Consider the following 461373-nt stretch of genomic DNA (forward strand, 5'->3'; position numbering starts at 1 on the left):
CCAGATGCCGTCAGAGAGGCGGTGCACCTTGCCGGCTGAGACGAACGGAAGCGACTTCCAGACTGCGTTGTCGGTCAATTGCTCGGTGAAGTCGCCATCCGCGCTGTTGGTGATGTAGACGAAATGGTCGGCGTTGACCGCGGTCAGGCCCTCGACGTCGGTGGAGCCCAGTCCGTAGGCAGGGTCGCCTTCAACCGTCCACGGGTTCACGAGACCCAGCTCGGTGTTGATGTCGGCCAGCAGGGATCCCTTGGTGAACGGGCGGATGGAAACCTTGCCATCAGCAACCCAGCCGTCAGCGAACGCTACGCGGGAACCGCCCAAGCCGGCCTTTTCAAGATCGGCCTTGCCCTCGGCAACGGCGGCGTCGAACGCTGCGATGGCCTCATCAGCTTTCTTCTCGGTGCCGGTCGCCTTGGCGACGAGCTTCAAATTGTCCTCGGCCTGCGCGATCTGGCGGCTTCCATCGGCGGACTTGACCACAACAACGGGAGCCAGCTCTTCGAGCTGCTTGATGACTGGCTCGGCGAGGTCGGTGGTGGCAACGATCAAGTCAGGATCGAGGGACGCGATGGTGTCGAAGCTGGGCTCGTTGCGCGTTCCGATGTCGGTGGGTGTGCTGTCCAGCTTGCCGGCGGTCACCCAGGCGCTGTAACCCTTGACATCCGCGACGCCTACCGGCATGACGCCGAGGGTGGTCAGGTTCTCCACCACGTTCCATTCGGTGCCGACCACGCGCTTGGCGGGGCCATCGAGTTTGACCTCGGTGCCGCGGGCGTCGGTCACAGTGATGGCTTCTCCCGCGCCGGCACTGTTCGAAGAGGAACTCGCGGGGCCTTCAGTGGTGCCGCAGCCGGTGAGCAGGACCGCCAAGGCAGCGGTGGCGGCCAGGGCTTTGTGGATCTTCATGGACACAGGGTCCCTTTCGTGTTGGGGGGCTTACGTTAGTGAGGGGGTGTTCAGCTGTCGCTGTGCCGGCCTACAGCGCGGGTGCGCAGCCTACCGGTCAGCGGGTCAGTGTGGGTAACGATGGGAATTGAGTAGACGTCACTGAGGAGCTCCGCGTCGAGGGCCTCGTGCGCCGGCCCGGCGGCCGCGATTCGGCCTTCCGACAGAACCACCACGTGATCGGCAAGTGCGGCTGCCTCGTCGAGATCGTGCAGAACCACGCCAATCGCCACACCGTGAATCCGGGCGAGATCGTGCACAAGGTCGAAGATCTCCACCTTGTAGCGGAGGTCCAAGTGGTTAGTTGGTTCATCGAGCAGCAGCACCGAAGTGTCCTGCGCCAGGCAGCTGGCCAGCCACACACGTTGCAATTGCCCGCCCGAGAGTTCATGGACGCCCCGGTTGGCAAGTTCCGCCACACCAGTCAGCTCCATGGCGCGGTCGACAGCGGCCGGCCCCTCAGGATCGGCAGCACGCCACCGCCCCCGATAGGGATGGCGCCCGAACTCGACCACGTCGCGGACACTTAGGCCGTGCGGCACCGGGCGGCTTTGCGAGAGCAACGTGACATGCCGGGCGAAGTCACTGCGCTTCATCATCAACGCATCAGACACCTCGCCGTCCGCAGGTTTGACCGTTACGGTTCCGGAAGACGCCTCGTGCAATCGGGCCAGCGCCCGCAGCAGGGTTGATTTGCCACTGCCGTTAGGGCCCACCAGGGCAACTATGCGCCCCGGCTCCAAGCGGAGCCCTGCTCCATGGACTACGTCCTTGTCCCCATAACGGAGGACCAGGTCCGTGGCCTCAAGCCCCGAAAGTTCATTCAGTTCAATCACAAAATGAAAGATTAGCTTAGCCTTACCTAATTTCTAAAAACGTGTCGACGGATGTCGAAGCGAACGTGCCCGCGTAGGCCTCTGTGACGTGCAAGGCTTGACTTATGGACCTGGAAATCTCCCCTTCGCTGACGATCCCCGCCGCGGAATTCACCTGGCGGTTCTCCCGCTCCTCCGGACCGGGCGGCCAACACGTGAACACCACGGACAGTCGGGCCGAATTGATGTGGAACGTTACCGGTTCTGCCACCCTGACTGATGAGCAGCGGCAGTTACTGCTCAAACGCTTGGGGCGAAAACTGGTCGCCGGTACCATCACTGTGACCGCCTCGGAAGAACGATCACAGCTCCGTAATCGGGAGATCGCCATGGCCAAGCTCGCTGAGCTGATAAGAAAGGGCCTCGTCCCCGAAACCGTCCGTCGCGCTTCCAAGCCGACCCGCGGCTCCGCCAGGCGCCACCGCGTAGCGAAAGAACTCAGGTCGGCCACAAAACAACAACGACGGCGACCTGCCGCGGAGTAGCCCCGGCCATTCTTTGGGGCGAAAGCGACTAAGGACTACTGATTTCAACCCACTGCGAACGCCACTCCGGGGCCGGGAAGGCCTCACTCCAGTACGCAGTCTCCTTGGCAATCCTGCGATCGCGAAATTCGAAGATGAAGACTGTTTCATAGGCGGGCCCACCATAATCCAGCAACGCCTCAGCCACCACCAGGTTCCCACCGCTGAGCAGGCGACGGGGCGTGATCGTGGGCAACTGCGGAAAAGCGTTGTAGATACCCCTGCGATTCTCGGCGCCGCGTACCACTTCCCCGGATTGAGGCCAATGCATCACGGCGTCGTCGTGGAACAGCTCATCCATGACTTCGACGTGGCGATCGTTGATGCAGTCGATCAGCCGCCTGACTATATTTTCGTTGGCGTCCTGTTCATTGACGCCTTGATCATTGACTATTTGTCCAGCCATGATCGGCATTGTCCTCTTGGGGACCGGATTGCGCCATGACTTGTCATTTGAGATACGAAATCGGCTAGTTCGCTTTGAAGCTGACCTTGCCACTGGAACCGAACCAGCTGATGCTACCTCCCTGGTAGTCCTGCACTACAGCGCCGGCTGAAGCGTACTCATCGGAGATCGGGTAACCGAGCTTGCCTTTCTCGAACCCGTGCTGGGCCCAGAGGTTCCGAATCGCACCCATGCTGACGTGCGCGCCGCTGGCAGGCGAGTAGTAAATGGACCCGTTTTCGTAGGCCTGCCCGACGCCACCGTTCACCATGCCCCGGATCTCGTCCGTGACCGGGTACCCCAGAATCCCCGACTCGTAGCCGAGGGAGGCCCATTTGCGGCGGATCAAGCCAGTACTGACGTGCGCTCCGGTGGCGGGTGTGAAGTAGATGGAGCCATATTCGTATGCTTGACCGATGCCGCCCTTGGCCATGCCGGATATTTCGTCCGTGGTTGGGTAGCCGAGGTAGCCTCTTTCGTATCCGGTGGCACCCCATGCAGCACGAATGGCGCCCATACTGATGTGCGCGCCCGTGCTGCCGCCCCAGTAGATGGATCCGTTCTGATATGCCTGGCCCAAGGCTCCCCGGGTCATCCGTATCTCATCGGACGCCGGGTAACCGAGGACTCCGTTTTCAAAGCCTGTTGAACCCCACTTGCCGCGTATCACTCCTGTGCTGAAAAAGGTACCGGACAGTGGCGAGTGATAGATGGAGCCGTGTTGGAAAGCTTGTCCGGCTCCACCATTTTTGAGGCCATACATCTCGTTGCTGATGGGATCACCGGCGTAGGCGGGCCCGCCGATTGCGGCGTACTTGTTGGTGATTGCCCCGAATGGTGAGCTGCTGTAGGGAGTAAAGACGTCGTCCACGGCGCCCATGATGATGCGGTCACCGGGCCGGTTGGTCTTCAGAAGTTGGGTTACGGTCCCCAAGTGCGTTGAAATGCAGCCAGCACTCGGGACGTTGCCGGCGTGGAAGAAGATTGCATAGGACGCCCCCTGGACAGTTGGCATGTCCGGGTATCGGTTCCAGTTGATCACCGCGGCTTGCTCATAGAATCCTTGGTTCATATACGTCCAAAGGTTCTCGTCCGATTCGCCGCCCAGTCCCTCGAAATACTGGTTATAGGTGGGTCCATGTTCACCTCCCCAGCGGGAATTGGGATTCACCGTGTAGTACTTCAAAGCGGTCCCCGGATTGGATCGGCCCAAGGCCTCCGTGAAACTGAAGCTTCCGGTGGGAGACTTCCACGTGTCTTCCCATGCAAGATTCTGCGCCGAGAAACCCTTGGAACCGGCGAACCCGGTGGTTTGCCACTCCTGTGCGTACCCGCTCCCCGCCCGTACGCACCCTGTGATGACCACGGCAGACTGTGAGCGGTCTGTCGCAGTGGCGAACGTGACACGATTGGCCGCGTATGACGGGAACTTCACCTGCCCGGCACTGAGCCGCTGACAGGGGTTGTACACCTGCAGGCCCGCCTCCGCTGGTACCGCGAACACCAGCGACACCGCTGCCAAAGTTGCCGCAAGGAACCATGCGGACACTATTTTTCTGATCACGAGTCTTCCCCCAACGAGACAATCAAGCGAAAGATTCACAATGAAACTTTCAAAGCAGGGCGAACGCCCCGGACAAAAGGTTATGTGACTGCCCGGCAAGTTTCCGGCACGGCCACAGCGAATCGCGTAGGTTACTGGCGCCCGATAGAGTCGTGTCAATGGACAGCAAACTGACAATTGCCCGGCGCCAAGCTTCCACCCAAGGGTCAGCACAGTTTGCCGACGCTGAGGACGGGTTCGTCAGGGTCCGCGGAGCCCGCGAGAACAACCTCCGCAACGTGGACGTGGACGTGCCCCGAGATTCAGTCGTTGCGTTCACCGGAGTTTCGGGCTCCGGAAAATCGTCCCTGGCGTTCGGCACCATCTTTGCCGAAGCCCAGCGCCGCTACTTCGAATCCGTGGCCCCGTACGCACGGCGCCTCATCCAACAGGGCCACAATCCCAAGGTGGAAGCGATCACAGGGTTGCCACCCGCCGTCGCCCTCCAACAACGCCGGGGCACGGCAACCGCCCGTTCCAGTGTTGGCACTCTGACTACGCTGTCCAATTCCCTGCGAATGCTCTTTTCACGAGCCGGGAGTTACCCGGAGGGGGCCCGGCCATTGGACTCCGACGCCTTCTCCCCCAACACTTCTGCCGGTGCTTGCCCCGAGTGTCACGGGCTGGGTGTCGCCCACACGGTCACGGAAAGGTCCCTGGTTCCCGACCCGTCCCTCAGCATCCGGGATGGTGCAATCGCCGCGTGGCCCGGCGCTTGGCAAGGCAAAAATCTCCGCGACATCCTCACGCATCTTGGGTACGACGTCGACACGCCGTGGCGGAAGCTACCAAAGAAGGACCGCGACTGGATTCTCTTCACCGAAGAACAGCCAGTAGTGGAAGTGACGCCGCAACGGGACCGCGTCGCCAAGCCCTATAAAGGCCGGTTCTGGAGCGCCAAAAGCTATGTGCTCCACACCTTGGCCGACTCGAAAAGCACCACGATGCGTGACAGGGTTCTGCGCTTCATGGAAACCGGCCGCTGCCCGCAATGTGGTGGCAGCGGGCTCCGGCCGGAAGCACTGGCTGTCACCTTCGCCGGCAAGACCATCGCTGAGCTCAATGCCCTGCCGATGACCGAGCTGGCCAACATCATCCGCCCCACCACGGAATTGACGGCGGCCGGCACAGCCTCACGGACCGGGACCTCCGGTGAAACCAACGAGGTTGCCGTTGCCATCACCCGCGACCTACTAAACCGGGTCACGGTACTTTTGGATCTGGGCCTGGGTTACCTTGCGCTGGGTCGTCCAACGCCAACGCTCTCTCCAGGCGAGATGCAACGCCTCAGGATCGCCACACAGCTGCGTTCCGGGCTTTTCGGCGTCATTTACGTTCTTGATGAACCATCTGCAGGACTCCATCCGGCCGACGCCGAGCCGCTCCTCGCCGTGCTGGAACAGCTCAAGAGCTCAGGCAACTCTGTGTTCGTGGTGGAGCACAACATGGATTTCGTCAGGGCGGCGGATTGGCTGGTCGATGTCGGACCGCGCGCCGGCGATGGCGGTGGACAGGTCCTCTACAGCGGTCCTGTGGCCGGACTTGCTGACGTGCAGGAATCCATCACGCGGCCGTTCCTGTTTCCCAATAGCCACAACCCGGTCCCACCAAAAGAGCCCTGTCCACCAAAAGAGATCCGCCCGCCGAAAGAGTGGCTCAGGCTTCAAAACATCAACAGGCACAACCTTCGGGACTTGGAGGCTGAGTTCCCGTTAGGCGTGCTGACGGCGGTAACTGGCGTATCCGGCTCGGGTAAGTCCACTTTGGTCAGCCAGGTGCTCGCCGAGGTGGTCGGTGCCGGGTTGCATCCCGAAGCTCTCGACTCCGGCACGCTGCACCCGGCGAACGCTGTGGGCTTGGTATCCGGGCTTCACCAGCTCGACCGCCTCGTAAAGGTGGACCAGAAGCCCATCGGTCGGACCCCTCGTTCCAACCTGGCCACCTACACCGGGCTCTTTGACGGAGTCCGGAAGGAGTTTGCAGCCACTGAGGAAGCCCGTGCCCGCGGATTCGGGGCTGGCCGGTTCTCCTTCAACGTGGCCGGCGGCCGTTGCGAAACCTGCCAGGGAGAAGGGTTCGTGGCAGTGGAACTGCTGTTCCTCCCCGGGAGTTACGGCTCTTGCCCCGAATGCCACGGTTCGCGGTTCAATCCCGAAACCCTGGAAGTCACTTACCGTGGACATAATATTGCCGACGTCCTGGCCATGACCGTGAACGCGGCTTCCGAATTCCTGGCTGATCTTCCCGGCGTTGCCCGCAGTCTCCAAACCCTTCGCGAGGTGGGCTTGGGATACCTTCGCCTGGGCCAGCCAGCCACTGAGCTTTCCGGCGGTGAAGCACAGCGCATCAAACTCGCCACCGAACTTCAGCGTATCCAACGCGGTCACACCCTTTATCTGCTGGACGAGCCCACCACTGGCCTGCACCCTGCCGACGTTCAACTCCTGATGACCCAGTTGCACAAGCTGGTGGATGCCGGAAACACTGTCATCGTTGTGGAGCATGAGATGGACGTTGTAGCAGGCGCCGACTGGGTGATCGATCTGGGACCCGGCGGTGGCGACGCCGGCGGCGAGATCATGGTTGCAGGCCCGCCAGCCGTCGTCGCGGGTTCCCGAACAAGCCGGACAGCGCCCTACCTCGCTGCCGCCAGCCGGCCGTAGCCTACCGCCGGGGAATGTTGCGCAGGTTGCTTCGCGCCATGCTGACAGCTTCCCCAGCGCCGCGATTCAGGACCACTTTGGACATGGCCGTAGCGAATCCAAGGACCTGTGAGCCCGAAATCTTCGGCGGAATAGAGAGGGCGTTGGGGTCGGTGATGAGTTCCACCAAGGACGGACCAGGATGCGCAAATGCCGCCCGGTACGCGGCCTCGATGTCCGCCGGATCCGTGACGCGTACGGAGTGGAAACCCAAGGCTTTGGCCACCGCCGCGTAATTGGCGTCCGGAACGTCCACTCCGAAGTCGGGTAGCCCGTCTACCAACATTTCGAGCTTCACCATCCCCAGGGTGGAGTTGTTGAACACCACCACGTTCACGGGTAATTGGTGCGCGGCCACCGTGATGAGCTCGCCCATCAGCATGGACAGGCCGCCATCGCCCGACACGGAAACCACCTGCCGCCCGGGATATGCCACCTGCGCGCCGATGGCGTGCGGAAGGGCGTTGGCCATGGATCCGTGGAGGAACGAGCCGATCAGCCGACGCGTGCCCAGCGGGTTGATGTAACGCGCAGTCCAGACGTTGCACATGCCGGTATCGGCTGTGAAGATGGCGTCTTCCGCTGCAACCTGGTCCAGCAGCGACGCCGCGTACTCGGGATGAATGGGCTGCTTCTTCTCTACTTTGCGCGTGTAGGCACCCACGGCTTTGTTCATCAGTCGGTCATGCTTCTTCAGCATCTGGTCAAGGAAACGCCGGCTTTTCTTCGGCGTGACCAGCGGCAGCAAGGCCGTCAAGGTAGGAAGGACGTCGCCATGGACTGCGATGTCGACGTCGGTCCGCCTCCCCAGCCGCTGTGCGGCCCTGTCAACCTGGGCCGTGCGGGTGTCCGGCAGGAACTGGTCGTAGGGAAAATCCGTGCCGAGCAGAATCAGCAGATCCGCATCTTCAATGCCTTCGGCCGCCGCTCCATAGCCGAGCAGCCCGGTCATTCCTATGTCGAAAGGGTTGTCATACTGAACGAAGTCCTTGCCCCGCAGGGAGTGGCCGATTGGTGCGTTGACCAGTTCTGCCAGGGCGATCAGTTCATCATGCGCCCCTTCGACGCCGGCACCGGCAAAAATAGCCACTTTACCGGCGTCGTTAATGGCGTCAGCGAGTTCCCGGACGCTGGCTGGATCGGGCACCAAGGCCGCCGGACGGAATGCGGCCGGCAATGGGGTTGGTGCCGTAGCTTCAAGCCCGGCGATGTCGCCCGGAAGGGTGACAACAGCAACTCCCCCGAGGCCAACAGCGTTCTGTATGGCGCTGTGCATGACCCGCGGTGCTTGCTCGACCGTACTGACCATCTCCGAATACACGGAGCACTCGTTGAAGAGGCGGTCCGGATGGGTTTCCTGGAAGAAGCCGCTGCCAATCTGCTTGCTGGGGATGTGCGAAGCGATGGCAAGCACCGGGGCTCCGGTGCGGTTGGCGTCGTACAGCCCATTGATCAGGTGCAGGTTGCCGGGTCCGCATGACCCCGCGCAGACAGCCAATTTTCCCGTCAACTGGGCCTCTGCCGCGGCAGCAAATGCGGCCGCCTCCTCATGGCGAACATGGATCCAGTCGATGCCGCCCTTCTTGGAGCCTCCGGTTTGCCGGACAGCGTCCACGATTGGATTAAGGCTGTCGCCAACGATTCCGTAGATCCGCTGCACGCCGGCAGCCTGGAGTTGTTCGATGAGTTGGGTGGCAAGTTCCTTGGCCATAGTGTGCAGGCTCCCTCAATGGTGGTGTTGGGCTGACAGGGCCAATATAGTCGGCCCGTCCCGTCCCCACCTGTGAAGGCCTTCTGCTTAAGCTGCCAGTCGAGTCTCGAACAGGCGCTCCGCCAGACTCAACAGATGACTCGGCACGTCTGCGGCGCTCCCGCTGCTCCCGTGACCGAGGAAAACGGCCGTGCCACTGACGGTGTCGTCCATTGGAGTGCCCGCTTCCCGGATCAAGACCTCGGCCCGTGGGTTCAGGGGCAAAGGAATGTGAATTGCCTGGTCGTTCAGGAGAACGTGCCAGCCACGGCCGGATATTGCTTCAACATTTCCCTCCACGAGTGACTGTTGTATTGCCATGGCAGCCTCAATGCGTTCCACTCGAATTTGCTCATTGAGGCGCGCAGGAATAATGAGCGCAGAGACTAATTGCCGCATGTTTTGAATTTCCGTTTCTTCACATCTACCGCCGCACTCGTCGGCACCATATGGCCAGCGACGCCGGCCGGTGGCCGCTCCATGTCACCCGGCCGTTACTGAAGGGCCCTTAGCGCTGGTTCTTCCTTGGTTTGGAAAAGAGGTTTTCGCTGCCTTCAGCTTTTGCCCTCTTTTCGGCCCGCTTTTCCAGAATAGTCTTCCCCGTCTTCTTCGACTTGGCGCCGCTGGGTGATTTACCGGACATTTTGCACTCCTCTATATTTTCGTTATGACAACACCATACCTACTTATATTTTTAAAGCCAGTTGCAGAATTTGTGCCTCCAAGCTGAAGTCCTTTTATGCCTTTTCGTTTGAAGGTTGCTCTGGCTGGGAGGGCTATTGGTTGCTAGCGTGGCCGCATGAACCCGTCGAAGTCCCCGGCCGAGATCCTCGACATTGCCGGCAGTGAGGTCCGCATCTCCAATCCGGACAAGGTGGTGTTTCCCGAGCCCGGGCTGACGAAGCTCGATCTGGTGAACTACTACCTCGCAGTGGCAGAGGGAGCTCTACGCGGCGCTGGCGGCCGTCCGATGGTGCTCAAGCGCTTTCCCAAGGGCATCGACGCGGAACCGTTTTTCCAGAAGCGCGTCCCGGAAAACCATCCTGACTTCATTGGCACAGCGACTCTCCATTACTCGTCCGGCACCTCCGCCGAGGAGACGGTGATCCGCGATGCTGCCGGCTTGGCGTGGGTGGTGAACCTCGGATGCTTGGACCTCAACCCGCACCCTGTCCGTGCGGAGGACCTTGACCACCCGGACGAACTGCGGGTGGATTTGGACCCTATGCCCGGCGTCGACTGGTCCCGGATTGTGGACACTGCATACGTTGCACAGGATGTCCTGGATGATGTCGGGTTGGTGGGGTGGCCAAAGACCAGCGGCTCCCGGGGGCTCCATATCCTGGTCCGAATAACACCGCAGTGGTCTTACCGCGACGTGCGGCTCGCCGCCGAGACCCTTGCCCGTGAAGTGGAAAACCGTGCTCCCGGGCTGGCAACCGCCAAATGGTGGAAGGAGGAGCGTGGGGAGAGCGTATTCGTTGACTTCAACCAGAACGCCAAGGACCGCACCGTAGCTTCGGCTTACTCTGTCCGTTCCCGGCCCGATGCCCGCGTCTCTACACCGCTCACTTGGGAGGAGGTGCGCTCCGCCCGGCCAGAGCAGTTCACAGTCCACTCAGTACCCGATCGTTTTTCGGATCTGGGCGACCCCCACGCCGGAATAGACGACGCGGCCGGCTCGCTGGACGGACTTCTTTCCCTGGCTGCGGAGCTTGGCCCGGCTGAGAAGGCACCCAGGAGCGGAGACGGCTCAGGTCGCCGGATCTCAACGATGCCCCTGATCGAGGTGGCCCGCACCAAGACCAAGCCCGAGGCCGAGGCAGCTCTCGATGAGTGGAAGGCCCTGCACTCTGACGTTGTTTCCCTGCTGCACCCTGCCGACGTCCTTGTGGACGGGATGCGGGGATCAAGTTCCCTTTGGTATCGGGTGCGGGTAAACCTTCAGCACGTCCCTGAAGACCGGCGCCCGCCCCAAGAGAAGCTCATCGCAGACTATGACCCGTGGGCGGGTAAGCAATGGCCCGGCCGGCCAGCTTCCTGACGCTGCGCGAAACCTGAAGACGCGCGGCTAGTCCTGACCGATGGTGATACCCGTAATCGGCGCACCGGCACGCTCGTAGGAGAGCAATACCGCTCCTTTCGGGAAAGCCCTCGGTGGTTGCACAAAACGGAATGCCGCCGGGACTCCCGAGCCGTCGGCGAACAACCGCTTTCCCGAGCCGAAGGTGAGCGGGTAAAGGAAAAGGTTGAGTCGGTCGAGAAGGTCAGCCTCCAGGAGCGAACGAATAAGGTGTCCGCTGCCGAACATGTGGATATCCAGGAACCGCTCCTTTACTTCAGACAGCTCCGAGACTTCCGCACGTGCAGTGGTGCCTTCCCATTCCGGGCGGGTCAGGGTTTGTGAGACGACAAACTTTGGCAAGGCGTTGAACGTCTCGCCGATGTGGTCTTTCTGATGCGGCCAGAACCCCGCAAAGATGTCGTAGGTTTTTCGTCCAAGCAACAAGGCGTCCATGCGGTCAATCCCCGCCCCGATGGCTTCGCCTGTCTCGTCGTCAAAATACGCTGCCTGCCAGCCTCCGAATTCGAAGCCACCGCCTCTGTCTTCCTCAGGGCCGCCGGGTGCCTGGTAGACGCCGTAGAGCGTAACGAACAGGTTAGCGGTGAGGATTCCCACGAGGCACTCCTTCTTCTGGCCACGGGCGGATGCCGCGGTGCTGTGGCGTCTTCCTCGAATCAGTATGCTGCTTCACCGTTCCTTGTGGAACCCGGATCCGGTGGTTCGAGGGCCAGGACTTTCGGCACAGGACTTCTGGCGCGCCGGGAGGGCTGGCGGTAGCTTTGGAGTACTTTTCCTTAGAGCAGCCAAGGTACCGGAGGCACTGCCGATGCAAGGCTTGTCCACGTCACTGGTCCTTATCGCCGTCCTGGCTGTCCTGGCACCGCTTGCCACCCGGCTCCTTGACCGTTGGGTCAGAGTGCCGATCGTGGTCTTTGAAATTGTTCTTGGCATCATGTTCGGTCCCAGCCTCCTGGGATGGGTGCAGTCCACCGCATTCACCGACATGCTGGCCGACTTCGGACTGGCCATGTTGTTCTTCGTGGCCGGCAACGAGATCGATTTCACGGCCATCCGCGGCCGACCCATTTATCGCGCGTCCGCAGGCTGGGTCATTTCCCTGGCCGCCGGCATTGGGGCCGGTTTCCTCCTGGGTCCCTCGCCTGAGGCAGCCGTGATCATCGGCGTTGCCTTGTGCTCCACGGCTTTAGGCGCTTTGCTGCCTATCCTTCGGGACGCCGGCGCTTCGAAGTCGCCGATCGGTGTCGCCGTAACCGCTTTGGGTGCGGCCGGCGAGTTCGGTCCGCTCATTGCCATCTCGTTGTTCTTCAGTGGCAAACAACTTGGCGTGGCATCAGGAGTCCTTCTCGGCTTCGTTCTCCTGACTGGTGTGGCAATCTACCTTGCTTCCCAGGCGCGGCACACGTTATTCCATGCCCAAGTCACCGCCACACTGCATACCAGCAGCCAATTCGCCATGCGTTCCATCCTGTTGATTCTCAGCGGGCTGGTAGTGCTCAGCATGGTCCTGGGACTCGATATGCTGCTCGGCGCCTTTGCTGCCGGGGTCCTCTGGAAGGTCACCATCGCACGTGCTCCTGAAGTAGATCGGAAAGTCATTGAGACGAAGATCGACGCCGTCGCCTTTGGCTTCCTGGTGCCCATCTTCTTTATCGATACCGGCATTGATTTCGACTTGGGCGCCTTGACCTCCAGTCCCCTGACCCTGGCCATGGTCCCGTTGTTCCTCGCCCTTTTGCTGATCATCCGCGGCCTTCCGTCATTGCTCACTGCGCCTCCTGGCTCCACCCGAGCGGACAAACGGTCCCTCATGCTATTCGGGGCCACAGCTTTGCCAATCATCGTGGCGGTGACAACCATCGGCCGGGAGCATGGGTTCATCAGCAGTGGAATTTCCTCGGCCCTCATAGGCGCGGGGATGCTCTCGGTACTCCTGTTTCCGCTGCTGGCGCTTCGCGCACTAGGCCGCACAGAAGCAGCGGACCGTACACTTCGCCCACCGAAAGCGTGACGCAACCCGGCTGCCCTGAAGCAGCCCCGGCAAAGGCAACAAGCAAACGACGGCGGCCTTCCGCCGTCGGACGTTCTTCCCACCGACGCTTACGCGTCTCCACAAATGTGTTGCCCCAAGCGGAACCGGCCCATAGGCTCGTATCGTGAGTGGCAGGGACGGCAAACCGACCAGCGGGACCGACCAGCGACCGGGTGAAGGAAATAAAGGCATGGCAACAGGAACAGTTAAGTGGTTTAACGCTGAAAAGGGTTTCGGATTCATCGCCCCGGACGATGGAGGCCCTGACGTGTTTGCTCACTACTCAGCGATTACGTCGAGCGGATACCGCTCGCTGGAGGAGAACCAAAAGGTCCAATTCGACATCACGCAGGGTCCCAAAGGTCCGCAGGCGGAGAACATTCAGCCCGCCTAGGTTCACAACACCAGGTTTACAACAAAGGGGACCGGTCCGGCCGTTTGGCCAGACCGGTCCCTTTGCGTCTGCTACGCCCGGCCTTTGAGGATCAGGTGCCAATAAACCTGCGGGAACATATCGCGGTCCACCCACCAGGAGAATCGGCTCTCTTTCCATGTGGGCACCTTTGGGATGGTTGGCATGGGCCTGTACTGGGGGTCGAACTCGGCAAAGACCACTGTGCTCCGGGAAACGGTGAACGGACATACGGAGTATCCGTTGTACTTCTGGCTGAGAGGTTCGCCTTTGCGGGCCGAGAGCAAATTTTTCGCCAGGACTTTGGTCTGCTTGCGCAACGCCCCGCCGGCTTTGGAGTTGGTGGTTCCTGCAGCGTCGCCCAGTGACCAGACATTGGGGTATCTGGGGTGGCGCAGCGTCTGCGTGTCCACCTCCACAAAACCGTGCTGGTCCCCTTCCGCCGGCAAGTCCGTGGTTTTAAGCCAATCCGGCGCAGACTGGGGCGGGACGGCATTGAGGACATCGTAGGGCAAGTCCTCCGAGGTGTGGTCTGTATTGTTTCGGATAGTGGCCGTACGTGCGGCGGGGTTCACCGCCACCAATTCGCTGTTTGTCCTCAGTTCGATTCCGTACTCGGCAATCTTGCGGTCAAGCTCCCGGTCTACCTCGGGAACCCCGAAAACTGTGGGATAAGGCTGGACCATAACAACCCGGATGTTTCCCAGAACGCCTTGCTCCCTCCAGTAGTCACAGGCCAAGTACATCGGTTTCTGGCTGGCCCCGCCGCATTTAACAGGTCCCGACGGCATGGTGAAGATGACGGTGCCCGATTTCAAAGTGCTTAAGAGGGTCCAGAGTTTCGGCGCAAGTTCGAACTCGTAATGAGAGGAACCGTACGGTGAATGCACCGCCTCAGCCAGCCCCGGCACGGCGTCCCAGTTGTACTGCAGCCCCGGGCACACCACAAGGTGTCCGTAGGTCACTGTGGAACCGGAGGCCAGCGTCACTGAGTTGGCATTCGCATCCACGTTGACCGCTTTATCCTTGATCCACGCGACGCCCTTGGGCATCACTGACTCCTGGCTCCGGACTGCTTCTTTGACCTGGGCCCGGCCGCCCGCGATATGCGAGAACAAGGGCTGGTACAAATGATGCTCCTTGGGCTCGATGAGGGCGATGTCCTTGACGCCATATCGCTTCAAGCGGGCAGCCAGTGACACACCTGCATTGCCGCCGCCGATGATGACTACCTCGTGTTGCGGTGCCATGCCACTAGCTCTTTTCAGTCAATGCGGAGCCCTTGTGCGCTGCCTTGGCACCGGTCTTCTCTGACTCCACCACGTACTGCGGCTCGTCGTCGCTGGCCACGTGTTTGTTGCCATCCAGGACAAAGTCACTGGTCTTCTTTTCCACGATCTTTCCGTGCGTCTTGCCCTGCGGGGTGTTCCACTCCACGTGTGTTCCCTTGCCCAGTGCCATGTCCGCTCCTAGTGTGGTGTCCCTCTCCGACTACGACTGCCCCACAATAGTAAGCATGATGATCATCTCGCGATACCTGGCGGGACAGCCGGACACAAAGTGCCGTCGAAAGGATTCCTGATGCTGATCTGTGCCACCTGCGCCGTTGAATGCGACGAGCCTACGCCAGACGTCTGTCCCATCTGCGCAGACGAACGACAGTATGTGCCGGAGGACGGGCAACAATGGCTCACTCTGGACGAACTGACTGGTACTGGACGGAAGATCGTGCTGGAGCAAAACGAACCCGGACTCATAGCAGTGAGGACTGAGCCCAAAGTCGGTATCGGCCAGACTGCCCAGCTCGTGGTGACGTCCCAAGGCTCGCTGCTGTGGGATCCCGTGGGTTATGTCGATGACAACGCTGTGGCAACGGTCCTTGAACATGGCCCCGTTGTAGCTATTGCCGCCAGTCATCCGCACATGTTCGGTGTGCAGGTGGAATGGTCGCGCCGTCTTGGCAACGTCCCGGTCCTGGTCGCTGCGGCCGACCGCGAATGGCTAGGCCGCAGCGATCCAAGCGTTACCTACTGGTCCGGCACCACAACAATCGCCGATGGATTGGTCCTGCATCAGACAGGTGGGCATTTCTCCGGCAGTGCGGTGGCGCACTGGGCAGCAGGAGCCGGCGGCAGAGGGGTTTTGCTGACCGGCGACAGCGTGTTTCCCAATCCAGATCGTCGCACGGTCGCCTTCATGCGCAGTTATCCCAATCGCCTACCACTCTCCGGCGCGGTGGCGTTGCGAATTGCAGCCCAACTGGAACTGCTGACGTTCGACCGCATTTACGGCAACTTCAACAACGTCATCGCCTCGGGAGCGAAAAACGTACTTCACGACTCAGCTCAGCGGCATGCAGCATGGACGCGGGGAGATTTTGACCACCTGACCTGAAACCTGGTCATTCCTCCGGTGGCTGCTGTCGTCCCTGGCTATGTTGGTCCGCCTGTGCCCGGGCTGGTTCTTCCCCTCTGGTGTTGGTCTTCCTGGTGATCAGCCAGGTAATGAACCACAGCACCACGCCGATAGCCATCAGGCCGCCGGCCACTTGGTATTGGATGGGGTTCCTGCCCACCCAAGGACCAGCAAGGAAGGCACACAGTACGGCTGCCACCAACGGCAGTTGTCCTGGAGAGGTGAAGAACACCTTTCGGTGGGGATCCCGCTTTCGGCGAAGGACCACGCAGGCGACGTTGACCAGGGTGAACACGCACAGCAGCAGGAACGCGGTGGTCCCGGAAAGGTTGGCCACGATGTTGCTTGAGGGGTCCATGCTGACGTACCAGATCAGCCCCATGGCAAGGACGGTGGAGAACGCGATGCCAGCCCACGGCGACCGACGACCCGGCAATACCCGACCCAAGGAGCGAGGCAGAACGTGCTGGCGTGCCATGCCATAAATAAGCCGGCTGGCCATCAACATGTTGATCAACGCCGTGTTGGCCACTGCGAAGACGGCGAGGAAAGGAAAGATCTTGTCGATGGGGAAATCCGGTGATCCCTTGTGCACCACTTCCAAAAGCGCTGCTCCTTCGGCTTCCCTGATCTCCCCCAACTCCGCCGGGGTCAGCACACTCACCACGGACACAGCCACCAGCATGTAGAGGATCACTGCTATGCCGAGGCCAGTCAACATGGTGCGGGGGAAAATCCGTTCCGGATTCCTGGTTTCCTCAACCATGTTCACGGAGTCCTCGAAGCCCACCATGGCAAAGAATGCAATGGACGTAGCTGCAGTGACCGCCAGGAACAGCCCCTTGTCCTGATAGTCGGTAAAAACGAAGATCTCCTGGACATTGCCGGTTCCCTGGGCCATCACGAAGAAGCCAACCCCGATCACGACACACAGGGCAAGCACCTCAACCGCCGTGAGTATGACGTTGAACTTGACGCTCTCCCCCACGCCCCGCAGATTGATCACTGCCAGCAGCAGCATGAAGCCCAGTGCCACGGCGGTGATCACACCACGGTCCGGCACGTCCATCCAGCCGTTGACTTCCAGGCCACCAAAAAAGTTCTGGGCAAGGACATTGGCCGATGTCGAGGCGCTGGTAATGCCGGAGCAAACAACAGCGAACGCCACGAGGAAGGTGACGAAATGGATCCCGAAGGCCTTATGCGTATATAGCGCTGCGCCTGCTGCCTGCGGGTATTGCGTGACCAACTCAAGGTAGGAAAACGCGGTGAGGGTGGCGACGATGAAGGCGAGGAGGAACGGTAACCAGACGATGCCACCAACTGTCCCTGCCATTGTCCCGGTAACCGCATAAACCCCGGCCCCAAGAATGTCGCCGACAATAAAGAGAAGGAGCAGTTTTGGTCCCAGCACGCGTTTAAGCTGTGGTTCCTCACCTGCAGGCGTTGCTTCCAAGGCGTTGTCTGACGTGGTGCTCATGGTCCACCCCCGGCCCGTACACGGTCCCCCGACCATGTAAGTGATCTGATTTATCTCACTTTGATCCTGCGGTTGGGGTTTGGCAACACCGATTCGGCGAAAAAGGGCAGAACCGCTCTACCGAAGCCGGCCTGTTTCCCCTATCGCCCGATTCCTCGAACCGTAGTACTCGGCCAGCCTGGCCAGTCCCTCATCAATCGAAACATCAGGTGTCCAGTTGAGGAGTTCACGGGTTGCGCGTTGATCGAACCAGTGTGCGGTGGAGAGCTGTTCAGCGAGGAACCTGGTCATCGGCGGTTCCTCTTTGCGCCCTGCCCAGGTCCAGAACCTTTCTACTACGGCTCCGGCTGCCCTGGCCAAGCCACCAGGCACGGACCACGACGGCGGGGCCACGCCGCCCGCTATACATATGCCCGCCAGCAGCTCGCCGATCGGCCGAGGTTCACCATTGCTCACCACCACGGCTTTGCCGTGGACGTGCTCCATGCGGTGCAGCGCTGCAACGATGGCGGACGCGGCGTTATCCACGTAGGTCGTATCGATCAGTGCAGCGCCGGCGTCGAGCAATGGCAGACGACGGTGACGGGCGCGAGCCAGGACGCGTTCCACCAACTGGGTGTCCCCGGGGCCCCACACAATGTGGGGGCGCACTGCTGCCACCCGGAAGTCTGATTGATCCGCCGCGAGGGCCAGCAATTCTGCCTCGGCCTTGGTGCGGGCATAGTCGCCGCGCGCGTGGTGTGGATCAGCCTGCGCCGCCCCCGATCCCACGATGGCTGCCCCGGAGTGGGCCACCGACGGTGACGAGACATATACGACGTCCCGCACGCCGGCCGCCTGTGCGAGATTGAGCAACCGGAGTGTCCCCTCCACATTTACTGCATCAAACTCGGCCGCGCGCCCTGTGATGGACACTTTGGCGGCGAGGTGGATGATTCCCTCCGCCCCGTTCACTGCGTTACGAAGAGCCGCATCATCGTCAAGGGACCCGCGGAAGTCCTCCGCGCCGTCCACTCCCGAGGGGCGACGCTGAAACGTTGCTACGGCATGACCTTGGCGGATGAGTTGCCGTGCAACCTCCCCTCCCAGGAGACCGCTGGCCCCGGTGACGAGGACCTTCATGGTTTCCCTGGACGTCCGCCGGCCAGCACCCGTGAAGCCCAGCGGGCCAGACGGGTCCTGTCAATCTTGGCGTTGTGCCGGATGTCGGTTGGCTGCGCGGGGACCACCAGCACGGCACTGACATCGACGCCGGCCCGGGAGGCTGCTCGACGGACACGCCCCGCGAGTTGCGGCCCGGCGGGGCCGGCTTTAGGGACGGGAGGCGCGGTCTCCACTACCGCAACCACCGCCTGCGTTCCCGATGGTCCAACACCGGCGATGGCAGCCATCCGAACGCCGTCCAGGCGTTCGATGGATTGTTCTGCCCCGACCGGCGTCACCACGGCCCCAGGCGCCGTCACAACGTGGGCAAGTCGTCCCTCCACCCAAAGTCGGCCGACGGAGTCGAAGTGTCCCACGTCGCCCGTACGGTGCCATCCAGGCACGCTGGCACTCTCGCGTTGGGTCAGCCAGAGCCTGTCATAGGATTCCTTGACGTGCGGGGCACTGACCAGGATCTCGCCGGTCACCCCCGCATCTGTCACAGGGTTCAATCCGGGCGCGGTGCCATCCGCCGCCAACGGGACAACCGCCAGATCGGCTCTGTGAACAGGCTTCCCCACGCAGACCCCGTTGCCGGCTCCGACAACGGTCCCGGCAGCCGCATCAGCGTCAGCGGCTTGTATTTCTTCCAGGCTGATGTCCGTGACTGGAAGCGCCTCCGTCATCCCGTAAGGCGTATGCAAGGACGCTTGGGGCATCAACTGCTGCACCTGCGCGAGAAGCGGCTCAGGGACGGGCGCACCTGCGGACAGGAGTAGCTCAACGTTTTGAAGAGCAATGCGCCCTGTTCCGCTCAGGTCATCCCGGGTAGCTATGACATTACGCAACGCTGCGGGCGAGGCGAAGACCACGGTAGCGTCGATGGCAGCGACAGCGTCCGCCAGTGCTCGCGCCGTCAAGGTGCCTGGCGCAGTAACGTCCATGGCCGGGGTCACCGAAACCGCTCCGAGCGCCGGACCCAGCAAAGCGAACGGGGCGAAGCCCGCTACAAGGCGTGCACCGGAACAGATCCCGAAGGTAGCGGCAACCGTATCCCGCATCGCGGCCAGCTGTCCGTGCGTATATAGCACTCCCTTAGCGGGGCCAGTGGAGCCGGAGGTGAACAGTACAGCGGCTGGGGCAGCTGGGTCCACACTCGTCCTTGGCATCCCGTCACCGCGCCCGGCGCCGCCTGTGGCTCCACGCCTTCCCAAGGCCGCGAGGGAGGTCTCAACCCCCAGGACTCGACGGCGGGCGGCGGGTAGGTCCTGCACGCTGATGCGCCGCCCCGGCCAGCCGAGCACTGAGGCTGCCGCCAGTGCTTTGTCGATGCCAATGAGGAAATCGGCGGTTGCGCCCTTCACGGCGCGGCTCATGCCCTTGGTTCCCAGTCCGGCGTCGGCCACTACTACTACTGCACCCAACTTCAGGCAGGCGTAAAGGGCCACCGTGAGCTCGGTTCCAGGCGGGACCATCAGGCTCACCCGGCTACCGCGCCCCACACCGACTTCCTGCAGGCCCTCCGCCAGGTCCAGGATGTTCCGATCCAACTGTTGCCAGCTGAGCGAACGGCTCACGCTGCCGTCCGGTGCCATTTCGGCAACAGCGGCGTCTTCCCTTGCCTGTCCCGCCGCCAGCTCGCCCAAGGCGTCCCACAAGGGACGGAACGCTGGTTCCTTTTCTTCGGCCACATTCTTGACCGGCTCTCCGCTGACAGCAGCAACGGCCACCCGTGAATCGTCGCTACTGATTGCGGCATCATGTAAAGCAAGCCAATCAAAGACCGGCGTGGCAATGTCCCTGTCCTCCGGCAAGAGGTGTCCGGCTCCTTCGAAGCGATGGACGTCAGCGTGCGGTATCCGGCCGATAAGGTCCTTGAGGTACCTATCGGAGAATATTGGATCCTTGGGCCCCCAGAGCATCAGGGCGGGAACCTTGAGCCCGCGCAAGCCTTCCGCCACACGGGTAAGCGCCGGCAAGCTGGGATGGGAAGCGTCTGCCGGGATATCCGCAACAAAATTCCCCACCCCGGTCCGGCGTCCGGCTCCGCGGTAGGGGGCCATGAAAGCCCTTCCGACGTCGGCCGGCAGCGGCGGATTTGCCAGTGAGTGCGTCACGCGCAGGAACGCGTCCGACGTCGTGGTGCCCCACTTGTGTACGGCGGGGTGCAAGGCGAGCCGAAGGGCTGGCGGGATTGGCGAATCCGAGGGTTGATGGACGGCTGTGTTGGTCAGCACCACACCCGTGACGAACTGCGGATGCTCCAGCGCCCAGCCCGTGCTGATCACGCCACCCCAATCATGGCCCACCGTAACAACCGGCCCTTCCAGGCCCAGCGCATCAGTGAGGTCACCGAGGTCATTGATCCTGTCAGCCAGGCGACGGAATGTGCCGGTGCGCTCTGAATAGCCCATGTCGAGCTGGTCCACGGCAACCACCCGCCACGGATGAGCCGGGTCTGCTCCCGCGCTCAACAGCGTCCGCCACAGGTAGGACCAGGTGGGGTTGCCATGCACGCACAGCAAAGTCCCGATCGGAGTCAGGCCACGGCGCAAGAGCTGGGCACCGTTATCCAGCACATGCCAGCGGAGGACAGAGTCCGGCGCGTCCACCTTTGACGTGGACCGTACCCGGATTGTCCGGGACCATTCCGGGTCCACACCGGGCCAATTGGCGGCTACCAAACGATTTCCACCATTCCTGCATTCAGTCCCGAACCCACGCCCATGCACAGGACCCGGTCACCCGTTGTCAATGACTGTGCCTGGGCTGCGAGCGTCATGGGGAGCGACGCGGGCCCCACATTGCCCCAGTGTGGGAAAGTAATGGGGACCTTCTCCGGGTCCAGGTCGATGGCATTGATGATCGCCTGGGTGTAGGCATTGCTGACTTGGTGCGTGACGTAGCGGTCCATGCTGGCCCAGTCCCACTCGGGCTGTGCTTCATGCCAGGCATCCACCACAAGCTGCAGGCCGCCGTCGAGCAAGCCCTTGGTATCGGTGGACATGCCATCGATACCTCCAACGCACAATTCGTGGTGTTCCGTGCCGGCACGCATGACGCCGCCCACAAGCCGGTGCGCTCCCGGGTGCTCGTCCACCGGGCCCAGGACGGCCGCGGCGGCGCCGGACCCAAGGGTCAACGTGGCAAACTCCCGGTTGAAATCCTCGCGCGTGGTCTCAGGCCTCTGGAGTCGCGCCAGCGTGGCCTCTTGGGTGCCCTGCGCGTCCTCTCCGTTGACGATGACCGCATACCGGATCTGGCCCGAGTCGATCATGTTGGCCGCCAGGATCAAGCCGTTCACGAATCCGAGGCAGGCGTTGGCCAAGTCAAAGTTCATGGCCGACGACGGCAGGCCGAGTTCGTGGTGGATCTTGACCGCCACGGACGGCTCAAGGTTGCGCCTGGTAACCGAAGTGTTAATCAGCAAGCCGATTTCCGAGGCTTCGACGCCGGCTTCAGCCAAGGCTTTTGCGCCTGCTTCCACGGCAGCGTCATCGAACGATGTCCCGGCGGCCCACCAGCGGCGGTGCGTGATGCCGGCGACGCGCTCGAGCAATCGCGGTGGAAACTTCAGCCGCTGCAGGGTCGAAGCCAATCTCCGGTCGAAATCCGTGGAGCTCACTATCCTCGGAGCCTCGACGCTGCTCACCGAGAGCAGCGCGGTATTGCTGTGCCGGAAGGTCGCATTCCCTGCCAAGTTAAGCCCCTGTTCGTTTCTGTCCTGCCTTCATGCGGTGACTGTACCCATAAAGTGCAACCCCAAGACGTTAACTATGCCGGTGTGAACCGGTTCCTGCATATTTGGCGCATGCCGGACCGACTCAGCACCATGGCGGGATGAGGAGGGGCTAGCCTTCCCGAGCCTTTCGCGTTGCGGCTTCGTTGGCCTTCTGCAGCGCTTCCACCAGCTCATTCTTGTCCATTTTGGAGCGGCCCTTGATATCCAATTCCCGGGCGCGCCGGTAGAGGTGCTCTTTGGAGGCATTGGCATCCACACCCCCGGCCGTGGGCCTATTTGAGTCCACGCCCTCTTCCGCACGGGCATCGGAAGGTCCGCGTTCTTCCTTGGGCTCCCAGTGGTCGCCCACCTTCTCGTAACTATGCTTCAGGGCCGCGAAAGCCGTGCGAGCCGCCCGACTCGGATCATTGTCATAAGATTCCATGGCCGAATCGTAGGTCTTGGCAAAAGTGTCCTGGGCCTTCTGGTCGGAGCGCTGCAAGGTGGACGGCAACTCGTCCTTGCGGGCGTGATCATTCTTTCCGGTCTTTGGCATGGCACCCATCCTCCCGAGGTCTTGTGCTCTGACATAAACCATTTGACCATCGAAAGTTCACTGCTACCATCGAGGGAGAAAGTATGTCCTATCAAGCGAACAAATGGCTACATATCTTGAGCATTCACCAAGAAGCAAGAGGTTGCGCCTGAAACCCGGGGTATCCAGTGGTCACAAAACTTGGTCTCAACATCGACCGCTCTTCTCCCGTGCCTCTCTACCACCAAGTTGTACAGGGGATTGAGGCCGCCATCCACAGCGGAGTACTGGAACCCGGCAGCCGCCTTGAGAACGAAATCGACCTCGCGGCCCAGCTCAACCTCTCGAGGCCAACCATGCGCAAGGCCATGGACGAGCTTGTCCGTTCCGGTCTTCTGGTTCGCAAACGCGGCGTAGGTACCCAAGTGGTGTCCAGTCAGGTCCGTCGACCCTTGGAACTTTCCAGCCTTTTTGACGATCTCACCAACAACGGCAAGAAGCCCACCACCACCGTGCTCAGCTTTTCCCACGAGGAAGCCGACGCCGCCACCCTCGCTGCGCTTGAGCTGCCCGCTGGCTCCAAGGTCTACCACTTCACGCGTCTTCGCAAAGTTGGGGGCAAACCACTGGCCCTGATGGAGAACTGGGTGCGGGACGACATCGCCACCATGGACGAAGCCATGCTGGCGGCAGAGGGCCTGTACTCAATTCTGCGCCGAGGTGGCGTCAATTTTCGCCTTGCCACGCAACGTATCGGCGCCATGATCGCCAATGACTACCAAGCGCCACTCCTTGAGACCGAGGTAAATTCCGCCTTGGTCACCATGGAACGCACGGCTGTGGACGACACCGGCCGCCACGTGGAGACCGGCCACCACGTCTACCGCGCCGATTCGTACAGCTTTGAAATGACACTCGTACAGCGCTGATCAGGCCAAAACAACTGGTACAGCCACTACAAAGGACTCCACTTCCATGACGAATTGGGTTTACCCCTTGGGTTCCGCCGCCGACGGCGTGTGGGACATCTCGCTCGGCACCTCCGACTCCGCCATTGCCATTGATGGTTGGGCGCACACTGGCCTCAAGGTCGCAACCATCCCGGGGGGCGCCGCCGTCGAGCTCCCAGCTGTTGGTGAGGAACGTATTGTGGTGCCCCTCAGCGGCGCTTTCACCGTAACCGTCGACGGCGTCGATCATGCCCTTGCGGGCCGGGCCTCCGTGTTCCACGGACCCAGCGACGTCTTGTACTCCGGTACCGGAAAGTCCGTCAGCATCAGCTCGGCAGACGGCGGGCGTGTAGCAATTGCAACTGCCCCTGCGCAGACCGCCTACCCGACCCGCCTCGTCACTGCTGCCGAGACACCTGTGGAACTCCGGGGCGCCGGTAACTGTTCGCGGCAGGTACACAACTTCGGCACCCCGGCGGCACTGGAGGCCGACCGTTTTATCGTGTGCGAGGTCATTACTCCTGCCGGGAACTGGTCCTCCTATCCCCCTCACAAGCACGATGAGGAAAAGGACGGCGAAACCCACCTTGAAGAGATCTATTACTTCGAGACACAGGTAGCCGTCGGCTCCGGCGCACCGGCTGATGCCGATGCAATCGGCTACCAGCGTGTCTACGCCTCGGATGAGCGTCCCATCGACGTTTCCGCAGAAGTTAGGACCGGCGACGTAGTCCTGGTCCCCTACGGTTGGCACGGCCCCGCCATGGCAGCCCCGGGCTACGACATGTACTACCTGAACGTCATGGCGGGCCCTGGGCCCGTCCGCGAATGGCTGATCAGCGACGACCCTCACCATGGTTGGGTACGGCAAAGCTGGGAAGGTCAGGACATCGACCCGCGGCTGCCGTTCGGCGTCTAGGTTCAAGCATGAAAGTGCCCCTTCTTCGAATTCAACAGATTCGAAGAAGGGGCACTCTGGGTAGAAGCGTCAGCTGGATACTTTGAGAGCAACCCTCACGGGCGCACCGGTTGCCAGCGATTCCTGGGCCGCATCTGCCACACGGGAGGCTGCTACCGCATCCTCCGGGGTGCAGGGATTTTCGCGCTGCCCCATCACCAGCTCCACAAAGGCAACCATCTCGGAGCGGTACGCCTGGTCGAAACGCTCGGCGAAAGTCTGATGCGGTTCCCCTCCGGGGAAAGTGACCTCAGCCTCAGCCGAGGTCAATGCGGTCTTCTCATCCAAGCCCACCATGACCGAACTATCGGACCCCTGTATCTCCAACCGCACATCGTGGCCGGCCCCGTTGTAGCGGCTGGCAGAAACCGTGCCCACCGTGCCGTCGTCGAAAGTGATGAGGGCCAAAGCCGTATCCACGTCACCCACATTGCCGATGGCCGGGTCTCCATTGTTGGAACCCTTGGCATAGACCTCCACAATTTCGCGGCCCGTCAGCCACCGAAGGATGTCGAAGTCATGGACTGAGCAGTCCCGGAACAGCCCCCCGCTGGTCGCCAGGAACTCGACCGGGGGTGGCGTCATATCGCAGGTAACTGCGCGCAGGGAATGGATCCACCCCAACTCCCCGGCCTGATACGCCCGCTTGGCCTCCACATAGCCTGCATCGAAGCGTCGCTGGTGGCCGATTTGCACCACGCCGTTGTTCTCCCTGATGTAGTCCAGCACAGGCAGCGCATCGGAGACGTTCATGGCCACGGGCTTTTCGCAGAACACCGGAACGCCGGCGTCCACTCCGGCGCGGATCAATTCCGGATGGGTTGCCGTTCCCGTAGCAATAACCAAGCCATCCACACCAGAGTCGAGCAGCTCCGTCACTGAGGGCACGAACTCTGCACCCAGTGCAGCAGCGACGGAACGTGCATGCTCCGTGGCTACATCGGTGAGCTTGAGGCGGATATTGACGCCCCTGCGACCCAGCGCTTCCTTGAGGGCGACGATGTTGTTGGCGTGCATGACGCCGATGCGTCCTACGCCAACCAAGCCAAGAATGACATCACTCATGATTTTCCTTTGAAGGTTGAAGTGTTAATGGTTCCGGGAACACCACGCCCAGCTGGCGTCGAATCTCGTCGGCTACTTCCAGCGTGCGGATGGAGGCCGCCAGCGTCCGTTCGCTGGTTTGCATCCTGCCTGCGGCAATAGCCCTGGCCACGGCCGCGGCTTCGTAGTGGAGGCCCTCGAAGTGTCCGCCTGCTGGTTCAGCCTGACGCAGCCGCGATCCGTCAGGAAACCTGACTTCGAAGGCGCCGGGCATATTGAAGGGACCGTCGATCACCAAGGTTGCCTTTGAGCCCACAATGGTGGCGGCGGTGGGCGTGAAGTTATGGACGTGGGTGTTCACCACAGCCTGCGCACCGCCGTCGAACTGCATGACGGCGGACAACTGGGCGTTAACCCCCGACTCATGTGGCGAACCGATTGCATGCAGCTGGCTCGGACTACCCAACACCTCCGTGACCAGGGCCAGCGGGTACGTGCCCAGGTCAAGCAGCGGACCACCGGCCAAATCCGGATTAAAGATTCGATGCGAAGGATCAAAGTGCTCACCGTACTCCGCCACGACGGTGGTGATGGTGCCCAGCGTTCCGGCCTCGAGTATCTGCCGGATCACATCGAATTTTGGCAGGAAGAAGGTCCACATGGCTTCCGCGGCGAAGACACCTGCAGCCTCTGCCCGCGCCGCGATGTCCCGTGCCTGATCTGCGTCGAGTCCAATCGGCTTTTCGACCAAGACGTGCTTGCCGGCGTCGATGGCCAGGACCGCGGCCGCGTGGTGGCCTGTATGCGGCGTACACACATAGACGATATCTACGTTGGGGGCTGTCGCGAGCTCCTCATAGCTGCCGTAGGCGGCGGGAATGTTGAACGCTTCCGCAAACGCCTTGGACCGGTTCAGGGAACGGGACCCGACGGCGGCGATCACCTGCCCGGTGTGTGCCTGGATGGACTCGGTGAACCGTTCGGCGATCCATCCGGGGCCCATGATGCCCCAGCGCAAACTCGGAGCATCGCGGGACTCCGGTACACGGGTGTGAGGAAGCCCTCTTGGCGTCACGAGTAGCTGACTTTCGTAGACGTTCCGTCGCTATGCAGCGACTGGATCATGGCTTGTGCAACGAGGGAGGCGTTGAGTCCGTCCTGTGCACCGGCAAGGGGAGTCGGCTCTCCGGCAGCGAGGGCAGAAATCCAAGCCTGGAGCTGAATCCGGTACGCGTCGGCGAAGCGGGGGCGCCAGTCCGCCGGGATCAACCCCTGCCTTGCCCCGTCCTGTTCGACGCCCAGCAGGGACGATTCCTTAAGTGAAGTGGTACCCAGTTCTGAGACCACCTCGCAGCGAGTGGTGTAGCCATACTGGGCGTTGAGGTACAGCTCCAACGTGGTGAGTGTCCCGTCTGCAGTGCGCATCGTCATGAATGCAGGATCCTGAAGTCCGGTCTCGGCATGTCGAGTGCTCTTGCCGGCCTGCCATGACACCTCCGCAATGGGAGAACCCAAAAGCCACGGAACTATATCCAATTCGTGGATGGCCGAATTGGTGATGGCGGATTCTGCCGTCGTTCCGGGGGCCGCTGAGCCATTCCTGCTGACGCAGTGAACCATCAGGGGCTCACCTTGCTCCCTGCCCTGCACGGACTGGCGCAGAGCCACATAGCCCGGATCGAAGCGTCGCATGAAGCCGAGGGAGAGCAGCGAAGCTCCCGTTGCGGCCACGATGTCGGCGTCGGCAGCAACTACTTCCAGGCTTTCAAGAAGCGTTGGTGCCAGCGGCTTTTCGCAGAGTACAGGGGTCATTGCCTCGAAGCATTCAAGGACCAGGCCAGCGTGCGTGGAATCGTGCGAGGCAACGACGACGGCGTCCACCTCGCTGGCATTGATCAGCTCCGATGGGTCTGAGGTAATACGCGCGGTGGGCGGTGCCGCCACGGCGGCACGGTCGACGTCGAGGTCTGCCACAAAGGTGACTTCGGCGCCGCCGATGGTGGTGGAAAGGTTCCTGATGTGGTCCGCGCCCATGATTCCGGCGCCAATCACACCTACCCGGATCGACATGGTGTTCCCTTCTTTTCCTAAGTGTGTGCGTATTGTGCGCACAGTGTGGCGGGGTGTTCCGGGTAGACCGGAAGCACCCCGCCGATACTGCTACTGGGCCTGCTGGTTACTGAGCCTGTGCTGCTACGCGTGCTTCGGAGCGCCGGAGTTCACGCTGTCCGTCACGTCCGCGACTTCCGCTTTGACCTCTTTCACCACGTCGCCGTGGCCGCCCAACTGCTCCAGCTCATGTGCGAGTTCAGCAAGTTCGGCGCCGCCTGCCATCTGGGCAGTAAGTTCGTCGAGGGTGATGTCCTTCTTGTCGTAGTACCCGATGGATTTGCCACGCTTGAGCAGGAGGAAACGGTCCCCGACCGGGAAGGCATGGTGCGGATTGTGGGTGATAAAGATGACGCCCATACCGCGGTCGCGGGCCTGAAGGATATAGCGCAGGACTACGCCTGACTGCTTCACACCCAGCGCTGCTGTGGGTTCGTCCAGAATGAGGACTTTCGCTCCGAAGTACACGGCGCGGGCAATCGCGACACACTGGCGTTCACCACCGGAGAGCTGTCCGATGGGCTGCTCCACATCGCGCAGGTCGATGCCCATCTCGGCCAATTCCTTGAGCGTGATGGCCTTCATCTGTTCGACGTCCATGTACTTGAACGGTCCGAAGCCCTTGGTGAGCTCCGATCCGAGGAAGAAGTTCCGCCAGATCGGCATCAGCGGTACCACCGCAAGGTCCTGGTACACAGTGGCAATGCCGGCGTCCAGGGCATCGCGGGGGGAACTGAACTTCCGTTCCTCACCCATGATGTTCAGGACGCCGTCGTCGTGCTGGTGGAGGCCGGCGATGATCTTAATCAGCGTTGACTTACCCGCGCCGTTATCGCCCAGAACACAGGTAACGCGGCCGTTGTCCACGGCCATCGTAACGTCGCGGAGGGCGATGATGTTGCCGTAGTGCTTGCCTACTCCCTCAAGCGAAAGCAGGTGAACCGGGGTATGCGTCAAAGGATCCCTCTCATCTTTCAGAAGGGTTTGCTGATCGATCTGGTGTGCGTTCATTGTTCCGGCCCCTTACTTGAGTTCTGCTCGGCGCTTGACGATCAGGTTCACAATGGTGGCCAGCAGGAGCATCAAGCCCAGGAAGAACTTGAACCAGTCCGGATTCCATTGTGCGTACACGATGCCCTTGTTGGCCATGCCAAAGATGAAGGCACCAATGGCGCCACCCACAGCCGATCCGTAGCCTCCTGTCAGGAGGCAGCCACCGATGACGGCAGCAATGATGTAGAGGAACTCGTTGCCAACGCCTTCACCGGATTGCACGGCATCGAAGGCAAAAAGGTTGTGCATGCCCAGGATCCAGCCGCAGAAACCAACCGCCATGAAAAGGCCGATCTTGGTCTTGGTCACAGGGACGCCAACTGCGCGGGCGGCATTGGCGTCACCGCCCACGGCGAAGATCCAGTTACCAACGCGGGTGCGCAACAGGATCCACGATGCCACTGCCACGAGGACGATCCAGAAGAACACTGTGATCTTGACTTCCACACCCCCGATGCTGATGGAGGAGGCAAACACCGCCCGTGCTGATTCGAACCCGTCCAACTTGGAGATCGACGGCGAGGAGACGCTGCCGCCGATAAGGCGGGTCAGTGCCAGATTGAGGCCAGTCAGCATGAGGAACGTCGCCAGGGTGACGATGAAGCTGGGAAGTTTGGTCTTGACGAGAATCCAGCCGTTGATGAATCCAATGCCGAGCGAGACCACCAGTGCCAGCGTGACACCAACCCATGCATTCAGTGAGAAGTTCCAGCTGAAGAGTGAGGCGGTCAGGGCGGAGGAGATCACGGCCACACCAGTGGAAAGGTCGAACTCACCACCGATCATCAGCAGTGAAACCCCTACCGCCATAATGCCGATGGTCGATGAGCCGTAGAGCACTGTGGCGAGCGCGTTCGGTTGCGTAAACGTCTCGGAGACAGAAGCGAAGAAGATGAACAGGACCACTGCTCCGACCAGCGCACCGACCTCGGGCCTCGCCAGGAACTTTTGGATCGGACTACGGCGTCCGACCCGTTCGTCGCCAGGGGCCGAGGCACCCGCCGGCGGCAGAGTTGTTGTATTTGCCATAGGAATGACTCCTTGTTGGTCAGGCTGCGTGGCGGTTCTCGCCACGCAGCCGGATGCCTGGATCTAGCGGACGCCCTGCTGGGCGAACTTGAGGACGTCGGAGGCGTTGGCCTTGTCCACAATGGTGGGACCGGTCAGGACGGGCTGGCCGCCGCCGATCTTGAAGCCGCCGCGCTTTGCCTGCCACAGGGCATCAACCGACATGTAGCCCTGAAGCCATGGCTGCTGGTCGACGGTAAAGATCACTTGGCCGTCTACGATCTTTTGGGCAAGTTCGGCATTGAGGTCGAAGCTGGCTACCTTGGACGAACTGCCGGCGTCTGTAACTGACTTGAGCAAGGTGAGGGTGATGGGGGCGCCGAGACCGATGATCACATCAGCATCTTTGGACGCCTGAAGTTTGGCCGTGGCCGTTGACTGGACAGCGGTCATGTCCTTGCCATCGACGTAGAGGATTTCCGTTGCCGGAACCTTGGCCTTTACGCCGGCGCAGCGCGCCTCCAGGCCCACGTGGCCCTGCTGCTGGATGACGCAAACGGGGTGCTTGTAGCCTTCTGCAGCGAGTCGGGTGCCGACTGCCTCGCCGGCAAGCTGTTCGTTGGATCCGAAGTGCGTGAAAGCGCCAAGCTGCGTGGAAACGGATTCACCGGCGTTGAGGCTCACGACGGGGATACCTGCATCGTTGGCCTTCTTCAATACATCCTTCAATGCATCCGGGGTTGCCACCGTGACAGCAATGCCGTCAACCTTCTGGTCGATGGCCTGTTGAACAAGCTGCGCCTGGCGCCCTGCTTCGGGGTCGCTGGTGTACAGGAGTTCCACGTTGTCCTTGCTTGACGCTTCTTCGGCGCCCTTGCGCACGATATCCCAGAAGGTGTCTCCAGCCGCTGCGTGAGTAATCAGGGCCACCTTCATGCGGTCCGTGCCGGCTACCTGTCCGGCGCCTGCACCCCCACCGGAATCTGCAGGTTTGCCGCCCTGGCTCGAACAGGCGCTCAGGGCCACCAATGGAACCACTGCTGCGACGACTGCCGCTTTGCGCCACGAGAATTTTGCCACCGTTATCTCCTTTGATGTCAGCTTCGGGCGTCCGGGGACTCGTTCTCGGATCGCCTGCTACCTCGATCATGGTGACCCAATTCACAAATGTCAACAGTTTGTCCTGACATTAGTATGTTTGTACGTAACATCCAGCACCCGAACTCAGGATCGTGGTGCCGCCGTGGTACCCCGAACCTTAAGGAGGGGTTCTAACAGCTTGCGCTGCGGCCCCGCCGCGGCACCCTGGATGCGATCCAGCAATGCCTTTGCAACATGCGCCCCGACCAGATCGCTGCGGTTGTCCACGGACGTCAGCTCGAGGTAGCGGGACTTCGCCAGCGCAGAATTGTCATAGCCAATCACCGTAATATCCGAGGGGACCGACAAGCCGCGGGCCTTGATCGCACCAAAGGCGCCCAGCGCCATCGTGTCATTGGCGGCAAAAATTGCCGTCGTGTCCGGGTGGTGATCAAGGAGCCAGCAGGCCGAAGCGTACCCGTCCTCCTCCGTGGTATCGCCCTCTTCCCCCACGATCAGCGGTTCTACACCGGCTTGGTGGAGTCTGCCCCGGAAGCCTTCCCTACGGTGGGCTGCAGCGCCGCCGGAGCCCGAAAGGTGCCCGATCCTGCGGTGCCCGAGTTGCAGCAGGTGATCCGCCGCCATTGCACCGCCACCGTCGTCGTCGTTGGTGATGAGGTCAGCGTCGTCCGGCACTCCATTCCGCCACCCCGCCACCACGGTGGGAACTTCCGTGCCGCTCAGCGCCGTCGCGCCAGGTTCGGCCGCGATCACCAGCCCGTCCACATGCATGGCCAGCAATCCGTCAGCAGCCTCCTTGATGCGGTTTTCACTCGGGCGGGAATCGGCGAGCATGACCTGATAGCCATGTTCGGTCAACACTGATTCCAGTCCGCGCAGCAGGTCAACAAACCAAAGGTTGCGGTAGTCGTCAATGACGAGCCCGATGCTCTTGGTCCGGCTGCTCGCCAGCGTGGTGGCCGCCCGGCTGGGGCGGTATCCCAGCTCAGCGATGGCAGTTTTGACCGCCTCGCGGCGCTTCTCACTGACTTTCGCCGGATTCTGGAGGACCAGCGAGACCAGCGACGGCGAAACGCCGGCCAGCTTTGCCACATCGTAAATCGTTGGGCGCCGCGCCTGCGGCGTACTTGTGCTCATGAGACCAACTTCCTTGGGGCCGTTTGATTAGGCTGAGCATTGACAGGACATATAGACATGGCTAATCTCGAACCCAACCTACAAAATTGTAGCGCTACAAAATGCCGTCGAGTCTCTTCGCCGCGGCAGAATTTCAAAGGAGAAATCATGGCTGAAAGCCTTGGCGTCGCGGTCATCGGCGCAGGCATGGCCGGCAAGGCCCATGCAGCGGCTTACCGGACTGCGTCTACCCTCTACAGCCCAGTGCTTCCGGATATCCGCTTGGTCTCCATTGGTGACGTGAACGCCGAATTCGGCTCCCTGGCGGCCCGCCGCTTTGGCTACGAACGCAATGACACCTCATGGCAGGCAATCGCAGAAGCGGACGATATTGACGTTGTAAGCGTTGTCATTGCGAACTCATTGCACCGCGAAGTGGTTGAAGGCCTGCTGGCCGCCGGCAAGCACGTGTTGTGTGAAAAGCCGTTGAGCGATTCGCTGGAAGACGCGCGCGCCATGGCGGACGCTGCCCGGAACGCCACCTCCATCGCCCGCATCGGATTCACCTTCCGCCGCACTCCGGGCATCGCCTATATCCGCGACCTTATCCAGAACGGCACTTTGGGCAATGTCCTGCACTTCAGCGGCCGGTACTGGACGGACTACGGTTTCAGCCCCGAAGCGCCGATGAGCTGGCGTTACAAAGGCGGCCCCGGCTCGGGTGCGCTGGCGGACGTCGGAAGCCATCTGACGTACGTCTCCGAGTTTCTGTGCGGTGACATCAAGTCCATCAGCGGCGGCCGGCTCAGCACTGCAATCCACAAGCGTCCGTTGCCGCTCAGCGCCGTCATGGGCCATGACCACGTGGCCGTCAGTAATACCTTCGAAGCTGTTGAGAACGACGACTACGCAGCATTCAACGCAGAGTTCGCAAACGGTGCGGGAAGTTTCGAAGTCTCACGTGTAGCGGCAGGACACGCCAATAGCCTGCAGTTTGAGGTGTTCTGCGAAAAGGGTGCAGCCAAGTTCGACCAGCGCCGCCCATCAGAAATCCAACTGTTCCTCAATGACGGTTCCGGCAACCAGAACGGCTACCGCCAGGTGATCCTCGGCCCGGGCCACCCCTACATCACCGGAGGCCTCGCCATGGACGCTCCCGAGGTGGGGTTCGGCCAAAACGACGCGTTCGGCTACCAGGCCCGTGCGTTCCTCGAGGAGGTAGCAGGCCTTGCCGAAGACACATCCCTGCCTCGCTGCGCCACCTTCGACGAAGGTGTCCGCAACATGGAACTACTCGGCGCCGTCACCGAGTCGGCCCTTAACAACGGGAAGAAGATTACGCTATGAAACTCGGCGTCTACAACGCAATCTTGCATGACCGGCCGCTGCCGGAGGCGCTCAAGGTCATCGCCGACCTTGGACTGACGGGCATCGAGATCAATACCGGTGGCTTCCTGCCGGCGGTCCATGTACCCACCATGGATCAGATCCTGGAGAGCGACGCGGCACGTGATGACTACCTGGCCCTCTTCGAAGGGACCGGTGTTTCGATTGCCGGACTGAACTGCAATGGCAATCCCCTGCACCCTAAGCGCGAAATCGGTGAAAAACATGCCGAAGACGTCCACCGCTCCATTCGACTGGCCCATCGGCTGGGACAAAAGCGGGTAGTCACTATGTCCGGGCTGCCCGGCGGCGAGCCCGGTGCCACCACCGTCAACTGGGTGGTCAATGCCTGGAACTCGGCGGCACTGGATGTGTTGGACTATCAATGGGGTGTCGCAGCCGATTTCTGGAGGGAAACCGACCGCCTTGCTGCGGACCACGACGTCAAGGTGGCGCTCGAACTGCACCCGCAGAACATCGTCTTCAACACTGCGGACGTCTATAAGCTCATCGAACTCACCGGCGCCACGCATGTCGGTGTGGAACTGGATGCTTCGCACCTCTTCTGGCAGCAGATGGATCCAGTTGCTGTGGTCCGCGAGCTTGGTCCGCTGGTGTTCCAAGCGGCCGCAAAAGATGTCCGGGTGAATACCGGCAATGCGGCCCTCTATGGCGTGCTGGACAACAGCTTCCGCCGGCTGTCTCCGGATGAGACCCGCACGAACCTTGGCGGCGACGAGTGGGCCAATGAATGGCCGAAGAACTCCGCATGGGACTTCGTGGCCCTGGGCCGCGGCCACGACACCGCCTTCTGGACTGAGTTCCTGCGTGCGCTGCATGAGGTGGACCCGGACATGCTCGTCAACATCGAACACGAGGACGTTTCCCTGGGTCGCATCGAAGGGCTGCAGGTGGCAGCCCAGGTACTGCTGGACGCCGATGCGGCACTCTCCGCGTCATTGAATCCCACGGCCTGAGGCTGTACGGCCCGGAACCCTCGGGACTACTTACCGGGCCCGGATGGGGACGGCGCTCAGGCGCCGTCCCCATCTTTTTTTGCATCCACACAGCACGAAGGCCCACACAGCAAGAGGAAGGGACAGAATATGCGTCTTGGGATTGTTGGATACGGAGCAGGCGGGAAGTACTTTCATGCACCGTTCATTGAAGCCGCCGAGGACATCGAACTTGTGGGGGTTGTAGCTCGCACTGACGCAACCAAAGCATCTGTGGCATCGGACTTCCCGGGGCTGCCCACCTACGCGAGCCTTGGCGGGCTCCTCGCCGCAGGCGTCGATGCCGTCACCATCACTACACCGCCGCACACCCGTTATGACCTGGTAATGGATGCCATTCGTTCCGGCGTTCATGTTGTGGCTGACAAACCCTTTGCCCCTACATCAGACGCAGCGCGTGAACTTGCTGATGCCGCAAAGAAGGCGGGCGTCGTCTTGAACATTTTCCATAACCGCCGCCGCGATGCGGACATCCTGACGCTCGCCAAGGTGTTGGCATCAGGAGAGCTGGGCGAGCTATGGCGCGTGCACTCCATCATGGACCAGGACAACGCAGACAGCTTGGAAGTTGGTACCAGCGGCGGACTTTTGCGCGACTTGGGCAGCCATCTGGTTGACCAGATGCTGTGGCTGCTTGGGCCGGTGAGCCATGTGCACGCCACCCTGGACTGGACTGACCGGTTCGGGGAACGAACGGACTGCGGCTTCTTTGTCACCATGACCCATGCCTCGGGAACGGTCTCCACCGTGTCCGCCAGCAAGCTCAACCACTCCACCACCCGGGAACTGCGCGCCTACGGCAGCGAGGGTAGCTACATTGCTTCGGGTTCCGATGTTCAAGCAGATGCATTGATGCAGGGACGCAGGCCGGTAGCGCAACCGGAAACGTGGGGCATTGACACACGGGAGAATTGGGGAATCCTGTCCCGCAGGGGCCAACGCGAGCTTATCCCGTCCGAGCAAGGTAACTACACCGGCTTTTACACAGAGTTCGCGAGTGCTGTCCGAGGCGAAGGCCCCGAACCAGTGCCGGCATCAGAGGGGATCCGTACCCTCGAAGTCCTGGACGCAGCCCGCCTGAGCGCGCTGGAGAATGTTGTGGTTGCACTCTGAAGACTCTGCTCCACCGCGCAGAAACGCCCGATGCCTGCCGGCGTCGGGCGTTTCTGCGTGGTTCTCAATTAACACATTTCTTGGAAAACGCCGTTGTCCTCAGTCAGCGGTTACTCCTGACTTTTCTTTGAAGAGATGCTCCAATTCCTCAAGGGACTTGCCTTTGGTCTCCGGAACAGTTCGCTTGACCCACACAATGGCGCACAACTGTAGGGCCACGAAAATGAAGAATGTTGCTGAAACGCCCATCAGCGAGACCAACTGCGGGAAGAAGAAGCCGATCAGGAAATTGATCATCCACAGCACGAAAACACAGATGCCCATGCCGATACCACGGACGTGCATCGGGAAGATCTCGGACATGGTCAGCCACGTCACGGTTCCAATGCACCCCTGCATGGAGGCAAGGAACGTCACCATGAACAGCAACACCAGATAGCCACGCAGAGTGCTTTCCGGCAGCGCCAGGGAGATGAGTGCAATGGCCGTCAGCGATGACGCAGTACCGATCAACCCCACAATGAGCATGGGTTTCCGGCGAATTCGCGTCATCAAATACATGCCAACGATCACCGCCGCCACGGACGTCATGCCGTTGAGGACATTGGCAATCAGGGCCCCTTGATCCCCAAAGCCAGATGAGGACAGGATGGTAGTCCCGTAATACATGATGGCGTTGACGCCGCTGATCTGGTTGATGATGGCCATGCCAAGACCAACCACAAAGATCCTGCGTATCCAGGGCACGGTGAGGTCCTTGAAGGTCCCAAGTTTGGACTGATAGTCCTCCCTGGCCGCCTGACGCACCTCGTCGAACTCGGCCCCGACCTCTCCCGCACTCCGCGTGGAGCGGAGGACTTCCAAGACTTCGCCGAAACGTCCAGCCGATGCGAGCCAGCGGGGGCTCTCCGGCAAGACGAGCATGCCGAACCACAGAATAACGGCAGGAAGCGTGGCAATCACCAGCATCCAGCGCCATACATGCAGCTCTTGAGGGAACAGGTTGCCCAGGACCGCGTTGAACGTAAAGGCCAGGAACTGGCCGGTCACGATCATGAGCTCGTTCTGCGTGACGATCCTGCCGCGCTGGGCAGCCGGTGACATCTCGGCCAGATACACGGGAACGATTACTGAGGCACCGCCGACGGCGAGACCCAGGACTGTGCGGGCAAGCACCAGGAGTTCAGTGCTCGGCGCTAGGGAACAACCAACGGTGGCAAAGGCGAAGATCAGGGCTAGACCCATGATCGTCTTGCGCCGTCCAAAGCGGTCGGACAGTCGTCCTGCGCTGATCGCTCCGAACGCCGCACCGAAGAGCAGCGTCGAGGTGACCAGGCCTTCGGTCAACGGCGTCAGGCCCAGGTCCTTCTGCATGAAGGGCAGGGCGCCGTTGATTACACCAGTGTCATAGCCAAACAGCAGTCCGCCGAAGGTAGAGAACAAGGCTACCTTGCGGAGGAATTTCTTGGGGTTCTCCGGTTTGCTGCTCTTCCCGGACGCTGCCGGAAGAGTATCAAGCCGGCCAGCAGAGGTCTCGATTGAAGAAGACTTGGTCATGGCTTCCTTTTCTCGCTACCGCCTTTAGTTTGTCCGGGCGACGTAGTCGACCATCGACTTGAGCTGGTAGCGGGAAACATCTTCCGCGTTCTCATCCTCGGCAAAAACCGACGAGACCATCACGGTGTTTTCCTTGTCCAGGAAGCCGATCTCCTTCAGGCCGCCAAAGAATTCGTCCCAGTTCACATCGCCGTCGCCGATCTTGAGGTGCTGGTGCACGCGGACGGCATTGCCGGGCGGGTTGGTGATGTAGCGGAGGCCGTGGGAGGCGTGGTGGTTCATGGTGTCCGAGACGTGCACCAAGCGAAGCTTGTCCCCCGCTGCCCGCATGATCTCCAACGGCTTATTGCCCATGTGGAAACTGTGCGAAGCAACGTAGACCATCCCGATGTTCGGCGAATTTACGCCCCTGATGACCCGGAGAGCGGCCAGGCCGTCCTCTACGAAGTCGTCCGGGTGCGGGTCAATGAGGACGTCCAGACCCTCGCGTTCGATGATCGGGAGCAGCTCCTCCATGGAGCGGTAAAACGCACGCTCAGACTCTTCCGCTTTCTCCGGGCGGCCGCTGAACTCGGTGTTCATGGTCTGGACACCGAGGTCTACGGTGATCTGGATGGCGCGCTTCCAGTACCGGACTGCGGCTTCGCGGGCGTCCTCGTCCGGACCTGACCACCGTAGGACCGGCAGGACCGAGGCGATTTCGACCCCGGCGTCCTTACAAGCCGCCTTCAGTTTTCCGACGAGTTCATCGTCGGCCTTTGGGTGGTTATAGAACGGGATGAGATCCGTGTGCGGGGTCATCTGTAGGTATTTGTAGCCGAGATCGGCTGCCACGCGAGGAAACTCCAGGAGCGTGTGGCTGTGGTGGAACGGTGTGGGATCCAGTGCAATCTTCATGGTGAATGTCCCCTACTTAATAAAGGTCCGGCTTGGTGTTCAACTGAACCTTGACCTTTTCGCCCGATTTTTGGGCTTCGACGCCGGCCTCGCAGCAGGCTGCCGTAGCGTAGCCGTCCCAGGCGGTTGGTCCGCCGATTTCGCCGCGAAGTGCGGCGTCCACCCAAGCCTGCACCTCGACGTCGTACGCAGCTCCGAAACGCTCTTCAAAACCTGGGGTGACTTTGCCGCCCCACTTGCCCGCGGACTGGATGTACGGGCCGTTGTCGCCGCCGATGCTCACTATGCCCTCTTCAAAGGACGCTTGCGTGGCCACCTGATAGCCGAACTTAGCATTGACATAGATTTCGACGTCGGCCAGCACACCTGACTCGGTTTCGAGCAGCACGTGCTGCGGGTCATGCTGGCCGTTCGGCGCGCTGCGCGTGGGCTTGCCCAAGCGGACCTGCACGGAGGTGATTTCTTCACCCGTGAAGTAGCGGATCGCGTCGAACTCGTGGACTACAGAGTCGTTGATCAGCATTTCGTTGGTGAATCCCTCGGGCGTGCTCGGGTTCCGGTGCTGGTGGTGCAACATCAGCAACTCCCCCAACTCGCTGTTGCGGATGATGGCACCCAACGCCGAGTACTCGGCGTCGAAACGGCGCATGAAGCCCACTTGGATTCGCTTGTGGCCCAAAGCCTGCTCAGCCTGGACAACCTTCCAGGCGCTTTCGGCGTCGGGGGTCAGCGGCTTCTCACACAAGATGGGGAAGTCTTTCTCCAATGCCTTGTACAGGATTTCCTCGTGGAGGAAACCCGGCGTGGCAATCAGGACGGCGTTGACGTCACCGTTATTGAGCGCCTCGTCGGCACTGGCCAACGCCACGGCGCCGTCAATTCCCTCAATTGCGGCTTGCGCGCGGGCAAGGTCGACGTCGACGACGGCGGCTACTTCAGCGCCGTGGATGCGGGTGCTGAGGCGCTTGATGTGGTCCGCACCCATGCGGCCTGCGCCGATGACGGCAACGCGGAGAGTCTTGGTCACTGTATCTGTCCTTCGTGAAGTTCTTGGGGGTGGCTGTTGCTGGCGGTGTTACTGGATCCTGGTACGGGATCCGCAGGACAGCAGGTAATTGCGGGTCCGCTTGGCGATGGGCATCGGCACATCGAACGCTACCGGGTACATGTCCTGTTCCACGATGCCGAAGATCGGCCGGTTCAACGCTTCCACGGCTTCGATGACCGCGCGCAGGTCCGGGAGTCCGTTCGGCGGCTCAGTCATGACGCCGGCGAGGTTGGCGGCTGCCCACGTCATGTTCTTCTCATTCACCTCGGCGAGGACCTCGGGATTGATCTGCTTGAGGTGCAAGTAGCCGATACGATCCGGGTAGTTCTTGATGAGCTCCAGGCTGGACGCCCCACAGTACTCAGCGTGCCCCGTGTCCAGGCACAGGTTCAGATACTGCGGATCGGTCGCAGCCAACAGAGTTTCGACGTCCTTCTGGGCACCGACGTGCGAATCAGCGTGCGAGTGGAACTGCTGGTGCAAACCAAAGTCCTCCAGCAGGACCTTGCCCATGCGGTTGTGGCCTGCGAACAGATCTGCCCATTGCTCGTCGGTAAGTTCGCCGTTCTCCACCGCTTCACCGGTGACGTCGTCGCGCCACATCGCGGGGATGACCACAATATGTTCACCGCCCATGGCTGCCGTCAGTTCGGCAACCTTTCGGGCGGGTTCCCATGCTTCGTCGTATTGCTTCGCACCACGGTGGAAGGCCGTGAAGACCGTACCTGCGGTGACCTGGAGGTCACGCTGCTTCAGTTCCTCAGCCAACCGGGTGGGGTCGTTCGGCAGGTATCCGTACGGACCCAGTTCGATCCACTTGTAGCCGGACTCGGCAACCTCATCAAGGAACCGTTCCCAAGGAGTTTGCTGGGGATCATCCGGAAACCAGACACCCCAGGAATCAGGGGCGGTGCCGATGATCAGCTTGTTCTCAACATCAGTCATGACAGCGTTGTCTTCCTCTGGTCGTTAGTTGGAGGGGAAGTTGTAGGAGGCGCCGGAGGCGTGGGTGGGTTCGGGCCAGCGGGAGGTGATGACTTTACCGCGGGTGTAGAAGGAGACGCCTTCGGGTCCATAGATGTGCTTGTCGCCGAAGAGCGAGTTCTTCCAGCCACCGAAGGAGTGGTAGGCCACCGGGACGGGCAGGGGCACGTTGATGCCTACCATGCCCACGGTCACAGAGCGCTGGAACTTCCGGGCGTTCGCACCCGAGGAGGTGAAGATCGCGGTGCCGTTGCCGTAGGGGTTGGAGTTGATCAGGCGAATGCCTTCTTCGAGGTTTGCGACGCGGACCACTACCAGGACGGGGCCGAAGATTTCCTCGGTGTAGGCAGTCATTTCGGTCTTGACGTGGTCGATCACGGTTGGGCCTACCCAGAAGCCGTCTTCGTGGCCGGGGACCACCAGGTCGCGGCCGTCCACCACCATGGCCGCGCCGGCGGTTTCGGCTTCGGTGACGATCTTGACGATGCGTTCCTTGGAGGCCGGGGTGATGACCGGACCCATTTCGGCGTCCGGTTCGGTGCCGTTCTTGACCTTCACGGCCAGGGCGCGTTCTTCGACCTTCTTCACGATCAGGTCAGCGGCGTCACCCACGGCCACGGCGACGGAGATCGCCATGCAGCGTTCCCCTGCGGAACCGAAAGCCGCGGCCGCGAGGTGGTCGGCGGCGTTGTCGAGGTCAGCGTCGGGCATCACGATGGCGTGGTTCTTCGCTCCACCCAGGGCCTGGACCCTTTTGCCGTGCTTCGTGGCAGTCTCGTGGACGTACTGGGCGATCGGGGTGGAACCCACAAAGGAGATGCCATCCACGTCCGGGTGGGTCAGCAGCCCATCAACGGTTTCCTTCCCACCGTGCAGGACCTGGAACACGCCATCAGGAAGGCCGGCCTGCTTCCACAGTTTTGCCAGCAGCATCGGCGCGGACGGGTCACGCTCGGAGGGCTTGAGAATGAACGCGTTGCCCGTGGCGATGGCCATCGGTGCCATCCAGAGCGGGACCATCACGGGAAAGTTGAACGGCGTGATGCCGGCTACGACGCCCAGGGGTTCGCGGAAGGAGAAGACATCGATGCCGGTGGAGACCTGGTCCGAGTAGTCGCCCTTGAGCAGTTGCGGGATTCCGCAGGCGAACTCGATGACTTCCAGTCCGCGGCCGATCTCACCCTTGGCGTCGGAAAGGACCTTGCCGTGCTCGGCGGTGATCAGCTCAGCGAGGTCGTCCACGTGCGCTGCAACGAGTTCACGGAACTTGAACAGCACTGCGGTTCGCTTGGCCAGGGACATGTCACCCCACGAATCCGCCGCCTTGCGGGCCGCGGCAACGGTGGTGTTCAGGTCGGCTTCGTTGGCCAGTCGCAGTTCAGCGGACACTTGGCCGGTGGCGGGGTTGTAGACGGGCTGGGTGCGATCGCCTTCGCCGGAGGTTTCAGCGCCGTTGATGAAATGGTGAATGGTGGTCAGTGTGGTCGTCGTCGACATGTGCGGACTTCCTTTTAGTCTGTGGGGTTCTAGCCGAGCAGTTTGCGCTGGCGGTTCTTGTGGTCGGTGTACGTCTTGTAGGCCTGCCGGGTGGATTCGAGCTCGGAAACCTGGGAGACAGGAACGTCCCACCAGGACTCGGAGCTTGGGGCATCCAGCAAAGGATCCGACTCAACGTGGATGACTATCGGACCCGTTTCCGGGGCCGCCTTGGCTTCCTTGATCGCGGCGCCGAGGGCTTCGATGACGTGCTCCCCCGGTTCGATCCGGATGACCTTCGCTCCAAGTGACTCGGCGTTGGTGGCGAGGTCGATAGGGAGGTTCTCACCGGCGTCGAAGCTGTGCTGTTCCTTGTCCAGGACCCGGTACTGCGTACCGAACCGCTGCGAGCCGAGGGATTCGGAGAGGGAACCGATGGAGGCGTAGCCGTGGTTCTGGATGAGGACCACAATCAGCTTGATGCGTTCGGCGACGGCGGTAACCAGTTCGGTGTGCATCATCAGATAGGAGCCGTCCCCCACCATCACCACCACATCGCGCTCCGGGCCGCCTGCCGCGGCTTCGGCCAGCGCGGCGCGCTTCACGCCCAAACCGCCGGGGATCTCGTAACCCATGCAGGAGTACGCGTACTCCACGTGGTAACCGAAGGGGTCCCGGACGCGCCACATCTTGTGGAGGTCACCGGGCAGCGAACCCGCCGCGCAGATCACCACGTCCTGGTCATCCATGGCCTTGTTGGTGGCGCCAATGATCTCGTTCTGCGCCGGCAAAGGCGTGCAACGCGTCTCGAAGGCTTCGTCCACGATTCCATTCCAGCGCTTCTTCTCGGCTGCGACCTTCTCTTCAAGGTCAGCACCCACCCGGTACCCACCCAGTGCCTGGTTGAGCTTCACCAGTGCCTTGCGGGCATCAGCAACGATCGGCAACGTGGTGCCGTGCTTGTACGCATCGATTGGCGCTACGTTGATGTTCACGAACTTTACATCCGGGTTCTGGAACGCAGTACGGGACGCGGTGGTGAAGTCCTCGTAACGCGTGCCAATCCCGATGATGAGGTCCGCCTCGGCCGCAATGGCATTGGCCGCCGTCGTACCCGTTGAACCAATCGCACCGAGGGAGAACTTGTGGTCCCACGGCAGGACACCAACACCTGCCTGCGTGTTGCCCACCGGAATGCCGGTCAGCTCAGCAAACTTCGCGAGTTCCTCGTTGGCGTAGGAATAGAGGACGCCGCCACCGGCGATGATCAGCGGGCGCTTCGCGGCGCGGATGGCCTGCACTGCGCGGCTGATGTCATCATCCTCGGCCTCGGGACGGCGGATCCGCCAGTCCCGCTCGGCCAGGAACTCTTCCGGGACATCGAAAGCCTCGGCTTGGACATCCTGCGGCAGGGAAATCGTCACGGCGCCGGTCTCAGCCGGGTCCGTCAGGACGCGCAATCCGTGGTGGAACGCGGAGAATAGCTGCTCCGGACGGGAGACGCGGTCGAAGAACCTGGACAGTGGACGGAAAGCATCGTTGACCGTGATGTCGTAGGCGTACGGGAGCTCCAGCTGCTGCAACACAGGGTCAGCAGCGCGGGTAGCAAAGGTGTCGCTCGGGAGCAGCAGGACCGGAAGACGGTTGGTGGTAGCCAACGCAGCACCTGTCAAAAGGTTCGAAGAACCGGGTCCAATGGAGGTGCTGATCGCGAAAGTCTGCCGGCGCCGGGTGTGCCGAGCGTAGCCAACAGCCTGGTGCACCTGGGCCTGCTCATTGCGGCCCTGATAATACGGCATGATCCTGGGGTCCGCTGCCTGATACTGCTTCAACGCCTGACCCACGCCGGCCACGTTGCCGTGCCCGAAAATACCGAATGTGCCCGGGATCAGCCGCTCACGATACTCCACGCCGTTGATGGAATCCACCGTGTACTGCTTGGACAGGAATTCGACCACAGCCTGCGCCACGGTCATCCGACGGGTTGCTGTACCCATTACTAGCTACTCCGATACTTTCACTGGAATACGGTCTGACATGGTTCGCTCATCCGCCTTGGCGGCCACGGGCGCAGAGGTTTTCAACAACGAGGCCGCCGTTGCAACAGCTCCTGCCACATCGCCGTCATGGGGGTAGAGCAGCGTCCTTCCCACAGTGAGGCCTCGAACACCGGGCAATGCGAGAGCTGCCTGCCAGCTGGCGAAAACCTCGTCCTGGCTGCCGTCGGGGTCACCGCCCAACAGAACGGTAGGCATGGTGGTGGAAGCCATGACGCGTTCCATCTCTGCCACAACCGGCAATTTCATCCAGGTGTAGGCACTGGTGGAACCGAGGCCTTCGGCAATTCCGACGGATTTGATCACGGCGTCAGCGCGGAGGTCGTTACGAACCTTTCCGTGCGCATCACGGACGGAAAGGAACGGCTCCACCATGGCGATGAGCTTGCGCTCGGCCAGCGAATCAATGGCCCTCGCCGTGGCTTCAAGGGTGGCCACGGTGTCCGGGTCGCCCAAGCAGATGCGCGTGAGCATTTTGCCGCCGTCCGCGCCCAGTGCTTCCAGCGCAGCCGCGGTATGGCCGGTGAAGCGGTCGTCGAACTCGTTGACCAGTCCTGCCAGTCCACCGCGGTTCATGGAGCCGAAGACGAGCTTTCCTTCCAGGGCTCCCAACAACAAGAGGTCGTCCATGATGTCCGGCGAGGCCAGGATGCCATCAACTGCAGGATTCGCCAACGCGATCTGCAGACGGTCCAAAAGGTCCCTGCGATCGGCCATGGCCATTGGCTGCGCACCAACGGCCAGGGCGCCCCGTGCCGGGTGGTCCGCGGCGACAATGAAGTTCTGCGCGCTGTGTTTAAGGCCAGGATGGCGACGGCGGGTGGCTGCTGCCCGGGCGACGGCCTCGGGGTCCTCCAACCGGATACGGCTCAGGTGCTCGTAACGGCGGGGATCGTCATTAAGGCTCAACGAACTGCTCCTTCACTGAACGTGTCGGCTGCGAGGGCGGCGGCTGACAGAGTGGCACCGGGGATGGGTCGGCCGCGTTCCGCGAGCAGCGAGGTAACTTCCTCCGGCGTCGGCATCGCATCTGCACACGAGAGGCGCGAGGCGACGATTGCGCCGGATGCGTTTGCATAATCCAGGACTTCCGAAAGGGGCCAACCAGACAACAGTCCGTGACAGAAGGCACCGCCGAATGAGTCGCCGGCACCCAAGCCGTTAACGGTTTCCACCGGGACGGGTGCAGACACCACACGCTCCGTGCGGGTCTTGGCCATGACACCTTCGGGCCCGAGTTTGACCACGGCGATTTCGACGCCGGCGGCCAGCAGGCGGTCCGCCTGCTCATCGGGCGTTCCCTCCCCCACTGCTACAGCGCATTCCTTGTCGTTGCCGATCGCCACAGTGACATGCGGCAGGACCTTGGCAATTTCCGCGCGGGCTTCTTCTTCAGAGCTCCAGAACATGGGACGGTAGTCCAGGTCCAGGATGGTGAACTGACCATCCTTGAGATCGGTTCGAGGACGGGCCTGGTGTGCTTTGATATGGGCGCTGCGACTGGGCTCCTGGCAGAGGCCGGTGACGGTAGACCAGAAAATACCCGCATCACGGATCGCCTCCAAGTCCAGTTCTTCAGCTCTGATCTGCAGGTCCGGAGCAGTGGGAAAGCGGCCGTAGAAGTACAGCGGGAACTCGTCTGTAGCCGGCTTGATCGCGCAGAAGGTCACGGCCGTGGGGTACTCCTTGACCGGGGAGACGAAGGAATCGTCCACATTGAACTTGCGCAATTCCCGGTGAAGGTAGTTTCCGAAAGCGTCGTCGCCGGTGCGGGTGATGATTCCCGCGCGGCGCCCGTGTCGTGCGGCGGCGACGGCCACATTGGAGGGCGAACCTCCAAGGTATTTGCCGAAGGACGTCACCTCCTCCAGATCCACCCCAATGTCGTTCGGGTAAATATCAACGCTGATGCGCCCGATCGTAAGCAGTTCGTGGGTCACGATAATCGTTGACCTTTCTCTTGTGAACTCTGAACCTTTGAGCGCTGGGCCCCAATGCCTTGCCACCCCTCAGTGAGCGGGGCCACATGACTACTCTGCACCAGAATCAATGTCCTGTCAAAGGTTTGTACTGACATATTTACAACGTGACACAGAACGCTCTACTTAGGCGGCACTGCGAGTTCTCCAGTGACATATTGGCTGCGCCCAAAGCCGAATGACCAGTCGCCCGGCGAGTTCTCCACGTAGCCCACAAAGACATCTTCGCCCGGGATCCCCACCTCTGCGAGACCGCCCGCAATAGCCTGGAAAAGGGAGCTCTTGGCGTCCTGGCTTCGACCACCCTGGGTGAAAATCTGGATCATGACAATGCCGGAACTGCGCTCAAATCCCAAGCCTGCGTCTTGCGCAACGATCTGACCTTGCGGGTGTTCGGTCAGGATATGGAAGTAGTCCCGCTCCGGGATTCCGTATTTACTAAGGATGGCGTCGTGGATTTTGCGGCTCAGCGCCGCCAACTCTTCCGGCGAGCGGCCTTGGTTAACATCGATTCGAACAAGTGGCATTTCTTCACTCCTCAGTTTGTCCTGTCATACTAACAAACTAGTTCAGAGGAACTCAAGACTTCACCACTGACGAAAGGCGTTTGGACTTCGCCCTCCCAACAACCACTAACCCCCACGCTGCTGGCTGGCGGGGGCAGGAGTGTTGGGGGCTACTGTGTGTTGGCACTGCTGTATGTGGGGACTGCTGCCTAAATCAGCCGAAGACTGCCGGCGTCGGTATTGTCAGCAGCCGGCGCGTCCACGTGAAGCCGCCCGCCCCATTGCCTGGATAAATCCACATGGAACCGGCGATGTCGCGGGAAATGACATCACCGTGGCCGTCATAATCGAAGTCTCCAGGGGCGGCGATGAGATCCATCTTGTGCCAGCCCGAGCCCACTTGGATCCGGCCCACCCATCCCCCGGAGCCGTTGCCCGGGTAGAGCCAAAGTGAACCGTTTGAGTCCGCCGCGAGAATGTCCGGCTTTCCGTCCTCATTGAAATCATGTCCGCTGAAGATGGACGTCATAATGTTCCAACCCCATCCCACCTGCAGACGGCCCGGCAGCCAACCACCAGTGCCGTCGCCCCGGTACATCCACAGCACACCGGAGGCGTCGCGGGCAAGGACATCGGGATTCCCGTCACCATTCCAATCCCCCGGTGAAACCAGGGAAGTCATCACATCCCAGCCACGGCCCACTTGCTTGGAAACGTTCCCACCAATACCTGTACGCAAGTACAACCCGCCATCACGGCTGCGAAACATCCAATCGGCGCTGCCGTTTCCATCCCAATCACCGGGCGTCACCAGGGCATTCGCGTCAAGGACGACACTCGGACCGGGACCCAAGCCTTGGCCCTCCCAGCCGGTCTTTCCCTCGTAGACGATGACATTTCCGTTGTCCGTTATGGTGGGCAGATCAGCGTAAACCTTCTCAAAGTCCCACCAGATCTGAATGAAGTTGTGCCAGGAGTCGTCAGCGCGGGCAGGAGAAGCTACCACCGGCTGAGCAAGTGTCAAGGCAACCACAGCAAGAACTACCAGGCGTATTCGGCGCACAACAAGCCCCCGACTCTTTGCGCATCCCCCAGTGGAACGCTCCTGCCGCGACCCTACTAGGGAGCTGGATCACCAGGCAACGACTTTGACGGGCTTCCTACGTAGCTTGTGGAAGCACCCTCGCTGCTAGAGCGCCGCCCTGATTTTCTTCAGGTGCAGCCCACGGCATGGAATGGCCGCAGAAACGAGGGCTTGGCTGTGCTGGTGCTGCGGATCTGCAAAGAACTTGTCCGTGTCGGTGAGCTCCACAAGGCGGCCTTGGTAGAGGACCGCGACCCGCTGGCACATGTGCCTCACCACGTCCATGTCGTGCGTGATGATCATCAGGGTCAGCCCGCGGTCCCGGTGCAGGCGCTGCAAGAGTTCAAGGATGGTCCGTTGGGTCAAGGCGTCCAGGGCAGACGTTGCTTCATCACAGATGAGGACTTCAGGTTCCAACAGCAACGCCCGGGCAATGGTGACCCGCTGCAATTGCCCTCCGGAGCATTGACCCGGGCGCCGGTCCAGGAGGCCGGGATCAAGCTCCACTTCTTCCATTGCTGCCATGAGCCTGCGGGACCGTTCACCTGCTGTGAGCTCTTTTTGCGCCCGGAGCGGCGCTTCGAGGCTGGCACGCAGCGTCATGCGGGGGTCGAAGGAATCGTGGGGTTCCTGGAACACCAACTGAACGGCCGTTGGTCCGGCGCCAGCCGCAATCAGCGTCCTGGCGATGCTGCCACTGCTGATACCTTCCAACCCAACAATGGCCCGGGCGAGAGTGCTCTTACCGCACCCGGATTGGCCAAGAACGCCCAGAATTTCGCCCTGTTTTACGTCCAGCGAAATCGAGTCCAAGGCAGGCCGCCCGCTGCGTTTGCCGGATCCGAACTGCTTGACCACATTGGTCAGGGTCAGAGCGCTGCGCTGGTGGGTGGGGGCAACCGGGATGTTGGTTGGCGCCAAGTTGGACGCTTCGAGGAGCCTGCGCGTGTAAGGGGTCTTGGGGCTGCCCAGAACCGTTTCTGTAGTGCCGGATTCAACGATCACACCCGCGTCCATCACCAACACCCTGTCTGCAAATGCGGCCACCGAAGCAAGGTTATGCGTGATGTAGAGGATACCCAGACCACGCTGAATCCTCTGCCGGTCGAGCAACTCCAGGATTTGTTGTTCGAGCACTTTGTCCAAGGCCGACGTCGGTTCATCAGCCAGAAGGATCTCAGGCTTACCTGCCAAGGCCATGGCGGTCATGGCTCGCTGCGCCATGCCGCCGGAAAGCTGGTGCGCGTATGAGCGCGCACCCCGTTGCGGATCCTCGAAGCCCACCTCGGCCAGCAATTGGAGAACCTTCGTCTTTGCAGCATTTCCGCGTAGGCCGGAATGCAGCTTTAGGGGTTCCCGCAGATGGGCGCCGATGGTCTTGTTGGGATTGAACATTTTCTTTGGCTGCTGGAACAGCATCCCCAGCCGGCCACCTCGAACGCGGTTCAGCTCTGCTTCCGAGGCCCCGGTGACGTCCAGCGCCCCAAGCCGGATGGACCCCGATTCAATACTCAACTGTGAAGGCAACAACTGCAGGACCGACCTCGCAGTCATGGTCTTGCCCGAACCGGAGCCTCCCACCAGAGCCACAAACTCGCCCGGTTTCACGGCCAGGCTGACACCTGCGAGGATAGGGCGCCCCGTACCCCCACTGCGGACCGTCAGGTTCTCAACAACGAGCTCAGGCATGCTGTCCCTCCACCACGAGGACGTCAACCGGATCGGAGGCCCGGCGTGATGCCCGTTGACCGATCAATGTCACGCACAGGGCCACCAGGAACACGGCGAGTCCAGGGGCAATGATTCCCCACGGAGCCCTCTCCGCGTACGGTTGCGCCGCTGCCAGCATGGAACCCCAGTCGGATTGCGGCGGTTGCACGCCGAGTCCAAGGTAGGACAGTGCTCCGACGCTGATGAGGAGCTGACCGAAGCGAAGTGTCGCCTGCCCCAGCATGGGGGCGGCGAGGTGCGGGAGGATGTGGCGGAAGATAATGAACGACGGCGAACATCCCACCACTCGCGCTGCTTCGACAAACCCGCGTGCCGAGACGTCATAAGCCAGTGTCCGGGCCAGTCGTGCAAACGGCGTCCACCCTGTCACGGTCAGTGCCACCAGCAGCGAGGTGAAGCCAGTGCCCATGGCAGCGACGATGAAAAGTGCCACCACCATCTCCGGAAGTGCCAGCAGGACGTCATTGGTGCGGGTGAAAAACTCATCCAGCCAGCCCTTGCGGCGGGCGCTAAGAACACCGACCACTAAACCGATGGCTCCGGTCAGAGCTGTAGCCAGTGCGGCCACCACCAGGGAGAAGCGACCGCCGTCGAGCAAGCGACTCAGCGTGTCCCTGCCGAGGTGGTCTGTTCCCAGCCAATGCGTTGCGCTGGGCGGTGCAAGCCGTGCCGCGAGGTTCTGGTCATCCGGAGGAAACGGCGCCAACCAAGGCGCAGCTGCCACTGCCGCGACAATCAGAACGAGTATTACGACGGCGGCGGCGTCGATTGCTGAACGGTTACGCAAGGGCGCCACTTACCTTCGGGCTAAGGATCCGGTGCAGGAAATCGGCAAGTGTGGTGATCGCGACAGCCAGTGCCACTACCACCACCACGCCGCCCTGGGCCAACGGTATGTCGCTGTTGATTACGGCGTCGTATAGCAGTCTGCCCATGCCTGGGATCGCGAAAATCACCTCCACAATGACCGAACCGCCCAGTAGGCCCGCGAACCACACCGCGAACAGAGTGGACAACGGCACCAGTCCGTTCGGCACAACATGCCGCATGATTGTTTGGACGTGGCTCAATCCCCGTGCACGCGCAGCGGAAATGTGTTCTGCCTCCAGGGCATCGATCATTCCCGACCGTACAGCCGAGGTGAAGAAGCTAATGGGCCGCAACGCCAGTGTTGCCGCCGGGAGGACGATGGACGATGCCGTGTTCCACCCTGCGGAGGGCAGCAAGGACAATTTGAGGGCGAACACGAGCACCAGCAGCGGGGCCAACCAGTACTCAGGCATGGCGATGAACGACTGCGTGACTGTGGTGATCAACTTGTCTGTCTTACTGCCCTGTTTCAGCGCCGCGACAATCCCCAAAGGCAGCGATACCACCACTGCAGTGCCCAAGGCCACAAATACCAAACTCAGGGTGATGCTCAAAGCGGGTAGTACTTGCTCAACTACTGGCGTCCTGCTGATATGGGATAAGCCCATATCCCCGGTGAAGAAGTCCCCCAGCCAGCGCAGGTACTGGACGGGAAGAGGATCGTTGAGTCCCAGGCTCTCGCGCAAGCCCTGAACGGTGGCCTCATCCACTACATCCCCGGCGACGCGGGAGCGAATGATTTTCCGTACAGGATCGCCCGGGGTTACATAGGGAATAAGGAATACCGCGAAAGACGACAGCAGGACGGCGACCACGAGGGTCGCCGTCCGCTTCGCAAGGAACGTGATCATGCTGGTTTGTCTGTTGTCTGTCGGTCCCGGTTTCGTTGCTAGGAGCCCGACTTGGCCGTTTGCGCTGTCAGGACGTAACGGGAAAGCGGATCCTGAACGTAGGACAGGACGTTGCTGCGGACGGCGTCGGTAGCCTGTTCATTGACGAGCCAGAGGTTGACCGCCTGGTCATCCAGGAGCTGACCGGCCTTGGCATACAGCTTGTAACGTTCTTCGGTGTTGGACGTGCGGGCTGCTTCGGTGATGATCGCGTCAAACTCTTCATTGCAGAAGTGGCTGAGGTTGTAGGTGCCTTTGCACGTGTAGTCGGCCGTCAGGAAGCCGATGGGATCAGCGATGTCGATGAGTCGGTTGCGCTGGCTCAGGATCATGTCGTAGTTCCCTGCCAAAACGTCCGGCTCAGCGGACGCGTATTCCTTGGCCTGGATGGCCACGGGTACACCGATGTTCTTGAGGTTGTCCTGGATCACGGTTGCGACGTCGGCGAACTCGGCACGTTCTACAATCGCAATGATTTCCAACGGCTTGTCGGCGGTGTATCCGGCACTGGCGAGAAGCTTCTTCGCTTCTTCAACGTTCTGCTTCGGCGAGCTCGCCGTGCTCGATGCCCATGGCTCTGAAGGCGCATAGGGTCCGGCTGCCGGAAGGGCTGCGCCCTCGTAGACGCTGGAGGCCAAAGCCTCAAGGTTCAGTGCCGAACGGAGTGCCTTGCGGAAATCAACGTTATTGAAGGGGGCACGGCCGTTGTTCATGTACAGCGTGGCCGTGCGCGGTGAGTCTGCCTTCAGCACGGAGACTTCGGGCGCATTCTCGAGCGTGGACAAGGCAGAAGCCGGGATGGAGAGGGAAATGTCCGCCTCACCGGTTTGAACCTGTGCTGCGCGTGTAGCGCCGTTGGTGATGAAGCGGACCTCAGCCCCTGCGAGCTGCACGTCGCCGCCCCAGTAGTTTTCGTTGCGGTCCAGCGTCAGGGATTGTTTCGCCTTCTCTGAAACCGGAGTGAACGGTCCGGTGCAGTGACCGAAGGGATCAACGGTGGCGCCCGCGTAAGCGGCCGGAGCAAGAATGCCGGTGTTGACGCTTGCAAGGCGGAACGGTACCAACGGGTTTTCCACGGGCGTGGTGACGCGAACTGTCTTTGAATCCCGCGCCTCGACAGCACTGACTACGCTCGGGCTGAACGCCCGGGCAGGCACCTTGGCCTTGAGGACGTGGTTGAGCGAGGCGGCCACAGCCTCTGCGGTGAGGTCGGTACCGTCCTGGAATTTCACGCCTTCACGGATGGTGAAGTCCCATTCCAAAGGCGAAGCCTTCTTCCATTCCGTTGCCAGGAAAGGAACAACTTTCCCTTGGGCGGAATCGTATTTGGTAAGGGTTTCCAAGCAGCCGGACAAGGACAAGATGTATGCGGCGTCGGACTCCGGAGCCCAGTTGGCCACGGGAGCGCGGAAGTTGTCTACCACGATGCGCTGGTTGGTGTCAGCTACCTTCTCGGCGGATACGGGCTGGCCCCCGCTGAGGCCGCAACCGGAAAGTGTGAGGAGGGCTGCCAGCCCGAGAGTTGCCGTGGATCGGCTGGGAGTGCGCAAAGGGAACCGCCTGCTATTTATGCCCGAACGGGTGGGCATGGGGAAAGTGAAGACTATTAGGTTAGCCTTACCTCTTCCATTCTGAAAAATTGACGGTCGGCAATCCCGTAACAATGTGCTCCGGTTCATGGCCGTGCAATCCGGGAAACAGGGATCACGAAACCGGAACGAACCCGAGCCTTTTGTCCACGACGTTCTGCAATGGTTCACCGCGGCTGAACCGCCAGAGGTTCTCCACGAATAGCTTCCCAAGGTCGTCGAGGTAATCTTCTGTGTCGCCGCTCATATGAGGGGTAAGAATGACGTTGTCCATGCTCCACAGCGGGTGCTCTGCAGGAAGTGGTTCCGGATGGACCACGTCCAGCGCCGCACCCGCAATGGATCCCGAACGAAGCGCGTCCACCAGTGAGTCGGTGCGAACCAGCTCCCCGCGCCCCACATTTATCAGGTGGGCCGTGGGCTTCATGGCTGTAAGGACAGCGGCATCCACCAAGCCTTTGGTGTCGTCGGTCAGGGGCGCGGCCAGCACAACGTAGTCGAAGTCTCCGACCACCAAGGCCAGGTCCTTGGAAGAATGGATTTCTTCAAAGTACGCATCCCCTGGTCGGCTGCTGCGCCCCGCGCCGCTGACGCGCAGGCCAACCGCGCGGAACAAGGACGCGATTTCGCGTCCAATGGAGCCCGTTCCCACCACCAAGGTGCGCTGGCCCTGAATTTTCCGGGTAACGCGGTGCTGCCAGCGCCTCCCCTGCTGGAGCCTCAGCGAACCTTGCGCATCCTTCGCGATGTCCAGGACAAAGCCCAGGGCGAACTCGGCAATGGCGCGGCTCAGGACGCCACGCGAGTTCGTGTATTCAACGTCGCTGTTGACCAAGTCATCGAACAAGAGTTGGCTCACGCCCGCAGCCGAGACGTGCACCCACTTCAGCGACGAAGCTGCAGCCCAGTTCTCGCGCAACGCAGGTGAGAAGGAATGCCATTGGTAGAGAACATCCGCACCGTCCATTGCCTCTGGGAGACCGTCAGCCTTGGTTAGGCGAACTTCGGCCAGCTCCGCAATTTCGTCCAGCCCCGGCGGCAGGGCGTCCCGGTACAGGACAGCGACGACGGGCCGCTGGACTTCGGCATTCGTCATGATGACGACGCCGCTGCTGCCGCTGGCTTGGGAGCGCCAACTTCCGCCTTGCCCAGAGCATCCAAGACGTCAATGGCAGCCAGGACAGCCGCTGTGAACTCAGAGGTCGACGACGGCCCTCCAACGTCGCGGGTACCCAGACCCTCGCGCAACACTGATTCGAAAGCCAACTGCAGATGCTCGGCAGCTTCCGGGTGGCCCAAGTGTTGGAGCATCATTGCCCCTGACCAGATCTGACCTACCGGGTTCGCCAATCCCTTGCCCGCAATGTCCGGGGCAGATCCGTGCACCGGCTCAAAGAGGGATGGGAAATCCCCTTCGGGGTTCAGGTTCGCGCTGGGAGCCACGCCGATGGAGCCGGTGACGGAGCTGCCCAGGTCCGAGAGGATGTCGCCCAGCAGGTTCGAGGCGACAATGACGTCCAGGGTCCAGGGTTTGAGGACCAGGTGTGCAGCCAGTGCGTCCACCAGTTCGCTGGTGAGCGTCACGTCGGGGTAGAGGCGGGTGGTTTCCTCCACTACTTCGTCCCAGAAAGGCATGGTGTGGATGATGCCGTTGCTCTTGGTGGCCGAGGTCAACTGACCGCGGCGGGAGGACGCGAGCGAGGCCGCGTAGTGCGCGGCCCGCGATACTCCCAGGCGGGTGAAAATGGTTTCCTGGACAGCGGTTTCGTGGGGCAATCCGCGGTACATGCGTCCGCCGACCTCCGAGTATTCCCCCTCGTTGTTTTCACGCACGATGAGGATATCGATCGGTTCCTTGTTCGCCAGCGGCGACTTGACGCCGTCGAGCGTTTTCACGGGTCGGAGGTTGATGTACTGCTGGAATTCGCGGCGAATGGGGATCAAGAGGCCCCACAGCGATTCAGCGTCCGGAACCTCCGGGGAACCTACGGCGCCAAGGAAAATGGCGTCGTGCTGCGCCAGCTGTTCCAGCCCGTCCAGCGGCATCATTCGCCCTTGCTCCCCGTAGTAGTCCGAGCCCCAACCGAAGTGGGTGAACTCAAGGTTGATGGAGTGGAGCTCCGCGATCCGTTCGAGGCATTCGATGGCTGCGGGAACAACTTCTTTTCCGATTCCGTCGCCCGCGATAACTGCGATTTTGTGGGTCGTCATGATGCACTCCGTTCTGAGGTGGCAGTGAGTTGCTGCCAGCGGGTGGCGGGCTCGGCCAATTTGATGATGGTGCTTTTGGGTTCGGTCATCTCACGTACCGCATGTTTGACGCCTTCACGCCCCACGCCGGATTTCTTGAAACCGCCGAAGGGCATCGAATCGATCCGGACATCACTGGTCTCATTAATGACAACGGCCCCCACGTGCAGCTTGTCGGCAATGGCCAGGGCCAGCTCGATCGACTCCGTGAAAACGCCGGCTTGAAGCCCATAGTCGGAGTCGTTGGTGGCGTGGATGGCATCGGCGATCTGGATGAACGGCATGATGCTGACCACCGGGCCAAACACTTCTTCGCTAATGACCAGGGCGTCTGCGGGCACGTCCGTGAGCACGGTCGGCTGATAGAACGCGCCGCGGCGCTGCCCACCCACGTGGAGGGTTGCGCCGAGTGATTTGGCCTCGTCCACCCATTCCTCCACGCGGCGGGCTTCAGCTTCGGTGATCAGTGGTCCGACGTCCGTGGTGCGATCGAACTTAGCCCCGACGCGAAGCGTCCGGGTTCCACCCACCACCTTTTCAAGTACTTGATCAAACAGGGAGATGTGAACGTAGACCCGCTGAACGGACAGGCAGTTTTGGCCTGCCACTCCGAAAGCGCCGGCCACTACGGCCTCGGCAGCGGCGTCGGCGTCAGCGTCCGCACAGACAATGGTTGCATTGTTGCCGCCGAGCTCAGAAAGGATTTTCTTTGCTCCTGCGGCGGCAGCAATACGGTCGGCAGTCTTCGGCCCACCCGTGAAGGAGATGAGGTCCACTTGTGGGTCCGTCACGATCGCCTCCGAGACGCCCGGCCCCGAAACGATTGCGGCGAGACGACCATCGGGAACGCCCGCTTCCAACAACAGTTGGATAAAGGCAAGGCCCGTCAGCGGGGTTCGACCTGAGGGTTTAAGTACGACGCCGTTGCCTCCGATCAGCGCCGGGCCCAGCTTATGTGCCACGAGATTGAGCGGATCATTGAAAGGGGTGATGGCCGCGATAATTCCCACTGGTTTGCGGTTGTACCAGCCAATTTTGTTGGCTCCGGCCATGCTGTCTTCAAAAGCGAGTGTCTCTCCGACGAGTTCGCTCGACGCCGCAGCGGAGAGCCGCAGTGTCTCAATGCACCTGCGCACTTCACGCTCAGCCTCGGTGATGGTCTTGCTGCTTTCCGCGGCAATGATCTCGGCAAACCGCTCGCCTTGGTTCGCAAGCAGCACTGCTGCACGTTCCAAAGCCTCCCGCCGTTCCCGGAGAGCCCAATCATCTTCTAGAAGGTGGCGAAAAATGAAGGCAACCGCCCGGCGCACGTCCTGTGGAGTGGAAGAACACACCGTCCCCAGCAGGAGCCCGTCTTCGGGATCCCGGACTTCGAGGATCCTGTCAGCCGTCTCCCAACGTCCTTCCAGAAAGGCACCGCCTGGCAGGGTGGCGATGCTTGCCCGTCTGTAGGCGGTTTCTTCCCCTGTTTTGGGGCGCGCTGCAGCGACTTTGGTTGATGAACTCATGGGATCCTTACCCTGCCTATTTGATGCGGTCGATGATCTTCGCGGCGCCACCAATAAACGGCAGGAACCACGGCGGGCCGAAGTGGCCCGGCACAGGCGGGTTCTTTAGGTCTTCCCACACGTTCGCCTGCTTATCGCCAGCCATGTAGTGGGCCATCCTCTTGCCCATGTGGGCGGCCATCTGTACGCCGTGGCCGCTGTAGCAGAGCGAGTAGAACAGGCCGTCATGAACGCCGGCGTGCACCATTTGGTCCATGGAAAGGTCCACCAAGCCGCCCCAGATGTAGTCCACCTCCACGTTGGCCAGGTAGGGGAAGAGCTCAGTCATGGCCTTATGCAGGATCTCGCCACTCTTGACGTCTGATTCAGGGTTGGACATGGCGAACCGCGCCCGGCCACCGAAGAGCAGCCGGTTGTCAGGGGTGATCCGGAAATAGTACGTAAGCATCTTGCTGTCCGAGGCCTGTCGCCTGTTCGGCAGAATGCGGTTCACTACGTCTTCCGGCAAGGGTTCGGTGACTATGATGAAGCTGCCCACCGGAATCACGCGACGCTGAAGCCACGGGGTGACGTTGCCGGTGTAGCCGCTGGTGGCTACCAGAACCTGCTTGGCACGGGTAATGCCGCGGGTGGTGTGCACGTCATGGACCGTGCCTGAAACCTTGTTCAGCTCCGTGACGCTTGCGTTTTCGCAGATGTCGGCCCCGTTGTCGGCTGCTACCTTTGCCAGACCGTGAACGAATTTGCCCACATGCAGACCCGCACCAAGGGGATCCATCATGGCGCCCTGGTAGAAGTCCGTTCCGATTTCGCTGTGGATTTCGGACTTGGGAATAACTTCTACATGGTGATCCACAAGGTTCGCGAGCAGCTCCTGGGACTTCAGGAACCCGTCGTAGTGCGATTTATGGAACGCGAGCGAGAGCTTGCCGAATCGTTTGTAGTCGCAGTCAATGCCGTTGTCGTGGACGAGCTTTTCAATGGTTTCGATGGCGTCGTTGTATTCGCGGAACATCTCGACCGCGCGGGGCGCCCCGTAGCGCTTGACTGCCGTGCTGAAGCCAATGGCCAGACCGGTGGTAGCCATTCCCCCATTGCGGCCCGACGCACCCCAGCCAACGGTGTGGCGCTCGAAGACAGCAACGCTGGCGCCTTGCTTGGCAAATTCAAGTGCTGCGGATAATCCGGTAAAGCCCGCGCCGATAATCGCAACATCAACATTCTCCGGGACCGGAGTTCGACGGTAATCGCCGGATGGTTCTGCAGTATCAAGCCAGTAGGGAACAAGTTTCACGGGTTGGCCTTTCGCCTCGACGTCGGTTTAGAGACCGAGGTGTTTGTTGATCTCGTCCAGGGATTTAGCTGTGCTGAGGTCGTAGCCATCGCCGATGGGGTCATAGCCGCGGTCCAGCATCCAGAGGTTCCGGAAACCCATGTCGTGCATCGGATGCATGTCGTAGCGGGTGTGCGAGGACACGTGCAGGAAGTCCTCGGGCTTGGCGTTCAAGGTGTCCAGCATGTACTCGAAGGCCTGGTAGCGAGGCTTGTAGGCCTGGGCTTGCTCGGCGGTGAGGACGGAGTGGAAGTTTGCGCCGAGCTTGGGAATGCTGATGTCCAGGAAGCTGGTGTCCGCGTTGGACAGAGCCACGAGCTGGTAGTTGTCGCCCATGAGCTTGAGCGGCGCCGGCACGTCCTCGTGGGCAACCCAGCGGCGTACAGCATCAGCGAAGGCTGCGCCGGCGCCTTCGGTCGGACCAATACCCCAGCGCTTGCACACACGGTCAAAGGAGTCCTGGAGGATCTGCTCATATGGCTTGTAGTCACCAAGGACTTCGTCGAAGCGGTATCCGCGGAACTGCTTCTTGAAGGTGGGCCACTGCTCTTCAGAGATACGCCCATCGAGCAGGCGCCGGGTGGTGGGATCGATGTCGAAATTTATCAGCGTGCCGTAGATATCAAAGGAGATGTACTTCGGCCGGAAGTTGGTCTCTGCCATGTGAATTCCGTTCTTCGGAGGTTGAAGCGGGGTGGGCCCGCTCTTAGAGGTATCGATTGAGGCGAAATGAACCGCAAAATCCTGCTGGGCGGGCCGAAAGATCCTCGCCGATGATTCGACTTTAGGCGGCGAGATTGTCAATTGTCAACAGTTCGTGGGAGTAAATTGGAACGGTTCTCATCCAGCATGAAGATGAAAAAAAGTTCCTGTCAATTGTTGACAATCTACTGTTCAAGGGGTTGCATTGCAGTAGATGACGGAGAGATCCGGATCACATTTCAACCCTAGACCTTCTCCCCTCCCCACCGCCCGACTCCCCCTGAAGGAACCAACATGAAGATTCGAACCAAGGCACAGACCGCAGCTGCAGGACTGGCTGTCCTGCTCGCACTGAGCGCATGTGGAGGAGCCGCCAACAGCGACTCCGCAGACAGCAGCAAGACTGCCGACACCACTGACATTTCCGAGGGTATCCAGCCTGATTCAGCTGCCGTGGCCTTGCTGCCACAGTCGATCAAGGAAAAGGGCGAGCTCACGGTTGCCATGGACCTGCACTACCCGCCCACCACCTTCCTGGCTGAGGACAATACAACCCCGATCGGCCTCAACCCGGACATCGCCAGGCTCATTGCGAAGAAGCTTGACCTGAAGTTGAAGTTCGTGGACACGAAATTCGACACGATTGTCCCTGGCCTCGATGGCGGCCGCTTCGATTTCACTGCCACCACCATGTCCAAGACTGAGGAACGCCTCAAGGTCCTGGACATGATCGACTACTTCAAGGCCGGCAACTCTGTAGCAGTGGCCGCTGGCAACCCGCTTAACCTCACCGTTGAGACCCTTTGTGGCAAGAACATCGCCGTAACCCAGGGATCAACCGGGCAGCTTAAGCGCCTCCCCGCCCTCAGCGAGCAGACCTGCACGTCAAAGGGACAGCCGGCTATCAACGGCGTGACATTGCCCAACGTTCAGGACGCGCTTACCCAGCTGCACTCCAAGCGCATCGATGGAATCTTGTATGACACAACTGCACTCGGCTGGGCTGAGAAGCAGCAGCCTGGCTCCTTCGTCCTCGTCGGCCGGGTCGACGTCGGCTCCAGCGACCTCACGGCGATCGGCCTGAAGAAGGGCTCGCCGCTGACGCCGGCCTTCCAGACAGCCCTCCAGTCCGTCCTGCAGACTCCGGAGTACAAAGAGTCCCTCGAAAACTGGGGCCTGGACTCCGGAGCCATCACCGACGCCAAACTGAACTAGTGAGTGCTCCGATGAAGCAAGTGATTTTGGAAAGAAGCAAAGTGATGAGCGGTTTGGATTCGGCGTTGAAGCCGCGGTTGAAGCGGCGCAGCACGTTCGAGTACGTTTCCTGGGTCGTGTGCATCCTGGTCGGGATCGGTGTCCTGAGTTCGGTCGCGACGAACCCGAACTTCAAATGGGACGTCGTCGCGAAATACTTCACGCACGAATCGATCCTCCGCGGGCTGATGCTCACCATCTTCCTCACCGTGGCCAGCATGGCCCTGGGCACCCTCCTCGGACTGGGCCTGGCCATCATGCGGGCCTCCACCATCAAACCCATCGCCGCCCTCGCCGGGGTCTACATCACCATCTTCCGCGGCACCCCGGTCCTGGTCCAACTGATCTTCTGGTTCAACCTCTCCGCCCTCTACCCGAACCTAAGCATCGGCATCCCCTTCACCGACATCGGCACCGCGATCGACACCAACGCCCTCATGGGACCGATCACCGCAGCCCTGATCGGCCTGACCCTGAACGAAGCCGCGTACATGGCCGAAATCATCCGCGGCGGATTCTCCTCAGTCGGCAAAGGCCAAATCGAAGCCGCCGACTCCCTGGGCATGAGCGGAGCCATGAAAATGCGCAAAGTCATCATCCCCCAAGCCATGCCCTCGATCATCCCCGCCACCGGCAACCAAGTCATCGGCATGTTCAAAGGCACCTCCCTGGTCTCCGTCCTGGGCGTAGCAGAACTCCTCCAAAGCGCCCAACTCATCTACGCCCGCACCTACGAAACCATCCCCCTGCTCATCGTCGCCAGCCTCTGGTACCTGGTCATGACCATGCTCCTGAGCTACCCACAATCAAAACTCGAACAAAAATACTCCCACACCTCCGCCCGGATCCCCCGCAAAGCCCGCAAAGTGACACTCACCGCACCGGAAGGCATCGCACGATGAACGCTGACGGCACCATCCACGCCCAAAAAATCCGCAAATCCTTCGGCCCCAAAACAGTCCTCAAAGACGTCGACCTCGACATCGCCAGCGGCGAAATCTGCTGCATCATCGGCCCCTCCGGCTCCGGCAAATCCACCCTCCTACGCTGCATCAACGGCCTCGAAACCGTCGATTCGGGCATCCTCAAAGTCAACGGCGAAGACTTCGGCTACTACGAAACCGACACCGCCTACCACGCCCTACCACCCAAAAAACTCGCCCAACAACGCACCCGCGTCGGCATGGTCTTCCAATCCTTCAACCTCTTCCCCAACATGACCGCCCGCGAAAACGTCATGGCAGGACCCGTCCTGGTCAAACGCGCCGACAAAAAACAATCCGCCAAACACGCCCAGGAACTCCTCACCAGCGTCGGCCTCGAAGCCTTCGGAGACCGCTACCCCGCCGAACTCTCCGGCGGCCAACAACAACGCGTCGCCATCGCCCGCTCCCTGGCCATGAACCCCGAAATCATCCTCTTCGACGAACCCACATCCGCCCTGGACCCCGAAAAAGTCGGCGAAGTCCTCAACGTCATGCAAGACCTCGCCAAAAAAGGCATGACCATGGTCGTCGTCACCCACGAAATGGGCTTCGCCCGCGAAGTAGCCGACTCCCTCATCTTCATGGACGAAGGCAACGTCGTAGAACGCGGCGACGCCCGCGAAATCCTCACCAACCCCAAAGAACCCCGCACCCAAACCTTCCTCAAACAGGTCCTCTAACCATGAACGGAAAACTCGCAATCATCGGCCTGGGCAGCATAGGCAGCATGGCCCTCTGGCAAGCCTCCCGGCTCACTGACGCCGTGGTGGGATTCGAAGCACACTCCCCTGCCCACGCACGCAGCGCCGCAGGCGGAGACACCCGGCTCTTCCGCATGATCTACCGCGGCAACCCTGCCTACTACCCACTCCTGGAACGCTCCCGCGAACTTTGGGCGGAACTCGAAGCGGAGACCGGACAAGACATCCTCACCCGTTGTGGCGGACTCTCCATCGGCACCAGCGACGGACCGTACCTCCGCAGCCTGCTCGAAACGACACGAATCACCGGCGCCGCCCACCAGATCCTCAACCGTGAGGAAATGGCCGCCCGCTACCCGCAACACAACCTCCGCTCCGACGATATCGCCGTCTATGACCCCAACGCCGGCGCCCTGCGAACCGATCGCGCCATCACCGCGGCCATCACCGCGGCGGAAACCAATGGTGCATCGGTCAAGACCAACACTCCAATTGACAGCATCACTGAAACTGACGACGGCGTCGTTATCACGTCCGGGGCAAACTCCTGGACCTTCGAACGGGTCATCGTTGCCTCGGGCGCCTGGTCCAAACAACTCATGCCCGAATACCTCAAAGCCCACACCGAAACCAAGCGGATCTTCCTCTCATGGTTCGTTGCCCGCGAAGCAGAACAATTCTCACCGGAGAAGTTTCCGATCTTCATCAGGATTTCGGGAAATCGCTCCATGTATGGGGCACCGGCAGTGGACGGCGTAACCGTCAAAGCCACGCTCGATGGTCGCGGGGCACCAACTCCCGCTGCCGACTCAGTGCCGCGCGATCTCAGCAAGGCGGAGATCACGGAAACCATAGAGACCGTTTCGGAGTTTTTCCCAGGCTTGATTCCAAGCATCGTGCGCTCGGATGCGTTCCCGGACCTCTTCACCTCCGATTCGCAGCCGTTGATGGGTTTCCTCGGCAAATCCGGCAGGGTCTACTCGGCAACCGGATTCTCGGGAGCCGGCTTCAAAATGGCCTCCGGCTACGGAGAAATAGCAGCCAGCGAAGCGCTCGGCAAGCGCTGGTTTGACGGATTGGATTTCCTGCGGCCCCAGCGGTTCCAAGAGTCCTGACAAGTTCCACGCGAACACCGGGAATGCCGCCTGATCGCGTATTGTTGACAATCTACAGTCCCTAAGAAAGTATGAAGCCATGGCAACACTTAGCCCCATCCTGAAGCAGGCAACCCCCGTGGTTGTCGACCACGCGGCCGGTAGCTGGATCCACGCGACCGACGGCAAGAAATACCTGGATTTCACCACCGGGATTGGTGTCACCAGCACCGGTCACTGCCACCCCGATGTTGTGGCCGCCGCCCGCGAACAGGTGGGCAAGATTGTCCACGCCCAATACACCACCGTGATGCACAAGCCGCTGCTGGAGCTCACCGAGCTCCTGGGAACTGTGTTGCCGCAAGGTTTGGATAGTGTTTTTTACGCAACGTCCGGCTCTGAAGCCGTGGAAGCCTCAATCCGCTTGGCCCGCATGGCAACCGGCAGGCCCAACATCGTCTCCTTCCAGGGAGGGTTCCACGGCCGGACAGTCGCCGCGGCCTCCCTGACAACAGCCGGAACCAAGTTCCGCTCAGGGTTCTCACCCATCATGGGCGGGGTGCACGTAGCCCCGTTCCCGCACTGGTACCGGTACGGCTGGGACGAAGCCACCGCCGTCGAATTCGCATTGAAGGAACTGGACCACCTCCTCCTGACCATCAGTGCCCCCAGTGACACAGCCGGCTTCATCATTGAACCTGTCCTCGGCGACGGAGGCTACATCCCTACTCCCGTTGCCTTCCTCCAAGGACTGCGTGAACGCGCAGACAAGCACGGAATCGTGCTGATCCTCGATGAAGTTCAAGCCGGCGTGGGCCGCACCGGTAAGTTCTGGGGCCACGACTGGGCCGGGATCCGGCCAGATGTGGTTATCACGGCCAAGGGCCTCGCCAGCGGCTTCCCCATCTCGGCAATCGCCGCCTCCGCGGAGCTGATGGGCAAAGCCTGGCCAGGCTCCCAAGGCGGAACCTACGGAGGGAACGCCGTTGCGGCAGCAGCCGGAGTGGCCACCCTCGGTGTCATCAAGCGCGAAAACCTCGTTGAAAACGCCCGCCTCCGGGGCGACGAACTAAGGGTAGGACTGGAGGCGCTGCAAACCGAGTTCACCGGAATCGGCAACGTCCGCGGCCGAGGCCTGATGCAGGGCGTCGAATTCACGTCTGCAGACAAAACGCCCGACGCCGCAACTGCGCTGGCTGTCCAGCAGGCTGCCATCAAGGAAGAGCTGCTGCTCCTCACCTGCGGCCCCAACGGCAACGTCATCCGCCTTATCCCCGCACTGAACGTCAGCAGCGACGAGATCCAAGTTGGCCTGTCCAGGTTCACGCAGGCGCTCAAGACGGCCACCTCCTAGTCCCCTGATCACTGAAAGAGCCACCATGACCCCCTCACTTGATCCCAGCTCACTGCAGACAGACTTGTTCATCAATGGACGCTGGCAGCAGGCCGCAAACGGCGCCACCTTTGCTGTAGAAAACCCTGCCACGAACGAAGTCATCGCCCACGTTGCCGACGGCAGCCCTGAAGATGCCGCCTTGGCCATTGAGGCCGCCGGACGCGCCCAGGCAGCGTGGGGAAAATCCACGCCTCGGGAACGCGCGGACATTCTCCGCCGCGCTTACGAACTCGTCATTGCCAATACGGACCGATTGGCAGCCATCATGACTGCCGAGATGGGCAAGCCCCTCACGGAGGCAAAGGGCGAAGTGGCCTATGGCGCCGATATGCTCCGCTGGTTCTCCGAAGAAGCAGTACGGATCGGCGGAGACAACACCAGCTCGGTCGATGGCAACACCCGCATCCTCATCACCAAGGAACCTGTGGGTCCCTCCGTGCTGGTGACGCCATGGAACTTCCCGCTCGCCATGGGCGCGCGGAAGATCGCGCCGGCAGTTGCTGCCGGTTGCACCATGGTGTTCAAGCCGGCGGAGCTGACGCCCCTTACATCGTTGGCGCTCGTTGCGATCTTCAAGGAAGCAGGACTTCCCGACGGCGTATTGAACGTTGTGACGACGTCGAACGCTTCCAGCGTGGTCCGCACCTGGACGGACAGCGGCATTGCGCGCAAGATCAGCTTCACCGGTTCCACGGAAGTGGGAAAGGTCCTCCTGCGCCAGGCTGCTGACAACGTCATGCGGTCCTCCATGGAGCTCGGCGGAAACGCCCCCTTCATCGTGCTGGCTGACGCTGACATCGAGAAGGCCGTGGATGGAGCCATGAAGGCCAAGATGCGGAACATGGGCGAGGCCTGCACGGCAGCCAACCGCTTCTTCGTCCACCGCTCCGTCGTGGAAGAGTTTGGCGAGAAGTTCTCCAAAAAGATGTCAGAATTGCGGGTGGGCAACGGCGCTTTGGAGGGGACCGACGTCGGACCACTCATTGAGCAGAAGGGCCTGGAAAAGGTCGAAGGCCTGGTTGCAGACGCAATCTCCAAGGGTGCACGCGTCCTCACAGGCGGTAGCCGTCCGGAAGGGCCGGGCTACTTCTACTCCCCCACCGTCCTGGTGGACGTACCCACGGACGCCGCCTTGATGTCCACGGAAATCTTCGGTCCTGTAGCTGCCATTACGCCGTTCGACAGCGAAGACGAGGTTCTCCGCCTCGCCAACGATACTGAATGGGGCCTGGTGGGGTACGTATTCACAGAGAGCATGGATAAAGCCCTGCGGTTTTCCGCGGACCTGGAAGTGGGGATGGTCGGCCTGAACACGGGCCTGGTGTCCAATCCCGCCGCGCCGTTCGGTGGGGTCAAACAATCCGGATTGGGACGCGAAGGCGGCAAAATCGGGATTGAAGAGTTTTTGGAATACAAGTACACCGCAGTAGCGGTGTAATAAATACAAATTGCCGAAGCATGGAATGAGGGGATGTCAATGGCGGCACCGGAGGGAATGTTCGTTTTGGAGGGCCGGCCCACGGCGCAGCTGATCGCTGACCAATTGCGGGAGCTCATTGTCCAGGGAGCTTTCAGGCCTGGACAACAAGTCAACGAATCGGCACTGGCCAGTCAGCTCAGCACGTCCAGGGGCCCGCTCCGCGAAGCTCTGCAACGGCTGTGCCAAGAGGGCATCCTGGTGAGCAAGCGCAACCGCGGCGTCTTCGTGCTGGAACTCTCCACGGATGACGTCAGGGAGATCTATGCAGTCCGTGAAGCTGTGGAACTGGCCGCCGCCAACACGCTTCTGGATTCCGAACCGGATCAGGTCACTGACACCTGCCGGGAACTTAAAGGCATCATCCGAAGCATGGCCAAACAGGTGGCGGCGTCGGATTGGCAGGCTATCGCCCGGCTGGATATGCAGTTCCACACTGCCTTTGTTTCAGGAACAGGGAACACACGCCTGATCCGGATCTACGAGACCCTGGCTGCGGAATCCAGGATGTGTATCCTCAGCTTGGAAGTGGCCTACCCACGTATCGATGCGCTGGTGGAGGAACACCAAATGATCCTGGATCTGCTTGAAGCACGGGATCGGAGTGGCCTGCAAAAGGCCATCAAACGTCATATGCAGAAAGCCGTGGAGGACCTTACGTCCAAGCCTGAAGTGACAGGAATAACCGCTTAGGCATCGTCGAATATCCGAATGGAGGGAAGGGCCCGGTTCAGTGAACCGGGCCCTTCCCTCCATCTACTGGACCTTCGCTACTAGACCTTGGGAAGGTCGGCAACTACCCACATCTTCCGCAATGTTTCGTGGATGGTCCACGTTCCCGTCCAGCCGGCCGGCGTGACGAACAACGAGCCGGGACCGACTTCGAAGCTGGTTCCATCTTCTTCGGTAATGGTCGCAGTTCCACTGAGGATCTGGCAGATCTCGTCATAGCCGGGCCTGGTACTCGTGGACACACCGGGCGTTGCCTCCCAGATGCCGGTTTTCAGTCCTTCCCGGGCCCAAAGGCGGAGGGACACTTCGGTCTGGCCGGGAGTGCTTGATGTGGGCTTGGGAAGGTGTTCGCCGGGGTTCTCTGTATTTGCATTTTTCATGACAGTGGCCTTGACCATTGATTGCTCCTTCTGGGGCCGGGGCCCGTGTGAATGTGCCCGCCGTCCTTGGAAGAGCACAGGTTCCATTCTAACAATTGTCAACAATCGACGATAGGCTTTTGTGGAAACAGCCGCAGAATGGACAGTTGCCCCCAAGCTCACGCCAATGCCCACTCCGACGCCGGCTGCCGGCCTTGGGGTCTGGTCCACACCTCCGTGCGAGAGTAGCGTCACTGTGAGGATGTAGCAGGACAGCGAGGACTTAGCAGGAGCGCCAAAGGAGCCGGAAATGGCTGGATGGAATGCCGATACCGCTGCCGGTCCCCTGGGCGCCGGGACGGTCACCTTGGTGGAGGGCACGTCCTTCTGCATTTCGCTGCCCAGCGGTGACATCAACCCGGATCATCCACACGGCCTGTTCTTCCAGGACACCCGGATCCTCTCCGGTTGGAGCCTGACGGTAAACGGACAGTCCGTGGAACCTCTGACAGCCCAAACGAAGGAACCGTACAGGGCGGTCTTCGCTGGCCGCATCACCATGCCTGACGGATACGCTGACACCCCGCTCATCGTGGAACGCACCCGGGAATTGGGTTTTGGGATGGCGGAACACCTCACCGTGCGCAACTACTCGATGAAGCCCGCGGAATGCCTCATCGCGATCACCGTAGCTTCCGACTTCGCCGATGTCTTCGAGGTGAAGGAAGCGCGCGTTCAGACTCACTGGGAAGAAAGCCGCGAGGTCGATGCCAAAACACTCACCATTCGCGCCCGATGGCAGGAAGTCCGGAAGTCCGTCGTCGTAAGCTCCGACACCGCTGAAGCGGGCCTGGAAGGTTTCACCTACCGGACCACTATCCCGGCACGGGGCTCCTGGAGCACCCAACTCATGGTATTGCCCGGCCTTGAAGGGGCGGCGCCATCAGCGCCCCTGGTGCGTCCCGCCGTCGGACAACTGTCCCGGAGTGATCAACGCCGGCAGGACTGGGTGGCCAAAATTCCCGTCCTCCAGATGGGCAACCACTCCATCGAGAGGACCCTCCGGCGGAGTTACGACGATCTTGGCGCCCTCCGCATTGAGGACCCTGCCCACCCGGAGAGAGTGGTTGTGGCCGCAGGAGCCCCGTGGTTCATGACGCTGTTTGGACGGGACTCGTTGTGGGCGTCCGAAATGGCCATGCCTGTTGATCCCTCGCTGGCCCTGGGAACGTTGCAAACGTTGGCTGAGCGGCAGGGCACGGTGGTTGACCCCGTGAGCGAGGAAGAACCCGGCAAGATTTTGCATGAGGTCCGGTTGGATGTCTCCAGCAGCCTGGCTCTGGGCGGCAAGTCCATCTACTACGGCAGCGTCGATGCCACTCCCCTGTTCGTGGTGGTGTTGGGTTCGGTCAGCCGATGGGGGTTCGCCCAGGACACCATCGCCGCCCTACTGCCCCATGCAGACCGGGCCCTCGACTGGATCCGCGACTATGGCGACAGGGACGGCGATGGCTTCGTCGAGTATGAGCGCCTCAACGATCGCGGGCTGATCAACCAGGGTTGGAAAGACTCATGGGATGGGATCAACTTCGCGGACGGACGCCTCGCCGAGCCTCCCATCGCGCTGTGTGAGGTCCAGGCGTATGTTTATGACGCGTACATGGCCAGAGCCTGGATGGCTTACGACGCCGGTGACGCACCCTTGGCGCGCGAGCTCGCCGATCGCGCGGCCCAATTGAAAGCAAGATTCAACGAGGAATTCTGGATGCCGCACCGCGGATACTACGCGATCGCACTGGACGGCAAGAAACGCCAAGTAGACGCGTGCGCCTCCAACATGGGGCACTGCCTTTGGGTCGGCTTGGTGGATGACGACAAGGCGCCACTCGTAGCTGAACGGCTGATGTCCCCAGAGATGTTCAGCGGCTGGGGCGTACGCACGTTGGCAACCGACATGGGCGCGTTCAACCCGGCCAGCTACCACAACGGATCCGTCTGGCCACATGACAACGCCGTCATCGCGGCCGGGCTGATGCGCTACGGATTCGTGGAGGAGGCTCAACGAATCGCCACGGCCCTGTTCGACGCAGCCGCCTTCTCCGAGGGGCGCCTCCCCGAGCTGTTCTGCGGGTTCAGCCGCGAGCAGTACAGCGAGCCGGTGCCCTACCCTACGGCCTGCTCACCCCAAGCCTGGGCAGCCACCTCACCCATCCAGCTGATCACGAGCCTGATGCGGTACGACGCCCACGTGTCCCACGGGGGATTCTGGATGGATCCGCAGCTGCCTGCCTCGTACGGCGACCTGCACATTACCAACGCACCCATGGCTGGCGGCAGGGTAACCATCGACATTGGCGATTCGGTCCCCAGAGTGCAGGGACTACCGGATGGGATGGTGTTCCATCAAGGACACCGGCCGTGGTTGACCGAACTCGTGGAACAGGCAGGGCTGCGGTAGAAGGCCTAGCTCACAGCTTCAGTGGCCGGGTAGCCCATGACGCGCAGGTAGCTTCTAGGACGCCGCAAGCAAGGGGGTTGCGCCTGCGCGTCCGTAGCTGGCCGTCTCACGCAGAATCCACACGGTCGGCACGCCGCCCACGGCCGGCATCACCTGTCCTTCTGTGATGAACATAGTGGCCTCTTCATTCCACTTCAGTGACCACCATCCCGTTACTGGGCAGTGGTGACCGGTGTTGGCCGTCGCAAAGTGGTCCAGGGTGGAGGCAGCAGGGCGTCGCTTCTTCATGAGATTTCCTTCGTTCGCTTAGCGTGTTGGGGATAAAAGGAAGATATGAACAGAGCCTACCAATTGTCAACAATCTACGAAAGGGGTTGGGGAAAATTTCCGGTCGCGCATCACCAGCCCCCCGCGCACCCGCGATGATTCTTCACCTTGGGACTCATCGTGGCCATGCTCGTCTGCGCTTTGGGCTTCCACATGCCGATCGGCTTCGTCGCGCTCTCAGCGGGACTCCTGCAAGCCCTTGCACTCGGAGCACCGCTCCTCATCGCTCTGGTGCTCTGCTACGTGATCGGTGTCGGCTCCGCCTTCGCCTCGTCCACCGCACTCCTGACGGCCTTCATCCCCTTGGCCGGTCCACTGCTTGCGACGAGCTCACTCAGTGCGTCGGGGACAGTGGCTGCCCTCGCCATCGCAGCAACTGTCGTTGACGTATCGCCGTTTTCCACTGACGGAGCACTGGTGGTAGCCAACGCCCGTGAAGACGACCGTCAGCGCGTCTACAAACAGCTGATGATGTACGCAGGCGGAGTAGTCCTGGTAGCACCCGCACTTGCCTGGGCGCTGCTGGTTCCCACGGGCATCATGTAGCTCCGGGTGGATACACGCCGACGAAACAGTTCGGCAAGCGTAGGGAAGCGCTCCCGCACACCATCGCAACAGGTAGCCCGATCGACGGGCGCAGGAGCGTGACCCAACGCACCAAGGGCAGGACCACCACTGGTGGCCCTGCCCTTGTTTGTACTTCAGATGTTAAAGGTCAGTGCGATCCGAGGGTGATGGCGATTTCGTTGGGCACGACGTCCAGCTTGGACGATGCCGTGACCTTCCCGGTGGTCAGATCCACTGAATGAACAGTGTTTGCTGCCGGTTCGGTGACATAGGCGATGTTGCCGTTGACCACGATGGCGGGGTGGGCGTCCTGCCAGTCGGCCGGGCCTTCCCAGGCCTTGATCACAGGGAACTCGTTGACAATCTTCCCGTCCTTGGGATCAAGCACATGGATTGAGCCGTCCGTGGAGAGGATGTAGGCCAGGTCTCCCGGGCCCCGGGCTACATCCCGGAACGTGTACTGGACGGTTTCGGGGAGCTTGACCACGTTGAAGGTGTGCTTTTCGGTGTCGATCAGGGCCACCGAGTTAAGAAGGTAGCCTTCGGCGTCAGGATCAGTCTTGTAGTCGCCCACCACAATCGGGCTGGTCTCGGAAACGAACGCGTTGCCCATCCGGCCGTACTTGTCCGGTGCCGTGAACTTCTCGAACTTACCGTGGTGGTAGAGGAGGGCGCCATCCTCGCAGCCAAAGATCACTGCCTCGTCGGCTGCAGTTCCCTCGCCATGGATGCCCGGGCATTCTTTGCTTTCGGCCACTTTGTCCCAGTGGTCGCCGTGGGATTCGAGTGCCATAGCGCCGCTGCGTGAAGTCTTGTCTCCGATGGTGGTGAGAAGCTTCCCGTCCTCCAGAACAATCGACACACCATGGTGTGCGGAGTCAGCCTTGTACGTCTGTGCCGCAGGCACAGCACCCTCAGCCTTGGCGAGCTCGTCGGTCTTCAGGATGGTGGTGGCGCCCGTCCCGTCGTCGAACAGGACGGTGTTGCCGGCGTGCCGGACCACGTGGCCGGCAGCCGTCGCGTCAACCCGCAGATCGGTGAGCTTCGGTTCCACCGTGTCCAGCAGCTGGAAGCCTGCCTTGGTGGTGACGAAAACATGGCGACCGTCCCCAGCTGCGTTCAGCCTGGTGAACTCCTCGGAGTCGAATTTCTTGACGACTTCCAATGTTTTGCTATCCAGGACGCTGATGCCTCCCGGGTAGGAGATGGCGACGCGTCCGTGCGCTTCGACCGAATCCGTGGAAGATGCGCCGGGCGTCTCGGATGTACCGGCTGGAGTTGTGCTGCCTGGTGTGGTGTTGGCGCAGGCGGAGGCCAGGAGCGTCATCCCGGCAATCAGTGCGATGCCACCCAGGCGGGTGCTTCTTTGGCGGAGCATGTAAGGGTTCCTCATTCTGTTGTGGTGTTAAAGAGCGGGTGAAGTGATCAAGGCTTGAGCCCGGTGACAATGCGCTCGGTATTGGTGCGCATCATGTCCAGGTAGGTTGCTGCGCCGCCGTCGGGTGCTGTCAGGGATTCGGTGAAGAGCTCCGCGACCTGGACCTTAACGCCGGCTTCGTTAGCGAGGACTTGCACCAGCCGGTCGGGCTGGGACGAGTCCGCAAAAATGGTGGGGACGCCGGCACCACGGATCGCCCCGCTGAGTTGGCGCAGATCAGCAGCACTCGGTGCCGCCAAAGTGGTCCCCCCGGGGATGACCGCACCAATAATCCGGAAGTCGAATCGTTTGGCAAGGTAGCCAAAAACGTGGTGGTTTGTGACCAAGGCCCGGCGTTCCTTGGGGATGGCAGCAAATGCGCCAGTCATTTCCGTGTCCAGTTGAATGAGCTTGTCCCGATAAGCCCCGGCACTGGCCGAAAGCCGGGCGGAGTCGATTCCTTCGATATCGCGTGCCGCACCCTCTACGGCGTCCACGACGTCGATCACCGCTGCCGGGTCGGTCCAGAAGTGAGGGTCCGGCGCCCCTTCAGCATCACCGGAACTGTAAGGCACGACGTCGATCACCTCACCCGCCGCCATTACCGGTGCACCGGCTTTCGCGGCCCTGTCCAGGTGTTGCTGCAGCCCTTCCTCCAGGCCGAGGCCATTGGAAACCACCAGGTCTGCGCTGCCCATGAGGGCAGCCTGTTGCGCCGATATTTCAAAGGAGTGCGGATCAGCGTTGGGTTGCATGAGAGTAGTTACTTCGGCCTGGTCGCCAAGGACCTCTTTCGTGATGTCACCCAGGATGTTGGTTGTCACCACTACCTGCGGCTTCTCCGGAGTCCCGGGTTGGGAGCAACCCGACAGAACCAGCCCGGCGACCGCCGTGAGGGCAAGTAGAGCCGCCCGCCTCATCGGCCGGTCTCCACGAAATGAACGGGCTTCGTAGGCAACTCGAGGGTCCGGGCAATCCGGGCGTTATCGGCATAGTCAATTTCATGGACCACGCCCTCGGCGGGCGCATTGACGTAGGCGCGTTGGGCGTCAACTGTGAGCTGAATATTGTCGGCGAAGGCCGGATCAGCCAGTGATCCGGCCAGCAGCGGTTTCGTGCTGGCAATCTGTTCTTTGGATGATCCGTCATATACCTGAACCGTGCCGTCGGCGCCGATGACCACCACGTGGTGGTCGGCGTCGTCGACTGTAGCGGCGGCGACTACGGGGGTACTCGTCGGCAGCCATTCCCACGTGCGCTGGCGGGTGTTCAGGAGCCAGACCCCGGAATCGGTGCTGAGGCCGGCAATCGTGGGCCTGCTCTTGCGTCCGTCGAATTCGGTGGCCGGGGCAGCGACGCCCTCCGGGTAGGGAACCCTTTCGAACACTGGGGTTGACCCTTCCGTCGTGGCGATCACCGCACCATCGGAGCAGCCAACCACCAATCCCACCCTGGTGGTGATAGTTCCCGCCGCTGCGGGGCAGTCGGTGGCGGCCAGTTCCCTACCGTCGAGGTCGATGGCTCGCAGGCGGGCGGCATTCCCTGCATTGTCGGGTTCGGTGACCACGGCCCCTTCGCCCAGCGGAGCGATCAAGCCCGCGTGCGGTTCGGTCTTGAAGCGGAGGGCCTCGGAAATGGTCCCGGCGGACAGCGCCGGATTATCCAGAAGTACTGCCTCCCCGGAGCCTGGGAAGAACATTCCCGTCGTGCCGGCTGTCGACAGCATCCCCGTGGCAATGGTCGCAGTACCTTCGCCGTCAACCTTGCCGATATTCCTCGCTACGCCCCTGTAGTAGTGGAAGTGATCCACGTGATCCCAGGTCCAAGTGCCACTGTCCACGATGTCCACACCGGTGTTGCTGGCCGCAAAGACGTAACGCCCGTCGGTGCTGACATCAGCCGGAGACCGGACTTTTCCCAGCCGGGACTGTGTCCCGTTCAGGAGGTCCAGCATGGAGGTTTCGCCTTCGGCGTCGATGGCCACAAGGTGAAGCTGCGGTTCAGCGACCTCGGCCACTCCGGTGATCGCCCCGTGCCCGTCACCGGTCGACGCCGGTTCGCTCGCGTCAGGTTGCGGCGCCGGCGCAGTGGACGGGTTGCCACACCCCGCAAGTAAGAGCAGTGCCAGCGTGGCTAGTGCCACCGGTTTTGTACGGAGGTTCATGATTACTTTCCAGTGAGGGATACAAAGACAGGGGCCGGTTCCGGCGCAGGAACTGTGACCGCTCCCGTGCGGCGTCCGATGTTTAGGTACCCACCGATACCGGACAAGGCGGCCAGAGTAATGGCGGCCATGGCAATGGACGCGCCGGCCGCTGTGCCGGCATACCAGGAACACAGCAGGCCAAGAGCCACCGCCTCGACACCGAAGACAGCTGCCAAGGCCATACGGGCCGGAATGCTGCGTGTCCACGGGCTGGCGGCAACTGCCGGCGCAAGCAGGAGTCCCACCACCAGCAGCGACCCCACGGCCTGATAGGACGAGACAACGGCAAGGGTTACCAATCCCACCAGTGCCAGTTGGGCTACCTGTGGACGGAGTCCCAAAGTTTCGGCGATCCGCGTATCAAAGGCTGCGACCACGAAATTGCGGTGGAGGATGACCGCGATTGAGATTGTGGCAATCGCCGCCAGGAACAGCCCAAGCAAGTCACCGTCGTCCATGGCGAGGATGTCACCAAACAGCATGGCGGTCGCGTCCGTAGCAAACGAGCGTGAATGGGACACGATGATGACCCCGAGCGACAGCATCGAGACGAAGAGCAGGCCGATGCTGGTGTCATACGACAGGCGGCCACGCCGCTGCAACAGGCTGATCATCGCGCTCATGACGACGGCGCTCACCGCCCCGCCTGCTATTGCCGGGGCGCCGGCGACTGTTGCCAGGGCCACTCCTGGCAACATCCCGTGACCTATGGCTTCGCCAAGGAAGGCCATCCCTCGAATGACGACCCAGGTGCCGACGACACCGCAAATGATCGCGACGAAAGCACCACCGAGAAGGGCCCGGAGGAAGAAGTCTGCGGAAAAGGGTTCAGTTAGCCAATGCACTCGATAACTGTAAAGCATATTGAGATTCATTATCAAAAACGATTAGGATTGAGTGTGATCTCTTCCGACTCCGCCCTTCGCGCCCGCAACCTTCACTTCAGCTTTGGCGACGCCCCCGCCCTGGTTGGCGTTGACCTCGACCTCGAATGGGGCAAAGTCACGGCTATCGCCGGTCCCAATGGTGCGGGCAAATCGACCCTCATCGAGATCCTCGCTGGGGTACGCAAACCTGCCAACGGCACAGTGGACCGCCAAGACGACGTCGCTTTGGTAGTCCAACGGGTGACGGCCCCGGACGCTCTCCCCCTTACCGTTTATGACGTGGTGAACATGGGCACTTGGGGCGTTTCGTCCAGCCGAGCCCCCAAAATAGGGGCAAGGGAGCGAAAGGCACGGGTGACCGAGGCCCTGGCTCGCGTTCAGCTCACAGAACAGTCGTCGTCGCCGTTCAATGCCCTGTCCGGAGGCCAACGACAACGTGCGCTACTGGCCCAAGGCATAGCGCGCCGTGCACGGATCTTCCTGCTCGATGAGCCAGCGGCCGGCTTGGATCTGGAAAGCCGGCAGCGCACACGTGCCATGCTCGCGGCAGAAGCAGCACGCGGTGCAGCAGTGGCCTGCGTCAGCCACGATGAAGAAGCAATTGAAGCCGCAGACTGCATCGTGCGACTCATCAGCGGCCGACGCGTCAGCTAGCTCTGACGTCAAACGACCTTGAGCTCCCGGATGGTCAGGTCCCGGAACGTGACCGCTCCTTCGTGGGCGTAGAGGCGGATGCCGTCGTCACCTTCCAGCGGGAAGACCCGGTGCGAATGCACCACACGGCCATCTCCAATGAACATCTCCACACTTGTGCGATCCACGAGGATGCGGATGGTCAGGCGCCCGGCGGAGGGGTCCATTGGTGTTTGGGTTTCGCCTGCTGTGGGGTTGATGGTGGGGCGGCGATTAACGTACGTGAACGGACCTGGCAGGAAGGCACCTGCGGCCACATGCCTGCCTCCGCCTGGTGCACGGCATACTTCCAGCCCGAGATTGGCCGGCGGCGAGGCCGGATCCCACACCACCTCGCAACTCAGATCATAGGCGCTTGAGCGAACCGTCAGCTCATGAGTACCGGCAACCGCCACATCACCGAGTAGATGTGTGCGCTTCACGTGGTCAGCCAGAGCAGACGTTGGTGCGGAGACGAGGTAGTAGGTGCCGTTTCCACGCTTGAGCCGGACATCGCGGACGATCATGTCATCGCCGTTGTAGCCGTCAGTGGCAAGGGTCGGCGTGTTGTGCGGGTAGTCCCAGAAATTTCCCCAACCGATCGCCCGGCGGAGGGTTGGGTCCTCAGCACCAGATACAACATGATGCGGGTAGGTCACCGCACCGTAGAAGTCGAAGCCATAGTCGAGCCATTCCGGCTCGTCATGGCCCGGTGTGAAGGAACTGCCGTCAAAAGCTCCCGTCCAGTACGCATACGTCGCGGGCAGTCCGCGACCCTTGCTGTTCGCACTGGTGCCAAGAACCCAATGCGAGGTGCCGTCGTCGGCCGTCATTCGAAAGAGGTCCGGACACTCGAACAAACCCAAGTCGTTGCGCAAGAACTCGCCAACACGCTTCCAGGACCGCAGGTCCGGTGAGGTGTAATAACCGAGCTTTTGCCCTTCTGCATTAACCATGAACCACCGCCCACGGTCCTCGTCCCAGATGACCTTGGGATCGCGGAAATCGTGCACTCCCGGGTTGGGCAGCACCGGGGCCTGGCCTCCCGGCTTGAAAGAGCGACCCCGGTCCGTGGAGTACCAAAGGTACTGGGCTTGGCGGCCCTCCGGCGCCTGGGTAACAAGCGCAATCACCGCGCCCGGCCCGTATCCCGCAGTGTTTCCCTCATCAACCACCAGGCATCCGGACCAGCAGTCACCGTTGCCGTTGCTGAACTTCGGGATCGCGACACCGCGGTCCCGGAACGCGACATGATCTGTGGTGGTTGCCCGCCGCCACGAAGTGCCACCACCGCCAGTGATGTAGTCAGCGTTGTACAAGTAGTAGTAGTGGTACTCCCCATCCAGGTAGATAGGTCGCTGGGGATCGTTCTTCCAATTGTCTGGCACGCTGAAGTGATAGGCCGGGCGCATCCGGGATCTTCCTTTCGAGGGTTTCACTATCCTTCCGGCAAGAGGCTCCGGGTCTCTTCAAACACCTCAGCCATGGTCCATGCGTCGAAAGTAAGGAGCCGCGCCGAACCTTCGGTAGCGGCCAATGTCACGCGCTCGCCGCCCAGGGTCGGGTAGACCCGGGCCGTGAGGGGCTTGCCGTTGGCGAAAATTTCGACGGCGGACCGGTCCACCAGGACGCGCAGGCGAACTCGACCGTCCGTCATAGGGACGGGTCCGGACTTGTCCTCCACATCGACGGCAGGGTCGAGGCTGCTGCGGGTACGGTCCAAGCGGAGAGTGCCGGCGGGGGCGCCATCTGCGGCCCGGGTCAGCACGATCACGGTGGCCTCAGCACCATCCTGGGACGTCAGCACTCCGAGCCGAACCTCCGCACCAGGTGCCAGTTGCACGTCCAGGTCAAGGTCCAGCTGGTTGCCGGATACGCCGGTCTCGAGGGACGTTCCAGCCCCTACCAGCACCTGGCCGGGGACGCTGACATGGTTTCTGCGTAGCTTCTCAATTTCGGAAACCGGCGCGAACTCCAAGGTTCCGTCGTTCGCCAAGGTGGTGACCCGCGGCAGGCTCATAACACCCGACCAGCCGGCTTCCACCATCGCCGCATCACTTCGGCCTTCTTGCATCCAGCCGAACATGACCCGGCGGCCGGACTCATCCTCGAAAGACTGCGGTGCGTAGAAGAAGCGGCCTCCGTAGTCCAGCCGGTGCAGCGCCTCCGGCTCGAAGGCATCCCCGGCGTAGCGGCCGGTCCAGTACAGCGGGTGGCGGGTTACGCCGTCGTCCCACGCGGAGAAGACCAGCACATCAGGCGAGTTGTCAGTAGGGGCAGAACCCAACGAACCCTGCCCGGCACGGAACAGGTCAACGCATTCCCACATGGTCCCGGTCCAGTCAGTGTCAGCAGGATCGCCCCGCGAAGCATCGCCGATGAACAAAGGTCCGATGTAGTCCCAAGACCGTAGGTCTGAAGACTCGTACAAGAAGGCCGTGCCGCCCCGGTGACGAATGCCCGACCCCATCAGCTGTCGCCACTTGGTGCCTTCGCGCCAGACGCAATGATCGCGGTAAGCAGTGATCTCCACTCCAACGGGCGGAGCCGCAATTACTGGATTCCCTGTGTCCTTGGTCCAGTTCTGCAGGTCCGTAGATCCCACAGCGACGCAGGGCAGCTCTTTGCCCTCGAACCGTCCCGAGTACACCAAGGTGGGCGTGCCGCCGTCGTTCACCAAGACCCCCGACCAGCAGCCATCAGCGTCCGGTCCCGCGGACGGCTCCAAGGCAACGGGCAGGTCAGTCCAGGTCACGAGGTCGGTGCTGGTGGCGTGGCCCCACTGGATGCGATGGTGGAAAGCGCCCTCCGGGTTGTACTGGTAGAAGAGGTGGTACGTGCCGTTCCACTGGCTTAAGCCGTTGGGATCATTGAGCCAGCCGGCCGGCGACACGAAATGGAACCGCGGGCGCAGGGGATCGGCCTCAGCGCGGGTCAGCAACTCGTCCTGGGGAACGGTGGCGAGCGGGTGGGTTAGTTCAGTCATGCGGAAGCCTCTTCCTGAGCGTTCGACGCCGGGCCACTGGGTTGGATTGGTTCGCTCGCCAAAGCATGGCCGCCGGCTGCGGCCCATGGCCGGTAAAGATGGCAGCGCACCCAGTGACGGTTGGCGGGGTCACCCACTTGATGGCGAACAGGTTCTCCGGCCGAGCATGCCTGGTTCGGATCGCCGTCGAACACGCAGTGCGTTGAGGCCATGACCGCCTGCCGTAATTCGGCCCTGCGGACGGGATCGTACGAGCCCGCCCGGGCGGGGTCCGGTACGGCCGAAACCAACAGTTGCGTGTAAGGGTGCGCGGGGTTGGACAGCAGGTCCAGGGACTCGCCTTCCTCAACGAGTTCACCGGCGAACATGACGGCAGTCCGGTCCGCCAAGTATCGGGCTGACGCGAGGTCGTGCGTGATGTAGAGCATGGAGATGCCCTGCTCGTCGCGGAGCTTGCGCATCAGGTTGAGCACGCCGATCCGGACAGAAACGTCAAGCATGGAGGTAGGTTCGTCGGCCAGGATGACCTGGGGTTCAACTGCGAGGGCCCGGGCTATCGCAACGCGTTGGCGCTGGCCACCGGACAGCTCGTGCGGATAGGAGTTCAGCATGTCAGCCTGCAGGCCAACAGTGGTCATGAGTTCCGCGAGCCTACGCTGGGTCTCCTGCTCGGAACCACCGCTCTTGCCGTGGATCGCCAACGAACGCCGCAGGAAGTGGTCCATCCTGTGGGCGGGGTTCAATGAGCCGAAGGGGTCTTGGAACACCATCTGCAGTTGGGATCGAAATGCACGCGATGCTTGAAAACGATCCCGTTTGAGGATGTCGACGCCGTCAATCAGGATTGCGCCGGTGCTCGGCTTTTCTAGCCGCGCGACGCAGCGGGCCAAGGTGCTCTTGCCGGAACCGGACTCCCCCACCAGCGCCACGATTTCACCGCGACCAATGCTCAGGTCGACGCCGTGCAGGGCACGGACCGAATCGCGGGAGAACAGCCCGCCAATGGGGAATGACTTCCCCAGGCCGCGGATCTCGAGGGCGGGGGTGCCGGTGCCGGCCACGGCCGGTGGGGTTATGAGTGAGTGGCTCATCGTGCAGCTCCTTCCAGGTTTACTGAATCAACCGCCGGGGTGTCGGCATCAAATGGAGCTACGAAATGGCCGGGTGCTTCTTCGGTGAGGTCCGGGATGTTCCGGAACTTCACGCCGTCGGGCAGTCCCGTCAACGGAACGCGGGGACCGGTGAGCGGCGGAAACGCGCCCATGAGGGCCTGGGTGTAAGGGTGGCGGGGATTGGCGTAAACGTCCTGGGCTTTGGCGGTCTCCACGATCCGGCCGCCGTACATCACGGCCATGCGGTGCGAGAGTTCCACCATCAGGGACATGTCGTGCGTGATGAAGAGGACGGAGAAGCCGAGTTCACGTTGGAGGTCCTTGATTTGTGCCATGATCTCCTGCTGCACCACTACGTCCAGGGCGGTGGTGGGCTCGTCCAGGATCAGCAGTGACGGCTTGAGCGCCACCGCCATGGCGATAACGGCTCGCTGGCGCATGCCACCCGAGAGTTGGTGCGGATAGGACTTGAGCCGTGCGGGATCGATCCTCACGAGTTCCAGCAGTTCACCGGCCCGCCTCAGCGATTCCTTACGGGAGTAGCCGGCGTGAGTTGTGAAGATGTCAACGATCTGTTCGCCTATGGTCAGCACCGGATTGAGCGAATTCATGGCCGACTGGAAGACCATGGCCACATCCTGCCAGCGGAAGCGCCGCAGCTCTTCCGGGCTCATGGCCAGGACATCCTTGCCGCCGAAGGAGATGCTGCCGCCTGCAATCTTTGCGGGGTCCTTCAGGAGCCTCATGATCGAGTTGGCAATAGTGGACTTCCCACAGCCGGACTCCCCCGCCAAGCCGAACACCTCACCGGTGCCAATACTGAAGGAAACGCGGTCGACGGCGGTGGTGGACCGGGTGTCGCCGATGTACTTGACGGTGAGGTCCTTGACGTCAAGGACTGGTTCGTGGGAGCCGAAGGAAACTTGGGAGATGGTCATTTGGCGGCGCTCCTTTCGGTGTCTTTTGGAGTCTTGATTTTTCGCAACCGCGGGTTGGTGACCTCGTCCACGGCGTAGTTGATGAGGGCAAGGGCGAAGGCGACCAGCGCTATACACACGCCTGAGGGGACGAAGACCCACCAACTGCCCGTGAGGAGGGCGCCTTCGTTGCCGGCCCAGAAGAGGTTGTTGCCCCAGGAGACCGTGCTGACATCACCCAGGCCCAGGAACTCCAGGCCCGCTTGCGCACCGATTCCGTAGATCACGCAGGCAAGCAGGGTGCCCATGACAATCGAGGCCATGTTGGGCAGGATTTCGCGGAACATGATCCAGCCCGCCCGTTCCCCGGACACCACGGCCGCAGCCACGAAGTCTTTGGACCGGATGGACAACGCCTGTGATCGAAGGACGCGGGCAGAGCCGGCCCAGCCGGTGACGACGAGTACCAGGATTACCGTGCCCAGGCCCGGCGGAAGGAACGCGGCCAGGATGACCAGCAGCGGCAGGCCGGGCAAGAGCAGGAAAACGTTGGTAACCAGGGACAGTGCTTCGTCAATGAACTTGCCGAAGTACGCCGAGGCGAGGCCCACGAGGATGCCGATGAACGTGGACGCCACCCCGACTGTCAGCCCCACGAAAAGGGAACTCCGTGAGCCGTGGACTGTCAACGCGAGCACGTCCTGTCCCTTGGCGGTGGTGCCCAGCCAGTGCTCGGCAGATGGTTCAAGGGAGGCCATCGCGGTGATCCTCGACGGGTCGCCGGGAAACAGCACCGGTGCCAGCAGTGCCAAGGCAATGAAGATGAACATCATGGCCATACCCGTCAGGGCCTTCTTGTTGTTGAGGAGCCCGTGGACGAAACTGCGGTTGGGTTTGCGGACAGCCGGTGTTGGAGTTGGCTGCTTCAGAAGTGCGGTTGTCATGATCAGTCCTCTAGTTGCTGCGCACGCGCGGGTCGAGGCGGACGTAGAGGATGTCCACCAGGAAGTTGGCAAGCAGCACAGCGGCGGTGATGGTCAGGAACAGGCCCTGCATAAGCGGATAGTCGAGGCCTTGGACGGCGTTGAGGAGCTGGTAGCCAACGCCGGGATAGGCGAATACCACCTCCGTCAGCAGCGCACCACCCACAACGAATCCCAGTCCCATGCCAAAGCTCGTTACCGACGGGAGCATGGCATTGCGTGCTGCGTAGCGGAGCATGATGCGTCCGGGGCGGAGTCCCTTGGCTTCGGCCATGGTGATGTAGTCCTCGGAATTCGTGGCAATCATGGTGTTTCGCATGCCCAGCATCCAACCTCCGATGGAAACCAGCACGATCGTCAGCGCGGGCAGCACAAGGTGGGCGCCGACGTCGCCGATGAACTCCCAAGTGAAAGCCGGCTCCAAACCGTCAGTGAACGCATGTCGGATCGGGAACCAACCCAGCACCACCCCGAACAGGTACAGCGCACCCATGGCAAGCCAGAAGTACGGGAACGAGCCGATGAAAACCAGCACCGGCGGAAGCGCGGAGTCGATCGCCCCACCACGGCGCCACGCGGCGAGGATACCCAGCAGGTTACCCACGACGGCGGCAACCACCAGTGCGGTACCGCCCAGCAGGAGTGTCCAGCCGATTTGGGACGAGATGACTTCGGTGACGGGGGTGGGGAAACGGGAGATGGAAACACCCATTTGCCCGGTGAAGATGTTGTGCATGTAGTCGATGTATTGCTCCCAAATGGGCCGATCGTCAACACCCAGCAGCTTGCGTAGGGCCTCGATTTGTTCGGGCTGCATTCGGTCCTGGGAGCGGGCGAACATCCGGGAGACCGGGTCACCGGGCATGAAACGCGGGAGCAGGAAATTCAGGGTGATGGATGCCCAGAAGGCGATCAGGTAGAAACCCAGGCGGCGCAGGATGAAGCGCACGGTTTCCCTCCATTCGGGAATTGCGGAAAGTTTGGGGCACGTCCGGGCGGAGTTGGCCGCCCGGACGTGCGGTGTAAGGCCCGTCAGGGCCCAAAGCGGCGGCGGTGGGGACTACTTGCGCGGTTCCAGCGTGGTCAGAACCAGCACCGTCGTAGGTGAACGGACCGACAGGGTGGCGTACGGGTTGCCCTCGGTGGGCCAGCCAGTGAACCGGGTGTCATTGAAGGCTCCCCATTCCGGTCCTGAGAACAGCGGCACCAGCGGTGCGACGTCGTTGTACTCTTCCTGCAGCTTGTTGGCGAGGTCCTTTTGCTTGGACTCATCACTTGCCGCGGCGAAGTCGGCCAGCAGTGCATCCGCTTTCGTGTCGCCGAAGCGGTGGTAGTTGTCGAACGTCTTGGTGCCCACGGGCTTCACTGTTGCTGTGCCCATTGTCGTGTTGAAGTACTTGTACGGGCTGGGGTCGTTGGCGCTCCAGACAATGCCGGAGTCGAAGTCGCCGGTCTCATAGCCGGCAACCACGGCAGCCCAATCCGGGGACTCCACCTTGGCAGTCACGCCCACTTCGGCCAGGTTCTGCGCGATCACGTTGGCCACTGACAGCCAGTCGGAGGAAGTGGCGCCCACGGAGATCTCGAATTCGAACGGCTTTCCGTCCTTCATCGTGCGCTTTCCGTCGGCTCCCTTGGGATATCCGGCCTTGTCCAGAAGCTCGTTGGCCTTTTCCACATCGTGGTTGGTCCACGTGCAGTTGTCCTTGACCGCGGCGTTCTTCCAGGTTTCGTAGTTGCCGGAGAGTCCGGTGCAGTCCGCCGGTTTCGCGTAGCCGCTCATGCCGATCTTGGTAACTTGCTCGCGGTCAACGGCCATGCTCAGTGCCTTGCGGACATCAACGTCGTTGAACGGCGCTTTAGTGGTGTTGAGTTGCCAGTTGATCATGGCACCGGTGGCCGGGAACCAGTATTGACGGTGTTCCTTGTCCTTTGAAACGAAGGTCTTTTCGATGTTCGGGATGTACTGCGGAGCCCAGTCCACGTCGCCATTCGCGGCGGCGAGGTTGGCGCCGTCGTTTCCTGCAAAAGCGAGCATCTTGATGCCGGCAATCTTCTGCTTCTCCGGCTGCCAGTAGTTGGGGTTCTTGGTCAACACGAAGGACTGGGCCTGGAAACCGTCCACCTCGGTGTAGGGTCCGGTGCCCACCGGCTTGGCGTTTGCGTCCTTTTCCGGGTCCGGCAAAGCGGACCAGATGTGCTTGGGCAGGATGACGAGCTGGCCGACGTCGTAAAGGGCCGGTGACCAGGGCTTGTTGAAGTTGAATGTGACTTTGTTGCCCTCGGCCGTGACGGTATCCAGATATTCGAAGCCGCCCTTGATCTTTTTCTGAAGTTCGAACGTATAGGCAACATCGTCAGCCACGAAGGGCTGCCCATCGGACCATTTCACACCGTCACGGAGCGTGAAGGTGATCGACTTGCCGTCCTCCGCTGCCTTCCACTCGGTGGCGAGCCACGGCACAGTGTCTCCCTTGGCCGGGTTGAAGATCAGGAGGGATTCGTAAATGGACTGCTGGACCATCGGGTTGACCGTGGGGGCAAACGGGTTGAAGTTCTGCACGAACGTGCCCATGTCCTCACGCGGGATGGTGAGGAACGCGCTGGCGTTCGCTCCGGCGTCGGAAGTGCTTGTCTTGGTGACATTGGCCGTGCAGCCGGTGAGCAGCATTGCGCCCACTGCAAGGCTTGCCGCCGTCATCCGGGCAGCCCTGAAATATCGGGGTTGTGTCATGATGGTTATCTCTTTCCTATCTTCATCAGCAAGGTGAAGGGGTTGGTAAGGGGTTTGCTCTTCGACGTTGATTTCGCGGTCAGACCGAAGAGCGTTCTAGCAGCGGACAGTCGACCAATTGCTGGTCGGCAATAATCGGCTGTCCTGCTGTTAGTGCGGCGAGCGTTTGGACGCCCAAGGCGCCCATTTTTTCGAAGGGCAACGCAACCGTTGTCAGCTTTGGCCGCAGGTAGGCCGCGATGAGTTCCTGGTTGTCGAAGCCGATCACGGCGATGTCCCCGGGGATGGTCAGGCCCCGTTCCTTGATGGCATCATAGGCGCCCATCGCCATGCGGTCATTGAGGCAGAACAGTGCCGTCGGCCTGTCCTGTTGTGGATAGCGGTCCAGGATCCGGCACGCGGCTTCGTAGCCGCCGTCAGCCGTGGCATACCCTGACACCACCAGCTCCGGGTCCAGCTGCAGCCCGACGACGGCAAGTGCTTCGCGTGCACCTTCCAACCGCCCCACTGCAGCAGGAATAACCGGGTCAAGGTTGATGACTCCAATCCGGGTGTGGCCGGCTTGGAGCAAACGTTCGACGGCGATCCTGCCTCCCCCACGCTCGTCAGGGACGATCGAGGGAAGCTTACCGTCCGCATCGAAGCAGTTGATTAACACGGTGGGTACTTCATTGGCACTCGCCGGAACGTGGACGCCCCGGTGAAAAGTAGCTGCGTAGAGAAGTCCTTCCACTCGTTGTTCCAGCAGCTTTTCCGTTGCAGCATCTTCCAGGCCCTGGTTGGGTCCTACGGCATCGGCCTGGTCGGAGGGCGCGATGAGCAGGAACCGACGGTCAAGCCACGCTTGGTCCTGGGCTCCTTTGATGATGTTGACGGCGAACGGTGCCGTGACGATCTCCGTCACGATCCCGTACCAATCGCTGCGCCGCGATGCCAGCGCACGGGCACCGGCGTTGGGCCTGTAACCCAGTTCCTGCACAGCGTGGTTGATGCGAGTGCGGGTTTCCTCGGAGATACTGGCGTTTTCGCGGTTGCTCAGAACAAACGAAACCGCTGTCCGTGAAACGCCGGCATGTTTGGCGACGTCCTTCATGGTTACTCCCCGCTGCCGTACAGGTACGGCCTCATCAGGGGTGGATTTCGCCATTGAATTACTCCGGGTGCTCTTGTCTGGTCCGAGGGTGATGCCAGGCTGTCATTGCCTGGCTATGCTGCAGGGATGCTGTTGGTAACGCGCGTTACCTGCGTGGCATGTGATTTAGGTTACCCGCGTTACTTCAACTCTGTCAACAGCGGGTTTTGATACCCGAAAGGCTCGGAACCGCGCCCGTCTGCCGTCTAATTTCCGTTGGGTTCGTCGGTAGATGCTTCCTTCAGTTCTTCGCCCGGGACATCGTGAACTTTTTTCGGGATCTTCCCCTCAACGTCAGCAGGTACGGGAGGGTCCTTCTCTTCATCAGTAGACATGAGGCAAGCATAGGGGCGCATTGTGACAGTATGTGGATTCTTCAGCGCTTCAGAGGCCCAAAAAGGCGGGGCGTAGTGTGGACGTTGGACGAAAGGAGCACGTCATGAAGAAAATCCTCATGGTACTGACCAGCGTTTCCGAGCTCGGCGATACGGGCGAGAAGACCGGCTATAACGTCGCCGAGGCCGCACATCCCTGGAAGGTGTTCAAAGATTCAGGTCACTTCGTCGATTTTGCTTCGATCAAAGGCGGCCAGCCTCCCAGCGACGAGGTAGACACGGATGATCCAATCCAGGTTGCCTTTACCAAGGATGAGACCACGCGCGCCGGCCTCTACAACACTGCCCGCGTGGATGTCATTGATCCCGCGCAATATGATGCTGTCTACCTCGTGGGAGGACACGGCACTATGTGGGACTTCCCGGACAGCGAAGGGTTGCAGCGCCTGGTTGCCAGCGTTTACGACGCCGGCGGCCTGGTGGGCGCCGTCTGCCATGGTCCCGCTGGACTACTGAATGTGGAATTGGAGAATGGATTCCGTCTTGTCCAAGGCCGGGACGTGGCCGCCTTCACCAACGACGAGGAAGTTGCCGCCGGGAAAGACAAGGTCATCCCGTTCTTCCTGGCAGACCGCTTGGAGGAACAGGGAGCACGCCATGTCTCCGCAGGTGTCTTCGAGGAGAAAGTGGCAGTGGACGAGCGACTGGTCACCGGTCAGAATCCTGCTTCAGCTGCTGGAGTAGCCAAGGAGATGGAGAAGCTCTTCGCCCAGGTCATCCATCAGGAAAAGGCCGAGGAGCAGCACGAGGCGGAGGCGCTGCGTGCTGAGAAGGACGCGGAAAAGAGCGCCAAGAAGCAGGCAGCGGCGGACACGGAACACTAGGCCTCTGCACAGTCACTGCAGCCCAAGACGCCCATCATCGTATACTCCGAACATGCCATTTATGCGACTCTACCCAGGTATTCACACGCCGCTGCCCGCCCTTAAGCAGGACGGAGTTCTCCTGTGAGCGGCGGTCTCGTAGCACTGTTGGACGATGTCGCAGCGCTGGCCCGCATAGCGGCTGCCTCCGTGGACGACATCGCTGCAGGAGCCGCCAAAGCCGGGGCCAAAGCTGCCGGCGTCGTCATTGACGACGCCGCCGTCACACCCCAATATGTCTCAGGGGCGGACCCGTCACGCGAACTGCCGATGATCAAACGGATCTTCTGGGGCTCGCTGCGAAACAAGCTGGTGATCATCCTGCCGGCCCTGCTGCTGGTTAGTGCTTTCATCCCTGGAGTAATTCCGTTCATCCTTATGCTGGGTGGCAGCTACCTCTGCTACGAGGGCGCCGAAAAGGTGTGGCACAAGTTCCGCGGCGACCATGCTGATACCGAGAAGGCACCGGCAGTCCAACGCGGCCCTGAAGCAGAGGCGAAAGTTACCAAAGGCGCCATCACCACCGACTTCATCCTGTCCTGCGAGATCATGGTCATTGCCATGAATGAGGTGGCCGCGGAGTCCCTGTGGGTCCGGGCGTTCATCCTGGTGGTCGTAGCAATCGCGATCACTGTCATTGTGTATGGCGCCGTCGGCCTCATCGTGAAAATGGACGATATTGGCCTGCACCTGACCACCAAGGCCTCCGAGGGCTCCCAGCGCTTCGGCCGGTTGCTCGTCAAGGGGATGCCGGCCGTACTGGCAGCCATCACCCTCATCGGGACCATCGCCATGCTGTGGGTTGGTGGTCACATCATGCTGCAGGGTGCCTACGACCTCGGCTGGCACGGCCCCTACGACCTTGTCCATGTACTGGAGACACCCTTCGTCGGCATCCCGGTGGTGGGCGGCTTCCTTGCCTGGCTTGTGAACACCATTTGCTCAGCCATTCTCGGTGCCGTCTGGGGCCTGGTCATCATGCTCATCCTGCACCCGCTGCTTAAGGTGCTGCCGTTTGGCAAGAAGAATGGACACGAAGAGGGCGATGTCCGCGCCGCGATCGCCGGTCACAAGCCGGCCAAACATAACCCAAGTAAGTAGCAGATCAAGTCGTTCTGAAGGCTCAAAACGGCGTGTACTGCGACCTACTTGGGTGCGCGGCTATGACTTAGCGTCATAGCAGGCTGAGAACAGTGGCACTGCGTCCAGGTTTCTACCCGGATGCGGTGCCACTCTCATGTGAGGACGTCATAGTGCGTCCTCCTCTTGTGCTTAAGGCCACATGACGCTTTGATATATTAGTCATGTATTAGATGTCTACGAATGACTCTTAACTCAACGAGGAGTACACAGCATGCAGCAACTCGCGCATCGACTCGAACGGCTCGGCACCGAAACCGCCTTTAGCGTCGCCCAGGCCGCGGCAGCTTGGAAGGCGAAGGGGAATCTGGTTTACCCCTTCCACCTCGGTGACATCAACATCCCCACCGCCCCGCACATCGTCGAAGCCATGACCAAGGCAATCGCCGACGGCTACACGGGCTACTGCCCCGGCCCCGGCATCCCCCAGCTGCGCGAAGCCCTCGCCGAGGACATCGGCTCACGCCGCGGCATCAGCCTCTCCCCCGACAACGTCGTGGTCATGACGGGCGGCAAGCCGGTCATCACGAAGTTCCTGCAGGCAGTGATGAACCCCGGTCAGGAAGTGCTGTACCCGAATCCCGGCTTCCCGATCTACGAGTCGCAGATCGAATACCTCGGAGGCACAGCAGTACCGTACCGCTACCTCCCCACAAGCCAGGGCTTCTCTATCGACCTTGACCAGGTACGCGCGTCGATCACGCCGAACACCGTTGCCATCATCTACAACGACCTGCAGAACCCCATCTCCGCGGAATCCACTGCGGCTGAGCGCGAGGCCATTGCTCAGATCGCCCAGGAGCACAATCTCTGGGTGCTTTCCGACGAGGCCTACTTCGAGACCCGCTACGAGGGAGTCTCCAGCTCGATCACGTCGCTTCCTGGCATGGCAGAACGAACCGTGATCCTCTACACCTTCAGCAAGAAGTTCGCCATGACCGGCTCACGCCTCGGCTGTGCCGTAGCTCCCCTTGAGATCGCCAAAGTTCTCAGCACCCTCAACACCAACGACGAGTCATGCACCACCCACTACGTGCAGTGGGCAGGTATCGAAGCACTGCGCGGCACCCAGGAACCGGTCCAACAGATGCTGGACATCCTGCGTGAACGGCGGGATGCTGCCTGCGAACTCGTGAACTCCGTCCCCGGAATGCACGTCGCAGTGCCCCAGTCGACGTTCTACCTGTTCCCGGACGTCACCGACGTCATGGAGAAAATGGGCTATACAGCAGTAGGTGACTTCGCTAGCGACGCCCTGTACAAAACCGGAGTCTCCTTCTGCACCCGCGAGCACTTCGGCCGGCGCCTACCCGGCGAAGAAAGGCAGTACATCCGGCTCGCCTACTCAGGCATCGACGTCGCCGATATCCGTGAGGGCCTCGGCCGCCTCCGCGACTGGATCGTGACCGCATGAGCCGCGTTGTCGTCACGGGACGCATCCCCGACGCTGCGATTGAAAAACTCCGCACCGAACACGACGTCGAGGCCTGGGATGGTCCCGAGACCATTACGCGCGAAGAACTTCTGCGCCGGGTAGCCGGAGCCGATGCCATAGTGTCTCTGCTCACCGAGCGCGTTGATGCAGAACTGCTCGATGCCGCCGGCCCGCAGCTCAAGGTCGTCGCAAATGTCGCCGTCGGATATGACAACATCGACGTGCCAGCCTGCAGCGAACGGGGCGTCGTGGCCACCAACACGCCAGGCGTACTCACCGACGCCACGGCCGACATCGCGTTCGGCCTCATCCTCATGGCAACCCGGCGGCTGGGTGAGGGTGAACGACTCATCCGCTCCGGCAAAGCCTGGAAGTGGGGAATGTTCTTCCTGCTCGGCAGTAGCTTGCAGGGCAAGACACTCGGCGTCGTCGGCATGGGCGGAATCGGCCAGGCTACCGCACGGCGGGCCAAAGCCTTCGGCATGGACATCGTCTACCAGTCCCGTAGCGAAATCGACCCAACGATCGCCGCGGAGCTGGACGCCCGACGCGTCGACCTCGACGAACTGCTGGCAGTCTCCGACGTCGTCTCTCTGCACTGTCCTTACGGCCCCGCCACCCATCACCTGATCGGGGCCGAACAACTCGCTGCGATGAAGAGCTCCGCGTTCCTCGTCAACACCGCGCGCGGACCGATCGTCGACGAAGACGCACTGGCAACAGCCCTTCGCGAAGGTGCAATCGCCGGAGCCGGGCTCGATGTCTACGAGCAAGAACCACGCGTCCATCCCGGCCTGCTGGAACTGGACAACGTCGCCCTCCTGCCGCACCTCGGCTCAGCCACGGTGGAAACGCGTACAGCCATGGCCATGCTCGCCGCCGACAACGCACTGGCAGTGTTGAGCGGTGAACGACCGCCGGCACCGATCGCGTAGACGGATCCGACAGATAGAAACCGTTCGAAGTACATTCTCAAAGGAGAGAAACTATGGCTGACATCACCCAAGCCCAGACAGAAGCGGTTCTAGCGGCAGCCGCCAAGGCTGCACTGGAACAAGGAACGGCAATGAATATCGCTGTTGTGGATGCAGGCGCCAACCTCAAAGGCTTTACCCGGATGGACGGTGCATGGTTGGGAAGCATCGACATAGCAATACGGAAGGCACGCACCGCCCGATACTTCGATATGCCAACAGGTTCGATCGGCGAACTCTCCCAGCCCGGGGGTTCCCTCTTTAACATCGAAGTATCCAACGGAGGACTCATTACGTTCCCCGGCGGCGTTCCCCTGTACAGCAAGGACGGCCATGTTATTGGCGCTGTGGGCGTCAGCGGAAGCACGGTAGAAAATGACCATGCCGTTGCCTCTGCCGGGGCCGCGGTCGAGTTTTAGCACCAGGGGGCGTCCGGGTTTCACGGGCGCCCCCCTGTCACGCCTCAGATCGGGTCAGGCCAGCCAGCGCCACCAGCGGGATCGTTCAGGTTCGGCCGTAAGTTCCAGTTCCGGCTCCGGTTCCTCGCCCAAGGCCAGCGCTGCCTCAACGACGTCGTCCGCGGTGAGGGTCATGACGGCATCACGATCGAGCGCATCGAGACTGTGTTCCTCGTCGCGTGACAGCCGCAGCGCCTGCCGGTTGAGCGCCTGCTCGAACAGCGTGCGGGCGAACCGGGCGTTGCCCGAGTCCTCGCCAGCGTGGAGCCCGGTGAGGATGCGACGCAACACTTGGTCCGCACCAGGCTCCAAGGTGTACTCGTGCTGAGCTAGCATCTGGTGGAAAATCGTCTGGAGTTCGTCCACGGAGTAGTCGGGGAACGTAATCTCCCGGGCAAACCGAGACCGCAATCCGGGGTTGGACAGCAAGAAGGATTCCATCAGCCGCGGGTATCCGGCCACGATCACCACCAAGCGATGGCGATGGTCCTCCATCCGTTTAAGCAGGACCTCGATCGCCTCGGGACCGAAGTCCATCCGGCCATCCTCCGGTGCCAGCGCGTAGGCCTCGTCGATGAACAGGACGCCATCCAGCGCACGCCGGATCACCCGGTCCGTCTTGATGGCGGTCGCCCCGACATACTGCCCCACCAAGCCCGAACGGTCGACCTCCACAAGGTGGCCCTTCTGCAATAGTCCGACCGCGCGGTACATCTCGGCCAGGAGCCTCGCGACTGTTGTCTTGCCCGTGCCCGGGTTTCCGAGGAACACCAGATGCTGTGACGTGGCCACCTCCGGCAGGCCGTGTGCTTTCCGGCGGGCCTGGACCTGGAGCAGAGCAACAAGGGCCCGCACCTGTTCCTTCACGGTCTCCAGCCCCACCAGCGCGTCGAGTTCCGCCTGCACTTCCGACAGCGGCCGGGCCGGCCCGGGCCTCGCGCCGATGAAATCGCCCATCAGGTCGTCGACGCGCTCTGAACCTGACAGCTTGAGCTGATTGGCCAGATGGCCTACGGTTTCGCGCAGGTCATCGAGCGGATTGCGGCTTGCAGCCATAGAACCACTGTAGTCCTCGATTTCCGACCACGTACAACGAGTTCGACGTGCCTGTTCGACGCCCGGCGCGAAACGTTCACACCGCCGGCGTGAGGGTGGTTAGGCTGGGTGGATGGCGACAGTTATTCTCGTGCGGCACGGCCGCACCACAGCTAATGCCACTGGGCTGCTGGCCGGTCGGGCCGCCGGCGTCAGCCTCGACCAGATCGGGCGCGAACAGGCGGCTCTGATGGCAGACCGGCTCGCAGCCGTGCCGGTGGTCGGGCTGGTTTCGAGCCCTCTTGAGCGTTGCCGGGAGACCGCCCAGCTCATCCTTGATCGTCAGGTTGGCACGCCCTACGCACCCATCGATATCGATCTCACCGAATGCGACTACGGCCTGTGGCAGGGCAGGGCGCTCAGTGATCTTGCCACCGAGGATTTGTGGCCGGCGGTGCAATCGCAACCGTCCGCCGTCGTATTTCCCGGCGGTGAATCCATGGCCGGGATGCAGGCCAGGTCCGTGGCAGCGATCCGACGCCACGATGCAGCTTTCGAAGCCGAGCACGGGCCCGGGGCCGTGTGGGCTGCGGTCAGCCACGGTGACATCATCAAGTCCATCCTCGCCGACGCGCTCGGCATGCACCTTGACTTGTTCCAGCGTATTAATGTGGGTCCCGCCTCTGTATCCATCGTGCGCTACGGCCCGAGTCGGCCGAGCGTATACGCGACCAACACCGACGCGGGTGACCTGTCATGGCTGTCGAACGGCATCCACACGGGCGATGCGCCGGTAGGTGGCGGTGCAGGGCAGAACGCGCCCTGAACCTTATGTGCCTAAAATACTGACATGCCTACACGTGTTCACGAGTTTGCCTGGCCTGATCGAGTGGTAGTTGGCACCATTGGCCTCCCGGGGGCACGAACGTTCTACCTGCAGGTGCGCGCAGGTAAGCAGATCGTGAGTATTGCCTTGGAGAAGCAGCAGTCGGCCCTGCTCGCGGAGAAGATCGACGATATTCTCGACCAACTGATAACCGCCGAGGGCAACCCGTTCAGTGTTCCCACGGGTACTCCCATTGAGCTTGTCGACAACGACCCTCTTGAAACCGTTCAGGAGCAATTTCGCGCCGGCGCCATGAGCTTAGGTTGGGATCCAACCACCGCCCAGGTAGTCATTGAGGCCTATCCCATCACCGATGTCGATGCGGATGACGACGAATCGCCCGATGAGGACGACGCCAACGAGATGCTGCTGGTGCGCATGCCGGTCGGCACCGCGCGAGCATTCGCCAAGCGCACCCGTGAGATCGTGGAGGCCGGGCGTCCGACGTGCTCGACCTGCGGTTACCCCATGGACGCCGATGGGCACATCTGCACCCTTCCTGAGGTCTGATGCCGACGCCGGACCTGGTGACCGCCGAGCTGACCCTCACCGGGCGCATCACCACGGCTTCCAACGCTACATTCCTAGGCAGCATCGGCGACGTCGAAGTCGTCTATAAGCCGATAGCAGGCGAAAGTCCGCTGTGGGACTTTCCGCACGGCACCCTTGCTCACCGCGAGGTGGCGGCTTACTTGGTCTCGCAGGTCTTCGGCTGGGACATCGTTCCCCGCACCTGGTTGCGCGATGGCCCCTTCGGCGAGGGAATGGTGCAGCTCTGGCAGGAGCAAGACCCGGCCCAACGCGCCGTGAACATGCTTGCAACGGACCAAGTGCCCGAGACAGGCTGGAAACACGTTCTCGAAGGGCAAAATGAGAACGGTCAGATGGTCGCCTTGGTTCACGAAGACTCGCCAGCACTCCGACGCATGGCGGTCTTCGACATGATTGTGAACAACGCCGACCGCAAAGGCGACCACATTCTCGCGATGACGGACGGGCACAGGCACGGCGTGGACCATGGGCTGACATTCCACCATGACCACAAGCTGCGTACGGTGTTGTGGGGATGGCTGGGGCAACCTCTTACCGCCGAAGAACGCGACGGCGTCGATCGCGTCGCCGAAGGACTGCACGGCGAGCTGGGCCGAGACTTGGCCGAGCTGCTCAGTACGGAAGAAATTGCATCACTGGCCACGCGCTGCGCCCGGTTGCGCTTAGCAGGGCGGTTCCCCGCTCCGAGCGGTGGGATGCCTGCGGTGCCTTGGCCGCTGTTTTAAGGATGCTCATGGCGCTTAGTTGCCGGAAACTGCCGTGACGATGACCGGATGAGCCTTCACCGGAAAGATCTCGTGAAGCTGCGAACACGCGCGCTGCACCACAGAGCGGAGCCAGACGTTTGCAGGATCTTCGGTCTGGGACGGATGCCAATACATCGCCTCCACCAAGGCGGCTTCCAACTCCTCGGCGAACTCGAGAACCTCAATAGATGCCCCGCGCTGTGCCCTCGCGGCCAGCATGCGCGGAACCAGCGCCACCAAGTCGGTGCCTTCAACCAACAACGGCAGTGACAGGAAGCCCGCCACCACGGCCGCCACCCGACGTCTGACACCCCGGGACTCGAACAATTTGTCCGCCGGAGTGCTGATGCCCTCACCGAAATACCCGACGGCGTGGGGAACTTCAACAAGGTCCTCCAACGTCAGCGCAGGCAAGGTGAGGAGTGGATTTCCAGCGTCGGCCACAGCCACGAAGCTGTCACGGAAGAGCTGTTTGGAATCACCCTTCATGCGGTAACCGGTAGGGCCCACCAGCAGGTCCATCCGTGAGTACTCGGCGAGGTCGCCCCGCATGCCCGAGGTGGGTACGAAGTCCACCACCACATGAGGTGCCTCCTGTTGCAGGATTCCGCGCAGAGGCCCCACGATGAGCGCGGCCGCGTAGTCGGACGCAGCAATGACAAACTCCCTTTCGCTCGTAGCGGCATCAAAACCCGATCGAACGCGTGTGGCCCGCTGGACGTGAAGCATTGCTTCATCGACCAGCGGGACCAATGATTGTGCGAAGGGAGTGAGATCGTAGGTGCGGCCATTACGAACCAGCAGTTCGTCGTCGAAATGCCTTCTGAGCCTGGCCATCGCCGCACTGGTAGCCGGCTGGCTGAGCTGGAGCCGTTCCGCTGCCCGGGACACATTCCGCAGCTCCAGCAGAACCTGCAGTTGGGGCAATAGGTTCAGGTCCAGGTTCTTCATTTCCCTAGGTTATCCAGCCGCCGGCAACTTTACTGGCTGATCGTGACCAACCGCGGCCCCCGGACCAGGATGGCCACCAAAGCAAAGACGCAAGCCATGCCCAACGCCCCAAGTGCAAGGCTGAGGTTCCCCAATCCGGCAGCAGCCGCGCCAAGGACAATCGGCGTCAGGAACTGCCCGATGAACAGCGTTCCGGTCCAGATGCCGGTACCGCGGCCACGCTGGGAGTACGTCAGGCCGTTGACCGCCCATGTTAGTAGCGTCGGCAACAGCACTCCGGTGCCGGCGCTTGCGACAACGGCGCCCGCGATGGCCAGCGGCACGTTCCCGGCCGACGAGACCAGGCAAAGCCCGACGGCGGCAAGTCCAAAAGCGCCGATCAGCAGTTTCCGAGTACCCAGCTTGGCAAGGTACCGGAAGGAGATAGCGCCTGCTGCAGTGGCCAATGAGGCGATCGCAGCGGCGCCCCCGATAAGTCCGGTATCCGTCACGCCCAAGCCGGTGATCACATACGGCAAGTGAACAATCAGTGCGTAGAACACGATCCCGCCGAACAGCGTCATAGCGGCCGGGGCACCAATCTGCTGCCACGGCACCGGCTGTTTCGCCGCCGTCGTATTCTGTACGTGGCTCTTGGCAGGCTCCCACAGCTTGAAGACCATAGGCACAACCAGCACGGCGCTGACAGCGTAGAGCCAGAACGGCGTCCGCCAGCTGATGCTGCCCAAGGCGCCGCCTAGGGCAAAGAACGCAGTGGCTGCCAGCGCGCTGACCATCGTTTGGAGACCGAGGTACTTGTTCCGCTGCTGTCCTGAATAGTAGTCGGTGATCAGCGTGGTGCAGCAGGTCATGATGGCCGCCTCGGCAATCCCTACGCCAACTCTCGACAAAGCGATGGCTCCAAGGGAATCCAGCCACAACGGTGCCGTCCCAAAAAGGGCGTACGCCAGCATCGCAAAGACGAGGAGCTGCTTGCGCCCCATCCGGTCCGCTACATAGCCCGCGAGGGGCGAGAACAGTGCGACGAACAAAGCCGGCAAGGTTAGAACCAGTGGGACCAGGATCGCGACACCTGCGGTATCGGCAAAGACCTGGTTCAGGGTGGGGAGGACAGGTGCCAGCAGTACAGCGCCCAGTACAGGCATGCAGCTGCCGGCGACCAGTAGTGCGGCCTGTGTCTTTCCGGCCGTTCGGCCATCAACTGGTGGGCGGCTTTCGATCGCAGTTGGATCCAGGGTGCTCATTGGTGTTCCTTCGCCTTTGAAGATGATCCCCCAAAAAAGTGGCAGAGTTGCCGGGAGGGACTGCACTCACTGTGGCAAGGAGCCTGCAGGCGGAGAATAGCGGTTTCCGTATAGCTGATATTTGTTCGGTTGATGGTTCGTTGACACGGGCCGCGCTGAGATCGCCACGGAAGGCACATCGGTATTTGTGCGGTGGATACTTACTATCAGATAGTTGCCCTTCTCCGAATACGTGATGTGGCTCATGGTTATTGAAGGACCTGCAGATCACTGTCCGAGCCATCAGTACTTAGAAGGAATTCATCGTGGAAACTCCCCTCTCCCATCTTGCCCACCTCGAGATCACCACTCCGGACGTCGAAGCCTCGGCACGGTTCTACGAGGAAAAGTTCGGCATGCGCATCATCGACCGCGTGGATGGCAACGTCTACTTGCGGTGCTGGGGCGACTACTACCGCTACAGCCTGGTTATCACAGAAGGACCCGAAGCGTCCCTGGGCCGAATGGCATGGCGCACCAACTCGCAGGCCGCCCTGGAAACGGCAGCAGCCCGGGTTGAAGCAACCGGTGTGCAGGGCACCTGGACTGCCGGTGCCCACGGCTTCGGCAAGGCTTACGAGTTCACGGGCCCCTACGGCCACCACATGCGCCTGTTCTATGACGTGGAGAAGTTCGTCGCCGAGCCCGGTTTCGAGTCCACGTACCCCGACCGTCCCGAACGTCGCAGCAGCCACGCTGCCGCACCCCGCTTCCTGGACCACGTCACGGTCGCTTCCTCCGATGTCCGGGGTTTCGCCAAGTGGTACAACGAAGCACTGGGTTTCCGGGTCATGGCCTTCGTAGACCTGGATGAAGCCCCCATCACCGTCTTCTCAGTGCTGACGACCAACGAGAAGTCCCACGACCTCGGCGTCGTCTTGGACACCTCAAAGCGCGCTGGCCGCGTCAACCACATCGCCTTCTGGGTGGACGCCACCGAGGACCTGCTCCGCACCGCAGATGTGATGATGGAAAACGGCACCCCCATGGAATACGGACCGTCCATCCACGGTGTGGGCGAGCAGAACTTCCTGTACTTCCGCGACCCGTCCGGTTTGCGTGTGGAACTGAATTCCGGCGGCTACCGCAACTACGTTCCGGACTGGGAGGCCAACACTTGGAAGCCCTCCGAAGGTTCCAACAACTTCTACAAGAACGGCGCCATGCCGCACTCAATGACCGAATCCTTCCCGCCGGCCGAAGGTTTCACCGCAACGGAGGAAGGTGCTTCCGCTGAAATGAAGGAAGCCCTTCTTAATCCCTACGCAAAGCAGGGTCGAGGCTAGAGAGATGGCCAACGCAACATACTCCCTGATCCGATTCCACGAACCCAGCGACAGCAAAGCCAAGGCGGGCCTGCTGATAGGCGAACGTGTCCTGCCACTGGATGCGGACATTAACTCACTGATCCAGCACTGGGAAACGACCGAAAGTGAGCTCGACCAGCTAGCAGCATCGGTTGGCGCACAAACAGGCCTGGCGTTGTCCGCCGTCGACGTCCTCGCCCCGGTGGAACCCGCCCAGGTCCTGCAGACCGGAGCCAACTACCGCAAGCACGTCATTGACTTGGCCGTGGCACACCGCGACGCCGGCCAGGATGCTGAGGAGGTGCGCGCAAAGACGGCCGCCATGATGGATGAGCGCGCGGGCCAGGGAACGCCGTACTTCTTCATCGGCCTCCCGACCGCGATCGCATCCGCCACGGACGACCTCGTCCTGCCGGGGTACAGCAAGTCCCACGACTGGGAGCTGGAACTGGCGGCCGTGATCGGTAAAGAGGCCTTCCGTGTCACCCCGGAAGAAGCCCTCGATCACGTCTTCGGGTACACCATGGTCAACGACATCACCACCCGCGAGTACGTCTTCCGCAAGGACATGCCCGCCATCGGATCGGACTGGTACCGGGCCAAGAACGCCCCCGGCTTCCTGCCCACAGGGCCCCTTCTGGTACCGGCCAAGTTCTTCGGTGACCCACAGGATGTCCAGGTCAGGCTCAAGCTCAACGGCCAGGCGATGCAGGATGAATCCACGCAGGACATGATCTTCGGTGTGGCCAAGCTTGTCAGCGAAGCTTCGCAGACAATGCCACTGAAGCCCGGAGATCTGGTCCTGACAGGCAGCCCTGCCGGCAATGGCCAGCACTGGGGACGGCTCCTTCAGGACGGCGATATCATGGAAGGCACCATCACCGGGCTGGGCACCCAACTCATCCGTTGCAAGGACGAACAGTGACCACCGAGGCCGTGCACCCGGCAGCTATCCAGCGCGCGGATCCGCTGGCCAGCATTGCTGACGCCGCTGGACGGTACAACAATTGGGGCCGCTGGGGCGCAGACGACGTCCTTGGGACGCTGAACTTTATCGATGCCGCAAAACGGGTCGAGGCTGCTGCGCTGGTGACCACCGGGGAGGCGTTTTCCTTGTCCCAGCCCTTCGACACCAACGGGCCCCAGAAGGGGTGGCGTCGCCGGACCAACCCCGTACACACCATGACGGACACCGGAGTTGACGCGGAACGCGGCAACCAAGGGTTCCCCCATGGCTTCGGCGGCGCCGATGATGTTATTGCCATGCCATTGCAGTGCTCTACGCAGTGGGACGGGCTCGGCCACATCTTTGACCGTGGCAAGGCTTGGAACGGACGGGCAGCCGGAGATGTGGTCACCTCCGAGGGGGATCTGGTCACCGGGATTCAAACGGCCGCGGCCAAGATCGTGACCCGTGGTGTCTTGCTGGACGTCGGCCGTGCACTCGGTCCGGAGCTGGGACGTACGGATGAGGAACTCCCCGATGGCTTTGCGATCACCCCGGAACACCTTGAACGCACCATTGAACGTCAGGGCCCCGGCTCCGCGGTTCGCCGTGGCGACATCGTGGTGATCCGAACAGGCCAGTACACCCGAGTCCGCCGTGAAGGATGGGGAGACTATGCAGGCGGGTCTGCGCCGGGATTGTCCTTCAGCACCGCGGCCTGGCTGCACGCCTCTGAAATTGCCGGAATCGCGACCGACACGTGGGGCTTCGAAGTGCGTCCCAACGAATTTGACGACGCTTTCCAGCCGCTGCACCAGATCGCCATCCCCAACCTGGGGTTGTTCCTGGGCGAAATGTGGGACCCGGATGCACTTGCCGAAGCCTGCGCGGCGGACGGGAGATACGACTTCATGCTCACCGCGGCCCCGCTCCCCATCACCGGGGCTGTCGGTTCACCGGTCAATCCCATCGCAGTCCGGTAGCAGGTTCGATTATCAGGTTGAGGGCCAACGAAGGTTCCGGAGCTACAGACAGCAGCACAATAGGCAGAAACGCCGTCACCACAAAGGAGTCAAAGATGGCAGCAGTACAAAAGGTTGGAATCGTCGGAGCGGGAGCTGCGGGACTGACCGCCGCCATCCTCCTCGCCGACGCGGGCGTCGACGTCGAGATTCTGGAGAAGGCCGCTGAGCCGCAGACGCTGGGTTCGGGCATCACCTTGCAGGGCAATGCCCTGCGGATCCTGCGCGAACTCGGCGTCTGGGAGCAGGTGGAAGCGAAAGGCTACCCGTTCAGTACTCTGGGCCTGCGCGCCCCGGACCCTGCCGGCACCACCATTGCCGTGCTTGAGGACATCAGGACGGGAGGCGACGACCTGCCTGCCACCTTGGGCATGTACCGTCCCGACCTGACCGCGATCCTGCGCGAACGCGCCCTGCAGGCGGGCGCCCGCATCACTTTCGGCAAGACGGTCACGGGCATGGAGGACGACGGCGACAGCGTCACCGTGCGTACCTCCGACGGCGGCAGCGCCCGCTACGACCTACTCATCGGTGCCGATGGGCTTCATTCCGCAGTGCGCAAGGCCATCGGCATCGGCGTCGAACCCCAGCCAACCGGCATGGGCATCTGGCGGGCCTTCGTGGAACGCCCCGAGGATGTTGTTCGGACCGATCTCACCTACGGCGGGCCCTGCTTCATTGCCGGGTACTGCCCCACCGGCCCCGACTCCATCTACGCCTACCTTGTAGAGCGGGCGCAGGAACGCAAGCACGAGGACGGTCCGCGCATCATGACCGAACTCGCGGCAGCCTACGGCGGCCCGTGGAACGAGATCCGGGCCAACCTGAACCACAGCGCGCGCATCAACTACACCTGGTTCACCACGCACCTGGTGGATGGACCGTGGAATCGCGGGCGCACTGTGATCATCGGGGACGCCGCGCACAGTTGCCCCCCGACGGTCGCCCAGGGTGCCGCCATGGCCTTCGAGGACGCTGCGGTGCTCGCCGAGCTTCTCATTTCAGCCGACCATCTCACGGAAACCCTCTGGAAGGAGTTCACTGACCGCCGGTTGGAAAGGGCTACAGCCGTCGTCAAAGCCTCAGTCCAGCTTGGCCAATGGATGCTGGATGGCGTTCGCGATGCCAACGTTCCCGGGCTGATGAACTCGCTTTCCACCATGTTGAAGGAACCCGCATGAGCACTCGCCCCTCCGAAGCACCGGCACCTACAGTCGACGTGCATGCCCACATCCTGATTCCGGCCCTCCAGCAACGGGTGGCAGACGCCGACTCTGACGGTTTCGCTGCACTCCAAGCCTTGGAAATGCGGCGGAACGGCCCGGAGTCGCTCGCTGCATCGGGGCGCATGATCAAGGAACGGTGGCCTCAGCTCACGGATTTGGATCGTCGTCTGGCTGACATGGACGCCCAAGGAGTGGATGTCCAGCTCGTCTCGCCCTCGCCATCGCACTTTTACTACTTTTCAGGCGAAAAGCTTTCCCTCGAGCTCGCTAAACAGGCCAATGAGGCAGTACGTGACTTCGTGGACAGAGCACCGGACCGGTTGAACGGTCTCGGGCTCGTGCCATTGCAGCATCCCCACCTCATGGTCGAAGCACTCCAACACGCCGTCCTTGAATGTGGGCTCCTAGGCGTTGAAATTGGCTCCTTCGCAGCCACGCAGACTGACCCCGAACGCAGCACCGTGGAGCTTTCCGATCTGCGGCTTGAACCCTTCTGGAGCCGGGCAGAGGAACTGGGTGCCATAGTGTTCCTGCATCCGTTCGGCTGCTCCCTGGACGAACGTCTTGACCGTTACTACCTGGCCAATACTGTCTCCCAGCCGGCCGAGAATGCCGTGGCTTTGTCCCACCTGATTTTCAGCGGAGTTCTGGACCGGCACCCGAACCTTAAGATTGTGGCCGCCCATGGCGGAGGCTATCTTCCAACGACCATCGGCCGTTCCGACCACGCATGGAAAGTTCGTCCCGAGGCCCGACGTTGCGCCGAACCACCGTCGTCATATCTCCAGCGGATCTTCTTCGACTCCTTGGTCCATAACCCCAGGGAACTGCGCGCGCTCATCGAGGCGGCTGGCCCCGGCCAAGTCATGCTCGGCTCCGACTACCCCTTCGACATGGGGTCAGACAGACCAGTTGAAGAGGTTCATGCCGCCGGACTCCCCGAGACCGAAACCACCGGGATTCTCGCCGGCAACGCCGCCGGGCTCGGCATCACCGCTGCCGCCGCCCTCACCGCCCGCCCCACCGCGTAAGGAATCAGACATGGTCAAGATCGCCCGCTGGAATTACCACGGCGGTACGCACGCCGGGTTTGTGAAGGGCAGCAGCTGCTTTGCGTTACCCCAGGGACAAACCACGAATGACCTTTTGGACCTGGGGATTGCCGCCACTCTGGAGATCGCCTCGGAAACTTTCCGGGCGGCACCTGCAGTTCCGCTGGCCGAGGTGCAGCTGATTGCCCCGCTGATACCGGCCACCATCAGGGACTTCGTGGCGTTCGAAGAACATGTGGAAGGCGTCCGGAAGAGCATCAACGGCGTGGCCGGAGTGGTTGCCGAATGGTACGAGGCACCCACGTTCTACTTCACCAACCCGCACACTGTGACGGGCACGGGCGAGGTGATTGGAGTTCCTGCGGGATGCAGCGAACTGGACTTCGAAACCGAGGTGGCCGCCGTCGTCGGGCATGTGCCTGGAAGCGAAGGCAGGAACCTGTCTGCGCCAGACGCTCACCGGCACATCTTCGGTTACACGATTCTCAACGACTGGTCCGCACGCGACCTCCAGCGGCGCGAAATGAAGGTCAGCCTCGGACCCTGCAAAGGCAAGGACTTTGCGAACACACTGGGTCCCTGGATCGTGACGGCCGATGAGTTCGAGCACCTGCACGATGATGAGGGCTTCCTGCCCATCTCCATGGCCGTCGAAGTCAATGGGCAGCCCGTCGGACAGGATCTTCTATCCAATATGGGCTGGCCGTTCGCAGAGTTGGTGGCGTACGCGTCACAGGACTCGGTAGTGCTGCCGGGGGACGTTCTGGGCTCCGGGACGTGCGGCAGCGGCTGCCTGGCCGAGCTCTGGGGACGCAATGGCGCGAAGACCCCCCAGCCACTGACAACCGGCGACGTCGTGCGAATGACGGTCGAGGGCGTTGGATCCATCGAAAACACTGTGGGTATACGCCGCGAAGCCGTGACACGGGTCCCCGCCCGGAATCGGCCACGTACCCGGTCCATCCCTACGAAAACCCAGGCCATGCGCTGAGTGTCCTGGGCCGTTCCCTACCTAAAGGGCCCGAGCTCCGGGCCGGCTCCACGCGGCCGTAACGACCCGCGACCCCAGTCCAATCAGAGACCGATAGTGGCAGCGTGGTTGTGGGTCCGTCCTATCGAACTAAAGTGGGCGTGCCGGACTTCCCTTTCTCAAATACAGGCGCGATATCGTGTCGCTCAATCGTTGAGCGCAAGGTAGGTGAAGTTCCTGAACCGTACTTCCCCGGTACCGGCTGCGAACAGTGCCGGGCGCAGACTGAGGAGTTCGTCGGCGGTATTTGTGTTGTACCCCTCCACGTTGAACCGCAGTCCATGCCTGGTCCAGTCGGTGCCGTTCAAACTGTAGTACTGGGTGACTATGTGGTTGTCGTTGACTATTCGCAGGTGCAGCGTTCGAGCCGCAGGCGCAGGTTCACGCCAGTATGGGATTGCCCTGCCTGCGCGGTAGCTGGTCATTTGACCGCCGTCATGACCCATGCCGCAGAACAGGCGATCGCTGTAATACAGCAGCATGCCACCTTGGGCTCCGTCGCTGACGTCCATCTCCACCGTGATCTCATAGCGCCGATCGCCGACGATGCACGTTAAGGCCGAGCTGTCAGAGGGTCCTGATCCGCGGGCTTGCAGCACCAATCCGGCATCAAAGGATGCCCGGAGGTACTCGTCCTTGGACGGGGCGTGAAACGACCACTGGGTTCCAAAGCGTTCGGCGGAAAAATCATCGGACAACGGCGAGCCGTGATTTTGATCCGCTGCCCTGAAAACGGCGGGCAGGGGTGCAACCAGCGGCAATGACAGGTCTCCCCCGCCTGCCCTGGGCCATCCATCCTCGTCCCATTCGATGGGCTCCAAGAGCGTTTGCCGGCCGAGCGTGGCGAACCCGTTTTCGTAACCGTGATAGATGCTCCACCATTGGCCGTTGGGGCCCTCGAATAAGGTGGCGTGGCCCTTGCTCCACCATGGCTCGTCCGCATTCCATGTCCTGATGATCGGATTGCGGGGGCAGTCCTCCCACGGGCCATGAACGGAGCGGGAGCGGGCGACAGTGACCATATGCCCGGTGGGCGGACCGGAGGTGCCGCCAACCGCCGTCGTGAGATAAAACCATTCGCCCCGATGGGTGAGGTGAGCTTGGGCCCCTCCAGTGCGTAGGCTTCAACCACCCAGTCATCGGGGTAGCGCCAGCCGTCGTAGACGTGCTCCACTGGTCCGTTTGTAGCTAGACCGTCGGCTGTGAGCCGGACACGGCTGACTCCGCTCAGGAACAGATAGCGGTTGCCGTCCTCTCCCACCACGTGCCCCGGATCGATGTGCCCTTCGATGCCCAGGTTGATCGGCTCGCTCCAAGGTCCGGCCATGTTCTCGGCATGGATGACATAGGTCAGCACAGGCGCAGTCGGGTCCGGTGAGATGGCAGTGGGAATGATCGGTACGTAGATGAAGTACCGGCCATCCACTTTGCACATGTCCACCGCAAACACGCAGCCGATGGGCGCGGAAAGGGCAGGCCCGAGCGGTTGCCAGTTCAGCAGGTCCCGTGAGTGCCAGATGATGAGTCCGGGCGTGGACTCAAACGAGGAGAAGGTCACGTAGTAGTCATCGCCGTCGCGCAGGATGGCCGGGTCCGGGTGGTCCCCTGCGAACACCGGGTTCAGGTACGTTCCATCACCGAGGTCGGACCGGCGCTGGCCCTCCAGGCTCACAGCGGGAGGCGTTATTTTGTGTGTCATACATCCAGTCGTTTCACTAGTGGAGATTACGGGCGGTGGTTGTAGATCAAGTTCAGTGGCCCCAGTAGACCTGCCGTCAGGATTTCGGCTTCATCGTTGAACACTGTCGTCATAGGTGGGTATAGCGTCCCGGTGTTGCTGCGGGCTTCAGCAATCAGCCGGTTACGCCACGGATTGGTGACACTGATGTGGATCCGGTTCGTCCCGGGCCTCAGCGCGTCGGTGGACACCCGGTGGGGCGCCGTCCAGAGAATTCCGGCGTCCTCACCGTTGATTTTGACCTTCGCTACATCAGCAACATCGGCGAACTGGACAGCGTGAGGGAGCTCGGGGCCGTGGAGCTGGAACTCAACCTCGTAAGTGGCCGTTCCGGAGAAGTGCACCGCCCCGATTCCAGGATCGGTCCAAAAGGTGGCGTGCGTTAGTTGCACCGGATCGGAGCCGGGGATGGTGAGAGTCCATGCTCCGGCGACCTCGGTAACCCTCTCCTTCTTGGGGCCAGGATCCGCTTCGCCTCTGAGGATGAAGAGCGAACCATAGGGGGGTAGCCGTACGTCGAAGCCGTCTCCACCGTCGGATCGGGTGAGGGCACGTTGACTGAGTGCCACCGGGTCCCAGGCCACCAATCCGCCATCCGTGTTTGGCACCGTCACGGTGGTGCACAGCTCTTCATTGACAGGGTTGGCGATGAAAAGCAGTGGCTGATCGCCGTCCACCCATCGAGCAATCCGCCGTACCCGAGGGTCTCCCACCATCACCCAAGGAGGGAAATGCTCCTTAAGCACGGAAGCCAGGTCTCTAGTGGCGAAAACCTTGCCACTGTTCGAACTGTCGTTGCTCGGGCTGTCCCAAATGAGGTGACACAAACGCTCGTACTCGGTGTCCTCGTCAGCCAGCGAGCGCTTGGCCGTTGGACGTTCGCCGACCACCGTCGCACCCTGTTCCACCAATCGCAGGATGCCACGCAGGGCGGCTGTGCTCATCCTGTTGCTGGCACCGCCGAGGTACAGAAGCCTGTAGCGGGATGTACCTGCCTGCAGTTCGCCATCCTGAACGTGCAAGACCGTCCTGAGTGCATCCGGTCCGATGTAGTCGTAGTCGTAGTCAGCGGGAACGTCGTCATTGAATGCGCTACCGAAAAGCGCGGTGACGGGGGCCTCCTCGCCTATGAAGTAGGCGACATCCACGGAAGGCCGACCAAGGGAAAGAAGATGCGAGCATCGCGCCAAATAGTCCACCCAAGGCTTGGCAGTAGATGCCCAGGATTCATTGCGGGTAAATGATTGCCCGAGCGATGGCGCCAGCGCGATTCCGGGTGCTGGTACCTGCATGGGTTGGTGCGGGGAAGTGTGGATGCAGAAGCGGGTCACCCCGAGTGCCAATTGAAGGTCTGCCACATGCTTCAGGGACTTCGGTGAATCACTCCAGGGGTTACGTCCGGAGGTGAAGGCTTCGGAGCCGGTGCGGTTTCGTCCGTAGACATGTGCCACCGATGACGCCCCTTTGAGGTCTGCGACGTAAGTTGGCGCGGGACCCGCTTCAGAGCTGAAGGTCCACATGGCTCCCATGGGGACATCTGCATGCGAGCGCATGGCCAGGTCGTCGCCGAGCTGCGGCCTGCGGTCTTCCAATGCCTCGGCGTAGTAGATCGAGCCACGCCGATGTGCTTCTTCGGACAGTGTGCCGTAATAGGACTCTGCGAAGACTTCTGCGAGTGTGCGACGAAAATCCGCGAGGAAGAGGTCGCTTGAGTGGGCGTCCTCAACCAGGAAACCGGCCACGGTGAGCATCCACGGAATCATGGCGTAGCCACGGAGACGGTGGAATCCGGTGTGAAGGTTATCGGTGATGTTCTGAAGTCCGGCCTCAATGCTGTCACTGAGCAGCCCGTCAATCGGGGTGTCCTCGAACTGCGCCAGATGGGTTGAGATGTAGCGCCGAACTCTTTCACTATCGAGTTTGTCCACTTCGAGTCCTGTGGCTTCCGGGAGCGCCGGGCCGTTGGTTTGGCCTGTGAGGGAGGATCCAAAGCGAATGACTCTCCACGTGCCCTCGGGAAGCGGGCTGGTAAGCCTGCCCTGTGAAAGCTGACTGCTGACGTCAAGGATGCCGGCCAGCGGCACTGCAGCGAATGCTGCGCGCGGGTCAGTATCAAGGGGGTCATAGTCCTGCGCGGTGGCGAAACCACTCTTTGCCTCCCGGTGAGCGGGCATGCCGGACTCGTAAAGGGTGAATCCTTTGACGGCGTACTCGCTGAGTGGCCGGAATACCGGTGGGGGCACCACGCCTTTTTCAAACGCTGCCAAAACGGTGGATATCCCCTCGGCTTCGAGCCGCAACCGGAAGTGCGTCCCGCTGACGGGTGGGAAGGACATGCTCCGTGAGGGGCATTGTGTGGCGGGCAGCGTGCAGACGGTGACATAACCGCCGTCGTTATTTTGGACCTGCAGGCTGGCCGTGGCGGGCGGAGCCGCGCCGAAGCCGTACGGGCCGGGCAGCTCGATCACGCAGGAACGCACGGTCACAGGAGTGGCAAAGGACTGTTCAATCCAGGCCACGGAGGGGTTGTCCGGGTCACGGGCCAAGCGGAAACCGTCGACGCCGGTGGCACAGTTAGCGGTGACCGCTTCAGTAGGCGAGTCGGACGTGCGGACGAATGCGGGCTCCAAAGCATCGTGGGCGCTGTGGAACGGGATGGCCAAGGCAAAGAGATCTTTGGCATCTCCCGGGCCTTCATGCGGCTCGACTCCCCACCTTGGAGTGTCCTGATACGGCCCTGCGATGTCCGGGAGCTTGCTGAGTTGGGTCAACTCGCCGCCTTGGACGACAGTTTGCGACCAGACCAACTTGCGCATGGCGTCAGCCTTATCAACCCATGGGGCTCCGGAGGCGCTCCATCCTGCAGAAGTGGCAACAGTGAAGTCCAAGCCGAGCTCGTGCGCCGTCGCCACCGCAACGGCAACAGCTTCGCGCCACTGCTCGCTGCCGGGAATCACAGCCTTTTCCACCACGAGTGGATTGCCCAGCGCCCCGTCGAAGGATTGAACGCCGCGGACGCCCACAGAATGGAGCCAGCGAAGGTCGGCGCGAATGCCTTCGAGATCCACGTTGCCGTCCATCCAGTGCCACCAGGCACGCGGCCGTGCTGAATCCGGGGGATCAACGAACTCACTCCAGAGAACTTCACTCGATTGGTGTTCGCCGTTCATTCGGTTCACGTGAGCATCCCGGACTCGCTCCGGGAAGGTGAGGGCAGGCTGAGGCCGGCGCCGTAGGGGTAGAGCGGATCTTCGGTGTCGTTGGGGACGTCGGGATGTGAAGCTTCTACGGCGGCCATGGAGCGGGGCAGTTCGATCGGCAACCTGCCCTTGGGTGGGATGGTTGCCGTCAGAGCATCCAGCAGTGCAGCATCGGATGCGCCGAAGTTGGCGGTGATGGCGGTTGCCACGGTGTCGAAGGGGGTCAGGATTGCTGCCCGTTCGAGGTAGACGTCCAGGATCACGGGGAGTTCTGCTGCAAGTGCTCGTACTCGCGCGATCTCTTCGTCGGGAAAGTCGAGGCTACCCTGATGCGTCATGGCGTCCAGGAAGTACTCGTTGCGTGGCTCGAAGGGCGCTGCCAGGCGCACCAGCGCTACATCAGCCTCCGCCATCTCCGAAACGAGGATCACCTGATCGTTAATAACGGCCGGGTCCACACCTTCGACATATATGCGGGTACCGGGCGCCAGCGGCAGCAACCCTTCGTTCTTGAGGATGGTGACGGATTCTGCCTGGGCGCGGTGCCCAGCAGTCCGGAACGGCTCGGATCCGACCACCTCGTTGACCGCATCCGCATCAACATAGGGATTGTCGAAGAGTCCCAGCTCGAATTTAACCCGAAGGATTCTCAGCACCGATGCATCCACCCTCTCCGGGGACAACCTGCCGCTGGCCAGCAGCTCAAGCACCAACTCCGTGCAGAATTCACCGCCAAGCTGGTCCACGCCGGCGTCGAAAAGTTTCTCCACCCGGTCAAGTCGGCTGAGGTGCTCAACACCCCACGCCTTGGCGGGGAAGGGCAGGCCAAAGACCTCAAGGTCAGTGACAAGCTGCCAGTCGCTCAAGACAACACCCTCGAAACCGAGCTGTTCTCGAAGAAGTGACGTGATCAGGTATTTGTTGTACGAGAAGCCCACCTCTTCGACTTCCACACCATCTATCACGAGGTCTTTCGCCAGTGAGTAGTAGGGCATGATCGCGCTCGTGCCGGCGGCGATCGCTGCACGGAACGGCGCCAGGTGTTCGGTAAAGTTGCCGCCGGGGTAGATCTGGGCTTTGCCTGACGGGAAGTGTGGGTCCTCCCCGTCTTCCTGGGCGCCTCCTCCCGGAAAGTGCTTGGCGGTACAGGCTACGCTCGCGGACGACAGCGTCCCGCCCTGTAGACCTGCGATGAGCAGCGCACCGTACTCGGAGGTCACCGCGGAGTTTGAACTGAAGCTCTGCAGTTGGCGTGCCCAGCGCGGTTCAGATGCCAGGTCAATCTGCGGGTGGAGAGCTGCACGAAGACCCACGGCCACATACTCCCGTCTGGCCGTCTCCGCGAACTCGCTCATGACATCAGGATCGCCGAGTGCGGCAAAGCCCATAGGTTCGGGCCATTGCGAAAACGAGCCCGCGGCAAAGGCCATACCGTCATTTTGCGCAAAGCCATGGCGGGGATCGGTGGCAAAAGTAATGGGGATCCCGTGTGGGGTGAGCTCTGCGAGCTCCTGCATGGCATTCTGCCAACGCGCCATGTGCTGGGCGGACGGGACTTGGCCAATGTTGAAATGGTTGATGGACCTGCCCACCACAAAGTCACGCGGAGATTCCGGCCCGAACGGACTCGCTGAGTCGTGATCCGCCACCTCACCCACAACCATCACTGTGTTGAAGAGGAGCCCGACTTTTTCTTCGACCGAGAGGCTTGTCAGGAGATCCTTGGCGCGCGTGGCTGCATCCAGCCGTGGATCTTCGTACGGATCCAGCACGCCGTTTCCGTTCAAGTCGCGGTACTGGACACCGTCTTCTGTGGTCCTGGCAGATCGCCGCATGCGGCCTCCTTGTGTGATGGGTTTCATAGAGTTTATCCGCTTATCGGAAAAAGTTATAGACTGGACCTGTTCGGCACAAGCTAAAGTTGCGGATAGTGACCCAAAAGCACCCTGACCGCCGGCCATTGACGTCAAGTGCGATCAGGCTGTTGCCGCGGGTCCCATCAAGGTGCTAAAGGCGCTTGGAGGGAAAATCAATGGCCATAGAGCGGTACACCGGATTGGCATCGGTGCTGGAGACAATCCGTTGGCAGGACGGCATTACGCAGGCAAGCCTGACCGATCAGGTAGGGCTGGGGCGCAGTGTTGTTGCCGAACGGGTTGCAGAACTCGAACAGATCGGGCTTATCCATTCCCCCGGCCGCGCTCCCTCTACGGGCGGGCGGACCGCCAAGCTGTTGTCACTCAACGCCCAGGCCGGCTACGTCATAGGCGTGGATATTGCGTCCAATGAAATGGTGGTCAGTGCTTCCGATCTGGCCGGCGCCCTGCTGGGCACCCGCCATCGGGAGCTATGCGAGATCAGCCAAGGGCCCGCGCGGATCCTGGGCCAGGTCAATGCGATCATCGACGAGGTCATCAGGGAGCAAAGCGGGAACAACCTGCTGGGGATCGGCGTGGGACTGTCCGGCCCGGTCAATTTTGATACCGGCACTCCCGTTGGCGTACCGGTCATGCCGGGCTGGGAGGACTACCCCGTACGGGAAGAGTTCGCGGCGCGCTGGCCGGTTCCGGCATGGGTGGACAATCGAGTCAATCTTCTGGCGCTAGCTGAAATAGAGAGCAATCCGCGGGCTGCCAAGGCAAAGCACTTGCTCTATTTCGGGGCCGGCGCCGGAGTTGGAGCTGCCCTCATCACCGACGGCAGGCTCTACCGGGGCTCCCATGGCCTGGCAGGCTCCATTGGCCATGTGGCCGTTCCCGAGGCCGGAGTGGTTGCTTGCAGGTGCGGACGCACGGGCTGCCTTGAGGCAGTCACCAGTGGATGGGCGATTGAGCGGGATGGCCTGATGCTGGCCGAAACGGGACGCAGCCCCTACCTCGCGCAAGTCCTTAAGGAGACCGGACGTGTTCGCGCCTATGACGTGACCCTGGCCGCTGAGCACGAAGATGCCGCCGCGAAGGAGCTACTCAACCGAACAGCGGCACTCCTTGGAAGCAGCCTGGCAACCCTGGTCAGTTTCTTCGCTCCTCACATGCTGGTGGTTGGCGGTGGCATTGCCCGGGCCAAGGACATAGTGCTCAAGCCCATACAGCAAGCCGTCCTTGAACGGCTGCCCTCCACGGGCGCTCCGGACCTGCTCGTGGAGTTATCTGCGATTGACGAGCAGGTAGGCGGAGTCGTAGGTGCCGCCCAGCTTGTTCTTGGCGAGCTCTTCTCCAAAGACAACCTGCCCGGGCTCCTGGAGCGGCTGACGCAACCCCTGAGTCAAATGGGTCAAAGCAACGAAGGACTTTCTGCCTAATATTCCGAAGACCGGAAGAAGTTGTTGACTTCTTCCGGTCACCGGATTATCGTTGTAACAGGCGCCACAAAGCGCTCAACCAGCACCAACAACCTCGACGGCGAGGGAGACCACATGGAGCACACCCTCTGCATCCGTTGGCCCTGCGCCCGTAACGCATACAAGGAATCTGCGGGATTCCCTGTGAAGCAAGGCGCCTTTCCACGGCATTTCAGCCACCACTCACCGCAATACCTATCGATCTCCGTAGCGTTGTCGCCGGAGAACAGTCGGATCACTCGAAGCTGAGCTTTCGACGCCTTGTCTAGGAGAAACATGCGCAAATTAGTCGGCATTGCCGCCGTCACAGCCGTCATGGCGCTTACTGCCTGCACCGGCTCTTCCGCTGGTGGTTCCACCGCCCCCACTGAGTTGGACATAGCAGCCATTGCGCCGCCCGAGTCCTTCTCTCCGGGCAACTTCGGCACAGGCCCCACCACCCAGTTCCTTCAGCCCGTCTACGACTCCCTCTTCCGGAACACCAATGAAGGAGAACCGGCCGAGAACATCGTGACCAAGTGGTCTTACGATGACGCTCGGACCAAGCTCTCCCTCACTATCAGGGAAGGCGTCAAATTCAGCGACGGAACGCCGCTGGATGCCGCCGCGGTGAAGGCCAATCTTGATTCAGCCCGCAAGGGTACGGGTGAAGCCGGTGGGCAACTGCGCTTCATCCAGGAGGTCACCGTCACCGACGCCACCAACCTCATGGTCACGCTCTCCGCTCCTGACCCATCGCTCGTGCCGAACCTGGGCGGAACCGCCGGTGTCCTTGCCAGCCCCAAAGCCTTGGGAACCCCAGAGTTGGACACCACCCCCGTAGGTTCCGGCCCATATATCCTGGACGCAGCAAAGTCCCAGACCGGCATCAAGTACGTCTACACGCGAAACGCTGACTACTGGAACGCCAAAGACTTCCAGTTCGACACCGTCGAAGTCACGGTCTTCAACGACAACAATGCAATCCTCAACGCACTGCGGGCCGGCGAAGCCGACTTCGCAGTGGTAACCGACAAAGATGCCAACAGCCTTAAATCCGCAGGCCTGAACATCCAAACCAGCCCTGCTTACACCACCAGCGGGCTCTACTTGTTCGACCGCAAGGGCTCCCTGGTTCCTGCGCTCGCCGAGGCCAAGGTCCGCCAGGCAATCAACATGGCTTTGGATCGCGATGCCATCCACGCACAGGTCTTCGGGGGTAAAGGTAAGGGCACCAGCCAGGTCTTCAGTTCCACAAGTGACGCCTACATCCCGGAGCTGGACAAGAAGTACCCCTTCGATGTGGACGCCGCCAAGAAGCTTCTCGCCGACGCCGGTTACGCAAACGGCTTCACTTTGCCCATGCCGGATGTATCACCCGTCTATCCGGACCAGCAAGCGGCTGTAACTGAAGCGTTGACGGCTATCGGCATCACGCCGCAGTACCAGCCTGTGAACGGCCAGACCTTCATCTCGGATCTATTGGCAGGAAAGTATCCCGCAGCGATTTTCGGGCTCAACAGCCCGCGTCCGTGGGATTTCGCCCAGATCGCGCTCACTCCCGAATCCCTCTGGAATCCGTTCCGCGTCTCCGATCCCACCGTGGTGGACCTGATCAACAAAGCTCAAGGCGAAACCGGGGAGGCCCAAACCGAAACGTTCCGTCAACTGAACACCTACCTGGTGGACCAGGCCTGGTTTGCGCCCTACATCCAGTCGGACAACGTCTTCGCAAGCAACGCCGAAATCACTGTCACACCGCAGCGCTATTCCACTTTGCCGCCGCTTTGGGGCTTCACTGCCTCGAAGAAGTAGCAGGTGGGCGGCCGGCCCATCCAGGGCCGGCCGCCCCTACCCATCCCCCATCTTCCCGAAGCCCAAGGAGCTGCCGTGCTGATGTTTATCCTTCGCCGCCTGGCCTCAGGACTGGTGCTCATGTTCGTTATTTCCACTGCGACGTTCTTCCTCCTGAACCTCACGGGGCAAGACCCTGTCCGTCAGGTCTTGGGGCCAGTGGCTTCGGCCGAACAAGTGGAGGCCAAGCGCCAGCAGCTGGGCCTCGATGAACCCTTGATCACCCAATACTTCCAGTGGCTCGGATCAGCCGTCCGTGGAGATTTGGGTCGGTCCTGGTTTACCAACCAGCCCGTAGGAGAACTACTCTCCCAAACTCTCCCGCCCACGCTTTCCATGGTGATCGGGTCACTGATCCTCGCTGCCTGTTTCGGAACCTTGATCGGGGTCACCGCTGCCTTGCGCCGGGGACGACTCGACCGCGGTCTGCAGGTGGCGTCCACCCTGGTTCAGGCAATTCCCGGCTTCCTGGTGGCCCTGGTCCTGGCCTTGGTTTTCGCTGTCCAACTTCGTATGCTCCCGGCTACCGGGTTTACTGCTTTCAGCGATTCTCCGGGCAAGTGGCTTGCCTCCATCACGCTCCCCGTAGTTGCGCTGGCGTTGGGTTCCCTGGCTTCCATCGCCCTGCAGGTCCGGGGCTCCATGATCGATGTGATGCAGCAGGACTTTGTTCGAACACTGCGCAGCCGGGGCCTCCCGGAGCGAAGCGTTGTGGTGAAGCATGCCTTGCGCAGCGCCGCCGGGCCAAGCCTCACCACGGTATCCCTGATGTTCATCGTGGCCATCTCCAGCTCGGTGATCATTGAGAAAGTCTTCAATATCCCCGGTATCGGCACCCAGGCCAACAACTCAGCCAGCCGTGGCGACCTGCCCGTTGTGCTCGGGATTGTCCTGGTCACCGTGGTGCTCGTCGTCGTCGTCAACCTCCTCGTCGATCTGGCGCAAGGCTGGATCAATCCGAAAGTTCGTGTCTCATGACCGATAACCTAGTCACCGGCACCCGCAAGTCCCTTGAAGTGGTTAGCTCCGCGCCACAAGGCGACAAATTGATCAAGAAGTTTCTTCGTGAACCCGCAGCAGTGATTTCCCTGGTGTTCCTCGCCTTGCTCGGGCTGGTGGCGATCCTCGCACCATTGATCTCCTCCTACGATCCCACTGCCACCCGCCTCGCCGATGTCCTTGCACCTCCATTCAGCCCTGAGCACCCACTGGGCGCTGACGGCGTGGGCCGCGACGTACTGGCCAACCTCGTCTACGGCGCCCAGACCAGCCTCTCAAGTGCCGCGATCGTCATCGCCGTGAGCCTGCTGATTGGCGTACCCACCGGGCTCCTGGCAGGTTACCGCCAGGGATGGATCGACGGTGTCAGCATGTGGATCAGTGGTGCCCTGTTATCGCTGCCGGCAATCGTTGTGCTCCTTGTAGTGCTGGCCCGTGTAGGACGCAGCACCTCACTTGCACTGGTGGTCTTCGGCATATTGATCGCCCCCTCGGTGTTCCTGCTCATCCGCGGTTCGGTCCGGGCCGTGCGGGAAGAACTGTACGTGGACGCAGCCCGGGTCTCCGGCTTGAGCGATATCCGCATCATGGTTCGCCACATCCTTCCCGTAGTCATCACGCCCACCATCATCCAGGCGGCGTTGTTGGCAGGCGCCGGCATTGGAATCGAAGCAGGCATCGCCTTCCTTGGCCTTGGCTCCTCTGACAAGGCCAGTTGGGGCCTGATGCTCAACGACGCATCGCAGAACATCTTCAACGCTCCCTGGCTGCTCCTCTGGCCAAGCGTTGCCCTGGTGTTGACGGTCATGGCCTGCACCTTGGTAGGAAACGGCTTCCGCGACGCTTTGGCGAACTACGGATCATCTGCCGGCCCCGCCAGGAAAGTAAAAGCTGCAAAGCATGCCAGTACAACTCCTGAACCTGCACGGCCAGTGAAGAAAGCGCCTGTGGATCCTGGCGACGCACTCCTGGTCATCGACGATCTCCGGGTTTCCTACCCCCGCCCCAACGGTGAGAAGTCCGACGTCGTCAACGGCATCTCCTTGAAAGTGGAGCGCGGCCAGATCCTTGGCCTGGTGGGAGAATCAGGCTCCGGTAAGTCGCAGACTGCCTTCTCGGTCCTGGGACTCTTGCCCGGTCAAGCCGAAATGTCTGCGGGGACGTTGAGTTTTGCAGGAGCGGATCTGCTGGGGATGACTCCAAAGGAGCGCAATAGCCTACGTGGCGCCCGGATCGGGTACATCCCGCAGGAGCCCATGAGCAACCTCGATCCCGCCTTCCGCATCGGGTCCCAACTCACCGAGCCAATGCAACACCATTTGGGAATCTCAGCGAAGGCTGCAAAAGATGAAGCCATCAAACTGCTAGCCCGCGTGGGCATTCCTGATCCGGAGCGGGTCTTCAAGTCCTACCCGCATCAAGTCTCAGGCGGCATGGCGCAGCGTGTGCTCATTGCCGGAGCCGTTTCCTGCAATCCTGAACTGCTCATTGCCGACGAACCCACCACCGCTCTGGACGTCACGGTGCAGGCCGACGTGCTGGACCTGATTCGCAGCCTTCAGGCAGAACGCGGCATGGGTGTGGTCCTGGTGACCCACAACTTCGGCGTCGTCGCGGATCTGTGCGATCAAGTGGCCGTGATGCGCAACGGAGAAATCGTGGAGGTAGCTGAGGTCACTGAGCTGTTCATCAACCCCCGGGAAGAGTACACACGGCTCCTCTTGGAATCTGCCCTCGATTCGACCTCGAAACCACAGGGTGAACATGCCGTCGTTTCCAAGAAGACCACCGAGACAGAAGGTGCACGATGACTTCCCTTAGCCAGACGCTGCCCGAAGCTGAGCCCCTTCTGCGGATCACGGACCTGACGGTCGACTACAGGGTGGGCGGGTTCGGCAGGAAACGGACATTCCGGGCATTGCAAGGCGTGAGCCTGGACATCAAAGCCGGGGAAACCCTGGGACTCGTAGGCGAGTCCGGATCCGGTAAGTCAACCATCGGCCGTGCCGTACTCGGGCTCGCACCAGTGACCGGCGGCGACATCCGTTTCGACGGCAGGTCAATCACCAAGCTCAGCAAGAAAGAACGCCGGGCGCTGAGCAGCGACATTCAGGTGGTTTTCCAAGATCCTTATACCTCCCTGAATCCGTCCATGACCATCAGCGACATTTTGTCCGAGCCGATGCAGGTATCCGGAACGTCCAAGGTTGATGCTCAACGACGGGTCCGGGAACTCCTGGATGTGGTGAATCTGCCCTCCAACGCCAGCGCCCGCTACCCTCGCGAGTTCTCCGGTGGCCAAAGGCAACGCATTGCCATTGCCCGGTCCCTGTGCAGGAATCCCAAGCTCATTGTGTGTGATGAGCCGGTCAGTGCCTTGGACTTGTCCACCCAGGCACGCGTTCTTCAACTTTTCTCCGACATTCAAGAGCAGACCGGGGTTTCGCTCCTGTTTGTCACTCACGATCTGGACGTGGTGAGGCACATCAGCGAGCGCGTGGCAGTGATGCGGCGGGGAGAAATCGTGGAAACCGGCATCACGGAACAGGTTATTGCCAAGCCGCACCATGCTTACACGAAGGCCCTCCTCCTGGCCTCACCTATCGCCAACCCGGCCCGGCAGGCCGAACGGCGCCGGGAACGACGACTTTTCCTTGACGCTCAACCCGCACTGGCCACAGCTGCCCGCTGAGCAAACCCTCAGGGCGTGAAGCCCTCCCTTCTACAGACTCCTGGAGAACAGCATGACCACCACCGCAGTACCTTCAGCGCGCCCTTATCCAGCTGTCGTTGACGTCGCAATTATCGGCAGCGGCCCTGCCGGCGCCACGTATGCACGGATACTCTCCGAGCTCAGCCCCCAGGCCAGCATTGCCATCTTCGAAGCAGGACCGACCATCAGCGATCCCCCCGGATCCCACGTGAAGAACATCGCAAGTGTCCAGGACCGCGAAGTTGCCCAGCGCCGTTCGGAGGGAAAAGTGAGCGCCCTGCCAACCGGCGGGAACCTCGCAGAGTACGCCCGCGACGTCGCACGCCCAGTGCGGCCCGGCACCTTCCTGCTCGATGACGGTTGGCAGCAGCCCGGCGAGGCTGGACTGCCGGGTCTTGCATTCTCCAGCAATGTTGGCGGGATGGCGGCCCACTGGACAGGGGCATGCCCGCGTCCAGGTGGGAGCGAGCGCATCGCGTTCCTTCCGAACATGGATGAGCTTCTGAGCGAGGCCGAACGCCTCCTCTCGGTCAGCTCGGAGGCCCTGGCTGATGCTCCCCTGGCCGATCTCGTCCGCTCACGTCTGGCAGCAGCGCTCGACGGCGGCCGCGCACCTGACCGTCGTGTTCAGCCCATGCCGCTGGCGGTCCGCCGCACGGACGACGGCCGCTTCATCTGGTCTGGAGCTGACGTGGTGTTCGGTGACGAGACGCGGAACAACCCCCGGGCCCGCCTGTTCGACGAAAGCGTGGTTGTGCGGGTGCTGACCAACGGAGATGAGGTCAGCGGTGTGCGGGTTCGCGACGACAAGACAGGTGACGAGCATGAAATTAGTGCCCGGTACGTCGTAGTTGCCGCCGATGCCCTCCGCGGTCCGCAGCTGCTCTTCGCGTCCGGTATCCGCCCCGAAGCACTCGGCCGGTACCTGAACGACCAGCCTCAGATTGTCCACGCTGTCCGGTTGACCGGCGTCGAGGATGATGTTCCCGCTGCTTCGTCAAGCGACACCACCATCACCGCCCAAAGCGGGGTCAGCTGGGTGCCCTTCACTGATGAGCAGCCCTTTCATGGGCAGGTCATGCAACTGGACGCTTCGCCGGTGCCCATCTCAGGGGACGTCATCCCTGGTTCAATCGTGGGGCTGGGGTGGTTCTGCGCCAAAGACCTTCAAGCGTCGGACCGCGTTGTCTTCTCCGAAGACACCACCGATGCCTATGGGCTGCCGGCAATGAACATCCACTACACCTTCACCGAACGTGACGAGCAGACACTGTCCGCAGCACGCCAATCGGTGGTTGCCGCTGCCCGGTCCTTGGGCGAACCATTGGGCGATGAACCGCTCACCTTCCCTGCCGGCGCCTCACTGCACTATCAAGGCACGCTGCGGATGGGGACATCCAACGACGGCACCGCTGTGTGCGATCCCACCGGACAAGTGTGGGACGTCAGGGGATTGTTCGTCGCCGGCAATGGTGTCATCCCCACCCCCACAGCCTGCAACCCCACGTTGACCGGAGTGGCCTTGGCCGTCGCCGGTGCACGCCACATCGCCGAATCAATCAACTCCACGTCCACAGAGAAGTGAGGAAAACATGGTCCTCGAACGAGAACTGATCCAAAGCCGGGGCTTTCGCAACGTCCAGGAAGGAACCGACATTGTCGGTTTCGAGATAGCCCTACGCATGCCCAACTACCGGGGCGTCTGGGGAAGCCTCATCGACGGTGTGGCTGTCACCGTGGACGGTCAGGAATGGAGCCGGGAAGTACCGCGCTGGACACTCCAGGGGCGCACTTTCAGCATCCAGGAACTGCGCCAATCCACCGATGTCCGCTGGCAGCTCGATGAAGTGGCCACCGTCATTGTGCCGCTCGCAGGCGGCCTGGCCGTAGGTGTCCATGATGTTCGCGTTGATATTGCGCTGCACGCACCCTACATTCCGGCTGAATTCCAACCGTCCATTTTCACGTCCCAGCGAAAGGTCACGGTCCTCGCATGAGCAACCTCAAGTACGGCGTCTCCCTCTACAGCTACACCGGTGATATCAACACCGTCCTAACCCTCGAAGACGCCATGGCACAAATAGCTGACATCGGCGCCACCGGGATTGAGATTCTGGGTGAAGGTCATGTGCCCAACTATCCGGAACCCTCCACCGCATGGATTGACCAATGGTACGGGCTGCTCGAAAAATACCAGCTGGAGCCCACCAACTACGGGTCGTGGATCGACTCGAGCATGTGGCGCAGCCGCGACCTCACCGCTGATGAGGGTGCTGAGATGCTGGCTCGTGATCTTCGGCTGGCCCACCGCCTTGGATTCACCTCAGTCCGACCCAAGATCGGTGTGGTGTCCATGGACCTGCGCCCCCACCCGATCTGGGAGGAAGTGATCGAGCGCAACCTCGATCTCGCAGCCGAGCTGGATCTCATCATTTGCCCGGAAATCCATGCGCCCACTCCCATCAAACACCCGGTGGTGGACGAGTACATCGAGTTCATCGAACGGACCGGATCGAAGAACTTCCGCCTGCTGATCGACACCGGCATCTTCCAAAGGGCAATCACCACCGCCAAGCATGACGGCCTCAGCGAAGAAGCCCAGGAAGAAGGCTGGCGTAAACCCCTTGCCGTTCCCATGTCGGACCTGGTGGATGTCCTCCCCCACGTGTCCTTCATTCAGGCCAAGTTCTTCGACATCGACGATGACCTTGTTGACGGCCAGATACCTTGGCGCGAGATCCTTCAGACCCTGAAGGAGAACGAATGGTCCGGTTACCTGTCCAGCGAATACGAAGGCGATCGGCTGCCCTACCGATCCATTGAACAGGTCCGGCGGCAGCATGCGCTTCTGCACAGCCTGGAGGCCGAGATCGACGGGACGCCGTGACCGGAGTCCGCAACAGCAACCACAACACAGTCCGGATCTCTCCCACTCGGCTCCGGCTCCTCATGGCAGCGCTCCTGGCGGTGTCATTCCTTGGAGCCCTCGATCACACCATCGTTTCGACGTCCTTGGCCACTGTTGCCGGCGAACTCGGAGCCCTCCAGCACATGAGCTGGGTGGTAGTGGGCTACACGCTCGCAAGCACTGTCCTGCTCCCGGTACTCGGAGGGCTGGGCGATCGAGTTGGACCGCGGATGGTCTTCCTCATTGCGCTGATCGGCTTCGTTGCAGCTTCCTTCGTGTGTGGCATGGCGCAGGATATGACCCAGCTCGTCGTCGCCCGGGTCCTCCAGGGCATGAGCGCCGCGGGTCTCCAGCTGATGTCGCAGACGATCGTTGCCGAGGTCACCACGCCCAGGCAACGTCCTGCGTACCTCTCACTGATCGGCGCTGCTTTTCCGGTTGCAATTTTAATCGGGCCGCTCCTCGGCGGTCTGATCACGGACCACTGGGGGTGGCCCTGGGTATTTTGGATCAACGTCCCGGTGGGGCTTACCGCACTTCTCCTGGCAGTCATTGCCGTTCCGCACATCGAACCGGCGGGCAAAAAACGGTTCGACGTCGTGGGTGCAGTGCTGCTCACCGCTGTCCTTGTGGCGGTTGTGCTGGCAGTTGCGTGGTTCAGTTCCGCTAACTCCGCAGCATGGATCGCCCTTGGAGCAGGTGTCGCAGCGCTGGGTGGGCTGGTCGTCGTCGAGCGTGGTCAGCGCAACCCCATCATCCCGGTTCACCTGTTCCGCAACCGCACCTTCAGTGCAGGCGTGGGACTCTCAGCAGTCATGGGTGCCGGGCTCATTTCAGCTACGGCGTACCTCCCAACGTATTTCCAGATGGCCTATGGCGTGAGTGCCACCATCTCAGGGTTGGTGCCTATCGCCACCGTGCTGGGAATGTTGGTGGGCAATCTGGTGACGGGCTGGCTTGCCTCCCGGACGGGCCGCTACCGCGTTTTTCCCATCGTCGGAACGGTGATGGGAGCACTCGGACTTGGAGCCATGTCCTTCCTGCCGGGAGGCGCACCACTGTGGGTCCCGGCGTTGATCATGGCGTTCGTGGGGCTCGGCACGGGAGCGTTCATGAGTCTCGCCATTGCGATCGTGCAAAGTGCTGCACCACGCAGCGAACTCGGCGCCGCAACCGCGACCGCCGGGCTAAGCGGGCAGATCGGATCCACCATCGGATCAGCCGTAGTAGGCGGAGTGGTGGGGTTCGGCGTCGCGTCGCTCTTGCCAACCGGGCTCGATCCCCACACCCTGACACCTGCCTTGGTCCATGCCGCCGACCCCGCTTTGCAGGCTGGGATCGCGTCGATTTACCACGACGTATTCTCTCCCGTGTTCCTTGCACTGGCCGGCGTCTACATCCTGGGTTTCATTGCAGCGTTGCTGCTGCCCAATGGACGCCTTTCGGATGAAGCCGCCGTCTCCGCAGCCGACGCTGAGACTCTGGACAACCCTGCCAACCTGGCACTGTAAGCGAAGGATTGACGTGCCCAACAACAACACCGTGAGATGGGGGCTCGCCGGCACGGGAACCATTGCCCGTGAATTCGCGCGGACCCTTGCTGAAGTCCCTTCTGCCTTTCTCGCTGCTGCGGTGTCACGTACCGCCGGTTCCTCAGCGAAGTTCTGTTCCGAATTTGGCATCCCACAACAGCATCTTTCCTTTCAGGACCTTGCCCATGACCAGACCATAGACGCGGTGTACGTTTCCACGCCGGCGGGATCGCACCATGAGCTTGCCACGCAGTTCCTGGAGGCGGGCAAACACGTCCTGGTGGAAAAGCCATTTACCGCCACCCACGCCGAAGCCCTGGATCTGGCCCGAACCGCCAAGCGATCCGGGACAGTGCTGATGGAGGCCATGTGGTCCCGGTTCCTTCCTGCCTATGTTGAGCTGAAGCGGCTGGTGGACGATGGTGCAATCGGAGAGGTGCGGAAAGTTGAAGCATCCTTCGGTTTCCCGATTCCGGAGGCTGGGCCGCGGGCGCGCCCACAGTTGTACGATCCCGCATTGGGCGGCGGAAGCCTGCTGGAGATGGGCGTCTACCCTGTACAGCTCTCACACTGGCTCCTGGGCGATGAACCGGCCGTCGCCGCCTTCGGCAGCAGCAGCACCACCGGGGTGGACCTGGACGCGACGGCACTTTTGTCCTTCAGCGGCCGTGCGACCGGATACATCAGCTCATCAATGTCCACAGTGCTCCCCAACAACGCACGGATACTGGGGACCGAAGGCTTCATCCAACTGCCGGCCCCGCACCATTGCCCCAACGAGCTGACTGTGTCACGCTACAACCCCTCGGGGCCGGGACTTCAGCAGTCCCAGATCATTCAGGCACCCATTGTTGGCGGCGGACTCAGGTACGAAATTCTCGAGTTCCAAGCTCTGCTGGAGTCCGGCAGCCCGCAGAGCTCCGTGATGCCCCTGAATGACTCTCTGGCCATCATGCGCACACTGGACCTCATAAGGGACCAGGTCCACAAACCTTCGCAGGAGGATCTTCACAGTGAAAGTTAAAGTAGAGCCGGAGCAGCTCTTGGCCTCCATGACCTATGCAGAGAAACTGGCACAGCTCCAAATCGTCTGGAGGCCGGACTCCGGAGAATCGGGAAACCTGGCACGGACCGGTGCCGGGGCGTTGTTCTGGCCAGCCTCGGCCCAGGCCACCAACGCGCTTCAGCGGATCGCCGTCGAGGAAAGTCGGCACGGCATCCCCCTCCTGATCGGTCTTGACGTGGTCCATGGCCAATTCACCATATTTCCCACTCCTCTGGCACAAGCTGCCAGCTTCGATCCCGAGGTGGCAAGGGCCGACGCCCGGCTCTCTGCAAAGGAAGCCCGGTCAAATGGGGTGAACTGGACCTTTTCGCCCATGATCGATGTTTCACGGGACCCGCGGTGGGGACGCGTGGTGGAAGGATTTGGTGAAGACCCCTACCTCAACGCCGTCTTCGGGGAGGCCAAGATCCGGGGCTATCAGGGCGATGACCTTTCCTCCGAGGCTTCCATGGCCGCCTGCGCAAAGCACTTTGTTGGCTACAGTGCCGCCGAAGGAGGACGCGACTACAACACCACGGACATCTCGCTCCAGCGGCTCCGCAACGTCTATTTGGAACCCTTCAGGGTGGCGGTCGCAGCAGGAGTTGCCAGTCTCATGGCAAGCTTCAATGCCGTCTCAGGCGTACCCATGCACGCCAACCGGGAGATGCTCACCGATGTCCTGAAGAACGAGTGGGGACATGACGGGATTGTGGTGGCAGACGCCGGTGGCGTGGGAGAGCTTGTGGACCATGGTATTGCCGCAGACGCTGCCGACGCCGGACGGCTGGCACTGTCAGCAGGTCTCGATGTTGAAATGGGCGGCTCTTTACTGAGCGACGGTGAGCCGATTATCCGCGAGGACCTGCTGGACTCCGCGCGCTTGGACGACGCCGTGCTCCGTGTGCTGCGGCTGAAGCAGGCGCTGGGCCTGTTCGACAACCCTTATGTGGATGAGTCCACAGCAGCAACAGGTCCTGATGAAACATCACTATCCGCGGCGAGGGATACTGCCGCGCGCTGCGCGGTACTGCTGAAAAACGACGACGGCGTGTTGCCGCTGAAGCCCCGGGGACAGCGAGTCCTTGTGGTGGGTCCTTACGCTGAAAGCAAGGACCACCTTGGAGCCTGGGTACAGTACTTTGCCTCACCCACCACCACCTCCATTGCCGAATCGCTGACAGAAGCCCTGCCGGGCTCTGTGGTGACCACACTTCCCGGCGCCACCTTTTTCGGCTCCGGTCCCAGCCGGCAGGCTGAGGCTGCCGCAGCCGCAGCCGCAGCCGCTGCGGAGGCAGATCTTGTGATCGTAGCCGTCGGAGAACCTAGTGACCTTTCCGGTGAGGCAAGCTCGCGGAGTTCACTGAACCTACCCGGAGACCAGGAACAACTGATCCGGGCCATTGCCGGCTCAGGCACCCCTTTTGCCGTAGTCCTCATGACAGGCCGCCCGCTGGTGGTCAGCGAATGGATTGATCAATGTCCTGCCCTTTTAGTGGCATGGCATCTGGGCACTGAGGCAGGGAAAGCAATCTCGGATGTCCTCACCGGCGCGGTCAACCCGGGAGGCAAGCTTCCCATGTCCTTCCCGCGCTCAGTGGGTCAAGTTCCCATCTACTACAACCATGAGTCAACCGGGAGGCCCGCACGCATAGGAGGCTCGCTTGCCCACGAACGGCCCGATGTTGGGCTGACCGGACCCAACAACACTGATGACTACTACAAGTCGAAGTACTTGGACTTGGAGCTGGGTCCGCAATTCGGTTTCGGACACGGGCTTAGCTACACATCATTTGAGTTGGAATCATCGCCGGACCAAGCACTCTCGGTCACCTTGGACGAGCTGCGAGCTGGATCCAGGATCACTTTCTCCACCATCGTTCGCAATACCGGAACAAGGGACGGAGACGAAGTGGTCCAGTTGTATGTTTCTGACCTCCTGGCAAGTGTGACCCGGCCTGTCAGGCAGTTGCGGGGCTTCACACGAGTATTCGTACCGGCTGGAGAAGAACGGCGTGTTTCACTGACCATCGGCTTGGATGATCTGGGATTCTGGACCAACGATCACCATGCCGGATACATCGTGGAGCCGGGCGAATTCCAGGTGGGAATTGGCAACGGCCTGACGTCCCAGGACTTCAGCCTGACGGTCACTCCCCGTTCCCCTTGAACCTGGTAGCCCTTGAACCCGCTGCCCCGCCCACAAGTTATTCCGCCCCCAAGCATTAAGGATTGATCACCATGCCACACCAGAACCTTCCCCGACTCGAGCGGACAGGCAACCACGTCAGGCTCATTGTTGAGGAGAAGCCGTTTCTCTGCATCGGAGGTGAACTGCATAATTCGAGTGCGTCCCACCGGAGCTACATGTCACCTATCTGGGACAAGCTGGCAAAGTCCGGGGTCAACACGGTAATCGCTCCTGTGTCCTGGGAACAAGTAGAGCCGGTGGAGGGAGAGTTCGACTTCTCAATTGTGGAAGGGCTGGTGGAAGACGCCCGGTCCACTGGCGTCCGTCTGGTCTTGATCTGGTTCGGGGCTTTCAAGAACGCCTTCTCCACCTATGCCCCCGGCTGGGTTCGCGCTGACCGTGAACGGTTCCCGCGCGCGGACAGGGGCGCCAAACCGCTCAAGACCCCGTTCTCCTATCCCGGTTCCATGCCGCGGCCCAGCTTGTCCGTCTTCTCTTTGAGTCTCTTTGAAGCGGACCGGGCTGCCTACACTGCCCTGTTGATGCATGTGGCCATGATCGATCCGGACCATACAGTCATCATGGTTCAGGTTGAAAACGAGGTTGGGCTGTTGGGTGCAGGAAGAGATCACAGCGAGCTGGCCGAGGCCGTGTGGAATGCACCGCTCCCTGAGAAATTGATTGCTGCGGTTTCCCAAGCTCCGGAATCCTTTGACCAGGAGTTTGTGCAGGCTCTTGGCTCGAGTCCGGACAGCAACAAAAGCTGGGCGGACCACTTCGGAGATGACAACCCCGTTGCTGAAGAGACGTTCATGGCCTGGGGATTTGCTTCCTTTGTGGGAGGTTTGGCGGCAGCCGGAAAGGAAGTCCTGCCGCTCCCGGCGTACGCAAACGCCTGGATCGGTCCGCAACGGGGACAGGACCTGCCCGGACAATACCCAAGCGGCGGACCGACGGCAGGGATGGTTCCGGTGTGGCGTGCCGCGGCGCCGGCCATCGACTTCCTGGCACCGGACATTTACGTTCCCAACGCAGAGGAAGTCATGCGGCAATACGCCTCCGCTTCCAATCCTCTCTTCATCCCCGAAGCGCGGTTCCGGGCCGGAGATGCGTTCTTGGCCATTGGCGGTTTTGGTGGCCTGGGCTACAACGTCTTCGGTGTGGAAGAAGGCAGGGAAGGCAACCAGTACAGCACAGCCTGCTCCATCATCACTTCCCTTACTCCGGAGATTGTGGATGCCCAGCGCGATGGACGGATTTTTGGTTTCGCCCTTGACCCGGTCGAGGAATCCATCAGCACGGAGCTGGCGGGTACAAAAATTACTGTTCGAAATTCCAGGAAGCTCCTCGAAGGTATGCTCTTGGACGCAGGCGTGCGGGTTCCCCCGGCGCCCGAACTTTTGGAAGAAACGGTTGCCGCTACCCACGGCCCCACCCCAGGAGACGCCCGTCCCTTCGGGATGGTCCTGGCCATCAATCCCAACGAGTTCATTGTGGTGGGCCAAGGAGCTCAAGTGGACTTCCACAGGCCCGATTGTGAGGTTGAGCTTGATGTAGTGAGGGAGCTGGTGGTGACCGACTCCGGGTTGCGGGAAGGCCGGTTCCTTAACGGGGACGAACGCCTTGAGATCCTTTCCGACAAGCACATCACAGCCGTGAGGGTCCGCATCCTCATAACCACAAGCTAACAACAACCAGCTCTCGATAAGAGCCCAGGAATGCCGTGGAACCATCCCGGCAGGGCCCTTCTAAGCCGATGTGTCCGGTCCTCCCTCTCGTCTGAATCCAGCGACAGTCGTCCGCAGCATAACAACGCTGCCATCTGCGGTGCTGGGCCTACGGGCGCGAACGACGTTGCCAGTCGAAAGCTGCAAAGGAAGGAAATTGATGAAGACAGAACAATCAGGAAATCAACATACAAGCCCATTGGGGGTTGCTGCCATAGGCTACGCCTTCATGGGGAAGGCCCATTCGAATGCGTGGCGGAATGTGGCCAGTTTCTTCGACGTCCCGGCCTTCGAGCAGAAAGTGCTCGTGGGCCGGGACGCCACCCAGGTGGCCGACGCGGCAGCCAAGTATGGCTGGGCCGAATCCGCTACGGATTGGCGTTCCGTGATTGAACGTGACGATATCCACATCGTCGATATCTGCGCGCCGGGCTGGATGCACGCCGAGATCGCCATCGCAGCCTTGGCCGCGGGTAAACACGTCTTGGTGGAGAAGCCCCTGGCGAACAACCTGGGCGAGGCCGAACAGATGGTTGCCGCGGCCGCCTCCGCGCGTGAGCGCGGTGTGCAGTCCATGATCGGGTTCAACTACCGCTGTGTGCCCGCCCTGGCTCTGGCCCGCGAGCTCATTGCCGAAGGACGTCTCGGCACCGTTCGGCACGTCCGCGCCGCGTACTTGCAGGACTGGCTTTCCGACGCCGAATCCCCCATGACCTGGCGCCTCCGCAAGGAAACCGCAGGCTCCGGCGCGTTAGGTGACATCGCCTCGCACGCGATTGACCAGGTCCAGTATCTAACGGGGCAAACCGCTCTTGAGGCATCAGGGACGCTGAAGACTTTCGTTTCCCAGCGTCCCGGTTCGAGTGGTTCGGCCAGCGGGCTGGAGGATGTCACGGTCGACGACGCCGTGTGGGCGACATTTTGGCTCACCGGTGACATGGGCGCCTCCATCGAAGCGTCCCGGGTCGCGACCGGCCGGAAAAACAGTCTGCAGATCGAGGTTTACGGCACCGCAGGGTCACTAACGTTCGATCTGGAGAACCTCAATGAACTTCAGTTCCTGGACGCCACTCAGCCTATCCGTGAACAGGGTTTCCGCCGGATCCTGGTCAACGAAACCGAACACCCCTATCTCGAAGCGTGGTGGCCGCAGGGTCACATCATCGGTTGGGAACACACGTTCACGCACCAGATCCGGGACTTCCTCACCGCAATCGCCGCCGGTGAGGCTCCCTCGCCGTCGTTCGAAGACGGGCTGCAGGTCCAACGCGTCCTGGACGCCGTCGAAGCATCAGCCAATAACAAGAGCACCATCACCGCCGTCGAACACAACTCACTCATCATTGAAGGAGTCTGACATGCCCCGTCCGTACACGCATGCCGAAAGGTGCCCGGGCACATGCATGCCGGGCACCTTTTAGCCGTCGCCAGCGTTTTAACTCAGCGCCTACTCCTGGCCGAGTCCTGCTGCTGAGGTTTTCTTGCCTTCGACCTCGTTCAGGGTGCGGAGGTCGAAGATGCCGTTGATGTCGGCCTGCTTGGTGGTGCCGGCCTTGACGCCGTCTTCGAAGAGCTTGTTGTACGTTCCGGCGAGCGGGTCGGTGGTGAAGTTGATGTTCTGCAGCGCGCGTTCGATGACGTTGGCCGGAAGCGGCTTGCCTGCCGTGTCTTTGAGGACCGCGTTGATGGTGGTGGCCTTCTCCGAAGCGGAAGCGGAGTTGAGCCAGTTCACCGATTCCACGTGGCCCTTCAAAAGTGCCTTCACGGTTTCGGGGTGTTCTGCAGCGAACTTCTTGTTCACGATCAGGATGGTGGTGGTGAAGTCACCGTTCTCCCACAGGTCCTTCTCATCCACCAGGACCTTCGCCCCGGCTTCGAGCACCAGACGGGAGGCCCACGGCTCCGGCAACCACGCGCCGTCGAGCTTTCCGTCGGTGAAGAGCTTCAGCGACTGGGCGTTCTCGGTGGGGTTGATGTTCACATCACCGCTGCCATCGGTGTTGGTCTTGAAGCCCTGGTCACCGAGCCAGGCGCGCAGGGCAACGTCCTGCGTTCCGCCGAGCTGCGGGGAGCTGAGGACCTTGCCTTTGAGGTCGGGCGCGGAGTTAATCTCGGGCTTCACCACAAGCTGGGCACCGCCGGAGGCTGCGCCGGCGATGATGCTGATGGACTCGCCGTTGCTCTTGACGTAGGAGTTGATGGCCGGGTTCGGGCCGATGTACGTGGCGTCGATCGCGCCGGCGTTCAGGGCTTCGATCGCGGCGGGGCCGGCGTTGAAGACCTGGGTGCTGAGCTTGGTATCGCCGAGTTCATTGGCGATCAGGCCCTTGCTGGTACCTACCAGCGCCGGGCCGTGGGTCACGTTGCTGAAGTAACCAAGCTTCAGTTCAGCGGCCGGGGACGTGGTGGGTGCCGGAGCAGCCTGGTTGTTCTGCGAAACAGCAGAAGCAACTGCGGCGCCCGCGCCGATCAGCAACACCAAGCCCACGGCCAGGGCGATCTCAACTGTGCGGCGGCGCTTGGGCTTGGGTGCGGTCTCACCAGCGACGATGCGGGTGGACGAGTTGTCTTGGGGTGAAGACACGGACGTATTCCTTTGCGAGAGGGCTGGCCTGCAAAAGCGCCAGGCCATGAACGGAGATGGTGTGAGGATGCTGGGAATGATCTGCCGACATCCAGCGGACGCGGGAAAGCAAACGTCCGTGCGGGATCCTCATGCGGCAGAGGTGCTCTTCTTCAGAGCCGATGCATGCTCGAGATTACGTAGGTCACTCCCCCGTAACAAAGACGTACGTCTCCAGCGGTAATGCGGCGACATCGGGGTTCTCGGAACGACGCCGAGGCGAAACAAACAGACCACAATCGTCATCTTCGCCACGCTGGCAGGGAAAGCAACGCCTTAAGAAAAGAACGGTGTCGCTAAATTGCACTCTTTTACTTAATAGTCCGGTTTACTACCCAGGATTGAGAACTATTGATCGACATTTCAAAGAACTCGCACGAAAATCCCGAATCCCGCTAGCTTTTGAGGACCCAGTCAATTGTGACCGGGATTTCCATCAAAAGCCTTTGGGTGCTTCGCGCAGGAATGCCTTGTCATGCACCCGGACAGAGAGACGCCGGCATGACAACACAGCTCACCCACGAACACATCGCCATCCAGGGCTACGTCCGCGAACTCACGCGCAGGGTCGACGGCATTGAGATCCTCGAACCCGGCACCGGGACCACCCGCTACAGCCATGACGCAGCCACCGCTAAAACCGCGGCTGCCAGCGGAAAGCCGGGTCCCGCCGTCGTGCTTCCCGCAACGGCAGCTGAGGTCCAGGCGGCCGTGAAGCTGGCCGCGGAGCTTGGCGTGACGGTAGTGCCCCGTGGTGCCGGAACGGGCCTTTCGGGTGGCGCCACAGCACACACGGACCAGATAGTTATTTCCACGGAGAAACTCACCCGCATCATTGAGGTCTCTCCCTTGGATGAAGTGGCGGTGGTGGAACCCGGTGTCATCAATGCGGATTTGAATAAGCATCTTGAACCATTCGGTCTTTTCTACGCCCCGGATCCGGCTAGTTTCGATATATCCTCCATCGGCGGCAATATCGCCACCAATGCAGGCGGACTCAGGTGCGCCAAATACGGGGTGACCCGCGAATCGGTCCTGTCGCTCGACGTCGTCCTGTCCGACGGTAGCCTCATCAGTGTCGGCCACCGCTCCATCAAGGGCGTTACTGGCCTGGATCTGACGTCATTGTTTGTCGGCTCCGAGGGAATTCTCGGCATTGTCACCAAAGCGACACTCCGCCTGCGTCCCATCCCCGTGGCGCGCAAAACTGTCACCGCCTTCTTCAACAGCACGGCAGAGGGAACCGAGGGGCTCGCAGCGATCACCCTCTCACCTGTACGCCCGGCGGCCATTGAATTCTTCGACACCCCAAGCCTGGCCAACATCGACGCCCACTCCGGAACGGACCTCCGCACCAGGGGCACCGCGCTGATCCTCATTGAAATCGACGGCTACGGTATCGGCGACCAAGCCGCCGACCTCGCCACAGCGCTCACCGCTGCCGGCGGCCGCGTCACGGTCGAGTCCGACGACGACGGCGCGCGGCTTTGGGAACTGCGCCGCAACGGCCGCGGCCTCCCGCAGGACAAGTGGTATATCGGCGAGGACATCGCGGTGCCCAAGTCCCAACTGCCCAAGGTCTACGCAGCCTTCCCCGCCTTGGAAGCCCGTTTCGGCGTGGCGATTTCGGCGGTATCGCACGCCGGTGACGGCAACCTTCACCCGCTGATCACCAAGGACAAAACGCCCGACGACGGAGCCAACCCGCCTGCCTCCCTCGCCGAAGCTGCCACTGAACTGGTGAAGGTAGCGCTTTCCCTGGGCGGGACGGTCACCGGCGAACACGGCGTGGGAACCATCAAGCGCGAGTGGGCAGCACTGGAACTCTCAGAGCGCAGCCGCAAGGTGCAGCACGCCATCAAGACGGCCATCGACCCCCAGCAACTCCTCAATCCCGGCAAGGCCATCTAGCCGCCCTGCCCGCAGCACCACCCAAAGCAATCCCCCTTACGCATCAGGAGAAACCCCATGAATACCTTCAACACCCCTGAGTTCCGCAGAAGGGCCTTCCTCACAGGCCTCGGCGCGCTGTCCACCTCTGCCCTCGTCACGGCCTGCGGCGGCACAACCGCCAGCACAGGCGCCGGTTCCACCACACCCGTAGATGGCGGCAACATCACGTTCCTCATCCAGGGCTACGACACCGGCTGGGTTTCCAGCAAGACCTCCATCTCCAGCTACGAGGGCAACCTGTGGGGCCAGATCACGGACAAGTTGGTGTACGTCAATGAAAAGGGCGAACTGAGCCCGTGGGTTGCAGAGAGCTGGGAAGAACTCAACGGCGCCAAGGATTTCGTCATCCACCTGAAGCAGGGCGTGACATTCTCCGACGGCACCCCGCTGGACGCAGCCGCCGTCGTCGCCAACCTCACCGCCTGGGCGAAGGGCGATCCCACCCGCGGCGTCAGCAAGGTGGGCCTATTCCCGTCGACCAACTTCGTCTCGGCCGAAGCCACTGACGCAGCCACGGTCAAGGTTTCGTTCTCCTCCCCCGCACTGGGATTCGTCGCCACCCTGGCGTATCACGGTTGCATCCTGCTCTCCCCGAAAACCCTGGCGCTCCCGGTCGAGGCGCAGGCGGACCTCAGCCAGGAAATCGGCAGCGGCCCGTTCGTGGTCAAGTCCTGGAAGCAAGGCGACAGCTACGTCCTGGAGAAACGCAAGGATTACAACTGGGGCCCGGCAGCGCTTGGCCATACCGGTCCGGCACGCCTGGACACCATCACCTACAAGGTCATCAAGGACACCTCAGTCCGGACATCGACGGTGATTTCGGGACAGGCAGACGTTGCCTTCAACGTGGAGCCCCAGGAAATTGAGTCGCTCAAAGCCCAGGGCTTCACGGTGGGAACACCGCGCTACCTGGGCTTCGTGGACGGTTTCCAGGTCAACACCCAGGCCTTCCCCACCAACGATCCCGCCGTCCGCAAGGCCATCCAACACGGCATCGACCGCGACGAGATCCTCAAGACCGTCTACACCAGCGACTGGAACGCCGCCACAACGTTCATCCAGGGCAACGTTCCGGAAGCCGGCGAGTTCAGCGACACCTTCACGTTCGACGCCGACAAAGCCAACAAAATCCTCGACGACGCCGGTTGGGCATCCGGTTCGGATGGTTACCGTTCCAAGCACGGCAAGACCCTCGAATTCACACTGACACCCAACCCGTACGTGCCCTCCACCAAGGCTGAAGACGAGCTCATCGCCCAACAGCTCAAAAAGGTGGGCATCAAGGTCAATCTCAAGGTGGTGGACGTCGCCGGCTACGCGGCCGTGCAGGCCAGCAAGCCGCCGCTGTTCCAAACCTCGCGCAGCTTCGTCGACGTCGGAACGGTCGCCGGAGTCCTGACCAGCCAGAACAAGGGCGAAGACTGGTTCGGACTCGGTACCAGTGACCAGAAGTTGAACGACCTTTCCACCGCGATCGCCACGGCCTCGGACCGGGCTTCCCGGGAAAAGGTGGCCGACGAACTGCAGCAATACGTCCTGGAACAGGGCTACTTCATCCCCCTTAACCAGCTGGTCCAGCGCCTCTACCTGATCAGCCCCAAGATCAAGGACGTCCAGTACAACGGCTTGGCGTACGCAAACTTCTACACCGCCTGGATTTCACAGTGACAGGCGACTACCGGCGCTTTGCCCTGACGCGCGCAGGCCAGGCGATCGTCGTCGTGCTTCTCGCGTACGTGTTCACGTTCCTGATCATCAGCGTCCTCCCGGGCGACGCCATCACCAACACCCTCAGGGATCCGCAGCACGGCCTGAGCGAGGAAGACATCCAGCGGATCGTTGCCTTCTACGGCCTCGATCAGCCGGTGATCATCCAACTGCTGCTCTCCCTGGGACGCTTCCTGACCGGTGAACTGGGATTCTCGCTGCAGTCCAACCTCCCGGTGGCCCAACTGGTGGGTGACGCCCTGCCTTCGACGCTCACGTTGGCAACAACGGCTCTGTTCATCGCCATCATTTTCGCCGTGGCCATTGCCTACGGAGCCCAGTACCTGCCCGGCAAGTGGGCGGCCATCGTCCGGTCCATACCGTCGTTCTTCCTATCGGTGCCCAACTTCGTCATCGGCCTGCTACTGATCGAGTTCTTCGCGTTCCGGCTGCACTACTTCACCACTACCGATCCGAACAGCCCGGTGGCAACGTTATTCGCCGCGATCACGTTGGCCATCCCGGTCTCAGCGCCCCTGGCCGAAGTCCTGATAGCCAGCCTGGACCACGAATCCCGGCAGGAGTACGCCGTGGTGGCCCGTTCACGCGGACTGACCGAGGCCAGGTTGTTCGCTAAGCATCTCCTGAAGCCCTCGGCCCTGCCTTCGGTGGCCATGGTGGCACTCATTGTGGGCGAACTGCTGGGCGGTTCAGTGATTACGGAGACCATCTTCGGCCGGGATGGAATCGGCACAGTGGTCCAAAAGGCCGTGACCGGTGAGGATCAACCCGTCCTCCAAGCGATCGTTTCCCTGTCAGCCGTGGTCTTTGTTGCCGTGAACCTGGTGGCGGACCTTGCCTCGCCGCTGCTGGACCCTCGCGTCAAACTCCGGGAGACCAAATTCAAGGAAAAGGTGGGGGCATGACTGCCATCCTCAGCAACACTCAGCTCCGCAACGTCGGATCGGCGCCGAGGAAACTCACCACTGGCCTGCCGCCGGCAACCGTCCTCCTGTCCTTCGCCGTTGTCCTGGTGGTCATCCTCTGGTCACTGGTCCCGGGCCTCTTCACGTCCCTAAGCCCCGTGACTGGCGACACCGCCAGCAAACTGGCCGCACCGAGCGCCGCCCACTGGTTCGGCACCGACTACCTGGGTCGCGATCAATACGCCCGGGTAGTCCACGGAACCGCATCCTCGGTGACAAGCGCCCTGGTAGCCGTACTCATCGGTCTGGTGATCGGCAGCATCATTGGCCTGGCCAGCGGGTTCCGCGGCGGCTGGGTGGATGCCGTCCTGGGCCGTTTCGTGGACGTCCTGCTGGCCATCCCCGGCTTCCTCCTGGCCGTGGTCATCGTCAGCTCGCTGGGTTTCCAGACCATCAACGCCGCGATCGCCACCGGAGTGTCCGCCGTCGCGGTCTTTGCCCGGCTGATGCGGGCTGAAGTGATGCGGGTCCGCAGCGCCACCTATGTTGAAGCGTCCTACCTCGAGGGCGGAACCCGCCTGCACGCACTGCTGGGACATGTCCTTCCCAACGCGTACCGCTCGGTGCTGGTCCTGGCTGTCCTGCAGTTCGGCACGTCCATCCTGATCATCGCCTCCCTGGCCTTCCTCGGCTACGGCGATCCACCCCCGGCCTCGGACTGGGGACTCCTGGTTGCTTCGGGCAAAACCTACGTCACTGCCCCATGGCTCGTGTACGCGCCCGCTCTGGTCATCGTGATCACCGTCCTGTCCGTGAACCGCATCAGCCGCTGGCTGCGAAACGCCAAGTGAAAATTCGAAAGGACACCGACGTGTCAGCTGACCTACTCACGGTGGAAGGCTTGTCGATCGCCTACGGTCCCACCGCCGTCGTCCATGGCGTCTCGTTTTCCGTTGCCAAAGGCGAGAGCCTGGCGCTGATCGGCGAATCCGGCTCGGGGAAGTCGACCATCGCCAAAGCCGTCCTGCGCCTGCTCCCCCACGGTGAGGCGACGGCGACGGGCCGTGTGACACTGAACGGTCAGGACATACTGGCCCTGCCCGAAAAACAGTTCCGTCCCCTGCGAGGCCGGGAGCTCGGGTTTATCCCGCAGGACCCCGCCTCCGCGCTGAACCCGGTCCGGACCATCGGCGCGCAGGCACAGGAAGCTGCGGCGCTGCTCGGCGAAACCGACCCGTCAGTTCGCCGTGGCAAGATCCTGGACGTGCTGGAGCAAGTGGGCCTGCCCGACCCGATCAGGGTGTACGACTCCTACCCGCACCAACTCTCGGGCGGCATGCTCCAACGCGTGCTGATCGCGCTCACCGTACTTCCCCGGCCGTCACTGATCGTGGCTGACGAACCCACGTCAGCCTTGGATGTGACAGTACAAAAGCTGATCGTGGACATGCTCACCGAGCTCCGCCAGGAGTTGGACATCAGCCTGCTCCTCATTACCCACGACCTCGCCGTCGCGGCCGAACGCGCCGATTCCCTGGTGGTGCTGAAGGACGGCGCGGTACAGGAAAGTGGGTCCTCGCGGGACGTTTTCGCTTCACCCAAAACGGACTACGCCCGCAGCCTTCAGGCGGACGTCCCCGCGCTCCATCCGGATCGGTACCGGGACCAGCGCATCGCCTTTCAAGGCGCGCACGACGGCGCCTCCCGCACCGGGGCTGTTGCCGCACCGTCACCGGGACTCCAAATTGATGTCCAGGGCGTGACCAAGCGCTTCTCCGCAGGCGGCAAAGACGTCCTTGCCTGCGACGGCGTGTCATTCTCCGTCGAGCGCGGACGGACGCACGCCCTCGTCGGCGAATCCGGCTCCGGCAAGACCACTGCGGTGCGGTTGCTGCTTGGCCTCGAACACCCGGACGGTGGACAGATCTCGGTTGCCGGCCAATCGACGTCGGGCAGGTCCCGCGCGGAAGTGCGCGACATCCGCAGGCACCTTCAACTGGTCTACCAAAACCCTTTCACGTCTCTGGACCCCACCTGGCGGGTAGGCAGGATCATCCGCGAACCGTTGGACCAGTTCGGAGTAGGCACCAAGCCCGAGCGCGCCCAACGAGTGCAAGAAGCCTTGGCGTCCGTGGGGCTGCCTGCCGATATCGCATCGCGGCGACCTGCGAACCTGTCTGGTGGCCAGCGTCAGCGGGTGGCCATTGCCCGCGCGCTGGTGGTGAGGCCCGACGTCGTGGTTCTGGATGAGCCCACATCCGCACTGGATGTGAGCGTCCAGGCAGGAATCCTTGAGCTTCTGTCCAAACTCCAACGCGAACTGGACCTCACCTACCTGTTCGTCTCGCACGATCTGGCCCTGGTAAGGCAGGTGGCTGACACCGTTTCTGTCCTTCGCAAAGGGCAGGTAGTGGAAGACGGGGCTGTGGAGGACATCTTCTCGCGACCACAACACCCCTACACCCGTGCACTCCTTGACTCGATCCCCTTGGCCACTCCCGCAGCTTCGCTTGGCGGGTTTGCCACGGAAGCCAAACAACTAGCAAAGGCCACAGCATGACCACCCAGACCCTGACAACCACCCGCCGTCCCGCGCTGATCGAGGCCTTTACCGCGCCGAAGGGATTCGGTGACCAGACACTGCGGGACCGTAGGGAAGACGCTATCGAACTCCTGGGCGGCATCCCCGACCCCAGCGTGCTCCCCACCGAGGAACTGGCCGCCGCTACCGCCCGAGTGCTGGCGAAGCCCGGCGTCCCGGCACTCCAATACTCACGAACGGAAGGCATCTCGCCTCTGCGTGAGTGGATCGCCGAACGTGAAGGTGTCCCGGTGGACCGGATCCTGATCACCAACGGCGGCTTTCACGGACTCGCCTTGGCCATCCAATCCGTGGTGGAGCGCGGCGACCTGGTGGCGGTGGACAACCCGATCTTCCCGTTGTTCCTCCGGGGACTTCAGTTGTCTGATGCCCGGACCCTCCCGATCTTCGTGGGACCCCACGGCCTCGACGTCGATCACCTCTCGGACCAGCTGCGCACAGGCGCCCGCCCGTCAGCGCTCTACACGGTGCCTGACTTCCACAATCCTTCGCAGGGCACCCTGCCCGCAGAGGCCAGGAAGGAACTGGTCCGGCTGGCCGAGCACTATGGCTTCGTGATCCTGGCCGACAACCCGTACCGCGAACTTCGCTTCGCCGGTGAGCAGGAGAGCGTGGAGGAATTCAACAACTCCGATCATGTCCTCCACATCAACACGTTCACCAAAACCCTGGGGCCAGGGCTGCGCCTCGGTTGGACCGTGGCACCCGAGCGCCTGTCCCGCGACCTCGTGGCATTGCGCAGCAGGCAGGACTCGCACAGCTCCACACTGGTTCAAGCGATCATCGGTGAGCTGGTAGCGTCCGATCCCGGGATCTTCGACGTCACCCTGGACCGCGCCCGTGGTTTGTATCGAAGCCGTGCTGAAACGCTTGTCACCGCGCTGCATCGCGAAGCGCCGGGCGCGTTCGAGACCGTCCTTCCCGACGGCGGGCTGTTCCTCTGGCCGAAGCTGGCAGATTCTTCGGTGGACCCGGACCAACTGGCGGCCGATGCCAGCGCCGAAGGCGTGGAGTACCAACGGGGTTCGTTCTTCCCCTCAGGACCCGGCACTGACGCTGATCGGCACCTGCGCCTGGCGTACGGTGACGTTCCCGCCGCAAAGCTTGAGGAAGCGGCTGCACGCCTGGGACGGGCGCTAAAGCGGCAGAGCTAAGGCAGAGCGAGCTTGAAGACTTTAGCCCACGCTGAGCCCACCTGTTTCAGCAACGGTCCGGTGGTGTACTTGAGGCCGTAACGTCCGCAGATGTCGCGGACCTTGGGTGCGATCTCGGCGTACCGGTTGGAGGGAAGGTCGGGGAAGAGGTGGTGCTCGATCTGGTGCGACAGGTTCCCTGTCATGAGGTGCATGAACCTGGGGCCCGAGATGTTGGCGGACCCGATCATCTGACGGACATACCAGTCACCGCGGGTTTCGCCTTCCACCATCTCTTCGGTGAACGTGTCCGTTCCTTCGGGAAAGTGGCCGCAAAAAATGACCGCATGGGCCCAGACGTTGCGGATGGCATTGGCAGCGAGCGTGCCGTAGAGGGCTTGCTTCCCTGAACCCGACAGCATGGCCAGGGCTGGAGTGGCTGCATAGTCCTTGGCGAACTGTTTGAGCGCCTTCCGACCCAGCGCTTTGAGGTCCTTGTTCATGGCCTCCTTCGACTTCAGGCCTTCTTTGTACTCGGGGATCTCCAGGTCGTAGATGGCTATACCCCATTCGAAAACGGGCGCGAGCAGGGCGTTGTAGAGCGGATTGCCCAGGTTGAAGGGTTTCCACTCCTGATCGGGGTCCATGCGCAAAAGGTTGTAACCGACGTCGCGGTCCTTGCCAACCACGTTGGTCCAGCGGTGGTGAAGGTCATTGTGCGTGTGCTGCCACGACCGCGACGGGGTAACGAAGTCCCACTCCCACGTGGTGGAGTGGATGTCCGGGTCACGCATCCAGTCCCACTGGCCGTGGAGGATGTTGTGCCCAAGTTCCATATTCTCCAGGATTTTTGCCACGCTGAGGAGCGTCGTGCCGGTGAACCAGGCCGCCTTGTTCCTGCCTACCAGCAGTGCGGCACGACCAGAGATTTCCAACCCACGCTGAATCTTGATCATTCGCCTGATATAGGCGGCGTCGCTAGAGCCTCGCTTGGCAAGGATTTCGTCGCGGAGCGCATCGAGCTCACGGCCCAGTTGGGCCACTTGCTCGTCGCTCAGGTGCGCGGCCGCCGGTGGCCGCACCGTGGGCCTGCCCGCATCGGCAAGGGCACCAGGCCGTGTCTTGGGTCCGACGCCGGCGGCGGAGCTTTTGGTTGAAACTACTGACATGCGGTTGTGCTCCTCAGATTTCGAGGTTGACTGGCCCGGCGGCTGCCGAGACACAGGTTTGGATGAGTTCCCCGGGCGCCCCATGGATCTCGCCGGTGCGCAGGTCGCGGACCCTTCCGGCGAGCAACGGAGTCAGGCAGCTGTGACAAATACCCATGCGGCAGCCGCTGGGCATCAGCACCCCTGCGTCCTCACCGACGTCGAGGATGGGGACCCCGCCGTCGGCTAGTACCTCGCGGTCAGAAGCTTCGAACGTGACCACGCCGCCTTCACTACCGTCGCCTCCCAGGAGCTCGGTGCTAAATCGTTCGATAGTGAGCGAGCCGTGCCCTGTTCCACCATTGGCTTCCTTCCCTGAAGTGGCGGCAGCAGTCAACGCAGCCTGGTTCCACATAGCTTCTGCGTCATTCAGGAAAGACTCAGGGCCGCACGCATACGCTGCCCTGTTCCGCCAGTCCGGGCAGACCTCTTCCAGGACGGCCGTGGACGTGAAATTCATGCGGCCACGGCCGTTGGTGTGCCACTGCACGAGGCGGAAATTGGGAAATTGATCAGCAAGTTCAGCCAGTTCCTCACGGAAGATACTGTCGGCTTCGTCGCGGGAGGAATGGATCAGCACAACGTCTGCGTCGGGGCGGCTTGGGACAAGGGTCCGAATCATCGACATTACGGGTGTGATGCCGCTTCCCGCAGTGAGCATTAGGAGTGATCGGGGGTGCTCCGGGAGGACAAAGTCGCCCTGAGGTGGAGCCAAGAAGAGGACGTCACCAACCTTGGTCTTCCGGACCAAGGTCCCGGACACGGATCCCACGTCAGTGACAGTAATGGCCGGATCCTTGCCGGCCGGAGCACTCAGTGAATAGGACCGCCATTGGCGGACTCCGTTGAGCTCTACACCTATCCTCGCCCACTGACCGGCGAGGTGGGCGTGCCAGCCGCGACCAGGCCGGAAGAAGATGGTGGCTGATTGTGCCGTTTCCTGGACTACCTCAGTGACGACTCCACGCAACTGCCGAGACGAATAGACCGGGTTGAACAGCGCAAGAACGTCCTCCGGGGCAAGCGGAGTGGTCAAAACCGAGGCAATGCGGGCCAAGGGCCGAAATCTCACCATGGGCTACTCCTCACAACGACGGAGAACGAAAACCCCGACCGAATCTGTCGGGACGTCCAAACTACCAAATATCATAAGCATGCTTACGACGCCCCTCGCCCTTGAATTGCTACCAGACATAGGGAAAGCCCCTCAGGAGGGGCTTTCAACGGGAATGGGACGTGGTGCTTGGATTGGTCAGCGGTGATGCGCTCCTCCTCTCCGGGCTTCTGTCGCCCATGCCGGTTGCAGTAGCAAGACAGTAATACGTCCACCGGATTCCACGCAAACCCGCACTCAGTGATCTCGAGACGCATCACCTCACGTCCTTGGGGGCGGCGCCCTGGAGTGGTGGGATCCTTGGGTACCCCGCTTCCCGCCGCCCGGATTCATCTGCGCTAATTGTCCGCAGACGCACCGCCCGCGGCCAGTGTGAGAGGGACCTCACCAATGTGCGCAGGTTAAAGCAAAAACCCCTCTGACGAGGGGGTATGCCGTGCCCGAAGTGGGACTCGAACGGGATTCCGGGTTGGGAACAGCGGGAAGTGGCGGAACATGCGGAATCCGGGGCAGTTCGGCGGCAGTACGAGGCAGCCCGAGGCAGTCCGAGGTGGAAAGTGTGGACAATGTCCACACTTCCTTTTTGCCTCGATCGAGCACCGAAAACGGGGACTCGATGCGTCCCTGCGCATTCATAGCCTGCGCCGGGAATGGGCGCTACCGCCTCTGCAGATCGCCTGCTGGATGGCACCTCTCAGTACACGTGAAGCCTCCGGTCAGGATGAGCCCCCGAGGCCCAAAGCAGGACTCCCGCCGGTCGGTCGAACAACTCGAAACGAGACGGAACTCGACCCGCCAGAACGATGAATAACTCGACACAGTGGGAGCACCTCCTTCATCAAGTACATGGCCGAGACGGCACCGAAGAACATGACCAAGCCCCTTACGGCCACTCCCAAGACAGAACGTCCAATTATCGGCGCTAGCAGATCACGCAGACTCAGTCTCTGGCTCTGCGTCGGGCGGCCCCCTTTGAGCGCGGCCACAACGCTGGTAGACGAGCTACTTAATAACGACCGGGTTAACCGGTGCGCCCGAGCCGCCAACAATCTTCATAGGAGCCGCAGTGTAGAGGAAAGTCCATTGCCCGTCAGAGGAGCAATCGTCGGCAAGTTTATCCAAGGCGATAATCTCCGTAAATGCGATGCCCAGGTTACGCATGAGCGCGTTGTGCAGTGGAAGGTCAACTCCGCTGACCGGGTCGCGGGTGACCTCGTTGCCGATGGTATCAGTGACTAGGTTGGGTATTTCCATATCTCGGAACCACTCCACTAGCTGCGGGGAGTAGGTCAGGCCAGGTTCTAGGAAGTCGCGGTAGAACTCCGTTTCCTCCGTTTTGTAATAGGAGCCGACCCAGCCTGTGCGAATAAGTAGTATGTCGCGTTTATGGATGGTGACACCCTGTGCTGACGCAGCAGCCACCAGGTCCTCATGGGAGAAAGTTTCGCCTCTTTCCAGGGCCGCTTTGCCCCGAAAGCGCGCCATGTCGATGAGGATGCCCCTTCCCACGATTCCGCGTTCTGCTATCGGGAAGATGCTGGCCTTCTTCAGGCTCCCGATTGTTGTCTCTGCGGCATACCCATTGTAAATTTTTTCGCCGTACCACATATGCCCCAACGCGTCGTACTGACTGGTTCCCTGAAGATACATGGTGATCACATCATCGGCGTATTCAAGATCACCATTGAAGCTAGGGCCTGTCCCACAGAGAAAATTTCCCCGGTCCATGACGTTAGTCCTCACTGCGGTCTTTCGCCCGGGCCAGATCGGATCGCCTTCTGGATTGCCAATTGGAATGGCCAGAGTAAAACTCTTCCCTGTACGGATTTCCGCCGCACCGCGCTGAGCTTCTTCGACTGTAAGGTAATTCAAGGAACCGACTTCATCCTCGGGTCCCCACTTCCCCCAATTCTTAGGCGAATCACGTAGAAGTTCCTGCAATGTGGGCGTGCCCACGGTTTCCTCGGTCTCAGTCATCGCTAGCTCCTTCGGTTTCTCGGGACTGCAGCACCAATTGCTGAAGAGATTCTTGTGATCGGCGTCAATTCGGTCGATCGCTCTGGCCTCAGTGGCGGGGGTGCCGGTGGCGCAGACTGGGGCGGAATGATGACCAGCTCTCGCGGCTTGGCATCCCTGCTGGCTACAGCGCCATTCCTAGGTAGTCCAGGCACTTGGCAGCCCAAGCACGGAGACGCCGGTTTACCGGGGCGATTCAGTCAACTTGAAAATCGTTGAACTGTCGCCATCAAAGGTCATCTTGCGGCCGTACCCGTCGATCCATAACCAGAAATAGGAGGCATCATCACCTATATCGTCGACGGTGGCTCTTAGGATTGGAGACCCAGGTACTTGGACGAGCACCCTGTCCCCCTTGTTGAGATGCACCCAATCGTCATAGCCCAATCTGCAAACGTGGTAGTCCCCCGCTGGGTGCACATCCGGGATTTTAATATTGGTTTCCATGATCTTCGATCCGATTTCCGTGGCGGCCACTGACTCCTCCGACTGTCAATTCGTACCGGACAGTCAGGATTGAAGCTGCCTAACGGCCATCTTTTGATGCAAATTACATCAGTGGGCCCGGCCTCAAGACCTGGCCCACTGATGTGTATTAGGACCAACTTGTGATGAACTCAAGAACTGCCGAGTCAACCTCTGCGGGCTTTGAAGCACTCAGGAAGTGATGGCCGCCTTCGATGACCTCCAGCCGGACCTCCGGCGAACCAGTGAACATGAGTATTTCTTTTTCTGCGTTGGCCACGGAATAGACCTTGTCCTCTGAGCCGTGCAGCCACAGCACGGGTGAGGTAATGTCGTGCAGCCGTCCATGAAGCCCGTCGCGGTCCCTGAGGTTAATGGTGCTGAGCAACAGCCGTCGGCGACCGCCGTCTCCGGAGTAGTTGGTACGGTAGGTAGCTAGCCAGAATTCGCGTTCGTCAGGTGAGAGTCCGCCCAGAGCCGCGTCAAAGGTGTCCTCGACAAACTGCTCCGGTACCACCCATTCGTCCGGTACCGGATCTGCGAAGGCTTCAATGAAGGGTGTGCAGAATTCCAGGGCATCCCAACATCCGAGCTGCCGGCTCTGGAGGGTCTCCGAATCCATGGACGAACCCAGCGGAATGATTCCCCGGACTACTTCCGGCGCCAACAACGCCATGCGCGCCGCTATCCATCCTCCCTGTGAGGTCCCCAGTACAAAGGCCTGGTCGATACCCAAAGCGGCAAGGGCCTGCAGGTTGGCAACTGCGCTGTCCCAGTACGTGAAGTGCTGGTAGGCCGCTCTTGTACGGCCGTGACCGTACGGTTCAAGTGCCAGAAGGTTTACGGCCGCTGTCAGGGCAGTGTTGGCGAACTGGGGCCTATAGAGTTCAGCCGATGTGGTGTAGGAATTGATCAGCACCAATGTGGGGAGATCCGGGTTGTATCGGCCACTCAGCGTGTATCCAACCACTGATCCGCCAAGGTGCGGGATGCTAACGGTCTGTTCGATCTTGCTCATGTGCGTACTACTTTCTTTCCTATTGTCAGACCGGTTGGCCAGAGGCAGTTGCTCGAGCCTTACACGGGAGGTCATGCTGGTTCTTGGCTGGGTACTGATTTCGCATCCGTCAACACAGAAGCGTCCTCCAGCACTTCGGTACGGGCTCGGGCGGCACGAAAGAGACCGTCTACTCTGGCCAGCTCGGCGTCGCTGCTTCTACGGATGAAACTGACCAAGACGTAGACAATCAGATTGACGATCAATCCGACCAAGCCGGCTCCAAACCCGCCGAGCCATGGAACTGCGCCTCCCGTGTCCATGTAGGGAATGGTCAGCACCAGGGCTATCACTGTGCCGATGAGAAGCCCAGCAATTGCTCCATCCTTGTTGCCTCGGCGCCAGATCAGTCCACCGAAGATCGGTACAGCCAGCTGGATGATCGCCTGGTAGGCAAGCTGGGCCACTCCGGCCAGGTTTGACCACCCGTAAATTTGATTTGCGATGACTGCTGCAATGATGGCTGCGCCAGCCATGGACCCTTTGGCCAGATAGAGTTCCTGCTTATCGCTCAGAGGCCGAATCACGCCCACTATGTCGTTGGCGACCTGCGTTCCAAGAGACTGTGTGACCCCGTCAACAAATCCCATGCTGGCCGCAAAAACGATGAGCAGGGCAAAAGCAAGGAGCCAGGTTCCGCCCGCGTCTTGCGTGAGAGCGAAGAATGCCGACAACGGATCCGCCGACGCAAGAGACATGGGCGCGGCGCAAAGCGCAACAGCCATAAGCAACACAAAGAAAACAAACCCGATCACCATGGCTTGGAGGGAACCCTTCTTGACTTCCCGAACACTGCCGGCTGTATAGATCCGGGTGAAAATCATGGGCCAGCACAAGCTGCCGATGATCCCGGACGCAACAATACCGAAATAGAACCATTCGCCGCTTTCTGAACCGTAGCCCGGAAGGCTTAGCTGCGCGGTGGTGAGCTGTTCAAGATTGGAGAAGCCGCCGAAGTAAAAGATCAGCAGGCCCAAGCACAGAACGGCAGAACCGATGTATGCCACGATCCCCTGAACCATATCGGTGACGATCAGTCCACGCATGCCCATTTGCACAGTCCAGAACTGGCGAACCACGAGCACTGCGATGCCGATCAGAATCGAGACTTCGAAGGACAGGTTTCCTAGAGAAGCCCATTGGATGACCGCACCCATGGCAATGAGTCCGAGGATGAGCCAGGGAAGAAGCGCCACAACGCTGATAGCGCTGCTAAGCAGTTTCAGGCCAGGGCTGTTATAGCGCAGCGACAGCAGGTCTGACTGGGTACGCAGGTCGAACTGTTTGCCCCATTTCCACACTGGTCGAGCTATGAAGTACATGGCGAGAACGCCCAAGGTGGAGTAGACGAGGAAATAGAGTCCAATGACACCACTGATGACGGCAAAGCCGAAGACCGCAGTGAATGTGGAGCCGGGCCACCACGAATTGGTGTAAGCCATTGACACGAACCAGCTGGAGAACGATCTTTCGCCCACCGCGTAGCTGCTGAAGCTTGAGACGCTGCGGCCATGTTTGGTCTTATGGAGCACGAGGACGATAAGCATAAAGAACGCGGCGAGGACTCCGAAAGTGATAAGCATCAGTCCAACTCCCCCCGTCGTCCCTCAACGCGCCACAGGCCGTAAGCCACCAAGATGGGTGCGGCTGAAACCAAGAGGAGATACCAGATGGAGCCGGGGACACCGGCAACCAGCGCGTGTTCTTCAGAAAGTGCAATGTACAGCGGTGGCGCCAAGGCCAGCACGAAAATCAGGGTGAACAGCGTGCCGAAAAGAAGATTAGTAAGGGACCGCCGATGAATCTCTGCGCGTTCCATGATGCCTCACTTAGGACTATGTTTTTGGGGGGTGCCATCGTTGACAATCCCAGCCTAAGGAAGCTTGATCCTAAGTGATATCGGTCACTTGACGTATCTTGTCCTCCTGAGGAGGAGTCACCGTCCTTGGTTAAGCTCTCTGTGACGTGACGGGCAAACGCCTGGGGGCTGCTTGAATGAGTCGCAGTCCCTCGCGGCTAACAAGAGCGGCCGCTTCGGCACGGGATGAAACCCGAAGCTTTGCAAGGATGTGTTCGACGTGAGTTGAGACCGTTCGCCGGCTAACTACCAGGTGATCGGCTATCTCAGGGTTGCTGATGCCATCAGCAAGAAGTGTGACGATCTGAAGCTCTCTGGGAGTTAGCCCATAGGGCGGTAACACTTCTCGTTCCGCCACAAGGGCAGCGTTCTGTATACATCGTGTGATGCTGATTCTGTGGCAACTCCCCTGATCTCCAATCCAGATGTAGCTGTTGTCTCCGCGGGGGGCGAGCGGCAGAAGTAGTGGCCACAAGGGTCCGTCCGATCGCAGGGTCATGCCTACTTCACAGCCAGCAATGGCTTGGTCAAGACCTGCAGCCATCACCGCTACATTTGCGTCGCCATGCAATTCTTCGGCCAAGACCCGGTGCGGTTGCGATGGGTCACAGGTGGAGGCAAGCACCGGAAGGAACTGTTCGACGATTCTCTTGGTTTCTTCTGTAGCAGACCGCGCCGTCCCCCAGTTCATATGGATGGCTCCCACGTGGTGCCCTCCGGGCAACCAAAGGCTCGCAGATATGCCTTCGTTAAAGCCTGACGGTCGAAGATAATCTTCGGCCAGGGGTGTGAATGCAAAATGGACGTCCCAGTCACGATCGAGGTCTGCCCATCGAAGAGCCTGACGGACTCGGTTTCGCACGACTCCGAATCCTGGATTCTTGGTTTCCGGGATGAAGTTCTCAAGCAGTTGTGACACCGCGTCCTCCGAATAGCCGTCCGAGGCCAGTTGCTGGTGCTGGGGTCGTTCTCCGGAAGGATTCGACGCCGACAGCAAGACAGCATCGCATCTCACCAAGTCGCGAAGGAGCCTGGTAACTTGCTCTGCGCGCTCTAGGACGACCGGCGTTGCTGCCATAGGAGCTTCTAATGTGGGATAGGCGCGCATTTAACTATTCCTGACCTGAAGAAGTGTTGATTCCCGGATGACCAACTCCGGAGCCAAGCGCTCAGAAGACGGATTCTGTCCACGAAGAACTGACACGAGCAACTCCAGCGCCCGGGTACCCATGATGTGCAGTGGTGAGCGCACGCTGGTCAAGGGCAACGGCAACTCGGCTGCGAGCTGAGTGTCGTTGTAGCCCGCCACGGCAATGTCCTTGCCTGGACGCAGTCCCGCATCGCGCACTGCGCCCAGAACACCGATAGCGGCAAAGTCATTGACAGCAAAAATGGCTGACAAATCAGAGGCTTGTTTGATGAGGTATTCCGCTGCCTCATGGCCGCCTCTCGCATCGAAGGCGGAATTCACTGTTAACACTTCAATACCCGCTTTCCGGTAGGTATCGACAAAGCCACTGCTCCGGTCCACGCCTGTACTGGCGAAAGACTCGCCAGCGACTACGCCGACCTTCACGTGCCCAAGGTCCAGAAAGTGCTCGGCAACAAGGCTGCCTCCCAGATAGTCATCACATGTCACGGATGGATACTTGGACGCGTACCGGCTCACGAGAACGAAAGGCACCCCGCGCGCCGCCACTTCATCCAGCACCACTGCGTCCCGGTGCGCGTCGCCGAGTATGAGGCCATCGACGTGACGAGACAAAGCCAAATCAATCCTGGCGCGCTGTTCGGCGGGGCGGTCATAAGTGTTCATTACAAACGTGGCCAGTCCATTGCGGGCACCCGCGTCCTCCACCCCCTCGTAGATAGTAGCGAGCACCATGTCAGACAAGCGGGGAACCAGCACTCCGATCAGATTGCTTCGTGCCGTTCTCAGGCTCTTTGCGTGTGGGTTGGGTTGATAACCGAGCCGTTGAGCCCAATCACGCACTGCTGCTGCCGTAGCCGGTGATGCCGCACGCGAAACCTCATCAGGAGATCCGCTGAGAACCCTCGACACTGTCGAGACGTCGAGCCCCGCCGCCTGCGCAATCGTTTTCAGCGTGACCGAGCTGCTTTTATATCTACCTGGCATCGTTGAAAACTCCCTCTGCGGTTTGAGTACAAATCTTACCAAACGATTGTCCCAATCGTTTGGGTATGGTTACATGCAATTCACCACCACCATCAACTGCGAAGAAGGACGTATGCGATCGCCCGAAGCACAACTGAAGAAGCCCTCTGGCGCGGGGTTTTTCGCCAGCGTTGGTGTTTCCGAGCTCGCCGCCATGATGCGGAGTGGGCTTATCACGCCAGCGGACCTTGTAAACATTGCATTGCAGGAGGCCCACCGTTGGCAGCCTTCGATCAACGCGTTCGTCTCATTCGATGAGAGCGGCGCCTATGCGGCGGCGGCGAGGGCTCGCACTGAGTTGGCCTCGGGAATTGATCGGGGGCCGCTACACGGCATCCCTGTTGCTGTTAAGGACGTCATCGATGTACGAGGAATGCCCACAACTGCAGGTTCACGCCACCGAAAAGACCACCTTGCTCGTGAGAACGCCGAATGCGTTGAACGGCTTGTCCAGGCAGGGGCGATCATTATCGGGAAGACCACGACCCACGAATTTGCGAACGGGCCTACCGGAGATCGCTCTGCCACCGGTCCTACGCGCAACCCACACGATACCGACCATATGGCTGGTGGTTCGAGCAGTGGGTCCGCTGCCGCGGTTGCCGCTGGCATCATCCCATTGGCGCTTGGTACCGATACCGGCGGATCCGCTCGTATTCCGGCGGCTTGCTGTGGCGTTGTAGGGCTCAAACCCACCCATGGAGCTTTGCCCACCGGCGGGATGGTGCCTTTGTCACCAACTCTGGACTCCATAGGCTTGTTGGCCCGCACCGCGGCCGACTGTCTCTTGCTGTGGACCGCATTGAGAGGCACCCAGACTGTAGCTCTCCCCCCTGGTATCGGATGGATCAAATCGAATTCGATATATCCGACGCAACCCTCGGTCGCTTCCACTGTCCGCGACATGATCGATGATTTCCTGACAGGTGAAGCCGAAGTTCTGGAGGCTGGTGATCTGAGGGAAGCTTATAGGATCATTCAAGGCAGCGAGGCATACGCTCAGCACACAGAGCTCATGTCCGGTGCGCCCGAACTTTATGATCCCGAAGTTCTCGCCAGGCTCCGGTCCGGAGGAGAGATTCTTGGGTGGGAGTACGTTAAAGCGATAAAGCTTAGGCACAGCGCCCGCCAAAGTATCCAGCCTCTACTGAGAAGGTACGGGCTTCTGGCGCTTCCGACGATACCCCTTGCCCCTCCCAAGCTGAGCAGCCGCACGGAAATCATAAACGGAAGCAGCGTCGAGACCCGGAAGGCTCTTCTCTCCCTTACAAGCCCATGGAGCGTTTTAGGGCTCCCGGCCATCTCCATTCCAGCGGGCACGACCGAGGGGCTGCCGATTGGACTACAGCTGGTAGGTCCCCCCGGAGCCGAATCCGAACTTTTGAGGGTGGCTGCGCAAATTGAAGAGACCCAGCACCCGATGAAAGGAAACTGATGCGAACACTTAAATTCAACCGCGAGGGAACAATTTTGACTGCCGAGCTACGAGAAGGCAGCGGACCGCCCGTGGTGATAGTTCCAGGCGTTATGTCCGATGCGTATACCTGGCGCCCTGTCGCCGATGCATTGAATTTGAATAACCCGATAATGGTCATTAACCGCCGCGGGCGGCTGCCTAGCGGCCCGACAGGTCGCGGCTACTCGGTCCGGACTGAAATTGACGATTTGCACCACATCCTCGACACCCTCGAGGAGGACATCCACCTGTTCGGCTGGAGCTATGGCGGACTGATTGCTTTGGAAACGGCGACAGAGCGACGCAACCTGCGCTCTGTCGTCGCGTATGAGCCCGTCTCCAGCCCGTTCGGATCGAACGCCCTTGAACCCCTACGTCTTGCTCTCGGGAGGGGCGACCTGGATAGCGCTGTCGAGGTGGTCAAGCGGGTCATGGCGGGTTACTCCGCCGAATATATGGCAGCGCTGCGCGCGGACCCTATTTGGCCTGTCCTCCGTCTTCTTGTTCACCCCTTGGCTGATGAGCTGACTGCTATAAATGACCATGTTGCAGCGCTTTCCCGATACAGCGAAATCACGGCTCCAGTCACCCTGATGCTTGGCGAACGCAACGAGGAGAAACCGCCATACGGTGTCGCTTTCACCGCCTTCTCTCAGGCCCTCCCCCAAGCCGAGGTCGTTCGGCTGGCAAATCAGGGCCACTTGGCCCACAGCGAGGCACCCGGCCTTCTGGCTGAGCACCTTACGCAAGCAGTCGTGAAGCACAACGAATACCAACATTCCAGCTAGTTCGTCATTGCCGTCACGAAATCTTCAGGCTCCTGCTCCTGCGCAGACCGTTCGGCATGCAAGGTGGGAGCAAAAGCGAGGACCTTCACGTTCCAGCCCGGAACGTGAAGGCCCTCGCTTTCAGTCAGTTTCAGTGGCTATCGACGAGCCCCGAGAGATCGGTTCAGGGACGTCCATCAGCGGGGAATAAGGGTGTATTTGGTTGAGAGGAACTCGCTGATGCCCTCAAAACCGCCTTCCCGGCCGATACCGGACTGCTTAATACCGCCAAAGGGTGCTGCCGCGTTGGAGATGAGACCAGTGTTTAGGCCCATCATTCCCGTCTGCAGCTTTTCAATCATGCGCTGGCCGCGATGAATGTTCTCCGTGAACACATAACTGACCAGCCCATAATCTGTGTCATTGGCGATTTTGACTGCTTCCTCCTCATCAGTGAATCGGATGATGCCAAGGACCGGTCCAAAGATCTCTTCGGACATCAGAGCCGAGTTGGGACTGAGCCGATCCAGAACTGTTGGCTCGAAGTAGCTCCCGGGACCTTCGAGGGACTTACCTCCAGTGAGAACCGTTGCGCCGGTCGCTACGGCGTCAGCAACCAGACGTTCAACCTTTGCGACCGCACGGCCGTCGACCAAAGCGCCGATGTCAGTACTTTCCTCAGCTCCCCTGCCGATCTTCATTTGGGCCACCCGGTCGCTCACACGTTGAGCAAAAGCATCCGCGATCGAATCATGGACAATGATGCGATTCGCCGCAGTGCATGCCTGGCCGATATTACGGAACTTCGCCAGCAGGACACCCTCCACGGCTCGATCCAAATCTGCATCCTCGAAGACGATGAACGGGGCGTTACCCCCCAACTCCATAGAAGTTCGCAGGACATTCTGGGCTGCGGCTTCAAGGAGCTTTACACCGACAGGGGTCGAACCGGTGAAGCTGAGCTTTTTGAGGCGGGCGTCCTTTAACAGCGCGCTGGACTGCTCGGCCGGCGAGGTGGTAGGAACCACATTTACAACTCCTGCCGGTAGGCCCGCTTCTTCGAGCAGTTGTACCAAGAAGATGGTCGTCAGCGGAGTCAGTTCGGCGGGTTTGATGACCACCGTGCAGCCGGCCGCCAAGGCTGGGGCTATCTTGCGGGTTGCCATAGCCAAGGGGAAATTCCACGGCGTGATGAAATAGGTGGGCCCGACCGGAAGGTGCGATACGACGATGTTGCCAGCACCCTCAGGAGTAGGACGATAGTCGCCGCGGATGCGTACAGCCTCCTCCGAGAACCAGCGCAGGAAATCGCCTCCATAGGTCACTTCGGCGCGGGCCTCGGAGATCGGCTTGCCCATTTCGATGCTAATGAGCAGTGCAAAGTCCTCGTGGCGATCCATGAGAAGGTCGAACGCTCGGCGCAGGATGTTTGAGCGTCCGCGTGTAGAGGTCCCAGCCCACGCCTCCTGCGCCGTTACGGCAGCTTCGAGCGCCCTAAGGGCATCGTCGACGGTCGCATCGGCGATCGTTTTGATGACTTCCCCGGTTGCCGGGTCTTGCACGTCGAATGTCGCACCGGCCGAAGAGGGCTGCCACGTACCTCCGATGCCGAGACCGGTTTGCACCTGGTTGATCAGTTCTTGCTCGTGGGGTTTTAAAGTCATCGCTGTCCTTCTAAGTGTGTGTAGTTGTTTTGCTGTGGTTCAGGCAGTTGCTTTGAGAGCTTCCGCCACGACCTGAAGGCCCTCGCACAACAAGTCATCTGATATGGACAACGGCGGCAGGAACCGGAGCACGTTGCCGTATGTGCCGCATGTGAGTACCAACACGCCGTTCTGGCCTGCCTTCTTCGCGATGGCAGAAGTCAACGCAGCGGCTGGTCTCTGGCTGCCCGTTTCGACGAACTCGATGCCGATCATGGCACCGCGGCCGCGGATGTCACCGACGCGGTCATCCTCCGCCGCTAGACCGGCGAAGAAATCGGTGATGATGGCACCGATTGCCCGTGCACGTTCCGTCAGGTTTTCCTTTTCATAGGTTTCGATCGTTGCCAGAGCGGCAGCACAGGCGATGGGGTTCCCTGCATAGGTACCCCCGAGTCCTCCGTCCACGGCGGAGTTCATGATGTCTTTACGGCCAGTAACTGCCGAAAGAGGAAGCCCACCGGCCAGTCCCTTGCCGAACGTCATCAGGTCCGGAACTATGCCCTCATGGTTGGCAGCGAACATGTCACCGGTACGGGCAAAGCCGGTCTGCACCTCGTCCAGGATGAGAATGACCCCGTTCTGGGATGTCCATTCCTGCAGGGCGGGTAGGAAACCGTTGGCAGGGGCGATGAAGCCGCCTTCACCCTGAATGGGTTCGATGATGACGGCAGCGACATTTTCGGCACCGATCTGCTTCTCCATTTGAAGTATCGATCGTGCAGCTGCCTCAGGGCCTGTGAGTCCGTCTCGGTAGCTATAGGAGGCGGGGACCCGGTAGATCTCGGGGGCGAAGGGTCCAAACCCGTTCTTATAGGGCATGTTCTTTGCGGTCATTCCCATCGTGAGGTTGGTTCGCCCATGGAACGCGTGGTCGAAGACAACCACGGCCTGCTTGCCGGTGTAGTGGCGAGCGATCTTGACCGCGTTCTCCAGGGCTTCAGCACCCGTGCTGAAGAGGGCCGAGCGTTTTTCGTGGTCCCCTGGAGTGATGGCGTTGAGCTTCTCGGCGACTTTGACGTAGCCCTCATAGGGGGCGATGGTGAAACAGCTGTGTGTGAACTGCTCGACCTGCTGTCGCACAGCCTGCACCACAGCGGGGGCTGAATTACCGACACCGGTGACGGCGATGCCGGAACCGAGGTCAATAAGGGAGTTGCCATCGGCGTCGATCAGCACCCCGCCTCCGGCGGCTACTACTGAAATTGGGAGCACTCCGCCGGTGCCTGTGGCAACGGCTGCGTCCTTGCGGGCCAGCAGTTCCTGTGATTTCGGGCCGGGGATTGTGCTCACGAGCTTCCGCACCTGCGGGAGAGTGGGGCCGCCTGTTATTGGTGGAGCTGACACGGTTGACCTCTTCTTTCAAGAGTTGTTGAGGAGATTTTTTGGTGATTAGTGCGTGGGGCATCTGCGGAATTTCCGGGAGGACGAGGCAGATGCTTCAGCCAATAAGCACCGAATAGCTGCACGTGCGGTCTTCCTGGCAGAGGCGCCTCGGTTGGGCTTCTTCGGCAGTGCCAATTAGATCCAGCGGTGCGCCGTCGGCGCGGGGCCGATCCAACGTCCATCCGCGGTGATCACCACGACGCCATCGTGACCACGTCCGGTGGCCCAAGCCAGGAGGTTTGTGAGTGTGCCGGAGACTGACAGAATGTCGCCGGCTGCCGGTTCGGGTTCTCCCTCAGTGCCCGGCTGAAAGTCTATGTGGGCGTCTGTTGGGACAGCGCGCACGTAATGGCCGTCCCGGCTCTCCCAAGTAGTCAACACGTCCTGCAGGATGCGGGCTGCGGCTGGCAGGGGTATGTCCTGGATGGTTGCTCCGGTGTTGAGGTCGATGGCATGCAGCCATAGTTCGCGGGCCCGCATCCAAATAGTCTCGGAAACGAGAATCATGCGTCCTTGCGCGTTCTTTACCTTGTAGCTCCAGCGATCGTCGGAAAGATTTGTCCAGGCTTCGTCGAGCTGTGCGGCCTCCTGCAATGAGAGCCGCTTCAGACTCGTGTGGGAGAGTGTCGACCCGAGGTCGATCTCATCCGCCCGTGACACGGGCGATTCGTACATCGGATTCTCGATCCCTGTCTGCGCCCACTGGACCAACCGGGCAAGTGCTCGGGCGTTGTAGCCGATGTGCGCGATGACGTGTGCCCGGGTCCACCCGGGTAGGAGCGATTCGCCCTGGAGGTCCTCGGGGTCCAGTTCGCAGATCAGCCGGTCAAAGCTTGCCTGTCCGTCGCGCGCGAGGGCGAGATCCAATCCGATCGTTGTTGCCGGTTCGTCGGCTGGGTCTGCATCCGATAGCGAACGTGTTGAACTTTTTACTTCGTGCACCGTTAGATCCTCTTTGTTGTGCGTTTGGGTTGGGATATTCGGACGTCAGTTGGTGACCGACTGGAGCTGCAATTGAGGTGTCGGACTCTTAAGTGCTTTCCGGGCGTCATAGCTCAGCCGGCCGCCAAGAATCGTGGCCACGACGTCGATCTCGGCGATGTTGCGAGCCGTCAGTGGCGATTCAGAGAACACCGTAAAATCGGCGAGTTTGCCGCGTTCCAGCGTGCCCTTGTCCTGGAATTGGCCGGTGGCGCGGGCAGCCCACTCTGTGTGCGTTCGAAGTGCTTCCTCAGGTGTGATGGCCTCCCCTGCGGCGAAAGACAGGCCTGTGTTCGTTCGCCGGTCAACGGCTGATTGCATGCCCCTGCGCAGGTTGTTATCTGCTACCGGCAGGTCGGAAGATCCTGCGAGAAGGGCTCCCGCGTCGATAACGGACCGGCCCCTGTACAGCCAGGATTCCCGGTCGGGCCCAACCAGAGTCACAATCTGATCGCCTAAGGGACCAATGAATCCTGCTTGGGGGGCCACTGCGATGCCGAGGACACCGGCGCGAACGACCTGGTCCGGTCGGGCCATGCCGAAATGCTCGATGCGGCAGGGTGCTTCGCCGCGGCCGTATCTGTCCTGCGCCTCCTCGATGAGGTCCATCGCCAGCTCGATGGCTACATCGCCAATGGCGTGCAGCGCCAGGGGCCACCCGGCACGATAGGCACTCAAGGCGCGCTCCCGGTAGGTGCCTGGTTCGTCCAAGAGGTAGCCGGTGTTGTGATCGTGTCCGCAGAAGGATTCGGTTACTGCAGCGGTTGCTCCCAGGAGGGAGCCGTCAAGGAAGACTTTGACGTGTCCGAACCGGACGTAATCGTCTCCGAAGCCGTAACGAAGTCCCAAGCCCAGTCCAAGACCTACTCCTTGATGGTGGAAATCGGCAGGATGCCCCGTTATGGGTTGCAGCGCGTCCATGGCGGGCATCAGCTGTGCGCGTGCATGAAGATGACCGGTTTCGGCGGCGGTCTGGTACGCAGCAACCTCGACCGGGCTGTGGCCGATCCAGCCGCCGCCGATGCCGGCTTCGGTGAAGCTGGTTATCCCTTGTGCCGCGTATCGTTCGGTCGCGGCATCCAAGGCCCTAACGATTCTCTCGGTGGAATACGGAAGTAGCAGTGCCTGCACCAATCCCTGTGCGGCTTCTTCCAAGACACCGGTAGGATTTCCGTCGGCGTCCCGCACCACAATTCCTCCTGCCGGGTCCTGGAAATCGGGATGTGAAGCCCCGAACAGGTGCAGCGTGGCGCTGTTAGTGATTGATGAATGTCCGGATGCGTGCCGGAGGTACAGCGGGCGATTACCAGTTATGTCATCAATACGCCCTATGTCAGGGAAGAGTCCCCCATGGTGGGCTTGGTTGAAACCGGTACCGTGAACCCAAGCCTCGGCATCACCGGACAGACGTTCCACTTCAGCCTCGATCTTGGAGTAAACGTCCTCGAGTCCCCTGCACCCGCTCAGATCCACCGCATCCAGGCCCAAACCCCACCATGTTGTGTGGCAGTGGGCATCGATAAGGCCCGGGGTAATGCACGCATCACCGAAGTCAAGGCTGCACTCCGCCTCCATGCTTACGATTTCGTCATCAAAGCCAACGATACGCTCGCCGATGACTCCGACAGCCGTCGCAATGGGCCGGTTGGGGTCCATGGTGAGAATCTCGTTCGCCCGGACAAGAAGGTCGAGCTTCATCGTGAAGTTCCTTTCTAGGGACCACTCTCATCTTTACTGTGATGAGAGTGACCGTTCTTTAGACGATTGCCGGCTCGGACTTGTCAGCATCGGGCGGTCCTACCGGCAGCTAGCCAAGCGGGTTCCTGCGCGGCGACCGGGCCCGGTCTCAGGTGGCAATCGAGGCGACGGCCCAGGCCGTTCTTGTTAGTGCTTGAAGCCGGGCAGATTCACGCTGAAACGGGGTGCAATTGCACCAGCCGAAGCGGTAATGATCGAGATGAGTACAAGCATCGCGGCGGCGGGCCACCAGTGATTCCCGGCGGCTGCAACTACTCCCGTGACAATCAAGGGGACGAAGCCCGCCACCATGGCTGAGGTGTTGTTTGCAACAGCCACACCCGTGAAGCGGGTCTTGGCTTCGAACAGGCCCGTCAGAACGGCGCCTGTGCCGGCGTAGGGGAAGGAGAGAGTCGACACTGCAAGGACCATGGCGACGACGACAAGAACAGGATTACCTGAGGTCAGCAGCAGGAACGCAGGAACGGCTACCACTGCGGAGGCAATACCGCCCCACAGTATGACCCGGCTTGATCCAAATTTAGCGCCGAGGCGTCCGCTCCAGACAATGACAAAGATCTCTACTACTGCGGCAGCGATGGTGCCAAGCAACATCAGGGTTGACGGGTACTTGAGGACGTTGACTCCGTACCAGACGCAGAACGTGGTGACCAGATAGAAGCCGCCCATGCCGAGTAGGCAGGAAGCCATACCGATCAAGAGCTGTCGCCACGAGTGCTTAAAAGTCGTGCGGACAGGGCTCGGTTCGATTTCGCCGGCTTCCTCGATCTGACGGAACACTGGCGACTCTTCGAGCTTACTTCGGATGTAAATGGCAATGAGCAACAGAGGCAGGGAGACAAGGAACGGGATGCGCCAACCCCATGCATCAAAGTTCTCTTTTGTGAAGAGGATCGTGACCAGGAAGAACCCTCCGGAAGAGAGTATCGTTCCGATGGGGGAACCAATCAGTGGAATCACGGCGTACCGGGCGCGAAGGTGCAGCGGAGAATTCTCCACCACCAAGGTCAGGGCCCCTGACCATTCTCCACCGACGAAAAGTCCCTGAACGATCCTCAACAATACGAGCAGGATGGGAGCGGCGATGCCGATTGCTGCGTAGGTCGGCAAAATACCAATGAGGCCAGTGATCATGCCAATGCCGATAATCGTGATCATGAGGGTTTTGCGTCGACCGATTCGGTCGCCCATGCTCCCGAAGATAATGCCCCCCAGCGGCCTGGCTGCGACCCCGACGCCGAACGTGGCGAATGAAGCCAAGGCAGCCGTAGCCGGGTTGCCGCTGGTGAAGTATTGAACGTTGAACACCAAGGCCGCTGCGGCACTAAAGAGGAAAAAGTCGTAGTACTCGAGGGCGGAGCCGATCAGTGCGCCCAAAGCGACCTTGTTGGCGTCTTTCTTGCTCAGCTCTTGGACGGCATGTTGCTCGCTTGTCGCCGTCTGCAGTGTCTCACTCATGGTGTCATCTCCGTTGATGCGTGATCCGGTTTACGTTTGCGTGAAGCTGGCGCAAACATCTTGTTCATCGAGGATCTCAAGAGCTACACCCATTTTTGCACAGCATTCACCACTAGTTCTTTGGCGAAAACAGTGCATCCGCACATAATGTGAAATCATGACAACAAACCAACCCAGGTTGAATGGCGGCCCTGAGCCTGCCGACTCCACGCGGTGGCAGGAACTGCTGGACCAACTCAATGTAGAAGAGCTCACGGAAGCTTTTCTTTCTCGGATCTCTGCGATCGCCGGCTACGACCCTGCCCCGATCCCTCTTTCTGAGATACGCCGGACAGGGCGTATGGCGTTCAACGCTATGATCGGCGGATTACGTCAAGGTGGGCTTCATGAGGCAGTCCCGGTTGCCGCTGATGTCGGCGTCTCCCGAGCCCGCGCGGGGATCCCCATCACGTCGCTGATGTCAGCTATCCGCCTCGATTACAACATCCTGTGGGAAGCCCTCACCAAGGTCGCTACGCAGGAGGACGCAACTTTGGTGGTTCGCCATACGTGGATTGTGCTCAATACCGTCGACGAATATGCGGGACAAACGCAGCGCGCTTTTATCGCCGAGCGGGAGCGTATGCAGGACGAAGCATTTTCAGTGCGACAAGGCCTGCTCGCCGAACTTTTCCAGACGCGGGAGGTGACGGACGAGCAAGTACGGACCATCGCTGGTGAACTCGAAATTCCCCCGGAGAGTCCCCTGATAGTGGTGGGTGCAGAGTCTGACGAGATACCGGCCCTCAGGGTCTTTATCGCCGAGGCCGAACGCGCGGGTAGAAGCGTGTTTTCCCATCACCTTGGTGATGCACTCATTGTGTTCACACCGCAGTTCGAAGGCACGGATCCCAAACGGGATGTCTTCCGACGCAATGTTCTGACCATCAGAGTCGGAATTACCGACGCTGAAGCCGGCCTCCAAGGCCTTCGCCAAGCGGCAAACTTCGCCCGCGACCTCGCCCGGGTTCTCAGGGCCGGTGAACGTGGCGCCATGACCTGGAAGCGGGGATGGGCCAGACTAGCCAACCGCAGCCTGCTCTTGGCAGGGCACCCCGTACTGACAGACGTCACAGCAGCGCTTTCAAGCTGCACCAAAACGGAACGTAGCCGGCTGGAAGAGTCCGTTCGCAGCTACCTCCGTACAGGCAGCGTCGGAGACTCGGCAGTAGAGCTTTTCTGTCATCGGAATACGCTGACAAACCGTCTCCGTCGTTTCGCGGAAATCACAGGGATTGACCCTACGGTCCCCCAGGACGCGGCGCGCCTCGTCGTTGGATGGGCATAAGGACCTTCTAGCCGGTGCCGCTTGTCGTTGCGTCTACCGTCAGGTCGGCAAGCCTGGTTCTCGCGCTCTGATCCGACGCACCCAAGGAATTCGCGAGGTACTCCCCCATTTAGTCGTAGTTACGCGTCGACGACACCGAAGAGACCTCCCCAAAGCACTCGGTCGTGCGTGGCGGCTGGACTCTCACGTCGCTGGGCCCTACAGATGGTGCGCTTGCGACCGGGCGTCATGTCGCTCGGGCCCTTACACGCGATGAGTGAATGAAGCCCGAACAAGTGGAAGGAACGGCTGTGACCAGGCTCGATAAAGAAGATTTGAGTGTGGACAATGTCCACACCCTCTTTGACCTGACAAAGCATCCGTCTGGCCGGCTTCCTCACTTAAGAAACATGCCGAAACAAGGATCTTTGACGCAAGTCCCCAAAGTCATGTGGCGCACACAGCCCCTACCCATGAACAGGTGTAAGCCAAACACGACCTCCCAAACGAACCAAGAGAGGACCGCATAACCCCACTCCAGAGCAAGCGGAGGGCCCAAGCAGCCACGACCCTGAACCCGCTCCCCCACAACCAAACAGGCGACCCCTGGCGCCAGGCACACCCCGCGGCCAGTGTCAGAGGGACCTGACCAACCAGAATGTACACACGTTAAAGCAACAACCCCCTCTGACGAGGGGGTCTGCCGTGCCCGAGGTGGGACTCGAACCCACACACCTTTCGATACTGCATTTTGAGTGCAGCGCGTCTGCCAATTCCGCCACTCGGGCGCGGATTACCGGGAAGTTAAATCTCGCTGACTGCTCTCATTTCTGTGAGCAACGCGATCCTTTCCCAGCACGCGAAACTACTCTACATGCAGATAGGCTGATTCAAAGAACCGGGCGCGCTGATGCAACAAAAACCAGCCATCAAAGAGTCCACACTAAGATGGACATGAACCCGCCGAACCTTTTCAAGGAGATCCCGTGACCGAACAGACGGAGTCCACGTCCACAGCCCAGCCGGCCCGACGCGTTGTCGTAGCCGAGGATGAGACCCTCATCCGCCTGGACATTATCGAGATTTTGAAGGGCGAGGGGTACGACGTCGTCGGCGAGGCAGACAACGGCGAGAAGGCCGTACAGCTGGCCGAGGAGCTCAAGCCTGACCTTGTCCTCATGGATGTGAAGATGCCTGTCATGGACGGCATTTCGGCGGCTGAGAAGATCGTCAAGGCACGCATTGCCCCTGTGGTGCTGCTGACCGCTTTCAGTCAGAAGGAACTGGTGGAGCGCGCACGCGACGCCGGCGCCATGGCTTACGTCGTCAAGCCGTTCTCCCCCGCAGACCTGATCCCAGCCATCGAGATCGCCCTTTCCCGCCATGAGGAGATCAAGGCGCTCGAGAACGAGGTTTCCGACCTCCAGGAGCAGTTCGCCACGCGCAAGCTTGTAGAGCGCGCCAAGAGCCTCCTGACCACCAAGATGGGCCTCACGGAGCCGGAAGCGTTCCGCTGGATCCAGAAGACCTCCATGGACCGTCGCCTCAGCATGCGTGAGGTTGCCGAAACCATCATCAACCAGGTCAACTAACCCAAAGCAACACGCGACGGCGGCCGCTCACCTCACGCGAGGTGGGCGGCCGCCGTCGTAATCACCAAGAAACAAAAAATGCGGGCCCCGCCAAAAGGCGGGGCCCGCACCCAAGAAACCGAGAACTTAGCTCTTGGCCTTGGACTTCTTTTCCGGCCAAGGGCCAACGGGTTCCTTACGTGAACCGTCGTCGGTCTTGGAGGTGTCGGCGAGGTCGCCTACCTTGTGGACCTTCAGCGAGTTCGTGGAACCGGCCTGTCCTGGAGGGGACCCGGCAGCGATGACAACCAGGTCGCCTTCGTCCACGAGATCCATTTCCAGCAGGCTCTTGTCCACCTGTGCAGTCATCTCGTCGGTGTGGCCCACGGAGGGAACCAGCACCGGCTGGATGCCCCAGGTGAGTGCCAACTGGTTCCAGACGTGCTCCACCGGAGTGAACGCGAAGACCGGCTTGACCGGACGCAGGCGCGAGAGACGTCGTGCAGAGTCGCCGGACTGGGTGAAAGTACAGATGTACTTGGCGTCCAGCTGGTCGGCGATCTCGACGGCGGCACGGGTGATGGCGCCACCACGGGTCTTGGGCTTGGTTCCCAGCGGGGGGACGCGCTCAAGGCCGTGGACTTCGGTGGACTCGATGATCCGGGCCATGACCTTGACGGTCTCAATGGGGTACTGGCCCACAGAGGTTTCGCCGGAGAGCATGACTGCATCGGCGCCGTCGAGGACCGCGTTGGCGCAGTCGGATGCCTCGGCGCGCGTCGGACGCGGGTTGTCGATCATGGATTCCAGGACCTGGGTTGCCACGATGACCGGCTTGGCCCAACGGCGTGCCAGTTCAATGGCGCGCTTCTGGACGATCGGCACCTCTTCGAGCGGCAGTTCGACACCGAGGTCACCACGGGCAACCATGATCGCATCGAAGGCGTCGATGATTTCGTGGAGTTGCTCCACGGCCTGCGGCTTTTCGATCTTTGCGATCACGGGAACACGGCGGCCTTCTTCATCCATGATCTCGTGGACGCGCTTGATGTCAGAGGCATCTCGCACGAACGAGAGGGCAATGAGGTCGGCGCCGCGCTTGAGGGCCCAACGGAGGTCGTCCTCGTCCTTTTCGCTCAAGGCGGGGACGTTGACGGCAACACCGGGCAGGTTGATGCCCTTGTTGTTGGAGACCTTGCCACCAACCGTGACGGTGGTGACAACCTTGACGTCGTCAACCTCGAGGGCTCGCAGAGCCACCTTGCCATCGTCAATGAGCAGGGCGTCGCCCACGTTGACGTCTTCGGTGAGGCTCTTCAGCGTGGTGGAGCAGATGTCCTTGGTGCCCGGGACGTCTTCGGTGGTGATGGTGAAAGTGTCGCCCACGGCCAGCTCGTGCGGGCCGTCAACAAAGCGACCCAAGCGGATCTTGGGTCCCTGAAGGTCGGCCATGATGGCCACGGGCTTGCCCAGCTGGGCGGCAGCCTTGCGGACGTTTTCGTAGGTGGTGTCATGCACGGAGTAGTCGCCGTGGCTCATATTCATACGAGCAACGTCGACGCCGGCCTCCAGCACCGCGAGGGTGTTGTCGAAGCTGGAGATAGCCGGGCCGAAAGTTGCCACAATTTTCGCGCGTCTCATATACCTACCCTAAGTAGTCATGCTGATTGAGTAAAAGAAGTGTTCCTGCCGGCGCTATAAGACCGCTATCGCCCGGTCGGTGGGGGCGACCGGTGCCGGGAGGATGGTGCTTCCCATCAGGAACCTGTCCACTGCAGCCGCGCAAGCACGGCCTTCCGCAATGGCCCACACAATCAGTGACTGGCCACGTCCGGCATCACCGGCAACGAACACACCCTCGGTGTTCGTCATGTAGTAGCCGTCGCGGGCAACGTTGCCCCGACCGTCGAATTCTGCACTGACCTGCTCCGTGATACCTGCCGGCTCAGCACCGGTAAAGCCCAGGCTCAAGAACACAAGGTCAGCTGGAATGATTCGTTCTGTACCGGCCTTGGGCAGGCGCTTGCCGTCCACGAACTCGGTCTCAGCAACTTTGACGCCCGTGAGCTTGCCGTTTTCTCCGACGAACTCAACGGTTGACGCAAGGTAGGTACGCTCGCCGCCTTCTTCGTGGGCGCTGGCGACCTCGAAAAGGGTGGGGAACGTCGGCCACGGCTGGTGGGTGGCACGTTCTGCGGGCGGCTGCTTGCCGATCGCGAGCGTGGTCACCGAGGCAGCCTGGTGGCGGTGGGCGGTGCCGATGCAGTCAGCACCGGTATCGCCACCGCCAAGGATGACAACATGCTTGCCGCGGGCATCAATGTGGTTCTCAGGGTTCTCCCCCGCCACCTTGCGGTTGGACGGAACAAGGTAATCCATGGCGAAGTGGACACCCTCGAGGTCACGGCCAGGGATGGGAAGGTCGCGCGGGACGGTGGCACCGGTGGCGACAACAACGGCGTCGTAACGGCGTCGCAGCTGTTCCCAGGTGACGTCGGTACCAACAGCGACGCCGGTCCGGAAGCGCGTGCCTTCGGCCTTCATCTGCTCCAGGCGACGGTCAACCTGTTCTTTCTCCATTTTGAAGTCGGGGATACCGTAGCGGAGCAAGCCGCCGATCTTGTCGTCGCGCTCATACACAGCAACAGTGTGGCCCACGCGGGTCAGCTGCTGTGCCACGGCCAAGCCGGCGGGACCGGAACCAACCACGGCCACCGTCTTGCCGGTAAGGCGTGTGGGCGGCAGGGGCTGAACCCAGTCGTTGTCGAAAGCTTGGTCAATGATCGAAACCTCAACCTGCTTGATGGTCACGGCAGGCTGGTTGATACCGAGCACGCAGGACGCTTCACAGGGTGCAGGACACAGACGGCCCGTGAACTCGGGAAAGTTGTTCGTGGCGTGAAGTCGCTCAATAGCTTCTTCACCCTTGTCCCGCCACACGAGGTCGTTCCACTCGGGAATGAGGTTACCCAGCGGGCAGCCCTGGTGGCAGAACGGAACGCCGCAATCCATGCAGCGGCCGGCCTGGCTCTTCAGGACACCCTTTTCCTGGGCTTCGTACACTTCTTTCCAGTCCATGATGCGGACGGGAACGGGACGGCGTGGCTGCGTCTCGCGCTGCCGGACTTTCAGAAATCCGCGTGGATCAGCCACCGGTTACCTCCAGGATTCGAGACCATACTTCTTCGCCATCGGGGTCAAGGCCCTCTTCGATGGCGTCGAGACGGGTTTGCAGGACTGCGGCGTAGTCGCGCGGCAGTACTTTGGTGATGCGGGCGGCGGTGTCGTCGAAGTTCTCGAGCAGACGGCCGGCCAGGACGGATTCGGTTTCCTCAACGTGCTTGGTGAGCAGGCCGTGGACAATGTCGCGGTCCTCGGCGTCGAGCTCCAGGAGCTGGAGTTCACCGGTATCGAGGGCCATCTTGTTGACGCGCTCAGGCTGCAGGTCCAGTACGTAGGCAGTACCACCGGACATGCCTGCACCGAAGTTGCGGCCTGTGCGGCCGATGATCAGTGTCTGGCCACCGGTCATATATTCGCAACCGTGATCGCCAATACCTTCGACGACGGCGGTCGCACCGGAGTTACGGACCAGGAAGCGTTCACCAACCTGGCCACGCAGGAACATTTCACCGCTGGTGGCGCCATAACCGATCACGTTGCCGGCAATGACGTTGCGCTCCGCCTGGAACACGTTGGTGCGGTCCGGGCGAACGATGATGCGTCCACCGGAGAGGCCCTTGCCGACGTAGTCGTTGGAGTCACCGAACATGCGCAGCGTGATACCGGCAGGCAGGAAAGCCCCGAGGGACTGGCCAGCAGTACCGTTCAGCGTCACATCGATCGTATCGGTCGCCAGCACATCGGTGCTGAACGTCTTGGTCACCACGTGGCCGAGCATCGTACCCACGGAACGGTCCGTGTTGATGACGTCCAGGGTGATCTTGACGGGCATGCGGTCGCTGAGTGCTTCCTGCGCCATGGTGATCAGCCGCTGGTCAAAGTGCTTGTCCAGCTCGTGGTTCTGGCCGGTCATGTTGCGCAGCGGCACGTCGTCGTCGAACTCGAGCCCATGCAGGATGGGGTCGAGGTCCAGGCCTTCGGCCTTCCAGTGGTTGATGGCTTCGCGGGTGTCCAGGACTTCGGCGTGGCCGATTGCCTCTTCCAGGCTGCGGAATCCGAGCTCGGCCAGGATTTCGCGGACTTCTTCTGCGAGGAACTCGAAGAAGTTGACCACGAATTCGGGCTTGCCGTTGAACCGGGAGCGAAGCTCGGGGTTCTGCGTGGCAACACCCACGGGGCAGGTATCCAAGTGGCAGACGCGCATCATGATGCAGCCGGAGACCACCAGCGGAGCCGTAGCGAAGCCGTATTCCTCGCCACCCAGCAGGGCAGCAATGACAACGTCGCGTCCGGTCTTGAGCTGGCCGTCAACCTGAACCACCACGCGGTCGCGCAGACCGTTGAGCATGAGGGTCTGCTGGGTCTCGGCAAGGCCAAGTTCCCAAGGCACACCCGCGTGCTTCAGCGAGTTCAGCGGCGAGGCGCCGGTACCGCCGTCGTGACCTGAAACAAGCACGACGTCGGCCTTGGCCTTGGTGACGCCGGACGCCACCGTGCCGATCCCGACTTCCGAAACGAGCTTTACGTGCACGCGGGCCGAAGGGTTGGCGCGCTTGGCATCGTAGATGAGCTGCGCGAGGTCTTCGATCGAGTAGATGTCGTGGTGCGGGGGCGGTGAAATGAGTCCGACGCCGGGGGTGGAGTGACGCGTCCGGGCTACCCAGGGGTAGACCTTCTGGGCCATCAGCTGGCCACCTTCGCCGGGCTTGGCACCCTGCGCCATCTTGATCTGGATGTCATCGGCGTTGGTCAGGTACAGGCTGGTGACGCCGAAACGGCCGGAAGCGATCTGCTTGATGGCAGAGCGGCGCTCCGGGTCCAGCAGGCGATCAACGTCCTCGCCACCTTCACCGGTGTTGGACTTGGCGCCCAGACGGTTCATGGCAATTGCCAGGGTCTCGTGGGCTTCCTTCGAGATGGAGCCGTAGCTCATTGCACCCGTGGAGAAACGCTTCACGATGCTGGAGACAGGCTCCACTTCCTCGAGCGGAACAGCCGGACGGACTCCGTCCTTGAACTTGAGGAGCCCGCGGAGGGTCATCAGGTTCTCGGATTGATCGTCAATGCCCTTGGTGTAGGACTTGAAGATGTCGTAGCGGCGTTCGCGGGTGGCGTGCTGCAGGCGGAACACCGTCTCCGGGTTGAAGAGGTGTGGTTCGCCGTCGCGGCGCCACTGGTATTCGCCGCCTCCGAGCAACGGCTGGTGCGGGTGCTCGATGCCGCCTTCCGGGTACGCCATCTGGTGGCGTGCCGAAACTTCCGCGGCAATGACGTCCAGGCCGACGCCGCCCAGCTGGGAGTGCGTGCCGGAGAAGAATTCGTCTACGAGCTCCTGGGACAAGCCCAGTGCTTCGAAGGTTTGGGCGCCCGTGTAGGAAGCAACAGTGGAGATGCCCATCTTGGACATGATCTTCAGGACACCCTTGCCGAGGCCCTTGATGAGGTTGTAGACACCGTCTTCCGGCGTTACGCCCACAACGTCGCCGTTGGAGATCAGCTGTTCCACCGACTCCATGGCCAGGTACGGGTTGACGGCAGAAGCACCGTAACCAATGAGGACTGCCACGTGGTGCGTCTCGCGGACGTCGCCGGCCTCCACCACAAGCGCGGTCTTGGTTCGGTTGGCGCTGCGGAGCAGGTGGTGATGGACTGCGCTGACCAGCAGAAGTGAAGGAATCGGAGCCCACTGCGCGTTCGAGTCACGGTCGGACAGCACAACGTACTGCACGCCACGGTTGATTGCACCGGAGACCTGCTCGCAGATCTCGGTCAGGCGTGCACGGAGTGCCGCTTCTCCACCCTCCGGGCGGTAAAGGCCGCGGACCTTCATGGCGATGCGGTCGCCGTCGGGACTTTCGATGTTCGCGATCTTGGCGAGCTGATCGTTGTTGATCACGGGGAACGGCAGGGAGATCTGCGGCTGGCGGACCTGCTTGCCATCCAAGAGGTTGCCGTTGGGACCGATGGCGCACTTCAGTGACGTGACCAACTCTTCGCGGATAGCGTCCAGCGGAGGGTTGGTGACCTGGGCGAAGGACTGCACGAAGTAGTCGAACAACAGGCGCGGACGCTTGGAGAGCACAGCCACCGGAGTGTCCGAACCCATGGCGCCCAAGGGCTCAGCGCCGGTGCGGGACATCGGTCCGAGCAGGATCTTCAGTTCTTCGGTGGTGTAGCCGAAGGTCCGCTGACGGATGTTCACCGACGCAGCCGTGTGAACAACGTGCTCGCGCTCGGGGAGCTCGTTGATGTCGATCAGGTTGTCCTTGAGCCACTCGGCCCACGGGTTTGCTGCAGCGACCTCGGCCTTGACCTCGGCGTCGTCGATGATGCGTCCGGCCTCAGTGTCCACCAGGAACATCTTGCCGGGAGCAACGCGACCCTTCTTGACCACGTTGGACGGCTCCACCTCGATCACGCCAACTTCGGAGGCGAAGATGATGAGGCCGTCTTCGGTGATCCAGTAGCGTCCCGGGCGCAGGCCATTGCGGTCCAGCGTGGCGCCCACGAGGTTTCCGTCGGTGAAGGAGACAGCGGCCGGGCCATCCCACGGCTCCATGAGCAGTGAGTGGTACTCGTAAAACGCACGGCGTGCGGGATCCATGGTGGCATGGTTTTCCCACGCTTCCGGGATCATCATCATGATGGAGTGCGTGATGGGGCGGCCGGACAGCCAGAGGAGCTCGGCTACCTCGTCGAAGGAAGCGGAGTCCGAGGCACCAGGGGTGCAGATCGGGTACAGCTCTTCGGGGACGGAGCCCAGCAGCGGGCTGGCCAGCTGGGACTGACGGGCACGCATCCAGTTGCGGTTGCCCTTGACCGTGTTGATCTCACCATTGTGGGCGATGGTGCGGAAAGGCTGCGCCAACGGCCAGGACGGGAACGTGTTGGTGGAGAAGCGCGAGTGCACGATTGCGAGCTTCGTCTTGAAGCGCTTGTCCGAAAGGTCCGGGTAGAACGGCTCCAGTTGGGCGGTGGTCAGCATGCCCTTGTACACAATGGTGCGCGACGACAGCGACGGGAAGTACACGCCGAACTTGTTCTGGGCACGCTTGCGGATACGCCAGGCGCGGGAGTCCAGCTCGTTGTGCTCAAGCTGCTCACCGGTGGCGGAGGCAAAGAACGGCTGGGAGAAGTACGGCATACAGGCCCGTGCCATGGCGCCTACGAGGTCAGCGACCACGGGAACCTCGCGCCAACCGAGAACCGTCAGGCCCTCGTCAGCGGCAAGGGCCTCGATGCCGGCCTTCGCAGTCTCTGCTTCGCGGGACTCAGCAGGAAGGAAGGCGGTACCAACCACGTACTGGCCTGGGGCAGGCAGTTCGAATTCGGTGACGGCCCTGAAGAACTCGTCCGGAACCTGCATGAGCAGGCCCGCACCGTCGCCGGTGCCTTCATCGGCGCCCACGGCGCCGCGGTGTTCGAGATTGCGGAGGGCGGTCAATGCCGCTTCCACGATGTCGTATCCCGGTTCCCCGCGGAGCGTGGCAATAATGGCCAGGCCGCAGGCGTCCTTCTCCTTGTCAGGGTTGTAAAGACCCTGAGCCTCCGGGAGCGCGGCAAAGCGCTTGAATGGAGACATGGCACCCTGAGGTTCGATATTTTCGGACCAACCGGGGTTATGAAGATGGGTCATGGGAGACGTCCTTCCTCGGAATCGTGCGTATGGAAGGGACAACGTTGGCCCCACCTTGCCTGCCCTGTGACGGGCACAACAAAGCGCTAGTAATTGGAATTGTAGGCCAGCCGATCCAGCGCAACGAACAGTTACGCAGACCTCTGGCCCCGGCTTGACCAGTGAACATCGGTATGCTGCGATCCGGTTTCCGGGGTGCCACGACGCTGTGGACTGGGCCCTACGAGCGGTGACTCTGTTGCCCCTTTACCGAACGCGACTACTTGGTGTCGTCTGCCTTCGGCGTGGATCCGGGGGCCTTCCTTGCGGCAGTAGCAGCAGATGTGGAACCGGTGCCGGACGTCCTGTCCTTATCCCTGTCCCCTGCTGATTCCTGCGGCTCGTCAACGTGGCCCGGATCGCTTTGGTTATCTGGGAGATTACCACGCGAACCAGTATCTGAGACAGATGCGTCCACATCTTGACTGGTGACGCTGGTCACCGCTGCGGGCTCTTTTTCCGCCTTCTTCTCCGGCTCCCGGCCCGGCAAATAAGGGGTGTCCGGTACCGGACGGCCCCGCCTGCCAAGGATAAAGAAGATGGCCAGCGCTGCAATAAAGACGAAGATGCTGGTCCAGACATTGAGCCTGGTAGTGATGCCGAAGAGGCTGATTTGTTCAGCATCATCAATGCGCAGCGCTTCAATCCACACACGGCCCAAGGTGTAGTACACGGCGTACAGCCAGAAGAGCCGGCCCCAACGGAAGTTGAACTTTTTGTCCAGGAGCAGCAGGATGGCCACCCCAACGAGGTTCCACAACATTTCGTAAAGGAACGTCGGGTGGAAGAGCGTACCGGCAGCCATATCCGGCGGGAAATTCGCATTGGCGGGATCGATTCCGAGTCCCCAGGGCAAGGTGGTGGGCGCACCGAAGAGTTCCTGGTTGAACCAGTTACCCAAGCGGCCAATGGCCTGTGCCAGCAACAAGCCAGGAGCAGCGGCGTCGAGGAAAGCGGTCAATTTGACGCCCGCCCGCCGGCAGCCGATCCAGGCACCTACCGCACCAAGGATCACGGCACCCCAAATGCCCAAACCGCCGCGCTGGATCTGAGGTATCAGGGAAAGGTCCCCCGTGCCATCAAAACCCGGGCCGAAGTACGCGTCCGGCGAAGAGAACACGTGGTAGAGGCGGCCGCCGATGATGCCGAAGGGAATAGCCCAGATGGCGATGTCCCATAGGCTGCCCTCCGGGGTTCCACGGCGCTTCCAACGGGTGGACGTCAGCCACAAGCCAACGATGATGCCCGCCAAGATGCAGAGGGCGTAAGCGTGGATGCGCAACGTCCCCCACGGCAGCGGAATGTCGAAACCGGACCACGACGGGCTCGGGATACTCAAGGGGACCATTGCCGCAGCGTGGAGGACGGTCTGCATTCGCTTCGCTGTTTCCTTTTCCTAGGCTTCTGCAGCTGCGCGGCCCAAGCCGGCGCTGAGGTTCTTGGTGAGCTGTCCGACGGCGTCCACGCCGCCATCGCGGAGCGCCGCCACCAAAGCGGTGCCCACGATCACGCCGTCCGCGTAGGCGGCGATTTCGCGGACGTGATCCGGGTTGGAGACGCCCAAGCCGACGCAGACGCGTTCGGCTCCGGCCGCATGGGCACGGGCAACCACATCTTCAGCACTGCTGCTGACGGAGGTGCGTGTTCCGGTAACACCCATGATGGAGACGGCGTAAACGAATCCACGGCTTGCCTTGACCGTCATGTCCAGTCGTTCCGGAGTGGACGAGGGTGCCACAAGGAACACCCGGTCCAAACCGTACTTGTCCGAGGCTTCGAACCATTCATGGGCCTCGTCGGGTACCAGGTCGGGCGTGATGAGTCCTGCTCCCCCGGCTTCGGCCAGCCTTCGGGCGAACTCGTCTACGCCCATGCGCATCACGGGGTTCCAGTACGTCATGACCAGAACTGCCGCATCGGTAGCTGCCGTAATGCCGGCAACCACGTCAAAGACGTGGGCAACGCGGAAGCCATTGGAGATCGCTTCTGTGGTGGCGGCCTGAATGACCGGTCCGTCCATCACGGGATCGGAGTACGGGATTCCGATTTCGATCAAGTCAGCACCGTTGCGGGCCAGGGCTATGCCGGCCTCAATGCTCTCCTGGACCGTGGGGTAGCCCGCGGGAAGGTAGCCCACCAGGGCGGCGCGCCCTTCTGCTTTGGCGCGATCAATGGCGACGGCGGATTTGCTGGCGAATTCTTCAGTCATCAGTTCTGGTCCTCGTTGACATCCACGGCTGCTTCGGACGTGCGCTCGGTGGGCCCCTTGGGCTTGCGCGTGGACAACGTGGTGCCCTTGACGTGCCCTTCCTCATCCAACATGTTGAACCAGGCAGCGGCAGTTTCCACGTCCTTGTCCCCACGTCCGGACAGGTTGACGATCACTGTCACGTCCGACGGCGTGTCCTTGCCTTCGGTGAGCCGCTTGCCGATCTTGATGGCACCGGCCAGGGCGTGAGAGGACTCAATGGCGGGGATGATGCCTTCGGTCCGGCACAGCAGGCTGAACGCATCCATGGCCTCGGTGTCGGTCACGGCCTCGTAGGTCACACGCCCGATGTCGGCCAAGTACGAGTGCTCCGGTCCGACACTCGGGTAATCCAAGCCGGCCGAAATGGAGTGGGATTCGATGGTCTGGCCGTCTTCGTCCTGCATGAGGTACGAACGGGCACCGTGGAGTACGCCTGGACGGCCCAGGGAGATGGCTGCAGCGTGGCGGCCCGTCTCTACACCTTCGCCGCCGGCTTCGAAGCCGTAAATCTTCACGGAAGCGTCATCGAGGAAGGCGTGGAACAAACCGATCGCGTTCGAGCCACCACCGATACACGCAGCGATAGCGTCGGGAAGCCTGCCCGTTTGCTCCAGGATCTGGCTGCGTGCTTCTTCACCAATGACTTCGTGGAAGTAGCGGACCATCGCAGGGAACGGGTGCGCACCAGCTGCAGTGCCCAGAAGGTAGTGGGTGTGCTCCACGTTGGAAACCCAATCCCGGAGGGCATCGTTGATGGCGTCCTTGAGCGTCTGGGAACCATTGGTCACCGGAACCACCGTGGCGCCGAGCAGCTGCATGCGGGCCACGTTCAAGGCCTGCCGGCGGCAATCCTCAGCACCCATGTACACCACGCACTCGAGGCCCAGCAAGGCTGCGGCCGTGGCACTTGCCACGCCGTGCTGACCGGCACCGGTCTCGGCAATAACGCGGGTCTTGCCCATGCGCTTCGCCAGGAGTGCTTGGCCCAGCACGTTGTTGATTTTGTGGGAGCCAGTGTGGTTGAGGTCCTCGCGCTTGAGGAAAATACGTGCTCCTCCGGCGTGCTCCGAGAAGCGCTTGGCTTCGGTCAGCAGGGAAGGCCTGCCGGAGTAGTTCTTGTTGAGGTCCTTCAGCTGCGCGATGAAATCGGGATCAGCTTTGGCCTTTTCAAAAGTGTCCTGGACTTCGTCCAGGGCGGCGATGAGCGACTCGGGCATCCAGCGTCCGCCATAGCTGCCAAAGTAGGGCCCCGATGCGTTCCGCAGCGAAGGGCCGCCTTGGAGGAATGCGTCCGCCGCATTCTCTTCTGAGCCGGCTGTTGGCGCGTCGACCATCAGTCTCACCGTCCTGTTCCAGTTAGTTCATTGGGTAGTTCCACGTGCCACAAGGCAGCCGCAGGCTTCTGCCCGGGCTGCCTTGCAACTATTCGCCGTGATTCAGTTACTGCCTCAGTTCCTGACGGCGATGGCGGCAGCTCCAGCTGCCTTGAATTCAGTGATGCGTTCGCGCGGCGTGGAGTCGCTGACCAGCGCCTCCCCCACCAGGATGGCGTTGGCACCAGCCGAGGCATAATGCGCGACGTCCTCGGGACCCCTGACGCCGGATTCCGCCACGATGACGGACTCAGCCGGAATCAAACCGGCCAACGAACCGAAAACGGAGCGATCGACGTCGAGCGTTTTGAGGTTGCGGACATTGATGCCGATGATTTTGGCCTGCGCCGCAACTGCGCGCTCGATCTCTTCCTCGGTGTGCGTTTCCACCAGCACGTTCATCCCGAGCTCGTGGCTCAGCGCACTGAAGTCGGCAAGCTCCGAGTCGGACAATGCCGCGACGATGAGCAGGATGAGGTCGGCTCCGTGGGCACGGGCTTCCCAGATCTGGTACTCGTCAACGGTGAAGTCCTTACGCAACAGCGGCGTTTCGACGGCGGCGCGCACCGCATCGAGGTCCGCCAGCGAACCGCCGAACCGGCGCTGCTCGGTAAGGACGCTGATGACGGAAGCCCCGCCGTCGGAATACTGCACAGCGAGCGACGCAGGATCGGCGATGGAGGCCAGGTCACCCTTGGAGGGGCTGCGGCGCTTGATTTCAGCGATGACTTTGAGGTCGTTGCGGATGGATGACGGGCCACCAAGGGCCGCCCAGGCATCACGAGCGGGAGCAGCGTTTGCGGCGCGCTCCTTCAGCTCCGCGAGGGACAGTAGGCCGCGGCGGGCCTCCATGTCCTCCTTGACTCCAACAATAATGTCATCAAGTACGGTCACGATTAGTGGCCGTTGTTCTGCAGCTTGCTGCCGCCAACTCCGTAGCCTGCCTTACGCATGACGAAGCCCACGATCAGGCCGATAACCATGACAACCAGTCCGCCGACGAAGATCGGGGTGCTGGCGATGACGAACGCGATGGAGGAAATCAGGGCACCGACCAGCATCACAAGTACGCACGTCCAGGCAGCCGGGCTGTTTCCGTGACCGATGGCGTCAGCGTGGCTGGCCATGGTGGATTCCGCTTGGTTGTTGGACACTGTGGTTTTGCTCATGTGAAATCTCCTCAGGATGAATACTGCTTACATTCTGCCATTTATTGACGACGGCCGGGACATCGCCTGACGTCAGCACAGCCAGTGTCGGCTTTGTTGCGCCTGACCCGCGTAAAAGTCTGCTGTGAGTGCCTACGTCGGGTCTTCGCCGCGCGAAAGGCTGTCCCAACTGTCGATCTCGTCCACCTGTTCGTTGGCGCTCTTCTTGCCGCGCGCCCCGGCGTCGTACTTGGTCCGCGAGGTCCAGTAGCGACCGGCCAGCGGCAGGGCAATGGCGCACACTGCCAGAAGGGAACCGGCAACGATGGCAAGGACCGGGAAGGCCGTGATTACTGCGTCGGCTTGCCCGCCCGAAACTCCCGTGGCTGCAGCGATTGATCCTTGTGCGGCACCGAGAGGATCCAGTATCACGGTGACTGCGGCGAGGATGATCCCGGCAGCAGACAAGGCGATGAGGACAGCGATGATCCAGCGGGCAATTTTTCCGGCAATGGAAGCAGCCAGGCCGCCGGCCAAGGCTACGACGGCCAACGCAGTGACCGCTGTGGCCGCCTTGCTTCCTTGGACGTGGAGGTCGCTGTTCGAAGCACCGGTGGGGTCCAGGCGCACCTCGATCCAGGTTTGCGTCGTGGCCCCAAAAACGGCCAATGCAAGGATGGTGGTGGCAAGAACCACCGTGGATTTCCGCGCCCACCGCGGCGACTGCCTCACGGAAGGCGCTGATGCTGCGGTGCTCATGAGGTGGGGGTCCCGTCGTCGGATTCTTCCGCGTTCCCCAGCGTGTCCGCGGCGATGTTCTGCAGCGACCCGGCCGTATGCACGGCCCGTAACGGTGCCGCGGCCTTGTTCACCGTCTCCAACGCTTCGGAGGGCTTGTGGGAATCAGCCACGATGCCACCGCCGGCCTGCACGTAGGCGCGGCCTTCACGGAGAAGGGCGGACCGAATGGCAATGGCCATATCCATATCGCCGGCAAAGTCCAAGTAGCCAACCACGCCACCGTAGATACCGCGCCGGTGGGGTTCGAGTTCGTCAAGCAGCCTTAGCGCGCGGGGCTTGGGCGCCCCGGACAAAGTGCCCGCCGGGAACGTCGCCTTGAGGACGTCGTAGGCCTTGGCGTGGGGAGCGAGCTCGCCGACCACAGTGGACACGAGGTGCATGATGTGGCTGAACCGCTCCACTTCCATGAACTGAGTGACGTCAACCGTTCCGGCCACACACACCTTGGAGAGGTCGTTGCGCGAAAGATCAACCAGCATCAGGTGCTCGGCGCGCTCTTTCTGATCGGCCAACAGTTCTGTCGCCAGGGCCTTATCGGCCTCAACCGTCTTGCCCCGGGGGCGGGAACCGGCGATGGGGTGCGTGATGACTTCCTCGCCCGTCACGGTCACCAAGGCTTCCGGTGACGAACCAACGATCGAGTACTCGCGACCGTCTGCATCCTCCAGGCTGAAGAGATACATGTAAGGGCTGGGATTGGTATTGCGCAGGACACGGTAGACATCCAGCGGGTCCGCGGCGCACTCCATTTCGAAGCGCCGGGAAATCACTACCTGGAAAACCTCACCGTCAACAATGGCTTCCTTGCCGCGATCAATGGCCTCCAAATACTTGGCTTCATCCCAGCGTTCCTGCACGCTGGAGGCGAAGTCCAGGGCCGCAGTTTCCAAGACGGAAACCGGCTGGGCAACAGGAGTGCTGATCTGGTCAAGCAACCCCTTCACCCGGGCTACGGCGTCGTGCCAGGCGTCATCCACACGCTCGGAACTGTCATCAAAGTTGATGGCATTGGCGATGAGGAGGACAGTGCCGTCCACATTGTCGTGCACCGCCATGTCGGTGACCAGGTTCAGTGCCATCTCCGGCAGCTGGAGGTCATCCTCGGGCGGGGACGTCAGCCGCTCCCAGTGACGCACGGCTTCCCAACCAAGGAAGCCAACCAAGCCGGAGGTGAACGGCGGCAGGCCGTCGAAGCGGTCAGTCTGCAGCGCGGCAATGGTGTCGCGAACAGCTTCCACCGGGTTGCCTGAAACCGGCACGCCAACGGGCGGCTCACCGATCCAGCGGGCTTCCCCGTCCTTGGTGGTCAGCGTCGCACGAGACTTGGAGCCAATGAAGGAATAGCGTGACCAAGCGCCGCCAACCGCTGCAGATTCCAGGAGGAAGGTACCCGGCTGCCCCTTGGCAAGTTTCCGGTACAGGCCGATGGGGGTCTCGGCGTCAGCCAAAACCTTGAGTCGGACAGGGATGACACGGCTGTGGACGGCGAGTTCGCGGAACTCTTCCAGGCCCGGGCTGATGATTCCAAGGTCCTGCATGGCTATGTTCTCCGCCTTATTGTCTGAGGTGGTGCGTCAGTGGAAAGTGTGGGTGCCTTATTCGCGGTGGCCCGTAACGACAGTGAAGTCGCGACCATCAAAACAGGTCCGGGTTCCGGTGTGGCAGGCGGCGCCAATCTGATCCACGCGGATCAGGAGGGCATCGCCGTCGCAGTCAAGGGCGACAGACTTCACGAACTGTACGTGTCCGGAGGTGTCGCCCTTGCGCCAGTACTCCTGGCGGGAGCGGGAGTAGAACGTGACCCTGCCGGACGTCATGGTGCGGTTGAGTGCCTCGTCATCCATCCAGCCGAGCATGAGGACCTCGTTGGTGTCGTGCTGCTGCACGATGGCCGCGACGAGGCCGGAAGGGTCCCTTTTGAGGGCGCTGGCGATCTCCTGCGGCAAGGGGCTCGCGGGGTCGCTGGAAAGCTCCGCGGCAGGAGTTGGGCTGGGGGCGGACTGCTCTGACATCAGATCAAGTCTAGTGCCTTCGGCGGGAGCCGGATTCTGCGGCGGTTCCACTGCGCAAGAGTGCTCCGATCGTGCTAGTTTCACAAGTGATGCATTTCGTCGATCCCTCCCGAGAAGTACTGGCCGAAACCCTGCTGGCGGCCGGGCCTGACTCCCCCACGCTCTGCGAAGGGTGGTTGACCCGGGATCTTGCCGCGCACTTGTACCTGCGCGAACGGAAGATCGCCGTGGGTCTGGGGCTCCTGATCCCCAGCCTGGGCAAGGCATCCGAAAAAGCCACCTCCAAACTCGCTGCCAAGCTGAAGAGTTCGGACGCCTACGCGGACCTCATCAAGACGTTCCGTGCAGGACCGCCGGCTCTTTCCCCGTTGAAGATCAAGGCGCTGGACGAGACGTCAAACCTCATTGAGTACTTCGTGCACACCGAGGACATTCGTCGCGCCGGTGACCGCTGGGCGCCCCGGGCGCTGGACGAAGCCTATTCGGACGCCCTTTGGGACGAACTGATCAAGCGTGCCGCGTTCCTGTACCGCGGCGTTGACCTGGGCATCGTGCTCGTACGCCCCACCGGCCCCCGCCACGTGGCCAAACGCGCGCCCGTGTCCGTGGCGATAGTTGGCGAGCCCGGCGAACTGCTTATGCACGCGCATGGCCGCACCAGCCAGGCCCTCGTCACTTTCGAAGGCCAGCCGGACGCCGTCGCGCTCCTGCAGTCCGCAGATATCGGCCTCTAACCACCCATAGTCTTAAACCAGCAATGGAGAGTCACCTTCAAGGTGACTCTCCATTGCTGTCTACGCCTGAAAACTAGCGGACTTCGAACCCGGCGTCGCGAATCGCGGTCTTAACCCGGGCAATCATGTCGTCCGGGCCAAAGTGGAACACGGACGCCGCAAGGACGGCGTCAGCGCCCGCCTCCACCGCAGGCGGGAAATGCGCAGGAACTCCTGCCCCGCCCGAAGCAATGATGGGGATATTCACCGCGGCGCGGACCAGGCGAATCAATTCGAGATCGAAGCCATCTTTGGTGCCGTCTGCGTCGATCGAGTTGAGCAGGATTTCCCCCACACCCCGGTCGGCTGCTTCCTTGGCCCAGGCAACGGCGTCGATTCCGGTACCGGTGCGGCCACCGTGGGTGGTCACTTCGAAACCGGACGACGTCGGTTCGTCGCCTTCTCGGGTACGGCGCGCATCCACGGAGAGCACCAGCACTTGCGAGCCGAAGTGGCGAGTGATTTCGTCAATGACGTCGGGCCGGGCAACGGCGGCGGTGTTGATGGACGCCTTGTCCGCACCAAAGCGCAGGAGTTTGTCTACCTCGGCAACTCCACGGACGCCTCCGCCCACGGTCAGGGGAATGAAGACTTCCTCCGCAGTGCGGCGGACGACGTCGAACGTGGTTTCGCGGTTGCCGGATGATGCAGTGACGTCCAGGAAAGTGAGTTCGTCGGCCCCGCCATTATCGTATCGGTGGGCGAGTTCCACCGGGTCACCGGCGTCGCGAAGTCCTTCAAAGTTGACGCCCTTGACGACGCGGCCGGCGTCGACATCCAGGCAGGGTATGACGCGTACGGCTACAGCCATGTGCTGCTCCTCAGTTCTTTGTGCTCTGCTGTTGTTACGCGGCCGGGCTGTTCGATGCCCGGCTAAGCGATACGCGGGTCAAATACGGCAGGCGTGGATGCTGCTGACCAGGATGGCGCGTGCGCCGAGGTCGTAAAGTTCGTCCATGATGCGGTTGGTTTCCTTCTTGGGAACCATGGACCGCACGGCAACCCACTCGGAATCGCGAAGCGGCGAAACGGTGGGCGACTCAAGTCCCGGCGTCAGCGCTGCTGCGTCTTCCACCAGGTCTTTGCGGATGTCGTAATCCATCAGCACGTACTGGCGTGCCACAAGGACGCCCTGCAGGCGACGGATGAGGATGTCGATTTCCTTGGCTGTTCCATTGGCAGCGCCGCCCGAACCGGAACGTCGAATCAACACGGCCTCGGATTTCAGGATCGGATCGCCAAAGATCTCCATGCCGGCAGCCTTGAGGGTGTTGCCTGTTTCAACGACGTCCGCGATCGCATCCGCCACCCCGAGACGCACCGAAGATTCCACGGCTCCATCCAAGCGGACCACCTTGGCGTTGACGCCGCGCTCGGCGAGGTAGTCGCGCAGCAGTCCGTCGTAGCTGGTGGCGAGTCGCTTGCCTTCAAGCTGCTCGACGCCGCTGAAGTCACCTACGGGGCCGGCGAACCGGAACGTGGACGGGGCGAAGCCGAGGGGAAGCAGTTCTTCGGCTTCCACCTTGGCGTCAAGCAAGAGGTCGCGGCCAGTGATGCCGACGTCCAGGGTTCCCTGGCCTACGTAGACCGCGATGTCGCGGGGACGCAGGAAGAAGAACTCAATGTCATTGTCGGGATCAACCATGACCAGTTCGCGGGTGTCGCGGCGCTGGCGGTAACCAGCCTCGGACAACATTGCCGAGGCGGCTTCGGACAGGGATCCCTTGTTGGGGACTGCTACACGGAGCATTGGGAGACTTTCTTTTTGGAATGGAGGTTTTCAGGCACCTTGGCCACGCAAAGGGCTCCGCAACAGGCAGGCGGAGTGGCGTGGCTAGAGATGCTTGTAAACGTCCTCCAGGCTGAGGCCCTTGGCGAGCATGAGGACCTGCAGGTGGTAGAGCAACTGGGAGATTTCCTCAGCAGCGGCTTCGTCCGATTCGTACTCCGCGGCCATCCAGACTTCGGCGGCCTCTTCGACCACCTTTTTGCCGATGCCGTGGATTCCGGAGTCCAGTTCGGCAACCGTGCGCGAGCCTGCCGGGCGGGTCGCTGCTTTCTCACTCAGTTCTGCGAACAGCGTCTCGAAATTCTTCACGCCCTCCAGACTACTTGCTCGGGGGCGACCACCGCTTGTTGGGGCGTTGCATGACGAAGGGGATGTGAGTGAAGACACACCCACATCCCCTTCGGGCCAATGCTTCTAGCTGAACTGCTTGAGTGTCACAGCCGTGGCCAAGGCAGCGGTCACTGCTTCGTGGCCCTTGTCCTCCTTGGAACCGGGAAGGCCTGCACGGTCGATGCCCTGTTGCTCGGTGTCACACGTGAGGACGCCGAAGCCGACCGGCACGCCGGTGCGGACACTGACGTCGGTGAGTCCCGACGTCGCGGCTTGGCAGACGTAATCGAAGTGCGGCGTTCCACCGCGGATAACCACGCCAAGTGCTACGACGGCGTCAAAGTGCGGCGCGAGCCTGGCGGCGGCAACCGGAAGCTCGAAGCTGCCCGGAACCCGCAGCAACGTGGGTTCGGCGATGCCGGCTTCCTTGGCTGCCCGCAGGGCGCCGTCAACCAGTCCATCCATGATCTGGGTGTGCCAGCTTGCCGCCACAATGGCGAGCTTCAACTGGGAGGTTTCCTCGGGGTTGAGGGTGGTGAGGTCAATAGTGGGTGCGCCGTGGCCGCTCATATTCGTGATGAATCCGTTCAGTCTTGGTTGTCAAAAGGGTGGGCTGCCGGTGTCTTGCCATTGCTGACCGGCTCTACTTCGAGCGCCAGCCGGTGGTCCATCCGGTCCTTCTTGGTCTGCAGGTAGCGAAGGTTTTGCTCGCGGGAAGGAACCTCGGTAGGAACCATTTCCACAACCCTTACACCAGCTTGGGCAAGGCGGTTTTGCTTGTCAGGGTTGTTGCTCAGCAACCTGACCTCATGGAGTCCCATCTCCGCCAGGATCTGTCCCGCGGCGGTGTAGGAACGCGCATCCACCGGCAGGCCCAGCTGTTCGTTGGCCTCTACGGTATCGAAACCGGCTTCCTGCAGCGCGTAAGCCTTGATCTTGTTGGCCAGCCCGATGCCGCGCCCCTCCTGGCCACGCAGGTAGAGCAAGGTACCGCCTTCTGCGTGGATGAGCTCCAAGGCAAAAGCCAGCTGCTCTCCGCAATCGCAGCGGTAGGAACCGAACACGTCGCCGGTCAGGCACTCGGAATGCAGCCGCACCAAGGGGGCACGGCCACCTGTGGGCGGGTTGGGGGAACTCACGGCAAGGTGCTCATGCCCGGTCTCAAGGTCAGTCCACGCCTGTGCTACGAAATCACCAAAAGCCGTAGGTAACTGCACAATCGGCCCACCGCTGACGGGGTGCGGCCCGGGGCCGGTGTGGTCACTGCTGCGTGTGGTCGATGCGGTCATCGCTTCTCCTCGTCCTCCTGTGAAACATGTGCCGTCTGGGACTCTACCGCCTCAACATATGACACCAGGTCCTCGATGGAGATGAGGGGGCACCCATGTTCAGCGGCAAAGTCGCGCAGGCTGTCCAGCCGCATCATTTCACCGTCGTCATGTACCAACTCTGCGATCACACCCACCGGAGCCAGCCCGGCAAGACGACACAGGTCCACGGCAGCTTCCGTGTGACCTGGACGTTCACGCACTCCCCCGTTAACTGCCCGCAACGGGAAAATATGCCCGGGGCGGGTGATCGACGCTGGCGTGCTGCTCGGATCTGCCAGAATCCGGGCCGTCAATGCGCGGTCCGTGGCTGAAATTCCGGTACTGACCCCGATCGCGGCGTCGCAGGAAACGGTATACGCGGTTCCTTTGGCGTCCTCGTTGATCTCCACCATGGGCGGCAGAATGAGGGCGTCCGCACGTTCTCCGTCCAACGGAACACAGATGACGCCGGATGAATACCGGATGGTCCAACCCATGAGGGCGGGACTGGCGTGTTGGGCGGCGAAGATGATGTCGCCTTCGTTCTCCCGGTCTTCGTTGTCCACCACGATCACGGCTTTGCCCGCCGCCATCGCAGCGATAGCTGACTCAACAGGATCAAGCCCGGTACGATGCGTGCCGGCGGGAGTTGTCTTGGCGGGGGCGCTCATCGTGCACCTCCCTGGACGGGCGCGAAGGACAGCAGGCGTTCGGTGTACTTGGCCAGCACGTCAACCTCAAGGTTCACGCGGCCTCCCACCGTTTTGGCCCCCAACCCTGTTTCTTCCAGCGTGGTGGGGATCAGTCCCACTTCAAACCACGGTGCCGCTTCGGCAGCTGGACTGACCGCTGTCACGGTCAGGGAGACACCGTCGACGGCGATCGAACCTTTTTCTGCAATGTACCGTGCCAGCGGGGCCGGCACTCCAAACCGCAGCCGGTCCCAGTTTCCCAGCGGTTCGCGTTCCAGCAGTTCACCCACACCGTCCACATGGCCCTGGACAACGTGGCCATCCAGGCGTCCGCCAGCCGGAACGCAACGCTCAAGGTTCACGGCATCTCCTTCTGCCAACTCGCCGATGGTGGTCCGGACCAGGGTCTCCCCCATGACATCCACAGTGAAGTCCTGACCGTCGATCCGAGTGGCCGTCAGGCACACCCCGTTGACCGCAATGGAACCACCCAGGGGCAATCCCTCGGCGGTGGTGGGTGCTTTCAGCCGCAGTGTTGCGCTGGCATCGCCATCATGCTCAATGCCCAGCACGGTGCCTTGCTCAGCAACGATTCCCGTAAACATCAGTGTCCTCCTGTGACATATTCCGCAGCTTCACTGTGTGAAGCCAAAGTCTTCTGCGGAACCGAATTCTTAATTGTGCTGGCAGCCCCTCGTGGGGACCGCAGGTGGAGCCGAAGGTCATTGCCGAGGATGCGCACAGCGCCGCCACCGGCTTCGTCCCAAGACCAGTGCTGGGCGTCCGCCAGCGTGGTGATACCGAGGTCGTTCAGGGCAGGAGTTCCGGATCCCAGCAGCGTCGGGGCCAAGTAGACGATCAGTTCGTCCACCAGGTCTGCTGCGAGGAACGTACTCAAAATGGATGAGCCGCCTTCCACCATGAGGTGGCGGACCCCCTGTTCGAACAGCATGCCCAGGGCTTCTGCCGGATCCCGTGTGGGCAGGTGAACGAAACGCCCATCAGTTCCGCGGACTGCAGCGTCTTCGGGGACGTCCCGCAGGCCCATGACGGCTCGTATTGGCTGATGAGGTGAAAGTTCGCCGTCCGGGGTGCGGGCCGTGAGCCGCGGGTTGTCGATCAGCACGGTTCCGGTGCCCACCAGAATCGCGTCGATGAGTCCGCGCAGTCCGTGGTTGTCGGCCAGCGACTCCGGGCAGGAGATCCACTGACTGGTGCCATCCACCGCGGCGATGCGGCTGTCCAGGGTCTGGGCGATATGCAGGGTGACGAACGGACGCTTGGCTGCAACGGCGTCGAACCAGTCACGGTTCAGGTCCAGCGCCTTTTCGCCTTCCAGCCCGGAGCTGACCTCAACACCGGCGGCCGAGAGCGTACGCGCACCGCCCGCGGCGGGGTCATGGGGATCATCGACGGCGTAGATCACCTTCGCGATTCCCGCGGCCATGATGGCTTGGGCGCAAGGTCCGGTGCGACCCACATGGTTGCAGGGCTCCAACGTGACCACCATGGTGGCTCCCACGATGTCGATGTCTTTCCTGCGGGCTTCGGAAATCGCGTCAGCTTCAGCATGGGCCGTTCCGGCCCCTCGGTGGTAACCCGTTGCCAGCTGCTCGCCCTCAGGACTGAGGATAACGGCCCCGACCAACGGATTGGCTCCCCGGGGACCTGCCAAGGCCACCGACAAAGCGGTCTCCATGGCCGTACTTTCTGCAGGGGTGTAAGTCGTGTTGGCAAAGTTCACTGGGCAGCACCCGCTGATACGGCAACCGCTGCCGGGCTCGCGTTGTGGTCGGCACGTTCACGCTTTTCTGCCCGCCACCATACGAAGAACCCGGTGAGGGTGAAGAAGCCATAGAACAGATACATGACTGCGCTGGCGTAGTAACCCGCGCTGAACAGCAGCGGCACGCCCACAATGTCAACGGCCACCCAGATCAGCCAAAACTCGGTCCAGCCGCGGGCCATACCGTATGTTGCCAGCAAGGATCCCATAAACGTCCAAGCGTCGGCCCAAACCGGCGGGTAGGAGCCTAAGGCGTCAAACACGGGCGTCAGAGCTGCCGTGCCCGCCACCATCGCACCAATCAGGGCGATGCGGACCTTGTTGCTGGCCCAGCCGGGGACGATGGCGCGCCCTTGGGTGCTTGATTGCCGGCCCTGCTGCCACCGGTACCAGCCATAGATGGCGACGGCGATGAACATGATTTGGCGTGCGGCCTGTCCCCACAAGGTGGCAGGCGCTGCTGCGCCGAAGACGTTGCCCAGGAAGACCGTGAGCAGGAGGATGTTACCGACGATGCCGATTGGCCAAGCCCAGACTTTGCGGCGCATACCGCCGAGGGCGCTGAGGAGCCCAAAGATGTTTCCAAGCACTTCGCGTAAGACAAGAGCAGATCCTCCAACGGGGATCTGTGCTTCGAAGAGCCATCGCAGAAAGTCCATGCCGTTCCTTCCCAGTAAGCCGCGATGACTCCGGGGGTGTACGACAGCGCACTGCCGGGCGTTCGCAAAAGGAACGCCCAAGGCATGACTGTACGTGCTTCTCCCATCCAGACTTTAACTGTCGGTACCGGAATTTCACCAGTTCAACCGTCCGCCACCGGATGCCCAACTTCTTGGGAATTCAATGGCTCGCGGGTCGCGGACTATAACCGCCGGTTCGGACTTACACCGACCCCGGAGCACGTATGTGTGTTGTTATTCTGCCACAACTGCCAAGATGTCCGGGCTATTCCCGGGCCATCTTCGTAACATGTGGTGACGGTCGTCAGGCTTTCGTCGCGGAAGCAGCCTGGCCCGCAGCGCGGAGTCGGTCGATCGCTTCTGCAGGGTCCTGATGCCCATAAACTGCCGAGCCCGCAACGAATACGTTGGCCCCTGCCTCGGCAGCCCGAACAATGGTCTCCTCAGTAATGCCGCCATCCACCTGGATGGCGACGCCGATGCCCGAACCTTCGATTGCCGCCCGGGCACGACGGATCTTGGGCAAGGTGATATCCAGGAATGACTGCCCCCCGAATCCGGGCTCCACCGTCATGATCAGCAGCATGTCCAGCTCGCTCAGCATGTCCAAGTAGGGCTCCACGGGCGTGGCCGGGCGCAGGGCCATACCTGCCTTGGATCCACGGGCCCGTAATTCGCGGGCGAGCTTGACCGGCGCCATGGCAGCTTCGGCATGGAATGTCACTGAAGCAACACCTGCATCCGCGTAGGCAGGTGCCCAGCGGTCGGCGTCGGAAATCATCAAATGCGCATCCAGCGGAACAGGGCTGACCGCTTGAATTCTCTGCACCACTGGCAGTCCAAGCGTCAGGTTGGGCACGAAGTGATTGTCCATGACGTCCACGTGGACGGCATCCGCATTGCTGATCCGTTGGAGTTCCGCCTCAAGGTTGACGAAATCCGCTGAAAGAATGCTCGGGTTGATACAGCACTGAGACAAGGCAGCCCCCTCTAATGGGTGATAGTCGAAAGCTCGGTGAAGGTCTAAGGCTTGCTAGCTACGGCTTCTTGCGGATAATCGCCATGAACATGGCATCCGTCTGGTGAACGTGCGGCCACAACTGGGCCGTCAGCTCGTGACCAGCGCCGAGGCTACCGGTGAGGCTGACATCATCCAACGCCTGTCCGGCGTCGAGGAGTTCAAGATCCCCGCGCTTGGCCAAGACGTCAGTAACAACAGCCGTGGTTTCGGCTGGATGCGGCGAACACGTCACGTAGGCTACGACGCCACCAGGCCTGACGGCGTCAAGCGCGGACTTCAGCAAATCACGCTGCAGCGGGCCCAAATCTCCGATGTCTTTGGGCGAGCGGCGCCACCGCGATTCGGGCCGCCGTCGCAGCGCCCCAAGACCACTGCAAGGTACGTCGACGAGGACACGGTCAAAAGTCCCGGGCTGCTCCGCACCCACTTCACGACCATCACCGGTCCGCACTGTCCAGGCCTCGTTGGGAACAGCCGAGAGCGCCTGCTGAACAAGTTTGGCCCGGTGTGGTGCAGGCTCGTTGGCCAGGAGAGTTGCGCCGTCGCGGTAGGCCAGGGCAGCCAAAAGAGCCGCCTTACCCCCGGGGCCGGCGCACAAGTCCAGCCATCGCTCACCCTCTGCTGGCGGCTCCCCCAGCTCGACTCCGGCCAAAGCACGCGCCACAAGCTGTGATCCGACGTCCTGAACACGCGTCGTTCCCCGCCGGACCGATTCGAAACGGCCCAGGTCACCGCCAGCGGAGAGTGCTGAATCCTCCACCAACTCACCGGCGGTGGCTCCATTATCGAAAGCCTCGTCGAGGTTCCCCAGTCCTGGCAAGGCCACCAAGTTGACCACCGGGGCGGCGTTATCTGCCTCCAGGAGGGCGTCGATTTCGTTTTTGGGCCGACCATGGTTCACCAACGATTGGCGAAGTGCCCGGACAATCCATTCAGGGTGCGCATGGCGCAAGGCTGCGATCTTGGTTTCATCGGATTCGTCATCCAGCAGGATCTCAAGCCACTCGGCCATGCTGTGCGCAGTGACCTTGCGAAGTACCGCATTAATAAGGGCCGACGGGCCGGCACCGATAACCGCGCGTGCCAGGCCGACGGTCTGGTCCAGCGCGGCATGAGCGGGAACGCGCATGGAGAGCAGCTGGTGCGCACCGATCCGCAGGGCATCAAGGATTGCAGGATCCAGTTGCTCCAAGGGTCGGTCCACGCAACGGGCAAGAATGGCATCGTAGGTACCTTGCCCACGCAAAGCCCCATAGCTCAATTCAGTGGCAAAGCCGGCATCCCGACGGTCCAGGCGGTGCTCCCGGATGCGCGCCGGAAGCACAAGGTTTGCGTAGGCATCTTCGGAAGCAACCGCGCGGAGCACTTCAAAAGCCACCAGTCGGGCTGGATCTGCGCGGCGCGTACGCTGCGACGGAGCGTTATTGGTGAAGCCCCTCTGCGGTCCCCTGTTTCGCTCCCGGCCCTGGGCATTGCGCTTGCTCTCACCCCGGGCTCCACGGTTGCCCTGCGAGTCTCGGTTTCCCGCCCCGCCGCCGTCCCGGCTCCCGCTGTTGTTGGGGCCTCGGCGGCCGGACTCGCTCATTCGAATACCACTCTTTCGGGTGTTGCCAAGCCGCGGGCCCAATCGGCCGACGACATCATTTTCTTACCAGCCGGTTGGATCCGGCCAAGCTCCACTGCATGGGAACCTGTACCCACCAGCACCGACTTGCCCTCCACCCGGATGCTTCCCGGGGGAAGGTCCTTGACCTCGGGACGCAAAGCTACTGGTTCAAGTTTGACCCTTTGGCCTTCCAAAGTTGTCCATGCTCCGGGTTCAGGAGTAACTCCGCGCGCACGGCGGTTCAAAGCAAGGGCCGGCTGCTGCCAATCCAAGCGTCCGTCGTCGAGAGTCAGTTTGGGGGCAAGGGAGATCTCCCCGTTTTGAGGCTGTGGAGCAGCCTGACCCGCATCTATAGCGGAAAGGGTCTGGTTCAGCAGAACCGCGCCGCTGATGGACAGGCGCTCGAGGAGATCGCCCGCGGTATCTTCAGGACGAATTGCTTCAGTCAGCGTCCCGAATACAGGCCCGGTATCGAGCCCTTCTTCAAGCTGGAAAGTAACGGCCCCGGTGACGTCGTCGCCCGCGATGATGGAACGCTGCACGGGGGCAGCACCGCGCCATGCCGGAAGTAGGGAGAAGTGCAGATTGACCCAGCCGTGCCTCGGGACACCCAAGGCAGCCTTGGGAACGATGCCACCGTAGGCAACAATGGCGGCGACGTCGGGAGCGAACTCCGCGATTCTGGCCGTCGTATCGGCGTCAACCTTTGCCGCGCGAATGACCTCGATACCGAGTTCCATCGCCCGTGCAGCCACAGGCGAAGGAGTCAGGACACGTTTGCGGCCCACGGGCGCATCCGGCCGGGTTAGTACGGCCACGACGTCGAAGCCGGCCTTAGTCAGCGCGTCCAAAGACGGCACAGCCACAGCCGGTGTTCCGGCGAAGAGTACCCTCACTCGGGCGCCCCGAAGCTTCCGCCGCCAAAACTCGACCCGACTGAATTGGCGCGCTGGGACGTGGTTTGCTCGGTAATCGCGTGGTAGTTGGCGTTCCGGATAGCGCGGAGGGCGGCCTTACGGTCATCGCCTTCCAGCCTGTCCGTGTACAGGACGCCATCAAGGTGATCTGTCTCGTGTTGGAAGCAACGTGCGAGCATGCCTTCAGCCTCTACCGAGACCGGATTGCCGTTCAGGTCCACACCGGTTGCCCGGGTGGCCCGATGCCGACGCACGGGGAAGCCCAGGCCGGGAATGGAAAGGCAACCCTCCACCTCGTCCGGCTGGAAGTCCTCACTGTTTTCCAGGACCGGGTTAATGATGTGACCTTCCACTCCCCCGATGCGATAGGTGAACACACGCTGGCTGACGCCCACCTGCGGCGCGGCAAGGCCTGCACCCTCAACGTCTTCCATGGTTTCCGTCATGTCAGCTACCAGCTTGACGAGCTCCGGACCGAAATCGGTGACGGGGTCAGCTACGGTGCGCAGCACCGGGTCCCCGATGATTCGGATACTCAAAATTGCCATCTGCTGTCAGTCCTCACGATCGTCAAACCAGGTTCCGGTTGTTGCGGAGCCTAAGCCAGTTTAGTTGAGGACAAGGCCGGTGTTGGTGTCGCGCCAGCTGACGCGGAGACCGGCGGAGCGACAGGCAACAGTGGCTGCCCCGCAGCGACAACGTCCGCTGACATCTCCCACACCCGCCGCAGGGCGCAGAACTTCCACCAGTGGTGCTTGAGGATGTCCGGGTTGGCCCGCTGTGGCCGGACTTCAGTCTCACCAATGGCCACCGCAAGCAGCATGGGGCTGTCTCCGTATTTCCATGGCTCCCATTCACCTGCAACAGGATCCACCAGGCTTTCCTCGGCCTTCATCCCGGCCGCGAGTTGCATGACCACTTTGTCATCCAAGGCCTTGACTGTCCCGTCCCTGGTGGTGCCCTTGGTTTTGTAGTCAATCAGGCAGATGCGACCGTTGATCCGGGCAACGAGGTCCAACGTCCCGGCATAACCCACTGTCTTGTTCCACACAGTGATCTCCGGCGCCAGGGGCTCCACCCGGTAGAGCTCCCACCATTCGTCAAAACGGGCAGCAAAGGCCTGTTCGCCATGGGCAGCGAGGTCGTCCCTGCATTCCTGCATCCGGTGCGGCCGCCCCATCGCCCGCAACGCTACCTGTTCGCAGTACGTGTGGACGCGGTCACCGCGTGCGGCCGCAGCATCCCGGTAAACCTCTGCGGCTTTGGACGCCTTGTTGATTGCCTGGCGGATTTTCGCCGGGCTTCCGAGAATCGAAGGAAGCTCAGGATCCGCGGCCAGGCTGCTCGCCCCCATGTAACTGAACCACCCGTCCAAGGCGTGCGCCTGTTGTCCGATCACCGTAGTAATGGACGGTACGGAAAATTGCTCAGTAGTGGAGCGGGCGTACATCCGGCCGTAGTCAGTAGCGTGGGCAAGCAGTGGAGCAGTCATACAAAGACTGTGTCATAGAGGGCCGACAGAATTCATCCGCGGGAAGATCAACGCCAGTTGCTCAGGAGGCAGTCTGGCGAGCTTGCCGGCGAGAATCGGGGCGGTCAGCGCGAGGTCCGGGAAGGGTGTGGCAGGTTCCGCAATGGCCGTGGTCTCAGCCGGAGGCAATTCCGGCTCTTCTTGTTCGCGCATGCTGATGTGTGTCGCGTCCACGTACTTCGTGACGCAGAAACCCGCAATCCGCCAAACAAGCCTGCAACAAAAGAAAACCCCGCCCGGACTGACTCAGACAGTCCAAACGGGGTTCCCGGTGGTGGGCGATACTGGGTTCGAACCAGTGACCTCTTCGGTGTGAACGAAGCGCGCTACCACTGCGCCAATCGCCCGGGTGCAAAGAAAACACTAACGGACCATGGCCGGAATGCAAAACGCGCGGACCCTTACCACGAAGGATCGAACTACATCCATGGAATTACAGCCATGAAACTTGCCGCAATCCGCGCAAATACAAGGATCCAGCCACCTTCAGGATCAAAAGCAAGCTACCGATTTGGAGTTTGCAAGAACCTCCTATAGAGTTTTTACTCGTCGGAAAGCGACGGAATGCCTGCAGGGCTGCCCGCCGAAACGACACTGCGGACGTAGCTCAGCTGGTAGAGCACCACCTTGCCAAGGTGGATGTCGCGAGTTCGAATCTCGTCGTCCGCTCGCAAGGCACTGTCAAGGCAAGAATTCCTCGGAATCCTGCTTACACGGTGGGTTGGCCGAGAGGCGAGGCAGCGGCCTGCAAAGCCGTATACACGGGTTCGAATCCCGTACCCACCTCGGTGAAAACCATGTCTTCCAGCTGTTGGCTGGATGCATGGGCGATTGGCGCAGCGGTAGCGCGCTTCCCTGACACGGAAGAGGTCACTGGTTCGATCCCAGTATCGCCCACCAAAACAAGGCAACTTGTTTGTTGTTGAACGCCAGGCATCAGCCCGGCAAGCAACATGTGCGGACGTAGCTCAGCTGGTAGAGCACCACCTTGCCAAGGTGGATGTCGCGAGTTCGAATCTCGTCGTCCGCTCTCCTTTTGAAGGACCCGGTAACGGGCGATTGGCGCAGCGGTAGCGCGCTTCCCTGACACGGAAGAGGTCACTGGTTCGATCCCAGTATCGCCCACCAAAACAAGGCAACTTGTTTGTTGTTGAACGCCAGGCATCAGCCCGGCAGGCAACATGTGCGGACGTAGCTCAGCTGGTAGAGCACCACCTTGCCAAGGTGGATGTCGCGAGTTCGAATCTCGTCGTCCGCTCCAAATAAAGAAAGCAGCTCCCCGGAGCTGCTTTTTTTATGCCCGGATTCCGCCAATACTCAATTGATTATTGGAAGTAACCGATACCCCTCAGAAGAAGTCGCTTTATCTAATGTGATTCGGCTCGCATAATGTACTGCGAGCTCATCACCGTTCCACGCCTACCGGCAGGAGTACCCCCATGAACCAAATGACGGCTTCCAAGTCCGTCCTGCGGCGCAAGCCCATCGACGATATTGAGGAAGAGAACAAACACAGCGGACTTTTTAAGAGTCTTGGCCTCTGGCAACTGACAGCCATCGGCGTCGGCGGAATTATCGGCGTCGGCATCTTCTCGCTGGCCGGGCTGGTAGCCCATGGCAGCGAGAGCAACCCGGGCGTCGGCCCTGCCGTGCTCTTCTCGTTCCTGATCGCCGGTCTCGCTTCCGGTGCAGCAGCATTGTCCTACGCCGAATTCGCGGGCATGATCCCCCGCGCCGGATCGGCATACACCTACGGCTATGTTGCTTTGGGAGAGATCATCGGCTGGTTCATCGGCTGGGATCTCCTGCTTGAATACATCGCCATCGTGGCTGTGGTGGCTATCGGCATCTCCGGTTACTTCGATGCTTTCCTTTCCGGCATCGGAATCCATATGCCCACGTGGATGACGTCCACCGCTGACGAGGGCAAGGGCGGCATCATCAACCTGCCGGCCATCCTCGTCTGCCTCCTGGTCACTTGGATCCTGAGCCGGGGAACCAAAGCGTTTGGCCGCTTTGAACTGGTAGCGGTTGCCATCAAGGTCATCCTGATCCTGTTCATCATCGGCCTGGGTATTTTCTACATCAACACCGAGAACTACAACCCGTTCATGCCCAGTGGCTTCGGCCCCGTCCTGGCCGGTGCCGCTACCGTCTTCTTCGCCGTCTTCGGCTATGACGCCATGAGCACCGCCGCGGAAGAGGCCAAGGACGGCAAGAAGCACATGCCCAAGGCCATCATCCTCTCGCTCATCGTGGCCATGCTGCTTTATGTTGCCGCCACACTCGTGCTCACCGGCATGCAGAACTACAAGGACATTGATCCCACAGCCGGCTTCGCTTCAGCGTTCACCGGCGTCGGCCTGCCTGTCATCGCCACCATCATTTCGGTGTTCGCGGTCCTGTCCATCCTCACCGTGATGCTCACCTTCCTGCTTGGCGTCACCCGAGTTTGGTTCTCCATGAGCCGCGACGGCCTTCTCCCTGGCTGGTTTGCCAAGACTGACCGCCACGGGACTCCGCAGCGGGTCACGTGGATTGCAGGTGTGGCCTCAGCGTTCCTCGCCGGCGTCTTCCCCATCAAGGAAGTCGCCGACCTCACCAACATCGGCATTCTGGCTGCCTTCGTGGTGGTCTGCATTTCCGTGATCGTCTTCCGCTACACCAAGCCCAATGCTCCGCGCACGTTCCGTTTGCCCTTCATGCCGGTTGTCCCCGCGTTCGGTGTCCTGGCCTCGGCCTTCCTGATGTTCCAGCTCCACTGGGAAACCTGGGTGCGGTTCGGGGCCTGGCTGGTTATCGGCCTGATCATCTACTTCGCTTATGGACGCAGGCACTCCCTCATGAACCCGGACAGCCCGCGCCACAAGCTCGAAAATAAGCCGTTGGCGTAGTTCGTCCACAGGCCGCCGCCGAACCCTTGGCACCTCGGAGAACTGGTGTTAGGGTCGGACGCGGAGGAGCGAACTGGCTCCGCGAATGGAAGGGAGGTGCCCGTGGGTTTAATTGACGACCTGAAGGGCAAGGCTCAGGGTCTCATTCAAGGCAACGGAGAAGCCATCAAGAATGGCATCGACAAGGCCGGGGATTTTGTGGACCAGAAGACGGGCGGCAAGTATGCCGGTCACGTCGACAAAGTCCAAAATGCCGCTTCCGATTTCGTGGCCAAGAACGACGGTAAGCCTGGACAGGCTCCCGTCGCGGATGAGCCGAAGCAGCCGTAGCTGCCTGAGCCGCCGTACCAGATACGTCAAGGGGGCACCGGTCCCGCCGAGAGGCGCCACCGGTGCCCTTGGCGTTTAACGGGCAGCCGCTAACCCGGCTGGTCAGGTACGTTGGACGTTATGCCTTCAGCTTCCACCCCTGCCGTCCAAAGCCGCGCCGCCAAGGAGACGCTGGGACCACCCATCACGGCAGGCATCGTCACCGCCCTAGTGGGTTTCACCTCGTCATTCGCTGTGGTCCTGGCGGGTTTGAAGGCTGTGGGGGCGAACCAGGCCCAAGCATCCAGCGGCCTACTAGCGCTGACGCTCACCTTTGGACTCGGAATCCTGTGGCTCTCGTGGCGGTCCCGGATGCCCGTAACTTTGGCGTGGTCCACGCCCGGCGCGGCGCTGCTCGCCTCCGCTGGAATGGTCGACGGCGGCTGGCCGGCCGCTGTAGGTGCGTTCCTGATCGTCGGGGTGCTGATCGTCCTGACAGGGCTCCTTCCCGTCTTGGGGAGGATCATGGCGCAGATCCCCACCGCACTGGCACAGGCAATGCTCGCCGGCGTGCTGCTCCCCCTTTGCCTTGCGCCCTTCAAATCGTTGGGATCGGCTCCCCTGTTCATCGCACCAGTGGTGGTGTGCTGGGTTGTCCTGATGAAAGTCGCACCACGTTGGTCGGTGCCGGCATCGCTGCTCGTCGCACTGGCGGTCATCGGCGTCCACATCGTGTCCAACGGCGTTCAGATTCCCGTCGGCAGCCTCCTGCCAAGGCTGGAGTGGACCACCCCCGCTTTTACCGTGGAGGCTGCGGTGGGTTTGGCACTGCCCTTGTTCATCGTCACCATGGCATCACAGAACATTCCCGGCGTCGCGGTCCTGAAGTCGTTCGGCTACACCACCCCGTGGCGGCCGTCGATGCTGATAACCGGAGCGGGCACCATCGCGGGAGCGCCGTTTGGAGGCCATGCGATCAACCTGGCCGCCCTCAGCGCAGCCTTAGCGGCGGGTGAGGAAGCGGGCAGGGACCACGGCAGGCGCTGGATCGCCGCGTTTGTCGCAGGCTTTGCCTATTTGATCCTGGCCGTTGCCTCAGCAGCACTGGTCACTTTAGTTGCTGCAGCGCCGCCCGGACTTCTTGAGGCCGTGGCCGGCCTCGCCCTTTTGGGGACACTGGCCTCGTCCATCTCGTCGGCCCTGGCGGTAGCCGAGGAACGCATCCCCGCCTGCATCACTTTCCTGTTGGCAGCATCAGGCCTGAGCTTCGCCGGCGTTGGCGCTGCCTTCTGGGCGTTGGCAGGCGGCATCCTGGTGCGGTGGATGCTGAAGAGCCGCGAACCTGTTCACAAGGCGTGAAGCAGGCAGGAAGTCCGATCTAAGCGAAAACCCGGATCAGGCAGGCTCGTGGTTCTGGGCCTCACGGGCAAGGGCCGTCAGCCTGGAGACAGCACGGAAGTACTTCTTCGTGTAGCCACCGGTCATCATCTCTTCCGTAAAGAGCTGGTCGAAAGGTACGCCGCTGGCGAGGATCGGCACGTCTTTGTCATAAAGCCGGTCCGCAAGAACCACAAAGCGGAGGGCGACGGCCTGTTCGGTAATGGTTTCGACGTCGCTCCACACCACAGCTTCCACGCCCGAGATGAGCTGCCGGTAACGGCTGGGGTGGACGGCGGCCAGATGATTCACGAGAGTGCGGAAATCATCCACAGCCACGGTCTTCCCGTCGAACTCGGCACGCATACGGTGCTTAAGCTCCTCGGTCTTGAGGGGTGCGGGAGCCGCGGGCAAACCACGGTGGCGGAAGTCTTCGCCGTCGATCCTGACGACGTCGAACTGGTCCGCGAGGACCTGTATTTCGCGCTGGAAGTCCACTGCCGCGAAGCGCCCTTCACCCAAGGAACCGGGAAGGGTGTTGGACGTGGCCGCGAGCTTCACACCGGCGTCGGCCAGTTCACGCATGAGCCGGGACATGAGCACGGTGTCGCCCGGATCATCAAGTTCGAATTCGTCGATGCACACCAGCTTGTAGCTGCTCAGGGCTTCCACAGTCTTGCGGAAGGACAGCGCACCCACGAGGTTGGTGTATTCCACAAACGTTCCGAAGGCCTTCGGGCCCGGGGACCTGTGCCAAAGGGAAGCCAGGAGGTGGGTCTTACCCACACCAAAACCGCCGTCGAGGTAGATTCCTGCCCTCGTTGCCGGCGCCTTCTTGGCGAAGAACTTTTTGAAGAGACCGCCACCGTCATCGGATCCCACGCCATCGGCAAATCCGGAAAGCAGCTTCACTGCGTTTGCCTGGCTCGGTTGGGAAGGATCCGGCCGGTAACTGTCGAACGATACCTCTCCGAATCGCGGAGACGGGTAGAAACCCTTGAGGAGTTCCTCCACGGAGACTGCCGGTGTGCGGGCAGCCAGTTGTTCGATCTTTACCACGGTGGTCCGTTCCTTCGGTATTAGGTCCCCAGCAAGAATACCGGCATCGGACACTCGGAAAACCGTCACGTGACCAAGCCCATGTTTCACCGTATGACCACAGGGAAGCATTCCTCGCTGACCGTGGTTAGTGTTGGAGCACGCCCGGCCGGCACCTGCACCACCTTCCACGGCCTGGCTCCGACCGTTGTCAGTGAAAGGCCATCACCATGTCCTACCCAGTTGAACAGAACGAAAAGTTTGCATCGTATGCGAACCCCGAACGCCTTGTGTCCACTGAGTGGCTCGCGGCAGCCCTTGCAGACGGCGCCATTGCCGACGGCAAGCTTGTGGTTGTTGAATCCGACGAAGACGTTCTCCTCTACGAAACCGGCCACATCCCGGGCGCCGTCAAGATTGACTGGCACACCGACCTGAATGACGAGGTCACCCGCGACTACGTGGACGGTGCCGCTTTTGCCGCCCTCGCGGCCTCCAAGGGCATCTCCCGCGACAGCACCGTGGTCATCTACGGTGACAAGTCCAACTGGTGGGCTGCCTACGCGCTTTGGGTCTTTACGCTGTTCGGGCATGAGGATGTCCGCCTCCTCGATGGTGGCCGCGACAAGTGGATCGCCGAAGGCCGCGAGCTGACCACCGACGTCCCCCAGCCCGCAGTGGGTGAATACCCGGAGGTGGAACGCAATGATGCTCCCATCCGCGCGTTCAAGGAAGACGTCCTTGCCCACCTGGGCAACCCCCTGATTGATGTCCGCTCCCCTGAGGAGTACACGGGACAGCGAACGCATATGCCGGCCTACCCGGAAGAGGGCGCGCTGCGCGGCGGCCACATTCCCACCGCCGCATCCATCCCGTGGGCACGCGCTGCGGCTGAAGACGGCACTTACCGGAGCCGTGAAGAGCTCGAAGCCCTGTACCTTGGCGAGGCTGGCCTGGAACCCGGCGATGACGTGGTGGCCTACTGCCGCATCGGCGAGCGTTCCAGCCACACCTGGTTCGCTCTGAAGTACCTGCTGGGCTTCGATACCGTCCGCAACTACGACGGCTCCTGGACCGAGTGGGGCAACGCTGTGCGGGTTCCCATCGTCAAGGGCGCCGAGCGCGGTTCCGTTCCTGCGTCCCTCGTCAGCAACTAGGGGTTCGTCAGCACCAACGCAGGCAGGAAGGCATCCGTAGTGTTCGGCCACACAAGATGCATTGACCGCTGTTGTGCGTAAGCTGGAAGTGATGAGTACGAACACTTTGCCCACCGCCCTGGCGGAAATCGTCGATGACTTCCAGGCACTGACGGAGCCTGACCGCCTGCAACTCCTGCTCGAATTCTCGAGGGGCTTGCCGGAGCTTCCGGAGCGCTTGAAGGACCACCCTGAACTGCTGGAACAGGTTGTGGAGTGCCAGTCACCGTTGTTTCTCACTATTGAGTCCGAGAAAAATCCCGACGGCGGCGCCCGCGCCTACCGCCTCTTCTTCAAAGCTCCTCAGGAAGCGCCCACAACCCGCGGCTTCGCAGGGGTCCTGCACGAGGGCCTGGATGGATTGACTGCAGAGGAAATCCTTGCCGTGCCCGACGATATGCCGGAGTTGCTGGGCCTCACCCGGGCCATCACTCCCCTGCGCATGCGGGGAATGACCGCCATGCTCGGCCGTATCAAGCGGAAAGTCGCAGCAGCCAGCCGGCTGGAACACTGACCCGTTGGAAAACTGAAGGGCATAACCATAGGTATGGCCAAGAAGATGGCTTCACAGGGAACGCCGGCTACTGCAGCACTTGCAGCGGCCGGCGTTCCCTTCGTGTTACACCCCTACGCCCACGACCCGTCGGCGTCCAGCTACGGCCTGGAGGCCTCGGAAGTCCTCGGCATCGAGCCTGAGCGGGTTTTCAAGACTCTCATGGTGGAGGTTGAAGGCCGCCTGGCCGTGGCCATCGTTCCGGTGTCCGGGAACCTCGACCTAAAGTCCGTCGCTGCAGCCCTCGGAGCCAAGAAGGCAGCAATGGCCGATCCCAAGGCCGCCGAACGACGCACCGGATATGTGCTGGGAGGCATATCACCGCTGGGACAGCGGCAGGCCTCCCCCACAGTCCTTGACGAGTCTGCCTTGAACTTGGCTACCCTCCTTGTGTCCGGAGGCCGCCGTGGCCTGGACATTGAGCTGGCTCCGGCCGATCTCATCCGGCTTACCAAGGCCATCACGGCTCCCATCGGCACTGCATCGAGCATCAAGGGCTGACCCGAATCCGCCTGGGCTCACCCACAACCGCCAGGGGTCCTTAGGCGGGCTGCCCGATGGTGCCCGTCTGCCCGGGATTGTTCCTGGGAGCCAGTTGCCTCTGCAGCCAGGCGCGGACCAGGCGCTCCCAGCGTTCGGGGTCCACGTTCCACTCTTTGGTGTGCCGGGCGCCGTCGAACGGCTCAAAGGTGACCATCTCGGGGTTCTTCTCCGCAAGGCTCGCGGAAGGCCCGAAGGGCACGTAGTCGTCGTCCACGCTGTGGATCAGCAAGGTGGGGGTCCGCAACTCGACTGCCCGTGCTTCCCAGTCCATTGCTTTCAAATCCACAGGCGCAGATAGTCCGGTCAGCCTGCGCCCCAAGGGATGGCTCAGCATCATCTGTCCATACCTACCCACGTTGTAGGGGATCCTGTTCATCTGGGCGTGGTGGGCCATGACATTGACCCAATTGATAACCGGGGCATCCAGTACCAACGCGCGAATGAGGTGGCGGTGCTTGGACAGGTCCGCTGTTTGCAGGCTGATCGCCCCGCCCATGGACCAGCCAAACAAAACTATTTCCTGCGCACCCTGATCCAGTGCGTAGTCAATCGCGGCCTCAACGTCGCGCCATTCCGTAGAACCGAGGCCGTATCGTCCATCCGGCGCGGCGGGGGCAAGTCCGTCATTACGGTAGGAGATCAACAGGCTGTCCATTCCGAGCTCGCGTGCGGTGCGGACGGCTCGGAGGCCTTCCAGACGCGTGGCTCCGCGACCGTGAACCATGATTGCGCAGACCGGCGCCGCGGCCGAAGCTTCGGCACGGATCAACCAGGCAGGTGCCTTCCCGCCGTCGATCTCTATGTCCACGTTCTCGGCCGCAAGGCCGATCGCGGCCGGATCCGGGTACGTTGCACCGCTCCACCAAGCACGGCGCGCCTCCGAGAGGTTGCCGCTGTAGACTTCTTCGACCTCACGCAGCACGGTTTGCTCGGCGGGCGAATACGACACAATCCGACCGATCCTGGCATGTCCTTGGCCGCCGGAGAAGAAGAGGCTGAAGACGCCGTCGATGGTGGTATCGGGGGTGGCCGCGAGAATGACTTGTTGCCCCTTGTCACCGCGGATCACGGCCAGTACTTCCTGGTCCTCGTGCCGGGCGGCGGGCGTTATGACGCGGCGGGCAAAATAAACGGCGAGCGCCGAGGACCCGGCACCTACCAGGCCGGCTACGGTACCGCCGGCCAGGAATCCTGCGATGGCCCATTTGGTGCGGAGGGAGAGTTTCTTGTCTGCAGCGTCGCTCGCTGGCGGGGTAGTCGATGCCATGGTTCCATTGTTGCTGCTCAGCGGCGGTGCTTGGGGCAGGCGTGGACCGCGCGGCGCATTGGCCCGCGAATCCTGGCGCGTGAATCAGAGTCCCAAAAGTCTGCGGACAGCGGTTCGCCGGGACTACGCTGTAGCCATGAGTGATCCCATCGTCATCCTGACTGAAGAGCCCCTCGGCCCCGACGACCGCGTTAATATCGCCAAATTGCTCGACGGCGGTGATGCGCCCCTTATTGTCCTGGTCCCCTCAAACACAGAGCGACATCTTCTGGTCGACTTCTTGGAAAACCTGTCGCTGCTTGATATCGCCAAGGCGTTCCGGGAGCTCACTGCACAGCATCCCGACCCTGAGGCTGAGCGTGCGGAGGCCTCTGAGACGCTTGCTGCATCGCTGGCGGCGTTGGCCGGGTTGGGCGGTGGCGTCACCGGGGAGGTCGTCGACGGCGGCGCCGTGGCCGGCTTGGTGGCGAAGGTCCGTGCGGTGGACGCCGCGCAGGCGGTTGTCATTACCCGGCCCCATGCCATTTCGGACACGTTCCACACGGACTGGGCCAATAAGGCACAGGATCAGCTGGGTCTTCCGGTCCTCCACCTGTACGCCGGTTCGGGATTTATCGGCGACTCGTGAGCGTTGCATTAGACATGAACACTCCTGACAACACCAGCAAGACAACTTCTGTGCCCGTGGAAAAGAGCGATGCCCAGTGGCGGGAGGAGCTGACGCCCGAGGAATACCGTGTTCTTCGGCAGGCAGGAACTGAGCGGCCGTACACGGGCGAGTACTGGGACACCCACACGGAAGGCGTGTACCAGTGTCGCGCTTGTGGCAGCCAGTTGTTCACCAGCCGCGAGAAATTTGATTCCCATTGTGGTTGGCCGTCATTCTGGGCACCCTTGGCCGAAGGCACGGTCCGGTACCTCCATGACCGCACCATGGGAATGGATCGTGTTGAAGTCCGGTGCGCAAACTGTGACTCGCATCTGGGGCACGTTTTCGAGGGCGAGGGCTATGGCACGCCCACGGACCAGCGGTTCTGCATTAACTCCGTTTCGCTTCGCTTGGTGACGCCGGAAGAGAGCTAGGCAGTTTTCGGACGGGCTGGCGCCTTGCCGGCCCGTCCGGGAACGCGGCGTAATTTAGGGGCTCCCTATGGCGGGACTGAATCTCGACCCGTCTTCAAGCACCAAATGACCAAGACTTTCTTATGCTCAAGTCATTCTTGGATTAGCAATGCTTTTTGCTTGCTACGCTCGGCCCAGAAGCAAACACCACTTCGAAAGGGCCGAGCTCCATGACCACCATCACCACCGCCATCCTGCCGCGAGTCGCCGCTGACAACGCCGAATGGATGACCCTGAAGGCCGCTGCCACAGCACTGCAGGCACATCAGGAGCAGGACGGTTCCATTGCAGATTCCGCAGCCCACCCCGAGGCAGCGAGCCTCGTTGCCACAGTGACCGACGCCATCGCAGCCCTGGCTCCGCACTTCCCCCACGATGCCCGGTACCTGGAGCTCCTGGTGGAAGACTTTGGCCGATGGGTCGAAGGCGGGTTCGGGGTGCCGGACTTCCTGGACTCCCTTCAGGCGTTCCAGCCCCAGGAGCAGCGCGTTGACGGCCTCCAGCATCTGGTGGTTTTCCCCATGTACACGCAGAACGGCAGCACCAACAGGTTGGTCGAAGCCGTCCTGATCGAGGTTATTTGGCCGGAGTTCATTGGCGGCCTGGAGGCCGGCGAGTACTCCAACAAGCTCTTCGTTCCCATCCGCTTCATGGATTTCACGCCCGGGTACGACACCAACTCGGCTGTGCTTTTCCCCGAGACGGTGGCCGTTCGTCAGACCCCTACCTTTACTTGGGGCGCCATCTTCGCTGACCGCGAGGCCGCACGTTTCCGCCGCGTCCTCAAGGCAGCCGCGGCCACCACTTCGCTTGAACTTCCCGAGGATGCAGCGCAGCTCATCGAGGACCAGGAACTGACCCAGCGAACCTTTGTCATGTGGGACCTGATCCATGACCGCACCCACATGCGGGGGGACCTTCCCTTTGATCCGTTCATGATCAAGCAGCGAATGCCGTTCTTCCTTTACTCGCTGGAGGAGCTGCGCTGCGATCTGACCGCGTTCCGGGAGTCCGTACGCATTGAAAAAGACGAAGAAGCCGACCCCGATGCCCGCAAGCATGCAAAGCTCGTCCAGTATGCAGTGATCTTCGACCGGATTTTCCGTTTCGCCATCACGGGCAGCCGCGTCCGTAACTACGACGGACTGGGCGGCCAGCTCCTGTTCGCATGGATGCACCAGCACCACGTGCTCCACTGGACGGACAGCAAGCTCTCCATCGACTGGGACGAAGCTGCCTCGGTTGTAGTGGAACTCGGCGCCAAAATTGAGGAGCTGTACTGGCGCTCGATCGACCGCCCGAAGGCCGCCCACTGGCTGGCGGCGTACGAGCTCATTTCGAGCACCGTGACTCCCCACCCGGCGTCGGTATGGGCCAAGGGCCCGGACGCGCTGCCCTTGGACGGTCCGCCCCGCGGCCTCACTGACCAGGTGCTGGATGACGAGTTCCCGCTGTCCATGTTCTACGAAGCACTGGAGAAGAAGATGCGCCCTGTCATCGAGTCCACCACCGGCATCACTGGCTCGACGGCGGCCTGATGACCACACTGACTATCCTCGTGACCGGCGGAAGCAGCGCTTCGGGCATCGCCGTGGCACGCGCGTTGGGGGCCGCCGGTCACAGGGTGCTCACCGTGGGTTCGGACGATGTCCGTATCAAAGCCGCCGCGACTGAAGCCGGCAATGGGGCAACTCCCCTGGTTTCCGATCTCTCCAGCCTGGAATCCGTACGGGAACTTGCGGCCAGCGTCCGTGACCTCGGCATCGAAGGCGTCGACGGCGTGATCCACCTGGTGGGCGGCTGGCGGGGCGCCAAGGGCATCGAAGACCAAACGGATGAGGACTGGGAGTCCATGGAACGGAGCGCTGTCACCACGCTCCGCAACGTCTCCCGGGTCTTCTACAGCCAGGTTGAAGCATCCCCGCACGGTCGTTTTGCCATGGTGTCGTCAACCACCGCCGCTGCTCCGACAGCCGCGGCCGCCAGCTACGCGGCGGCAAAAGCAGCTGGGGAAGCATGGACTTTGGCGGTAGCGGATGGTTTCCGGCGGGCGCAATCCGGAAGCACCGGAAACCCGGAGGCCCCCACCGGGCAGCACAGCGCGGCAGTAATCTTCGTGGTCAAAGCCCTCGTGGACACAGCCATGCGGGAGGCCCATCCCGAAAGGCGATTCCCGGGCTTCACGGACGTTGAAGAATTGGCGGCTGCCGCCGTCGGACTCTTTGAACAACCCGCCGCCACCCTCAACGGCCAGCGCATCCTGCTGGCCAAATAGAATCCTGCCGGCCAAATAGACTTGAAAGCGTGAATGAACAAGTGACGAGCACAACAGAGGCAATCCACAGTGCCAATGAAACCCCCGGCGCGGGTCAGCTGCATGACCCTGCGGTTCGTGGATTCGCGTCGGACAACTACTCCGGGGTGCATCCGGAGATCCTCTCAGCACTGGCAGCCGCCAACGGCGGTCACCAGGTGTCTTACGGTGAGGACGTCTACACAGCACGGCTGCAGGAGGTGCTGGAGCAGCAATTCGGCACGGGCATCGAAACCTTCCCGGTCTTCAACGGCACCGGAGCGAACGTCCTTGCCCTGCAGTCCCTCCTTCCGCGCTGGGGTGCGGTGATTTGCGCCTCCACAGCACACATCAATATGGACGAGAACGGTGCACCGGAACGGGTGGGCGGGATCAAGCTGCTGCAAGTGCCCACCGAGGACGGCAAGCTCACGCCCGAGCTGATCGACCGTGAAGCCTGGGGCTGGGGCGACGAGCACCGCGCCCAGCCGCTGGTGGTGTCCATTACCCAAACCACTGAACTCGGCACCTGCTACACGCCGGAAGAAGTGCGGGCCATCGCCGACCACGCTCACGCCAAAGGCATGAAGCTGCACATGGATGGCGCCCGACTTGCGAACGCCGCAGCGCACCTGGACGTTCCCCTCCGCGCGTTCACCCGCGACGCCGGCGTGGACATCCTTTCCTTTGGCGGCACCAAGAATGGACTACTTTTTGGTGAAGTCGTGGTGGCCCTGAACCCGGAGGCGGCTGACGGCCTGAAGTTCCTGCGCAAGATGAACATGCAATTGGCATCGAAGATGCGCTTTATCTCGGCCCAATTCATTGCCTTGCTGGAGGATGGCCTGTGGCTGCGTTCCGCCGCCCACGCCAACGCCATGGCCGCCCGGCTGCGAACGGCAGTAGAAGGACTCGACGGCGTGGAGCCAACCCAGGCAACACAGTCCAACGGCGTGTTCGCCATCCTTCCCGAAGGCGTGGCGGACAAGCTGCGTGAATCCTTCGCCTTCTACGACTGGGATGCCGCCCGCCGCGAAGTTCGGTGGATGTGTTCGTTCGATACCACGGAGGAAGACATTGACGCTTTCGTGGCGGCAATAAAGCGCGAACTGGCCTAACAAGTAACACGTGCAAACCGGGGCGGCGAGCCTGCACAGATTCGCTGCCCCGGACGCATAATCTGCGATGGTGAACGCCCTCGCACAGGTTCCCTCGGAATTTCTCTTCGCCTTGGGATCGCTACGAAAAGCACAGTGCCGCAGCGAACTGCGGCTTGACGAGATCCCCGCTCCTGCCCGCCTGGCTCCCTACGCAGTTGCCTTGGGAGCTGAAGTTTTCAGCCCCACTGCGGCAACCCGCCAAGTTCCCGTTCATGGACCAGCTGCCAAGGCCTTCGCCGCGAACCAAGGCAGCAGCCCCTCAAGCGAAGAGGACGATGAACTGGCCACTGGCCGCTTCATCCTCCTTTATGACCCCGACGGTTCTGCCGTCTGGGAGGGAGAGTTCCGAATCGTCACCTACATTCGGGCCCAAATGGACGCAGAGATGGGGAACGACTCCATGCTCGGCTCTGTTGCCTGGACCTGGCTCGTTGACGCCCTGGAGAACCATGCCGCGCCATATCGGGCCGCCGGCGGCACTGCCACCAGGATTCTTTCCGAAAGCTTCGGCACCTTGGCTGAACGGCCGGACACCATAGACATAGAACTCCGCGCATCCTGGACACCGGCAAGCCAGGATGTTCAAGCCCACCTCGAAGCCTGGTCCGACATGGTCTGTACCTTCGCTGGCCTGCCACCCCTGCCGCCAGGCGTTACCGGATTGCCCAACCGGAGACTCAATTGAAGATGAAAATTGCGTCGTCTGGTCATCAAATTGGTCGCGCAAAATACCGCCGTGGCCGGAATCGGTAAGCTTAACCCACCATGACCCCTGAAAATCCGGAAAACACCACGGCCGGCGACCCGGTTGCTGATCCCACCACCCACATCAAGGTAGACGGCTTCGATAGCCACGTCCCTGAAATCATCGATCTCGATACTCCCCGTGAGGGCGTACCCCTGGTCATCGACACCCCGTCCGGGCTGGAGCGGTGCGCAGCCGCAATCGCCGCCGGAACAGGACCTGCCGGAGTGGACGCAGAACGCGCTTCCGGGTTCCGCTACGGGCAGCGGGCTTTCCTGGTACAGATCCGTCGCGAGGGCGCCGGAACCTGGCTGATCGATCCCGAACCATTCGACAACCTGGACATCATCAATGACGCACTCCGCGGCGTCGAATGGATCCTTCACGCAGCGTCACAGGATCTCCCTTGCCTTTCGGAGCTCGGCATGTGGCCTGACAAGCTCTTCGATACCGAACTCGCCGCCCGCCTCGCGGGACTCCCCCGCGTAGGCCTTGCCGCCGTCATTGAACAACTTCTGGGATTCGGCCTCGCGAAAGAACACTCCGCTGCCGACTGGTCCACACGCCCCCTGCCGGAACCCTGGCTGCGTTACGCTGCTTTGGACGTCGAAGTCCTCGCAGAACTTCGGGAGGAACTCATCGAGTTGCTGGAGGCTGACGGCAAGCTTGAATACGCCGAACAGGAGTTTGCAGGCATCCTCGCCGCCGGCCTCTCTGCCCCGCGCGTCGATCCTTGGCGGAAGACCTCCGGACTCCACCAGATACGCGACCGCCGCCAACTGGCAGCTGTACGTGAGCTGTGGCTTGAGCGGGACCAACTGGCACGCAAACGGGACGTAGCTCCCGGCCGGCTCATCCCCGACTCGGCGCTGGTAGCTGCAGCCAAAGCCATGCCCACCACCGTGCCGCAACTACTGGCCACCAAGGGATTCCACGGCCGGTCCGCCCAGAGGGAAGCCCCGCGCTGGCTCCGCTGCATCACCAACGCCCGGACACTCACGGATCTCCCACCCCTGCACTTGCCCACCAACGCCCCTCCTCCGCCACGGGTCTGGGCGGACAGGGATCCCGAGGCCGCCGCACGCCTCGCCACTGCCAGGCCGGCCCTGCAGGCCAAAGCAGACGAGCTGAAGCTGCCAGTGGAGAACCTGTTGACACCGGACTATTTGCGACGAGTTGTCTGGCGCCCTCCGGCCGATGTTGCCCTGGAGTCCGTCGCTGCAGAGTTGCGGTCCCTGGGTGCGCGCGAGTGGCAAATCTCCTTCGCCGCTCCGATACTCACCGAAGCGTGCTTGAACCCGGCTCCGCTTCCCGGCAAAGAGTCCAAGGGAAAGGAAGTTCAAACGTCCAAGGACGCGCAACCTTCCAGCAATGCCGGCTGAGCTCCCGCCCGCCTTGAGGCCTGTCACTCCGAACTGAAGTTCGTGATGGCAGGCCTTTCGCGTCCCGAGGACAGGCGGGCAACGCTTGGTCGCGGGCCTTGCAAGCTAAGTTACCCACGAGTAACATTGGACCCAATGCCAGCCGAAGCACCCGCGACGCGGGATTCGGCGCCATGTCTCAACGAGGAGTTATTACATGAGTCCATCACGCAGTGCTCAGAGGAACGTCCGCGACGTCGTCTTCGTGGACGGTGTGCGCACCCCCTTCGGTAAGGCCGGCGAAAAAGGCATCTATGCGGGCACCCGTGCCGATGACCTCGTGGTGAAATGCATCCGGGAATTGATGCGCCGGAATCCCTCACTGCCCGCGGACCGGATCGACGAAGTTGCCATCGCCGCCACCACCCAGACCGGGGACCAAGGCCTCACTATCGGCCGCACAGCGGCGTTGCTGGCTGGGCTCCCCCGCACGGTACCCGGCTTCGCCATCGACCGCATGTGCGCAGGTGCCATGACTGCAGTAACGACGACGGCGAGCGGCATTGGTTTCGGTGCCTACGACGTCGTCATTGCAGGCGGTGTGGAACACATGGGCAACCACCCCATGGGTGCGGGCGCCGATCCCAATCCGCGGTTCATGTCCGAACGCCTGGTGGACCCCGCGGCGCTGAACATGGGCAACACGGCCGAGAACCTGCATGACCGCTTCCCCGCGATCACCAAGGACCGCACGGACACTTATGCGGCGGCCTCCCAGGCCAAGCTCGCCGCAGCCTACTCCAACGAACAAATCCAGCGTGACCTGGTCCCCGTAGCCACCATGAAGCCCGGCCAGGGCTGGGCCCTGCACACCGCGGACGAGCCGCCGCGGCCCGGCACCACAGTTGCCGACCTGGCCGAACTGCGGACCCCGTTCCGCGCCCATGGTCGCGTCACTGCGGGAAACGCTGCTGGATTGAACGACGGCGCCACAGCCGCGGTTCTCGCTTCGGCCGAAGCCGCTGAGGAACTGGGCCTCTCAGTCAAGATGCGCCTCGTCTCCTACGCCTTCGCCGGCGTCGAACCCGAAGTTATGGGCATTGGACCGGTTCCCGCCACGGAAAAGGCCCTGAAGAACGCAGGGCTGGGCATCGAGGACATTGGACTCTTCGAAATCAACGAGGCCTTCGCCGTCCAGGTCCTCAGTTTCCTGGACCACTTCGGCATCGCCGATGACGATCCCCGGGTCAACCGCTATGGCGGTGCGATCGCCGTCGGACACCCACTTGCTTCCTCAGGCGTCCGCCTGATGAACCAGCTCGCACGGCAGTTCGAGGAAGACCACTCTGTCCGCTACGGCATGACCACCATGTGCATTGGATTGGGCATGGGCGCGACGGTGATCTGGGAAAACCCGCATCACGCCGCCTACGAATCGTTCACCTCTGACCACGGCACCACTGACCAGGCCACAGCAGCCACCACCGAAGGAGCCGCCGCATGAGCGCCGCCGAATTCCAGAAGCTCGCCGCACTCTTCCCTGACGAAGTTGTCACGCACTCCTATGTGCAGGACATCCAGCTGCCGGGGGGCGCCGGCACCTTCGCACTGATCACCTTGGACAACGGCCTTGACCACTCCAAGCCCACCACACTGGGGCCCAATACACTCGTTGAGCTCGGCGACGTTTTGGAGAAGCTCAAGGAGCGGGCCTCGCGGGGAGAAATCGCTGGCGTCGGCGTCACCGGAAAGCCGTACTTCCTGGTGGCAGGTGCCGACCTTTCCGCCGTAAAGACACTCAGGGAACGCGAGCACGGGCTCTGGATGGCGCAGCTTGGGCACGCCGTCTACAGCACCCTCGCCAACATGGGTGTTCCGAGCTTCGCCTTCATCAATGGCCTTGCCTTGGGCGGCGGGCTGGAGATCGCCCTGCAGTCCACGTATCGGACCGTCTCTACGGGTGCCGGCGCCTTGGCCTTGCCTGAGGCCTTCATCGGCCTCGTACCGGGCTGGGGCGGCGTCTACATCCTGCCGCGCCTCATCGGTCCCGAGAACGCCGTCAAGGTGATGATCGAGAATCCCCTTAGCAACAACCGCACGCTCACCGGACCGGAGGCGTTCGAGCTCGGCGTGGCCGATGCCATGTTCGAACCGGCCGACTTCGTGGAACAGTCGCTCGCATGGGCGGCCCAAGTCATTTCCGGCAAGGTGACGCCTGAGCGGAAGAACTCCGTTGATGCCACCGATGACGCAGTCACCACCCGTTGGGCAGCTGCGGTAGCCGCAGGTCGGGCTTTCGTGGAGTCCAAGACCTCCAACGCCTCCCCCGCCCCGGGCAAGGTCCTGGACGTCATGGAGGCCAACCGCACCATGACCCAAGCCGAGTCGGCTGAACTCGAGTGCGAGACCCTCGCCGGGCTCATGCAAACCGACGAGTTCCGCTCCACCGTGTATGCGTTCCTGGACCTCGTCCAAAAGCGCTCCAAGCGTCCCGCAGGCGCCCCCGATCGCAAGCTTGCCCGCCCGGTCACCAAGATCGGCGTGGTAGGTGCAGGGCTCATGGCAAGCCAGCTGGCACTCCTGTTCGCCCGACAGCTGAAAGTCCCGGTGGTGATGACCGATATAGACCAGGCACGGGTGGACAAGGGCGTCGCGTACGTCCACGCCGAAGTCGACAAGATGCTGGCCAAGAAGCGGATCAAGCAGGACGCCGCCAACAGGACCAAAGCGCTCATTACGGGTTCTGTCTCCAAGGAAGCCTTCGCAGATGCCGACTTCGTCATCGAAGCCGTCTTCGAAGAACTGCACATCAAGAAGCAGGTCTTCGCCGAGGTGGAAGCGATCGTTTCTCCCGAGTGCATCCTTGCCACCAACACGTCCTCACTGTCCGTCACTGCCATGGCCGAAGATTTGAAGCACCCCGAACGCCTGGTGGGCTTCCACTTCTTCAACCCGGTGGCTGTCATGCCGCTCTTGGAGATCGTTCGGGCCCCAAAGACCGACGACGCCGTCCTGGCCACCGCGTTCGAACTCGCCAAAGGACTCAAGAAGACCGCCGTGCTGGTCAAGGATGCCGCAGCCTTCGTGGTCAACCGCATCCTGCTTCGCCTCATGGGCGAGGTCATCGCGGCGTTCGACGAAGGAACCCCGGCGGAGGTGGCAGACAGCGCGCTGCGTCCCATGGGGCTGCCAATGTCGCCGTTCACCTTGAGTGCCATGGTCGGCCTGCCGGTCGCCCAGCATGTCCAGGAGTCTCTGCACGCCGCGTTCGGCGACCGGTTCCCGGTCTCGCAGAACCTGCAGAAACTCATCGACAACGGAGTGAAGAGCCTGTGGGTCCCGGGTCCTGACGGAACTCCTGTCATCCCGGCTGAGACGCTGGCCATCATGTCCTTCGGCAACACCGCGTCCACTGGTGAAGAAGTCCTCCGGCGCACCCAGGATGCCCTGGCCGAGGAGATCGGACTGATGCTCGAAGAAGGTGTCGTGGCCGGACCCGAAGACATCGACCTTTGCGTCATCATGGGCGCCGGGTGGCCGATGTTCCTGGGTGGCATTACGCCGTACCTGGACCGGGTGGGCGCATCGGAGCGGGTCAACGGCAAGCGGTTCCTCGCCCCTGGCGTCGCATCAGCGCCTGCCTAACCCATCCCTCTCTCACATCCCGCGGCCTAAACCGGAACGCTCTTTCACATCCCGCCGCTTAAGCCGGATCGCTCTCTCACGTTAGTGGGAGAGCGTGACGGTTTAAGGGCTTTTATGTGAGAGAGGGACACCGTAAGTGGGTGGGATGTGCGAGAGGGTTAGAAGAGTGCCACCTTCGGCGCCCGTGGGAAGATCTCGTCCAGTTCGTCGCGATCCTCCTGAGTGGGGACCCAGCACACGGCTTCGGCGTTCTCACGGATCTGCTCCGGACGGGTGGCACCCGCGATGACGCTGCTGACGCCGGGCTGCGCGGCCAACCAGGAGAAGGCCAACTGAAGTTCGCTGATCTCCCGTTCTTTCGCGAACTGGCCGAAGCGGCCAAGCTGCTCCCAGTCGGCGTCGTGCACCAGGTTGGTGCGGGTGTGACTCAGCCGTGAGCCCTCCGGTGCTTTCCCCGCGGAGTACTTTCCGGTGAGCAGCCCGTTGGCCAAAGGGAAGTACGGCAGGACACCCAAGGAGAAGGCCCGGGCTGCGGGAAGCACTTCGAGTTCGGCGCGCCGATCCAGGAGGTTGTAATGGTTTTGCGTCGAGATAAAGCGGACGCCAAGTGATGGTGATTGTCGTGCTACATACTCGGCCTCGGCTATCTGCCAGCCGGCAAAGTTCGAATGCCCGATGTAACGCACTTTGCCACTGGACACCAGGTCATCCAGGGCTGAAAGGGTCTCGTCGATGGGAGTGCGCGGGTCCGGGGTATGGAACTGGTAGAGGTCGATCCACTCGGTGTCCAAGCGGCGGAGTGAAGCTTCTACGGCTTTCACGATGTACCGCCGCGAACCCCGGGCTTCGAAGTCTTTGCCGTTGACTCCACGCATGTCCATACCGAACTTGGTACCGATGACCACGTCATCACGGCGGCCTTTCAGCGCCTTGCCCAGCATGACCTCACTCAGGCCGGGCTCACGACCGTAAACATCGGCGACGTCAAAGAAGGTCACCCCGGCTTCGATTGCAGCGTGGACAACAGCGTCCGTGCCTTCCTGGGACTCGGTGGGAGTATTGGCGCGGCCCAGGTTGTTGCAGCCCAGCCCTACAGCTGAGACTGTCAGTCCGGAATGGCCAAGGCGTCGGTATTCAGTCATGAATTCAGCCTATACGGGCCGCCCGGCACCGTTGGTCACCCAAGGCAACAAAAACGCCTCAAGCTACCGGGTACCGTAAGAGATCCCGGACTCCTCCATGGCATCCTCAAGCTGCGCTATGGCCACCGGACCCATGCCATGGAGCTTGGAAAGCTCCACCTCGCCGAACTCGGCCAACTGCTCCAGTGTCTCTATTCCCTCGTGGGCCAGGGCACGTTTCGCCGGCGCAGCGAGACCTTTGGGCAGCGGCGTATGTCCGGGCCAGTTGCTCTTGGACGACATGGAGATCCCTCCTGATGCGTTGGGTGCTACTTAGAGAGTAAAGCCCGCGCCCTGCTTGGGCGAGTGCTTCACCCGGAATGCTGTGGGGTCGCTGTGCGGCGCTGCTGCAACAGTGAGCTTGGTGAAGTCCAGATCCTCACCACGGACACAGATCTTGATGGCGTTAACGGCTTTGTTGACGTCCGGGCAGAGGCAGAAGATGTTCAAGTGGCCGTTGCCAATCTCCGAACGGTCCACCACGCCCAGTCCACGCCACGCCAGCTCACCGGTGAGGGCGGCTTTGGCCTTCCGCTCCAGGTGCTTGTCACGTTCGGTGCCGTCCTTGGTTTTCAACGCAATTTGGGCAACTACCCAGAACTGTTCGGACTCGGGAATTTCGGCGTAGCCGTCTTCCTCGCATTGCGCGGCAAAAGCGGCCATCAGGCCTTCCACGGCAGACTCGTCGTCAACGTTTGCTTCGTCGGTCTTGCTTTGGTGCCCTACTACACCATGGTTGACCACGAACTGCTGGTCTTCGTCGTCATACCAGGCCTCCCGGAAGTGAAGTACTCCTTCGTCGTCGCGCTTGTACGCGCGGATGATGCCGATCATGCTCGTCCTTTCCTGAACCACTCGGCGCTGGTGCTGGTGGCTCCATTGACGTCGAAAGGTGCTTTCATGGTGTCCACTGCCTCGAAGAGGGCTGCGCATTCTGCGCGCATTGCGTCCACCGTCTGTTGCGGATAGCCCATGGCCATCCGATGATGCTCAAACTCGTCTTCGTCGTCCACGAACACCCCGTGCCTGGTGGAACGGATAACGTCCAGATCCATGTCGATCATGTGGAACTCTGTTACACCCGGCTTAAGGGGATTCCAAGCGTGCGCCGTGGCGAGGTCGACGTAGATCCTGAAGTCGCCCGGATAGCTGTCGTCGTAGAACGTAGCCACAAACTCCCCGGTGCGCGGGACCAACAAGACGGCATCTGACGCCGTGTAGAACGCTGCGCCCGGGCGTGCGCAAAACTCCCCCGCTCCCTGAAATATCCACCACCCGTGAATGTCCTCACCCAGGTAGCGGCCAGGCACCACCCAGTGGGCTTTGCCGTCCCATTTCCTGTTCCTCGACACCACGAGGTCACCGGGCTGCAATGCGCCCGGTACGCGCTCGTCCGTCACAGGGTCGGCAGGCTGCCGGTGGTGGGGTGTTCCTGGCCCGGGAGGGGCCTGGCAAACGGAACCTTCGTGCCCAAAACCTGGGCTACGACGTCGTGGGTTATTTTCTGGGCGGTGAGGCCCACGCGCTCCAGGACCTGGCTGCGGGAGCCGTGTACCAGGAATTCAACCGGCAAGCCCACCTCGTTCAGCGCGGTGTCTACCCCTGCAGCCCGCATTTCCTGCCGTATACGCGAGCCCACGCCACCCGCCCGGACGCCGTCTTCGATGCAGATCACCAAGCGGTGACGGGCGGCAAGGGCGATGATCGATTTCCGGACAGGCAGGACCCACCGGGGATCCACCACAGTGGAGCTGATGCCTTGGGCACCCAAGCGGGTTGCGACATCCAGTGCGAGTTCGGACATGGCGCCGACGCTGACGATCAGGACATCGTTCTCGGTGGAGCCTTCCGGGCGCCGCGCGAGGATGTCCACGCCGTCATGAAGCCTCTCGATAGCTTCAATTTCGGAACCGACGCTGCCCTTGGAGAACCGAACCACAGTGGGGGCATCGTTGATCGCCACCGCCTCACGCAGTTCTTCCCGGAGTCGGGTGGCATCGCGGGGAGCCGCCAAGTGGAGCCCGGGCACGATCTGGACCATCGCCATATCCCACATCCCGTGGTGGCTGGGTCCGTCCGGGCCCGTCACGCCGGCACGGTCCAAGACGATAGTGACACCGGCTTTATGCAGGGCGACGTCCATGAGGAGCTGGTCAAAGGCGCGGTTCAGGAAGGTGGCGTAAACGGCCACCACCGGGTGGAGGCCACCGAACGCCATGCCTGCGGCGGACGTCAGCGCATGCTGCTCCGCGATGCCGACGTCGATCACCCGCTCCGGATGACGCTCAGCGAACTTGTGCAATCCCACAGGTATGAGCATGGCGCCGGTGATGCCCACGATGTCGGGGCGTTCGTCAGCAATATCCGCGATTTCTTCAGCGAATACCGAGGTCCAGGATCTGGCACCAGGCATTTCGGTGGGCTCGCCCGTTTCCGGGTCAATGATTCCTACGGCATGGAACTGGTCTGCTTCATTGGCGAGGGCGGGAGCATAGCCGTGGCCCTTTTCCGTCATGGCATGAACAATGACGGGTCCGCCGTAAGCCTTGGCGGTGTTGAGCGCATGCTCCATGGCCTGGAGGTTATGCCCGTCAACCGGGCCAATGTACTTCATGCCAAGGTCCTCGAACATGCCCTGAGGTGCCCACCAGTCCTTGATGCCCTTCTTCATGGCATGCAGGCTCTTATAAGTGAACTGGCCGGCGGGGCCGCCGTCCTGGAGCTTTTTCTTCCACCAGTCCAACATCCGCTCGTAAGCCGGGGTGGTGCGCAAGGAGTCGATGGTGGGACGCAATGACGCAAGGTAGTCAGCAAAACCGCCCACGGTGGGAGCATACGAGCGCCCATTGTCGTTGACAACGATCACCACGCGACGCCGTTTATCCGCGGCAATGTTGTTGATGGCCTCCCATGCCATTCCACCGGTGAGCGCGCCATCGCCAACAATGGCGACGACGAACCGGTCGCCCTCGCCGGTCAACTGCCGGGCACGCGAAATGCCATCTGCCCAGGACAGGGAGGAGGACGCATGTGAACTTTCCACGATGTCGTGCTCGGACTCCGCACGGTCCGGATAGCCCGACAGTCCGCCTTGCTGGCGAAGCGTGGTGAAGTCCTGGCGTCCTGTGAGCAGCTTGTGCACATAGGACTGGTGCCCGGTATCGAAGATGACACTGTCCCGCGGCGACTCAAAGTTCCGGTGGACAGCGAGCGTGAGTTCAACAACGCCCAGGTTGGGACCAAGATGTCCACCCGTTGCGGCTACGTTGGTGATCAGGAATTCCCTGATTTCGCCGGCCAGTTGTTCCAGCTCCGTGCCGGACAGTTTGGCCAGGTCCTGTGGATCCTTGACGGTTTCCAAAAGTCCCAACGGCCCTCCTTAGGGTGAATGACGTGCTTGTTAACTCTAGCGCGTGCCCGGACCCCCGCGTTGCGCCGTGGGTCCGGGTCCTGGCACAGGCCCCCGAGGGCTGCTGCCGGAACGCCAACAGCCCCGGCTGGTCGGGCGACCAGCCGGGGCTGTCCGGCTTATGAATCAGCTGGAAACCAGCCGGTCCGTTATGCCGAGATCTGGCGCAGAACGTACTGCAGGATGCCACCGTTGCGGTAGTAGTCCGCTTCACCCGGTGTATCGATGCGCAGAACGGCATCGAAGGACTTGGCGGTACCGTCTTCAGCCGTGGCCGTTACCTTGAGCGTCTTCGGCGTGGTGCCGTTGTTGAGCTCGGTGACGCCTTCCACTGCGAAGGTTTCCGTACCGGTCAGGCCCAGCGTTGCTGCGGACTCTCCGGCAGGGTACTGCAACGGAAGGACGCCCATGCCAATGAGGTTGGAGCGGTGGATGCGCTCGTAGCTTTCGGCGATGACGGCCTTGACGCCCAGGAGCGCGGTGCCCTTGGCTGCCCAGTCACGGGACGAACCCGAACCGTATTCCTTGCCTGCCAGGACAACCAGGGGCGTTCCTGCTGCCTGGTAGTTCTGGGCTGCGTCGTAAACGTAGGCCTGGGGCGCACCTTCCTGGCTGAAGTCGCGGGTGAAGCCACCCTCAACGTTGTCCAGGAGCTGGTTCTTGATACGGATGTTGGCAAACGTACCGCGGATCATGACTTCGTGGTTGCCACGGCGGGAACCGTAGGAGTTGAAGTCCTTGCGCTCCACGCCGTTGGCCAGGAGGTACTGGCCGGCAGGCGTGTCCGACTTGAAGGAACCGGCCGGGGAGATGTGGTCCGTGGTGACGGAATCGCCAAGCTTCAAGAGCACGCGGGCGCCTGCGATGTCCTTGACGGGATCCGGCTGGGCCTTCATGCCCTCGAAGTATGGGGGCTTCCGCACGTAGGTGGAGTCCTCGGCCCACGCGAAGGTGTCACCGGCAGGGGTGTCGAGTGCCTTCCAGCGCTCGTCGCCGTCGAAGACGCCCTCGTAACCCTTGGCGAACATAGCCTCGTCGATGGAGGAGTCGATGACTTCCTGCACCTCGATGGGGTTCGGCCAGATGTCCTTCAGGAAAACTTCGTTGCCTTCGGAGTCGGTGCCCAAGGCATCGGTATCGAAGTCGAAGTCCATGGTGCCGGCCAGTGCGTACGCGATGACTAGTGGCGGCGAGGCCAGGTAGTTCATCTTCACGTCCGGGTTGATGCGGCCTTCGAAGTTGCGGTTACCCGAGAGGACAGCGGTGACGGAGAGGTCGTTGGCCTGGATGGCCTCGGAGATTTCCGGCTCAAGCGGGCCGGAGTTACCGATGCAGGTGGCGCAGCCGTAACCCACGATGTAGAAGCCGAGCTTCTCCAAGTAAGGGGTCAGGCCGGACTTTTCGTAGTAGTCAGTGACGACCTTCGAACCGGGAGCAACAGAGGTCTTGACCCACGGCTTGGAGGTCAGGCCCTTGTCCACGGCGTTGCGTGCAAGGAGGGCTGCAGCCAACATGACGGACGGGTTGGACGTGTTGGTGCACGACGTGATCGAGGCAATCGACACTGCACCGTGGTCCAGCTCGAACTCGCGGCCGTCCGCAGTGGTGACCTTGACCGGCGAAGAGGGGCGGCCATGCGCACCGTTGGCGGCGGAGTAAACGCGCTCCGTCTCCGTGGTGTGCGAATCAGCGTGCGTGAAGGACGGCGCATCCGAAGCCGGGAACGATTCGTCCAGGGACTCGTCCACACTGCCGTCTTCGATGGCTACGTAGTTGTGGATGTCCTTGCGGAACTGCTCCTTGGCATCCGTGAGCTCAATGCGGTCCTGCGGACGCTTGGGGCCTGAGATGGAAGGAACAACCGTGGACAGGTCCAGCTCCAAGAACTCGGAGAAACGCAGTTCGCGGGACGGATCGTGCCAGAGGCCCTGTTCCTTGCTGTATGCCTCCACGAGGGCGACATTTGCTTCGGAACGGCCGGTAAGGCGCAGGTAGTCCAAGGTGACGTCGTCGATCGGGAACATGGCAGCCGTGGAACCGAATTCCGGGCTCATGTTGCCGATGGTGGCGCGGTTGGCCAACGGAACAGCGGCAACGCCTTCACCGTAGAACTCAACGAACTTGCCAACAACACCGTGCTTGCGCAGCATTTCGGTGATGGTCAGCACCACGTCGGTAGCGGTGGCGCCAGCGGGGATGCTGCCCTTGAGCTTGAAGCCCACAACGCGCGGAATCAGCATGGAGACGGGCTGGCCGAGCATTGCAGCTTCGGCTTCGATACCGCCAACGCCCCAACCCAGGATGCCCAGGCCGTTGACCATGGTGGTGTGCGAGTCGGTGCCAACACAGGTGTCGGGGTAGGCGCGGACAACGCCGTCTACCTCGCGGGTCATGACAGTGCGCGCCAGGTACTCGATGTTGACCTGGTGGACGATGCCGGTTCCCGGGGGAACAACTTTGAAGTCATCGAATGCGGTCTGGCCCCAGCGAAGGAACTGGTAGCGCTCACCGTTGCGCTGGTATTCGATCTCCATGTTGCGCTCCAGTGCGCCGGAGTTTCCGAAGGCGTCGATCTGGACGGAGTGGTCGATGACCATTTCTGCAGGCGCCAACGGGTTGACCCGCTTGGGGTCACCGCCGAGCTCCTTGACGGCTTCACGCATGGTAGCCAGGTCCACGACGCAGGGAACGCCGGTGAAGTCCTGCATGATGACGCGGGCGGGGGTGAACTGGATTTCCGTATCGGGCTCCGCATTGGGATCCCAACCGGCCAGGGCGCGGACATGGTCAGCCGTTATGTTGGCGCCATCCTCAGTCCGCAGGAGGTTTTCAAGCAATACCTTAAGGCTGAACGGAAGGCTGTCTGCGCCCTCTACGGAGTTCAACCGGAAAATTTCATAGTCGGTGCCGGCTACATTCAGTACGCCTTTGGAACCGAAGCTGTCCACAGTGCTCATGGCAGGACTCCTCTCGCAACAGTTTCATCTTTGTCGCGTGGTTGGCCGCTAGCCAGTTAGGCGCACCTTACTTAGCCGGGCGGCATCTCTCGTGGTCACCCCGGTCCGCGGCGTTGAATTCTGCGGACCGGGGCTACTACTGCCATCGTAATGGCATACCCCGGCATTGCGTCACTGATCAGGCATCCCCATGGAAACCCGCAGTTACTCCTTCTGCACTATGGACGCCGGGCGGTCTCACAGCTAGGCGGCGGGCACGATCAGCCCTACCGTTTCCAGGTGATGGGTGTGCGGGTACAAGTCGAAGGCCCGCAGCGACTCAAGCCGCCAACCACCTTGATGGAAGTAACCCAGATCACGTGCGAAGGATGCTGGATCGCACGACACATAGGCGATTGCACGGGGCCCGGTGGCCATGAGTTGCTTTACCACTGCCTTGCCTGCTCCGACGCGGGGTGGATCCAGCACCAGCGAGTCGAAGCTGCGGGCGCGTTGGTGCAGGACCCGCTCAACACGTCCCTGAACGATCTCCACCTGGGCTTCACCGTGCAGGTTCTTGCGGGCGTCGCGGCTGGTGCCCGGCGCGCCCTCTACGGAAAGTACCGAGCCGGTCACTCCGACGGCGTCCGCCAAAGGTGCCGTAAACAGGCCGGCGCCTGCGTACAGGTCGGCAACTGCGGCGCCGGGTTGCAAGTACCCGCCGCTGGAAAGATAGCCCGTCACAGCGCCTACCAGCGTGTCCGGGGCGTCCTTGTGGATCTGCCAAAATCCCTCACCGGTCACACGGTATTCATGGCCTGCCGCACTCTCTTGCACCCAGGTCCTGCCCCGCAGCTGAAGGACTTCGCCTTTGCCGGGATCGAAGCTCACCACCGATACGTCGTGCGGCAACTGCGACAGGATGCTGTGCAATCTCTTGGGGCTCGTGGATTCTTCCGGAGCCAGCAAGATCAGGGGCCGCGAACCGTTAGCGGGCACCGCGACCTCCACGCGGGCAATACCGGACAAGTCAAGGTCCCACAGCTTCAGCTCATTGACTCCTGCAAGCGCCAACGGCATCTCCTTGATGGGAAGCACAACGTCTGAACGGTGCGCATGCATCCCCAACCGACCCTTGGGGGTCACCGCGAAGCTGGCGCGCGTACGCCAGCCGAGTCCGCCGTCGTGATTGTCTCCCACGGCTTCCACCTCGGTGGCGAGGTCCAAGCCGGCAAGCCGCTTGAGCTGTTCGGCGAGTACTTCCGCTTTCAAAGACCGCTGCCGCTGCAGGGAAATGTGTCCTAGCTCGGCGCCACCCACTGGCGGGGCTCCGCGGCTCCATGAGCCCAATGAATCGGCCTGCTTCCAAAAATGCGGGACGCGGTCCGGTGAAGCCTCCAGGACCTCGACGACGTCGGCACGCCAGAAGCGCGACGAGTCACCGGAGTCAGTCAATCGGATACGGACCTTCTCCCCCGGGATCGCATGCCTGACGAAGATGACGCGCCCTTCGTGGCGGGCGACGAAGTGCCCGCCGTGGGCGATGGAGCCAACGTCCACCACCAGTTCGGTGCCGGGCTCGCCTTGGCCTCCGTCGTGTTCTCGGTTATGGGAATTGCTGTGGGAGGTCATTGGGTATCCTGCAGTGCCTTTGCTTCTTCGGATGACTTCAGCTGCCACGGAACGCTGGCAACCATGACTCCGGGTTCGAAATGGAGCCTTGTCTTGATTCTGAGTGCTGTTTGGTTATGGACGAGTTGTTCCCACCATTTGCCCACCACATATTCGGGGATGTACACCACGATCAGGTCCCGCGGTGAGTCGCGGCGCATGTTCTTGATGTAGTCCATGATGGGCGTCACGGTCTCCCGGTAGGGACTGGCCAACACGGTCAGCGGAACGGGAATCTCCAGCTTCTCCCAATCCCTGACGGTCTGCGCTGTCTCCTCAGGGCTGATATCCACGGTGACGGCGTCCAAGCGCGAGGGCCTCGACGCCCGTGCGTAGGCCAGTGCCCGGAGGACCGGCTTCCGCACGTGCGAAACGAGGAGAACGGCATGAACCCTGGTGGGAAGTGCACGGGGCGAGGAGTCCTCGTCCACAGCCAACTCCCTGGCCACGTTGTCATAGTGGGCCCGGATGCTCCACATGATGAGGAAGAGGACGAACATGGCGAGCAGGGCGATCCAGGCGCCCTGCTCGAACTTGGTGATAAGGACGATGACAAGGACCAGCGCCGTCATCCCGAAGCCCAGCATGTTGATGGTCCGCGACTTGATGATGCGCCGGCGGACAGCCTTGTCCCGGGCGAGTTTCAGCTCGCGTCCCCAGTGCCGGATCATGCCGAGTTGGCTGGCCGTGAAGGAGATGAAGACGCCCACAATGTACAGCTGGATCAGCTTGGTGACATCTGCGTTGAACGCGAGAATCAGGACCAGCGCCCCGGCTGCCAGAGCCAGGACGCCGTTGCTGAACGCAAGCCTGTCGCCTCGCGTGCGGAGTTGCCGGGGCAGGTAGCCGTCCTGGGCCAGGATCGAACCCAGCACGGGGAAACCGTTGAACGCCGTGTTGGAGGCGAACACCAGGATGATGCCCGTGGCCGCAACTACGAGGTAGAAAAGAATCGAACCGGACCCAAAGATGGTGTCGGCAATCTGGCTGATGGCAGGAGTCTGGATGTAGCCCTCAGGCAGCGGCTTTCCGTCCACCAGGAATTCCCGGGCCGGGTCCAGGACGATGTGCACCTTGGTGGCGTTGGCAAGGTAGAGGATGCCCGCCAGCATGGATGCAGCAATGACGCCGAGCAGCAGCAACGTAGTGGCCGCGTTTTTGCTTTTGGGCTTTTGGAAGTTGGGGACGCCATTACTGATGGCTTCGACGCCGGTCAGCGCGGCGGCTCCCGAAGAAAAGGCACGCAGGAGCAAGAAAGCTCCGGCCAGCCCTACCAGGCCTTCATCGAATCCGGGCTCAGGGACAATTGTGAAGTTGGCGGACGGCGCCTCCCCCAGGGTGCCAGTGGCTGCTTGGAAGATGCCCACCGCGGTCATGCCAAGGATGGACGCCATGAAGATGTACGTGGGGACAGCGAAAAGCGTCCCGGCTTCCTTGACTCCACGAAGATTGACCAGAGCCAGGATGACCACGCCGATGGTGGCAATAAGTGCCTGCTGGCCATGCAGTGCCGGGATGGCGGTGGTCAGGTAAGTCGCTGCTGATGACATTGACACAGCAACCGTCAGAACGTAATCCACCAGCAAGGCGGAGGCTACGGTGAGCCCGGCATACTTACCAAGGTTGACGTTGGCGATCTCGTAGTCGCCACCGCCGGACGGATAGGCGTGCACGTTCTGACGGTAGGACGCCACCACTGTGAGCAACACCACCATGACGGCGAGACCCACCAGTGGGGAGAAGGCCACGGCGCTCACTCCGGCCAGGGCGAGCGTCAGCAGGATTTCGTCCGGGGCGTAAGCCACTGAGGACAGGGCATCCGAGGCGAAGATCGGCAAAGCGATGCGTTTTGGCAACAAGGTGTGGGACAGGCGGTCGTTCCTGACTGGCCGGCCCACCAACACCCGCTTCGCGGCATTCAGAATTGTCAGCACTCCGCAAAGCTACTCTGAATCCCCAGGGATGTCATGACGGTTGTCGCCGGTATACGTCAACTGCACCGGTAAAGTCATACCGAGCGGGATGGACAACACACATAAGGAGACACGGTGGCTCACTTCGTGATCATGGGTTGCGGCCGTGTTGGCGCGACCCTGGCACACACTTTGGAGGATGCAGGCCACTCAGTGGCAATCATCGACCAGGACGAGCGGGCCTTCCGCCGACTCCGCAACACCTTCACGGGGCGCAAAGTCACCGGGGTCGGCTTCGACCGGGACACCCTGAAGCAAGCAGGAGTGGAAGAGGCCTACGCCTTCGCCGCCGTTTCCAGCGGCGACAACTCGAACATCCTTGCCACGCGTGTGGCCCGGGAAACTTTCCATGTTGCCCATGTGGTGGCACGCATCTACGATCCCGGCCGCGCCGAAATCTACCAGCGGCTCGGCATCCCCACCGTGGCAGCTGTCCGCTGGAGTGCTGACCAGGTATTGCGCCGCATACTTCCCGAGCAGCATCTCGCCGGTGATTATCGCGAGCCCTCCGGCCGCCTGGTCCTTGCTGAAGTAGATCTGCACGAGGATTGGATCGGGCACAGCATGGACTCCATCGAGTCCGCCGCGGGAATACGCATCGCGTTCCTCACCAGGTTTGGTGAAGGCCTGTTGCCGCAAGCCGGCACCGCCTACCAGGAGGGTGACACGGTCCACGCGATGGTGAGCCTGGACAGAACCTCAGAGATCAGCCGGATTCTCGCCATAGCACCCGCCAAGGAGTCTTAGTGAAAGTTGTCATTGTTGGCGCAGGCAGCGTCGGCTCGTCCATTGCGCGTGAACTGCTCGCCCACAAACACGAGATTCTCCTTATTGACCTGAAGCCTGAAGTCATTGGGCGCAGCGGGCTTCGAGGTGCCCGCTGGCTTGTGGGTGATGCCTGCGAACTCAGCACCCTGCAGGACGCCAAACTCGAGGATGCCGACGTCGTGGTTTCTGCCACAGGTGACGACAAAGTGAACCTGGTGGTATCGCTGCTTGCCAAGACCGAATTCGGTGTAGGGCGGACCGTGGGGCGCGTCAACAACCCCAAGAACGACTGGATGTTCAATGACTCCTGGGGCGTGGATGTGGCCGTCAACACCCCGCAGCTCATGACAGCCCTCGTGGAAGAGGCTGTTGAGATTGGCGACATCGTGCGTCTGTTGACTCTGCAAACAGGGGTGGCCTCAATCGTAGAGTTCACTGTTCCGCATGATTCCCACGTCATTGGCAGCACGGTAGGCGGCATCGACTGGCCGGAAGACGCGACGTTGGTGGCTATCCTGCGCGACCACGCCCCTATCGCGCCTACGCGTGATGACGTCCTGGATGGCGGCGACGAACTCTTCTTCGTCACCACCATCGCGGCCGAGGACGGCCTGAGGGCGTTGTTGTCACCGGGTTCCGACGACGGCCAGGAACCCCGTGATGATGCTGCCGAAGCAGCCGATCAATCAGCTGAGGACGACGGCTTCGACGGCTGAGGTACCGGCTCGCCAACAGCAGGCTTAGTGACAAGCCACGCCACCCAGAGGCCCAGGATGTACAGCGGAGCACCCATCAACAGCCTGGTGGTTGCCAGCGCCGTCAGTCCTGGCTCTCCCATAAAGTACAACGGCACCTGAACCACCAGGCGGAGAGCAAGCACCGCCACTACGATCCACGTACCCAAGCTGTAGGCGCGGAGCCTTTCCGCGTCCTTTCGCCACTCAAGTCCCTCGTTGCGCACGAAACCGAACAAAAGCCCCGCTACCGGCCACTTGAGCACGATGGAAAGCACCATGCCCGCGATATAAGCGATGTTGGTGAAGAATCCGAGGACGTAAAAGTCCTCCGCCTTACCTGTGGTGTTGGCCAACCAAGCGGAAATGCCCACGCCCACTACGCCTGCCAGCGCCTGCGTCAAGGGGCGCCGCTGGATCAGGCGCACCACAGTGAAGACGGCGGCGGTAGCCAGCGCTGCGATAAGGGACAGTGTGAGATCGCGGGTGATGGTGAAGGCGACCAGGAAGACAAGTCCGGGAAGGATGCTCTCTGCGATACCTTGGACACCGCCCGCTGACTTCAGCATGTCCACGTGGCCCGCGCTGTTCCGGTGCAGTCCGGCTTTTTCGGCATATCCGGCCGCGAAGTCAGACACACTGGGTGAGTCTGAACCGGGGCTGACCGCACCTGCCTTGGCCGCACCGGGTCCAGGGTCTCCGGTCAGCGAAACTTCGTCCTGCGGGGGCGTCGGGCGCCCTGTGTCCTTCGGTTCTGATCCGTTGGCCACGGTCATAGGTGCTCCTGACGGGAAAGTATTTCGTATCGGGGATTGAACATGGCCGGAAGGCCATCAACCTGGGTCACCATGCCGTTCAAGCGAAGTTCCACGCCGGCTTCAATGCCGGGGACCCGTGTCCTGCCCAGCCAGATCACGCGGAGGCGGTCATAGGGCTTTTTTGCTCCCCCGGAAGCGCGTTGATCTCCGGGCCTCAGGGTATCGACTACTACAGCCGAGAAGAACGGCTGTTCGCTGGGCGGCTGATGCGTCACGGATTCGATGAAACCGGTACATACGGCCCTGCCCCGCGCAGGAAGGTCACGGACTCCCTGCCCAGGGGGCTTCTGACCGGATATTCCGCTGTGCCCGGAGGAATCAACCAATCTGGGTAATCTCCGGCCCTCGCTCCGGCTGCTGCATTGCGGGCTCTTCCGGGGGAACGGAGCCTTGGGGAGCACCGGCCTGGCCCGGTACAGCAGCATCCTTGGGCAGGCGCAGCTGCAACAATTCGCGGGGAGGCATCGGATTGTCGCCACGGACCACCACAACCTTACGGAACAGCTCTTCCAGTCCTGCTGCGGCATCGCGCTCCAAGGCAGCCTGCCCGCCAAGGACGCCACGGAGGAACCATCGTGGCCCGTCCACGCCCATGAAGCGGGCGGCACGGAAGCCACGGCTGCCGTCAGTAGCTTCAGCGGGCAGTTTGGCTACAAGTTCCGTGCCGAAAGCTCCGGAAACCTCTTCGGTTTCTCCGCCTTGGCTCGCCACGGACTGGTTAATCTGTTCACGGATCTCGTCCCAAAGACCTTCGGAACGCGGTGCCGCAAACGCTTGGAGCTGCAAGCTGGAACCGTTGAGGTCCATGGTCACGGCGACCACGCGTTGGGTGGCTTCTTCCACTTCGAGCCGCAGCTGGAGACCTTCGGCTGGTTCGATCAACAGAGCACCGAGGTCAACGTAGCCATCGCGGCTCTCGATCTCCTCTATATCCAGGGGACCTTTGCCAAGTCGGAAGTCACCGGGCCTGCCGGACCCGCCTGTTTCGGATTTTAGTGTCTCAGCCCCCGACTCATCGACGGTACCGGCGGTTTCCGACCGCTCGTCCTTGGACTTCTTGCCGCGCCCAAAAAGCATTGGGTTTCTCCTTAGTAGTGGTCTATCCCCAAGTAAACCGCAACCACGTTAAACCGCGCTAAACCGCGCCAATGCATCAGGCGTTGGTCTGCGGCACACGCCGGGTTCAGTAGTTTCTTAGGCCTTCGGTGCGTTGAAGCCGCCCGTGGACCCGAAGCCGCCGGTCCCCCGAACGGAATCGGACAGTTGGTCGACAGCCACGAACCGCGCGTATTCGACGCGCTGAATCACCATTTGTGCAATTCTATCGCCGCGCTTGAGGTCAATGGCATTTTTTTGGTCGGTGTTCAGGAGCGTGACTGCGATTTCACCGCGGTAACCCGCGTCCACAGTGCCAGGAGCGTTGACCACCGTGAGGCCATGCTTGGTGGCCAGTCCGGAGCGGGGATGGATCAGGGCCACAAATCCGTCGGGGAGCGCTATGGAGACACCGGTTGGAACGAGTTTTCGTTCGCCGGGGGCAAGGTGCACGTCCTCGCGGGCACGGAGATCGGCACCCGCATCGCCGGGGTGCGCGTAGGACGGGGCTTCCAACCCGGCGTCGAGCATTTTCAGCTGCACCTCCAAAGTGGGGGCGCCGTACGCTGCCGTGGTTTCGCTGTTATCCGCGACTGCGGGGGTTGCCTCTGTACTGAATACTGCGGTCTCGTTGCTCACAGTGGTTCATTCTACTGGGACCTGCCTGTACAAGGGCGCGGTCGGTTCGGGGCGAAGCCCGTTGCCGATGCCCGATAAGCTGGACCCATGCCTACGCCTGACCAGTCTTCCCCTGTGCCTGCCCGGAACACCCCTTCGGCCTCCGAGGTCCTGTACACCGAGAAGCTGTGGCCCTCCATATGGATCTGGGTTGTGGTTGTAGGCCTTTCCGGCGCAGGTGTCCTGATGTTTGGTCCCATCAGCGCGGCAGCCGGCATCATCGCTGCCTTGGTGCTTCTGGCAATCATGACCATCATGTTGGTGCTCTCTACGCCAACCATCACAGTCACCGCTGACACAGTCAGGGTGGGTCGTGCGAGCATCGACCGGAAGTACGTAGGTTCCGTCCAGGCGTTCAAGAAAGGCGAAGCCACCGCTGAACGGGGTCCGCGCCTGAATGGACTCGCGTACATGTGCTTCCGCGGGTGGATCGATCCGGTGGTCAAGATTGAGATCACGGACCCTGCCGACCGCACCCCCTACTGGCTGGCATCCTCGCGCCGGCCCGATGAGCTCGTTTCGGCACTCACCACGCCACGGGTCTGACACCAGAACACTCCGCCTAGCTTTCGCACTCGGTGCAGTACTGGTGGCCGTCCCGTTCCGCTGCGATCTGGGACCTGTGCTTCACCAGGAAACAGTTGAAACACGTAAATTCGTCAGGCTGGGGCGGCATGACCTGAATGAGTAGCTCTTCGCCGGAAAGATCCGCGCCCGGCAACTCAAAGCCATCGGCAAGGTCGGTCTCATCAACGTCCACCGCCGAGGACTGCTTCCCCGACTGGCGCGTCTTGAGCTCTTCCAGCGAATCCTCGCTGACATCTTCCTCGGTCTTTCGAGGGGCATCGTAGTCCGTGGCCATGGTCGCTCTTCGTCCTCCATACCTGTCCGGGTATACCTGTTCCGGGTCGGAAACCGGATCGCAGGGACTTCCCTGCCGCCGGCTTATGGGTGCAAACGCCGGACGCCCCGGATTTGTGCCCGATCCCGGCCAGATTGTCCTCCCGCAGGCCCGAAAAGTCCATAGACCCACTTTTGCTGTGGAATCGGCTGAAACCCTTTGGGAAATGAACCGGGTTTCAGCGGAATATCACGGCACGCCCTTTGCCCTAGTAGGAAAAGCCCCCCGCGGGTGGCAGAGTTTCGAATGTCAGTTATGCCATGTGGTGGAGGGTGTTATGCAGGATCTACGACTGGTAGGCGTCCACGACGACGGCGGGCATCTGCTCTTGAGCGGCCCCGGTGGTGCGATGTTCCAGCTTCCGATCGACGAGGCCTTGAGGGCCGCGGCGAGCCGCACCCCTGCCCAAGTGGCCGCTCGTGCCTCCAACACGCCGATTTCCATGTCGCCCCGTGATATCCAGGCCCGGATCCGCAGCGGAGCCACGGCCACGGAAGTTGCAGAGCTTTCCGGTCTCCCCCTTGCCAACGTGCAACGTTATGAAGGCCCTGTGCTTGCAGAGCGTGAGTACGTAGTGCGACAGGCACGAAACATCGAAGTTGCCTCCCCTGCTCCCGGGCATGACATCTACCGCTCCGCTTTTGGTGACAACCCGGCCACTCTTGGCGAGATGGTCGACTATCGGCTTTCAGCGCACGGTATTGATTCCTCCTCGGTGGATTGGGATTCCTGGCGCCGCCCGGACGGTACTTGGACCGTCGTCGCACGCTTCGAAACTGTCCCCGGCGCTCACGGAAGCATCGGCGAAGAACCGCCTGCCATGTGGACCTTCAGCCCCCAGCGCAAGTCGCTGCAGAATGCCAACCGTTGGGCCCAGCAACTCAGCGAACTTGAGCCGATGGACGGCCCGGTCCCGGCCCGGCGGCTTGCTGCAGTATCGGACAGGCCCTTCGATTTCGAGACCGACGCCGAAACAGCAGCACGGGCGTCCGCGAAAGAGTCCGACAGCCTGCTGGAAATGCTCCGTTCGCGGCGCGGCCAGCGCCTTGGCGTGGATGAAGACGGCGACGACGCCTTGGCAGTCCTCTTGAGCAACGTTCCCGCAGCGCACCCGCGACCCGGCGAGGAAATAGAAGAAACTGCGGAATCCGGCGTATCGGATGTAGAGCCGGCGCTTCCTGAAGTCGAAGAGCCCGCACGCAAAGACGGTCGTCCTTCGATGATGTCCCGGCTAAGCCTCGCTCCACGACACTTCGAGTCGCACGAGGACGACGGCGACGACTCACTGAAGCTCCACAATGGTGTCAGCACAGACACACGTGAAATAACGGTGGTAGCCAGCCCGCTTCGACCTGTGACTTCCCTGGCAGGACGCAAACCTGCGGGGCTTGACGAACTCCTCGGCGGCAGCAGCAACCCGCAACCCCGGGCAGAAGACGAATCCACCGGAGCGCAATCTTCCCCTGGTACTCAGCATGGCGAAGTGCCCGTAGAGGACCAGAAAGACGAAGACGTCCGCAAGGATATTGATCCCCCTGCCGAACACCAGCCGTCCCGTCCCAAGCGGTCCAGCATCCCGAGCTGGGACGAGATCGTGTTCGGGGCCCGCGGCGACTAGACCCGTCGGCTCCAGGTTCAGCGGCTGGCTGGGGCGGCTAGCCGCCCCTCAGCGCGGCTCCTGCACCGGGCCAAAGGCAGGCATCGACGTCGAACGGCAGCGGCTGGTCGGCGCCTGCCATCAGGTTCGCACCATGAGCCGTGACGCGCCTCATGTAGTGGCGTCGACACAACGTCTCGTAGCCCACGGCGTCAGCGGGACCGGCTTCTGCGGGAGGATTCTCAAACAATGCGGCCTCCGTAGGCCCGGCTTCGTCTCCGCTGTTTTGCGGTGCGACGTCTCCCACCATCACCTGGTCACCCTCCACCACCATGATGCCGTTGACGGTGCGGGCGTTCTGCGTTGCCCGGCGGCCGCACCAGCACAAAGCTTCGACCTGTAAGACCTGCACTTTGTCGGCGAGTTCAATGAGCCGCTGCGAGCCAGGGAACAATCTGGTGCGGAAGTCGGAAGTGATGCCGAACGCAAAGACGTCCACCTCCATCTCATCCACAACCCGCGCCAATTGTTCCACCTGGGTAGGCGAGTAGAACTGGGCCTCATCACAAATGAGGTAGTCCACCCGTAGTCCGTTGGTTCGGCGGGCCACCACTTCGTCCCAGAAATCGGTGTCGCCCACAACTTCCACCGCGTCGGTTTGCAGGCCCAGCCTGCTGGAGATCCTTGAATCACCCGCGCGGTCGTTACAGCTGAACCGAACACCTCCGCGGCCACGGGCACGGTGGTTATGGTCCATTTGAAGGGCCAGGGTGGACTTGCCACAGTCCATGGTGCCTGAGAAGAAGACCAGTTCAGCCACGTTTGCCCTTCTTGCCGGCAGCGGCGAAGCACAGCAGGGGTACTTCGCGTTCGGCCTTGGTCAGTGATCCGTGCTGCCCCACAACCTCCAGGGATGCCGGGCGGGCCCTCCGCGTGTCATAGAGGGCCAAGGTGTCACGTGCTGCAATCATGACGTCGCCAATGCGCGGAGCCACCTCAGGGCGCACTGTGCCGAACAGCCCTGCATCCACGGCTTGCTCCCGTGTAAAGGCCCAAATCCTTTCACCAAAGCGGTGACGCCATGCCTCAATCAGGGATTCCCGGTGGGCCCCAGTGGCGTCCGGTTCGAGATAGAGGTGGACCATACGCGGCTCCCCGGCAGTGTGGCGGACTCCTGCTACCAGCGTTTCATCAGCGGAGTAGTCGATCCTCTGGGATTCCGGGACGTCCAGCATGCCGTGATCGCCGGTCACCAGAATCGTGGTGCCGGCAGGCAGCGTGGCGGACAACCTCTTGACAGTGGAGTCGAGTTCTTCGAGCTGGTGCTCCCAGCGGTCCGACTGGCAGCCGTAGCGGTGGCCTGCTTTGTCCAACTCGTTAGCGTAAAAGTACATGAGGGAACGTCCACCACCGGACATTGCCTCAGCGGCCGCGGCGGTGCGGGCATGCAGCGTGGTGCCGCCAACAAAGCGGCTTCCCCGGAGAGCAGCCTGTGTCATCGGGGAGTTTCCGAATTGAGGCAGGCTGACGGTCACGACGTCCATCTCTCCGGCAAGCCGTTCAAAGACCGTCGCGTGGGGCTGCCACTGTGCAGGGTCCACTTGGGAATCCCAATTGCCCAGGAGGTTGACTACCTTGTCCTGATCGGGATCGAGGACGTCGTAGCCCACCATTCCGTGCTGGCCGGCCGGCAAACCGGTGCCGAGGCTCGCGAGGGATGCCGCCGTGGTGCTGGGGAAAGCGGCGTCTATCCACGTGGGGACGTTGCGTTGTCCCCCGGCCATGACCGTCCGGAGGAAGGGCGTGTGGGAGGACTTCTGCTTCAAGAGGCTACGGCCGAGCCCATCGGCAAGGACCACGCAGACACGCTGCGCCGGAGGCAGCTGCAGGTGATTGGTAAAGTCCGGCATGCCCAGGGATGCGGCAGCGCTGGTAAGGACTTCCGCTATGGATTTGCTTCCGAAAAGCGGGGGCGATGGGAGGTCAGAGGACGGGTTGGTTCCCGAAGACGTGCTCACCGGGTTCTGTGCGGTTTCCCTCAACGCTGGTGTCCGCGGCTGAGGCGGTTGCTGAAGACGCCCGAACGCGGCCTCGGTGCAGGGATGCTGGCGTGTTGGGCCGGGGAAGGATTGCCCGTGTTGACCGCACGCAGTGCACGGGCAAAGATCTTGGCGTCCTGGACCGCTTGGAGCCCGTCCGCCTCAGCGCTGATCCGCAGGACGATGTCTTCCTGGGCGATGGTTCCGCTGTAGCCATGATCGGCCTCGCACTGGGGATCCCCGCAGCTCGCCGGCCCCATGTCCAGGCGCTGCCCGCCCGACCAGGCGATGGAAAGAGTCATCTCCCGGACAGGATCGGACGGCTTGTAATCCTGGGGTTGCGAATACATGTAGCTAAGGACCACCGAGCGGATCTGGGCCACGGGTACCGACTCAGTGGAGACTTGGGCAACGATTTGCTCTCCGGCCTCATCCAATTGCTGGTCATCAACGTGGGTGATCACCAGCATGTCCTCCGTGAGCACCAGCACTGTGATGTGCCTGCGTACCTCGGCACGGTCGAAGTGGGTCTCCAAATGGACAAGGTGGGAAAGGCACTCCCGGCCATCCAGGGCGTCATCGACGACGTCTGCCACCAATCGCGGGTAGAAACCTGCCTGCTGCAGCGCCTGGTCCAGGCTCTGTCCCTGCGAGCTGTGATGATGGGAGGTGTGGTGCCCGGCGTTGGACGGACGGGATTGAGGCGTCGGAGACTGGGTGCTCATTCCCCCATTTTCACAGATCGCTTGGTGACTACCTAACCGCGTGGTCCACTCCTGTGGCTAACCCCGCATCGCGCGTCGCGCACTGTCCGTACGCTGTGCCGCATTGCCGATCCATACATCCGCGCCAAGGATGGTGGCACCCGAGGGCCCCGCCAGTACGGGATTGAATTCCACCAAAGCGATTCCTGGGTGGTCATCTTTTAGCTTGGCGAGCCGGGCAGCGATGTCCTCGAGAGCTTCCACATCCACGGCGGGCAGGCCTTGGTAGCCGAACAGTTTCCGGGACGCCCGTGGCGAGCGGATGACGTCGTGCAGGTCCGCAGCAGATAGCGGCGGGACCCGATGCGCCCAGTCGTCCAGCAGGTTCACGGCATCCCCGGCCAGGCCGAACGACAGGACCGGCCCGAGCAAGGGGTCCTCCATGGCACGAAAGGTACAGGCCTGCCCCACAGGCGCCATGGCCTGCACTTCAAGCGACGGCGATCCATACGGTTCCAAAGCACGGCGCATTTGGGCGATGTTTTGACGGAGGGACTCGGCGTCCTGAATGTCCAGCCGAACGCCTCCGAGGTCCAACCGGTGCCGCAATGCAGGGTCGGTGGTCTTGAGGACCACCGGCCATCCCACAGTCTCTGCAGCCTGCACGGCCTCATCAGGGGTACCAAATCCGAGCGTCGGCACCACTTCAATCCCGTAACCGGACAGCAGTGCGGCGGCAGCACCGGCGTCGAGCTTCCTGATCTTTTCACCCGTGACGCCGGCCAGCATCGCGTTCAATGTTTCCCTGGTGGCGTCGACATCGCAGCCGTCAGGCTCCACGAAAAGCCCTTGGTCACGGTCGCGCCACTGCGCGTAACGGACGATCGCCGCCAGTGCTGCCACGGCGGCGCCGGCATTGGAGTAGCAAGGCAGCACAGGCTTGCCCGCTGCGCCCACCATGCCTTCCATGTGCACGGAGGGATCCAGGATTCCAGTGAAGGCAGCCACAACAGGCTTTCCGGCCTCGGCAGCGCATTCGGCCAGGACCCCCGAGAGCGACTCCACGGTAAGACCACGGGCCGGAAGAAGGGCCGCCACGACGGCGTGCACGGAGTCGTCAGCGAGGCTTTCCTGGAGACTTGTCCGAAGGGCAGGAAGCGCCAGTGACATACCGGCATCCAGATCAATGTCCGTCACAAGGCGGCCCACATCCAGCCCGAGGGGTCCGGCACTGTCGGCCACCACTTTGGCCAGCGCGACGGAGTTTGAGTAAACGGCTACGCCAGGTCCCTTGGGCAGCGCCTGCGAGGATGCGATCTGGGCGATGTCCATGAGTTGCTCGATGGTCTCAACACGGATCACGCCGGCCTGGCGCATCATCGCGTCCACTGCCGCGGACGGCGCCTGGGTGGTGCGAACCTCGTGCCCGGGTGGCAGGCTGAGGCCGGTGACGTCGGACTTGGCAACGATCACGGGTTTGCTGCGGGACAATCTGCGCGCCAAGCGGGAGAACTTGCGGGGGTTGCCGATGGACTCAAGGTAGAGGCCCACGGCGGAGGTATCGGCGTCGTCTTCCCAGTACTGCATGACGTCGTTGCCGGAAACGTCGGCACGGTTTCCTGCGGAGAGGAAAGACGACAACCCGAGCCGGCGACGACTGGCGGCTGCGTAAACCGCCACACCCACGGCAGCCGACTGGCTGAACAAGCCCAGGCTTCCACGCGGGGGCATCGTTGGTGCCATGGATGCGTTTAACGACACCGCAGGTTGTGTATTCAGGATCCCAAGTGATTCCGGGCCAATGACGCGCATTCCGTTCGCCCTGGCCCGCCGCACCAACTCGTGCTGGCGAGCGAGTCCCCGCTCGCCGTCGTCGGCAAATCCGGCGGTGGCCACCACGATCCCCTTGACGCCCGCAGCGGCGCAGTCGTCCACTACCTTGGGCACTTCCTCGTAGGGAACAGCGACGATGGCCAGCTGCACCGGCCCCGGGATCTCGGACAACTTTCCGAAGGAGATCATTCCGGCGAGTTCGAACGCTTCCGGGTTGACGGCGTAGACAGGACCTTTGAAGCCGCCTTCAATAATGTGCTCCAGCAACTGGTAGCCCACAGTCCCCCACTTGCGGCTGGCACCAATGACAGCCACCGACGACGGCGACAGCAGGTCCCGTACGCTGCGCGCCTCCGCGCGGTGCTCGCGGGACTCCATGACTGCCCGCGATTTCTCCGTGGGATCGATGTTGAATTCAACGCTCACAACGCCGTCATCGAATTGGCGCTTGAGGTCGTAGCCTGCGTCGGCAAAGACCATCAGCATCTTCCGGTTGTCCGGCAGGACCTCGGCTGTGAAGCGCCGAATGCCGTTTTCCCGGGCGGCAACCGCCAAATGCTCCAAGAGGATTGAGCCGATTCCACGTCCCTGGTGCGCGTCGGAAATGTTGAAGGCAACCTCGGCCTCGGCCGGATCATCGAGTCTGTCGTAGCGGCCAATCCCCATGATTTCACCGCCGATAGTGATCACGAATGCCACCCGGTTGATGTGGTCCACTTCCGTGAAGCGCCGGACTTCCTTGCCGGAGAGCTTTGGTTTGAAGGAGAAGAACCTCATGTAGATGGAGGCCTGCGACTGACCCGCATGGAACGCCTGCAAAGCATCGGCATCTTCGGGTCGTATCGGACGAAGGTGGGCTGTCCCGCCGTCGCGCAGCACGACATCAGCTTCCCAATATTCCGGATAAATGCCGACGCCGGGCTGATCCACCATAGGCTTAGCCTAGCTAAAACATCCGCAGTACATCTTTAAGGATCCACCGACCCCATGGCCCGCAGCCAAAAATCCGCACGCACAGCCGAGCCCCTCGGCGATTTCACCGAGAACATCGTAGACATCGACGTCACGTCCGAGATGGAAGGCTCCTTCCTGGAGTACGCCTACTCGGTGATTTACTCGCGTGCCCTCCCGGACGCCCGCGACGGTCTGAAGCCCGTTCAACGGCGCATCCTGTACATGATGTCCGATATGGGTCTCCGCCCGGATCGAGGACACGTCAAGAGCGCCCGCGTGGTGGGCGAAGTCATGGGTAAGCTCCACCCCCACGGCGATACCGCCATATACGACGCCATGGTGCGTATGGCGCAGGATTTTTCCCTGCGCCTGCCGCTCATCGATGGTCACGGCAACTTCGGATCGCTCGACGACGGCCCGGCAGCACCGCGTTACACAGAGGCACGCTTGGCGGCCGCCGCGTTGACCATGACGGACCACCTGGACGAAGACGTGGTGGACTTTGTCCCCAACTACGACAACCAGCTGACGCAACCGGATGTGCTCCCTGCCGCTTTCCCCAACCTGCTGGTCAACGGCACCACGGGCATCGCTGTAGGCATGGCCACGAATATGCCTCCGCACAACCTCGTGGAGGTCATCGCCGCTGCACGTCACCTGATCGCCAACCCGGGTGCCACGCTGGACGAGATCATGCGGTTCATACCAGGGCCAGACCTCCCCACAGGTGGCCGCATCGTGGGATTGGACGGAATCCGCGACGCCTACGCCACGGGGCGTGGATCCTTCAAGACCCGCGCCAAGGTAGAAGTGGAACAGCTGTCCGCCCGTCGCACCGGCCTGGTGGTCACTGAGCTCCCCTACATGGTGGGCCCGGAAAAGGTCATCGAGAAGATCAAGGATGCCGTCAATGCCAAGAAGCTGACCGGCATCAGCGACGTCGTCGACCTCACGGACCGCAATCACGGCCTCCGCCTGGTCATCGAGTTGAAGAACGGTTTCAATCCCAACGCCGTCCTCCAGCAGCTGTACCGCTACTCGCCCATGGAAGATTCCTTCGGCATCAACAACGTCACCCTGGTGGACGGCCAGCCGCAGACGCTGGGCCTCCTGCAGCTGCTGCAGGTGTACGTTGAACACCGCCTCAATGTGGTGCGCCGCCGCACGTCCTTCCGCCTGGGCAAGAAGAAGGACCGCCTCCACTTGGTGGAGGGCTTGTTGATCGCGATTGTGGACATCGACGAAGTCATCCAGATCATCCGTTCTTCGGACGAGGCTTCGGCCGCGCGCGAACGCCTCATGTCCATCTACGACCTCACTGAAATCCAAGCCAACTACATCCTGGAACTGCGCCTGCGGCAGTTGACCAAGTACTCCCGCCTTGAGCTGGAGAAGGAACAGGACGAACTCCGCCGGGAGATCGAGGCCTTGGAGGCCATCCTGGCTTCGGATGAACTGCTCCGAGATCTTGTCTCCGGTGAGTTGGCCGTGGTCGCCGAAAAGTACGGCACGCCCCGCCGCACAGTCCTCTTGGAATCGGAAGCTGTATCCCCCACGGTGGCTGCTGCCTTGGCAGCGTCAGTACCCGGGCCAAAGGGCAAAGCCGCGGCGCTGCCCTTGGAAATTCCGGACGACCCCTGCTGGGCCCTGCTGAGTGTGTCCGGACAGATCGCCAGGACGTCCAACCAGGAACCGCTGGCCGAATCAGGCCCCCGGACCAAGCACGATGTTTTCCGCTCTGTGGTCAAGACCACCGCCAGGGGAGAAATCGGTGCGGTCACATCCCAAGGCCGCATGCTGCGGCTCCAGGTGATGGATATGCCCGTGTTGCCTCCGGTCTCCGGTCTCCCCAACTTGGCCGGCGGCGTCCCCGCCAAGGACTTCATCACCTTGCTCAAGGGCGAAACCTTGGTTGCCTTCGTGCCCTTGGACGCCGTCCTCGCCATCGGGACGGTCCAGGGCGTGGTCAAGCGTGTTCAGCCGGACTACCCGCTGAACCGTGAAGACTGGGAGATCATCGCCTTGAAGGACAAGGACACGGTGCTCGCGGTGGAACCGGCGCAGGAGGACAACGTTGACCTTGTCTTCGTGACACGGCAGGCCCAATTGCTTCGATTCAGTGCCTCCAACGTCCGTCCTCAGGGACGCACTGCCGGCGGCATGGCCGGCATCAAGCTTGCGGCCGGCGACGAAGTTATTCACTTCGGTACCGTTCGCGCGGACGATCCCGCCGCCGTCGTGGTGACCATTGCCGGAACCAACGGTGCTTTGCCGGGGACGGCACCGGGAACTGCGAAGGTGACCGCTTTCGAGGAGTATCCCGTGAAGGGCCGGGCCACCGGCGGCGTACGTGTCCACCGTTTCCTCAAGGGCGAGGACACCCTGCTCCTGGCTTGGGCAGGTCATGGTCCGGCGAAGGCTTCCTCGACGGCGGGCGTGGCAAGGGCACTCCCCCACGAACATGGCCGCAGGGATGGATCCGGCGTTCCGTTGTCCCAGCCCGTGGAAGCTATCGGCCCGAGCATGGCATGGGCTGACGCTGCGGAATAGCGCGGAATAATCGCGGATTACCCGAACAGCACCGCGAAGTCGTTGAACAGCACGGCAAAGGCCGGGGGTTACACGCCTCCGGCCTTTGTGCTGCCGTGGCTGTGAAGCCACCGCACGGGCTAGCCGGTTTGGTTGATGCTCAGTATGTTTCCCTCACTGTCGAGGAACCATGCTGCGGCGCTTCCATCAGGCATCGTAGCGATGCCGTCTTCAGTCTTCAGGCCCGGGAAGTCGTAATCTTCGAAATTGACTCCCTTGCCGCGCAGCTCCTGCACTGTGGCCCGGACATCGTTGACTGTCCAGCCCATCTGGGTGTTCTTCGCAGTCCCTGCATTGGACGTTTGATAGACAAAGAATCCGGTTCCGTCGCCACACCTGTACTGGAGGTTGTCGTCGTCGTCCGGATTTTCGGGTTCCAGTCCGAGTTTTTCGCTGTAGTACGCGCGTGCCCGGGCTATGTCCTGTGCCGGTAGGACGGCACCAACCTGCTGATCCTTGAGCATTGTTTTCTCTTTCCGGCTCTCCCCCCGGAACGAACTTTACTCTTGGCAGGGTCCGTAAGTAATTGGAAAACGACACCATATTTCATGGACTGCAGAGGGGTGCGGGCCGGATCAGCTTAGACTGGCCGCATGCCGATCATCCCCGATGAAAAAGACTGGACCTGGGTGCTTTCAAAGCCCTGCCCCGAATGCGGTTTCGACCCCGCGACGGTGACTCCTTCCACGGTGCCCGGCACCGTTCTGAACATGCTTCCCCGGTGGCGGGCAGTGCTGCGTCGGGAGGATGTAGCAACACGTCCCAACGACCACACGTGGTCCAACCTGGAGTACGCCTGCCACGTCCGGGACGTCTTCAGCCTCTTCGACCAGCGTCTGAACCTGATGCTCACCGAGGACGACGCCCGGTTTGCGAACTGGGACCAGGACCAGGCCGCGATCGACGGAGAGTACGGTTCCGCTGATCCGCGCACGGTGGCCGACGAACTGGAGGCAGAGGGCAAGGAGATTGCCGAGTCCTTCGCCAGGGTCACCGAGGATGACTGGCAACGCACCGGAACGCGCAGCAACGGATCCTCATTCACCGTGTTGACGTTCTCCCAGTACTTCCTCCACGACGTTGTGCATCACCTTCATGATGTGGACGGCTAGTAACTAGAGCATCTTCTCCCACGTCATACTGCGGTTCACTGGCGCATAACCCATGCCCAAGTAGAGTTGCAACGCCCCGGTGGGGTTGGCCGAGTCCACGTCCAGTGAGGCCACGTTCATTCCCGCCGAGGCGTAGCGCTGCATGGCATCGGCGAGCAGTGCTTGGGCTATGCCCCGCCCGCGATAGGCACGTCGCACGCCAAGGAGCTCTGTATAACCTTCCTTGAAACCGCGGTCGGTAGCAGAGTCGGGATCAAAGCTGGTTAGCTGATATCCGGCCACCTCCCCCGTGCCGGAATCAATAACCACAGCACTCAGATCGTGCCTGGCCGTCGGTTCCTCGATGGTGAAGCGCCACGATTCTTCATCCCGTGGCTCGCTCCCCCAGTGGTCCCTGAACGCATCGTTATGGGCTTGGCGCACGGGCTCAAAGAGCGATGGACCCAGCGTCCTGAGCTCGAGTCCTGCACTCAGGGGCGCGTCGGGCAGTTGCTGAGACAAGGGCCGGTGCATTTCGTTGAACCACCGCACGGCGCCATAGCCGTGACCCATCAAGAGTGTTGCCTGATGCTCGTGCTGTTCCTCCGTCTGGATGCGGAGACGGGGCGGTGCTGTGGTGTGGCCCAGGGCCTGATCCGCCTGGAATCGGCTACGTACTTGTCCTTCCTGCCACAGCAGGACTGCAGAGCCGATGCCCCGCTGTTGCCATTCCGGGTCAACACACGCCATTCCGGTGGCTTTGTCGCCGTCGGGGTTCTTGGTAATGCGGCCATAGGCACGCGCCACGCCGTCGGAATCCAGGCCAAGGAGCGTGCTCGTTTCCGCGGGGTTCTTGGTGGACTCCAGGACGTGGACCAGATCGCCGCGCTTCTCATACCAAACCGGGTGTTCGACGGCGGCCGTCCGGGCAATCAGGCCTGCCCAGTTGTTGAGGTCTTCCATGGTGGCCGGTCGCCAGTTCAGGCCGGTAGCAACGGCATCCGGCATGACTTGGCTTGCGTCTTTGAAAGGCATGCCAACAGGCTACTGAGGAGTAGGCCTTCCCACCAGTTCCGCCGCGCCTGCACTTCTTCGCTTGGCAGCATCCTTGGCGGCAGGGAGTTCCAGCCGCACATCTGCCGGATCAATATCGTCCGGATTATGCGTCACCAGGACAACGGTGACGTCCTTGAGTCCGTTGCGCAGAATGGCCATCATTTCCCGCGCCGAGCCCGCATCCAGGTGGGCGGTGGGTTCATCCAGCAACAGCACGGAAGCTCCGGTCAGGAGCGTCCTTGCCATGGCAAGCCGCTGACGTTCGCCACCACTCAGGAACGAACCACCGGGTCCGATACGGGCATCGAGCCCATCCGGCAGCGCTTGCACCATTGAATCAAGCCCGACGTCGGCCAGGGCCTTGTGCATCTCGGCCTCGCTGGGCTTCGCTGTGGCCGGGCGGCTCAGCAGGAGGTTGCCGCGAATGGTGGAGTCGAACAGGTGGGCCTCCTGGGGGCACCAAGCAGCTTTGCCGGAGAGCTTCACAGTTCCTTCCGTCAGGGGCAGGAAACCGAGAAGTACCGAGAGGAGCGTGGACTTCCCTGCGCCGGAAGGGCCTGTCACGGCAAGCCAGCGGCCGGGCTCGGCAACAGCATTCACACCGGAAAAGACCTTCGGGCCGCCGGGCCAGGATGCTGACGCACCCCGCAAGTCCAGTCCCGCCCGGCCGGGCCGATCAGGCAGGCGCCGCGTGCCGCCGTCGTGCTCTTCCGCTTGGCTCCTTGGCGTGGCGGTCTCCAAAGCGCCGGATGCTGCCACCCGACCCAGAACGGCTGCGAGCGCCGGGGCTTGGCGCACAGCGGACACGATGCCGCCAAAGGGCTCAACCAAGGCGAGTTGCATCAGGACAATGACGGCTGCCAGTTCCGGGGCAACTGTGCCGTTAAGCACGGCGGGTGCACTCAGGGCGCCGGCCCACAGTGCGCCCATGGAGCACGCCAGGACAATCACGGCTTGGCCGAGTCCTTCAGCCCATGCCGAGCGTTGTGCAGAGAGTGTGGCGGTGCGGTCTTTGTGGCGCAGTGCACCGAGGACCGGCTCCTCCACCCCGTTGGCGCTCAGTTCCGCACGGGCGTCCAGGGCTGCGGCTACCCCCCGAAGCACCACTGAACGCATCTGCTGTTCGGCCTTGGCGGCGTTCCTGTCAGCCAGGACCGCCAGGGTCGGGGCAAGGACCAGGCCCACGACGGCGGCTGCCACCACCGCCGGCAGGGCCGCTGGCAAAACGATGGCTGTGGCGAGGATAGCCGCGGCCCCGACTCCCATGGCAGTCACGGGCGGGAGGACAACCCTTGGCAGAAGGTCGCGGAGGGTATCCACGTCATCAACAACGGAACTCAACACGTTGCCGCCTTGGAGGAGGCGCCTGAGGGACAGGGCCCTGCGGCTCAGCGATGCCCACAGCGCACCGCGGAGGCGGGTCATGGCAGCGAAGACGGCATCATGGGTCAAGAGTCGTTCGCAATAACGCAGAACGGCCCTTCCTATACCGAAGAACCGGACTCCGACGATCGCGCCGAGGAGGTAGAGAATGGGCGGCTGTTCGCTGGCGCGGATGATCAGCCACCCGGACAGACCTGACAGTGCCACTGCGAAGAGGGCGGCCAGGACGGCTACGACACCTGCGGCAAGGAACTTCCAACGTACGGGTCGCAAAGCCCGCAGGAGACCATGCAGCCTGCTGGTCGTGGGAGCGGGAGGGAGGCCGTTGTGGGGGTTGGCTTCCTTCGCCGGGACTGTAACAACCCCGGCAGAAGCGTCGCGCGGACTGCTCGCCTCGGTGGCCACAGCCGCTAAGGTCCCGTGACGGTGCTGGTGCTGCTGCTGCCCTACCGGTACCAGGTGGTCGGCGAGCGCCCGGGTGGCGGCATCGTGGGCCACCAGGATCACGGTGACATTGCCACGAAGCGACTCTATGGCGCGACGGACCACGCTGGCGGAGTATTGGTCCAGATGGGCGGTGGGCTCGTCGAGCAACAGGACCGTAGCGCCTGCTTCCACACGTGCCAGTCCACGGGCGAGTGCGATCCGCCGCAACTCTCCAGGGCTTAGTTCCGCTGGATTCCTGGCAGCCAGGTGCTCTGCAGAGGCCTTCCGCAGGACACGGGTGACAGCCTCGGTGTTCCCCAGGTATCCGTCCAGATAGAGTTCAATCTCTTTCTGCACAGTTTCGGTGGCCATGACCGGGTGTTGCGGAACCCACGCCACTGTCCCCGGGTCCGCACCGGTGATGGTCCCTGTGACTGCGGCTCCCGGTCCTTGCCCGATGAGCCCGGCGAGGACACCCAGGACTGTGCTCTTCCCGGAGCCGCTGTCGCCGTCGAGGGCGGTAACGCGCCCGGGGGCGGCAGTGAAGCTGAGGGGCCCGACGGCGGCCGCGGACCTTCCGTGGTAGGTCACCGACAATCCGCTCACAACTACGCCGGCCCGCTCGGTGCTGGATGGCTCGGTGCTGGATGGCTCGTTGTTGGAAGGCTCTGTGTTGGAAGGCTCTGTGTTGGAAGGCCCATGATCCTGCAGGCGCTCGTGTGCCGGGGCATCCAGTACGGCGTTGGTGGTTTCGAGTGCTGCCCTGCCGTCATCGCTTGCGTGGTGGGCGGTGCCGAGTTCCCGGAGCGGAAGGTAGCAATCCGGGGCCAGGATCAGTGCCAGGAGACCGGCTTCAAGGGCCATGTCGCCATGCACCAGCCGTACGCCGATGAACACAGCCACCACGGCCACGGAGATGGTCGCAATGAGTTCCAAGGCCAGTGCGGAAAGGAACGCCGTGCGAAGGGTGCCCATGGTACGGGTCCGGTATTGCTCGGAAATATCTTCCAGGGCTGCGCGCTGTTCGGTGGCACGTCCCAGGCCCACCAGGACGGGAAGGCCTTTGGCTAGTTCAAGGATGTGGCCGGACAGTTTCCGGAGCGTGCTTTGCGCCTCCCGGACGGTGTCTTCGGTGTGCCTGCCGATGAGGACCATGAACAGCGGCACCAGTGGAACCGTCAGGACGATCACCACAGCACTTACCCAGTCGGCGAAGAGGATCCGGGCTCCGATCAGGAGCGGGACCGTAGCGCAGTTCACGATCGCAGGCAGGTATTGGGTGTAGTAGTCGTCCAGTGCGTCCAGGCCCCGCGTGGCAAGGATCGCCAGGCCGCCGTCGTTCATTCCCGCTACGGGCGACGAAACGCCGTCGGACAGCGAGCGCCTCAACAGCCGTGACCGCAGTTCCTCTTTGACACCCAGCGCAGCCCGCCTGGAGGCAATACCTTGTCCCCACACCGTCAGCGACCTAAGGACCGCTCCCGCCGCGCCCCAGATCAGCCCGTTGTTCCAGTCCCCTAAACCGGAGTTCCCCGCCCCGGACGTGAGTCCGGCCAGCATCCCCGCCACAGCTTGGGCCATGAGCACCAGGGACAGTGCTTTGAGGGCGGACATCAGGCCAAGGGCGTACAGCGCAGATCGCGTGGCGGGGCCGGAAGGGAAAACGGGTTTCATGGGGCGACTAATCTCCCGATGTGCTTGGAGTGGATGGCGAGCTGCCCTTGGGGATCATCACCTTTGCGGCAATGGCCGGCAGGAACCCGTGGGCTTCGGGGATGTGGGCCGCGCTTACGCGCCTCCGGAACACCCAGTACGTCCATGACTGGTAGGCAATCACGAGTGGCAGGCCAACGGCTGCAACGATGCTCATGAGGCCCAGGGTGTAGTCCGAGGACGAGGCGTTGGAGATGGTCAAGTTGAAGGCGGGATCGATCGTGGAGGGGATAACCACAGGGAACGCGGCTCCGAAGATCGAGGCTGTGGCGCACACAATGAAGGCGCCGAGGGCACTGAACGCGCGCCCTTCGGACCCTGCACGGGCCAGCCGCCACGCCAGGACCACTGCGACGATGGCTGCTGCCACCAAAGCCCAGGTCCAGGCCTTGCCGCTCAGGAACTGGACAGCCAGCATCCAGCCGAACATCGGCAACACCGCGAACGGCACCAGACGAATGAACCAGCGGCGGGCGCGATACCGCACGTCGCCGTCGGTCTTAAGGGCAAGGAACGCCAAGGCATGCACCAGGGCAAACGCCACCACACCGAAACCGCCAAGGAGCGCGTAACCGCTGAACCAGGACATTGGGCCACCGACGCGGTCCCCGTTGGCATTCAGGGGCAGGCCCGTAGTGGTGAGGGCCAATGCTGCGCCGATGCCGAAGGCGGCCACGAAGGACCCTACGGCGATCGCCCAGTCCCAGCGGTTGCGCCACCGTACGGAGTCCACTTTGCCTCTGTATTCGAAAGCGACTGCCCGGAAGATCAAGGCGGCCAGGACTGCCAGGAGGGGGAGGTAGAGGCTGGAGAACAGCGAGGCGTACCAGAGAGGGAAGGCTGCGAAGGTGGCACCGGCTGCGGTGAGCAGCCACACCTCATTGCCGTCCCATACCGGGCCTATGGTGTTCAGCAGCACTCGCCGGTCAGTGTTGTGGCGGGCAAACAGCTTCATGAGCATGCCGACGCCGAGGTCGAAACCCTCCAGGAAGAGGTATCCGGTCCACAACACGGCGATGGCTACGAACCAGATGGTTGGCGATAGTTCCATTGTCAGTACCCCTTGGCTTTAGTAGGCGAATGCCAGGACGTCGTCGCCGGACTTATCCGGTCCGGTGCCGTCGTCGTTCTTGTCACGTTGGTCGCCTGAGTCCTGCGCGTGGCCCAGTTCAGGCATCGCGGAGGCCACGCCACCTCGGATGTACTTGACCAGGAGCTTCACCTCCACCACCAGCAGCACGGCATAGATGGCGGTGAGGACTACCAGCGAGGTCATGAGCTCCCCTGCGCTGACCCCCGGGGACACGGCGGCAGCGGTGAACATGAAGACTTGGTCAATCCCGTTCATGTCCGGATTCGGGGCCACGACGAACGGCTGCCTGCCCATTTCGGTGAAGATCCAGCCTGCGGCGTTGGCGCCGAACGGTGCAAGGATCCCCAGGACTGCAAGACGCATGAGCCATGTGGACTGAGGAACCACGCCCTTGCGGGTGACCCAGAGGGCCAACAGTGCGGCGAAGGCGGCGAGGCCACCGAAGCCGATCATCATGCGGAAGCCCCAGTAGGTCACTTCCATGACAGGCACGTATTGGATTTCCTGTCCGGCGCGCTCACCGTACAGCGGGTTGTCCGGCAGGTGGGTGCCGTACTTTTCCTTGTACTCACCCAGCAGGCTGTTCACGCCCTTGACCTCGGTAGTGAAGTCGCCCTTGGCCAGGAAGGAGAGGATGCCGGGCACTTCAATGACGGCCACAATGTCATCGCAGTTGGTGGCACCAAGGTTGCCCACGCTCAGGACCGAGAAGCCCGTGCCGTCATGGCAGGCAGCTTCCGCAGCGGCCATCTTCATGGGCTGCTGCTCGAACATCAGCTTGCCCTGCAGGTCACCGGTGATGGCCGTTCCTGCGAAGGAGATCATGGCCACCACTGCGCCAATACGCAAGGACGTCATCCACACGGTGTAATCGGACTTGTCACGGCCCGGAATTGCGGCCTCGCCGGGAAGCAGCTTGCCGTCCTTGCCCACCACATCAATGCCATCGTGACGTCGACGCCAGAGGTGGTACCAGGCGATACCAAGGAGGAAGGCACCCGCGACAGCCAACGCACCGAACAGCGTATGGGGAACCGCCACCAGTGCAGTGTTGTTGGTGAACACCGCCCAGGCGTCAGTCATCACGGGCCGGCCATCCACCATTTCAACGCCTACGGGGTGCTGCATCCAGGAATTGGCCACGATGATGAAGTACGCGGAGAAGACTGAACCAATCACGGCAATCCACAAACAGGCCAGGTGGACGCCGCGCTTGAGTTGCTTCCAGCCAAAGATCCACAGCCCCAGGAAGGTGGATTCAACGAAGAACGCCAACAATGCTTCGAGGGCCAGCGGTGCACCGAAGACATCTCCGACGAAACGGCTGTACTCGCTCCACGCCATGCCGAACTGGAATTCCTGAACGATGCCGGTGGCCACGCCCATGATGAAGTTGATGAGGAAGAGCTTTCCCCAGAACTTGGTCATCCGCAGGTACTCGGGCTTGCCGGTGCGGTACCAAATGGTCTGGATGATGGCCACTACCAGGCCGAGGCCAATGGTGAGCGGCACCATCATGAAGTGGTAGACGGTAGTGATACCAAACTGCCAGCGTGCGATTTCCAAGGCGTCCATGGCTGTCCTTTGTGCGGTGGACCGAAGTACGATGACCTTACTTCTACGTCACGTAGAAAACTTCTCTTCTACACAGTGTAGAACAAATGACGGCCGCCGGGACCCATTCTTCAAGTGGCGTAACCCACGCGCAAGGGATCACTCCGGGGCGCGGCGCGCCGATAGTTCTACCTCACGTAGAATGAAGCTCTGAAAAGCGGTAGATTTATTGTGGAATGTTGGATCATCGCTCCCGGCAGCAGCCACCCTGCACCGGGAAGCGGAAGGTAGGGACGTATAAATGGCAAGTCTTGGGGAACTGGAACGGGCAGTGATGGATCTGCTCTGGGCAGGCCAGGAGGCTGCAACCGCCAACACACTGCGCGATCTCCTGGCGCAGGATTCCGAGGCCGGTGACGGCACCGCGGGTCATCAAGGCAAGGATCTGGCCGTAACCACGGTCCTCACTGTGCTCTCACGCCTGGAAAAGAAGGGCCTGGTGGAGCGTGAACGCGGAACGCGGCCACACCGCTACCAAGCCGTCTCCAGCCGCGCCGATCACACCGCCGAACTCATGCACGAAGTGCTGGGCTCGGCTCCGGACCGCGAGGCCGTCCTGGCCCGCTTCATTGGTTCCGTCACCGAAAGCGAAGCCGCTACCCTGCGCAAACTGCTCGGCTACAATTAGCCACTATGTTCTGGACCTCATACCTGCTTGCGGTCCTGGCAATCATTCTGGCGTGGCCAGTACCCGTGCTGCTTTCCCGTGCGCAGTGGCCGGCACGATCCCCTTTCACCGCCATGGTGCTGTGGCAGGCGATCGCCCTCGCTGGTGGCTTATCCATGATCGGCGCCATGCTCGTCTATGGACTCGAGCCCATCGGGGACAACCTCATCGCAGGACTCAAGAGCCTGGCCGGGATGGTTTTCAACAACGAGCCCACCACCGCGCTGGGCTTTTGGCACCTTTTTGCGCTCTCCGCAGCGGCACTGCTGACCGCCCACCTGGTCTTTACCCTGCTGCTGACCTATTACAAGATTGAGCGCCAGCGGCGACGCCACCGCGAGCTGCTGGCCCTGCTGGCATCACCGTCGGACGACGGCCCCGGCACCGTGGTGATCAATCACGACTCCCCCGTCGCCTACTGCCTGCCTGGCGGCGCCCGGTCCGTAACGGTTCTCTCCGACGGCCTGATGGCAGCACTGGAGCCAGCCGAACTCAGGGCAGTGCTTATTCACGAGAACGCGCACCTGTCCCAGCGCCACGATCTCCTGCTTTGGGCCTTTGCTGCTTGGCGCCAGGCCCTGCCATGGTTTCCCACCACCCGGCTGGCCCAGACAGCGGTGAACTCCCTGATCGAAATGCTGGCCGACGACGTCGCGCTCCGCACCGAGAGCAAAGGCACCCTGATCAAAGCCATCGCGATAGTTGCGAGTGGCACCACACAGCCCGCCTTGGACGGGCAGCCGGTCAGCGGGAATAAGTCACTGGCCGGCGGACAGGCGCTCAGCGTTGGTGGCGCGGTCGTCGAGGGCAATGCAGTCAGCGCCACCGGCGGCGCTGATTCCCCACGCACGACGGCGTCACGCGTCAGCCGCCTGCTCTCACCCAAGCCTCCGCTCACCAAAGCTGCGCGGGTGCTGGTCCTGGCGGCCTCGGCCTTGCTGCTTGCGGTGCCCACTGCCCTGTTAATCGTCCCGGGACTACTGGGCTGACCGGCGGCGGGGCCTGACCGGCTAGTGGGGCAGCGTCGCGTCGTACACCAAGGACGCGTAGCCTTCCAAGGCCTCGGCGCAGCGAGCCAGGTGCTCTGAGGCGTCCGTCGCCTGCGGCAAATGAAGCACATCGCGCGACTTCAACTCCCTGTACCAGCGTCTCAGGCGCTCCAGGCTTTGTTCTTCTTCCTCCAGTTCGGCAAAGGTGAACTTCTCCCTGGAAATCTCTTTGGCTATCTCTTGCTCAAACTTGCCGCAATCGGCCGTGAACTCGTTCCACTCCTCCAGCCGGGCCGCTTCGAAAACGCTACGGAAAGTGTCGGCGCCGTTGTCGCGGGGCGCAGCGTCCACCAACGTCCAGGAGCCATCGCCCTTCGCCACCAGCGCCTGGGCCCGGGCAAGACCCTCATCGAAGGCCGGATGGGCAGGGAGGACCCACGTGCCGGGCGATAAAGGAACGGCCCCGATCCGGCGCAGTTCCCGCCACACTGCCACTCTGTGCCGGGATGGCTGCGCAGGAACCTGCACCAGAATCAACAACCACTGTTCATCAATCACACTTATGAATGTAGCAGCTGTTACATTCATAAGTGTGAATGCTCCAAACAGTTCCCCCGCTTCCGTTGCAGCCAGCCAGCGTTGGCCCCTCTACGCCGCGGGCTTTACCACCGCCTTTGGTGCCCACGCGGTGGCAGCAGGCCTCGGGGCAGAAAGCGCAGACATCGGTTTGAGCTTGCTTGCCCTGGGTGTTCTGCTGGCTTTGTACGACGTAGCGGAAGTGTTCCTCAAACCCGTTTTCGGAGCCCTCAGCGATCACATCGGACCCAAGCCGGTCATCGTGGGTGGGCTTGTTGCTTTCTCCGCTGCCTCCCTGATTGGACTATGGGCGGATGAGCCCGCCATGCTCGCCGCTGCCCGCCTTGGTCAAGGGATGGCGGCTTCGGCCTTCTCACCAGCCTCGTCCGCTAGTGTTGCCCGGCTGGCAGGCGGCAGGACCGGGCACTACTTTGGCCGCTACGGCTCCTGGAAAGGACTCGGCTACGCTATTGGACCGCTGCTCGGAGCCCTGGCCATCATCACCGGCGGATTCAGCCTGCTGTTCGGGATTCTGGCGGCCGTGGGCCTGGCTGTGGCCGTTTGGGCCCTTGCTTCGGTGCCCCGCCTGCAGCCGCTTCCGCGTCCCAGATACACCATCGTCGATGTGTGGCGCCAAAGCACTGAACGGTCATTTCTCGGACCAACGCTGGTGTTGGCCGCTGCTACGGGGGCACTGGGTGCCGCCGTCGGCTTTCTCCCTGCGCTGGCAGCACGGGAAGGGCTTGGTACGGCAGGCAGCGTTGCCGTAGTCACAGTGCTGGCAGTAGCTTCCGCGCTGATACAGCCCCGCGTCGGCAGGCTGAGGGATCAGGGAAGAATCGCCGACAAGCCCGGCATGGTGGCCGGCCTGCTCGCCATCTCGGTAGGCACCCTCATGGCCGGATTGTTGCCAGGAGCCGCATGGATCTACTGCGCAGCGGTGCTCATCGGTGCGGGAATCGGCATCTCCACGCCTCTCGCATTCGCCCACCTGGCCGATGCAACGCCAGCCGAACGCCTCGGCAGGACCATGGGCTCAGCCGAGCTGGGCCGCGAACTTGGCGACGCCGGCGGGCCGCTGCTGGTGGGCGGTGTTGCCGTAGCGGCGGGGCTCCCCTGGGGTTTGGGTGCCTTGGCCTTGGTGGTGGGAGCGGCTACGTTCGCAGCCCCTGGCGCCCGCACACCACAGGCCGCTGAACGGCGCCCCGGTCCGCGAAATCAAAGCTAGGCGTCGATGCGCTCCCGGTCCAAGGTAGCCGCGCCGGCAATAATGAACTCCTTGCGCGGTGCCACGTCCGAGCCCATCAAAAGATCGAAGACTTCCTCGGCACGTTGGGCGCTATCAATGCCCACCTTCCGGAGGGTCCGGTGTCGTGGATCCATAGTGGTCTCGGCCAGTTGCTGTGCGTCCATCTCGCCCAAACCCTTATACCGCTGGATAGGTTCCTTGTAGCGTTTACCTTCCTTGGCAAGGTTGGAGAGAAGCACGTGAAGCTCGGCCTCTGAGTAGGTATAGATCATCTCATTGGCCTTCTGGCCGGGGTTGATCACTTCCACGCGGTGCAGGGGCGGGACAGCCGCAAACACGCGGCCGGCCTCGACCATGGGGCGCATGTATCGGAAGAACAGGGTGAGCAGCAGGGTGCGGATGTGCGCACCGTCAACATCGGCGTCAGTCATGAGGATGACCTTGCCGTAACGGGCAGCGTCAATGTCGAAGCTTCGACCCGAGCCGGCACCCACAACCTGGATCAACGCCGCGCACTCAGCGTTGGACAACATGTCGCCAACGGATGCTTTCTGGACGTTCAAAATCTTGCCGCGGATGGGCAGCAGTGCTTGGAAGTCCGATGAGCGGGCAAGTTTGGCGGTACCGAGGGCCGAGTCACCCTCTACGATGAACAATTCAGAGCGTGCGACGTCATCAGTCCGGCAGTCTGCAAGCTTGGTGGGCATTGACGAAGTTTCCAGGGCGTTCTTGCGGCGCTGGGTTTCCTTGTGCACGCGGGCCGAGATGCGCGACTTCATCTCAGCGACCATCTTCTCCAGGAGGAGCGCGGACTGGGCTTTGTCGTTGCGGTTGGCCGAGTTCAGCCTTGCTGTTATTTCCTTCTCAACCACTTTGGCCACAATGGCACGAACCGCCGAGGTACCGAGGATTTCCTTGGTCTGTCCCTCGAACTGCGGCTCCGCAAGCCGAACAGTCAGGACGGCAGTCAGCCCGGCTAGAATGTCGTCTTTCTCGATTTTGTCGTTGCCGGCCTTGAGCTTGCGCGCGTTCGTCTCCACTGCCTTGCGGAAGGTCTTCAACAGGGCGGCTTCAAAGCCGGACTGGTGAGTGCCGCCCTTGGGCGTGGCGATGATGTTGACGAAGCTGCGCATAGTGGTCTCATAACCGATGCCCCAGCGCAGGGCGATGTCCACCTCGCAGTCACGCTCAACCTCCGCGATCTTGCTGTGCCCGTTCTCATCGAGGACCGGGACCGTTTCCTTGAATTTCCCTGAACCGTGGAGACGCCAAACGTCTGTCACTCCGGAATCGGCCGCGAGGAACTCAACAAACTCGGAGATGCCGCCATCGTGGTGGAACACTTCCTCATGGACACCGGCTTCCCCCGGTGTTCCGGCCAGCTTCCGCTCGTCGCGCACGGTGATTTTCAGGCCAGGCACAAGGAAGGATGTCTGGCGTGCCCGTGCTGCCAGGTCATCATAGGAGAACTTGGCGTCAGGGGTGAAAATTTGACGGTCAGCCCAATAACGCACACGGGTTCCGGTGACGCCACGTTTGGCCTTGCCCACAACATCCAGCACAGAATTCTCAACGAACGGCTCGAACGGTGCATTGGGGCTTGGCTTTGCACCGGAATCCACGAAGCGTCCCGGCTCGCCGCGGCGGAACGACATCTGGTAGGTCTTGCTGCCGCGGTCCACTTGGACATCAAGGCGGCTGGACAGAGCGTTCACCACCGAAGCTCCGACGCCATGCAAACCGCCCGAGGCAGTGTAGGAACCTCCGCCGAATTTGCCGCCTGCGTGCAGTTTGGTGAACACAACTTCGACGCCGGAGAGGCCTGTCTTGGGTTCTACGTCCACGGGGATACCGCGGCCGTCGTCGTGGATTTCCACAGAGTTGTCGGCATGCAGGATGACTTTGATGTCATGTCCGAAGCCTGCCAGAGCCTCATCCACAGCGTTGTCGATGATTTCCCAGAGGCAGTGCATGAGGCCGCGGGAGTCAGTGGAGCCGATGTACATGCCCGGGCGCTTGCGAACGGCTTCCAAGCCCTCAAGGACAGACAGATGCCGGGCGTTGTATTCAGAACTCGGTGCCACTCGCGGTGTGCTCCTTCGGGGTATATCTCCGGGTGCTTCCCAGCCGTGTGTTGACTGGTAATTCAAGGCAAACACTGCCCGTACAAGAGTAGCCGGGGAAGTCGTCAGGCACCGTTTGCCACTCCAGCGCGGACGCAGCTCGCCTGGTTACGTTACGCACATGTGATACGCGGACAGCGAAAGTGACCCATCCTTGCCATGGATCTGCGCCGAATGCTGGTTATATGGATGTACAGAACTACTAAGGAGGCCGACATGACAACAGCAGTTGCAGACCGCACACTGAACGCAGCTGACCGCTGTGACCGTTGCGGAGCCCAGGCGTACGTCCGCGTTGTACTCGAGTCCTCCGGCGGTGAGCTGCTCTTCTGCGGCCACCACGCACGTGCAGTTGAAGCTACGCTTCGGCCCATGACTTCTGACTGGCACGATGAGACCGAGCGCCTCAACGAGAAGGCTCCCGTCCCCGTCGACTAGGCAGTCCGGGCAATCCGGAAACCCTTTTTGATTACATGACAAGGCTCCTCCCACGCGGGAGGGGCCTTGTTGCGTTGAGCTTGTTGCGTTGAGCTCGTCTGTGCGCACAAGAAGAGCGGCCCAGCCGGAAGTCCGACTGGGCCGCTCTCAACACCTGTTCTGGATGTTTTTTAGTCCAGGTAGTCCCGCAGGACCTGCGAGCGGGACGGGTGCCGCAGCTTGGACATGGTCTTGGATTCGATCTGGCGGATACGCTCGCGCGTGACGCCGTAGACCTTGCCGATTTCGTCTAAAGTCTTCGGCTGGCCATCGGTCAGGCCGAAGCGCATTGCAACGACTCCGGCTTCGCGCTCCGACAGGGTGTCCAAAACCGAGTGCAACTGTTCCTGCAGGAGCGTGAAGCTCACGGCATCGGCAGGGACCACGGCCTCAGAGTCCTCAATCAGGTCACCGAACTCCGAGTCACCGTCCTCACCCAGCGGGGTGTGGAGCGAAATCGGTTCGCGGCCGTACTTCTGGACCTCGACAACCTTCTCGGGCGTCATGTCCAGCTCGAGTGCCAGCTCCTCAGGCGTCGGTTCGCGGCCGAGGTCCTGAAGCATTTGGCGCTGTACGCGGGCCAGTTTGTTGATGACTTCCACCATGTGCACCGGAATACGGATGGTGCGGGCCTGGTCGGCCATGGCGCGGGTAATCGCCTGACGGATCCACCACGTTGCGTAGGTGGAGAACTTGAAGCCCTTGGTGTAGTCGAACTTCTCCACTGCACGGATGAGACCCAGGTTGCCTTCCTGGATCAGGTCCAGGAAGAGCATGCCACGGCCGGTGTAGCGCTTGGCCAAGGAAACGACGAGACGCAGGTTGGCTTCGAGCAGGTGGTTCTTGGCACGCTTGCCGTCGTGAATGACGAATTCCAGCTCACGCTTGAGCTTGGGATCCATGGATCCGTCGTCAGCGTTGATCTTTTCCTCGGCAAAGAGGCCGGCCTCGATCCGAAGGGCGAGGTCAACTTCCTGCTCTGCGTTCAGCAGTGCGACCTTACCGATCTGCTTCAGGTAATCCTTGACGGGGTCGGCAGTAGCACCGGCCGACATGACCTGCTGGACAGGAGCGTCGTCGTCGTCGGCATCGGAGTAGACGAATCCCGTACCTGAGGGAGCAGCCTTGTCCTTGGTAGCCGTGGCGCCGTCCTCGACGTCATCTTCTCCGACTTCGACTTCCTCGGCAGCTGCGGGATCAAAGTCTTCATCCTCGCCACTGGAATCCTCAGCGTCGGAGCCTGAGGACTTGTTCGCGGCTTCAGCGGCGGCCTTCGCGCCGGGCTTGGGTCCACGCTTCTTAGGTGCCGGCTTGTCAGAGTCGCCCTCTGAGGCCTTGTTGGCAGCACGTGTCGCTGCGCGCTTTGCCGATGTTGCCGCCTTCTTTTCCTCAGCGGACAATTCGGCCTGGGCGGCGGGTTCCTTCTCGACGGAAGACGGGGTCACAGAAAACCTTTCTAGCGGCGGTCTGTGGAATCACCATACGGGCAACACCACTATGACCCTGTCAAGTCCGCGATCAATTTCAAATGCGATCGCCGTCTGCAGAGTCTCTATAGAGAACTCCCGACGACACTGTATTGTTCCCGACGAAGGGGGCAATTCAGGCATTCGAACGCGGACCCAACCGGGTCTCGGCATCCATTGTCTCACGGTTTTGCGAAACGCATGCCTGATGAATTTTCAAACCGCTATGCGACCGTGTCCTGGGACCCGCGCCATGCGGTCTCGGAGGTCCGCGCCCACGTGCAGATGGTCCCCTGTCCCAGAAGATCCATGAGTAATTCGGCCAGGCGGTATCCCGGCTGCGCCGCCTCCGCCCGGCTGAGGCAGGCGTAAGCAACGGATCCACGCCCCTTGCACCAGGAAATCCAGCCCTGCAAGGTCAGCGCCGCTGCAGGCACTACGCCGGATTCGTCGTCGACGCATAGCCCGGCAAGAACCCGCTGCAGCGCGTCAAGGGTGCTCCAACAAGGCATGTGCGGCTGGAAGCCCAGTAGGACATCTCCGTAGGTGAAGACGTCCCCGGACGTAGTGGACTCATGGTGGACTTTGGCAGCGGGAAGGGCCGAGGCCGGAATGCCGAGTTTCCGGGGGTCGAACGGCGCGCCGTCGTCGTCGTCGATAAAAAGTCCGAACGCCGCAGCGCCGGACTTTGCAGAATCCATGCCTGCTGCCGCCATGACAACCACGGCGTCCCGCCACCCAGGCACTCTCAGGGTGGTTCTGAGGAAGCCCAGGATTTCTGCGTCAGCCCCGGGCTGCAGTGGGTCATCTGCTTCGCACCTCTTAAGCACGTGGTGCCATACGGCCAGGACGGCGTCCAGACAGCGTTCGCTCCTCCAGTCGCCGAGAATTTGCTTCCCGTACCGTGTCTCCGCTGCCAGCACCAGAGGGTTTAACGTCCCTGGACGTGTAAGCTGCGGCTGTCCTGGCCCGCTCCTTGGCGACGGTCCTATGGAGCTCCCCCTGTACACCAGTTCAGCGCTCAACCTGCTGTTCTTGATGCGATCAACAGGCAGTCCAGGCAACGGGCAACATTCCAGGTCCGCGCAGTAGGCGCTACGCCAATACTCGGTGCCTACCAGCCATGCATCCCGCACGGATAGATCAACCTCATCGAGGCTTAGCTGCAGGGCCTCGAGCAGCGGGATTGCCTGCCGGGCCACGCTGCCGTCATCCCAGCCCGTGTCAGTGTAGATGGCAAGTACCACCCCGTTTGCTTCCTGGTCAGCAATCAGGAAGCTGCGGATTTGGTCTGCGAAACCTGAGCGGGCTTGCTGTGAATCAAGGTTCGGCAGATCCACTCGCAGTGTCGCTCCAAGGACTTTCCCTTGCATGGTGATGGCCACAAGACTGTCCTCGGGCCAGTAACCCAACATATGGGGAATGTAGCCAAGAATATCTTCGGGTTGGTGGATGCTGAGCGTTCTATTGGAAGTCATGGTTCCACCCTGCTCAACTCCTGCCGGAGGAAACAGAGACCATCATGCCTATGTGGAAAAGCTGCCGCCGCTGCGCGGACCGCCTAGTGCTCGTCCGGAGAAACGGTCCGTGCGGCACGTCGCCGCTCGATCCGTTCCCGACGCTGCCTGGCAAGGGCGGCCATCAACGGCTGAACGTGAATCCCCTGGGATGCCATCTGCCGGCGCACCTTCCGCCGTGTCACCAGGATGAGCACAGTACCAAGGCCCAGCAGAACGAATTGAACGCTGAGGGCAATCCGGAACGGCGCAAGCCCGTAAAGAACACCGCCGGAGAACCCGCTGGCGTACAGGAGGTCGAGTACAAGACCGATCAGGTAAATGGCGACGAGCGCCGCAATAAAACCGCCAACGTTGACTATCCCCGTTGCCGTGCCGATCCGGTGCGAGGGATTGAATGTCCTGGCGAAATCGAATCCAATCATGGACCCAGGCCCGCCGACAGCCAGCACCACCACCAATACGGCCAGGAGCCACAGCGGGGCGCGCTCGGGAAGGCTGAGTACAGCAGCCCAAGCCAAGGCCGTGGCCAGCGCAATCAGCAGGACCATGGCCGATCTCCGCATGGGATGTTTGGAGACGAAGCGGCCAAAACCGGGGCCGGCAACAATCGCCGTGGCCACAAACAGGGCCATGAGGCCTGAGACGGTCCCCGCATCGAGTCCCTGGGCAGACAACAGGAATGGATAGCCCCAGGTCATGGCAAAGAGGTTCCCACTGAACTGAACAGTGAAGTGACTCCAGAGGCCCAACCGGGTTCCGGGCTGTTTCCACGCGCGGGAAAGTGAGATGCCGGTGGCACGGAGACCTTGGCTGGTGTCCCTGGGCGGGTGCCCGGGTGGTGCGTCCCGAAGCACTGCCACCACGAGGACCACAGCCAAGACGGACATGGCTGCCAGGGTAAGGAACGCGGGTGTCCATCCAGCCGTGTGGAGAAGCAGCGCGAACGGAACAACACTGAAGAGTTGGCCGAGCTGGCCACACATGCCGGTCAGTTGCGTGACAAGTGGAACCTTGGAAGGAGCGAACCACAACGGAACCAGGCGGATGACGGAAATGAAGGTCATCGCATCGCCGGCTCCCACCAGGACGCGGCCCAGGACGCCCCCGGGAACACTGTCCGCAAAGGCCAACTGCAACTGCCCCAAGCCCATGAGCACGGCGCCACCGGCCACCATTGCCCGTGAACCGAACCTGTCTACCAGGACGCCGACGGGGATCTGCAGCCCGGCATAGACCAGGAGTTGAAGCACCGTGAAGAATGAGATGGCAGCGGCACTCGCATGGAATCTCTCAGTGGCTTCCAGCCCTGCTACGCCGAACGAGGTTCGCTGTGCCACCGCCACAAGGTAGGCGAACACGCCGATCGTCCAGATGAGCCAGGCACGGGGAGCATTCACCCAACAATTATGCCTGCCGGCAACTCAAAGCTGATTTATTGAGGCGAGTCTTTACGCGCCAAGTAGGCCTCTACGGCAGCTCCAATATCCTCGGCGTTGGGCAGCTCATCATTCTCATCAGCCAGCAGCGAACGGCGGACGATGCCCTCGGATTTCTCGTCGTAGCGTGTCTCAAGATTTGTCACTACTGCCTGCACTTCCTCAGAAGCCTCGATCTGCTCCGCGATCTGGCGGCCCACTTCACGCCCGGCTTCCCGGAGTCTGTCCGTTGGCAGCATGAGGGACGTTGCCGCCCCCAGGTACTCCAATCCGGCGACGGCGGCGGGCGGGTACTCAGCTTCGGACAGGTAATGCGGGACGTGGATGACGTAGCCGGCAACATTGCGTTCCGCTTCAGTGAGCCTGAGTTCCAGGATGTGTCCGATGGCAGCGGGAACATCCACCGTGGGCTTCCAGCTCGAAATCCCCTCAATGAGCTCAGGCATGTTGCCGTGGACCGTCACCCCAACAGGTCGCGTGTGCGGGACTGGCATGGGAATGGAATGGATCCACGTCACCAAGTTGACGTCGAGCTCTTCAACAATTCCGACGACGGCCCTCGAGAAGCGCTCCCACTGCAGGTCGGGTTCGAAGCCGGCGAGCAGCAGGAACGGCTGGCCCAGGCCGTCATTCAGCTTGTACAGGCCGAGCTTTGGCGCCTGGTAGTCCTGCAGATGGTCCTCCACGAAGCTGATGTGGGGTCGCCGCGAACGGTAGTCGATGAGTTGGTCGGCATCGAACATGGCCACCACCTCGGCGCCCAGCTCGTCCAAAAGTTCCGCATTGATCTGCCGGACCACGTGACCGGCATCGGCAAAGCCCGTGAATCCCATGACCATGTTCAGCCCGCGTAGCTCAGGGCTGTGGAAGGTCTCGATGTTCCGCGCGTACAGCGATTCGGGGTCCAGGAGAGAGCCGGATATCCGTTCAAACACGGCGTGTTCCTTTCGCAATGACAAAGTTAGGGGGAAGTCCCGGGCGCCAACCACATGGCATCAAGCTCATGACACCCAGCGACGTGACAACACCGGGCACCATTGATTGGCTGCGGGACTCTATTAATCCATACAACGCTCTGCGCCATGAGGGCATTCCTGCCCCTCATGTGCCGCAGCTCTCATTTAATTGCTGTCCGCAGCGTTCAAGAGACTACGATCGAAGCGGGTCGCCCCGGCGGCCCTGAAGACCAAGGCCGCCGTCGCAAGAAGACGTCGGGCGCGTACCGGGGCAGGCCGCCAAACATGCGGCCCCGCCATGCAATGCAGAGAGAAGTGAGGACACATCCTCGTGGTCAAGACTACTGACATCATCCTGGGCATCATCGCCAAGGACCTGAAAAAGTCCCCCAGCGACGCACTTGTGATTGGCGTTGCCCAAGGCACGGACGGGCCGGTACTGCTGTCCAACCCGTTGAGCGCGAAAGCCGCCGAATCCGTTGCGGGCTCCCTGCAGCTTTTGGGGATCACCGGGGCCGCGGACCAGGTTCACCGGCTTCCGGGCCTGCCGGAAACAGGCTCAGGGATTCTCGTCCTTGCAGGGGTAGGAAAGCTGTCCGATGTCGGGAACCTCAGCGAAGAAGCGCTACGGCGCGCAGCAGGATCCGCTGTTCGCCAGCTTGCCGGAGCCTCTTCAGTCACTTTGGCATTCCCGACGTCCACCCTCGCTGATTTTGCGGCGGTCGCCGAAGGAGCCGCTCTGGGCGCCTACTCCTACACGGAGCACCGGTCCAGCAAGGAAGGGCTGAAGGCTCCGGTGGCCAAGGCCTTCATTTTCTCGGATGTCGACGCCAAGTCCGCCCAGCCCGCACTGGACCGGGCGATTGTGCTGGCCCGCGCTGTCAACGCGACCCGCACCTTGGTCAACCAGCCCCCAAGCCACCTATACCCCGAGTCATTCGCCGAGTCCGCCAAGGAACTCGCCAAGGGCCTCCCTGTCAAGATCACCGTGTGGGACGAAAAACGCCTGGAAAAGGAAGGCTTCGGAGGCATCCTCGGCGTCGGCAAGGGCTCTACCCGCCAGCCCCGCCTCGTCAAGGTGGAATACGCTCCGGCAAAAGCCACGAAGAAGATTGCCCTGGTTGGCAAAGGCATCACGTTTGACACCGGAGGCATCTCCATCAAGCCGGCCCTCGGCATGGGTGACATGAAGAGCGACATGGCCGGCGCCGCCGTCGTACTTAACACCGTGCTGGCCATCGCCTCGCTCGGCCTGCCGCTTAAGGCCACCGCCTGGCTCTGCATCGCGGAGAACATGCCCTCAGGCGCAGCAGCGCGGCCTGCTGACGTGTTCACCATCTACGGCGGGAAGACCGTTGAGGTTCTGAACACGGACGCGGAGGGGCGCTTGGTGATGGCCGACGGCATCGTCGCTGCCAGCATGGAGAAGCCGGACGCCATCATTGACGTCGCAACACTCACCGGCGCACAGCTGATCGCACTGGGCCTGCGTACTGCCGGCGTCATGGGATCGGACTCCGTCACGGCAGCGCTGAAGGCGGCGGCCGACAGGGCGGGCGAGCTGGTTTGGCCCATGCCGCTGCCCGAAGAGCTCCGCCCGAGCCTTGACTCGCATGTGGCAGACCTCGCCAACATCGGTGAGCGCAACGGTGGCATGATGACCGCTGCAGTCTTCCTTCGTGAATTCGTGGGCAAGAACGGCGACGGCCAGCAAATCCCGTGGGCCCACGTGGACATCGCCGGTCCCTCGTTCAACAACGGCGCCCCGTATGGTTACACGCCCAAGCAGGGAACCGGATGCACCGTCCGCACCCTGATTGCCTACGCCGAGGATCTCTTGGCGGTCTCCGCCTAGCTCCACTCCCCTGCGCCTTCCGGGTTGCGCAGGTCCCTGACGGTCGTCGTCCAGGACCCGCGCAACCCCGGAATTATGCGGGGTGTAGCGCTGTGTCACAAGTGAACGTGAGTCTCGACACAAGCGCTCCACAAACGCCCGCAGAGGGTGGAGCATGGGTAGGTGGTTCGCTAAGGTGAACTCGATAGTCACAAATGCAAGAGAACTTAGGTGCTGGCATAATCACGGCAGAACAAGTTCCAAAGACCAGATGGCACGCAGTCCCGTGTCATCATTCACGCGAGGGAGCGTTTTAGTGGCCGATCAGGCAACTGCGCAAGAATTCGACATCCTGGTACTCGGTGGCGGCAGCGGCGGCTACGCCACTGCCCTGCGGGCCGTGCAGCTTGGGTTCACCGTTGGCCTTGTGGAAAAGGCAAAGCTCGGCGGAACCTGCCTGCACAACGGCTGTATCCCCACCAAGGCACTCCTGCACTCGGCCGAACTGGCCGACCATGCACGCGATTCCGCCAAGTATGGCGTGAACGTCACGCTCGACAGCATCGACATGTCTGCCGTGAACGCGTACAAGGACGGCATCATCGCCGGTAAGTTCAAGGGCCTCCAGGGACTTATCAAGTCCAAGGGCATCACCGTCATCGAGGGTGAAGGCAAGCTCCAGGGCAACAACACCGTCGTCGTGAACGGCACCTCTTACACGGGCAAGAACATCGTCCTGGCCACGGGTTCCTACTCCCGTTCACTCCCCGGCCTGGAAATCGGCGGCAAGGTCATCACTTCGGACCAGGCCCTCACCATGGACTACATCCCCAAGAGCGCCATTGTCCTGGGCGGCGGCGTCATCGGAGTCGAGTTTGCTTCCGTCTGGAAGTCCTTCGGCGTGGATGTCACCATCATTGAAGGCCTCCCCTCCTTGGTTCCGAACGAGGACGCCTCGATTGTCAAGAACCTTGAGCGTGCCTTCAAGAAGCGCGGCATCAAGTTCACCACCGGCATCTTCTTCCAGGGCGTTGAGCAGAACGACGACGGCGTCAAGGTCACCTTGGTTGACGGCCAAACGTTCGAAGCCGACCTCCTGCTCGTAGCCGTTGGCCGCGGTCCGGTCACCGCCAACCTTGGCTATGAAGAAGCAGGCATCACCATCGACCGTGGCTTCGTCATCACCAACGAACGCCTCCACACGGGCGTTGGCAACATCTACGCTGTTGGCGACATCGTCCCCGGCGTCCAGCTCGCACACCGCGGCTACCAGCAGGGCATCTTCGTCGCCGAGGAAATCGCCGGCCTGAACCCGGCAATCGTCGAGGACATCAACATCCCCAAGGTCACCTACTGCGAGCCTGAAATCGCAACGGTGGGCTACACCGAAAAGGCCGCCAAGGAGAAGTTCGGCGACGACCAGGTGCAGACCCAGGAATACAACCTTGCCGGCAACGGCAAGAGTTCAATCCTCGGCACCGGTGGCCTCGTCAAGCTTGTTCGCCAAAAGGATGGCCCCGTGGTGGGCATCCACATGATCGGCTCCCGCATGGGCGAGCAGATCGGCGAAGCCCAGCTGATCGTGAACTGGGAAGCCTACCCTGAGGACGTGGCCCAGCTGGTCCACGCCCACCCCACCCAGAACGAAAGCCTGGGCGAAGCCCACCTTGCCCTCGCCGGCAAGGCCCTCCACGGCTAAGTCTTACCAAGACCCACGGATCGGGTGCAGGCAGCGGAATATGCCGCATGCACCCGATCCGGACCAGCAGAATTCATCCGCACAAAGATCAATAAGGAGAACGGGGACGACATGTCTGAATCCGTTAACTTGCCCGCCCTCGGTGAGAGTGTCACCGAAGGAACCGTCACCCGCTGGCTCAAGCAGGTTGGTGACCGGGTGGAGATCGACGAGCCGTTGCTCGAGGTTTCAACCGACAAAGTAGACACCGAAATCCCTTCTCCGATCTCAGGCGTCATCGAAGAAATCCTCGTCGCTGAAGACGAGACGGCCGAAGTAGGCGCCCCCCTGGTCCGGATCGGCGACGGTTCCGGCTCCGCTGCTCCGGCAGCTGAGTCCGCACCGGCTGAGGAAGCTCCTGCAGCACCCGCAGAGCAGGCAGCACGGGCCGAAGAAGCTCCTGCCGCACCCGCTGCTGAAGAAGCACCGGCGTCTGAAGCACCCGCTGCTTCGGGCGAAGGCCACGAAGTAACCCTCCCCGCATTGGGCGAGAGCGTCACCGAGGGTACTGTCACCCGCTGGCTCAAGGCTGTTGGCGACACCGTTGAGGTGGACGAACCCCTCCTCGAGGTTTCCACCGACAAGGTGGACACCGAAATTCCTTCCCCGGTTGCCGGCACTCTGCAGGAAATCCGCGTCAGCGAGGACGAAACAGCAGAGGTTGGCTCCGTTCTTGCCATCATCGGTTCCGGCGCAGCTGCTCCTGCAGCGGCTCCCGCTCCGGCTGCAGCGCCTGCCGCCGAGGCTCCGGCCGCTCCCGCTGCTGCACCGGCTCCGTCCGCGGCACCGGCACCTGCCGCCGCTGCTCCCGCGGCTGCACCGGCACCCGCCGCCGCACCTGCTGCTCCCGCGCCTGCTGCTGCTCCCGCGGCTGAGGGTTCTTCGGAATCCGGCTATGTCACTCCCCTGGTCCGCAAGCTTGCCAACCAGCACGGCGTTGACATCGCTTCGGTCTCCGGCACCGGTGTCGGTGGCCGCATCCGCAAGCAGGATGTTCTCGCCGCTGCAGAAGCAAAGCAGGCAGCCGCAGCCCCCGCTGCAGCTGCTCCGGCCGCAGCTCCCGCAGCCAAGGCCGCCGCCCCCGTGGTCGCATCTTCCCTGCGTGGAACCACCGAGAAGGCCCCCCGCATCCGACAGGTTATTGCCCGCCGTATGCGCGAGTCCCTTGAGGTCTCCACCCAGCTGACCCAGGTGCACGAGGTCGACATGACCAAGATCGCCAAGCTCCGCCTCAAGGCCAAGAACTCGTTCCAGGCCCAGAACGGCGTCAAGCTGACCTTCCTCCCGTTCATCGCCAAGGCTGTAGCCGAAGCCTTGAAGCAGCACCCCAAGCTGAATGCTGCTTACGACGAATCCAAGCAGGAAATCACGTACCACAACGCCGAGCACCTGGCGATCGCCGTGGACACTGACAAGGGCCTTCTGGTACCCGTCATTTCCGACGCCGGCAACCTGAACCTCGCCGGCTTGGCCAGCAAGATCGCCGATGTCGCAGGCCGCACCCGCGACGGCAAGATCGGCCCGGACGAGCTTTCCGGCGGCACCTTCAGCATCACCAACATCGGTTCCGTTGGTGCACTGTTTGATACCCCGATCATCAACCAGCCCCAGGTAGGCATCCTCGGAACCGGTGCCATCGTCAAGCGCGCCGTCGTGGTTGCCGACGAAAACGGGGATGACTCGATCGCTATCCGCTCCATGATGTACCTGTCGCTCACGTACGACCACCGCCTGGTGGACGGTGCGGATGCCGGCCGCTTCCTGCAGACTCTCAAGGCTCGCCTTGAAGACGGCGCTTTCGAAGCAGACCTCGGTCTCTAAGACCCTGCGTCACTAAGCACGCAAATAAAAACAGAAGGGCAGGTTGCCGGGAAACCGGTGACCTGCCCTTCTGTTTGCCTGCCCGCAGGCATTCACGCACCTAACGGTGTCCGCGTGGCTTTGCTACAGGACGTAGAACCAACTGGATAAGCTTGGGCCATGAGTATTCTCTTCAACATTTTGGTGTTCTTGCACATCGTCGGCGCAGCCATGATTGTGGGCTACTGGATCGCCACCCTCAAGGAGCCAACCGTCCACCCGCGTCAGCGTGACGGCGCCTTCCTGCAGCTCCTCACGGGCATCGCCATGATGGGGGTGTTCCCCTTACTGCCCGACGCTGATCCCAACTATTTCAAGCTCGGCGTGAAGTTCGCCATCGGCGTGGCAGTAGCCGTCCTCGCGGTTATCGGCACGCGCAAAGTGAAGAAGGGCGAGCCGGTCTCTACCGGCCTGGCCCACGGCGTTGGTGGCCTGGCTTTGATCAACATCGCCATCGCGACCCTCTGGAACTAACGCGACCCTCTGGAACTAATACGGACAGGTGATTACTCCTGCGCTATGCAAAACTCGTTCCCTTCGGGATCCTGCATGACGTCCCAATGGAAATCGCCGATGTCTTGACCCTCGACGAAAGTAGCCCCCAGCGCCTCAGCCTTGCGCCGCAGCGCTGAGGGGTCGGCGTCGTGAAGGTCCAAGTGCAGGCGGCGCCTCCCTTCGGTGGGTGCGGCGACTTGTTGGAAGGCCAACTGGGGAAGGCCCGGCTCAGCTGGCCGAAGCCAGATGAAACCTTCGTGCTCCGCTGCCACGGGCATGTCCAGCAGCTCGGACCAGAACGCTGACAGCCGGGCGGCGTCGGTGGCGTTTACCATGATGGACGCGATTCTGGGTCCCTGGTTGCGCTTGGCAGGTGCAAGTTCTTCGGTATCCATTTCGCCAGTCTAGGGTCACAATCCACTGTCAGCGGAATGGCCGTGCGGTCCGGCAGGCAAATCCATAGGATTGATCCGATGGCAACTGCCGACGGCTGGTTGCCGACTCACAACGACCCCAAGGAGTGGACATGGCAGCAACACGCACCGCACACACGGTTTGGAACGGCAACCTGATTGAAGGCGCCGGCAACACTACGCTGGACAGTTCAGGACTGGGCACGTTCGATGTCACCTGGAAGGCACGCACGGAGCAGTCCGGCGGCAAAACCAGCCCCGAAGAACTGATTGCCGCCGCCCACTCCGCTTGCTTCTCCATGGCTTTCAGCCACGCTCTTGCCGGCGAAGGATTCACTGCTGAAGAAGTTCAGACCAAGGCAGACGTTACCTTCGTTCCCGGGACAGGCATCACGGGCAGCCACCTGACCATGACCGCTAAAGTTCCGGGCCTGTCCGAAGAGGACTTCCGCCGTATCTCGGAAGATGCAAAGACGGGCTGCCCCGTTTCCGGTGCACTGGCCAGCATCGAAATCACCTTGGATGCCACCCTCGCCGAGTAATACCACCTTCAAAGCGCAGAAGAGCCCCGTCACTCCCCTGGGGAAGTGGCGGGGCTCTTTTGTACCTACCTGCCTGGTTAACCTTTTGGACGCGAAGGTAGTGGTGCCGGCCGGACCTTGCGGTAGCCCTCACGCATTGGAGGGCGATCGGTGGGCAGCTCCTGGATCATTTCCTTAAGGGCACCAATTCCGTACTCCAGCTGTGGATCCGTACCGGCTGCGTAGGCGTGCGGCGGGAAGAGTACCTCGATGTCCGGCTCCACGCCGCGGTTTTCCACGTCCCAACCGATCCCGCCACTGAACCATGTGGCGTATCGAGGCTGGGTGACACCGGTGCCATCGGCCAGTGAGAAGCGGTTGTCGATGCCCACTACGCCGCCCCAAGTCCGCGTACCAATGACAGGCCCGATGCCCCGCAACTTAGACACTTGGGTGATGATGTCGCCGTCAGAGCCCGCGAATTCATCCGCAAGGATGATCACGGGTCCACGTGGCGCGTGGTGCGGGTATGTCCTCGGCTTTTCGCCGCGCGGCATACTCCAGCCTGTGACCTTGCGCCCGATCAGTTCGGCAACCAACTGCGATGTGTGTCCGCCGCGGTTGCGCCGCACATCCACGATCAGGCCGTCCAGTGCAGTCTCGGTATCCAGGTCCCGGTGAAGCTGCGCCCAACCGTTGGCCATCATGTCCGGGATATGCAGGTAACCGAATTTGCCGTCCGAAGCTTCTCGGACTGTACGCCGGTTGGCCCGGACCCAGTCCTGGTACCGCAGCCGCTCCTCATCGCGGACAGGAACCACGGCAACGCGCCGCTGGACACCCGCAGTGTCTCCATGGCCATCACCGTTCAAGAGGGTCAGCTCCACGGTCCGGCCTGCAGAACCCACCAGTTGCATTGCCGGCGTCAACACCGCGGAAAGCTCGACGCCGTCGATCGCCAAGAGCACGTCGCCCACCTTGGCGTCCGCGCCCGGACGGGTCAAAGGCGAAGTAGCCAGCGGATCGGAAGACTCGCCTGCAAGGATCCGGGTAATTTCCCAACCGTTGGTGCCGAGCTGGAACTCAGCTCCAAGCCTGCCCTGGCCGTTTCGTCCGGGCTCCGTAACAGCGGCCGGCTTAACGTAGGCATGCGACGTTCCCAGCTCGCCGTGAATTTCCCACAGCAGGTCAACCAGGTCATCGTGGGAACCCAGCCTGTCCACGATGGGACGGTAGCGCTTGTACACGGAGTCCCAATCCTGGCCTGCCATGTCGGAGGTCCAGAAGAAGTCCCGCTGAAGCCTCCAGGCCTCGTCGAAGGCCTGGCCCCAAGCGGCCACGGGGTCCAGGATGACCCGGACCCTGTTGAGCTCCACCTTCACAAGTTCTGCAGAGTCCTCCTCCACCTTGTTGTCAGCGGGAACGGACGTGATTTGTTTGTCGTGCACGTAGATGATGCGGCTGAGGTCACCCGACAGGCGGTAGCTGTCAACTGCCTTGACGAGCGTGGCCTGCTTGCGCTTGGCGAGGTCATACCGGACCAAGGATGGCGCCGTTTTCTTGTCCTGAAGGGTGCCTCGCCCATCGCCCATGACACCGGAAAGTTCAGTATCGAGCCACAACAGTGCGCCGTCACCAACGGCCAGGTCTGAGTAGTTCCCCTGAGGTACGGGGACTGCGATAACCCTGTGGGCAAGCCCGTCGGGGTCAACGCGCACGGCTGGCGCTTCGTCGTCGTCGGACGTTGCCGCGGTGGGCGATGCGTCCTCCAGAGTGTCCACGGAAGGGCCAAACGGCGAGGGCGTGTCCGCTGCCAAGGCAACCAGGTACGGCTTGATGGGGCTCGGGAAGGAAAGGTCGAATGAGTGACCGTCGTATACGGGATCGAAGCTCCTGTTGGACAGGAACGCCAGGAATTTTCCGTCGGGGGTGAACCTCGGGGACTCGTCGCAGAAGCGGCCGTCGGTAATATCGATGATTCCTGACTCAGGCTCTGCCGGGCGGGCGATCCTGAGCTTGCTCCGCGAACCGAAGGACGTCACGGGCTCGGACCAGACAAGCCACTGGGAGTCGCTGGACCACGACAGTTCGTCGATGCTGCCTTCACCAACGCTCACCAACCGCGTCAGCTTGCCGGCAGTGGTATCGGCAACGAAGACGTCGCCGAAGGACGTGCCGACGGCAAGCCAGCGGCCATCCGGGCTGGCTTCCAGAGCGCTCGTCCGGGTAGGTGCAGGAAAATCAAGGCGGAGATCCGTGGTTTCTTCCACTTGCGCGGGAACTGTGGTTGCCGGCGCGCCGCCCACGGTGTCTGCGGATGGCTCGCCGTTGACCGTCTCCACTGCCGTTGTCCGGGCTTGGTCTTCGGACGCCGGCCTGACATTTGTACTCGCTTGTGCCGAAGCGGCCCCCTGTCCCAGCACGTTCGACGCCGAGACCGGCTTGGGAAGCGGAGCTGACTCTTCGGTGGCAGGAGCGGGTTGTTCCACAATAATTTTGGGAATCTCCACGACGGCCGAAAGGCGGGCTGCGATGCGCTTGATATACAGCGCTTCCATTCCCCCATGGTCGGCGACGTAAGCTATCCGACCGTCAGTAAGTGGCCGGGGCAGGCGGGCGCGGACGCCCGGTGTCGCCTCAACCACACGGGAAGGTCCGTCCTTGTGCCGGAGCCAATGGATAGTGCCGTGCGATTCCACTGCGCTGGCAGTTCCGGTGACGTTGGGGAAGACGTCCCCCAGATGGGCGGAAGCCTTGAGCGGTGCGGGGCGACGGCCAGGTGATGCCGACCCAAGAGTGATGTTCACTTTGACCGGCTCAGCATCTGCGTTAAGTGACGGGAGCATCCAGATCTCGCCTGCCGACTCAAAGACCACCCGCGTGCCGTCGGTGCTGGCGTGCCGGACATAGAAGTCTTCGTGGTCCGTGTGCCGGCGCAGCCCGGAACCATCAGGAAGCACTGAGTAAAGGTTTCCGTAGCCCTCGTGGTCCGACAGGAAGGCAATCCGTCCTTGAATCCACAGTGGGTCGGTGAGGTTTCCGTCGATCTCCGCCACCAGCCGCTCGAACTCCCCGTTGCCGTCCGCGTCGATCCAGAGCTTCCCGGCGGTGCCGCCGCGGTAGCGCTTCCACCAGGCGGGCTCGCGTGAAAGCACGCTTGCCAGGACCACGGGCTTCTCGTCCCCGATTTCGGGACCAAAGGCAACAGCCTCCACCGGGCCGAAAGGAAGTTCGACGGCGGCGCCGCCGTCCAGCGGGAGGCTGTAAGCGTGCGTGTGACGGCTTTCGGCTTGCTGGAAGGCGCTCGTTACCACCACGTTCCCTGATGGTGTGAAGCCTTTGACCTTGGTGGTGCTGTGCCCGAAGTAACTTAGCTGCCTGTACCCGCCGCCGTCGACGTTAGCCGTGACCACTTCCGGTGACGTGCCTACTACGGTGGTCCACACCAGCCCCTTGCCGTCAGGGGTGAACCGTGGGTTCCTTGCCGGCAGTTGCTGGGAGGACACCCGCCAGGCGCGGCCTCCGGAAAGGGGTGCGATCCAGATGTCGTCTTCGGCCACAAAGGTGACCAGATCGCCGTGCACATGCGGGAAACGGAGGTAGCTGGAGGAGGTCATTGTTCGATCATAGTCAAGAGGCACCCTTCAGTTGCGGCATCCACTGTCGTTTCCACCACAAGCGTTCGCCATGGTGAGATGGGTCATGAGAATCGTGATGTCCGGAGCTTCGGGAATGATCGGGACGGCCCTGTCCGAGCAGCTGGTTGCTGACGGTAATGAGGTCATCCGGCTGGTCCGGCGCCCAGCGAGGTCGCCGCTCGAATGGACGTGGGACCCAGCCAAGGGTGAGCTGGACGTAGCTGTCCTGGACGGCGCCGATGCTGTGGTCAACCTCTCCGGCGCAGGCATCGGCGACCGTCCATGGACAAAACGCCGGATCCAGGTCCTCACGGAATCCCGCCTCCGGACCACTCAAACCCTGACCGACGCCATGCGACGGCTCGGTAAACCGCCCGCGACCTTCATCAGCCAATCCGCTTCCGGCTACTACGGCGCCTCACGCGATGGGGCACTGAGGGAAGACTCGAGTCCCGGCGACGGCGTGTTAGGCCGCCTATCCGTTGAGTGGGAGCGCATGGCAAGGACCGCTCCGGCCGGGGTTCGGGTGGTGACGCCCCGGACAGGCGTCGTGCTCAGCACCTCCGGTGGTGCACTCGGGCCACTGCTCCCCTTGTTGAAGCTCGGCCTGGGTGGACCCTTTGGGAACGGCCGCCAGTACTGGCCGTGGATCACTTTGTCTGACGAAGCCAGGGCCCTCGCGTACCTCCTTACAGCAAAGATTGACGGTCCGGTGAATCTCTGTGCGCCGGAGAGCGCGGATGTGAACACGATTGTCGCGGGCCTCGCCAAGGCATTCAACAGGCCGGCCTTCTTCCGCGTACCCCGCCCCGCCCTGCGACTGGTTCTGGGTGGCCTGGCAGATGAACTGGTGATGGCCAACCAGCGAATGGTGCCTGTGCGGTTGCAGGAAGCCGGCTTCCAATGGCTCCACCCCTCCCTCCCTGATGCCATGGCATGGCTGCGCCAGGAAAAGGCCCGCTGAACATGTTTCCGGCACTCAGTGGCACGTTACCCGGCCGGACCGGCGTGGAGGATTCCGGAAATTCGCCAGCGCCCGTCCGAACGAACCACGTCCAGCCGAAGCTGCTGCGGTGTCCCGGCGCCCCCGGTCCTGACAACTGCCCCTGATACCAGACGCTCCTCATAGCCGGAGGTGGTGGCCGTAACCTCCACCATCACATGATCTGACTGCATGGGTCCTTCCACTGTCAGGGCTGTCAACGCGGTGTGGAGTCCAACAAACGCTGTTCCAGAGTCCTGCAGGTAATCGCTCAGCTGTTTGTCGGTCGCTTCGGCCTGCGAACCAGGCGCGTTGACCAAATCCAGAAGGTCGAGGCGCCGTTCCCCCAAGGCAACGTCACGCACCGCCGACAGTGCGGGCACGGCTACTAAGGGATCCTCTGATTTGAGCCCTGCGGCGAGTGCAGCCGGCAAATCCGGCGCGTCCGCTTGATCCGGGCCGTTCGGGAGTCCCGCGGCCTCGCCGGGGTTGGCAACGTCGCTTTCCGTCGCCGCTTGCTGCACCATAGCCGTCGTCGTGCTGTTCTGCTGCCAAAGAATCCATGACGCAGCGCCAATCAACGCGCCGATCACTGCCAAAAGAACCAGCCGGCGGCCAAGCCCACCGCCATTCCTGCCACGCTTGCGACGCTCAGGGTTCGCTGTTGGCAGCGCCCGCCCGCACAGGAACGGCAGCAATCTGCACCAGCTCCTTAACCAACGTGTTGCCCTGCTTAGCCATCGGGTTGCGCGGCGCGGCGAACGCCCCAATGCCTCACGCCGGGTCAGCAATTCAGGAATAACGGAGGAATGCACGGCACCGGATAAGTCCATGGCCTCGGGAGCAGCACTCCTGAAAATCGCCGTACCGAGCTCCCTGGCCGACGGACGCTGCCGGGGATCCGCGCTTAGGGCAGCTTCCAAAGCTGCAGCGAGAGCTTTGGGTACCTCCGGAACCAGCAGTGACAAGGGTGGACGATCCTGTTCCTGCTGCGGCGTCGTCCCGGTCAGGCAGTACCAGCCGACCGCGCCGAGCGCATAGACGTCCCGCTGTGGTTGGAGGGTGTCACGGGAAATATCGCCGTTCTCCGAGGATTCAGATACGGGTTCCATGAATCCGGGCGTTCCGACGCCCAGGTTGTGTGGTTTGTCTCCTACCTTCGCGGCGACGCCAAAGTCCGCCAGCAATGGCATCCCAACGGCTGTAAACAAGATGTTTCCGGGCGACACATCTCCGTGTTCCGTGCCGTTGACATGCAGATAGTCCAATGCTTGGGCAAGGGGAGTCAGGACAGTGACGGCTTCGCCGATGGTGAGCTTCCCCCTCGCGGTCATCAGGTTGGCCAATGAGCCTCCCGCTGCATAGTCCATGACGATCCCCAAAGTCCCCTCAGCCGGGCCACCCATGTGGAGGATGTCGTGAACACGTATGAGGTGCTTGTGCTTGAGTTCGGAGAGGAGCCTCATCTCACGGTATGCGTCCTCGATAACTTCGGCTTGTGACGTTGCCAGGCCAGCAGCGGCACGGGCTTTGGCACATTTGACTGCGAACCGCGCACCGTCCTTGTCCCTCGTGGCAAGCCAAACGGTAGAACTACTGCCGTGGCCCAGTGGGCGGGATATCACGTAGCCCGGAAGGTGGGGAGCCACGGCGGCGGGAGTGTCCAGAGTTTCCATAAACAAGGTGTACCCGACTGCCGGATTTTCCGCAGAAGTTATCCACAGGCAGTGACGTGACCAACTCCCTGCATCATCAGGCCGGGATGCGACTGAGAGCTTCACCACAAAACCATGGCCAGTCTCCTGCTGGGTCTAAGCTTGAACCCATGACTCTTGAGTTTTCACAACTGGGTCTTGCCCCGGATTTCGTAGATTACATGCAGGGCTGGGACCTGCAGCGCGAAATCCACAACAAAGTTGTTGCGGGCGAGAAGAACAGCACCGTCTTGATCCTTGAGCACGCCGCCGTCTACACGGCAGGCAAACTCACGGAGGACCACGAGCGACCCTTTGACGGCACTCCCGTTGTTCCCGTAGACCGCGGCGGGAAACTGACGTGGCATGGCCCAGGGCAGCTCATCGCCTATCCGATCCTCAAACTCAAGAACCGTGCCGGTATCCGCGACTACGTGGAACGGCTTGAGGCCATCATGATCGCCGTTATGCAGGACTACGGCATCAAAGCCGTCACCGTGAAGGGCCGGGCCGGAGTCTGGATCCTTGCCGATGATAAAGGACCTGACCGCAAGATTGCCGCGATCGGCATTCGTGTCCTGGACGGCGTCACCATGCACGGCGTGGCCATCAACTGCAGCAATGATCTCGCGCCCTATGCGCAGATCATCGCCTGTGGCATCACCGACGCCAGCGTCACCACCATGACGTTGGAAACCGGCCGGACCATCAACCCCGCCGACATCGTTGACCGCTTCGTTGAAGAATTCAGCAAGCACGAAGAAGCACTCGTTTCCACACCCGAAGGAGCACTCCAGTGACCTTGGCACCTGAAGGCCGTAAGTTGCTGCGCGTTGAGCAGCGTAACTCGGCGGTCCCGGTTGAACGTAAGCCTGAGTGGATCAAGGCCAAGGTCCAGATGGGTCCGGAGTTCGTCCAGCTCAAGAACCTGGTGAAGAAGGAAGGCCTGCACACGGTGTGTGAAGAGGCCGGGTGCCCGAACATTTTTGAGTGCTGGGAAGACAAGGAAGCAACATTCCTGATCGGCGGGTCCGAGTGCACCCGGCGCTGTGATTTCTGCCAGATCGATACCGGCAAACCCTCCCCGGTGGACATGTTCGAACCCACCAAGGTGGCCCGGAGTGTGCAGGCGATGCAGCTGCGCTACGCGACCGTGACCGGGGTGGCCCGTGATGACCTGGCCGATGAAGGTGTGTGGTTGTACGCCGAAACGGTCCGGAAGATCCATGAACTGAACCCGGGCACCGGGGTGGAGTTGCTGATCCCTGATTTCTCCGGCAAGCCCGAGCACATCGCGGCGATCTGTGATTCCAAGCCCGAGGTGTTCGCGCACAACGTCGAGACCGTGCCGAGGATTTTCAAGCGGATCCGTCCGGCGTTCCGGTACGAGCGGTCCCTGGATGTGATCACTCAGGGCCGGGATCTGGGCATGGTGACCAAGTCCAACCTGATCCTGGGCATGGGTGAGACCCGCGAGGAAATCTCCGAAGCGCTGCGGGATCTGCACGCGGCCGGGTGTGATTTGATCACGATTACCCAGTACCTGCGCCCGTCCGAGCGGCACTTGCCGGTGGACCGGTGGGTCAAGCCGCAGGAGTTCGTGGACCTCCAGCACGAGGCCGAGGAGATCGGGTTCCTCGGGGTCATGTCAGGTCCGTTGGTGCGCTCCTCGTACCGGGCAGGGCGTTTGTGGGCCACCGCGATGCGGAAGAAGGGCTGGGAAATCCCGGCCGCCCTGGCCCACATCGAGTCCTCCGGCACCACCCGCCAGGAAGCCTCCACCATCCTCGCCGCCCACGGCTAAGCACCACACACAGCATCACCAAGAAGCACCACCAATCAGTACTGAAGGACCGGATGCCACCTGCGTAACGGCGTCCGGTCCTTCTGCGTACATCACGTAGAATTAAGGCACTATGGCGAACTCCTCTGATTCCAGCAATTCGACCCCCTCGGCCGACGCACCCAAGCGTGGGCTGTTCCAGCGCAAGCCCAAGGAAGCCAAGGCCAAGAAGCCGAGCCAGCTGAAGCAGATCGCTGAAGTCTTCAAGATGACCCGGCGAAATGATCCGCAGGTTGTCTGGATCATGGTGCTGGCCTTCCTTGCAGTGGTTGCCGTGGCCTTCCTTATTGGCTATCTGCTGGAGAACTGGGTTACGGGCCTGATCATCGGTATTCCGTTGGGCCTTCTCGCCGCCGTCTTTATTCTCTCCCGCAGAGCTGAGAAGGCCGCCTTCGCGCAAATCGAGAACCAGCCCGGCGCTTCCGGCGCAGCTCTTGGTACGCTGCGCCGCGGTTGGGTGACCCAGGATCAGCCTGTTGCTGTCAACCCCCGCACCCAGGATGCTGTGTTCATGGCCATTGGCCGCCCCGGCGTCGTCCTGGTCAGTGAAGGTCCTACTCACCGGGTCAAGCCTTTGGTGGACGCCGAGCGCAAGCGCCTTGCGCGCATCCTGCCCAACGTAACCATCCATGTTCTGGAATCGGGTCGCGGAGAGGGACAGGTGCCCCTGAACAAGTTGGCCAAGACCCTGGGCAAGCTGAAGAACGAACTCACCAAGGTGGAGGTCAATGCAGTCTCCAAGCGCATCAACTCCCTTGGAAACCGTCTGCCGATCCCCAAGGGCATCGACCCCTACAAGGCCCGCCCGGATCGCAAGGCCGCACGCGGACGCTAGTCCCAAATAGAAAACCGCCCCTGTCGCTTACGAGCGACAGGGGCGGTTTTTCGTTTGGTGCGCGAAGCAGAGAATGTTCTCAGTGTGAACGGCAACTACATCCTGATGAGGATGGTGTTCATCGCCTTGTCGTGTAGGCCGCGCTGGTCGGGATCGAAGACCACCGCAGGGATGACCAAGCACAGAAGGAGGGTCCGCACCACGGCGGCCAAGGGACCCGCGGGTCCGCCACCCAATCGAACCACGTGGATTCCTGCAATCCTGTGACCGATGCTGTAACCCAACGTTCCGATCAGCAGGATCTGTTCCACGGCAAAAATGGCCAAAGTTGCCCACGGGTTGCCACCGAAGGCAAAATTGCTGATCACCAAGGCGATCGTCCAGTCCACCATGATGCCAAGGATGCGCCTTCCGGCGCGTGCCATGGAGCCGGGGCCTGACTCGGGCAACCCGAGCCGTTCACCAGGATATTTGGAGATTCCGGAAGTGTCCGGGCCACTCAGCCAAGAGCCAATGTCTTTACGATCTACCACCCTCCAAGCCTAACGGCTGGCATGCCTGGTGACCGACCGCAGGCGGATCGATATTGGCCGCTTAGCGCCCGGATCTTCGCCCAGGTGTTCGCCCATCGGACCGACATGGACCGGACACCGGGAAGCCGACTACCGTTTACACGACAGATGATTCTGTAACCTGCCGGAAACAATACCGACACCCCCGGGAAATCCCATCTCCCTATGGTGGTATGAGTTGCCAGCCACCATGGCACGGGGAACTTTTTGTGTCTCCGGACCCTTGGAATGGGCTGCACCACGCGGCCTTCCGGGCCTGTTACTTGATATGCATAAGGAGCATAGATGTTCAAGACTGCGGACGAAGTCCTCAAGTTCATCAAAGACGAAGACGTCAAATTCGTCGATATCCGCTTCACCGACCTCCCTGGTGTCCAGCAGCACTTCAACGTGCCGGCCAAGAGCGTCGACCTCGATTTCTTCGTCCACGGCCAGCTCTTCGACGGATCTTCCATCCGCGGCTTCCAGGGCATCGCCGAGTCCGACATGCAGCTCATCCCGGATGTGACCTCGGCCTTCATCGACACGTTCCGCATCGAGAAGACCCTTGCGCTGAACTTCTCCATCGTGAACCCCCGCACGGGTGACCCCTACCACCGCGACCCCCGCGGCGTGGCAGAGAAGGCTGAAGCGTACCTGGCATCCACCGGCATCGCGGATACCGCATTCTTCGCTCCCGAAGCCGAATTCTTCGTCTTCGACAACGTCCAGTACGAGTCCTCCCCGCAGGGCAGCTTCTACAAGATCGACTCTGAGGAAGCGCACTGGAACACCGGCCGCAAGGAAGAGGGCGGAAACCTCGGTTACAAGACCCCCGTCAAGGGCGGTTACTTCCCGGTCTCCCCCACCGATAAGCAGGCCGACTTGCGCGATGCCATGTGCATCGAACTGGACAAGGCCGGCCTTGAGGTCGAGCGCTCCCACCACGAAGTTGGATCCGCCGGCCAGGCTGAGATCAACTACAAGTTCACCACGCTGACCGCAGCTGCTGATGACCTGCAGAAGTTCAAGTACATCATCAAGAACACCGCTGATGCCTGGGGCAAGTCCGTCACCTTCATGCCGAAGCCTGTCTTCGGTGACAACGGCTCGGGCATGCACTGCCACCAGTCGCTGTGGAGCAACGGCGATCCCCTGTTCTATGACGAGAAGGGCTACGCAGGCCTCTCGGACACCGCTCGCTGGTACATTGGTGGCCTGCTGAAGCACTCTTCTGCAGTCTTGGCCTTCACCAACCCGACGGTCAACTCCTACCGCCGCCTGGTCAAGGGCTTCGAAGCTCCCGTGAACATGGTCTACTCGCAGGGCAACCGCTCCGCCGGTATCCGTATCCCGATCACGGGCACCAACCCGAAGGCCAAGCGCATCGAGTTCCGCGCTCCGGACCCCTCGTCCAACCCGTACCTGGCGTTCGCCGCCCAGCTGATGGCCGGCATCGACGGCATCCGCAACCGCATTGAACCCCCGGCTCCCATCGACAAGGACCTCTACGAGCTCCCGGCCGAGGAAGCCAAGGACATCCCCAAGGCTCCGGGCTCCTTGGAAGAAGCTCTTGAGGCCCTGCGCGAGGACAACGAGTTCCTGCAGGCCGGCGGCGTCTTCACTCAGGACCTCATCGACACTTGGATTGACTACAAGTACGAGAATGAGATCCGTCCGCTGTCACTGCGCCCGAACCCGTACGAGTTCGAGCTCTACTACGGCGTCTAATATCGACACGTAACAAAGAGGCCAGCCTCAGTCCCTACGGACTGAGGCTGGCCTCTTTTGTGCGTGCGAACTACTCGGACTTGCTTTGGTCGCGGTCCCTGAGGTTTTTGGTAATCTCATCCAGCTTGTCCTTGACGAAGCTGGCGGCCTCCGAAATCCCCTTTTCCGCGCTGCCCAACGGGTCCAGCTGAAGGTACACGTTCTTATCGATGGGCAGGTCGTATTCGTCCTTCAGATGAGTACCACCGGCAACCCCGTCGAGGGACAGGTATACAAGGGCCTCGGTCCTTGCGATGCCCGCGATTGTACCGAAGACCACCGTGAAGTCATTGGGTTGAAAGCTCACAGAATGGCCCACATGACGCCGGTCCAGTTCTCCGGCAGGAATGGCCTTCTCGGACGGATTTCCGTTGTATTCCATGTACTTCCCCTATGCGTTGAGATCAGATACATAAGAAGTCTATAAGGATACTTAGAGTCTTGGGTGGGCAGATACCGCCAATGCCCTCACGGAGGGGCGGCCCGCTACTGCTTTCCGTATTTTTTGTGCACTGCCTGCTTGCTCACGCCCAGACACAGTGCAATCGCTTCCCACGACAAGCCTGATTGCCGGGCGGCCCGCACCAGGGAAGCCTCTGTTCGGCCAACTTCCTTCTGCAACTCCGCAACGGCGTAAAGCGCCTCGGCCGGGCCCATGCTGTCCATAGATCCCACTAGTGTTTTCATCCGGTCCACCTCCATGGCGTCAACAATAGTTGACGCCATGGAGGCCGTCAACCTTAATTGACGTCAAAATACTGACGGGCGCTGGTTCCCTGGATCAGGCGAAGGCCTTGTACATCGTCCTCTGAGGACCCGCATTTCCGCCCAGATAGCGCCCCGAGTCCACGAATCCTGCTTTCGAGTAGGCTGCCATTCCTGCCGGATTGCGTTCGTTGACAGAAAGCACGACGCCGGCCTGCCCGCCACCCAGCCTGGCTGTCAGTTTGCGCGCTTCCTCCACTGCGGCCCGCGCCGCCAAGGTACCAAGGCCGCGCCCCTGGCTTCTTGAGTCGATAAGGAACCCTCTCAATAACCACACCGACTCATCATCCGGCCAGCCCGCGAGCTTGGCAGCGCCGGACTGGAGGGTCAACACACCAACAGCAACTCCCTCTGACTCAATGACGTACGGGCGACGCGATCCCTCTTCCAAGGAGATCAGCATCATGCGTAACGGATCACCGACGAAATCCCGCTGCCTGGTATCCACAGCCAGCTCCGCGACCGCGCCAAGCTGAATGGCGCGGGCATCGTCGTCGAGCATTTTGAGGGGGATGAGCCAGATATCACCCCGCTCATGACGATCACCGGAGATCAATAATTCTTCTTCTGATTCATCTTCAGGCATTCTCGGATTTCCCACGCCTCACTTGCCGTAGAACTCGTTCTCAAAAACGCCCCTGGCACGACGACTAAGCCGCAAGTAGTCCTCTTCGAAGTGCCCCGCGTTCCCGGGCTCATATCCACACCAGCGTGCCACAGCTTCAAGGTCTTTCCTCGATGATGGAAGAAGATCCGAGGCACGTCCCGTGACGATGACGTTTGCGGAGCGGATGCGGCTGGCGAGTCGCCACGCCTCCCTCAGCAGGGCAGCGTCCTCTTCGGCGATAAGTTCCAACTTCTCCGCAGCGGCCAAAGCGTCCAGAGTTGACGTTGTCCGCAGCTCAGGATGCTGTCCGGCGTGCTGGAGTTGAAGCAGCTGAACCAACCATTCAACGTCGCTCAAGCCGCCCCGGCCAAGCTTGACGTGCCGGGCAGGGTCAGCGCCACGAGGCAGGCGCTCCGACTCCACCCGGGCTTTAACACGGCGGATCTCCCGGACATCCTGCTCCGCAAGTTTCTTTGGGTACCGGATGGGGTCAATGAGACGTACAAAGTCGGCAGCAAGCTCGTCTGAGCCGGCCATCGGGCGGGCACGCAGAAGCGCCTGTGCCTCCCAAATCAGCGACCATCGTCGGTAATACTCCGCATATGACTCCAACGACCGCACCATGGCACCGTTTTTGCCCTCCGGCCGGAGGTCGGCGTCCACCATGAGCACTCGTTCGGCCATGATCGCCGGCTTGAGTGGCTGGGTGAGGAAGCCGGAAACCTTGGCGACTATCGCCGTCGCCTGCTCCTGGGCCTCAGCATCGGTGAACCCGGGACGGGCACGGTGCACGTAGATGACGTCCGCGTCCGAGCCGTAGCCGATCTCGCGGCCACCCTGCCGTCCCATCGCCACCACCAGGACATCGGTTTTCAAGGGGCCCGTCGCTGCAACCACGGACTCCGCCACGTGCAGCGCCCCGAGAACCGCTGCACGGTCCGTCTCGGCCAAGGCCAATCCGACGGCATCCTGGTCCAGCAGTCCGGCGCTATCGGCGATTGCGGTGCGCAGGATCTCGCGACGCCGGATCAGCCGGATCAGCCTCATGGCACTCTCGGGATCTGCATGGCGGGAAAGCTTGGACCGGATTTCCTGCCACTGGGCTTCAAAGGGAACAGGCGTCAGTTCCTTGTCGCTGCCCAACCACGCAACGGACTCCGGAGACACTTCCAACAAGTCCGAAATCAGGCGGGAATTAGCCAGCACCTGACAAAGTCGCTCGGCTGCCGCTTGGGAGTCCCGGAGTAGCCCCAAATACCAGTGGGTGGTTCCGAGGGCTTCGCTGACCCTGCGAAAGGCCAGCAGTCCGGCGTCGGGATCCACGCCCTCGGCGAGCCATCCCAAGAGGATCGGCAGGAGCTGCCTCTGCAGTGCGGCTCGCCGGCTGACACCCGCGGTGAGCGCTTCGATATGCCGCATGGCACCTTGGGGATCAAGATAACCAAGTGCGGCGAGGCGCCCCTGGGCGGCCTCAGGGCTGAGCTTCGCGTCTTCGCTGCTCAGCTTCGCTGCAGTGTTGAGCAGCGGCCGGTAAAAGATCCGCTCGTGCAGTTCACGGACGGCTTTCTTGGTCTTTTGCCAGGTGGCCATCAGCTGGTCAGGATGTGGTCGCTCCAGCGCGAACGGACCGAGGACAGCTTTAGCAAGGAAGCGCTGGGCGTCCTCAGTCACAGGCATGAGGTGGGTCCGGCGCAACTGGAATAATTGAATTCTGTGTTCCAGCAAGCGCAGGTAGCGGTAGGCATTGTCGAAAGCCGCTGCATCCGTGCGGCCTATATAACCGCCGGCAGACAATGCTGCAATGGCAGAAGTGGTGTCCCGACACCTGAGTGACTCGTCGGACTTTCCATGGACCAGTTGCAGCAACTGCACCGTGAATTCAACGTCGCGGAGCCCACCGCGCCCCAGCTTGATTTGGCGCTGTTCCTCGGCGGCCGGGATATAGTCGGTCACCCTGCGGCGCATGGCCTGGACCGACTCCACGAAACCCTCACGTCCCGCGGATGCCCAGACGAGCGGCTCCACGGCCTTCTCGTAGCGCTGGCCAAGTTCCCGGTCGCCGGCAATGGTCCTTGCCTTCAGCAGTGCTTGGAATTCCCAGCTTTCGGCCCACCGGGCGTAATAGCTCAAATGTGAGGGAAGGGTACGAACCAGGGGGCCGGATTTACCCTCGGGACGGAGATTGGCATCAACTTCCCACAACCCGGGTTCGGGCGCGGAGGAAGAGATCGCCCTGGAAATGCCGGAGGCGAGAGCCGTGCCGATGGTGGAGGCGCGGGCGTCGTCCAATTCCCCTGCTTCGATGACATAGATGACATCGACGTCGGAAATGTAGTTCAGCTCCCGCGCGCCACACTTACCCATACCAATGACGGCAAGCCCAATATCGGCGATCTCTGTGGCTTCGAACTGGGCTGCCGCTTCGGCGCGGGAGACGGCCAGGGCGGCCTCGATGGCAGCACCAGCGAGATCTGCCAGCTCGGCACCGACTGCAGGCATGAAGTCTGTTGGTGATGCCGCGCAGATGTCCTTGATGGCGAGCTCTGTCAAACCCCGACGGTAGGCGCTCCGCAAGGCCGCGTAGGCCGGCAGGCCCGTGATTCCGGCCACCGGGCGCTGGGCACCCGGTTCGGCTTTCACTGAGCGAAGCAGCAATGCCCGCAGCTCTTCGTTGGAAGCTTGGAGTGGCTCCGGACTGACTCGGACGTTGAAGACATCCAGATGCTCCGGACGTCGCATGAGAAACTCCCCCAAAGCCTCCGAGGCGCCAAGGAGCCGGTACATGGGCTCGCTGGTGTCCGGGTCAGCCGCGGCCAGCTTCTTCAGCCCCGGGTTCTTCTCAATAAGCCGGACCAGTGACTGGAGAGCAGTGTCCGGGCTGGCCGACAAGGACAGCCCGGCGAACAGGGCATCCTCGTCGATCCCGTCAAGTTCCGGAGCAGCAAGGAACCGTTCGCCCTTTTCGAGATCACTGAATCCGGCTGAGATGAGCCGACGCGCAAGGCTCATTGGCCCGGCCTAGAGAATGCCGAGATTGCGCTGCAACTCATACGGGGTGACCTGGAGGCGGTAGTCCTGCCACTCTGCACGCTTGTTGCGCAGGAAGTGCTCGAACACCTGCTCCCCCAGGATCTGGGCCACCAGCTCGGACTCCTCCATGGCACGGATGGCATCGTGGAGGCTTGCCGGCAACGGCGCATGTCCCATGGCCCTGCGCTCCGCGGTGGTCAACGACCATACGTCGTCTTCTGCGGCGGCCGGAAGTTCGTAGCCTTCCTCGATGCCCTTCAAGCCGGCACCGAGCAGCACGGCGTAGGCCAGGTAGGGGTTGGTTGCGCTGTCGATGCCCCGGTACTCGATGCGTGCCGACTGGCCCTTGCCGGGCTTGTACAGCGGAACACGCACCAAGGCTGAACGGTTATTGTGGCCCCAGCTCAAGTAGCTCGGGGCCTCGCCGCCGCCCCAGAGGCGCTTGTAGGAGTTGACAAACTGGTTGGTGACGGCCGTGAACTCAGGAGCGTGCTTGAGAATTCCGGCAATGAACTGCCGCGCCGTCTTGGATAGCTGGAATTCGGCTCCGGCTTCGAAGAAAGCGTTGGTATCGCCTTCGAACAGTGAGAAGTGGGTATGCATGCCCGAACCGGGGTGGTCCGTGAACGGCTTGGGCATGAACGTCGCGTACGTGCCTTGCTGGAGGGCGACTTCCTTGATGACCGTGCGGAACGTCATGATGTTATCCGCGGTCTGGAGGGCATCGGCGTAACGGAGGTCAATCTCGTTTTGGCCCGGACCGCCCTCGTGATGGCTGAACTCCACCGAGATGCCGACGGATTCGAGCATGGTCACGGCGGTGCGGCGGAAGTCCTGCGCTACTCCGCCCGGTACGTGGTCAAAGTAGCCGCCTTCGTCCACAGGAACCGGAGCTCCGTCCGGGCCCAGTTCCTTCGACTTCAACAGGTAGAACTCGATCTCGGGATGGGTGTAGCAGGTGAAGCCCATGTCCGCGGCCTTCGCGAGGGTCCTCTTGAGGACGTTGCGGGGGTCCGCGGCAGACGGTTCACCGTCCGGAGTGAGGACGTCACAGAACATGCGCGACGTCTGTTCCGTCTCTCCACGCCACGGCAGGATCTGGAAGGTGGAGGGGTCCGGCTGCGCGAGCATGTCCGACTCAAAAACACGGGCAAGGCCCTCAATGGCTGAACCGTCAAAGCCAAGGCCCTCTTCAAAGGCGCCCTCAACTTCGGCAGGCGCAAGCGCTACCGATTTGAGGGAACCCACGACGTCGGTGAACCACAAGCGTACGAAGCGCACGTCACGCTCTTCGATCGTCCGCAGAACGAACTCTTGCTGGCGGTCCATAGGGCCTCTTTTCCGATTCAGTGTCCATGCCGCTGGTTTCAATGGATAGAAGCCACGACAGCTCAGCCTTCACTCTACTAAGAGTTCCGTGCTAATGCCGCAGCAGTAGCTGCGTGTAACACAGCGTTTACATAAGGTGACGCCGGGCACACTGGTGGCAGCCGCCGTCGGCACCGCTTAGGCTCTATCCATGGCCCCGAGCAACCTCCCTGAGTCCACCACGCCCGCCGAAGTTCCCGCACCTTACGGCAGCGGCCCCGCAGCAGCGGCCCAAGCGCAATCGGCGGCAGGCAGGAAGCCCATCAGCCGGGTCCGGATACACCACCTGCAGCAGGCCAAGGACAACGGCGAGCACTTCGCCATGCTGACGGCATATGAGCAGTACACCGCCGAGATCTTTGACCAAGCGGGAATCGAAGTCCTCCTGGTGGGTGACTCCGCTTCCAACAACGTGTTCGGCAACGAGACGAGCCTCCCTGTCACCGTGGATGAGCTCCTTCCCCTGACGCGGGCAGTCAGCAGGGCGGCCAAGCGGGCGCTGATCGTGGCCGACCTGCCTTTCGGGAGCTATGAAGTTTCTCCTGGTCAGGCAGTGGCCACCGGAGTCCGATTCCTCAAGGAGGGGCTGGCGCACGCCGTCAAGATCGAAGGAACCGCTTATTACGCGGACACCGTCAAAGCCATGGTCCAGGCAGGCATCCCCGTCATGGCCCACATCGGATTCACCCCGCAAAGCGAACATTCCCTCGGCGGCTACCGCGTGCAAGGCCGGGGAGACGACGCCCAGCGCCTGATCGAGGACGCCGTTGCCCTGCAGGACGCCGGCGCTTTCAGTGTCCTCATGGAGATGGTTCCTGCGGACACCGCAGCCGCCGTCGACGCCGCATTGCGGGTCCCGACCGTCGGTATCGGTGCTGGCAAGAGCACCACGGGACAGGTCCTTGTGTGGCAGGACATGGCTGGATTGCGTGGCGGCAAAATGGCCAAGTTCGTCAAGCAATATGCGGATCTTCGCACCACGCTGAGTGATGCCGCCGCCGCTTACGGGGAGGATGTCCGGTCCGGTCAGTTCCCCGGACCGGAGCACTCCTTCTAAGCAACGTCCTGGCTAATCGTCGTCCTGGGCATCCCAGGCGTCATTGCGTGCTTTCACCTTTTCCAAGGCGTGCTCGGCTTCTTCCCTGGTCTTATAGGGGCCAATGAGCTGGGTCCAATCGGACAAGGCGTCCTCTTCGATCTCGTGCGTCTTGACGTTGTACCAGTACTCCGTCACGTCTCCTCCTCAGTCTTCGGGCCCTTCGACGCGTAACGTTGGCGGGGTCACAGGAACCCGGCCACACTTTGTTACTTACGTCTCTTGTGTGCCTTATATGATCAATCTATGCCTTCTCTTGCTTCGACTGCACCCATTGGCGCCCTCACCCCGGGAACCATCACCCCTGAACGACCCGTCCCGGCGTCGATTCCCAGGCCGGAGTATGTAGGCAAGAAGGCACCCGCCAAGTTCACGGGCTCCGAGGTGAAGTCAGCGGAGACCATCGAGAAGATCCGGATTGCCGGAAAGATCGCTGCACAAGCGATCGTGGAGGTCGGCAAGCATATCCAGCCGGGCGTCACCACGGACCATCTGGACAAGGTGGGGCACGAGTTCCTCCTGGACCACAACGCGTACCCGTCCACCCTCGGCTACCGGGGCTTTCCCAAGTCCCTGTGTTCCTCCCTCAATGAAGTCATTTGCCACGGAATCCCGGACTCAACCGTGGTGCAGGATGGCGACATCCTGAACATCGACATCACTGCCTTCATCAACGGCGTGCATGGGGATACCAACTACACTTTCCTGGTTGGCGAAGTGGACGAAGAATCCCGTCTGCTGGTTGAGCGTACGCAGGAGTCGCTCAACCGGGCCATCAAGGCCGTGGCCCCTGGCCGCGAAATCAACGTAATCGGCCGTGCCATCCAGTCCTACGCCAAACGCTTCGGCTATGGCGTCGTTCGGGATTTCACCGGCCACGGCGTGGGCGAGGCCTTTCACACCGGCCTCATCATTCCGCATTACGACGCAGCCCCGGCGTACAACACCGTGATTGAGACAGGCATGGTCTTCACCATCGAACCCATGCTGACCCTCGGCACCATCGAATGGGATATGTGGGCCGACGACTGGACGGTCGTCACCAAGGACCACAAACGCACGGCCCAATTCGAACACACCCTGCTGGTCACCGAGACCGGCGCGGAAATCCTTACCCTTCCCTGAGCTCTCCGGAAGGTCCACGCAGCCCGGGCGGCTGCGCCATGCCCATCCCCTCCTGCCATGATCGGAAATGCATTGTCCAAGAAGGATGAGAAGACCCACAAGAACGCCCCTTTGATCGGTATCGACATCGGTGGCACCGGCATCAAGGGCGGCATCGTCGACCTGAAGAAGGGCAAGTTGATTGGCGACCGCTTCCGCGTTCCCACTCCGCAGCCGGCCACGCCAGAGGCTGTAGCTGAGGTTGTCGCCCAAATCGTTGAGGAACTTTCCAACCGTCCCGACGCGCCGGCAGCGGACTCCCCCGTGGGTGTGACATTCCCCGGCATCATCCAGCACGGTGTGGTCAACTCAGCGGCCAATGTGGACAAGACCTGGCTGGGCACCAACATCGATGCCACCTTCACCAAACGCCTCGGCCGTCCCGTAGAGGTCATCAATGATGCCGACGCCGCCGGCCTCGCCGAAGCCCGCTACGGCGCAGGCGAAGGCGTGGACGGCACCGTCCTGGTGATCACCTTGGGTACCGGCATCGGATCGGCGTTCATCTTCAACGGACAGCTGGTCCCCAACGCCGAGCTCGGCCATCTTGAGGTGGACGGGCACGACGCCGAGACCAAGGCATCCGCGGTGGCCCGCGAACGCGACGGCCTGAGCTGGGACGAGTATGGGGTCCTGCTGAACCGCTACCTCCAGCACGTGGAGTTCCTTTTCTCCCCCGAGCTGTTCATTGTGGGTGGCGGCATTTCCAAACGCTCCGACGAGTACTTCCCGCACCTTGAGCTGCGGACCAAAATCGTCACGGCAAAGTTGAAGAACGACGCCGGCATTGTGGGCGCGGCACTCGAGGTTGCCTTGCACCACAAGCTCGCGAAGTAGCCGCGGCATGACACAGGCCGGAACCGCCGACCAGCGCGGTGAACGCGGAGTCGCGATCGTCACCGGTGCCAGTCGAGGGATCGGAGCCGCCGTGGCACTGGCCGCGGCTGCTGCCGGGTATCACGTGATGGTCAATTACTCGGCAGACGCTGAAGGAGCACGGATCGTGGTCAAAGACATCCTCGCCCAAGGCGGCAAGGCACGCGCCGTACAGGCCGATGTCAGCCAACCGGCCGACGTCGGACGTCTGTTCGACGAAGCCGCTGCTTGGGGTCCTTTGACCGCCGTCATCAACAACGCCGCGATCACGGGAAACCTGATCGGTACGCTCGTGGAAGTACCAGCGGAAACGGTCCAACGGGTTATTGATGTCAACGTGGCCGGAATGGTTTTCATGTGCCAGGAAGCAGTTCGGAGACTCGCGACCGACAACGGCGGCAGCGGCGGCTCCATCGTCAACATCTCCTCCACAGCCACCAAGGCAGGCTCTCCCGGAACCTGGGTCCACTACGCGGCCACCAAGGGGGCAGTGGATGTGTTGACGGTGGGTCTTGCCGCAGAAGTCGCCAAACAGGGCATCCGGGTCAACGCCGTAGCCCCGGGTAGCACCAATACCGGCCTCCACGCAGCGGCCGGAATGCCGGACCGGGTGGAGAAGCTGAACCCAACCATTCCCATGGGCCGCGGAGCGGAGCCGGAGGAAGTGGCTGCAGCGGTGATGTGGCTGATGTCGGACGAGGCCAGCTACATTACCGGAGCAGTACTCCCCGTCTCCGGAGGGCGCTGATTACCGTAAGAATTGATCCGGTAAGGATTGATGCCGGTGGCGGCTGCGGCTTCCCCTCCGCTGCCGCCACCGGAGCTATAGTTGGCTCTTTTCCGAACCCTTGATTTTCTTGGCGCCCGCCTTGGCCGCTTCTGCCTCATGGCGTAGCAGCGAGATGGCTGACTCGAAGTCCTCCAAGGACTCAAAAGCCTGATACACGCTGGCAAAACGAAGATACGCCACTTCATCAAGCTTCCTGAGCGGGCCCAGAATGGCCAGGCCCACCTCATGCGCATCGATCTCCGCTGCGCCCGAGGAACGAATATTCTCCTCGACTTCCTGGGCGAGCATTGCAAGATCGTCCTCCGTGACCGGACGTCCCTGGCATGCCTTGCGTACTCCGCTGATGACCTTGATGCGGCTGAATGGTTCGCCGACGCCGGACCTCTTGATCACGGACAAGCTGGTGGTTTCCACTGTGGTGAAGCGACGCCCACATTCCGGGCACTGGCGGCGACGGCGGATGGAGGAGCCGTCGTCAGCCATTCGGCTGTCAACGACGCGGGAGTCGGGATTCCGGCAGAACGGACAATACACGCTGGGCCTCCCCTGACGGCTCCGGCACGGAATCGCATGCGGCAGGACGCCGGATACGCAAAGGTGCCGGAAGATTCACTTCCGGCACCAGTTTACGGGCCCTCACACTGTAATGACAAGCGTGTAATTACTACATGTAGTGGTGGCCACCCTTATATGTAGTGGTTGAGGCCTTAGGCGAAGCGAATTCGGACAGCGTCTCCGTGACCCGGAAGGTCCTCTGCGCCCGACAGGCTCACGATGTGTTCGCTGACTTGCTCCAAAGCAGAGCGGTCATAGTTGATGACCTGGACCGCGCGGAGGAACGTGGTGACGTTGAGACCGGAGGAGAAAGCGGCCGTGCCGCTGGTGGGCAGGACGTGGTTGGAACCAGCGCAGTAGTCTCCCAGACTTACCGGGCTGAAGTCGCCCACGAAAATGGCTCCCGCGTTACGAATCCGCGATGCAACCGTGGCAGCGTCCGCCGTCATGATTTCCAGGTGTTCAGCGGCATAGGCGTTACAGACGGCGATCCCCTGCTCAAGATCATCCACCAGCACCACACCGGACTGCGGTCCGGACAGTGCCTCAAGGACGCGGGCACGGTGCTTTGTGGCGGCGGCCTGCTGCGCCAGTTCAAGCACGACGGCGTCAGCCAGTTCCGCGGAGTCAGTCACCAGGACGGAGGCTGCTTTGGGATCGTGCTCCGCCTGGCTTATGAGGTCGGCGGCCACCAAGGGGGCCTGCGCAGTGGAGTCGGCAAGGATGGCGATCTCCGTAGTTCCGGCCTCGGAGTCAATGCCCACCACACCCTTGACCAGGCGCTTGGCTGTGGCCACAAAAATATTGCCCGGGCCCGTGACCACGTCAACAGGCTCAATGGACAGCTCATTACCGGTTCCCGGGATGCCGTAGGCAAAGGAAACAATGGCCTGTGCGCCACCGATGGCGTACACCTCGTCAATGCCCAGGAGCTTCGCCGCGGCCAGGATGGTGGGGTGCGGAAGACCGCCAAAGTCTTTCTGCGGCGGGGAAGCCAGCGCGATGGACTCTACGCCGGCCGCAACGGCGGGAACGACGTTCATGATGACAGATGACGCCAAGGGAGCGAGTCCACCGGGAACGTAAAGCCCAACGCGCCCCACAGGAATCCAATTTTGGCTGACAACGGCTCCGTCGCCAAGTTGTACATTAACGTTGCCGGGGCGCTGCTGGTCCGCAAACTGCCGGGCCCGGTTGATGGACTCCTCCAAGGCTGCACGGACCTTTGGGGCTAGTTCGGTCAATGCCTGGGTGAGCGCCTCAGCCGGGACCCTTGGGTGGGACTGTTCCACGCCGTCGAACTTCCTGGCCAGTTCGCCCAAGGCGGCAAAGCCACGGCTACGGACGTCGGAAATGATGTCCAGGACCTTCTGTTCGGCGTCCGCCATCGTCTGATGCTGCGCCCTTGGCACAGCTGCGCGCAGCTCCGCCAAGGAAAGGCGGCGGCCCCGGAAATCGATGCTCCGGAAATTGAGGGCGTCAGTGGAGAGGGCGGAGGTATCCGAGGAAGTGGTCACCCGGCTATTTTACGGGCTTCTTCGACAGAACCCCGAACAGTGCCAGGACGAACGTGATAAATGCGATGGCAGCGGGCCACAGGACCAGCACAGCGTAGGAGCGCAGCGTGAAGCCAAACCCGGGGCCAAGAGCCGGGTCCGGGGCAGGCCCCAGCAACTGGGCGGCAAGCAGCCCAGCCAACCACGCGAAGACCGCGCCCAAAGCACCCCCAAGGAGAGCGAAGGCCAAACGCCGCGTGGCACCATCACCGTTGAGCTTTCCGTCCAACATGACGCCCGTGAGGCACCCTGCCAAGAGCATCAGGGCTGCGAGGACCAAGTCCCGGGGAAGCCAGGAATCAGGATTGGCCGCATCTGCCAGATCCGGGTTGCCCGAGACCAGGTTCAGCCCGCCCGGAGCAAGGAGCCACCAGATGACTCCAGCCACCACACCCAAAGCCGCCGGAACGACCAGCCAAAGGACGTCCTTGGAGCGGCGCCGTTTGGAGGCAGGTAACTGTTCTGCGACGGCGGGGTCGTGCACGGTGGAATCGGTCATGCAACTCACATTAACAAAGGTTCACACCGACCCGACAAAAATGTGGGGCTCGCAGTCCGGGAGGAATACTCTGAAGGAGAGATCCAAGGCCCCGATTCAGGAGAAAAACCGACGTGCCCAGCGAACCATCCGGCTTCGAGCAGACATTCAGGGAGATGTTCCGTCGGCACGCCGCTGGAGTCGCCATCATCACTGCGAACCTCAACGGAAGCCCCTTCGGCTTCACCGCCACGTCTGTGGCCTCGCTTTCCGCAGAGCCGCCACGCTTCACCTTCAACATGGCCAGGAGCTCCAGTTCCTGGCCTGCAGTGGCCAATGCGGAGTACATCGGAGTCCATATGCTGGGGCTGGAAAACCAAGCCCTCGCCAATCGCTTCGCACGGACACGGGATCGATTCGAAGGCGACCATTGGGAGCCAGGCCCCCATGACGTGCCTATTCTCAAGGATGTCAGTGGTTGGCTCGTGGGTAGGATCCAGATGCGCCTGTCTTTCGAGAACAACGCCGTGGTGGTGGTCGAGGTCATAGATGGCCAAGTGGGCGAGGACGGCACTCCCCTGCTGTACCACAGCGGCGGTTACAGCAAGCCCGCGCCGCTCGACTACGAAATCTGACCGAGCGGCGGCGAGCCTGCTAGTTATCCAGGCAGGCAGGCCCCAGCAGGACCTTCAAGTCACCAAAAAGCGAAGGACTGGGGTTGACCCTCATATGGACGGGCAAGCCCATGACCTCCACCTTGGTGTCGCCCATCAACTTGAGCCGGACTTCCGAATTTCCGCGGTGGGTTCGCAGCACGTCACGCAGGTCGGTCACTACTGCCTCGGTGGCCTTGAACGTAGGAATGGTGATCACCACGGGACCGTTCACGCTTTCGCTGAGGTCCGGGACGGAAAGCTCCATGCAGTTCAAAGTGACCGCTCCGTCATCGCGGCGCTGCAGGCGGCCCTTGACCACAACGATCAAGTCCTCAGCCAGGACTGACGCGATGGGACCGTATACCTGGCCGAAGAACATGACCTCCATGGAAGCGCCGAGGTCTTCGATTTCTGCTCGGGCATAGGCGTTTCCGCTGGCCTTGGCAATCCTGCGGCTCAGCGAGGTGATCATGCCCGCAATGGTGACTATCGCGCCGTCGTGCGGTCCGTCCTCGGCGATGATCGACGTAATGGACTGTTCCGCGTGCTGGCTGAGGACGCCCTCCAGCCCCTGCAAGGGATGGTCTGAAACGTAAAGGCCCAACATGTCCCGTTCGAAGGACAGCTTGTCCTTCTTCTCCCACTCGGGCAGATCCGGGATTTCGGTGGTCAGCGACGCCTCGGGCTCTTGGTCTTCAAAGCCCGCGAAGAGATCGAACTGGCCAATGGCCTCGTTGCGCTTGAGCGTGATCACAGAGTCGATGGCTTCTTCGTGGATCATCGCCAAAGCACGCCGATGGTGACCGAGTGAATCGAACGCTCCGGCTTTGATCAGCGATTCGATGGTGCGCTTGTTGCACACTACGGCGGGCACCTTGAGGAGGAAATCCTTGAAGGACGTGTACTTGCCCTCGGAAGTGCGGGCGGCCACCATTGCATCCACCACATTGACGCCGACATTGCGGATGGCGCCCATGCCGAAGCGGATGTCCGTTCCCACCGGGGTGAAGTTCAGCGAGGATTCATTGACGTCCGGCGGGAGGACCGTAATGCCCATTCGACGGCACTCGTTGAGGTAGATGGCGGACTTGTCCTTGTCATCACCCACGGACGTCAGCAGGGCGGCCATGTACTCCGGCGCGTAGTGCGCCTTCAAGTAGGCCGTCCAGTAGGAGATGACCCCATAGGCTGCCGAGTGGGCCTTGTTGAAGGCGTAGTCGGAGAACGGGAGCAGAATGTCCCAGAGCGTCTTCACAGCGGCCATGGAGTAGCCGTTGTCCTGCATGCCTTGGGAGAAGCCGGCGAATTGCTTGTCCAGCTCGGATTTCTTCTTCTTACCCATGGCGCGGCGGAGGATATCGGCTTGGCCGAGCGAGTAGCCGGCCAGCTTCTGGGCCACGGCCATGACCTGCTCTTGATACACGATCAGGCCAAAGGTGCCGCCCAGGATCTCCTTGAGCGGTTCTTCCAGCTCCGGGTGGATGGGAATTACTTCCTGTATCCCGTTTTTGCGCAGGGCGTAGTCGGTGTGGGCGTTGGCGCCCATGGGTCCAGGCCGGTACAGGGCAAGAACAGCGGAGATGTCTTCGAAGTTGTCAGGCTTCATGAGCTTGAGCAGGGACCGCATGGGCCCGCCGTCGAGCTGGAACACGCCCAAGGTGTCACCGCGCGCCAGGAGCTCGTAGGACGCAGCGTCGTCGAGTTCCAGGTTTTCCAGATCCAGGTCGACGCCGCGGTTCATCTTGATGTTTTCCAAGGCATCCGAAATGATCGTCAGGTTTCGGAGACCCAGGAAGTCCATCTTGATCAGGCCGAGGCCTTCGGACGTCGGGTAATCGAACTGGGTGATGACCTGGCCGTCCTGGAAACGGCGCATGATGGGAATGACATCGATGATGGGGTCCGAGGACATGATGACACCGGCGGCGTGAACACCCCACTGGCGTTTCAGTCCCTCGATGCCCAGGGCAGTCTCGAAGACCTTGGCGGCCTCCGGATCCGTGGCGATCAGCTGGCGGAAATCCCCAGCTTCGCTGTAGCGCTTGGATTCCGGGTTCTGGATGTCCGCCAAAGGAATGTCCTTGGCCATGACGGCAGGAGGAAGTGCCTTGGTTAGCGTCTCACCCATACTGAACGGGTAGCCCAGCACGCGCGAGGAGTCCTTGAGCGCCTGCTTGGTCTTGATGGTGCCGTACGTGACGATCATGGCCACACGCTCGTCACCGTACTTCTTGGTGACGTAGTCAATCACCTCGGAGCGGCGGCGATCATCGAAGTCGACGTCGAAGTCGGGCATGGAAACGCGGTCCGGGTTGAGGAAGCGTTCAAAGATCAGGCCGTGCTGCAGGGGGTCGAGGTCGGTGATGCGCATGGCGTACGCGACCATGGAGCCTGCACCGGATCCACGGCCGGGACCCACGCGGATCCCGTTGTTCTTGGCCCAGTTGATGAAGTCGGCAACCACCAGGAAGTACCCGGGGAATCCCATGGACGTAATGACGCCAAGTTCGTAGTCCGCCTGTTTCCGGACCTTGTCAGGAATGCCTTGGGGGTAGCGGTACTTCAGGCCGGTATCCACTTCCTTGACCAGCCAGGAGGTCTCGTCTTCCCCGGGAGGGCAAGGGAAGCGCGGCATGTAGTTGGCGCCGGTGTTGAAAGAAACTTCGCAGCGCTCGGCGATGAGCAGCGTGTTGTCGCAGGCTTCAGGGTGATCCCGGAACAGCTCCCGCATCTCCTGCGGCGACTTCAGGTAGTAGCCACTGCCGGAGAACGCGAAGCGCGAACCGCCGTTGTCATACGTCGGCTCCAGGAGCGTGGAACCGGATTGGATCGCCAACAAGGCCTCGTGGGCCTTGGCATCATGTTCATGCGTGTAATGGAGGTCATTGGTGGCCACCAGCGGGAGGTTGAGCTCCTTGGCAAGGCGCAAGAGGTCGCCCGTGACGCGCCGTTCAATGTCCAGCCCGTGATCCATCAGTTCACAGAAGTAGTTCTCCGCTCCGAAAATATCGCGGAACTCAGCTGCGGCTTCCACAGCCTCACGGTAAAGACCGAGCCGCAACTTGGTTTGGACTTCCCCGGAAGGGCAACCCGTGGTGGCGATCAAGCCTTCGGAATAGGTGTTGAGCAGTTCACGGTCCAGCCGAGGCCATTTGCCAAAGACAGAATCGAGTGACGCGATGGATGAAGCCCTGAACAGGTTCCTCATGCCCACGTTGTTGTAACTCAAAAGCGTCATGTGGGTATACGAGCCACCACCTGAGACATCGTCCTTGCGCTGGCTTTCATCGCCCCAGCGCACGCGCTCCTTGTCCCCGCGGGCGGTACCAGGGGTTACATAGGCTTCGACGCCGATGATCGGCTTGATGCCCTTGTCCGTGGCCTTGCGCCAGAAGTCGAAAGCACCGAACAAATATCCGTGGTCCGTTGTGGCCAGGGCGGGCATCCCCAGACGTTCGGTTTCATCGAACAACTCACCGAGACGGGCAGCTCCATCCAGCATGGAGTACTCGGTGTGGGTGTGCAGATGGACGAACGAATCATTGCTGGAAGTCACCACGACAGTCTACCGTCCCGGGTCAGACAGAAGCCGGCCCCGGGCGGTGAGTTCCGTCTATGCGGAGCCTGTCGCGAGCAAGTCCAGGGCGTACTGGAGGTCCGCCGGGTAGTCGCTGCTGACTTCAACCCAATCGCCCGTGCGGGGGTGGGTGAAGCCCAACTGGCGGGCGTGCAACCATTGCCGGGTGAGGCCGAGGTTCGCAGCGAGCCGAGGGTCTGCCCCATAGGTGAGATCTCCGGCACACGGATGCCGAAGGGCCGAGAAGTGGACGCGGATCTGGTGTGTACGGCCCGTTTCCAGGTGGACTTCCACCAGTGTCGCCTTGCCAAAAGCTTCCAGGACCTCGTAGTGGGTCACTGACGGCCGGCCGTCCTCGATGACGGCGAATCGCCAGTCATGGCCGGGGTGACGCCCGATCGGCGCGTCAATAGTGCCCTGCAGCGGATCAGGCAGTCCCTGAACGACTGCGTGATAAACCTTCTCCACCGTGCGTTCCTTGAACGCCCTCTTCAGCACCGTGTAAGCGTGCTCGGTCTTGGCCACGACCATCACGCCGGAAGTACCGACGTCGAGCCTGTGAACGATTCCCGCCCGCTCCGGCGCCCCTGAGGTTGAAATCCGGTATCCGGCGCCCGCGAGACCCCCCACTACAGTGGGGCCCACCCAGCCGGGCGAGGGATGGGCAGCGACCCCTACAGGCTTGTCGATGACAACGAATTCCTCGTCGTCCAGCAGGATCTTCAGGCCTTCCACAACTTCCTCCACGACTTCCAAGGGATCCGGACGCTCGGGAACCGTGATGTCAATCAACGCGCCGGCAACGAGCTTTGCCGATTTACCCAGTGCCACTCCGCCGCTTGTGACGTTTCCCTCGGAAATCAGCAGCGCCGCCGCGGACCGGGAAATGTCCAGAAGCTGCGCCAGGCCTGCGTCAACGCGAACGCCGGCAAGCTCTTCGGGGACCACCACAGAATCACTCACCAGCAGACTCCCCGGTGGAGCCGCCCGCAGGCTTCGCATCTTTGGCGGGCTTGGGGGCTGCCACATGCCGCGTTCCATCCATGCCGACGCCTCGCAGCGTCAGGAGGCAAATAATAACGACGCCGGACACCACCGCAGAGTCGGCGATGTTGAAGATGGCGAAGTTCGGCAATTGGATGAAGTCCACCACGTGCCCCATGGCGAAGGATGGCTCACGGAACAAACGGTCGGTTAAGTTGCCGAGAGCCCCTCCCAGCAACAGTCCCAGGGAAAGCGCCCACCATGCAGAACCCAACTTTCGCACTTGGAAGAGGATCGCCACGGAAACAGCTGCCATGACGATCGTGAAGATCCACGTCACGTTCTCGCCGATGGAAAACGCCGCCCCGGAATTACGGATGTAGTACCAGTGCAGCAGCGGGGGAAGCACAGGAATGCGCTCACCCTCCGTCATGGTGCTGGTCACCCAGAGCTTGGTGAGCTGGTCAAATACATAGGCGAACACGGCGAAGCCGGCAAAGAGCCAAAGCATGGCAGGACGCCACTTACGGCGCCCGGCAGGCGCCGGTTGTGCGGCATCAGCGGTGAAGTCGTCGGTCATAGTGCTTTCATTCGGGAAGCGTGGCGGGCTGCTGTCAGCTTTTGGCTGCTGTCAGTCATTAACAGCGAAAGCCGGCGGCCGAGGAGTCCTCAGCCACCGGCTTTCAGAATACTTGCTAAACGTCGGCGGTTGCTTCGCCGACCTCAGGGGCAGCGACGGAACCACGGGCGTCGAGGTCGCGGAGCTGACCCTCAATGTAAGCCTTCAGGCGTGAACGGTAGTCGCGCTCGAAGCCGCGGAGCTGCTCAACCTTGCGCTCAAGAACAGAGCGCTGCTGCTCGAGGGCACCAAGAATCTTGCGGGACTTCTCCTGGGCGTCGTTGACGAGGCTGGAAGCCTCTATCTGAGCCTCGGCGATGATCTTTTCCTTCTGCTGCGCACCGTCTGAAACGTGCTTGTCGTGCATCTGCTGCGCCATGGCAAGCAGGCCTGCAGCAGACTCAGCGGAAGAGGTGACGCCGTTGCTGGCAGCGGGTGCCTTCGGAGCTGCGGCAGCGGCTGCAGCCTGCTCGGCTTCCTTCTTCTTGGCGGCTTCGGCAGCCTTGGCTTCGGCTTCCGCCTTCGCCTCGGCTTCCTTGTCGACCTTGACCGGAGCCGGAACCTTCTCGACGACCGGGGCAGCAGCAGCTGCAGCGGGGACAGCGGATCCGGCCTCGCCGAGCTTCTTGCGAAGTTCGTCGTTCTCCTGGTTCAAGCGGCGAAGTTCCACCACGATCTCGTCGAGGAAGTCATCGACCTCATCCTGGTCGTAGCCTTCGCGGAACTTGGTCGGCTGAAAGCGCTTGTTGACAACGTCTTCTGGCGTCAAAGCCATCTGGTCACCTCGTTGGTCTAGTTAGTCAGTAGGCCTTCCGGCCGTTCAAAACTACGGTACCTAAATATCATCTTGTTCCTCCAATTCAACACCATCGTGTTGATTTGGAGAATTTGCGGCCTATGGACCATCGGTGGCCCGGGTTCCGCGGAGCAGCTACGCCAGGCTGCTGGTCACTGCCATGGCAATGCTGACGGCAATAATCAGGATCAGGAAGCCCAAATCCAGCGATATTCCGCCCAGTTGAAGGGGTGGTATGAGTCTCCGGAGCCTGCCAAGGGGAGGATCCGTCACGGAGTACACCACATGGGCTGTAACCAACGCCACACCCCTTGGCCGCCACTGGCGGGCGAACATCTGGACCCATTCGAAGATGAGTCGGATGATCAGGGCAATGAAGAACAGCAACAACACAATATAGATAAGGCCGAAAACAATGCCCACGAGTTAGCTCAGATCTCCCACTTGTTCCGGAATGCGGATCGGTCCCTACTATTGCAACACAGATGCCAGGCAGGTTGACCCGCCTGGCATCCGCAAAAGACTGTTGTCAGCTCTGGTTGAAGAAGCTGGCCTGCGTTTCGCTGGCCTTCTTGTCATCTCCGATGACCTCAACGTACGACGGCGACAACAGGAAGACTTTGTTGGTCACCCTCTCGATGCTGCCGTGCAGGCCGAAAACGAGGCCCGCAGAGAAGTCCACGAGTCGCTTGGCGTCGGCTTCACCCATATCGGTGACATTCATGATCACAGGAATGCCATCCCGGAAACTCTCACCGATGACCTTGGCATCGTTGTATGAACGCGGGTGAACGGTGGTGATCTGCCTCAAGCCCGAGGCATCTTCGCGGCTGGACGCCGCACGCTTGATGGGTGTCACGGGTGCGCGGTATTCCTCTTCGGCATCAACAATGGGCATTTCACGGACAACTTCCCGGACGGGAGCAGGCGCACGGCGCTCTTCCCGTTCCTGTGCCTGGGGGCGTTCTTCATCGTGGTGCGTGGCGACGGACTGCTCAGATTCGTAGTGTTCATCGCCGTCGGCGAGCCCAAGATAGATCATTGTCTTGCGCAGAGCGCCAGCCATGGTGCACTCCTATCATTTCTGCAGTAGGCGGGCCGCCATGACTTGACATATTGGAACCCCGGCCCGTCATTCCAATACTTTGACGCTACCCCACGGCCGGACGGGAACCGAGAATATCGGAGCCAATTCTCAGGTGTGTCGCCCCGAACTTCACCGCTGCTTCCAGGTCCTGGCTCATCCCCGCAGAAATACCTGTTGCAGCGGGGTGAACGGCGCGGAGTGCCTGGGAAATCACGGCGAGCTTCTCAAACGCGGCGTTCGGATCGGCCCCCAGCGGCGCCACGGCCATTAACCCTGCCAACCGCAGCCCTTCAGCTGATTCTATTTTTCCTGCGAGGACCTCGACGTCGGAGGGGTTGGCACCGCCCCGGTGCGCACCGGCGTCGTCGTCCAAGCTGACCTGGATGAAGCAATCAAGGTCGCTTCGCCCTGTGGCATCCTTTTCGCGGGCGATGGCCTTGGCCAAAGCGTCAACAACCGCCGCGCGGTCTATGGACTGGACCGACGAGGCATACTTGGCCACGGACTTCGCCTTGTTACTCTGAAGCTGGCCAATGAAATGCCACTTGACGTCAACGTTTGCGAGCTCAGCACTCTTGGCGGCGGCTTCTTGGTCGCGGTTTTCGCCGACATCCGTAACGCCGAGGGAGACCAAGCGACGGACGTCCGCCGCCGGATGGAACTTGGTGACCACAATCAGCCGCGGTGAATCAGTTCGTCCAGCAGCGTGGACGGCCGAATCCATCCTTTGCCGGACCAGGCCGAGCCGATCAGAAAGCTCAGCGGTGCGGGCGTCACCGCCCGAATCCTGCCGCTGTTCATTGTCATACCCAAGGCTAGTCATGCGTCCACACCAAACCTGCGAATCGACCGGTTCGGGAGTCCCGCCGGTAAGAGAATAAGGAGTCGTTTTCGAGGGTGCATGCTCCGGAATACTCCACCGTGACATGGAGTGCAGCCAATTGGGCCCGGACACCTGCCGGCAGGTCCAGTGCCGGCGTTCCCCACAAGGTGGAAGACCACGTTTCGGGAACTTTTGCTGCGACGTCGGCCCGCAGCTGTTCCGGGACCTCATAACAGGATCCGCAGATGGACGGACCGAGCCACGCACTGATATCCATGGCTCCCCGGCGACGCATTTCGTCGACGGCGGCAGGCACAACGGCCGAAGCGACACCGGGACGCCCGGCGTGGGCAGTAGCTATGACAGGGTTGTCGCCGGCGTCCGTCCCAACGAGCACAACGGGGACGCAATCAGCCACCATGACAGCCAGAGGCTGTGGTGGACGCGGGAATGTTGCGGGCGTTTGCGAGCTGGACGATCCTCCGGCGGCGGAAACCATCGCATCGGCAGTGGGTCCGGGACCGTGAGCTGCAATGAACTCAACGTGGTTCCCGTGGACCTGATCCATATATTGGAATTGCCCTGCACCCGGACCACTGGCGCTCAGGCCAATGGCCTGTTCCAACCGGGCGCGACGGGCCATCACGTCCGAGGGGTGGTCCCCCACATGGAGAGCCAGGTTCCCGGCGCCTGCATCCGTGAAGGCTACAGAAACGCCGGGCCGTACTTCATTCCGCCACCAAAACACCTGGTACTGACTCTCCGAACGTGGCTTACTTCAGGAAGTCGGGAACGTCGAGGTCGTCGGAGCGGCTGCCCGAGAGGTCGGGTTCAACCACTGCGGGAAGGTCGACATCGAAGCCGGAGTCCGCGGGGAGGGCGGAAGGACGCTGCTGGCCCCAGTTGCTCAACCCTGCTGCGCCGATACCAGCCGTAGCGTGCTGTGGTGCAGCAGCGCTGGAAGGCGCGCTGCTCGGAGCAGCCGGACGATCCGAGGGCACAGGGTTCTGTGCCGGCCGTGACTGGTCCATGGAGGGCGAAGTCGCCTTGACGTCATCGAAGCCTGCAGCAATGACAGTCACGCGTGCTTCGTCACCCAGGGCGTCGTCAATGACGGCACCAAAGATGATGTTTGCCTCGGGGTGGGCCACTTCCTGCACAAGGCGGGCAGCCTCATTGATCTCGAACAGCCCGAGATCGGAGCCGCCCTGGATGGAAAGAAGGACACCGTGGGCACCGTCGATGGAAGCCTCCAGGAGCGGGGAGGCGATGGCCAATTCGGCAGCCTTGACGGCCCGGTCTTCACCACGGGCGGAACCGATGCCCATGAGGGCCGATCCTGCGCCCTGCATCACTGACTTGACGTCAGCGAAGTCGAGGTTGATCAGGCCCGGGGTGGTAATGAGGTCCGTGATGCCTTGAACACCGGAGAGGAGCACCTGGTCCGCGGAGCGGAAGGCGTCCAGGACGGACACGTTGCGATCGCTGATGGACAGGAGGCGATCGTTGGGGATGACGATCAAAGTGTCGACTTCGTCGCGGAGGGCGTCAATGCCGGCCTCAGCAGAGCCGGCGCGGCGTCGGCCTTCGAAGGTGAACGGACGGGTCACGACGCCAATGGTCAGCGCACCGAGGGAGCGGGCGATGCGCGCGACCACGGGAGCGCCACCGGTTCCGGTGCCGCCACCCTCGCCTGCAGTAACGAAGACCATGTCAGCACCACGGAGAACTTCTTCGATCTCGTCGGCGTGGTCTTCTGCTGCCTGCTTGCCGACCTCAGGGTTTGCCCCGGCGCCGAGGCCGCGGGTGAGTTCACGTCCGACGTCGAGCTTGACGTCGGCGTCGCTCATGAGCAGCGCCTGCGCATCGGTGTTGATGGCGATGAACTCGACGCCCCGAAGGCCGACCTCGATCATGCGGTTGACTGCGTTCACGCCACCGCCGCCGATGCCGACGACCTTGATGACGGCCAAGTAATTCTGCGGTGCTGCCACGTTTCGTGCCCCTTGCTTGTGTCCTATAGCGAAACTGATCGAGTCCAACTTGAATCCTTGGACCTTAACCCTCTAGTTGAAGGTTATAGTTATGTCAAGTAACTCTACTGCGACGGTATTTCCTCTGGTTCCCACATGCAATCTCCGCTTGCGCGTGTCGTGTGATTGTCGCGAAATAAGGCCACCGCCGGCCGCAGGTTACGTTCTCAATGCTGCCTATTTTGTAAATGGATGCCGGGGAACACTGACGTCGTAGACACTGACCGGAACTTTCGGGTCCGCCGGCATCCTCAGGAGCGCTTCAAGCGCCTTCGACTTTAGTTCCCTGTCCTCGGCATTGCCCCACACTACCGTTTTTCCGTCCACCAGTTTCAGCTCTACGGCATCCGCCGATGCTGCAGAGGCGGTGGACATCCTGGCCAGGATATCCGCGGGCAAAGTGTCCAGCACAGCAGCAATCGCTTTGAACAACTCCGTGTTGGTTGTGCCTACCCCGGCGTCGATCAGCGGCAGCGCTACGGTGGACAAGTCCTTCGTTGCACCGAGCTGCACACCGTCCACGTCCACCATGACGTAGGAGTCGCCCTGTTTCAGGAGTGCCACCGGGACTCGTTCGTCAACGTGCACCAGCAACTCCGACGGTGGCCGCGCTTCCATGGTGGCCGACCGGACTTGAACCAACGGTTTCAGGAGCTCGTTGATCTCCTGCTCGCTGAGCTGTGGGAGCGGCTTCCCTTCGAGGCCGGACAGTGCTTTCTGCACCGCGTCCGGCGTCAGCAACGTCGTGCCATCCACCGTGATTGTCCGGACTGCAAGCACGGGCGAAAATATCGCCCCTGCAATCAAGGCACCGACCACAACGGCCACAATCGAAAGCGTCCAGAGCACGATTCGCCGTTGGCGGCGCTTCTTCGGCTCAGGAAAGGCAATGACGTTGTCCGCTGGCAAAGTCTTGCCGTCTTTGCCGGGCCCGCCCGCGGTCTTTGAGGCGCCGCCTGTGGACTTGGCAGGGGTCGCCGGCTTCTCCGGGGTATTTTTCTCAGGTTCAACGGAACGCTGTGCACTGATGACCTCCGCGGAGTCATCACCTCGGGGACGGCCAGCACTGCTTCGGCGTGGGTCGGTAGCCGGTTTGAACGTGGGCTTGCGGGTGCTAGCCACCCAACGCCTCCACAATGGCGGGCCCGTAGGCAGTGACGTCTCCGGCGCCCACCGTCAGGACCACATCGCCGTCGCTTGCGACGGCTGCCACGGCGTCAACGGCTTCATCGGCGGAAACCAGCCGTCCGTTCACCAGATGCTCAGTGATCAGCGTGCTTGTCACACCAGGAATAGGGTCCTCACGGGCTGGATAGATGTCCAGGACCAGGGCGGTATCCGCCAGGTCCAGCGCGGCCGCGAACTCCTGTGAGAACTCACGGGTGCGCGAAAACAGATGCGGCTGGAAGAGGACGTGCACCTTGTTGCCGGCGGCGACGGAACGGGCCGCCGATAGAGCTGCACGGACCTCCGTGGGATGGTGGGCATAGTCGTCATAGACCCGCACTCCCCTGCCTTGTCCCTTTAGTTCAAAGCGCCGGGACGCGCCCGTGAAGTGGCCCAGTGCCGCCGCTGCAGCCCCGGGTTCCACGCCGAGTTCGACGGCGACGGCGAACGCAGCTGCCGCGTTCAGGGCATTGTGCCGCCCCGGTACCTGAAGTTCGAGTTTGTTGACGGAACCGTTATAGGCAACCGACACGTCGCCCGGGCCGCCGTCGTGAAGTCGGATGTCCGCGTTGTCGGAGGTGCCGTACGTCAGCACCCGCGTGGTCCCCCGGGACGCTGTACGCTCCGCCAAGGCCCGGGCACCGGCGTCGTCGGCACATGCCAGCAGGACGCCATCAGCGGGAAGGAGGGCAGCAAAGGCATCGAAGGAGGCAAAGACGGCTTCCGGCGTACCATAGTGATCCAAGTGATCGGCCTCGACGTTGGTGACCACAGCAATCAAGGGCCGGTAGTTGAGGAACGAACCGTCCGATTCATCGGCCTCTGCCACGAAAATATCGGATGCCCCATGTGCCGCATTAACGCCAAGTGCCGGAACATTCGCGCCGATGGCGAAGGAGGGATCCAAGCCGGCTTCCTTGAGCAGGACGGCAACCATGGAAGTCGTTGTGGATTTGCCGTGGGTTCCCGCCACGGTTACCACCCGGTGCCCGGCCATGGTGGCGGCAAGCGCCTCTGAACGGTGCAGCACGGGCAGCCCGGCATCACGCGCCGCCAAAAGCTCCGGATTGTCCGCACGGATGGCCGAGCCGGCCACAACCGTCTGGGCATCGCCCACGTTTCCGGCGTCATAGCCCACGGCGATGCGCGCTCCTGCCGAAGAGAGGTCTCGCATGACCGGCAAATCCTTGGCATCCGTGCCGCTGACCGGGACCCCCCGAGACACCATGATGCGTGCGACGGCGGACATCCCCACTCCTCCGATGCCGATGAAGTGAACGCGTCCGAGGGACTCCAGGCGGGCGATGTTGGTGCTCATGCGGATACCGCTTCCAAGACAAGATCAGCCATGCGCTGATCGGCGTTTCTGATACCGAGGGCCTCGGATTTACGGGCCATGTCGTTGAGCCTGCTGCTATCTGTGAGAAGCGGAATCACTTCGCTTCGAAGCCACTCCGGGCTGAGGTCCTTATCCTGCACCAGCATCGCGCCACCGGCGGCAACCAAGGGAGCAGCATTCAGTGCCTGCTCTCCATTGCCGATGGGCAGGGGCACAAATACTGCAGGAACTCCCACCGCCGCCACTTCGCTGACTGTTCCAGCGCCGGCACGGGCGAGAAGGACATCGGCAGCAGCATAAACGTTTTCCATGCCGTCCACGTACTCAACCTGCCGATAGCCGTCGGCGGCGAGAAGTCCGCCGTCGTCATTCTTGACGGCTTTGCCGATGCCTGTGATGTGGAGGGTCTGCACACCGGCAGCCGCCAGCGCGGGAAGGGCGGCCGTGATGGCACGGTTGATGCTCAACGCCCCTGACGAGCCGCCTGTGACAATCAGCGCAGGCCGGTGGGCATCCAAGCCAAGCGCAGCCTTTGCGGCAGGAGCAGCAACAGTCCTGTGAAGTTGCGAGATGGCCCGGCGCATGGGCATGCCTACGTGGCGTGCACCCCTCAAACGGGTACCGGCAAATGCCGCGGCAACATGGTTGCTGAACCGGGCGCCGACCCGGTTGGCCAGGCCGGCCTTCATGTTGGCCTCATGGATGACGATGGGAATTCTGAGTTGCCTGGCAGCAAGGTACATGGGTGTGCAGACGTAGCCGCCCACACCCACCAGAACGTCCGCGCGGGATTCCTCCAGGATGCGCCGGGCCTGCCGAACCGCCCCGCTCAAACGGGCGGGCAGCTTCACGAGGTCCGCTGAGGGCCTGCGCGGAAACGGGACCCGGTCGATGGTGGCAAGTTCGTACCCGGCGGCCGGGACGAGGCGGGTTTCCATGCCCGACGGCGTGCCAACAGCAAGGATGGCGGCCTCCGGACGCTTGTCCCTGATGGCATCGGCAATGGCCAGCAACGGGCTGACATGACCGGCAGTTCCGCCGCCGGCCAGGACGACGGATAAGGGCTTGGATGCGTTGGCGGAATCAAAAGTCATGAAGTGCTAGGTACGCTTTCGTGCGGTCTTGGACATGAGTCGCGGCAGGAATCCTGAACGCTGCTGCGCTGGCAGTTGGCCGCGGGCCAAAGACAACACTACGCCCACGCCACAGAGGGACATGATCAGCGCGGAGCCGCCGTAGGAGATGAACGGAAGCGGCACACCCACCACGGGTAGGAGTTGGGTCACCACGGCCATGTTCATGCTTGCCTGGCCGAGCAGCCACACCATGATTCCACCCGCAAGGGTGCGCTGGAATGGATCGGTCTGCCTGACCACCACACGGAAGATGGCAATACCCAGAATCGCGAAGAGGACCAGGACCACGATGGTCCCCACGAGGCCAAGTTCCTCGCCGATTATCGCGAAAATGAAGTCGTTGTGGGCTTCCGGCAACCAGTTGTATTTCTGCCGGCTTTGTCCAAGGCCCAAACCGGTCCAGCTTCCCTGCGCAAGGCCGTACATGCCGTTGGTGGATTGGAAATCGAAGTCGAACTGCTCGGTGCACTGCTGGGAGGCAGTTTCCAACCACGACGTGATGCGGCAGATCCTGTTGGAGCTGCTGATGGTGCCCAGGACCGCACCGACTGCACCAACCGCGCCGGCGATGGCCAGCATGCGGCCCGGTACGCCCGCGAAGTACAGCCCGGCAGCGGTGATCGCCGCGATGACGATGACAGTTCCGAGGTCGTTGCCCAACATCACCAACGCAATCACAAGGCCTGCGCCCGGAACCACGGGAATGATGACGTGCATCCAACGGTGAAGGAGCTTCTGCTTCCGTGCCAGGACAGCTGCGATCCAGACGCAGAGGATCAGCTTGGCCATCTCGGAGGGCTGCAGGGTGACGCCGCCGATGTCTATCCAGTTCTTGTTGCCGTTGACGGTGTTGCCCATGACCTGCACCAAGGCAAGGAGGACAATCACGGCCCCGAGCGCCCACCAGGACAGTTTTTTCATCCAGTTCACGTTGGTGCGTGAGATGACGTACATCGCAATAAGTCCAACGACGCCGAAGACCGCCTGTTTGAGGGCATCAGCATAGGGCGACTTACCCTCGGAGATGGCTTCAACGCTGGAGGCGGACAACACCATCATGATGCCTATGGCCGTCAAAGCGAGAGCACAGCCGAGAATCAGGTAGTACGTGGAGCTGTTGGGAGCTTTGCCCTTGCCTTCAAGGCTCTCCCAGAAGCCGCGCAGGTGTCCGCGGAGCCTCTTGGGCCGGCTGTCGTCAACAGACGCGGCCTTGGACATCCCGTCCCGGGGTTCTTTGCCGCGGGTGCGGGTGGGCGTGCTGACCATTGTTACTCCTCGGTGGTCGGTGCCTGCCCTTCCACAAGCTCGCGAACTGCCAGGACGAAAGCGTCGCCACGGTGAGCGTAGGAAGAGAACTGATCCATGGATGCAGCCGCCGGTGCCATCAGGACGGTATCGCCGGGCGTTGCCACTCCGGCGGCCGAAGCTACGGCCTGGGCCATGATGGTCTCACCGTAGATTGGCGAAGCGGCGTCTCCGGCTGCGGTCTGCACTCCTTCAGTGTCGCCCTTGGGGGGCGCGATCACGGGGACATCCGGTGCGTGTCGTTGGAGTGCTGCCTCCAACGCCTCTGTGTCGGTGCCAATGAGCACAACGGCCTTCAAGCGAGGTGCGTGCTCTTTGACGAGGTCGTCGTAGTTGACGCCCTTGGAGAGGCCTCCGGCGATCCAGACAACCTGCTGGAAAGCCGAGAGGGCGGCCGATGCCGCGTGCGGGTTGGTTGCCTTGGAGTCGTTGATCCACAGGACGTCGTTGTGGTTGGCTACCAACTGGATGCGGTGAGCACCCGGCAGATAGTTAGTCAGCCCCTGTTTCACAGCGGCTGGTTCAATTCCGTAGGCACGGACGAGGGCCGCCGCCGCGAGGGCGTTGGCCACCATGTGGCGAGGTGCCACTGGACCAAGATCGGACATCGCAGCAAGTTCGGCCGCGGAGTCCTTGCGCTCAGCAATAAAGGCCCGGTCAACAAGGAGGCCATCCACAACGCCCAGCATGCTCACAGCCGGTGTGTTGGTGGTGAAGCCGATGGCCCGGCACCCTTCCACAACGTCGGCGTTCTCCACCATCCGCTCAGTTTCAATTTGTTCCGCGTTATAGATCGCGGCCCTCTGCGTGTTCTCATACACCTTGGCTTTGTCCGCGAGGTACGAAGCGTAGGAGCCGTGCCAATCGACGTGGTCCTCGGCAACATTCAGGCAGACACTTGCCACGGGTGACAACGAGTGGCTCCAGTGCAGTTGGAAGCTGGAGAGCTCAACAGCGAAAGCGTCGTAGTCCACGGGATCCCGGAGCGCGTCAAGAATAGGCGTGCCGACGTTTCCCACTGCAATCGCCTTAAGTCCGGCTGCCTGCAGCATGGATTCAGCCATGCCCACGGTGGTGGTCTTGCCGTTGGTGCCGGTAATCGTCAGCCAGTCCGCCGTCTTGCGTCCTGCCCGCTCCCTGAGCCGCCACGCGAGCTCCACGTCGCCCCAGACAGCGATGTGCTTCCGCTTCGCTGCGGCAAGCAGGGCCTGGTCAGGGCGCCAACCCGGAGAGGTCACCACAAGCTCGGGCAACGTTCCGTCGATCAACGGGAGCGCCTGAACGGCTTCCTCCCCCAACAGCACATCAGCGGCCCCGACAATTTTCAAGGTGTCGGCTTGGGCTTTGGCTTTTGCACTGGTGGCGGCGTCAACCACCACTACCTTTGCGCCAAGTTCGATCAGGGTGTCTGCAGCTGAAAAGCCGGAGACGCCGATGCCCGTCACCACGACGCGCAGGCCGGCCCAGTCAGCATCCCAGCTGGTGAGCTCGTTGAGCCTGTCGGCGTTCGACGGCGTCATATCCGGGTTTTCGTTCACAGCAGCACCACCCATTCAGCATAGAAAATTCCAAGGCCGGCAGCCACGAAGAGCCCTGCGAGGATCCAGAACCGGACCACAACGGTAACTTCATCCCAGCCCTTCAATTCAAAGTGGTGCTGTAGTGGTGCCATCTTGAAAACACGCTTTCCACCACTGAGCTTGAAGAAGCCCACTTGGATGATGACGGAGAGGGTGATCAGGACGAAGAGGCCACCGATGAAGGCAAGCAGGAGTTCGGTGCGTGACAGGATGGCAAACGCCGCGACGGCACCACCAATGGCCAGGGATCCTGTGTCGCCCATGAAGATCTTCGCGGGTGATGTATTCCACCACAGGAATCCCACCAAAGCAGCACTGAGGATCGCCGCCAGCAGGGCAAGGTCCATGGGGTCACGTACCTGATAGCAACCGCTGCCGGCTTCCCGTGGTGAGCCGCAGGCCTGGTTGTTCTGCCAGATCCCCATGATGGTGTAGGCGCCGAAGACCATGATGGATGCTCCGGCAGCCAATCCATCCAGGCCATCAGTCAAGTTCACGCCGTTGGTAGCCGCGGTGATGATCAGGTTGGACCAGAGCACGAACAGGATGGCACCCACTACCGTGCCGCCGAAGGCAAGGTCCAACCAAGGGATATCCCGCACCAGGGAAATCTGGGTAGAGGCAGGACGCAGGCCGTCCTCGTTGGGGAACTGGAGAACCAGGACCGCGAAGATGATGCCAACGGCAGCTTGGAGGATCAGCTTGGCGCGTGCATTGAGGCCGAGGCTGCGCTTGTTGGAAATTTTGATGAAGTCATCGAGGAAGCCTACAAAGCCCATGCCCACCATGAGGAACAGCAGAAGCAGCCCGGATGCCGATGGCCCGGCAGAGTCCGGGTTCATCATCCACATGATCAGGTGTGTCACGAAGTAGCTGATGAGCACCGCGGCCACCACCACGGTTCCGCCCATGGTGGGGGTGCCGCGCTTGGTGTGGTGGGAAGTGGGTCCGTCGTCACGGATGAATTGTCCGTAGCTCTTGGCCACCAGGAACCTGATGAAAAGGGGCGTCCCTATCAGGGCCACCAGAAGGGCGACGCCGGCGCCGATCAAAAGTGCAATCACAGCAGCTCGTTCCCTTCGCTTGCGGCAGCTTCGGCCGCGTTGTCTCCGGTGGGCTCGGCCCGTGGAGGTAATGCTATCCGATCACCCAAATGCCGTAGTCCAACGCCGTTGGAGGACTTGAAGAGCACCAGGTCTCCGGGTTTCAGCTCATTTTGAAGCAGCTCATAGGCTTCTTCCACAGTCTCCGTAAACGAACACTCGTCGCCCCAGGAGCCTTCCTGGATAGCGGAGATGTAGAGGGCACGGGCTTCGCGTCCCACTACCACCAGCCTGGAGATGTTCAACCGCACCACCTGGGTACCTACGGCCGTGTGCTCGCGGATTGAGTCCTCCCCCAGCTCGAGCATCGCACCAAGAACGGCCCACGTCCTTCGGCCCTGTCCAAGGTCCGCCAGCGTGCGCAGGGCAGCCCGCATCGATTCCGGGTTGGCGTTGTAAGCGTCGTTGATGATGGTGACGCCGTCTTCACGTTCAGTACGCTCCATCCGCCAGCGGCTGGCCGCCGACTGGGAGCTAAGCGAGGAGGCGATATCAGCGGCCGGGATGCCAGCGGCGAACGCGGCTGCGGCTGCGGCCAACAGATTCGTGACGTGGTGGCCACCGATCAGGCGGCTTCGCACCTCAACGGAAGGGCCGCCGTCGGGAAGCACCAGATCAAACTCAGGAAAGCCTTGCCCGTTGACCACAACGTTGCGGGCTTCCACCTCTTCGGTGGTAGCGGGCGACGCCGTGAAGCCCAGGACTTTGGCTTGAGTCCGGGTGCGCATGGCAGCCACCCTGCCATCATCGAGGTTGATCACGGCTGTACCGTGCTCGCCGAGGGCTTCCACCAGTTCGCCTTTGGTCTTGGCGATGTTCTCCACACCACCGAACTCGCCGGCGTGAGCGGTGCCAACCACCAGGACCACGCCGATGTCCGGCTTGACCATCTCTGCCAGGTATTTGATGTGGCCCAGACCGGTAGCGCCCATCTCGATCACCAAGAAGCGGGTATTGGCGTCAGCGGCAAATACCGTCAACGGGACGCCCACCTCGCCATTGTAGGAACCCTGGGGAGCCACAGTGGCTCCGGCGGTGGACAGCACACCGGCAAGGAGGTCCTTGGTGGTGGTCTTGCCCGCTGATCCGGTGATGCCAATGACCGTAAAGTCCTCGCCGCGGCTCTGCCGCTCAGCCCGGATGCGGCGGACGGCTTCCGCAGCCAACGCGCCCATGGCCAAGACAGCATCCTCAACCACGACGGCGGGATAGGGACGGCCGTCGGCATCGGTCACTTCGCGTTCGCCGAGAACCAGAACGGCACCGCGTTCGAAAGCGGCGTCGACGAAATCGTGACCATCGGCGTGCTCGCCGGGCTTGGCCACGTACAGCGATCCGGGCGTCGCTTCCCGTGAATCAGTGACGACGGAAGTGGGCACGATGTCCGGAGCTCCGGTCAATCGGCCATGGGTGAGGTCGGCGATCTCCGCCGCAGTAAGTGCAATCATCTCGGTTTAGGACTCTATCCGCTGGTCCGCTGAAACGCTGAATCCCTTGGATGTCAAGGCAGCCCGCAACTCCACCCTGTCGTCCAGGGCCAGGTTCACTCCCTTGACCTCTTGCCACACCTCGTGGCCGCGCCCGGCGATGAGAATAGTGTCCTTGCTGGTTGCCATGTCCACGGCCAGCTTGATGGCTGCATCCCGCGGGTAGGACTCAATGATTTCGCTGTTCAGGTTTTCGGAATCCCGGGCTGCGTACGCACCCTGCAGGACCTCGGCCCGGATCGCGGCTGCGTCCTCGTCGTGCGGATCGTCATCGCTGATGATCACGATGTCGGCAAGGCGGGCGGCGATGGCTCCCATTGTGGGCCGCTTACCTTGGTCGCGCTGGCCCGTTGCCCCGAAGACCACGATCACACGGGATCCCTCGAGGGGTGAACGGACGGCTTCCAGGGCACGGGACAAAGCGTCCGGATTGTGGGCAAAATCAACAACGGAGGCCGGCTCCGCAGAGACAAGCTGCATGCGTCCAGGCACTGCGACGGTGAACGGATCATGCGCATCCAAAGCAGCCTGGAGGGAATTTTCGTCCACGCCGGATGCCAGGACCATGACCGTAGCCAGAGCTGCATTTGCCACGTTGAAATCTCCCGGCAGGCCGGTGTGGACGCGCAGGCTTCTTCCGTCGACGTGCCTGAGTTCAAATTCCGAGCCCAGACCGCGCGCCGTGATGGATGCAACGTTCCAGTCGGCGCTTACGCTACCGGCATCCAGGGGCTTGGTTGCGAGGCTCGTGACTGGAATGTCGGTGGTATCCGCCAGCTTGCGTCCCCAGTCGTCGTCCACCGTGACCACAGCGTGCCTGGCCCTACCTGCAGTGAAAAGTTCAGCTTTGGTTCGGAAATACTCGTCCATGCTGCCATGCAGGTCCAGGTGGTCCTGGGTGAGATTGGTGAATCCTGCGACGTCGAACATCACTCCGTCCACGCGGTGGTAGGAGATGGCGTGTGACGAGACCTCCATGGATGCGGCGTCCAGGCCCCGATCGCGCATCAGGGCAAGCAGTGCGTGGACATCGGTGGATTCCGGAGTCGTCAGGAGGCTGGGGATCGGCTCCCCGCCTGCAAGGATTTCAATGGTTCCAATGAGTCCGGGCTTCTTACCCAGGGCGCGCAGCAACGAGTTGATGAAGTAGGTGGTGGTGGTCTTCCCATTGGTTCCGGTGACACCGAACAGCGTCGGGAAGCCACTATCGGCAGGCTGGCTGCGATAAATCAGTGCTGCCAAGCGCCCGACGGCGGTTCGCGGCTGCTGGACGATAAGTACCGGCACGGGCTGCTCACCCGCAAGCGCAAGCTGGCGCGCCCCGGCGTCGTCCGTGACCACCGCAACCGCGCCGGCCTCGACTGCCTGCGGAACGAAGTCGGCACCGTGCCGGGAGGCTCCCGGCAAGGCCATATAAAGGTCGCCTGCTTCGACGGCCCTGGAGTTGAGGGTAATGCCTGTCACTCCCCTGTCCCGGCTGGCATCCGGAGCGGCGACACCCAGTGCGTCCGCGATGACTGCCAACGGCACTGCCGCCACGGATGCGGGGCGAAAGCCGGTCTGGCCGGCATCCTGCGTAGTGGCGCTGATAGCTGCCTCGTTGTGCTCTGACACGTGGTTCTCCGTTGGTGCTCGTGGAACGACCGGCTTGGGGCCAGCGGCGCCCGGGCCGTTAGTGGTGGATCGATTTTTGGCCGAACAGACGCCCAAAAAGCTTACTTGACGAACTGGGGCAACCGCGCGGGCGTTCCAGTGGACGGGGCCACGTTGTAGGTCCGGAGGACCTGCGACATCACTGAACGGAAAACTGGTCCGTTCGTGACTCCATAGATGTTTCCCTTGGGGCGCTGAAGGACCACTTCCACGATGAACCTGGGGTCGTCCATGGGTGCCATACCCACCATCGAGGCAGTGAAGCCGTCGAATCCCGGCAACCCGTCCTCCCGGGGAGCTTGGGACGTTCCCGTCTTAGCGCCCACGCGGTAGCCGTCAATGGCTGCATCCTTGATCTGGCCCTCGGTCACGGCGCTTTCCAGGATGTCCCGGACCTGCTGGGCTGTTTCCTTGGATACCACTTGGCGGGAGTCCTTGGCGGCAACCTTTTGCTCCTCGCCCTCCGGAGTGATGTAGCTGTCGATGAGCCTGGGCTGGAGCATCACGCCATCGTTGGCAATGCTTTGGAAGGCTCGCACAGTCTGGAGTGTCGATTGGGAAACGCCTTGCCCGAACAGCACGGTGTACTGCTGGCGGTCGTCCCACTGCTCGGGCTTGGCCAGGATGCCAGTGGCTTCCGCGGGAAGGCCGATGTCCGTCTGCTCACCGATGCCGAATTTCTTCAGCCAGTCGTAGCGTTGTTCCTTGGTGAGCCGGCTGCCCGCCATCACCGTTCCGGTGTTCATGGACCAGCCGAGGATACCGGCGAGGGTGCGCTCTTCAGTGCCGTGCTCGAATGCGTCGGTGAACGTCTGCCCGTCGATGGTGTAGGCCGCTGGGGTAGTGAAGTGGTCCAAGGGAAATGACTTCCCCTCCTCGATCACGGCTGCGGCAGTGATCATCTTCTGTACGGAACCGGGCTCGTAGGCAGCTGTCACGGACCTGACACCGCGATCCTTGGCATCAACTTTCCCGGGGTCATTGGGATCCGGCGAATTGGTATCCGCCAAGGCAATGAGATTGCCCGTCTTGGTGTCGATCACAATGATGGAACCCCATTCGGCGTTCATCTTGTTCACTTGGCTTTGGATTGCCTGCTGCGCAAAGTACTGGATGTCCGTGTTGATGGTCAGCTTGACGTCGCTACCATCAACAGCCGGGGTGAGCTCATCTGTTGCCACGGGAATTCTGAGTCCATCAGCACCGATCTCAAAGACGCGTTTACCTTCAACACCACGAAGAATCTCGTCCTGGGTTTGTTCGATGCCCGCCTGCCCGTTGGTTCCATCTTTGAGGAAACCAACCACGCCACCGGCAACGCTGCCGTTGGGATAAACGCGCTTGCTGACACCTTCCGCGCTAAGGCCAGGGATGTAGAGCTTGGAAATCCGGTCTTCCAGTTCCGGTTTAACGTCCTTTGCCACCATGAAGTACTGCTTATCTCCGGTCAAGGACTCACGGATAGTACTTTCATCCGCTCCCAGAAGCCCTGCCAGGTCAGAGATCCCCTGATCACGGGTGATCTCGTCCAGTTTCTCGGTCTTCTCATTGAAGCGGTGGAAAGTTTCCGTGCTCGTATTCACGGTCTGGTCCACCACGATGTTGTACCGGATCACGCTGCTGGCCAGCACCGTCCCGTTTGCATCAACAATCTGTCCCCGCTCGGCAGGGAGCACTTGCGGAGTGAGACGGCTCGCCAAGGCAGCCTCAGCCATCCCGCCCATATCCAAGCCTTGAACCATGAACAGCTTGCCACCCACCACCAGGAGCAAGGTCAGCATGATGCCAAGGCCAACGCGCAACCGCTTTCTGGCCGCCGGCGTCTTCGTTTTTTTCGATGTGCCGGGGTTCTTTGCCACGTTGATTCCTTGCTGCTGGCCTTGCTTCGGTGGACTGACGGTCTACTGCCCTGGTGCCTTTTGCTGGGGAGCCGGTACCGATCCCCCGTGGAGTTCTACGGGCGGTGTCGCTGCCGGAGACGCCGGGGTTGCCGCCGGAGTCGGGGGCGTTGCGGCCGGGGCCGACTGAGTTTCATCCGGTTTGCGGCTTTCCAACGGGTCCTTGGTAGTCACCGATGGAACCACATCAATCAACCCCTCGACAGCCGGAGCAGCAAGCAGGGCTCCGGGACTATCTCCCTTAACCGCCGGTGATGCCTTGCCGGTCACAGCCATGGTGTTCAGATCGATCTGGCCCTTAACGGTGGAAGCAACCATTCCCAATTCTGCAGCCTTCGCAGCGAGGTTCTGCGGAGCTTCGAAGTTCTGCTTCTTCTGTGTCAGGTCCTGGTTCTCTTTGTTCAGCGTGGCAGCTTCGGCTTTCAACTGCACCAACTGGTACTGCGCTGTGGACACGGAGATGTTCAGCACCAGGACAGTCAGGAGCGCGGCTGCCATTGCCACGAAGCACAGGACCACAAACGGCGTCCTTCGCTTTCCCGGTGCACTGCGTACCACTGATAGAGGAGTGCGCGCCTTGCGGGCAGTGTCGGGCTTTCCCGCCGGGACCGGAAGCGCACGTGCAGTGCTGCCCACCGTGGAGGACAAAGTCTTCGCTGCGGCGTTGCTCATGCGGCTCTCCTCTGTTTAATACGCTCCACTGCCCTCAACCGGGCAGACGCCGCGCGGGGGTTTTCAGCGATTTCTGCTGCTGTAGGCACTTCCGTGCCCTTGGTGATGGTCTTCAATTCGGGTTTGTGTTCTTCAAGCTCAACCGGGAAACCGAGTGGTGCCGACGATTTGGAACCGGATTGGAAAACGGACTTCACGATCTTGTCCTCAAGGGAGTGATAGGACATGACCACGATCCGACCACCCATGGCCGTCGCGGCTACCGCTGCCGGAACTGCACGTTCCAAGACATCCAGTTCCTCGTTGACCTCAATCCTTAGAGCCTGGAACGTGCGTTTGGCCGGATGACCGCCGCTCTTCGCCGCAGCAGCGGGGACAACGCTGCGGATTTGCTCCACAAGTTCCCCAGTGGTGGCGAATGGCTTCTCGGCGCGAGCGTTGACGATCCGGTTGGCTATCCGCCCGGCAAACTTCTCCTCGCCCCATTTCCGGATGATGCGCACCAGTTCGTCTTCGCTGTAGTTGTTGACCACATCAGCTGCCGTTTGGCCGCGGCTGGTATCCATCCGCATGTCCAAAGGAGCGTCGTAGGAGTAAGCGAATCCGCGCTCACGCTCGTCCAGTTGCAGGGACGAGACCCCAAGGTCCATGAGAATGCCATGAACTTCCGGTATGCCCAGGTCCAGCAGGACGTCCTCAATCTCGTCGTAAACCGCGTGGACAAGATCTGTACGGTCGGAAAAGGGCTCCAAACGGGCTCCGGCCAAGGCCAGAGCTTCCTCATCGCGGTCGATGCCAACGAGGTGGAGGTCAGGGAAGCGCTGCAACATGGCCTCGGAGTGGCCCCCCATGCCAAGGGTTGCATCGATGGCGACAGGTCTTTCTCCGCGTTTCCTGGCGGCCTCAAACCCGGGAGCGAGCAAGTTGATGCAGCGGTCTTTCAGGACGGGCACGTGGCGCTCCGATGTGGGCTTTGCCGCGTCCTGCTCTTCCACGCTGCCTCCTCTTTCCTCAATCGCTTGCATGCTGATTCTTGAATCGGATCCCCATCCGCGCCTATCGTTCGGCCGGCCTGGCTCAGGGGAAGTTGAGCCAGGAAGACAGTTCGATGGGCGGCTGGAGATCCCATTCAAGAAGCTGGACTGCGGCTTCCTCCAACCGGGGTCAGATGAACCCGGGCAGATTGTCGTCATCCGTTTCCGAGAAGGCTGCTTCCTTCTCGTTGAGGTACTCGTTCCAAGCTTCGGCATCCCAGATCTCCGCCCGGGTACCGGCACCTATGACCGCCAGTTCCCGACCAAGCCCTGCGTATGTCCGGAGCGCCGGCGGAATCGTCACGCGCCCCTGCTTGTCAGGTACCTCGTCAGAGGCTCCAGACAGGAAAACCCGAATGTAGTCACGTGCCTGCTTGGAAGACAGTGGCGCCTCCCGCATTGACTCGTGAATGCGTTCGAATTCCTTCTGGCTGAAGACGTAGATGCAGCGTTCCTGGCCCCTGGTGAGAACCAATCCGTCGGCAAGCTCCTCACGGAACTTGGCGGGAAGGATGATCCGGCCCTTTTCATCGAGACGCGGCGAGTGAGTACCCAGAAACACTGGCCCACCGCCCCTCAATCAAAGGTGCCCGCACATACCCAACACTGCCACTACCCTCTTATGCACTCCACTTTACTCCACAACGCACCACAGTCAACGCAGTTGGTGCCGTTTCTCCACCACTTTGAGAATCATCAGGCCTGAAGTCACGCGGATTTTAGGGCAGTGGCAGAAAGTGGAGGGCCCGAGGCAGAGGGCAGGCCGAGCCGCGTCAACGTCCCGGATTTCGTGCCACGGATCCGGTAATGCCAGGCCAGGTCCAGGGCAAAGGGGTGAAAAGTAGAGAAAAGGGTGGGAAGTGGAGCGCCACTCCCCCAGCCAGAGGATCAGCCCTTAAACGCGAAAAGACCCGCAGCGCGGGTCTTTCGTTATTCCCTGTGGGAAATTAGGGGCGTGATTGATTCAGGAGTGGCCGCGGGAGACGGCTGGGAGTCCGGAGGGGACGGTCAGTTATCGTCGCGACGCCGTTCGTCCCAACGTTCTTCCAAACTGCTCATGAACGAACTCTTGGGCTTGGTCTTGCCGGGTTTTCCCTTGTTCCCTTTGCCGAAGGCCGCGCCACGTAACGTGGCAAAATAGACGCCGGCACCCATGACGATGAAACCCAGGACACCCACAGGTATCGCCTGCATTGATACGCCAACAAGCAGGAGGAGGATACCGGCAATGGCACCAAGCACACCGAGGATGACATGCCTGGTAGACCAGCTGCGGATGGGATCCGAACCCATGGTGTTGGCGAACTTCGGATCGTCCTCATGAAGTTGCTTCTCAAGTTGCTCAAGCAGCTTCTGTTCATGCTCCGAGAGGGGCATCGCGACCTCCTTTAGTCAGCCAGCGTCTGGACATAACGCGTCCTGTGCGTCTGTTTCCACAACGATCGGACCAAGAAAATCGTTCCCCAAAATTCCCTCTTGGTTCAGCGGGCATCCCGGGGCCGACTGTTCAGGAAACAGTTTGTCCAGACGATCTAAATCTCTGTAATAAATAGGATAGTTTGTCCGACGCCGTTCTGAAAGACGCGAAGAGTCCTGCGGGGCACCCGTGCTGCCCTCAGGAGTCCGCAGGTGGCTTTCCACGTTCCAGGAGCCGTGCCGGAAGAAGCGTTTTGGACCCAAAACGCTCAGAGACCCGGTCAAGCGCCTGTTCGGCTGCCCGCCAGTTGTCGTCCCGCCGGTCAAGGCTCAACTGCAGGGATGTCTGGCCTGCCGGTTCCAATTGCTCAGCCCGCACTCCTACCAGTCGAACGCTCATGGATCGCACCCCCAAGGATTCAAGGAGCTGCACGGCCACTTGGTAGATCAGTTGCGCGCTGTCCACGGGGGTGTGCACGGTGCGGCTGCGTGTGACTGTGGAGAAGTCCGAGTACCGCAGCTTCAATGCCACGGTCCTTGCCAGCATGCCTGAGCTCCTGAGCCGGATGGCGGTACGGTGCGAGAGTCGCAGCAATTCCCTGTGAAGTAGAGCATCGTCCGCCGTATCGACGGAGAACGTCTCCTCTGCGCCGATGCTTTTCTCAAGCCTGGCCGGAGTTACGGGTCGCGGGTCGATTCCCATGGACAGGCGATGAACGTGTTCGCCGCTGGCTCCCAACACCTTCTTGAGAGATGCCAAGGGCGTTGCCGCGACATCCGCTACTGTGCGAATGCCCATACGGGAGAGCACTTCGGCGGTTTTCCCGCCGACACCCCACAAGGCGCCTACAGGAAGACTATGGAGATAAGGGATGGAGTCCTCGGCATCGATCTGGAGAATACCGTCGGGCTTGCACCGCGTGGAGGCGATCTTGGCCACAAACTTGGTGCTGGCAATCCCTACAGATGCCGTGATGCCAAGTTCGGCGTGGACCCTGCGGCGGATGAGATGCCCGATATCCATCGGCGACCCAAGACGACGAATCGCGCCGCCCACGTCCAAAAAGGCTTCGTCAACGCTCAGCGGCTCTACCAGATCGGTGATCGAGGCGAAAATCTCCATGAGTCGGGCTGAGACCTCGTAGTACTCCGAGTGCCGGGGGTTGATGATCACCGCCGATGGACACCGCCTCATGGCAATAGACATCGGCATGGCCGACTTCACACCAGTGGCCCGGGCCTCGTAAGAAGCGGAAAGCACCACGGACCGTTCTGCAGGAAAACCAACAATGACCGGTTTCCCCCGAAGATCGGGACGGCTCCGCAATTCCACGGAGACGAAAAAAGCGTCCATATCCACGTGAAGTATGCTGGTTCGCCGCAGTTCCCGCAGGGCATCTTCGGCGCTGCGGGCGGGCTTGCTGCCGGCGCTTTGAGCGCCACCGAATGCTTCCTGCCTCACAACGGCAATACTATGCCCGGCCACTGACTAAACTGGAGGCACAGTCCGGCTCAGCCCCAGGAAGGATACCCTGTGAAGCTCTTTGGAACTCCTCAATCGCGAGGGTTTACCCTGCTCGCAGTCAGTGTCGCCTTGGCGGCCTCAGCATGCACCCCATCACCCGGCGGTTCGGCAGCGCCGTCCGCCACAAGCGCTTCCTCGCCATCGTCGGCGACGCCAACTCCGTCATCATCTGCTTCCGGTTCCACGGCATCGCCTGAAACCACCTCATTTACGGAAACCCCCGCAGCTGCACCCGACGCCACGGCAACCGTGAACGCACTTGTTCCTGGTTTTCCTGAGCAACTCATCCCGGTAATGCCCAAGACCTCCGTCCGCTCCAGCAGCGTGGACAAGAGCGCGGCAGTGGCCACGGTGGCTCTTGTCGGCACGATCAAAGCCCCACCTGAAGGTGTTGTGGACTACTACAAGACCTCAATGGAGGCGCAAGGCTTCAAACTTGTCCCCGGCCCGTCGGCTGTCGGCAATGTCACCTCCTTGGACTTCATCCGTGGTGACGGTGAGACGGTAAACGTTTCGGTCAGGCAAAAGGAGGGCGTCTCAACGTTCACCATTGGTGCCAACGTGGCGGCCGGGTCCGTCAAGTGACGGTAACTTCCCAAGTCACTTCGGAGCAGACACAGTTCATTAGCGGTGTTGCCGGCAAGCTGAGCGGCTTCATGTCGGAGCAGCGGGACCTTATGGCCTCGGTTTCTCCCGATGTGGAACCGCTTATTGGATCGATTTCGAATCTGGTCACCGGCGGAAAACGTCTCCGGGCCCTGATGTGTTACTGGGGCTGGAGGGGCGCCGGCGGCCCCGCCGCCGATCCAGGGATCATCACGGCCGGGTGCGCCCTGGAGCTTTTCCAAGCGGCGGCCCTGATCCACGACGACATCATTGATCGATCCGACACGCGGCGCGGTGGCCCGAGCGTGCACAAGCGGTTCAGCCAGCTCCATGAAATGAATGGCTGGGCGCTGGACAGCGGGCGTTTCGGCGATGCAGCGGCCATCCTGACCGGGGACCTTTGCCTTTCCTTCAGCGAGGAGTCCTTTACGGAAATCGGCCCCAGGGCAGCAGCGGGAACTCCTGCACGCCGAATCTTCAACGTGATGCGGGCAGAAGTGATGGCAGGTCAGTACCTCGACATCCTGGAAGAAGTGGCCGGCCCCGTCCGTGACAGAGCCGGGTCCGTGGAGCGTGCAAAATCCATCATTCGGTATAAGTCCGCAAAATACTCCACCGAACATCCGCTGGCGTTGGGCGGGGCGTTGGCTGGCGCTCCCTCCGGCTTGCTCAACGGTTATTCAGGGTTTTCCTTACCACTGGGTGAGGCTTTCCAAATGCGGGACGACGTCCTGGGCGTCTTTGGCGATCCCGAAACGACCGGCAAGCCCGCTGGAGACGACCTCCGGGAAGGCAAACGCACCGTTCTGGTTGGTTTTGCCATCAACCAGGCGCCGCCGAGTGAGGCAGACTTCCTGGACCGCATGCTCGGCAAGCCCGACCTCGGCGAGGACGAGGTAGCTGAAATACGGCGCGTCATGATTGAATGCGGTGCCTTGGAGGCCACAGAGTCACTGATCGCAGAGCTAAGCGATAGGGCCTTCGAAGCTCTGGAACGCCTGCCCCTCGAGGACGTGCCGCTGGTGGCGTTACGCCAACTGGCAGAAGCCGCTGTCAGTCGGGCGGCCTGACCCGCAGGCTCCCAGGACCGGCACAACCGCTGGCCGGTAGCAAGTAGCCAGCACAAACAAAGCCAGCACAAACAAGACATACAGCGACGACGGCGGTGAATCACCGCCGTCGTCCGCATTTTCCGGCCTCCCGTTCAGGAGGCGCTGTCTTAGGAGGCGCTGTTACCAGGCCAGTGACTGGGCGCGGCGCCTGATCTCTGTCTTACGCCCCTCGCGCAGGGCGTCAATGGGGCGGCCCCGCAACGATTCGTCCGGGGTGAACAACCAGATGATCAGTTCTTCGTCGTTGTAACCAGCGTCGCTGAGAACCGCAATGGTTCCCTTCAGGCTGTCTACAACATGCCCGTCTTGGATAAAGAGGGCAGGGATTGAGCGGATATTCCGTTCTCCCCGCCGGATGGCGACAAGCGCACGCTCATCCAGAAGTCCGTGGACTTTGGTGATGGAAACTTCCAACAGTTCGGCAACATCCGGCAGCGGCAGCCAGTCGGAAACAAGGCTTTCTACATTACTCACGGAACAAGGTTGCCACGCCGCCCCGCCCGGCGCATAGCCGGAGTCCGACGCCGATGCCTCCGGAGCGCTTTGCCGGTCGCAATTTCGGCCATATCAATTGTGGCCATTTGTCCGGTTTGACAGGAATTGTTGTGCTCGTCGACTAAATGTGAGAGATTCACACTGATCACATTTGCATCATTGATAACATCAGCAACATTGGTAACACTGACAACAGCGCCAACAATCCCCCCACCGCTGTTTGAGATGAGGACACATTTCATGACGACGCCCCGCTCGCCGAAACGAACCATGAGCATGCCGGTCATCGCGGCAACCACGGCTGCGCTTCCCGCCGTGGTTTTGTCCTCGCTTGCCCTGGCCCAACCGTCCATGGCAACACCGGCGCCCCAGCCTCGAAAGATTCCGGCTACGCTCGCTGCGGCCATGAAAGCGCAAGAAGTCAACGTAGGCTCTGTTATTCCCGCGCAGGCCGTTGCCACCACCCTCCCTGCAGCCCTGCGCCCGATGGCTCCGTCAGTACCGGACACTTACACGATCGTGCGCGGCGATACGATCAGCGCCATCGCCCGTCGCTTTAATGTGGACACCACGGCCGTTCTTCAGCTGAACAAGCTCTCTGCCACCACGCTGATCTACCCGGGACAGACCATCAAGCTCAAGGGCACAGCCACAGCAGCGCCCGCGCAGCCTGCCCCCACCGCCCCCAGTGCGCCCAGCACCCAGGGCAGCGCAACCGTCTACACTGTGGTCGCCGGAGACACTCTAGGCGCCATCGCAGCCAAACATGGCGTTCCGCTCTCCAGCATCTTCAGCTGGAACGGGCTCAACGGAAGCTCCATCATCTATCCCGGTCAGAAAATCAAGGTCAGCGGCGGATCCGTCCCTTCAGCGCCCGCAGCCCCGGCGCCGGCACCTGCGCCCGCACCTCTTGCCGGCACAGGTTCCTACACCATCAAGGCGGGCGACACCCTCAGTTCCATCGCTTCCCGCCACGGGGTTTCCCTGGCTGCTTTGATGGCCGCCAACAACAACGTGACAGCCACCACCGTCATCTATCCGGGCCAGAAGCTCACCATCCCCGCCGCAGGCTTGCAGCCGGCCGGTGACACCAAGCCTTTGGTACCCAGCACCTTCCTGGGCTTCACCTACCCGCCGGCAGTTGTCAGCTCGGCTAACGAGAACAAGGCCTTGCTCAACGCCTCACCTGTGCCCAGCCGGGCTGAAATGAAGAGCATCGTAGCTGACACGGCCCGGAGCATGGGCGTCAGTCCTTCCCTGGCTTTGGCCTTTGCCGAACAGGAATCAGGCTTTGACCAGCGGGCAGTCTCACCCGCCAATGCGATCGGCACGATGCAGGTTATTCCTTCTTCCGGCCAGTGGGCGTCCGACCTTGTGGGTCGCAAACTCAACCTCTTGGACCCGTACGACAACGCCACGGCAGGTGTCGCCATCATCCGAACCCTCATTGCTACCAGCAAGGACCTGGACACTGCGATTGCCGGCTACTACCAAGGCCAGTACTCGGTCAGTAAGTACGGCATGTACGACGACACCAAGCGTTACGTCGAATCGATCAAGGCCCGCCAGCGCACCTTTGGCTAGGCCATCAACTGCACCTTTGAAGGGGCCCGAATCCGTCGTGGATTCGGGCCCCTTCCCTGCCTCGTTTAGGATCGTATGGTGCAAGAACCAACGCAGGACCACCTCATCGGGACAACCGTAGACGGCCGATACACGGTCCGTTCCCGCTTGGCGAGGGGCGGTATGTCCACTGTTTACCTGGCCACGGACCAGCGCCTGGAGCGGGACGTGGCCCTCAAAGTCCTGCACCCGCATCTCGCCAACGATCCCACATTCCTTGAGCGTCTAAGCCGGGAAGCAAAAGCCGCCGCGAGTCTCTCGCACCCGCACATCGTAGGAGTGCTCGACCAAGGCGAGGATGGCCATATCGCCTACCTGGTCATGGAGTACGTCAAGGGGCATACCCTTCGTGACACCCTTAACGAACAGGGCGCGTTGCCGCCGCGCCTTGCCTTGGCGCTGATCGATCCCGTCATTGAGGGCCTGGCTGCCGCCCACCGCTCAGGCTTGATCCACCGAGACGTCAAGCCGGAAAACGTCCTCATAGCAGATGACGGACGCATCAAGGTTGGAGATTTTGGACTGGCCAGGGCGATCTCCGCCAATACCAGTACCGGTGCCCTGATAGGTACTGTGGCCTACTTGGCTCCCGAGCTCGTGCTCGGCCAACCAGCCGATGCCCGCAGCGACATCTACTCGGCAGGCATCATGCTCTATGAGATGTTGACGGGCAAACAACCTTACGCAGGAGACTCCCCTATCCAGGTCGCCTACCAGCACGTCAATGCCGTGGTGGGGCGCCCTTCTGACGCCGCTCCCGGCCTCGCCGAGGACCTCGATGAACTGGTGCAGTGGTGCACAGCGGTAGATGCGGAGAACAGGCCCGTGGACGGTGCTGCTTTGCTGACCGAGCTCCGCCACATCCGCACCACGCTTACAGACGAGGAATTGGACCGCAGGCAAGCGTCGTCCCGATTGCCCGGCTCCCCCGCGCCTGCCGCTGCGTTTGGCGCTTCCAATGCATCAGGGATTCCCGGCGGGAACCCCACAGAAGCCATCGCCACCACTGCCTCGCCCACGGAATTGATCTCGCACCAGAGCAACCCCACCACCATCATGGCTGCGGGTGCTTCAGGCAGGCTGCAGGCCGTCCCTGTTGGTCCGGGCAACGATCTGGACGTGCGCCAGCCCGGCAAGCGGGAGCTGAAGAGACTCGAACGGCAAGAGAACAAAGACCGCGCACGAGCCGCTGCCACTCCGAGCCGCCCGCTACGCGAGGGCAACCCCCGACGCCGCGGCATTATCTGGACCATCGTCATCGTCATCCTTGCAACGCTTGCCGCGTCGGCCGGTTGGTTCTTCGGGATGGGGCCCGGATCGCCGGGAACGGTTCCTGACGTCAAGAACAAAACGGTGGCCGAGGCACAACAGCTCCTCCGCACCGCCGGCTTCCAATCGGAACCGAAGGATGTTTTCGACGACGACATCCTTGCAGGGCTGACCGTTGGGACCGAACCGGAGTCCGGCACCGAGGTCCGGAAGTTCCAACCCATCACGCTTTTCGTTTCCAAGGGGGCCCAGCTGTTCGCCCTGCCCGGCCTGACCGGTGGCACCTTGGACGAGGCCAAAATTGCCTTGAATTCCGCCGAAATGGCCCTGGGCAACGTTACGCAGGCCTTCGACGAGAAGGTTCCCGCCGGCGTCGTGATTTCGCAGGACCCCGCCAAAGGTGCCGAGGTGAGGCATGGCACCCCCGTCTCGCTGGTAGTCTCCAAGGGACCCCAACCCATTCCTGTTCCTGATGTGCGCGGATTGACTCAGGACGCAGCCGTCAAGGCCATTCAGGATGCCGGGCTGAAAGCAGTTATCGCTCCGGAGACGGTGAATGACAAGACGGTCCCCAAGGGTGCCGTTGTTTCCCAGATACCGGCGAATGGAACCCTCGTCCGTGGCGAAGTGGTGACGCTCACTGTATCCAAGGGACCAAAGTTGGTGAAGGTGCCGAGCTTCATCGGCAAGCAGGCCGATGAAGCTGAAAAGGAACTGAAACGGCTCGGTTTCAAGGTAGAGGTCAATAAAATCCTGGGTGGCTTCTTCGGCACCGTCCGGGACCAGAACCCCGTGAATGCCGAGATACCGGAAGACTCAGTGGTCACCCTGACGGTCGTCTAGGAAAACCACAAAGAACACCACAAAAAAGGCGCGATCCGGAAATCCGGACCGCGCCTTTTGAGTCTCTACCGCTTGGAGAGGGCTCCTGCCACCAGGAAGGCCATCTCAAGGGACTGCATGTGGTTCAGGCGGGGATCGCACACCGACTCGTAACGGTCCAGGAATGCGTCCTGGTCGATCGGGTCGGCGCCACCCAAGCACTCGGCGACGTCATCGCCGGTCATTTCAACGTGGAGTCCGCCCGGGACTGTACCCAAGGCGTGGTGCACCTCAAAGAATCCACGCACTTCGTCAATAACGTCATCGAAGTTGCGCGTCTTGTAGCCGTTGGGCGACGTGACCGTGTTGCCGTGCATCGGGTCGGTCACCCACAGCACCTGCGCGCCGGAAGCAGTGACGCGTTCGACGACGGCCGGCAGCTTCTCCCGGATGTTGCCTGCGCCCATGCGGGTGATGAACGTGAGGCGGCCTGGTTCGCGGTTGGGGTCCAGTTTGTCGATGAGGCGCAGGGCATCATCTCCGCTGGTGGTTGGGCCGAGCTTGACGCCGATGGGGTTCCGCACTCGGGACAGGAAGTCAACGTGGGCGTGGTCCAGTTCACGGGTCCGCTCGCCAATCCACAGGAAGTGCGCGGACGTGTCGTAGGGCAGGCCGGTACGCGAATCGATGCGTGTCAGTGCGCGTTCGTAGTCGAGAAGCAGTGCTTCGTGGCTGGCAAAGAACTCCACGCGCTTGAGTGCCTCAAAGTCGGCGCCGCAGGAGTCCATGAAGCTGATGGCCCGGTCGATGTCGCGGGCCAGTGATTCGTAGCGCGCGTGTGCCGGGTTCTCGGTGAACCCCTTGTTCCACTGGTGAACCAGGCGGAGATCGGCGAAGCCGCCTTGGGTAAAGGCGCGGATGAGGTTCAGCGTGGAGGCGGACGTGTGGTACGCCTGAAGCATCCGGCCGGCGTCGTGCGCGCGGGATTCCGGCGTGAAATCGTAACCGTTGACGATGTCGCCGCGGTACGCGGGAAGCGTCACGCCGTCGCGGGTCTCGTCATTGGAGGAGCGCGGCTTCGCGAACTGGCCGGCCATCCGCCCCATTTTGATGACGGGCATGGCAGCACCGTAGGTAAGGACCACGGCCATCTGGAGGATCGTTTTGACCCGGGCACTGATCTTGTCCGCAGTAGCGGCCTCAAAGGTTTCAGCGCAGTCACCACCCTGCAGGAGGAAGGCTTTGCCTTGGGCAGCAGCGGCGAGGCGCTCCCTCAGGACGTCCACTTCACCGGCGAAAACCAAGGGCGGCACCACCGAGAGCTCCTTGACGGAAGCCTTGAAGACTTCAGCGTTGGACCATGTGGGCTGCTGGGAAATCGGCAGGTCCCGCCAAGCGTCGAGCCCGGGATAGTTCGCTGCTCCGCTCTGGGCGGTGCTTGCGAGAGGATCTGCTGCGGAGGGTGCGGTGTTCGCGGTTAGCTCAGTCACCCTTCAAGAGTAGTAGCCCCCGGCAAGGTTGCGGGACTGCAGCCGTAACCGATGCCGCCGCCTACGTCATAGTTTCTCCGCTGATCCGTTTCCGTCGCCTCGGGGTTCATCCCTGTCCTCTGCGATGTCTGACGTCGCGTCTTCGGCAACCTCGATCTTATGGACAGGTTCCGGGCCCTTGCCGGCCAACTGGGCCTTGACTACCGCTGCGTACTCGTCCACGTATTCCTGGCCGGACAGCCGCATCAATTCGTACATTATTTCGTCGGTCACAGCCCGCTGGATCAGCCGGTCGTCTTCCATGCCGTAGTAGCGGCTGAAGTCCAAGGGCTGCCCGAAAATGAGGCCGATCCGGCGGATGTTGGGCAGCCGTTTGCCGATGGGCTGGACCTTCTCCGTCCCGATCATTGCTACGGGCACCACCGGAACGCGTGTTTGGAGTGCCAGTTTGGCCACGCCCACCTTGCCACGGTACAGCCGGGCATCCGGGCTGCGGGTGCCCTCCGGATAGATCCCCAGCAGGCCTCCTGAGTTCAGGACGTCCTTGCCTGCCTGCAGGGACATTTCCGACGCCGCGCCGCCGGAACGGTCCATCGGAAGTTGGTTGCTCAGCCTGAAGAACAGCGCGGTCAGCCGGCCTTTGAGCCCTTTTCCCGTGAAGTACTCGGACTTGGCCAGGAAGATCACAGGCCGATGAACCATCAGGGGCAGGAAGATGGAGTCCGAGAAGGACAAGTGGTTGGAGGCCAGGATGGCAGCTCCACTTTCAGGAACGTTGTCCAGTCCCTTCACCCAGGGACGGAACAGGAGCTTGAGGATGGGACCGAGAAAGACCCTCTTCATGACCCAATAGAACACGTTTGTCCTCTCACGGCCGATTGGTTGGCATGCACCCGGGCAACCCGGCCGGCACTCAACAGCAACCCTACTCCAGTGAGAAATGTCAGGAACAGTGACACGATGGACGCATGACGGAACGCAACAAACCCGCCGCGCCGCTCGCTTTCCACCACGCCGGACACGGAGCCAACGCATCCATCGGCGTGGCTATCTGCCATGGCTTCACTGGAAGTCCCCTCAGCGTCCTCCCTTGGGCCGAATACCTCGCCAAGCAGGGCTTCGCAGTTTCGGTGCCCCTCCTTCCCGGGCATGGCACCAGTTGGCGTGACCTCGCCACCACAAGGTGGCAGGACTGGTACCGGACCTTCGAGCAGAGTTACCTGGACCTTGCAGCCCAAACGGAGACGTGTTTCGTGGCTGGACTCTCCATGGGCGGGGCCGTGGCTCTGCGGGTGGCCTCCCGCCATGAAGTTCCCGGACTGGTCCTGGTGAACCCGGGGCTGAGCTTCTACGACCGCCGGGTGCGGTACGTCGGAGCGCTGAAGTACGTCATGCCCACTACCACCCCCATAGTGGAGGACAGGCCCGCGCCCATAACGATCGAGGAAGGTGACTACTCCAAGACACCGCTGAAGGCCGTCCACGAACTCAAGAAACTTTTCCGCGCAGCTACCCGGGGGCTACCACATGTGGAGGCTCCCGCACTGGTCTTCAAGTCCTCGGTTGACGACGTCATCCCGCCGAGCTCAGTGGCCACCATCAGCAAGTACATCGACTCCTCGCGCCTTAAAGTGGTCACGCTTCCACACAGCGGACACGTAGCCACCCTGGATGTTGATGCACCCACCATTTTTGAAGAATCGGCCGGCTTTTTCCGCCAGCATGCCGGGGACAGAGTAGCCTCAGAGTCATCATGAAAATGCTCCCCGACTTTTCGCCGTTCCACAGCAGCTGGAAGGGTGCCGGTCCGCGCATTGGTGTGGTCATGTCCCACGGGTTCACGGGAAGTCCGCACAGCGTCAGGCCGTGGGCCGAACACCTCGCTGCGTCCGGCTACGCCGTCAGGCTGCCGCTGCTGCCCGGCCATGGCACCACGTGGCAGGACATGGCCACCCGCTCCTGGCGGGAGTGGCACCGTGCCGTGGATGATGCGTACCTGGAACTGGCTTCCGAGTGCGATTACGTCTTCTCTGCCGGTTTGTCCATGGGCGGAACCCTGGCCTTGCGGATAGCAGCCACGCGTCCCATTGCAGGGACAGTGGTGGTGAACCCTGGACTGGTCCTGGACGATCCGCGGGCTGTCATCGTCGCTGCCCTCAAGTATGTGGTGAAGACGACTCCGGCCATCGCCAATGACATCCTCAAACCGGACCAGGACGAGGGTGCCTACGCCCGGACGCCCGTTGCTGCCGCCCACCAGCTCAAGAAGATGTACAAGGACACCGCGGCCATCCTGCCCCGCATCAGTTCGCCCGTTCGGGTTTACAAGTCAACGGTGGACAACGTCATCTCGAATGCGAGCCTGGAGTTCCTCCGGTCCCGGGTTCAGGCGCCGGTGGATGTCAGCTACCTCCACAACAGCCACCATGTTGCCACCCTTGATAATGACGCTCCGGAGATTTTTTCCGGGACTGTCGACTTTATCCAGAAGACCGTAGCGGCCTTGGCCGGGCACGGGCTTTCCCCCGAAAAGGACATAGCCCATGAACAGGCCTGATCCCAATTCTGCTGATCAAAGCGCCAACAAGGACGACGACGCCGTGTGGCAGGATCTCGTGGCCCGGCTGGAGGCCACACAGTCGGGCCCCGAAGCGGAATCGCCGACGCATGCAAAGCCGCAGGACATCGACGAGGCTCCGGGCTCTGAAGCCGAGCGTCAGCCGGAGTCCGCTAAGACTTTCAAGGACTTCGATCCACTAGGGTTGTCCACGCCTGCCACGGAACCGGAGCCTGATGCGGCAGTCCGGGCCGAAGCCGGAATCCGGCCGTCAGGACCTCGAGACTTCGAAGTCGAGGACGAGGACCACACCTTCGTTCCCGAGGATCCGCCCAGCCTCGCGGGTACTGAGCCGCTGGTCATGCTGGCGTGGGTGGGCGCTGTGGGCGGACCCATCGCTTTGCTCTTTACCGCCATGTTCTGGCGGTCCGCGCCGTTGACGGCAATTCTGGGCATTGTCGCCATCTTCGTCGCATCAGTGATCTACCTCATCATGCGGCTTCCGCAGGAAAAGAATGAGGACGACGACGGCGCCCGCCTCTAGGGGCATACAGCCGCTCCCAGCGTGGCAAGCTTAGCTGCGCGCCCGTCCGCTGACGCGTGACAGGTCTGCTGCGCCGATCATGCCCGCACGCGGGCCGAGGGCCGCGAGCTCGATCCTTGCCATGGGACGGAAACCCCGCCCCGTCAGGTTCTTCGCGAATGACTCGCGGGCAGGTCCGGCGAGCAACTCCCCGGCGTCACACAGTCCCCCGCCTATGACGAACATTCCGGGGTCGAGTGCTGCTGCGAGGTTGGCCAGCCCCAGACCCAACCATTCGCCTTGGTCGGCGAGGAGTTCGCGGGACGTGGCATCGCCCGCAAGTGCCAGCGAGGTCACGGCTGCGCCCGACAGGTTCTCTGCAGTCCCGCCTGCCTTCTCCAACAAAGCACGGCCTGCGGGGGAATTGGTCCGTACCAGCTGGCGGGCTTCACGGCCCAGCGCGTTGCCGGAGGCGTACTGCTCCCAGCAGCCGCGGTTACCGCATTCGCAGCGGTGTCCCCCGGGGAAAATGATCTGGTGCCCGAACTCCCCGGCCACGCCGTAGCGTCCCCGTTCCACGCGGCCATCCATGACCATGGCACCTCCAATGCCCGTGCCCAGGGTGATGCAGACCAGGCGGCTTTCACCTTGGCCTGAGCCAAAGCGCCACTCAGCCCACGCCGCAGCATCGGCGTCATTTGTGAGTAGGACGGGACGCCTCAGCAACTTCTGGAGGCTCTCCCTTAGTGGCTCGTTACGCCAGGCCAGATGGGGGCTGAACAGCACCGTGCCGCCGTCGAGGTCCATCCATCCTGCGGCACCGATACCCACAGAAGCGATCCGATGTCCTGCACTGAGTTCGTCTACCAGCTCCACTATGGTCTGCTCGACGGCCCGGGGGTCCGCGCCTGGCGTGGACCTGCGTGCCTCGGCGAGCACCCGCCCCTCGGCGTCCACGACACCGGCGGCTACCTTGGTGCCGCCGATGTCGATTCCGATCGCCAGTCCGCGGCGGCCCAAATGGCTTCGTCGGGCAGCCCAAGGCACGTCCCTCCATGCCGAGGCCGGTGGCTTGGGTCTGACCAGGGAACTGGACCGTAGTGCGGGCATCCCATCATCCTATTCCGCGGGGCGGGGCAGCACCGGCATCGCATGGGCATAGATGGCATCGAGTTGCTTGAAATGACGGCTCATTCGTAAAGTTACTCGCCAGTAGGTGAAATAGAACACATCTCAACGAGCGGGCATACTAGAGTGGAAGCAGCCCCTCGTGGCCCGTGGATATCAAAGGAGCTACCGTGCGTGAAATCAGTGTTCCTCCCCTCGTGAACATCGCCCCGGAAACCAACATCACGGACCTCGTGATCCGAGAGGCAGAAAAAGCATCCAACCCTGCGCTGTTTTCCAAGTTGGACGGCAATGGGCAGTGGCAGGACATCCGTGCCAAGGACTTCCTACAAGACGTGAGGGCCTTGGCAAAGGGCCTCATCGCCAGTGGAGTCGGCGTAGGCGATCGTGTGGGCATCATGTCGCGCACACGGTACGAATGGTCCCTCGTGGACTTCGCCATCTGGTTTGCCGGAGCCGTCTCTGTCCCGATCTACGAAACGTCGTCTCCTTCACAAGTGGCATGGAACCTCGGCGACTCAGGCGCTGTGGCAGCCTTTGGCGAAGCAGCGCATCATGAGGACGTCATCCGCCAGGCCGTAACCGCAGAGGACATCACATCGGTGGCAAACGTCTGGCAGCTTGAAGGCGCCGGACTCGATGCGCTACGCACTGCAGGTGCAGGCGTCCCCGACGACGAACTCGAGTCCCGCCGTTCCTCAGCCGGGCTCAAGGATCTGGCCACGATTATCTACACCTCCGGTACCACCGGCAGGCCCAAGGGCTGCGAACTGACCCACGGCAACTTCGTGGAGCTCTCCGAGAATGCCCGCGCTTCATTGCCGGAAATCATCAACGAGTCTGCCAAGACCATCATGTTCCTCCCCTTGGCCCACGTCTTCGCACGTTTTATTTCCGTGCTTGCCGTGGCAGGCGGGGTGAAGGTGGCGCACACCCCGGACATCAAGAACCTGTTGGCTGATCTCCAGAGCTTCCAGCCGACGTTCATCCTGGCTGTGCCCCGGGTCTTCGAGAAGGTCTACAACTCTGCATTGACCAAGGCAGAGGACGGCGGCAAGGGAGCCATCTTCCACCGTGCGGTGGATACTGCAATCGCCTACTCGAAAGCACGCGAGTCCGGCTCGCTGGGACTTGGCTTGAAGCTCAAGCACGCCTTGTTCGACAAACTCGTCTACGGGAAGCTCCGTGCGGCGATGGGCGGACATGTTGCCCACGCAGTCTCGGGAGGCGGCCCGCTGGGTGAACGGCTCGGGCACTTCTTCCAGGGCATCGGCCTGCAGATCCTGGAGGGCTACGGCCTGACCGAGACCACGGCGCCGATCTCCGTGAACACACCGTCCATGATCAAGATCGGCACGGTGGGTGCCCCCTTGCCGGGCAACTCCGTCAAGATCGCCGACGACGGCGAGATCCTCGCCAAGGGCGTCTGCGTCATGCGAGGCTACTACAAGCGTGAAGACCTCACTGACGAAACGTTTGCTGATGGCTGGTTCCGCACCGGCGACATCGGCGAACTGGACAACAACGGCTTCCTCAAGATCACGGGCCGCAAAAAGGAAATCATCGTCACTGCAGGCGGAAAGAACGTGGTGCCTGCCCTCTTGGAGGACCAGATCCGCGCCGATGCGCTGGTTTCCCAAGTTCTTGTGGTGGGAGACAACCGTCCGTTCATCGGCGCCCTGGTCACCTTGGACGAAGAAGCGCTTCCGGGCTGGCTGGACCGGCACGGACTCCCCGCCGGCACCACGGTCGCCGAGGCCACCGACCACCCAGTGGTCAAGGCAGCGGTCCAGGAGCTCATCAGCAAGGCCAACCAGTCCGTATCCCAGGCAGAGGCCATCAAGTCTTTCAGGATCGTGCCGGCGGACTTCACCGAAGCCTCAGGTCACCTGACGCCATCACTCAAGGTCAAGCGCGCCCAGGTCATGAAGGACTTCGACGCCGTTATTGAGGAAATGTACTCAGCACCCCGCGCGTCCTAGCCGAGGCTTTTCAGCCAGCACGAGCCGAAAAAGTACCCCGTCCGGATTCTTCCGGGCGGGGTACTTTTTTGGCTGGATGGTTAGCCGATCACCAGCAGCAAGTCGCCGCCCTGGACCTGCTCAACCGAGGAAATGGCGAGGCGGGAGACCGTGCCGGCCACCGGCGTCGTGATGGATGCTTCCATCTTCATCGCCTCAATGGTGGCAACGGTGTCGCCGGCGTTGACAACATCGCCCACCTTCACCGTTACCGTAACTGCGCCTGCAAACGGGGCGGCAACCTGGCCAGGCTGTGCAGGATCTGCCTTCTCAGCTGCCTTGACGTTGCTGACCACCGAACGGTCGCGGACGACAACCGGCCGGGACTGGCCGTTGAGCGTGCACATCACGGTGCGCATGCCCTTCTCATCGGCCTCGGAGACAGCCTCAAGCTGGGCAATGAGGCGGACGCCCTTCTCCAACTCGATGACGTGCTCCGCGCCCTGCTGGAGACCGTACAGGTAGTCGCGGGTGTCCAGCACGGAGATGTTGCCGTACGTGTCAACGCTCTTCAGGTACTCCTTGGTGGGTCCAGCGAAGAGCAAACGGTTCAGCGTGTGCTGCCGCGTCTTGGAGTCACCCTTGAGCGCTGCACTGTCCTCAGCACTGATATCGACGTCGCGCACCTTGACGCTGCGGCCCTGAAGGGCCTTGGTGCGGAACGGCTCAGGCCAGCCTCCGGGAGGATCACCGAGTTCGCCGGACAGGAAGCCGATGACGGAGTCCGGGATGTCGTAGTTCTGCGGGTTCTCGTTGAAGTCCGCGGGATCGGCGTTGAGTCCAACAAGGTGCAGCGCGAGGTCACCTACCACCTTGGATGAAGGAGTGACCTTCACCAGGCGGCCAAGGATCCGGTCAGCCGCCGTGTACATGTCCTCAATGGCTTCAAACTGCTCCCCAAGGCCCAAGGCGATGGCCTGCTGGCGAAGGTTTGACAGCTGGCCGCCGGGGATTTCGTGCTGGTAGACGCGCCCTGTGGGACCCGGGAGACCGGATTCGAAGGGGGCATAGACGCGGCGGACGGCTTCCCAGTAGGGCTCAAGGGCACCGACGTTGGCCAGGCTGAGCCCTGTATCACGGGGGGTGTTGGCCAATGCGGCGACCAGTGCCGACGCAGCGGGCTGGCTTGTGGTGCCGGCCAGCGATGCAGATGCCACGTCAACCGCATCCACGCCAGCGTCAACAGCGGCCAGCAAAGTGGCAAGCTGGCCACCCGCGGTGTCGTGGGTGTGCAAGTGCACCGGCAGGTCGAAGCGCTCACGCAGGGCAGAAACCAGCTTCGCGGCAGCAGCCGGACGCAGGAGGCCCGCCATGTCCTTGATGGCGAGGATGTGTGCACCGGCGTCGACGATCTTCTGGGCGAGGTCCAGGTAGTAGTCGAGGGTGTAGAGGTCCTCGTTCGGGTCCAGGAGGTTGCCCGTGTAGCAGAGAGCCACCTCAGCTACGGCCGTCCCCGTTGCACGCACGGCCCGAATGGCGGGGGCCATCTGGTTGACGTCGTTGAGGGCGTCGAAGATACGGAAGATGTCGATGCCCGTAGCTGCAGCCTCGTTGACGAAGGCCTCCGTCACTTCTTCCGGGTACGGGGTGTAGCCGACGGTGTTGCGTCCGCGGAGCAGCATCTGGATACAGGTGTTCGGCAAGGCCTTGCGCAATGCAGCCAGACGGTCCCACGGGTCCTCGCCGAGGAAGCGGAGCGCGACGTCGTAAGTTGCGCCGCCCCAGGCCTCCACGGATAGCAGCTCGGGCATGAGTGCTGTCACTGCCGGGCCGGCGGCCACGAGGTCGCGGGTGCGCACCCGTGTTGCCAGCAGGGACTGGTGGGCGTCGCGGAACGTGGTGTCCGTAACGGCCAGCGCCTGCTGCTCACGGAGTGCCTTGGCAAAGCCCTCCGGCCCAAGCTCGATCAACTTCTGGCGCGAACCCGACGTGGGAACCGGGCCATCGATCGCCGGCAGCTTGCGGGCAGGGTCCGAATGGACAGCGAGCTCCCCGTTGGGCTTGTTGACGGTGACTTCAGCCAACCAGGTGAGCAGCTTGGTGCCACGGTCTGCAGAGATGTGTGACTTCAGCAGCTCAGGGCGCTTGTCAATGAAGTCCGTGGCCACGTTTCCGGCATTGAAGTCCGGATCCGCGAGAACAGCCTGCAGGAATGGAATGTTGGTGGACACGCCACGGATACGGAATTCAGCCAAACCGCGACGCGCACGGGCTACAGCCGCAGGGTAGTCGCGGCCACGGCAGGTCAGCTTGACCAGCATGGAGTCGAAGTGCGGGCTGATCTCGGCACCCGAGTAGACCGTGCCGCCGTCGAGCCTGACACCGGCGCCACCGGCAGAACGGTAGCCGGTGATCTTTCCAACATCAGGACGGAATCCGTTGGACGGGTCTTCGGTGGTGATGCGGCACTGCAGCGCAGCACCCTTGATGGACACTGAATCCTGGCTCAGCCCCAGGTCCGCAAGGGTTTCCCCTGACGCGATACGCATCTGAGCCTGGACGAGGTCAACGTCGGTGATTTCCTCTGTGACGGTGTGCTCAACCTGGATGCGTGGGTTCATCTCAATGAAGACGTGCTGGCCGGCCCGCTCCCCTTCTGTGTCCACCAGGAACTCCACGGTTCCGGCGTTGACATAGTTCAAGGCCTTGGCGAACGCCACGGCATCGCGGTAAAGAGCCTGGCGAATGTTCTCATCCAAGTTCGGCGCGGGCGCAATCTCCACCACTTTCTGGTGGCGGCGCTGAAGCGAACAGTCACGCTCGAAGAGGTGCATGACGTTGCCTTCGGCATCGGCCAGGATCTGTACTTCGATGTGGCGGGGACGCAGAACTGCCTGCTCAAGGAACATGGTGGGGTCGCCGAAAGCTGCATCAGCTTCACGCATGGCGGACTGCAATGCTTCGGGGAGGGCTTCGCGCGTCTCCACACGCCGCATGCCACGGCCTCCACCGCCGGCAACTGCCTTGGCGAAGATGGGGAAGCCGATCTCATCGGCGGCAGCGATGAGCTCGTCAAGGTCCTTGGAGGGCTTGCTCGACTTCAGGACCGGGACGCCGGCCTTGCGGGCGGCTTCCAGGGCGGCAACCTTGTTACCTGCGAGCTCCAGGACCTCCGCGGGCGGGCCCACGAAGGTTATGCCTGCTGCCTTGGCAGCACGGGCGAGGTCCGGGTTCTCGGAGAGGAAGCCATAGCCGGGATAGATGGCGTCAGCGCCGGCTTCTTTGGCGACGCGGACAACCTCCTCTACGTCCAGGTAGGCGCGGACGGGATGGCCCACCTCGCCGATCAGGTAAGCTTCGTCGGCCTTCTGCCGGTGGATCGAGTTACGGTCCTCATGCGGAAAGACGGCTACGGTCTTGGCGCCCAGTTCATAACCAGCGCGAAACGCCCTGATCGCGATTTCGCCGCGATTGGCCACCAGAATTTTCGAAAACATACTTCTCCTGCATCATTGCGGGTGGATCGGTCGGTGGTCACAGTGTGTAGTGCCGCCAGCATCAAACACAAATCTTTGTGGCAACCATCACAAAGGAATCGTCATCTGGGCTGTATATGCGTGCGCGCGATCCGACAGCATGCTATTGCCCCTCGCTTATCCCCAGCGGCCGGGCGCGTAGAAAGCGGGAATCGACCGCGATGCACCATATGATGTTCAAGGGGCTTCGGCAAGCCCCGGCTCCGATGCTTCCGGAGCGAATCAGCGCGATACGGCAACCGGCGTTAGGTTTTGGGTTTTCAAGTGCAAGTAGTCAGCATCAGCAGCCTCAAGGGTGGAGTGGGAAAGACGTCCGTGACCACCGGTCTGGCGTCCGCGGCCCTCGCGGCCGGCATTCCCACGTTGGTGGTGGACCTCGATCCACACGCCGACGCCACCACGGCACTTGGCGTCCAGCCGGGCGGGCAACTCGACATCGGCCGAATGCTGAAAAGCCCCCGAAAAGCCAACCTCGCCGGCAATGTGGCCGGCAGCTCGTGGGTTTCCAATGGGTCCAGCAACGGCACCTTGGACGTCGCAGTGGGATCGGCCTTCACCGGAATCTATGATCGGCCGGATCTGGGCCGACGCGACCTTCGCAGGCTTTCAGCCGTACTGGCAGGCACTACCAACTACGAACTCGTCCTGGTCGACTGCCCTCCGTCCCTCAACGGCCTGACGCGCATGGCGTGGAGCGCAAGCGATCGCGTAGTCCTCGTTGCAGAGCCCGGGCTCTTCTCGGTGGCCGGCACGGAACGCACCATGCGAGCTATTCAGTTGTTCCGGCAGGAGTTCGCCCCCAACCTGGCCCCGGCAGGGATCGTGGCCAACCGGGTGCGCACGGGTTCCGCGGAGCACACCTTCCGCTTAGCTGAAATGGAATCAATGTTCGGCGAACTGCTCCTGACGCCCCACATTCCGGAGCAGGCCAATTGGCAGCAGATCCAGGGTGCGGCACACTCGGTACACCACTGGCCCGGAGACTCTGCCAAGAACGCTGCCAAACTCTTTGATGCCCTCCTTGGGAGCCTCTTGGCTGGACAGTCCTCTACGCGGGACCGCCGACAGCGCTGAGCGCCTCCGCCTACGCACTCTACACAAGAAGAAGGCCTCGTCCCCCACAGAGACGAGGCCTTCTTTTGGCTGAATTCAGTGGTCCGGTGTTTAGCCGATGCGACGCGCGACACGCCGCTTGCTCAGTTCGTCGTCGGGAAAGGACTGCTCCGCGGCATGCTCGCTCGGAAGCGCGGCCAGGCTTCCCTCAACTTCCCGCCATACGCGCCCAACGGCGATGCCGAAGACGCCCTGCCCGCCCTGAACGAGGTCGATGACCTCGTCAGCGGATGTACATTCGTAGACGCTCGCACCGTCGCTCATCAGCGTGATCTGCGCCAAGTCCTCGACGCCCCGCTCGCGAAGGTGTTCCACGGCGCTGCGGATCTGCTGGAGGGATACGCCAGTATCAAGGAGGCGCTTGACCACCTTCAGAACAAGAATGTCCCGGAAGCCGTAGAGACGCTGGGAACCGGAGCCCGCAGCGCCACGGACAGCAGGCTCAACCAAGCCAGTACGTGCCCAGTAGTCGAGTTGGCGGTAGGTGATGCCTGCAGCTTTGCATGCGGTGGGACCGCGGTAGCCCGCGTCCTCGTCCAGCACGGGAAGGTCCTCCGTGAAGAGCAAACCTTGGGCGCCGGATGCGGGCGCAGCAATGCCGGCAGAGGACTGCTTCAGCTCGCCTGCTTCGCCTTTCGGACTCACGTGACCTCCTTGTTCTCAGTTCCCTTGGGGACGGTGCATACTCTGATACAACGGCGAAATGCAGCAGTGTAATTCCCGCAAGTCCGCACCTTCCAGTGTGACTTGCGCCGGCAGTGTATGCAACGGGAACTTGATAACTTCGACGTTAGGCCCGCGAGGGGCCGAGGTCAAAGACCTTGGCTCCAAAATCCTGCCGTGTCGAAAGTTTCACCCTCAACTTTAGGTTTAGGGTGACTCAGCCTTCGAAATCTTCCGGTTCCACGTCATCCAGGAACTCGCGGAAGCGACGCATCTCGCGTTCTTCGTCCACTGCGGGATCCGGCTCCGAGTCCTCGCCTTCATCATGCTCGGTGATGCGGACACCGGCTTCTTCCATGACCGCATCGGCGCACCAGATGCGGCACTTGGCCCGCAGTGCCAGGGCCAACGCATCCGAAGCCCTCGAACTTACTACAGTGCCGTCGTCGAACTGCAGCTGCCCGTAGAAGATATTGTCCTCCACCGCCACAATGTTCACGCTGATGATGGAATGGCGCAAGGATTCAACAACATCAACCAGGAGATCGTGCGTCATTGGCCGGGGCGGGACAACACCCTGCTGTGCCAACGCGATGGCGCTGGCTTCAGGAGTGCCGATCCAGATCGGAACATGCCGCTCACCGTTGATCTCCCGAAGGAGTACCAGCGGCTGATTGGACGGAAGTTCGATCCGGACACCGACGATTTCGACTTCGATCATCAGCTATCCATCCGGGAGATACGGTCGTGCACCAAGGCCCTGTGCAGGGTGAGGCAGAGATCGCTGATCTCACGGGCGGCCTCGGCGGCACGAGCCTGCGAAGCAGCGTCCCGCCGCGACGTCAGCGGGGCAACGGCCCTTTCCACCAGGCCGAACTCCCGCTCAGCTGCAGCTTGGAAGGGACGAAGGTGGCGGGGCTCGAGGCCGTGTCCTTCCAATTGGACACAAGCACGGGCTACTTGAAGTGCGTGTTCGTCGAACTTGCCGCCAACATGGGTGATCAGTCCAAAACTCAAGAGGGATTCAAGCAGGGAGACACTGGCACCCGACTCGGCTCGCAACTGCTCCTCGGTGAGCGCGCGGGCCCGTCCTTGCACTTCGGCTGCCATTTCCGCCGAGACCACCCTGGGCGACACTGTGACACCAGGAGGGAGATTTTCCGGCCTCTCACCGCGGTCGATGGCATCGAGATAATCCTTGATGACCTTCAGTGGCAGGTACTGATCACGCTGAAGGGCCAGGACGAAACGGAGCCGCTCAACATCACCGTCCGAGTACTGTCGGTAACCCGCAGGAGTCCTCTTCGGGTTGATGAGGCCTTTTTCCTCCAGGAAACGGATCTTGGACGCCGTCATACCGGGAAAGTCGTCGCTCAACTGGGCAAGGACTTCCCCGATATTCAGGACCTGCGGTCCGCGACGGTCCTGCTGGGCCATAGCCACAGGCAGATACCCCGTCAGACTTGGCCTGCTGCGCGAACAGGGCTCAGGTAGTAGGTCAACCGGAACTTGCCGATCTGTACCTCGTTGCCGCTCTTCAGGTGCACGCGGTCCACGCGGTCGTGGTTGACGTACGTTCCGTTGAGGCTCCCCATGTCCACCAGCTCGAAGCCGGACGCCGTCCGGATGAACTGAACATGCTTGCGGGAAACGGTGACATCATCCAGGAAGATGTCGGCATCGGGGTGCCGGCCAGCCGTGGTGGTGTCCGCGTCCAACAGGAAACGAGCACCGGCGTTGGGCCCACTGTGCGCAATGAGCAATGCTGAGTTCGGCGGAAGTGCGTCTACGGATGCACGCTCTTCAGGAGCCAACTTGGGGGCAATGCTCGGCTCGTCCCACGTTGGCGTGATGCTGATCGAGGTGGTCTCCGACGTCGGCTGTTCCTCCGCGCCGTTCCCGACATTGGCTTGATTCTGTTCGCCGCCAACCATGGAATTTCCTCCTCATCCGCCGGCAGTTCCAAACCCTGCCGGCCACTTCCGCCTCCCGGTACCGCCGGGCAAATCGGTTGCTGGCCCGCCGTCCCGCTTTCCCGGTTATGGGAAAGCGGCCTGACGGGCCAGATAACTTTAGCCTACCTGTTGTTCGTACTCCGATGCACTGAGCAGGGAATCCACTGCATCAGCTTCTGCAAGCTTTACTTCAATTAACCATCCCTCGCCGTACGGGTCCGAGTTAATTAAGGCCGGATCAGTGTCCAAGGCGTCATTTCGGTTGGTGACTTCACCGGTCACCGGAGCGTAGATATCACTGACACTTTTAGTGGACTCCACTTCGCCAACAACTTCATTGCCGGTGACTTTCGTCCCCGGTTCAGGCATCTGGGCATAGACAACGTCACCCAGGGCGTCCTGTGCGAAGTCGGTGATGCCAATGCGCACTACGCCGTCGGCATCTGGAGCGGTAACCCATTCGTGTTCTGCGGTGTAGGAAAGTTCTTCCGGAATATTGCTCACTGGTGGCCTTTCATCGGGACATTTACGAACCTCGACGGCGGCCTTGCTGATGGCCACCGCTGAAAGTATAGGCACATTTCCCCTGTACCTCATGGGGTCTCTGCCATGATTGACCCATGACCGAACAAGCACAAGTACCAGCTCAGAAAAAGCGCAATCGGGGCGTAAAAATAATCCTGATCCTGGTGGCAGTACTTGTCGCTGTGGCCGCCTACTTCATCCTCGGGGCAGTCCTTCCGCGCTGGTGGTCCGATGTCATCGCCGGACAGATCCGACGCGACCTTGGAGCCAGCGTACTGGTGGGAATGTTCTACGGCTTCGTCTTCACGTTCGTTCCGCTCCTCGTAGCATGGCAGGCCACCCGCAAAGCGGTGTCCTGGCCATGGAAAATCGCTATTGTCCTGGTGGCCGTCGCTATCGCCACACCCAACCTGCTCACCGCCGGAATCGCCTTCGGCAGCACGGAGTCAGCCCACGCCGGCCAGAGGACCCTGAGCGTGGATGCCGGATTCTTCACAACCTGGACAGCCATTTCCGCTGTTGCGGCCGTGGCGGTCTTCATTGCAGTCACAATTCTCCGGGCACTGTGGCGCCGCAGGGGCAAGCAGATGAAAGAGCTCAGGCAAGCAGAGAACCAACGCGTCAAGGCTGCCAACAATGGCGAAACGCAGGCGCAGGACATTACGCCCAGCGCCTAGGACGCCGAAAGCCCGCCATGGGATATCCATGGCGGGCTTCTTCGTTTTGCGGACCTGCTTTGCAGTCCGGCGTCAGGCGACGGTGGCCTCACGCGGTTCGCGTTCGACGTCGGGAGTTACAGCAGGCGCCGCCGCTCCCCTACGCCTTGCTGCTGCGCCCGCCGCCAGCATGACCAGCAACGCGGCAACGGTGATAGCAGCTCCAGCCCAGATGGGCGAGGTGTAGCCGAGGCCGGCGGTGATGGTAACGCCACCGAGCCAGGCCCCGAGTGCGTTGCCGAGGTTGAACGCGCCGATGTTCGCACCGGATGCGAGCGTTGGTGCCGTGGAGGCAAAATGCATCACGCGCATCTGTAGGCCCGGTACGGTGGCAAATCCGAAACCGCCCATAAGCGCCAGTGACACCAAAGTGGCGATGCTATTGGACGCGGTGAGGGCGAAGAAGACCAGCACCGCCACCAGTCCGGCAAGGATGACGATGAGGGACTTGTCCAAAGCTTTGTCCGCGGCCTTGCCACCGAGGAAGTTCCCGACGAACAGGCCGCCGCCGAAGATCACCAGGAGCCACGGCACGGCGCCGGACTCGAATCCGGACACCTCGGTGAGAGTGAAGGCAATATAGGTGAAGGCGCCGAACATGCCGCCGAACCCGAGGATGGTCACAATGATGGAGAGCCAAACCTGACCGGACTTGAACGCGCCCAGCTCGCTGCGGAGACCCTTGGCGGGCTCCGTGCTGGCCTTGGGGACCATCAAGGCAATGCCGATCAGCGCAACAACTCCGATGACGGTGATCGCCCAGAACGTTGAGCGCCAGCCGAAGCTTTGGCCAAGCAGCGTTCCAAAGGGAACACCCAGGACGTTGGCCGCAGTGAGTCCGGTGAACATCATGGCAATGGCCCCGGCTTTCTTGTGTGCCGGCACCAGGCTCGCGGCAACTACGGAACCGATGCCGAAGAACGCACCATGGCAAAGCGCTGCGATGATGCGGCCGATCATCATTGTGGCGTAGCTGTCGGCTATTGCGGACAAGAAGTTGCCGGCGATGAACAGCACAAGCAAGCCGATGAGGACCGGCTTTCGCGGAAGCCTGGTGACTGCAGCCGTCACCAGAAGCGCGCCGGCGGTAACGCTGAGGGCATAGCCGGAGATGAACCAGCCGGCCGAGGCCTCACTGACCTGGAAGTCGGCGGCAACTTCCGGTAAGAGGCCCATGATCACGAATTCGGTCAGCCCGATACCGAATCCGCCGAGGGCAAGGGCAATCAACCCTGCGGGCATGTGGAGCTCCTTTAAAGTTTGGTTCGACGAGAAGTGGAAGTGCGTCGTCGGGAACCGTAGAATAATAGTTGCAGACGCTTCATATATAGTTGCACACGCTACTTATTTGCGCAAGCAACTACTTTGGGATGCGTCCTGATCTACACGACATCAAGGCAGGAGCACAGCAGACATGGGCATCAAGGATGACGCCGTAGAAGTACGGGCACAGGGCTGGCGAACCCTTGCCGCCCTGCACGGAAGCATCGAAGCAGAGCTGGAGAAGGCACTCCAGGCCTCCAGCGAGCTTTCGGTGGTGGAGTACACGGTGCTGGATGCGCTGAGTCGCCAGGACGGCTGGCACATGCGGATGCAGCAGCTGGCACGCGCCACCGCCCTGTCCAGCAGTGCTACCACCCGCTTGGTCAATCGCCTTGAGGACAGGGGCCTGCTCACGCGCATCCTTTGCGCCGACGACCGCCGCGGCATTTATACCGAACTGACGGTGCCCGGCCAGAAGCTCCTCGAGGCGGCCAAACCTGTGCACGACCAGACCCTTGCCTCGGCTCTTGAGGCCGCCGAGTCCGTGCCCGAGCTGGAACCGCTGGTGAGGGCGCTCGGCGCACTGCAGAAGGTCTAGCCCGATCCTGGTCTTGTTTGTATCCCCCGGCGTTCAACCCGGGGTGATACGAACAAGACCGGAACCAAAACATACGTTAACGACCAAAGGCCGGAATCACCGTGTTTCCACGTGATTCCGGCCTTTATGGTCGGGCTGACAGGATTTGAACCTGCGACCCCTTGACCCCCAGTCAAGTGCGCTACCAAGCTGCGCTACAGCCCGCTGGTTCTACCGTTCTCCGCCTAAGTTTTCCTCCGAAGAGTCCCACCTAAGCAGTCCGGCCGAACCACCTCCAAAAGCTTACACGAAGTTGGAGGTCGGAGACGCCATCACAGCCAAAGTGCGCTGTGATGCCCGTCTCACTTAGCGCTTCTTGCCACGCTTCTCGCGTACGCGCATGTTGACCTCGATGGGCGTGCCCTCGAAGCCGAACGTTTCGCGGAGGCGACGCGTGATGAAGCGACGGTATCCGGGATCCAGGAAGCCGGTGGTGAACAGCACGAACTTCGGCGGGCGGCTGGATGCCTGGGTGCCGAAGAGGATACGGGGCTGCTTTCCGCCACGAACGGGGTGCGGGTGCGCTGCCACGAGTTCGCCCAGGAACGCGTTGAGGCGTCCGGTGGGGATACGGCGGTCCCAGCTCTCCAGCGCAATGTCCAGCGCGGGGACAAGGCGGTCCTTGTGCCAGCCGGTCTTGGCCGAGATATTCACGCGGGGTGCCCACTCCACGTGGGCAAGGTCCTGCTCGATTTCACGTTCCAGGTAACGGCGGCGTTCGTCGTCCAGCAGGTCCCACTTGTTGAACGCGAGCACCAGCGCGCGTCCGGATTCAATGGCCAGCTGCAGGATACGGACGTCCTGCTCGCTGAGGACCTCGTCGACGGCAAGAAGCACGACGGCGACCTCTGCCTTTTCGAGGGCGGCCTGCGTACGCAGGGAAGCGTAGAAGTCGGCGCCCTGTGCCATGTGCTGGCGGCGGCGGATGCCTGCGGTGTCCACGAAGCGCCACGTGCGGTCGCCAAGTTCGATGAATTCGTCAACCGGGTCGCGGGTGGTGCCGGCCAGCGGATCCACCACTACGCGCTCGGAGCCTGCGAGCTTGTTCAGAAGGGAGGACTTACCAACGTTCGGGCGGCCGATCAGGGCGATACGGCGAGGACCGCCGGAACGCTCCACGCCTTCCACCAGCGAGTACTCGGGCAGAGTGTCCATGACATGGTCCAGGAGGTCGGCAACGCCACGGCCGTGCAGAGCCGAAACCGGGTACGGCTGGCCGAAGCCCAGTCCCCACAGTGCAGCGGAATCGGCCTCCTGTGCGAAGTCGTCCACCTTGTTGGCCACCATGATGACCGGCTTCTTGCTCTTGCGGAGCATCTTCATGACGCCCTCATCAGTGGCGGTCGCGCCAACGGCAGAGTCAACGACGAAAAGCACGGCGTCGGCAAGCTCAACGGCCATTTCGGCCTGCTCGGCCACGCGGGCGTGGATGCCCTTGGCGTCGTGCTCCCAACCACCGGTGTCCACCAAGGTGAAGTTGCGGCCGTTCCAGCGCGCCGAGTACATGACGCGGTCGCGGGTAACGCCCGGGGTGTCCTCCACAACGGCTTCACGGCGGCCAAGGATGCGGTTAACCAACGTGGACTTACCCACGTTCGGGCGACCGATGATGGCCAAAACCGGGTCCAGCTTGAGGGGACCCTCGTCGCCTTCGTCGCCGTATTCACCGCTGAGCAGCGCGGCATCTTCTTCGTCGAGTTCGTAATCGTCCAGGCCGGCCCGGAGGGTGGCCGCGCGGAGCTCGGCCTCGTCATCGTCCAGGGCCGCCAGGTTTTCCGCCACCTGGTCGGTGCCGGTGGGCGTGTATTCGTCGTCGCCGGCTCCGTGGAGGCCGGATTTTTGAGTCGTATCGCTCATTGCACTTTCCTTAGTGGTGGTCTGCCGGCGTCCCGGCTACTGCTGTATGGCGGTGCTGCGAAGTGGGTTCGCCGGGCGCAGGTTCCAGGGGAAGGCCCTGGCCTGTGGCCCGGATGGCGTCCTGGACGTGTTCGGCCAGGGCTTCACGGATCTCCGCAGCCGCCCTGTCCATTGAAACACGCCCGGGTTCGCCCTTCCGGCGCTTCACCGTGATGGGTTCGCCGAAGCTGACATGGAGCTTACGGCGGGGTTTGGGGATATGGTCTCGATGCTCATCATCTTGGCGGGTTCCGAGGATGGCCACAGGGATGACGGTAGCTCCGGAGTTGAGGGCGAGCCACGCAACTCCATTGCTGATGCTTTCGGCCGAGCCGCTCCCCCGCGTTCCTTCGGGAAGAATCCCTACGCAACGACCGGCGTCGAGCAGTTTCTTTCCGACATGCAGGGCGGTGCGGTCACCGGCGCGGTCCACTGGAACCTGCCCGGATCCCCTCAGGACAGAGCCCAGGAAGCCCTTGAACATCTCCTTTTTAACGAGAATATGCATAGGGCGCGGCGACGCACCGAACATCACGGGCCCGTCCAGGAAGCTGATGTGGTTCGCGGCAAATATCACGGGTCCGGCAGCGGGAACATTGCTTTTGCCCGCCACGATGGTCCGGTAGATGACGTGGTCCAGGAACCAGCCAACCGGCCGGCTCCACATCTTGCTCCCTACAGAGGGGAGCTGATTCTCAGTCACCATAGATAACCTTGCTCACGATTGCCAAGGCGGTCTGGACGGTTTCCTCAAAGTTCAGGTCCGAGGAATCGAGTGTCACCACACCGTCGGCCGCCTGGGTGAAGTTCACTACCGTCGAGTCTTTGGCGTCACGCTGGATTACCTGGGCGTTGAGCTGTTCTTTAGTCTGCGTTCCGCCCAACTGGATCCCCCGACGCCGCATCCTGGCTTCCTCGCTGGCGGTCAACAGCATGCGGACCTCAGCATTGGGGACGACGACGGTAGTGATGTCGCGTCCCTCCACCACCATGCGGCGGTGGTGCTGATCGATCAGCTCGCGCTGACGACGGATCAGCTCGGTGCGGGCACCAAGCGTCGTGGCGACAGCACTGACCGACGAGGAGATCAAAGGATCCCGGATTTCGTCCGTGATGTCCGTGCCATCAACCGCCACATACTCCGTGGCAGTAGTGGTGCTGATCTCCAGTGGCATGATTTTGGAAGCCTGTTCCACCGCAGCGCCATCCTGGAGGTCAACGCCGGTCTTGAGGCAGTACCACGTCAGCGCCCGGTACATTGCACCGGTGTCCAGGTAGGCCAGTTTCAAGCGCCGGGCAACTTCCTTGCTGACGCTGGACTTGCCGGACCCTGAAGGACCGTCGATTGCGATCACGAGCGGCTTCCCGGGACGGGCAACTGTTTCCGGGCCAAAAAATTCACGCGTCATTACTGGAGTACCCGCCATCCACGGTCAGTCAAAGCTTCAACAAGGAGGTCATGCTTGCTCGGAAGAACGGAAAGCTCCACCATGCCCACGTTCTGTCCCGAAGAATGGTCGAGCCGAAGGTCTTCAAGGTTCACCCCGATCTCGCCGATCTCGGTGAGGAGGTGCGCGATCTGGCCAGGCTTGTCATCCACCAGGATAGTGAGCCATGAGTACGCTTGGGGAGGTCCGCCGTGCTTGCCCGGGATCCGGGCCTGCCCTGCATTCCCCTCGCTGATCAGTTGGGCAAGATCAAGCCGTGCACCGGGGGCAAGCGGTTCTTCCAAGGTACCGATCAATCGGTTCAGGTCCTCGCGCACACCGTGCAGGATGGACACCACCTTCTCCGCGTTGCCGCCCAGGATCTGGACCCAGAGGGTGGGATCGCTGGCCGCAATACGGGTAGTATCCCGGAGTCCGTTGCCCGCCAAGGAGAGGGCATGCAGCGGCGTGCCTTGCAACCGGCTCGCCAGCAGGGAAGACATGATCTGCGGCAGATGCGACACCAACGCCACGGCTTCATCATGCTCGTCGGCAGTGAACTGGGAAACGATTGCTCCCAGATCCCCCGCAAGCGAACGTGCAGCCTGAAGTGCAGCATCCGACGTTTCTTCGGAGGGGCAAAGCACCCAGGGCATGGACGTGAAAAGCTCTCCCCTGGCCGCAACCGGGCCCGACTTCTCCCTGCCTGCCATGGGGTGGGTACCCACATAGCGGGCAAGGTCAACGCCGCGTTCCCGCAACTGCGCCTGGATGGTGGCTTTGACGCTGGCAATATCGACCACGACGGCGGAAGGGTAGTCCGCCAGTGCCTTCTGCACGACGTCCGCAGTAACATCCGGCGGAGCCGCGACCACTACCACTTGCGGCTCTTCATCCAACTCCCCCAACGGACGTCCCGCACCGATATCCACCGCGACCGCCTGGTTGGTGGGCGAAGGATCGAAGAGGAAAACCGGGACCCCACGTCCGCGCAGGCCAAGGCCGATGCTGGCTCCAAGCAAGCCCGTACCGAGGACGACGACCGGGCCGTCAAGATGGCCCCGGCCGTGCGTACCGAATGCCGACATGCCCTAGAGTCCCACCGATGCCAGGAGGTGTCCGACTTCCTGCCTGCCAAGGTTGCGGATGCTGCCCTGGCGCTGGTCGCCCAAGCCAATGGGACCAACCTTGACGCGGACAAGACGCTCAACCGGGAAGCCGACGGCGTCGAACATGCGGCGCACAATGCGGTTCTTGCCCGAATGCAGGACAACCTCGATCAGGACGTGACCCGGAGTGGAGTCCACCAAGCGGAAGGAGTCCACTGCAGCTACGCCGTCTTCAAGCTCGACGCCGTTCTTCAGCTTTGCGCCCACGCCTTGCGGGAACGGGCCACGCACCTGGACCAGGTACGTCTTGGGTACCTCATACGAAGGGTGCGTCAAGCGGTTGGCGAGTTCGCCGTCGTTGGTCAGCAGCAGCAGTCCCTCAGTGGCGACATCGAGACGGCCGACGTGGAACAGGCGTTCGCCCTTGTTCTTGTTGTTCTTCAGGAAGTCGCTGATGCAGGGACGGCCCTCGGGGTCCTCCATGGTGGAAACAACTCCCTTGGGCTTGTTGAAGACCATGTAGACAAGGGTTTCGTCCAGCTGGATACGGATGCCATCGACGTGGATCACGGCAGACGTTGGGTCCACTCGCATCCCAAGTTCGGTGGTCACCACACCATCAACCTCGACGCGTCCCTCGAGGATCATTTCCTCGCACACACGGCGTGAGGCCACACCAGCCTGTGCCATGACCTTCTGCAGGCGAACGCCGTCAACATCGTGAAGATCGGACTGGGGGACCTCCTGGCGCGGACCACGGTTGCGACCCGGCTTCCGGATGGGGCCCAGGTTCTGGCCGAAGCGTTCGCTGCCGAAGGCCTTGGACCCGTACTGCCGTGCAGGCTTCGCCTTGGGCTTCAGGGCGCCCGGCGTGCCCGGGGCTTTGCCAAAGCCGGGCTTGTTGGAACCTGGCTTGCGGAAGGGCTTCGCGGGCCTGGCTGCCTGGCCGCGATCGTAATCGCCCGCAGTTGTGGGGTTGTCAGGATCGAATGGGGCCGCTTCGCGCGGCTTCGATGCCTTGAAGGGGCGTCCCTCGCCCTGGGTGAAGTTGCGCTTTCCAGCGCCGGCGCTGCCGCCGCGGCCCGAGAAGCCGCCGGCGTTGGAGCGGCCGGTGCCGCCCTTGGCCTCATTGCGTCCGGAGCTGTTGCGTCCCGAACCGTTACGTGGTGAACTCTGGCGTCCCGCCTGTGTCATGACCCGTCCTTGTGTAGTAATGGCCGGCAATTGGTGTTGAAATCAACACTAGCCAGCCGGGCAGACATCGTCTGCCCCTTGTCGCTGTGCACCTAGGTCAGGTGCCGTGAATCAGTATGAAGTTGTCTTGCAGTGCCGATGTGGGCCGTGGCTACATCCGGCTTGCGTCGTAATACTCGTCGATCCCTTCCAAACCCGGCAGGTGCGGCGAGAGCTGTGGCAGTTCAGCCACGGAGCCGATGCCCATCCGTTCCAGGAAGTACGAGGTTGTCCGGTAAAGGACAGCTCCCGATTCGGGATCGTTTCCGGAATCCTCGATCAAACCCCTCTGGGTAAGCGTCCGGACTACGGAATCGACGTTGACGCCGCGAATGGCAGACACCCGGGCCCTTGAGACCGGTTGCCGGTAAGCAATCACCGCCAGGGTCTCAAGCGCTGCCTGAGTAAGCCTGGTGGTCTGCCCCTCGAGGACGAACCTGCCCACGATGTCAGCAAATTCCGACCGTGAATAGATCCGCCACCCACCGGCGACGTTCCGCAATTCAAAACCCCGGGGTGCAGTACTGGCAGCGGCAAAGCCGACAGCATCCACGTCCGGGGCTTTAACAGTATAGCCGCTATACTCCCGCTGCAGGTCCTGCAGCAAATCCTCGACGACGGCGACCGTCACGTTGAGTCCGGCAGCCAGCTCTTCCGAGGTGGCCGGCTCATCAATGACCATAAGGACCGCCTCCAACGCTGCCCGCCCACCGCCGGGCAGGGCTTCCAGTTCAGCCAAGCCGTCCTCGACTGCTTCCTGCTCACTCACTGGTGCCATCCCCGCTTCGATCTGCTTCTGTTCCTGATTCGTACTCCTCGCTCAGGCTGGAACTGTCCCAGCCGGCGTCATCACCTGTCCACCGAACCGTCAGCTCAGCGAACGGCCCGGGCTGTTCGAACGCGACCACGCGGTCCCGGAACATCTCCAGCAACGCCAGAAAACGTGCCACCACCACCAAAGTAGTTTCGGCGTCGGCAATCAGCGCCTGGAAGGACAGCGGCGCGCCCAGCTTCAAGCGGTAGCCCATGATTTCGGCTTGTTCCTTGACGCTCACCGGCGGAGCATGGAGATGGTCCAAGCCCACCTCGGCAGGAGAGGAATCCCTGGGTTTCAGTGCTTTGGCGGCAAGTTCCGCGAACTGCTCCGGCGTGTGCCGCCATACGAGCTCTGGAAGCAGCGCGGCGAAATGCCCTTCCAACGCAACCTGCCGCGGGTACCTACGGCCTTCCTGTTCCAGTGTCCCGCCGAGGATCCCGGCGATCTGCTTGAAAGCCTTGTACTGGAGCAGACGGGCGAACAGCAGGTCCCTCGCCTCCAGGAGAGCAATGTCCTCAGCGTCCTCCACCTCACCGGCAGGCAGGAGGCGCGCCGCCTTCAAATCCAGCAGCGTTGCAGCTATCACCAGGAACTCGCTGGCTTCATCCAGCGCCCAGTCCTCCCCCAACTGCTGAAGGCGTTTGATGTACTTGATGAATTCATCGGTGACCGTGGCCAACGCCACCTCGGTGATATCCAGCTTGTGCTTGGAAATGAGGCCGAGCAAAAGATCAAAGGGGCCCGTGAAGTTAGCGAGCCGTACCTCAAAGCCGGCCTTACGGGCTTCGGAGGGTCCGGCGTCGGGCGTATCCGCTTGAGCAGGCGTATCCGTTTGAGCAGGCACTTCCGTTTGAGCAGGCGAGGCCAGGTCCGCTTCAGCGGTGGGGGCGATTGACGGTCCCACCGTCCGCTAGGGCGCGCCGCCGCGCGAAATCAGTTCCTTGGCAAGACGGCGGTAAGCGTCGGCGCCGATGTGGTTTCCGGCGTAGCTGGTGATGGGTTCCGCGGCCACGGTGGCATCTGCAAACTTGATGGAACGCTTGATGACCGTCTCGAAGACCTTGTCCCCGAATGCCTCCACCAGGCGCGAGATGACTTCGCGGCTGTGCAGGGTGCGGGCGTCGTACATGGTGGCCAGGACGCCGTCCACCTGCAGGCGCGGGTTGAGGCGGTCCTGTACTTTCTCGATGGTTTCCACCAGGAGTGCGACGGCGCGCAAGGCGAAGAATTCACAGATCAGCGGGATGATGACGCCGTGGGCTGCAGTTAACGCGTTTACTGTCAGCAGGCCCAACGACGGCTGGCAGTCGATCAGTACGACGTCGTAATCGTCCTCAACGCTCTTAAGCGCGCGGTCCAGGACCTGCTCGCGGGCTACCTCGTTGACGAGCTGGACTTCGGCAGCGGATAGATCAATGTTGGCGGGCAAGAGGTCAACACCCTCAACACCGGTCTGCTGGATGGCATCACGGATGTTTACTTTGCGGTCCATCAGCACGTTGTAGACGGTGAGGTCGAGCTCGTGCGGGTTTGCCCCGAGGCCGGCGGAAAGCGCCCCTTGGGGGTCAAAGTCCACCAACAGGACACGCCGGCCGTACTCTGCGAGCGCAGCCGCCAGGTTGATCGTGGAGGTGGTTTTACCCACCCCACCCTTTTGATTGACCATGGCAATGACTCTCGCCGGTCCGTGGGAGGCCAGTGGAGCGGGTTCCGGGAATTCGCGGTGAGGACGGCCCGTGGGCCCCATGATGGCGTCTTCCAGATCGAGCTCGGTGCCTTCCAGCGTAGCTGTTCCCCGTTCGATGCTCACGTATCTAACCACTCTTTCGACGACGATCTTCCCTGCCGCTGCGCCCCCGGCGACAGCGCTGCTACCCCTTTAGGCTACAGCGCCCGACACGGTTATTCGGGGAACTTGACATTGGCCGATTCCTGAGCCTTGACCCTCTGGTTGAGGTCGAAGGTTACCCGGACTGGTGCGTGCCTCTAAGGGAACAGCGAAGGCCGGCACCTGGTGGGGTGCCGGCCTTCGCGTTACCGTACTGCGTCGGAGCTGGTCCTGTTAGACCGTGGCCTTTTCGCGGTTTTCTACTTCGGGTGCAGCCTCCTCTTCGCCGCCGTGGGCGATCATGGTCTGCTCATCGAAGGGCTCGCTGCCGGAGAGGACGCGCTCTACCTGGCCGTTGTCGATTTCCTTCACCCAGGTGCCGATGAGGACTGTGGCAACTGCGTTGCCGGTGAAGTTGGTCAATGCACGAGCCTCGGACATGAAGCGGTCGATTCCAACGATCATGCCCACGCCGCCCAGGAGTTCCGGCTTGTGTGCCTGGAGGCCGGCGGCAAGGGTGGCAAGTCCGGCACCCGTAACGCCTGCAGCGCCCTTGGAAGCGATGATCATGAAGACCAGCAGGGAGATCTGGGCGCCGAGATCCAACGGTGTGCCCATGGCGTTGGCTACGAACAGCGATGCCATGGTCAGGTAGATCGCCGTGCCGTCGAGGTTGAAGGAGTAGCCCGTGGGAACGGTGACGCCAACAACCGGCTTGGAGACGCCCAGGTGCTCCATCTTGGCGATCAGGCGCGGCAGGGCTGCCTCGGAGGAAGAGGTGGAGAAGATCAGGAGGTACTCGCGGGCCAAGTACTTCATGAGCTTGAAGATGTTCACGCCAGCCACTGCGCGGAGCAGCGTGCCGAGGATGACCACGATGAACAGGGCGCAGGTTACGTAGAAGGCAAGCATCAGGGTGAACATGCTGAGGATCGCCTGGGCGCCGGTGGCACCAACGACGGCGGCGATGGCGCCGAACGCTCCAACCGGGGCCAGCCACATGATCATGATGAGGATGCGGAATACGAGGCGCTGTCCGTGTCCGATGGCGGTGAGGATGGGCGCACCCTGCTTCCCCATCTTCTGGAGTGCGAAACCAACCAGGATGGCAGCCAGAAGGGTGGGCAGGACCGGGATGTCACCGGGGATAATTCCCAGGAGGAAGTCCACCGTGCTGTTGGTATCGGCCTTCTTGGTGGGATCGTACGGGGTCAACTTGAGACCCTCGCCCGGGTGGATCAGGTTGCCAACCACCAAGCCGATGGCGAGGGCAAACGTGGACATTGCCACGAAGTAGCCCAGTGCAAGTCCCCCGACCTTGCCAACTGTTGCGGCTTTGGCAATGGAGCCGATACCCAGGACGATGGTGCAGAAGATGACCGGGGCAATCATCATCTTGATGAGCTTGATAAAGCCGTCACCGAGTGGCTTGAGGGACTTGCCAACCTCGGGGAACATCAGGCCGACCACGGCGCCGAGCACTACGGCCAGGATGACCGCGATGTACAGGTAATGCGACTTGTCGAGCCCCTTGCGTCCACCTTTGGCGGCTACTGCCGACTCTCCTCGTTGAGAGGTCATGGGATTCTCCTTCTGGATACTGTGTAAGGCGCTGCGGTCCTGCACTGATGTCCAATCCGCTGCCCTTGTGTGATATCCATCATTGAGCCGCTGGTGACACACATCACCGTTGCGGTCATATTGGTCATGGGAGGCCCACGTGTTTCACAGCTGGAGCATCGCCCGCCGCTTGTTCGTGGCGAACCTGTTGTTCGTCCTGGTGCTGACGGCGGTCTTCGGTGCGTTCTCCGTGGTGGAAGCCAGGGACAGGGCTTACGACGAAGCCGGCGGAAGGATGCGGGCGATCGCCACGTCCCTGGCCAACAATCCCCTTGTTCTGGAGGCCTCTTCAACGGCTGATCCCTCAGCCGTCCTCCAGCCCTATGCGCGGGAAGTCATGGACGACGCCGATGCTGATTTCATCACCATCATGGCCCCGGACAGGACACGCTGGACCCACCCCCGCACAGAGGAACTGGGCAAGCCCTACATCGGGACCATTGAACCGGCCCTCGGCGGTGAAACCTTCACCGAAGTTACTGCAGGAACCCTGGGTCCCTCGGTCCGAACCATCGCTCCCGTCAAGGACGCCGGCGGAAGTGTCAAAGCCCTGGTGGCTGCCGGCATCACGGTCCGCACCGTGGACACCGACGTTGCCGAAAGGCTGGGAGTGATTGGCGGAATTGCCTTGGTGGTGTTGGTCTTCGGTTCCTTCGCGTCGTGGCTGCTTGGACGCTACCTTCGATCAGTTACCCGCGGCTGGGGGCCCGAGCAACTTGCACAGCTGTTCGCGTACTACGAGTCCGTCCTCCACTCCGTCCGCGAAGGCGTGATCCTGATCGACACGCGCGGCAAGGCGGTCATGTACAACGACCAAGCTGCAGAGCTTCTGGGCCTGGAGCCGTCCGACGCCGACCGGTCCCCTGATGACGCCCCGAAACTCACCGATCTTCCGTTCGATGGCAGCCTGCGGGCGCTGTTCGAATCGGGTAGGCCCGCACATGACGAAATCCACCTGACCGGTTCCCGGATACTGGTGGTCAACCAGGCCCCGGCAGTAGGGCCGGTGCCTGAGCGGAGCCGACAGAAACCCGCCATCTACGGCACAGTGGCCACTATCCGCGACCGTACCGAGATCGAGTCCCTGGGCACGGAGCTCCAGACGATGAAGACCCTCTCCGATGCCCTGCGCGCCCAGACACATGAGCATGCAAACCGGCTTCATATGATCGTCTCCCTGCTGGAGTTGGGTCGCACGCCCCAGGCCTTGGACTTTGCCACCAAGGACCTTGAACTCAGCCAGCAACTCACCGATGACATGGTGGCTTCCGTTGACGAGCCCGTCATGAGCGCCTTGGTGATGGGCAAGGCGGCGGAAGCCCACGAACGCGGGGTGGAATTGGTGGTCCGGACCTCAGGGAGCTCCGGCGTGCGTGGCCTGGAGATCCAGGACCTGGTGACCATTCTCGGGAACCTCCTGGACAACGCGATTGACGCTGCAGCTGCCGGCGACTTTCCCCGGAAGGTGGAGCTGGACGTGGAAGCCGGACCTGCCGCCGTCGAATTTACGGTGCGGGACTCCGGCGGCGGCATCAATCCGGACTCCATCGATGACGTCCTGCAGTACGGCTTCAGCACGAAAACCCCGGAAGGAAATGCGGGCGGCGCCCATGGCCGGGGCGTTGGCCTGGCCTTGGTGCGTCAGGCTGTGGAGCGGCTCAACGGTACTATGACCATCAGCAATCCCGGCGGAGCACAGTTCCATGTCCTGCTCCCCGCGCCGGTTCCCGAGGAAGAGAAGGCATGACAGAGATCCGCGTCCTGGTGGTGGAGGACGAGCCCATAGCCTCGGACGCCCACTCTGTCTACATTGGCCGCCTGGACGGCTTCACCTTGGTGGGGACGGCACCCGATGGCCAGTCGGCCCTGCGCATCCTGGGCGAATTTGCGGCGTCCGGCTCCCCTGTGGACCTCGTCCTGCTGGACATGAACCTCCCTGACCTTCACGGCCTGGACGTCGCCCGGCGAATGCGTTCCGCGGGAGTCTTCGCCGACATCATCGCCATCACTGCCGTCCGTGAATTGAACATCGTCCGCAGCGCCGTGTCCATCGGCGTCGTGCAATACCTCATCAAGCCCTTCACGTACGCCACTTTTGCCGACAAGCTCAGCAGCTACCGGACCTTCCGCGAACAGTTGGCGGGCTCGATGTCCGGCATTTCCAAAGCAGGGGCCTCGCAGAGTGACGTTGACCAGGCGTTCGCGAGTCTTCGGGCACCCACGGAACTGCCGCTGCCGAAGGGGCTCTCCGGCTCAACGCTGGAGTCAGTGAAAGACCTGGTGAGGGCGGGGCAGCGGCCGGTGTCCGCAAGTGAGGTCATGGATGCGCTGGGGATGTCCCGAGTGACCGCCCGCCGCTATCTGGAATACCTTGCCGACGCCGGGACGGTCACCCGGGCGCCCCGATACGGCACCCCTGGCCGGCCGGAGAACGAGTACGGCTGGAACCGGGCCTAGGGGTCCTCCCGTTCCCTGCGCCTCCGCAGTAAGCTGGTGGCGACCCATGGAGAGTCCATGTCCGCACAGCAGCCGCTCCGACAACCGGAATCACCAGCGCAACCGCAGCTGATGGAAGCCCACGAGGCGTTTGCCCGTGGGGACTGGGATGCTGCGCGTCGGACCATGGAAAGTGCCGCCGAAGAATCACGGCTGAGCCTGGCGGACGTGGAAATCCTGGCGCGCTCCAAATGGTGGCTCGGCGACGTTCAGGGTTCCATGGCACTCTCCGAGGAAGTATTTCGCGGATTGGTCGCCGGTAAACAGTTTCAATCCGCCGCTAAGGCTGCGCTGACCTTGTCCTTACAGTGGGGTGTCCGCGGGAACATCGCTGTGTCATCGGCATGGCTGAACCGGGCGCGGCGACTCTTGGACGGGCTTCCCGAGTCTCCGGAACACGGATATCTGCTGTATCTGGAGGGCAACGACGCAATCTATCTCGAAGGTGATGCGGACGCTGCTTTTGCTGCTTCCCTCCAACTGGCCGCCATGAATCGTAGACAGAAAGCTCCCGAGCTGGAGAGTTTTGCGTTCATGTTGTCGGGTCTCGCCGCTGTCCGGAGAGGCCAGGCAGCTCGCGGCTTCGAGGACCTGGATCAAGCACTGCTTCCCGTGATGGCCGGCCAGGTATCGGCGGAGTGGGGTGGCGATATCTACTGCTCCGTCATCCACCTCTGCTACGAACTGGCCGACTACTCGCGCATGAGGTGGTGGACTGACGCTTTGGCCGCGTGGTGCGCCAGCCTGTCCACTTCCTTCATGTACTCGGGGATCGTCCGGGTCCACGAACTGCAGTTGATCAGTGCCGAAGGTGGCTGGAAGCAGGCGGAGGAAGAGCTGGCGCAGCTCGGCGAGCGCCTTCGGAATGCCCATGCTTGGATCGCGGCCGACTGTTTCTACGAACTGGGCGACATTCGCCGACGGCAGGGAAACAGGTCCGGCGCCGCGGCCGCGTTTGCCAGGGCGCGTGGACTGGGCGTTGATGCCCAGCCCGGCTCGGCCTTGCTGCTCGCTGATGCCGGAAAGGACGAGGAAGCGCTCACGGATCTCCGCGCCGCGTTGGCAGACCGTGGGCGCCTTGGACGTGCCTGGTTGCTGCTGCCGCTCGTGGAGTTGCTTGCACCCCGGGACGCTGGCAGTGCTGAGGTGTATTGCAGCGAGCTGGAAGGAACTGCTGCTTACTACGGAACAGCGGGATTGATTGCCTGGGCACATCACGCCAGGGGTACTGTGTTGATGGCCCAAGGACGCTGGATCCAGTCGCTGCCCGAGTTCGAAGCGGCAGCACAGGGCTACCGTTCCCAGCATTTACGCTTTGAGCTGGCACGAATCCATGAGCGGATATCGTCAGTCCGGGCGGCGCTGGGCGAGACCGGGCCGGCCGACGCGGAACGCGCCACCGCTGCCGCCATCCGTACGCAGCTTGGAGCTGCACCGTTTTCCTTGCCGAATGTTGATCACGCCTTGGATGGGCTGACGGCCAGGGAAATGGAAGTATTGGGCTGCGTGCTGTCCGGCTCGAGCAACAGGCATATAGCTCAGACCCTCACCATCTCGGAGAAAACAGCCAGCCGTCACCTGGCGAACATCTTCACTAAGATCGGCGTCAACTCCAGGACCGCTGCGGCCGCTTGGGCGCGTCATCACGGAATAGCAGAGCACCCCCGGACTTGAGCCTGCATGTTTTGACCCATAGTGCGCCAAAAGATGCAGGTTTTCGCGGACGCGCTGGAAGGCTCCGCGGCCATACCTTGAAGTTACGGACGACGGGCCGGGCAGGACGACCCCCGCATCATCAAGGACCAGCGATGAACAGCACCCAGGCCGGGCAACAGGAAGCGTCCACGTCGGCGGAAGACGTCCAACAGGCCACTGGCCGATTGATCGGAATCCTCAACGATTCTTCCATCGCCCTCTTGGTGGTGGTAGGCCATCAGACTGGCCTTTTCGAGACGTTGTCGACCCTCCCTCCAGCTCCTGGCAGCCTTATTGCGGATGCGTCAGGCCTCAATGAGCGCTACGTCAGGGAATGGTTGGGTGGCATGACCTCGGCCGGATTCGTGGACTACCAACCGGACAGCGGAGCGTATCTCCTGCGCCCGGAATTCGTTCCTGTCGTAACAGGTTCAGGTACCGAAAATCTCGCGCGGACACTGCAGTACGCGCCACTTATGGGCGAGGTGACCCCGAAGATCGTCCATGCGTTCCGGACAGGCGGCGGAACAAGCTACGAGGATTATCCCCGGTTCCATCACATCATGGCCTCGGAAAGCGCTGCAGTGAACGATGCATCACTCGTGGAGACCATCCTTCCCCTGACAGATTGCGTGGAGGCACTGCGCAGCGGTATCTCCGTCGCTGACATCGGATGCGGCGAGGGCCATGCCCTGAACCTGCTGGGGGCCGCTTTCCCTGCCAGCACTTTTACCGGCTATGACTTCTCTGCCGAGGCATTGACAACCGCCGCCGCCGAGGCCTCGGCCTTGGCACTTTCGAATGTCCGATTCGAGCTCCAGGATGTGAGCCGTCTGGACACCGCCGAGGCGTTCGACTTGGTGACAGCGTTTGACGCTATCCACGATCAGGCCCACCCAGCTGAGGTGTTGAAGAACATCCGTGCTGCACTCAAGCCCGGCGGCACCTTCCTGATGGTGGACATCAATGCTTCAAGCCGGCTGGAGGAGAACTTGGAGCTCCCGTGGGCGGCCTTCCTGTACACCATTTCTACATTCCACTGCATGGCTGTTTCTTTGGGGCAAGGCGGCGATGGCCTGGGAACGGTATGGGGAAAGGAGCGGGCCACGGACATGCTTCGTGAAGCAGGTTTCCGGACCGTGGAGGTGAAGGAAGTGGAGCAGGATCCGTTTAATGCGTACTTCATCGCTCGCGTTTGAATGTATACATAGCGGGAGACTTGTCCCCAGTTAGTGCCATTTTTTCCGATTCATGTATACACTGAAGGAATGCGCGCCAGTGATCGGGCCTATTCGGCCCTACGGGAAGACATCATCGAATGGCGCCTTCGGCCGGGTACCGTCCTCGCGGAAGTGGAGCAGTCCGAACGGCTCGGGGTGTCCCGGACGCCCGTCCGGGAGGCGCTGAGCCGGCTCACCGCTGAGGGATTGACGACGGCGGCAGGCGGCCGCGGCGTCGTCGTCACCGATATCTCCCTGGACAGCATCGACGAACTGTTCGAACTGCGCGAAACCCTTGAGGTCAGGGCCGCCGCCTTGGCTGCCCAGCGCGGGGAACCGGGAATCTTCGCCGAGTTGCACGGACAACTGCTATTGGCCCCTGAACTGCTTCGGGACGACGATCCCGCGCGTCACGAGTACTACGCCTTGGTGAGCCGCCTTGATGACGCCATCGATGCCGCGGTCTCCAACTCCTACCTGGCCAATGCCATGCGCAGCCTGCGCGTCCATCTGGTCCGGGTCCGCCGCCTGGCCGCCGACGACGCAGCCCGGCTCCACGCAGCCGCTGCCGAGCACGCCGCGATTGCCGAGGCCATCGCCGCGGGCAACCCGAGGCTGGCCGAGGCGGCCACCACGGTCCATCTGCACCGCAGCCTCACCCACGTCAAAGCCACCCACGCTACTGCCCTGAAACACCCTGCCTAGAAGGAGCACCATGGTTAAGAACCATCACGTCCGCGTCTACAAGAGCGAAGAGAACCTGCCCCGCGAGGAGCAGTTGGCGCACAAGATCGCCGTGGTCGCCGCCGACCCCGTCGAAGTGACGCCTGAGGTCACCGACATGGTGATCAACCGGATCATCGATAACGCCTCGGTGGCCATCGCCTCGCTGAACCGGGCACCCATTGTCGCAGCCCGTGCGCAGGCACTGACCCACGCGCGGTCAGCCAACGGCAAGGGCGCCCGCGTGTTCGGCATCGAAGATCAGGTCTCCCCCGAGTGGGCTGCCTGGGCCAACGGCGTGGCCGTCCGCGAACTGGACTACCACGACACTTTCTTGGCCGCGGACTACTCCCACCCCGGAGATAACATTCCGCCGATCCTGGCCGTCGCCCAACACGTGGGCTCCAACGGCGCCGACCTGGTCCGTGCCATCGCCACCGGCTACGAAATCCAAGTCAACCTGGTCAAGGCCATCTGCCTGCACAAGCACAAGATCGACCACGTCGCCCACCTCGGCCCCTCCGCCGCCGCCGGCATCGGCACCCTTCTTGGCCTCGACGTTGAGACGATCTTCCAGTCCGTGGGCCAGGCCCTGCACACCACCACCGCCACCCGGCAGTCCCGCAAGGGCGAAATCTCCACCTGGAAGGCCCACGCCCCGGCCTTCGCAGGCAAAATGGCCGTCGAAGCCGTGGACCGTTCCATGCGTGGACAGACCTCCCCGGTGCCGATCTACGAAGGCGAAGACGGCGTGATCGCCTGGATGCTGGACGGCCCGGAAGCCTCCTACGAGGTCCCCTTGCCGCTGCCCGGTGAAGCCAAGCGCGCCATCCTGGACACCTACACCAAGGAACACTCCGCCGAGTACCAGGCCCAGGCCTGGATCGACCTCGCCCGCAAACTCCACAAAGAGCACCCGGAAACCACGGACCCGGCCAACGTGGCCTCCGTGCTGATCAAGACCAGCCACCACACGCACTACGTGATCGGTTCCGGAGCTAACGACCCCCAGAAATACTCCCCCACCGCGTCCCGCGAAACCCTGGACCACTCCATCCCGTACATCTTCACCGTCGCCCTGCAGGACGGCGCCTGGCACCACGTGGATTCCTACGCCCCCGAACGCGCCGCACGTCCGGACACCGTGGAACTCTGGCACAAGGTCACCACCGTGGAAGACCCGGAATGGACCCGCCGCTACCACTCCCTGGACATCGCAGAGAAGGCCTTCGGCGGCACTGTGGAAATCACCCTCACCGACGGAACTGTGATTACCGACGAGATCGCGGTGGCGGACGCCCACCCGCTCGGTGCCCGGCCGTTCGCCCGCGAGCAATACATCAACAAGTTCCGCACCCTCGCTGCCGGACTCGTGGAGGAAGCCGAAATCGAAAGGTTCCTCGCCGCCGTCGAACGTGTCACCGAACTCGGTCCCGGCGAACTGGACCAACTGAACATCACCGCAGCACCCGGCGTGATCGACCTCAACAACGCGCCCAAGGGACTGTTCTAAATGCTGTACTCCAAAGTCACCCCCGAACAGAAGCGGGTGCGCCTGCGGGAGTTGCTGGCTTCCGGGACCGTGCAGCAGTTCCCGGGCGCGTTCAACCCGCTCTCGGCACGGCTGATCGAAGAGAAGGGCTTCGCCGGCGTCTACATCTCCGGCGCGGTCCTGGCCAACGACCTCGGCCTACCCGACATCGGCCTCACCACCCTGACGGAGGTGGCGACCCGCGCCGGGCAGATCGCCCGCATGACAGACCTGCCCTCCCTCGTGGACGCGGACACCGGCTTCGGTGAACCCATGAACGTGGCCCGCACCATCCAGGAACTCGAAAACGCCGGACTGGCCGGCTGCCACATCGAAGACCAGTTCAACCCCAAACGCTGCGGACACCTCGACGGCAAAAACGTCGTCGACATCGACACCGCCACCAAACGCATCCGCGCCGCAGCAGACGCACGCCGCGACCCGAACTTCCTCATCATGGCCCGCACAGACATCCGCGCCGTCGAAGGAATTCAGGCGGCCCAGGACCGCGCCAAAGCACTGGTAGACGCCGGCGCCGACGCGATCTTCCCGGAAGCAATGCGTGACCTGAGCGAATTCCAGGCCATCCGCGACGCAGTGGACGTGCCCATCCTGGCCAACATGACAGAGTTCGGCAAAAGCGAACTCTTCACCGTCGACCAACTTCAGGGCGTCGGGGTAAACATTGTCATCTACCCCGTCACCCTCCTCCGCATTGCCATGGGCGCTGCAGAGCGTACTCTGGAATCGATCAAGGCTGCGGGGACCCAAGAAGCGCAAGTGGAAAACATGCTCACGCGTGCGCGCCTCTATGAACTCGTCGACTACGAGGCATACAACCAATTCGATACCGGCGTTTTCAACTTCCAGGTTCCTGGCGTCCGCTAGGTTCCGGATTCATCAAGGGGAACGCAGGCACTCCGGAACCCCCGGGGCGCCTGCACTATGAACGAAGGAGTTCAGCATGGCTGCTGAAGACATCAAAAAGGGCCTTGCCGGCGTCGTGGTGGACTACACCGCCGTTTCGAAGGTCAACCCGGACACCAACTCGCTGCTGTACCGCGGGTACCCGGTCCAGGAACTCGCCGCCAAGTGCAGCTTCGAAGAAGTCGCCTACCTGCTGTGGAACGGCGAACTGCCGAGCGATGAAGAACTTGCAGAGTTCACGGCCAGGGAACGCGCAGGCCGGGCCCTGGACCCTGTGGTCAAGTCAGTGGTGGACGCCTTGCCCACCACGGCCCACCCCATGGACGTCTGCCGCACAGCAGCATCCGTGCACGGCGCCCGCCACGAACTGGCCGAGGACTCATCACCCGAGGCCAACATGAAGAAAGCCATAGACCTCTGGGCCGCCATGCCCGCCGTCGTGGCCTACGACCAGCGCCGCCGCCGTGGCCAAGAACCCGTAGAACCCCGCGAAGACCTGGACTACTCGGCCAACTTCCTCTGGATGACCTTCGGCGAAGAACAGGCCCCCGAAGTGGTGGAAGCCTTCAACGTCTCAATGATCCTGTACGCCGAGCACTCCTTCAACGCCTCCACCTTCACCGCCCGCGTGGTCACCTCCACGCTCTCGGACCTGCACTCAGCCGTGACCGCCGCAATCGGCGCCCTCAAAGGCCCGCTGCACGGCGGCGCCAACGAAGCCGTCATGCACACCTTCGACGAGATCGGCATCCGCAGCGAAGAATCCCTAGAGGAAGCCGCCACCCGTGCCAAGGCATGGATGGAAGACGCCCTGGCCCAAAAGAAGAAAGTCATGGGCTTCGGACACCGCGTCTACAAGCACGGCGACTCCCGCGTGCCCACCATGAAAGCCGCCCTGGACAAGATGATCGCCCACTACGGCCGGCCCGAACTCCTGGGGCTCTACAACGGGTTGGAGCAAGCCATGGACGAAGCCAAAGCCATCAAACCCAACCTCGACTACCCGGCCGGCCCCACGTACCACCTCATGGGATTCGACACTCAAACGTTCACCCCGCTGTTCGTCGCCAGCCGCATCACCGGCTGGACCGCCCACATCATGGAACAGGTCGCCTCCAACTCCCTCATCCGTCCGTTGAGCGAATACAACGGACCGGAAGAGCGGCACGTCCCCTGACGCATCCCGAAACATACGACGACGGGCCGGTCACCGAAAAGGTGACCGGCCCGTCGTCGTACATGCACCGATACTGCTATGGCTGGGCTTATCACGGCTGGGCTTGCTACCGCTGTGGATCCACCCAATCGATGGTGTGGACGTCGGCCACATTCTCGTTGTCTGCCGCCAAGGCCACCCTTACGGCGATGCGCTGGCCGGAAATCATTGCCGGCAGCCAGTGTTCCGCGTCAGCCCACATCCGCTCTACGGGAAGTCGCGCCACGGGGAACCAGGCAGGGGCAATCTCGTCGCTTTCCGATGGCTCCCCCTCCCACGCGCGGGTCAGGAACACCGTGGTGGCCATGTTCCACTCCGGCCTCGCAGGGAACACGAAATCAACTGTGCCCGCCGGAATCAGGTCTTTCGCGTGGACCACCACGTTGATCTCTTCCATGACCTCACGGCATGCAGCCTGTGAGGCGGTCTCCCCCAACTCGACATGCCCGCCGACACCCACCACCTTGCCCCGGCCGAAACCTGTCTTCTTGGTCCCGAGCAGGACGTGTTCGCCGTCCACGCCGTCGCGGAGGAGGAAGCACAAAGTCACATGGGCTGCAGTCATGCTGCCTACCTTAACCTGATCTCCCCTGCCGCTGCCGCCATTGCTACAGTGAGCCCATGAGTGAAGGTGGGGGCAGTGGGCGAGCCCAGGTGGCAGCGGTCGAAGGCGTTGGAGAACCGCCGCCCAAGGATGGTTCGGGTGCAGGAGAAGTAGTCCCCAAGACTAAACCTGAACGGGACGCCTGGTTGCCCCGCTGGCTCGTGGCACACCCGCTCTATGCGGGTTGGGCCTGGACGCTGGTTTGGGCAGGGCTGATCGTTTTGGACGAAGTGGTGGACCTGGCCGGATGGACCTGGTACCTGCTGGTCCTGGTGGCCGCACTACCCACCTTGATCTCTACGCTGGTGGTACTGCATGCCACGCCGCGAAGCCACCTCAGGGCGGTCGATGCAACCGTCCTGGGCCACTTCTTTGTCCGCTTCCTTGCATTGGTGGCAGCATTCATGGTTTGGGCGGCCTCAGTGGTGATGAGTGCCTCCATCTCCACCACCGTCCAGTCCGTGATCGGCGATTCCGAGAAGGAAGTCACGGCACTGGGTTTCAACCTCATGCTGGCAGCAGTTCCGCTGGTGCTCTCCATCCTGTGGATGGCGTTCATTGTGCGCTGTGCGTGGTTCCTGCGTCGGTTGCGGGGCTGGCGTCAGATACCACTGAAGACACGCGTACCGAAGAAGTTCCTCCGCGGACGCCCCCGGCTCAAGCGCGTGGTGGTAGGGCTGGCACACCCGGGGCTCTTGTTGGTAGCTGGCTTGGGGACTTCGCTACTGGCGCTGTTCGTCGACGCCGTGGAGCTGACGCTGAACGTGCTCGAGTAACCCTGGCACTATTCAAACGCGTTGGCTATTTGAGGGCCCTTAGCTGTCCGAGCGCCCTGGCTATCCGAGCGCCCTGGGATGCGCCGCTGCGTAGACCTCACGCAAAGTGTCTGCGGTGACCAGGGTATAGACCTGGGTGGTGGTCACGGACGCGTGCCCCAGCAGTTCCTGAACCACCCTGACGTCCGCCCCGCCCTCCAGGAGGTGGGTGGCGAAGGAATGGCGCAGTGTGTGTGGCGAAACATCTTTGGTGATATTCGCCTTCTCTGCGGCGGTCTTGAGGATGGTCCATGCACTCTGCCTGCTGATCCGGCCACCCCTGGCGTTGAGGAACAGCGCCGGGGAGCCTTTGCCCTTGGACGCCAGTAGAGGCCTGCCCCGGACAACATAGGCCCCGACGGCGCGGGCACCGTAAGAGCCCAAGGGCACCAAGCGTTCCTTGGAACCTTTGCCGAACAGCCGCACGATGGCAGGGTCAGTGCCAGTGTCTTCGAGGGAGACGTCATCGACGTCCAACCCCACCGCCTCGCTGATGCGGGCCCCCGTGGAGTATAGGAATTCAAGCAAGGCGCGGTCTCGCAGACCGGTCGCGCTATCCGACCCGGCAGCTTCCAGGATGCGCGTCACTTCGCCCACGCTGATGGCTTTTGGAAGTCGCTTGCCCGGCATGGGTGGGTGCACATCGCTGGCTGGGTCCGCCGTCGTGGTTCCTTCAAGTGCCCAAAACTTATGGAGGCCACGAACAGCTACCACTGTGCGTGCAGCAGAGCGAACCCCAAGGGCGGCGGCGCCGTCGGAACCGTCGGACAAGGCTTGCACAAAGGCCGTCACGTGATGCCGTGTGATGTTTCCTGGCTGATCCACGTCTTGGGTGGCAAGGAAGTTCGAATACCGGGCGAGGTCCCTGCGGTACGCGGACAACGTGTTTGCCGCTAAGCCACGTTCCACGCCGACGTGCTGCAGATAGTCGGTTATTGCACGGTCAACGCCATTGGCGGTACGAGTGGCGGCCTCGGCCATGCTCAGCGCTGGCTCGGGTGAGCCGGCCAAGGCGCATTGGCTGGACGAAGGCTGGTAAAGCCATCTGCTTTCGCGGCAGCGGCCGCAAGGATCCCCAGCACTGCCGACGGATTATGCAGCCGGCCTTCCAGCACGGCTTTTACGGCGTCGTCGAGCGGCACCCAGTGGAGTTCAATCTCTGCTTCTTCATCGGTGCGGACATGCCGGTCTGCCAAGGGAACGTCACTGAGGCCTCGAGCCAAGTAGATCCGGACTGCCTCGCTGGAGGAACCCGGCGAGTTGAAGAAGTCGACAAGGACATTCCAGGTAGCCGCAACCAGATCAGCTTCCTCCGCCAGCTCCCGGGCCGCGCCCACCACGAAGTCCTCGCCTTCGACGTCCAGCAGGCCGGCAGGAATCTCCCACAGATCCATGGCGACCGGATGCCGGTACTGCTTCAGCAACAGAATCTCACCATCCACGTTCATGGGCAGCACCGCTACTGCGCCGGGGTGGTCGATGTAGTCACGAACCAGGGTGTCCGTGCCGTCGCTGAGTTGAAACGAGTCGCTGACGACGTCCCAAATGCGGCCTTCGTATACCTTGCTGGTAGACAAAAGACGGCGCGGGCTCGGCATGTCCGAAACCTGCCTTGATGTGCGGGGGGTTTCAGAAATACCGGGCATCGCGCCGTCCTTCGTTAGTACTTGCGTTTACTTGGCAGCTACCGTGCGGGCACCGGTCTTGGTGGCCACGGGCGCACCTTCACGACGCTCCAAGGCAGCCTTGACCAAACCTGCGAACAGCGGGTGGGGGCGCGTGGGGCGGGAGCTGAGCTCCGGGTGCGCCTGAGTTGCCACGTAGTACGGGTGGACTTCGCGGGGAAGCTCCACATATTCCACGAGCTTGCCGTCAGGTGAAGTACCGGAGAACACCAGGCCCTTGGCAGCGATCTGGTCGCGGTACTTGTTGTTGACCTCGTAGCGGTGCCGGTGACGTTCGCTGACGGTGGTGGTGCCGTAGGTCTCGGCAATGACCGAGCCTTCGTCCAGCTTGGCTTCGTAGAGGCCAAGGCGCATGGTGCCGCCGAGGTCTCCCTTGCCTTCCACGATGTCCAATTGCTCTTCCATGGTGGCAATAACCGGGTACTTCGAGTCGGGCTCGAACTCGCTGGAGGAAGCACCTTCAAGGCCAACCACGTTGCGGGCGTACTCGATCACCATGCACTGCAGGCCCAGGCACAAGCCCAGGACCGGGAGCTTGGTTTCGCGGGCGAACTTCAAGGCGCCAAGCTTGCCTTCCAGGCCGCGGATACCGAAGCCGCCGGGAACGCAAATAGCGTCTACACCAGCCAAGGACTTGGTGGCACCTGCCAGGGTTTCGCACTCGTCCGAGGGGACCCAGCGGATCTTGACCTTGGCTTCGTTGGCAAAACCACCGGCGCGGAGAGCCTCGGTGACCGAGAGGTAGGCGTCCGGGAGGTCGATGTACTTGCCCACAAGGGCAACCTCGACCTCGTGCTTGGGGTTGTGGACAGCTTCAAGCAGCTTGTCCCACTTGCTCCAGTCAACGTCCTTGAACGGCAGATCCAGTGCACGGACAATGTAGGAGTCCAGGCCCTGGGAGTGCAGGGTCTTGGGGATGTCGTAGATGCTGGGAGCGTCAGCGGCGTTAACCACGGCGTCGATGTCAACGTCGCACATGCGGCCGATCTTCTCACGCATGGCATCGGGCACTTCGCGGTCCGAGCGGATCACGATTGCTTCAGGCTGGATACCAATGGAGCGCAGGGCAGCCACGGAATGCTGGGTGGGCTTGGTCTTCAGTTCCTGGGAAGGACCGATGTACGGCACCAGTGAAACGTGCAGGAAAAAGACGTTGTTGCGGCCCACGTCCTGGCGAACCTGGCGTGCGGACTCAAGGAACGGCTGCGACTCGATGTCACCCACCGTGCCACCGATTTCGGTGATGATCACGTCCGGAGCGTTTTTGCCTTCGGCAGGCAGGCGCATGCGGCGCTTGATTTCATCGGTGATGTGGGGAATGACCTGGACGGTATCTCCGAGGTATTCGCCGCGACGTTCCTTGGCGATGACTGTGGAGTAGATCTGGCCCGTTGTGACGTTGGCCGAACCTTCGAGGTTTTCATCGAGGAAGCGCTCGTAGTGTCCGATGTCGAGGTCGGTTTCGGCGCCGTCATCAGTCACGAATACTTCACCGTGCTGGAAGGGGTTCATCGTGCCCGGATCCACGTTCAGATAGGGATCGAGCTTCTGCATAGTTACAGACAAACCACGTGCCCGCAGCAGGTGACCGAGGCTGGAAGCCGTCAGACCCTTACCGAGCGAGGACGCCACACCACCGGTGACGAAGATGTGTTTGGTCGTCTTGGACGAGCCCGGGAACCGGGAATTTACACGGGAATTTGATCGCTGCACCACGGAATTCGAGCTTATCATCAATTACGCCTTCCAAGCGTCTGTTCGGATTCCCCAAATGGTCAATAGTTGCTCACCACCGCATTCCAGGCAAGACCCGGGCGGGATTAAGTGACCGGTGTGATTGTGCTCGCACTAGCCCACGGCGCCTAATCCGCCCGCAACACTAGGCGCGCTGCGGCAGGAGCTTCGCGTCGTCCAGCAATTCCTGGGCGTGCGCCTGTGCACTCTCGGAATCCTCTTGACCTGCCAGCATGCGGGCAAGCTCCTTGACCCGTTCGTCGTCGCTAAGAAGCTGCACGTCGCTGGACGTGAAGCCTGTGGTTGTCTTCCCATCAGCGCCACGTACGGAAGTTTTAGTCACGCGAATGTGTTGATCTGCGAAGGCAGCTACCTGTGGCAGGTGCGTCACCACCAGGACCTGGACGTGCCGGGCGAGCATGGCCAGCCTCCGTCCGATCTCGACGGCGGCACGCCCACCCACGCCGGCGTCCACCTCATCGAAGACGAACGTCGGGACCGGATCCACTGCGGCAAGTACTACCTCGATTGCCAACATGACCCTGGACAGTTCACCGCCGGAGGCACCTTTGCCCAGTGGCCTTGCCGGAGCGCCGGAGTGAGGTTGGAGGAGGAAAGCGATCTCGTCGGTGCCCCACGGGCCCAACACGCCGGTGCCATCCACCTCGATGACCAATGTTGCATCCGCCATCGCCAGGGCCTTCAGCTCCGCGCTCACCCTGGCTGAGAGGTCCTTGGAAGCCTTGAGGCGGGCTTTGGTGATGGCAGCCGCCAGCTTGCGCAGGGTTGCCTCCGCAGACGCCACCTCAGCATCCAAAGACTCGATGCGGCTGGAGTCATCCTGCAACTCGTCCAGGCGTGTCCTGGCTGTAGCTGCCCACTCAAGCACTTCATCAATGCTCGGAGCGTATTTGCGGATCAGCTTGGCAAGGGCAGCGCGGCGTTCCTCGATTTCCGAGAGCCGCTCGGGGCCTTCCGTGTCCAGCGCTGCCTGGTAGCTGGACAACTCGGCTGCGATGTCATTGAGGAGGAAGCCCACCTCGGCCAGCCGGGTTGCTGCGGAGCGAAGTTCCTCGTCGTGCTCCGCCACGTGTTCCAGCGTCCGCTTGGCCGCATCCACCATGGTTGTTGCGTCCCCGGCGTCTCCGAATTCTTCGGCAATGAGCGACTCATGGGCCGCAGCGGCCGCCAAACGCAGTTCTTCCACGTTGGCCAGTTTTACGGCCTCGGCCTTGAGTGTCTCGTCCTCACCGGGCTGGGGATCCACCTCATCGATCTCCTTGAGGGCGGCATCCAAGGACTCAGCCTCCCGCAAACGCTCTCGGGCTTCGCTGCGCAGTGTTTCGAGTTCGGACTGGATGGCCTTCCAGTGGTTGAACAGTTCCTGATACTCCCCCAGCGTCTTGGCGAGGGATGCCCCGGCAAACCTGTCCAAAGCGTGCCGCTGAGCAGTGGCGCTCTTGAGCCGGATCTGGTCTGACTGACCGTGGACCACCACCAGGCTCTCGCCCAATTCAGCCAACACCCCCACCGGTGCCGCGCGTCCGCCAACATAAGCCCGGCTACGCCCGTCCGCGCCCACGGTACGGGCCAGCAATAGCTCAGCAACGCCGTCGAACTCTTCCGCCTCCCCGCCGGCCTCCTTGGCGCGTTCCACCGCACTATGGGTCGGATGGAGCTTCAGCACGGCTTCCGCCGACGCGGATTTGGCTCCGCTCCGAACGGCACCGGCGTCCGAACGGGCGCCAAGAAGAAGTCCGACGGCGGTCACCACCATGGTCTTGCCTGCACCGGTTTCGCCGGTGACGACGCTGAGGCCGGGGCCCAGCGGCAGGGCGGCGTCGGTTATGACGCCGAGGTCACGGATTCGGAGTTCTTCGAGCATGTTTCACTTCGCATTCGTGGGGTCTGATGGCTCACCGTGCCCCAGGTCCAGGGACGTTCCGGAGTCCCGGGGGCTGGGCAACGGTGCCGGTGACAGTGTGCGGATGACGGGGATGGGGCCGGTGTGCACTTCGCCGCTCCGAGGGGCGGGCCCACGCCAGCCGTGAATGGGAAGCTGGAACTTGCGGACAAGCCGGGCCGAGAACGGTGTCTTGTGCGTCCGGGCCAGCCGCACCGGGGTTGCCGAGCGCGTCACTTCAACGCGTGCTCCCGGCGGGAGATCCACGGATCGCCGGCCATCGCACCAGAGGACCCCCAAGGCGTCTGTCCGGTTCATGATTTCGACCGCCAACTTGGAACGGGGTGACACCACCAAGGGCTTGGCAAAAAGTGCGTGTGCACTGATCGGGACGATAACCAAAGCCTCAACCTCAGGCCACACCACGGGGCCACCTGAAGAAAAAGCGTAGGCCGTGGAACCCGTGGGCGTCGCGAGGACAACGCCATCACAGCCGAACGACGTCAAAGGACGCTCGTCAACCTCGGTGACAACCTCCAACATGCGTTCACGGTTGGCCTTCTCAATGGCAGCTTCGTTCAAAGCCCACGTGTGCCAAAACTTCTGGCCCTTGACCCACACCTGGACATCGATGGTCATGCGTTCTTCCACCGTGTACTGGCGGCTGGCTATCCACTCAACCGTCTGGGCCAGATCGGCTCGCTCACTCTCCGCAAGGAAACCCACGTGCCCCAGATTGACGCCCAGCAGCGGGACGTCCACTTCACGGACCAGCTCAGCTGCGCGGAGTATGGTGCCATCGCCGCCCAGGACCATCACCAGTTCCACGTCTTCCAAATTGACGTGATCGTTGAGGATCTCAATGGGCGTATCGAGGGCACCAAAGAATCGTTCGATGTCTGCGAGTTCAGACTTCTGCAGCACGGGAACCAGACCAGAGGCATGCAGTTGCGTACAGGCATCCCACGCTGCGCGGAGCGATTCCTCCCGCCCAGTGTGGGCAAGGACAAGTACACGCCTGCTCATCGGATCTGCTTTCTAGTGGTTCGGCCAGAGTTTCTTGATCAACGCAGCAACGTCCTCGTCCCGCTCTTCGATCTTAGGCAACTCCGTGGACATCCTGCGCGTCATCCACAGGAAGTATTCAACATTTCCGTCCTGCCCGGGAAGCGGACTGGCTGCAAGGTCTTGAAGTTCAAGGCCTGCATCCACTGCTGCGCGGGCCACTTGGGCGACCGCCCGCCGTCGTTCATTCTCTGACGACACCACGCCGGTTCGGCTCAGACGCTCCTTGCCAACCTCAAACTGCGGTTTGACCATAAGGACCAAATCACCGCCCGGCTCGGTGCACTGCGCAAGCGGCCACAGGACCAGCGTCAACGAGATGAAGGACAAATCAGCCACCGTCAGCTGCGCTGGGCCGCCAATCTGCTCCGGCGTCATATACCTGACGTTGAGGCCTTCGTGGACCTCCACCTTGGGATCCTCCCGAAGGTGCGCGACCAGCTGACCGTGCCCCACATCCACAGCCACTACTTCGGCGGCACCTTGCCGCAGCAGGACGTCAGTGAAACCACCCGTGGAGGCACCGGCGTCGAGGCACCGCTTTCCGGAAACCACGACGGCGGGAAACGCCTTCAGCGCACCGGCCAGCTTATGCCCGGCTCGGCTGACGTAGATGTCCTCCAGGTGGGACTCGACATCCAACTCCGTCGTAGCATCCACTTGGTGCGCGGCTTTGACGAGGACATTGCCGCCCGAGCTGACCTTGCCATCACTGATGAGCTTGGCGGCATGGGTACGGGACCTCGCCAGCCCACGGGTGACGAGTTCCTGATCAAGTCTTGGCATGCGTTAGCTGTCGCCTTCCGGGCGGGGATCACTGGGGGTGCTTTTAGGGACTGCCGGAAGTCCGGGTTCGGCGTCCAAAGCTTCCAACAAAGCGTCATGGACGCCGGCGTATAGCTCCCCGTGGTCCGGCACAGGCGATTCCGCGACCTCGCCCAGCAGGCCGAGGGCCTTGTCCACCAGAGGATCGCCCGTGGGGCTTGCAGCGTCAGGCCACTGGACCGCAGATCGCTCCGGTTCAGCATGTTCCAGCTCGGAGTGTTGGGGCCCTGGGTGTTGGGGGTCGGTCATCGCACCAGTCTAGTGATTTCGCCATTCCAGCTGCGGCGCGTATGCCACGTCCGTGTCCGGAACCGCTGCCCACCAGGCAGCGCACGCGGCGCGCCACGCATCGAGGTCGCTCTCAAGGCCAGTCACAGTTACGGTCCCGTCCCCGGCAACTGCAGTGGCAGAACCACAACGGAACGTGCCGCCGTCGCTGCCAATCTCCGGATACGGTGCGTAGAGGCCTTCCAAGTCTGCCAGCAGGTAATCCGGACGTTCATCAGTCCGCGCCGCAATGATGGTGTGCGTGGTGTCCACACCGGTGAGGACGGCCGCCGTCGCAAATCCTGCACGGTTGCCGCCCAGGATGTCGGTGTCCAGACGGTCACCCACAACCAGGGGACGATCTGCGTTCAGCCGTTTTGCCGCAGCGTGGAAAAGGGGGGCTTCGGGCTTACCGGCCACCAAAGGCGTCTTGCCCGTGGCAGCCGCCACCGCGGCGACCAGCGTTCCATTACCCGGTGCCATGCCGCGGGCCTGCGGGATGGACATGTCCGTGTTGGTGGCAAACCACATGGCTCCCCCCGCCACGACATATGACGCCTCGGCCAGATCCTTCCACCCAATCTCCGGGTTGAATCCCTGGACCACCGCAACCGGTGATTCGGCGGCACTGTGCACCGGCTTAAGTCCCACCAATTCGATTTCATGGGCCAAGGCCGCACTGCCAGTAATGAGGACGTGCGCCCCCGCAGGCAGCATGGAAGCCAGAAGCTCCCCTGCCGCCTGGGAGGAACTAACCACTTGATGGTCCTCAGCCGGTGCACCGAGCTCACGCAGATGCGCCGCGACCTGGGCAGGGGTGCGCGAAGCATTGTTTGTCACGTAACCCAGGCCGACGCCTACGGTTTCGAGACGCTGCAATGACTCCACAGCCCCGGGGATGGCGTGCGGTCCTGCATAGACCACTCCATCCAGGTCTGAAAGGACAGCATCAAACGACGAGATCAGTGAATCAGCCATGCTGGGAGTCGGAGCCCTCGTTCTCGGTGTCTTCGTCTTTTGCTTCTGCGTCTTCTTCCGCTGAATCGATGTCAGATTCAGCGTCATCGGATTCGAAGTAATCAGACTCGACATCATCAAGCTCAACGTCATCATGCTCAACATCAGCGGCTGCGGCCTCAACGATGACCGTCTCCGTTTCAGGCTTCACGACGTCGGCGTCCGGGGCCGGCTTCTCGAAGCGCGGCTTACGCGCAGCTGCTTCTTCCTGCTCGTCCCAGCCAAGGTCCAGAATTTCGGGTTCAGCGTAGTCGCCCACACCCAAAGCGTTCTCAGCAACGAGCGCCTGGCGTGCCCACTTCTCCGCTTCCTCGGTGCGACCCACCGCACTGAGAGCTTCAGCGTATGCGCGGAAGAGGCGGGGGCTGTAGGAGAAGGCCCGGTTGATGTCCAGTTGCGGGATCTCAAGCTCGCTGACGGCCGCATCAAACTGCTTGAGGTCCGCACGTGCACCTGAGGCCACGATGGCAAGCTCAACCTTGCCCGGAGCGTCAAGATCCTGGGCTTCGGGAGAACGGACCATGTCAAGGGCGCGATCCGGACGTCCCAAGCCACGCTCGCAGTCAGCCATCACCGGCAAATGCACGTTGGATCCACTGATGCGGCGGTACGTACGGAATTCACGCAGCGCCTCACCATAGTGGCCGGCAGCGTAAGCAGTCAGGCCGACTGCTTCACGCACGGCCGAGAGGCGACCGCCACGGCGGCTTGCGGCCAAGGCGTGCTGGAATGCGAGCTCAGGCTCAATGTCGATCAGGCGGCCAGCCATTACCAGGTGCTTAGCGACCCACCCTGCGCTCTGCTCCTCAAGGGTCTTGATCTGGTGGCCAGTGGCGCGGTCGAGTTCCTTGCCCGTGACGTCCTCGTCAATCTCAGGAGAGCGTTCGCGGTCGGGACGGTTGGCGCTGCGGATGTCCTTGGCGTTGGGGACCCGGGCCGGACGCTCTTCCCACGAACCGCCGCGTTCGTTGCGGTCACCGCCGAAGTTCCGCGGTCCGCGCTCGGGACGATCGCCGAAAGGCTTACGGTCTCCACGGTCGTTGTTGAAGGGACGACGCTCACCATCACGTGCCGGACGGTCATTACGGTCACCGAAGGGCTTGCGGTCGCGGTCACCGCCGAAGGAACGGCGGTCATCGCTGTCGCGGCGGGGGCCATCGAAGTTCCGCGGTCCGCGCTCGGGACGATCGCCGAAAGGCTTACGGTCTCCACGGTCGTTGTTGAAAGGACGACGCTCACCATCACGTGCCGGACGGTCACCACGATCGCCGCGGTCGCCGAACGGCTTGCGGTCGCGGTCGCCGCCGAAGGGACGACGGTCATCGCTGTCGCGGCGGGGGCCATCGAAGTTCCGCGGTCCGCGCTCGGGACGATCGCCGAAAGGCTTACGGTCTCCACGGTCGTTGTTGAAAGGACGACGCTCACCATCACGTGCCGGACGGTCATTACGGTCACCGAAAGGCTTACGGTCACGATCGCCGCCGAAGGAACGGCGCTCTCCGTCGCGTGCCGGACGGTCGTTACGGTCACCGAAAGGCTTACGGTCACGATCGCCGCCGAAGGAACGGCGCTCACCATCACGTGCCGGACGGTCGCCACGGTCGTTGTTGAAGGGGCGACGTTCACCATCGCGTGCCGGACGGTCGTTACGGTCACCGAAAGGCTTACGGTCACGATCGCCGCCGAAGGAACGGCGCTCACCATCACGTGCCGGACGATCGCCACGGTCATTGTTGAAGGGGCGACGCTCACCATCACGTGCCGGACGGTCATTCCCGTCCCGGTTCTCCCTGGAACGGAAGCCTCGGGGGTCTCCGCCGGAATTATTGTTGGCGCGGTACGAACCGCGGTCATCCCGGTTCCCTCCGAAGTTTCCGCGATTGCCGCCGCGATTGCCGCCGTTGTGCTCAGCCATGGTGGATTCCTCCTGTTGCGAGCCGACCACTGGCGCGTGCGTAGTCGCTCATAACCCTTATTTCGTTGTCACGCCGCCGGCAGCACTCGTCTGCCGACTCGTATATCTGTTTCAATTCTATTCGACCCCGCCACAGCGACCGAACGCCGGAAGCAACTTTGGGGCGTCCCGTGGCAAGTCTCACAAGCCTCGAACACCTGAAACACCGCGCAGCAATGGCTGCGTTTGGGTGTGGGACCAGCCACCACTGCCAAGCAAATGAGTGTGAAGGGTGGTTGTTAAATGCGGGGAGCCCCGACCTTCGTGGTCGGGGCTCCCCGGTTTAATGGTTGTCCGGCGGTGTCCTACTCTCCCACACCCTCCCGGGTGCAGTACCATCGGCGCTGTGGGTCTTAGCTTCCGGGTTCGGAATGGGACCGGGCGTTTCCCCCACGCTATGACCGCCGTAACCTTGTTACCCGTCCCCCCGTGCCGTTTGTGGCGTTGGGGGTGGGAAATCTGTTGTGGTTACAACTGTGGTGTTGTGTATTCAGTTGTGTTTGGTTCCTGGAACGGTTGTTGTTCGGGAACCACATAGTGGACGCGTGCAGTGTGTTGTGTGGTGTAAGTTGTTGGCCTATTAGTACCGGTCAGCTTCACGAGTCTTTAGTCCTCGCTTCCACATCCGGCCTATCAACCCAGTGGTCTGGCTGGGGGCCTCTCACACATGATGTGTATGGAAATCTCATCTTGAAGCGAGCTTCCCGCTTAGATGCTTTCAGCGGTTATCCCATCCGAACGTAGCTAATCAGCGATGCACTTGGCAGTACAACTGACACACCAGAGGTTCGTCCGTCCCGGTCCTCTCGTACTAAGGACAGCCCTTCTCAAATTTCCTGCGCGCGCAGCGGATAGGGACCGAACTGTCTCACGACGTTCTAAACCCAGCTCGCGTACCGCTTTAATGGGCGAACAGCCCAACCCTTGGGACCTACTCCAGCCCCAGGATGCGACGAGCCGACATCGAGGTGCCAAACCATGCCGTCGATATGGACTCTTGGGCAAGATCAGCCTGTTATCCCCGAGGTACCTTTTATCCGTTGAGCGACGGCCATTCCACAATGTACCGCCGGATCACTAGTCCCGACTTTCGTCCCTGCTTGAGATGTCTCTCTCACAGTCAAGCTCCCTTGTGCACTTACACTCGACACCTGATTGCCAACCAGGCTGAGGGAACCTTTGGGCGCCTCCGTTACTTTTTAGGAGGCAACCGCCCCAGTTAAACTACCCATCAGGCACTGTCCCTGACCCGGATCACGGGCCGAAGTTAGATGTCCAAAGTGACCAGAGTGGTATTTCAACGATGACTCCACCCGAACTGGCGTCCGGGTTTCAACGTCTCCCACCTATCCTACACAAGCCACTCCGAACACCAATACCAAACTATAGTAAAGGTCTCGGGGTCTTTCCGTCCTGCTGCGCGTAACGAGCATCTTTACTCGTACTGCAATTTCGCCGAGTTTATGGTTGAGACAGCGGGGAAGTCGTTACTCCATTCGTGCAGGTCGGAACTTACCCGACAAGGAATTTCGCTACCTTAGGATGGTTATAGTTACCACCGCCGTTTACTGGGGCTTAAATTCTCAGCTTCGCCCGCAAGGGGCTAACCGGTCCTCTTAACCTTCCAGCACCGGGCAGGAGTCAGTCCGTATACATCGTCTTGCGACTTCGCACGGACCTGTGTTTTTAGTAAACAGTCGCTTCCCCCTGGTCTCTGCGGCCCACACCCGCTCACGGAGAGCAAGTCTCCATCACGGGGCAGGCCCCCCTTCTCCCGAAGTTACGGGGGCATTTTGCCGAGTTCCTTAACCATAATTCTCTCGATCGCCTTGGTATTCTCTACCTGATCACCTGTGTCGGTTTGGGGTACGGGCGGCTAAAACCTCGCGTCGATGCTTTTCTTGGCAGCATAGGATCACCGGATCCCCCCATACGGGGGTCCCATCAGATCTCAGGAACGTGCTCGAAGCACACAGGAACGGATTTGCCTATCCCTGACCCTACATCCTTAGACCGGGGCAACCATCGCCCGGCCCGGCTACCTTCCTGCGTCACACCTGTTAATACGCTTACCTCCCGGGATCAGGTCCCGCGCTCGGCCAAAACCCACAACACCACAAGGGTGAGCGGGCAGGCTCCGGGCGGTTAGTATCCCCCGCTTGGCATGGGCGGTTTTTCGCCGGTACGGGAATATCAACCCGTTGTCCATCGACTACGCCTGTCGGCCTCGCCTTAGGTCCCGACTTACCCAGGGCAGATTAGCTTGACCCTGGAACCCTTGATCATTCGGCGGACGGGTTTCTCACCCGTCTTTCGCTACTCATGCCTGCATTCTCACTCGTGTAGGCTCCACCGCTGGTTTCCACCGCGACTTCACTGCCCACACGACGCTCCCCTACCACTCCACACCCCTGAACCACGAAGGCTAGGGCATTATGTGAAATCCACAACTTCGGCGGTGTACTTGAGCCCCGCTACATTGTCGGCGCGGAATCACTTGACCAGTGAGCTATTACGCACTCTTTCAAGGATGGCTGCTTCTAAGCCAACCTCCTGGTTGTCTTCGCAACTCCACATCCTTTCCCACTTAGCACACGCTTAGGGGCCTTAGTTGGTGGTCTGGGCTGTTTCCCTCTCGACTATGAAGCTTATCCCCCACAGTCTCACTGCTGCGCTCTGACTTACCGGCATTCGGAGTTTGGCTGACGTCAGTAACCTTGTAGGGCCCATCGGCCATCCAGTAGCTCTACCTCCGGCAAGAAACACGCAACGCTGCACCTAAATGCATTTCGGGGAGAACCAGCTATCACGGAGTTTGATTGGCCTTTCACCCCTACCCACAGCTCATCCCCTCCATTTTCAACTGAAGTGGGTTCGGTCCTCCACGACGTCTTACCGTCGCTTCAACCTGGCCATGGGTAGATCACTCCGCTTCGGGTCTAGATCACGCCACTACACTCGCCCTATTCAGACTCGCTTTCGCTACGGCTACCCCACACGGGTTAACCTCGCGACGTAACACTAACTCGCAGGCTCATTCTTCAAAAGGCACGCCGTCACAACTACAAGGCTGCTCCGACGGATTGTAAGCACACGGTTTCAGGTACTGTTTCACTCCCCTCCCGGGGTACTTTTCACCTTTCCCTCACGGTACTGGTCCGCTATCGGTCATTAGGAAGTATTTAGGCTTATCAGGTGGTCCTGACAGATTCGCACGGGATTTCTCGGGCCCCGTGCTACTTGGGATACTCCCCAGGCCGTGCACAACATTACGGTTACGGGGCTCACACCCTCTCTGGCCGGCCTTTCAAGACCGTTCACCTATGCCTGCACCTCACCTCACTGGTCCGGCAGAACCAGAACGGAAAGTCCCACAACCCCGCCCATGCAACGCCCGCCGGCTATCACACATGGAAACGGTTTAGCCTGATCCGCGTTCGCTCGCCACTACTAACGGAATCACTATTGTTTTCTCTTCCTGCGGGTACTGAGATGTTTCACTTCCCCGCGTTCCCCCCACGCACCCTATGTGTTCAGATGCGGGTCACACAATCACCTTGCAGCGTTGTGCGGGGTTTCCCCATTCGGACATCCTGGGATCAACGCTCGGTTATCAACTCCCCCAGGCTTATCGCAGATTCCTACGTCCTTCTTCGGCTCCTAATGCCAAGGCATCCACCGTGTGCCCTTAAAAACTTGACCACACAAGATCAATAAACTTACTCGAGAGAACCATGACCACAAGGGCCAGGTTCATTCATAAGAAATTGCTGTAAGAACACACACACCAACCGCCAAAAAGGGGCCAGCCACGTGTGTGTTCTAGATGCTCGCGTCCACTATGTAGTTCTCAAACAACAACCCCGTCAACCAGACCACCACCACCCCGCAAAACGGGGACACGATGGTAAGTACCGGAAGCAGGAACAAAAGAAACACCAGAAGATGCTCTCTGCATTGCTGCAAAAAGGTCCTGTTGCCTCAGGACCCAACAGTGCGCCAAACACAACCCCACACACACCACGCCCCGACGCGTTCCACACAACACCACACCCCCCAAAAGGGACACAGGATTGCCGTACTGGCACCAGGACACAACCGGTGAAGGCCATGCCAAACAAGTTTGATTCGTTGATATTCCACCCATGAGCACCCACCGCAGAACAGACGCCTGCGCAATGGGCAACACTGACAACCACTCACATATCCGCATGCACGGACACCAGCAGTTGCTAGCAGCTCCTTAGAAAGGAGGTGATCCAGCCGCACCTTCCGGTACGGCTACCTTGTTACGACTTAGTCCCAATCGCCGGTCCCACCTTCGACGGCTCCCCCCACAAGGGTTAGGCCACCGGCTTCGGGTGTTACCAACTTTCGTGACTTGACGGGCGGTGTGTACAAGGCCCGGGAACGTATTCACCGCAGCGTTGCTGATCTGCGATTACTAGCGACTCCGACTTCATGGGGTCGAGTTGCAGACCCCAATCCGAACTGAGACCGGCTTTTTGGGATTAGCTCCACCTCACAGTATCGCAACCCTTTGTACCGGCCATTGTAGCATGCGTGAAGCCCAAGACATAAGGGGCATGATGATTTGACGTCGTCCCCACCTTCCTCCGAGTTGACCCCGGCAGTCTCCTATGAGTCCCCGCCATAACGCGCTGGCAACATAGAACGAGGGTTGCGCTCGTTGCGGGACTTAACCCAACATCTCACGACACGAGCTGACGACAACCATGCACCACCTGTAAACCGACCGCAAGCGGGGCACCTGTTTCCAGGTCTTTCCGGTTCATGTCAAGCCTTGGTAAGGTTCTTCGCGTTGCATCGAATTAATCCGCATGCTCCGCCGCTTGTGCGGGCCCCCGTCAATTCCTTTGAGTTTTAGCCTTGCGGCCGTACTCCCCAGGCGGGGCACTTAATGCGTTAGCTACGGCGCGGAAAACGTGGAATGTCCCCCACACCTAGTGCCCAACGTTTACGGCATGGACTACCAGGGTATCTAATCCTGTTCGCTCCCCATGCTTTCGCTCCTCAGCGTCAGTTACAGCCCAGAGACCTGCCTTCGCCATCGGTGTTCCTCCTGATATCTGCGCATTTCACCGCTACACCAGGAATTCCAGTCTCCCCTACTGCACTCTAGTCTGCCCGTACCCACTGCAGAACCGGAGTTGAGCCCCGGTCTTTCACAGCAGACGCGACAAACCGCCTACGAGCTCTTTACGCCCAATAATTCCGGATAACGCTTGCGCCCTACGTATTACCGCGGCTGCTGGCACGTAGTTAGCCGGCGCTTCTTCTGCAGGTACCGTCACTTTCGCTTCTTCCCTACTGAAAGAGGTTTACAACCCGAAGGCCGTCATCCCTCACGCGGCGTCGCTGCATCAGGCTTGCGCCCATTGTGCAATATTCCCCACTGCTGCCTCCCGTAGGAGTCTGGGCCGTGTCTCAGTCCCAGTGTGGCCGGTCACCCTCTCAGGCCGGCTACCCGTCGTCGCCTTGGTAGGCCATTACCCCACCAACAAGCTGATAGGCCGCGAGTCCATCCAAAACCACAAAAGCTTTCCACCACCATGACATGCGCCAGATGGTCGTATCCGGTATTAGACCCAGTTTCCCAGGCTTATCCCAGAGTCAAGGGCAGGTTACTCACGTGTTACTCACCCGTTCGCCACTAATCCCCCAGCAAGCTGGGATCATCGTTCGACTTGCATGTGTTAAGCACGCCGCCAGCGTTCATCCTGAGCCAGGATCAAACTCTCCGTTGAAGTAAAACAAAACCAAACAGACACAACCACACCCACCGGAAATAACGGTAGAACGCGGCTGCACAAAATTCGAAACCAGCTGAAAACCAGACCACCACACACGGGGGTGCGCACCAACCTGGCCATAATTTCAACCAATTGTAAAACAATCGGTATCAACAAACTTGGCACACTATTGAGTTCTCAAACAACAGACACACCCGGCACCACCAAACCCCACACAAGGGGCCAGGATCGCTCCGGAGCAACTTTTCAAACTTACCCGAACCAGCCGCACAAAGCAAACCAAACCTCGGGCCTTCCCCACCAACCAGAAGCACACAAAATGCACTACCGGAACCGGTGAATTGAATGGGAGTCGGTCGCTATCTTTCCGCATCAGCGGCGGCGACTCGAATAACTTTACACGCGCCCAACCCCCACACCAAATCCACCCCAACACCACCCAAAACCTCCGCAAACACAAGGAAAACAACCCCCACAAACCCCGAAAGGAACCCAAAACAGCAACCACAGATTTCAGTGAAGCCCGTCACACCGCTCAAACCGGGTGCTGAGAATGCGTTGAGCCCAAACCCGAGGGACCTGAGAGAGGGATCAGCCCAAACCCGAGGGAAGTGAGCGAGGGTCAAGCCCAAACCCGAGGGAAGTGAGAGAGCGTCGAAGGGAGGCGGCAGCCCGCGTCCACGCGACGAAGGAGCGAGTGCGCCGAGGACGACCGCCGCCGCTGGCAAGTAACCAGCCCGGCACCCGCAGGTAAGCACGCTTAAACCCAGAAGGGGTCGGCAACCATAACGGTTACCGACCCCTTTCGGAACTGGACTATTGAGGAATGCCTATGCCGAGACTTCGATGGTGGCCAGGTTCTTCTTGCCGCGGCGGAGGAGCAAATAACGGCCGTGAAGCAGTTCATCGCGGGCGATGACGGCGTCGGGATCGGACACCTTGGTGTTGTTCACGTACGCACCGCCCTCGCCAACTGTTCGACGAGCAGCCGACTTGCTGTCCGAGAGCCCCGAGGCGACCAAGAGGTCGATGATGCCAAGTCCGTCGGCGCCAACGGTCGCGGAGGGAAGTTCCGCAGTTGCTGCTTCGAGGGTGCGCTCATCCAGTACCGTGAGGTCGCCGTTGCCGAAAAGCGCAGCCGAAGCGGCAATGACTTTCTCGGTTGCGTCGACGCCGTGGACCAAGGAAGTCACTTCGAAGGCGAGCTTCTTCTGGCCTTCACGGGCAAACGGGCGCTCAGCAACAGACTGGCCAAGCTCTTCAATTTCCGCACGTGAAAGGAAAGTGAAGACCTTCAGCCGATCAACCACATCGGCATCAGCAGTGTTAAGCCAGAACTGGTAGAACGTGTACGGGCTGCACATGTCCGGGTCCAGCCAGATGGCGTTGCCTTCGCTCTTGCCGAACTTGGTGCCGTCCGAGTTGGTGATGAGCGGCGTGCCCAGGGCATGGACGCTCTTGCCTTCCACCTTGCGGATGAGCTCGGTGCCGCTGGTGAGGTTGCCCCATTGGTCCGAGCCACCGGTCTGCAAGGCGCAGCCGTAGTCGCGGAAGAGCTGGAGGTAGTCCATGCCCTGCAGGATCTGGTAGCTGAACTCTGTGTAACTGATGCCTTCATCAGAGTTCAGGCGTGATGCCACGGCATCCTTGCGGAGCATGGTGCCCACGCGGAAGTGCTTGCCGATCTCGCGGAGGAAGTCGATGGCGCTGAGCGGTGCCGTCCAGTCCAGGTTATTGACCATGCGGGCCGGGTTCCCGCCCTCGAAACTGAGGAAGCGTCGCACCTGGCCCTGAAGGTAGCCAACCCACTCTGCGACGGTGTCCTTGGTGTTCAAGGTTCGTTCCGCCGTCGGACGGGGGTCACCGATCAGACCGGTGGAACCGCCCACCAAACCGAGCGGCTTGTGGCCGGCCAACTGCAGGCGACGCATCACCAGCAACTGCACGAGGTTACCCAGGTGCAGTGACGGCGCAGTGGGATCGAAGCCACAGTAATACGTGATCGGGTCCCCGGCGAGCAGCTTTTCCAGTTCAGTTTCATCAGTGGAAACGTGGACAAGGCCGCGCCATTTGAGCTCCTGCCAGACGTTGGCAAAGGCGGGATCGTTGTGCTGGGACTCGAGGTTGTTTACGTGTGACACGAGATCTAAGTTAGCAGGATTGATGGTTCGGTTTTTCCTACCGCTCGATGCCGGCGGGTACCGGCGCGGCTGCGATGAGGCGCAGGCGTTGCGTGGCACGGGTCATGGCAACATAGAGATCGCCCACCTTGCCATGCTCGTGGTTCAGCATGGCAGCCGGTTCCAGAACCACAACACCGTCGAATTCCAGGCCCTTGGCTTCCTTGGGACTGATCACCACGATGTCTTGCTGGTAGCTGCCCGCGCCGCTGCCGATGCGGCGTCCGTAGACCTCACGCAGCGCGGCCGTGGCCTGCGGCAGCAGCGGTCCGTCGGCGATGACAGCCAGCAAGCCGCCGTCGATCGCTTCAATTTCCTCCGGCAGGACCTCAACCAAGCGCTTCACGATGCCGTCAGCCTCCACATGATCAACGATGGGCGACCATTTGCCTTCGCGGACGGCCTTGGGGGCCGAGACGACGAGGCCAGCGCGGTTAGCCATGCGGACAGCTGCTTCGGCAATCTGCGACGGCGTGCGGTAGTTCACGGTAAGTTCCTCCAGCGTCCAGCGGTCACCGAACGACGGCGCCAGCGCGCTTTGCCACGAATTGGCACCGGCCGCTGCACTCGTTTGGGCGATATCGCCCACGATGGTGAAGGACTTCAGCGGGCAACGCCGCACCAGGAGCCGCCACTGCATGGGCGAGAGTTCCTGAGCCTCGTCAACCACGATGTGGCCGAAGGCCCACGACCGATCACTCGTTGCGCGTTCGGCGGCAGTCAGCCGCCCTTCGCGTTCCTGGTTCTGTTCAGCAAGCTCTTCGGCCGTCACCAGTACGTCCACGCCCATCGCTTCCATGTTGTCGAGGGTCTGCTTGGCGTTGGCGAGATCGCGGGCACGGTCGGCTTCCTGCTGCGCCAATCCCCTGCCGGCGGCTGGATCCAGTTCACCCAACAACTCTGCGGCCTCATCGAGCAACGGAACATCCGCTTCCGTCCAAGGAGCATCCACGGGACGCTGCAGCAGGGCGCGCTGTTCCGCAGTCAGGTGCGGCGTGCACGCTTCGAGGATGGCCGGCTTGCTGAAGAGTTCAGAGATGAGCTTCTCCGGCGTCATGGGCATCCAGCAGAGGTTCAGCGCAATGCGTACGTCGCGGGCAGACCGAACGTCTTCCGCCAGATAGGCGCGATCGGCGTTGTTGCCGATGTTGCCTTCCTCCACGAGGTCCGTCAGCTGTTCCGTGAGCTCACGCAGGAGGATCTTGACGAACGTGAGCCGCGCTTCGTTGTGGGGCTTTCCTGTGGCACGGGCCTTTTCCCGAGCCCGGCGAACCTGGCGGACAGTCAGTGTCAGCTTCCGCGAATCAACTTCGAGGATGCGGTCTTCCGCAGGCGTCCGCTGCCGGTTTGCCACGGCATTTGCCACCACGGTTGCCATGTCCAGCTTGCCCTTGAGGGCGGCGACATCAGCATCTTCCTCGGGAATGGCGTGGATACCGGGCATGAGGCGTCCCAGACTGGCCATGACCACACCGGTCTCACCGAGCGATGGCAACACTCGTTCGATGTAGTGCATGAAGGAGGACGACGGGCCCACGAGTAGGACGCCGGCGCTCTTGAGCCGCTCACGGTGCGTGTACAGCAGGTAGGCGGCACGGTGCAGGGCCACGGCGGTCTTCCCTGTTCCGGGACCGCCCTGGACTACCAGCGCACCGGAAATGGAAGAACGGATGATCCGGTCCTGCTCGGACTGGATGGTGCCCACGATGTCCGACATGCGGCCCGTGCGCTTGGAATTCAGCGCAGCCAGCAGGGCGCCTTCGCCCTGCAGGGAGTCGTTGTCCGCGAGCATCCCTGCGTCCAGGACGTCGTCTTCAATCGCTTTTACGTCACGCCCCTGAAGGATCAGGTGGCGACGACGGCGCACGCCTTGACGGTCGAACGCGGTCGCCTGGTAAAAGTGGCCGGCTTCCGGGGCACGCCAGTCGACCATGAGCCGCTGCAGTTCGGCTGTTGAAAGCCCGATGCGCCCAATGTATTGGGCCTCTCCGGAATCGAGATCCAGACGGCCGAAGACCAGACGGTCGTCCACGGCGTCGAGCTGGGCAAGGCGGTCTTCGTACAGTGCCGCGAACGCGTCCCGCTCTGAGACGTTCTGCATGGTTCCCACCGCGCCGGCCTTGCGCACCTGCGCCAGCTGGGCGCGCTTTTCGGCGCGCAGCTCATCGAGCCGGGCATACAGCCCGGCAACATATTCCTGCTCGTGGACCAAATCAGCGTCGTGCATCGAACCGTAACCCCTATCGCAAAAGACAGACCGTCCATTCTACAGCGATTTTGGTAAACGTGTGGGGTACAGGTCATATGGCGGGCTGCGTCACAAAAAGTTCATGCGTCGCTGAACCAACAACGCCGGAAAGTCACCCAGCTGCGCTGCGGGTCCGGGGACGGGCAGCCTTGTACCTGGACACGGTGGGATCGTCCTCAATCCAAAACCGCCAAGGATATTCAGTGCTTCCGCCTGGACCTGCAACACCCACGCGCGGTCCGCTGGCGACGGCCGCGGCGGGTGTCCCCGGCAACCACAGGCTGAACGGTGAGGCGAGCGCGTCACGGCCAGTATCCGCCGTCGTGAGTCCCAGCGCGGAGGCAAGCCTGGCAGGTCCACTGGCCAGGTCCTTGTGCGCCTTCGAGGCGGGCCTGCGAAGGGCAGCCAGATCTTCCCCGTCGACGATCTCCCCGGCCCGCAGGAGCAGCGCGGACGGTGAGCCGTCAGGACCGCAGACGATGTTGGCGCAGTAATGCATGCCGTAGGTGAAGTAGACGTACAGGAAACCCGGCGGCCCGAACATTGGTGCATTCCGGGCGGTAGGACCACCGAAGGTGTGGGAACCGGGGTCGGGATGCTCTGAATCGCGTGGGCCCATATAGGCCTCCACCTCTGTGAGCCTGACCGAAACTGAACCAGCCTCTGAGTGGTGGGTGAGTACCGCGCCAAGTATCAGCGGGGCGATGACACGGGGATCACCCTCAAGGAACTTGCGCACTTCAGACGGGCTGTTGATTCCGTTGTCCATGGACGAGCTCATGAGCAGACCCTAGCAAAAAACCATCGAACGGCCATGTCCGATTTCCGCTAGCAAGGGCTTCGGACGGCTGGCAGGATGAAGCCATGGACTTCTGGCAGCGATACCGGGCGATCGACGCCCGCGACACCCGGTTTGATGGTCAATTCTTCACTGCCGTCAGCTCCACCGGCATCTACTGCCGACCGTCATGCCCTGCCCGAACGCCCAAAGCTGAGAACGTCACCTTCTACGAAACCTCCGCAGCCGCCCATGAGGCCGGGTATCGCGCCTGCAAGCGATGCCTGCCCGAAGCGGTCCCCGGAACGCCCGCGTGGAACATCCGTTCCGACATTGCGGGACGCGCGATGAGATTGATTAACGACGGCGTCATCACTCGGGAGGGCGTCGACGGCCTCGCACACCGACTGGGCTACTCCGCGCGGCAGCTCAACCGCATTCTCAGCAACGAACTCGGCGCGGGTCCCCTCTCACTGGCACGGGCAAGCAGGGCGCAGACCGCCAGGACCTTGCTGGTCTCCACCGACATGCTCCTGGCCGACGTGGCGTTCGCGTCAGGGTTCAATAGCGTGCGGCAATTCAACGACACCATCGGCGAGGTGTTCGCAATGACCCCGACGGCGGTACGCGCCACGGGGGCGAAGTCCGGCAATCGCCGAGGTACCGGGGCAGCTGGGCCGGCGCCATCCGCGCTGACTCTCAACCTGCCTTACAGGGAACCCTTTGATCCGGGCATTTTCGACTTCCTGGCAGTTCGTGCGGTACCGGGCATCGAAAGAGCAACAACTGACAATGAAGGTGGCAGGACGTACGCCCGCACTCTCCGCCTCCCGCGAGGTAGCGCATCCGTTTCGGTTACCTTCAGCCCCTCATCCCCCGGCAAACCGTTGCAACTCACAGCCACGGCTGTGGACCTGCACGACCTCCCGGCACTGTTGAGCCGGGTCCGCAGGCTATTCGACCTGGACGCCGATCCGCAGGCGATCGATGACGCCCTGGCAGCGGATCCGAGGCTTACGGCTAGCGTCGCCGCGCTCCCGGGGATGCGAGTGCCGGGGGCTGTGGATCCCCAGGAACTGCTCATTCGGGCAATGATCGGACAGCAGATCACCGTCGCCGCTGCCCGAACTGCCCTTATCCAGTTGTCGGCGGCCGGATCCTCCGTCGATGGCGCTGATCCAGACCTGGATCGACTATTTCCGACAGCAGCAGAACTCGCCGAACACGGGCGCTCCTTACTCCGAGGACCACAGCGCCGCATCGACTCCATCGTGGCCGCCGCCGAGGCCATGGCCAGTGGGGCACTTGACTTCGGCTACGGCGACGATCCGGCCAGCCTCGAAAGCAAACTGCTTCCCTTGCCGGGCGTGGGGCCCTGGACAGCGGGATATGTTGCCATGCGGGTCCTTGGCGCTCCGGATGTGTTCCTGGCCAATGACGCGGCAGTAAGGAACGGCGTGAAGGCGCTGCCCGCGGGCCTGGGACTCAGCGCAGACTTCAGGGAGGTCAGCCCCTGGCGTTCGTACGCCACCATGCACCTGTGGCGGGCAGCCGCGGTGAAGCTCAAGGACAAATAGCTCCCTGAAGGTGCGAGAGCGACCGGCTCAAACCCGAGGGACGTGAGCGAGCGACCGGCTCAAACCCGAGGGACGTGAGCGAGCGACCAACCCAAGCCCGAGGGACGTGAGCGAGCGACCGGCTCAAACCCGAGGGACGTGAGAGAGCATCCGGGTTCAGCGGGCCGCGGGCTGCGCCGCCGGCCACGGCAGCAGCTCCGGCAGGTCCACCCCGTCAGCGGCAGCAGTAGCCCTCAGGCTCCCCAAGCTGGGCTCGCGGCCGGCAAGCCACGCGGCGATGTCGGTCAGCATGCCAGTGATGGCTATGGAAGTGCCGCCCGTACCGATGCTCAGCTGCGGCAGGCCTGTAGGCTGCAGGACAAATTTGAAGGATTCCGGGACACGTGCCGCGAGGAACCCTATGAGGTGCTCGCAGAACGGACGGCTCCACGTCTCCGGACCGTAACCCATGCCAAGGTCGGCAGCATGAATGGTGAGTTCGCGCCACAGGGCCAGCCCGCCGTCGAACACTGTGCCATCCCGATAGGCGATGCGCGCTTGCCAATCACTCGATCCCAAGGCGTCGAACGCCGAAATCGCTGCACCCACGGAAGTGGTGACGGACACCCTGTGCTGGTCGAGGCTGTGCCCGGCGGCGAGTTCTATCGCCTTGGTGCGGCCGTCCATTCCGCCGTCGTAAAGCTCCACAGTTTCCCCGCGGCGCGCGTACTCAAGTTGCCGTGCCATGGCGTTGGAAATGCCCGCAAGGTGCGCAAGGACATGGCCTCGGGTCCAGCCGGGAAGCTCCGATGGTTCGGCGACGGACGATTTGTCCATCTTGGACAGGAGGCGGGTGACGGTGTCGGCGGCTTTGTGAAGCTCTGCGGGCAGCGTCTCAGGGGTGATCCGGGTCATAGCGTCATGTTAACGCACAGCAGAACGGAACAAACGCAGAGCGAGGTGGCACTTCGCGACAGTAACGCCCCAAGGCGTCGCTGCGAAGTGCCACCTCGCCAGTGGTTCTAGCTCGCGTAGGAGCGCGCTGCGTCCAGTTCCGCTTCAAGGGCAGCCAACTGGCGTTCGACGGCGGCCGGTGCCGTTCCGCCCTGCGAGTTGCGGCTGTTGAGCGAACCTTCGGTGCTCAGAACGCTGCGGACCTCGGGAGTCAGGTGCTCGGAGATCGCTGAGTACTCTTCATCCGTCAGGTCCCACAGCTCCACGCCGCGGCCTTCGGCCTGTTTGACCGCCGCACCGGACAACTCGTGGGCTTCACGGAACGGAACGCCCTGCCGGACCAGCCACTCAGCAATGTCCGTGGCCAACGCGAAGCCCTGAGGGGCCAGCGATTCCATGCGCTCTGTGTTGAACTTCAGCGTGGCGATCATGCCGGACACGGCTGGAAGCAGCAGCTCCAAGGTGTCCGCGGCGTCGAAGACCGGTTCTTTGTCCTCTTGCAGATCGCGGTTGTACGCGAGCGGCAGGCCTTTGAGCGTCGCCAGCAGTCCGGTCAGGTTGCCGATGAGGCGACCTGCCTTGCCGCGTGCGAGCTCGGCGACGTCCGGATTCTTCTTCTGCGGCATGATCGAGGACCCCGTGGAGTACGAATCGTGCAGCGTCACGAAGGAGAATTCCTTGGTTGCCCAGAAGATGACTTCCTCGGAGATCCGGGAGAGGTCCACACCAATCATGGAGCACACCCAGGCGAACTCGGCGAAGACATCACGGGAGGCAGTGCCATCGATCGAGTTATGCACTGCAGAGAAGAAGCCAAGGTCAGCGGCAACAGCCTCTGGGTCCAGGCCCAGGGACGAACCGGCCAGAGCACCCGAACCGTACGGCGAAACACCGGCTCGCTTGTCCCAGTCCTGGAGGCGCTGCACGTCTCGAAGCAGTGCCCAGGCATGTGCCAGAAGGTGGTGGCTCAGCAACACCGGCTGCGCGTGCTGCAAGTGTGTCCGGCCCGGCATGGCGACGCCCTGGTGGGCTTTTGCCTGCTCAACCAGTGCGTCGATGGTGGCAAGCACGCCGCCAGCGATGATCCGGGCGTGGTCACGCAGGAACATGCGGCCGAGGGTGGCAACCTGATCGTTGCGCGAACGGCCGGCGCGGAGCTTGCCGCCCAGTTGGGTTCCGGCACGCTCGATCAGGCCACGCTCAAGTGAACCGTGAACATCCTCATCGCTCTCGGCAGGGAGGTAGGCACCGCTCGCCACGTCCTCGTCCAGCTGGGTGAGGGCGGCGAGCATGCCTTCGAGCTCGGCGTCGTCCAACAGCCCGGCCTTGGCCAGCACGCGGGCGTGCGCCTTGGAACCGGCTATGTCGTAGCGGGCCAGCCGCCAGTCAAAGTGCGTGGACTTGCTCAAGGCTGCCAGCGCATCCGCGGGGCCGCCGGCGAACCGGCCGCCCCACAGTGCACCTTCGTTTGTCCCTGAACGCTCCCCGACCTCGCGTCGCTCGGCCGGGGACCCCTGCGTTCCGGGGCCCTGCTGAGGACTCATTCGCCTGCGACGCGCAGGTCGCGGCCCGAAGCAACCTTGGAGGACATGCCCCACAGCTCGATGAAACCGCGTGCCATGGACTGGTCGAAAGTATCGCCGGTGTCGTAGGTGGCGAGGTCGAAGTCGTACAGCGAGGTCTCGGAGCGACGACCGTTGACGATAGCCTGGCCGCCGTGGAGGACCATGCGGATGTCACCGGAAACGTACTGCTGCGTGTCTTCGATGAAAGCGTCCAAGGAGCGCTTCAGCGGGGAGAACCACTGGCCGTCGTAGACCAGCTCTGCCCAGCGCTGGCCAACAGTTGCCTTGAAGCGGGCCTGCTCACGCTCGATGGTGATGTCCTCGAGGTGCTTGTGAGCGGTGATCAGCGCCATGGCACCCGGGGCTTCGTAGATTTCACGGGACTTGATGCCGACGAGGCGGTCCTCGACGACGTCGATGCGGCCAACGCCCTGCGCGCCTGCACGACGGTTCAGTTCCTGGATGGCCTGCAGCGGGGTGACCTTGACGCCGTCGATCGCCACCGGAACACCGGCCTGGAAGGAGATGGTGACCTCATCCGGCGCCGGCGGGAATTCCGGAGTGGCGGTGTAGTCGTAGATGTCCTTGGTGGGAGCGTTCCAGATGTCCTCGAGGTAACCGGTCTCGACGGCGCGTCCCCAGACGTTCTGGTCGATCGAGTACGGGTTCTTCTTGGTGGTCTCGATCGGCAGACCCTTTTCCTCGGCGAAGGCGATGGCCTTGTCGCGGGTCAGGGCGAGGTCGCGGACGGGTGCAATGCACTTCAGGTCCGGGCCGAGGGTCTGGATGCCAACTTCGAAACGGACCTGGTCGTTGCCCTTGCCGGTGCAGCCGTGGGCAACGGTGGTGGCACCGAATTCGCGGGCAGCCTTCACGAGGTGCTTCACAATGACTGGACGGGAGATAGCCGATACCAGCGGGTAGTGGCCCTGGTAGAGGGCGTTGGCCTTCAGGGTGGGCATGGCGTACTCGTTGGCGAACTCGTCACGGGCGTCGGCCACGTAAGCCTCAACCGCGCCGCAACCGAGGGCGCGCTGGCGAATGGTCTCCAGCGACTCGCCGCCCTGTCCGACGTCGACGGCCACAGCGATGACCTCGGCGCCGGTGGCTTCACCGATCCAGCCGATGGCTACGGAAGTATCAAGGCCACCGGAGTAGGCCAGAACAATGCGCTCAGTCACGAGAGTGCTCCTTTGTTGTTGCTTGGTTCATTCGAATCAATGCTGTGTGAATCAATGCTGAAAAAGATCAATTAGTTGCCAGGCCCGGCTTCTTCGGCCATGCGCAGGAAACGCGCCGCCAGTTCAGCCCCGCCATCGGGATCCCGTGCGACCAGCAGCAAAGTGTCGTCGCCTGCGATCGTACCCAATACCGACGGCATCACGGAGTGGTCAACTGCCAAGGCCAGGAAATTGGCTGCTCCCGGCGGGGTGCGGAGGACCACGATGTTGCCCGATGCCTCCGCTGTCACCAGGAGTTCGCCGCAAAGCCGCGTCAGCCGCGCATCCAAAATTTCCTGGGTGACGCCGCTCTTGGCATTGCGGTCCCCACCCTCCCCCGGGACAGCGTAAACAAGTGCGCCTTCCTTGCCCCGGACCCGTACCGCACCCAGTTCCACGAGGTCGCGGGACAGGGTGGCCTGGGTGACCTGGACGCCGTCGTCCGCCAGCAGGGCTGCAAGCTCTGCTTGTGAACGCACGGACTCACCGGTCAGGATCGCGGTAATACGCGCCTGGCGGGCAGTCTTTGTGGCTGGGCTGGCGCCCGGCACGGAAGGATTGGTGGACACTAGAACGTGCTCTCCCCGGTTCCTTCGACGGGAGAAAGACCATCCACGAAAGCAAGCCCGGAGCGGTGCATCAGCCAGGCCATCAGTGCCTTCTGAGCGTGCAGGCGGTTCTCCGCCTCGTCCCAGACAATCGACTGCGGGCCGTCGATCACTCCGGCGGAAATTTCGTAGCCGCGGTAGGCCGGGAGGCAGTGAAGCACGACGGCGTCCGGCGCGGCCTGCGCCATGGCGGCCTCATCCACGGAGTAGTCGCGGAAGAGCTGCAGCCGGGCTTCCTTTTCGGCTTCCTGGCCCATGGAAACCCACGTGTCCGTTGCTACGACGTCGGCGCCCTTGAGGGCTTCTGCAGCATCGCTGGTGATGAGCACTGAGCCGCCTGTCTCGGCCGCACGCTCCTCGGCGGCCGCCACGATCTCCGGCGCCGGAAGATAGCCTTCGGGACCGGAAATGCGCACATGCATTCCGGCCGTCACACCAGCAAGGAGGTAGGAATTGGCCATGTTGTTGGCGGAGTCACCCAGATAGGCCATGCTCAAGCCGGCGAGTTCACCCTTGTGCTCCTTGACGGCGAGGAGGTCGGCCAGGAGCTGGCAGGGGTGGTAGTCGTCGCACAAGGCGTTGATGACGGGGACCTTGGAGTTTTCCGCCATGGCCACCAGGCCCGAGTGGGCACCTGTCCGCCATACGATGGTGGACACCATGCGCTCCAGGACCTTCGCCGTATCCTCCACGGATTCCTTGTGGCCGATCTGGGCTTCACCCGGGTTGATGATCAGTGCGTTGCCGCCCATGTCCGCGATGCCGGTGGCGAAAGAAACACGCGTGCGGGTGGAGGTCTTGTCAAAGATCACGGCCACCGTCTTACGGCCGTTGCCCTCGGCGGCGAAAGGCTGCACGCTGTACGGCGCTGCCTTCATCCGTGCGGCGAGTTCCAAAACCTCAGCTTGCTCGGCGGGGCTCAGGTCCGTGTCCTTGAGGAAGTGACGGGTGGTGTTGGTAGTAGTCACTGTGCGTCCTTAGCGGTGTTGGCTGTAGCCGTAGCGATCAGGGTGGGTAATGCATCCAGGAAGCGGTCCGCTTGATCGATGGTCAGGATCAGCGGCGGCGCAAGGCGGATGGTCCTCGGGCCCGGGCTGTTGATGATGAAGCCGGCATCCAAAGCTGCGGTAACCATGGCAGGTGCGATGTCGGCATTCACATCGAAGCCAATCAACAGACCCTCGCCGCGGACTTCAGTGACAGCCTCGATGGAGGCCAGTCCCTCACGAAGGTGGGCGCCGACACTGAACACGTTCTGCAGCACACCTTGGCTTTCGATTGCGTGCAGCGTGGCCAAAGCGGCGGCCGTAGCCACTGGGTTCCCACCGAAAGTGGTGCCGTGCTGCCCGGCGGCGAGCAGGGCCGACGTCGTACTTCCGAACGTGACCAAGGCACCCACAGGAAAACCGCCGCCGAGTCCCTTGGCGAGGGTGACGGCGTCGGGAACAATTCCGGAGTCTTCGCTGGCGAGCCACTTACCCGTCCGGCCGATGCCGGTCTGTACTTCATCAAGGATCAACAAGGCACCCGCTGCGGTGGTCACCTCGCGTGCTGCCTGCAGGTATTCGGCGCTGAGCGGACGAACGCCTGCTTCGCCCTGGATCGGCTCAAGGAAGACAGCTGCCGTGGAATCGTCGACGGCGCAGCGCAAGGCTTCAACGTCACCGAACGGGATGTGGACCACCCCACCGGGCAGTGGCTCGAACGGTGCGCGGTAAGCCTCTTTGGCCGTGAGCGCTAAAGCGCCCATGGTGCGCCCGTGGAAGGCGCCCTCCAAAGCGATGATCTTGGTGCGCTTTCCATCGGAGTTATTCCGTCGGGCGAGCTTGAACGCTGCCTCGTTGGCCTCTGTACCGGAGTTGGCAAAGAAAACCTTGGACCCTGTCGGAGCATTCGTGAGGGCAAGGAGCTTTTCGGCCAAGGCAATCTGCGTGGGGCTCGTGAAGAAGTTCGAGACATGCCCGAGCGTGGCCAGTTGGCTGGAAATCACTGACGTGACGAACGGGTGGGCGTGGCCCAGGGCGTTCACAGCGATGCCGCCAAGGAGGTCCAGGTATTCCTTGCCGTCGGCGTCCCACACGAGGCAACCGGCGCCGCGAACCAAGACGCGCTGCGGGGTGCCAAAGACACCCATGAGGGACGACGAGTAACGGGCAAGCCAGTCAGCGCCTGAGCTCTGGGAAACGAGCGTGGTTGCGGCAGCCCCCGCAGCGATGGGGACCCCGCCCGCTTCGCGGTGCCCGACCACACCCGGCCCCCCATCGCTGCTGCGGCTTTCGGCCGAATGGCTCAGTTCGGTGCTCATGCGTTCACTTCCTCGTCAGGAACAACTTGCGTGCCGATGCCGGCGGTGGTGAAAGTTTCAAGAAGCATCGAATGCGGGAGGCGTCCGTCAACGATGTGTGCGCGTTCCACACCTTCGTCGATGGCTTTGAGGCAGGCGGCCATCTTCGGGATCATTCCGGACTCGAGCTTGGGTAGCATCTCGCGGAGTTCCGATGCGGTCAGCGATGAGATCAGCGACGACTTGTCCGGCCAGTTGGCGTAGAGACCTTCGACGTCGGTCAGGATGACCAGCTTGGTGGCGCCCAGGGCGGAGGCAACGGCGGCAGCTGCAGTGTCCGCGTTGACGTTGAGGACCTGTCCGGTGGTGGGACCGGAACCGTTGCCGTCGTCGAGAATTTCCGGGGCGACCGTTGAGATCACCGGAATGCGGCCGGCGTCGAGAATGTCCTTGATTCCGGCGGGATCCACACCTACCACTTCGCCCACCAGGCCGAGGTCCACATCTTCGCCATCAACAACTGTGCCTGTGCGGACGGCGCGCAACAATCCGCCGTCTTCGCCCGACATGCCCACGGCGTAGGGACCGTGGGAGTTGATGAGGCCAACGAGCTCGCGTCCAACCTGGCCCGTGAGGACCATGCGGACCACATCCATGGCTTCAGGGGTGGTGACGCGCAGGCCGCCCTTGAACTCGGACTCGATGCCCAGGCGACTCAGCATGGAGTTGATCTGGGGGCCACCGCCGTGGACCACCACGGGGTGGATGCCAACGTGGTGGAGGAACACAATGTCCTCGGCGAAGGCACGACGAAGGTCGTCGTTGACCATAGCGTTGCCGCCGTACTTGATCACCATGGTGGTACCGGCAAAACGCTGGATCCACGGAAGGGCCTCGATCAGCGTGCCGGCCTTGTCCTGGGCGTCACTCATGGAGGTGGTTTCGCGGGTGTGCGCAGTCATAGTCATCCGCTCAGCTCGAGTATGCGCTGTTCTCGTGCACGTAATCGTGCGTGAGGTCATTGGTCCAAATGGTGGCTTCGGCGTCGCCGGCCTGCAGGTCGATTTCCACCAGCACCTCGCGCGGCTCCAGGTCCACCAGGTTCCGGTCATCGCCGATTGCGCCGTTGCGGCAGATCTGTACACCGTTCATTGCGACGTTGAGCTGGTCCGCCTCGAAGACGGCGTCAGTTGTTCCCACGGCCGAGAGCACACGGCCCCAGTTAGGGTCCTTGCCGAAGATGGCGGCTTTGAACAGGTTGGAGCGGGCAACACTGCGGCTAACGATCTCGGCATCGCGTTCGCTGGCTGCGTTGAACGTCCGGATGGCGATGTCGTGACTGGCGCCCTCGGCGTCACCGATGAGCTTGCGTGCCAGTTCGGCGCAGACCTGGGTGACCGCTTCGCTCAACTGCTCGGCAGACGGCAACGCCTCGGACGCCCCGGATGCCAGCAGCACCACGGTGTCGTTGGTGGACATGCAGCCGTCCGAGTCTGCCCGGTCAAAGGTGACGCGCGTGGCATCCCGGAGGACGACGTCGAGCTCATCAGCAGGAACCTCGGCGTCGGTAGTAAGGACCACCAGCATCGTTGCCAGGCCCGGCGCCAACATGCCGGCACCCTTGGCGATGCCACCCACGGTGAACTGCTTGCCTTCGGCGTCGGTGCCCGTGAAGACGGCTTCCTTGGACACGCTGTCCGTGGTCATGATCGCTGTGGCCGCAGCGGAGCCGCCGTCCTCCGACAGTTCGCGGGAAGCAGCCTCGACGCCGGGAAGAATCTTGTCCATGGGCAGCTGCTCGCCGATCAGGCCGGTGGAGCAGACCACGACGTCGGAAGCTGAGACTCCCAGCACGTCTGCCACTTTCTCGGCTGTGGCGTGGGTGTTCTGGAAGCCCTGTGGACCGGTGCAGGCGTTGGCTCCACCGGAGTTCAGGACCACGGCGTCCACTCGTCCATCACTGACCACCTGGCGTGACCAGTGGACCGGCGCAGCAGCCACGCGATTGGAGGTAAAGACGGCGGCGGCGGACTTTTGCGGTCCGTCGTTGACTACAAGGGCCAGGTCCGGGTTGCCCGAAGCCTTAATACCGGCTTTGATGCCTGCTGCGCGGAATCCCTTGGGGGCGGTAATGGTCACGGTGCAACTCCCTGCAGGTTCAGGCCGGCGGTTTCATCCAGGCCGAGGGCAATGTTCATGGACTGCACGGCTCCGCCTGCGGTCCCCTTGGTGAGGTTGTCGATAGCGCAGGTCACGATCACGCGCCCCGTGTGGGCGTCGAAGGCCAACTGCATTACTGCGTGGTTGGAAGCCTGGACCGACTTGGTGGTGGGCCACTGGCCCTCCGGAAGGAGGTGCACGAACGGTTCGTCGTCGTAGGCATCCGCCCAGGCTTGGCGCAGCTCCGCGTAAGTAACACCGTGGCCGACTTTTGCGGTGGCCGTGGTCAGGATGCCGCGGCTCATCGGAACCAGTGTTGGCGTGAAGGAGACTGTTACCGACTCTCCAGCCGCATTGGACAGTCCCTGTTCGATCTCAGGCGTGTGCCGGTGTCCGCCTCCGACGCCGTAAGGGCTCATGGAACCCATGACTTCAGCGCCAATCAAATTGACCTTGGCAGCCTTGCCGGCGCCTGAGGTCCCCGACGCGGAGACAATCACGACGTCGTCTGTCAGGAGGAGATTGTTGGCGAACCCTGGCGTCAAGGCGAGCAGGGCCGACGTCGGGTAGCACCCGGGAACCGCGATGCGCGTGGCTCCTTTGAGGGCTTCACGCTGACCAGGGAGCTCGGGGAGGCCGTAGGGCCAGGTCCCGGCATGGGCGGAGCCGTAGAACTTTTCCCACGCCGCGGCGTCTTGCAAACGGTGGTCAGCACCGGCGTCGATGACTACGGTGCCTTCAGGCAACTGCGCAGCGATCTCGGCTGAGGCACCGTGCGGCAGGGCAAGGAACACGACATCATGGCCCGACAGGTTCTCAACGGTGGTGTCTTCCAGAATCCGACTGGCCAAACCGTGGAGATGCGGCTGCAACTCCCCTAGTCTGGAACCGGCGTTGCTGTGCGCGGTGATGGCACCGATGGTGACGTTTGGATGGCCTGCCAGCAAGCGCAGGACTTCTCCCCCGGCGTAGCCGCTGGCACCGGAGACGGCAACAGAAATAGTCATGACTCCACTGTACAGCAAGAATATTCATGCTGTCCGATATTTATGCATGCAGTTGTGAGCAGTCTCATTATTTTGGAGATTAGCCGTATGCTTAGTGGAGGGTGATCCAGACCGTGCAGTCCGAACGTCGGCTGCAGCGTTGCCCGTTAGCGATACGGGGCACATTTATGTCACCCACGTCCACCGCTGAGCGCCCCAAAGCTCGCGCAATTCAACCAAATCCCGTCGTCCAGAGCTACTCAGAGCTCCTCAAGAGCGTCAAGGCAGCCGGACTCCTCGAACGCCGTAGCGGCTTCTACATCTGGGTCTTCGTGGCCTTGGTACTGCTTATGGCCGGCACCTGGCTAGGCTTCGCACTCATAGGCGATTCCTGGTATCAGCTCCTGATCGCTGCGGCCGTGGGCATCCTGTGCACTCAGCTCAGCTTCCTTGCCCACGAGGCAGGTCACAAGCAGATCTTCGCTTCGCGGCGCGCCAACGACTGGTCCGCCCGCCTCCTGGCCACTGGTGTGGCCGGCATCAGCTACTCCTGGTGGGAACAGAAGCACGGAGCCCACCACAACCACCCCAACGTCATCTCCAAGGACCCGGACATCCGGAACAACGCTTTGGTGTTCTACGAAGACGCTGCAGCCGAACGTAAAGGCCGCCTGGCTTTCCTCACCAAGAAGCAGGGCTGGTTCTTCTTCCCGCTCCTGACGCTCCTGGGCTTGAGCTTGCAGTTCGACTCCCTTCGCTTTGTTTTCGGCAAACAGAAAGTACGTCACCGCTGGGTAGAGACGCCCATCCTCGTAGTGAGGCTTGCTGCGCTCCCCGTTCTGGCGTTCACGTTCCTGCCCATCGGAATGGCGTTCGCCTTCCTGGGCGTGCAGATCATGGTTTACGGCTTCTACATGGGTGCCTCGTTCGCCCCGAACCACAAGGGTATGCCGGTACTTCCCAAGGACAGCCGCGTGGACTTCCTCAACCGCCAGATCCTGACCTCGCGCAACATCTCCGGTGGCATCTTCATGGACTTCCTCCTGGGCGGACTCAACCGGCAGGTGGAGCACCACCTGTTCCCGGACATGGCACGCCCGCATTTGTACAAGGCCACCAAGATCGTTCGCGAGTTCTGCGCCAAACACTCCATTCCCTACACCGAAACCACGCTGGTGCAGTCCTACGGCATCGTGGTCAGATACCTCAATGAAGTAGGCCTGGCAGCAGGCCGCGGCTTCGACTGCCCCGTCGCGTCGACGCACGGACGCCGCTAAGCGTTCGACACGGGAGGCCCCAACCTCCCTAGGATGGATTCTGAAACCGGGCACCGGAAGGACCGCCCCGGAGTAAGGAGCCACCATGACGCACGCCATCGTTGCAAAGCAGTCCGGAGGACCTGAGGTCCTCGAGTACGCATCCGTGGAAACACCGTCGCCTGGCCCCGGCCAGCTGTTGATCAAGGTCGCAGCTGCCGGGGTCAATTTCATTGAGACCTACCAACGCAGCGGCACCTACAAAGTGGACTACCCGTTCACTCCGGGTGCCGAGGCGGCCGGCATCGTGGAAGCCGTCGGAGCGGGGGTCGAGGAATTTTCCGTCGGCGACCGAATTGCCACGGCCGAGGGAACCAAGACCTACGCGGAATACGCCTTGGTTGACGCGAGCAAGGCACTGCCGGTTCCCGCCGGCGTCGATGATCACACCGCCGCGGCCCTGCCCCTCCAGGGAATTACGGCCCACTACCTGATGAATTCATCCTTCCGGGTGGAGCCTGGCCACACCGTTCTCCTGCATGCAGGTGCCGGCGGCGTAGGCCTGCTGCTGACACAACTGCTCAAGGCCCGCGGCGCGCGCGTCATCACCACCGTCTCCTCCGATGAGAAGGCCGACCTCTCCACGCTGGCAGGCGCCGATGAAGTGCTCCGCTACGAGGGCTTCGCTGACAAGGTCCGTGAACTCACCGATGGCGAGGGCGTCAACGTGGTGTACGACGGCGTCGGCAAGGACACGTTCGACGACTCCCTTAAAAGCCTGCGCATCCGGGGTGCCATGGTGCTCTTCGGCGCTGCCTCCGGACCGGTACCGCCCTTCGATCCCCAGCGTTTGAACGCCGCAGGTTCGCTAACGCTGACGAGGCCCACCATGGCGCACTTTGTTCAGAACGCCCAGGAACGCCGGTGGCGCTCAGCGGAGATTTTCGACGCCGCCGCCAACGGCACCCTTGCTGTCCGGGTGGGCGCAACGTATCCCCTCGCGGAAGCCGCCCAGGCTCACAGGGACCTTGAAGGCCGCCGTACAACCGGAAAAGTCCTGCTGGTTCCCTGACCCTTTTGAACGCCACATGTGCAAAAAGCGAACAGCGGGGCAACAACGCCTGACATGCAGGGAACGGCGGACACCTTTTGTTCATCTTTCTGCGGAAAGCTGACATCGTGAGCACAGAACATCCCGCTGGGGCCGGTACGACGCCTGCCCTGATGACGTACCGTCCCCAGCTACCGGGAGGCGCAGCGGCTCCCGCCGAGCGTACTCTCATTGACATCCTGGAAGAGACCGCTTCATCGTTCCCCGAGGCGTCGGCCCTGGATGATGGGCGCAAGTCATTGAGCTACACCGAGTTACTCAAGGCCGTTGGCGCTTTTGCCATGCAGCTGAACAGTGCGGGGCTTGGCCGAGGAGACAAAATCGGCGTCCGGATCCCGTCCGGCACCAATGAGCTCTACATCGCCATACTGGGAATTCTCATGGCTGGCGCTGCCTATGTTCCCGTGGATGCGGACGACCCCGAAGAGCGGGCCCGTCTGGTTTTCGGCGAAGCCAAGGTGGGGGCAGTCATTGCTGCGGGCCTGGACGTCCAGCTCTCCGGCCCGGCAAAGGAAGCTGGCTCAACGCGAACCGTGCCGGGATTGGATGACGACTCGTGGATCATCTTCACCTCCGGATCTACCGGGACTCCCAAAGGCGTTGCAGTCAAACACCGTTCGTCAGCAGCATTCGTCGACGCTGAAGCCCGGATCTTCCTCCAGGCTGAGCCCATCGGCCCACAGGACCGGGTACTTGCCGGCCTTTCCGTGGCCTTCGATGCTTCCTGCGAGGAGATGTGGCTGGCCTGGCGGCACGGAGCCTGCCTGGTACCTGCACCACGGGCCCTTGTTCGAACCGGCATGGACCTCGGTCCCTGGCTCATCAACCACGGCATTACGGTAGTTTCAACCGTGCCCACCCTTGCCGCGCTGTGGCCGGCTGAGGCCTTGGAAAACGTTCGTTTGCTCATCTTCGGCGGCGAAGCATGCCCGCCTGAATTGGCCGAGCGCTTGGCAGTGGACGGTCGTGAAGTGTGGAACACCTACGGTCCCACTGAGGCTACGGTCGTTGCCTGCGCCGCTCCCTTGGGCGGACGCGGCCCCGTACGGATCGGCCTGCCGCTGGACGGTTGGGACCTGGCCGTCGTCGATTCCACCGGGGTTCCAGTCCCCGAAGGTGAGATCGGCGAGCTGATCATCGGCGGCGTAGGACTGGCCCGCTACCTCGATCCCGCGAAGGACGCCGAGAAGTATGCCCCCATGACCACGCTGGGATGGGAACGCGCATACCGTTCGGGCGACTTGGTGCGATACGAAGCAGAGGGCCTGATCTTCATGGGCAGGGCCGATGAGCAGGTCAAGCTGGGTGGACGCCGGATCGAACTGGGCGAAGTAGATGCAGCGCTTCAGTCCTTGCCCGGCATAGCTGGCGCGGCTGCTGCAGTACAGACGACCGCGGCCGGCAACCAAATCCTGGTAGGTTACCTGGCTCCCGTTGACGGTTACGAACCGGACCTGGACGAGGCCCGCACGCTGCTGGGCGAAAGCCTCCCGGCAGCCCTTATCCCCTTGCTGACCACCGTGGATTCCCTCCCCACCAAGACCAGCGGCAAAGTGGATCGTCATGCACTCCCCTGGCCTCTGGCTGGAGCCGGCGCCACCGAGGCCGGCAACGCCCCGCTGAATCTGCCCGATGACGCCCGGTGGGTGGTGGAGCAGTGGGAGTCCGTTCTGGGAAGTCCCGTCAGTTCACTCGACGCCGATTTCTTCGCCTATGGCGGCGGGTCCTTGGCCGCCGCCCAGCTCGTTTCGGCCCTCCGCGTCCGGTACCCCACCGTCACGGTCGCCGATATCTATGCGACGCCCCGCGTTGGGGCGCTGATTGACACTGCAAGGCAGTCAATTCCCGACGGCGGATCGCCGGGGCCCGCTGCTGAGCGGACCGTCCGTCCTACCGCCTTGAAGTCACAAATCTTCCAGGTCCTCATGGGCGTCCCGCTGCACATTCTCGTGGGGATGCGGTGGCTGACTTACCTGATGGCCGCCAACAAACTCCTGGCAGACATCGCCGGATTCGCGGCGGCACCTGTGGTCCCCTGGTGGTGGATCGCAGCGTCGTGGATGGTCTTCGTCAGTCCCTTGGGCCGGATGGCGATCTCCGTGGTGGCGGCAAGGGTGCTGCTCGGCAGGATTGAACCCGGGACATACCCGCGGTCGGGCAAAACCCATCTGCGGCTGTGGCTCGCAGAACAAATTCAGGATCTCTCAGGTGCCATCGGCCTTGCCAGCGCCCCGTTCGTTCCCTACTACGCGCGTGCCCTGGGTGCAAAGATCGGCAAGGACGTCCACCTGCACTCTTTGCCTCCTGTCACGGGCCTGCTGTCTTTGGGTAGCGGCGCAAACATCGAGCCCGAAGTGGACTTATCCGGCTGGTGGGTGGACGGCGATTCAGTCCACATCGGCCAAATCCATGTGGGAGCCGGCGCCGTTGTGGGCGCGCGCAGCACTCTCATGCCCGGAGCGACCATCGGCGCAGGCGCCCACGTCGATGCCGGATCCGCTGTGCTGGGCAAAGTGAAAGCCGGGCACCTCGTGGCCGGCTCCCCCGCGGAACGTCGCGGCAAAGCCAAGCATGAATGGCCGGCAGCAATCAGCCGACGGCCCGTCGTCGACCGGCTTTGGTTCTCCGCCTTTGCCAGCGCATCGGCCCTGCTGGCCCTTATCCCCTACATCTCTGCGTTCGGAGGTGCACTGGTGGTCCTGAATTTCATCCAGGGCCACGAGTCACTCGAAACAGCGCTTCCACAGATCGCCCTGGCCGTTCCGCTTGCGGCCCTGGTGTGGTTCTTCGGCAATCTGGTGCTCATCCTGATCGTTGCGAGGCTTCTCGGTTTGGGCCTGAAAGAGGGCTACTACCGCGTTCGCAGCCGCATCGGCTGGCAAGTCTGGGCCACGGAGCGGCTTCTTGACATGGCTCGAGATCTCCTCTTCCCCGTCTACGCGAGCCTCTTCACGCCGCTCTGGTTGCGGCTTCTCGGGGCCAAAGTCGGCAAGAATGTGGAGGCCTCTACGGTGCTGCTGGTTCCAAAAATGACCACCATAGGCGACGGTGCCTTCCTGGCAGATGACACCATGGTGGCTTCTTACGAGCTGGGCGGTGGCTGGATGAAAATTGCTCCAGCCAAAATCGGGAAGCGCTCTTTCCTTGGCAACTCGGGTATGACGGCCGCCGGACGGAACGTGCCCAAGAATTCCCTTGTCGCGGTTTTGTCGGCCACACCTGCCAAGGCGAAATCCGGCACGTCATGGCTTGGCAGTCCGCCGGTTAGGCTGCGGCGCACCGCCGTCGACGCCGATCAAACACGCACCTTCCGCCCTGCCCTCAAACTGAAGATTGCAAGGGCACTATGGGAACTGTGTCGCCTGATACCGGTCATTCTCACGGTGGCCATCGCCGTGGGCGTGATGCTTGTGCTGGACTGGATCGCGCGCGGATGGGGCTACTGGCTTGCTGCAGTCCTGGGCGGCGTGGTCATGTTGGCAGCAGGAGCTGTGGCGGCGCTCAGCTCCATTGTGGCCAAGTGGGTTCTGGTGGGGACCATCCGCTCGGGCGAACACCCGCTGTGGAGCTCGTTTATTTGGCGCAATGAGGTTGTGGACACCTTCATTGAAATGGTCAGTGCGCCGTGGTTTGCCCGGTCGGCTGCCGGAACACCCGCCCTGGTCTGGTGGTTGCGAGGACTGGGAGCCAGGATCGGACGCGGAACGTGGTGCGAAAGCTATTGGCTCCCCGAAGCCGACCTCGTGACCCTTGGCGAGAACTCCACGGTCAACCGTGGCTGCGTAGTCCAGACGCACCTCTTCCACGACCGCGTCATGAGCCTGGACACCGTGACGCTCGGCAACGGTGCCACGATGGGTCCGCACGGCGTCATCCTCCCCGCGGCGAGGATCGGCGACGGCGGTACGGTTGGGCCGGCGTCGTTGGTCATGCGCGGCGAGACCGTCCCTGCCGGGACGTATTGGATGGGCAATCCGGTGAGCCCGTGGGTGGGCCCGACTGCACAAGCGCCGCGCCTCAAGTAGATTGGACGGATCATGACCGCACCAATCACAACCCCCCTGACCGAAACCGATCCCTACGCCTTGAACCACGGCAGCAGCAGCTACCGGGTAGACAGGTACGAGTTGGACCTTGACGTCAGGCTGGGCAGCAACAAGCTGATCGGAAAAGCAGTCCTGCGATGCACGGCGCTGGAAGCGGCCTCGCAGATCGTCCTTGACCTGGTGGGCCTGCGGGCAAGCAAGGTTCAGCTGGACGGCAAGAAGCTGCAGAAGTTCAGCCACAGGGCCGAACACCTCGTACTGACGCCGGCATCCCCGATCAAGGCGGGCCAGCAGTTTGCCCTTGAGATCCGCTACGAAGGTAATCCGCAACCGCGCCGGGGCCTTTGGGGCGACGTCGGCTGGGAGGAACTGAACGACGGCGTATTGGTGGCCGGCCAGCCCAACGGTGCGGCGTCCTGGTTCCCCTGCAACGACCATCCCCGGTACAAGTCGACGTTCCGCATCTCGGTGACCACCGACGACAATTACCGGCCAGTGTGCAACGGCAAGCTCCACTCCCACTCCCGCAAGTCCAGCCGGGAAACGTGGGTCTACGAACAGACCGAGCCCATGGCTACCTATCTCGCCACCGTCCAGATCGGGCGCTATATCAAAGTTCCCCTGCACGTAGACTATACCCACCACAGGGTCCCTCAGTTCGTGGCAGTCACACCCGAAATGGCAGCTGACGCCCTCCAAGGCCTGCGCCGACAGCCGGACATGATGCGTACCTTCGAGGACTGCTTCGGCCCCTACCCTTTCGCCGACTACACGTCAGTGGTCACTGAGGATGAGCTGGAAATTCCCCTCGAAGCCCAGACAGTTTCCATCTTCGGCCGAAACCATATGCGTGATACTTGGGATGCTCAGCGATTGATCGCCCACGAGCTTTCCCACCAGTGGTTCGGTAATTCGCTGACGGTGAGCAGCTGGAAGGATATCTGGCTTCACGAAGGCTTCGCTTGCTATGCCGAGTGGTTGTGGTCCGAGGAATCCCGCACCATGACGGTCGCCGCCCGGGCAACGGCTGCCTGGAAGAGGCTCCAAACGGCCCCCCAAGACCTGATGGTGGGCGATCCCGGTCCCGAGCTGATGTTCGATGACCGCGTCTACAAGCGCGGGGCCCTAGCCGTCCATGCAGTGCGCATGGCAGCCGGCGATGAGGGGTTCTTCGGCTTCCTTCAGCAATGGACGGCCACTAACCGTCATGGGTCGGTTTCAACGGAGGCGTTCATTGAGGCCGCGGATTCCTTCATTCCCCGCTTCGATGCCGCAACGATTCTGCGGCCATGGCTCTACGAAACTTCCCTGCCGCCACTGCCTTCTGCGCGCTAACCAAGGGCCAGAGCGGCAACCAATCTGTCAGGCAGTTTCGTGGGTGTGATGTCGCGTAGACCCTTGATGTCCAGGACATCCAGTTCCGCAGGGTTACGGCGCAAGCCTTCCCCGGTCATCTTCAGCCACGCTTCTTTGCGCGCCCAGAGACGGGCGCGCTGCCACGTCCGATCCTGTTCCGGCACGCTGGAGAGGAAGCGCTTCTCGTTCTCGCTCAAGGCAACATCATCAAAGCCCTCGAACGCCGCTTGGTCAATCGCTTCCAAATCCACCCCCAGCCGGAGGCCATCCACTGGATGCACGACGGCGGCCAGCAGCACCCAGCCCGCCGCCCGGGAAGCACTGAGCGACAGAGGTGCCGGACCGCCGTCGAGCATGAAACCCGGGCGACCGTGGTCCTGGCCTGGCCCGCACTGCGGGCAGCGATAGTCGGGCACGAGGCGGGCGGAGTCAACCTCCAGGAGCGAGGCGGCGAAGCTCAGCGCGGCAAGCCGGCCGGCAACGAACTCATCCCGATCCTTAGGTTTGGTGAATCTCCTGGCACGATCCAGGGCTGGTCGGCCGAGGGCTTCGACGCGGATGTCCGGGACGATCAAGTCGTCGAGCTTCCACAGCTCAACCATTGGGCTGTCCATCACGGCTTCCAGGCCACGTGTCGTCTTCTAGAGCGGACCATACCCTGCATTTCCATACGGGTCCCGCCACGTAGCCAGATCCTCCTCGACTGCCTTCCGGAAAACAGGATCCTCTTGCACCTTTTGCCGGAAGGACTGACGAGCACTGCTTATGACTGCCGAGGGTATGAGGATGCAGACCACCAAAAGAGCCACCATTAAGACGAAACAACCGGCGAGGGTGATGACGGAAGTACCACCCCGGGCAATGGCCCCAGGCATTACCGTGGCCAGGATCCCGCCTTGCACTGCGGCCATCAGCGCCACCGTCCAAAGGGCGCTTCGAACAGAACCAGGGCCGCGCGAAATGAGGAGCCGGTTAGTATCGGGCAGCGAAGCACGAACCCTTTTCCAGGAGAATAGGCCCAAGGCCGTCAGAGCGGTTCCCAACGGACCAAGAGTCAAGATGACTACCAGGTTGCCTGTTATCGCTGAGAAGAAGACACCCGTAAGGACTATGAGGATGCCGCCGCTGACCGCGCTGCTCCAAGCTGCAGCTCGGGCGCCCTGGGCATCGGCTAATTGCCGTAAGCGGGAAGGGGCTCCAGACGGGCTGATCCGCGCCAGCTCCGGGGAGAGCCAGTAGTCGAGGGGATGCACGGGCCCGGCGACCGGGAAGGGACGTGGACCAGGACTAGGACTTGTCATTCAGTTTCTCTCGCAGATGTTGCCGGCTTGCCTCAAGCAAAACTCTATCTGCTCAGCGCTTATGGCTCCGGACAGCAGTGTTCCCCGCAGCCACGTAGAAGCTGCGGGGAACACTCCAGGCGGCTTAACCCAGCCGGGCTACTTCACCGAGGTCAGGTAATTCGCCAGCGTGGGTGTGATGCGCGTGCCTGAGTTGGAGCTGCCACCGTTGGTGTGGATGGCCATGATCGTGTTGGAACTGTTGTAGACGGGGGCTCCACTCTGGCCGCCGTAGGTGTCCATTTTGTAGTAGACCTTTTCAGTCGTCGTGCTCTCAATGGGGCCGGTCATGGACCACATGGTGCCAAACGCTTTGTCCCCCGGGTAGCCACGGACCGTCGTGCTGGTTCCGTTCAGGCTGGCCGTGGTGCCGGTGTAGTTGAGCCAGCCTGTGGTGTTGCCGATGGTGCAGTCCAGTTTGATGACACCCCAGTCGGCGTTGGTGTTTGCGGAGTCGATCCAGCGCTGGTCCGTGAAGATCTCTGTTGCTCCGCAAGTGCCGTAGGGGTCGGTTGATCCGTTGCGCCCCGGAGCCACTTTGACGCCCCAGGAGTAGTCGGCTTCCGATCCCGTGCCGCCCTCGTGCACACAATGGCCTGCGGTCAACACGGTGTCGTCGGAAATCAGGGCTCCGGAGCAAATGTATCCACCATTGAATTCGATCTGCACGATGGAGCGGTTGGGGGCAGCTGTGGTGTTGGTGATGCGAACCCGGCCATCCGCGCCGATGACAGAGTCCGTGGAAGCCCCTCCAGCCTTGGACGGCGCGGCGATGGTGTATTTGTCCGCTAACGGCGATGCCGGGGAACCGGAAACCTGCGACTGGTCGACGGTGTGCGACACGGGCTGGACCTCTGCTGCAGCCACTTGTGGCGTCGACTCTGACGCTACGGCGGCTCCGCTAAGCGAGGACGTCAAAGCCATTACTGCAGCCCCGACAAGCAAAGCAACGTTCTGCTTCTTCATGGGTACCTTTCAAGGGACGGTTCTCAGCGAACCGTGCGAGGGATGTGATACACATGCTTCATATGTGTATGACAAAACTGTCATACACATGTGAATAGTCTGTCAAGATGCTGGGAGTGCAATCTCAAATAAAAATCCCCGGGACCAACAGGTCCCGGGGATCTCGATGAATTGCGGTCAGGATCAGCGCTGGACTGCGCCGAAGCGCTCAGTCGCCACGGCCACAGCCGCTGCGCGGGCTTCGGAAGCCTCGTCAGCCGTCAGTGTGCGGTCGTCTGCACGGAAGCGCAGGCCGAAAGCCAGCGATTTCTTGCCGTCCTCAATGCCCGGACCAACATAGACGTCGAACAACGAGACATCCTCAAGAAGTACTCCTGCTCCTTCGCGGAGGGCAGCCAGTACCTGATCTGCCGGAATGTCCTGCGGGACAACAAGGGCAACGTCCTGTGTCGCCACGGGGTACCCGGAGATGTGCTTGGCCACGATCACGTCAGCGGCCGCCTCAAACAACGCTTCCACGTTGACCTCAACAGCTACAGAACGCGCAGGCATATCGTGGGCAGCAAGGAGCTTCGGGTGAAGTTCCCCGGCGTAACCCACAACGTCGCCGTTGCGCAGCGCAAGCTGAGCCGCGCGTCCCGGGTGGAACGCCTGGTGGCTACCCTGGCTAACAACCAGTTCCACACCCAGGACATCCGCCATGAGGCGTGCCACATCCAGGGCGTCAGCCCAGTCCCAAGCACGCGGGCTATGCGTAGCAGCGGCCGGAGAATCGTGGCCGGTCATAACAGCGGCGATGTGCAGCGGCTGGTGCGGGACGCCGTCGTACAGTGCATCCAATACCTCGTCAGCAGGCTTGACGCCCAGCGGCGGGATGGAATCCGTCCCCACCGTCTCGCCCGGAAGGAAGACCGAACCGGCCTCATAGAGAGCCAGATCGCGGAAGCCACGGGAGTGATTGCGGCGGGCAACCTCAATCAGGCCCGGCAGGATGGACGTACGGAGGAATCCGTGTTCCTCGCTGATGGGGTTCGCCAGCTTCAGGGCCGGACGTGCGCCACCTTCAGCGGGAACACCGAAAGTGTCATTGGCGGCTTTGGAGACGAACGGGTAGGACAACACCTCGGTGAGCCCCGCATCCGCCAGCGCCTGGACAACCCGGCGCTTCTGCTGCTGGCTTCGGCTGAGCCCACGACCCGGAGGCGCAACCGGAAGAGTGGCAGGAATGTTGTCGTAGCCGACAAGCCGGGCGATTTCCTCCGACAGGTCTTCCTTGGTTTCGAGATCGTTGCGCCAGCTCGGAGCAGTAACCCGGTAACCGCTGGATGTCTTCTCCACCGCCGCGCCAAGGTCCTTAAGCGAAGTGGTGATCTGCTCTTCCGTGAAGTCAATGCCGATACGGGCGGCAGCGAACTCAGCAGGCAAGTCGATAGTCACGGCGTCAGGCGCGGTTCCGACGTCGGTCCCGGCCTCGTCTGCCGTGCCACCGGCGAGCTCGACCAACAAATCCACTACGCGCTGGGCAGCAATGTGGGCCACATGCCAGTCCACGCCACGCTCGAAGCGCTTGGAGGCTTCGGACGGCAGTTTATGGCGGCGACGGGAACGCGCGATTGACACCTCATCGAAGTGCGCCGCTTCCACCAGGATGTTCGTGGTGGAGTCGGAAACCTCGGTGTGGGCACCGCCCATTACACCGGCAATGCCGATGGCGCCGGAGTCATCGGTGATCAGCAGGTCCTCGACATCGAGCGTGCGCTCCTTGTCGTCCAGGGTGGTGATCTTCTCCCCCACCACTGCGCGACGCACCACGATGTCGCCCGCAAGCTTGTCGAGGTCGTAGCAGTGGTTCGGCTGTCCGAGCTCCAGCATGACGTAGTTGGAGATATCAACCGGCAACGAGATGGAGCGAACGCCGGCCAAGCGAAGTCGCGCGGACATCCACGGCGGGGTGGGACGGGAAGCGTCCACGCCACGAACTGTGCGGGCCACAAAGCGGTCGCAGCCAGGCTTTCCGTAAATGGGAGCGTCGTCGTTGAGCTTAACGCCGTAGCCGCCCTGCAGGGTGGCCGGAGCCGTGACCTTGGAAGCCGGGTCCATGAAGGTGGTTCCGGTGGCGTGGGCGTACTCGCGTGCCACACCACGGATGGAGAAGGCATAACCGCGGTCCGGTGTGACGTTGATTTCCGCTGCTTGATCGTAGAGACCCAGCAGTTCCATCGCATCCGTGCCGATTTCCGGATCCAGTCCGATGCGTGAGAGCACCAGGATGCCGTCATGGTCATCGCCGATGCCGAGCTCACGGACCGAAGCGATCATGCCCGCGGAAAGGTGACCGTAGGTCTTCCGTGCGGAGATCTGGAAATTACCCGGCAGCACGGCACCGGGAAGGGTGACAACAACTTTGTCGCCTTCCACGAAGTTGTGCGCACCGCAGATGATGCCCTGCACGCCCGAAGGATCGATACCCTTGCCGGTGAGGGTCTGCTGCTGGCCTTCCGGAACAACGCGAACCTGGCACCAGTTGATGGTCTTGCCATTGGTCTGCGGTTCCTTGACCAAGCTCAGTACCTGGCCCACCACAACGGGGCCGGTGAGCTCGTCCGTGGGACGGTGGACTTCCTCTTCTTCAAAGCCGACCTTAACAAGGTCAGCCATGACGTCTTCGGCCGTAGCATCGGCCGGAACCTGCGCGAATTCACGCAGCCAGGAAAGTGGGATACGCACTGTTAGATCTCCATCCCGAAGTGCTCGCTGAAACGTACGTCGCCTTCGATCATGTCGCGCATGTCGCCAACCTCGTTGCGGAACATAAGCGTGCGCTCAATGCCCATACCGAAAGCAAAACCTGAATAGATATCCGGATCGATACCGGCTGCCCGGAGGACGTTGGGATTGACCATGCCGCAGCCGCCCCACTCAATCCAACGGGGTCCACCCTTGGCACCCGGGTGCCAGATATCCAGCTCAGCGGAAGGCTCCGTGAACGGGAAGTAGTTGGGGCGCAGGCGAATGGAAGCTTCGTCGCCGAACATCTGGCGGGCGAAGTGCTCCAACGTGCCACGGAGGTCCGCCATGCTCAGGTCCTTGTCGATCGCCAGTCCCTCGAACTGGTGGAAGACAGGGGTGTGCGTAGCGTCCAGTTCGTCCGTGCGGAAGACCTTGCCGGGGCACAGCACATAGATGGGCACTTCGCGTTCCAACATGGAACGGACCTGAACCGGGGACGTGTGCGTCCGCATGAGCAGGTGCGCTTCGGGCGGCTCCACGAAGAACGTGTCCTGCATTTCGCGTGCCGGGTGATCCGGCTTGAAGTTGAGGGCATCGAAGTTGAACCACTCGGACTCCACCTCGGGACCTTCGGCGATTTCCCAGCCCATGCCAACAAAGATGTCCGAGACACGGTCCTGCAACGTGGACAGCGGGTGGCGGGCACCGGCGCGACGACGACGCGGAGCGGCCGTCACATCAACGGTCTCTTCCGCCAGGATGCGGGCGTCATTCTCGGCCTCGAGAACTTCGGTCCGGGCTGCGAGCGCCTTGTTGACCCGACCACGGGAGGAACCCATGAGCTTGCCCGCGGCAGCTTTGTGCTCCTTGGCCAGGCCACCGATTTCACGGTTGGCCAGGCTCAGCGGCGACTTCTCGCCGGTGTGGGCGAGGCGGACAGCCTTGAGTTCTTCGAGGGACGAAGCAGCCGAAATGGCGGCAATGGCGTCCTCGACGGCGGCGGTAATGGCGGCTTCATCCAGCGGATTCGGGATGGCAGCGCCTGGCAAAGTGTCAGTCATCTACTGTTCTTAGCTACGAGTAGGGAGCGGCCCGGCGAGGCGGACCTGCAAAACGAAAGGGTAGTGCTCGCCGCGGACGGCAGGCACTACCCTTCAGTCTAGTTGAACCTCACAGGCGCGATTTAACCCGCCGGAATGCGTCGCCCTATGTGAAAGTCACGACGGCGGCAGTCGCCGTGGGTGCCTAGGCGCCCGAAGCGGGCGGTGCCGATGGCGGCGGCGGCAACTGGCCGTCGTCGTGCGTCTGCCCCGGCTGCTGAACCGGGGGCTGCGGCGAGTAGGGCGGCTGCTGCGGTGCGTAGGGTTGCTGCGGGTCGTATGCCTGCTGCTGTTGAGGAGCGTAACCTGCCTGCCCCTGCTGGGGCGCGTAACCCGGCTGGCCATAAGGAGTAGCACCTGCGAGCGCCGGCGCCTGCCTGGCTGCCCTCTTGCGCAACAGGACAAACAGCAAAATCAGGGCGGCAGCAACGACGAGGACTGTAACGAGGATCCAGATGATCCACATCGGGATTCCTGCATTTGCCTCCGCCTTGGCTTGGACAACTGACTCGTTGACAGAGAGCATGTCGAAGGTGGCCGTATTGCCATCGACAGTTGCGCCCGTGGCTTCCACCACCTTGCCAGGGAAGGTGAACTTGACGGAGGCTTCGTCGAACATTGACTTTGCCATGGCCGATGACGATGCGTCACCGCTTTCAGCACCGGTCACTCCGCCCATCGAGATGACGTAGAAGTCCCCTTCCTTCTTCAGCTCGAAGGGGCTCTCGGAGCTGGACGATTCCGCGAGCTTGGCAGGGTCCAAGTTGGCGGCCGTGATCCGCTTGCCTTTGTACTTCTCGTCCTCGTAGTCCACCACGGTGGCGCCGTCGGGGATGTCCATCTGCTGGCTGCCGCTACCGTTCGACTCCATGAATTCGTCGAAGGACTTTTCGCCCAGCACGGATTTTTGGATGGCGTAGACAACCTCGTAGTCCACGCTCTTTTCGTTGTTGACCTTCACGGACATGTTGAGCTTGACGCAACCCGTCAATGCCAACATGAGTGCGATCAGTACACCGACTACGCCCAAGGCGCGTTTCGCGTTCATATCCCTCGTCCCCCACTTTTTATTTTTGGCACCTGCGGGTGCTCGAACAGCGTATCGCTACTAACGCCGCGCCAGACACTACGGCGCTAGCATGGCATCATGACTCCGGCGCAACGCTTGCGGCAGATCGCAAATGTCCTGAACCTGTCCACCCCGTTGGGGCTGGCGGTAGCAGCCGTGTCCCGTTCCACCGTTTCCCATGGCCCGCGGGGACTTCTGATCGCTGCCGGGTACAACTGGAAGCTCCCCCACGCAGGTGCGTTTACGGTGGGGAACGTAGTCCTGTACCGGGCGCCGCATGGTGTGGCCGGAACCAACACTGTGCTCCTGGGGCATGAGGAGCGGCACAGCACTCAATACGCGTACTGCCTGGGGCTTCCTTTCCTTGCCCTCTACGGCGTTGCCGCCGGCTGGTCCATGCTTCGCAGCGGGAACCCGGCGTCGCGGAATTTCTTCGAACGGCAGGCCGGCCTCGTGGCCGGCGGCTACATGGACAACCATCACCGCCGGCAGGACGGCCCTGCAGGCAAGGGAATCGAGGCCTGAGCATGAACCGAACCATTACTGTTACCGGGACCGCGAGCGCAAAAGCCGTCCCCGATCTGGTGACATTGACGCTTGGCGTGGAGACGCGTCGGGAGACTGCCGCGAAGGCCTATGACGACGCCGGCAAAGCGGCCAACGCTGTCGCAGCCAGTTTGCGCGCAACGGGTGTTTCCGACGTAGACCTTCGAACCAGTGGATTGAACCTTCGTGCCGATCTGGTCTGGGTGGAAGGGCAAGGGCAGAAGGTGACTGCGTACGTGGCGTCCACGAACCTGCAGGTGGGAATCCGTTCCCAGGCGGACGCTCCCGCTGCTATCGCCGCGGCTGTTGCGGCTGGCGGAGACGACATACGGATCAACGGGATCGAACAAGGATTTGCGGATGCCTCCTCGGTCACAGCCCAGGCTCAGGAGGCTGCGTGGCAGGACGCTGTGGCCCGGGCCGAACAGTACGCTTCGCTGGCATCTGCGCGGCTTGGGCAGGTGGTGTCCATATCCCAGGAGCCCCTGCACGGCGGACCCGTACCCCTGGGTGGAATGGTGAGGGCATCCTTCACTGCGGAAGCGATGCCGGTGGAAGCTGGAGAGTCCTCCGTCTCGGCCAGCATCAAGGTGGAATGGGAACTGGTTTAGCGGATGGCTCCGGCTGACATTTTCACGTCCGCCTGTGTGCGCAGCGTCGTCCGGACAATGACGGCAAGACCCTCCGCCATCGATTCCAAAGGCATGGACGGAGTTGGGCTGCCTTCCGGCAACTGTTCCGGCGAATAGGGAACATGGACGAACCCTCCACGAATATCCGGCTTCGATGCGATGCTATGCATCAAGGCATAGAAAACGTGGTTGCAGACGTAGGTCCCCGCAGACTGTGAGACTTCTCCCTTGATTCCCGCGACCTGGAGGGCTCTCAGCGCGGCCTTAATGGGCAGGCTTGAAAAGTATGCTGCAGGCCCGCCACGGATGACTTCCTCATCGATAGGGCGCTGGCCCTTGTTGTCCGGCATCCGGGCGTCATCGCAATTGATGGCGACGCGTTCCAAGGAGATGCGCCCACGGCCTCCCGCCAGGCCGGCACAGAGAACTACGTCCGGGTTCAGGCTGGTTATGGCGTCGGTGAGGACTGTCCCCGACTGACCAAAGACGCACGGCAGTTGCACGGCTTCAACGGCGATGCCTTCTGAGCCGAGCAACTCTGCCGCCCGCCGCGCTGCAAGCCATGAAGGATTCACATCGTCCTCGCCAAAGGGTTCGAATCCAGTCAGCAGAATCATGGCCCAACCTTAGCAATGCTCCCGCCCCGGCTATCAGGAGCATGCCTTCCGGGCCTTGACATTCGTTCGAACATACATTCGAATGGAGTCCATGAGATGGGACGCACAAGCACTTTCACCTACACGTGGACCGGCGTCAGAAACCAGTGGTGTCGATGCTCCTGGCCCTGCCCCGGCCTTGGACGCCTTGTTGCCACTTGCCGGGCTTGTGCGTTCCATCTCGACACCCGAATTCTCCGGAGTCACCTTCCATGAGGTCACCGCAAAGTCAGTGCTCAACAAGGTGCCTTCCGGTTCCAACATGCCCTTTGAGTGGACGGTGAACCCGTATCGCGGCTGCAGCCATGCCTGCGTGTACTGTTTCGCCCGCAAGAGCCACACGTATTTGGAGTTCGACGCCGGGCGGGACTTCGATTCGCAGGTGGTGGTCAAGATCAATGCCGCTGAAATCCTCCGCAAGGAACTGGCCAAGCCTTCTTGGGAACGGCCCCAAGTCGCCCTTGGCACCAACACGGATCCCTATCAACGTGCAGAGGGCCGCTACATGCTCATGCCCGGCATCATCCGGGCCCTCGCAGATTCCGGCACTCCTTTCTCCATCTTGACCAAGGGCACGCTGCTGGCAAGGGACATTCCCCTCCTCAAGCACGCCGCCACCCAAGTCCCCGTGGACCTGGGCATCTCGCTTGCCATGACCAACCAGGACCTCGCGGAGCTCATTGAGCCCGGCACTCCTTCACCCAAGGCCCGGCTCAAGCTCATCGCCCGGCTCCGCGAGGCCGGCCTGGGGTGCGGCGTCATGGCCATGCCCATCCTGCCTTGGCTCACGGACTCGGACGAAGCCCTCGATTCCCTCTTCGCGGAACTGACAAAAGCTGGCGCCACAGGAGTCACCGCCGGCGCCCTGTACCTTAAGCCCGGAACCCGTGAGTGGTACATGAAATGGCTGGCAACCGAACACCCGGAGTTGGTGGGCAAGTACCGGCGACTCTATGGACAAGGCTCCTATGCTTCCAAGGAGTACCGTGCGTGGCTCACCGGCAGGATCACCTACTTCAAGGCGAAGTACGGCTTCACCGGAACATCCGGATTCAGCCACCGGAATGCTCGCGCTGCCACTGGTTCGGCGGCCGCCACGGTGCAGGCCTCCGCTACCCTTCCTGGGCAACAGACGCTCTTCTAGGTTAAAGGCCACCGGCTACGGGAAGCGGCCATCTCTTCGACCCAAGTGCACGGTTCTCACGCGGGAGCGACTACCCGGCTAAGCAACGCCCGGACTATTGGAAGGTCTGCCGGAATCCACGGAAGGCTGAGAGCCTCGTCACGGTCGGCCAACGACACCCAACGCAATTCGTCGTGATCCTCCAGCGGCCTCGGCTCTCCCGCCGTCAGTTCGGCGAACCACACACGCATTGAGGCGCGGTCATTGAGCGTCCACCCAGCGATGTTGCCCGAGTCCAGCTCCGGTCCGAGCCGAACTTCAATGCCCAGTTCTTCCGCGAGTTCACGGTGCAGGGCAGCCTCCGCGGCCTCACCGGCCTCCACCTTGCCGCCCGGAAATTCCCACATACCCGCAAACTGGGGCGGTGCAGTGCGGCGCGCAACCAGAAGGCGGGTAGGGGCTTCCAAGGAGTCGACGACGGCGGCGCCCACGACATTAATCAGTGCAGTCACCGAAACAGTCTATTGGGGCCCGATGAATGGGCATCGTCACATAGCTACGTCAAGTCGCGGAGCGCCGGACTAAACTTGTTATCGGATTTTCTCCACGTTCCCCCAGCCCACAAGGCGCCCTCAAGAAGCAGGCTTATGACTACCACCGTGTCCACCCCCGCCACCGCCAACGCAGCAAGGAAACACCTTGGCTTGGCCATCCTGGCTTTGGCCATGGGCGGGTTCGCCATCGGTACCACCGAATTCGCCATGATGGGCCTGCTGAAGGAAATCGAGGAAGGGCTGGGCATCAGCACGCCCGAAGCCGGCAACCTCATCTCGGTTTACGCCTTGGGCGTCGTTATCGGTGCTCCCCTCTTCGCTGCGTTCGGTGCAAAGCTTCCCCGAAAGCACCTGGCGTTGGGGCTCATGCTGTTCCTGTCCTTGGCGAACCTGACGTCCTTCATTGCACCGGATTACGGCTTCATGCTGCTTTCGCGCTTTGCTTCCGGCCTTCCCCACGGAGCTTTTTTCGGAGTAGCAGCCGTCATCGCAGCCGGACTGGTAGCGCCTACCAAGAGGGGCTGGGCAATCTCCATGGTGATGGCAGGACTTACGGTCTCCAACGTCATCGGGGTTCCTTTGGCCACGTGGGTTGGGCAGACCTTCGGGTGGCGGCTCCTCTTCGTCATTGTGGGGGCCATCGGGTTGCTTACCGTCACCATGGTGTGGAAGTTCGTCCCCTTCGAGGCGGCCCACCCCGAGGCCAGCATCCGACGCGAACTTGGAGCCCTCAAACGCCTCCAGGTTTGGCTGGCGCTCCTGATCGGCATCATTGGGTTTGGTGGCTTCTTCGCCGTTTACACCTACATTGCACACACCATGACCTCGGTGGCGGGCATACCGGAGAACCTGATCCCGGCCGTTGTGGCCCTCTACGGACTGGGCATGGTGGTGGGAAACATCTTCGGTGGACGCCTTGCCGACAAGTCCGTAATGGGCACCATCTACTGGGTGATGCCGGGTATCGCCGTGGCCCTGGTGGTCTACGCCATTGCTGCGCACTGGGCCTGGGCTGCCTTCATCATGGCGTTCGTGGTGGGCGGTGTGGGCTCCATGCTCACTCCAGCTCTGCAAACCCGCCTCCTGGACGCTGCACCGGGCGCTGCATCGCTGGCATCCTCACTGAACCACTCCGCCCTCAACATCGCCAACGCCCTTGGCGCCTTCCTGGGCGGCACTGTTATTGCCTGGGGTTGGGGATATGTGGCTCCCGCGTTGGTTGGCGCAGTCCTTGCCATCCTGGGCCTCGGAGTGGCCCTAGTCAGTGGCCTGATGGAGCGGAAAAAGCCGCTGGCTTCCTGATCCGCCTAAAGAGCGCTGGATAGCCGGGAAACCGCATACAACGAAGATGGGCTCCGCCAGGGCGGAGCCCATCTTCTTTAACCACGTTTCGAACCGGCTAATCCGGAAGGAACGTCTCCGGAACGGCTAACCCTGCGGCGCCTGGACGCGCTCTATATCGGGTTCGAGGTAGATGACCCGCGCAATCGGGACGGCCGCACGAATACGCTGCTCGGCGGCGTCGATCCCTCTGGCAATCTCTTCGCCAGTCTCAGAGGCGTCCATGGAGATCTTCGCAGCTACCAGCAGCTCTTCCGGACCCAGGTGCAGGGTTTTGAGGTGGATGATGCGGGTGCCGTCAGCTTCCAAAGCCTCCGTGATGTGCTGGACATCTTCCTTGGTGGCAGACTCCCCCAGCAGCAAGGACTTGGTCTCCAGGGCCAGGACCACTGCAATGGCCACCAGCAGGAGGCCAATCATCGCTGTACCGAGTGCATCCCAGACCCCGTCACCGGTAACCAGCGTCATGCCCACACCGAAGAGCGCGAAGATCAGGCCAAGCAAAGCGCCAAAGTCCTCCAGCAGGATCACTGGCAATTCCGGCTGCTTGGCGTTGCGGACAAACTTTACCCAGGACTGTTTGCCGCGGATGTGGTTCGATTCAATGATGGCGGTGCGGAACGAGAACGACTCAGCAATGATGGCACCAACCAGGACAGCCAACGGGACCCACCAAAAAGCTCCCTCGATACCGTGTGGGTGCTGGAACTTCTCCCAGGCCTCGTACAGGGCAAAGAGGCCACCCACGCTGAACAGCACGATGGAGACGATGAACGCGTAGATGTACCGCTCACGGCCATAGCCGAACGGATGCTCCGGGCTGGCGGCCCGCTTGGCCCGCTTACCGCCCACAAGCAGCAGGATCTGGTTTCCGGAGTCCGCCACGGAGTGGATGGCTTCAGCCAGCATGGACGATGACGCCGTCAGGAAGAATGCAATGAACTTCAATACGGCGATAGTCAGATTGGCGGCCAGAGCCGCCACAATCGCTTTGGTACCGCCACCTGCAGCCACGAAAGCTTCACCTCTTTGGGTTCGGGAAAGAATGGGATGTGCCAAGAAGAGTCGTCATCGTCTGATCCTGCATCCAATACCGTACCCGGCGATGTGCTGTTTACACATTCTCCAGTCGGGCGCCCTGCTGGGAACGCGCGCTGGCGTAAAGACACACCGTGGCGGCGGTACCCAGGTTCAGGCTTTCAGCTGCCCCATAGACCGGAACGGCCACGCGGTGATCAGCCAGTGCAAGCTCCGCCTCCGACAAACCCTGTGCTTCGTTGCCGAACAGCCAGGCCGTAGGTGACTCCAGCGCATAGTCCGACACTACAGATGCATTCCCAAGTCGCCTCGCCGCATTCTCGTCCTGCAGTTTGTCCAGGTTGACGGTTCCATAGCCGTCCGCAGCCAAGACACCAATACCGCGATCCCGACAGTGCGCCACCAACTCCTCAACATCGGCACCCAGCACAACCGGCAGGTGGAAGAGTGAGCCGGCTGTCGAACGGACAGCCTTGGGGTTGTAGATGTCCACGCTCGAACCAGTAAGGACAACCGCGTCGGCGCCGGCAGCATCCGCTGCGCGGAGAACAGTCCCGGCGTTACCGGGGTCGCGCACCTGGCACATGACCGCGATGAGGCGCGGACCGGCGTCGAGCACTGACTCCAGGCTGACATCCACAAAACTACACACAGCCACGATCCCCTGCGGATTGACGGTATCCGCCATGGCGGCAAGGACTTCGTCACTTGCAAGCCGGAGCTGGGTTTCCTGCGCCAGGTCGGCAAGCTCAGGGAGGCGCTCGAGGCACGCTTCGCTGGCAAAAACTTCATGCACGACGGCGGGACCTCCGGCCGCTGTGCGTTCACGGTGCAGGGTCAAAGCCTCACGCACCGCTTGCGGACCCTCAGCAAGGAAACGTCCACGTTTTAAACGCGCCGGGCGCCCGGCAAGCTTGGCGACGTCCCTCACCCGATCAGCTCGGGGGTTGGTCATCGGAAAGTCTTGCGGGCGCCCGGTTTCGTTCATATAAAGAACTTTAGTGGCAGTTGCGACTAGTTCTTGATCTGCTGGCGGGCTTCGCCACCTGCAGGCTCAAAGCCGGCAGCCTTTGCAGCCTCAACGGTGGAGAACCAGTACTCAGCAGCAGTGGTGTTGTACCAGGTGGAACCCGGAACGTGGTACTTCTTGGACTCGGCGTTGCCCTTGATGGCGTAGCCTTCCGGAGCCTCGTCGCCGTCAGCAGCAACTGCGCCGTCGATGGCCGGCTTCTCGGAAACGACAGCCTTGACAGCCGTTGCGGTGGCAGCAGCCGGAGCAACCTTGGCAGCCTTAGGAGCAGCAGCAGCGGCCGGTGCGGAGGTGTCAGCCGGGAGTGCAGCCTTGGCAATGTTCACCAGAGCGGCGAAAGCGTTGGCGTCGGAGACGGCAAGCTCGGCCAGCATACGGCGGTCAACCTCGACCTCAGCGGCCTTGAGGCCCTGGATCAAGCGGTTGTAGGTGAGGCCGTTGGCGCGGGATGCAGCGTTGATGCGCTGGATCCAGAGGCGACGGAAGTCACCCTTCTTCTTGCGGCGGTCGCCGTAGCTGTACACAAACGAGTGCAGCAGCTGCTCTTTGGCCTTACGGTACAGGCGCGAACGCTGTCCGCGGTAACCCTTTGCGCGTTCGAGGACAACCCGGCGCTTCTTGTGGGCGTTTACCGCCCGCTTCACACGTGCCACGTGCGTACTCCTTCAGAAATCTTTATCCCAAGCTGCTACTGCCGGAAACCCGGCCGGCCTGAGAAGGCTTTTGGTGTAGTCGGTTCCTGCCGGATGGCAGTAACCAAAGAACTTGGAACTTAGACGCCGAGCATCTTCTTGATGACCTTGGCGTCGCCCTTGAAGACGAGCTTGTCGCCGGCAAGGCGACGGGTCAGCCTGGAGGACTTGTGCTCAAGGTAGTGACGGCGGTTGGCCTGCTGACGCTTCAGCTTGCCGGTACCGGTCAGCTTGAAGCGCTTCTTAGCACCGCTGTGGGTCTTCATCTTCGGCATGGGAACCGATCTCCTTACGTATCCACGGACGAGTCCGCGATTCTTTCGCGCAGCCGGCCTACGAGGGCCGGCGTGCTGGTTGCTTGCCGATGGAGGCGGGGCCTCCGTGGCGTTGAACTAGTTGGTCTTGCGTGATGCAGGCTTCGGCGCAGCCTTGGGGGCTGCGGGCCGAGCTGCCGGCTTGGGAGCTGCCGGCTTGGCGACGGGCTTCGGAGCCGAAGGAACTGCAGGCTTCGGGGCGGCTGCCGGAACAGCTGGCTTCGGAGCCGCTTCTGCCTTGGCGGCCGGTGCAGCCTTCGCCGGTGCAGGCGCTGCCTTGGCCGGAGCTGCCTTGGCTACGGGAGCCTCGACCACGGGTGCTTTTTCAACAACCGGAGCAGGGGCTTCTTCAACAACCGGAGCCTCTTCAGCAACCGGAGCTTCTTCGGCAACCGGAGCCTCTTCAAGAGCTGTTTCCTCAGCAGCGGGAGCTTCCTCAGCAACCGTTGCCTGGGCCTCGGGAGCCTCGACAGTTTCCTGCTTGGTCTCCTCTTCGGTGACCTTGAAGCCCTCGGGGAGAAGGTCAGCGAGGCTCTGCGTCAGCGGAGCCTGCTCGCCCGTGGTGTCAACGCGCCCCGATGCCTTGGCCTCATTCTGCGCCTTGGCTTCAGCACGCTGCGTAGCGCGACGGGCTTCAGCCTTGGCTTCAGCCTTGTTCTTCAGCGGTCCGATCACCATAACCATGTTGCGGCCATCGATGCGCGGGCTGGACTCGATGATGCCAACCTCGGCAACGTCTTCAGCGAAACGCTGCAGCAGGCGGATGCCCATCTCGGGACGCTGCTGCTCACGGCCGCGGAACTGGATCATGGCCTTGACTTTGTCGCCGGCGCCCAGGAACCGAAGTGCGTGTCCGCGCTTGGTTTCGTAGTCGTGCTTGTCGATCTTAAGGCGGAAGCGAATTTCCTTAAGAACCGTGTTGGTCTGGTTCTTGCGTGCCTCGCGGGCCTTGACGGCGGCTTCGTACTTGTACTTGCCGAAGTCCATCAACTTGCAAACAGGAGGCTTAGCCTGCGGGGCAACTTCAACGAGATCGAGATCGGACTCGGCAGCAAGACGCAGGGCGTCCTCGATGCGGACAATTCCTACCTGTTCGCCGGCAGGACCGACCAACCGCACCTCGGGGACGCGGATACGCTCATTGATTCTTGGCTCGCTAATGTTAAAGCTCCTGTGGTTGTGGTGATGTCACCGGCAAATAGAGAAGGCCCCCAATTGCTGGTGCAATCGAAGGCCTCGAAGATCGGCTGCACTCCCCTACGGGAAGCACGCACCCCGGAGGCAATGCCTCCAACAGTGTCCGACCAGGTACCCGGCAACCTCTTGTCCCTAAAGGGATCCTGTCCCCGAAGGGAACGGCTGACGCGGGTGGGAGAGAACTCCGCTTGCAAACTGAAAGTCAATTCTACAGAAACAACCCGCCAAGCGCACATTGCGGAAGGCGGGAGCAAGAACTGCAGATGTTGACTGTGAATAACGACTTCCAGTCGGTCTGTGACAAGCTTACCAGTATGAGCACTGAAGACAGCAATTCCCGTAACTCCTATGGCGAAGACGCCGCCCCCGCCGTTGATGCCGGGGTGTCCCAGCAGATCCGCGACATCGCAGAAGTTCCGGCCGTTGAAGTTATTACCACCGGCGCCGTTCACCTCATGAGTGCGGCAGCCGTCAAGGTGGGCCTGGCGGATGACCCCAACGCCGAGGACCTTAAGGACTTGGACGAAGCCCGCAAGCTGATCACAGCCCTCGCCGGCCTGGTGTCAGCAGCCGCCCCGGAAATCGGTTCACAGCACGCCGGCCCGTTGCGCGACGGCCTTCGCTCCCTGCAGCTGGCTTTCCGCGAAGCTTCCCTCATTCCCGACGCCCCGGGCAAGGGCCCGGGCGAAAAGTTCACCGGACCCGTGAACTAGCCCCGACTTCCGCAATAGTCAACGACGGCGGGTCGACCACATGTGGTCGGCCCGCCGTCGTCGCTTGTTTGGTTTGAGGATTCAGGGCTTCAGACGCGGGCGGCCCGGCGGCGCAAGGACGTGAGGATGAGTCCGGTAGCGCAGAGAGCGACACCAGCGATGCCGACCGCGGCAAAGCCACCGGACGGACCCACGGTGTCGATAAAGACCCCGGCCAGAGGCGCGCCCAAGGCAACGCCTGCGGTCAGCGCCGAGCCGTACCAGCCCATCGCTTCACCCCGGCGCTCCTCGTCCACCAGGTCAGCCACCATCTCAGACGACGCCGACAAGACGGGGGCGCATAGCAGGCCGGGAAGAAGCGACAGTAACGCGAGGGTCCAAGTGTCCTGGGCAAAGCCCATCGGAATGGTAAGAGCGGCCATGCCCAGGAGCAAGAGCATTGGCGAGATGGTCCGCTTCATTGACCCGTAGATGAGTCCACCGACCACGGACGCTGTGCACCAGAAGAAGAACACGATGCCGATTTCATTCTCGTGTCCACCACGTTCCAGCAGCCCGACGATGCTGACATCGGAACCACTGAGCACCATGCCCGATCCCGCGGCCACGGCGAATAGCGCGGCAACGGAAACCGTGAACCAGGTGAAGTTCCTGGCGACGCGACTCCGGAGGGCCGATGTGCGCGAGGTTGCCGACGCCATTTCAGAGGCCGCCTCCTGGACGTGGGCAGGCGCTGAGGCCACCATGGCAGCCTCCGCAGCAGCGAGATCAGCCGCCGCCCTGTCCGCGGTCTCCTGCGGGGTGCAGAGCACTTCGCTCCGGGTTGGCGGGTTGAACCACATAAGGAACAGCCCGGCAACGGAGACCGAAATTCCTACTGCCGTCAGTCCGATCGCCGAGAAGCCGCTGGTTGCAACGATGGCGCCGACAGCCGGGCCGATCATGAAAACCAGCTCGGTGGCAATGGAATCGAGGGCAAAGGCCGATCGCCGCTGCTCGCCATCCACCATTACGCCCAGCGACTGGCGGACAACACTGAAGATCGGCAGCGTGAAAAGACCGCCGACAAATACCAATGGCAGCAGCCACTCATACGAAACGTGCGGAACTATCGACCAGATCACGGTTTCGGACACCACCGAAGGGATCAGGGCCTTCCTCAGTCCCACCATGTCCACCCGGCGACCACGCCAGGGTGCACCCAGCGCAATGCCGATGGTCATGACGGCCGCCGCTGCACCGGCCGCGGCGTAGCCCTGGCCCAGCGTCAGCACGATGTGCAGAGTGAGGAGCACGCCCGCCGCCGAGTGTGGAATGCGCGCAATCATGCCCACAACCAACAGACGCCGGACAGGACGGATGGACAGCATCTCTTTATAGAGAGCGAAGTTCACTGGCTAATCCTCTTGTTCCCCAGGGCAGCCCCGGGGAACCGGCACTGCCATTAATGCCGCGCGGGCTCCTGTGCTGCGCGCTGCAGTTTTACTTCCATGGAATCGACGCCCTCAGCAAAGGAATCCATCCTTGCCCACGCATCGTTCAGTTGGGCAAGGAGCGTCTGCACAGCCATAGCGTCGAGTCCATCTTCGAGGAAGAGCACCACACGCAGTTCCGGCCCTGCACCGCCACCAGGTACCTGACGACCGTCGGCCGTCAGGGACGCAACACCGCCACCGGGTTGCGTCTCCAAGCGACGGACGGTCCGAAATGCCGAGACCGTTGAAACGAGAGCAGTCTCCAGTTGATCATCAAGGTATGACGGCGTCCAGTCCTTCTGCTGGGCGAGGGCCCACATCGCCGGGCGTCGCACAACAAATGCGAAGTCGGAGCCTGGGTCCATCACCAACAGCTGCGCGCCCTCGGATACTGCAGAAAGCGCTGCGCGCGCAGCGTATACAGCCACCGGGCGCGCCTCCGAATGCCATGCCTCAAGGGCAGCTGCCGAGGTGAAGACCGGCATGGCCATGCGTCCATCGGGGGCCTTGAGTGTGACCAAAGCCATATCGGCCTGCTTGTCAGCATGGAGGCCATCGACGCCTTGTGCTTCCTCAGCCAACTGGGCAACTACGGGAACGAAAACCCTGGCGGTCGCCAAGGAGGCAACTACGTCTGCCTCGCTGCCGGTTCCGTTGATCAGTGCCGCTATGGCGGCTACATAACCGGCGTCCGCCGAGCCGTCGTCGTCCTCAAAATTGTGGATTTTGGCGTCGTCACCACTGAGGCTCCTTCCGGACCAAGGCTGGCCGGCAGAGTCGGTAGCTCCTCCGGCACCGGCCAGTGCGGCCGCTATGTGACCGGGAAGCTCGCGCTTGCCGTGGCCTTGGTCGTCGTGCTGATGTCCGGCGTCGTGCTGATGTCCGGCGTCGTGCTGATGTCCTGCGTTGTGGGGCATCAGCGGCGGCCGGCAACGTCCAGCGCTTCGGGCAGCGTGAAGGCACCGGCGTAGAGAGCCTTGCCGACGATCGCGCCTTCAACGCCCAGCGGTACCAGTTCGCGCAGGACGCGCAGGTCCTCCAGGCTGGAGATACCGCCTGAAGCGACAACGGGTTTGCCGGTCTTCTCCACCATCTGGCGAAGGAGCTCCACGTTCGGGCCCTGAAGGGTTCCGTCCTTAGTGACGTCCGTGACAACGTAGCGGGCGCACCCTGCGTCCTCAAGGCGTGCCAGAACCTCCCACAGGTCACCGCCCTCCTTGGTCCAGCCGCGTCCGGCAAGAGTTGTCCCGCGGACGTCAAGGCCGACGGCGATCTTGTCACCGAAGCGTTCGATTGCCTTTCGGGTCCACTCCGGATTCTCCAGCGCTGCCGTTCCAAGATTCACGCGCGCGACACCCAGCTCGAGTGCACGCTCAAGGGATTCGTCGTCACGCAAACCGCCGGAGAGTTCCACCTTGACGTTGAGCTGCGACACGACCTCGCTGATGAGCGCGGCGTTGTTTCCACGGCCGAAAGCGGCGTCGAGGTCCACCATATGCACCCATTCGGCACCGGCGTTCTGCCAGTTCAAGGCTGCTTCCAGCGGTGTACCGTAGCTGGTTTCCGAGCCGGCTTCTCCCTGCAGGAGGCGGACTGCCTGGCCGTCAACGATGTCGACGGCGGGCAGGAGTTCCAGAACGGACTGGGCGGAGGTGGTCATGTGTGTCCTTGGAGTTCGAAAGTGACGCGGTTTATTGAGCGACTGGTTCAGTTACCCAGCGTCAGGAGATAGGCGGCCAGCAGGGACATCCCGGCCAGCACATAGAAACAAATGGAAACCCAGCGCGGTTTTTTCTGCTGGTGGAAGGAGATACCCCCACCTATCAGCAGGCCGGCGAGGGCCATCAGCAATACCGACCCCCACATCTAGGCGGTATCGCTTCCGGATGCTTCCGGAGCGGGCTTACGGAGGCTGTCCACCCAGTTTCGCAGGAGCCGGGCTCCGGCATCGCCTGACTTCTCCGGGTGGAATTGCGTAGCGCAGAGCGGGCCGTTCTCGACAGCAGCAATGAAGCGTGCACCGTGTTCGGACCAAGTGACCATGGGAGGAGCCATGCGGGGCTGAACGACGTCGAAGTTCCACTCCTGCACACCGTAGGAGTGCACAAAGTAGAAACGTTCCTGTTCGACGCCGGCGAACAGCTTGGAGCCCTCCGGTACGTCCACGGTGTTCCAGCCCATGTGCGGCACCACGGGAGCGGGAAGGAGTTCAACCTTGCCCGGCCACTCGGCCATACCCTCGGATTCGGTGCCGTGCTCTACACCGGCTTCGAAGAGGACCTGCAAGCCGACGCAGATGGCCAGCACAGGGCGGCCACCAGCAACCCGGCGTCCGATCATGCGGATGGCATCCACGGACTTGAGCTCCTTCATCACCGTCTCGTAGGCACCCACGCCGGGCACCACCAGTCCGTCAGCGTTGAGCACATCCTCAGGCTTGGAGCTCAGAACCACGTGGGCGCCAGCGCGCTCCAGTGCACGGACAGCGGACCGTACGTTGCCCGATCCGTAGTCCAGCACAGTTACGGTGGGCTTGCCTTCCGGCGACTCCGGCTTCACGGATGCAGTAGCGTCAGCCACCGCTCCATTCTTCAGAAACTGCCCGCTCATAATGCCCCCTTGGTGGACGGGATGCCCTCAACACGGGGATCGGACTCCACGGCTGCGCGCAGCGCGCGTGCAAAGGCCTTGAACTGGGCCTCGACGATGTGGTGCGGGTCCCGGCCGGCCAGGACATTCATGTGCAGGCAGATTCCGGCGTGCAGCGTGATGGCTTCAAACACGTGGCGTGTCAACGAGCCCGTGAAGTGTCCACCGATCAGGTGGTACTCCTGCCCGGCCGGCTCACCGCCATGCACCAGGTAGGGACGTCCGGAAACATCAACGACGGCGTGCGCCAAGGCTTCGTCCAAAGGAACCGTTGCTTCACCGAAGCGACGGATGCCGGCCTTGTTGCCCAGTGCCGTCCGCAGGACCTCGCCAAAGGTGATGGCGACATCTTCAACCGTGTGGTGCGCATCAATGTGGATATCGCCAGTGGCCTTCACGGTCATGTCGATCAGGGAGTGCTTGCACAGAGCCGTCAGCATGTGGTCATAGAACGGAACCGAGGTACTGATGTCCGAGACACCGGAACCGTCCAAGTTGATCTCCACCAGGACTGAAGACTCGCTGGTGGTGCGCTCCATGCGCGCGGTGCGGGCAGCGGTCGGCGTGGCGCCGGTTTCGCTCATTGGGACGTCCTTATACACGGAGGATGGGTTGGGTCTATGAACAAGTTTAGGCGTGCGGTGGCGGGGCGTCGTCCAGCAGTGCCTCCAAAGCCTCAAGGAAGGCGGTGGTTTCCGGTTCGGTTCCGGCAGTGACACGCAAGTGTCCGGGGATGCCGACGTCGCGAATCAGCACACCGGCATCGAGCAGGCCTTGCCAAATTTTGTGCGGCTCCTCGAGCCCGCCAAAGAAGACGTAGTTGGAGTCGGACGCCGCGGGCTTGAGGCCCATACGCAGCAACTCAGTCACAATCCGGTCGCGTTGCACCTTAATGTCCTCGACGTCGGCCATAAGGGCTTCGCGGTGGTTGAGCGCAGCCAGGGCCGTTGCCTGCGTGACGGCAGACAGGTGGTACGGAAGGCGGACCAGCCTGATGGCGTCTGTGACTTCCGGAGCTGCCGCCATGTAGCCGAGCCGGGCACCTGCCAGGGCGAACGCTTTGCTCATGGTGCGCGAGACGATCAACCGTTCACGTCCGGGCAACAACGTCAAAGCGCTCGGAGTATTGTCGTGCGCGAACTCGTGATAAGCCTCGTCCACGATCACAATGGCTTGGCTCGCTTCGCCGGCCTCGTAGACGGCCTCAACAACGTCCAAGCTCAACCCAGTACCGGTTGGGTTGTTCGGTGAGCACAGGAACACGATGTTGGCACCCGTTTCGCGAACCTGCGCGGCGGCCGATTCGGCGTCCAGCCCGTAGTCGTCAGCACGCACACCGCCGACATACTCTGTGTCCGTGCCACTAGCCAGGAGAGGGTACATGGAGTACGTGGGCGGGAAACCGAGCGCCTTGCGTCCCGGTCCACCAAATGCCTGGAGGATTTGCTGCAGGACTTCATTGGATCCGTTGGCGGCCCAGATGTTGTCCGGAGAAAGACCGTGGCCAAGGTACTCGGCCAAGGCTTCACGTAGTTCAGTAAACTCACGATCCGGATAGCGGTTCAGTCCTGTGGCCGCAGCGGCGACAGCCTCGGTGATGGCGGCTTGGACATCCGCCGGGACGCCATGGGTGTTTTCGTTGACATTGAGCAGGATGGGGACGTCAAGCTGCGGTGCGCCATAAGGGCTCAGTCCACGCAGGTTGGTCCGGAGGGGAAGTCGGTCAAGTCGCTCAAGCTGGTCACTCACCAACACAGTTTAAGGGGCGGCCGGGACTGCCGACTAACTGTGACGCCGGGCGATCGGTTCCTGCGGATGGTGGACGACTCAGTTTGCAGGGACGAACAGCTGCTGGCCGGGCAGAATGCGGCCGCCGCGGAGGTCGTTCAGCTGGATGATCTCCGCGATGACATCACGCGGGTCCCGCTCCGGAGCGGCGGCGCCGGCGATGCCCCAGAGGGATTGCCCCGGCTGGACGGTGACAGTGACTGCGACGGGCGGACGCAATTGGGACTGGGAGTCCGACGCCTTGGCCGGGGAGTTGATAAAACCGGCGAGGGTCAGCAGCGCCGCCACCAACAGCATTGCCGGGATGCCGAAGAAGACAATCCGTCCCCGCCGGGTCAGACGCAGGCGAGCGGGCGCCTGAGTGGTGCGGAATTCAGCGAACGTAGTGATTGCGGACATGAGCTGAGCCCTTCTGAGCTATTGCCAGGTTCCGGGTGCCCGGTGCCTGTCGGCCAATTCTTGTGTTCCCCTCTCCTGATCCCGGATGTTCGAACACTCTGTTCGAACATCCAGCCCCAGCGCCAGGTTTATAGAACACATATTCGAACCTTGCTATGACATTTTTAGCACTTATCAACGAACGGTGTCGAGACTCGCTAGAACAAATGTTTGATAAACGCCTGTGCCTGCCCTACGTTTGAGTGAAGAAACAGCACTGTTTCAGTGGAACAGGAGGGTCTGACATTTTTTGCAGACCCGACAACCCGGGGCTCGCCTCGGGCGGAATGGAAAGGCATTGGCGAACATGGCAGCGAAAGCCACAGGCGGCGGGGCACCCCTGCGGAGCCAGCAGCCTCAGAAGAGTCCCAAGAGCCTGACTGTCCGGCAGAAAAAGATTCTGGAGACCATCCAACGGTCGGTCAACGACAATGGATACCCGCCCAGCATGCGCGAGATCGGTGACACCGTGGGTCTGGCCAGTTTGTCGAGCGTCACTCATCAGTTGTCCCAATTGGAGAAGCTTGGCTACCTCCGCAGGGATCCCAAGCGTCCCCGCGCCATGGAAGTCCTGATGCCGCTGACCCTTGATGGTGGCACCATTCCGGGCGTGGAAGCGCCCACCACCCTTCGCAGCGCGGGGGGCCTTGCCGTAACAGAGCTGGCCAGTGCCAGTGATACCGCCATGGTTCCGCTGGTGGGCCGGATCGCGGCCGGCGGACCGATCCTGGCTGACCAGACGGTGGAAGACGTGCTGGCGCTCCCCCGCCAGCTCGTGGGGCATGGCGAATTGTTCATGCTGAAGGTGGCTGGCGATTCCATGATTGACGCCGCCATCTGTGACGGTGACTGGGTTGTGGTCCGCCGCCAGAATGACGCCATCAACGGCGACATCGTGGCAGCCCTGCTGGATGACGAAGCAACCGTAAAGACCTTCCGTCAGCGGGATGGCCATACGTGGCTGCTTCCGCAGAACACGCAGTACGAACCCATTTTGGGCGATCAAGCCACCATCATGGGCAAGGTAGTTTCGGTACTGCGCTCCCTTTAGGCGCCCTACGGGGCTTTAGCCGAGCCCAGGCGCTCCAGGACGCCACGGACCACTGCCCGGTCCGTCGTTGCCCAGAACGGCGGCAGGGCGGCACGCAGGAAGCCTCCGTAGCGTTCCGTCGAGAGCCGCGAATCGAGCACTGCAACTACTCCTTTGTCTCCTGTTGAACGGATCAGGCGGCCAGCACCCTGTGCCAGTCGGATGGCAGCATGCGTAGCCGATACGGCCATAAAGCCATTTCCACCTGATTGCGCCACTGCACGTGAGCGCGCAGTCATGAGGGGATCATCGGGCCGCGGGAAGGGAATGCGGTCAATGACCACCAAGCGGCACGAGCCACCCGGAACATCTACGCCCTGCCACAGTGACATGGTCCCGAAGAGGCATGTGTCAGGCTCATCCGCGAACTGCTTCACGAGGGCCGCCATGGTGGATTCGCCTTGGCAGAGGATATCCACGTCCAGCCGGAGCCGCATGGCGTCGGCTGCTTCTTCGGCCGCACGCCGTGAGGAGAACAAACACAAGGCTCCCCCGCCGGAGGCACGGATGAGGTCTTCCAACTCGTCGAGCGCCTCGGGCGAAGTACCACGACCGGGTTTCGGGAGGTGCTTCGCCACATACAGGACACCCTGTTTGGGATAATCAAAGGGCGAACCCACATCGATCCCGGTCCAGCTTGGGGCGCCGTCACCGATGAGGCCGAGGCCACCTGCTGCCGGTTCGAAAGCCGAGCCGATGGCCAGCGTGGCGGAGGTCAGCACCACGGTGTGGCCGGCAAAAAGGCCTTCGCGAAGCCGTCCGGCAACGCTGAGCGGGGCGATGTTGATCAAGGCCGGGGCAGTCTCATCAGGTTGCGAATAGCCCTGCTGGGGGTCGAACGTGCTGTTCCGGGAGAACCAGACCACTTCGCGGTTCTCCTTGGCTGCCAGCATCCGTTCGCACAATTCCAGAATCAGCATGAGCCGTGAACGCGCCAGCTGCCGTCCGCCGTCGACTGCATTTGATGAATCCGTCTTCGAATCCGAGAGCGCAGCGCGCGTGGCCTCCCGCAACTGGTCCAGGCAATCGAGCTGTTCGTCGTTAAGGCCATTAGGCAACAGCCCGTTGGGTACGCCGGCGATGGCCATATCCAGCCGCTCCGCTGCAGCGTTGAGTGCGTCCACTGTGATGGCTGTGTGCTTGCGGGCACTTGATGCCGCAGCGTGAACCATGGCCACCGACAACTGGCCTGAAACGGCGCCGGTCACGCGGTCTTGAAGCTCGTGCGCTTCATCAACCACCACGACGTCATACTCAGGCAACACGGCCAGGCCTTCAAAGGCGCTGACTGCCAACATGGCGTGATTGGTGACCACGACGTCAGCCTCACCAGCCCTGGAGCGCGCCAGCTCACTGAAGCACTCTTCTGCCATAGGGCACTTCTGCGCGCCCAAACACTCCATGGACGTCACGGACACCTGCCGCCAGGCCCGGTCCGTGACGCCGGGCATGAGTTCGTCACGGTCTCCGGTAGCGGTCTTCTCCGCCCATTCCCGGAGGCGGACCACTTCCTTACCAAGCTGGGATTGCGGACCGCCCATGGAGGCAGCAAAGTGGGGCACGCTGGTGTCCTCGCCCAGGGAGAACAGCTGCCCTTCGGAGGGCTCTTCGCTGGGGAACCCGCCTTCCAGCTTCTGCAGGCACACGTAATTTGCCCTGCCCTTGACCAGCGCCACATTGACCGGGCGCTCAAGGGCAGGGTTGAGGGTCTCCAGCAGCCGGGGAAGGTCCCGGCCAACAATTTGCGTCTGGAGTGCCAGGGTGGCGGTGGACACAAGAGTCGGTTTATCGCTGTCCATGGAATGGGCGATCAACGGAATCAGGTAAGCCAACGACTTACCTGTTCCCGTTCCCGCCTGGACCAGCAGATGCTCCCCGGTCTCGATGGCCCGGGTAACATGCTTGGCCATTTCGTGCTGGCCGGCACGGCTTTGTCCGCCCATTCCGGCAACAGCCCGATCCAACAGCTCGAGGGTGGTCTTCTCCCCCACCGATTCGACGGCGTCCGCCGCCACCTTCTCAACCATTACTGACGAACGACTCCAGTTCGGCGGCCAGGCCTTCGCGCACCATGACAACTACGCGGGTCCCGTTCTCCTCATGCTCAAGGCTGAGGATTTCCGAGTCGGAATTGTGCAGCTTGTTGATCATTTCCCCCCGATCGTAGGGAATGAGCAGTTCAAGGCGCACGCCAGGCCGGGGAATGGACCGGCTGATGTCTTCCAGCAGTTCCGCGATGCCCTGGCCCGTGCGGGTGGATACAACAGCATGGCGGGGTTCTTTCTGCTTGAGGCGCTCCACCACGAAGGGATCCGCGACATCCACCTTGTTGAGGACGATGATCTCGGGAACCTTGCGGGCATCCACCTCGGTGAAAACGGCCCTTACCGCTGCAATCTGGCCCTCGGGGTCGGGATGGGATGCATCCACCACATGGAGGATCAGGTCCGCATCCGCAACTTCCTCCAGCGTTGACCGGAAAGCTTCAATGAGCTGGGTTGGGAGTGAACGAACGAACCCAACGGTATCCGCGAGGGTATAGCCGATGCCGTCCGGGGTTTGCGCCTTCCGGACTGTGGGGTCCAGGGTGGCGAACAGGGCGTTCTCCACCAAGACACCTGCGTCAGTCAAACGGTTGAGCAGGGACGACTTTCCAGCGTTTGTGTACCCGGCGATCGCAACAGACGGAACCGCATTACGACGGCGGTTGGCACGCTTGGTCTCACGCGCAGGCTTCATCGCCGCGATTTCGCGACGCAACTTGGCCATGCGGGTGCGGATCCGGCGCCGATCAAGTTCGATCTTTGTTTCACCAGGACCACGCGAGCCCATTCCAGCCCCTGCTCCACCCACCTGGCCACCGGCCTGGCGGGACATGGAGTCGCCCCAACCACGAAGCCTCGGGAGCAGGTACTCGAGTTGTGCGAGCTCCACCTGCGCCTTGCCTTCGCGGCTCTTGGCGTGCTGGGCAAAGATATCCAGGATCAGCGTGGTGCGGTCAACTACCTTGACCTTCACAATGTCCTCAAGGCCGCGTCGTTGCGAAGGCGCGAGCTCAGTGTCCACCACCACGGTATCTGCGCCCGTGGCGGCGACGATGTCCTTGAGCTCCTGGGCCTTACCGGAACCAAGGAAGGTCCCGGGGTCCGGCTTCTGCCGGCGCTGAACCAAACCGTCCAAAACCTCGGATCCGGCCGTCTCTGCAAGTGCCGCCAGCTCGCGGAGGGAGTTCTCGGCGTCTGCGAGAGTCCCCTCAGTCCACAGACCGGCCAGTACAACGCGCTCAAGGCGCAACTGCCGGTATTCGACCTCAGTGACGTCTTCAAGTTCGGTGGACAGTCCTGCGGTACGGCGAAGGGCGCGGCGTTCAGCCAAATCTTCCTGGTCGCCGTCGTAGATGCTGTGTTCCTGGTCCAGCGTGGAAATCGCCTGCGCCTTGCCGAACACGCTGTTCGCGTCGTTGTCGTCGGATGCCTGCGCAGGTACATCCTTGGAAAGAATCCGGTCGATGACGGCCTGGATTTGTTCAGGACTCATGTCCTGGGCGTCGGAATCGGATCCGGAGTGCTTCTGGGTGGTCATGGTCTCCTTAGACTGTTCGGCAATTCCAGAATAGTGCGCTTTGGTGCTCGATGGGGCGCTATTCGCGCTCGGCTGACGGGCATCGGCCAAAAGGGCCTCCTATGTGCTGGGCAGTCGGTGCCTTTCGGAGGCAGGGGCTGCTGGGATGTGGCGTGATTGACTCCGCGGGGAGGGTCCTTTGGCCAACGTGAAGATGCTCTGCTTGCCCTACGGGTTTAGCCAGTGGATATAGCCATCCACTCGGGTGTGGGGCGGAATCTTCAGAGCGTCCGGCTCCGAATACAGGAGTTGCCGGACTGAGCCAGAGGGGACCTGCCGGGCGGAAAGGCCGGCCGGGCTGAAATGCCAAGCGGGCCTGCGTCGCGGGCGGTACCGTCAAACGCCTGATGACTCGGGCGTTTGTGGGCTGGTTACTCGAAGATCAAGAACATGCGTTCTACTTTAGCAGCCATTGTCAAACCCGCTGCGGAAGGAGGCGGTTTCCCAAGCCGACGATAGCCAACTAATCTGGCAAATTATGGAGTCTGCACACTATTTCACGGCCCAACCGGCCGGACCATTCACCCGCAAGCCACTCACTGTGGAGCTCGCAGGAGCCACACGCCAACTGCAGACCTCGTCGGGCATCTTCAGTCCCGACGGCGTGGATAAGGGGACGGCGGTACTTTTCTCCGAGGTTCCACCGCCTTCACCGAAGGGTCACCTCCTGGACATCGGCTGCGGCTGGGGTCCAATTGCCCTCACCTTAGGGCTGATGGCACCACATGCCCACGTCCATGCCGTGGATGTGAATGAGCGCTGCATCACGCTGACCAACGAGAATGCGGCGGCGCTCGGCCTCACCAACGTCACTGCCAGCCTTCCGCACGAGGTAGACCCCGCCGTCGAGTTCGACACCATCTGGTCCAACCCGCCCATTCGCATCGGCAAGGACGAACTCCATACGCTGCTGCTGACGTGGCTGCCTCGGCTGGCACCGGGCGGTAACGCCTGGTTGGTTGTTCAGAAGAACCTGGGCTCAGACTCCTTACAGAGATGGCTCGCCAACGAACTGGACAGCTCCTACACGGTCTCCCGTGAAAGCACGGCCAAAACGTTCAGGATCATCCGTATCAGGAAAGCGTCCCAGTAGCTACGATGACGGCCGGGCCGCTGAGTTCTACATGCTCGCGGCCGCCTGCACCTGGGAAGAACTTCACACTGACGACGCCGCCCGGTACCTTGACGTGCCAGTCGTTGGGAGCCGTATCACCCGCCCAGTGACGAATCGCGACGGCGGCGGCGCAGGCGCCTGTGCCGCAGGATTGTGTCTCCCCCACTCCACGCTCGTGAACACGCATGGTGATGGTTCCTACGCCGTCTTCCACCAGTGGCTCCGCGGGAACCACAAACTCCACGTTGGTTCCATTTGCGGGCTTGGGATCCACCACAGGTGCCTTGAACAACTGTGTGGCTGAAAGCTCACTGAGCTCCGCAAGGGCAACTACCGTGTGGGGATTGCCCATGCTGACAGACAAGCCGGGCCGGGCCACTTCCAGGCCGTCGGCACTTACCAGTGCATCCATGGCCTTGCTGGTGGCTTCCTTGGGGAAAATGAACTCCCATGGGCCCATGTCCACCGCATAGCCGTTGACTGTCCTTACAACCTTTTTGACGCCGCCACGAGTGCCGATGGTGAGAGTCTGACCGGGGCCCAGGTCCACCAGGCCCTCCGCAATCAGGAAATGGACGAAAACGCGTACGCCATTGCCGCACATCTCGGAGAGCGAACCATCTCCATTGCGGTAATCCATGAACCACTCTGCTTCGGGATCCTGCTCAAGGGCGACACGACCTTCCGGGAGAAAGCGGGAAGGAACCGCCCGGATGAGGCCGTCACCCCCGAGGCCCACATGACGGTCGCACAACTGTGCCACCTGCTCGGCCGTGATTTCATGGGCGTCACCGGGATCAGCGATGAGGACAAAGTCATTGCCCGTTCCGTGCCCCTTGGAGAACTCCAAGCCAGCGAGGCTGGAAGGTGGCACTGGAGCACCGGCAGTTGCGGGCTGCGGGGCGGGAACTGCGGCGGTTTCATCCATGGATCTAGGCTACCTGCCACGCCTGTTTGGCCCGAAATTGCAGCGGTTAGGTCGAGGCTGCACTGGCCGTATTAGCCGCATTGACCGCATTGACTGCCTTAGCCACAAGCTCCGGATCCTGCCAGTCGAGCCAAGTGATTCTTGGATCCGCCCGAAACCATGTCAGCTGGCGCCGTGCAAACTGCCTGGTAGCCACGATGGTTTCCTCAACGGCAGCATCCTCAGTCAGTTCGCCGTCCAGAACTTGCAGGAATTGGGCATACCCCAAAGCGCGCGAAGCTGTCTTGCCACTCCGCAACCCAACGGCGTCGAGTCGTTCAACTTCCTGCTGGAGCCCTGCATCCACCATCCGATGCACCCTCACTGCCAGACGTTCCCTCAGCTGCTCCCGATCCACCTCCAAGCCAATCTGAAGCGCCGGCTGGAAATACTCACGCTGCGGCATGAACGAGCTGAAAGGGCGGCCCGTGAGACCGTGCACTTCCAAAGCCCGGATCACGCGTCGTGCGTCTCCAAGGCGGGCAGCTGAGACGGGATCGACTTCCTCAAGGCGGGCTCGCAACGGCCCCAGCCCCTTGGTTTCAAACTCTTCTTCCAGACGCCTGCGGAGCACTGCATCAGTGCCCGGGAATTCCAGCACGTCCAGCGCCGCCCGAACATACAGCCCGGATCCGCCCACAAGGATGGCGCGCTTGCCCCGCGAGCGAATGTCGTGGATGGCTGCGCGGCATTCATTTTGGAAATCGGCCACACTGGCTTCCTGCGTGACGTCCATGGTGTCCAGCAGATGGTGCGGGACACCCCTGCGCTCTTCCACGGTGATCTTGGCAGTTCCTATATCCATGCCACGGTAGAACTGCAAGGCGTCAGCGTTGATCACCTCGCCGTTCAAAGCCAGAGCAAGGTTGACGCCCAGATCCGACTTACCGGAACCTGTGGGACCAACTACGGCAATGACAGGCTGAGGAGGTTCCGGACTGGAGAACGACATGCGATCTTGGCTCACGGGCCTAGGCGCGGCGAACAGGCAAGGATGGCATGCCCAATGACACACCCGTCTTGCCCGACACCGATCCTGCTGCCGGGACCCCGCAAGAATCAGCCTGCGAACGATCCCAGGCATCGCCGGCACGGGAGCGGCGCAAAAGGTAATCCTCCACTGTTGCCGGATCAGCTACCAGGTGGAAGGCAGCGGCCTCAGTAATAGTCACAGTGACGAAGTCACCCGGCCGCGGAGTCTCAGCTCCCGCCGGCACAGAGAAGTGCACCAGCCTTTGGTCCTTGGAACGGCCGGACAACCGGTGCGTTTCGCCGGCTTTCCGTCCTGACTGGGCTGTGACCAGGACTTCCACTTTTCGCCCCAGCTGCTTGGAGTTCTCTTCTGCGGCAATACGGTCCTGCAGCGCTGTGAGGCGTTCGTAGCGCTCCTGCACCACAGCCTTGGGGAGTTGCTCTGGAAGGTCTGCAGCCGGCGTGCCGGGCCGCTTGGAGTACTGGAACGTGAAGGCGGAGGCGAACCGCGACTTCTCCACGACATCCAGGGTGGCCTGGAAATCTTCCTCGGTTTCGCCGGGGAAGCCAACGATGATGTCGGTAGTGATGGCAGCGTTCGGGATGCGTTCCCGCACTTTGTCCAGGATCCCCAGGAATTTGCTGGAACGGTACGAACGGCGCATGTCTTTCAGCACCTTGTCCGAACCGGACTGCAGCGGCATGTGCAACTGGGGCATGGCGTTGTGTGTTTCGGCCATGGCGTCAATGACATCGTCCGTAAATGCGGCGGGGTGGGGGCTGGTAAAACGAACACGTTCCAGACCTTCGATTTCACCGCACGCCCGCAGGAGTTTGGAGAACGCTTGTCGGTCACCGAATTCCACACCGTACGAATTCACATTCTGGCCGAGCAACGTGACTTCCACGGCCCCGTCATCCACGAGCGCCTGGATTTCTGCCAGAATCTCCCCGGGTCGCCGGTCTTTCTCCTTGCCACGAAGCGAGGGCACGATGCAGAAGGTGCAGGTGTTGTTGCAACCCACAGAGATTGACACCCACCCTGCATACACAGATTCGCGCTTGGTGGGGAGCGTTGACGGGAACACATCCAAGGATTCGAGAATCTCGAGTTGCGCCTCATTGTTGTGCCGGGCGCGGTTCAGCAGGGCTGGCAGGGCTCCCACGTTATGCGTTCCGAACACAGCGTCAACCCACGGCGCCTTCTTCACAATGGTTTCGCGGTCCTTCTGGGCCAGGCAACCACCGACGGCAATCTGCATTCCGGGGTTTGCTTCCTTGACCTGCCGAAGCTGGCCAAGGTTTCCATAAAGTTTGTTGTCTGCGTTCTCCCGCACAGCGCACGTGTTGAAAACCACGACGTCGGCAACGTCACCGTCAGCGGGCACGTAACCGGCTTCTTCAAGGAGCCCCGCCATGCGCTCTGAATCATGGACGTTCATCTGGCAGCCGAAAGTCCGAACCTGATAGGTCCTGGGCTCGGCAGAAGGAGTGGCGGCAGCTGTTAGGGAGGGAATGGTCAAACTCACTACTCAAGGGTACCGGCTTCTGCCAGCACCTCACCGACGATCCTGAACGCCATGGAGGGGGCGTACCCCTTTCGTGCCAGCATTGATGCGAGCCGGCGGGTGTACTTGTCCCGCTCGGCCCGATCCGACAGATCCATGCTGGGCCGCAGCTTGCGCTGAACGAGCTCCCGGGCAGCCAGTTCTTCGTCTTGGTCGCTGAGCTGCGATAGGGCTTCCTCGGCCGCATCCAGCTCTATGCCCTTGTCTGCCAGTTCCCGACGAATCGCGCCCTTGGCGAGCTTCTTGCTCTGGGATCGGCTGCGGACCCACATCCTCGCAAATTCAGCATCATCGATCAGCTGAACTTCTTCGAAGCGGTCCAGAACTGCCTCCGCCACGTCCTCGGGAACGTTCCGCTCAGCGAGTTTCCGGGACAGTTGCAGCCGGCTCCGCGGCGCCATCGTCAACTGCCTCAGGACGATGGCGCGCGCCACGGATTCGGGATCAGGCTCGGGATCGGCCGCAACGGAAGAATCCGGATCCGGCCCTCTCCTAGCCGTCAACGGCCTTCAGCTTCGGGGAATCTTCTTCAGTCTTTACAACGCCCACGCCAAGCTTTTCCTTGATCAGGCGCTCCAGTTCCTGGGCGAGCTCAGGGTTGTCACGCAGGAATCGACGCGAGTTCTCCATGCCCTGACCCAGTTGATCGCCGTCGTATGTGAACCACGAGCCGGACTTCTTGATGATGCCGTGCTCCACACCCATGTCAATGATGCCTCCCTCGCGGGAGATGCCCTGACCATAGATGATGTCGAATTCGGCGATCTTGAAGGGCGGAGCCATCTTGTTCTTGACGATCTTTGCCTTCGTGCGGTTACCGACGGAGTCAGCACCTTCCTTGAGGGTCTGGATGCGACGAACGTCGATTCGCACTGAGGCGTAGAACTTCAGGGCCTTACCACCGGTGGTGGTTTCCGGGGATCCGAAGAACACGCCGATCTTTTCACGCAACTGGTTGATGAAGATGGCGGTGGTCTTGGTTTGACTCAGGCGGCCTGTGATCTTACGCAAGGCCTGGCTCATGAGTCGAGCCTGCAGGCCAACGTGGGAGTCGCCCATTTCGCCTTCGATTTCGGCGCGGGGTACCAGTGCAGCCACGGAGTCAATGACCACGATGTCCAGCGAGCCGGAGCCCACCAGCATGTCCATGATCTCCAATGCCTGCTCACCGGTGTCCGGCTGGGACACCAAGAGTGCATCCGTGTCCACGCCAAGCTTGGCGGCGTAGTCCGGGTCAAGTGCGTGCTCGGCGTCAATAAACGCTGCGATGCCGCCTGCGCGCTGCGCATTGGCTACAGCATGAAGTGCCACTGTGGTCTTACCCGAGGATTCCGGACCGTAGATTTCCACCACACGACCCCGGGGAAGGCCGCCAATGCCAAGGGCGACGTCCAAGGCAATGGAGCCGGTGGGAATGACCTCAATTGGAGCGCGGGTGTCATCACCCAGGCGCATGATGGAGCCTTTGCCGAACTGCTTGTCGATCTGGGCAAGCGCTGCTTCGAGCGCCTTTTCACGATCCGGGGTTGCCGCCATGGTTCACACCTCTGATGCTTTCTCGCTGTGGAGTGGCCCGAAAGGCCGCTTTCCTGTCATGTCTGACGCTATTACGGTGCTCTGACATTTTTAGTAGCCGGCACTGGCTATGTGGATAACCCGGGCTGCCGGAAGCTCTGGAATGCGTCCTTCGAGATCAATTTTCCTCTCACAGGAGCATATCCCCATCCGAACAGATATTCGAACAATGTTCCGGCGTGTCCCAACCCGCAGGGCAGTAACCACGACGTGCCGGACGTCAGCTGGAAGCCGGTTTGATGTCCCTGCCAAGCCTTCGCTCGGGAGGAACGTCCTGGACCTCGCACACGGCCAACCAGACTTCGCGAGGTTGATAGCCGGAGGCCAAAGCCTCTACGGCAGTTCGCCCACCAACGCCGGCGAGTACCAGGGAGTTGGCCAGGACCCGGGAGTAGCCTGCCCCGAATTCGTCGTCCATTAATCGCCAAAAGTCACTTGCCCTCACGGATAGAGTCTCTCATGGCGCCGGACTCTAGAATGGTTGCCATGAGCAATCCTCTCCAGAGCACGCCAGGTCCGGCCGTGCCAGGCGACGCCGTGGACGACGCCCTCCAGCAGGTGGAACACCAGCTGAGCCTGCTCTGGCGCCGCGCCCGTTCCATCTCGCATCAGTTGTCACGCCAGGTACATCCGGACATGGAACCAGCCGCCTATGGGCTTCTCACGGTCATCCGCAGGGAAGGTCCTATCCGTCTCACCGACTTAGCCACCTGCATCGGTGTGGGCAAGCCTTCCGTGAGCCGCCAGATCGCCTTCCTGGAGAGCATCGGCCTCGTTTACAAGGAAGCGGATCCCCAGGACGGCAGGGCTCAGTCCATCCGTTTGACGGATAAGGGCGAAGAGAAGATGCACCAGGTTCAAGATGCCCGCCGGCAAGTCTTCCGTGAACGACTTGGCGAGTGGCCCCTTGAGGATGTCCAGACGCTCGCTGACTACATGGGGCGCCTCAACGCCATTTACGGCGACGGCGTACTCAGCGTGAAAGAACCGGAAATCGACATCGAGGACAAGCCCGCTGGCGTTTGAGCAGGACCTGCCTCAACCAACACCCCCAAACTCAACGAAAAAGGTCCCCAGCCTGAGGCTGGGGACCTTTTCCATAACTTTGGTGGAACACTTACCTCGCTCCGGAGAGCATTCCTTGCGGGAAATCGTCCGTGAGGTCCAGATCGCGACCGTAACGCTGGGAGAATTCCTGCGGAACAGTGTCGGGAACTGCAACGCCTTCTGCGACGGCCACGCGGTCGCTGACTTCGCGAAGCATGTGGGACAACGGAACATCCAGGGCTGTGCAGATAGAGGACAGGAGCTCGGAAGAAGCCTCCTTCTGGCCGCGTTCAACTTCACTCAAGTAACCAAGTGAGACGCGGGCGCTGTGCGAAACCTCGCGGAGGGTACGGCCCTGACGCTGGCGGACATCGCGCAGTACATCACCGATCTCGTGGCGTAGTACAACCATTTTGCGCTCCTTCTGTTCGCTCTGTGCCTGATCAGCCAAGCCCACATCCTTCCAGCGGACAACGCCGTTCACGGATACGGGCTGCTTTACCATCTGTATCGCCTTGCTCCCTCATTCATCCGGTTCGCTGGCTGGCGGACCGGGTTGGTTTTTACATCCTAGGCGCCCCGGCTCTTCCGAAGCGACACAATGACACAACTATTGGCAATCAGTTTTTGTTCCCGACTACTTTACGAACGGTAACCAACGTCACTCAGTGCAGCAAGCAGACGCGCCAAGGCGGCCTCGCAGGCCTGCTCCCTGATGGACTGTCTGTCCCCCGAAAAACTGTACTCAAACGCTTCGGTTCCGGATTTGCCCGCAATTCCTATGAATACGGTTCCTACTGCTTTGCCGTCATGGGGCTCGGGTCCGGCCACACCCGTGGTGGAAATTCCAAGATCGGCGCCACAGACGCGCCGGGCGCCGTCAGCCATGGCCTCGGCCACCCGACCGTCAACGGACCCGACCTCGGCAAGCAGCTCCTGCGACACCCCCAGAACACCAGCCTTCACTGAGTTCTGGTAGGCAACCACGCCGCCTTGAAGCATCCCGGATGCTCCCGGTGTGTTCGCCAGCGTTGCCGCTACCATCCCTGCGGTTAGTGACTCAGCCGTAGCCACGGTCAGCTTGTTCCCAAGAGCAATGGCGACCGCCGCCGTCGACGTTTGCACAGCGGCTGATGCGCCGTCATTGAGCGTCATGCACGCCGCCCGGCCGCGCGAAGCTTCAACGCTTGGATGACATATTCGACGCCGGTCCACAGGGTGATGGCAAGGGCCACCATCATGACCCAGAAGGCGACGTCGCCCAGCCAGGGAGCGATCGCCTTCAGCGGCAGTATGTAAAGGAAAATGGCCACGGTCTGGACTACTGTTTTCAGCTTGCCACCGCGGGAAGCCGGCATGACGCCGTACCTGATAACAACGAACCGAAGAGCGGTAATCCCCCACTCCCGGACCAGGATGAGGACTGTGACCCACCAAGGCAGCTCACCCAGGATGGACAGGAGAACCAGCGCGGAACCGATCAGCAGCTTGTCGGCGATGGGATCGGCAATCTTGCCGAAATTGGTGATCAGGCCCCGCGCCCGTGCGATGTCGCCGTCGAGCTTGTCCGTATAAATAGCGACGGCAAAGGCCACAACGGCCGCCCAACGCCAAATCCCGTACTCGCCGTCGTCCGCCACCAGGAACCAAACGAAGAATGGAACGAGGACGATCCGGAGCATCGTGAGGATATTGGGTAGGTTCCAGACGTCGGAGCTGCTGGAAGTCGCGTTATCACCCTCGGCTGTAGTCACCCCACAAGGCTACCTTCTTTGGGCTAACGCCCCGTCAGCGACCAGGCGTCCTCGCCTCCCTCTTCGTCGTCGTTCGGGCCATCGGCGCCGTCGTAGTATTCGATGGCCTGCGTCCGGTTGTCCAGGTCCGTCTGGACAAGGTCTTCGGCATAGCCTCCGACGGCGATGTTCGAGTTCGCGTTATCGCTCAGGGCCGCCGTGTGCGCGTCCGGCGCCGCGGGTGACTCCTGGCCCTTCATCGCCGCAAGCACCGCGGCGAGGTCATCGGGCTTGACCAGGACGTCGCGCGCCTTGGAGCCTTCCGACGGACCAACAACGCCACGGGACTCGAGGAGGTCCATGAGTCGGCCGGCCTTGGCAAAGCCGACACGAAGCTTTCGCTGGAGCATGGACGTTGAGCCGAATTGCGTGGTGACCACAAGCTCTGTTGCCTGAAGCAGGACCTCGAGATCGTCTCCGATGTCGTCATCGATCTGCTTCTTGGGCGCCTCCGCAGCGACGTCGTCACGGTAGACGGCCTGCAGCTGTCCCTTGACGTGCTCCACAACCTTATGGATCTCGGATTCAGTAACCCAGGCACCCTGGACACGCATCGCTTTGGAAGCACCCATGGGAAGGAACAGGGCGTCACCTTGTCCAATGAGTTTCTCGGCGCCAGGCTGGTCAAGCACAACACGGGAGTCCGTAACGGACGACGTAGCGAACGCCATACGCGATGGAACGTTGGCCTTGATCAAGCCAGTCACGACGTCCACGGACGGGCGCTGTGTTGCAAGCACCAAGTGGATGCCGGCGGCACGTGCGAGCTGCGTGATGCGGACAATCGAGTCTTCAACGTCCCGCGGGGCAACCATCATGAGGTCAGCGAGCTCATCGACGATTACCAGCAGATATGGGTAGGGCTTGATGACGCGTTTGGAGTCCACCGGCGGCACAACCTTGCCCGCCCTTACTGCCTTATTGAAGTCGTCAATGTGCTTATAGCCGTAATTGGCGAGGTCGTCATAGCGGGCATCCATCTCGCGGACCACCCATTGCAGGGCCTCGGCGGCCTTCTTGGGGTTGGTGATGATGGGGGTGATGAGGTGCGGAACGCCCTCGTAAGCCGTGAGTTCCACGCGCTTGGGGTCCACCATGACCATGCGCACTTCATCCGGCGTAGCGCGCATCAGGATGGAGGTGATCATGGAGTTCACGAAGCTCGACTTACCAGCACCGGTGGCACCGGCAACAAGCAAGTGGGGCATCTTGGCGAGGTTGGCCACCACGTAGCCACCCTCAACGTCCTTGCCGACGCCCATGACCATGGGATGGTCGGTCCGGCGTGCGTTCTGGCTGCGCAGCACATCGCCCAGTGACACGGTCTCGCGGTCAGTGTTGGGGATCTCGATGCCGATGGCGGACTTGCCTGGAATCGGGCTCAGGATGCGCACATCGCTGGACGCCACGGCATAAGAGATGTTCTTGGACAGGGCGGTGACGCGCTCCACCTTGGTACCCGGAGACAGCTCGATCTCATAACGCGTCACCGTGGGACCGCGGCTGAAGCCCGTCACCGCCGCTTCTACGTTGAACTGTGTGAGGGTGTCCGTCAGTGCAGCGACGACGGCGTCATTGGCCTCGGTGCGCTCCTTCGGAATGGAGCCGGGCGTCAGGTAGTCCGATGCCGGCAACGTGTAGGTGACATCGCCTGCAAGGGACAGTTGTTCCGTGCGCTGCGGGATGGGCGTTTGTGGGAGCGGCGCACCTGCAGGCTTCGCCGGAACCTGGGCTACGGGAGCCGCGGGTGCGGTCATCTCCGGAGTAAGAATCGGAATGGCTTCGGTGGGGTTCTCGATCCCGGGCGTGGCGCCCAGGCCTTGGGCGGCCTTGATCTTCCCGACGGCGATCTCTGCCTGCGTTGGACGACGTACGCCCGGCGGAACGCGCGGTGCGGACGCACCAGGAGTTTCGTCGTCGTCGACTATTGCGTGCTCGAAAGCCTCGTCCCCGACGTAACCTTCCAAGCTCGTATCTGCTTCCTCGTCCTTACCGAAGAAGCGCATACGCTTCTTCTTCTTCGGCTTGGCGGCAGCGTCATTCTCGTAAAGGTAGCTGCGGTCATGCGCGTCCTTGCCGGACTCGTCCATAAGGTCAACGCCCATGAGGTGTTCATAAGCGCCCCTGATCCGGGACGGAATGGCACCAAACGGCGTGGCCGTTACGATCAACACGGACACGAAGGCCAACAGCCCGTAAAGGACAACGGGGACAGCCACGTGGATTGCGGCCAAAGGCGCAGCTGCGAGGAAGCCCAGCATTCCGCCCGCCTTGCGCAAGCCGTCGAAGCCATCTGCAACGGTGGGCAGGCCGCCAATGACATGTGCCAGGCCCGAACCCGCCAGTGTCATGATCATGAAGCCGATGCCCACGCGGTTGTTCCCCCGGCCGTCCTGTGGCTTCCGGAAAAGCCTGAAGGCACAGACGAACAGCATGAGGGGCAGGATCAGGGACATCCACCCGAACGTGCCGTTGACCACGCTGTAGACCATGTCAGGCAGCCAGCCGGTCAGACCCCACCAGGCGAAGGTGGCGATCGCTATGCCCAACACCAAATTGAAGAGGGCTGCGCCATCCCGGCGGTCGTCGGGGTCCAGATCGCTGACGTCATAACCGATTCGGCGGACCCCGGCGCCTACTACATGGCCGATCCCCTGCCAGAAACCTGAGAGCATTCGCAGCGGCAGCGGAGCGTGGGGCTCGACGGCGGCCGCTTGCTTGGTACGGGCAGTGCTGCCACGCCCGGTTTTGCTCGCGGCTGCGCTGCTTTTCGAAGCAGCTCCGCTGGTTTTGGATGCGGCTGTGCTCCGGCCTGTGCCGCCGGATTTACTGCTGGAGCTGCCTCGTGGCGTGGAGGTAGTACGGGTCGCCATAAGTGCCACGCTACCCCAAGGGGGCCTGAAATCCGCGGATTTCAGGCCCCCTTGGGCATGCATGTTGCTGGCTGGCTACGCTTCCAGGACTACCGGGATAATCATGGGGCGGCGGCGAAGCTTGCGATTCACCCACGTGCCGATGATCCTGCGGACCACCTGCTGCAACTGGTGGTTGGTGTGATCCGTGTGGTTAAGCACAGCTTCTTCGAGCGCGGCGTTGATCTTGGGAATGATCTCGTCAAAGACGGAATCATCCTCGGCCACGCCACGGGCGTGGATCTCCGGGCCGGACACGATCTTGCCGGTGGTGCGGCTGATGACCGTGATGACGGAAATGAAGCCCTCATCCCCCAGGACGCGACGATCCTTGAGGTCGGCATCGGTAATTTCGCCCACGCTGGAACCATCTACATAGACGAAACCGACTTCCACCTGTCCGACCACATTCGCTTTGTGGTCCTTGAGGTCGATGACTGTGCCGTTGTCGCTGAGGATGATGCCCTCGGACGGAACGCCCGATTCCAGCGCGATGTTGCCGTTGGCAATCAGGTGGCGGGTTTCACCGTGAACCGGCATGGCATTGAGGGGCTCGAGGATGTTGTAGCAATAGAGCAGTTCACCGGCGGCTGCGTGCCCGGACACGTGGACCTTCGCAGTGCCCTTGTGGATCACATCGGCACCGAGTTTGAGGAGGCCGTTGATGATACGGAAAACGGCGTTCTCGTTGCCCGGGATGAGGCTTGAGGCAAGGATCACGGTATCGCCCTTGCCCACGATCACACGGTGGTCGCCGTTGGCCATGCGGGAGAGCGCAGCCATCGGCTCGCCCTGCGAGCCGGTGGACATGAGAACCACGCGGTCATCCGGCATGTTGTCGATGTTCTTGATGTCCACCAAGATGCCCTCCGGGACATCGAGGTAGCCGAGCTTGGCTGCGATGGCCATATTACGGACCATGGAACGGCCGACGAACGCCACCTTGCGGCCATGCTTGGCTGCGGCATCCAGGACTTGCTGGACACGGTGCACGTGGGACGAGAAGGAGGCTACGATGATGCGCTTCCTGGCCTGTCCGAACAAGCGGTCCAGGGTGGGACCAATTTCCTTCTCGGCAGTGGTAAAGCCCGGTACGTCCGCGTTGGTGGAGTCTGCCATGAACAGGTCCACGCCTTCTTCGCCCAAGCGGGCAAAGTGCCGGAGGTCTGTGATACGACCATCCAGCGGCAACTGATCCATCTTGAAGTCGCCCGTATGGAGGACGTTTCCACCCTCTGTGCGGATGAAAACTGCCAACGCGTCCGGGATGGAGTGGTTAACTGCCACGAACTCGCACTCGAACGGGCCGAACTGCTCAACCTGCCCCTCAGTCACTGTCAGCGTGTACGGCTTGATCCGGTGTTCTTGAAGCTTGGCTTCCACCAGGGCAAGGGTCAGCTGGGATCCGATCAGGGGGATGTCGGCCTTGAGGCGCAGAAGATAGGGAACAGCACCGATGTGGTCCTCGTGGCCGTGGGTCAGCACGACGCCTACGATGTCCTGCAGGCGGTCCTCAATGTAGGAGAAATCAGGCAGGATCAAGTCGACGCCGGGCTGGGTCTCCTCGGGGAAGAGCACGCCACAGTCAACCACCAGCAGTTTGCCGTCGATTTCGAAGACCGCCATGTTGCGGCCAATCTCTCCCAGTCCACCGAGCGGGACAATCCGCAGCGTGCCTTTCGGCAGTTTCGGCGGAGTAACCAGTCCGGGAAGGGCGGTTTGGGTCATGTTTTGCTACTTTCCGGCGGAACCGTCCTGGACGTCAAAGTCCATTCCGGCTTCCGCCAAATCCCCGCGGATGATTTCGATCTCGGCCGCGTCCGGCTCCACGAGGGGCAAACGGACAACCGAGTTGGGCAGGACTCCCTGCCACTTGAGAATCTGCTTGGCGGCTACTGCGCCTTGGACCCGCGTCATGGTTGCACGGATGACGGGTTCCAGTTCAAAGTTAATGGCCCTTGCCTTGGCGAGGTCGCTGGCGTTGACGGCGTCGATCAGCTCACGGAAGCGGCGTGTTGCGACGTGGGTGGTAACACCCACCAGCCCGACGGCGCCGAGCGCCATCCACTGCAGCGTCAATCCGTCATCACCGGAGTAGAAGAGCAGGTCCGTCTCAGCCATGACGCATGTGGCGGCAGCGAAGTCCGCTTTGGCGTCCTTGACGGCCACGATGTTCTGGTGCTTCGCAAGCGCGATCATGGTTTCGGGAGCGATCGCAATGGAGGAACGGCCCGGAATGTCGTAGAGCATAACGGGAAGGTCCGTGGCCGACGCAATCGTCTCGAAGTGCGCACGAACGCCTGCCTGGCTGGGCTTGTTGTAGTACGGGGTGACGATCAGCAGACCATCGACGCCCAGTTCTGCCGCACGCTGCGAGAGGTGCACGGAATGGGCGGTGTCGTTGGTGCCGGTCCCGGCAATGATGGCAGCCTTGCCGCCGACGGCCTCTTTGACAGCCCGGAACATGCCGAGGTTCTCATCGTCGGTGAGGGTTGAGGTCTCTCCAGTGGTACCGGTGACCACGAGTCCATCGCAACCATCCTGAACGAGCTTTTCCGCCAGCGCCGCGGCTTGGTCGTAGTCCACCTTGCCGTCCTCAGTGAACGGGGTGACCATAGCGGTCAGCAGGGTACCAAGGGCGGGAACGTGGGCGCGCAAGTCAGACATACGAAAAACGTTACCCTGTGACAGGCTGGTTGGAAGAATGGGTCCCGCGTGATGGTCCTCATTCACCGGCGGTGGATTACTCACCCGCCATCCTATTCGGCGATTATCACGCGGGCTTCGGCGTCCGCGCGGGCTCCTCCGCACAGTAGTGCGCCACGGCCCGCTCCTTGAGTTGTTCAGCCCAAGCCACCAGGCGCTGCGAGGCACGGACATAATCGAACAGCTCAAGGGGCGTCAACGATGCCAGGTCCGTCTCGGATAGCCGGCGGGCGAGTTCGGCACCCGGTACCTGCTCAGCAAGGACAGTACCCTCGCGGCGCCATTGGGTGTCTTCCGGAGGCTCACCGGCCACAAGCTGCCTGAAGAGGAAATCGACCACGCCGGGGCTCATCGCCTTCATGGGCCCTTGAAGGCCTTCCGGCGGCTTTGGAACATCGTTCATGCGGCAATGCTATTCGAACATATATTCGAATACAAGGGGTTGTGTCACATCACAGTTGCCGCACAGCGGCTTATGAGACGATCGCTGCATGACTTCGCAAGAGACGGCCCCGATGCGAAAAGCACCCGGCGGCCGACCGATCTCCTCCCGGCTTACGGGGATAGATGCTGCCAGGGGCGCGGCCTTGTTGGGAATGATGGCCACGCACTTGATGCCCACGTTCGGCCCCTCCCCCCAGTGGGACCCGACGTTCGTAGGGCTGGTGTTTTCAGGTCGGTCCGCCGCCCTCTTCGCCGTACTTGCCGGCATCGGGTTGGCGCTCAGTACAGGCAAGCAGGAGCCCCGCAACGGCACGGAACTGTGGGCGGCACGAGGTGGAGTTGCCATGCGCGCCTTGGTGATCGCCGTCGTCGGACTGATGCTGGGCGGCCTGGACGTCAACGTCGCCGTAATCCTGGTTCACTACGCCATGCTGTTCCTGTGCATCCTGCCGTTCCTTGGCCTCCGGCTCAAGGCGCTCTGCTTCTGGGCGCTCGGCTGGGTCCTGCTGTCCCCGGTGCTGGCGTATCTGATACGGCCTCTCCTCCTGGACGCGAACCCTCCCCTGAAGTTGGGTCACAACCCCAACTGGGAGGACTTCGGGACGCCTGGACGCCTCCTCGCCGACCTCTTCTTCACCGGGTATTACCCCGTTTTCCAATGGATCTCGTACCTGCTGATCGGACTGGTGATCGGACGGTTGGCGCTGACGACGGCGAGGGTTCAGGTTCTGTTGCTCACTTGCGGCATCGCGGTGGCCGGCTTGGCAAAAGTCGTCGGGATCCTGGCTATGGAGGCGTGGGGCGGACGGGCCGCATTGTCATCCCTCCCGGTCACCCGGGGATACCCGTTGGAGAGCATGCTTCAGGTCAATGTCACCGGCCTGGAACAGACCGGCTCCTGGTGGTGGCTGGCGACGGCAGCCCCGCATGCCGGGACCAGCCTGGACCTGCTGCATAGCGGTGGCGTAGCGGCGGCAGTGGTCGGCTTGTTCCTGCTGCTCGGCACACTGGCGGAGCGGACCAAGGTCAACTTCCTGATCCTGCTGAGCGGCCCCGGGGCCATGACCCTGAGCCTGTACTCAGCCCACGTTTGGGTAGTGTCCGGGTTCACCAACCAGCCGTTGCCCTCGGGATGGACGGACGAAGGCATGTACTGGGCCCAAGCACTCACTGCGGTTGTCATTGGCGTCTGTTTCGCCGTTCTCCGGCGCCGTGGACCACTTGAATGGGTAGCCCACACGGCATCAAGCCTGGGCAGTCACCGGCCTGCTGCAGTGGGTTGAGAGCGGAAGAGCTTCACGGCATCACGCATGGACGCACGGGCACGTTTGCGGTCGCCTGAGGCATCGTAGGCGCAGCTCAGGCGGAACCAGGAGCGCCAGTCCTCCGGAGCGGCCTCGGCCTCCGCACGGTACTTCTCAAACTCTGCGTCAGCGGCAGCCCGGACTATTCGCCCGCCCGGAGTGCGCGGAAGGTCATCCACGGGCAAACCGCCCTCGGCCTCCAGGACCTTGGCCATCTGCTCGGTACGGGCACCAAAAAGCAACTCACGGATGAGTGCCCATGCGCCCACCACCGGCAGGACCAGATAGGCCGCTCCGATCCCCTTGGCTACCAAGTTGGGGTCGCCGAGTAAGAGGAACGAGCGCTGAACGGAAACCACCAGGTAAAGCACCAACAGCAGGGTGATGGCACCTACCCAGATTTTGGTGCGGTTCTTCTTCAAAGAAGTCCAGAAATCGCCCATGGTCCTAGAGCCCCAAGTCCAAGTAGCCGTCCAGGCCCACGGTGAGGCCGGGGTTGGCTGCAACTTTCCGAAGCCCAAGCAGGACGCCGGGCATGAAGGAGGCGCGGTCGAACGAATCGTGGCGCAGTGTCAGCTGCTCACCTGGGCCTCCGAAAAGCACTTCCTGATGAGCAACCAAGCCACGGAGGCGTACGCTGTGGACACGAACCCCGTCCACGTCGCAACCACGCGCACCGTCCAACGATGTTTCAGTGGCGTCCGGGCTCGCCGGGACGCCGGCTTCCTGACGCGCTTCGGCTATCAGCTGTGCCGTCCGCACTGCAGTTCCGGATGGAGCATCCACCTTGTTGGGGTGGTGCAGTTCGATGATTTCCACGGACTCGAAATATTGCGACGCCTTCGCAGCGAAGGCCGAGGCGAGCACCGATCCGAGGGCGAAGTTGGGGGCAATGAGGACACCGGTTTCCGGCTTGTTCTCCAAGAGGTTCCGCAAGGACTCAAGCCGGTGGGAATCCCAACCAGTGGTGCCTACAACTGCATGGATGCCATGCTCCACGGCGAACCGGACGTTGGTCTCCGTGATGTCCGGAACGGTCAGATCAACAACATACTGCGCACCGGCGTCGAGCAGTTTCTCCAGGGAATCGCCGCGGCCGAGAGCGGCTACGAGCTTCATGTCTTCGGCTGCGTCAACAGCCTTAACGGCTTCAATTCCCATACGCCCGTGGGCGCCCAGCACTGCAACAGCAAGTTGTTCGGTCATGCCGTTAACCCTACCGCCGGGCCGGAGCGCGGCGGGAACCGTTACTCCGGCCTACTCCCCTGCTCCAACCCACTCCACGGTGCCGTCAGTGAAGAACTGTTCCTTCCAAATGGGGACTTGCTCTTTGACCCGGTCCACAAGCTCAGCACACACAGCGAACGCCTGGCCGCGGTGGGCAGCAGCCACAGCACATACCAGTGCGGGATCACCGATCTCGAGCATGCCGATCCGGTGGGCAGCCCAGATCCGAACGGGTTGCGCAGCTTCACCGGAGTGCTCGGAAACCAACTGCGCAACGACGTCGGACATCACCTGATGTGCCGTGGGATGCGCGCTGTAGCTTAGGCGGTCCACCGCCTTGCCGCCGTCGTGATTTCGAACGACTCCACTGAAGCTGACCACTGCGCCGGCTGTATCGGATTCGACCGCCCTGATGGCTTGGTCCACGGAAATGGGTTCGGCGCTAAGGACAGCGCTGATTACCTCAAAGTTAGTTTCAGTGCCCATGGCTTCCTTCCAATTGCTCGCAGAGGTGCCCGATCACAGGATCCAGGACAGCTAACCCGTCCATGACGCCCTTGGGGGATCCGGGCAGGTTGATGACGAACGTCTTCCCCGCTGCCCCGGCGTGACCACGGCTCAACATGGCCATGGGGGTTTTGGTGGCACCGGCGCGCCGGATACCCTCCATGATGCCCGGAATCTCGCGCTCGAGCAGCGGCAGCGTCATCTCGGGTGTGCGGTCATCGGGACTAAGACCCGTTCCACCGCTGGTGATGACCACGGCGGGCTCTTGTGTCAGGAGTGCCCTCAGGGCAGCACCAACCGGCTCCCCGTCCGGCACCACCATGGTGGGGAAGGTATCGAAGCCGTGCTCGTTGAGCCAATCGAGGATGATCGGACCCGTCTCGTCGGCATACACGCCTGCGGCTGCGCGGGTTGATGCGATGACGACGCCGGCCTTCCGCGGAGCATTCGGCTCGCACGCGCTCATGTCCCGGCCTCCTCTATGGTTGCTTCTCCGGAGATGTCCCAGTCGCCACTTTTCCCGCCACTCTTGGCCAGCACGCGGATATCGGTCAGCACTGCGTGCTTGTCCACGGCCTTGATCATGTCGTAGACGCTCAAGGCCGCTACGGAAGCCGCCGTCAATGCTTCCATCTCGACGCCGGTCACTCCCCGGGTCTTGACGGTGGCCAGGATTTCAACCGAGTCAGTGCCCAGCTGGAAGTCCACAGTGACCTTGGAGATCGGCAACGGATGGCATAGCGGAATCAGCTCAGGAGTCTTCTTCGCCGCCATGATCCCGGCTACGCGTGCCACGGCGAGGGCATCGCCCTTGGGCAGTTCGCCGGTGCCCAACAGGGTCAGTACGTTGGGGGTGCTGCGGACAGTGGCTGTAGCAGTTGCTACACGGGTGGTGACGGCTTTTTCGGAGACATCCACCATCTGTGCAGTGCCGTCCTGCCTGAGGTGGGTCAGGCCACCGGAGTGTTCTGTAGTCGCGGGAGTTTGCTTCACAGCATCCATACTTCCACTTCATCCCCGTCGGTGAGTTCCGTGACGTCGCCGGGTATCTGAACCAGGGCGTTCGCCCGGGCCAAGGCATGGACGAGGTGCGAACCTGCGCCACCTTCCATACGGACCGTTCCGTCCGCGTCCACGGATCCCCGACGGACCTGGTGCTTGCCTTCCGGGGAGGCCAGCGATTCGGCCAGGCGTCCCCTCAGTACCGGCCTCGGCGCGGGCGTTCCCAGTACCTGCGAAAGGGCCGGCCTGAGAAACATCTCAAATGAGACCAGGCAGCTGACCGGATTTCCCGGAAAGCCAAGGAACGGAACACCGTCAAAGGTGCCCAATCCCTGCGGTCCTCCTGGCTGCATGGCCACCGGCAGGAATTCCACTGGCTGGTTCGCCATGGCTTGCCGGACCACTTCATAGGCGCCCTTACTCACTCCCCCGGTGGTGACAATGACATCGACGCTAGTGTCCGATGGTGCAGTGTAACGGCGGAGGACCGCCAGCAGCTTGGAGGGGTCGTCATCGGATATGCCAGTGCGGACCACGTCGAGGCCGGCCTGTCGCATGGAGGCTTCGAGCAGTGTCCCGTTGGAATCGAAAATCTTGCCGGCCGTGAGTTCTTCCCCCGGTTCCAGCACCTCGTCGCCGGTTGTGACCAGGAGGACGCACCAGGGTTTGCGGACTTCAACGGTGGTCAGCCCCAACGCAGCCAAAAGCCCCAACTGCGCGGGTCCCATCCGGGTACCGGCAGGCAGAGCCAGTTCGCCCTTCCCGATGTCGCTGCCGCTGTCCCGCACGTAGGTGCCGGGAGCGACGGGAGGCAGTGCTACAACAGCCTCCACTGCGGCAGGGTCCGGGAAAGTGCTGGGCGTCGCCTTTTCAATGGGCACGACGGCGTCGGCGCCGTCGGGGATCATGGCCCCGGTCATAATGGGGGCGGCAAAGCCTGGCTTGAGTGCTGCGGGCGCGGCGCCTGCCGGAACCGGCTCCGCTACCTGGAGCTCCGCACCGCCGTCGGGAATTTCTGCTGAGCGGACGGCAAAACCGTCCATTTGGGAATTGGCGAACGGGGGTAAGGAGAGCGGCGCGTAGACATCGACGGCGAGCGCTTTACCCAGCGCCTCCAGCAGCGGCAGGTTGATATTTCCCTTGCCCGAAACGACGCCGGTGAGCAGTTCCACCACTGCCTGGCGGTGGGCTGCAACAGATCTGGGCACGGAGATCCTCCTGTGTGGACACGCTGGCTTCCGGGAATTCTCCGGATGTACCCAGACTAGGGCCTCAGCCCACCTTGACGTTGATGGTGTGATAGCCCGTGGCGCCATCGGGAGCTACTGGTGCCTTGTCTTCGGTCTGCGGTTCACCTGTGGAATCGGTGGCCCGGACCTGCACTTCGTACTCACCTGGCGTCAGGTCGATGCCCAATTGCCACTGGTACCACGTGTCGGTGGAGATTGCGCCCCCCAGCGTAGCCTGCTGCCAGGGTCCCCGATTGACGCGAAGCTCTACGCGGTTGATGCCCCTGTGCTGGGCCCAGGCCACGCCACCGAATTGGACGTTGCCCGATTGGACGTTTCGGCCGCTGCGGGGTACATCGATGCGCGATTGCGTTTTGATGGGCCCGTGGTCGCTCCAGCCCCGAGTCGTCCAGTACGCGGTTTCGTCGGCGAATCGTGTGACCTTCAGTTCCGTTAGCCATTTGGTGGCAGACACGAAGCCGTAGAGCCCGGGTACGATCATCCGCACTGGGAATCCATGTTCAAGCGGCAGCGGCTCACCGTTCATGCCTACGGCCAGGAGAGCATCGCGGTCATCGGTGAGGGCCTCCAGGGGGGTGCTGGCCGTCCAGCCGTCGTTACTGGTGGACAGGACCATGTCTGCGCCTGCTTTGGGCCCCGCCATTGCCAATAGTTCCCTCACCGGCCAACCTAGCCAGAGGGCGTTGCCAATGAGGTCGCCGCCCACGTTGTTGGACACGCAAGCGATGGTGACGTGGCGTTCTGTCATGGGCTTGGTGAGGAGCGTAGCAAAATCGATGTCAATTTCGCGTTCCACCAATCCGGTGACCCTTAGTTTCCAAGCAGGGGGGTCGATGGCCGGGACGGTCAATGCAGTATCAATCCTGTAGAAATCAGCATTAGGGGTGACCAAAGGGCTGATACCGTCCACGGACAGGGACGCGTTTGCCGGGATGGCTTGCGACGGGGTGGTGGATTCCGGAAGCGTCATGGAGCCCCGGAAACCGGATGCCACCGCTGTGGCCCGGGTAAGGACGGTGGTCACAGTCCCAGCTACGACGGCGGCAATAGAAGTTCCAGCCAAGGCGTTCAGGAAGCTCCGCCGAGCCAGTGGCGCTTCCTCACGGCTGGTGGTTTCCTCCGACGGAGCCCAGGTTGCCAGCCGCCGGACGAGGGTTCGCAGCAGCATCATGGTGAGTACCGCGGCAACGATTGGTGCAAGGGCTGCCTGGGGACTTGCCTGGGCTCGGGTCACTACGGCGGTCAGCCCAGCTGCACCCGCCAGTCCGGCGAGTGCCACGCCCCAGCCGTTGCGGCGGCGTTCCAAGACACCAGCGAGCGCTGCCAGGATTCCTGCCACGCCTACGATGCAGGCAACCAACACGACCTTGTCGGCGGTTCCGAATAACTGCACTGCCAGGTCTTTGACCCCTGGCGGCACGGCGTCGATCACCGCTCCGCCCAGGGCCGTGACGGGCGAAACCAACGGGCTCAGGAGGCCGGCCGTCAGTTCGCCTGCCGCGATCCCGGCTGCTCCGGCAGCCACGCCCGCGGCGGCAGCCCACAGCGCAGGCTTCCCTATGACGCGTCGCTGCTTGGTGGTACCGGGTGCGAGCGTGCTCATGTCATGCCTCCGAGGCGGTTGTCCGTTGCAATGGGTTGATGGCCGGGAGCCATCGAAGACCCGGGTGGGGTTGCCCCGGCTGGAAGTGACAACGCAAAGCGACAACCGCCGTCGAGGTTTTCCACGGTGACCGATCCCCCATGTGCTTTGACGATGCCGGCCACCATGCTGAGACCGATGCCGGCACCGCTGTAGCTGCCCTGCAGTGCTTCGCTGGTGCGGCGGGCGGGATCTTTCTGCCAGCCCGTTTGGAACAGGTACGGTAGGTCCTCGTCCGGGATGCCGCCACATTGGTCCTGGACGGCGATAACGGCGTTCCCACCGTTCTCCCCTGCATCGCCGTCCCGTCCAATCCCGTCTCGTCCAACACTGATGTGGACGTCGCTGTTTGGCCTGCTATAGATGATGGCGTTGAGGAGTACGTTCCGCACCGCACGGGCGAGGCTGGGCCCGTCGGCGACGGCCATACACTCACGTTCCCCGCCGCCGTCGAGCCTGATGCCGCGTTTCGCGGCCAGCGGAGCCAGGTCCGAAAGGGCATCACTGACGAGGTCGTAAAGGTCCAGGGGTTCCGCGCGCAGGCGAAGGGTGCCGGCCTGGATCTTGGACAGTTCCGAGAGGTCGTTGACCATGGCCGTCATTTGTTCGGTCTGTCCGATGATCTTCCGGTAGTAGCCCTGCACATCTGATGCCATACCGTCCTCAAGGGCTTCGGTCATGGCCCGCATGCTGGCCAAGGGTGTTCGGAGGTCATGGGAAATCCACGACACAAGCTCGCGTCGGGCAGTCTCTATGGCGGCTTCGCGTTCCCGTGACTCGGCCAGGCTCCGGCTGCTGGCCTCAAGTTCCTTGGCCAGCTCTGCGAGTTCGGACGTCATGGCAGGAGCACTCCCCTTCCCGTCGGCCACGGTGTGTTCCAGGGTTTCGCCTCGGCCCAGGCGCCGGGCGGCGTCAACCAGGTGGGCAGCGTTCCTGGAGACGCCGGCACCCAGCATGAGGGACAACGCAACGGCAACAGCCGAGGCCGTGGCCAGGATGTACCACATGACTTCGAGGTCCCTGGCGGAAATGAACATCGCGTTGAAAGCACTGACCATGCCCGCCACCAGCACGGCGACGGTAGCCACAACCACCAAGCAGATCTGGGCGAGTACCGAGGCCCGGCGAATCAGCCGGAGGAGCACCCAAGTGCTGGCCCCGATGAGCACGGCCCAGAACAGGACCCACGCGAGGATGGTCCACAGCTCACTGCCCTCCATGCTCACCTTCTTTATGGTCCAGGCTCACAGGGAGGGCGTCATACCGCTTGCCGTCGAAGCGGTAGCCGACTCCCCATACGGTCTTAAGCAGTTCGGGTTTGGTGGGATTGGCTTCGATTTTCTCCCGCAGGCGCCGGACATGGACTGTGACCGTGGACAGATCGCCGAAGTCCCATCCCCACACGGCCTTGATAAGTTCTTCCCGGCTGAAGACCTGGTGGGGCCTTCGCATCAAAAAAGCCAGCAGGTCGAACTCGCGGACGGTCAGTGCCAGGGGAACCCCACCATGCGTGACTGTCCGGGAAGCGGGATCGAGCTCGAGTCCCGCAGCTTCAACCGGCGGTTCGGGCGCGAATTCCCTGATGCTCCGGCGCAATACCGACTTCACCCGAAGGACCAGTTCGCGGGGTGAGAAGGGTTTGGTGACGTAATCGTCCGCTCCCATCTCCAAGCCCAGAATCCGGTCGTCCTCGGTTCCCAGGGCGGTGACCATGATGACGGGCACGCTCATGCTTTGGCGGAGTCGGCGACACACCTCAACACCGTCCAGTCCCGGCAGCATCCTGTCCAGGATCACCAGATCGGGCTGGCGTGAAGCTGCCAGCTTAAGCGCTGTGAAGCCGTCCCCCGCCATGTCCACTTGGAATCCTGCCTTCAGCAGGTAATCGCGGACAACGTCGGCTATGGTCTGTTCATCCTCTACCAAGAGGATGCGACGATTCCCAGGCTCCGCTGATGATGCCGTATTTGTGGTCACGCTTTCAGCATAGGTTTGCGGACGTTGCGCAGCACCCGATCCGGGGTCCGCGGGCACAAGTGTATGGAATCCGTAAGAACTGTATGACTGTAATCGGTGTCACTGATCCGGCCGGGGTGGCGTAGCCTGAATTTATGAGTGTTCAGCTGGGCATGCCGGTGCCCCCTTCGGGCGGAGCCCCAGGCAGCACGGAAAGCGGCGTGGCAGTTCCGCCCCCACGTCCTGCAGGCACGCCCTCCGGGCTGTGGGACCGCTATGGCCGGCGCGCAACGGATATGCGCTTGTCCCTGACGGACAAATGCAATCTGCGCTGTACGTACTGCATGCCTGCCGAGGGGCTGGAATGGCTCTCGAAACAAGCGGTGATGACCAGGGACGAAATCGTCCGCATCGTCCGCATCGGCGTCAGCGCTTTGGGCGTACGGGAGCTTCGCCTCACCGGTGGTGAGCCCCTGGTCCGCGCAGACCTGGTGGACATCATCGCCGGTATCCGGAACGACCACCCGGACCTCCCCATTTCCATGACCACCAACGGCGTGGGACTGGACAAGAAGGCCGCAGCGTTGAAGGCCGCGGGCCTCACCCGCATTAACGTCTCACTCGATTCCCTCCACGAGGAGACCTTTACCAAACTCACGCGACGCCCCTTCCTGGACCGCGTCCTGGCAGGCGTAGATGCCGCCTGGGCAGCCGGTTTGGGCCCGGTGAAGTTGAATGCCGTGCTCATGCGCGGGATCAACGACGCCGAATCGCCGGACCTCCTGGCGTGGGCTCTGGGCCGCGGCTATGAACTTCGCTTCATCGAGCAAATGCCACTTGATGCCGACCATGGATGGACCCGGCGCAACATGATCACCGCCGCCGAGATTCGTGAACTGCTCTCCCGCGACTTTGTGCTGGACAAGGACCCCCGCGAGCGGGACGGCGCACCAGCCGAACGCTTTGAAGTACGACGCCGGGACACGGCAACGGGCGTGGCCACGGGTCCGGTGCTCGGTACAGTGGGCATCATTGCCTCGGTCACTGAACCATTCTGCTCCGACTGTCGCCGTACCCGGATCACTGCGGAGGGCAAAATCATGAGCTGCCTTTTCTCCCGCGAAGAATTCGATCTTCTGGGCCTTCTCCGTGGGGGCGCCACGGATGACCAACTGGCATCGCGTTGGCAGGACGCCATGTGGGTCAAACCCAAAGCCCACGGCATGGACCACACCGGTCTCGGCGCAGCGGACTTTGTGCAGCCGGACCGCAGCATGAGCGCAATCGGAGGCTGAACCCTTGCTTGTACGTTACTTTGCTGCCGCACGCGCGGCCGCCGGTGTCGAAGAAGAACTTCACGTCCTCCCGGAAGGCACCAGCCTGGAAGCGTTGCTGGAAGCTGCCCTCGCCGTCGAACGTCCACTGCCTCCCGAAGGGACGCCGCCGCTCGCCAGGATCGTGGCGCGCAGCAGTTTCCTCCGCAACGAGGTGGCTGTCCGGGACCGTGCGGCTCCCTTGGGAAGCGACGACGTCATTGACGTCCTGCCGCCTTTTGCCGGGGGCTAGCACAGGTACCCACCAAACATGCCCACCAACCAAAGACGGCCCGGGCATTTCTTCTCCGATAGCACAGTCCTACTCTGGAAGCGTCATCAGCAACGTCCGGAAGGAACGTCATGTACACGCTCCAGATTGAGCACGGCATCAAGGATTTTGACATGTGGAAGGCTGCCTTCGACCGCGATCCTTTGGACAGGGCCGGTTCCGGTGTTCAACAGTTCCGTGTCAGCAGGCCCGCGGACGACTCCGGGGTGGTTGTTGTGGAACTGGACTTCGAAACGTTCGAAAAAGCCGAGGATATGCTTGGACGCTTACAGTCCACCGTATGGAACTCGACTGAACGCGCCCCAGCCCTCATCGGCGATCCGAAGACGCGCATCATGGAAACGGTCTATACCGGAAGGTATTAGCCGGGATTGCCGCCAGGTCATGCCTTCCGGAACACACTCTTCAACAAAGGGCTGAACCCGGTACTTCCTTCGAGCCTCAAATCAGCTGTGTGCACCAGTACGCCGTCTTCTACGCGGAACGTGTGCCTGGCTACGCCGTCGGCCGTTCTCCGGTCAAGTGTCAGCGTTCCTGCGTGCCATGTCCCACGGACAGGGCTGGCCGGCGGCCGTCCCATGCTGTCTACGTAGTACCACAGTGTGTCTCCGTGGTCCCGGTCAACGGTGAACATGCCGTGACCTTCAAAGTGCGTGCCGTCGGCTTCGCGGTGCCGGTAGCTTTGGACTACGGCGTAGCCACCGGCGGCCTGGGTAAAGACTGCTTCGGCCTCTGCTGTCCGCGCAGTTCCCCACGGAGACGCAGCGATCTCCGTGATGCCCCGCCAGTGACCGATGAAATCCCGCAGCATCTCCGCAACGTGGCCGCTTGAGGGCAGATCCATCAGGTCTCCAAAGTAGTCAGGGCAGCATCATCGTGTGATCATGCTGCCCTGTTTACAGTGCGGGAGTCCAGAGATTCCGGATGGGAAGAACCTAAAGGCCGAAAGTCTCGGTTTCCTCGAACGGACCAACAACGGTGATGGTGCGGGGCGCCGCTGCCAGTTCGCGGGCAAGTTCCTGAACGTCCTCCACCGTGACGGCCTTGATGCGCGCCAGGGTCTCGTCAATGTCCTGGAATTCCCCTGACACCAGTTCTGCGCGGCCGAGCCGTGACATCCTCGAACCGGTGTCCTCAAGCGCGAGGACGATACCGCCGCTGAGCTGTCCTACAGCTTTGCGAAGCTCTTCGTCAGTGATGCCTTCCTTGGCGAGCTTATCCAGCTCCAGGCCCAGGAGTTCCAATACCTGGCGAACCTTGGAAGGCGTGCAACCGGCGTACATCCCGAAGTATCCGGCGTCCGCATATGCCGCCGTGAACGAGTATGTGGAGTACACCAAGCCGCGCTTCTCACGAATTTCCTGGAACAGGCGGGAAGACATGCCACCGCCCAGGACGGCGTTCAGCACGCTCATGACGAAACGGCGGTCATCGGTTGCAACGATCGTGGGGCAACCCATGATGATGTTTGCCTGCTCCACGGGGCGCTTAACCACGTGCAGCCCTGACGTGCCAGTGATGACCGCCCGGTCAGTACCCCGGCGGTCTACGGGAGCGGCTTCGGCGTCAAGCTGCCAGCCGGCCGCCTTCAGAGCATCGAGGACGAGCTGGCAGACGACGTCGTGATCCAGTCCGCCGGCCGCCGTGATGACCAGTTCCTCCGGGCGGTAGTAACGCTGGTAGTGCGCCCAGACGGAATCCCTTGCCACCGCTTTGATGGCATCCGGCGTTCCGCCAATCGGCCGCGCCAGCGGGTGGTCGCCGAGGACGGCAGCTACGAATTTTTCGTGGGCGACGTCTGTGGGGTCATCGCTGTCCATCGCGATTTCTTCAAGGATGACATCGCGTTCCTGCTCCAACTCGGCAGGATCCAGAACCGCGCCGGTGATCATGTCAGCGATGACATCGATGGCCATGGGCAGGTCCGTGTCCAGGACCCGGGCAAAGTAGCAGGTGCTTTCCTTGGCGGTGGCCGCATTGGATTCGCCGCCCACCTCGTCAAAGGCGGAGGCGATCTCCAGGGCTGTGCGCCGCTTGGTGCCCTTGAACAGCAGGTGCTCAAGGAAGTGTGTGGAACCGTGCTGGCCGTCCGCTTCGTCGCGTGAACCCACTGCCACCCAGAACCCGATGGTGGCCGAACGCTGGCCGGGCATCGCCTCGGTCAGGACGCGCACGCCGCCGGGGAGGACGGAGCGCCGCACGACGGAACCGCCCTCGGCGCCATGGATCAATTCGCCGCCGGGAAGGGTTTGCTCCAGCGGCAAGGGTACGACAGTCATTAAGGCCTTTCAGGTTAAGGCCGGAAGGGCCGGTGGAGCTTTTTCAAGCCCACCGGCCCTGCCGGGTGTACTGCTTACAGACTACTCTGCGGACTCTTCAGCGGCCTCGGCCGGAGCGTCCTCGGAGGCTGCTCCTTCTTCCTCGGCAACTACCGGGGAGAGGGAAAGCTTTCCGCGGTCGTCGATCTTGGTGATCTCGACCTGGACCTTCTGGCCAACGGAGACGACGTCATCAACGTTGTCCACGCGCTTGCCATTGGCCAGCTTGCGGAGCTCGGAGATGTGCAGCAGGCCGTCCTTGCCCGGGGTGAGGGAAACGAAAGCACCGAACGTGGTGGTCTTGACGACCGTACCCAAGTAGCGCTCACCGATTTCCGGCACCTGCGGGTTGGCGATGGCGTTGATGGCGGAACGGGCTGCATCTGCAGACGGACCGTTGGTGGCGCCAATGTAGACCGTGCCGTCATCTTCGATGGAGATGTCCGCGCCCGTGTCTTCCTGGATCTGGTTGATCATCTTGCCCTTGGGGCCAATGACCTCGCCGATCTTATCCACGGGGATCTTGACGGCGATGACGCGCGGCGCGAACTCGGAGAGCTCATCCGGGGTGTCGATCGCTGCGTTGATGACCTCAAGGATGTGGAGGCGGGCTTCGCGGGCCTGCTTCAGTGCTGCTGCCAGCACGGAAGCGGGAATGCCGTCAAGCTTGGTGTCCAGCTGGATGGCCGTGACGAACTCGGACGTACCGGCAACCTTGAAGTCCATGTCACCGAATGCGTCTTCGGCGCCGAGGATATCGGTCAGGGCTGCGTAGCGGGTCTGACCGTCAACCTGGTCGGAAACCAGGCCCATGGCGATACCGGCGACAGCTGCCTTCAGCGGCACACCTGCGTTAAGCATGGAGAGCGTCGAAGCACAGACCGAACCCATGGACGTCGAGCCGTTGGAACCGAGGGCCTCGGATACCTGGCGGATGGCGTACGGGAACTCTTCACGGGTAGGCAGAACCGGTACCAGGGCGCGCTCAGCGAGGGCACCGTGGCCGATTTCGCGGCGCTTCGGGGAACCGACGCGGCCGGTTTCACCGGTGGAGTACGGCGGGAAGTTGTAGTTGTGCATGTAGCGCTTGCGCGTTACCGGCGACAACGAGTCGATCTGCTGCTCCATCTTGAGCATGTTCAGCGTGGTGACACCCATGATCTGGGTTTCGCCGCGCTCGAAGATCGCGGAACCGTGAACGCGGGGCAGAACCTCTACCTCGGCGGTCAGCTGGCGGATGTCCGTCAGGCCACGGCCGTCGATGCGGACCTGGTCCTTGAGGATGCGCTGGCGCACAACGTGCTTGGTGACCGAGCGGAAAGCTGCGGACAGTTCCTTCTCGCGGCCTTCGAACTGGCCGGCAAGTGAGCCAAGGACCTCATCCTTGAGCTCGTCGGAGGCGTTATCGCGGTCCTGCTTGTCAGCGATCTGGAAGACAGCAGCCAGCTTGTCAGCGGCAGCGGCTTCAACGGCTGCATAGACATCGTCCTGGTAGTCCAGGAAGACCGGGAACTCAACCGTGGGCTTGGCAGCGCGGGCTGCCAGGTCTGCCTGTGCTTCACAGAGTGCCTTGATGAACGGCTTGGCAGCCTCGAGGCCTTCGGAAACAACATCTTCGGTAGGAGCGGTTGCGCCCTGTTCCTTAATGAGGTTCCAGGAGTTGTCCGTGGCTTCGGCTTCAACCATCATGATGGCGACGTCGTCACCGGCGATGCGGCCGGCAACAACCATGTTGAACACGGCGTTCTCAAGCTGGGAGTGCTTGGGGAAGGCGACCCACTGTGAACCCTGTTCGTCGGCGATGAGGGCGACGCGGACGCCACCGATCGGGCCGGAGAACGGGAGACCGGAAAGCTGCGTGGACATCGAGGACGCGTTGATGGCGACGACGTCGTAGAGCTCATCCGGGTTGATGGCCAGAACTGTAACCACGATCTGAACCTCGTTGCGCAGGCCCTTCACGAAGGCGGGGCGCAGCGGGCGGTCCATCAGGCGGCAGGCCAGGATGGCTTCCGTGGAGGGGCGGCCTTCGCGGCGGAAGAACGAACCCGGGATACGGCCGGCAGCGTACATACGCTCTTCGACATCAACCGTCAACGGGAAGAAGTCGAAACCTTCGCGCGGCTGCTTGCCCGCGGTGGTTGCCGAGAGCAGTGCGGTGTCTTCGTCGATGTAGACCATCGAGGCGCCGGCTGCCTGCTTGGCAAGGCGGCCGGTTTCGAAGCGAATAACTCGCTTGCCGAAACGTCCGTTGTCGATAATGGCTTCGGAGAACTGGATTTCGGGACCCTCCATAGAGAGTCACCTCCGTTTCTGTTAGCGGAAGTCCGCCGCATCAACCCAGGCCTCTTCTTTATTCCTGGCCTGTACGACACCCGGTCATCGATCGAGATCCACGGGCTCATCGTCACAGATGGTTTCCCGGGAATCACTACCGAGGACCGCGAATGCGCGATGCGGTTGATTCCTGTTTTTAGTTGTTGGTAAAGAAGGCGGCCCGTTCCGATAAGGAGCGGGCCGCCCCTAAAGGCAGACTAGCGGCGCAGGCCGAGACGCTCGATGAGCGCACGGTAGCGGGCGATGTCAGTGTTCTTCAGGTAGGAAAGCATGCGCTTGCGACGACCAACCATGGCCAGCAGACCGCGCTGGGTGTGGAAGTCGTGCTTGTGCTCCTTCATGTGCTCAGTCAGATCCTTGATCCGCTGAGTCAGGACTGCAACCTGCACCTCGGGCGAACCGGTGTCGCCTTCAGAGGTTGCGTATTCCTTGATGATGGACTGCTTTACAGCGGCGTCAAGTGCCACGTGAACTCCTAGAGTTGTGCCGTGCCTCCCGGTGCAGCGCCTCGCTGACGGGTTGTCCTTGGTACGTTGCCGCACACAAAAACAGGTCCAGCCGCCACGGACTGCAGCCGGATCCACTCATCAGTTTACCGGCACGTCAGCAGTGTTGTCGAAATGCCCCTAGTGCCGGGTCAACAGCTCATGCGCCTGGGCTACGTCCAGGCACATTTGTTCGACCAACGCTTCCGGTCCCCGGTAGGCCACCATGCCCCGCAGGCGTTGCGTAAATTCGACTGCAACGGTCTGCCCGTAGAGGTCGAAGTCTTCAACGTTCTCTTCAGGACGGTCGATCACGTGTGCCTCAACTTGTCGGCTCACCCCATCAAACGTGGGGTTGGAGCCAACGGAAATGGCGGCGGGCCACCGAGTGCCGGCCTGGTCGATCAGCCACCCGGCATAGATGCCATCCGCCGGGACGTAACCGGTGGAATCGTGGGAAAGGTTGGCAGTAGGGAAACCAAGATCCCGGCCACGGGCAGCACCGTGCACCACTTCCCCGCGCATGCGGTGTGGCCGGCCCAGTACAGCGGCAGCTGTAACTACGTCACCTTCGGACAAGGCCTCCCTCACCCAAGTGGAGGAACAGCGGCGGTCAGCATCGCCGTCGTCGTGGACCGGAAAGCCTCCCGCGCCGTATTCATTGACAACCTGTACGCCGAAGCCGAGCTGGTCACCCAGCTCCTGCATGGTGACTACGTCGCCTGCATTGCCGGCGCCGAAGCGGAGGTCGTGCCCCACGACGAGGTGTGCGGCGTGAAGTCCGTCGAGAAGGATCTCCCGGACAAACTCCAACGGAGTCATTGCAGCGAGGTCCAAGGTGTACTTCATCACCAGGACAGCATCCACCCCGGTATCGCCGAGGGCCTCAAGTTTGTCCTGAAGCCCCATGATGAGCTCCGGAGCAGAATCCGGCCTGTGCACCTGCGCGGGGTGGGGATCGAACGTCACGGCAACCGACGGAATGTTGTGCAGCTTTGCTGTATCGGTCAACTGCGACAGGACGTGCTGGTGGCCACGATGGACGCCGTCAAAGTTCCCGATGGTAACGACAGTAGGTCCGAAGTCCTTGGGGACTTCGGTGGGATCGTTCCAGATGTGGACCATCAACCTCGCCTTTTTACTGCAGATGTTCGTTGCGCCCGGCAACCTCCCGGCGCCGGAACATTCTAAGGTTACCCGCTAGGGTGTTTGACTCAGGACGGCCGGCGTTTGTTGAGCCAAAGAAGGCCAAGGATCGGCAGGACCAGCGGGACAAAGCCATAACCGCGGCCAAAGAGGGACCATACAGTGTCGTGCGGGAATGCAACAGGATCAAAGAGGCTGATTGCACCAACTACCAGCACCCCCACAAGTTCAGTAAGCACGGCGGCCACGGAAACCTTGAACCAGGTCCGGCCCGGCTTTGCGAGCGAGATGGTGGCCACAATGTAAACGACGGCGGCGAACGCCGACAGGATGTGCGCCAACGGAGCTTCGGCGAACTTGGTGGCGATCTGGTAGCCGGCACGTGCCGTTGCGGACAACGCGAAGACGGCGTAGACCGCGATCAGCAGGCGTCCGGGCCCTGTGTTCCGGGTGTCTTTCTGCCCCGACTGCCGGTTTGCCGGGTTGGTCTCGGTTCCAGTCACGTTGTGTTCTTCCTTCATGGTCAGTACCAGATCTGGTTCATGCGTGCGGCCATTACCAGTGCGGTAACGCCCACCGCAGCAAGGACGAAGTTGCTCCAGCGGGTTCGTTCAAGGATGGCCCAATAGACGGCCCCCAAAGGAATCATCAGGGCAACAATGAGGTAACCCCAGAATTCCCATGCTTCACCGGCCATCTGCTCACCCATGGCAACGCGGACGATCGAGCCCACCAAATACACCACCAGGACAAGCTCGACGGCGAGTACGGAAAAGATGGTGGGGTCGTTCGGGGCTTTCTTCATCAGGCCGGCCACGATGCACATGATCGTGGACACCAATCCGACGATGAGGATGGCGTAAAAATATCCGTCCATGCCTATTTTGCCTGCCCTGTTCCAGTTCCCGGGGCAAAGACCAGCACCGGTTTAGCGAAGCTGCCCGTGTCTGCAAGCAGTGCCACGAGCTCCCCCGACGGCGCGAATGCTGCGGCAGGCTTTTCAACCGTGGCGGCGTCCGGCGTCCCTGCTCCCGGCCCGGCCGCGATGCGGCGACCAAAGGAGATTTCGGTGGTTTCTTCCTCGCTCAGCTCCCTGTTGGGCATCAGTGAGCGTGCCGCCAGGGACATCTCCAGCACCTCGAGATCTTCTGCCAGCTCCTCGAGCGTGCGCGCTTGATCGAGGGAGTAAGGGCCAACTTGGGTCCTGCGCAGGGCTGTGAGATGCCCACCGACGCCCAAGGCGTTGCCGAGGTCCCGGGCCAGCGCCCTGATGTACGTACCGGAAGAACATTCAACAGTGACGTCGACGTCAACTACCCTGCCGGCGTCGATCCTGGTGATGGAGTGGACATCGAAGCGGTGGATGGTGACCGGACGAGCCGCGAGCTTGACCTCTTCACCCGAGCGGACGCGGGCGTAGGAGCGTTCGCCGTTGACCTTGATGGCGCTGACGCTGCTGGGAACCTGTTGAATGGGCCCGGTGAGCGCGGCGACACCAGCGGCAACGGCGTCGTAAGTAACGTCCGCTGCGGTGCGGGCCTCCGTGACTTCGCCCTCGGCGTCGTCGGTGATGGTGGTTTCGCCGAGCCTGATAGTGGCGGTGTACGTCTTGGACGTGCCCACGATGTAGGTCAGCAGGCGCGTGGCCTTGTTGATGCCGAGCACCAGAACGCCGGTGGCCATAGGATCAAGCGTGCCGGCGTGGCCCACTTTCCGGGTGCCGGCCAGCCGCCGCATCCGGCCAACCACGTCGTGGCTGGTCCATCCCTGCGGTTTGTCAACGATTACCAGTCCAGAAAGCACGCTTACCAGTATATGGGTGGCTAGGATGGCTCCCATGCCTGAGCTTGCCGCACATGTCCGCGACGTCCCCGTGAACCAGATCCGTGAGATCACCGAAGCTGCGTGGTCCACCCCCGGAGCAATCGTCCTCAGCATCGGGGAGCCGGGCTTTGCGCTACCCCGGCATATCCTCGACGCCGGCATTGACTGCCTGGACCGCGATGAGACCAACTACACACCCAACGCCGGGATTCCAGCCCTCCGCGAAGCCTTTGCCGCCCGCTTCCGCGAACAGCAAAGGGTGGATATCGGCGCGGAGCGTGTGTACGTAGTGGACGGCGCCCAGCAGGGGCTGCACTTCGCCATGAGCCTCCTTCTCTCCCCCGGCGACGAGATTCTCCTCCCTAATCCCGGCTACCCCACCTTCGCCATGACCAGCAGGCTGCTGCACGCCGTGCCGGTGCAGTATCCGCTTTATCCGCAGAACGATTTCCAGCCGCGCATCGAGGACATCGAGGCCCTCATCACGCCAAAGACCCGCGTCCTCATGTTGAACTCCCCGTCCAATCCCCTGGGCGCCGTCTTCAGCGAGGAATCCACGCGCCACTTGGTGGAGCTTGCCGTTCGCCATGACCTCTGGATCATCTCTGACGAATGCTATGAGGCCTTCACTTTCGATGTCCCCCATGTCAGCCCTGCGCGCTTCGACAGCGACGTCGCCGGCGAAGCCCGGGTCTTCACTTCCCTGACACTGTCCAAGACCTATGGGCTAACAGGACTTCGGATTGGAGCGTTGATCTGCCCACCCGGGTTGGAACGGAAGATGAACAACGTCATGGAGTCAATCGTTTCCTGCGTAGCGTCTCCTTCCCAGTACGCCGCCTTGGCGGCCCTGACAGGCCCGCAGGACTATGTTTCCCAGGCTCGCGACCACTATCGGAGTAACCGGGATTCAGCCTCAGCCATTTTGGCGAAGAAAGGAATTCCGTTCCTGGGCGCTCAGGGGGCTTTCTATCTGTGGGCTGACGTCTCGCATGTGAGCGGCGGGGATGTCAGGACCTGGGTCCGGGCCTTTCTGGCTGAGTCCGGAGTGTCCTTCGCTCCGGGGACGGCATTCGGCTCGATCGGCGAGGGCTGGATCAGGATAGCCCTCTGTGGGGACCAACAAGACCTGCTCGACGGCGTCAGCCGCCTCCCAGCCAAGGTCTAGTTCGCGCGCTTCCTCAGTAGGCCGTACGTCGCGCGTGGTTCCGCCACGCGTCGAAGGGTTCATCGGAAGCGGCCAGCTCGGCATGCTCCACGGGCAGCAGTTCTGGTCTGGTGCCTGCGAAATACTCATAGAACACAGCGTCGTCGAAGCCCGCCCTGGCCGCGCCGTGCCGATCTGCCGCGAAGTAGACGTGTCCGATCCTGGCCCAAAGTGTGGCGGATAAGCACAGCGGGCATGGCTCACAGCTGGCGTAGAGAACGGAGCCCGTGAGGTCGAACCTCTTGCTTGCAGCTGCGGCCCGGCGAATCGCCACCACTTCGGCATGTGCTGTGGGATCGTGGTCCCGCGTTACCCGGTTGACTCCCTCATGGACGGTTCCGTCCGGGGTGACCACGACGGCGCCGAAGGGGCCGCCGCCGTCGGAAACGTTTTGCACGGCCAGCTTGATGGCCAGGTTCAGGTATTCATCACGTTGCTGAGCACTGTGCGGCGACATGCTCCCGATCATAGCGAGTTTGAGTACAGCAAATGCCCCTAAGAAGGCTTCTTAGGGGCATCAGCTGCACAAAAACTAGCGGTTGGCGTCTTCGTCGAGTTCGTTATCGCCGGAGAGGTCAGTGTCCTCTTCGTCGAAGTCGTCCTCGTCGAGGTCCTCCGGAGAGTCGCCCTTGTAAGGGTCTGCCTCGCCTGCGTGCTTGGCACTGGCAGCCAAAGCGGCTACCTCTGCGTCGCGACGTTTGGCTTCACGGAGGAGCTCCTCAAGGTTGGAGGCATTGACCGGAATCTGGTCAGCCACGAACTCGAGTGTCGGAGTGAGGCGAACAGTAATGTTGCGGCCGACTTCCTGGCGCAACACACCCTTGGCCTTCTCCAGCGCCCTGGCAGCATCTGCTTGGGCTACGTCGTCACCAAAAACGGTGTAGTAGATGGTGGCGTGCTGAAGGTCGTTGGTGACGCGGGCGTCCGTGACCGTGATGGACTCGACGCGAGGATCCTTGACCCGGCGTCCAAGGGCCTCAGCGACGACGACCTTTATCCGCTGTGCCAGCTTGGCAGCGCGTGCGGGATCAGCCATGACTTCCTCCTGGAAAGTAGAAAAGGGGAAGGAACGGGTCCGCCGGGGCAACCCGACGGACCCGTTCCAAACGGAACCTAGCTACGCGGCTTTTCGCGCATTTCGAAGGTCTCGATGATGTCACCTTCAGTGATGTCATTGAAGGAGCCAAGACCGATACCACACTCGAAGTCGGTGCGGACTTCGGTGGCGTCATCCTTGAAGCGCTTGAGCGTCTCAACGGTGAGGTTGTCACCGATGACCTTGCCGTCGCGGCTGACACGTGCCTTGGTGTTACGGCGGATGATGCCCGTGCGGACGATCGAGCCGGCGATGTTTCCGAACTTGGAAGAACGGAAGACTTCGCGAACCTCGGCAGTACCGAGCTGGACTTCTTCGTATTCCGGCTTGAGCATGCCCTTGAGGGCCATCTCGATGTCATCGATTGCTGCGTAGATGACCGAGTAGAAGCGCATATCCACGCCTTCACGGTCGGCCAGTTCGGCAACACGCTCGGCCGGCTTGACGTTGAAGCCGATGATGATGGCGTTGTCCACCGTGGCGAGGTTGACGTCGTTCTGCGTGATGGCACCCACACCGCGGTGGATGACACGAAGCTGAACGTCGTCGTCTCCGACGTCGATCTTGAGCAAGGCGTCTTCGAGGGCTTCCACGGCACCGGACACGTCACCCTTGAGGATGAGGTTAAGGGTGTCGATCTTGCCTTCGGCAACGGCCTGGTCAAAGTCTTCCAGGCTGATGCGCTTGCGACGCTTGGCCAGTGCAGCGTTGCGGTCGGCAGCTTCACGCTTCTCAGCGATCTGGCGGGCCGTACGCTCGTCAGGGGTCACCAGGAAGGTGTCACCTGCACGCGGCACGTTGGACAGGCCGAGGACCTGGACCGGGCGGGACGGCAGTGCGACATCGAGTGCCTCGCCGTTCTCGTCGAACATGGCGCGAACGCGGCCGTGAGCCGTACCGGCCACGATCGTGTCGCCCACTGCCAGGGTTCCGGACTGCACCAGGACCGTAGCAACGGCACCGCGGCCCTTGTCGAGGTTCGCTTCGATGGCAATGCCTCGAGCGTCCTTGTCCGGGTTGGCGCGCAGATCCAGTGCGGCATCGGCCGTCAGCAGGACAGCGTCGATCAGCTCGTCGATGTTGAGGTTCTGGCGGGCAGAGACCTCAACGAACATGGTGTCGCCACCGTATTCTTCGGGAACCAGGCCGTACTCAGTCAGCTGACCCTTGACCTTGTCCGGGTTGGCGCCTTCCTTGTCGATCTTGTTCACGGCGACGACGATCGGCACGTTTGCTGCCTGGGCGTGGTTGAGTGCTTCCACCGTCTGCGGCATAACGCCGTCGTCGGCTGCGACAACCAGGATCGCGATGTCGGTGACCTTGGCACCACGTGCACGCATGGCCGTGAAGGCCTCGTGACCGGGGGTGTCAATGAAGGTGATATCGCGGGCCGTGCCCTCGTGGACGTGGCTGATCTGGTAAGCACCAATGTGCTGGGTGATGCCACCGTGCTCGCCGGCCACAACGTTCGAGTTGCGGATAGCGTCCAACAGGCGGGTCTTACCGTGGTCAACGTGACCCATGACGGTGACAACCGGTGCACGGGCCTCGAGGACGTCGTCGCCTTCGGCGTCGAGTTCATCCTGGATGTTGATGTCGAACTGGTCCAGCAGCTCGCGCTCTTCATCCTCGGGTGAAACAACCTGGAGCTTGTAGCCGAGTTCGGCGCCAAGCAGTCCGAAGGTGTCTTCGTCGAGGGATTGCGTAGCCGTTGCCATCTCACCGAGGTGGAACAGCACGGTTACCAGCGATGCGGGGTTCGCATCAATCTTCTCGGCAAAGTCCGTGATGGACGAGCCACGACGCAGGCGGATGATGGTCTCGCCGTCACCGCGGGGTACTGATACGCCGCCCAGTGACGGAGCACTCATCTGCTCCAGTTCCTGGCGCTTGGCACGCTTCGACTTGCGCTGCTTGCCACGGCCGGCGCCGCCCTTACCGAAGGCACCCTGGGTGCCACCGCGACCGCGGCCACCCTTACCGAAGCCACCGCCGGCGGGAGCTCCGCCACCGGTACCTGCACCAGGTGCGCCACCGGGACGACCGGGGCCGCCACCGGGACGGCCTG

402 protein-coding genes, 9 tRNA genes, 3 rRNA genes, 3 pseudogenes and 1 riboswitch (2 of these 418 only partly in view) are annotated in these 461373 nt (G+C 61.9%); of the genes and pseudogenes, 143 read left to right on the forward strand and 274 right to left on the reverse strand.

Features of this window, described 5'->3' with window-relative positions; genetic code table 11:
* Together M1D89_RS13510 and M1D89_RS13515 are read right to left on the reverse strand one after the other, a co-directional pair.
* A protein-coding gene (locus M1D89_RS13510) for an ABC transporter substrate-binding protein (RefSeq protein ID WP_498644158.1) crosses the window boundary here: on the reverse strand, positions 1–915 show its 5' portion. Its footprint begins 66 nt before the window's first position; 915 of the gene's 981 nt are visible here — the first part of the coding sequence; the start codon lies at positions 913–915; its stop codon lies off the left edge, out of view.
* Between the two features lie 44 nt (positions 916–959).
* Entirely contained in the window at positions 960–1784 is an 825-nt protein-coding gene (locus tag M1D89_RS13515) for an ABC transporter ATP-binding protein (protein ID WP_498644160.1), read from the reverse strand.
* 104 nt (positions 1785–1888) lie between these two features.
* Between M1D89_RS13515 and arfB the strand changes: the two genes are divergently transcribed.
* Positions 1889–2308 (forward strand): alternative ribosome rescue aminoacyl-tRNA hydrolase ArfB, encoded by a 420-nt coding sequence (gene arfB, locus M1D89_RS13520; RefSeq protein WP_498644162.1) that lies wholly within the window; start codon positions 1889–1891, stop codon positions 2306–2308.
* A 28-nt stretch (positions 2309–2336) separates the two neighbouring features.
* Here arfB and M1D89_RS13525 read toward each other — a convergent pair whose 3' ends face one another.
* Both M1D89_RS13525 and M1D89_RS13530 read right to left on the reverse strand, forming a co-directional pair.
* Positions 2337–2753: a nuclear transport factor 2 family protein gene (locus tag M1D89_RS13525; RefSeq protein WP_498644164.1), complete on the reverse strand. Its 417-nt coding sequence runs from the start codon at positions 2751–2753 to the stop codon at positions 2337–2339.
* A 64-nt stretch (positions 2754–2817) separates the two neighbouring features.
* Complete coding sequence (locus tag M1D89_RS13530) at positions 2818–4356, reverse strand: hypothetical protein (protein ID WP_498644166.1); 1539 nt, start codon at positions 4354–4356, stop codon at positions 2818–2820.
* 158 nt (positions 4357–4514) lie between these two features.
* On the opposite strand from M1D89_RS13530, the gene uvrA reads away from it, so the two are divergent.
* A complete protein-coding gene (gene uvrA / locus M1D89_RS13535) occupies positions 4515–7058 on the forward strand; it encodes an excinuclease ABC subunit UvrA (RefSeq protein ID WP_498644168.1) in 2544 nt (847 codons plus the stop codon).
* Between the two features lies 1 nt (position 7059).
* On the opposite strand, the gene M1D89_RS13540 is transcribed toward uvrA, so the two are convergent.
* Positions 7060–8808, reverse strand: coding sequence for a pyruvate dehydrogenase (locus tag M1D89_RS13540; protein ID WP_498644170.1), 1749 nt, complete (start codon positions 8806–8808; stop codon positions 7060–7062).
* Positions 8809–8895: 87 nt separating this feature from the next.
* Complete coding sequence (locus tag M1D89_RS13545) at positions 8896–9246, reverse strand: DUF3846 domain-containing protein (protein WP_498644172.1); 351 nt, start codon at positions 9244–9246, stop codon at positions 8896–8898.
* A 400-nt stretch (positions 9247–9646) separates the two neighbouring features.
* On the opposite strand from M1D89_RS13545, the gene ligD reads away from it, so the two are divergent.
* Positions 9647–10891 (forward strand): non-homologous end-joining DNA ligase, encoded by a 1245-nt coding sequence (gene ligD, locus M1D89_RS13550; RefSeq protein ID WP_498644174.1) that lies wholly within the window; start codon positions 9647–9649, stop codon positions 10889–10891.
* A 27-nt stretch (positions 10892–10918) separates the two neighbouring features.
* Here ligD and M1D89_RS13555 read toward each other — a convergent pair whose 3' ends face one another.
* Positions 10919–11527 carry a dihydrofolate reductase family protein gene (locus M1D89_RS13555; protein WP_498644176.1) on the reverse strand — a complete coding sequence of 203 codons (609 nt, stop codon included), beginning with the start codon at positions 11525–11527 and terminating at the stop codon, positions 10919–10921.
* 211 nt (positions 11528–11738) lie between these two features.
* On the opposite strand from M1D89_RS13555, the gene M1D89_RS13560 reads away from it, so the two are divergent.
* Positions 11739–12941 carry a cation:proton antiporter gene (locus M1D89_RS13560; protein ID WP_498644178.1) on the forward strand — a complete coding sequence of 401 codons (1203 nt, stop codon included), beginning with the start codon at positions 11739–11741 and terminating at the stop codon, positions 12939–12941.
* A gap of 211 nt (positions 12942–13152) precedes the next feature.
* Positions 13153–13356, forward strand: a complete 204-nt coding sequence (locus M1D89_RS13565) for a cold-shock protein (protein ID WP_014921815.1) — start codon at positions 13153–13155, stop codon at positions 13354–13356.
* 71 nt (positions 13357–13427) lie between these two features.
* On the opposite strand, the gene M1D89_RS13570 is transcribed toward M1D89_RS13565, so the two are convergent.
* Together M1D89_RS13570 and M1D89_RS13575 are read right to left on the reverse strand one after the other, a co-directional pair.
* A complete protein-coding gene (locus M1D89_RS13570; RefSeq protein WP_498644180.1) occupies positions 13428–14624 on the reverse strand; it encodes an NAD(P)/FAD-dependent oxidoreductase in 1197 nt (398 codons plus the stop codon).
* Positions 14625–14628: 4 nt separating this feature from the next.
* Complete coding sequence (locus tag M1D89_RS13575; protein WP_498644182.1) at positions 14629–14835, reverse strand: hypervirulence associated TUDOR domain-containing protein; 207 nt, start codon at positions 14833–14835, stop codon at positions 14629–14631.
* Between the two features lie 120 nt (positions 14836–14955).
* Between M1D89_RS13575 and M1D89_RS13580 the strand changes: the two genes are divergently transcribed.
* On the forward strand, positions 14956–15768 hold the full coding sequence (locus M1D89_RS13580; RefSeq protein WP_498644184.1) for an MBL fold metallo-hydrolase: 813 nt from the start codon (positions 14956–14958) through the stop codon (positions 15766–15768).
* Positions 15769–15775: 7 nt separating this feature from the next.
* On the opposite strand, the gene M1D89_RS13585 is transcribed toward M1D89_RS13580, so the two are convergent.
* The 5 genes from M1D89_RS13585 to M1D89_RS13605 form a co-directional block, all read right to left on the reverse strand.
* Positions 15776–17269, reverse strand: coding sequence for an APC family permease (locus M1D89_RS13585; RefSeq protein WP_498644186.1), 1494 nt, complete (start codon positions 17267–17269; stop codon positions 15776–15778).
* Positions 17270–17386: 117 nt separating this feature from the next.
* Positions 17387–18391 (reverse strand): NAD-dependent epimerase/dehydratase family protein, encoded by a 1005-nt coding sequence (locus M1D89_RS13590; protein ID WP_498644188.1) that lies wholly within the window; start codon positions 18389–18391, stop codon positions 17387–17389.
* The gene (locus M1D89_RS13595) at positions 18388–21096 is read right to left on the reverse strand and encodes an alpha/beta fold hydrolase (RefSeq protein WP_498644190.1); all 2709 of its coding nucleotides are present in this window, start codon (positions 21094–21096) and stop codon (positions 18388–18390) included. Before M1D89_RS13595 ends, M1D89_RS13590 begins: the two co-directional genes overlap by 4 nt.
* On the reverse strand, positions 21090–22112 hold the full coding sequence (locus tag M1D89_RS13600) for a 3-oxoacyl-ACP synthase III (protein WP_498644192.1): 1023 nt from the start codon (positions 22110–22112) through the stop codon (positions 21090–21092). The genes M1D89_RS13595 and M1D89_RS13600 overlap by 7 nt, the downstream gene beginning before the upstream one ends.
* A gap of 151 nt (positions 22113–22263) precedes the next feature.
* Complete coding sequence (locus M1D89_RS13605; RefSeq protein WP_498644194.1) at positions 22264–22689, reverse strand: ChaB family protein; 426 nt, start codon at positions 22687–22689, stop codon at positions 22264–22266.
* Between the two features lie 167 nt (positions 22690–22856).
* Here M1D89_RS13605 and M1D89_RS13610 point away from each other — a divergent pair, with 167 nt between their 5' ends.
* Positions 22857–23597, forward strand: a complete 741-nt coding sequence (locus M1D89_RS13610; protein WP_017199821.1) for a GntR family transcriptional regulator — start codon at positions 22857–22859, stop codon at positions 23595–23597.
* 46 nt (positions 23598–23643) lie between these two features.
* Positions 23644–24537 carry a 5-deoxy-glucuronate isomerase gene (iolB, locus tag M1D89_RS13615; protein ID WP_498644197.1) on the forward strand — a complete coding sequence of 298 codons (894 nt, stop codon included), beginning with the start codon at positions 23644–23646 and terminating at the stop codon, positions 24535–24537.
* Between the two features lie 69 nt (positions 24538–24606).
* Here iolB and M1D89_RS13620 read toward each other — a convergent pair whose 3' ends face one another.
* The 7 genes from M1D89_RS13620 to M1D89_RS13650 all read right to left on the reverse strand — a co-directional run bounded on the left by M1D89_RS13620 (position 24607) and on the right by M1D89_RS13650 (position 32028).
* Positions 24607–25641 (reverse strand): Gfo/Idh/MocA family oxidoreductase, encoded by a 1035-nt coding sequence (locus M1D89_RS13620; RefSeq protein WP_498644199.1) that lies wholly within the window; start codon positions 25639–25641, stop codon positions 24607–24609.
* The gene (locus M1D89_RS13625) at positions 25634–26638 is read right to left on the reverse strand and encodes a Gfo/Idh/MocA family protein (protein ID WP_498644201.1); all 1005 of its coding nucleotides are present in this window, start codon (positions 26636–26638) and stop codon (positions 25634–25636) included. Before M1D89_RS13625 ends, M1D89_RS13620 begins: the two co-directional genes overlap by 8 nt.
* Before the next feature lie 53 nt (positions 26639–26691).
* A complete protein-coding gene (locus M1D89_RS13630; protein ID WP_498644203.1) occupies positions 26692–27690 on the reverse strand; it encodes a Gfo/Idh/MocA family oxidoreductase in 999 nt (332 codons plus the stop codon).
* A gap of 123 nt (positions 27691–27813) precedes the next feature.
* Positions 27814–28740 (reverse strand): ATP-binding cassette domain-containing protein, encoded by a 927-nt coding sequence (locus M1D89_RS13635; RefSeq protein WP_498644205.1) that lies wholly within the window; start codon positions 28738–28740, stop codon positions 27814–27816.
* A 12-nt stretch (positions 28741–28752) separates the two neighbouring features.
* The gene (locus tag M1D89_RS13640) at positions 28753–29811 is read right to left on the reverse strand and encodes an ABC transporter permease (protein ID WP_498644207.1); all 1059 of its coding nucleotides are present in this window, start codon (positions 29809–29811) and stop codon (positions 28753–28755) included.
* A gap of 63 nt (positions 29812–29874) precedes the next feature.
* On the reverse strand, positions 29875–30870 hold the full coding sequence (locus M1D89_RS13645; RefSeq protein WP_498644209.1) for a substrate-binding domain-containing protein: 996 nt from the start codon (positions 30868–30870) through the stop codon (positions 29875–29877).
* A gap of 144 nt (positions 30871–31014) precedes the next feature.
* Positions 31015–32028 (reverse strand): LacI family DNA-binding transcriptional regulator, encoded by a 1014-nt coding sequence (locus M1D89_RS13650; protein ID WP_498644211.1) that lies wholly within the window; start codon positions 32026–32028, stop codon positions 31015–31017.
* 147 nt (positions 32029–32175) lie between these two features.
* Here M1D89_RS13650 and M1D89_RS13655 point away from each other — a divergent pair, with 147 nt between their 5' ends.
* The 3 genes from M1D89_RS13655 (at position 32176) to M1D89_RS13665 (ending at position 35522) form a co-directional block, all read left to right on the forward strand.
* Entirely contained in the window at positions 32176–33354 is a 1179-nt protein-coding gene (locus M1D89_RS13655; RefSeq protein WP_498644213.1) for a Gfo/Idh/MocA family protein, read from the forward strand.
* The gene (locus M1D89_RS13660) at positions 33351–34370 is read left to right on the forward strand and encodes a sugar phosphate isomerase/epimerase family protein (RefSeq protein WP_498644215.1); all 1020 of its coding nucleotides are present in this window, start codon (positions 33351–33353) and stop codon (positions 34368–34370) included. The genes M1D89_RS13655 and M1D89_RS13660 overlap by 4 nt, the downstream gene beginning before the upstream one ends.
* Positions 34371–34499: 129 nt before the next feature.
* Complete coding sequence (locus tag M1D89_RS13665) at positions 34500–35522, forward strand: Gfo/Idh/MocA family oxidoreductase (RefSeq protein ID WP_498644217.1); 1023 nt, start codon at positions 34500–34502, stop codon at positions 35520–35522.
* Positions 35523–35621: 99 nt separating this feature from the next.
* Here M1D89_RS13665 and M1D89_RS13670 read toward each other — a convergent pair whose 3' ends face one another.
* The 19 genes from M1D89_RS13670 to M1D89_RS13760 form a co-directional block, all read right to left on the reverse strand.
* Complete coding sequence (locus tag M1D89_RS13670; RefSeq protein WP_498644219.1) at positions 35622–37079, reverse strand: sugar porter family MFS transporter; 1458 nt, start codon at positions 37077–37079, stop codon at positions 35622–35624.
* Positions 37080–37103: 24 nt separating this feature from the next.
* Positions 37104–37976, reverse strand: a complete 873-nt coding sequence (locus M1D89_RS13675) for a sugar phosphate isomerase/epimerase family protein (RefSeq protein WP_498644221.1) — start codon at positions 37974–37976, stop codon at positions 37104–37106.
* A 16-nt stretch (positions 37977–37992) separates the two neighbouring features.
* Complete coding sequence (locus M1D89_RS13680) at positions 37993–39003, reverse strand: Gfo/Idh/MocA family protein (protein WP_498644223.1); 1011 nt, start codon at positions 39001–39003, stop codon at positions 37993–37995.
* 48 nt (positions 39004–39051) lie between these two features.
* Complete coding sequence (locus tag M1D89_RS13685; protein WP_498644225.1) at positions 39052–39969, reverse strand: sugar phosphate isomerase/epimerase family protein; 918 nt, start codon at positions 39967–39969, stop codon at positions 39052–39054.
* Between the two features lie 24 nt (positions 39970–39993).
* Complete coding sequence (locus tag M1D89_RS13690) at positions 39994–41505, reverse strand: CoA-acylating methylmalonate-semialdehyde dehydrogenase (protein WP_498644226.1); 1512 nt, start codon at positions 41503–41505, stop codon at positions 39994–39996.
* Between the two features lie 29 nt (positions 41506–41534).
* Positions 41535–43481, reverse strand: a complete 1947-nt coding sequence (iolD, locus tag M1D89_RS13695) for a 3D-(3,5/4)-trihydroxycyclohexane-1,2-dione acylhydrolase (decyclizing) (protein ID WP_498644229.1) — start codon at positions 43479–43481, stop codon at positions 41535–41537.
* A gap of 6 nt (positions 43482–43487) precedes the next feature.
* On the reverse strand, positions 43488–44450 hold the full coding sequence (locus tag M1D89_RS13700; protein WP_498644232.1) for a Cgl0159 family (beta/alpha)8-fold protein: 963 nt from the start codon (positions 44448–44450) through the stop codon (positions 43488–43490).
* A complete protein-coding gene (gene iolC / locus M1D89_RS13705) occupies positions 44447–45481 on the reverse strand; it encodes a 5-dehydro-2-deoxygluconokinase (RefSeq protein WP_498644234.1) in 1035 nt (344 codons plus the stop codon). The genes M1D89_RS13700 and iolC overlap by 4 nt, the downstream gene beginning before the upstream one ends.
* A 161-nt stretch (positions 45482–45642) precedes the next feature.
* Positions 45643–46047: a tautomerase family protein gene (locus M1D89_RS13710; protein ID WP_498644236.1), complete on the reverse strand. Its 405-nt coding sequence runs from the start codon at positions 46045–46047 to the stop codon at positions 45643–45645.
* A 193-nt stretch (positions 46048–46240) separates the two neighbouring features.
* Positions 46241–47089, reverse strand: coding sequence for an FG-GAP repeat domain-containing protein (locus M1D89_RS13715; RefSeq protein ID WP_498644238.1), 849 nt, complete (start codon positions 47087–47089; stop codon positions 46241–46243).
* Positions 47090–47215: 126 nt separating this feature from the next.
* Positions 47216–48799 carry an ATP-binding cassette domain-containing protein gene (locus M1D89_RS13720; protein ID WP_498644240.1) on the reverse strand — a complete coding sequence of 528 codons (1584 nt, stop codon included), beginning with the start codon at positions 48797–48799 and terminating at the stop codon, positions 47216–47218.
* Positions 48792–49637 carry an ABC transporter permease gene (locus M1D89_RS13725; RefSeq protein WP_498644242.1) on the reverse strand — a complete coding sequence of 282 codons (846 nt, stop codon included), beginning with the start codon at positions 49635–49637 and terminating at the stop codon, positions 48792–48794. The genes M1D89_RS13720 and M1D89_RS13725 overlap by 8 nt, the downstream gene beginning before the upstream one ends.
* Positions 49621–50562 (reverse strand): ABC transporter permease, encoded by a 942-nt coding sequence (locus M1D89_RS13730; protein WP_498644244.1) that lies wholly within the window; start codon positions 50560–50562, stop codon positions 49621–49623. Before M1D89_RS13730 ends, M1D89_RS13725 begins: the two co-directional genes overlap by 17 nt.
* Positions 50563–50600: 38 nt before the next feature.
* Positions 50601–52190 carry an ABC transporter substrate-binding protein gene (locus M1D89_RS13735; RefSeq protein WP_498644246.1) on the reverse strand — a complete coding sequence of 530 codons (1590 nt, stop codon included), beginning with the start codon at positions 52188–52190 and terminating at the stop codon, positions 50601–50603.
* A 115-nt stretch (positions 52191–52305) separates the two neighbouring features.
* Positions 52306–53286, reverse strand: coding sequence for a D-2-hydroxyacid dehydrogenase (locus tag M1D89_RS13740; RefSeq protein ID WP_498644248.1), 981 nt, complete (start codon positions 53284–53286; stop codon positions 52306–52308).
* Entirely contained in the window at positions 53283–54401 is a 1119-nt protein-coding gene (locus tag M1D89_RS13745; protein WP_498644250.1) for a tartrate dehydrogenase, read from the reverse strand. The genes M1D89_RS13740 and M1D89_RS13745 overlap by 4 nt, the downstream gene beginning before the upstream one ends.
* Entirely contained in the window at positions 54398–55948 is a 1551-nt protein-coding gene (locus M1D89_RS13750; protein ID WP_498644252.1) for an aldehyde dehydrogenase family protein, read from the reverse strand. Before M1D89_RS13750 ends, M1D89_RS13745 begins: the two co-directional genes overlap by 4 nt.
* Positions 55949–55964: 16 nt before the next feature.
* Positions 55965–57242: an NAD(P)/FAD-dependent oxidoreductase gene (locus tag M1D89_RS13755; protein ID WP_498644254.1), complete on the reverse strand. Its 1278-nt coding sequence runs from the start codon at positions 57240–57242 to the stop codon at positions 55965–55967.
* 27 nt (positions 57243–57269) lie between these two features.
* Positions 57270–57944 (reverse strand): haloacid dehalogenase type II, encoded by a 675-nt coding sequence (locus tag M1D89_RS13760; protein WP_498644256.1) that lies wholly within the window; start codon positions 57942–57944, stop codon positions 57270–57272.
* Between the two features lie 333 nt (positions 57945–58277).
* Here M1D89_RS13760 and M1D89_RS13765 point away from each other — a divergent pair, with 333 nt between their 5' ends.
* From M1D89_RS13765 to M1D89_RS13795, 7 genes are all read left to right on the forward strand, one after another.
* A complete protein-coding gene (locus M1D89_RS13765) occupies positions 58278–59198 on the forward strand; it encodes an ABC transporter substrate-binding protein (protein ID WP_498644258.1) in 921 nt (306 codons plus the stop codon).
* 44 nt (positions 59199–59242) lie between these two features.
* On the forward strand, positions 59243–60139 hold the full coding sequence (locus tag M1D89_RS13770; RefSeq protein ID WP_420180962.1) for an amino acid ABC transporter permease: 897 nt from the start codon (positions 59243–59245) through the stop codon (positions 60137–60139).
* Entirely contained in the window at positions 60136–60903 is a 768-nt protein-coding gene (locus M1D89_RS13775; protein WP_498644261.1) for an amino acid ABC transporter ATP-binding protein, read from the forward strand. Before M1D89_RS13770 ends, M1D89_RS13775 begins: the two co-directional genes overlap by 4 nt.
* Before the next feature lie 2 nt (positions 60904–60905).
* Positions 60906–62039 (forward strand): N-methyl-L-tryptophan oxidase, encoded by a 1134-nt coding sequence (solA, locus tag M1D89_RS13780; protein ID WP_498644263.1) that lies wholly within the window; start codon positions 60906–60908, stop codon positions 62037–62039.
* 79 nt (positions 62040–62118) lie between these two features.
* Positions 62119–63372 carry an aspartate aminotransferase family protein gene (locus M1D89_RS13785; RefSeq protein WP_498644265.1) on the forward strand — a complete coding sequence of 418 codons (1254 nt, stop codon included), beginning with the start codon at positions 62119–62121 and terminating at the stop codon, positions 63370–63372.
* A 25-nt stretch (positions 63373–63397) separates the two neighbouring features.
* A complete protein-coding gene (locus M1D89_RS13790; RefSeq protein WP_498644267.1) occupies positions 63398–64852 on the forward strand; it encodes an NAD-dependent succinate-semialdehyde dehydrogenase in 1455 nt (484 codons plus the stop codon).
* 33 nt (positions 64853–64885) lie between these two features.
* Positions 64886–65584, forward strand: coding sequence for a GntR family transcriptional regulator (locus M1D89_RS13795; RefSeq protein ID WP_498644269.1), 699 nt, complete (start codon positions 64886–64888; stop codon positions 65582–65584).
* A gap of 80 nt (positions 65585–65664) precedes the next feature.
* Here the strand turns inward: M1D89_RS13795 and M1D89_RS13800 are convergent, their stop codons facing one another.
* Complete coding sequence (locus tag M1D89_RS13800) at positions 65665–66021, reverse strand: cupin domain-containing protein (protein ID WP_054808428.1); 357 nt, start codon at positions 66019–66021, stop codon at positions 65665–65667.
* A 271-nt stretch (positions 66022–66292) separates the two neighbouring features.
* On the opposite strand from M1D89_RS13800, the gene M1D89_RS13805 reads away from it, so the two are divergent.
* Positions 66293–68440, forward strand: a complete 2148-nt coding sequence (locus tag M1D89_RS13805; protein ID WP_498644271.1) for an amylo-alpha-1,6-glucosidase — start codon at positions 66293–66295, stop codon at positions 68438–68440.
* Positions 68441–68494: 54 nt separating this feature from the next.
* Here M1D89_RS13805 and M1D89_RS13810 read toward each other — a convergent pair whose 3' ends face one another.
* The gene (locus M1D89_RS13810) at positions 68495–68728 is read right to left on the reverse strand and encodes a hypothetical protein (RefSeq protein ID WP_498188869.1); all 234 of its coding nucleotides are present in this window, start codon (positions 68726–68728) and stop codon (positions 68495–68497) included.
* Positions 68729–68872: 144 nt separating this feature from the next.
* Between M1D89_RS13810 and M1D89_RS13815 the strand changes: the two are divergent.
* Positions 68873–69313 (forward strand): annotated as a pseudogene (locus M1D89_RS13815) (SLC13 family permease); the annotation flags it as partial.
* Between the two features lie 169 nt (positions 69314–69482).
* Here M1D89_RS13815 and aztD read toward each other — a convergent pair.
* The 4 genes from aztD to aztB are packed head-to-tail and all read right to left on the reverse strand — an operon-like array spanning position 69483 to position 73832.
* Positions 69483–70727, reverse strand: coding sequence for a zinc metallochaperone AztD (aztD, locus tag M1D89_RS13820; RefSeq protein ID WP_498644273.1), 1245 nt, complete (start codon positions 70725–70727; stop codon positions 69483–69485).
* A gap of 32 nt (positions 70728–70759) precedes the next feature.
* On the reverse strand, positions 70760–71671 hold the full coding sequence (aztC, locus tag M1D89_RS13825) for a zinc ABC transporter substrate-binding protein AztC (protein WP_498644275.1): 912 nt from the start codon (positions 71669–71671) through the stop codon (positions 70760–70762).
* Positions 71668–72915, reverse strand: coding sequence for an ABC transporter (locus M1D89_RS13830; RefSeq protein ID WP_498644277.1), 1248 nt, complete (start codon positions 72913–72915; stop codon positions 71668–71670). The genes aztC and M1D89_RS13830 overlap by 4 nt, the downstream gene beginning before the upstream one ends.
* 2 nt (positions 72916–72917) lie before the next feature.
* Entirely contained in the window at positions 72918–73832 is a 915-nt protein-coding gene (aztB, locus tag M1D89_RS13835) for a zinc ABC transporter permease AztB (protein WP_498644279.1), read from the reverse strand.
* A gap of 24 nt (positions 73833–73856) precedes the next feature.
* Between aztB and M1D89_RS13840 the strand changes: the two genes are divergently transcribed.
* Positions 73857–74498 (forward strand): ATP-binding cassette domain-containing protein, encoded by a 642-nt coding sequence (locus tag M1D89_RS13840; RefSeq protein ID WP_498644281.1) that lies wholly within the window; start codon positions 73857–73859, stop codon positions 74496–74498.
* A gap of 8 nt (positions 74499–74506) precedes the next feature.
* On the opposite strand, the gene M1D89_RS13845 is transcribed toward M1D89_RS13840, so the two are convergent.
* The 9 genes from M1D89_RS13845 to M1D89_RS13885 all read right to left on the reverse strand — a co-directional run bounded on the left by M1D89_RS13845 (position 74507) and on the right by M1D89_RS13885 (position 84715).
* Positions 74507–75904, reverse strand: a complete 1398-nt coding sequence (locus M1D89_RS13845) for a glycoside hydrolase family 32 protein (protein ID WP_498644284.1) — start codon at positions 75902–75904, stop codon at positions 74507–74509.
* A gap of 50 nt (positions 75905–75954) precedes the next feature.
* Positions 75955–77502 (reverse strand): glycoside hydrolase family 32 protein, encoded by a 1548-nt coding sequence (locus M1D89_RS13850; protein WP_498644286.1) that lies wholly within the window; start codon positions 77500–77502, stop codon positions 75955–75957.
* A complete protein-coding gene (locus M1D89_RS13855; RefSeq protein ID WP_498644288.1) occupies positions 77499–78593 on the reverse strand; it encodes an ATP-binding cassette domain-containing protein in 1095 nt (364 codons plus the stop codon). The genes M1D89_RS13850 and M1D89_RS13855 overlap by 4 nt, the downstream gene beginning before the upstream one ends.
* The gene (locus M1D89_RS13860) at positions 78590–79552 is read right to left on the reverse strand and encodes an ABC transporter ATP-binding protein (RefSeq protein ID WP_498644290.1); all 963 of its coding nucleotides are present in this window, start codon (positions 79550–79552) and stop codon (positions 78590–78592) included. The genes M1D89_RS13855 and M1D89_RS13860 overlap by 4 nt, the downstream gene beginning before the upstream one ends.
* Positions 79549–80475, reverse strand: coding sequence for an ABC transporter permease (locus tag M1D89_RS13865; protein WP_498644292.1), 927 nt, complete (start codon positions 80473–80475; stop codon positions 79549–79551). Before M1D89_RS13865 ends, M1D89_RS13860 begins: the two co-directional genes overlap by 4 nt.
* Positions 80476–80485: 10 nt before the next feature.
* The gene (locus tag M1D89_RS13870; RefSeq protein WP_420180944.1) at positions 80486–81463 is read right to left on the reverse strand and encodes an ABC transporter permease; all 978 of its coding nucleotides are present in this window, start codon (positions 81461–81463) and stop codon (positions 80486–80488) included.
* Between the two features lie 111 nt (positions 81464–81574).
* On the reverse strand, positions 81575–83248 hold the full coding sequence (locus M1D89_RS13875) for an ABC transporter substrate-binding protein (RefSeq protein WP_498644295.1): 1674 nt from the start codon (positions 83246–83248) through the stop codon (positions 81575–81577).
* Between the two features lie 79 nt (positions 83249–83327).
* Entirely contained in the window at positions 83328–84395 is a 1068-nt protein-coding gene (locus M1D89_RS13880; RefSeq protein WP_498644297.1) for a LacI family DNA-binding transcriptional regulator, read from the reverse strand.
* 191 nt (positions 84396–84586) lie between these two features.
* Positions 84587–84715, reverse strand: a complete 129-nt coding sequence (locus M1D89_RS13885) for a hypothetical protein (protein ID WP_498644299.1) — start codon at positions 84713–84715, stop codon at positions 84587–84589.
* Between the two features lie 104 nt (positions 84716–84819).
* Between M1D89_RS13885 and M1D89_RS13890 the strand changes: the two genes are divergently transcribed.
* The 5 genes from M1D89_RS13890 to M1D89_RS13910 all read left to right on the forward strand — a co-directional run bounded on the left by M1D89_RS13890 (position 84820) and on the right by M1D89_RS13910 (position 89606).
* A complete protein-coding gene (locus M1D89_RS13890; protein WP_498644301.1) occupies positions 84820–85599 on the forward strand; it encodes a type 1 glutamine amidotransferase domain-containing protein in 780 nt (259 codons plus the stop codon).
* A gap of 123 nt (positions 85600–85722) precedes the next feature.
* The gene (locus tag M1D89_RS13895; RefSeq protein WP_498644303.1) at positions 85723–86739 is read left to right on the forward strand and encodes a DUF808 domain-containing protein; all 1017 of its coding nucleotides are present in this window, start codon (positions 85723–85725) and stop codon (positions 86737–86739) included.
* 253 nt (positions 86740–86992) lie between these two features.
* Positions 86993–88192 (forward strand): pyridoxal phosphate-dependent aminotransferase, encoded by a 1200-nt coding sequence (locus tag M1D89_RS13900; protein ID WP_476115378.1) that lies wholly within the window; start codon positions 86993–86995, stop codon positions 88190–88192.
* Positions 88189–89148, forward strand: coding sequence for a 2-hydroxyacid dehydrogenase (locus tag M1D89_RS13905; protein ID WP_498644306.1), 960 nt, complete (start codon positions 88189–88191; stop codon positions 89146–89148). The genes M1D89_RS13900 and M1D89_RS13905 overlap by 4 nt, the downstream gene beginning before the upstream one ends.
* A 53-nt stretch (positions 89149–89201) precedes the next feature.
* Entirely contained in the window at positions 89202–89606 is a 405-nt protein-coding gene (locus tag M1D89_RS13910; RefSeq protein ID WP_091467093.1) for a GlcG/HbpS family heme-binding protein, read from the forward strand.
* 54 nt (positions 89607–89660) lie between these two features.
* Here the strand turns inward: M1D89_RS13910 and M1D89_RS13915 are convergent, their stop codons facing one another.
* A complete protein-coding gene (locus M1D89_RS13915) occupies positions 89661–90701 on the reverse strand; it encodes an AAA family ATPase (protein ID WP_498644308.1) in 1041 nt (346 codons plus the stop codon).
* Between the two features lie 112 nt (positions 90702–90813).
* Between M1D89_RS13915 and M1D89_RS13920 the strand changes: the two genes are divergently transcribed.
* Genes M1D89_RS13920 through M1D89_RS13930 form a run of 3 tightly spaced genes read left to right on the forward strand, consistent with a single transcriptional unit; the run spans position 90814 to position 92843 of the window.
* Positions 90814–91506 carry a histidine phosphatase family protein gene (locus M1D89_RS13920; protein ID WP_498644310.1) on the forward strand — a complete coding sequence of 231 codons (693 nt, stop codon included), beginning with the start codon at positions 90814–90816 and terminating at the stop codon, positions 91504–91506.
* A gap of 24 nt (positions 91507–91530) precedes the next feature.
* Positions 91531–92076 carry a DUF3090 domain-containing protein gene (locus tag M1D89_RS13925; protein WP_498644312.1) on the forward strand — a complete coding sequence of 182 codons (546 nt, stop codon included), beginning with the start codon at positions 91531–91533 and terminating at the stop codon, positions 92074–92076.
* A complete protein-coding gene (locus M1D89_RS13930; protein ID WP_498644314.1) occupies positions 92076–92843 on the forward strand; it encodes an SCO1664 family protein in 768 nt (255 codons plus the stop codon). Before M1D89_RS13925 ends, M1D89_RS13930 begins: the two co-directional genes overlap by 1 nt.
* A 15-nt stretch (positions 92844–92858) precedes the next feature.
* Here the strand turns inward: M1D89_RS13930 and M1D89_RS13935 are convergent, their stop codons facing one another.
* Both M1D89_RS13935 and M1D89_RS13940 read right to left on the reverse strand, forming a co-directional pair.
* Entirely contained in the window at positions 92859–93815 is a 957-nt protein-coding gene (locus tag M1D89_RS13935) for a LysR family transcriptional regulator (protein WP_498644316.1), read from the reverse strand.
* A 29-nt stretch (positions 93816–93844) separates the two neighbouring features.
* Entirely contained in the window at positions 93845–95059 is a 1215-nt protein-coding gene (locus tag M1D89_RS13940) for an MFS transporter (protein WP_498644319.1), read from the reverse strand.
* Positions 95060–95364: 305 nt separating this feature from the next.
* On the opposite strand from M1D89_RS13940, the gene M1D89_RS13945 reads away from it, so the two are divergent.
* The 6 genes from M1D89_RS13945 (at position 95365) to M1D89_RS13970 (ending at position 101642) form a co-directional block, all read left to right on the forward strand.
* Positions 95365–96384: a VOC family protein gene (locus M1D89_RS13945; RefSeq protein ID WP_498644321.1), complete on the forward strand. Its 1020-nt coding sequence runs from the start codon at positions 95365–95367 to the stop codon at positions 96382–96384.
* 4 nt (positions 96385–96388) lie between these two features.
* Positions 96389–97330: a fumarylacetoacetate hydrolase family protein gene (locus tag M1D89_RS13950; RefSeq protein WP_498644322.1), complete on the forward strand. Its 942-nt coding sequence runs from the start codon at positions 96389–96391 to the stop codon at positions 97328–97330.
* Positions 97327–98334 (forward strand): cyclase family protein, encoded by a 1008-nt coding sequence (locus tag M1D89_RS13955; RefSeq protein WP_498644324.1) that lies wholly within the window; start codon positions 97327–97329, stop codon positions 98332–98334. The genes M1D89_RS13950 and M1D89_RS13955 overlap by 4 nt, the downstream gene beginning before the upstream one ends.
* A gap of 95 nt (positions 98335–98429) precedes the next feature.
* A complete protein-coding gene (locus M1D89_RS13960; RefSeq protein ID WP_498644326.1) occupies positions 98430–99554 on the forward strand; it encodes an FAD-dependent oxidoreductase in 1125 nt (374 codons plus the stop codon).
* The gene (locus M1D89_RS13965) at positions 99551–100630 is read left to right on the forward strand and encodes an amidohydrolase family protein (protein WP_498644328.1); all 1080 of its coding nucleotides are present in this window, start codon (positions 99551–99553) and stop codon (positions 100628–100630) included. The genes M1D89_RS13960 and M1D89_RS13965 overlap by 4 nt, the downstream gene beginning before the upstream one ends.
* 10 nt (positions 100631–100640) lie before the next feature.
* Positions 100641–101642: a fumarylacetoacetate hydrolase family protein gene (locus M1D89_RS13970; RefSeq protein ID WP_498644330.1), complete on the forward strand. Its 1002-nt coding sequence runs from the start codon at positions 100641–100643 to the stop codon at positions 101640–101642.
* Between the two features lie 185 nt (positions 101643–101827).
* Here M1D89_RS13970 and M1D89_RS13975 read toward each other — a convergent pair whose 3' ends face one another.
* The 5 genes and pseudogenes from M1D89_RS13975 to M1D89_RS13995 form a co-directional block, all read right to left on the reverse strand.
* Positions 101828–102502 (reverse strand): beta-xylosidase family glycoside hydrolase, encoded by a 675-nt coding sequence (locus M1D89_RS13975; RefSeq protein ID WP_498644332.1) that lies wholly within the window; start codon positions 102500–102502, stop codon positions 101828–101830.
* A gap of 24 nt (positions 102503–102526) precedes the next feature.
* Positions 102527–102709 (reverse strand): annotated as a pseudogene (locus M1D89_RS13980) (family 43 glycosylhydrolase); the annotation flags it as partial.
* Positions 102710–102834: 125 nt separating this feature from the next.
* A pseudogene (locus tag M1D89_RS13985) lies at positions 102835–103380 on the reverse strand (family 43 glycosylhydrolase); the annotation flags it as partial.
* A gap of 26 nt (positions 103381–103406) precedes the next feature.
* Positions 103407–106589, reverse strand: coding sequence for a glycosyl hydrolase (locus tag M1D89_RS13990; protein WP_498650957.1), 3183 nt, complete (start codon positions 106587–106589; stop codon positions 103407–103409).
* A 5-nt stretch (positions 106590–106594) separates the two neighbouring features.
* Positions 106595–108454, reverse strand: coding sequence for a glycoside hydrolase family 3 protein (locus tag M1D89_RS13995; RefSeq protein WP_498644334.1), 1860 nt, complete (start codon positions 108452–108454; stop codon positions 106595–106597).
* A 197-nt stretch (positions 108455–108651) separates the two neighbouring features.
* Between M1D89_RS13995 and M1D89_RS14000 the strand changes: the two genes are divergently transcribed.
* The 13 genes from M1D89_RS14000 (at position 108652) to M1D89_RS14060 (ending at position 126264) form a co-directional block, all read left to right on the forward strand.
* Positions 108652–109920, forward strand: coding sequence for an ROK family transcriptional regulator (locus M1D89_RS14000; protein WP_498644336.1), 1269 nt, complete (start codon positions 108652–108654; stop codon positions 109918–109920).
* A 315-nt stretch (positions 109921–110235) separates the two neighbouring features.
* Positions 110236–111753 (forward strand): ABC transporter substrate-binding protein, encoded by a 1518-nt coding sequence (locus M1D89_RS14005; protein WP_498644338.1) that lies wholly within the window; start codon positions 110236–110238, stop codon positions 111751–111753.
* Positions 111754–111834: 81 nt separating this feature from the next.
* A complete protein-coding gene (locus M1D89_RS14010; RefSeq protein WP_498650958.1) occupies positions 111835–112770 on the forward strand; it encodes an ABC transporter permease in 936 nt (311 codons plus the stop codon).
* On the forward strand, positions 112767–114602 hold the full coding sequence (locus M1D89_RS14015) for a dipeptide/oligopeptide/nickel ABC transporter permease/ATP-binding protein (protein ID WP_498644340.1): 1836 nt from the start codon (positions 112767–112769) through the stop codon (positions 114600–114602). The genes M1D89_RS14010 and M1D89_RS14015 overlap by 4 nt, the downstream gene beginning before the upstream one ends.
* Positions 114599–115483 (forward strand): ATP-binding cassette domain-containing protein, encoded by an 885-nt coding sequence (locus tag M1D89_RS14020; RefSeq protein ID WP_498644342.1) that lies wholly within the window; start codon positions 114599–114601, stop codon positions 115481–115483. Before M1D89_RS14015 ends, M1D89_RS14020 begins: the two co-directional genes overlap by 4 nt.
* A gap of 52 nt (positions 115484–115535) precedes the next feature.
* Positions 115536–117089, forward strand: coding sequence for a GMC oxidoreductase (locus tag M1D89_RS14025; protein ID WP_498644344.1), 1554 nt, complete (start codon positions 115536–115538; stop codon positions 117087–117089).
* A 7-nt stretch (positions 117090–117096) separates the two neighbouring features.
* On the forward strand, positions 117097–117501 hold the full coding sequence (locus tag M1D89_RS14030; protein WP_498644346.1) for a C-glycoside deglycosidase beta subunit domain-containing protein: 405 nt from the start codon (positions 117097–117099) through the stop codon (positions 117499–117501).
* Complete coding sequence (locus M1D89_RS14035; RefSeq protein ID WP_498644348.1) at positions 117498–118391, forward strand: sugar phosphate isomerase/epimerase family protein; 894 nt, start codon at positions 117498–117500, stop codon at positions 118389–118391. Before M1D89_RS14030 ends, M1D89_RS14035 begins: the two co-directional genes overlap by 4 nt.
* On the forward strand, positions 118388–119923 hold the full coding sequence (locus M1D89_RS14040; RefSeq protein ID WP_498644350.1) for an MDR family MFS transporter: 1536 nt from the start codon (positions 118388–118390) through the stop codon (positions 119921–119923). The genes M1D89_RS14035 and M1D89_RS14040 overlap by 4 nt, the downstream gene beginning before the upstream one ends.
* Positions 119924–119936: 13 nt before the next feature.
* Positions 119937–120968, forward strand: a complete 1032-nt coding sequence (locus M1D89_RS14045) for a Gfo/Idh/MocA family protein (RefSeq protein WP_498644352.1) — start codon at positions 119937–119939, stop codon at positions 120966–120968.
* On the forward strand, positions 120958–123159 hold the full coding sequence (locus M1D89_RS14050; protein ID WP_498644354.1) for a glycoside hydrolase family 3 N-terminal domain-containing protein: 2202 nt from the start codon (positions 120958–120960) through the stop codon (positions 123157–123159). The genes M1D89_RS14045 and M1D89_RS14050 overlap by 11 nt, the downstream gene beginning before the upstream one ends.
* Positions 123160–123230: 71 nt before the next feature.
* Positions 123231–124868: a DUF5597 domain-containing protein gene (locus M1D89_RS14055; protein ID WP_498644356.1), complete on the forward strand. Its 1638-nt coding sequence runs from the start codon at positions 123231–123233 to the stop codon at positions 124866–124868.
* A gap of 199 nt (positions 124869–125067) precedes the next feature.
* Positions 125068–126264 (forward strand): Gfo/Idh/MocA family protein, encoded by a 1197-nt coding sequence (locus M1D89_RS14060; protein ID WP_498644358.1) that lies wholly within the window; start codon positions 125068–125070, stop codon positions 126262–126264.
* 90 nt (positions 126265–126354) lie between these two features.
* Here the strand turns inward: M1D89_RS14060 and M1D89_RS14065 are convergent, their stop codons facing one another.
* On the reverse strand, positions 126355–127491 hold the full coding sequence (locus tag M1D89_RS14065) for an ABC transporter substrate-binding protein (protein WP_498644361.1): 1137 nt from the start codon (positions 127489–127491) through the stop codon (positions 126355–126357).
* A gap of 540 nt (positions 127492–128031) precedes the next feature.
* On the opposite strand from M1D89_RS14065, the gene M1D89_RS14070 reads away from it, so the two are divergent.
* Genes M1D89_RS14070 through M1D89_RS14095 form a run of 6 tightly spaced genes read left to right on the forward strand, consistent with a single transcriptional unit; the run spans position 128032 to position 135872 of the window.
* A complete protein-coding gene (locus M1D89_RS14070) occupies positions 128032–129441 on the forward strand; it encodes an FAD-binding oxidoreductase (protein ID WP_498644363.1) in 1410 nt (469 codons plus the stop codon).
* Between the two features lie 57 nt (positions 129442–129498).
* The gene (locus tag M1D89_RS14075; RefSeq protein WP_498644365.1) at positions 129499–131151 is read left to right on the forward strand and encodes an ABC transporter substrate-binding protein; all 1653 of its coding nucleotides are present in this window, start codon (positions 129499–129501) and stop codon (positions 131149–131151) included.
* Positions 131148–132116, forward strand: a complete 969-nt coding sequence (locus M1D89_RS14080; RefSeq protein ID WP_498644367.1) for an ABC transporter permease — start codon at positions 131148–131150, stop codon at positions 132114–132116. The genes M1D89_RS14075 and M1D89_RS14080 overlap by 4 nt, the downstream gene beginning before the upstream one ends.
* Positions 132113–132967, forward strand: a complete 855-nt coding sequence (locus M1D89_RS14085) for an ABC transporter permease (RefSeq protein ID WP_498644369.1) — start codon at positions 132113–132115, stop codon at positions 132965–132967. Before M1D89_RS14080 ends, M1D89_RS14085 begins: the two co-directional genes overlap by 4 nt.
* A gap of 20 nt (positions 132968–132987) precedes the next feature.
* On the forward strand, positions 132988–134676 hold the full coding sequence (locus M1D89_RS14090; RefSeq protein WP_498644371.1) for an ABC transporter ATP-binding protein: 1689 nt from the start codon (positions 132988–132990) through the stop codon (positions 134674–134676).
* Positions 134673–135872, forward strand: coding sequence for an aminotransferase-like domain-containing protein (locus tag M1D89_RS14095; RefSeq protein WP_498644373.1), 1200 nt, complete (start codon positions 134673–134675; stop codon positions 135870–135872). Before M1D89_RS14090 ends, M1D89_RS14095 begins: the two co-directional genes overlap by 4 nt.
* Here M1D89_RS14095 and M1D89_RS14100 read toward each other — a convergent pair.
* The 9 genes from M1D89_RS14100 to M1D89_RS14140 all read right to left on the reverse strand — a co-directional run bounded on the left by M1D89_RS14100 (position 135869) and on the right by M1D89_RS14140 (position 145706).
* Positions 135869–137020 carry a fatty acid desaturase family protein gene (locus M1D89_RS14100; protein ID WP_498644375.1) on the reverse strand — a complete coding sequence of 384 codons (1152 nt, stop codon included), beginning with the start codon at positions 137018–137020 and terminating at the stop codon, positions 135869–135871. The genes M1D89_RS14095 and M1D89_RS14100 overlap by 4 nt on opposite strands.
* A gap of 13 nt (positions 137021–137033) precedes the next feature.
* Positions 137034–138134: a ferredoxin reductase gene (locus tag M1D89_RS14105; protein ID WP_498644377.1), complete on the reverse strand. Its 1101-nt coding sequence runs from the start codon at positions 138132–138134 to the stop codon at positions 137034–137036.
* Positions 138135–139175: 1041 nt separating this feature from the next.
* Positions 139176–140150, reverse strand: a complete 975-nt coding sequence (locus tag M1D89_RS14110) for a cyclase family protein (RefSeq protein ID WP_498644379.1) — start codon at positions 140148–140150, stop codon at positions 139176–139178.
* 222 nt (positions 140151–140372) lie between these two features.
* Positions 140373–140666: a hypothetical protein gene (locus M1D89_RS14115; RefSeq protein WP_498644381.1), complete on the reverse strand. Its 294-nt coding sequence runs from the start codon at positions 140664–140666 to the stop codon at positions 140373–140375.
* A gap of 118 nt (positions 140667–140784) precedes the next feature.
* Positions 140785–141672 carry an alpha/beta fold hydrolase gene (locus tag M1D89_RS14120; RefSeq protein WP_498644383.1) on the reverse strand — a complete coding sequence of 296 codons (888 nt, stop codon included), beginning with the start codon at positions 141670–141672 and terminating at the stop codon, positions 140785–140787.
* Positions 141673–141743: 71 nt separating this feature from the next.
* Positions 141744–143294 carry a sodium:solute symporter family protein gene (locus M1D89_RS14125; protein WP_498644385.1) on the reverse strand — a complete coding sequence of 517 codons (1551 nt, stop codon included), beginning with the start codon at positions 143292–143294 and terminating at the stop codon, positions 141744–141746.
* On the reverse strand, positions 143294–143530 hold the full coding sequence (locus M1D89_RS14130; RefSeq protein WP_311212262.1) for a hypothetical protein: 237 nt from the start codon (positions 143528–143530) through the stop codon (positions 143294–143296). The genes M1D89_RS14125 and M1D89_RS14130 overlap by 1 nt, the downstream gene beginning before the upstream one ends.
* A 130-nt stretch (positions 143531–143660) precedes the next feature.
* The gene (locus M1D89_RS14135) at positions 143661–144677 is read right to left on the reverse strand and encodes a helix-turn-helix transcriptional regulator (protein WP_498644387.1); all 1017 of its coding nucleotides are present in this window, start codon (positions 144675–144677) and stop codon (positions 143661–143663) included.
* Complete coding sequence (locus M1D89_RS14140) at positions 144678–145706, reverse strand: LacI family DNA-binding transcriptional regulator (RefSeq protein ID WP_498644389.1); 1029 nt, start codon at positions 145704–145706, stop codon at positions 144678–144680.
* Between the two features lie 112 nt (positions 145707–145818).
* On the opposite strand from M1D89_RS14140, the gene M1D89_RS14145 reads away from it, so the two are divergent.
* Both M1D89_RS14145 and M1D89_RS14150 read left to right on the forward strand, forming a co-directional pair.
* Complete coding sequence (locus M1D89_RS14145) at positions 145819–147180, forward strand: amidase (RefSeq protein WP_498644391.1); 1362 nt, start codon at positions 145819–145821, stop codon at positions 147178–147180.
* Positions 147180–147989: an alpha/beta fold hydrolase gene (locus M1D89_RS14150; protein ID WP_498644393.1), complete on the forward strand. Its 810-nt coding sequence runs from the start codon at positions 147180–147182 to the stop codon at positions 147987–147989. Before M1D89_RS14145 ends, M1D89_RS14150 begins: the two co-directional genes overlap by 1 nt.
* 176 nt (positions 147990–148165) lie before the next feature.
* Here the strand turns inward: M1D89_RS14150 and M1D89_RS14155 are convergent, their stop codons facing one another.
* The 5 genes from M1D89_RS14155 to M1D89_RS14175 form a co-directional block, all read right to left on the reverse strand.
* A complete protein-coding gene (locus M1D89_RS14155; protein ID WP_498644395.1) occupies positions 148166–149632 on the reverse strand; it encodes an NAD-dependent succinate-semialdehyde dehydrogenase in 1467 nt (488 codons plus the stop codon).
* A 39-nt stretch (positions 149633–149671) separates the two neighbouring features.
* Entirely contained in the window at positions 149672–151018 is a 1347-nt protein-coding gene (gene gabT / locus M1D89_RS14160; protein ID WP_498644397.1) for a 4-aminobutyrate--2-oxoglutarate transaminase, read from the reverse strand.
* Between the two features lie 174 nt (positions 151019–151192).
* A complete protein-coding gene (locus M1D89_RS14165) occupies positions 151193–151999 on the reverse strand; it encodes a maleylpyruvate isomerase family mycothiol-dependent enzyme (protein ID WP_498644399.1) in 807 nt (268 codons plus the stop codon).
* Between the two features lie 45 nt (positions 152000–152044).
* Complete coding sequence (locus M1D89_RS14170; RefSeq protein ID WP_498644401.1) at positions 152045–153736, reverse strand: amidohydrolase; 1692 nt, start codon at positions 153734–153736, stop codon at positions 152045–152047.
* A gap of 186 nt (positions 153737–153922) precedes the next feature.
* On the reverse strand, positions 153923–155254 hold the full coding sequence (locus M1D89_RS14175; RefSeq protein WP_498644403.1) for an MFS transporter: 1332 nt from the start codon (positions 155252–155254) through the stop codon (positions 153923–153925).
* Between the two features lie 157 nt (positions 155255–155411).
* Here M1D89_RS14175 and M1D89_RS14180 point away from each other — a divergent pair, with 157 nt between their 5' ends.
* Positions 155412–156581, forward strand: a complete 1170-nt coding sequence (locus M1D89_RS14180; RefSeq protein WP_498644405.1) for a PucR family transcriptional regulator — start codon at positions 155412–155414, stop codon at positions 156579–156581.
* 685 nt (positions 156582–157266) lie between these two features.
* On the opposite strand, the gene M1D89_RS14185 is transcribed toward M1D89_RS14180, so the two are convergent.
* Positions 157267–157348 (reverse strand) — tRNA-Leu (locus tag M1D89_RS14185).
* 198 nt (positions 157349–157546) lie between these two features.
* Here M1D89_RS14185 and M1D89_RS14190 point away from each other — a divergent pair.
* Positions 157547–158152 (forward strand): ANTAR domain-containing response regulator, encoded by a 606-nt coding sequence (locus M1D89_RS14190; protein WP_011774540.1) that lies wholly within the window; start codon positions 157547–157549, stop codon positions 158150–158152.
* A 126-nt stretch (positions 158153–158278) separates the two neighbouring features.
* Here the strand turns inward: M1D89_RS14190 and pyk are convergent, their stop codons facing one another.
* The 11 genes from pyk to hisI form a co-directional block, all read right to left on the reverse strand.
* Complete coding sequence (gene pyk, locus M1D89_RS14195; RefSeq protein ID WP_402937244.1) at positions 158279–159772, reverse strand: pyruvate kinase; 1494 nt, start codon at positions 159770–159772, stop codon at positions 158279–158281.
* Between the two features lie 54 nt (positions 159773–159826).
* Positions 159827–161284 carry a glutamate synthase subunit beta gene (locus M1D89_RS14200; protein ID WP_364309467.1) on the reverse strand — a complete coding sequence of 486 codons (1458 nt, stop codon included), beginning with the start codon at positions 161282–161284 and terminating at the stop codon, positions 159827–159829.
* Positions 161277–165890, reverse strand: a complete 4614-nt coding sequence (gene gltB, locus M1D89_RS14205; RefSeq protein ID WP_402937246.1) for a glutamate synthase large subunit — start codon at positions 165888–165890, stop codon at positions 161277–161279. The genes M1D89_RS14200 and gltB overlap by 8 nt, the downstream gene beginning before the upstream one ends.
* Positions 165891–166149: 259 nt before the next feature.
* Complete coding sequence (lgt, locus tag M1D89_RS14210; RefSeq protein WP_498644409.1) at positions 166150–167304, reverse strand: prolipoprotein diacylglyceryl transferase; 1155 nt, start codon at positions 167302–167304, stop codon at positions 166150–166152.
* A gap of 21 nt (positions 167305–167325) precedes the next feature.
* Positions 167326–168138: a tryptophan synthase subunit alpha gene (gene trpA, locus M1D89_RS14215; protein WP_498644411.1), complete on the reverse strand. Its 813-nt coding sequence runs from the start codon at positions 168136–168138 to the stop codon at positions 167326–167328.
* Positions 168138–169514 carry a tryptophan synthase subunit beta gene (gene trpB, locus M1D89_RS14220; RefSeq protein ID WP_498644413.1) on the reverse strand — a complete coding sequence of 459 codons (1377 nt, stop codon included), beginning with the start codon at positions 169512–169514 and terminating at the stop codon, positions 168138–168140. Before trpB ends, trpA begins: the two co-directional genes overlap by 1 nt.
* Positions 169515–169628: 114 nt before the next feature.
* Complete coding sequence (gene trpC, locus M1D89_RS14225) at positions 169629–170447, reverse strand: indole-3-glycerol phosphate synthase TrpC (protein WP_498644415.1); 819 nt, start codon at positions 170445–170447, stop codon at positions 169629–169631.
* 2 nt (positions 170448–170449) lie between these two features.
* Positions 170450–170722, reverse strand: a complete 273-nt coding sequence (locus M1D89_RS14230; protein ID WP_011774532.1) for an HGxxPAAW family protein — start codon at positions 170720–170722, stop codon at positions 170450–170452.
* A gap of 132 nt (positions 170723–170854) precedes the next feature.
* Positions 170855–171460: a Trp biosynthesis-associated membrane protein gene (locus tag M1D89_RS14235; RefSeq protein WP_498644417.1), complete on the reverse strand. Its 606-nt coding sequence runs from the start codon at positions 171458–171460 to the stop codon at positions 170855–170857.
* Entirely contained in the window at positions 171457–173040 is a 1584-nt protein-coding gene (locus M1D89_RS14240) for an anthranilate synthase component I (RefSeq protein ID WP_498644419.1), read from the reverse strand. Before M1D89_RS14240 ends, M1D89_RS14235 begins: the two co-directional genes overlap by 4 nt.
* A gap of 57 nt (positions 173041–173097) precedes the next feature.
* The gene (gene hisI / locus M1D89_RS14245; protein ID WP_498644421.1) at positions 173098–173514 is read right to left on the reverse strand and encodes a phosphoribosyl-AMP cyclohydrolase; all 417 of its coding nucleotides are present in this window, start codon (positions 173512–173514) and stop codon (positions 173098–173100) included.
* Positions 173515–173603: 89 nt separating this feature from the next.
* Between hisI and M1D89_RS14250 the strand changes: the two genes are divergently transcribed.
* Positions 173604–174248 carry a TIGR03085 family metal-binding protein gene (locus M1D89_RS14250; RefSeq protein WP_402937575.1) on the forward strand — a complete coding sequence of 215 codons (645 nt, stop codon included), beginning with the start codon at positions 173604–173606 and terminating at the stop codon, positions 174246–174248.
* 73 nt (positions 174249–174321) lie between these two features.
* Here the strand turns inward: M1D89_RS14250 and hisF are convergent, their stop codons facing one another.
* The 16 genes from hisF to M1D89_RS14330 all read right to left on the reverse strand — a co-directional run bounded on the left by hisF (position 174322) and on the right by M1D89_RS14330 (position 186296).
* A complete protein-coding gene (gene hisF / locus M1D89_RS14255; protein WP_498644423.1) occupies positions 174322–175098 on the reverse strand; it encodes an imidazole glycerol phosphate synthase subunit HisF in 777 nt (258 codons plus the stop codon).
* Between the two features lie 78 nt (positions 175099–175176).
* Entirely contained in the window at positions 175177–176037 is an 861-nt protein-coding gene (gene hisG, locus M1D89_RS14260) for an ATP phosphoribosyltransferase (RefSeq protein ID WP_498644425.1), read from the reverse strand.
* Positions 176038–176121: 84 nt separating this feature from the next.
* On the reverse strand, positions 176122–176385 hold the full coding sequence (locus M1D89_RS14265) for a phosphoribosyl-ATP diphosphatase (RefSeq protein WP_018778638.1): 264 nt from the start codon (positions 176383–176385) through the stop codon (positions 176122–176124).
* Between the two features lie 105 nt (positions 176386–176490).
* Positions 176491–176976 carry a 6,7-dimethyl-8-ribityllumazine synthase gene (ribH, locus tag M1D89_RS14270; RefSeq protein ID WP_014921429.1) on the reverse strand — a complete coding sequence of 162 codons (486 nt, stop codon included), beginning with the start codon at positions 176974–176976 and terminating at the stop codon, positions 176491–176493.
* 17 nt (positions 176977–176993) lie between these two features.
* Positions 176994–177695, reverse strand: a complete 702-nt coding sequence (ribA, locus tag M1D89_RS14275; protein ID WP_498644428.1) for a GTP cyclohydrolase II — start codon at positions 177693–177695, stop codon at positions 176994–176996.
* A complete protein-coding gene (gene ribB, locus M1D89_RS14280) occupies positions 177692–178387 on the reverse strand; it encodes a 3,4-dihydroxy-2-butanone-4-phosphate synthase (RefSeq protein ID WP_498644430.1) in 696 nt (231 codons plus the stop codon). Before ribB ends, ribA begins: the two co-directional genes overlap by 4 nt.
* Positions 178384–179013 (reverse strand): riboflavin synthase, encoded by a 630-nt coding sequence (locus M1D89_RS14285; protein ID WP_498644432.1) that lies wholly within the window; start codon positions 179011–179013, stop codon positions 178384–178386. The genes ribB and M1D89_RS14285 overlap by 4 nt, the downstream gene beginning before the upstream one ends.
* Positions 179013–180107, reverse strand: a complete 1095-nt coding sequence (gene ribD / locus M1D89_RS14290; protein WP_498644434.1) for a bifunctional diaminohydroxyphosphoribosylaminopyrimidine deaminase/5-amino-6-(5-phosphoribosylamino)uracil reductase RibD — start codon at positions 180105–180107, stop codon at positions 179013–179015. Before ribD ends, M1D89_RS14285 begins: the two co-directional genes overlap by 1 nt.
* A 41-nt stretch (positions 180108–180148) precedes the next feature.
* Entirely contained in the window at positions 180149–180853 is a 705-nt protein-coding gene (pnuC, locus tag M1D89_RS14295; protein WP_498644436.1) for a nicotinamide riboside transporter PnuC, read from the reverse strand.
* A gap of 90 nt (positions 180854–180943) precedes the next feature.
* A riboswitch (FMN riboswitch) is annotated at positions 180944–181100 on the reverse strand.
* 78 nt (positions 181101–181178) lie between these two features.
* Positions 181179–181853 (reverse strand): ribulose-phosphate 3-epimerase, encoded by a 675-nt coding sequence (rpe, locus tag M1D89_RS14300; RefSeq protein WP_475033466.1) that lies wholly within the window; start codon positions 181851–181853, stop codon positions 181179–181181.
* Between the two features lie 58 nt (positions 181854–181911).
* On the reverse strand, positions 181912–183480 hold the full coding sequence (locus M1D89_RS14305; protein WP_498644439.1) for an RsmB/NOP family class I SAM-dependent RNA methyltransferase: 1569 nt from the start codon (positions 183478–183480) through the stop codon (positions 181912–181914).
* Complete coding sequence (gene fmt / locus M1D89_RS14310) at positions 183477–184397, reverse strand: methionyl-tRNA formyltransferase (protein WP_498644441.1); 921 nt, start codon at positions 184395–184397, stop codon at positions 183477–183479. The genes M1D89_RS14305 and fmt overlap by 4 nt, the downstream gene beginning before the upstream one ends.
* Entirely contained in the window at positions 184394–184966 is a 573-nt protein-coding gene (def, locus tag M1D89_RS14315) for a peptide deformylase (protein ID WP_498644443.1), read from the reverse strand. The genes fmt and def overlap by 4 nt, the downstream gene beginning before the upstream one ends.
* Before the next feature lie 50 nt (positions 184967–185016).
* Positions 185017–185910 carry a cytochrome gene (locus tag M1D89_RS14320; protein ID WP_498644445.1) on the reverse strand — a complete coding sequence of 298 codons (894 nt, stop codon included), beginning with the start codon at positions 185908–185910 and terminating at the stop codon, positions 185017–185019.
* A 12-nt stretch (positions 185911–185922) separates the two neighbouring features.
* Positions 185923–186102, reverse strand: coding sequence for a hypothetical protein (locus M1D89_RS14325; protein WP_498644447.1), 180 nt, complete (start codon positions 186100–186102; stop codon positions 185923–185925).
* Positions 186103–186221: 119 nt separating this feature from the next.
* A tRNA-Val gene (locus M1D89_RS14330) sits at positions 186222–186296 on the reverse strand.
* Between the two features lie 249 nt (positions 186297–186545).
* On the opposite strand from M1D89_RS14330, the gene M1D89_RS14335 reads away from it, so the two are divergent.
* From M1D89_RS14335 to M1D89_RS14375, 9 genes are all read left to right on the forward strand, one after another.
* Positions 186546–186618: transfer RNA gene (locus M1D89_RS14335), tRNA-Gly, on the forward strand.
* 46 nt (positions 186619–186664) lie between these two features.
* Positions 186665–186735 (forward strand) — tRNA-Cys (locus M1D89_RS14340).
* 39 nt (positions 186736–186774) lie between these two features.
* Positions 186775–186849: transfer RNA gene (locus tag M1D89_RS14345), tRNA-Val, on the forward strand.
* Positions 186850–186906: 57 nt separating this feature from the next.
* Positions 186907–186979 (forward strand) — tRNA-Gly (locus M1D89_RS14350).
* A 23-nt stretch (positions 186980–187002) separates the two neighbouring features.
* Positions 187003–187077 (forward strand) — tRNA-Val (locus tag M1D89_RS14355).
* Positions 187078–187134: 57 nt separating this feature from the next.
* Positions 187135–187210, forward strand: a tRNA-Gly gene (locus tag M1D89_RS14360).
* Between the two features lie 178 nt (positions 187211–187388).
* Positions 187389–188843 carry an amino acid permease gene (locus M1D89_RS14365; protein ID WP_498644449.1) on the forward strand — a complete coding sequence of 485 codons (1455 nt, stop codon included), beginning with the start codon at positions 187389–187391 and terminating at the stop codon, positions 188841–188843.
* A 96-nt stretch (positions 188844–188939) separates the two neighbouring features.
* Positions 188940–189173: an antitoxin gene (locus M1D89_RS14370; protein WP_498644451.1), complete on the forward strand. Its 234-nt coding sequence runs from the start codon at positions 188940–188942 to the stop codon at positions 189171–189173.
* 120 nt (positions 189174–189293) lie between these two features.
* The gene (locus M1D89_RS14375) at positions 189294–190511 is read left to right on the forward strand and encodes a benzoate/H(+) symporter BenE family transporter (protein WP_498644453.1); all 1218 of its coding nucleotides are present in this window, start codon (positions 189294–189296) and stop codon (positions 190509–190511) included.
* A 36-nt stretch (positions 190512–190547) separates the two neighbouring features.
* Here M1D89_RS14375 and zapE read toward each other — a convergent pair whose 3' ends face one another.
* Positions 190548–191588, reverse strand: a complete 1041-nt coding sequence (zapE, locus tag M1D89_RS14380; RefSeq protein ID WP_498650959.1) for a cell division protein ZapE — start codon at positions 191586–191588, stop codon at positions 190548–190550.
* A 209-nt stretch (positions 191589–191797) separates the two neighbouring features.
* Between zapE and M1D89_RS14385 the strand changes: the two genes are divergently transcribed.
* From M1D89_RS14385 to ybaK, 3 genes are all read left to right on the forward strand, one after another.
* Positions 191798–192724, forward strand: coding sequence for a sulfurtransferase (locus M1D89_RS14385; RefSeq protein ID WP_402937282.1), 927 nt, complete (start codon positions 191798–191800; stop codon positions 192722–192724).
* A 91-nt stretch (positions 192725–192815) separates the two neighbouring features.
* Positions 192816–193277 carry a SufE family protein gene (locus tag M1D89_RS14390; protein WP_192812000.1) on the forward strand — a complete coding sequence of 154 codons (462 nt, stop codon included), beginning with the start codon at positions 192816–192818 and terminating at the stop codon, positions 193275–193277.
* Positions 193278–193310: 33 nt separating this feature from the next.
* Entirely contained in the window at positions 193311–193817 is a 507-nt protein-coding gene (gene ybaK, locus M1D89_RS14395) for a Cys-tRNA(Pro) deacylase (protein ID WP_498644456.1), read from the forward strand.
* Positions 193818–193857: 40 nt separating this feature from the next.
* Here the strand turns inward: ybaK and M1D89_RS14400 are convergent, their stop codons facing one another.
* A complete protein-coding gene (locus M1D89_RS14400; protein WP_498644458.1) occupies positions 193858–195126 on the reverse strand; it encodes an alpha/beta hydrolase family protein in 1269 nt (422 codons plus the stop codon).
* 136 nt (positions 195127–195262) lie between these two features.
* On the opposite strand from M1D89_RS14400, the gene M1D89_RS14405 reads away from it, so the two are divergent.
* The 9 genes from M1D89_RS14405 to M1D89_RS14445 all read left to right on the forward strand — a co-directional run bounded on the left by M1D89_RS14405 (position 195263) and on the right by M1D89_RS14445 (position 205452).
* Complete coding sequence (locus tag M1D89_RS14405) at positions 195263–195754, forward strand: hypothetical protein (protein WP_091467649.1); 492 nt, start codon at positions 195263–195265, stop codon at positions 195752–195754.
* A 14-nt stretch (positions 195755–195768) separates the two neighbouring features.
* A complete protein-coding gene (gene msrB, locus M1D89_RS14410; protein ID WP_498644461.1) occupies positions 195769–196209 on the forward strand; it encodes a peptide-methionine (R)-S-oxide reductase MsrB in 441 nt (146 codons plus the stop codon).
* A gap of 209 nt (positions 196210–196418) precedes the next feature.
* Complete coding sequence (locus M1D89_RS14415) at positions 196419–197786, forward strand: DUF6421 family protein (protein WP_498644463.1); 1368 nt, start codon at positions 196419–196421, stop codon at positions 197784–197786.
* The gene (locus tag M1D89_RS14420) at positions 197786–198523 is read left to right on the forward strand and encodes an SDR family NAD(P)-dependent oxidoreductase (protein WP_498644465.1); all 738 of its coding nucleotides are present in this window, start codon (positions 197786–197788) and stop codon (positions 198521–198523) included. Before M1D89_RS14415 ends, M1D89_RS14420 begins: the two co-directional genes overlap by 1 nt.
* A gap of 29 nt (positions 198524–198552) precedes the next feature.
* Entirely contained in the window at positions 198553–199659 is a 1107-nt protein-coding gene (locus M1D89_RS14425; RefSeq protein ID WP_498644467.1) for a threonine aldolase family protein, read from the forward strand.
* Positions 199660–199726: 67 nt separating this feature from the next.
* A complete protein-coding gene (locus M1D89_RS14430; RefSeq protein ID WP_105690896.1) occupies positions 199727–200386 on the forward strand; it encodes a DUF3000 domain-containing protein in 660 nt (219 codons plus the stop codon).
* A gap of 80 nt (positions 200387–200466) precedes the next feature.
* Positions 200467–201828, forward strand: a complete 1362-nt coding sequence (locus tag M1D89_RS14435; RefSeq protein ID WP_498644469.1) for an HRDC domain-containing protein — start codon at positions 200467–200469, stop codon at positions 201826–201828.
* A gap of 196 nt (positions 201829–202024) precedes the next feature.
* On the forward strand, positions 202025–203311 hold the full coding sequence (locus tag M1D89_RS14440) for a thiolase family protein (protein ID WP_498644471.1): 1287 nt from the start codon (positions 202025–202027) through the stop codon (positions 203309–203311).
* The gene (locus M1D89_RS14445; protein WP_498644473.1) at positions 203308–205452 is read left to right on the forward strand and encodes a 3-hydroxyacyl-CoA dehydrogenase NAD-binding domain-containing protein; all 2145 of its coding nucleotides are present in this window, start codon (positions 203308–203310) and stop codon (positions 205450–205452) included. Before M1D89_RS14440 ends, M1D89_RS14445 begins: the two co-directional genes overlap by 4 nt.
* 158 nt (positions 205453–205610) lie before the next feature.
* On the opposite strand, the gene M1D89_RS14450 is transcribed toward M1D89_RS14445, so the two are convergent.
* From M1D89_RS14450 to M1D89_RS14485, 8 genes are all read right to left on the reverse strand, one after another.
* On the reverse strand, positions 205611–206594 hold the full coding sequence (locus M1D89_RS14450) for an aldo/keto reductase (RefSeq protein WP_498644475.1): 984 nt from the start codon (positions 206592–206594) through the stop codon (positions 205611–205613).
* A gap of 63 nt (positions 206595–206657) precedes the next feature.
* A complete protein-coding gene (locus M1D89_RS14455; protein ID WP_498644477.1) occupies positions 206658–206876 on the reverse strand; it encodes a helix-hairpin-helix domain-containing protein in 219 nt (72 codons plus the stop codon).
* Between the two features lie 30 nt (positions 206877–206906).
* On the reverse strand, positions 206907–207467 hold the full coding sequence (locus M1D89_RS14460) for a hypothetical protein (RefSeq protein WP_498644479.1): 561 nt from the start codon (positions 207465–207467) through the stop codon (positions 206907–206909).
* A complete protein-coding gene (locus tag M1D89_RS14465; RefSeq protein ID WP_091466744.1) occupies positions 207464–208033 on the reverse strand; it encodes a DUF402 domain-containing protein in 570 nt (189 codons plus the stop codon). Before M1D89_RS14465 ends, M1D89_RS14460 begins: the two co-directional genes overlap by 4 nt.
* Positions 208030–210003 carry a 1-deoxy-D-xylulose-5-phosphate synthase gene (gene dxs / locus M1D89_RS14470; protein ID WP_498644482.1) on the reverse strand — a complete coding sequence of 658 codons (1974 nt, stop codon included), beginning with the start codon at positions 210001–210003 and terminating at the stop codon, positions 208030–208032. Before dxs ends, M1D89_RS14465 begins: the two co-directional genes overlap by 4 nt.
* Positions 210004–210191: 188 nt before the next feature.
* Complete coding sequence (acnA, locus tag M1D89_RS14475; protein ID WP_498644484.1) at positions 210192–212999, reverse strand: aconitate hydratase AcnA; 2808 nt, start codon at positions 212997–212999, stop codon at positions 210192–210194.
* Positions 213000–213242: 243 nt separating this feature from the next.
* A complete protein-coding gene (locus M1D89_RS14480) occupies positions 213243–214610 on the reverse strand; it encodes a class I SAM-dependent RNA methyltransferase (RefSeq protein WP_498644486.1) in 1368 nt (455 codons plus the stop codon).
* Positions 214607–216583 carry an APC family permease gene (locus M1D89_RS14485; RefSeq protein WP_498644488.1) on the reverse strand — a complete coding sequence of 659 codons (1977 nt, stop codon included), beginning with the start codon at positions 216581–216583 and terminating at the stop codon, positions 214607–214609. Before M1D89_RS14485 ends, M1D89_RS14480 begins: the two co-directional genes overlap by 4 nt.
* Positions 216584–216697: 114 nt before the next feature.
* Between M1D89_RS14485 and M1D89_RS14490 the strand changes: the two genes are divergently transcribed.
* The gene (locus M1D89_RS14490; RefSeq protein ID WP_498644490.1) at positions 216698–217369 is read left to right on the forward strand and encodes a potassium channel family protein; all 672 of its coding nucleotides are present in this window, start codon (positions 216698–216700) and stop codon (positions 217367–217369) included.
* Positions 217369–218106, forward strand: coding sequence for a potassium channel family protein (locus M1D89_RS14495; RefSeq protein ID WP_498644492.1), 738 nt, complete (start codon positions 217369–217371; stop codon positions 218104–218106). Before M1D89_RS14490 ends, M1D89_RS14495 begins: the two co-directional genes overlap by 1 nt.
* Here the strand turns inward: M1D89_RS14495 and M1D89_RS14500 are convergent.
* From M1D89_RS14500 to dut, 4 genes are all read right to left on the reverse strand, one after another.
* On the reverse strand, positions 218073–218900 hold the full coding sequence (locus M1D89_RS14500) for a DUF3159 domain-containing protein (protein WP_498644494.1): 828 nt from the start codon (positions 218898–218900) through the stop codon (positions 218073–218075). The two genes, M1D89_RS14495 and M1D89_RS14500, sit on opposite strands and share 34 nt — an antisense overlap.
* Positions 218897–219157 carry a hypothetical protein gene (locus M1D89_RS14505; protein ID WP_498644496.1) on the reverse strand — a complete coding sequence of 87 codons (261 nt, stop codon included), beginning with the start codon at positions 219155–219157 and terminating at the stop codon, positions 218897–218899. The genes M1D89_RS14500 and M1D89_RS14505 overlap by 4 nt, the downstream gene beginning before the upstream one ends.
* 103 nt (positions 219158–219260) lie before the next feature.
* Complete coding sequence (locus tag M1D89_RS14510; RefSeq protein WP_498644498.1) at positions 219261–220019, reverse strand: DUF3710 domain-containing protein; 759 nt, start codon at positions 220017–220019, stop codon at positions 219261–219263.
* A 117-nt stretch (positions 220020–220136) separates the two neighbouring features.
* Positions 220137–220676 (reverse strand): dUTP diphosphatase, encoded by a 540-nt coding sequence (gene dut / locus M1D89_RS14515; protein ID WP_498644500.1) that lies wholly within the window; start codon positions 220674–220676, stop codon positions 220137–220139.
* Between the two features lie 87 nt (positions 220677–220763).
* On the opposite strand from dut, the gene M1D89_RS14520 reads away from it, so the two are divergent.
* Positions 220764–221261 carry a DUF3093 domain-containing protein gene (locus tag M1D89_RS14520; protein WP_498644502.1) on the forward strand — a complete coding sequence of 166 codons (498 nt, stop codon included), beginning with the start codon at positions 220764–220766 and terminating at the stop codon, positions 221259–221261.
* Positions 221262–221277: 16 nt separating this feature from the next.
* Here the strand turns inward: M1D89_RS14520 and M1D89_RS14525 are convergent, their stop codons facing one another.
* Positions 221278–221577, reverse strand: coding sequence for a DUF4193 domain-containing protein (locus M1D89_RS14525; protein ID WP_017198899.1), 300 nt, complete (start codon positions 221575–221577; stop codon positions 221278–221280).
* A gap of 316 nt (positions 221578–221893) precedes the next feature.
* Between M1D89_RS14525 and sepH the strand changes: the two genes are divergently transcribed.
* A complete protein-coding gene (gene sepH / locus M1D89_RS14530; RefSeq protein WP_498644504.1) occupies positions 221894–223234 on the forward strand; it encodes a septation protein SepH in 1341 nt (446 codons plus the stop codon).
* Between the two features lie 37 nt (positions 223235–223271).
* Here the strand turns inward: sepH and M1D89_RS14535 are convergent, their stop codons facing one another.
* The 4 genes from M1D89_RS14535 to M1D89_RS14550 are packed head-to-tail and all read right to left on the reverse strand — an operon-like array spanning position 223272 to position 228722.
* Complete coding sequence (locus M1D89_RS14535) at positions 223272–224033, reverse strand: thymidine kinase (RefSeq protein ID WP_498644506.1); 762 nt, start codon at positions 224031–224033, stop codon at positions 223272–223274.
* A complete protein-coding gene (locus tag M1D89_RS14540; protein ID WP_498644508.1) occupies positions 224026–225255 on the reverse strand; it encodes an alkaline phosphatase family protein in 1230 nt (409 codons plus the stop codon). The genes M1D89_RS14535 and M1D89_RS14540 overlap by 8 nt, the downstream gene beginning before the upstream one ends.
* On the reverse strand, positions 225252–225977 hold the full coding sequence (locus M1D89_RS14545) for a DUF5998 family protein (RefSeq protein ID WP_017198895.1): 726 nt from the start codon (positions 225975–225977) through the stop codon (positions 225252–225254). Before M1D89_RS14545 ends, M1D89_RS14540 begins: the two co-directional genes overlap by 4 nt.
* Positions 225978–226034: 57 nt before the next feature.
* Entirely contained in the window at positions 226035–228722 is a 2688-nt protein-coding gene (locus tag M1D89_RS14550) for a bifunctional acetate--CoA ligase family protein/GNAT family N-acetyltransferase (RefSeq protein WP_498644511.1), read from the reverse strand.
* A 54-nt stretch (positions 228723–228776) separates the two neighbouring features.
* Between M1D89_RS14550 and M1D89_RS14555 the strand changes: the two genes are divergently transcribed.
* The gene (locus M1D89_RS14555; protein ID WP_498644513.1) at positions 228777–231293 is read left to right on the forward strand and encodes a DNA gyrase/topoisomerase IV subunit A; all 2517 of its coding nucleotides are present in this window, start codon (positions 228777–228779) and stop codon (positions 231291–231293) included.
* 119 nt (positions 231294–231412) lie between these two features.
* Here M1D89_RS14555 and M1D89_RS14560 read toward each other — a convergent pair whose 3' ends face one another.
* Positions 231413–231796, reverse strand: a complete 384-nt coding sequence (locus tag M1D89_RS14560; protein WP_498644515.1) for a VOC family protein — start codon at positions 231794–231796, stop codon at positions 231413–231415.
* 129 nt (positions 231797–231925) lie between these two features.
* Between M1D89_RS14560 and M1D89_RS14565 the strand changes: the two genes are divergently transcribed.
* Positions 231926–232444, forward strand: coding sequence for a DinB family protein (locus M1D89_RS14565; RefSeq protein ID WP_141281951.1), 519 nt, complete (start codon positions 231926–231928; stop codon positions 232442–232444).
* Positions 232445–232447: 3 nt separating this feature from the next.
* Here M1D89_RS14565 and M1D89_RS14570 read toward each other — a convergent pair whose 3' ends face one another.
* From M1D89_RS14570 to M1D89_RS14585, 4 genes are read right to left on the reverse strand one after another with little or no spacing between them, the layout of a single operon-like run.
* Positions 232448–233458, reverse strand: coding sequence for a GNAT family N-acetyltransferase (locus M1D89_RS14570; RefSeq protein WP_498644516.1), 1011 nt, complete (start codon positions 233456–233458; stop codon positions 232448–232450).
* A gap of 9 nt (positions 233459–233467) precedes the next feature.
* On the reverse strand, positions 233468–236962 hold the full coding sequence (gene cydD, locus M1D89_RS14575; protein ID WP_498644517.1) for a thiol reductant ABC exporter subunit CydD: 3495 nt from the start codon (positions 236960–236962) through the stop codon (positions 233468–233470).
* Between the two features lie 7 nt (positions 236963–236969).
* Positions 236970–238052, reverse strand: a complete 1083-nt coding sequence (cydB, locus tag M1D89_RS14580) for a cytochrome d ubiquinol oxidase subunit II (protein ID WP_498644519.1) — start codon at positions 238050–238052, stop codon at positions 236970–236972.
* Between the two features lie 18 nt (positions 238053–238070).
* The gene (locus M1D89_RS14585) at positions 238071–239669 is read right to left on the reverse strand and encodes a cytochrome ubiquinol oxidase subunit I (protein WP_498644521.1); all 1599 of its coding nucleotides are present in this window, start codon (positions 239667–239669) and stop codon (positions 238071–238073) included.
* A gap of 280 nt (positions 239670–239949) precedes the next feature.
* Between M1D89_RS14585 and M1D89_RS14590 the strand changes: the two genes are divergently transcribed.
* Both M1D89_RS14590 and M1D89_RS14595 read left to right on the forward strand, forming a co-directional pair.
* The gene (locus tag M1D89_RS14590; protein ID WP_011774471.1) at positions 239950–240336 is read left to right on the forward strand and encodes a BlaI/MecI/CopY family transcriptional regulator; all 387 of its coding nucleotides are present in this window, start codon (positions 239950–239952) and stop codon (positions 240334–240336) included.
* A 5-nt stretch (positions 240337–240341) separates the two neighbouring features.
* Positions 240342–241364, forward strand: coding sequence for a M56 family metallopeptidase (locus M1D89_RS14595; RefSeq protein WP_498644523.1), 1023 nt, complete (start codon positions 240342–240344; stop codon positions 241362–241364).
* Positions 241365–241385: 21 nt separating this feature from the next.
* On the opposite strand, the gene M1D89_RS14600 is transcribed toward M1D89_RS14595, so the two are convergent.
* Positions 241386–241922, reverse strand: a complete 537-nt coding sequence (locus M1D89_RS14600; protein WP_498644525.1) for a Chromate resistance protein ChrB — start codon at positions 241920–241922, stop codon at positions 241386–241388.
* A 34-nt stretch (positions 241923–241956) separates the two neighbouring features.
* Between M1D89_RS14600 and M1D89_RS14605 the strand changes: the two genes are divergently transcribed.
* Positions 241957–243168 (forward strand): MFS transporter, encoded by a 1212-nt coding sequence (locus M1D89_RS14605; protein ID WP_498644527.1) that lies wholly within the window; start codon positions 241957–241959, stop codon positions 243166–243168.
* On the opposite strand, the gene M1D89_RS14610 is transcribed toward M1D89_RS14605, so the two are convergent.
* The gene (locus M1D89_RS14610; protein WP_498644529.1) at positions 243165–245273 is read right to left on the reverse strand and encodes a DNA gyrase/topoisomerase IV subunit B; all 2109 of its coding nucleotides are present in this window, start codon (positions 245271–245273) and stop codon (positions 243165–243167) included. The two genes, M1D89_RS14605 and M1D89_RS14610, sit on opposite strands and share 4 nt — an antisense overlap.
* A gap of 255 nt (positions 245274–245528) precedes the next feature.
* Here M1D89_RS14610 and M1D89_RS14615 point away from each other — a divergent pair, with 255 nt between their 5' ends.
* Positions 245529–245750, forward strand: coding sequence for a DUF7455 domain-containing protein (locus M1D89_RS14615; protein WP_018778705.1), 222 nt, complete (start codon positions 245529–245531; stop codon positions 245748–245750).
* 170 nt (positions 245751–245920) lie between these two features.
* Here the strand turns inward: M1D89_RS14615 and M1D89_RS14620 are convergent, their stop codons facing one another.
* The 4 genes from M1D89_RS14620 to M1D89_RS14635 all read right to left on the reverse strand — a co-directional run bounded on the left by M1D89_RS14620 (position 245921) and on the right by M1D89_RS14635 (position 251146).
* The gene (locus M1D89_RS14620) at positions 245921–247234 is read right to left on the reverse strand and encodes an RNA polymerase sigma factor (RefSeq protein ID WP_091466703.1); all 1314 of its coding nucleotides are present in this window, start codon (positions 247232–247234) and stop codon (positions 245921–245923) included.
* Positions 247235–247479: 245 nt separating this feature from the next.
* Positions 247480–248733, reverse strand: coding sequence for a DUF4192 domain-containing protein (locus tag M1D89_RS14625; protein ID WP_498644532.1), 1254 nt, complete (start codon positions 248731–248733; stop codon positions 247480–247482).
* Positions 248734–248816: 83 nt separating this feature from the next.
* The gene (locus M1D89_RS14630; protein ID WP_498644534.1) at positions 248817–250172 is read right to left on the reverse strand and encodes an MFS transporter; all 1356 of its coding nucleotides are present in this window, start codon (positions 250170–250172) and stop codon (positions 248817–248819) included.
* Between the two features lie 35 nt (positions 250173–250207).
* Entirely contained in the window at positions 250208–251146 is a 939-nt protein-coding gene (locus tag M1D89_RS14635) for a proteasome assembly chaperone family protein (protein WP_091466697.1), read from the reverse strand.
* 352 nt (positions 251147–251498) lie between these two features.
* On the opposite strand from M1D89_RS14635, the gene M1D89_RS14640 reads away from it, so the two are divergent.
* The 4 genes from M1D89_RS14640 to M1D89_RS14655 all read left to right on the forward strand — a co-directional run bounded on the left by M1D89_RS14640 (position 251499) and on the right by M1D89_RS14655 (position 257073).
* Positions 251499–253022: a leucyl aminopeptidase gene (locus M1D89_RS14640; protein WP_498644538.1), complete on the forward strand. Its 1524-nt coding sequence runs from the start codon at positions 251499–251501 to the stop codon at positions 253020–253022.
* A gap of 295 nt (positions 253023–253317) precedes the next feature.
* Positions 253318–254700 (forward strand): dihydrolipoyl dehydrogenase, encoded by a 1383-nt coding sequence (gene lpdA / locus M1D89_RS14645; protein WP_498644540.1) that lies wholly within the window; start codon positions 253318–253320, stop codon positions 254698–254700.
* 111 nt (positions 254701–254811) lie between these two features.
* Positions 254812–256560, forward strand: coding sequence for a 2-oxoglutarate dehydrogenase, E2 component, dihydrolipoamide succinyltransferase (gene sucB, locus M1D89_RS14650; RefSeq protein ID WP_498644542.1), 1749 nt, complete (start codon positions 254812–254814; stop codon positions 256558–256560).
* Between the two features lie 159 nt (positions 256561–256719).
* The gene (locus M1D89_RS14655) at positions 256720–257073 is read left to right on the forward strand and encodes a hypothetical protein (protein ID WP_178995552.1); all 354 of its coding nucleotides are present in this window, start codon (positions 256720–256722) and stop codon (positions 257071–257073) included.
* Between the two features lie 32 nt (positions 257074–257105).
* Here M1D89_RS14655 and M1D89_RS14660 read toward each other — a convergent pair whose 3' ends face one another.
* The gene (locus M1D89_RS14660; RefSeq protein ID WP_498644544.1) at positions 257106–257489 is read right to left on the reverse strand and encodes a VOC family protein; all 384 of its coding nucleotides are present in this window, start codon (positions 257487–257489) and stop codon (positions 257106–257108) included.
* A 131-nt stretch (positions 257490–257620) separates the two neighbouring features.
* Here M1D89_RS14660 and M1D89_RS14665 point away from each other — a divergent pair, with 131 nt between their 5' ends.
* Positions 257621–258049: an OsmC family protein gene (locus M1D89_RS14665; protein ID WP_498644546.1), complete on the forward strand. Its 429-nt coding sequence runs from the start codon at positions 257621–257623 to the stop codon at positions 258047–258049.
* 77 nt (positions 258050–258126) lie between these two features.
* Here the strand turns inward: M1D89_RS14665 and M1D89_RS14670 are convergent, their stop codons facing one another.
* Positions 258127–261645: a S41 family peptidase gene (locus M1D89_RS14670; protein WP_498644548.1), complete on the reverse strand. Its 3519-nt coding sequence runs from the start codon at positions 261643–261645 to the stop codon at positions 258127–258129.
* An 85-nt stretch (positions 261646–261730) separates the two neighbouring features.
* Here M1D89_RS14670 and M1D89_RS14675 point away from each other — a divergent pair, with 85 nt between their 5' ends.
* A complete protein-coding gene (locus M1D89_RS14675) occupies positions 261731–262630 on the forward strand; it encodes a TIGR01777 family oxidoreductase (protein ID WP_498644550.1) in 900 nt (299 codons plus the stop codon).
* A 26-nt stretch (positions 262631–262656) separates the two neighbouring features.
* On the opposite strand, the gene M1D89_RS14680 is transcribed toward M1D89_RS14675, so the two are convergent.
* On the reverse strand, positions 262657–264324 hold the full coding sequence (locus M1D89_RS14680) for a serine/threonine-protein kinase (protein WP_498644552.1): 1668 nt from the start codon (positions 264322–264324) through the stop codon (positions 262657–262659).
* Between the two features lie 149 nt (positions 264325–264473).
* Between M1D89_RS14680 and lipB the strand changes: the two genes are divergently transcribed.
* From lipB to M1D89_RS14695, 3 genes are all read left to right on the forward strand, one after another.
* Complete coding sequence (lipB, locus tag M1D89_RS14685; RefSeq protein WP_498644554.1) at positions 264474–265142, forward strand: lipoyl(octanoyl) transferase LipB; 669 nt, start codon at positions 264474–264476, stop codon at positions 265140–265142.
* Complete coding sequence (gene lipA / locus M1D89_RS14690) at positions 265139–266146, forward strand: lipoyl synthase (protein ID WP_011774451.1); 1008 nt, start codon at positions 265139–265141, stop codon at positions 266144–266146. Before lipB ends, lipA begins: the two co-directional genes overlap by 4 nt.
* A 112-nt stretch (positions 266147–266258) precedes the next feature.
* The gene (locus M1D89_RS14695) at positions 266259–267020 is read left to right on the forward strand and encodes a DUF4191 domain-containing protein (protein ID WP_498644557.1); all 762 of its coding nucleotides are present in this window, start codon (positions 266259–266261) and stop codon (positions 267018–267020) included.
* A 95-nt stretch (positions 267021–267115) separates the two neighbouring features.
* Here M1D89_RS14695 and M1D89_RS14700 read toward each other — a convergent pair whose 3' ends face one another.
* On the reverse strand, positions 267116–267553 hold the full coding sequence (locus M1D89_RS14700; protein WP_091466684.1) for an RDD family protein: 438 nt from the start codon (positions 267551–267553) through the stop codon (positions 267116–267118).
* Positions 267554–267877: 324 nt separating this feature from the next.
* Here M1D89_RS14700 and glnA (M1D89_RS14705) point away from each other — a divergent pair, with 324 nt between their 5' ends.
* A complete protein-coding gene (glnA, locus tag M1D89_RS14705) occupies positions 267878–269302 on the forward strand; it encodes a type I glutamate--ammonia ligase (RefSeq protein WP_091466683.1) in 1425 nt (474 codons plus the stop codon).
* A 70-nt stretch (positions 269303–269372) separates the two neighbouring features.
* On the opposite strand, the gene M1D89_RS14710 is transcribed toward glnA (M1D89_RS14705), so the two are convergent.
* The 5 genes from M1D89_RS14710 to glnA (M1D89_RS14730) all read right to left on the reverse strand — a co-directional run bounded on the left by M1D89_RS14710 (position 269373) and on the right by glnA (M1D89_RS14730) (position 275072).
* Complete coding sequence (locus M1D89_RS14710; RefSeq protein WP_498644562.1) at positions 269373–269723, reverse strand: hypothetical protein; 351 nt, start codon at positions 269721–269723, stop codon at positions 269373–269375.
* A gap of 104 nt (positions 269724–269827) precedes the next feature.
* Complete coding sequence (locus M1D89_RS14715; RefSeq protein ID WP_091467641.1) at positions 269828–270043, reverse strand: transcriptional regulator; 216 nt, start codon at positions 270041–270043, stop codon at positions 269828–269830.
* 79 nt (positions 270044–270122) lie between these two features.
* Positions 270123–270692: a GNAT family N-acetyltransferase gene (locus M1D89_RS14720; RefSeq protein ID WP_498644563.1), complete on the reverse strand. Its 570-nt coding sequence runs from the start codon at positions 270690–270692 to the stop codon at positions 270123–270125.
* 18 nt (positions 270693–270710) lie between these two features.
* The gene (locus M1D89_RS14725; protein ID WP_498644565.1) at positions 270711–273722 is read right to left on the reverse strand and encodes a bifunctional [glutamine synthetase] adenylyltransferase/[glutamine synthetase]-adenylyl-L-tyrosine phosphorylase; all 3012 of its coding nucleotides are present in this window, start codon (positions 273720–273722) and stop codon (positions 270711–270713) included.
* 9 nt (positions 273723–273731) lie between these two features.
* Positions 273732–275072, reverse strand: a complete 1341-nt coding sequence (gene glnA, locus M1D89_RS14730) for a type I glutamate--ammonia ligase (protein ID WP_011774437.1) — start codon at positions 275070–275072, stop codon at positions 273732–273734.
* Positions 275073–275262: 190 nt separating this feature from the next.
* Here glnA (M1D89_RS14730) and panB point away from each other — a divergent pair, with 190 nt between their 5' ends.
* Positions 275263–276168, forward strand: coding sequence for a 3-methyl-2-oxobutanoate hydroxymethyltransferase (panB, locus tag M1D89_RS14735; RefSeq protein ID WP_498644568.1), 906 nt, complete (start codon positions 275263–275265; stop codon positions 276166–276168).
* A gap of 12 nt (positions 276169–276180) precedes the next feature.
* Here panB and M1D89_RS14740 read toward each other — a convergent pair whose 3' ends face one another.
* Positions 276181–276345 (reverse strand): SPOR domain-containing protein, encoded by a 165-nt coding sequence (locus M1D89_RS14740; RefSeq protein ID WP_017200863.1) that lies wholly within the window; start codon positions 276343–276345, stop codon positions 276181–276183.
* A 108-nt stretch (positions 276346–276453) separates the two neighbouring features.
* Here M1D89_RS14740 and map point away from each other — a divergent pair, with 108 nt between their 5' ends.
* The 3 genes from map to M1D89_RS14755 all read left to right on the forward strand — a co-directional run bounded on the left by map (position 276454) and on the right by M1D89_RS14755 (position 278995).
* Positions 276454–277332, forward strand: a complete 879-nt coding sequence (map, locus tag M1D89_RS14745) for a type I methionyl aminopeptidase (protein WP_498644570.1) — start codon at positions 276454–276456, stop codon at positions 277330–277332.
* 72 nt (positions 277333–277404) lie between these two features.
* Positions 277405–278208 (forward strand): polyphosphate--glucose phosphotransferase, encoded by an 804-nt coding sequence (gene ppgK / locus M1D89_RS14750; RefSeq protein ID WP_498650960.1) that lies wholly within the window; start codon positions 277405–277407, stop codon positions 278206–278208.
* A gap of 7 nt (positions 278209–278215) precedes the next feature.
* Positions 278216–278995, forward strand: coding sequence for an SDR family oxidoreductase (locus M1D89_RS14755; RefSeq protein ID WP_498644572.1), 780 nt, complete (start codon positions 278216–278218; stop codon positions 278993–278995).
* Positions 278996–279070: 75 nt separating this feature from the next.
* Here M1D89_RS14755 and nrdR read toward each other — a convergent pair whose 3' ends face one another.
* From nrdR to M1D89_RS14770, 3 genes are all read right to left on the reverse strand, one after another.
* Entirely contained in the window at positions 279071–279571 is a 501-nt protein-coding gene (gene nrdR / locus M1D89_RS14760; protein WP_498644574.1) for a transcriptional regulator NrdR, read from the reverse strand.
* A 173-nt stretch (positions 279572–279744) separates the two neighbouring features.
* Positions 279745–281109: a histidinol dehydrogenase gene (gene hisD / locus M1D89_RS14765; protein ID WP_498644576.1), complete on the reverse strand. Its 1365-nt coding sequence runs from the start codon at positions 281107–281109 to the stop codon at positions 279745–279747.
* Positions 281110–281113: 4 nt separating this feature from the next.
* Positions 281114–281647: a hypothetical protein gene (locus M1D89_RS14770; protein WP_498644578.1), complete on the reverse strand. Its 534-nt coding sequence runs from the start codon at positions 281645–281647 to the stop codon at positions 281114–281116.
* 113 nt (positions 281648–281760) lie between these two features.
* Between M1D89_RS14770 and M1D89_RS14775 the strand changes: the two genes are divergently transcribed.
* On the forward strand, positions 281761–282261 hold the full coding sequence (locus tag M1D89_RS14775; RefSeq protein WP_498644581.1) for a flavin reductase family protein: 501 nt from the start codon (positions 281761–281763) through the stop codon (positions 282259–282261).
* A gap of 19 nt (positions 282262–282280) precedes the next feature.
* Here the strand turns inward: M1D89_RS14775 and dnaE are convergent, their stop codons facing one another.
* The 23 genes from dnaE to dinB all read right to left on the reverse strand — a co-directional run bounded on the left by dnaE (position 282281) and on the right by dinB (position 309453).
* The gene (gene dnaE, locus M1D89_RS14780; RefSeq protein ID WP_420180754.1) at positions 282281–285838 is read right to left on the reverse strand and encodes a DNA polymerase III subunit alpha; all 3558 of its coding nucleotides are present in this window, start codon (positions 285836–285838) and stop codon (positions 282281–282283) included.
* A 57-nt stretch (positions 285839–285895) separates the two neighbouring features.
* The gene (locus M1D89_RS14785; protein WP_498644584.1) at positions 285896–286822 is read right to left on the reverse strand and encodes an RluA family pseudouridine synthase; all 927 of its coding nucleotides are present in this window, start codon (positions 286820–286822) and stop codon (positions 285896–285898) included.
* A complete protein-coding gene (gene lspA, locus M1D89_RS14790; RefSeq protein ID WP_498644586.1) occupies positions 286815–287423 on the reverse strand; it encodes a signal peptidase II in 609 nt (202 codons plus the stop codon). The genes M1D89_RS14785 and lspA overlap by 8 nt, the downstream gene beginning before the upstream one ends.
* A gap of 115 nt (positions 287424–287538) precedes the next feature.
* The gene (locus tag M1D89_RS14795; protein ID WP_498644588.1) at positions 287539–288237 is read right to left on the reverse strand and encodes a DivIVA domain-containing protein; all 699 of its coding nucleotides are present in this window, start codon (positions 288235–288237) and stop codon (positions 287539–287541) included.
* Between the two features lie 156 nt (positions 288238–288393).
* Complete coding sequence (locus M1D89_RS14800) at positions 288394–288681, reverse strand: YggT family protein (protein WP_017200850.1); 288 nt, start codon at positions 288679–288681, stop codon at positions 288394–288396.
* Positions 288682–288787: 106 nt separating this feature from the next.
* Entirely contained in the window at positions 288788–289324 is a 537-nt protein-coding gene (locus tag M1D89_RS14805) for a cell division protein SepF (RefSeq protein ID WP_498644591.1), read from the reverse strand.
* 85 nt (positions 289325–289409) lie between these two features.
* On the reverse strand, positions 289410–290168 hold the full coding sequence (locus M1D89_RS14810) for a YggS family pyridoxal phosphate-dependent enzyme (protein ID WP_498644593.1): 759 nt from the start codon (positions 290166–290168) through the stop codon (positions 289410–289412).
* A complete protein-coding gene (locus M1D89_RS14815; protein WP_498644595.1) occupies positions 290161–290916 on the reverse strand; it encodes a purine nucleoside phosphorylase YfiH/LACC1 family protein in 756 nt (251 codons plus the stop codon). The genes M1D89_RS14810 and M1D89_RS14815 overlap by 8 nt, the downstream gene beginning before the upstream one ends.
* 25 nt (positions 290917–290941) lie before the next feature.
* Positions 290942–292162: a cell division protein FtsZ gene (gene ftsZ / locus M1D89_RS14820; RefSeq protein WP_011774419.1), complete on the reverse strand. Its 1221-nt coding sequence runs from the start codon at positions 292160–292162 to the stop codon at positions 290942–290944.
* Between the two features lie 216 nt (positions 292163–292378).
* The gene (locus tag M1D89_RS14825) at positions 292379–293323 is read right to left on the reverse strand and encodes a cell division protein FtsQ/DivIB (RefSeq protein ID WP_498644598.1); all 945 of its coding nucleotides are present in this window, start codon (positions 293321–293323) and stop codon (positions 292379–292381) included.
* The gene (murC, locus tag M1D89_RS14830; RefSeq protein ID WP_498644600.1) at positions 293316–294686 is read right to left on the reverse strand and encodes a UDP-N-acetylmuramate--L-alanine ligase; all 1371 of its coding nucleotides are present in this window, start codon (positions 294684–294686) and stop codon (positions 293316–293318) included. The genes M1D89_RS14825 and murC overlap by 8 nt, the downstream gene beginning before the upstream one ends.
* Entirely contained in the window at positions 294683–295801 is a 1119-nt protein-coding gene (murG, locus tag M1D89_RS14835) for an undecaprenyldiphospho-muramoylpentapeptide beta-N-acetylglucosaminyltransferase (protein WP_498644602.1), read from the reverse strand. Before murG ends, murC begins: the two co-directional genes overlap by 4 nt.
* Positions 295802–295807: 6 nt before the next feature.
* The gene (gene ftsW, locus M1D89_RS14840; protein ID WP_498644604.1) at positions 295808–297109 is read right to left on the reverse strand and encodes a putative lipid II flippase FtsW; all 1302 of its coding nucleotides are present in this window, start codon (positions 297107–297109) and stop codon (positions 295808–295810) included.
* 2 nt (positions 297110–297111) lie between these two features.
* The gene (murD, locus tag M1D89_RS14845) at positions 297112–298701 is read right to left on the reverse strand and encodes a UDP-N-acetylmuramoyl-L-alanine--D-glutamate ligase (RefSeq protein WP_498644606.1); all 1590 of its coding nucleotides are present in this window, start codon (positions 298699–298701) and stop codon (positions 297112–297114) included.
* Positions 298683–299792 carry a phospho-N-acetylmuramoyl-pentapeptide-transferase gene (gene mraY / locus M1D89_RS14850; RefSeq protein ID WP_011774413.1) on the reverse strand — a complete coding sequence of 370 codons (1110 nt, stop codon included), beginning with the start codon at positions 299790–299792 and terminating at the stop codon, positions 298683–298685. Before mraY ends, murD begins: the two co-directional genes overlap by 19 nt.
* On the reverse strand, positions 299789–301279 hold the full coding sequence (locus tag M1D89_RS14855; protein WP_498644609.1) for a UDP-N-acetylmuramoyl-tripeptide--D-alanyl-D-alanine ligase: 1491 nt from the start codon (positions 301277–301279) through the stop codon (positions 299789–299791). Before M1D89_RS14855 ends, mraY begins: the two co-directional genes overlap by 4 nt.
* A gap of 6 nt (positions 301280–301285) precedes the next feature.
* Positions 301286–302932 (reverse strand): UDP-N-acetylmuramoyl-L-alanyl-D-glutamate--2,6-diaminopimelate ligase, encoded by a 1647-nt coding sequence (locus tag M1D89_RS14860; protein ID WP_498644611.1) that lies wholly within the window; start codon positions 302930–302932, stop codon positions 301286–301288.
* Positions 302933–303033: 101 nt separating this feature from the next.
* On the reverse strand, positions 303034–304830 hold the full coding sequence (locus tag M1D89_RS14865) for a peptidoglycan D,D-transpeptidase FtsI family protein (RefSeq protein ID WP_498644613.1): 1797 nt from the start codon (positions 304828–304830) through the stop codon (positions 303034–303036).
* A 42-nt stretch (positions 304831–304872) separates the two neighbouring features.
* A complete protein-coding gene (ftsL, locus tag M1D89_RS14870) occupies positions 304873–305541 on the reverse strand; it encodes a cell division protein FtsL (RefSeq protein ID WP_498644615.1) in 669 nt (222 codons plus the stop codon).
* Positions 305538–306566, reverse strand: a complete 1029-nt coding sequence (gene rsmH, locus M1D89_RS14875; protein ID WP_498644617.1) for a 16S rRNA (cytosine(1402)-N(4))-methyltransferase RsmH — start codon at positions 306564–306566, stop codon at positions 305538–305540. The genes ftsL and rsmH overlap by 4 nt, the downstream gene beginning before the upstream one ends.
* 139 nt (positions 306567–306705) lie before the next feature.
* Positions 306706–307137 carry a division/cell wall cluster transcriptional repressor MraZ gene (gene mraZ, locus M1D89_RS14880; RefSeq protein ID WP_017200836.1) on the reverse strand — a complete coding sequence of 144 codons (432 nt, stop codon included), beginning with the start codon at positions 307135–307137 and terminating at the stop codon, positions 306706–306708.
* A 446-nt stretch (positions 307138–307583) separates the two neighbouring features.
* A complete protein-coding gene (locus M1D89_RS14885; protein ID WP_498644620.1) occupies positions 307584–307952 on the reverse strand; it encodes an SCO2097 family morphological protein in 369 nt (122 codons plus the stop codon).
* A gap of 238 nt (positions 307953–308190) precedes the next feature.
* A complete protein-coding gene (gene dinB, locus M1D89_RS14890; RefSeq protein ID WP_498644622.1) occupies positions 308191–309453 on the reverse strand; it encodes a DNA polymerase IV in 1263 nt (420 codons plus the stop codon).
* A gap of 72 nt (positions 309454–309525) precedes the next feature.
* Here dinB and M1D89_RS14895 point away from each other — a divergent pair, with 72 nt between their 5' ends.
* Both M1D89_RS14895 and M1D89_RS14900 read left to right on the forward strand, forming a co-directional pair.
* The gene (locus M1D89_RS14895; protein WP_498644624.1) at positions 309526–310101 is read left to right on the forward strand and encodes a hypothetical protein; all 576 of its coding nucleotides are present in this window, start codon (positions 309526–309528) and stop codon (positions 310099–310101) included.
* Entirely contained in the window at positions 310098–311192 is a 1095-nt protein-coding gene (locus M1D89_RS14900) for a polyprenyl synthetase family protein (protein ID WP_498644626.1), read from the forward strand. The genes M1D89_RS14895 and M1D89_RS14900 overlap by 4 nt, the downstream gene beginning before the upstream one ends.
* 162 nt (positions 311193–311354) lie before the next feature.
* On the opposite strand, the gene M1D89_RS14905 is transcribed toward M1D89_RS14900, so the two are convergent.
* Positions 311355–311708 (reverse strand): Rv2175c family DNA-binding protein, encoded by a 354-nt coding sequence (locus tag M1D89_RS14905; RefSeq protein WP_017200830.1) that lies wholly within the window; start codon positions 311706–311708, stop codon positions 311355–311357.
* A 261-nt stretch (positions 311709–311969) separates the two neighbouring features.
* On the opposite strand from M1D89_RS14905, the gene M1D89_RS14910 reads away from it, so the two are divergent.
* Both M1D89_RS14910 and pknB read left to right on the forward strand, forming a co-directional pair.
* The gene (locus tag M1D89_RS14910; RefSeq protein WP_498644629.1) at positions 311970–313313 is read left to right on the forward strand and encodes a lytic transglycosylase; all 1344 of its coding nucleotides are present in this window, start codon (positions 311970–311972) and stop codon (positions 313311–313313) included.
* 75 nt (positions 313314–313388) lie between these two features.
* On the forward strand, positions 313389–315464 hold the full coding sequence (pknB, locus tag M1D89_RS14915; protein WP_498644631.1) for a Stk1 family PASTA domain-containing Ser/Thr kinase: 2076 nt from the start codon (positions 313389–313391) through the stop codon (positions 315462–315464).
* Between the two features lie 65 nt (positions 315465–315529).
* Here the strand turns inward: pknB and M1D89_RS14920 are convergent, their stop codons facing one another.
* Positions 315530–316933 carry a class II 3-deoxy-7-phosphoheptulonate synthase gene (locus tag M1D89_RS14920; protein ID WP_498644633.1) on the reverse strand — a complete coding sequence of 468 codons (1404 nt, stop codon included), beginning with the start codon at positions 316931–316933 and terminating at the stop codon, positions 315530–315532.
* 66 nt (positions 316934–316999) lie between these two features.
* Positions 317000–317791, reverse strand: coding sequence for a lysophospholipid acyltransferase family protein (locus tag M1D89_RS14925; RefSeq protein ID WP_498644635.1), 792 nt, complete (start codon positions 317789–317791; stop codon positions 317000–317002).
* Between the two features lie 110 nt (positions 317792–317901).
* On the opposite strand from M1D89_RS14925, the gene M1D89_RS14930 reads away from it, so the two are divergent.
* The 3 genes from M1D89_RS14930 to M1D89_RS14940 are packed head-to-tail and all read left to right on the forward strand — an operon-like array spanning position 317902 to position 320034.
* Positions 317902–318690 (forward strand): alpha/beta hydrolase, encoded by a 789-nt coding sequence (locus M1D89_RS14930; RefSeq protein WP_498644637.1) that lies wholly within the window; start codon positions 317902–317904, stop codon positions 318688–318690.
* Positions 318687–319490 carry an alpha/beta hydrolase gene (locus tag M1D89_RS14935; RefSeq protein WP_498644639.1) on the forward strand — a complete coding sequence of 268 codons (804 nt, stop codon included), beginning with the start codon at positions 318687–318689 and terminating at the stop codon, positions 319488–319490. Before M1D89_RS14930 ends, M1D89_RS14935 begins: the two co-directional genes overlap by 4 nt.
* Positions 319477–320034: a hypothetical protein gene (locus tag M1D89_RS14940; RefSeq protein WP_498644641.1), complete on the forward strand. Its 558-nt coding sequence runs from the start codon at positions 319477–319479 to the stop codon at positions 320032–320034. The genes M1D89_RS14935 and M1D89_RS14940 overlap by 14 nt, the downstream gene beginning before the upstream one ends.
* A 30-nt stretch (positions 320035–320064) precedes the next feature.
* On the opposite strand, the gene M1D89_RS14945 is transcribed toward M1D89_RS14940, so the two are convergent.
* Positions 320065–321123, reverse strand: coding sequence for an ROK family protein (locus M1D89_RS14945; protein WP_017200822.1), 1059 nt, complete (start codon positions 321121–321123; stop codon positions 320065–320067).
* Positions 321124–321311: 188 nt separating this feature from the next.
* Here M1D89_RS14945 and M1D89_RS14950 point away from each other — a divergent pair, with 188 nt between their 5' ends.
* Complete coding sequence (locus M1D89_RS14950; protein WP_498644644.1) at positions 321312–323123, forward strand: AMP-dependent synthetase/ligase; 1812 nt, start codon at positions 321312–321314, stop codon at positions 323121–323123.
* A gap of 80 nt (positions 323124–323203) precedes the next feature.
* On the opposite strand, the gene M1D89_RS14955 is transcribed toward M1D89_RS14950, so the two are convergent.
* Complete coding sequence (locus M1D89_RS14955) at positions 323204–326599, reverse strand: pyruvate carboxylase (RefSeq protein WP_498644646.1); 3396 nt, start codon at positions 326597–326599, stop codon at positions 323204–323206.
* A gap of 303 nt (positions 326600–326902) precedes the next feature.
* On the opposite strand from M1D89_RS14955, the gene M1D89_RS14960 reads away from it, so the two are divergent.
* On the forward strand, positions 326903–327712 hold the full coding sequence (locus M1D89_RS14960; protein WP_402937480.1) for a ParA family protein: 810 nt from the start codon (positions 326903–326905) through the stop codon (positions 327710–327712).
* A gap of 90 nt (positions 327713–327802) precedes the next feature.
* Here M1D89_RS14960 and M1D89_RS14965 read toward each other — a convergent pair whose 3' ends face one another.
* The 5 genes from M1D89_RS14965 to gcvH all read right to left on the reverse strand — a co-directional run bounded on the left by M1D89_RS14965 (position 327803) and on the right by gcvH (position 330873).
* Positions 327803–328396, reverse strand: coding sequence for a MerR family transcriptional regulator (locus M1D89_RS14965; protein ID WP_017200818.1), 594 nt, complete (start codon positions 328394–328396; stop codon positions 327803–327805).
* A gap of 235 nt (positions 328397–328631) precedes the next feature.
* A complete protein-coding gene (locus M1D89_RS14970; protein WP_498644649.1) occupies positions 328632–329135 on the reverse strand; it encodes a bifunctional nuclease family protein in 504 nt (167 codons plus the stop codon).
* Positions 329135–329851 (reverse strand): transcriptional regulator FtsR, encoded by a 717-nt coding sequence (ftsR, locus tag M1D89_RS14975; protein ID WP_498644651.1) that lies wholly within the window; start codon positions 329849–329851, stop codon positions 329135–329137. Before ftsR ends, M1D89_RS14970 begins: the two co-directional genes overlap by 1 nt.
* A gap of 20 nt (positions 329852–329871) precedes the next feature.
* Positions 329872–330348 (reverse strand): FHA domain-containing protein, encoded by a 477-nt coding sequence (locus M1D89_RS14980; RefSeq protein ID WP_498644653.1) that lies wholly within the window; start codon positions 330346–330348, stop codon positions 329872–329874.
* Between the two features lie 138 nt (positions 330349–330486).
* Positions 330487–330873: a glycine cleavage system protein GcvH gene (gcvH, locus tag M1D89_RS14985; protein ID WP_017200815.1), complete on the reverse strand. Its 387-nt coding sequence runs from the start codon at positions 330871–330873 to the stop codon at positions 330487–330489.
* Between the two features lie 116 nt (positions 330874–330989).
* On the opposite strand from gcvH, the gene M1D89_RS14990 reads away from it, so the two are divergent.
* Positions 330990–331571 (forward strand): hypothetical protein, encoded by a 582-nt coding sequence (locus M1D89_RS14990; protein WP_498644655.1) that lies wholly within the window; start codon positions 330990–330992, stop codon positions 331569–331571.
* 72 nt (positions 331572–331643) lie between these two features.
* On the opposite strand, the gene M1D89_RS14995 is transcribed toward M1D89_RS14990, so the two are convergent.
* On the reverse strand, positions 331644–332852 hold the full coding sequence (locus M1D89_RS14995; RefSeq protein ID WP_498644657.1) for an MFS transporter: 1209 nt from the start codon (positions 332850–332852) through the stop codon (positions 331644–331646).
* Between the two features lie 172 nt (positions 332853–333024).
* Between M1D89_RS14995 and M1D89_RS15000 the strand changes: the two genes are divergently transcribed.
* Positions 333025–333471, forward strand: a complete 447-nt coding sequence (locus M1D89_RS15000; protein ID WP_402937492.1) for a MarR family winged helix-turn-helix transcriptional regulator — start codon at positions 333025–333027, stop codon at positions 333469–333471.
* A gap of 127 nt (positions 333472–333598) precedes the next feature.
* Here the strand turns inward: M1D89_RS15000 and M1D89_RS15005 are convergent.
* The 10 genes from M1D89_RS15005 to M1D89_RS15050 form a co-directional block, all read right to left on the reverse strand.
* Positions 333599–333675, reverse strand: a tRNA-Pro gene (locus M1D89_RS15005).
* 141 nt (positions 333676–333816) lie between these two features.
* Positions 333817–335367, reverse strand: coding sequence for a ribosome biogenesis GTPase Der (gene der / locus M1D89_RS15010; RefSeq protein WP_039240711.1), 1551 nt, complete (start codon positions 335365–335367; stop codon positions 333817–333819).
* A gap of 10 nt (positions 335368–335377) precedes the next feature.
* Positions 335378–336073, reverse strand: coding sequence for a lysophospholipid acyltransferase family protein (locus tag M1D89_RS15015; RefSeq protein WP_498650961.1), 696 nt, complete (start codon positions 336071–336073; stop codon positions 335378–335380).
* A 28-nt stretch (positions 336074–336101) separates the two neighbouring features.
* A complete protein-coding gene (cmk, locus tag M1D89_RS15020) occupies positions 336102–336815 on the reverse strand; it encodes a (d)CMP kinase (RefSeq protein WP_017200809.1) in 714 nt (237 codons plus the stop codon).
* Positions 336815–337921: a prephenate dehydrogenase gene (locus M1D89_RS15025; RefSeq protein ID WP_498644660.1), complete on the reverse strand. Its 1107-nt coding sequence runs from the start codon at positions 337919–337921 to the stop codon at positions 336815–336817. Before M1D89_RS15025 ends, cmk begins: the two co-directional genes overlap by 1 nt.
* A gap of 3 nt (positions 337922–337924) precedes the next feature.
* Positions 337925–339136 (reverse strand): pseudouridine synthase, encoded by a 1212-nt coding sequence (locus tag M1D89_RS15030; protein ID WP_017200807.1) that lies wholly within the window; start codon positions 339134–339136, stop codon positions 337925–337927.
* A gap of 151 nt (positions 339137–339287) precedes the next feature.
* Positions 339288–339953: an SMC-Scp complex subunit ScpB gene (gene scpB, locus M1D89_RS15035; RefSeq protein WP_498644664.1), complete on the reverse strand. Its 666-nt coding sequence runs from the start codon at positions 339951–339953 to the stop codon at positions 339288–339290.
* The gene (locus M1D89_RS15040) at positions 339937–340896 is read right to left on the reverse strand and encodes a segregation and condensation protein A (RefSeq protein ID WP_498644665.1); all 960 of its coding nucleotides are present in this window, start codon (positions 340894–340896) and stop codon (positions 339937–339939) included. Before M1D89_RS15040 ends, scpB begins: the two co-directional genes overlap by 17 nt.
* Before the next feature lie 6 nt (positions 340897–340902).
* On the reverse strand, positions 340903–341802 hold the full coding sequence (locus tag M1D89_RS15045; RefSeq protein WP_011774377.1) for a ParA family protein: 900 nt from the start codon (positions 341800–341802) through the stop codon (positions 340903–340905).
* A gap of 252 nt (positions 341803–342054) precedes the next feature.
* A complete protein-coding gene (locus tag M1D89_RS15050) occupies positions 342055–343401 on the reverse strand; it encodes a cation:dicarboxylate symporter family transporter (protein ID WP_402937509.1) in 1347 nt (448 codons plus the stop codon).
* 139 nt (positions 343402–343540) lie between these two features.
* On the opposite strand from M1D89_RS15050, the gene M1D89_RS15055 reads away from it, so the two are divergent.
* The 8 genes from M1D89_RS15055 (at position 343541) to M1D89_RS15090 (ending at position 353209) form a co-directional block, all read left to right on the forward strand.
* The gene (locus M1D89_RS15055) at positions 343541–345187 is read left to right on the forward strand and encodes a sensor histidine kinase (protein ID WP_498644666.1); all 1647 of its coding nucleotides are present in this window, start codon (positions 343541–343543) and stop codon (positions 345185–345187) included.
* Positions 345184–345897, forward strand: a complete 714-nt coding sequence (locus tag M1D89_RS15060) for a response regulator (protein ID WP_091466581.1) — start codon at positions 345184–345186, stop codon at positions 345895–345897. Before M1D89_RS15055 ends, M1D89_RS15060 begins: the two co-directional genes overlap by 4 nt.
* A gap of 57 nt (positions 345898–345954) precedes the next feature.
* Positions 345955–347610, forward strand: coding sequence for a LuxR C-terminal-related transcriptional regulator (locus tag M1D89_RS15065; RefSeq protein WP_498644667.1), 1656 nt, complete (start codon positions 345955–345957; stop codon positions 347608–347610).
* Positions 347611–347744: 134 nt separating this feature from the next.
* Positions 347745–348830 carry a class I SAM-dependent methyltransferase gene (locus M1D89_RS15070; protein WP_498644668.1) on the forward strand — a complete coding sequence of 362 codons (1086 nt, stop codon included), beginning with the start codon at positions 347745–347747 and terminating at the stop codon, positions 348828–348830.
* A 69-nt stretch (positions 348831–348899) separates the two neighbouring features.
* A complete protein-coding gene (locus tag M1D89_RS15075; RefSeq protein WP_498644669.1) occupies positions 348900–349556 on the forward strand; it encodes a GntR family transcriptional regulator in 657 nt (218 codons plus the stop codon).
* A 10-nt stretch (positions 349557–349566) separates the two neighbouring features.
* On the forward strand, positions 349567–351087 hold the full coding sequence (locus M1D89_RS15080; RefSeq protein WP_498644671.1) for an MmgE/PrpD family protein: 1521 nt from the start codon (positions 349567–349569) through the stop codon (positions 351085–351087).
* Positions 351088–351993 (forward strand): methylisocitrate lyase, encoded by a 906-nt coding sequence (gene prpB / locus M1D89_RS15085; protein ID WP_498644673.1) that lies wholly within the window; start codon positions 351088–351090, stop codon positions 351991–351993.
* 76 nt (positions 351994–352069) lie between these two features.
* Positions 352070–353209 carry a bifunctional 2-methylcitrate synthase/citrate synthase gene (locus tag M1D89_RS15090; RefSeq protein WP_498644675.1) on the forward strand — a complete coding sequence of 380 codons (1140 nt, stop codon included), beginning with the start codon at positions 352070–352072 and terminating at the stop codon, positions 353207–353209.
* A 106-nt stretch (positions 353210–353315) separates the two neighbouring features.
* Here the strand turns inward: M1D89_RS15090 and M1D89_RS15095 are convergent, their stop codons facing one another.
* On the reverse strand, positions 353316–353813 hold the full coding sequence (locus M1D89_RS15095) for an 8-oxo-dGTP diphosphatase (RefSeq protein ID WP_498644677.1): 498 nt from the start codon (positions 353811–353813) through the stop codon (positions 353316–353318).
* A gap of 56 nt (positions 353814–353869) precedes the next feature.
* Between M1D89_RS15095 and M1D89_RS15100 the strand changes: the two genes are divergently transcribed.
* Positions 353870–354628 (forward strand): hypothetical protein, encoded by a 759-nt coding sequence (locus M1D89_RS15100; protein WP_498644679.1) that lies wholly within the window; start codon positions 353870–353872, stop codon positions 354626–354628.
* Between the two features lie 60 nt (positions 354629–354688).
* Here M1D89_RS15100 and xerD read toward each other — a convergent pair whose 3' ends face one another.
* The 15 genes from xerD to M1D89_RS15175 form a co-directional block, all read right to left on the reverse strand.
* Complete coding sequence (xerD, locus tag M1D89_RS15105; RefSeq protein WP_498650962.1) at positions 354689–355648, reverse strand: site-specific tyrosine recombinase XerD; 960 nt, start codon at positions 355646–355648, stop codon at positions 354689–354691.
* A 2-nt stretch (positions 355649–355650) separates the two neighbouring features.
* Complete coding sequence (locus M1D89_RS15110) at positions 355651–356313, reverse strand: NUDIX domain-containing protein (RefSeq protein ID WP_402937538.1); 663 nt, start codon at positions 356311–356313, stop codon at positions 355651–355653.
* Between the two features lie 27 nt (positions 356314–356340).
* The gene (gene pyrG / locus M1D89_RS15115) at positions 356341–358086 is read right to left on the reverse strand and encodes a CTP synthase (RefSeq protein WP_498644680.1); all 1746 of its coding nucleotides are present in this window, start codon (positions 358084–358086) and stop codon (positions 356341–356343) included.
* 145 nt (positions 358087–358231) lie between these two features.
* Positions 358232–359971, reverse strand: a complete 1740-nt coding sequence (recN, locus tag M1D89_RS15120) for a DNA repair protein RecN (RefSeq protein WP_498644682.1) — start codon at positions 359969–359971, stop codon at positions 358232–358234.
* A 3-nt stretch (positions 359972–359974) separates the two neighbouring features.
* Positions 359975–361015 (reverse strand): NAD kinase, encoded by a 1041-nt coding sequence (locus M1D89_RS15125; protein ID WP_498644684.1) that lies wholly within the window; start codon positions 361013–361015, stop codon positions 359975–359977.
* Positions 361016–361027: 12 nt separating this feature from the next.
* Positions 361028–361840 (reverse strand): TlyA family RNA methyltransferase, encoded by an 813-nt coding sequence (locus tag M1D89_RS15130; protein ID WP_498644686.1) that lies wholly within the window; start codon positions 361838–361840, stop codon positions 361028–361030.
* Between the two features lie 3 nt (positions 361841–361843).
* Positions 361844–362128, reverse strand: a complete 285-nt coding sequence (locus tag M1D89_RS15135) for a hypothetical protein (RefSeq protein WP_498644688.1) — start codon at positions 362126–362128, stop codon at positions 361844–361846.
* Between the two features lie 9 nt (positions 362129–362137).
* Positions 362138–363124 (reverse strand): HAD-IIA family hydrolase, encoded by a 987-nt coding sequence (locus tag M1D89_RS15140; RefSeq protein WP_498644690.1) that lies wholly within the window; start codon positions 363122–363124, stop codon positions 362138–362140.
* Complete coding sequence (locus M1D89_RS15145) at positions 363117–365078, reverse strand: hypothetical protein (RefSeq protein ID WP_498644692.1); 1962 nt, start codon at positions 365076–365078, stop codon at positions 363117–363119. Before M1D89_RS15145 ends, M1D89_RS15140 begins: the two co-directional genes overlap by 8 nt.
* A 331-nt stretch (positions 365079–365409) precedes the next feature.
* A 5S ribosomal RNA gene (gene rrf / locus M1D89_RS15150) occupies positions 365410–365526 on the reverse strand.
* A 150-nt stretch (positions 365527–365676) separates the two neighbouring features.
* Positions 365677–368819 (reverse strand): 23S ribosomal RNA (locus M1D89_RS15155).
* Positions 368820–369364: 545 nt separating this feature from the next.
* Positions 369365–370885, reverse strand: a 16S ribosomal RNA gene (locus M1D89_RS15160).
* The 16S, 23S and 5S rRNA genes sit together here, the layout of an rRNA operon.
* Before the next feature lie 836 nt (positions 370886–371721).
* Positions 371722–373032: a tyrosine--tRNA ligase gene (tyrS, locus tag M1D89_RS15165; protein WP_498644694.1), complete on the reverse strand. Its 1311-nt coding sequence runs from the start codon at positions 373030–373032 to the stop codon at positions 371722–371724.
* Positions 373033–373069: 37 nt separating this feature from the next.
* The gene (locus M1D89_RS15170; RefSeq protein ID WP_498644696.1) at positions 373070–375298 is read right to left on the reverse strand and encodes a HelD family protein; all 2229 of its coding nucleotides are present in this window, start codon (positions 375296–375298) and stop codon (positions 373070–373072) included.
* Positions 375299–375431: 133 nt separating this feature from the next.
* Complete coding sequence (locus M1D89_RS15175) at positions 375432–376088, reverse strand: DNA-3-methyladenine glycosylase (RefSeq protein WP_498650963.1); 657 nt, start codon at positions 376086–376088, stop codon at positions 375432–375434.
* A 95-nt stretch (positions 376089–376183) separates the two neighbouring features.
* Here M1D89_RS15175 and M1D89_RS15180 point away from each other — a divergent pair, with 95 nt between their 5' ends.
* Positions 376184–377674 (forward strand): DNA-3-methyladenine glycosylase 2 family protein, encoded by a 1491-nt coding sequence (locus M1D89_RS15180; RefSeq protein ID WP_498644698.1) that lies wholly within the window; start codon positions 376184–376186, stop codon positions 377672–377674.
* Positions 377675–377830: 156 nt separating this feature from the next.
* Here the strand turns inward: M1D89_RS15180 and M1D89_RS15185 are convergent, their stop codons facing one another.
* From M1D89_RS15185 to argC, 9 genes are all read right to left on the reverse strand, one after another.
* Entirely contained in the window at positions 377831–378568 is a 738-nt protein-coding gene (locus M1D89_RS15185) for a maleylpyruvate isomerase family mycothiol-dependent enzyme (RefSeq protein ID WP_498644700.1), read from the reverse strand.
* 107 nt (positions 378569–378675) lie between these two features.
* Positions 378676–380151: an argininosuccinate lyase gene (gene argH, locus M1D89_RS15190; RefSeq protein WP_498644702.1), complete on the reverse strand. Its 1476-nt coding sequence runs from the start codon at positions 380149–380151 to the stop codon at positions 378676–378678.
* Complete coding sequence (locus tag M1D89_RS15195; protein ID WP_091466547.1) at positions 380148–381353, reverse strand: argininosuccinate synthase; 1206 nt, start codon at positions 381351–381353, stop codon at positions 380148–380150. The genes argH and M1D89_RS15195 overlap by 4 nt, the downstream gene beginning before the upstream one ends.
* 71 nt (positions 381354–381424) lie before the next feature.
* A complete protein-coding gene (locus M1D89_RS15200) occupies positions 381425–381961 on the reverse strand; it encodes an arginine repressor (RefSeq protein WP_011774347.1) in 537 nt (178 codons plus the stop codon).
* Positions 381961–382968: an ornithine carbamoyltransferase gene (argF, locus tag M1D89_RS15205; protein WP_091466546.1), complete on the reverse strand. Its 1008-nt coding sequence runs from the start codon at positions 382966–382968 to the stop codon at positions 381961–381963. Before argF ends, M1D89_RS15200 begins: the two co-directional genes overlap by 1 nt.
* Positions 382965–384305: an acetylornithine transaminase gene (locus M1D89_RS15210; RefSeq protein ID WP_498644706.1), complete on the reverse strand. Its 1341-nt coding sequence runs from the start codon at positions 384303–384305 to the stop codon at positions 382965–382967. Before M1D89_RS15210 ends, argF begins: the two co-directional genes overlap by 4 nt.
* Positions 384302–385246: an acetylglutamate kinase gene (gene argB, locus M1D89_RS15215; protein WP_498650964.1), complete on the reverse strand. Its 945-nt coding sequence runs from the start codon at positions 385244–385246 to the stop codon at positions 384302–384304. The genes M1D89_RS15210 and argB overlap by 4 nt, the downstream gene beginning before the upstream one ends.
* Before the next feature lie 10 nt (positions 385247–385256).
* Positions 385257–386423, reverse strand: a complete 1167-nt coding sequence (gene argJ, locus M1D89_RS15220) for a bifunctional glutamate N-acetyltransferase/amino-acid acetyltransferase ArgJ (RefSeq protein WP_498644708.1) — start codon at positions 386421–386423, stop codon at positions 385257–385259.
* Positions 386420–387451 (reverse strand): N-acetyl-gamma-glutamyl-phosphate reductase, encoded by a 1032-nt coding sequence (argC, locus tag M1D89_RS15225; protein WP_498644710.1) that lies wholly within the window; start codon positions 387449–387451, stop codon positions 386420–386422. The genes argJ and argC overlap by 4 nt, the downstream gene beginning before the upstream one ends.
* 167 nt (positions 387452–387618) lie before the next feature.
* Between argC and M1D89_RS15230 the strand changes: the two genes are divergently transcribed.
* The 4 genes from M1D89_RS15230 (at position 387619) to M1D89_RS15245 (ending at position 395178) form a co-directional block, all read left to right on the forward strand.
* Positions 387619–388707 (forward strand): fatty acid desaturase family protein, encoded by a 1089-nt coding sequence (locus M1D89_RS15230; RefSeq protein ID WP_498644712.1) that lies wholly within the window; start codon positions 387619–387621, stop codon positions 388705–388707.
* Positions 388708–388792: 85 nt separating this feature from the next.
* Positions 388793–389758: a quinone oxidoreductase family protein gene (locus tag M1D89_RS15235; RefSeq protein ID WP_498644714.1), complete on the forward strand. Its 966-nt coding sequence runs from the start codon at positions 388793–388795 to the stop codon at positions 389756–389758.
* 152 nt (positions 389759–389910) lie between these two features.
* Positions 389911–393822, forward strand: a complete 3912-nt coding sequence (locus M1D89_RS15240) for a Pls/PosA family non-ribosomal peptide synthetase (RefSeq protein WP_498650965.1) — start codon at positions 389911–389913, stop codon at positions 393820–393822.
* Between the two features lie 12 nt (positions 393823–393834).
* Complete coding sequence (locus M1D89_RS15245) at positions 393835–395178, forward strand: M1 family metallopeptidase (RefSeq protein ID WP_498644716.1); 1344 nt, start codon at positions 393835–393837, stop codon at positions 395176–395178.
* Here the strand turns inward: M1D89_RS15245 and M1D89_RS15250 are convergent.
* The 6 genes from M1D89_RS15250 to M1D89_RS15275 form a co-directional block, all read right to left on the reverse strand.
* Complete coding sequence (locus tag M1D89_RS15250) at positions 395175–395813, reverse strand: 4'-phosphopantetheinyl transferase family protein (protein ID WP_498644718.1); 639 nt, start codon at positions 395811–395813, stop codon at positions 395175–395177. The two genes, M1D89_RS15245 and M1D89_RS15250, sit on opposite strands and share 4 nt — an antisense overlap.
* 27 nt (positions 395814–395840) lie before the next feature.
* Entirely contained in the window at positions 395841–396500 is a 660-nt protein-coding gene (locus M1D89_RS15255; protein ID WP_498644720.1) for a hypothetical protein, read from the reverse strand.
* Positions 396501–396638: 138 nt separating this feature from the next.
* Entirely contained in the window at positions 396639–397505 is an 867-nt protein-coding gene (locus M1D89_RS15260) for a trypsin-like serine peptidase (RefSeq protein ID WP_498644722.1), read from the reverse strand.
* A 183-nt stretch (positions 397506–397688) separates the two neighbouring features.
* Complete coding sequence (gene pheT / locus M1D89_RS15265) at positions 397689–400232, reverse strand: phenylalanine--tRNA ligase subunit beta (RefSeq protein ID WP_498644724.1); 2544 nt, start codon at positions 400230–400232, stop codon at positions 397689–397691.
* 2 nt (positions 400233–400234) lie between these two features.
* Positions 400235–401296, reverse strand: a complete 1062-nt coding sequence (pheS, locus tag M1D89_RS15270; RefSeq protein ID WP_498644726.1) for a phenylalanine--tRNA ligase subunit alpha — start codon at positions 401294–401296, stop codon at positions 400235–400237.
* 184 nt (positions 401297–401480) lie between these two features.
* Positions 401481–402383 carry an LppM family (lipo)protein gene (locus M1D89_RS15275; RefSeq protein WP_498644728.1) on the reverse strand — a complete coding sequence of 301 codons (903 nt, stop codon included), beginning with the start codon at positions 402381–402383 and terminating at the stop codon, positions 401481–401483.
* A 99-nt stretch (positions 402384–402482) separates the two neighbouring features.
* Here M1D89_RS15275 and M1D89_RS15280 point away from each other — a divergent pair, with 99 nt between their 5' ends.
* Entirely contained in the window at positions 402483–402929 is a 447-nt protein-coding gene (locus tag M1D89_RS15280) for a hypothetical protein (protein ID WP_498644730.1), read from the forward strand.
* Between the two features lie 2 nt (positions 402930–402931).
* Positions 402932–403561 carry an SIMPL domain-containing protein gene (locus M1D89_RS15285; protein ID WP_498644732.1) on the forward strand — a complete coding sequence of 210 codons (630 nt, stop codon included), beginning with the start codon at positions 402932–402934 and terminating at the stop codon, positions 403559–403561.
* Here M1D89_RS15285 and pcp read toward each other — a convergent pair.
* Positions 403558–404199, reverse strand: coding sequence for a pyroglutamyl-peptidase I (gene pcp, locus M1D89_RS15290; RefSeq protein WP_498644734.1), 642 nt, complete (start codon positions 404197–404199; stop codon positions 403558–403560). The genes M1D89_RS15285 and pcp overlap by 4 nt on opposite strands.
* Before the next feature lie 91 nt (positions 404200–404290).
* Between pcp and M1D89_RS15295 the strand changes: the two genes are divergently transcribed.
* Positions 404291–405382 carry an Rv2578c family radical SAM protein gene (locus M1D89_RS15295; protein ID WP_498644736.1) on the forward strand — a complete coding sequence of 364 codons (1092 nt, stop codon included), beginning with the start codon at positions 404291–404293 and terminating at the stop codon, positions 405380–405382.
* 56 nt (positions 405383–405438) lie between these two features.
* Here the strand turns inward: M1D89_RS15295 and M1D89_RS15300 are convergent, their stop codons facing one another.
* Positions 405439–405873 (reverse strand): (deoxy)nucleoside triphosphate pyrophosphohydrolase, encoded by a 435-nt coding sequence (locus M1D89_RS15300; RefSeq protein ID WP_498644738.1) that lies wholly within the window; start codon positions 405871–405873, stop codon positions 405439–405441.
* Positions 405874–406008: 135 nt separating this feature from the next.
* Here M1D89_RS15300 and M1D89_RS15305 point away from each other — a divergent pair, with 135 nt between their 5' ends.
* A complete protein-coding gene (locus tag M1D89_RS15305; RefSeq protein WP_498644740.1) occupies positions 406009–407217 on the forward strand; it encodes an MFS transporter in 1209 nt (402 codons plus the stop codon).
* 126 nt (positions 407218–407343) lie between these two features.
* Here the strand turns inward: M1D89_RS15305 and M1D89_RS15310 are convergent, their stop codons facing one another.
* From M1D89_RS15310 to infC, 5 genes are all read right to left on the reverse strand, one after another.
* On the reverse strand, positions 407344–408270 hold the full coding sequence (locus M1D89_RS15310; protein ID WP_498644742.1) for a cation diffusion facilitator family transporter: 927 nt from the start codon (positions 408268–408270) through the stop codon (positions 407344–407346).
* A gap of 100 nt (positions 408271–408370) precedes the next feature.
* Positions 408371–409282, reverse strand: a complete 912-nt coding sequence (locus M1D89_RS15315) for a TrmH family RNA methyltransferase (RefSeq protein WP_498644744.1) — start codon at positions 409280–409282, stop codon at positions 408371–408373.
* A gap of 26 nt (positions 409283–409308) precedes the next feature.
* On the reverse strand, positions 409309–409977 hold the full coding sequence (rplT, locus tag M1D89_RS15320; RefSeq protein ID WP_011774325.1) for a 50S ribosomal protein L20, sunset domain variant: 669 nt from the start codon (positions 409975–409977) through the stop codon (positions 409309–409311).
* 119 nt (positions 409978–410096) lie between these two features.
* Positions 410097–410291: a 50S ribosomal protein L35 gene (gene rpmI / locus M1D89_RS15325; RefSeq protein WP_011774324.1), complete on the reverse strand. Its 195-nt coding sequence runs from the start codon at positions 410289–410291 to the stop codon at positions 410097–410099.
* 117 nt (positions 410292–410408) lie between these two features.
* A complete protein-coding gene (gene infC / locus M1D89_RS15330) occupies positions 410409–411449 on the reverse strand; it encodes a translation initiation factor IF-3 (RefSeq protein WP_498644747.1) in 1041 nt (346 codons plus the stop codon).
* 392 nt (positions 411450–411841) lie between these two features.
* Between infC and M1D89_RS15335 the strand changes: the two genes are divergently transcribed.
* Positions 411842–412240 carry a DUF1844 domain-containing protein gene (locus M1D89_RS15335; protein WP_043471107.1) on the forward strand — a complete coding sequence of 133 codons (399 nt, stop codon included), beginning with the start codon at positions 411842–411844 and terminating at the stop codon, positions 412238–412240.
* An 89-nt stretch (positions 412241–412329) separates the two neighbouring features.
* On the opposite strand, the gene M1D89_RS15340 is transcribed toward M1D89_RS15335, so the two are convergent.
* The 8 genes from M1D89_RS15340 to M1D89_RS15375 all read right to left on the reverse strand — a co-directional run bounded on the left by M1D89_RS15340 (position 412330) and on the right by M1D89_RS15375 (position 418551).
* Positions 412330–413634: an MFS transporter gene (locus tag M1D89_RS15340; protein ID WP_498644749.1), complete on the reverse strand. Its 1305-nt coding sequence runs from the start codon at positions 413632–413634 to the stop codon at positions 412330–412332.
* Between the two features lie 50 nt (positions 413635–413684).
* Positions 413685–414632 carry an SseB family protein gene (locus M1D89_RS15345; protein ID WP_498644751.1) on the reverse strand — a complete coding sequence of 316 codons (948 nt, stop codon included), beginning with the start codon at positions 414630–414632 and terminating at the stop codon, positions 413685–413687.
* Complete coding sequence (gene priA / locus M1D89_RS15350) at positions 414632–415375, reverse strand: bifunctional 1-(5-phosphoribosyl)-5-((5-phosphoribosylamino)methylideneamino)imidazole-4-carboxamide isomerase/phosphoribosylanthranilate isomerase PriA (RefSeq protein ID WP_498644753.1); 744 nt, start codon at positions 415373–415375, stop codon at positions 414632–414634. The genes M1D89_RS15345 and priA overlap by 1 nt, the downstream gene beginning before the upstream one ends.
* 47 nt (positions 415376–415422) lie before the next feature.
* A complete protein-coding gene (locus M1D89_RS15355; protein ID WP_420180684.1) occupies positions 415423–415581 on the reverse strand; it encodes a CG2302 family histidine operon protein in 159 nt (52 codons plus the stop codon).
* Positions 415582–416325, reverse strand: coding sequence for an imidazole glycerol phosphate synthase subunit HisH (hisH, locus tag M1D89_RS15360; protein WP_091466507.1), 744 nt, complete (start codon positions 416323–416325; stop codon positions 415582–415584).
* On the reverse strand, positions 416322–416948 hold the full coding sequence (gene hisB / locus M1D89_RS15365) for an imidazoleglycerol-phosphate dehydratase HisB (RefSeq protein WP_498644756.1): 627 nt from the start codon (positions 416946–416948) through the stop codon (positions 416322–416324). Before hisB ends, hisH begins: the two co-directional genes overlap by 4 nt.
* Before the next feature lie 46 nt (positions 416949–416994).
* Positions 416995–418113: a histidinol-phosphate transaminase gene (locus M1D89_RS15370; protein ID WP_498644758.1), complete on the reverse strand. Its 1119-nt coding sequence runs from the start codon at positions 418111–418113 to the stop codon at positions 416995–416997.
* A 78-nt stretch (positions 418114–418191) separates the two neighbouring features.
* On the reverse strand, positions 418192–418551 hold the full coding sequence (locus M1D89_RS15375; protein WP_309073608.1) for a LysM peptidoglycan-binding domain-containing protein: 360 nt from the start codon (positions 418549–418551) through the stop codon (positions 418192–418194).
* Between the two features lie 346 nt (positions 418552–418897).
* Here M1D89_RS15375 and lexA point away from each other — a divergent pair, with 346 nt between their 5' ends.
* Entirely contained in the window at positions 418898–419641 is a 744-nt protein-coding gene (lexA, locus tag M1D89_RS15380; RefSeq protein ID WP_026005367.1) for a transcriptional repressor LexA, read from the forward strand.
* A 5-nt stretch (positions 419642–419646) separates the two neighbouring features.
* Here lexA and M1D89_RS15385 read toward each other — a convergent pair whose 3' ends face one another.
* Both M1D89_RS15385 and hflX read right to left on the reverse strand, forming a co-directional pair.
* On the reverse strand, positions 419647–421707 hold the full coding sequence (locus M1D89_RS15385) for an ATP-dependent DNA helicase (protein WP_498644761.1): 2061 nt from the start codon (positions 421705–421707) through the stop codon (positions 419647–419649).
* Positions 421700–423262, reverse strand: coding sequence for a GTPase HflX (gene hflX / locus M1D89_RS15390; protein ID WP_498644763.1), 1563 nt, complete (start codon positions 423260–423262; stop codon positions 421700–421702). Before hflX ends, M1D89_RS15385 begins: the two co-directional genes overlap by 8 nt.
* 517 nt (positions 423263–423779) lie before the next feature.
* Here hflX and M1D89_RS15395 point away from each other — a divergent pair.
* Complete coding sequence (locus M1D89_RS15395; RefSeq protein WP_498644765.1) at positions 423780–424394, forward strand: class I SAM-dependent methyltransferase; 615 nt, start codon at positions 423780–423782, stop codon at positions 424392–424394.
* Here the strand turns inward: M1D89_RS15395 and dapF are convergent.
* The 6 genes from dapF to M1D89_RS15425 form a co-directional block, all read right to left on the reverse strand.
* Entirely contained in the window at positions 424375–425343 is a 969-nt protein-coding gene (dapF, locus tag M1D89_RS15400; RefSeq protein WP_498644767.1) for a diaminopimelate epimerase, read from the reverse strand. The two genes, M1D89_RS15395 and dapF, sit on opposite strands and share 20 nt — an antisense overlap.
* 46 nt (positions 425344–425389) lie before the next feature.
* The gene (gene miaA, locus M1D89_RS15405; RefSeq protein WP_498644769.1) at positions 425390–426334 is read right to left on the reverse strand and encodes a tRNA (adenosine(37)-N6)-dimethylallyltransferase MiaA; all 945 of its coding nucleotides are present in this window, start codon (positions 426332–426334) and stop codon (positions 425390–425392) included.
* Positions 426335–426353: 19 nt separating this feature from the next.
* Positions 426354–427883: a tRNA (N6-isopentenyl adenosine(37)-C2)-methylthiotransferase MiaB gene (miaB, locus tag M1D89_RS15410; protein WP_498644771.1), complete on the reverse strand. Its 1530-nt coding sequence runs from the start codon at positions 427881–427883 to the stop codon at positions 426354–426356.
* Positions 427883–428425, reverse strand: coding sequence for a regulatory protein RecX (locus M1D89_RS15415; protein ID WP_498644773.1), 543 nt, complete (start codon positions 428423–428425; stop codon positions 427883–427885). Before M1D89_RS15415 ends, miaB begins: the two co-directional genes overlap by 1 nt.
* On the reverse strand, positions 428415–429458 hold the full coding sequence (recA, locus tag M1D89_RS15420) for a recombinase RecA (RefSeq protein ID WP_011774305.1): 1044 nt from the start codon (positions 429456–429458) through the stop codon (positions 428415–428417). The genes M1D89_RS15415 and recA overlap by 11 nt, the downstream gene beginning before the upstream one ends.
* A 259-nt stretch (positions 429459–429717) precedes the next feature.
* Complete coding sequence (locus tag M1D89_RS15425) at positions 429718–429942, reverse strand: DUF3046 domain-containing protein (RefSeq protein WP_419203352.1); 225 nt, start codon at positions 429940–429942, stop codon at positions 429718–429720.
* 41 nt (positions 429943–429983) lie between these two features.
* On the opposite strand from M1D89_RS15425, the gene M1D89_RS15430 reads away from it, so the two are divergent.
* Complete coding sequence (locus tag M1D89_RS15430; RefSeq protein WP_498644776.1) at positions 429984–430523, forward strand: MarR family winged helix-turn-helix transcriptional regulator; 540 nt, start codon at positions 429984–429986, stop codon at positions 430521–430523.
* 91 nt (positions 430524–430614) lie between these two features.
* Here the strand turns inward: M1D89_RS15430 and M1D89_RS15435 are convergent, their stop codons facing one another.
* The 7 genes from M1D89_RS15435 to M1D89_RS15465 form a co-directional block, all read right to left on the reverse strand.
* A complete protein-coding gene (locus M1D89_RS15435) occupies positions 430615–431049 on the reverse strand; it encodes a helix-turn-helix domain-containing protein (protein WP_014921288.1) in 435 nt (144 codons plus the stop codon).
* Between the two features lie 137 nt (positions 431050–431186).
* Positions 431187–431699: a CinA family protein gene (locus M1D89_RS15440; RefSeq protein WP_498644778.1), complete on the reverse strand. Its 513-nt coding sequence runs from the start codon at positions 431697–431699 to the stop codon at positions 431187–431189.
* Positions 431696–432298 (reverse strand): CDP-diacylglycerol--glycerol-3-phosphate 3-phosphatidyltransferase, encoded by a 603-nt coding sequence (pgsA, locus tag M1D89_RS15445; protein ID WP_498644780.1) that lies wholly within the window; start codon positions 432296–432298, stop codon positions 431696–431698. Before pgsA ends, M1D89_RS15440 begins: the two co-directional genes overlap by 4 nt.
* A gap of 23 nt (positions 432299–432321) precedes the next feature.
* Positions 432322–435210: an FtsK/SpoIIIE family DNA translocase gene (locus M1D89_RS15450; protein WP_498644782.1), complete on the reverse strand. Its 2889-nt coding sequence runs from the start codon at positions 435208–435210 to the stop codon at positions 432322–432324.
* A gap of 75 nt (positions 435211–435285) precedes the next feature.
* Complete coding sequence (locus tag M1D89_RS15455) at positions 435286–436977, reverse strand: ribonuclease J (protein ID WP_091466481.1); 1692 nt, start codon at positions 436975–436977, stop codon at positions 435286–435288.
* A gap of 6 nt (positions 436978–436983) precedes the next feature.
* A complete protein-coding gene (gene dapA / locus M1D89_RS15460; protein ID WP_498644784.1) occupies positions 436984–437916 on the reverse strand; it encodes a 4-hydroxy-tetrahydrodipicolinate synthase in 933 nt (310 codons plus the stop codon).
* Positions 437917–438022: 106 nt separating this feature from the next.
* Positions 438023–438358: a hypothetical protein gene (locus M1D89_RS15465; protein ID WP_498644786.1), complete on the reverse strand. Its 336-nt coding sequence runs from the start codon at positions 438356–438358 to the stop codon at positions 438023–438025.
* Positions 438359–438446: 88 nt separating this feature from the next.
* Between M1D89_RS15465 and M1D89_RS15470 the strand changes: the two genes are divergently transcribed.
* Positions 438447–439682 carry a heparan-alpha-glucosaminide N-acetyltransferase domain-containing protein gene (locus M1D89_RS15470; RefSeq protein WP_498644788.1) on the forward strand — a complete coding sequence of 412 codons (1236 nt, stop codon included), beginning with the start codon at positions 438447–438449 and terminating at the stop codon, positions 439680–439682.
* Here the strand turns inward: M1D89_RS15470 and M1D89_RS15475 are convergent.
* Genes M1D89_RS15475 through M1D89_RS15515 form a run of 9 tightly spaced genes read right to left on the reverse strand, consistent with a single transcriptional unit; the run spans position 439658 to position 447308 of the window.
* Positions 439658–440146 (reverse strand): hypothetical protein, encoded by a 489-nt coding sequence (locus M1D89_RS15475; RefSeq protein ID WP_498644790.1) that lies wholly within the window; start codon positions 440144–440146, stop codon positions 439658–439660. The genes M1D89_RS15470 and M1D89_RS15475 overlap by 25 nt on opposite strands.
* Positions 440147–440150: 4 nt before the next feature.
* The gene (gene dapB, locus M1D89_RS15480; RefSeq protein ID WP_498644792.1) at positions 440151–440909 is read right to left on the reverse strand and encodes a 4-hydroxy-tetrahydrodipicolinate reductase; all 759 of its coding nucleotides are present in this window, start codon (positions 440907–440909) and stop codon (positions 440151–440153) included.
* Between the two features lie 51 nt (positions 440910–440960).
* On the reverse strand, positions 440961–441416 hold the full coding sequence (locus tag M1D89_RS15485; RefSeq protein ID WP_498644794.1) for a molybdenum cofactor biosynthesis protein MoaE: 456 nt from the start codon (positions 441414–441416) through the stop codon (positions 440961–440963).
* Positions 441406–441903, reverse strand: a complete 498-nt coding sequence (locus M1D89_RS15490) for a MogA/MoaB family molybdenum cofactor biosynthesis protein (protein ID WP_498644796.1) — start codon at positions 441901–441903, stop codon at positions 441406–441408. Before M1D89_RS15490 ends, M1D89_RS15485 begins: the two co-directional genes overlap by 11 nt.
* A complete protein-coding gene (gene moaC, locus M1D89_RS15495) occupies positions 441900–442439 on the reverse strand; it encodes a cyclic pyranopterin monophosphate synthase MoaC (RefSeq protein WP_498644798.1) in 540 nt (179 codons plus the stop codon). The genes M1D89_RS15490 and moaC overlap by 4 nt, the downstream gene beginning before the upstream one ends.
* Positions 442427–443653 carry a molybdopterin molybdotransferase MoeA gene (locus M1D89_RS15500; RefSeq protein ID WP_498650966.1) on the reverse strand — a complete coding sequence of 409 codons (1227 nt, stop codon included), beginning with the start codon at positions 443651–443653 and terminating at the stop codon, positions 442427–442429. The genes moaC and M1D89_RS15500 overlap by 13 nt, the downstream gene beginning before the upstream one ends.
* A gap of 58 nt (positions 443654–443711) precedes the next feature.
* A complete protein-coding gene (locus tag M1D89_RS15505) occupies positions 443712–445292 on the reverse strand; it encodes a molybdopterin-dependent oxidoreductase (RefSeq protein WP_498644800.1) in 1581 nt (526 codons plus the stop codon).
* Positions 445289–446551, reverse strand: coding sequence for a sensor histidine kinase (locus M1D89_RS15510; protein ID WP_498644802.1), 1263 nt, complete (start codon positions 446549–446551; stop codon positions 445289–445291). The genes M1D89_RS15505 and M1D89_RS15510 overlap by 4 nt, the downstream gene beginning before the upstream one ends.
* Complete coding sequence (locus M1D89_RS15515; protein ID WP_498644804.1) at positions 446538–447308, reverse strand: response regulator transcription factor; 771 nt, start codon at positions 447306–447308, stop codon at positions 446538–446540. Before M1D89_RS15515 ends, M1D89_RS15510 begins: the two co-directional genes overlap by 14 nt.
* Positions 447309–447442: 134 nt before the next feature.
* Here M1D89_RS15515 and moaA point away from each other — a divergent pair, with 134 nt between their 5' ends.
* The 3 genes from moaA to M1D89_RS15530 all read left to right on the forward strand — a co-directional run bounded on the left by moaA (position 447443) and on the right by M1D89_RS15530 (position 449257).
* A complete protein-coding gene (gene moaA, locus M1D89_RS15520) occupies positions 447443–448582 on the forward strand; it encodes a GTP 3',8-cyclase MoaA (protein ID WP_498644806.1) in 1140 nt (379 codons plus the stop codon).
* A gap of 4 nt (positions 448583–448586) precedes the next feature.
* Positions 448587–448853: a MoaD/ThiS family protein gene (locus M1D89_RS15525; protein ID WP_309073581.1), complete on the forward strand. Its 267-nt coding sequence runs from the start codon at positions 448587–448589 to the stop codon at positions 448851–448853.
* A gap of 110 nt (positions 448854–448963) precedes the next feature.
* Entirely contained in the window at positions 448964–449257 is a 294-nt protein-coding gene (locus tag M1D89_RS15530) for a hypothetical protein (RefSeq protein WP_498644808.1), read from the forward strand.
* Between the two features lie 17 nt (positions 449258–449274).
* On the opposite strand, the gene M1D89_RS15535 is transcribed toward M1D89_RS15530, so the two are convergent.
* From M1D89_RS15535 to truB, 8 genes are all read right to left on the reverse strand, one after another.
* Positions 449275–449736 (reverse strand): DUF1579 family protein, encoded by a 462-nt coding sequence (locus tag M1D89_RS15535; protein WP_498644810.1) that lies wholly within the window; start codon positions 449734–449736, stop codon positions 449275–449277.
* A 91-nt stretch (positions 449737–449827) separates the two neighbouring features.
* Positions 449828–451171, reverse strand: coding sequence for a M16 family metallopeptidase (locus tag M1D89_RS15540; RefSeq protein WP_498644812.1), 1344 nt, complete (start codon positions 451169–451171; stop codon positions 449828–449830).
* 81 nt (positions 451172–451252) lie between these two features.
* Entirely contained in the window at positions 451253–453505 is a 2253-nt protein-coding gene (locus tag M1D89_RS15545) for a polyribonucleotide nucleotidyltransferase (RefSeq protein ID WP_498644814.1), read from the reverse strand.
* Between the two features lie 239 nt (positions 453506–453744).
* Positions 453745–454014, reverse strand: a complete 270-nt coding sequence (gene rpsO, locus M1D89_RS15550) for a 30S ribosomal protein S15 (RefSeq protein ID WP_017198030.1) — start codon at positions 454012–454014, stop codon at positions 453745–453747.
* Positions 454015–454173: 159 nt separating this feature from the next.
* Positions 454174–455157 carry a bifunctional riboflavin kinase/FAD synthetase gene (locus M1D89_RS15555; RefSeq protein ID WP_498644817.1) on the reverse strand — a complete coding sequence of 328 codons (984 nt, stop codon included), beginning with the start codon at positions 455155–455157 and terminating at the stop codon, positions 454174–454176.
* A gap of 89 nt (positions 455158–455246) precedes the next feature.
* Complete coding sequence (locus M1D89_RS15560) at positions 455247–455699, reverse strand: hypothetical protein (protein WP_498644819.1); 453 nt, start codon at positions 455697–455699, stop codon at positions 455247–455249.
* A 2-nt stretch (positions 455700–455701) separates the two neighbouring features.
* Positions 455702–456055 (reverse strand): hypothetical protein, encoded by a 354-nt coding sequence (locus M1D89_RS15565; protein ID WP_498644821.1) that lies wholly within the window; start codon positions 456053–456055, stop codon positions 455702–455704.
* 2 nt (positions 456056–456057) lie between these two features.
* The gene (gene truB / locus M1D89_RS15570; protein WP_498644823.1) at positions 456058–456981 is read right to left on the reverse strand and encodes a tRNA pseudouridine(55) synthase TruB; all 924 of its coding nucleotides are present in this window, start codon (positions 456979–456981) and stop codon (positions 456058–456060) included.
* A gap of 34 nt (positions 456982–457015) precedes the next feature.
* On the opposite strand from truB, the gene M1D89_RS15575 reads away from it, so the two are divergent.
* Complete coding sequence (locus M1D89_RS15575; protein WP_498644825.1) at positions 457016–458170, forward strand: pyridoxal phosphate-dependent aminotransferase; 1155 nt, start codon at positions 457016–457018, stop codon at positions 458168–458170.
* A gap of 13 nt (positions 458171–458183) precedes the next feature.
* Here M1D89_RS15575 and M1D89_RS15580 read toward each other — a convergent pair whose 3' ends face one another.
* From M1D89_RS15580 to infB, 3 genes are all read right to left on the reverse strand, one after another.
* A complete protein-coding gene (locus M1D89_RS15580) occupies positions 458184–458666 on the reverse strand; it encodes a nucleoside deaminase (RefSeq protein WP_498644827.1) in 483 nt (160 codons plus the stop codon).
* Between the two features lie 75 nt (positions 458667–458741).
* Positions 458742–459245 carry a 30S ribosome-binding factor RbfA gene (gene rbfA, locus M1D89_RS15585; RefSeq protein WP_017198036.1) on the reverse strand — a complete coding sequence of 168 codons (504 nt, stop codon included), beginning with the start codon at positions 459243–459245 and terminating at the stop codon, positions 458742–458744.
* A 77-nt stretch (positions 459246–459322) separates the two neighbouring features.
* A protein-coding gene (infB, locus tag M1D89_RS15590) for a translation initiation factor IF-2 (protein ID WP_498644829.1) crosses the window boundary here: on the reverse strand, positions 459323–461373 show its 3' portion. 835 nt of this gene lie beyond the right edge of the window; only the last 2051 of its 2886 coding nucleotides appear in the window; its start codon lies off the right edge, out of view — the gene reads right to left on this strand; the stop codon is at positions 459323–459325.

The organism is Arthrobacter sp. D3-18 (assembly GCF_054408525.1).

What these genes read in the sequence shown, in the direction of transcription:
- arfB (WP_498644162.1), top strand. Translation starts at nt 1,889, where the DNA reads ATGGACCTGGAAATCTCCCCTTCGCTGACGATCCCCGCCGCGGAATTC.
- M1D89_RS13525 (WP_498644164.1), bottom strand. Translation starts at nt 2,753, where the DNA reads ATGGCTGGACAAATAGTCAATGATCAAGGCGTCAATGAACAGGACGCC.
- uvrA (WP_498644168.1), top strand. Translation starts at nt 4,515, where the DNA reads ATGGACAGCAAACTGACAATTGCCCGGCGCCAAGCTTCCACCCAAGGG.
- M1D89_RS13540 (WP_498644170.1), bottom strand. Translation starts at nt 8,808, where the DNA reads ATGGCCAAGGAACTTGCCACCCAACTCATCGAACAACTCCAGGCTGCC.
- M1D89_RS13545 (WP_498644172.1), bottom strand. Translation starts at nt 9,246, where the DNA reads ATGCGGCAATTAGTCTCTGCGCTCATTATTCCTGCGCGCCTCAATGAG.
- ligD (WP_498644174.1), top strand. Translation starts at nt 9,647, where the DNA reads ATGAACCCGTCGAAGTCCCCGGCCGAGATCCTCGACATTGCCGGCAGT.
- M1D89_RS13560 (WP_498644178.1), top strand. Translation starts at nt 11,739, where the DNA reads ATGCAAGGCTTGTCCACGTCACTGGTCCTTATCGCCGTCCTGGCTGTC.
- M1D89_RS13565 (WP_014921815.1), top strand. Translation starts at nt 13,153, where the DNA reads ATGGCAACAGGAACAGTTAAGTGGTTTAACGCTGAAAAGGGTTTCGGA.
- M1D89_RS13570 (WP_498644180.1), bottom strand. Translation starts at nt 14,624, where the DNA reads ATGGCACCGCAACACGAGGTAGTCATCATCGGCGGCGGCAATGCAGGT.
- M1D89_RS13575 (WP_498644182.1), bottom strand. Translation starts at nt 14,835, where the DNA reads ATGGCACTGGGCAAGGGAACACACGTGGAGTGGAACACCCCGCAGGGC.
- M1D89_RS13580 (WP_498644184.1), top strand. Translation starts at nt 14,956, where the DNA reads ATGCTGATCTGTGCCACCTGCGCCGTTGAATGCGACGAGCCTACGCCA.
- M1D89_RS13585 (WP_498644186.1), bottom strand. Translation starts at nt 17,269, where the DNA reads ATGAGCACCACGTCAGACAACGCCTTGGAAGCAACGCCTGCAGGTGAG.
- M1D89_RS13590 (WP_498644188.1), bottom strand. Translation starts at nt 18,391, where the DNA reads ATGAAGGTCCTCGTCACCGGGGCCAGCGGTCTCCTGGGAGGGGAGGTT.
- M1D89_RS13605 (WP_498644194.1), bottom strand. Translation starts at nt 22,689, where the DNA reads ATGCCAAAGACCGGAAAGAATGATCACGCCCGCAAGGACGAGTTGCCG.
- iolB (WP_498644197.1), top strand. Translation starts at nt 23,644, where the DNA reads ATGACGAATTGGGTTTACCCCTTGGGTTCCGCCGCCGACGGCGTGTGG.
- M1D89_RS13620 (WP_498644199.1), bottom strand. Translation starts at nt 25,641, where the DNA reads ATGAGTGATGTCATTCTTGGCTTGGTTGGCGTAGGACGCATCGGCGTC.
- M1D89_RS13630 (WP_498644203.1), bottom strand. Translation starts at nt 27,690, where the DNA reads ATGTCGATCCGGGTAGGTGTGATTGGCGCCGGAATCATGGGCGCGGAC.
- M1D89_RS13635 (WP_498644205.1), bottom strand. Translation starts at nt 28,740, where the DNA reads ATGAACGCACACCAGATCGATCAGCAAACCCTTCTGAAAGATGAGAGG.
- M1D89_RS13640 (WP_498644207.1), bottom strand. Translation starts at nt 29,811, where the DNA reads ATGGCAAATACAACAACTCTGCCGCCGGCGGGTGCCTCGGCCCCTGGC.
- M1D89_RS13650 (WP_498644211.1), bottom strand. Translation starts at nt 32,028, where the DNA reads ATGAGCACAAGTACGCCGCAGGCGCGGCGCCCAACGATTTACGATGTG.
- M1D89_RS13655 (WP_498644213.1), top strand. Translation starts at nt 32,176, where the DNA reads ATGGCTGAAAGCCTTGGCGTCGCGGTCATCGGCGCAGGCATGGCCGGC.
- M1D89_RS13660 (WP_498644215.1), top strand. Translation starts at nt 33,351, where the DNA reads ATGAAACTCGGCGTCTACAACGCAATCTTGCATGACCGGCCGCTGCCG.
- M1D89_RS13665 (WP_498644217.1), top strand. Translation starts at nt 34,500, where the DNA reads ATGCGTCTTGGGATTGTTGGATACGGAGCAGGCGGGAAGTACTTTCAT.
- M1D89_RS13670 (WP_498644219.1), bottom strand. Translation starts at nt 37,079, where the DNA reads ATGACCAAGTCTTCTTCAATCGAGACCTCTGCTGGCCGGCTTGATACT.
- M1D89_RS13675 (WP_498644221.1), bottom strand. Translation starts at nt 37,976, where the DNA reads ATGAAGATTGCACTGGATCCCACACCGTTCCACCACAGCCACACGCTC.
- M1D89_RS13685 (WP_498644225.1), bottom strand. Translation starts at nt 39,969, where the DNA reads ATGACTGATGTTGAGAACAAGCTGATCATCGGCACCGCCCCTGATTCC.
- M1D89_RS13690 (WP_498644226.1), bottom strand. Translation starts at nt 41,505, where the DNA reads ATGTCGACGACGACCACACTGACCACCATTCACCATTTCATCAACGGC.
- iolD (WP_498644229.1), bottom strand. Translation starts at nt 43,481, where the DNA reads ATGGGTACAGCAACCCGTCGGATGACCGTGGCGCAGGCTGTGGTCGAA.
- M1D89_RS13710 (WP_498644236.1), bottom strand. Translation starts at nt 46,047, where the DNA reads ATGCCACTTGTTCGAATCGATGTTAACCAAGGCCGCTCGCCGGAAGAG.
- M1D89_RS13720 (WP_498644240.1), bottom strand. Translation starts at nt 48,799, where the DNA reads ATGCCTGAGCTCGTTGTTGAGAACCTGACGGTCCGCAGTGGGGGTACG.
- M1D89_RS13730 (WP_498644244.1), bottom strand. Translation starts at nt 50,562, where the DNA reads ATGATCACGTTCCTTGCGAAGCGGACGGCGACCCTCGTGGTCGCCGTC.
- M1D89_RS13735 (WP_498644246.1), bottom strand. Translation starts at nt 52,190, where the DNA reads ATGCCCACCCGTTCGGGCATAAATAGCAGGCGGTTCCCTTTGCGCACT.
- M1D89_RS13740 (WP_498644248.1), bottom strand. Translation starts at nt 53,286, where the DNA reads ATGACGAATGCCGAAGTCCAGCGGCCCGTCGTCGCTGTCCTGTACCGG.
- M1D89_RS13745 (WP_498644250.1), bottom strand. Translation starts at nt 54,401, where the DNA reads ATGACGACCCACAAAATCGCAGTTATCGCGGGCGACGGAATCGGAAAA.
- M1D89_RS13750 (WP_498644252.1), bottom strand. Translation starts at nt 55,948, where the DNA reads ATGAGTTCATCAACCAAAGTCGCTGCAGCGCGCCCCAAAACAGGGGAA.
- M1D89_RS13760 (WP_498644256.1), bottom strand. Translation starts at nt 57,944, where the DNA reads ATGGCAGAGACCAACTTCCGGCCGAAGTACATCTCCTTTGATATCTAC.
- M1D89_RS13765 (WP_498644258.1), top strand. Translation starts at nt 58,278, where the DNA reads ATGAAGATTCGAACCAAGGCACAGACCGCAGCTGCAGGACTGGCTGTC.
- M1D89_RS13770 (WP_420180962.1), top strand. Translation starts at nt 59,243, where the DNA reads ATGAGCGGTTTGGATTCGGCGTTGAAGCCGCGGTTGAAGCGGCGCAGC.
- M1D89_RS13775 (WP_498644261.1), top strand. Translation starts at nt 60,136, where the DNA reads ATGAACGCTGACGGCACCATCCACGCCCAAAAAATCCGCAAATCCTTC.
- solA (WP_498644263.1), top strand. Translation starts at nt 60,906, where the DNA reads ATGAACGGAAAACTCGCAATCATCGGCCTGGGCAGCATAGGCAGCATG.
- M1D89_RS13785 (WP_498644265.1), top strand. Translation starts at nt 62,119, where the DNA reads ATGGCAACACTTAGCCCCATCCTGAAGCAGGCAACCCCCGTGGTTGTC.
- M1D89_RS13790 (WP_498644267.1), top strand. Translation starts at nt 63,398, where the DNA reads ATGACCCCCTCACTTGATCCCAGCTCACTGCAGACAGACTTGTTCATC.
- M1D89_RS13795 (WP_498644269.1), top strand. Translation starts at nt 64,886, where the DNA reads ATGTCAATGGCGGCACCGGAGGGAATGTTCGTTTTGGAGGGCCGGCCC.
- M1D89_RS13800 (WP_054808428.1), bottom strand. Translation starts at nt 66,021, where the DNA reads ATGGTCAAGGCCACTGTCATGAAAAATGCAAATACAGAGAACCCCGGC.
- M1D89_RS13805 (WP_498644271.1), top strand. Translation starts at nt 66,293, where the DNA reads ATGGCTGGATGGAATGCCGATACCGCTGCCGGTCCCCTGGGCGCCGGG.
- M1D89_RS13810 (WP_498188869.1), bottom strand. Translation starts at nt 68,728, where the DNA reads ATGAAGAAGCGACGCCCTGCTGCCTCCACCCTGGACCACTTTGCGACG.
- aztD (WP_498644273.1), bottom strand. Translation starts at nt 70,727, where the DNA reads ATGAGGAACCCTTACATGCTCCGCCAAAGAAGCACCCGCCTGGGTGGC.
- aztC (WP_498644275.1), bottom strand. Translation starts at nt 71,671, where the DNA reads ATGAGGCGGGCGGCTCTACTTGCCCTCACGGCGGTCGCCGGGCTGGTT.
- M1D89_RS13830 (WP_498644277.1), bottom strand. Translation starts at nt 72,915, where the DNA reads ATGAACCTCCGTACAAAACCGGTGGCACTAGCCACGCTGGCACTGCTC.
- aztB (WP_498644279.1), bottom strand. Translation starts at nt 73,832, where the DNA reads ATGAATCTCAATATGCTTTACAGTTATCGAGTGCATTGGCTAACTGAA.
- M1D89_RS13850 (WP_498644286.1), bottom strand. Translation starts at nt 77,502, where the DNA reads ATGACTGAACTAACCCACCCGCTCGCCACCGTTCCCCAGGACGAGTTG.
- M1D89_RS13855 (WP_498644288.1), bottom strand. Translation starts at nt 78,593, where the DNA reads ATGAGCCACTCACTCATAACCCCACCGGCCGTGGCCGGCACCGGCACC.
- M1D89_RS13860 (WP_498644290.1), bottom strand. Translation starts at nt 79,552, where the DNA reads ATGACCATCTCCCAAGTTTCCTTCGGCTCCCACGAACCAGTCCTTGAC.
- M1D89_RS13865 (WP_498644292.1), bottom strand. Translation starts at nt 80,475, where the DNA reads ATGACAACCGCACTTCTGAAGCAGCCAACTCCAACACCGGCTGTCCGC.
- M1D89_RS13875 (WP_498644295.1), bottom strand. Translation starts at nt 83,248, where the DNA reads ATGACACAACCCCGATATTTCAGGGCTGCCCGGATGACGGCGGCAAGC.
- M1D89_RS13880 (WP_498644297.1), bottom strand. Translation starts at nt 84,395, where the DNA reads ATGGCGAAATCCACCCCTGATGAGGCCGTACCTGTACGGCAGCGGGGA.
- M1D89_RS13885 (WP_498644299.1), bottom strand. Translation starts at nt 84,715, where the DNA reads ATGTCTACTGATGAAGAGAAGGACCCTCCCGTACCTGCTGACGTTGAG.
- M1D89_RS13890 (WP_498644301.1), top strand. Translation starts at nt 84,820, where the DNA reads ATGAAGAAAATCCTCATGGTACTGACCAGCGTTTCCGAGCTCGGCGAT.
- M1D89_RS13900 (WP_476115378.1), top strand. Translation starts at nt 86,993, where the DNA reads ATGCAGCAACTCGCGCATCGACTCGAACGGCTCGGCACCGAAACCGCC.
- M1D89_RS13905 (WP_498644306.1), top strand. Translation starts at nt 88,189, where the DNA reads ATGAGCCGCGTTGTCGTCACGGGACGCATCCCCGACGCTGCGATTGAA.
- M1D89_RS13910 (WP_091467093.1), top strand. Translation starts at nt 89,202, where the DNA reads ATGGCTGACATCACCCAAGCCCAGACAGAAGCGGTTCTAGCGGCAGCC.
- M1D89_RS13915 (WP_498644308.1), bottom strand. Translation starts at nt 90,701, where the DNA reads ATGGCTGCAAGCCGCAATCCGCTCGATGACCTGCGCGAAACCGTAGGC.
- M1D89_RS13920 (WP_498644310.1), top strand. Translation starts at nt 90,814, where the DNA reads ATGGCGACAGTTATTCTCGTGCGGCACGGCCGCACCACAGCTAATGCC.
- M1D89_RS13925 (WP_498644312.1), top strand. Translation starts at nt 91,531, where the DNA reads ATGCCTACACGTGTTCACGAGTTTGCCTGGCCTGATCGAGTGGTAGTT.
- M1D89_RS13930 (WP_498644314.1), top strand. Translation starts at nt 92,076, where the DNA reads ATGCCGACGCCGGACCTGGTGACCGCCGAGCTGACCCTCACCGGGCGC.
- M1D89_RS13935 (WP_498644316.1), bottom strand. Translation starts at nt 93,815, where the DNA reads ATGAAGAACCTGGACCTGAACCTATTGCCCCAACTGCAGGTTCTGCTG.
- M1D89_RS13940 (WP_498644319.1), bottom strand. Translation starts at nt 95,059, where the DNA reads ATGAGCACCCTGGATCCAACTGCGATCGAAAGCCGCCCACCAGTTGAT.
- M1D89_RS13950 (WP_498644322.1), top strand. Translation starts at nt 96,389, where the DNA reads ATGGCCAACGCAACATACTCCCTGATCCGATTCCACGAACCCAGCGAC.
- M1D89_RS13960 (WP_498644326.1), top strand. Translation starts at nt 98,430, where the DNA reads ATGGCAGCAGTACAAAAGGTTGGAATCGTCGGAGCGGGAGCTGCGGGA.
- M1D89_RS13965 (WP_498644328.1), top strand. Translation starts at nt 99,551, where the DNA reads ATGAGCACTCGCCCCTCCGAAGCACCGGCACCTACAGTCGACGTGCAT.
- M1D89_RS13970 (WP_498644330.1), top strand. Translation starts at nt 100,641, where the DNA reads ATGGTCAAGATCGCCCGCTGGAATTACCACGGCGGTACGCACGCCGGG.
- M1D89_RS13990 (WP_498650957.1), bottom strand. Translation starts at nt 106,589, where the DNA reads ATGAACGGCGAACACCAATCGAGTGAAGTTCTCTGGAGTGAGTTCGTT.
- M1D89_RS13995 (WP_498644334.1), bottom strand. Translation starts at nt 108,454, where the DNA reads ATGCGGCGATCTGCCAGGACCACAGAAGACGGTGTCCAGTACCGCGAC.
- M1D89_RS14000 (WP_498644336.1), top strand. Translation starts at nt 108,652, where the DNA reads ATGGCCATAGAGCGGTACACCGGATTGGCATCGGTGCTGGAGACAATC.
- M1D89_RS14005 (WP_498644338.1), top strand. Translation starts at nt 110,236, where the DNA reads ATGCGCAAATTAGTCGGCATTGCCGCCGTCACAGCCGTCATGGCGCTT.
- M1D89_RS14010 (WP_498650958.1), top strand. Translation starts at nt 111,835, where the DNA reads ATGTTTATCCTTCGCCGCCTGGCCTCAGGACTGGTGCTCATGTTCGTT.
- M1D89_RS14015 (WP_498644340.1), top strand. Translation starts at nt 112,767, where the DNA reads ATGACCGATAACCTAGTCACCGGCACCCGCAAGTCCCTTGAAGTGGTT.
- M1D89_RS14020 (WP_498644342.1), top strand. Translation starts at nt 114,599, where the DNA reads ATGACTTCCCTTAGCCAGACGCTGCCCGAAGCTGAGCCCCTTCTGCGG.
- M1D89_RS14025 (WP_498644344.1), top strand. Translation starts at nt 115,536, where the DNA reads ATGACCACCACCGCAGTACCTTCAGCGCGCCCTTATCCAGCTGTCGTT.
- M1D89_RS14030 (WP_498644346.1), top strand. Translation starts at nt 117,097, where the DNA reads ATGGTCCTCGAACGAGAACTGATCCAAAGCCGGGGCTTTCGCAACGTC.
- M1D89_RS14035 (WP_498644348.1), top strand. Translation starts at nt 117,498, where the DNA reads ATGAGCAACCTCAAGTACGGCGTCTCCCTCTACAGCTACACCGGTGAT.
- M1D89_RS14055 (WP_498644356.1), top strand. Translation starts at nt 123,231, where the DNA reads ATGCCACACCAGAACCTTCCCCGACTCGAGCGGACAGGCAACCACGTC.
- M1D89_RS14060 (WP_498644358.1), top strand. Translation starts at nt 125,068, where the DNA reads ATGAAGACAGAACAATCAGGAAATCAACATACAAGCCCATTGGGGGTT.
- M1D89_RS14070 (WP_498644363.1), top strand. Translation starts at nt 128,032, where the DNA reads ATGACAACACAGCTCACCCACGAACACATCGCCATCCAGGGCTACGTC.
- M1D89_RS14075 (WP_498644365.1), top strand. Translation starts at nt 129,499, where the DNA reads ATGAATACCTTCAACACCCCTGAGTTCCGCAGAAGGGCCTTCCTCACA.
- M1D89_RS14085 (WP_498644369.1), top strand. Translation starts at nt 132,113, where the DNA reads ATGACTGCCATCCTCAGCAACACTCAGCTCCGCAACGTCGGATCGGCG.
- M1D89_RS14095 (WP_498644373.1), top strand. Translation starts at nt 134,673, where the DNA reads ATGACCACCCAGACCCTGACAACCACCCGCCGTCCCGCGCTGATCGAG.
- M1D89_RS14100 (WP_498644375.1), bottom strand. Translation starts at nt 137,020, where the DNA reads ATGTCAGTAGTTTCAACCAAAAGCTCCGCCGCCGGCGTCGGACCCAAG.
- M1D89_RS14105 (WP_498644377.1), bottom strand. Translation starts at nt 138,134, where the DNA reads ATGGTGAGATTTCGGCCCTTGGCCCGCATTGCCTCGGTTTTGACCACT.
- M1D89_RS14110 (WP_498644379.1), bottom strand. Translation starts at nt 140,150, where the DNA reads ATGACTGAGACCGAGGAAACCGTGGGCACGCCCACATTGCAGGAACTT.
- M1D89_RS14120 (WP_498644383.1), bottom strand. Translation starts at nt 141,672, where the DNA reads ATGAGCAAGATCGAACAGACCGTTAGCATCCCGCACCTTGGCGGATCA.
- M1D89_RS14125 (WP_498644385.1), bottom strand. Translation starts at nt 143,294, where the DNA reads ATGCTTATCACTTTCGGAGTCCTCGCCGCGTTCTTTATGCTTATCGTC.
- M1D89_RS14130 (WP_311212262.1), bottom strand. Translation starts at nt 143,530, where the DNA reads ATGGAACGCGCAGAGATTCATCGGCGGTCCCTTACTAATCTTCTTTTC.
- M1D89_RS14135 (WP_498644387.1), bottom strand. Translation starts at nt 144,677, where the DNA reads ATGCGCGCCTATCCCACATTAGAAGCTCCTATGGCAGCAACGCCGGTC.
- M1D89_RS14140 (WP_498644389.1), bottom strand. Translation starts at nt 145,706, where the DNA reads ATGCCAGGTAGATATAAAAGCAGCTCGGTCACGCTGAAAACGATTGCG.
- M1D89_RS14145 (WP_498644391.1), top strand. Translation starts at nt 145,819, where the DNA reads ATGCGATCGCCCGAAGCACAACTGAAGAAGCCCTCTGGCGCGGGGTTT.
- M1D89_RS14150 (WP_498644393.1), top strand. Translation starts at nt 147,180, where the DNA reads ATGCGAACACTTAAATTCAACCGCGAGGGAACAATTTTGACTGCCGAG.
- M1D89_RS14155 (WP_498644395.1), bottom strand. Translation starts at nt 149,632, where the DNA reads ATGACTTTAAAACCCCACGAGCAAGAACTGATCAACCAGGTGCAAACC.
- M1D89_RS14170 (WP_498644401.1), bottom strand. Translation starts at nt 153,736, where the DNA reads ATGAAGCTCGACCTTCTTGTCCGGGCGAACGAGATTCTCACCATGGAC.
- M1D89_RS14175 (WP_498644403.1), bottom strand. Translation starts at nt 155,254, where the DNA reads ATGAGTGAGACACTGCAGACGGCGACAAGCGAGCAACATGCCGTCCAA.
- M1D89_RS14180 (WP_498644405.1), top strand. Translation starts at nt 155,412, where the DNA reads ATGACAACAAACCAACCCAGGTTGAATGGCGGCCCTGAGCCTGCCGAC.
- pyk (WP_402937244.1), bottom strand. Translation starts at nt 159,772, where the DNA reads ATGAGACGCGCGAAAATTGTGGCAACTTTCGGCCCGGCTATCTCCAGC.
- gltB (WP_402937246.1), bottom strand. Translation starts at nt 165,890, where the DNA reads ATGACCCATCTTCATAACCCCGGTTGGTCCGAAAATATCGAACCTCAG.
- lgt (WP_498644409.1), bottom strand. Translation starts at nt 167,304, where the DNA reads ATGCAGACCGTCCTCCACGCTGCGGCAATGGTCCCCTTGAGTATCCCG.
- trpA (WP_498644411.1), bottom strand. Translation starts at nt 168,138, where the DNA reads ATGACTGAAGAATTCGCCAGCAAATCCGCCGTCGCCATTGATCGCGCC.
- trpB (WP_498644413.1), bottom strand. Translation starts at nt 169,514, where the DNA reads ATGGTCGACGCGCCAACAGCCGGCTCAGAAGAGAATGCGGCGGACGCA.
- M1D89_RS14230 (WP_011774532.1), bottom strand. Translation starts at nt 170,722, where the DNA reads ATGAGCAAAACCACAGTGTCCAACAACCAAGCGGAATCCACCATGGCC.
- M1D89_RS14235 (WP_498644417.1), bottom strand. Translation starts at nt 171,460, where the DNA reads ATGAGCACCGCAGCATCAGCGCCTTCCGTGAGGCAGTCGCCGCGGTGG.
- M1D89_RS14240 (WP_498644419.1), bottom strand. Translation starts at nt 173,040, where the DNA reads ATGCAGGACCTTGGAATCATCAGCCCGGGCCTGGAAGAGTTCCGCGAA.
- hisI (WP_498644421.1), bottom strand. Translation starts at nt 173,514, where the DNA reads ATGTCAGAGCAGTCCGCCCCCAGCCCAACTCCTGCCGCGGAGCTTTCC.
- M1D89_RS14250 (WP_402937575.1), top strand. Translation starts at nt 173,604, where the DNA reads ATGCATTTCGTCGATCCCTCCCGAGAAGTACTGGCCGAAACCCTGCTG.
- hisF (WP_498644423.1), bottom strand. Translation starts at nt 175,098, where the DNA reads ATGGCTGTAGCCGTACGCGTCATACCCTGCCTGGATGTCGACGCCGGC.
- hisG (WP_498644425.1), bottom strand. Translation starts at nt 176,037, where the DNA reads ATGCTCCGTGTAGCAGTCCCCAACAAGGGATCCCTGTCCGAAGCCGCC.
- ribH (WP_014921429.1), bottom strand. Translation starts at nt 176,976, where the DNA reads ATGAGCGGCCACGGCGCACCCACTATTGACCTCACCACCCTCAACCCC.
- ribA (WP_498644428.1), bottom strand. Translation starts at nt 177,695, where the DNA reads ATGACCGCATCGACCACACGCAGCAGTGACCACACCGGCCCCGGGCCG.
- ribB (WP_498644430.1), bottom strand. Translation starts at nt 178,387, where the DNA reads ATGAGCGCCCCCGCCAAGACAACTCCCGCCGGCACGCATCGTACCGGG.
- M1D89_RS14285 (WP_498644432.1), bottom strand. Translation starts at nt 179,013, where the DNA reads ATGTTTACGGGAATCGTTGCTGAGCAAGGCACCGTGCTGGGCATTGAG.
- ribD (WP_498644434.1), bottom strand. Translation starts at nt 180,107, where the DNA reads ATGGAGACCGCTTTGTCGGTGGCCTTGGCAGGTCCCCGGGGAGCCAAT.
- pnuC (WP_498644436.1), bottom strand. Translation starts at nt 180,853, where the DNA reads ATGGACTTTCTGCGATGGCTCTTCGAAGCACAGATCCCCGTTGGAGGA.
- M1D89_RS14305 (WP_498644439.1), bottom strand. Translation starts at nt 183,480, where the DNA reads ATGAGCGAGTCCGGCCGCCGAGGCCCCAACAACAGCGGGAGCCGGGAC.
- def (WP_498644443.1), bottom strand. Translation starts at nt 184,966, where the DNA reads ATGGCAATTTTGAGTATCCGAATCATCGGGGACCCGGTGCTGCGCACC.
- M1D89_RS14320 (WP_498644445.1), bottom strand. Translation starts at nt 185,910, where the DNA reads ATGACTGCTCCACTGCTTGCCCACGCTACTGACTACGGCCGGATGTAC.
- M1D89_RS14325 (WP_498644447.1), bottom strand. Translation starts at nt 186,102, where the DNA reads ATGCGCGAACAAGAAGAGCCGGAATTGCCTCCGGCTGAGACCACGGCC.
- M1D89_RS14365 (WP_498644449.1), top strand. Translation starts at nt 187,389, where the DNA reads ATGAACCAAATGACGGCTTCCAAGTCCGTCCTGCGGCGCAAGCCCATC.
- M1D89_RS14375 (WP_498644453.1), top strand. Translation starts at nt 189,294, where the DNA reads ATGCCTTCAGCTTCCACCCCTGCCGTCCAAAGCCGCGCCGCCAAGGAG.
- M1D89_RS14385 (WP_402937282.1), top strand. Translation starts at nt 191,798, where the DNA reads ATGTCCTACCCAGTTGAACAGAACGAAAAGTTTGCATCGTATGCGAAC.
- M1D89_RS14390 (WP_192812000.1), top strand. Translation starts at nt 192,816, where the DNA reads ATGAGTACGAACACTTTGCCCACCGCCCTGGCGGAAATCGTCGATGAC.
- ybaK (WP_498644456.1), top strand. Translation starts at nt 193,311, where the DNA reads ATGGCCAAGAAGATGGCTTCACAGGGAACGCCGGCTACTGCAGCACTT.
- M1D89_RS14400 (WP_498644458.1), bottom strand. Translation starts at nt 195,126, where the DNA reads ATGGCATCGACTACCCCGCCAGCGAGCGACGCTGCAGACAAGAAACTC.
- M1D89_RS14405 (WP_091467649.1), top strand. Translation starts at nt 195,263, where the DNA reads ATGAGTGATCCCATCGTCATCCTGACTGAAGAGCCCCTCGGCCCCGAC.
- msrB (WP_498644461.1), top strand. Translation starts at nt 195,769, where the DNA reads ATGAACACTCCTGACAACACCAGCAAGACAACTTCTGTGCCCGTGGAA.
- M1D89_RS14415 (WP_498644463.1), top strand. Translation starts at nt 196,419, where the DNA reads ATGACCACCATCACCACCGCCATCCTGCCGCGAGTCGCCGCTGACAAC.
- M1D89_RS14420 (WP_498644465.1), top strand. Translation starts at nt 197,786, where the DNA reads ATGACCACACTGACTATCCTCGTGACCGGCGGAAGCAGCGCTTCGGGC.
- M1D89_RS14430 (WP_105690896.1), top strand. Translation starts at nt 199,727, where the DNA reads ATGGTGAACGCCCTCGCACAGGTTCCCTCGGAATTTCTCTTCGCCTTG.
- M1D89_RS14435 (WP_498644469.1), top strand. Translation starts at nt 200,467, where the DNA reads ATGACCCCTGAAAATCCGGAAAACACCACGGCCGGCGACCCGGTTGCT.
- M1D89_RS14440 (WP_498644471.1), top strand. Translation starts at nt 202,025, where the DNA reads ATGAGTCCATCACGCAGTGCTCAGAGGAACGTCCGCGACGTCGTCTTC.
- M1D89_RS14445 (WP_498644473.1), top strand. Translation starts at nt 203,308, where the DNA reads ATGAGCGCCGCCGAATTCCAGAAGCTCGCCGCACTCTTCCCTGACGAA.
- M1D89_RS14450 (WP_498644475.1), bottom strand. Translation starts at nt 206,594, where the DNA reads ATGACTGAATACCGACGCCTTGGCCATTCCGGACTGACAGTCTCAGCT.
- M1D89_RS14455 (WP_498644477.1), bottom strand. Translation starts at nt 206,876, where the DNA reads ATGTCGTCCAAGAGCAACTGGCCCGGACATACGCCGCTGCCCAAAGGT.
- M1D89_RS14460 (WP_498644479.1), bottom strand. Translation starts at nt 207,467, where the DNA reads ATGATCGGCATCATCCGCGCGTACAAGCGCGACGACGAAGGAGTACTT.
- acnA (WP_498644484.1), bottom strand. Translation starts at nt 212,999, where the DNA reads ATGAGCACTGTGGACAGCTTCGGTTCCAAAGGCGTACTGAATGTAGCC.
- M1D89_RS14480 (WP_498644486.1), bottom strand. Translation starts at nt 214,610, where the DNA reads ATGACCTCCCACAGCAATTCCCATAACCGAGAACACGACGGAGGCCAA.
- M1D89_RS14500 (WP_498644494.1), bottom strand. Translation starts at nt 218,900, where the DNA reads ATGACCGTGGCCAACGGATCAGAACCGAAGGACACAGGGCGCCCGACG.
- M1D89_RS14510 (WP_498644498.1), bottom strand. Translation starts at nt 220,019, where the DNA reads ATGCTTTTTGGGCGCGGCAAGAAGTCCAAGGACGAGCGGTCGGAAACC.
- M1D89_RS14520 (WP_498644502.1), top strand. Translation starts at nt 220,764, where the DNA reads ATGCCTACGCCTGACCAGTCTTCCCCTGTGCCTGCCCGGAACACCCCT.
- M1D89_RS14525 (WP_017198899.1), bottom strand. Translation starts at nt 221,577, where the DNA reads ATGGCCACGGACTACGATGCCCCTCGAAAGACCGAGGAAGATGTCAGC.
- sepH (WP_498644504.1), top strand. Translation starts at nt 221,894, where the DNA reads ATGCAGGATCTACGACTGGTAGGCGTCCACGACGACGGCGGGCATCTG.
- M1D89_RS14545 (WP_017198895.1), bottom strand. Translation starts at nt 225,977, where the DNA reads ATGAGCACCCAGTCTCCGACGCCTCAATCCCGTCCGTCCAACGCCGGG.
- M1D89_RS14550 (WP_498644511.1), bottom strand. Translation starts at nt 228,722, where the DNA reads ATGGTGGATCAGCCCGGCGTCGGCATTTATCCGGAATATTGGGAAGCT.
- M1D89_RS14555 (WP_498644513.1), top strand. Translation starts at nt 228,777, where the DNA reads ATGGCCCGCAGCCAAAAATCCGCACGCACAGCCGAGCCCCTCGGCGAT.
- M1D89_RS14560 (WP_498644515.1), bottom strand. Translation starts at nt 231,796, where the DNA reads ATGCTCAAGGATCAGCAGGTTGGTGCCGTCCTACCGGCACAGGACATA.
- M1D89_RS14565 (WP_141281951.1), top strand. Translation starts at nt 231,926, where the DNA reads ATGCCGATCATCCCCGATGAAAAAGACTGGACCTGGGTGCTTTCAAAG.
- M1D89_RS14570 (WP_498644516.1), bottom strand. Translation starts at nt 233,458, where the DNA reads ATGCCTTTCAAAGACGCAAGCCAAGTCATGCCGGATGCCGTTGCTACC.
- cydD (WP_498644517.1), bottom strand. Translation starts at nt 236,962, where the DNA reads ATGAAACCCGTTTTCCCTTCCGGCCCCGCCACGCGATCTGCGCTGTAC.
- cydB (WP_498644519.1), bottom strand. Translation starts at nt 238,052, where the DNA reads ATGGAACTATCGCCAACCATCTGGTTCGTAGCCATCGCCGTGTTGTGG.
- M1D89_RS14585 (WP_498644521.1), bottom strand. Translation starts at nt 239,669, where the DNA reads ATGGACGCCTTGGAAATCGCACGCTGGCAGTTTGGTATCACTACCGTC.
- M1D89_RS14590 (WP_011774471.1), top strand. Translation starts at nt 239,950, where the DNA reads ATGGCAAGTCTTGGGGAACTGGAACGGGCAGTGATGGATCTGCTCTGG.
- M1D89_RS14595 (WP_498644523.1), top strand. Translation starts at nt 240,342, where the DNA reads ATGTTCTGGACCTCATACCTGCTTGCGGTCCTGGCAATCATTCTGGCG.
- M1D89_RS14615 (WP_018778705.1), top strand. Translation starts at nt 245,529, where the DNA reads ATGACAACAGCAGTTGCAGACCGCACACTGAACGCAGCTGACCGCTGT.
- M1D89_RS14625 (WP_498644532.1), bottom strand. Translation starts at nt 248,733, where the DNA reads ATGACTTCCAATAGAACGCTCAGCATCCACCAACCCGAAGATATTCTT.
- sucB (WP_498644542.1), top strand. Translation starts at nt 254,812, where the DNA reads ATGTCTGAATCCGTTAACTTGCCCGCCCTCGGTGAGAGTGTCACCGAA.
- M1D89_RS14655 (WP_178995552.1), top strand. Translation starts at nt 256,720, where the DNA reads ATGAGTATTCTCTTCAACATTTTGGTGTTCTTGCACATCGTCGGCGCA.
- M1D89_RS14660 (WP_498644544.1), bottom strand. Translation starts at nt 257,489, where the DNA reads ATGGATACCGAAGAACTTGCACCTGCCAAGCGCAACCAGGGACCCAGA.
- M1D89_RS14665 (WP_498644546.1), top strand. Translation starts at nt 257,621, where the DNA reads ATGGCAGCAACACGCACCGCACACACGGTTTGGAACGGCAACCTGATT.
- M1D89_RS14670 (WP_498644548.1), bottom strand. Translation starts at nt 261,645, where the DNA reads ATGACCTCCTCCAGCTACCTCCGTTTCCCGCATGTGCACGGCGATCTG.
- M1D89_RS14675 (WP_498644550.1), top strand. Translation starts at nt 261,731, where the DNA reads ATGAGAATCGTGATGTCCGGAGCTTCGGGAATGATCGGGACGGCCCTG.
- M1D89_RS14680 (WP_498644552.1), bottom strand. Translation starts at nt 264,324, where the DNA reads ATGGAAACTCTGGACACTCCCGCCGCCGTGGCTCCCCACCTTCCGGGC.
- lipB (WP_498644554.1), top strand. Translation starts at nt 264,474, where the DNA reads ATGACTCTTGAGTTTTCACAACTGGGTCTTGCCCCGGATTTCGTAGAT.
- M1D89_RS14695 (WP_498644557.1), top strand. Translation starts at nt 266,259, where the DNA reads ATGGCGAACTCCTCTGATTCCAGCAATTCGACCCCCTCGGCCGACGCA.
- glnA (WP_091466683.1), top strand. Translation starts at nt 267,878, where the DNA reads ATGTTCAAGACTGCGGACGAAGTCCTCAAGTTCATCAAAGACGAAGAC.
- M1D89_RS14710 (WP_498644562.1), bottom strand. Translation starts at nt 269,723, where the DNA reads ATGGAATACAACGGAAATCCGTCCGAGAAGGCCATTCCTGCCGGAGAA.
- M1D89_RS14715 (WP_091467641.1), bottom strand. Translation starts at nt 270,043, where the DNA reads ATGGAGGTGGACCGGATGAAAACACTAGTGGGATCTATGGACAGCATG.
- M1D89_RS14720 (WP_498644563.1), bottom strand. Translation starts at nt 270,692, where the DNA reads ATGCCTGAAGATGAATCAGAAGAAGAATTATTGATCTCCGGTGATCGT.
- M1D89_RS14725 (WP_498644565.1), bottom strand. Translation starts at nt 273,722, where the DNA reads ATGAGCCTTGCGCGTCGGCTCATCTCAGCCGGATTCAGTGATCTCGAA.
- glnA (WP_011774437.1), bottom strand. Translation starts at nt 275,072, where the DNA reads ATGGACCGCCAGCAAGAGTTCGTTCTGCGGACGATCGAAGAGCGTGAC.
- panB (WP_498644568.1), top strand. Translation starts at nt 275,263, where the DNA reads ATGGCCCCGAGCAACCTCCCTGAGTCCACCACGCCCGCCGAAGTTCCC.
- map (WP_498644570.1), top strand. Translation starts at nt 276,454, where the DNA reads ATGCCTTCTCTTGCTTCGACTGCACCCATTGGCGCCCTCACCCCGGGA.
- M1D89_RS14755 (WP_498644572.1), top strand. Translation starts at nt 278,216, where the DNA reads ATGACACAGGCCGGAACCGCCGACCAGCGCGGTGAACGCGGAGTCGCG.
- M1D89_RS14770 (WP_498644578.1), bottom strand. Translation starts at nt 281,647, where the DNA reads ATGACCGATTCCACCGTGCACGACCCCGCCGTCGCAGAACAGTTACCT.
- lspA (WP_498644586.1), bottom strand. Translation starts at nt 287,423, where the DNA reads ATGACCGACGACTTCACCGCTGATGCCGCACAACCGGCGCCTGCCGGG.
- M1D89_RS14795 (WP_498644588.1), bottom strand. Translation starts at nt 288,237, where the DNA reads ATGGCTTTGACGCCAGAAGACGTTGTCAACAAGCGCTTTCAGCCGACC.
- M1D89_RS14805 (WP_498644591.1), bottom strand. Translation starts at nt 289,324, where the DNA reads ATGGCTGGCGCTCTGCGCAAGACAATGATCTATCTTGGGCTCGCCGAC.
- M1D89_RS14810 (WP_498644593.1), bottom strand. Translation starts at nt 290,168, where the DNA reads ATGACTAGCCTTGGGTATGACAATGAACAGCGGCAGGATTCGGGCGGT.
- murC (WP_498644600.1), bottom strand. Translation starts at nt 294,686, where the DNA reads ATGAGCACCAACATCGCCCGCCTGGAGTCCCTCGGACGCGTTCACTTC.
- murG (WP_498644602.1), bottom strand. Translation starts at nt 295,801, where the DNA reads ATGACTTTTGATTCCGCCAACGCATCCAAGCCCTTATCCGTCGTCCTG.
- ftsW (WP_498644604.1), bottom strand. Translation starts at nt 297,109, where the DNA reads ATGGTCAGCACGCCCACCCGCACCCGCGGCAAAGAACCCCGGGACGGG.
- murD (WP_498644606.1), bottom strand. Translation starts at nt 298,701, where the DNA reads ATGGGTGGTGCTGCTGTGAACGAAAACCCGGATATGACGCCGTCGAAC.
- M1D89_RS14855 (WP_498644609.1), bottom strand. Translation starts at nt 301,279, where the DNA reads ATGATTGCACTTACTGCGGCGGAGATCGCCGACCTCACCCATGGCCGA.
- ftsL (WP_498644615.1), bottom strand. Translation starts at nt 305,541, where the DNA reads ATGAGCAACGCCGCAGCGAAGACTTTGTCCTCCACGGTGGGCAGCACT.
- rsmH (WP_498644617.1), bottom strand. Translation starts at nt 306,566, where the DNA reads ATGCAAGCGATTGAGGAAAGAGGAGGCAGCGTGGAAGAGCAGGACGCG.
- M1D89_RS14885 (WP_498644620.1), bottom strand. Translation starts at nt 307,952, where the DNA reads ATGCCCCTCTCGGAGCATGAACAGAAGCTGCTTGAGCAACTTGAGAAG.
- M1D89_RS14910 (WP_498644629.1), top strand. Translation starts at nt 311,970, where the DNA reads ATGACGACGCCCCGCTCGCCGAAACGAACCATGAGCATGCCGGTCATC.
- pknB (WP_498644631.1), top strand. Translation starts at nt 313,389, where the DNA reads ATGGTGCAAGAACCAACGCAGGACCACCTCATCGGGACAACCGTAGAC.
- M1D89_RS14930 (WP_498644637.1), top strand. Translation starts at nt 317,902, where the DNA reads ATGACGGAACGCAACAAACCCGCCGCGCCGCTCGCTTTCCACCACGCC.
- M1D89_RS14935 (WP_498644639.1), top strand. Translation starts at nt 318,687, where the DNA reads ATGAAAATGCTCCCCGACTTTTCGCCGTTCCACAGCAGCTGGAAGGGT.
- M1D89_RS14940 (WP_498644641.1), top strand. Translation starts at nt 319,477, where the DNA reads ATGAACAGGCCTGATCCCAATTCTGCTGATCAAAGCGCCAACAAGGAC.
- M1D89_RS14945 (WP_017200822.1), bottom strand. Translation starts at nt 321,123, where the DNA reads ATGCCCGCACTACGGTCCAGTTCCCTGGTCAGACCCAAGCCACCGGCC.
- M1D89_RS14955 (WP_498644646.1), bottom strand. Translation starts at nt 326,599, where the DNA reads ATGTTTTCGAAAATTCTGGTGGCCAATCGCGGCGAAATCGCGATCAGG.
- M1D89_RS14970 (WP_498644649.1), bottom strand. Translation starts at nt 329,135, where the DNA reads ATGATCGAAGTCGAAATCGTCGGTGTCCGGATCGAACTTCCGTCCAAT.
- ftsR (WP_498644651.1), bottom strand. Translation starts at nt 329,851, where the DNA reads ATGGCCCAGCAGGACCGTCGCGGACCGCAGGTCCTGAATATCGGGGAA.
- M1D89_RS14980 (WP_498644653.1), bottom strand. Translation starts at nt 330,348, where the DNA reads ATGGTTGGCGGCGAACAGAATCAAGCCAATGTCGGGAACGGCGCGGAG.
- M1D89_RS14990 (WP_498644655.1), top strand. Translation starts at nt 330,990, where the DNA reads ATGACCGAACAAGCACAAGTACCAGCTCAGAAAAAGCGCAATCGGGGC.
- M1D89_RS14995 (WP_498644657.1), bottom strand. Translation starts at nt 332,852, where the DNA reads ATGCCCGCAGGGTTGATTGCCCTTGCCCTCGGCGGATTCGGTATCGGG.
- M1D89_RS15000 (WP_402937492.1), top strand. Translation starts at nt 333,025, where the DNA reads ATGGGCATCAAGGATGACGCCGTAGAAGTACGGGCACAGGGCTGGCGA.
- der (WP_039240711.1), bottom strand. Translation starts at nt 335,367, where the DNA reads ATGAGCGATACGACTCAAAAATCCGGCCTCCACGGAGCCGGCGACGAC.
- M1D89_RS15015 (WP_498650961.1), bottom strand. Translation starts at nt 336,073, where the DNA reads ATGTGGAGCCGGCCGGTTGGCTGGTTCCTGGACCACGTCATCTACCGG.
- cmk (WP_017200809.1), bottom strand. Translation starts at nt 336,815, where the DNA reads ATGACGCGTGAATTTTTTGGCCCGGAAACAGTTGCCCGTCCCGGGAAG.
- M1D89_RS15025 (WP_498644660.1), bottom strand. Translation starts at nt 337,921, where the DNA reads ATGTCGGCATTCGGTACGCACGGCCGGGGCCATCTTGACGGCCCGGTC.
- M1D89_RS15030 (WP_017200807.1), bottom strand. Translation starts at nt 339,136, where the DNA reads ATGACACAGGCGGGACGCCAGAGTTCACCACGTAACGGTTCGGGACGC.
- scpB (WP_498644664.1), bottom strand. Translation starts at nt 339,953, where the DNA reads ATGGCACCAGTGAGTGAGCAGGAAGCAGTCGAGGACGGCTTGGCTGAA.
- M1D89_RS15050 (WP_402937509.1), bottom strand. Translation starts at nt 343,401, where the DNA reads ATGACCTCTCAACGAGGAGAGTCGGCAGTAGCCGCCAAAGGTGGACGC.
- M1D89_RS15060 (WP_091466581.1), top strand. Translation starts at nt 345,184, where the DNA reads ATGACAGAGATCCGCGTCCTGGTGGTGGAGGACGAGCCCATAGCCTCG.
- M1D89_RS15065 (WP_498644667.1), top strand. Translation starts at nt 345,955, where the DNA reads ATGTCCGCACAGCAGCCGCTCCGACAACCGGAATCACCAGCGCAACCG.
- M1D89_RS15070 (WP_498644668.1), top strand. Translation starts at nt 347,745, where the DNA reads ATGAACAGCACCCAGGCCGGGCAACAGGAAGCGTCCACGTCGGCGGAA.
- M1D89_RS15075 (WP_498644669.1), top strand. Translation starts at nt 348,900, where the DNA reads ATGCGCGCCAGTGATCGGGCCTATTCGGCCCTACGGGAAGACATCATC.
- M1D89_RS15080 (WP_498644671.1), top strand. Translation starts at nt 349,567, where the DNA reads ATGGTTAAGAACCATCACGTCCGCGTCTACAAGAGCGAAGAGAACCTG.
- prpB (WP_498644673.1), top strand. Translation starts at nt 351,088, where the DNA reads ATGCTGTACTCCAAAGTCACCCCCGAACAGAAGCGGGTGCGCCTGCGG.
- M1D89_RS15090 (WP_498644675.1), top strand. Translation starts at nt 352,070, where the DNA reads ATGGCTGCTGAAGACATCAAAAAGGGCCTTGCCGGCGTCGTGGTGGAC.
- M1D89_RS15095 (WP_498644677.1), bottom strand. Translation starts at nt 353,813, where the DNA reads ATGACTGCAGCCCATGTGACTTTGTGCTTCCTCCTCCGCGACGGCGTG.
- M1D89_RS15100 (WP_498644679.1), top strand. Translation starts at nt 353,870, where the DNA reads ATGAGTGAAGGTGGGGGCAGTGGGCGAGCCCAGGTGGCAGCGGTCGAA.
- xerD (WP_498650962.1), bottom strand. Translation starts at nt 355,648, where the DNA reads ATGGCCGAGGCCGCCACTCGTACCGCCAATGGCGTTGACCGTGCAATA.
- M1D89_RS15110 (WP_402937538.1), bottom strand. Translation starts at nt 356,313, where the DNA reads ATGCCCGGTATTTCTGAAACCCCCCGCACATCAAGGCAGGTTTCGGAC.
- pyrG (WP_498644680.1), bottom strand. Translation starts at nt 358,086, where the DNA reads ATGATAAGCTCGAATTCCGTGGTGCAGCGATCAAATTCCCGTGTAAAT.
- recN (WP_498644682.1), bottom strand. Translation starts at nt 359,971, where the DNA reads ATGCTCGAAGAACTCCGAATCCGTGACCTCGGCGTCATAACCGACGCC.
- M1D89_RS15125 (WP_498644684.1), bottom strand. Translation starts at nt 361,015, where the DNA reads ATGAGCAGGCGTGTACTTGTCCTTGCCCACACTGGGCGGGAGGAATCG.
- M1D89_RS15130 (WP_498644686.1), bottom strand. Translation starts at nt 361,840, where the DNA reads ATGCCAAGACTTGATCAGGAACTCGTCACCCGTGGGCTGGCGAGGTCC.
- M1D89_RS15135 (WP_498644688.1), bottom strand. Translation starts at nt 362,128, where the DNA reads ATGACCGACCCCCAACACCCAGGGCCCCAACACTCCGAGCTGGAACAT.
- M1D89_RS15140 (WP_498644690.1), bottom strand. Translation starts at nt 363,124, where the DNA reads ATGGCTGATTCACTGATCTCGTCGTTTGATGCTGTCCTTTCAGACCTG.
- M1D89_RS15145 (WP_498644692.1), bottom strand. Translation starts at nt 365,078, where the DNA reads ATGGCTGAGCACAACGGCGGCAATCGCGGCGGCAATCGCGGAAACTTC.
- M1D89_RS15170 (WP_498644696.1), bottom strand. Translation starts at nt 375,298, where the DNA reads ATGCACGACGCTGATTTGGTCCACGAGCAGGAATATGTTGCCGGGCTG.
- M1D89_RS15175 (WP_498650963.1), bottom strand. Translation starts at nt 376,088, where the DNA reads ATGGACAACGGAATCAACAGCCCGTCTGAAGTGCGCAAGTTCCTTGAG.
- M1D89_RS15180 (WP_498644698.1), top strand. Translation starts at nt 376,184, where the DNA reads ATGGACTTCTGGCAGCGATACCGGGCGATCGACGCCCGCGACACCCGG.
- M1D89_RS15185 (WP_498644700.1), bottom strand. Translation starts at nt 378,568, where the DNA reads ATGACCCGGATCACCCCTGAGACGCTGCCCGCAGAGCTTCACAAAGCC.
- argH (WP_498644702.1), bottom strand. Translation starts at nt 380,151, where the DNA reads ATGAGTCCTCAGCAGGGCCCCGGAACGCAGGGGTCCCCGGCCGAGCGA.
- M1D89_RS15210 (WP_498644706.1), bottom strand. Translation starts at nt 384,305, where the DNA reads ATGAGCACCGAACTGAGCCATTCGGCCGAAAGCCGCAGCAGCGATGGG.
- argB (WP_498650964.1), bottom strand. Translation starts at nt 385,246, where the DNA reads ATGACTGCGCACACCCGCGAAACCACCTCCATGAGTGACGCCCAGGAC.
- argC (WP_498644710.1), bottom strand. Translation starts at nt 387,451, where the DNA reads ATGACTATTTCTGTTGCCGTCTCCGGTGCCAGCGGCTACGCCGGGGGA.
- M1D89_RS15230 (WP_498644712.1), top strand. Translation starts at nt 387,619, where the DNA reads ATGTCACCCACGTCCACCGCTGAGCGCCCCAAAGCTCGCGCAATTCAA.
- M1D89_RS15235 (WP_498644714.1), top strand. Translation starts at nt 388,793, where the DNA reads ATGACGCACGCCATCGTTGCAAAGCAGTCCGGAGGACCTGAGGTCCTC.
- M1D89_RS15240 (WP_498650965.1), top strand. Translation starts at nt 389,911, where the DNA reads ATGACGTACCGTCCCCAGCTACCGGGAGGCGCAGCGGCTCCCGCCGAG.
- M1D89_RS15245 (WP_498644716.1), top strand. Translation starts at nt 393,835, where the DNA reads ATGACCGCACCAATCACAACCCCCCTGACCGAAACCGATCCCTACGCC.
- M1D89_RS15250 (WP_498644718.1), bottom strand. Translation starts at nt 395,813, where the DNA reads ATGGACAGCCCAATGGTTGAGCTGTGGAAGCTCGACGACTTGATCGTC.
- M1D89_RS15255 (WP_498644720.1), bottom strand. Translation starts at nt 396,500, where the DNA reads ATGACAAGTCCTAGTCCTGGTCCACGTCCCTTCCCGGTCGCCGGGCCC.
- M1D89_RS15260 (WP_498644722.1), bottom strand. Translation starts at nt 397,505, where the DNA reads ATGAAGAAGCAGAACGTTGCTTTGCTTGTCGGGGCTGCAGTAATGGCT.
- pheS (WP_498644726.1), bottom strand. Translation starts at nt 401,296, where the DNA reads ATGACTGACACTTTGCCAGGCGCTGCCATCCCGAATCCGCTGGATGAA.
- M1D89_RS15275 (WP_498644728.1), bottom strand. Translation starts at nt 402,383, where the DNA reads ATGAACGCGAAACGCGCCTTGGGCGTAGTCGGTGTACTGATCGCACTC.
- M1D89_RS15280 (WP_498644730.1), top strand. Translation starts at nt 402,483, where the DNA reads ATGACTCCGGCGCAACGCTTGCGGCAGATCGCAAATGTCCTGAACCTG.
- M1D89_RS15285 (WP_498644732.1), top strand. Translation starts at nt 402,932, where the DNA reads ATGAACCGAACCATTACTGTTACCGGGACCGCGAGCGCAAAAGCCGTC.
- pcp (WP_498644734.1), bottom strand. Translation starts at nt 404,199, where the DNA reads ATGATTCTGCTGACTGGATTCGAACCCTTTGGCGAGGACGATGTGAAT.
- M1D89_RS15295 (WP_498644736.1), top strand. Translation starts at nt 404,291, where the DNA reads ATGAGATGGGACGCACAAGCACTTTCACCTACACGTGGACCGGCGTCA.
- M1D89_RS15305 (WP_498644740.1), top strand. Translation starts at nt 406,009, where the DNA reads ATGACTACCACCGTGTCCACCCCCGCCACCGCCAACGCAGCAAGGAAA.
- M1D89_RS15315 (WP_498644744.1), bottom strand. Translation starts at nt 409,282, where the DNA reads ATGAACGAAACCGGGCGCCCGCAAGACTTTCCGATGACCAACCCCCGA.
- rpmI (WP_011774324.1), bottom strand. Translation starts at nt 410,291, where the DNA reads ATGCCGAAGATGAAGACCCACAGCGGTGCTAAGAAGCGCTTCAAGCTG.
- M1D89_RS15335 (WP_043471107.1), top strand. Translation starts at nt 411,842, where the DNA reads ATGAGCACTGAAGACAGCAATTCCCGTAACTCCTATGGCGAAGACGCC.
- M1D89_RS15345 (WP_498644751.1), bottom strand. Translation starts at nt 414,632, where the DNA reads ATGCCCCACAACGCAGGACATCAGCACGACGCCGGACATCAGCACGAC.
- priA (WP_498644753.1), bottom strand. Translation starts at nt 415,375, where the DNA reads ATGACCACCTCCGCCCAGTCCGTTCTGGAACTCCTGCCCGCCGTCGAC.
- M1D89_RS15355 (WP_420180684.1), bottom strand. Translation starts at nt 415,581, where the DNA reads ATGTGGGGGTCGGTATTGCTGATGGCCCTCGCCGGCCTGCTGATAGGT.
- hisH (WP_091466507.1), bottom strand. Translation starts at nt 416,325, where the DNA reads ATGAGCGGGCAGTTTCTGAAGAATGGAGCGGTGGCTGACGCTACTGCA.
- hisB (WP_498644756.1), bottom strand. Translation starts at nt 416,948, where the DNA reads ATGAGCGAAACCGGCGCCACGCCGACCGCTGCCCGCACCGCGCGCATG.
- M1D89_RS15375 (WP_309073608.1), bottom strand. Translation starts at nt 418,551, where the DNA reads ATGTCCGCAATCACTACGTTCGCTGAATTCCGCACCACTCAGGCGCCC.
- lexA (WP_026005367.1), top strand. Translation starts at nt 418,898, where the DNA reads ATGGCAGCGAAAGCCACAGGCGGCGGGGCACCCCTGCGGAGCCAGCAG.
- M1D89_RS15385 (WP_498644761.1), bottom strand. Translation starts at nt 421,707, where the DNA reads ATGGTTGAGAAGGTGGCGGCGGACGCCGTCGAATCGGTGGGGGAGAAG.
- hflX (WP_498644763.1), bottom strand. Translation starts at nt 423,262, where the DNA reads ATGACCACCCAGAAGCACTCCGGATCCGATTCCGACGCCCAGGACATG.
- M1D89_RS15395 (WP_498644765.1), top strand. Translation starts at nt 423,780, where the DNA reads ATGGAGTCTGCACACTATTTCACGGCCCAACCGGCCGGACCATTCACC.
- dapF (WP_498644767.1), bottom strand. Translation starts at nt 425,343, where the DNA reads ATGGATGAAACCGCCGCAGTTCCCGCCCCGCAGCCCGCAACTGCCGGT.
- miaA (WP_498644769.1), bottom strand. Translation starts at nt 426,334, where the DNA reads ATGTCGTTCTCCAGTCCGGAACCTCCTCAGCCTGTCATTGCCGTAGTT.
- recA (WP_011774305.1), bottom strand. Translation starts at nt 429,458, where the DNA reads ATGGCGGCAACCCCGGATCGTGAAAAGGCGCTCGAAGCAGCGCTTGCC.
- M1D89_RS15430 (WP_498644776.1), top strand. Translation starts at nt 429,984, where the DNA reads ATGAGCAATCCTCTCCAGAGCACGCCAGGTCCGGCCGTGCCAGGCGAC.
- M1D89_RS15435 (WP_014921288.1), bottom strand. Translation starts at nt 431,049, where the DNA reads ATGGTAAAGCAGCCCGTATCCGTGAACGGCGTTGTCCGCTGGAAGGAT.
- M1D89_RS15440 (WP_498644778.1), bottom strand. Translation starts at nt 431,699, where the DNA reads ATGACGCTCAATGACGGCGCATCAGCCGCTGTGCAAACGTCGACGGCG.
- M1D89_RS15450 (WP_498644782.1), bottom strand. Translation starts at nt 435,210, where the DNA reads ATGGCGACCCGTACTACCTCCACGCCACGAGGCAGCTCCAGCAGTAAA.
- M1D89_RS15455 (WP_091466481.1), bottom strand. Translation starts at nt 436,977, where the DNA reads ATGACCCAAACCGCCCTTCCCGGACTGGTTACTCCGCCGAAACTGCCG.
- dapA (WP_498644784.1), bottom strand. Translation starts at nt 437,916, where the DNA reads ATGTCTGACTTGCGCGCCCACGTTCCCGCCCTTGGTACCCTGCTGACC.
- M1D89_RS15465 (WP_498644786.1), bottom strand. Translation starts at nt 438,358, where the DNA reads ATGAACGATGTTCCAAAGCCGCCGGAAGGCCTTCAAGGGCCCATGAAG.
- M1D89_RS15470 (WP_498644788.1), top strand. Translation starts at nt 438,447, where the DNA reads ATGACTTCGCAAGAGACGGCCCCGATGCGAAAAGCACCCGGCGGCCGA.
- M1D89_RS15475 (WP_498644790.1), bottom strand. Translation starts at nt 440,146, where the DNA reads ATGGGCGATTTCTGGACTTCTTTGAAGAAGAACCGCACCAAAATCTGG.
- dapB (WP_498644792.1), bottom strand. Translation starts at nt 440,909, where the DNA reads ATGACCGAACAACTTGCTGTTGCAGTGCTGGGCGCCCACGGGCGTATG.
- M1D89_RS15485 (WP_498644794.1), bottom strand. Translation starts at nt 441,416, where the DNA reads ATGGGCACTGAAACTAACTTTGAGGTAATCAGCGCTGTCCTTAGCGCC.
- M1D89_RS15490 (WP_498644796.1), bottom strand. Translation starts at nt 441,903, where the DNA reads ATGAGCGCGTGCGAGCCGAATGCTCCGCGGAAGGCCGGCGTCGTCATC.
- moaC (WP_498644798.1), bottom strand. Translation starts at nt 442,439, where the DNA reads ATGGATGCTGTGAAGCAAACTCCCGCGACTACAGAACACTCCGGTGGC.
- M1D89_RS15505 (WP_498644800.1), bottom strand. Translation starts at nt 445,292, where the DNA reads ATGAGCACGCTCGCACCCGGTACCACCAAGCAGCGACGCGTCATAGGG.
- M1D89_RS15510 (WP_498644802.1), bottom strand. Translation starts at nt 446,551, where the DNA reads ATGGAGGGCAGTGAGCTGTGGACCATCCTCGCGTGGGTCCTGTTCTGG.
- moaA (WP_498644806.1), top strand. Translation starts at nt 447,443, where the DNA reads ATGAGTGTTCAGCTGGGCATGCCGGTGCCCCCTTCGGGCGGAGCCCCA.
- M1D89_RS15530 (WP_498644808.1), top strand. Translation starts at nt 448,964, where the DNA reads ATGTACACGCTCCAGATTGAGCACGGCATCAAGGATTTTGACATGTGG.
- M1D89_RS15535 (WP_498644810.1), bottom strand. Translation starts at nt 449,736, where the DNA reads ATGGATCTGCCCTCAAGCGGCCACGTTGCGGAGATGCTGCGGGATTTC.
- M1D89_RS15540 (WP_498644812.1), bottom strand. Translation starts at nt 451,171, where the DNA reads ATGACTGTCGTACCCTTGCCGCTGGAGCAAACCCTTCCCGGCGGCGAA.
- M1D89_RS15545 (WP_498644814.1), bottom strand. Translation starts at nt 453,505, where the DNA reads ATGGAGGGTCCCGAAATCCAGTTCTCCGAAGCCATTATCGACAACGGA.
- M1D89_RS15555 (WP_498644817.1), bottom strand. Translation starts at nt 455,157, where the DNA reads ATGGTCCACATCTGGAACGATCCCACCGAAGTCCCCAAGGACTTCGGA.
- M1D89_RS15560 (WP_498644819.1), bottom strand. Translation starts at nt 455,699, where the DNA reads ATGAAGGAAGAACACAACGTGACTGGAACCGAGACCAACCCGGCAAAC.
- M1D89_RS15565 (WP_498644821.1), bottom strand. Translation starts at nt 456,055, where the DNA reads ATGGACGGATATTTTTACGCCATCCTCATCGTCGGATTGGTGTCCACG.
- M1D89_RS15575 (WP_498644825.1), top strand. Translation starts at nt 457,016, where the DNA reads ATGCCTGAGCTTGCCGCACATGTCCGCGACGTCCCCGTGAACCAGATC.
- M1D89_RS15580 (WP_498644827.1), bottom strand. Translation starts at nt 458,666, where the DNA reads ATGTCGCCGCACAGTGCTCAGCAACGTGATGAATACCTGAACCTGGCC.
- rbfA (WP_017198036.1), bottom strand. Translation starts at nt 459,245, where the DNA reads ATGGCTGATCCCGCACGCGCTGCCAAGCTGGCACAGCGGATAAAGGTC.